The following is a 461,373-nucleotide window of genomic DNA, read 5'->3' as shown; positions in this document are numbered from 1 at the left end:
GAGCCTGAGAAGCTAAAAGGAATATTAGGTACAACCAAATCTTGAGGTGCATAAGTTGAAGGCAGATTTCTCTTTTTATTGACTAGTACAACTGTACTGGACACATTGGTCACGGTTGCCACATTTTTGATGGTTTTGATCGTACGACCAGGTGCATTATCATGCAGAAATTGAGTAAAGCTAGAGCTTGCAGCAGACGCGACGGGATTCAGACTTGACGTGATAGGAAACGTAGTAAAGGCAGAACCTGCTACAACAGTGCCTACGAGAATTGTAGATATGATGGATTTACGAGTAAAAGGTTTCATGATGTGTGTTCCTCCTCGGAATATATGAATCTATATACCGAGTATACTAGAGGATTATATCCATAGGTTCTCCAATTGTTTCCGAGTTGTAAACAAAGTTTGCTATATAAGTTGAACCAAAAATATTTACACTGGACACTTCGATGACAGAACAACCTTCCGAGCGCTGTTATCCCCTGATTTTATGAATTCCCCTTAATAAGGGGAAAATCTTGGGATAGTTTGCTTACGAAGCAGCTTTCTTTCAGAAAGCTTTTTGGCGAACACTTCGTTTCTTCAGGTTCTTTCTGTCCTCTCCGTTTCGTGTAAATGTTTAGTTCATCTTTTATAGAGTCTTTTTTGCAACTCTGATAGAGGCATATAAGGAAAAGAACGTTAAAAAAGCCGTTGCATTAGATGCAACGGCTTTTGATGTGAAGAAAGATAATGCTAGATTACTTCAAGTAAGCTGGAGACTGTATTACAACATGCAGGCGTCAGATCCACCGGAGCTTCCCACAGTTACGGCACGCGTGTCACGAACACGAACATTGCCGCTGAGCACACCGGAATCACTGCTTAATTTGAAAGAAGGATAATTTTCTTCCGTATCCAGCTTCATGTGTTGTTCTAGGTTCAGCTGCTGCTTCGGATCAACATAGAACGGAACCAGATTGGTTTCAATCTGCGCGTCGAGAGCCGCAAGTTCATCAACAATGATAATAGCGATAACTCCGTTACATCCGCAACCTTCCAAGTCATAGATCACTTTGAAATATCCGGGTTGGTCATTCAGGCTTTCCGTCAATCGTTTTGCAGCCAAATCTGTAATTTGAATATACATATAGGTACACTCCTTTATATGTGGTCATGGTTGTAGGGGGTAAAAGGATTCATTCAGCTTCTATTCACATTATACCACTTTGTCAAAAATCAAAGTATTTATTTTCTTGACTGATCAGTCTGGAAAAGGTATTCTTTATTTAATGAATAGGGAGGTGAGGTCTGCAATTGGGAAGAGCCAAGGAGTTTGACACAGAGACCGTTCTAAGAAAAGCAACGTCTGTATTTGGAGCGTACGGTTATGAAGGTACATCTCTGAGCTTACTGTTGAGTGAACTTGGCATTGCACGGCAAAGCCTGTATGACACCTACGGAACTAAACATGATTTATTTGTCTCTGCTCTTAAATTCTATATTCAGCAGAAGACAGAGGCGGGGATCAAACTATTAAACGAATGCACAAGTGTGAGGCAAGGCGTGACAGAGTTGTTCAACGAAGCGGTTAACGTGTTGACCGACAACGAACGTCGTAATGAATGTTTCATCATTAATAGCGCGGTTGAACAGGCACCACAAAATCACGAAATCGCGGCCTTTATTCAAACCACTAACCAACAAATGGAAGATGTTTTTCATACTGCGCTGTTACGAGGCCAGAGGAGTGGCGAACTGAGGCACGCAGAGGAAGAATTACCCGGGCTTGCCCGTTTTCTGAATTATTCCCGACTCTCATTGACCTTTACGGCGAAAAGTGGTGCAAGCGCAGAAGCCCTGCGAGATTTTGTACAGATGACCCTAAGGGCTATGGATTAATGTTTTACATGATTTGAGCAATAATTTTTAATTTTGTTTTGAAAATGGACGCTTAGGGCGTTTGTTTTTTGACTATTATAGACCGATTGGTCTGGAAAACGCCAAACAAAACTGAAGGAGGAAGCAAGCATGATCAATGATAAAACGTTGACACTTATTACAGGGGCTAATGGGAAGACAGGAAGCCGTGTTGCGGCCATACTTCAAAAGCATCAATATCCGGTGCGTTTGGCTGGAAGAACGAAATCATCACTTTCTGGTTCTGCCGATAATTATGTCTATTTTGATTGGTATGATTCCGAGACATATGCACCGGCGCTGAAAAATGTGAATCAGGTGTACCTTGTTGTGCCAGCAATGGATATGAGCCCAGAAAACGCCATGATTCCATTCATCAAGGAAGCATTATGGAGCGGCATTAAGCGATTTGTCTTGCTTGGCAGTGCTTCGATCGATGAGAATGGTTCTATATTTGGCAAAGTACATCAGTATTTAAAAGCCCATGCTCCTGAGTGGTCTGTATTACAGCCTTCCTATTTTATGGAGAACTTTACGGAGGGACCGCATCGGGAGACAATAAAGCAACTCGGGAAAATATACAGTGCTACGGGTGAAGGGAAAATTGGATTTGTTAGTGCAGATGATATCGCGGCGGTGGCCTTCCATGCTCTGACAGATGTAGTTCCTCATAATACGGAGCATATTATTACAGGGCCGGAGTCGTTGTCCTATGGACAGGTTGCAGACGTCTTAAGCCGTGTACTGGGTCAGTCCATCCAGCATGAATCTTTGTCCGACGATGAATTGAGGAACAGCATGATTCGCGCAGGAATGTCAGAAGAATACGCTATTGCCCTCGCAGGACTGGATGTGCCTATCCGGGAGGAAGGGAGAGAAGATCAAACGACGGATACGGTGAAAAAATTAACGGGGAATAACCCGATTTCATTCGAGCAATTTATTCAGAATCATATGGAAGTATGGAAATAATGGAAGAAATATTTTCATAATATGAGAAGACGGTGCCTAGTGCCCGTCTTTTTGCATGTCTACCAGCATGTTGACATCGTTGATTTTAAATATGGATCTCTCCCTAATCAAGAACACCACGGAAAGCAGTGATTATACGAACACACTTTTGGGGAAATAGATGAAGATGAATGTTAGGGCGTGTCTGAGACACGCCCTAGATAAAGGGGCGAAGAGAGCGAATGATTCAGTTCGAAAATGTATCGAAACAATATCCTGATGGAACAACGGCTTTGCGTCAGGTTAATCTCAACATTAACAAGGGAGAACTGTTTGTCATGATTGGTCCGAGTGGATGTGGCAAAACCACCATGCTCAAAATGATCAATCGCCTGATTGAGCGAACAGATGGAAAAGTGCGCATTAATGAACGCCCAATCGATGAATACAACATTCACGAATTGCGCTGGAATATCGGATATGTACTGCAACAGATTGCACTATTCCCGCATATGACAATTGCCGAAAATATTGCGGTTGTTCCTGAACTGCGAAGATGGAAGTCAGATCAAATCAAGAAGCGTGTACATACGTTACTGGACATGGTGGGTTTGCACGGAGATACGTACAGTGAGCGTAAACCGTCCGAGTTATCTGGAGGACAACAGCAGAGAATTGGTGTGTTGCGTGCACTCGCTGCCGATCCCGAGATAGTGTTGATGGATGAACCGTTCAGTGCACTCGATCCAATGAGTCGGGAGAAATTGCAGGACGATATTCTGGATATCCAACGTCAGATGAAAAAAACAATTGTGTTTGTCACCCATGATATTCAGGAAGCGATGAAGCTGGGGGATCGCATCTGCATCATGAAGGATGGACAGGTTTTGCAGGTGGGTACCCCGGAAGAACTGATCCGACAGCCAGCTAATGATTTCGTACGTGAATTTGTTGGAAGTCCTAACGCCGATACGATTTCACAATCTGATTTTGATCTCGAATCCATCATGTCACCACTCTCACCGGGTCATGTGCCAAAATCAGCCAAAACCGCCGTCCCCGCATCCATTACGTTGACGGAGTTAGTTGATATCATGGCTTCCCATGACCATCTGCTGGTTGAACGTAACCGCCAGATTATTGGCGAGATCAGTCGAGTTGATCTGATGAAATACTGGTCTGGTCAGTTACAGGAACGAGGTGAAGGACATGAGTAGATTCACGGAGGTGTTCAGTGAGCGCAAAGGTCAGTTGTTGTCTGCTCTGCTGGAACATATTCAGATCTCATTTATCGCATTGTTCTTTGCTGTCCTCATCGCTATTCCGCTAGGTATATACCTGACACGCAAACCAAGAGTGGCTGAACCCATTATCGGGGTTACGGCTGTGTTGCAGACGATACCTTCCTTGGCGCTTCTCGGATTGCTCATCCCGTTATTCGGTATAGGCACACTTCCTGCAATTATTGCATTGGTGGTGTATGCGTTGCTTCCCGTACTTCGCAACACATATACAGGCATATCCGAAGTTGATCCTTCCATGGTGGAAGCAGCTAATGCGATGGGCATGAATAGTTGGCAACGTCTAATCAAAGTGGAACTGCCACTGGCGATGCCTGTCATTATGGCCGGAATTCGGACCGCGATGGTCCTGATTGTAGGAACGGCGACACTTGCTGCTTTGATTGGCGCAGGAGGTTTGGGTGCATTAATTTTGCTGGGCATTGATCGGAACGATACGGCACTGATCATCCTTGGAGCCATTCCGGCCGCATTGCTGGCTATTTTATTTGATGTACTATTGCGTCAGTTCCAGCGGTTATCCTTCAAGAAAACACTGGTCACCCTTGGTTCGCTCGCAATAATCGCGATACTTGTAATCACAATTCCCTTCTTGGCACGTGGAGGGCAGAAGGATCTCGTGATTGCTGGCAAACTGGGAGCTGAACCCGAAATTCTCATTAATATGTACAAATTGCTAATCGAAAAAGATACAGACCTGACCGTTGAACTAAAACCCGGATTAGGCAAAACGCCATTCCTTTTCAATGCACTCAACTCAGGTGATATCGACATCTATCCCGAATTCACCGGGACAGCGATCTCCGAATTCATGAAGGAAACGGCAGTGAGTACCGATCGGACAGAGGTGTACGAACAGGCAAGAGATGGAATGCTGAGCCAGTTCAACATGGTGCTGCTGAACCCTATGGATTACAACAATACGTATACGTTGGCCGTTCCAAAGAGCATCGCAGATCAATACAATCTCAAGACCATTTCGGATCTCAAACCGGTGGAACAGCAGATGAAGGCAGGATTTACCCTGGAATTCTCGGATCGGGAAGACGGTTACCTAGGCATTCAGAAGAAGTATGGAATTGAATTTCCGAACGTTGCGACAATGGAACCGAAGCTTCGCTATGGTGCTGTTCAACGTGGCGATATCAATCTCGTAGATGCCTACTCCACAGATAGTGAGTTGAGACAATATGAACTTGTTGTGCTGGAGGATGATCAGGAGTTATTCCCACCGTATCAAGGCGCGCCGATGCTTCGTCAAGAAACGGCAGATCAATATCCACAACTGGTTGAGGTGCTGAATCAGCTTGCTGGCAAAATTACGGATGACGAGATGCGTCAGATGAACTATGACGTGAACGTGGATGGAGCGAATCCCGAGCAGGTGGCTAGGGAGTACCTTAAACAGGCGGGGTTGCTTTAACGTTGTGTATCCCAACAATAGATGTAACAAAAGGAAGAGGAGGAACCATGATGACAGAAGAAACGTATGACTTGATTGCAATTGGAACAGGAAGCGCGGCAAGCTCTGTAATCACCCGTTGCGCTGAAGCTGGCTGGAAAATCGCTGTAATTGATGAACGTGAGTTCGGCGGAACGTGTGCACTGCGTGGCTGTGATCCGAAGAAAGTGCTGGCTGGAGCGGCGGAGCTGATTGACTGGAATGAACGGATGCAAGGGAAAGGAATTAAGGGACAGGCAACCATCAACTGGTCTGAACTTATGGCCTTTAAACGTACCTTTACCGAGAGCATACCTAGAGCAAGCGAGGATAAATTCAAACAGGCCGGAATGGATACGTTCCATGGTAAAGCTTTATTTGTCGATGAAGACCATATTCAAGTGGGAGAAGAAGTGCTCCATGGCAAACACATCCTGATTGCTACTGGTGCAAGACCTGCGCCACTTGAGATTGAGGGCTCAGAGCATCTTATATATAGTGATGACTTTCTGGATCTGGAACAGCTGCCGGATCGATTAGTTTTGGTAGGCGGTGGATACATTGCATTTGAGTTTGCGCATATTGCGGCCAGAGCCGGGACGGAAGTCCACATCCTGCATCGGAGTGAACAGCCTCTGAAATCGTTTGATGCGGAGCTGGTAGAATCTTTGTTGCAAAGATCAAAAGAGATCGGCATCCATGTTCACTTGAACGCGGAGGTGAAGTCCATACGGCAAGAGGGGAACTCATATGTCGTTCATGGCACACGCAATGGTGCAGATCACCAGTGGCAGTGTGGACTTGTCGTTCATGGAGCTGGGCGTATTCCTAATGTGGATGGGCTGGAATTGGAGAAAGCCAACGTCAGCTACAGCAAAAAGGGTATTACGGTGAACGAGTACTTGCAAAGCGAAAGCAATCCACGAGTATATGCTGCTGGTGATGTAACCGATACAAAAGGGTTGCCCTTGACCCCGTTAGCAGGTCAGGAATCCCGGGCTGTATCGTTCAATTTGTTGGAGGGAAATCAACACAAACCTAATTATAAAGTGATGCCTTCCATTGTGTTTACTGTCCCTGCCCTTGGAGCTGTAGGTATGAGCACGGAACAAGCCAAGAAAGAGGGCTACGAGGTGCAGGTAAATGATATGTCGAAATGGTATACTTACAAGCGAACTCATGAAAAATTTGCCATGGCCAAAGTGGTGATCGACAAATCAACCGGACGTATTCTGGGTGCGCATGTGCTCGGGAGCAAAACAGAAGAATTGATTAACCTTTTTGCAATGGCGATTCAGTTCAATCTGACTATCGATCAGTTAAACACCATGAATTTTGCATATCCTACTGCTGCATCGGACCTGGGTTCTTTAATTTAGAAGTGATGATGAACTCCCCTTTGGGACGGAAGGAAGGATGAAAACAACGATGTCATCGGATTTTATTGGGCTTCATGAAGGCAAGTGGACTAAGGAACCCGTTGCTGCACGGATGGACGGGGATCGTTTCGTTGTGGAAGCTCGGGAAGGCAGTGACTTCTGGGAGAACACATTCTACGGGTTCTGTCATCGGGATGGACATGCCATGCTTGCTCCATGGGACGGAACGGAAGCGATTGAGGTATCGTTTGATCTAAGCTCATTCACCGAATTATATGATCAGGCGGGACTAATGTTATGGTACGGAGAAGACCAATGGATCAAGGCCGGAGTTGAGGTCAATGATGGCGTGGCACATGTTGGAGCCGTCGTGACGGATACGTATTCGGATTGGTCACTATCTCCTGTGCCAGAGTGGGGGGGACGAATCGTAACAATCAGAGCCTCCTACAGTAATGAGGCTGTTGTCATTCGTGCTCGCACAGATGAGCATCCTTGGCGTACGATTCGGGTTGCACGGTTTGCCTATCCAACGAACAAACACGCAGGTCCATTTTTGTGTTCACCGAAGCGTGCAGGCTTCGAGGTAGCCTTTACCAAGTGGAGATCCACGACACCCGATCAAGACTTGCATACAGATCCGCCGATTACGGATTAAAAAAAGTTAAGATGCACGATAAACCATGAAACATGAACAGGTGTATCTGGCTTAGAAAGCAAGACAACACGAATAAGCAAGTCTTCCATTCATGGAGGACTTGCTTATTTTTGTGTTTAAACTTTGGACCATGAAGAGTACTCCAGGTACTCATTTCATCATTCACCGGGGTCAGTGAGTTCTTTTCGCACATACAACAGAGTGCTTGCGAACTTTACTTGAGTTTAACGTTTATTTACTCGTGTCCGTATCCACGGACTGGGGTTCGGTCTCTTTTTCACCCTCATCATCATTGGACTTACTGAACTCAAGCATACGCTCCTCGTAATCATCCAGGAACCATAACGGGTCCATGCTGTCTTCCTCACCGTTATAATTGATCACGATTTCTTCGCCAGCTTTGATGTCTGTATACGCGTAGAAGTCAAAGGTGTGGTTATCAAAATTGATATCATAAGTAGCGTTAGGTTCATAGGAGTGGTTAATCAGACTGCCGTAACCGAGCAGAATCGCGGTATGATTCGCCCCATATTCGAACACGTAATCTTCCAAAATCGTTTTTTCGACATGCTCATGGTCTTCATTTGGGTAAGGCACAACGGGTGCCTGATGGATAAGCGTTCCCTTGGCAATATCTACGGTAGCAAATACCCCGCGGTTAAACTCACCACCATCACCCAACTTGGATTGTTTCACTTCAATCATATTGTTCACCTGATGCTCTTCGAAGAGCTCCGTTCTATATAGTAGTAATTCGTTAAGGCAAAATTTTAACCCATACTTTCATATAAGGCAAATTTCAGACAAAAAGGTGCAATATTTTTGAATATGGCGTTGAGTTGTGCAGGATATAACGCTTATAATATACAAAGAATTAAGTCTATATAGAAAAGGTGTCATGAATGAGCATATTAAATGTAGAAAAATTAAGTCACGGTTTTGGTGACCGTGCTATCTTTAACGACGTTTCATTCCGCCTCTTGAAGGGCGAACATATTGGTCTGATCGGGGCTAATGGTGAAGGTAAATCCACCTTCATGAACATTATTACAGGAAAACTTCAGCCGGATGAAGGCAAGGTGGAGTGGTCCAAACGGATGCGTGTTGGTTATCTGGACCAGCATGCTGTATTAAACAAAGGCCAATCGATCCGTGACGTACTTCGCGGCGCGTTCCAGTATTTGTTTGACATGGAACAGGAAATGAATGATATGTATGGCAAAATGGGCGATGTTACCCCGGAGGAACTCGAACAACTTCTTGAAGATGTGGGTACGATTCAGGATACACTGACAAACCAGGATTTCTACATGATCGATGCCAAAGTGGATGAAACCGCACGTGGTCTGGGTCTGACGGATATCGGTCTGGATAAAGACGTCAATGACCTGAGTGGTGGACAGCGTACCAAAGTACTGCTTGCTAAGCTGCTGCTGGAAAAACCCGATATTTTGCTCCTCGATGAGCCTACGAACTATTTGGATGAATTGCATATCGAATGGCTGAAACGTTATTTGCAGGAATATGAGAATGCATTTATCCTCATTTCTCACGATATTCCGTTCCTGAACAGTGTAATCAACTTGATCTATCACATGGAGAACCAGAATCTAACTCGTTATGTGGGCGATTATGATCATTTCCAGGAAGTGCATGAGATGAGAAAACAGCAGCTGGAGTCGGCTTACAAGCGCCAACAACAAGAGATTGCTGACCTCAAGGATTTTGTAGCGCGGAATAAAGCAAGTGTTGCTACACGTAATATGGCGATGTCCAGACAGAAGAAACTCGACAAGATGGATGTCATCGAGATCGCCAAGGAGAAACCGAAACCGCAGTTCAATTTCCGTGATGCAAGGACATCCGGCAAGCTCATTTTTGAAACCAAAGGTCTTGTAATTGGATACAACGAACCGTTATCCAGACCACTGGATCTGCGTATGGAGCGCGGACAGAAAATCGCCCTTGTTGGTGCGAACGGAATCGGTAAAACAACCCTGATGCGCAGTATTCTGGGTGAAATTCAGGCTCTGGAAGGAACCGTTCAACGCGGTGAACATCTGGAGATTGGTTACTTCCAGCAAGAGATGAAGGATGCCAACTACAATACGTGTATTGAAGAGATCTGGCAGGAGTTCCCTTCCTATACCCAATTCGAGGTGCGTGCTGCACTTGCAAAATGTGGTTTGACTACAAAACACATTGAGAGCAAGGTAGCTGTACTAAGTGGTGGCGAGAAAGCCAAAGTGCGTCTCTGTAAGCTGATCAATAATGAAACCAACCTGCTTGTACTCGATGAGCCGACGAACCATCTGGACGTTGATGCCAAGGAAGAGTTGAAACGTGCGCTCAAGGCTTACAAAGGCAGTATTCTTCTGATCTCCCATGAACCGGAATTCTACCGTGATGTAGTTACGGAGACTTGGAACTGTGAGTCGTGGACCACGAAAGTATTCTAATTAGAGGTTGTTCAAAAAGTCCGCTTTTGATTACGAATCACGTGCGAGCTTGCGAACAAGCTCGAAGGGTGAGAAAAGGCGCGAATTTTGCTTGCAAAACAGGCAGAACTCGCGCTTTTTTTGCGTGGTTTTAACGAAAAATGTTTGAGCCCAATTCACAGTTGACAGCTTGAATAAGGCAATAATATAATTCAGGAAAGCGATTACATTTATATACTAAAAACCTGTTTCACTGCATAGGGGCAAAGAAAACACGGTATTCCGTATGGGTATCATTGCACTTAGAAGGGAAGACGGGTCTTTTTTTGCACTTCAATGAAACCGGTTTCATTAAAATAAGGAGGTGGACAAACGCTCGTTACTGACCACTGGTTGCTGAGGATAGGCTGAACAACAACACCGCGTATTCAAGAACCATGCTTTCATCTTTCACGTCAAAGGAGAGAATGAACATTGGATAAACTCAGGAAACCCATGATATTTATGTTATCTGCAACACTTGCGCTGTCTTCCGGACCGTTGTTGCTGCCGAGTAAGGCGTATGCCGATCTGAACAGTATACCCGCCACGTTGCTGCAGGAAGATTTTTCGGATGGGGATTACACGGAATCACCTGCGTGGAACGTAAGCTCAGGCAACTGGGAAGTGATTTCTGACCCGACAGATGCGTCCAACTCCACGCTTTTCCAGAGCGATACTAATGAAGGCATCATTTCTACTGGAGACTCCATGTCGGACATGACCGTGTCCATGCGCTTTTACACGGAAGCCGGTCAGGGGTATCCGGGAATATTGCCGCGGTTTCAGGATAAGAGCAACTTTTACTATTTTCAAATGCAGGTTCCCAATAATAAACTCGTTTTCTCCAAAAGGGTGAACGGAACAGATACTACTTTGAAAACGGTGGATTATGCGTTTGCCAAAAATACATGGTACACACTTAAAGTGGTGTTATCAGGTACCAACATTCGCGGATATATCGCAGAAAACGGCTCCGATCGGTTAGTATTTGATCTGGTCGATACTACATACGGGTCAGGTACCGTGGGTATTCGGAATAAGTGGCAGTCGGTACATGCAGATGACGTGATCATTGCCGAGCAACCGCCTGGGAACGATATTCAGCTCTCCATTGCGGATCAGACGGCGTCTTCGGTTTCACTGCAATGGTCTGAAATCGTAGGTGCATCAGCCTATCGCCTGTACCGTTCCTCTACGCCTGAAGGCGGTTATTCTCTGGTAACCAGTACCGGATCTTTGGAACATACGGATGTAGGGTTAAGCGGGGATACGGTGTATTATTACAAGCTCGCTTATGAATACGGAGGCCTAACCGAATCATTATGGACTGCTCCGCTGGAAGTTCGGACGACTGCGTCGGCACCACAGGCTCCTGGAGAATTAAAGGCCGAAGCACTTAATGCCACAAGGGTGAAGCTATCTTGGTCCGCCGTGGACAAGTCAACGGGTTATCGCGTGGTTCGGGCCGAAGCTGGCAGTGACCAGTATGAGCAGATTTATGAAGGGAAGGGGCTTACTTATACAGACCAGGAGCTTGAGCCCGGCGCTAGCTACAGCTATCGTGTGACGGCCTTTAATGCAGCTGGTGAGTCAGCATTCTCCGTTGCAGAAGCTACTACCTACTCCATTGACTCTCCTGCAGAGTTTGCTGCCACAGCTGTGACGGATACTTCAATCTCTCTGGGGTGGAATGCCTTTGCTGGATCTGATGTAACGTATACGCTCTCCAGGTCTACCAGTGCTACGGGTACGTATCAGCAGGTCTATAGCGGCAATGAAAGCACGTTTAACGATAGTGGTCTGACGATGGGCACAGGATATTTTTACATCATTCAGGCGACCGTGGACGGCGTAACTTCTCCAGCATCCACACCGCTGGGTGTTGGCACAGTTCGCACAAGCATTACACCAGGGCAATTGTGGCCAGATCTGGACGGGAAGCCGATTGATGCGCATGGGGCTGGCTTTTTCTATGATGAACAGACGGAGACCTATTACTGGTATGGCGAATATCATAAGGGCGGCTGGCCAGCTGTTGGTGTGCGTGTGTATTCTTCCAAGGATCTGATGAACTGGACTGACGAGGGCATGGCTCTGACGACGCTTCAATCGATGGATGATTTTAACAATGACCCACTGATTTCCGAATTGTATGCAGGACGCGAAGACAAGGTGGATATCTGGGCAGATATTCGCAAAGGGCGGATCATTGAACGACCAAAGGTCATATACAACGACAAAACGAAGAAATACGTGATGTGGGCCCACATGGATGGCGACAAGGACCCTTATAACGATAATGCGAACTACGGTAAGGCGAGAGCCGGTTATGCGATCAGTGACTCTCCAACTGGACCTTTTGTGTATCAGAAGAGTTACCGGATGGACAGAGCCCCGGAAGGGGAGAAAGATTACTTTCCAAGCGACCGGGGTATGGCACGTGACATGACGTTGTTTAAGGATGATGACGGCACCGGTTATCTGATCTACTCCAGTGAGGAAAACCTGACGCTCTATATCTCCAAACTGAATGAAGACTACAGTGACGTAACAGGGTGGCATAAGGAAGGACGAACGGATGACAAAGGCAATCCGGTACGAGATTCTACCTATCAGGCGGAATACGGCGTAGATTACGTGCGTGTGTTCCCGGGAGGGCAACGCGAAGCACCGGCGATGTTTAAGTATCAGGGGAAATATTATATTTTGACTTCCGGAGCTTCTGGCTGGGCCCCTAACGAAAACAAAGTGACGGTTGCAGACAACATCTTTGGCCCATGGTCAACGCAGACCAATCCGTTCGTGCGTACGTTGCCGAGTGATCCCGATCCAGGCAAGGCATTTGGCACACAGACCACTTCCGTCATTCCGGTCGATCCGGAAAAAGGCAAATTCATTTACGTGGGGGATACGTGGAATGGTGGCAACTTCTCGAATGATGCTGCAAAATACGTGTTCTTGCCAATTGAGTTTGGAATAGGCTCGGATATCGCGATCAAGTGGTATAACAGCTGGACACCTGATCTGCTGAATTCGATGGGAAAGGTAGATATTGCTGATCCGTTGCCAGAAGCCGTGGCGCTAGGCAAAGTACCATCCCTGCCAACAACATTGAATGTGCGCGAGGGTGGAGCACTGGTATCAACGCCAGCAGTATGGACGATTGATAACCGGGCCATGACGGCAGAAGATTTTGCTAAGCCAGGACCGCTTCCGTTGCAGGTAACGACACCGGAATATAACAACAAAAAGCAGGCGGTTCGTGTAAACGTCATTCCAGAGAATGCACTATATTTTGTGAATAGCGGAGGTTACGAAACGGCTGATTACAATCTCATGGGTGCCTATATGAAAGGAACACTTGCCAACCCGGGAACGGCGGACCAGATGTACGCTCCGGCAGAGGGTCGCAATTGGGGGTATACCAGCGCAGATGCACTGTCATCCGGTTCAAATGGCGGAGATATATTCTCGACCGTACGTTATTTGAACGGTGGCAATGTCAGCAATTCACCTAAAGGCACGGACTTAACCTATAGATTTGATGTGCCAAACGGGACATACGATGTGTACGCCGGATTCAACGATCCGTGGACCAATACATCGCGCAGAGCAAATTTCATCATCAATGGCACCAATACCGGTGCAGTTACTTTTACCCCTGCCAGTGTTAGAGCCCACAAAGGCATCAGCGTGTCGGACAACAAGCTGGAGTTGACCGTGCGTAATACGGCATCGCAGGACCCGATGATTAGCTGGATTATGATCGTTAAACCTGACGCCGTGCCACCTGCAAATGATAGTTCTGGCCTTCATGCTGAGACGTTCGATTCAGCGAGCGCAACGCTTCAGTGGGATGCTCAACTTGGTGCAGCAAGCTACAAGCTCTACCGCTCAGATCGTGAGCAAGGTGAGTACAAGGTGGTCTATAGCGGCAATGGACGGGAGTACACGGACAGTGAACTGAACCCCGGCACGGAATATTATTACAAAGTGGAAGCTTTTGATGCGACGGGGCAATCCGTGAGAGGTGTATCTTCCGCTTATCAGGTGCACACGGCTCAGCAGAGCGCTGCCGATGTAGCAACAGGGATTACGGCACTGGAACAGCCTTCCGCAGGTGCAAAAAAACTGAAGTTACCATCCGTGCCACAAGGGTTCACGGTGAAGATCGCTTCCAGTTCGGTACCGTCCGTCATTCAAACCGATGGAACGATTATCCCACCATCTAAGGAAACAACAGTAACATTGGAGTTGGAAATTACTCGAGCTTCTGACGACAGCAGAGCCTTGTCTGTACCGTTGACGGTGAAGGTGCTCGCATCTGTTCCTTCCCCTGGAGGTACGGACCCTGGTTCGGGCGGTAATCCAGGCGGCAATTCCGGTGGGAATTCAGGAAATGGTTCTGGTTCAGGCAACCATGGCGGACAATCAGGAAGTGGAAGTCCAAGTGCAGAGAATGCTGCACCACAGCCTAAACCTGAGAAAGACCGTTCAGTTCTGGAGTTGCGGGGACAGTCTGACCAGAAGGGTGTAGTGCAGTCCAACGTGGATGTTTCAACGATTAAAGAGGCTTTTCAAGGTGCACCCTCAACAGATGCGGGTCAGCGCTTGGTTGAACTTCGGCTGAAGCCGGTTTCGGGAGCAACGGCATATGAAGTATCTCTGCCTGCCTCTGCGTTAATAGATAAGGGTGAGTCACATGTGTTCAACATTGTTACAGAGCTGGGGATGTTGGAGCTTCCTGCGACACTGTTAACGAAGGATGTCGTTCGTGATGGGGTTGCATCAATCCGATTGGTCAGAACGGAGTTACCAAAAACAGTCGCAGATCAGCTTGGCACGCAATATGGAGTCCAGCTTGAACTTCAACTGGATGGTCAACCATGGCCATCGGAAAGCCAGTTAATACTTCGTCTGCCATTCCAATCATCACAAAATGCTCAGCAGGATCGGATTGTAGCATTTGCCATTGGTGCGAACGATGTGGCAACACCATTGCCGCAAAGTTACTACGATCAAAAAAGCGGGCAGCTTGTATTTTCCGTAACATCACTCACAGGAAATTATGCTGTTGTGCCTGTGGAGCAGACATTCGCAGATCTTGCAGAAGTGCAGTGGGCCAAGAAAGCAATGGAGGCTTTGGCTGTCCGAGGTGTAATTGATGCTGAGGCAAGTGGGGATTCCACGCAGTTACATCCAAAACAGGAGATGACCCGTGGCCAATACATGCAGTGGTTGATGACTGCGCTGGGCTTGAATGCTTCTTCCGGGAATGCGTTCTCTGATGTAAACGAAAAGGCTCCATATTACGAAGCCGTTACAGCTGCGCGTTCGCTAGGTATCACCAGTGGTACCGGTGACGGGCGCTTTTTGCCAGAGTCGACGATCACTCGTCAAGAGATGATGACATTGACAGTTCGTGCACTTGCAGCGGCTGGACTGGTTGACTCCGAGAAGGCTGGAACAGATAACCTTACTCGTTTCCGTGATGCTTCCGAGATTCGCTCTTATGCCCGGGATAGTGTAGCATTACTTGTGGATCTGGGCATCGCCCACGGGTACAACGGTGAGGTGAAACCACTTGCCGAAGCAACCCGAGCCGAATCGGCTACGTTGTTATATGCGATGATGAGCAAACTGGTATGGAATAAATGATGATACATCAGAATCGCAGCGTGTGAAAAAGAAGGCTTACTTTGACCTGGAACCCAGGTTGGAGTAAGCCTTCTTCATTGTACGCCAGCCATGGGCGAAAAGTCAGTTACTCAACGAACGAGTAACCTCCTATCGTTTTGCAGTTGTTATCTGTAATTTCTACGAATGTTTTCTGTAATTTCTGCGAATTGTTAATTGTAATGTTTGCCGATTTGATATGCTTGCTCCAGCAAGCTTTCGATATGCTCTTTGGATTCTGAAATGGTTTCATAGAGGAATTCAACTCGGGATTCCTGCATTCTCGCATAGCCTGCGATCCCATTATTCAGATAATTGGAAATCATGTTGTAATAGTCGTATTTATGGAACGAAGCCTCTGTCCCCCCAGCTAGTGCAATCCACAGTGCCTTTTTGGAGTTTGCCTTGTTCAGCAGCCCCATGTTCCATACCTTGTCCAGATAAGCTTTGAGCATGGAGGGTACGTTGTACCACCAGATCGGGAAAACAAATACAATAGCATCAGCCGCAAGCACACGATCCAGCTCTTTGCGAATCACAGGGGCATGCTGTTTATCGGGATTTTGCCAGTCTCGCTCATCTTCTACACGATATAGGGGATCGAATCCGTCATGATACAGATCGAGGATATCGATTTCATGGGAATTCTCCTGCATACCTTCTATAAAACGATTCATCACGGCAAATGTTAGGGAATCCTGTCTTGGGTGAGTAACGACCAGTTTAACTTTCATGTAGGAGTAACCATCCTTTTTTCTTTTTATTTTGGTTAAACATTCTGACCAATGTTATTATAAGTTTCATGACATCTTCTTGAGAAGTACGCACCTGAGAGTGCTGTAGATACTTTGGGGTTCTTCGGTTACTTTTAATAACGGGTATACATATATGTGAATTATGGGGGAGTACAAGTGGAACAAGAAATGAAAAAATATGAGAGTGGTGTGCAGGCGATGCTGGAACTGGTCGGTGGAAAATGGAGGATTCTTATTCTGCATCAGCTGATATCAGGTAAAAAACGAACAAGCGAACTTCGCAGAGCCATTCCTGGCATTACCCAGAAGGTCCTAACCCAACAGCTGCGTGAACTGGAAAAGAATGAAATCATCCATCGGATCATTCATCCTCAGATTCCGCCCAAGGTAGAGTATGAGCTGACAGAGTACGGCTTGACACTACAGGACATCATTGACCGCATATGTCTGTGGGGAGAGAATCACTTGGACAGAGTATACGGAGATAAAAGCAGAGTCCTAGGAGATCATTTTAGTGACTATATTCCACTTTCAACTTCAACTTGAGCTGGCCGCCAAATTAAAAATAAAACAAAACCGTCCTTAATTTGAAAAGGAGGGTTTTTGTTGTTTTTTGTCCTTTATCAGCGAAACTGATAAATGCTATAAAATCATTGAAATTGACCCTCAACACCCGGTGTGTTAGGTTTTAGAGAGAAGAAATTAAATTAATGTGATGATTTTAGTCGGAATTAAAATCGAAGCAATGCGCGAGGTGGCAAACAGTGGAACTTCAAGTGACAAACAGCCCATTTAATCAAGAACAAGTTGAACTGCTTAATCGTCTTATTCCTACATTGACCGATGGACAACGCACTTGGTTGAGCGGATATATTGCAGCAATTCAGGCAAGCGCAACAATAGCGGCTCCAGCTAACCTGGTACAGGCTGCACCAACTACAGGTGTTGCACCTGTCAGTGCTCCGCCCGTATCCCGTGAAGTTACCGTGCTCTTCGGTTCACAAACCGGGAATTCCAGCGGCCTATCGAAGAAGCTGGCCAAGAAACTTGAAGAGCAGGGTCTTCAGGTAACGTTGTCATCGATGGGAGATTTCAAACCGAACGGACTCAAGAAAATTGAAAATCTCCTCATCATCGTCAGTACGCATGGCGAGGGCGAACCACCGGATAATGCGATTCCATTGCATGAATTCCTGAACAGCAAACGGGCTCCGAAGCTTGAAGGGCTTCGTTACTCGGTGTTGGCTCTAGGAGATACCTCCTATGAGTTCTTTTGTCAGACAGGTAAGGACTTCGATAAACGATTGCAGGAATTGGGTGGTACAGCTCTTGTACCGCGTGTGGACTGTGATGTTGATTTTGATGAACCGGCTGCGGAGTGGATGAATGAAGTACTGGCTTCCTTAAGCAGTACATCTGCTGCTGCGAGCACGGTAACCACTGAGGCTGTTACAGCTGCGGTGAGCGGCGGGGAGTCCGAATATGATCGCACGAACCCATTCAAGGCTGAAGTGTTGGAGAATCTCAATCTGAATGGCAGAGGATCGGACCGTGAAACACGCCATATTGAGTTGTCTTTGGAAGGCTCCAGCCTGGATTACGAGCCTGGTGACAGCCTTGGGGTATTCCCTGAGAATCACCCGCGCCTTGTTGATGAATTGATTGCAGCCATGGGATGGAATGCCGATGAACGCGTGACCGTAAATAAAAACGGGAATCAGGCATCTGTGCACGAAGCGTTGCTGCGTTATTTTGAAATTACAGCGGTGACGAAACCGGTGGTAGAACAACTTGCGAAACTGAATCCTGGGAGTGGACTGACGGCGTTACTTGCAGATGATTCTCAATTCCGTACAGTCATGAATAGCTGTGATCTGCTTGATCTGGTTCAGGATTATAATCTGAAAGGTATTCCTGCTGCAGAGTTCGTAGCTGTTCTTCGCAAAATTCCGGCACGTCTGTATTCGATAGCGAGTAGTTCGAAGTCTTTCCCGGATGAAGTTCATCTTACCGTTCGTACGGTACGTTATGAAGCGCGTGGCAGAGAACGTTACGGTGTATGCTCGGTACATCTGGCTGAACGAATCGAAGCTGGGGACACCCTGCCTGTATATATACAGCATAACCCGAATTTCAAGCTTCCTGAGAATCCGGATACACCGATTATCATGGTTGGCCCAGGTACAGGTGTAGCGCCGTTCAGATCTTTCCTTGGTGAGCGTGAAGAAACAGGAGCAGAGGGCAAGACCTGGCTGTTCTACGGAGATCAGCATTTCTCCACCGATTTCTTGTACCAGACGGAATGGCAACGTTGGCTCAAAGATGGTGTACTCACGAAGATGGATGTAGCCTTCTCACGTGATACGGAACAGAAAGTGTATGTACAACATCGTATGCTGGAACACAGCAAAGAACTGTACCAATGGCTTCAGGAAGGTGCAAGCGTATATATCTGTGGCGACGAGAAAAAAATGGCACATGATGTGCATGCTGCGCTCACCACGATTCTTGAACAAGAAGGCGGTTTATCGCCTGAGCAGGCATCGGAATATCTGACACGGTTGCAGCAGGAGAAACGTTATCAGCGGGACGTCTATTAATAACCGGCTCAGCCGGATTGCACCATCCCGCAGAGACGAGAGGAGAAAGCAGCATGGTTTATAATAACTTACTTAACCCACAGCGCACGAATAGTGATGTGGAAGATATAAAGATCAAAAGTGATTACTTGCGCGGAAGTCTGACCGAAACGTTGGCCGATCGTATCACGGGGGCTATTCCAGAGGACGACAACCGTCTGATGAAACACCACGGCAGTTATATGCAGGATGACCGTGACCTGCGCAATGAGCGTCACAAATCCAAGCTGGAGCCTGCATACCAATTCATGTTGCGTGTGCGTGCTTCCGGTGGGATTGTAACTCCAGAGCAGTGGTTGATGATGGACAGAGTGGCACATAAATATGCAAATGAGACGATTCGTCTGACCACACGTCAGTCTTTCCAACTGCATGGTGTACTGAAGTGGGATCTTAAGAACACCATTCGCGAAGTGAACGATTCGTTGCTAAGCACACTGGCTGCATGTGGTGACGTAAACCGTAACGTGATGTGTAACCCGAATCCGAATCAATCTGATGTGCATGCTGAAGTGTATGAGTGGGCATGTCAGGTGAGCAATCATCTGGACCCTCGTACGCGGGCTTATCATGAGCTATGGCTGGACGGCGAGAAAGTCATTGATTCTCAGGACTCCGACGAAGAAGTTGAACCAATCTATGGCAAAGTGTATTTGCCACGGAAGTTCAAGATCGGAATTGCTGTACCGCCTTCCAATGATGTGGATGTCTATTCACAGGATCTTGGCTTTATTGCTATTGTGGAGAACGGTAAGCTGCAAGGCTTCAACGTTTCCGTTGGCGGTGGCATGGGGATGTCTCATGGTGACGCCAAAACTTATCCTCAGGTGTCCAAAGTCATTGGTTTCTGTACGCCGGAGCAAATGATTGATGTTGCAGAGAAAACAGTTATGATTCAACGTGACTATGGAGATCGTGCAGTTCGTAAACATGCTCGTTTCAAATATACGCTGGATGATCGTGGTGTGGAGTGGTTTGTCGAAGAGCTGACCACCCGTCTGGGATGGAAACTGGATGCGGCACGTCCGTATCATTTCGAGACAAACGGAGATCGATATGGTTGGGTAAAAGGTAATAATGGTAGATGGCACTACACGCTGTTCATTCAGAATGGCCGGGTAAAAGATGTAGACGGCTATCCGCTCATGACGGGTCTACGTGAAATTGCCAAAGTGCATACGGGTGATTTCCGTCTGACTGCCAATCAAAATCTGATCATCGGTAATATCAGCAGCCAGAAGAAGAAAAAGATTGAAGCACTTATTCAGCAGTATAACCTGACTGATGGAGCACATTACTCTGCCCTGCGCAGAAGTTCTATGGCTTGTGTTGCGCTTCCAACCTGCGGTCTTGCGATGGCTGAGTCCGAACGTTACTTGCCGTCCCTGATCGATAAACTGGAGCCTGTACTTGACGAAGCCGGGCTGAGAGACGAAGAGATTGTCATTCGGATGACGGGTTGCCCGAACGGATGTGCAAGACCAATGCTGGCGGAGATTTCATTTATCGGTAAAGCACCAGGGAAATACAATATGTATCTTGGTGGCAGCTTCACCGGACATCGTCTGAATAAGCTGTACAAAGAAAACATTGGGGAAGCCGAGATTCTGGACACGTTGACTCCAATGGTGAACCAATATGCCAAAGAGCGCTATGAAGGTGAACATTTCGGAGACTTTGTCATTCGTGCAGGCTATGTTCCTGAAGTGTTGGATGGTCGACAATTCCACGCTTAATTGACCGGGTCAGATGAACGAAGTTAGGACAGATTTAGGGACGGAAGCATTCCTTATGGGATGCTTCTTGTTTGTTATATATGGAGTGAATAGAGGTAACGTTAGTTGCTGCTGAGAGATTTATGAGAGGATAAACTGAGGCTAATCTTCAAATGGAGATGGATAATCACCGCAGTTACTCCCATATTTTCGTGGGTATTAACTTGTTGAAGTACGCTCAACAAGATATAATGGCATAGTAGAAAGCAGATTACATGTTGAAAGTGAGCGGAAACGATATGGGTCGTAAGTGGAATAATATCAAGGAAAAGAAAGCTTCAAAAGATGCAAACACGAGCCGGGTCTACGCTAAATTCGGGGTTGAGATCTATGTAGCTGCCAAGAAGGGCGAACCGGACCCGGAAGCGAACCGTGCACTGAAAGTCGTGCTGGAACGTGCCAAAACGTATAATGTACCCAAAGCCATTATTGATCGTGCGATGGAAAAAGCTAAAGGCAGCGGGGATGAGAACTATGAAGAGCTGCGTTATGAAGGCTTCGGACCGAATGGTGCGATGGTCATCGTTGATGCACTCACTAACAATGTAAATCGTACAGCGCCGGAAGTGCGCTCTGCGTTTAACAAAAACGCGGGTAACATGGGTGTCAGCGGTTCTGTTGCTTACATGTTTGATCCAACAGCGGTTATCGGGATAGAAGGCAAAAACGCCGAGGAAGTACTGGAACTTTTGCTTGAAGCAGACGTGGATGTACGTGATATCGTGGACGAAGACGATGCTGTAATTGTATATGCAGAACCGGATCAATTCCACGCTGTACAAGAAGCATTCAAAGCTGCGGGTATTACTGAGTTCACAGTAGCCGAGCTGACGATGCTTGCGCAAAACCATATTGAACTTCCAGAGGATGCACAAGCTCAGTTCGAGAAACTGATTGATGCGCTTGAAGACCTTGAAGATGTTCAGCAGGTCTACCATAACGTAGAGTTCGTGTAAGAGAACGAGGCGATACGTGGTTTGATTGCATCATTGTAGCCTTGTCAGGGTAGGACAAATATTAAGAATTCATCATTTATATAGCTCAGCGAGGGTATACCTGTTAGCGCTTGGTGATTTTTATGATGATATACGTTTTCCTAACTAAGATGTCTAAGGGCAGTATTAAAACTCACTTTTTTTATGGGAAAATCCATATAAGGAGTGAGTTTTTTATGTTATTTGAAGATGTTTACAAAGAGTTTCTTTTTGATTAGGAGATCAAGGACCGTAGTATCCCCACTATAAAAGGATATAGAAATAACAATATTTATGTAATGAATTTTCAGTTGTTGAAATAGAAGAAATCAACACCTCTCACATCAAAGCATATCTTATGAACTTGGAATTGAAAGGGCTATCTGAGACCTACATTAATGGAATACAAAAAAATATCCGTTCATTTTTAAAATTCATTGTGGAAGAAGGGGATATCGCTGAAAAGAGAAATCCAGTGCTAGGTTTGAAATGGATGAGAGAACCTAAAGTTCTTATAAAAACTTTCGACGATGATGAAGTGAAACGACTAATCAATGCATTCAGATAAATGAAAATATAAACAAACAAATGAAAAAAAAGAGGATACACTGAAGAATGAATTGAATCAACAGTAAACGAACCTCACGAAATTAGTGAGGCTAAAACAAGGCGAATGGTAAAGAAGCAGCATGTTTTAACGAAGATGGAAGTTATGTTACTGTTGAGGATGAATCAGGTTTAATTATTCAAGTAAGTAACAGAAACGATCCAGATTGGGAACCGGATAGTACAATAAAAATCCTTACTCACCAAGAAAGGAGAAAAAATGAGTCTTTCAAAGAATAACATTATAGACAAAGCAACAATACGTGGTGGTCTGTATTTATATAGCTTTTCGGATGCGATTGATCTAATTACTTACTGTAAGGATAATAACTTGAGCATCTTAGGAATCGATGCTTTTATAATCTCCAAGGATAAAACACAACCAGTAAGTGAGCATAGTGTTGACTATTCTGCTTCTCAGCAAAAAGGGAATTGGGACAGGGCTATTACATTTATCCAGAGTAAATCGAGTTTGAATCATATGTATGAAGTTATTTACTCATAGGAAAGAGATACATTTATTGAAGAACGAACATACTCCGTTCTGGACTTGATGGCATATAAAGCTATGGTCCAATGCGTTACTAAATATTCAGAGAAGAATCCTTCTGCTAGTTTTGAACAGTTTTAGAGTTTGTGAAACTTTCGGATTCATGTACTCCAATTAAATCTAACTCATGGAAAGAGTGGAAGAACAATCTTGTTAGATAGTCTTATAATTTACTTTGTGCAAAAAACACTATTAGCACTGAGCTATTAGTGTTTTTTGTGTCTCATTATTTTTCTCATTGGATGAATTAAGCATTTCATACTGTTCCTGAAAGTGCTTAGTGATGGCTTCTTTTCTAATTTGATCGAATGTTTTACCCTTTGTTTGTTCTTGTATACCACCATGTATAGGTCCTAATGATCCGACCACATCCAATAGACTTTTCTTCTTAGATGCATTCTTGTTTTTGGTCATTAACGATCATTCCTTTTATTCTGTTAAAACAGTACATCCTAAATGTGTTTTTTGGTGATCACTTGCCAAACTTTTAATCCTAGTGAATAAGCAATGAGAATCATAGTCTGATTCCATTGAATCTTGTATTCCTTTTTATCTATTGTAGCCTCTGTAAGTATATTCGTGATTTTATCAGCTGTTAATGGTGTATTCAATTTCTCAAATCGATTTAGGTGCATATAATGTTCTTCATTCTCTTCCCCATTGTAATCATCAATTTCAACAATACCTGTAGCTATCCCTCTTGCAATTATCCCTACACCACTACTATAGAGATAAACAATATCGTTTGCTTCGATTGTGTCGATATAATGCTTCCAAGGGCTATAGTAAGCGGCACATTTCATGTTACTAATCATGTCATTTTCAGCTTGGGGGTTGTTTGATTTATTTGTATTAATAATATACACCTTTGGCATGTTCTCATTCCTTTTCACAATAGTAACTATAATTATATACAGTTTTAACCATAAATGATACGATAGGTAAAGGATTTCATAAAAAAGTGGAGGTGTATTTATATGGCTGGAGCACCTGAATGGACAAATTCTGAAAATTTAGCTATTTACATGTTTTTGGAGAAATATCATCACAAATCAAGCGAAGAAATAGCTGAGGAGATTTTCAATAACAGTTTACAGTTTACTAAAAAATCACTTCTTCATACATAGAAATAACGTGAATACAATTAAGCGGCATGTAGACTTGCTACGAAAGCCTGAGCATCAGGGTAGGCTCTTTGTACCAGATTATAAAAATCTTGAAGAAGAATAGAAGATTATCAATTTACATAAAGTTGACCAAAGATTGATGCAGTGCTAATTGTACTGTATCTTTATATTACACAAATGATTAAATGTAGTACGACAAAGAATGTTGTATAATCTCAATTTCATCTTGTGTATTTAGTATAGTGCTGCCACTGTTTATGTTGTTGTGATTTAAGGGTGAATTTCAAGTGATTAGGAGCTAATTATTAAATGATTCCACAAAACATAGTTAAACAAAATATTTTAGATGCTATAGCTGCAATACATAAAGAGGGTGTACCAAAAGAGAGAGAATCAACTAAATATCATTTAAGGTATAATGGTGGGCTGTATCCACCGAAATATGTAATAAGTGTTGCAAATAGGTTTGCTAATGGACATGCTTTAAGTCGTGATAGGTTTAATGGGGGAGCAGAAACTAACAACTTTCTTAAGCGATTAGGGTTTGAAGTTATAGAAGAAACTTTAGCTACAAAAAATGAAATGCAAATGTCAGAAGAACAAACATTTATAGTGGGAGAGTATTATTCGCGGAATGATATATATCAGAAATTAAATGTTCCAAAAGCTAAACAAAAAGGCCATTGGAATACTGGATATACTCAATATGAGAAGGATTCTTTCATCTTTGCAAATGTGGGAACCGCAGGGCGAACTGGACATGACCATCCAAATCGGTTTGATGGAAATGATCTTATTTGGTATGGGAGAAATAAAAGTACATTAACACAGAGTTCTATACAATCTCTAATCAATCCAGAGAGGCGCACATATATATTCGCGAGAGAGGACAGTAATGATCCTAAATTTTTGTTTTTAGGAAATGGAAGAGCAAAAAAATATTTTGATACAAGTCCAGTTAAAATAATATGGTCTTTTGATAATGAAAGTGAAAATCATCCAGAAATTCTTGCAGAAGAAGTCAATGAACTCGAGATATATACTGAAGGTTCTGTGAAGAAAGTATCAGTAAATGTATACGAGAGAAATCCAATAGCTAGGAAGAAGTGTATAGAACATTATGGATTATGCTGTCAAGTATGTGGATTTAACTTTGTTAACATTTACGGAATTATCGGTGAGAACTTTATCCATGTTCATCATTTGAAGCCTTTGCATGAGATTAATGAAAAATATGAAATTGATCCAGTGGGGGACTTACGTCCTGTATGTCCGAACTGCCACGCTATGTTACATAAACGTAAACCGGCATATTCCATTGAAGAACTAAAACGGATTATTAAAGATAAAGATATGCCTCATTGATGTTGTCTCTTATGTTTATAACTACATTTAAGAGGATAAACATGTAATCTGTTATAGTGAAAAGTACTCATAATTTGGTATGATAAACGAATACAATTTCATACAAAAAGTGAGACAATTATAAGCACGCTGTACAAGAAGCATTCAAAGCTGCTGGTATTACTGAGTTCACAGTAGCCGAGCTGACGATGCTGGCGCAAAACCATATTGAACTTCCAGAGGATGCACAAGCTCAGTTCGAGAAACTGATCGATGCGCTTGAGGACCTTGAAGATGTTCAGCAGGTCTACCATAACGTAGAGTTCGTGTAAGAGAACGAGGCGATACGTGGTTTGATTGCATAAAAAGAGTGTCCGACCAATCTGCGGGATTGGACAGACACTCTTTTTTGTTCGTTTATGAGTCAGACTGCAACGTTCCAGGGGACTGCTCTGATTTTTCCGATTTACCCCCTCCGAACTTGAATAACACAATTCCGCCTACAATCACAAGTACTCCGAGCAGTTGATTCCACGAAAAAGGAATTTGCTCCAGACCGAGCCACCCCATGGAATCAAACAATAGAGCAAAGCTCAGTTGGGATGTCAGCACGATCGAGATGGCATACGTGGGACCAAGTAACTTCATGCCTTGCACGAGACAGAAGACTACACCAACGCCGATGGCTCCACTGAGCCAATACCAGGGTTGCATATGCTGAAAGCTGAATGTATTTTTGCCCTCCACTAGCAGAGAGATGAGGAACGAAGCAATGAATCCGGTGAAAAGCACCATCGTTGTTGTGGACCATGAACCGGTAAGTTCATTAACTTTGCTATTAAAAATCGTTTGCAGACTGACAAGTGCACCTGCCAGTAGCGCAAGCGAAATACCTGTGATTAACATGGTTGTCGAACTCCTTATTCATAAATGTTGTGACCTGCTATTTCACGTAGACCCGCCCGGTCCTTGATCATAATCAATCCCTGATGTCGTTCTATTAACCCGTCTGCACAGAGCTTCTGGATGACCCTGTTTAGGTGTCGGTAACTGGTGCCGATCAGATTCGCGATGTCGGTCAGATTGAACGCATCCAGCTCTTCATGAACGACGTTATCCGCTTCTTCTGTTGAGATGGAGAGCAGGTAGCTGACTAGACGAACCTCAACGGGATACATCAGGTTGAAATTGGAAAAGTTCGAGTCAATGTAGAATTTGTGTGAGATGATTTTAAGCAAAAATTTAAGTAAAGGTGCATAATCGCTGGCAAGCTCAGCGAGCCATTGATAATGAATGCGAAGCATCACCACAGGTGAGACGGCTTGAACCGTATTAACAATATCGCTTTCACGGACATACTCTATGTCACCGACAACTTCAAGCGGTGTTTTGAAACAAAGCACCAGCGTTTTGTCCTGTGCGGAGGTGGTGAAAATCTTGATTTTACCCTCGACTAGTACGTACAAATATTCGGAAGTTTCCCCTTCACGACAGATCAGTTCACACTTCTCGAAATGGCATAACGTCATATGTGTACGCAGGGGCTCGTGAAATACAGTTTCGAGTTGATATTGCTTCAGATATTGTATTAATTGTTGCTCGTTATGGATTTCTTGCACGCTGTTGTTCACCCCCGACGATATTCTCGAAAAGCTACAGTTTCATAATGATAACGCCCGTGATCATCAAGGCAATGCCTAGAAATTGCGGCAGTTTCATCTTTTGTTTTACCACGCCGAACCATCCGTTGCTATCCACCAGAAAAGTCAGGAACAGCTGCGCAATGAGCAAGGCCGAGATCGTGAATGTAACCCCAATTTGCTGAATTGCTGTCACTTCGCTGAAAATAATGACGGCACCAAAAGCACCTCCAGCCAGGTACATGGGTTTTACTTGTTTGAGTCCTTGAAGGTTGGTGTCTCTAACAAACATCAGGATCAGCGCCGCTAAGATGAATCCTGTCAGTTGTGTAATCGTAGCGGCCTGCCATGTGCCCATGTCGGTGCTAATCCGAGTATTGGCAACACCTTGGAGCGTGATACACGCGCCGCCCAGTAATGCAAAAATAATTCCTCTCATATGTACGCTCCTTATTTAATCACTTCGACTTCTATTATTAAATGACAAATTAACTCTGAACGCCAAGGACAAATGTCCTGAGCTTTGAAGTCACAGCATCTAGAGTACAATAAAGAACCCCGAAAATCCAGATGGGGTATAAAGAGAGATGCGTGGCATATGTGCTCAGTACTCAATTTTTATCATAATCTAACGAACCAGTGACACCTTATTGTACTGATTCGATTGAATTGAGAAATCTAAGGAATCTTAGCAACGTTAAATGGGCTATGTTGGGTAGAAAGTGGCTATAAAACAGGGGGAATGGAGGAATAGGGTGTCTACGATTCGTTATTTTAAATAATCTTCAAATATTTGCTAAATAGAGTGTGTCAGGTTCGTTAGCTATCCAAGAAATGAAACGAGAGTCTGCCCAGCGTCCCCGGAGCATAGTAAGTATCCAAAACTCCGGGGTACGCTGGGCAATGAGATTAGATGCAATCAGCTAGAAGATCCTCTCCGTACAAATCCAATGATCCTACTAGATCACAGTATACAAAGGCTTCTCGCCTACAAAACGAACAGACAATTCGGGAAAACGTTCTGCCAACCTGTCTGCTAATAGCTTCATTCCCGGAGCCTCGCTCTCTGCATGCCCCATCATGATCAGCGCCTTGGACTTGCCCTGTTGCACGGCATCACGGATATATTCCGGTGTCTCCCATTCGAATCCTTCTCCAGCAATGATGAGGTCCAATTGCTCGTTTTGAATCAAGGGAATCGTCACATGTCCATTACCACGAAAACCTACCAGAACCGCTGCGCGTTTACAGACTATTTCCGCATTGCCTGCTACGCGTACATAGTCGATGCCCAGAGAACTTTTCACATGGTGAGCAATAGCTTCAACGGTGCTTCCTTCTGGAAAAGAAAGGATGTCTGCTTCTGGTATTCGTTGTTCCACATAAGAGGACCACCCCAAGGCCTGAATCAGTCCTTCGGTAATGCCATCCGGTTGGAAGCGGTGGATGATATCATGACATCGATAGATGGAAATGCCTGCTTCGTCGATCAGCTTTCTTTTGTCCATATAAACCGAATCATTTGCAAGCCAATCCGTATGACTGTGATGGTTATAGAACGGAGATTCATGCGCAATAATTAAGTTAGCACCTTGCTGTATGGCTTGTTCAATCACATATTGTGTGGGCATAAAAGCTATGATAATACCTGTGACCTTACGATCAAGTGAGCCGGTAATGAGCTGATCCACCGTGTTTTCCGGCAGTGCAATGTTATCTAAGAGATGAAGTACAACGTCTTGAACTGTAAGATCCATAGAATACATTCCTCCAATAATAGGATATAAAAATAGTGTACCATGTTGACATCTGAAATCTACTGCCTTCCAGATTATAGGGGTCAGTTTTATGGTTTTCGGTTAATACTAAAACATACAGATTACAGTCAGTTAAGATAACAACCAAGAAAAGTGTTAACTATGTACAGATGTTGGATTCATATAGTTTTCTCAAACAAGAATAAGTATACTTACATAGAGTCTTTTTTGCATTAAATGGAGCTGTTTGCAACAAACACGGTTTCTATTTCAATATATACTGAGATTCGATTGAGGATAAGCACTCATATGCAACAACAGAACAGATTGTGAAAGGGGATAACTACGATGACAGCAACAACTATTATGGAACGTCTGAAGAGCGAGACAGCTCATTACCACAGACAAGTAGAACAGAACCCTTATGCAAAAGCCATTATGAATCAAACTGTGACTATAGAAGAATATAGAACATATTTAGAGAAATTTTATGGATTCCTGAAACCGCTAGAGGATCAGGCTGTACAGCAGCCTTTCTGGGAAAGTACGGGACTGGATATTGAGATTAGAGGCAAGGCTGGACTCTTGGAAAAAGATTTACGAAATCTGGGTGCCAGTGAAGAAGAGATTACTCAACTTCCGCTCTGTAAAGAACTGCCGGATATTTCAACACCTGCCCGTTTGTTCGGATATCTGTATGTAATTGAGGGGTCCACGAACGGTGGACAGATCATGACCAAACGTTTGTCGCAGTTCCTGCCCATTGAAGCGGATCGTGGATTGGAATATTTCAATGCCTACGGCTCAGAGACAAGAACAAGATGGAGCGAGTTTACGGGGTTGCTACAGCAGTCCATCAGCACGCCAGAAGATCATGACAACATGGTACACAGTGCATCAGAGACATTCCGCCTGCTGGATCAGTGGATTAATACGGACAAGTAACATCCCTTTTCACCACCCCGAACGCCTGTAGGGCAGACTTTTTTTACATTTAAAAGGTATCTATATAAGTTGAACTTATACATTTACACCTAACGGAGAGGACAGAAAAAAGCTGGAAAAGCGAAGCGTGCGCCTTTATAACCGGATTTTTCCCTTTAGAAAAGGGAATCGATAAAATCTGGGGATAACAGCGATTGGAAGGTTATTCTGTCATCGTAGTGCAATGTAAATAATCATTAGTTCAACTTATAAACATCATGAGAGGGGATTTTCCTGGCCATGGCCGAACCGAAATCCAAGAAAGAACAAAATTTGTTGAACCGCACATTGCTTCATCAGGGAACATACACAAATGATCCGATAGATCTGAATAACTGTGATAAAGAACCCATTCATATCCCCGGCTTTATTCAACCACATGGTGTTCTTTTGGCCATCAATACCAGTCATACGCCAACCATTGTTCAGTGTAGCCAAAATACGGAGGATCATCTGGGTATTGCCTATGACGACGTTCTGGGCATGCCTTTGGAAAATCTGATTGGCGAGGAAGAAGTAATCAAACTTTTGGGTAGCAGCTTCAATGCAGATGTAACCTCTGATTTGCATTACATGGATCTGACCATTAAGGTGTCCGGGGAAGACCGGGTTTTCTCCTCTGTTCTTCATGAAAGTGAAGGGCTGCTTATTCTGGAGATTGAGCCTTTTTATGAAAAAGAGGACATGGAGACTACCGACTTTGAGTGGATATCCCGTTTTTTTGGTCGGATCAAAAGTACAGATAGTCGCGTGGAAGCAAGTCAGATTGCGGCTGAACAGGTGAAGGAAATGCTCGGTTATGACCGAGTCATGATTTATGAGTTTGACGAGCAATGGAATGGTAAAGTAATTGCTGAAGCGCGTGAACAAGAACTCGAACCATTCCTTGGACACCACTATCCGGCTTCGGATATTCCAAAACAGGCTCGGGAATTGTATCTTCGCAATTGGCTGCGAACTATTGTGAATGTGAATTATAAACCCGTCGAGATTGTCCCTATGCTACAACCGCTCACAGGCAAACCGCTAAATTTGAGTCTTTCGGTCCTTCGTAGCGTATCTCCTCTTCATATCGAATATTTGCATAATATGGGTGTAGGTGCGACTGTAACGATCTCTCTCATTCATAACAATCAACTGTGGGGACTCATCACATGCCATCATTATTCGGCCAGATATGTACCCCATCGCGTACGGAATCTGTGCAATTTTCTGGGGGCATTCTTCTCGAATGAATTGTTCCAGCGTCAGCAACTCGATGATTATCAAGCAGAGATTCAATCACGTGAAGCCGCTTCACGAATTGCCAACATTTTTATTGGAAATACAAGTCCTGCCCGAGTTCTAGAGGAATTACAGGGAGAAGAAGAGACGGTGTTAAACCTGATGGATGCTGCCGGAGCAGCGATCTGTTACCAGGACAAGCTGTTGTTGTATGGTGAAACGCCAAACAGCGGACAGATTCGTGAACTGGCAGGTTGGCTTGCAGGAAAGTCCGAGGATTATAGTTATTACACGTCGAAACTGAGTTCAGAGTATGAAACATCCAAAGCTTATCAGGATAAGGCTTCCGGTGTTATTTATGTTGCCATTTCGCCTGGACAGCATAACTATATGCTCTGGTTCCGACCTGAGGTCGTCCAGGTTGTCGATTGGGCGGGTGACCCAGCCAAAGCGGTGCTCAAGACGGATGACGGCATGCGTCTGTCCCCTCGTAAATCATTCGAGAAGTGGCGTGAGGTTGTAAAATCAACTTCGTATCCATGGACATCCAAAGAGCTGAGCGTGTTACCTTTACTCAAAACCATTGTACGTCGACAGACAGAAAACCAGTTGGTTCAGGCAGAAGAACAGGCGCTGCAAAATGCTCGTATTTTGCGACAAAATGAACAGCGTTATTTGCAGTTAATGGATTACTCGCCCGTAGCATTTTTTACTTTGACTGACGGTCAGATTATCTACTGTAATACGAAGGCTGCCGAGCTGCTCGGGTTCGAGAGTTCCAAAAACCTGATGGGCAAGGACTTCAGGGCGTTTGTACCAGAGCAAACGAGAGTGACGTTACAACAGAATTTTGAGGAATTAAAGCACAATAACACAAGTTTGATTACCAGCCAGTCCTATTTCACCACAGCAGCAGGTACCTCATTGTTGCTTGAAATTACACTTGCTTCTGTTACGCACGCGGGTAAACCTTCTGTGATGGTTCTGTTGCACAGCGGCGCGTCCCACCATGAACAGGACAATTACACTGAAACGACGAGTCAGCTTCAGAACTATCTGACGACAGATCCGTTAACGGATATGCCGATTCAGACGGTGTTTAAATCACAGCTTCAGGCTGACTGGGATGACTGTTTACAAGAAAAATGCAGTCTGGGACTGCTCATTATTGATATTGATGATTTCCGTTCGTATAATGCTGCATATGGCCTTCAAGGAGGCGACCTGTGTCTGCAATGGATCGGTGAGGTGCTTACGGTGGTTAGCGAACAGCATCATGCCTTGATCTCTCGTCTTCGTGGAGGCACATTCATGTTAAAATTGAAGAGCACAACGTCTGATTATGCAGGAGAACTTGCTGAAGAGATTAGACAGCACGTGCTGGCTCTCCAGATTCAAAGGGAATCATCCGGTCCGAGTGGAATCGTCACAGTTAGTGTCGGTGGTGCAGTAATGGTGCCAGATGAGCATTCCAATGCATCCGATCTGATCGAAAAAGCCAGTCGGGCGTTGGTACAAGCGAAAAGTGAAGGCAAAAATCGCGCAATTGTCGTGTGATTACGCCTGTGCAACGTTCGATTTGAAACGATACAAACATTATTTGAAAAAAGTTAAATTGACATGATGAAAAGAGGGCAGAAATGCCTTCTTTTTTGTGTCCAAGAATGTCTAAATTTCGTCACCGCAGACACAGGACAAGTGATATAATGATCCCTATGGATACACTTGTTCGTATTCTGTCTTGGAGGAGGGTGAGATAACGTTCTATGAAAGACAACTCAAGACAATTGGAATTTATGGAGATAGATCTGAGTGAAGAACCTGAAACAGCTGCGGTCCCGGTTCCTGATCGCTCAACCATTGTGCAGTCCGCACATGATACGATGCAGCATCGTGGAGGCATATTGTCCTCAGAGAAACGTTTTGTAGAGGAAGCAAAGCAGTGGGTAGAGATGGAGGGGGATGTATCCCCGTGGGTTCCCTTTATGAGTTACTGGCCAACGTATGGCGTGATGAATGAAGCCCAGCGCAAGTGGTATATGTTTTGGAGGAAGGAAGTACGTCAGGGGAGATACCCGGATACCGATCTGTCCTATCTATTTGTTCATATCTACGAGTTAATTAACGGCATTGGCTGGCAGAATCCTCAGGATGGTTATGATCAATTGAAGCAGCTGTGGGTGAACTACCGTGAACGGCTGCCTCAATTAAATATATATATGCAAGAATGGATGGTCGATTATGTGCTGGTCCATCAGATGGAGATGTCCTTATCCGAAGTCATGGACCTTTCAGGAGGATATCTGCCAGCAGAGATGCTGGATAGGAAACTGCAACGTATTTTACAGGATAATGTATCGGATATCTCGCTGAATATGCTGCAAAGATACTATGATTACGATATTACACTCAGTAAATTTTATAGAGATGGCGGCAAAGAAGTGATGGAGCAGTACATCCCGCGGGTCATGGCCTTGGTTGATTCGTACCTGGAACGTACGCGACTAGTTGGACTGTTGCCTGAGTGTGATCCTAACGATGAACGCACGGTGGAGCGTATACTGTTTCGCAAAGCAGTCTATGATGATTCGATCTATGGAAGATCGGTATCGTTCAGATATATGCCCATAGGTGAACAGGCTGAAATTGTGCAGATGGTCACGCGAATCTATCGATGTACTGAAAATAAACTTCGTGAACTGCTCGGATTCAGAGGCCGATTGCGAGGACAGACTCTTGAACCCGAACTTGCAAATCTGATTGAACGTTACCTGGACAAAACATATGCGATCGAACAGGCGGAGTCTGTGGAACAACCGATGATTCGGATTGATTCAGAGAAACTGGCATCGTTACAGCAGGAAAGTGAGTACGTGCGATTGGCGCTTACAATTGAGGCTGAGCACCCTTCTGAAGTGAAGGATGAAGAGGATAACAACGCAAATGTTACAAGTAATCCATTCGATGTACTGGAAGCAAGGAATGAGATCACTCCAACTGAAGGTTCCATGGAGTCGGAGCCATCCGCAGTAGAGAATGCAACAGGAGTGTCAGCAGAATCAATTGGGCTGCAATGGGACGTGGGGGCAGAGGCTGATTTGGATGAAGAATGGCTGCTCTTTGCCCAGGAACTCTCCCCTCAGCAGGTGCAAACGATTCATGTTCTACTTGGTGCAAGTCCAGATATGGAGCTGATGCGTCTGGCTGAGCAGTATGGAACGATGCCTACGCTTCTACTGGATGAAATTAATGATGTAGCTATGGAAACGATCGGTGATCTTCTGATTGATGGTGATCGGATTGTTCCTGATTATATAGATGTGTTCGAACATGTGAAGAGGTGATAGGCAGTGACAGAACTTAAAATACCAAAGCGGCTGACCACCGCACTTGTAAATTCATTAACGGCGGGTGTTGTCCCGCGCATAGGACTGGAGCAGATTGCTGTTGGTCGGAAACCGGAAGTGGAAGCCATCTTGCGGGATATGGACAATATTGCGGAGGGTGGCGCTGCGTTTAAACTCATTACCGGCCGTTACGGTAGCGGTAAAAGCTTTCTTTTGCAGATGATTCGTAACTATGCAATGGACCGTGATTTCGTTGTGGCAGATGCGGATCTGTCACCTGAGCGACGATTGGTGGGAACCAAAGGGCAGGGACTTGCGACATATCGCGAACTGATGACTCGTCTGTCTACACGCACACGCCCGGATGGGGGAGCGTTGGAGCCAATTTTGCAAAAATGGATCGCAGGACTGCAACAATCCACGATGCAGAGTCAGAACCTGCGCCCGGATGATCCCGCTCTGCCGCTTGAGGTAGAGAAGCAGATCTACGCGGTGACAGGAGAGATGCAGAATCTGGTCCACGGCTTTGATTTTGCCAAAGTACTGGCTTCTTACTGGAATGGGTACAAGCTCGCTGATGATGATCGCAAACAGGCGGCGCTTCGCTGGCTTCGAGGAGAATTTGCAACCAAAACGGAAGCAAAAAAAGAACTGGCTGTTGGGGTTATCATTGATGATGACAACTGGTATGACTACTTCAAATTGTGGTCTGAATTCACAGCGCGCATTGGTTACAAAGGATTGCTGTTGTTCATTGATGAAGCGGTAAATCTGTACAAAATTACAAACAGCGTCTCCCGTCAAAGCAACTATGAGAAATTGTTGACGATGTTTAATGATACGATGCAGGGCAAGGCGGAGCACCTGGGCATATTTGTGGGCGGTACGCCGCAATTTGTGGAGGATGAACGGCGCGGACTATACAGCTATGAAGCGCTTCGCTCCAGGCTTATTGATGGTCGTTATGCAACCAAAGCGTACGCGAATTATACAGGCCCGATCCTGAAGCTGGCGATGTTATCGCATGAAGAGATTCTGATACTGCTCCAGAAGCTGCGGCAGATTCATGCCCTGCATTTTGGATACAGCGCGAGTCTGACGGATGAACAATTGGTTGATTTTATGCAAACGGCGGTGAACCGACTGGGTGCGGATGAATTGCTCACCACGCGTGAAGTGGTACGGGACTTTATGGATGTACTGCATACACTCCATCAGAATCCTGAAGTGACATATACTCAATTACTTGGCGAGCGGGTTGCCAAACCTCAGGAAACGGATAAAGGGTCAGATGCTTCCGCAAATACGGATGAGTTGGACGACTTTCTGGCGGAGTTTGAATTATGAGTGATAATCCGTTCTATCGATTGGCACCATTCGTTCAGGAATTTATATATAAAAAAAAATGGGAATCGCTTCGGCCTGCTCAGATTGAGGCCTGCAATATCTGTTTTCATACCCCGCATCATATGCTGATTGCGGCTGGCACGGCCTCCGGCAAAACGGAGGCGGCTTTTTTTCCTGCATTGACTGAGCTGTATGAACGGCCTTCCAAATCGGTTGGCATTTTGTACATTGGACCTTTGAAAGCACTGATTAACGACCAATTTGAACGTCTCAAGGATCTGTTATCCGAAGGAAATATTCCGGTTTGGCATTGGCACGGGGATGTGCCTCAGGCGGAGAAAACAAAACTGATGAAAAATCCTTCCGGTGTGCTTCAGATAACGCCAGAATCGCTGGAAGGTCTGCTCATGAATCGACCTAATGCAATCCCGGCGCTGTTTCATGACTTGCGATATGTCATCATCGATGAGGTGCATGCTTTCATGGGAGCGGATCGGGGAATTCAAGTACTCAGCGAACTTGCCAGAATCGAGCGTATGGCTGGCTGTACACCGCGAAGAGTGGGCTTGTCCGCTACACTTAGTGACTATGATGCGGCTACATCTTGGCTTGCTGCCGGAACGCAGCAGGGGGTGGATGTGGTCTCTTCTCCAGGTGGTCGAAAGCTGCGGCTGCGGGTGGAACATTTCTCCTTTCCAGATGCACAGGACGAGGAGCAAGCGGAGCAGCTTCATAACGCACGTAAAGCGTACTACGACTTCATCTATGAGAGCACACATCGTAAAAAAGCGTTGATCTTCACCAACAGCCGTACCGATGCAGAAGTCACCATTCTTGAGATGCGGCGGGTCGCGGCTCGCAGGGAGGAACGTGATGTGTTCCATGTTCATCATGGAAGTATCTCCGCCATGCTGAGGGAAGAGACGGAAGCTGCCCTACGCACTGGATCAGGGCCCGCGGTTGCTGCGGCAACGGTCACGCTTGAACTGGGCATCGATCTGGGCGAACTGGAACGTGTGGTTCAGCTTGGTGCACCGTATAGTGCGTCCAGCTTTGTACAGCGTCTGGGACGTTCAGGAAGACGAGAGGACATGGCATCAGAGATGCTTTTTGTATGTCCGGAGGAAGAGGATGAGGAAGCGCAATTGCCAGCACGTATGCCGTGGACGTTGATGCGTGCGATTGCTGTTATCGAACTATATGTAAAAACCAAGTGGGTCGAGCCGCTTGAAGCCCGCAAAATGCCCATAGGTGTACTTTATCATCAGACGATGAGCATGTTGAAAAGTATGGGGGAGGCGGAGCCGAGAGATCTTGCAGAAGCCATCCTTTCGCTGGCTCCCTTTGCGTTGATAAGACCTGATCAATATCAGGTTTTCCTGAATTACCTCATTGAGACGGATCACCTGCAATGGACAGAGGATCGAACATTGATTATCGGTCTGACAGGTGAAAAAATCGTGAATAATTATCGCTTCTACGCGGTGTTTAAGGACGATGAGGAACATAAAGTGCTGAACGGCTCGGAAGAGATTGGTTCGATTACAACCGTACCCCCACCTGGCTATTGCTTCTCGCTCGCAGGTAAACTGTGGAAAGTGGAAGAGGTCGATCATAAGCACAAGGCTGTGTATGTGAAGTCTGCAAAAGGTAAAGTAGATACGCTATGGCTTGGAGCGGGAGGAGATATTCATACGTCGGTGGTACAGAAAATGCGTGAAGTGTTGTCCGACTCAGTGATCTATCCCTACCTGTCACCACAAGCCGTCAATCGACTTGAACGGGCACGCCGCTTAGCTCGTGAAAGTGGACTGTTGAAGCAGGTTGTCATTCCGGCAGGGGGAGATTCGATGTACGTTCTTCCTTGGGTGGGAAGTAAATCATTCCGTACATTGGAGCGCCTGATGAAGCATAATCTGTCCAAGAAACTTGCCTTGCGTTCGGTTGTGCCCATGGAGCCCTATTATTTTGTGGTGTCCGGCAAGATCGATGAACGAACATTGTTAGCCGAGATTATGAGTGAGTGTCGGACGGCCGAAGACGCATCTGCGTTACTGGCTGAAGATGAAGCGCCTTATCTGGGCAAGTATGATGAATTCGTCGCGCCGCCTTTGATCCGTGAGGCTTTTGCCGTGGATGGGCTGGATCTGGATGGATTGAAGGAAGGTTTACAGCAAACATTGGAGTGGGACTTCTCAAGCTCCAATCGGACATGACGTTTTTACGTAATCAGTGTGTGTGAAGAATGGTACAGCAATCGAAGCGACTCGGTGTAATAATGTAGTTTAACTTTTTATGCGGAATAGGGTTGACACCATCTCACCTCCCATGTAATATATGAAAAGTCGTCACACACGAATTACATCAAATTGCATATATCATTTCGTATAACCTCGCAGGCCGAAAGTGTACACAGGGCGAGGGTCTCTACGGGAAGCCTATACTTCCTAACTACGATGCCAAGGAATCAATGTATTCCTTGCTCGTAGTTAGGATTTTTTGCATTTAGATGGTGTCTATGACCTTGGCATGAACCAACATGCGGGCGTATTTTTCTTATCATCAGGAGGTTTATTCACAAATGAAATATTATCTGTCCGTTCTCGCGGGAGCGATGAGTTATGGCATATTATCCACGATTGTGGTTCTGGCGTATGGCGAAGGATATAAACTTGGAGAGGTTGTCGGAACACAGCTGATAACGGGTTTTCTTCTTTCCTGGATGCTGGCGCTATACACAAGATTTAGAACCAAACGCAAGTCACAGGCAAATGGCAAAACATCAGGAGCCGTGGCACAGGTATTCAAACGGTTGACGTGGAAACAACGTCTGTTATTGATGGCTGCCGGAACACCAACGGTAATTACAGGTCTCGTGTATTATCAGTCTTTGCGTTATATCCCTGCTTCACTTGCTATTATCCTGTTGTTCCAGTTCACATGGATTAGCGTATTGATTCAGGCGATTAGCAAACGTCAACGTCCAGACAAAGTCACGTTCCTGACGTTGATCATTCTGTTTGGTGGAACCTTACTGGCAGCGGGTTTCCTGGAACAAGGATTGGGTGAGTTCAACGGTCTGGGTATTGCTCTTGGACTAATGGCAGCCGTAAGTTATTCCCTGTTTGTCTTGTTCAGTGGTAAAGCGGTTCCTTCAGCGCATCCAGCCTTCCGCAGTGCGTGGATGGTTACAGGCGGTTTGATCCTCCTGTGCATTTTGTTCCCGCCGACATTCCTCTTTAACGGATTGATCTGGAGCCAGTTGCTTGTATTTGGATTGCTGCTTGGATTCTTCGGGGCCTTCATTCCACCAGTATTGTTCGCTATCGGCGTTCCGCATATTGGTGGTGACATGGCCGGAATATTGGGTGCAGTGGAGCTTCCAATTGCAGTATTGTTATCCTCAATCGTGCTCCATGAGCATGTCAGCGGATTGCAATGGTTCGGAGTTATTATTGTGCTCATTGGTGTAGCCCTGCCAGAGTTGTATAAATTACGTATGAGACGAAGTCGGAATACACCGATCTATTCCTGAGTTATACGAAAAGGGATACTGGGAAGCCTGAACGGGAATAACCGTAGTAAAGCCTGAGAAATCAGGCTTTTTTTATTGAAGGAATACGGCTCAACCACAATAGCCCAGAGGGGTCATTTTCATTGTCATGCGAATCAGGTATGCTTAAAGAATACATCCGTCTGTTGATTGATTATTGATGGGACATCGAATGAGGAGTGTTTATATGAAAAGCTGGTTTGGAAAAACATGGCCTTGGTTAACGCTGGGCCTGACCGTTGTTGTACTGCTTGGATCATTTTTGGTTTATTTTATGGGTAAAGACTTATCCCCCGGATCAGGAAGTGCTGTAACTGCACAAGCTGAGACAGCGGAGGATTTGAAGGGATATGAAGTCATTGATGTGGACGTAAGTAACGATGGTTTTGGACCAGACGTTATCGAGGTGAAAGCTGGCGTGCCGACCAAAATCAACTTTATTCTGACCCGGTCGGTGACACATGTCAAATCAGTCGGATCACAAAAGCTTGGCATGGATCTATACATGCAAAAGGGACCTAATTATTATACGGTCGACAAAGATCTGCCCAAGGGAGAATACGAGATTCACTGCGGTATGTATATGATATACGCAACGATTAAGGTCGTATAAGCAGAAGGAGCATGGTTTCGGGTCACCGAGCTTTGCTCCTTTTTTTGGTGCGTGATATCATGGGAAAGTGGGTAAAATCGATCAGGAGGTGGCGAAAATGAAAGCGCTATTTATTGGAGGGACAGGCACCATTAGTACGGCTATTACGGAGATGCTTGCACGGCAAGGCTGTGAACTGTATCTGATTAATCGAGGCAATCATAACCATGACTTACCTAAGGAAGTCAACGTACTTCAAGCGGATATTAATGACGAGCCACGTGTAGCGGAACTGATAGCTGATCTGGAATTTGATGTTGTGGCAGATTTTATCGCTTTTGTACCGTCTCAACTGGAGAGAGATTACCGTTTGTTCAAGGATAAAACAAAGCAGTTTATATTTATAAGTTCAGCATCAGCGTATCAGACTCCCTTGGCTGATTACCGGATCACGGAAGGTACGCCTTTATCAAATCCATACTGGGAGTATTCTCGCAACAAGATTGCCTGTGAAGACTATCTGATGAAACAATATCGTGAGCACGGATTCCCGGTGACCATTGTGCGTCCGAGCCATACGTATGGCGACAAATCGGTACCTCTCGGTGTTCATGGTGCTCAAGGCAGCTGGCAGGTTCTCAAGCGTATACGTGAAGGCAAACCCGTTATCATCCATGGAGATGGTACCTCACTGTGGACCATTACGCACAATACTGATTTTGCCAAAGGGTTTATCGGGCTTATGGGTAATATCCATGCCATTGGTGAATCAGTACATATCACCTCGGACGAATCCGTCACCTGGAATCAGATTCATGAGATTATAGCCGGCGTGTTGGGCGCTAAGCTTCATGCGGTACATGTACCCTCCGAGTTCTTGGCAGCATGCAGTGATCAGGATCTTCGCGGCGGTTTGCTTGGGGACAAAGCCAATACCGTTGTGTTTGACAACAGTAAGCTGAAGCGGCTTGTTCCGGAATTTGTAGCAACGACAAGAGCCGATCAGGGCATTCGAAGCACGATTGAGCATATTCTGGCCCATCCTGAATTACAGACCGAAGATCCGGAATTTGATGTATGGTGTGACAAGGTCGTTGGTGCACTGGACGAAGCGTTATTAAAGATCAGAGATGAGAAATGAGAAGTAAGGCGTTCATGATCAAGTGTTTACATTCATGCGCTTAATCGTTATAATCAAGAAAAAATAACACTTGTTAGGGGAGGCACCCCAACTTAGGACATCGTTCCTTTGTTGGGGTGCCTCCTTTTTTTGTGTGCCAAAAAGGAGAGTAGACGTTGAAGAAATCAGGAAAACGTGTGAAGAAACAAGCGGAACAGTTAACCAAAGTGGTGCTGGCATTTGCGTTATTATCACCTCAAGCCCTGTTGCTTGAATGGGGTGCAGCCACGGTAATGGCTGAAACGGTTGAAACAATCGGGATTGTATCCGATACGTCCAGCATGAAGGCTGTACAGTCTTCCAAGGTGAAAGTGGAGATGAACAGTGACGGTAAATACAGAATTGTATTACTACCAAACACAAATGTATTTTACGGTGGCGATACAGGGAATGTATCCACCATTATCGACCATAACGGATCTCCCGTGAACTTCAAAACATTGCCGCTGAATTATTACCGAATTAACAATAATGTGATTGAAATGTCCCGGCAAAAGGACAATGTGGAATATATTTTGCGTGTATCTATCGTTAATGCTACCTCACAAGGTGGGTACATGAAGGTTGAACTGGAAGCTATCAACCGTAGTGGAACGGCACTGAATTTGGGTGGAACATTTTATTGGGATACGATGGTGAATGGCAATGATGCATCTCCGTTTGAAGTCATCGAGAATGGATGGCGCAATTATAGCGGTGGTGTTCAGGTCACGGCTTTTTATGCGAATACGTACAATGTTGTGAATGCAGATCGCATATATATGGGCCAGTACAGCAGTCCAGACAGTGCCCAACTCACAGGAGGGTCTTCACCTTCAGCATTCACTCCAGGCCAGACCGTTACGGCGAGTGATACAGCTGCACAATTTTGGTGGGACGCCAAGTCAACAGTAAATCAGGCTTCACGCAAATTTTCAACCATTGTGGGGATCGGCCCCAAAAATGCTCCACCTTCATTTACCTTAACAGCACCCTCTTCAGGTCAAACCTATTACAAAGGCGAGCAACTTCAGATCTCTGGTACAACGCGAGATACGGATGTAGGCGACCTATTGACCGTAAAATGGTCCATTGATGGTGGGTCCGAGAACATTCTGACCCAGATGACCGCAACGGGTTCTAATCAGTCTTTCAACACCAATTACACTTTGCCTGACACCCTGCCAGATGGCACACACACATTACAAGTATGGGTCATGGATGACAAAGGTGGGGTGTCCTCAGCAGACACCGTTAACTTTACGGTAAGAAGTTTTGTTGTGCCCGGAACGCCGACGTATACATTGGTTAACCCTAATAACTTGACGGTGAACTGGGATAAGAAGGCGAATGATGCCTCCGTTACGTATGAGCTGAAGAATATGACGACGAATCAGATCGTGGATACAGGTACATCAAACAGTCGGCAGGTGACTGGGCTCACTCCGAATACCAGTTATTCTTTTGCCGTACGGGCCAAAAATTCAAGTGGTTCCTTCACGGGGTACTCTAGTCCATCCACCAAATATACATTGGCCAATCCACCCGCTGCTGCAGCTGTGACACAATCAGGCAACTCCGTTACAGCGAGTTGGAATAATAATGGAAATCCTGCAGGCACCCATTACAAAACGGAAATACGCAGTCCAGGTGGGCAAGTACTCGGAACGGGAACAACAACTTCCACACGTACAGCGTTTGCCCTGACCGGACTCGCGGACGGAAAATATGAAGTATTTGTGGCGGCATTGAATGGAGAAGGGATACAGACCCCATTTATATGCGCTGGAGAGATGATGAAAGATACGACGGGTCCAACTGCTCCGTCTGTTACAGTCACTCCATCCTCATGGACTAAGGAAGATGTTCTCGTCACGGTCGAAGAAGGAAAGGATGCCTTGAGCGGAACTCAGAAGACTGAAGTGAAAGTTGGTCAGGCAGGAGAATGGCGTGAATACAGCGCTCCGTTTACCGTAAGCAGTGAAGGCAACACAACTGTTATGGCACGCAGTATTGATACGTTTGGTAATACAGGACAGGAAACGGCTGTGACAGCCAGGGTAGATCGGACGGCACCAACACCACCTGTTATCTCTTTGAATCCGCCCGAATGGACAAAAGCGGCAGTAATTGTGACATTAACGGAGGGTATGGACGAAGCAAGTGGCATTGGTCTGACACAGTATAAGCTGGGAAGTGAGGGAGAATGGATCGACTACAGGACCCCTTTTACACTCAGTGAAGAAGGAATAACGGAGATTTATGCACGAAGTGTCGATCGGGCCTCCAATGTCAGTGCTTCCACTTCGGCAACAGCCAGAATCGATAAGACTGGGCCTGAGCAACCAACGATTACGTTAAGTGAAGAGGATTGGACGAATCAGGATGTAACTTTTGCGATAAACAGTGGTGAAGATACGGGCAGTGGGCTTGCCAAGAGCCAATATCGACTTAACAAAGAAGGTCCCTGGATCGATTACACGGGCGAAGTGACGGTTACCGATGAGGGAGAAACGATCGTATATGCACGCTCACTTGACCGTGTGGGCAATATAAGCACGTCCGCTCAGGCTAAGGTTCGAATCGACACGACAGCTCCAACCGAGCCGGTGATTAGTTTAAGTTCTTCTGGATGGAGTAAAGAACATGTGCAATTTAATATCGCTGGTAGTGTGGATGAACGAGCGATATCCTATGAATACAGCTTGAATGATGCTCCGTATATGACAGGAAATACAGGTACAGTTAGTACAAACGGAGCTACCACCATTCGGGCGCGAGCAAGGGATACCGTTGGCAATGTGAGCAAGGAAGTCAGTCGAATCGCCTATGTGGATCAGATGGCTCCAACGATTACATTTGCACCGAACGGACATGGCTGGACGGACATGGACATATCCACCACCATTCAATATGCAGATGCCCACTCAGGCATTCAGGAACTGGAACGATTCTATCAAGTTACGAACAGTGCAGAATCACCGGAGCATTGGCTTGAAGCTCGCTCTGACGAGCATAAAATATCCATCGAATCGGAAGGCATATGGTACATCCATGCGAAAACCATGGACAGAGCAGGGAATACATATGAGACAACATCATCACCTTACCATATTCAACGCAAGCCCCAGCAACCGAATCATGTGAGAATGACACAGATCGCTGAGACATCAGCTGAACTTACAGTGGACTTGCCAACTGGGGAAAGGTATACCGATGGATATCAGTATGAGATAACGAATAAAACAACAGGACAGTCATGGACACTGGATTATCCTAACCACAGTATAATCGATCACTCTCTAAGTGGTGGTCAGGTCTATGAATATGAAGTTAGAGTGAGAAACCATACCGGAGTAAGTGATGCAGTAAGCGCTCAAGTATTAACTATCCCGGCAGCTCCCGGAACGTTGCGCGTTCGAAAAGTAGATTCGCAACCCAATTTGGCCGAAATTCAATTTGATTCAGTACGAGGAGCGGATGCTTACCGCATCATCGCGACTACTTCGGACGGTGCCACCGTATTTGATCAGAAGGTATCTGATCCTGGTAGCCTTCCCTATGTCAGCAACCTCGTTCCAGGAACCATTCATAACATTTCGGTAACGGCAATGAATGAAAGTGGCGCAGGTGGTAGCAGTAGGACCGGATTTCTCACACTGCCGGCAATGCCCGGTGAGTTTATGGCCGTTCAGATTCGGGAGCATGATATTTCATTAACGTGGGATACGGTGACTTCTGCAACGTATTATGGTCTTTCGCGTGATGGAACAGCTATATATGAAGGAGAGCAGACAGAGTATCTGGATTCAGGTCTGGATAGTGGCACGGAGTACAGCTATGCGTTGATTGCCGGAAACGAGACAGGCCCAGGGCCCTTGGCAGGATTACCTTTGCTCAAGACTTTACCTGGGCAAGTGTCCGGCTTACAGGTATCCGATGCTTCCACAGCGAGCCTTCGTCTGAATTGGGAAGCAGTACGAGGAGCCGATCGTTATGAGTTATGGTTGAATGGAGAGAAGTCGGGAACGGTTTCTGCTGGAACCCAAGAATGGGTCTTTGCGGGACTGAGTTCAGGAACATCTTATCAACTGGATGTACAAGCAGTGAACGGAAGTGGACAGGGGATACGCAGTTCGGTATCAGGAACAACACTACCGGAGAGCCCGTCGGGACTTCACGTTGTTCAAGTAACTGAACAGGGAGCAATCTTGAGCTGGGAGCCTGTAGCTGGGGCAACGAAATATCGGGTGGTCATCGATGGACAGAGCCATGAGATATCAGATACACAACTCGCGGTTCGCCATCTGTCAAACAGTCGTGAGTATACCTATGAAGTACAGGCGGGCAATGCTGCCGGGTACGGTGCATCCACCAGTAGTACAATTCTTACGCTACCTAGCAGGCCGGAAGGGCTAATTGTCACATCGACTGATGAGACAAGTATGGGACTTGCATGGCAAGCTGTAGATACGGCGAATCTCTATATTGTGAAAATCAATGGAACAGAAGTGGGCAGAACATCAGAACAGGCCTACAAGGTTGAGGGATTATTGCCAGGTACAGAGTACGCTTTGCAAGTTCAGGCTACGAATGCTTCTGGTCCAGGTGAGACAGCGCAGCTCATCCGATTGTCCAAACCTGTGTCTCCTGCCGAAGTACTTGTTGATCCAGGAGTACATCATGCAAAAGTTTCCTGGTCTCTCGTGGAAGGTGCCACTGAATACGTGATTGAGCAGAATGGCAAGGAGATCTATAGAGGAATGGAGAATGAAGCAACGATTACAGGGCTCCAGGATGGAACGAGGCATCGCTATCAACTATGGGCGGTCAACAGACAGGGAACTCGTTCTGAAGCGACGGATGTATCTCTGCTGACTTTGCCTCAGAAACCCGATAAGGTTCCAGTATATGATGTGGCAAAAAACAGCCTAGGTCTGGATTTCAGTAACACTGGTGTCCAAGGGGCAGATCATTATGTCATTGAACGGGATGGAAGAGAGATCGCTCAGATGGATTCAAGTGAAACCCAATTCGTAGACAAGCATCTGTCGCCAGGAACGAAATACACTTATGTGATTCGGGCAGTCAATGCGAGTGGAACGAGTGCGCCGCTTACTTTCGGTATAATGACTCAAACTTTGCCATTGGTTGCAGAAGATATCACAGTGAAAGCAGGAACACATCAGGTGGATCTGGCTTGGGATGTTGTTCAGGGAGCTGTTGCATATGAGATTCGCAATCGGGTAACGGGAGATGTACAGAGCGTGTCTGAACCGTCTGTACATCTCAATAGCATGCTGGATGGTACAGCGTATGAATTCGAACTTGTTGCTATTAATGAAGATGGTCATCGGTCAGAGTCTATTCAGATTGAAGTTTTAACGAAACCCATATCACCTCAGACGGCAGGTATAACCCACATCACAGATCAGACTGCGGTACTGGACCTGACTGGAAGCTTCACACGGGGAGCAGAGCAATTCATTATTATGCGGGATGGTGTTGAAGTCGCTAAGGTTCCAGCAGATCAAACTTCATTTGAAGATCATGGACTGACACCAGGAGAGCATTACACGTATACCATCAAAACATCCAATGCAACGGGAGAGAGTGATTCCGGTTTCGAAGTTTACTTACGAACGTTGCCAGCGACCATTCATGAACCTTTACATGCAAGCAAGATTGGAGAAAAGGGGGGATTGATCTCTTGGCCTAAGGTACAAGGGGCGGAGGGGTATATCATACGTATCGGAGATCAGATGTTCACCACTATTGAAGAAGGTGATATCACAGAGGTGAAATTAACTCATCTGGAGAGTGCAACCCGATATGATCAGGTACAGATTATTCCTTATAATACGGCTGGTTCAGGAAACCCAATGACCGTGACTCCTTTTTACACCTTGCCTCATGTTGATTCACTGGAAATGAAGATATACCCCGAGACAGATCACGCCAAACTGGAATGGGACTTCCCATATGGGAACGAAACATTTGTTGTATTGCTAAACGGTACTGAAGTATATAAAGGCAAAACAAAAGAGTTTATTGTTGAGCAACTAGATGCAGGCAAACAGTATACGATTGAAATCTACACAGAGAATGATCAGGGAGATGCATCGGAGAAGCTGGCGTATTTTGTCCTGACCAAGCCAGCAGCTCCGGTCAAAGTGGAGTATCATTCGGCGAAGGACCACATTCGTCTTATATTGGAACAGAGCCGGGTCGAAGGTGCCGAGCAGTTTATCATTGAGCGTGATGGTGTAGAGGTTGCTCGTGTTCCTGCAGACGAACTGTTCTATGACGATAAGGAACTTGAACCGGGCGTGAACTATATCTATACAGTGAAGACCATGAATGCCTCGGGCAGTAGTGATGGTGGTTATTACCTTCATGCAATGACTTTGCCCGGTAGTGCTGCTTCACCTCCTGTAGTAGAGGGACGTTCCACGTATGGTGCAGACATCGTATGGGAACTGATTCCTGGTGCTGCGGGTTATCGAGTTTATCGAAATGAAGAGCTTATCGGAACGACAACGGAGACATCTATACATGTGTCTGATTTGAACAGTGCAGAGCGTTATACTGACTTTGCAATCATCCCATTTAATGAGGCAGGGGAGGGTGAGGCGCTCCAGGTTCCGGAATTCGAGACGTTGCCTTCCGAGGAACTGACAGTAGCAGCCATAGCGCAAGGTACGAATAAGATTAAGCTAACTTGGGAACTGGATTCAATGAATGAGGTGATTGTGATCACCCATAAAGATCGTGAGATCTACCGTGGCACCGAGCGTAGTTATGTATGGTTAGGGCTGAATGCCGAGCAGCATTATGAGGTGGAAGTATGGACGGAGAATTCAGCAGGTGAGAAAAGTGAAAGCAAACGGGCCGCAGCCATGACTTTTCCGTATCCACCATCCGCTTGGAGCGGTAGTGGTACAGCTTCAAATCCAGCAGGTACTTCGATAAAAGCCGATGAGGTGAGTCCACAACCTGAACCTTCTGATGAGCAACCTGAGTTACCTGCGAAAAAAAATATCAAATTTATTGATATCAGCCAAACATTTAATAAAGACCAGATCACCTGGCTGGCGGAACAAAATATCATTCAAGGTGTAAGTGAAACACGTTTCGAACCACGCCGTCCGATCACACGTGCAGAGTTTACCGCACTAATCGTGCGTCTGATGGGTGTGGACACAACGGTCAATCAACAGCATGGATTCCAGGATGTGAACGATGAGGATTGGTTCGCTCCCGAGATTAGGGCAGCAGTTCACCATGAGATGGTTCAAGGGATGGGGAATGGCAAGTTCGCTCCGTATGCACTGGTAACACGTGAACAGGCATCCAAGATTATAGCAAATGTTGTTCGTAAAATCAGACCGGAACCGCTGACTTCCCCAAGAGCGTTTACCGACCAGACTGATGTATCATATTGGGCCAAAGAAGAAGTGCAGGAACTTGCAGGTTTGTACATGATTACCGGATATGAAGACGGCAGCTTCCGTCCCATGCAGCACTTAAGCAGATCCGAAGCTGCAGCGCTGATCTTCCGCTTAAATAAGCTGATTCAAGTCATGGATGAGAACCGTACAGATCAAGTGGAGAAAGCGTCAGCGTTCGATCGTCATATCTAGATTGAATTGATTCTTACATGTGATACTGCAATCATCGGCAGTAACGACATTACCGCTTGATTGGTTTTTAATGCTATAATGGTTGCCAATATGATAAAAAAAGGGTAATGAACAATGGTGATGAATAATGAATAATAAATTTATCCGGATATATGAAGATATTGCAGATCGTATTCGGACCGGAGAGATTGAGGCAGGGACGCTGCTTCAATCGGAACTGGATCTATCGGAAAGTTATCAAACGTCTCGAGAGACTATTCGCAAAGCATTGAAAATGTTGTATGAAGAAGGTTATATTCAGAAGATTCAAGGCAAGGGTTCGATTGTACTGGACATACGCAAGATCGATTTTCCCATCTCAGGTCTGGTTAGCTTCAAGGAATTGGCCAAAAAAATGGGACATCGTGCTCAAACGTATGTGAAGGTTTTCGAGGAGAAACAGGTTGATCAGGCGTTGCACAAAAAAATTAACTTTGGTCTGAATGAACAGGTCTGGGAAATCAGACGTGTGCGCAAAGTGGATGGAGAGCATGTCATACTGGACAAAGATTACATCAGCCAGCGGCTTGTTCCTGGGCTCAGCAAAGAGATCTGTAATGATTCCATCTATGAGTACATTGAACAAGAGTTGGGGCTTTCCATTTCGTTTGCCAAAAAAGAGATTTTGGTGGAAGAACCAACCGCTGAGGACAGGGAACTACTTGACCTTGAAGGGTTCCATAATGTGGTTGTGGTGAGGAGCCAGGTGTACCTGGAGGATGCCAGTCAATTTCAGTATACGGAGTCGAGGCATCGACCGGACAAGTTCAGATTTGTGGATTTTGCACGTCGCAGATAAGTTAATCAAGATCGATCAGAGAGAACCTATCACTGCATTATTCAGTGGATCGGTACTCTCTTTGGTTATGGGGGAATCCGAAGATCGTCCATCAAGAACCGCTTAATGTCAATGTTCTTCCTGCATGTCGGAGCGTATGATCACAATATATACGAGGCCGAGGAGTGAGGGAATTGAATCACGTGACAGCAAAATTAAACGTTCGCATATGGGAAGAAACCAGAGATATCCCAACCTATGGTACAGGTAAACCGGACAAAAATCCGATGTTTCTTGAAAAGAGAATCTACCAGGGAAGTTCGGGTAAGGTGTACCCGTATCCTGTGATCGACAGCATTGAAGATAAGGCCCAAATGAAATCGTATCGAATAATTATTCTCGAAAATGAATATGTACGTATCGAGATGATGCCCGAACTGGGTGGACGGATCTATCGTGCGTTGGATCGGACCAACAACTACGATTTTGTATATTATAACCGGGTGATTAAACCTGCACTTGTGGGTCTGGCAGGGCCATGGATTTCCGGAGGAATTGAATTCAACTGGCCACAGCATCATCGGCCCAATACGTTTGGTCCAGTCGATTATACATTTGGCAGTAATGAAGATGGAAGCGCTACCGTGTGGGTGGGTGAGATTGATCGCATGTATGGTACCAAAATGACCGCTGGCTTCACATTACATTCCGGCAAAGCCTATCTTGAAATCCATGCCGAGGTATACAATCGCACCAGCGCACCTCAAACTTTTCTATGGTGGGCCAACCCGGCTGTAGCCGTCAACGATCATACGCAATCCGTGTTTCCGCCTGATGTAACAGCTGTGCTGGACCACGGAAAACGGGACGTATCCCGCTTCCCCATCGCAACCGGAACCTATTACAAGATGGACTATTCCGAAGGTGTGAATATCTCGCGATACAAAAACATACCCGTTCCAACATCCTATATGGCGTATAAGTCGGATTATAATTTTGTGGGGGGTTATGACCACGGGGTTCAGGCAGGTTTGTTGCATGTAGCCAATCATCATATTTCTCCGGGCAAGAAGCAATGGACCTGGGGGAACGGGGAATTCGGGCAAGCCTGGGATCGCCAGTTAACGGACGAGGATGGACCATATATTGAATTAATGACAGGGATCTATACCGATAATCAGCCTGATTTTACATGGTTACAGCCTTATGAAGCGAAATCATTTTCACAGTATTTTATGCCGTATAAAGGAATTGGTATGGTCAAAAATGCATCGATTGATGCAGCGGTTAATCTGGAAAAGGATGAAACGACCGGAATGGTAACCGTGATGGTATATGCGACGTCGGTTTTTGAACAAGTGACCGTTGAAGTGATAGGTCCAACCACGATATATCTCCATGAGAGATGTAATATCTCACCTACGGAACTATATAAATCTTCATTCTCGTGGAGCGGACAAGATGAATGGCATCAGTTGAAGTTAAGTGTTCGAAGTGGGGAAGGAAGAGTACTCGTGGCCTATCAGCCTGAACGTTCTGAGATTCAGGAAGTTCCAGATCCGGCCACAGCACTCCCGCTACCATCCGAGATTCGTACGAATGAACAACTATATCTGGCTGGTCTTCATTTGGAGCAATATCGGCATGCCACGTATGAACCAGAACCTTATTATCTGGAAGGGTTGAAGCGTGATGCAACGGATATTCGTCTAAACATTGCGTATGGCACATTGCTGCTGCGCAGAGGGTTGTTTCAAGATGCAGAGAAGTATTTCAGACAGGCCGTTCAATCGCTGACGTGGAAAAATACGAATCCATATGATAGTGAAGCTTTTTACCAACTCGGTCTGAGTTTGAAATTACAGGGGAAACAGGAAGAAGCTTACGCAGCACTGTATAAAGCCGTATGGTCTGCACAGTATCAGGATACGGGGTATTGTATGCTTGCTCAGATCGATACGGCGTTACATCGAGACCTCGAAGCATTGGATCACATCGAACGTTCGCTGATTCGTAACACCAGAAATTATAAGGCTCGACATCTGAAGGTGGCTTTGCTGCGTAGATTGGGTCAAGATAAGCAGGCAATCCAATATGCGCGTGAGACATTGGAACTGGACCCGGTTGAATTTGGAGCCGCACATGAATTAGTCCTGATCTACAGCGGAGCAACTGCACCTTCAGAGAGAGAACAAGCGGGGCAAACACGTGAGCATTTCCATCGTCTGATGAGAGGAGACGTTTATAATTATCTGAATCTAGCCGCAGATTACGCGGATTGTGGATTGTGGGAAGAAGCACTGACGGTACTCTCGTATGTTGAATCCGAAAATTCACAGCCTTATCCTATGGTTGGTTATGCTCAGGCCTACTTGTATCGTCAGCTGGGGGATGTGGAGCGGGCTCGGGAATGTCAAAAGCAGGGGGAAGCTGCTCCAACGGATTATTGTTTTCCTAATACGTTATTTGAATTCATGGTGCTTCAGGATGCATTGGCAGTGGATTCGAATGATGCGCGTGCTCACTATTACCTGGGAAATTGGTTATATGATCATAAACGCTACGAGGAAGCAATCACCCATTGGGAAACTTCACGCGAGGTGAATGCTGCATATTCGACTGTACATCGGAATCTGGGACTGGCTTATTATAACAAGCTGAATCGCCCTGATCTTGCACTGGCATCATTAGAGGAAGCTTTCCGGTTGGATTCACAGGATGCCCGAATCTTCTACGAGTTGGATCAATTGCACAAGAAGATAGGGTATTCCTGCGAGCATCGAATCAAATTGCTGGAACAACATATGGAGTTGATTCACCACCGTGATGATCTGTATATCGAGTGGGTGACTTTATTGAATATGCAAGGTAGTCATCAAGAAGCATGGAATGCCCTTCAGACCCGGCGGTTTCATCCATGGGAGGGTGGAGAAGGTAAGGTAACAGGACAATATGTTACGGCACTGACGGAACTGGCAAAGCGAAATCTGGAGAAACAACAACCTGAACTAGCATTGGAGCTGTTGAAGAAGGCTTTGGTTTACCCGGAGAACTTAGGTGAAGGTAAATTGGAGGGAGCCGGAGATAACCCCGTTTACTTTTATCTTGGCTGTGCCTACCAGCAACTGAAGAATAATCACGCTGCAGAGGAGAATTTCCACAGAGCCTCAATCGGTCTGAACGAACCGACAAGCGCGATGTTTTATAATGATCAGCCGCCGGAATCGATCTATTATCAGGGACTGGCCTGGCAGAAGTTTGGCAATGTGAAGGAAGCAAACAGGCGCTTTAACAAACTGATTGATTATGCCGAAAGACATATGCATGATCACATCCGAATGGATTATTTTGCGGTATCTCTGCCCGATTTTCTAGTATTCGACGACGATCTCAATCAGCGAAATGAAGAACATTGCCGGTATATGCGGGCATTGGGTCTTCTGGGACTGGGTCGGACGAGTGAAGCCAAACTTGAGTTGGAGCGGGTACTGGAGAAAAACCCGAATCATCAAGGGGCAATCATCCATCGATAATTGATAATCGATTCTACCATATCCCATCTATATCAAAGGAGTTATATAATCCATGAACGATAGTATAGCAGGAAGCCATATTCGCTTTATATTGGACGCGGAAGATAAGGACATTCGTGCGGGTCGCATGACTGGCAGTGGCGGCAAAAGCCCACGAGGGGAATCGTATGATTTTACCAACTATTATATGACTCGTAATGCTAAACCCCATATTCCTGTGGTAGGTGAATTTCATTTCTCCAGATTCGCTTACTTACAGTGGGAAGAAGAATTACTGAAGATGAAGGCAGGCGGGGTGAGCATTGTCGCTTCCTATGTTTTCTGGAATTTTCACGAGGAGCAGGAAGAGGAATTTAATTGGTCAGGAAACCTGAATTTGCGGCACTTTGTGGATCTGTGTGGCAAACATGAGCTGCCGCTGATCGTGCGAATTGGTCCATTCTGTCATGGAGAAGTGCGTAATGGTGGAATGCCGGATTGGCTATTCAGTTATCCATTCGAAGTCAGGTCGAACGATGAAGGATATCTGTATTACGCCAAGCGATTATACCGGGAGATTGCCCGTCAGCTCAACGGCTGTTTTTATCAGGAGGGTGGCCCTGTTATCGGGGTACAGTTGGAAAATGAGTACATGCACGCTGGCGCACCCATGGATGCATGGGGGTATACACGTGATAAGTACATTTCCTCCGGCCGGGATGGACGAGAACATCTGCAGATGCTTCGCCATATTGCCGAAGAAGTCGGTATGAAGCCGATGTTCTATACTGCCACGGCCTGGGGCAATGCTGCGGTGCCTGAAGAAGGAACATTACCGATGCTAGCGGGGTATGCGTACACACCATGGATTCCCAATCAGCCTCCAAGCCGGGAGTATCTGTTCCGGGATCTGCATATGAATCCTGTGGAAGAAGTGGATTATGACAGTCTGGAGTATCCTGCTGCGTATTGCGAGCTTGCTGGTGGCATGCAGGTCAGTTATCACGCTCGTCCGGTTGTTGATGCAGACAGTGTTGAGGCGATGACCATTGTGAAACTTGCGAACGGCAGCAATCTGGTTGGGTATTATATGTATCACGGGGGGACCAATCCAATAGGCAAAAATTCATATATGAACGAGCAGGCATTGCCTAAAATGACGTATGATTATCAATCGCCACTCGGGGAATTTGGACGTGTTGGTGAATCGTATGACCGCATTCGTACCTTGTCCATGTTCCTGGAAGCATACGGTGAGTTCCTTGCACCAATGGGCTGTGTTGTACCGGATGGTCAACATGCGATAACACCGGAGAACACGATGGATCTGCGTTGGTCTGTTCGCCAACAAGATGGCTCAGGATTCCTGTTCATGAATAATTATCAGGATCATGTGGCGATGCCTGATCGAGATATTCAATTGGAACTGCATACCAGCAAAGGGACTGCTTCCTATCCAAGAGAAGGAAAGATGCAGCTGAAATCCGGCATGGCGGCCATTCTGCCTTTCCATATGAATCTGAATGGAATGAAGATCATTAGTGCTACCGTTCAGCCACTGACCCGATTTATGGTAAATCAGGAGCTTGCGGCTGTCTTTTATGCCCATGAAGGTATGGCGCCTGAGTATGTTATGGATGCATCATCTGTTACAAATGTGGATATGCCCGAAGGCACTGTTTCAGAGCAGGGGAATGAAGTTGTGATACATCCGATTGCCGGCAAGGACCATCATCTGCGAATCACAACATCGGACGGTATAGTCATACGAATCATTACATTGACCCGTGAAGAGGCATTACATGCCTACCGTTTCCGTGTGGGCGGAGAAGAAAGGCTTGTAATTAGCAGCAGTCATCTGTATGTACAGAATGAGATGCTCCTATGTACATCTGTGGAGCAACCAGAGATGGAGGTATCCTTTTATCCGGCTCCAGAGCATGTTTCAGCTTCGAAATATGCTGTGTCATCCCAGTCGAAGCAGGGAATATTCGTTACGTACACATTCCAAGTTTCGCCTTACGAGCCTGCTGTAGAGGTTGATTACCCCAAAGAGTATGCAGCAACACTGAGATTGGACACAGCGTGGCCGGAACAAGTAAATGACGTGTGGGTTGAGATTGATTATGAAGGAGATGTTGCAGCAGCACATATTCATCATCAGATGTTAACAGATCATATTCACTATGGGCATAGCTGGATGCTTGGTTTGAAGCAATCCCGTCATTTGTTGGCTGATCACGCGCTTCGTCTGTCTGTAACCCCAATTCGAAAAGGGACGACTGAGAGTTATGTGAATCAGGCTTATGTGGAGCGATTTGAGGGTGTGGAGATCGGGAAGTTTAATGAGATTCGGGTGAGACCACAGTACCGGGTTGGTGTGGTATTGGCGGGAGTTAGGGAAGACACTTAGACTAAATCAGGGATTAAACAACAGATAAATAACAGATAAACAAGAGTTAACTTTCGTTAATAATACAGAGGGTTCTTTCTCCGAACGATTGTGAGGGGAGAGAGCCTTTTTTTGCTGTGTTATGTAAAAACAAATGATTCCTAATCATGGTAAAAAGATCTTGACTGGTAAGCGTTTTCAATTTATTATAACTTCATAACCTTAACGATAAAGTTTATTTAAACTAAATAACGCAACTTAGATAAAGTTAATTGTTATTTATTTAATAACCAAAAAACTTCTATTACCAACGATTTTAGTTAACTTCTTGCCTAGAGCAAGGTTAATTGAAATAAAAAAAACAAATACAGGAGGTTCCAAACGAATGGTTAATCTGAAAAAGTGTACAATCTTCACGGTTATTGCTGCTCTCATGTTTATGGTATTAGGGAGTGCAGCACCCAAAGCATCTGCTGCTACAGGTTTTTATGTAAGCGGTAACAAGTTATACGATTCCACAGGCAAGGCTTTTGTCATGAGAGGTGTTAATCACGGACATTCCTGGTTCAAAAATGATTTGAATACCGCTATCCCTGCAATCGCCAAAACAGGTGCCAATACGGTACGCATTGTTCTTTCGAATGGTAGCCTGTACACCAAAGATGATCTGAACGCTGTTAAAAATATAATTAATGTGGTTAACCAAAATAAAATGATAGCTGTACTCGAGGTGCATGACGCCACAGGGAAAGATGATTATAATTCGTTGGATGCGGCAGTGAACTACTGGATTAGCATTAAGGAAGCTTTGATTGGCAAAGAAGATCGGGTAATCGTCAACATCGCCAATGAATGGTATGGAACGTGGAATGGAAGTGCGTGGGCTGATGGTTACAAAAAAGCCATTCCGAAACTCCGAAATGCGGGAATTAAAAATACGCTAATTGTGGATGCAGCCGGATGGGGACAGTTCCCTCAATCCATCGTGGATTATGGACAAAGTGTATTTGCAGCCGATTCTCAGAAAAATACTGTGTTCTCCATTCACATGTATGAGTATGCTGGCAAAGATGCTGCAACCGTCAAAGCCAATATGGAGAATGTGCTGAACAAAGGATTGCCTCTGATCATTGGTGAATTCGGGGGATATCACACAAACGGTGATGTGGACGAGTATGCCATCATGAGATATGGTCAGGAAAAAGGGGTAGGCTGGCTTGCCTGGTCTTGGTACGGAAACAGTTCAGGTCTGAACTATCTGGACATGGCCACAGGTCCGAACGGAAGCTTAACGAGCTTTGGCAACACCGTAGTTAATGATACCTATGGTATTAAAAACACTTCCCAAAAAGCGGGGATTTTCTAATCCGCCGATGATACAGGAACACTCTGACGTTCACGTCAGGGTGTTTTTTTAATAATATACCTCAATCTATAATGACTTTTGAATATTTCCGTTTGGTTTTAAAAATATTTTGTTTTCAAAATAAAACAAAGATGTTAAACTCGGATTAGGAATAAAACAAACATTATCGGAGGGAAACAAATGGTACAGAGTTTATGGAATGCATCGCAGGCATCTGAGAAAACAACAGGACTTGAGCAGTTGGTTTACCGATCTAATCTCATTGGTTCTGATCGCAGTGTATGTAACATCTACGGTGGTAATACGTCTACCAAAACGACAGTGAAGGATTTTCGTGGTCGTGATGTAGAAGTAATGTATGTGAAGGGAAGCGGCTCTGATCTGGGTTCCATGGAAGCTAAACATTTTACCGGACTTGGGCTCGAAGACATTCGACCATTAATTGAACGTGAATCCATGTCGGATGAAGAGATGGTTGAATATCTGGGACATTGCATGATTGATGCCAAGCACCCGCGCGCCTCTATCGAGACTCTTCTGCACGCGTTCCTTCCATACAAACATGTCGATCATACGCACCCGGATGCGATTATCAGCTTGTGCTGTGCACATAACGGCAAGGAGTTGGCCAGAGAGATCTACGGTGATCGTTTTGTATGGGTGCCTTACGTACGCCCTGGGTTTACGTTATCTAAAATGATTGCTGAAAGCGTATTCTCGAATCCCAATGCCGAACTCGTACTGATGGAAAAACACGGACTTGTCACTTGGGGAGAAACATCCGAGGAATGTTACGCTCAAACGATCAAGATTATCAATGAAGCGGAAGCATTCATTGAAGCACGGGTGGACGAAGGAAGTTTGTTCGGTGGTGTGAAACACCCGGCACTCGCCGCTGATGTTCGTCTTCAGATCGTATCACGCGTGATGCCAACGATTCGTGGAGCGGTATCGGATAGCAAAAAAATGATTTTGTCCTTTGACGATCAAGAGGACGTACTTGCTTTTGTGGGCGGAGCAGATTCCCCGGAATTGTCTCAGGTGGGTGCAGCTTGCCCGGATCATCTGGTACATACCAAAGTGGTACCTCTGTTCATCGATTGGACACCGGATGCGGAAGATATTGAAGGTTTAAAAGCCAAGCTGGTAGAAGGTGTGGCTGCCTACAAAGAGCAATATCAACAGTATTTTGAGAGCAACAAAAACGAAGGTGATGTCATGTTCGAAGCGGCACCTCGCGTTATCCTGATTCCTGGTGTGGGCATGATCAACACAGGCAAGAGCTGGGCGCTTTCCCAAGTAAGCGGAGCGTTGTATCACAGAGCCATTGCTGTTATGCGTGGAGCTACTAGCTTGGGTCAATTCGTATCGCTCAGTGCAAACGAGTCTTACAATGTGGAGTACTGGCCACTGGAATTGTACAAATTGTCTCTGGCTCCGGCAGAAACCGAATTCTCCCGTAAAGTGGCGTTTATCACAGGTGGAGCAGGCGGGATCGGAAGTGAAACAGCACGCAGATTGGTATCTGAAGGCGCACATGTGGTGCTTGCTGATCTCAACCTGGAGGGCGCACAGAAAGTAGCACAGGAAATCAATGATCAATACGGTGCTAATCGTGCTTATGCGCTGAAAATGGACGTAACCGATGAGGAAGCCGTTCAATCTGCTTATGCTGATGTTGCGGTGCAATATGGCGGAGTGGATATTATTGTGAACAATGCAGGATTGGCCACATCCAGCCCATTTGACGAAACATCCCTGAAAGAATGGAACCTGAACATGAATGTACTGGGCACAGGGTATTTCCTCGTGGCTCGTGAAGCGTTCAAACTGATGAAACAACAGGGCATTGGGGGAAGCATGGTATTTATCGGGTCCAAGAACTCGGTGTATGCAGGTAAAAGTGCTTCTGCTTACAGTTCAGCGAAAGCGCTGGAAGCGCATCTGGCACGCTGCATTGCAGCAGAAGGTGGAGAGTATGGCATTCGTGTCAACACGATTCTTCCGGATGCCATTCTACAGGGTTCAGCAATCTGGAACGGTTCCTGGAGAAACGAACGTGCAGCGGCATACGGAATTGAACCGGATCAATTGGAAGAGTATTATCGCAAACGGACGACATTGCTCGTAAATATCTATCCAAGAGATATTGCAGAAGGAATTGCATTCTTTGCTTCTTCGAAATCCGAAAAAACAACCGGTTGCATGATGACCATTGATGGCGGTGTACCGGCAGCATTTACACGTTAAAATAGGAGGGTTCTTGCGGATGGATAACCAAGTCAAGCAAGCGTATGAAGCAGCCAAGGCATTGTATGCCCAGCACGGAATTGATACGGACGAGGTACTGAACAAACTCGCGGAGATCAAAGTATCCGTACACTGTTGGCAAGGCGACGATGTCAAAGGTTTTCTGAATAAAGATGGAGAGTTAACAGGTGGTATTTCGGTTACAGGTCAATATCCGGGCGCTGCGACCACACCAGCAGAGCTTCGTAATGATCTGGAGCAAGCTTTTGCTCTGATTCCCGGCAAACATAAGGTCAATCTGCACGCGATTTACACGGATACCGACGAGCAGGTTGAACTGGATCAGATAGAGCCAAAGCATTATGAGAACTGGGTGAAATGGGCCAAAGAACAAGGACTCGGTCTGGACTTCAACCCAACATGTTTTTCCCATGAAAAATCAAGTGACGGGTTCACGCTCAGTCATCCAGACCCTGAGATTCGCAAGTTCTGGATTGATCACTGTAAGGCGTCCCGCCGGATTGGTGCTTACTTTGGGGAACAGCTTGGTCAGACTTGTGTAACCAATGTATGGGTACCGGACGGATTCAAGGATAATCCGGTTGATCGGTTGACACCACGCAAACGTCTCAAAGAATCGCTGGATGAAGTATTCGGCGAACCACTTAACCCGGAGCACAACCTGGACGCGGTAGAGAGTAAGTTGTTTGGTCTGGGTTCGGAAGCATATGTGGTGGGTTCTCATGAATTTTATATGGGTTACGGTTTGCAAAATGATACGTTAATCTGCCTGGATGCGGGTCACTTCCATCCAACAGAGGTTATTTCCAATAAACTGTCGTCCTTGTCTTTGTTTACAAGTGGCATTCTGCTTCACGTAAGCCGCCCGATGCGTTGGGATAGTGACCATGTGGTAATTATGGACGATGAGTTGCTGGAGATTGCCCGTGAACTGGTTCGACATGATTTGCTTGCGACCACACATATTGGACTGGATTTCTTTGATGCAAGTATTAACCGTGTAGCCGCATGGGTTGTGGGGACTCGCAACACGATCAAAGCCCTTCTCCGAGCGATGCTCGAACCAGTGGATGCCTTGAAACAAGCTGAATTGGAAGGGGATTACACGTTGCGCCTTGCCTTAACGGAAGAGTTCAAATCCTATCCGTTTGGCGCGATCTGGGACTACTATTGTGCTCAGCAAGGCGTTCCAGTTCGTGAAAAGTGGATTACCGATATTAAAACCTACGAACAAGACGTATTACTACAGCGTGATAAATCATTGGTGTAATCGTATTTATTTTTCGTATAAACCACTGTGGAATGACTATTCCATGGTGGTTTTTTTGGCATAATCACGCTGAAATGCATAACTGAGGCGATTGCTTCCATACTAGGAATATAGATCCGTATCGTATACGATTGCCACGCAGAGGAGGAATAACAGAGTTGAATCTAGCCCACAACAAACTGTATATCGCTGCACTTGGCGGCGTGAATGAAATAGGGAAGAATATGTATTTCATCCAGTACAATCAGGACATCATCGTGATTGACTGTGGTTCGAAGTTTCCCGATGAGACATTGCCTGGTATTGATCTGATCATTCCAGATGTAACGTATCTGCTGGAGAACCTGGATAAAGTCAGGGGTCTTGTAGTTACCCATGGACATGAAGATCACATTGGTGGGATTCCCTATTTGTTAAAACAAATGAACATCCCGGTGTATGCATCCAGGCTCACTCGTGGGCTGATCGAACTTAAACTGAAAGAGCACGGGTTGCTGCGCAAGGCCGACTTGCATACGATCGATGCTCATTCCAGCATTACGCTGGGCGGGATCGAGGTTTCCTTTTTCGCAACCAGTCATAGTATACCGGATTGTCTTGGTATCTTTTTTCAGACCCCAGCAGGCAATGTTGTGCATACCGGAGATTTCAAGTTTGATATGTCGCCTGTACATGGACCTTTCCCAGATCTGCACCGCATGGCCGAGATTGGCAAACAGGGTGTCCATATTTTGCTCTCCGAGAGTACGAATGCAGAAAGACCCGGATTTACACCTTCCGAGCGTGTTGTGGGAGACCACATTCTGGATGCCTTTATTCGTGCCAAACAAAAAGTATTTATCTCCACCTTTGCGTCAAATGTCAGCAGGGTACAGCAGATTGTGAATGCAGCATTTGAGACGGGGCGCAAACTGGCACTGTTGGGCAGAAGTATGGTGAATGTGGTATCGGTGGCCAGTGAATTGGGGTATTTGCAAGTTCCTGACGGATTGTTGATTGAAGCTATCGATTCGGATCAGTTTCCACCAGAACAAGTTGTTGTATTATGTACCGGTAGCCAGGGAGAAGCAATGGCAGCATTGTCACGTTTGGCTTCCGGTAAGCATCCTCACGTAAGAATTAACGCCGGGGACACGGTTATTATTGCTGCCGGAGCTATTCCGGGCAATGAGAGGAATCTTGCACATGTTATTGATAACCTGTATGTTCTCGGAGCACGTGTGATATATGGTTCAAGTGGTGCAGCCGGTATGCATGTATCCGGACACGGCAGTCAGGAAGAACTTAAATTGATGCTTACTCTGATGAAACCGGATTATCTGATTCCGATCCACGGTGAGTTCCGCATGTTGTATCAGCACAGACTGCTTGCCGAGTCCGTAGGTATAGAGCGTGATCATGTGTTTATCGTGAATAATGGGGATATGGTCCAGTACAAAGACGGCATTGCTTCGCTGGGGCCCAAAATTGCATCGGGCAACAGCCTCGTAGACGGTCTGATCATGGGCGATGTTGGCAATATTGTACTGCGTGATCGCAGGCAACTGTCTTCCGATGGTATGTTGGTGATTGTGACTACACTAAGCAAAACGGAAAAACAGATGGTCACGTCACCCGAAATTATCTCCAGAGGGTTCGTGTTCGTCAAGGATTCGGAAGAATTCATGCATGAGATTCATGAGCTGGTTCTGAACCGGATGGGTGAGTTAACCGGTGCTGGCGTGAATCAGTGGAATGTGATCAAAAGAAAGCTGAAAGACGAGATCGGTCACTATATTTACGCTCAAACCAAAAGAAGACCTATGATCTTGCCTATTATTATTGAGGTTTGAGTCAGCAGGAATAGGCATTATCCTTGCCGTGATGGTCTTTGCAAACGTGTATATGAAAGTTGAACAGCCTGATGAATGTCGGATCATACATCTGTATGAACGCCACATTGATATCGGGCTTTTGTTATTACATCGGGAATGAGAAAGTACAATAGATGTGCGATAAATGGAATTGAATCAAATTCGCCATGGGTTTGCGATTCGAAGTATAATAAAAGGTAAACTAGCTAATAGAAACAAGAGGAGTCTTTATGAATAAAACGATTTCTGATATCGCTCAGATGGCAGGTGTGGCAAAAAGCACGGTCTCTCGCTACCTGAATGGCGGATCTGTTAGTGAGGATACACGCCAGAAGATTGAGCGTATTATCAAACAATACAATTATGTTCCTAATACATTTGCACAGAGTCTGAAGGCTAAGAAGACCAGTATTATCGGTACGGTTGTGCCACGTCTTGATTCTTTTGCAACATCCCAGACATTGATCGGAATTGATGAAGAACTGCGGAGTAATCAGTATCAGATGCTGATCGCAAATACGAGTCAGGACATGCAACGCGAGATTGATGCCATCTATGATTTTGCACGACAGAAGGTATCGGGTATTATTCTGCTGGCTGCTGAAGTGACTGAAGCACATCTGAAGGCCGTTGAGGATATACGGATTCCGGTGTTATTGGTGGGGCAGCAGCATGAGCAGCTGCACAGTCTGGTTCACAATGATGACCAGGCAGGTTATGAGATGGGCAGATATGTCGTAGAACAGGGTCACCGCAAGATCGTGTATATGGGAGTTAGCGAGAAGGATCGGGCGGTAGGGATCTACCGTAAACAAGGGTTCCAGCGAGCAATCACCGAGTGTGGTGGATGTGAAGTGAAGTATTATGAGACAAGCTTTAAGATGTCGGAAGCCATTGTTACCGCTGAAGCCATACTGAAAGAAATCACACCAACAATCATTGTAGGGGCCACGGATAATATCGCACTGGGTGTGATGAAGATTGCGTTCTCCAATAAAATCCGCATTCCGCAAGATTTGTCCGTTACCGGATTTGGCGGATATGATATTACGGAGATGATTCACCCCACGCTGACGACAGTGAAATATCATTATTTGCAGGCGGGCAAAGTAGCGGCGAATCACATTATTCGTCTGGTCAAAGGCGAGTCGGTGGAGGAACGAACAACATTGGACGTAGAACTAATTCCTCGAGAAAGCGTTGACAAATTATAAAAACATCCTTTATGATAATTCCATCGAACCGGTTCCAATGTAAATATCCAATACGGATATGCGAACACGGGCAGGCATGAATGCCATATGGAATTATTTTTTTGCGTTGAATGGAACCGGTTCCTATATTTTGATTTTCGTATAAGTTAATAAGAAATAAACATTTACGGGGTGGGCAGAAAAAATCTGAAGAAACGTAGTGTTCGCTTAAAGCTTTCTGTAAGAAAGCTGCTTCGGAAGCATACGCTAGCACCGGATTTCACCCTTTAGAAAAGGGATCAGGAAATCTGGGGATAACAGCGATCGGAAGATTGTTCTGCCATCGTAGTCCCAGTGTGAAATTTCTTGGTCTAACTTATATTAGCAAGAATGGAGAACAGCTATGAAAATGACTAGAGAGCAGCGCTACAGACGAATTGAGCAAGCTGAGCCTGGAGAGATTGCAAAGCTTGAAGCACGGATATCTGTGTGTCCTTGGAGACAGAGTTACCATATTCAGCCTGTAATAGGTCTGCTTAATGATCCTAACGGCTTTGCATATTATCAAGGCTATTATCATCTGTTTTATCAGTGGTTCCCACTTGGAACAGAACATGGCATGAAATACTGGTATCATACTCGCTCGAAGAATCTGGTGAACTGGGAAAATGTCGGGATTGGAATCGAACCGGATAGCTGGTATGACTCACACGGAGCTTATTCCGGTAGTGCGATTGAAAAAGACGGCAAGCTGCACTTGCTGTACACGGGCAATACGAGGGATGAGGCTTGGGTCAGACATCCGTATCAGTGCTTGGCAGTTATGGATGAAAGCGGTTCAGTAAGCAAACTGAATGATCCCGTGATCTCGTCTGTGCCAGCCGGATACACGGAACACTTTAGAGATCCCAAGGTGTGGCAACAAGGAGATACGTATTATTGTGTCATTGGTGCGCAGAGAAAAGACGAGACGGGATGTACGGTGCTGTATCGCTCAATTGATCTGAAAAAATGGGAGTTTTTTGGTGAAATTCATACGCAATTAACCTCCTTTGGCTACATGTGGGAGTGCCCGGATTATATGGAGCTGGACGGGAAAGGTGTACTTGTCTTTTCCCCGCAAGGCTTAGATGCAGCGGGAGATCATTATCAGAATATTTTTCAGTCCGGTTATCTGATTGGTGAGCCGCTTAATCTCCAGACGAGAGAGTTCACACATGGTGAATTTCAGGAGTTGGATCGTGGATTCGATTTCTATGCTCCGCAAACCATGCAGGGTCCGGACGGAAGACGTATTCTGGTTGGTTGGATGGGACTTCCCGATCTGGCGTATCCGACAGACGATAACGGTTGGGCTCATTGCCTGACCATTCCTCGGCAGTTGTCACTCCGAGACGGGAAGTTAATCCAACAACCTGTTGCAGAGATGGAGAAATTGCGTCAACAGGAGAAAGGCACTCATATTCGCGCAACGATTGATAATGAGTGTAGATCCTTCTCTGGTTTTGAGGGGATTGCTTATGAGCTAATATGTGAGATAAGTCATGTAGAAGCAGAGATTGTCGGCATCGAATTCCGAGCAAGTGAAACTGAGAAAACGGTTCTTCTGTATGATCGGATTCAGCACAAAGTTGTCTTGGATCGGACGATGTCTGGTGCCGAGCTAGCAGAGCAGAATGGCGTTGTACGACGGTGCACACTTACTGCGGACGTGATTAAGTTTCATCTGTTCGTTGATGCGTCTTCGGTAGAGATCTTTGTGAACGATGGGGAAGAGGTCTTTACCAGCCGGATTTTCCCAATTCCGGACAGCGTGGATATTCGTTTCTTTGCACGCGGAGGCAAAGCTGATTTTGAAGCAACAAAATGGGATTATTAAGTATTACTTGAGAGGAATGAGATAACATGTCGGAGAATCAACGAATTGCCCAGGAAGTGATTCATGCCATCGGGGGCAAAGAGAATATTGCATCATTTGCACATTGTGCAACACGTCTTCGCATCATGGTGAAAGATAAAGAAAAGATTGATCAGAAAACGGTCGAGAACATCGAGAAGGTGAAAGGCGCCTTTTTCAACTCAGGTCAATATCAGATTATCTTTGGTACGGGAACAGTGAATCGAATCTTTGAAGAGGTTGAGAAGCTGGGAATCGAAGGAACATCCAAAGATGATGTGAAGAGTCAGGGGAAAAAAGAAGGAAACGCTTTTCAACGGGCTATCCGCACGTTTGGTGACGTATTTGTACCCATCATTCCCGTTCTGGTAGCTACAGGACTGTTCATGGGATTGCGCGGATTACTTACCCAGAGTGAAATTCTGGCGTTATTCGGTGCAACACCGGATGATATCTCGGCCAATTTCTTGTTGTTCACACAAATCCTGACGGATACGGCATTTGCATTTCTGCCTGCACTTGTAGCGTGGTCCGCATTCCGCGTATTTGGCGGAAGTCCGGTACTTGGTATCGTACTGGGGCTAATGCTGGTTAATCCCGCATTACCCAATGCTTACGCGGTGGCAGATGGATCAGCACAGCCGCTGCATATGTTCGGTTTTATACCTGTCGTGGGTTATCAGGGATCGGTTCTGCCCGCGTTCTTTGTAGGTTTGATTGGAGCCAAGTTTGAAAAGGTATTAAGAAGACGGGTACCAGAGGCACTGGACTTAATTCTGACTCCTTTTATTACGTTAACAGTCATGATTACGCTTGGACTATTCGCGATTGGTCCCGTGTTCCATTCCCTAGAAGAGTGGGTGCTGCATGGAACAACTGCCGTATTGGATCTTCCGTTTGGCATCGCAGGTATTATCATTGGATTCTTCCATCAGATTATTGTCGTTACCGGTGTGCATCACATCTTTAATTTCCTGGAGATTCAACTACTGGAGAAAACGGGATTCAATCCGTTCAACGCCATCATTACCTGTGCCATGGCAGCACAAGGAGCGGCTTGTCTCGCAGTCGGTCTGAAGACCAAAAATATGAAACTCAAAGCACTCGCATTACCTTCTTCCTTGTCCGCATTTCTGGGCATTACCGAGCCAGCCATCTTTGGAGTTAACTTGCGTTATATGAAACCATTTATTATGGGACTGGTTGGTGGTGGTGTGGGTGGTTTCATCGCTTCCCTGTTCCATCTGCAAGGTACGGGCATGGCTGTAACGGTTATTCCCGGTACACTGCTCTATCTGAACAGCCAACTGCCGTTGTATATCTTGTCCAACGTAGTTGCCATGGCGATTGCATTTGCACTTACCTGGTTCTTTGGATATAAGGATCAACCGATTGCAGAAGAATCGGTGAGCCATGACAACAGTGGAGTAACATCAGGTGAAGTTAATGCAGTGGATTCTAATCCGCGTATTAATTCAGTTACCGATGCCGTTACAAGCAATCGTCCTAAGGTAGATTTTCTCGAAATCGCTTCGCCAATGAACGGTATCATCGTTGCTCTGGAGCAGGTTCCTGACCCGGCGTTCTCGGAAAAACACATGGGTGAGGGCATTGCCATTGAGCCATCAGAAGGTAAGGTGTATGCACCGTTTGATGGTGTCATCGCACATGTCATGAACAAGAGTAAACATGCGGTGATTCTGGAGCATGAGACAGGTGTACAGATGCTGGTTCATATCGGAATTAATACGGTTGGACTAAAAGGAAATGGTTTTACCGCACATGTGAATAGCGGAGAGCGTGTAACTGCAGGACAATTGTTGATTGAATTTGACATGGATGTCATTCAGGCCGCGGGTCTGCCTTTGATTACACCTGTGTTGATCCCAAGCGGAAATGAAACCATAGCAACTGTTACAGCGACGTCAACAGGTCATGTTCAAGCTAATGGGGAAGCAGTACTTGTAGTGAAATTCACTGAGCCACAATAGTGGCACGATATAAGGGAAATGGTAGAGATGTAACTCTCCCGTTTCCCTTTTTTGTGTACAATCGTATGAAATCAAAGAAATAGATCATCAATAATCTAATTAAACAAAGTGTTCTAGCACAAAAGGTAACACCAGTGTACGATTATCCAATCGACGCCCTATGAAAAACAAACGTCAATCGTTATCCTACAGACCAGCGTGACGTTTCAGTCGCTCGGCAATCTGCATTAGATCTTCCGCGGATATTCCTGGCGCAAATTCTTCCGGCAGATCAGGTAGCTCAGGCACTGGGCCTCCATAACCTGGCAAGCCGGCAAAAGCCTCCAGTTTACCGCCATCGGTTGGGTGTGTCCCTTTCCAGATCTGGGCAATGCCCTGATAATCCTTGTCGCTGAACGTGTACAGCCTGCGATGTTCTCCCATCGCTTCCCACTTCCGTGTCGTTTCAAAAGCTTTATTATCCAGTCTTGGAATGGGAAACATCTTCGTTACATCCACACCCGTTGCAATTTCCAATGCCTTGGCATACGCAAGGACGTGCACACCCCCACGTACAAGCAGATAACCAGTCATTTCTCGGGCTGTCTTGTTATCCGTCATTTCGTAGACTCTCATTTTGTGAGTTCTGGCTCCGCATTCAAGAAAGAAATTATGCAACAGATCAAAGATCAGATTGCCACTGCTCACGACATACGAACCATTCCAGGGTCTTCCCATGGAGTCGTAAGGGAGCGCTGTCTGAGCCGATTCAATAAAATGTGAAGTCATCCGTGCGTCTTTGCCTACACGTAGCGGGGTAGAGTCCGGAGCGCCTGGTGATGTCGAACCTTCAAGCATGAGGTTAATCGTATTGGCGACAAGTTCGACATGGCCGAATTCCTCCGCGGTAATACTTGCAACAATGTCATAAAAAGGACGCAGCTTGGATCTGCCTCTGAAATTGAATGACTGAAACATATAGTTATTTAATGTTGACATTTCCCCGAACTTACCACCAAGCAACTCCTGAACTGCACTAGCTCCATTAGGGTCAGGATTACTGGATATGGGTAGTTCGATAGCAAGACGGTCTACACGTTTAAACATGACATTTCCCCCTCAATCCTAGTTAGTGTAAAGGTATGAAGGGGCACTTGTACGTTATTCGATCAATTGTGAAACAAAAACAAAACGTTCTGCCAGAGCTTTAAGCTCTGAACAGAACGTTAGATGAGTTCTTATTTGGAAGCTACGCCCACAACGCTGGTTCCATTTTTCGTGATTTTGTACGCCAGCACATCTCCGTTCCAGAAATGGAATTTAAGCGTGACTTCACCATCATTGGTTTCATTGAAGAAGTTAGGTTTCAGTTCAATCACATTACGTTCGTAATCTGGGCTAAATGTGTAGGAGAATTCTTTGAACGAAGTCCAGTTCTGTGGACCGGCGTTCTCTCCGTTTGCATACGTTGCTTCCATCGTGGCCAGTTGATTGCCGTTAAACGTAGTCGGAATGGCAAATGCACTGGTTGTACCAGTTGCATCGTTCAACTTAGGTGTGTCATATTTAATGATATTGAAGTTCCAGTCAGCACCTTCATTGAATCCAGCCGTGAGTGTGGCATTTACGCCCAAATCACCAGAGGCTGTCAATTTGGTTAACAGATTGGATTTTAACGTAAGTACATCTTTTTTAATTGTATAGTCTTTACCTCTTACAAGAGGGGTAGTGCCATTTTTCAACGAATTGAATTTGTTCCCATTCAGATTGAGTTTTACCTTCTTATCTTGAATGGCTTCATTTTGTTTAAGATACACGAGGTCCGTTTCGGCTGTGGATGAGCGACCTGTCCAGCTGGCTTTCATGGTATCAAATAATTCCTGATCAGACCAGGTAAAACTTGTGCGACCGAAGTGTTGACCGTTATCCCACAACATCGTTGTCATCTGTTTTTGGCGCAGATATTGTCCAACAAATTCGAAGAATTTCAGTTTTTCGCCTTGCTCAATGACACCTGTGTGCTGGTCAAAACCAAGCAAGCCATACTCACCAACGATAACCGGAATGCCTTTCGCTGTAAAAGCATTGTATACCCGATCGAATGTGTCGGTAACGTCTTTCTGTACTTCCTCGTTATACTTGGTGTAACCTGCGATGTTCACACTGAATGGCCAGAACCCGTAGTAGTGAACGGTTGCAATAATATTGCTGTCATTCAATTTTTGAATGGTCTTATTCAGTTCATCCAGATCAGGTTGAGCGGAAGAAGTATGCATCGTTGGAAGCACAAGTGGACGTGTCTCGTTGTTTCCACCCGAAGTTCTTACGATCTTGTGAAAAGAAGTATTCAACTCGTCCAGCATGCGATATCCAATCGCTGCATCTGTTGTGCCGCCTTCAGAGAAACGTGGTTCGTTAACACTTTCGAACATGAGTTTATCGGATGCATCTTTGAATTTGTCCGCAATCTGAGTCCAAGCAGAGTTATAACGTGTAAGCACGTTGTCATGGTCTTTCTCCATGTAACTGATCCAACGCCAGGAATCATGGTGAAGATTGATCATGACGTAGAGATCCGCATCGAGGGCCCAGTTTACCACTTCTTGAACCCGATTCATGTAAGCGGAATCAATTATGTAGTCGGGTGCGTCACCGATGTGGGCTTCCCAGGTCACAGGAATACGGATACTGTTGTAGCCCTCAGCTGCGATCGATTGAATTAGTTCCTTTGTAATGCGCGGGTTGCCCCAGGCTGTCTCATCCTCACCAACGGCGTCCAGAGAGTTACCCAGATTCCAGCCAGGCTCCATGGCGTTTACATAGGTCTGCATTTTGCTTGGAGCGGCTGAGGTATTGGCCTGTTCGCTGTTGTCAGTTGCAGCTGAAGCCATAGCGGAGGAGAATAGAGATAGAATCATGGCAGTCACAAGCGTAAGAGAAAGGACTGATTTGCGGTTTTTTTTCATTAATATAGTCTCCTTCGAATAGAGAATGGTTGAACGTGAATAGCGGTTAAGCAGGGTGAAAATAGAGCTCAACGCAAACAAAAATTCACTTGTTTAATACTAAAATCACCACCGATTTATTTACTGAAAGCGTTTTCGTAATTTACTATATCATGATTTAATATTGGACAATACCTGCACAATTGGAATAAAAATCATGTGAAAATCAGTGATTTTGCCACATTTATAGATTGTGTAGTTAGCGTTTATTTCATTGGAAATAAAAATCATATGGTTGCTTTTTAATGATAATTAGATTTAAATACCCTGGGAGGGATTTAATATGAAGCTGGATGCACATCAACATTTCTGGGAATACAATGTCGCCGAGTACGGATGGATTGGCGAAGAGATGAAAACCATTCGTCAATCTTTTCTTCCGGAAGATATTAAACCTTTATTGGTCCAATCAGGACTGGATGGATGTATTGCGGTACAAGCCAGACAATCACTGACAGAAACCGAGTGGCTTCTGCAGCTGGCAGATCGGCATGAATGTATCAAAGGTGTTGTCGGATGGGTGGATCTTTGTTCGGATGAAGTTCGGAATCAGCTTGAACTGTTCGCGTCCAATCCATATCTGAAGGGCGTACGTCATGTCATACAAGATGAACCTGATCTGGATTATGTATTAAGAGAAGACTTTCAGCGCGGTATTTCATTGCTAAAAGAGTATGATTTGGCCTATGATCTGTTGGTATCCAAGGAGCAACTGCCTTATGCCGTTGAATTGGTTAAGACGTTTCCTGAGCAGCGATTTGTCCTTGATCATCTAGCCAAACCCGACATAAAATCAGGTATAATCTCACCCTGGAAAGAAGCACTTGAGTCAATGGCCGCACAACCTAATGCGTACTGTAAACTTTCAGGGATGGTGACGGAAGCAGATTGGGCAAATTGGACTCCAAAGGACTTTACAGCCTATCTGAATATCGCCATAGAAGCCTTTGGTGCGGAACGGTTAATGTTCGGGTCCGACTGGCCCGTGAGCAACGTTTCAGCTACGTATTCTGAAGTATACGATCTCATTATGAGTCATATTAATGCCCTACCTATATCAGATCAGCAGATGATTTTTGGCGGCACATGTGCTGCGTTCTATCAAATATCGTAGCGGGCAATCCGAAGCTAAACCGGTTTCAAGAAGTTGACAACTGTTCTGATTCTTGCTAAAGTTTTATCCAATCCGCATAATCATGATCTGGGAATGTTACCGATATGGGCATAACCTGAGCTGGCTTGTTTACACGTAATCGTGTACCCAGGCTGGTTCGGGTTTTTTCTATTTAAGTTGAACAAACGATTTTACACGGGGCGACTGCGCGGCCAGAACAATCTTCCAATCGCTGTTATCCCCAGATTTTTCGAATCCCTTTTTAAAGGGGAAATCCGGTGATAAAGGCGAGTTTATGCTTACGAAGTAGCTTTCCATTGAAAGCTTTTAGCTTCGCTTCTCCAGATTTTTTCTGTCCTCTTAGTTTATGTGTAATTGTGTGGTTCAACTTAAATATTTTGTCTCTATAATTTTCTCGTGATTTGAGCGGATAACTGAACTACATACTTGGAAGGAGAATGATGATGACGAATTTTAAATTTCCTGAAGATTTTCTATGGGGTGGAGCCATTGCTGCGAATCAGGCGGAGGGCGCGTATCTGGAAGACGGCAAAGGACTGAGTATCGTTGACTTGCTGCCAACAGGAGAGAACCGTAGAAGTATTATGAAAGGTCATGTTCCGGCTTTTACGCCGCTTGCTACCGAGTTCTATCCTTCACACGAAGCGATTGACTTCTATCACCGTTACCCTGAAGACATTGCTTTATTTGCCGAAATGGGGTTCAAAGCACTGCGTGTCTCCATTGCCTGGGCACGGATTTTCCCAACAGGAGAAGATGCACAGCCAAATGAAGCCGGATTGCAATTTTATGATAACCTGTTTGATGAATTGTTGAAAAACGGCATTGAACCTGTGGTTACATTGGCTCACTTCGATGTGCCTGTATACCTGATCGAGAAGTATGGCAGCTGGAGAAGTCGTGAACTGGTGACGCTATTCGAAACTTACGCTACAACGGTATTCACTCGATACAAAGACAAGGTGAAATACTGGATGACATTTAATGAGATCAACATGCTGTTACATCTTCCGTTCCTTGGGGCGGGGCTGGCGTTCAATGAAGGGGATAACATCAAGGAAATTCAATATCAGGCTGCTCACCATCAACTGGTTGCAAGTGCATTGGCAGTCAAGGCATGTCATGAGATTATTCCTGGTGCCATGATTGGGTGCATGCTCGCCGCAGGAAGCTTCTATCCGTATACTTGTAATCCGGAAGATGTGTTCCAGGGCATGGAAAAAGATAGAGAGTCCTATTTCTTCATCGATGTGCAGTCACGTGGGGAATATCCGGGTTACGCCAAACGTTTCTTCAAAGATCACGGGTTGAACATTGTTATGCAGCCGGGTGATGCGGAAATCTTGAAGAATCATACCGTAGATTATATTGGGTTCAGCTACTATTCAAGTCGTACAACAAGTACGGATCCTGAAGTTGTCAAAAATATGACCAGCGGTAATGTATTTGGCTCGGTAGCCAATCCATATCTGGCGAAGTCCGAATGGGGATGGACCATTGATCCCAAAGGATTCCGTATTACCGCCAATCAACTACATGACCGTTATCAGAAACCGCTGTTTGTTGTTGAAAATGGATTTGGTGCCAATGACGTGGTTACACCGGAAGGTGAAGTGGATGATGCATACCGGATTGACTACTTGAAACGGCATGTAGCTGAAATGGGTGAGGCCATTCAGGATGGGGTGAACATCATTGGTTACACCAGCTGGGGACCTATTGATATTGTAAGTGCATCCTCAGGTGAGATGAGAAAACGTTATGGTTACATTTACGTGGATCGTAATAATGAAGGTCAAGGAGAGCTGACACGACTGAAGAAGAAGAGTTTTGAGTGGTACAAAAATGTGATCGAATCCAACGGAACAAACCTGGGTGACGAGTAGTTTATATTTTTCTGAATTAAGATGGTCTTGTACGGCAATAAAACATCGGAAGTTTCATCTATATAAATTGAACTAAACATTTACACAAAACAGAGAGGACAGAAAAAAGCTGGGGATAACAGTGATCGGAAGGTTGTTCTGTCATCGGAGTAGCAAGTGTAAATATTCTCTAGTTCAATTTATATAACCATGGGACTTCCGATTGTCCTCACATTGAAAGCGTTGACATATAGTCAGGTTCGCGCTATACTTGACGCAATTATATCGTTTCTGGGATTGTTACTACTCGAAGTAGGCAAAACCTAAGCACCAAAAAAAGCAGACCACCATGTCTTGTTTATTTTGTGATGCTTCAGGTTTTTTTTGTATGCCCAAAAGACGATGTATAACTGCCAAGAGAGTGGAACGTGACGGGGGGATTGAAGTGAAAATAGCAAAGGTTATCAACAATAACGTCATTAGCATCTATCAGGCGGATGGAGCAGAGCTTGTGGTGATGGGACGTGGGATTGCCTTTAAGAAAAAGCCGGGGGATAAAGTAGACGAGACCCGCATCCAGAAAGTATTTGCATTGAAAAACAAACAAACATCCGATAATTTCAAAATGCTGCTGCGTGAAGTTCCGATGGAACTGATTGAAATTGTGGAAGAGATCATCACGTATGCGTGTGAGAATCTGGGCCGAAAGCTGAATGAGAACATCTATGTATCTCTTACAGATCATATTAACTTCGCCATCGAACGTTATCGGGAAGGCGTGGAGATCAAGAACGCATTAATGTGGGAGATCAAACAGTTGTACAAGCCCGAATTCGAACTGGGCCTGAAGACGCTGGAACAGATCAATACCCGCATGAATATTGAGCTTCCGCCCGATGAAGCCGCTTTTATTGCCCTTCATATTGTCAACGCAGAGATGAACGAAGAAGTTATCACAACGATGAATATTACGAAGTTTATCCAGCAGATTATTAATATAGCGAAATATCATTTCAAAATGGAATTTGATGAGGACTCCCTCAGTTATTTTCGCTTTATCACACATCTGAAGTTCTTCTCCCAGCGTGTGCTCAGCGGTACGCATTACGACAACAACTATGATCATTTCTATGACATGATTAAGGAGAAGCATCCTGATGCGGCAGCATGTACGGAGAAAATTGAGATGTTTGTCAAAAAAGAGTACAACCATGAGCTGACCAATGAAGAAAAATTGTATCTGACGGTTCATATCGAACGAGTGGTTAATCGATAATGTTTAAATGTTGACAAAAATGGTTTTATTATAATAATATGTGATTAACAGGAATTGAATACGATTTAACTGGGATTGTTACTGGTTATGCAGGCAAAACCTAAGTCATGAGAAGGTCAGGACCATTGTGTTCCCTTGCTCAAGGCTTAGGTTTTTTGCGTGCAAAAAAATCGGTAAAGGGCCTGTTTGAGAAAAAGTGGGGGTGCAGATCATGAGTCAAGAGAAACTGGCCAAAGAGATTGTAGAACTGGTCGGCGGTGAGAAAAATGTGGAATCGCTGGTTCATTGTGCAACACGGTTACGGTTTGTATTGAAGGACGATGCCAAGGCAGACAAAGCCAAACTGGAGAAAACAGAAGGCATCATCGCAGTCAAAGAAAATGGAGGACAGTTCCAGGTAGTTGTTGGTAACAAGGTGCCTGAAGTCTATAGTGCCATTGGACAGATCAGTAACATTCTGGACGATTCGTCAGATAAAGAAAAACCTCGCAAAGCAGCCAAAGGGCTCGGAGGTATTATCGATATCATATCCAGCATTTTTGCACCACTTCTGGGTGTTATGGCGGGAGCCGGTATTCTAAAAGGGTTATTGTTGATTGCAAGTAATATTGGATGGCTGGAAACGACAGAAACAACATATACAATCCTGTATGCAGCAGCAGATAGTCTCTTCTATTTCCTGCCTCTGTTGTTAGCGGTTACAACAGCACGTAAATTCCAGGGAAATATGTTTGTCGCGATGACGATTGCAGGAGCACTGATCTATCCGTCCATCGTCACGTTGAAATCAGAGGGAACACCAACGGATTTCTTCGGTATCCCTGTCATTTTGATGAACTATTCATCGACGGTTATTCCTATCATTTTAGCTGTCATTGTCATGAGCAAGTTGGAGAAGTTCTTTAATAAGTCACTTCACGATAGTGTGAAAAACTTTGTTACGCCATTGTTTTTGCTAGTGATTATGGTACCACTGACACTGTTGGTATTCGGACCATTTGGTGTCTACGTTGGTAATGCAATTGCAGCTGGACTCGTTGCCGCATTTGGATTCAGTCCATTGCTCGCAGGAGCCGTTATGGGTGCAAGCTGGCAGCTGCTCGTTATCTTCGGAATACACTGGGGTCTTATTCCGGTATTTATCAACAACGTTGCAGTGTATGGACAGGATGGGGTTAAACCAGCTGCGACAGCTTCAATCTTTGCTCAAACGGGTGCTGCTTTTGGGGTTATGCTGAAAACCAAGAACAAAAAACTGAAAACATTAGCGGGATCATCCACATTGACGGCTTTGTTCGGTATTACTGAACCGGCCATCTATGGGGTAACATTACCACTGAAACGTCCATTCATTGCAGGAGTTATCGGTGGTGCAGTTGGTGGAGCTATCATTGGTCAAGCGGGCACATTGGCATTTGCATCCGGTGCACCGGGACTGCTGACCTTGCCAATCTTCTACGGGCCAGGTGGACAAGGCTTCCCTGGATTGATTCTGGGTATCGTAGTATCCTTTGTTGTTTCGGCTGTACTGACGTACATCATGGGCTTCAAAGATCCGGTTGAAGAAGAAACAATAACTGAATCTACGTCATCCGCCCAGCAACCTGCCCGTACAATGAATGCTTCAGACGAAGTTGTATTCAGCCCAATCGAAGGAACGATTGTGGAATTGTCGGAAGTTCCAGATCCGGCCTTTGCATCAGGAGCAATGGGTAAAGGGATTGCGATTGAGCCAGCTGTGGGCAGAGTCGTAGCGCCTTTTGATGGTACAGTTACCGTTGCATTCAAGAAAAAACATGCCTTGGCTGTAGTATCAGACACCGGTGCTGAAATATTGGTTCACGTGGGAGTTGATACTGTTAAATTGGATGGGCAGCATTTTGTTTCCCATATCAAAGAAGGCGATCGGGTCCAAGCGGGAGATCTGTTGCTTGAGTTCGATATTGCACAGATTAAGGCCGCTGGTTATCACACGGTAACGCCAATTATAGTAACCAACTCAGCCAACTACGAAGAAGTGATTCCACAGGCTACAGGTCAGGTTAGTTGCCAAGAGCTTCTATTAAAATTAAGTAGCGGTAATGGCCAGGAACAAAAGTAGATTGATGTACTAATCTGATGGTGCCGTGTTTTCATCGTTCCGTTGACATGGTGGAATTGGAAAATTATAATTAGAATTGTACATCTATACAAGATAATGAAAGGTGGATTATTGAACATGACACATGCGATGAGACTGCGTTTCCTTCCTTTGAATCGGTAATTGAATACGTTCAAAGGCTCTGACCATTGGTTCAGAGTAAACGGGACCAGTCTGTCATTTTCAATCATCCTGACCTTAAAATAAGTGTTATACTCGCTTTCCCGTTTACGTTGAATCACAGGCCGTGGCCTGTGATTCTTTGTTTTTTCTTCTGATTATCTTAATCAGGTAAATAATTAAGTTAAAGGCGCTCAATACAGACTACTGGAGGTAACCGCCATGATGACGTTACTGTTCTATTGATACGAGCTGGCACGATCAGCTCGTATCGATAGAAGCTTGCTTCGCTATCGATACGAAATAAATCTTATTTCGGAGGTAGCGAATATGGAAAAGATATGTTTTGAATTAGAACAGGTTGAGATGACCTATATGGATAAAGTAATCCTGAACATTGAGCGACTGGCTGTGCATCAACTGGATCGCATTGGTGTAGTGGGTGGTAATGGTCAGGGTAAAAGTACATTGTTGAAAATCATTGCGGGGCAGATCCAGCCAACAGCCGGAAAGGTAAAACGTTTTGCAGAGTTTGGTTATTTGGAACAAGTGGAACCACCCCAGTCTAACGAAAGTATCGAAGTTGACGGGGCTTTGCTCAGTAAATTAGCCATACCCCAACACGATCAACCATGGAGTGGCGGAGAACAGACCCGTTTGAAACTGGCTCAAATGTTCACTCATTACCATGAAGTATTATTACTGGATGAACCAACAACACACCTGGATCAAGAGTGCATTACATTTTTGCTGGATGAATTACGTTATTACTATGGGGCAATCGTGCTGATCAGTCATGATCGTGCGGTTCTGGATGAACTGGTGACCACGATCTGGGAAATCCATCAAGGTGAGGTTCGCGTATATTCCGGCAACTATAGTGATTATCAGGCACAGAAGAGGCTGGAGCGTGAACAACAAAACCAGGCCCATGAGCAGTTTTCCAAGGAGAAAAGACGATTGGAGCTGGCCGCTCGGGAAAAGATGAAGAAAGCCGAGAAAATAACGCAGGCCGGAAGCATGTCCAAAAAAGAATCCAAGGCAAAAACAAACCGTATGGTTGAAACAAAATCCAAAGGCACCAGCCAAAAAGCGGTGCACCGCGCAGCCAAAGCGATTGAACAGCGGATGCAACAACTTCACGAGGTAAAAGCGGTGCAAGAGGATCGGCCTATGATCTTCCGTCAGCCAAAGACACTGGAGCTGCACAACCGATTTCCGATTATGGCAGATCGCCTTACACTTGAGGTGGATGGAAACATATTGTTGGAGGATGTAAGTTTTCAAATTCCATTAAAACAAAAAATAGCGATAACCGGAGCCAATGGCAGTGGGAAAAGCACATTGCTTAACCATGTTTTCCATATGGGAGATCAGATCACAATGTCTCCAAAAGCAAAGCTCGGTTATTTTCAGCAAATGAGCTATCGTTTCACGACAAAAGAGACCGTATTACAATTCCTGAAAAATCGTTCGGAATATGAGGAATCGGAGCTGAGAAGTGCATTGCACGCAATGCAGTTTACAGGGAATGACTTGCTCAAGAATGTTGGAACATTAAGTGGAGGAGAAGTGATTCGTCTTCAATTATGTCACTTGTTTCTTGGACAATATAACATTCTATTGTTGGATGAACCGACAAATTTTCTTGATATGCATGCATTGGAAGCGTTGGAGCGTTTTATTAAGGCATATGAAGGAACGATTCTGTATGTATCTCATGATCAGAGGTTTATTGAAAATACAGCGGATCAACAATTTCAGATTACAGAGCGTCAATTAATTCAGGTGTATGTATAAATTGAAATAAAGAACACTTACACGGATCACTCCGATGACAGAACAACCTTAGAGGAAGAGAAGTAACAAAACAGCCAAAGTGATTTTGGCTGTTTTTGTTTTAGAATATGGAGGCTCCTGATCTAATAGGATATGTAGCCTCTATTAAGAATCCGCTTTTATAACCGTGGAATGCATGTTACCTGTGAGGCGTTGAGGTGGAAAAACCATGCGCACGGGCGCAATGATGATGGCAGCAAATACAGCTTTGACCAAATCCCCAATAATGTAAGGATAGAATCCTTGAATCATGGCCTCGGGTAAGGACATTTTGTATGCATAGGCAAGCCAAGGGACACCCGAGACATACAGAAGCAGTGAGCCAAATAGTTCAAATACAACAAAAGCGAGAATGAATCCTGTTACACCTTTGATGTTGATTCGTGCAAGCAGCAGTCCAATCAATAATGCGGAGATCGGCCACATCATCACATATCCTCCGGTAGGTCCAAGCAGTACTGCAAGTCCTCCGGTCCCGTGTAGCAAGGGGAATCCAAGAGCGGTGAGCAGAACAACGATCGTGACACTTAGAAAACCATAGAGTGGACCAAGTAATCCTCCGGCCAGCATGACAGCCAAAGTTTGTAATGTTATCGGTACAGGGGAGAAGCCAATGGGAATGCTTATGTAACCAAAAAGTACTAAAATTGCGGCCATAAGTGCGCTGAATACAATGCCTCGCAAAGATAATTTCATGTTTGAACAATCCTCTCCATTTTGGTAATATGATTGTTAACCAATTATATAAATGTGGTTAACGATTTGGATCGTACCACATAACAATAGAAAGGGAAAGGACTAATTTACGATGCAAGGCAACCTGCCTATAATTACATTAGAAGATGTTCGAGTGCATTATGCTTCCGAAGGTAGTCAGGTGAGGAAAGCGCTGGATGGGGTTTCGCTTACGCTGCACCAAGGCGAATGGATTAGTATAGTAGGAGCGAATGGTAGTGGAAAAAGCACACTTGCTGGACTACTGATCGGTTTCATTCCACTATCGGGAGGCGTACGGGATATCTCGGATGAACTTACCGTTCGGGGGGTATTACAGCAACCTGATGCACAGGTACTGGGTGATACCATTGAAGAGGAATTTCATTATGCATTGTCACCATTAATGAATACTGTAGAAGAACAATTGGAGCAGAGGCAGGACGCATTACATACCGTAGGACTTCAATATCCCCCGGATATGGCCATCTCACAGTTATCGGGTGGACAGAAACAACTGCTTAACATTGCGGTAGCACTCGCGGCCAAACCGGATATATTGATTCTGGATGAGCCAACAGCCATGCTTGATCCAGGAGCAAGAGACCGCATCGAGGCCATCGTTCAGAAGATTACCCAGCGGGGGACAACGGTGATCTGGATTACGCACCATCTGGAGGAAGCAACCCTGTGTGATCGAATCATTGCTATGGAGAGGGGACGTTGTGTGTACAACGGGACGCCGGAGTCATTTTTCTATGAAACAGAGATGAATGAGAAGGCTACTCGGGAAAATGTACAGCTATCTCCCTGTGAACGGTTAGGATTGGACCCCCCTTTTACTGTAAAAACTGCGTTATTGCTCAAGCAAAAAGGTATGATGCCAGAAGCCATGCCACTGCGACCTGAGCAACTGGCCAAGGAGGTCGCACGTTGGAGATTGAGCTAAGCAATATACGTATAGGAGCATCGGAATCGAGTAAACGTGCTCTGCTTGAAGATGTGACAGTGCAATTGAACAGTGGGGAAATCACGTTGTTGCTGGGCTGTACGGGTTCAGGAAAAACGACTCTACTACAGACATTGGCTGGTCTGAGACCTCCCGATGCAGGAAGTATCACATTGGATGGCACACCTTTCTGGAAAGAAGGAAAAGTGCCGCAGTCGATTTTATTGCAAATGGGATTATTGTTTCAATTTCCGGAACAACAACTGTTTGCGCGAAGTATTCAGCGTGAATTCACATATTCTCTGCGTCCCTATCGACTTTCAGAGAAACAGCAACAAGAGCAGATCACAAAAGCACTGAACCAATGGGACCCGCCAGTTTCCTCGGAGTTGGACCGACGTTTTCATCTGGACAGGTCGCCATTTGCTCTAAGTGGGGGAGAGAAGCGCAGGCTTGGACTTGCTCTCGGAAGTGTGACCAATCCACACTGGCTTCTGCTGGATGAGCCAAGCGCCGGGTTGGAAGCGCAAAGTGTCGGGCTTTTGCTGGATGTATTGGCGCAACATCGTCTGGCAGGTGGTGGGGGCGTGGTAGCAACCCATGATCTGGATACATTCTTGCCTTGTGCGGATCGAGTATTGTTGTTGCAGGAAGGCCGTCTAATCGCCGATCTTACGCCGATAGAACTTCACAAAAGACCTGAACTGCTGGAGCAGACAGGGATCGGACTGCCACCATCGATGAGACTGGCACAGCAGTTAAGAGCAGCGGGTCTTCAGCTGCCTTTAACCGCGATGACGCCAGAAGAGATGGCTGACTGCATTGTTCAGTCTACGTTAATTGAGGTGGGGATTCAGAACGAGTCGATAGAAACATCAGGGACGGTAATGATGGAAGTCAAGAGCGATGCAATGAAGGATGAAAAAGAAGCACTGATGCTGTCGTCCATTAAAACGGAAGATGATCCGAAGCTTCTTCCGAACACATTGACTCATTCAGGCGGATTATATGGCGTTATGGACCCGCGTTTGAAATGGATTTTGTATATTTTGCTGGTCACCGCAGCTATGCTTCAACAGCGATGGCTGGGATTGACGTTAACACTGGTGCCGGTAGTAGCAGCACTTGCCGTGCTCCCGCGTCAGACTTTGGCTGGATGTATGAAGTTAATGAAGCCATTATTATTCTTTTTCATCATATCATCGGCGTTATCTGGGACAACTCTTTCAACAGAGGGAGGAGGTCTGCATTTTGGCTTTTCCCTGATGCAGGCGGAGGGCACTTTGCTGAATGTGTATCGTTTGTTTATCGTCACATTGGCAAGCCTTTGGTTTTCGTTGACGACACCTTATGGGCGAATGGTAGAAGGGCTGAACTGGGTACTCGGTATCGGTAAAAAAATCAGGCTGCCCGTAGCTTCGTTTGCACTTGCTGTATCGTTAATCTTTAGGTTTATCCCGATGATCTGGAGTGAGTGGCAGCGATTCTCACTGATCGTGCGGGCACGTGGAAAGGCAGCTTTAAGACCAAATACCGTTCGAATTCGTGACCTGGGTCCGATGGTGATTCCCTTGTTGATGGCACTGTTCCAACGTGCAGAGGATATGACCATTGCGATGGAAATGCGTAAAGTTAGAGAGCACTCTACGCTCGGAGGACGTTCATCGTTATTGGTATGGTCCAAACGCGATACCTGGATTAGCATGGCTGGCCTCATTGCTTTTGTACTTTTAATATGGATTCGCTAACTGTGATGGCGATAATGATCGTGATGGATCCGGTAATGGATCAAAACCTAAACGCAGTGTTTTCCAAAGGTCATGCATAAATGCGTTTGTCCTCGCTCACAATAAGTGGACGTTGGTCATCTGAAGTGGATCAGGAGGGATAAACGATGAAAGATAAGTTTTTGCGTGAAGATCGGCAAGAATATACCGATGTGTCTACGGTGGAGTCGCAGCGAAACGATATCACACTCGAAGAATTCCCGGAGGGTCCTTACGGTTCATCTCTGTTATCCGAGTCTCTTGGGAAAAGTTCTCCGTGGCGCGTGGACCAGCGGTCTGCACATCGTTTTGATTATGAAAATCATGAGCTTCACGAGGGAGACGTACGGGATTATCCAGGTCAGGATGTTTTTGACGAAACGGTTCCGGATAACGTGTCCAAGCCTCAATATACGGAAGAATCGTAATGAGATTTTGATATAAAATAGAGCGTAGCCTCCAACAGGTTTTTCCTGTTCGGGGGTTATTTTCGTTGTGTTGTGTTTAATGAAAACAAATCTCCTCCAATTCCACATTATGGGTTATTATGTTTGTAGCTCGAAGTAAAAATTTGGTTGAATATGCGGGGGGACTTGGAATGAGAGAGATCGATTATAGTCAGTATTTCTGGCAGGATGATAAGATCAGATTACGTGCTTTGCGTGAAGAAGATTGGGAGGATCATTATTATAACCGCTTTGATACACCTGCCCGTCGGTTATTGGAGTGTGCAGTAGAGTTGCCGCCAACCCATGTTGAAGCGAAGAGTTTCACGGAAAACTTCTCTGATTTTTCTTTAACCAAAGGAAGGATCATGTTTACAATTGTAAATATGGATGGTGAAAATGTCGGAGGTGTGAATCTGAACAGCATTGATGAAAGGAACGGTACCTTTAGCATTGGCATTCAAATTGACAGGGATCATCGAGGAAAAGGATACGGAACCAGAGCCGTTCGAATCTTGCTGAACTATGCCTTCTTCGAGCGCAGGCTCAACAAATTTAATGATTATGTACTCCAAGGAAATGAACCTTCCGCAGCAATGATGAGAAAACTTGGATGTGTTCAGGAAGGTGTGCGTCGCCAGGTGATCTATATGGATGGAAAATACCAAGATCTGATCCTCTTTGGATTGACCAAAGATGAGTTTATGGAAAAAGAGGGGCTTGTTTGAAGTAAAGCTAATAAGCTGAAATTAAGTGTGTAGTAGGAGGAACTATGAACCAACCCATACTAACCGATGAATTAATCATCAATTACAAGGATATTTATTTACGTGAGTATCGACTCGAGGATTTGAAGAAACTGCAAGAAATTACGTGGCAACCTGAGGTGTATGAATTCCTACCTGGATGGAACGCTACGATTGAAGATAGGACCCTGTGGCTCACCGAATATGAAATCCCTGAGAATCAGCGTTTTAAACAAGCTGTAGTGGCGGGAGGGGATATCGGAGAGTTATATTTACGTATGGCTATCGTACTCAAAGAAAATGATGAGTTTATCGGATGGTGCTGCTCAGGGATCAAGGACGAACTGCCAGCACCCAATCGGGAGATTATGTACGGTATTTCGAAGCATTTCAGAAATCGTGGTTACACAACGCAGGCGCTCAAAGGAATGACAGATTATTTATTTGAATATACAAATGTGGAAGTGTTAAATGCCATCGCTTTGACTAACAATCAAGCATCCAATAAGGTGATACAGAAATGTAATTTTGAACGGTTAAATTTGATCGAAATCGAGAATGAACCCTATATCCATTATCAACTGTGTAAGGGCAAAGGTCATATTTGATTGAACGTTTATCCTCATTGAAAATAGCTATAATATGAAAATTTCGGATCAGGTTAGACAGTTATTGCTGGCTGCCTGATTTTTTTGTATTTATTTTAAGAAGCTACTGAGGAAACCTTGTTAGGGTACGTGTTCTCTTACATAAAACGCAAAAAATTGGCCTATTGGACAAGGATTGTGTTAATAATTTTCTCCGCGATAATAGCGCTCCAGTTTGTTATCCAAATGAACAAGCTGCGCTTTTTTCTCCTCGATATCATTCAGCAACTTTTGCTTTTGATCCTCAATCAGTTTGGTTCTTTCCTTCAGCGTGGAGGTTCCTTCATTGACCTGATCATAATACTTTTTAATGTCTTCCACACTCATCCCGGTTTCACGAAGACATTTGATAAAAACCAGCCAGTTCAGATCCTCCTCCAAATAAAGACGGTTATTCTGCTCATTTCGTGCAGCAGGTTTCAGCAGTCCTTTTCTTTCATAAAAGCGGATCGCTCCAATGGAGATCTCAACTTTTTTCGCTACTTCTCCAATCGTTAACATGATAATTCCCCCTTTTATAAAAATAATTTGACCTACACTAAGTGTAGCATAGTAACTTAAACATTGTTAAATATAAATCAAATTATGGAAAGAAGGATTCGCATGAAAAAGACTGTTTTTGTAACCGGAGCAAATAAAGGAATTGGATATGAAATCGTCAAGCAGTTGGGTGAAGCGGGTTGGAAAGTTATTCTTGGCGCACGTAGTGTCGAACGGGGGGAAGCAGCTGTTTCCGAGTTAACTTCCAGGGGATTAGACGTAGAATTTGTACAGATCGACATGTGCGACTCGAAGAGCATTGAGCAGGCAGCCGATACGATTCAGAAGACTTATCCTGCAATAAACCTTTTGATCAATAACGCCGGTATGCCTGGTGCATTCTCTCATTCCTTCACGGATACAAAAGAGGAAGATCTGCGGAACGCATTTGAAGTGAACTTTTTCGGCACCTTCCGTTTGAATCAGCGATTGTTCCCGTTAATCAAAGATAATGAAGGCACAATCATTAATGTATCAACCGACATGGCTTCTCTGGACCATATGCAAAATGCGGAATTTACTTTAAACGCCTTCGACTATAATTCATCCAAAACGGCCAACAGTGCAATGACACTTTCGATGGCTTATGAAGTTAAAAACAGCAGGGCTCAAGTCTTTGCAGTAACACCCGGATTTACATCAACAGATCTTAATGGCAATGCCGAAGGCGGTAAATCAAAAGAAGCCGGCGCTGCGATTATCGTGGGCTATGCGACGGATGGCAAACGCCATAACGGAGAATTCCTAGATGAGAATGGCGTATACCCTTGGTAATCTACCGTTCATACTGGATGATCTTGTCCCCCGGATGATAGCGGAATGTTAGATGAAGTATTTGCTTGGTTCCGTTACTTAGATATCAAGGAATATGAGAATACAACGTCGAATAAAAAAATAATTTAGTTTTATCTTGTTTATATGCTCTAAATGAAACAAACACCAAACGTAGACGAACATCTTTCTTGTACTAAGTTAACGGAGCATGTACTATAAATCGTATTTCTAACAAGCGTATCAATCGGAGGTATATATTTAATGGAGGTTTCATTATACAAAGCAGATTTAAAAGATGCAGTGACTGTTCATGAAATGAAAATCAAAGCATTTATGCCTTTGTTGGAAAAATATCAGGATTTTGAAACAAGCCCCGCTCATGAAACCGTAGAAAGAATTATTACTCAAATCAATCAATCTTTTACAGATTATTTCATAATTCATCATCTTGAGGTTGCTGTTGGTGGAATTAGAGTCGTGAAAAAAGATAATCAGATCTATAGTATTAGCCCAATTTTTATACTGCCAGAACATCAAGGAAAAGGAATTGCTCAAAGGGTCTTTACAATGGTTGAGCAGATATATGAGGATGCAAAGTTATGGAAATTGGGTACCATCTTACAAGAAAAAGGAAACTGTTATTTGTATGAAAAGATAGGCTACAAAAAAACGGGTGTAACAAAAGCAATTAACGACGAAATGACAATGGTATTTTATGAAAAGCATTTATAAGCATCAAATCCTTGAATAAGACGCCTCAGATTCGTTAGCCTGAAAGCGCGAAAGGCTGAAACCAACTGGGTTACTACTCTATACTCTACACTCTATCAATCAGATACAAAAAGAATCCCCCTTTCATTCCTCAACCGAAATGAGTGGGGGATTCGTCATGCAATGAGAAAGCCGAAATTAAAATAGAAGAAAAGCATCGTTTGGAGAGTTTGACTAGAGCATGAGTAATGATCAAGTAGATCTTACGTAGAGCTGCTTATAGCCAAATTATACCTACTTGCAGCCGACGCTCTATTTAGACATCTGCCTTATACAGCGGGATCAAAATCATAAATTCAGTTCCCGAGCCTACCTGACTTCGTACAGTAATTTTCCCACCATACGACTCCACAATCGAGCGGGTAATGGCTAGACCCAGACCTGCACCCCCTTGTTTGCGCGAACGAGAACTGCTTGTGCGGTAAAATCGCTCAAAGATATGGGGCAGATGTGCAGGTTCAATGCCTGTACCATTATCCTTTACTGACAATTCAGCCTTATGGTGTGTGGCATACAACGTTATGGAGATGGCTCCATGCTCTGGATCGGTGTGCTGCACCGCGTTATGGAACAGATTCAGTACAACCTGCTTCAGCTTGTAAGGGTCAGCAAGTACATGTACCTCAGCCGTCAGGTCGAGATGAACGGATCTTTGCTGAGCCATCATGGCAAGTTGTGGTTGCATTTCGAGCAGCAGACTGTCGAGCTGAATGACTTCCCGCTCCTGTTTCGGAGCCTGATCCAGCTTGGTCAGGAGCAGTAAATCTTCAACCAGCTTGTTAATGCGTACGGATTCGCCGTGCATACTGTCCAGTGCTTTATACAATTGATCTTGATTGGTCGCTGCACCCCGCTGTAGAACTTCAATGAAGCCGTGTATGGAGGTAAGCGGGGTACGAAGCTCATGTGAAGCATCGGACAAGAAACGCTGCATCCGCTCTTTCGATTCCCGTTCAGCTTCAAACGAGTTCTCCAGTCTTTCAAGCATACCATTGAATGAAACGGCGAGCTGATCCACTTCCTCTTGTCCCTGAACGACGGGAAGGCGTTCTGCGAGGCTGCCTGCATCGATCTGATGTACTTTATTCACCATGTTAGATAGAGGAACCAGCGTCCGGCGTAATACCTTAGTGTATAGAATAAGACCGGCGACCATGGCCAACAGCGATAACATGAGGAAGATCAGAAGCTGTTTAATAATCAAGTCTCTAAGTGGCTTCGTGGCCGTTCCCATCTGGACCATCGGTAAACCGCGATTGCGTGGACCGGGTGAAGCGAATACAATCAATTGCTCATTCCCTTGGCTATCCGTGACGATCCGGTAGGGAATGTGTTTTTGTTCTTTTAACTCATCTGTAATGTCCTGATATTCAACGGTTGATAGATGAGGGGCCTTCAGACCGTCTTCCCCAAAAACATCCTCGAACGTACCTTGGTTATCAAACAGGGCCAGTGAACGGTCAGGAATAAACAGCACCCGATTACCAGACCCGTTTCCTGCCTGTCCACCAAAAGGATTGTTGGATGAGCCACTACGTGACTGGATTCCGAGCCAAACCGGGGGCATGGACATAAGCTGTTCTTCCATGGTTTTTGCCTGATTCCGGTAGAGAAAGCTTTCCATGATCCAGAATTGCAGAATACCGATTAACAATAACAGCCCAGCAAGCACGAACAGAGAACGTGAGAGCAATTGAGATCGTAATGAACGAGGCCAGATCCATTGGTGCAGACGTCTTAAACGAAGTTTATTTTTCTTACGCAGCGAGTACATCAGAGATCCACCCTGTATCCCACACCCCGAAGCGTGCGAATGAGTTTATGCTCCTTATCCCCGAGTTTGTCGCGCAAGGAACGAACGTAAACCTCCACAATATTTTCTTCCCCGCCAAAATCATACCCCCACACCCGGCTTAGAATAGTCGCTTTGCTAAGTACAATCCCATGATTTAGCACAATAAATTTTAACAGTTCGTATTCGGTAGGAGATAGCTCCAGGACCTGATTCTGATAGGTGATTTCTTTGCGCTGATCATCAATTCGGAAGGGACCGTGGGTGACGGCTCCTATTAATAAAGGAAATTGATTACGCAGTCTGGCCTGAATCCGGGCGAGCAGCTCGTCAAAGGCAAAGGGTTTGATCATGTAATCGTCAGCACCTAACCAAAGGCCCTTAACCCGATTCTCGACTTCATCCTTCGCTGTCAGCATAATTACGCCAACCTCGGCACCGGTCTTACGCAGCCGCTCGACCACTTCGAATCCATCCATCTCTGGCATCATGACATCCAAAATAGCCATATGTGGCTTGAATTCAAGCGCCAACTCAAGCGCAGCCGCTCCATCCGGTGCTGTACGCACATCGAAGCCTTCATTGCTTAATCCAAGTTCCAGAAATTGCAAAATATGTGGTTCATCATCTGCCAATAGTATTTTAATTCCGCTGCTAAGCTTCATAATGTACGTTCTCTCCCTGCTTGATCCATCTAGACTTCTCCCTCGCTTCGGAGGGACTGTATGTTGTATTATCGCTTGCTAAACTGAAATTTAGCTGAAAGGATTGTGAATTATCCTCAGACAACATTCAGCGGGCACTCATCCCAGTTTTATTTTGGCATGTCACAATACTAGACATGAAGAACTTTGAAGGAGTGATTAACATTGAATAACACCAAAAGAAGGATGGATCTTGTCCTTCTGCCGATTGTATTACTGGCGGCATTTCTGAATGGGTACGGTATCTGGAACGATCAATATGCCAATTCCTATTATACGACTGCCGTTGGGAGTATGCTCAGCAACTTCCATAACTTTTTCTATGCTTCACTAGACTCAGCAGGCTCGGTCACTGTAGATAAACCACCTGTTGTCTTCTGGATCCAGACGGCCTTTGCCTATGTCTTTGGATTGCACGGATGGAGCGTTATTTTGCCGCAGGTATTAGCGGGAATCGGTTCGGTGCTCCTGATCTATTTCATGGTGAAACCTACATATGGACTTGCAGCAGCACGAATCTCGGCACTTGCGATGGCGACTGTGCCTGTTGTGGCGGCAGTCAGCCGGACCAACAATATTGACAGCATGCTGGTGTTTACACTACTGCTGGGTTCATGGTTTTTGTTCAAAGGCAGCAAACAAGGCAGTGCTTGGCGCATTCTGGTTGCTTTTGGGTTAATAGGCGTAGCCTTTAATATGAAAATGCTTCAAGCCTACATGATTCTCCCGGCTTTTTACTTGTTCTATCTGCTCGCATTTCAGGCGAAATGGAGAAGGAAGATCATCCTGCTGATCGGCAGCACAGCGGTTCTGGCGGTCGTTTCCTTATCCTGGGCGGTCACTGTGGATTCTATACCCGAAGACGAGCGGCCTTATATCGGCAGCAGTGAAACTAACTCGGTCATGGAACTCGCTTTTGGATACAATGGTCTGGCTCGCCTAACGGGTCAGCAGAATACCGCAGGTAACGCAGGTATGCCAAATGGTATGGGACAGGGAAATAATCGTGGCAATCGAGGAGACTTGTCTTCAGGCCCTAATCAGACGGGCAGTGGTGTTCCTGGCGCTGGGCAAGATGTCAATGCACCGGATAACGATAATATGAATGGTTCGAACGGCTTGAACGCCATGGGCGGCATGAGTGGGCCGAATGGCAATTTCCCGAACGGGCAGATGCCGAATGATATGGAAATGCCGAACGGAAGAAATTTCGGCGGAGGCTTGGGCGGAATGTTTGGAACAGGGGAAAAAGGTCCTCTGCGTCTGTTCCAGACTGAACTGTCAGGTCAAGCTAGCTGGCTTCTGCCAGTTGTGCTGCTTGGATGCATTGCTATATTTGCAGGATTAAGACGGAGAAATATAACCAACAAGCACAAGGAGGCCTTGTTCTGGCTGGCATGGCTGCTTCCTGTTGCTGCTTTTTTCAGTGTGGCAGGTTTCTTCCATCAATATTATCTGATTATGCTTGCACCTCCAATAGCGGCGCTGACTGGTGCAGGATTTGTAGCGATGTGGAAGTCATATCGTGATCGCGTTGGATGGCAGGCATGGTTGCTTCCGGTGTCCGTGCTGCTGACGACTCTGTTTGGCTGGTATATCATGCAGGTGTATAACGAGACGATTGGTGCAGGCTGGTCCATTAGTGAATTGATCGCAGGCATTCTGGTTACGGTCATCCTAATCGTTATGCTTCATCGCACACATCAATGGAAACAGGGCTTCATTATCGCGGGATTCATGGTGATGCTGATCGGTCCAATCTACTGGGCATTCACCCCAATTACTTACGGTGGCAACAGCATGATTCCGGCAGCAGGACCTACCGGTTCCAATGGCATGTTTGGTGGGGCAGGAATGGGCATGCCGATGGGTAACGGTGCAGGAGACACAGAAATGCCTACAATGGGTGGCCGTGGCGGAATGGGTAACCGTAACGAAGAAGTGGATACAGCCACACTGAATTATCTGAAAGAGCACAATACAGGCGAAACGTATCTCTTTGCCACTACGGACTATAATCAGGCAGCACCTTATATCATCGATGAAAGAGCAGCGGTCATTACCCTTGGAGGTTTCTCCGGCTCAGACCCGGTGTACACAACAGAGGAACTTGAGCAACTCGTCAAGAGCGGGCAAGTGAAATACTTCATGGTGGGTGGCATGGGTGGCCGCGGAGGGAACTCGGATATTAGCGATTGGATCAAAGAGCACGGAACCGAGATTCCAACGTCAGAGTGGAAGACAGGTACGGACAGCGGATCCATGGATAACGGTGACACGGAGAATGAAGCTGGACTTGGACTTGGACTTGGATTTGGATTCGGATTTGGCGGACAGACCACCTTGTACGAAGTGAAATTATAGCTATATAAATTGAACTTATCATTTAAACGATAACGGAGAGGACAGAAAAAACCTGAAAAAGCGAAGCGTTCGCCTTTATCCCCGGATTTTCCCTTTATAAAAGGAATCAAAAAAATCTGGGGATAACAGCGATTGGAAGGTTGTTCTGTCATCGAAGTATGCAGTGTAAATAATCTTTAGTCCAATTTGTATAGAATGAAAATCTCGAACGAAGTCCATTGGAAAAGGGAGGGGACAAACATGGCTCACGCGTACCGATACAGCATTATTATTCCCATGTACAACGAGGAAGCGGTGATCGAGGAGACATATCGGCGTCTGAAGAAGGTCATGGGCAGCACGGGAGAGAGCTATGAACTGTTGTTTGTCAATGATGGAAGCGTGGATCGAAGTGCACAGATGATCCGTGATTACGCCCGTTGGGACGAGAGTGTGAAGCTGATCGATTTTGCCCGTAACTTCGGACATCAGATTGCGATAACAGCGGGTATGGATTATGCAGTGGGGGATGCGGTGGTTATTATTGATGCGGATCTGCAGGACCCTCCCGAACTGATACTGGATATGATCGCCAAATGGAAAGAGGGTTACGAAGTCGTATATGCCCGTCGCACCAGAAGAAGCGGGGAAACTCGCTTCAAAAAATGGTCGGCAAGTCTGTTCTATCGTGTGCTTCGTGCCTCAACGGATACGGATATCCCGGTAGACACCGGAGATTTTCGCCTGATTGACCGCAAAGTATGTGATGAGATGAAACGTCTTCCGGAGAAAAATCGGTTTGTGCGCGGTTTGGTCAGTTGGGTCGGATTTCGTCAGACTGCGATTGAATATGAACGTGATGAACGTCTCGCAGGCGAAACAAAATATCCGCTGAAACGCATGCTGAAGCTAAGCCTGGATGGCATTACTTCATTTTCGCATAAACCACTCAAGCTTGCAGGTTATGTAGGTGCGATCCTGTCGGTAGGCGGATTCATCTACATGTTAACCGTTATTGGTTCGGCCATCTTTACGGATTCAACGATTAAGGGATGGCCCTCCATTGTGAGCATCATGCTGATGTTTAACGGATTCATACTGATCATGCTGGGCATTCTGGGCGAGTACGTTGGCCGAATCTATGATGAGACCAAGGCACGTCCGTTATACATTGTGAGAGATGTGGTTCAGGCCGAGGGCCAGCAAGCGCAATCCCGATTGACAGCCCGAGTTGCTCATCATGACTAAGCGTCTAGTTACACTCTTCAAGTTCGGTATTGTGGGTGTTGCAAATACGGCAGTGGATGCGGTGATATTTGCTTTGCTTGCAGTGATCGGTGTACCGATTCTGATGGCTCAAGTAATCTCGTACAGCTGCGGCGTTGCGAACAGTTATTGGTTGAACGGCAGGTGGACTTTTCGGGATGCGGCACGAGAGAGCGGCGATAGAACGAAACTTATTCGTTTTCTAATCACCAATCTCATCGTTCTCGCGTTATCTGCCCTCATTCTGATGACTTTGCACGATATGCTGGGTTGGAGTCTCGTGATGAGCAAGATCGTGGCGACCTTAATGGGGATGGTTCTGAACTATATGGCCAGCAGATATTGGGTGTTTCGTATCGCTACTTAACTGCCCACAGCGTGCATTATTGGTTATAAGAAGCAAATGAAAGGAGTGTATGATGAAATGCGAATTAAAAAAGCAGTTATTCCGGCAGCAGGTCTCGGAACCCGTTTCCTGCCAGCAACCAAAGCACAGCCCAAAGAGATGTTACCGATTGTAGACAAACCGGCCATCCAATACATTGTTGAAGAAGCAGTACAATCAGGCATTGAGAATATCCTCATTGTGACCGGACGCAACAAAAAATCCATAGAAGACCATTTTGATAAATCGGTTGAACTTGAACATTCTTTGTATGCCAAGGGCAAACAGTCTTTACTGGAAGAGGTGCAGGCGATCAGCGAGATGGCAAATATTCATTTTATTCGTCAAAAAGAACCGCTGGGACTGGGGCATGCCATTGGGTGTGCACGGCAATTTGTAGGCGATGATGCCTTCGCTGTACTGCTCGGAGATGATATTATGGTGTCTGAACCGCCTGCACTTGCACAGATGGTCCATCTTTATGAAAAGACAGGCAATCAGATCATAGGTGTCCGTCAAGTAGACGCGGCAAATGTGAGCAAATATGGCATCATTGATTCGAATGGTGCAGAGGACCGGGTTCACCGAGTCACCAATCTGGTCGAAAAACCATCCCTTGCAGAAGCACCATCCCGGACAGCCGTAATGGGACGATACATTCTGAAACCTTCCATCTTTCCTATTCTGGATCAGATCGAGAGAGGGGCTGGAGGGGAATATCAGTTAACGGATGCCTTGAAAGAAGTGAGTCAGGTGGAGGAACTGTTGGCCCTTGAACTGCAGGGGCGCCGCTACGATATTGGTGATCAATTCGGATATATTCAGGCGATCTTGGAGATCGGACTAATGCGCAAGGAATTACAGCCCATGCTGACCCCCTATCTTCAGAAGCTTGCAACCCAGTGGGCCTAGAAATTGATATGTAGCAGAGGTTTATATCTGCTGTAGGACGGTGCCTCCTCCGTGCCATGGTTCTGTCTAGACTCCAGCATTGTACATTGCTTCCTGTAACGCTACAATGAGCAAGAAGTTTAAGTTGCTCTTTGAGGGGTGAGGAATCATGAATGAATCTATCATCAGAGACCTTATTAAGTATATGGACGTAGAGGACAACGCCGCCATTCAGTATATTCAGACTGAGCATCGGATGAAACTGGGCCTCTTTTGGGGGATACAGGAAGGCAGCCGCGTTCTGGAAATCGGGTGTGGTCAGGGAGATACAACGGCCGTACTTGCACATCTGGTGGGGGAGCACGGGTACGTTCATGGTGTAGATATTGCACCAGAGGATTATGGTGCACCGCTGACCGTAGGCGAAGCGGCAGCCAAGCTGCGGAGATCTCCGCTGGGTGATCGAATTCGAATGGATTATGATTACGACATTTTAAGTGATCAAGCCCAATTCTCCGAGAATGAGTTTGATGTGATTGTGCTATCCCATTGTTCTTGGTACCTGAAATCGTTTGACGAACTCGCCCAGATTCTTACCAAGGTTAGGACGTGGGGACATCAGTTATGTTTCGCAGAATGGGATGCACGAGTTACAGATGTGAGCCAGCTCTCACATTGGTTATCCGTTCTGATTCAGTCTCAGGTTGAATGTTACAAGGAGAACAGCTTCTCCAATGTGCGCACGCTTTTTACACCGGAGGATATCCAAGAGCTTGTGTCTGCGGCAGGCTGGACGATTAAGAACGAGACTTCAATCCACTCTCCTGAGTTGCAGGACGGTCGCTGGGAAACCGAAATGACACTGGCAGAAGCGCCTGTGGAACTGCAAATGCTTCCGATCCCGGACAAAGTGAAAACACTTCTTCTTTCCGAACTGAAATTACTTAAGACACATCATGTCTCGGGGCCTGGGAGTCCACTAGGAACGTATGCGATGGTTGCCAAAAAACAGTAAGGAAATAGCTATTTGCAGTATATTATAATAAAAACGTCTATCACGTACTTTTCACAGAAGACAGACCGCATTTAGCTGAAATTTTTCTTGTGATAATTGAATGGTTCAGCTCAGCTGGAAACATATAAATTCCATGGTCTAAAAAAATGTGTTTACTTCATCACAGTAATTTTGATATTATAATCGCAATATCAAATGCGACGAAGAGACGAGTAGATAAAAATCATTCTTTCAAAGAGAGCTCCGGCAGCTGAAAAGGAGTAAAGAACTTTTTATTGAATAAAGACTCAGAGCAGCACATCGGAACTTAGCGTTAAGGGATGGTGTGACAGGAGCTCCTGTTACAGAGCTAGAGTATGAACGGTCTACAGCTAGCAACATGGTTGTAAACCTTTACTTGAAGAGGCGGATATGGTGACATATTGGCGAATCTGGGTGGTACCACGAGAGTTCAATCTCGTCCCTGAGACTATTGTCTTGGGGATGGGATTTTTTGGTTTTTTCAGGGCTGTGACTACACGCTTTGGAATTGCCTGAATAGTGTTAATTAGGAAGTCAAATTTCATAATACGTTTTTAGTGAGTTATGAAATTGATCAAAGAGAAGAATCACTTAAACCGAAAGGAAATGATGATTGAATGTCAGCAAAATTGAAAGTTGGTATCGTCGGAGGAACGGGAATGGTGGGTCAGCGTTTTGTGGACCTGCTCGATCAACATCCATGGTTTGAAGTAACAGCTATTTCTGCAAGCGCCAATTCGGCAGGTAAAACATATGAAGAATCCGTACAAGGCAGATGGAAACTCGCAGTTCCTATTCCGGAAGCTGTGAAGAAAATCGTTGTTCAGGATGCTTCCCAGGTTGAGGCTTTTGCCAGCCAGGTTGATTTTATTTTCTGCGCGGTTGATATGAAAAAGAATGAGATTCAAGCGCTCGAAGAGGCTTATGCCAGAACAGGCACACCTGTCGTGTCCAACAACTCCGCTCACCGCTGGACAGCAGATGTACCCATGGTAATCCCTGAGATTAACCCGGGACATCTGGATGTTATTGAAGCTCAACGCAAACGTCTGGGTACAAAAACCGGATTCATTGCTGTAAAACCAAACTGCTCGATTCAGAGCTATGTGCCTGCACTGCACGCCTTGCGTGAATTCAACCCGACTCAGGTGGTGGCTTCCACGTATCAAGCAATCTCGGGAGCAGGTAAAAACTTTACGGACTGGCCAGATATGCTCGATAATGTCATTCCATACATTGGTGGCGAAGAAGAGAAGAGTGAGCAGGAACCACTCCGGATCTGGGGTAGTATCGAGAACAATCAGATCGTCAAAGCTTCTGCTCCATTAATTACAACACAATGTATTCGTGTACCGGTAACGGATGGACATCTGGCTACCGTGTTTGTAAACTTCGAGAAAAAACCAAGCAAAGACGAAATTCTGGAGCGTTGGTTGCAGTTCAAAGGTCGTCCGCAGGAACTGGCTCTGCCAAGTGCACCAAAACAGTTCATTACGTATTTTGAAGAAGAGAACAGACCGCAGACAAAACTGGATCGTGACATCGAACGCGGAATGGGTGTCTCCACAGGCCGACTGCGCGAAGACTCACTCTATGATTACAAATTCGTGGGATTGTCCCACAACACGCTCCGCGGAGCGGCAGGTGGTGCGGTTCTGATCGCAGAACTACTCAAAGCTGAAGGATATATTCAGCCGAAATAAGCATAAAGGCATCATGAGCAGTAGATTTCTGAACAGGATATTTCATGAAAAACCATCACTTGTTGATGGTTTTTTTTGTATTGTGAACAGGGACCAGAAAATGGGCAGGAATAGATTAAAGAGATTCCAGCAGAGGGTTGTAGTGGCGAAAAACGCCGACAATGTTGTCGGCGTTTTTTACTCAGGCTCATTTAGATATACATAATGTAAGAAATAGCCTATATGTTTAGAACATACGTGAGCTATATCATGTGAAGTTTAAGATACTATGCTAGTTTGCTGCTTCATAGCAGCTGCTGGGCACTGAGCCGAAACCTCGATTTCAGGAAGGCTGCGACTTTTTAAACGGGATGCAGGACAACTCCCTTCTTCGTCACGCTTGGTTTCCCAATTGACCGGGTTGGTCATATCCGGGATGCGCTGCTCCAAAATGGCCTGATATTGACGTGCTTTCTCTTCCAAATGGGCTACGCGGCTCTTGGCCTCTTCAAGCTGAATCAGCGCCGCTTCCTTATACTCCATCATAAGTGCGAATCGCTGCGAAACGGTTGAATCACCTTCGAGGCAGAGATCGACGTATGTTTTAATATTTTCAATCGGTAAACCTGTCTGCTTGAGGCATTTGACGCCATGTAGCCAATTGATGGATTCTTCATCAAACACCCGAATATTATTTTTATTACGTTGAATGCTCGGAACCAAGCCTTTATCCGTGTAAAAGCGAACAGCGTGCTCTGTGAGTCCCGTAAGCTGGGCAGCATCCTGGACAGTATACATATGTACTCCTCCTTCTAAAAAAATATTGGAGACCGCTTGACTTCGTGTAAGACGAAGGAGCTAGGGTTATTGTAACGCAAGTCGGCCGGAAGTGGAATCCTCGCTTCGTTGCTGAATTTCAGGAATACGTGACCACTTGCGATTCACAATTGAACCATAGGAGGAATTGAATATGCAAACTGTAACCTTGAACAATGGAGTGAAAATGCCGATTATTGGCTTTGGTGTCTACCAGGTTCCCGATGCTGATGAATGTGAGAACATGGTATATGAGGCGCTGAAGGCCGGTTACCGCCTAATTGATACCGCTGCCGGTTACCTAAACGAAGAAGCGGTTGGACGTGCAATTAAACGCAGTGGCATAGCGCGGGAAGAACTTTTCATCACGACCAAGCTTTGGATTCAGGATGCAGGATACGAAAGTGCCAAGCGGGCGTTTGCCAAATCGTTAAGTAAGCTGCAGCTCGATTATCTGGATATGTACCTCATTCACATGCCGTTTGGTGATTACTACGGCGCATGGCGTGCGATGGAAGAACTATACCGTGAGGGCAAGATCAGGGCTATCGGTGTCAGTAACTTCCTACCTGACCGCCTGATGGACCTCATCGTCCACAACGAAGTTGTGCCTGTCATCAATCAGATCGAAACTCATCCGTTTCAACAGCAGGTCGACAGCGGTGTTTTCATGAAAGAACAGGGGATACAGCACCAGTCATGGTCCCCGTTCGCCGAAGGTCGCAACAATTTGTTCAGCAACGAAGTCTTGGTTTCCATTGCCGAGAAACATAACAAATCCGTCGCCCAGGTTGTACTGCGCTGGCTTGTGCAGCGGGATGTTATTGTTATTCCAAAATCAGTACGCAAAGAGCGGCTTATCGAGAACTTCGATATTTTCGACTTTGTACTAAGCCCGGAAGAGATTGCAACCATTTCCACACTGGATACCAAGGAAAGTCTATTCATGAAGATTGATAATCCTGAAGTTGCCAAGATGCTGGGCAATATGAAAGTGGATTTGTAGCCAGGAACTGATTGCTAGGTTTACGAAACGTAGCAGTATCTTGGCAATAATAGTAACAATAGCAACTCAATACAAAACGCCGACTAATATGTCGGCGTTTTTAAACATTCCAATATTTTTGTTATGCTGCAGATGTCTTATCTGACTTATGCAGAAGCTGAGAGCGACGACCGAGCAGATAACCTGTCAGGGAAGCGAGCATCTGTTGAAATACCATGCCAAGCACAACCGGGACAGCAACAGGTGGCGGAAAATACGAAACAGCGAGTACTGCGCCTGCGCTGATATTGCGCATGCCTCCATTGAATACGAGAGCGACCTGATCGGCCTCGTTCCAGCCCAGCAATCGGGCGATGAAGTAACTTAGCGCATAACCGAATGATGCCAGAAAAATAATGATGACCGCAAGTCCAGCGAGCTTCCAGTTGAAATCGGCCAAGTAGGGCGCAACGACAGATCCGTTAATAGCAACAACTGATGCCATAAACAATTTGGATAACGGATTCAACCTTGGTCCCCATACCGGGACAATGGCCCCTTTGGTCCACTCATTCAGAAGCATACCCACCAGCGATGGCACAACAATCATCCAGAACAGACTGCTCATCATGGCTGCCGTATCCAATGTGACACTGGTGCCGATTAACAGGGATAACACCCCGGGCACTACAAAAGGAGCAAGCATGGTATCAATCAGGATGATGGATAGCGTAAGTGCGATATTGCCCCGATAGATACTGACCCAGATGAAGCTGCTTATTCCTGTAGGGATAACTGCTGCCAGAACCAGGCCTGTTATGGTATACGCATCTGTAGGGAAAACCAGATGACCCATACCGAGAGCAATTAGAGGCATCGCCAAATGCAAAATAAACAGACATACAAACAGGGGGAACGGCTTCTTCAGCACGTTCACAAAATCCCGTATCCCAAGACTGATACTTCCAGCGAACGTCATGAACGCAAAAAGCCAAGGGGATAAAAAGGTATAAGAAGAAAGAAAACTCCCGCATAACACGCCAACAATAATGCTGATTGGGGTAATCAGTGGCATGATGCGGTTCAAGCGTTGGTTCAAGGCTTGAAGCATAATCATGACATCCCTTTACCGTGTGATTTTACTATTATACATGTTAATAACGTTGGCTGCAGACCCATTTGCAAAGAAGCAGTCTTAACAGGTATCATGGACTTGGAACAAGGATTCCGATTAGGAGAAGGGGAGATGATCATGTTCATAAGAAAAAGAAAGCACACGTTAATGATGACAGGCCTTATTGCATCAAGTATTCTGCTGATTTCAGCCTGTTCTGTCGTGGAACAAGCCAATCAAAGTCTAAATTATGTGAGTGGGGCTACTGATTATATAGAACAGGTATCAAACGCCGGGGCTGATCTGCAAGAGCTCGCATCGAGTGCGGTGAATAATCCGGAGATTACAACGCAGATTCAGGAGAAAATCGATCTGATCCAAGCAGAAGCAAGTGAATTTTCTCAGTTGACTGCTCCTGCAATAGGAGAGAGCATTCATGAGAATCTGGTTAGTTACAATACTCAATTAACGGAAGTCGTGGGCAATTTCGAGAATACAATTGCAGAGCAAGGTTTTACGGCAGAAAATTGGGAGAAGACAGGTATTCCTGAACTGATCACGAACATCAATAATTTGAAAGATCCGCTAAGCGGACTTCAGGGTGAATAAGTTGAATTGATCTTAGCACCTTAAGACAACACAGTTTGAAATTCTCATATTTTATAAGGGCGAGATATCGGAATGATTGAATTACCGCTATGCTCGCTTTTTTATTTTCCGAAAACTCATGCATATTTAATATCACAGGAGCTAGACTATATCATGTAAATAGGAGATGTATATGACATTTATCTCATATTTATGTGAAGATGATCTATGGTTTGACAAGGTTGGGACAGAGGCGTATGATAAGTATATAAGTTAATAAAATATAGTTACTTACTATAAGTTATGAAATGTACCTAAATATATTTTGCCAAAGGAGAGCTGAGTCATGACGGAGCACAATGGAAAAGTGATCATTATTACAGGTGGAGCAAGTGGTATTGGTAAAGAGACAGCACTTCAACTTTCGGATCAAGGTGCGACTATTGTTGTCGCTGACTATAATGAAGACGGAGCCAAGAAGCTTGCGGCAGAGATTGAAGCAGCAGGCGGAACAGCGGGCGCGTACAAAGTGGATGTATCCAAAGGGGACGAGATCAAAGCCCTGATCGACTGGACCGTAGAGCAATATGGTACGTTAAGCGGTATTTTCAATAACGCAGGTATTGGACTTGTGAAGCCATTTCTGGAGATGGACCCGGAATCCTATCACAGAGTCATTGATGTAGACCAGCACAGTGTATATTATGGCATGTATTATGGCGCGAAAAAAATGGTTGAATTGAATGTACAAGGTACCATTGTAAATACAGCTTCGATCTATGGAAGTGTTGCCGCAGTAGGCAGCTTCAACTACAATGCAGCCAAGGCTGCTGTTGTTATGATGTCCAAATCCGGTGCATTGGAACTTGCAGAACATGGAATTCGTGTAATTGGTGTGGCACCTGGCTTTATCGAAACACCGATTCTGGGTGATGACCAAGCCATGAAAGATGCACTTGCTACTCAACATATGCGTGGAGAGCTCATTCAACCCGAAAAAGTAGCCAGTGTGGTTACATTTCTGTTCAGTGATGCAGCAAGTGCAGTGAACGGGACAACCGTAGCTGTAGATGATGGATTCCTTAGCTTCAAAACCAAATAAAATAAAGTAAGTAACCCTTTTAATCTAAGGGAACTCATCTCAAAAAAAAGAAAAACAGAAAAAAACGGTGCAGAACGATTTATTCGTTTTGCACCGTTTTTGTATTTTCATTATAAAGTAATTGTGGCATATAAGACGGAAATAAGTTTGTCGAATCATCCCGAAATTTCAGAGATCGTGATACAATTAACAAGGTTATAGCTTTTTATCATTTTGTGGTGTCATAGACAATTCGAACGCCGAGAGAGCCATAACTCTCTTCTTTGTAATGACATTGAGAACAAGTTTTGGTCGAGCACAACGCATCGTTATGAACTTGTAATTTTTCGTTGCACTGTGGACATTTATTTTCAAAAAGAGTCTTCAACACGTTAAACATGCTTAATCACTCATTTCGGATTAATTTACTTGGTTTTCATTATAACGGATTATATTCACCTTGTATAGCACTTTTGAGTGGTATCGAGATGAGATTTATATTGCACGAAAGGAAGCGCATAACCGATGGATCTTCTGCTTTTTATCATCATGTTTATACTGGGTCTGGTCGGTTCATTCTTCTCCGGTTTGTTGGGTATTGGTGGGGCCATTATCAATTATCCGCTACTGTTATATGTTCCATCCTGGATGGGACTGGAGCCATTCTCAGCACATCAGGTATCTTCGATTAGTATGTTTCAAGTGTTTTTCGCTTCACTTGCCGGTGTGATTGCATTCCGCAGAAAAGTAAAAACGGGTAGAAGTGGTGGGGCGATCGTTCACCGCGGATTGGTGCTGTACATGGGCTCCAGCATTCTTGCTGGCAGTCTGATCGGTGGGTTCATATCAGGTCATCTGGACGGAAGAGTTATTAATCTGATCTATGGCATTCTGGCGATCATAGCAATTGTTCTCATGCTGATTCCCGGAAAGGGAAAGCTTGATACCTCAGCTCCTTTGGTGTTTAACCGATGGATTGCAGCAGGCACTGCTTTTGCAGTAGGCATTGTATCAGGAATTGTTGGTGCGGGTGGTGCCTTTATCCTTATTCCCATCATGCTGACAATTCTCAACATCCCCGTACGAACAACGATTGCTTCTTCACTGGCGATTGTATTTATCTCCGCCATTGGCGGCGTTATAGGGAAAATTACGGGTGGAGACATTCCGCTAGAACCCATTATATACACGGTGATCGGAAGTCTGCTAGGCGCATCCCTTGGTTCACGGGTTAGTTCGATGATCAATGTGAGGGTACTTCGATATGCATTAATCGTACTTATCGCCATCACAGCGGTTAAAGTCTGGTCATCCATTCTGTAAAATCACGTATATGGGAATGAACAATGACGATTTCGTAACCAAACGGTTGAATCGCCGTATATAGGTTATGAACATGAGCTGAAGCGTTGGATACACGATCAAATGAGTTCAGTTTTCGTCCATGGAGCACCTCATCTCCTTTCATGGATACATGTTTAACATTAATAGAAGTTGAGGTATCCACCCTATGAATAACGTACTTACAGAACAGGCTGATGCAGGATATCGGCTAGCTGAGCAGAAAGCATCTCAGTATTTTACTTCTCTTAGGCAGCAACTTATGGAAAATACGTATACAACAGCACTTACCCAAGATATTCATGTATGGCAAAAGAAACATATTCATCGTTTTGCCTGGCTTTCTCTTTTATCACCTAGCAAAAGAAAACCGGATCCCCGGGATGTTCATAGATATATCCACTGGATGAATACTACTGGTAAGCTGGATGATTACCTGGATCGGAGTATCTCCTATATTTATATGCGAGATCTGGGGCAAGCCCTCAATTCTCCAGATACGCAGGCCCGGATTCAGCACGTTGTTCAGAATACCAAAAAATACTTTATGGGCTCTGCCGCTGGGCGCAAAGGACAGCCTGATTATATCAGTCTGGCTGCGTTGTACCGGTGGGGACAGAAAGAGCACATTGAAACGGCTGTCATCTGGGTAATGAACAAATTAAAAAACGTATCATCCAACATCCCGAAGGAGCTGGATGCAGAGCAGGCGCAGCGGAAGCTCATCAAGATCATTCTCGGCGTGGTCCTTCATGTGGACGATGAGATGAACGAGCAGACACCACCTGAAGAGCGTGCGCGGAGGTTTGATGCGGCGATCAGACTTGGTTATTCGTATGGTTTGACGTATCCATTTGTGGATGACCTGCTGGATTCTCAAGCTTTGACTGTTCAGGAAAAAGAACAATATTCCCTGATGATACGCGATGCACTTCTTACAGGGGTTGTACCTGATCTGGGGGAGTGGAAAGGCTGCAATCTTGAAGTGATTGAATATGTACATTCCGAACTTCGGGAAGCATTTGAGTACATCAAGAACTACCAGCATCCAGAGAAACAGCGGACGTTCTTAGAGCAATCCTATGTCTTTTTTCAGTCGCAGGAGATTGATCGCAGCAAGAAATTAGCCAATGCGAATTATACCAATGAAGAACTGTACATTCCGATTATTATTAAATCTTCCTCTTCCCGATTAATCGTCCGGTCTGTACTCAGTGCGCCAGTGGATGAAGGATTCGATCTGCGGACGTTTTATTACGGGATCTATAATCAGCTGGCCGATGATTTTGCCGATATGTTTGACGATATGGAAGAAGGGGCAGTAACTCCGTATACGTACTATTTGAAGTACCGAGATCTGCGCCCTGATCTGATTAATCCATATGAATTGTACTGGGCAGTCATCTCTTACCTAATCCATGATGTATACAACTCCGACGCCAAAACCCGTGAGGTCATACTGGATCGTGCTATAAACGGTCTAAAGCGTTGTAAAGAACGGTTGGGGCAGCAGAAATATGATGAAGTGATGACAATCTTTGCCTCTGGGCAGCCCGAATTCAACCAACTGGTTCAACAGATGGTGCGAAAAGCAGATGACGTTGATTTCCTCGATAAATTGTTACGGGATCAGGTTGTGCTTCAATTGAAAAATGACAAGCAGGAGAAAGAGGAGTTCAAGCAGACCATTCGAACGGTTCGCGAACAGATTAATGTGGAGTTGCAGATTGCGAAACCAAATGGACTACATGAGATGAAAGAAACATTGATCGATGCAGCCAATTACAGTTTGCAGGGAGATGGAAAGAGGTTACGCCCCATATTAACTTGGGTTATGGGTGTGCGCGAGTATGGTCTACCTGAAACTTCTATCGTTCCGCTGCTAAGATCACTGGAGTACATGCATACCGCTTCCCTGATCTTTGATGATCTGCCTACGCAGGATAATGCTTCGACAAGGCGTGGACGTTCCACGCTGCATCAGGTACACAATAGCGCCACAGCAGAGCTTACTGGTCTGTTTCTCATTCAGAAGGCGATAGGAGAGCAATCCTCGTTGAATCGCTTTGATGCGGCAACTGTGCTCACGCTCATTCAATATTCGGCTGAAAAAGCAGAGGATATGTGTATGGGGCAGGCAATGGATCTGAACTCCAAAGGCAAGGAATTAACACTTGAACAGTTGAATATGATCTGTTTTTACAAAACAGGCATTGCCTTCGAAGCTGCACTGGTCATGCCAGCCATACTTGCCCAAGTGAAGGAATCGGAGATGGCTATGCTGAAAAAGTTCGCTTATCATGCGGGGATCGCCTTCCAGATCAAGGACGACTTGCTGGATTTCGAGGGAAATCATCTCATTCTTGGGAAACCTGCAGGTCAGGATGAGCGGAACAATAATTCAACCTTTGTGTCCATTCTTGGTGATGAAGGCGCGAAGAAAGCGATGTGGGAGCATTATTGTCTTGCTACAGATGCATTGAACGAGATGCCGAAACCTATTCCATTTTTGAGACATCTATTGGATTATCTTGTTGGTCGTGAGCGCTAAACTATTTTTCTCACCATTCCTTACTGCATGTGACTTATAATGATATATAACGACAAAGGTCGGGACTCCAGAGTAGTGGATCCCAGGCCTTTTTTGACTTTATAGACACAATTCTCTTAAAAAGATTTGTTTCAAAAGTTGGATTTCTGGGTATTAAGCAGGTACTGTTGTTTTAAAACTGACTAATTCTTATAGAACATCTTATATCAGGAAAAACGTTAGATTTCGACAATCTTTACATGAAGTTTATATGCCAAAAGGAGAGCTTATAATGCAGGTTCAAAAGGTCGATCATCATGAATTGTTCGAGCAGATCTATAACCAAGCCCCTATTGGAATTGCACTCGTTGCTCCAACAGGACAATGGATGAAAGTGAACCCTGCTTTTTGCTGTATGCTAGGTTATACAAGTGTTGAATTAATGGATCTCACATATCAGGATATTACACATCCGGATGATTCACCACAAGATATGATCTGTAGTTACGAGCTATGTGAAGGTACATCAAAAGAAAATCAATACGAGAAACGTTACATCAATAAAAATGGTGACATCTTATGGTGTTCAATACATGTTTCCTTGGTTCGAAGCGAATTTAACGATGAACCTCTTTATTTCATTTGCCATATTGTTGATATTTCCTATCGTAAACTGTCTGAACAAAAACTTCTACATAGTGAAGAAGTGTTCAAACTTATTACGGACCATGCTCAGGAGATCATTTATATTGCTGATTTAGAGGGCGTTTGTCGGTTCTGCTCACCGTCAGTCCAACAAATATTGGGTTATTCCCCGGAAGAAGTCATCGGCCGAAACAATAATGCTTCCTTTCACCCACAAGATCTGGAACGGATCTCACAGATGGATTTGACTAAAGGTAATCTGTTGAATATTAGAGTCCGCCACAAAGATGGGCATTATCTTTGGTTTGAAACCACATACAAGGTCTTTGGTGATGCGGAGCATGAACAACAGATTCTTACGATTGGACGAGATATATCAGAGCGAAAAAAACAAGAGGATATCAGTGCTGAGGCTGAACGGATTGCCTTCATTGGTAGTTGGGAATGGGATATGGTCAAAGACCATATTACATTTTCAGATCAGATCTTTGAGATTTTTGAACTTGAACGCACCTGCAAACCATATCGTATAAGTGATGTTTTTGATGTTATGAATTCCGAAGATATAGCCTCTATACAAAAACATATTACAGGGGTAAAACAGGGTGAACCGCTTGATTTTGAATACAAACACATCAGTTCTGATGGAAATGAGAAGTATCTTCACTTGCGCGGATTGATTACACTCGATGAGAATCGTCAGCCAATCCAGCTAAACGGAACACTACAGGATATCACTGAACGAAAACGCATCGAATTTAAATTGCAGGAATCTGTGGAGCGATACACTTCGCTTAAGAAATACAATCATGACGCCATTATCTCGTTTAACATGGATGGTAATATTATGAATGCAAATCCAGTAGCGGTGAAAATGACGGGCTGTCCCGTGGCTGAAATGATCGACACAAGTATAAGCAGATTTATCGGAGCCAGTAATCTGGGTCTGATTCTGGGCAGTAATTATGAGATGGCTGAAAAGGAGATCAACGCTGTTCGGCACACGGATGGATCTGAGACAGAAGTCTTGGCTACGCTTGCTCCAATTATTGTTAACCAATCCAATGTCGGGTTTTACCTGATTGCGAAGGATATTACGGAGCAGAAAAAACTACTTGTAGCCAAAGAAACGGCGGAGAGAATGAATAAGGCCAAAAGTGAATTTTTGGCGATGATGAGTCATGAAATCCGCACACCCATGAACGGTGTAATTGGGATGACCGATTTGCTCCTGGATACCCCTGGACTTAGCGGGGAACAAAAGGAATATATCGAAATCATCCAGAAGAGTGGAGATTCCTTGCTTGCCATCATTAATGATATTCTTGATTTTTCCAAAATCGAATCAGGCAAAACTGATCTGGTTGAAGATCCTTTTGATCTCGTAGAGATCGTGACCGAGACAGTGCAAATTGTAAAACCACTGGCTCGTGAAAAAAAGCTGGATGTTCGTATGTGCATAGAAGATGCTATTCCAACTCCGGTGTATGGTGATGCTTATCGACTTAAACAGGTACTTACCAATATCATCGGCAACGCGGTCAAATTCACTTTAGAAGGCGGCGTGGAAGTTAAAGTGGGAGTTAAGGAGCAGTGCAGCAATAACGTGCAGCTTTATTTTCAGGTAAAGGATTCGGGCATTGGCATTCCGGCTCAGAGGAAACAACAATTATTTGAACCTTTCTACCAACTGGACAATTTTATGACCCGCAAACCCCAAGGGACCGGTCTTGGCCTTGCCATTAGCAAGAAACTGGTGGAGCTTATGCAGGGCGAGATCTGGATTGAGGAATCGGATGAACCGGGTACAATATTTATATTTACCGCCCGATTTAAATTAAATAACGGTGAAGAAAACAACAGGTTGGATCAACAGCAGAAGAAGAGCAGAACATCAGCCTTGCGAATTTTAATCGCAGAAGACAATGAGGTGAATCAGCTCGTCCTTAGCAGAATCGTTGAGAAAAAAGGGCACTTTGTGGATCATGTGGCAGACGGTGTTGAGGCAGTCGAAGCGGTCAAACACAATTCGTATGATATTGTCTTCATGGATGTGCATATGCCAAGACTGAATGGCTTCGAAGCGACAAAAGTGATTAAAAATTCTTTGCACCCCGAGAGTTGTCCATACATTATTGCGGTAACTGCAAATGCGTTAAGAGGAGACATGGATAAATGTTTGAAGGCAGGCATGGATGCGTATGTCAGCAAACCGATTAAAATTGAGTCCATTATGCAAGTGTTGGAGACCTATTACATCAAAAATAATCTCTAAATATTAATCTCTGATTGCACTAAAAATGGATCGGCAATAGAGCCGCTAGCTTATCGTCAATAGGCTACCGGCTTTTTTGCTGTTCCATTACGTGGTCCACTCCTGTATGCCGCAGATGCGACTGTGCACAAATCCCTAAGGATTTTTGATCCATAATTTCGAGATGTCCATATATCCGAATTCCGCTGTCTGCATACCGAAGATGCTCTGATCCAGTTCAGCCTGCTTGTTCATGTGACAGCCATGCAAGATCCAGCAGTGATCACGTAGCAAGGCTTCAGCTTCATCCAGGAGCGCAGTACGTTCTGCCCGATGAAGCTTAGCGAAATGATCCAGTTTGTCATCCAGTAGAGACTGGAATGCAGGAGACATACACATATGAAAATGGTTGGACAGGTTTTTGAAAAAATGAATCATGCCGTACTGCCAATCTTCCTCCAGTATCTCTTCAGCGAGGATCAATTGTGCGTTCGTGGTTTCCTCTGAGTTGAAATAATCCACAACGGCTTGCATGCTGATGTTCAGACCGATGGACGCTGCACGGCACTGAAACCACTCTGCAACATCTGTATCCTTATTATGCTTATACGATAATGTTACCGTCTCACCCTGGTACCCACAGTTATGCAGCAGTTCAAGAGCATGCTCAAGAGAGGCAGCGGACCAGTCTTGGGCTGCACTTCTCCAGGGCAGAAAGCTGCTGGCTGGTGTGATCCGATTCCCACCGAGATCTCGGACAAGCGCGACCGAATCATAGACGATACGCAGAGCATGTCGAAATAGGGGATGATGATGGATGCCTTCCTTGTGAAAATTGAACAGCATATACTGACAACCAAGCGCCGGGTAATTGATACTGTTCGTCTGATCACAGCCTGTTGTGACACTCAATCGATCTGTACCCGGTAGCTCATAATAGCGATCATTCGGACTCAGGTCAGGCACAAACCAGAAATGGACTTGATCCAGATGTGGCCTGATTCCGTAGTACGCATCAAAAGCGGTAAGCTCCAGCACATCTTCATTCAGCTCAGAGATCTGAAAAGGACCGGTACCAATTAAGGTATTGGCTACATTGTAATCGTAGGGCAGGATCGTCATCCGAATACAACTGAACAGATGCAAGAAGAACCGATTAGGACGATGTAGAACAAACTTGATGCAGTAATCACCAGCTACTTCCGCACGTTCAATATCCCGATACAACCAGATGGACGGACTATGCACATCAATCAATCGTTGTAACGTCGCTTGAACATCCCGGGACGTCATGACACGTCCGTTGTGGAAACGTACACCTTTTCGGAGATAGAAGGTCCATAGGCGATGATCCTCGCTGCACTCCCACATGTGAGCCAGTGCTGGCAGGAAAGATTCTGTCTTGGCATCATAAGTGATTAATGTATTACAGACCTGGCTCAGCAGATAGGTTTCAAATGCAGTATAAACAAAGGCCGGGTCCAGATCACCTAACTGGCGTGACCTCATGATGCGCAAGATATCCTGACCTGAGGAAGTTTCATCGTGGCTGTGAAATCCCATCTGTTGATGGAGGGAGAGCATGAGCTGTTCTCGCAGTGAATCATGCATCTGAACGTTTCCGATGAGTTCAATGGCGTCTTTCATTTTGCCTTTACCCAAAAGTTCGGTAAAACTCGCTTCCAGCGCCTCATTCATGCTGCGCAGCATCGTTAGCTTCGAATGATGTCCACGACCACGTCCCGGTTGCCAATGGATGAAGCCCAGTTCTTCCAATTTTCTGAGAATGAATTTCACATTACGAGGGGTGCAGCACAGGGCAGCGGACAAGCTATCAATGGTTACAGCTACAGGTTCATGGAGCTTGAATGAAAGCTGTTCGGCCCCGGCGAGCCTTATAAAGTGTGTATGTAGGGTATCCATGGTCATGACTCCTCTATTAAAGGTGAAAAGTGTGATCATATGTTTACACTTTTCTTTCCCCCTTTTATCCTTACAATTATACATTAAAAGAGGTAGTTCAAAAAGTCCGCTTTTGAAGCATTAGAAAGAATAGGAGAAGTTCGCATGAAGCAATATTTAAGGCAAATTCACCCCTTGGCATGGACGATCATTATCGGAACCATGTTTGGACGTCTTGTGACGTCAATGAGTATCCCGTTTCTATCCATCTATCTGACACGTGTACTAGAAGCTACACCGACCCAGACCGGTATTACTGTGGCCGTTAGCTCGCTGGCAGGTGTAATGGTCAGCTTTTATGGAGGTTATATTTCGGACCGGATCGGGCGCAAAATCGTGATGTTAATCTCGGTATTTAGTTGGGCAGGTGTGTTTTTCATCTTTTCAGCAGCAGAGCATCTATGGGTGTTCTTTGTTGCCAATACGTTAAACGGATTATGCCGCGCAGTATTTGAGCCCACCTCCAGAGCACTGTTATCGGATATTACTTCTCCAGAGAACAAATTGCTGGTGTTCAACCTCAGATATGCTGCAATTAATCTCGGTGTGGTCTTTGGGCCAATTATCGGATTTCAGCTGGGATCATCTGAATCAACGTTCCCATTTGTGATTTCCGGCTTGGTATACATAGTCTATGGACTTGTGCTATTTCTACAATTCAAGCTACAGCATGCCAATCTGCCAGAGCCTCATCAGGCAACCGCACCACGTTTGCGTGAAGCACTTATGACCACCGGCCGCGACCGGGTGTTTTTGCCAGTATTAATCGGTACCACATTTTGTGTTCTGGGTTACGGGCACTTTAGTTCTACGTTGGCACAGTACTTGGCGAGGAGCCCGATCTTTGAAAATGGAAGCCAGATGTTCTCGTACATGCTGTCCCTGAATGCCGTGACGGTACTGATTATTCAGTATCCTCTTGTGCGAACCTTCCGAAACTTTCCACCGCTTGTTCCTCTCATTGTGGGTAACCTGCTGGTTGCAACCAGTCTGATGATGGTCGGAATCGCTGAAGGTGTACTCATGATGATGATGAGTGTCATACTATTTACAATTGGGGAAGTATTGTTGTTCACGATGATGGATATGCTCATCGACCGGATTGCAAAGCCGGAATGGAAAGGGACGTATTTCGGTACCATCGGCTTTAATAATATTGGTAGTGTCATTGCTCCTGTCATGGGAGGGTTGTTGCTAAGTCAATTTGGAGCGGAGAATGGGCTGGCCGTTTTTGTACCTATTGCGCTGACGACTGCACTGGGAGTACCTTTTCTTCTGATCGCACATAGACGTCTTGTTGTTAGAGAGAAGCAAGCCGAATCCACATCATTAAGTATGTAGCGGAAGTTGAAAAGATTAATGACATGAATTAAATAACAATTCAGTTAAAATTATCTTGACGAATGTTAGTCCAGCGAATACAATAAACAACAAATATGTGAAACGGGTGGGATGATGATTATGTTTATGCCTATACAGATTTCGAATCGATAACTGAATACGCATGAGCATAGTGACATTAATCCAATTATTTTGCAATGATCGCGTTGGGACAGTCATGTTTGTGCACCCCTGTCGTGGACGCTCATCATTATTGCGATGCAGAGGAGATACGGGAAATGCTTTGCATTTCATCCGGTCTCTTTTGGTTACAAGCTGTAGATGAACATTAGTTCATCTATGGCTTTTTTGCATGCATTCCACCAATCCGTTCACATGGAAAGGAGCGTTTGGAGCGTTATTTTATAAAAAACTAACTTGTTAAAAAGGAGAATGTACAATGGTCAAATTACGTTCTACATATCAATTATGGGCGGGAAATCCCGATTTTAATGTCATTATGTATGACTCATCCTAGTGGGGATAACAGCGACCAAAAGGTTATTCTGTCATCGTAGTTTCAGTGTAAAGTTCTTTAGTTCACTTTATATAAATAAACCAATAAAGAGGTGGGACCTGTGCCCAAAACAGAGAAAAGCTCCATGTCATGGCTGCTGCGCTATCTAAAACCAGTCAAAGGACGGCTGGCCTTACTTTTAATCATGTTGCTCACATCAACGGGGCTTCAGCTCTTGAATCCACAGATCATCAAACGATTTATCGATACAGCAGCAAGTGGGGGAGTCCTCACCAATCTTGTTCAACTCGCAGGAATATTTCTGGTTGTTGCCGTGTTTAATCAACTCATCACGGTAGCGGTAAGTTATTTGGGGAATGATGTGGCCTGGCGGGCCACGAATCAACTGCGCGGAGATCTGCTGAAGCACTGTCTGCGTCTCGATATGCGTTTTCATAATGAGAAAACACCTGGTGAGATGATTGAACGTGTGGATGGTGACGTAACGAGCATCTCCAATTTTTTCGCGATGTTCATTGTGCAGGTGATCGGGAGTTTTGTACTGCTGGCCGGAATTCTCGGGTTTATGTTCAGCGTTAATGTGCCTATTGCTGTGGTTATGACCGTGTTCACATTATTATCGATCCTGTTCATGGTCTTCATCCGAAATCTGGGCGTGGACTCTTCCAAAAATGAGCGGGCGGCAAGTGCTGCTCTGTTCGGATTAATTGAAGAACGTATTGCCGGGATTGAAGATGTGCAAGCGAATGGTCATGTGCCGTATGTGATGAACCGCTTTTACCGCACGATGCGCACGGTATTCCGTAAGGGAAGAAAAGCCTGGCTGCTTCGGGTTATTCCGTGGAATACCACAGTAGTTCTGTTCGCTCTGGCGGTCACTGCGGTGCTTTTGCTGGGTGTGCATTATTATATGGAAGGTCTAATCAGTATCGGAACATTATTTCTGATCTACCAATATACGCAGATGCTGAATGATCCGATTGAGATGCTTGGAGATCAGGTGCAGGAGTTCCAAAAAGCAAAATCAGGCATGCTGCGCTCCAGAGAGCTGTTGTCCATGCGCAGTGTGATTGAAGAGGGCAAAGAGGAGCAATTGCCGGAAGGACCGCTTGGGTTGGAATTCAGTCAGGTGCACTTCAGTTATAACCAGGATAAACCGGTATTGCAGGACATTACTTTTGCTATTAAGCCTGGTGAACGTCTGGGAATCATCGGTCGCACAGGTAGCGGCAAATCGAGTCTTAGTCGTGTTCTTCTCCGGCTTTACAATCTGGATCGGGGTACGATCCGTGTAGGTGGAACGGATATCACAAAGCTTTCATTACAAGCACTCTATCGCCGGGTGGGTATGGTGACACAGGATGTGCAGTTGTTTGATGGCACGCTGCGTGACAATCTGACCCTGTTCAATGGAGATGTATCGGATCAGATGATCAAGGAGACGACGGATCGCCTTGGACTTAGCCAATGGATTAATTCACAACCAGAAGGACTTGATACGTATCTGGCTGCAGGTGGAGCTTCATTGTCAGCAGGGGAAGCACAGTTATTTGCCTTAACCCGCGTATTCCTGACCGAACCAAGTCTGGTTATTCTGGATGAGCCTTCGTCACGTCTCGATGCTGCGACCGAAGGTATGCTGCAATCTGCAATTGATCAGTTAATGAAAAAATCCACCGGAGTCATTATTGCTCACCGACTGGCTACGCTGGAGAAAGTTGACCGGATTATGGTGCTCGGGGATGGAAAGGTACTGGAGTTTGGAGCGAGAGAAGAACTTGCCAGTAACCCGGCATCTCATTATGCCAGACTGCTCATTACAGGTCGAGAGGAGGAATTGGCATGACTGTAGCAGGATTTATAGGCCGTTTGTTTCGATTCAGGGCTTTGTTATTTGTAATCAACGGATTGTTATGGTGTATATTTCATTCCTTGCCGTTAGCTATCGGGATCGGGATGCAGTGGTTTTTTGATCGAACGACAGCGGGTTCTAATGACTACATGTGGCTTGCTGTGCCGCTCATCTTCATTGCTTTGGTCCGAATGGCACGGGTGGGCACATTTTTTGTAGCCTTCTATGCATGGGTTACGTATCTGTATCATGTTCAGGCGATTTTGCGAACCAACATGCTCGCAGCGATCATGCGCTGGCCGGGACGTAATCTTCCGGCTTCACCAGGGGAAGCGATGAGTCGCTTTCGGGATGATGTGGATGAAGTCGTCGAGTATGTAGAATCATGGGTAGATTTCTGGGGACGGCTCGTATTTGCCGTTGTATCCATCGTCATTATGGCGAACATTAATTGGCAGATCACATTGGTTGCCGTGCTGCCATTGGTGGTCGTTACCTTACTTAACAACCTGTCCGGAAATCGGGCTCGGAAGTATGCACAGGTTAATCGTGAAGCGACTGGGCGAATTACCAGTTTTATTGCGGAAACGTTTGGAGCAGTGCAAGCCCTGAAACTGGGTCAGGCCGAAGAGAATGTCTCTTCACGTTTCAACCAGTTGAATGAAGATCGTCGTCAGGCTGCACTTCGAGACAATCTGTTCAAGCAGTGGATGAGATCAATGAATCAGCATGTGCTAAGTATCTGTACCGGACTGATTCTACTGATGTGTGCAGCTGAGATGAAAGCAGGGAACTTTACCGTAGGTGATTTTGCCTTATTCACAAGTTATCTTGCCAATATCGGATTTAGCATTTCACTGTTTGGTTATATGGTGTTTCAGCACAAAAGGCTCAAGGTATCCTATGATCGTATGCGTAAGCTATTCCGCCCAGGGGAAGAAGACCAGATCATGGATTCAAGGGAAATCTATCTGTATGAAGATCCGCCGGAGCTTGTAAGTGAACAGAGGGACCCTAAAGAGAAGTTGCAATCTCTTGAGGTGAATAAGCTGACTTATCAATATCCGAATTCTGCAAATGGCATAGAAGAGATCAGTTTCCGTCTGAAACGTGGACAATTTCTTGTGATTACAGGACGGATCGGATCAGGTAAATCAACGCTTGTACGCACACTTCTTGGACTGTTACCCAAACAAAAAGGGGACATTCACTGGAATGGAGCAGCTGTTGATCCAGCCACGTTCCTGATGCCGCCTAGAGCCGCGTATACCCCGCAAGTACCAAGACTTTTTAGTGATACGTTGAAAGAAAATATCGTCCAGGGCAAACAGGGTAACACCGAGCAAGCGCTGGAAAAAGCCATTCGTCTGGCTGTGATGGAGAAGGATATCAAACATCTGGATCAGGGGCTTGAGACCCCGGTTGGTCCAAGAGGGGTGATGCTGTCAGGCGGGCAGATTCAGCGCGCGGCCACAGGACGCATGTTAATGACGGAGGCGGACCTGTTTATCTTTGATGACCTGTCCAGTGCACTGGATGTGGAGACAGAACAACAAGTATGGGAAGGGCTTTTCCAAGAGCCGGATGTCACCTGCATTGCAGTTTCTCACCGCAGGGCAGCACTTTCCAAAGCAGATCACATTATTGTGATGAAAGATGGACGCATTGAAGCCGAGGGAAGTTTGGCCGAACTGCTTGCCACCAATGAAGAGATGCAGCTGCTGTGGCAAGGGGAGCAAACCCCCGCCAAAGTTGGATAGCTTTACAATTTTGAAAAGATAATAAAAAGCAAAAAAAGCCTTACAGGCGACTCCTTGCAAGAGTACAGTCTGTAAGGCTTTTATCGTTATAACGAGTGGAAAGATGGAATATTTTTATCTCATCATTTGAGCAATCAAGGAATACGCAATGATGACCAGGAAGATAATAGTGATATGGTTAATGGAGAAGATAAACATCCGTTTGGACCATTTCTCTGTTTCTTTCTTATCAAAGGTAGCCACACTAAGAATGAGCCAGGCCAAGCTAACCAGAAATGCCACAATAGCGACAAATGGACTCATTGGCCAGAATAAAAAGCTGGAGATCAGTAACAGTACCAGATACACATTGGTCTGAATGTATGTTCGTCTGATGCCTTTAACAACGGGTAGCATGGGAACACCAGCAGCTTTGTATTCGTCAAAACGACGAATCGCAATCCCGTAAAAGTGAGGCATTTGCCATAAGAGCATCGTAACAACCAATGCCCAGATCTCGAAATGACCCAGTTCCGGTGAAATGGCTGCCCAACCGATGAGTGGAGGCACAGCACCCGAAAGACTTCCCACTTCCGTATTGTAGATCGTTGTACGTTTGGTCCACATCGTGTAAGGGAACACATACAGCAACAGACCCAAAATACCGAATACAGCAGCGGATGGGGAAGCGATGTACAACATGATGCCCCCGATAATGGTGATTGCAATACCGAGAATCAGACCCGACTTGGTATCTACGCGTCCCGTAACAGTAGGACGTTTCTTCGTACGTTCCATGATCGCATCGATATCACGATCATACAAGTTGTTAAACACCCCTGCAGCTCCAATAATGAGAGAAGATCCAATAAAGGAAAGGATGATTGGTACAATATTAGCTAAGATTGAAGCATCAAATACATATAAAGCCAAACTTAAACCCGCAAACATGGCGATCAGGTTGGACTTGATGATTCCAATTTTGATTGTATCAAAGAATACTTTCGGAATCGAGCTATACTCCAGGCTGATATTGGTCTGTGAACCATTATTCAATGTTTTCAAGAACTCACTTCCTATATCTATACTTATATATTATGTCGCTATTATACCATTCAATACACTATGTGATTTAATTAACGTTTTAGTATTTAAAATAATGTCATTTGATTGTGAACAATTTAAAAACAAGGTTGTTTTTAATTGTTAAATAATTATTTCTGTGTTACAGGAGAGAATCGAAAAATCCGGAGATAACAGCGATGTGAAGTTTGTTCTGTCATTATAGTGTAAGTGTAAATGTTCTTTTGTTCAACTCACACAGGCTGGATTGAAGAAGATAGATAAAGATATATGTTGCAAAAAGTTTAAGATTTGTTTATTGTAGATATAAGATATCTTTAATGGTCTTTTTTTGAAATAGTTCTTGTAATCTCCGAATTATCTTCTTTAAGAGAAAGCGGAGGTTATTTTTAAAACATAATTAGAGATATTAAATGTCTGGAAAGGGTGAATAATATGAGTAATATGAATCAACTCTTGGATGTACTTATTATTGGTGGAGGACCAGCGGGGCTTAATGCGGCGCTTGTACTCGGCAGGGCACGTAAGAACGTCGTGGTCATTGATGATGAGACACCGCGTAACTGGGTTACAAGGGAGACTCATGGGTTTGTGACAAGAGATGGGGCAAGTCCACGTGAATTCCGGAAAGCTGCCAAAGAACAGATTGAAGCGTATCCCTCAGTTCAATTTGCATCTGATACGGCAACAGCTGTAACAGGTAGCGATGGTGATTTTGAAGTCAAGACTACACATGGGGCAAGATATCGCACAAAAAAGATTTTGTTTGCAGTAGGGAAGAAAGATCTGCCTCTGGATATTAACGGATTAACAGAGGTTTACGGCAAAAGTGCGTTTGTGTGTCCATATTGTGATGGATGGGAGTTAAGAGACCAGTCGCTGGTCATCATCGTTAGTGGAGATAAGGCATTACATATGGCAAAAGTCATATCCGGCTGGACAGAACGTTATACGATCTGTACGAATGGATCAGATTCCTTAACCGATGAGCAGCGTGAAGAGCTGAAGCGGCATAATGTTACTGTATTCAATGCACCGATTCAATCCATTGACTCTGAAGAAGGGATGGTAAAACAAGTTATACTGAATGACGGTACAGCGATTGCATGCACAGGAGTTTTCTTCCAACCCAAACTGTTCACCGGATCAGAACTGCCGAGAGCCATCGGTTGTGAAATTACAGAGTCGGGAACGGTTATCGTTGATGCTTCCGGCAAAACATCCGTATCGGGTGTATACAGTGCTGGTGATGCAGCTTCCGAGATGTATCAGGCAATCACGGCTGCGTCTCTGGGGGCATTGTCTGCGGTAAGCATTAATAATGAATTGAATTTCGAGAAGTGGGATGAGCCAAGTCATCATTAGAATAAATGAATAAGTGAATAGAACCATGGCGTCATAGGTTCATAAATTAGGGGATTGCATATGCAATCCTCTATTTATTGTTATCAACTTAAACGTTGAACGATTCAATAGAAAGTAATTCAGCCGGAAGAAAATTTGATATTAAATCAATTATGGTTTATTGTATTATCAAATGATACATATTACTATCAATTATATAATCATCAAAGGAGAGATCACTTATGAATGAAAGCAGAACAGCCATCATATGGCTAACGAATACTTTGCTCCACGGCGTACAGTTAAGAGGTGATCATCATGAGTGATGCAACTTATATTCCACAACCCAAAATGTATGGACCACTTGGCAATTTGCCCTTGATTGATAAAAATAAACCAACGTTGTCGCTAGGTGTTCTGGCTGAACAGCATGGACCGATATATCGACTTACCGTTCCCGGTTATTCCGGTTTAATCGTATCTGGACCAGATCTTGTCGCTGAGTTATGTGATGTGTCCCGTTTTGACAAATATGTATACAATGAACTCGAAAATGTACGTGCCTTTGGAGGCGATGGTTTATTTACAAGCAGAACATCAGAGCCCAACTGGAAAAAGGCCCATAACATTCTGCTTCCCACTTTTAGCAAACAGGCCATGAAAGGTTATCATCCCATGATGGTTGATATTGCCGAACAGTTGATCAACAAGTGGGCACGCCTCAATTCCAACGATACGATTGATGTTGCGGATGATATGACACGGCTTACGTTGGATACCATTGGACTATGTGGATTCAATTATCGGTTTAACAGCTTTTACAGACAGGACCACAGTCCTTTTATTGAAAGCATGGTTAGGGCGCTGAATGAAGCGATGCAGAAGAGTTCCCGTTTGAAAATTCAGAATCTGCTTATGGTGAAAACCAAGCGACAGTTCCAAGAGGATATTCAGACGATGTTCTCTCTGGTAGATCAGATTATAGAGGAACGTAAAGCGAGTTCAGCACCCGAAGAGGTCGACTTGCTCGCACGTATGCTGAATGGCAAAGATCCGGAGACTGGAGAAATGCTGGATGATGAGAACATCCGATATCAGATTATTACGTTTCTCATTGCCGGACATGAAACAACGAGTGGTTTGTTATCTTTTGCTCTTTACTTTCTACTGAAAAATCCGGAATCTCTTCAAAAGGCGTATGACGAGGTGGATCAGATATTGGTCAGTGACTCACCACAGTACGAGGAAATTCTTCAGCTTTCCTACATTCGCATGATTATCAGTGAATCGCTACGTTTATGGCCAACCGCTCCGGGATTTGACGTATATGCAAAAGAAGACACGGTTATAGGTGGCAGATATCCCTTGAAGAAAGGGGAAAGTTGCAGTATTCTTCTGCCTCAGCTTCACCGTGACAAAGAGGCATGGGGAGAGGATGCGGAACTTTTCCGTCCAGAGCGATTTGAAGATACAACGAAAGTACCTCACCATGCATATAAACCTTTTGGTAATGGGGAGAGAGCGTGTATCGGCATGCAGTTTGCTTTATATGAAGCAACACTTGTGCTTGGCATGGTCCTCAAACATTTTGAGCTGATCGATTACAGCAATTATGAATTGGATGTTAAACAGACGCTGACGTTGAAGCCGGGAGACTTCAGAATCCAGGTGAAAGCGCGTGAAGTGTCACAAAAGATGAATAAGTCTACCAGATCTATGGAAGAGAAACCTGCTCCTGATGTTCATAAAGACGTAGCAAGTTCCAGTCAAATGGGAGATACCCTGGCCGGTGAAGCAGATGGTAACCCTTCGCTCCTGGTGTTATATGGTTCCAATCTCGGAACGGCAGAAGGCATTGCCAGAGAGCTTGTGGTGAAAGGTCGTTCGTATGGAATCCCAAGCGAAGCAGCCACTCTGAATGAGTGGATGGGCCGCTTACCTCGTCAGGGTGTCGTTCTCATCGTCACTGCTTCGTATAATGGTAAACCTCCGCAAAATGCTACGGCATTTGTAGACTGGTTGAATGGTGCGGGGGCAGAGGAAGCAAGGGATGTGAACTATGCCGTTCTGGGCTGTGGAGATCGGAGTTGGTCCGGGACGTATCAGAGTATTCCTCGATTGATAGATGAGAAGCTTGAAGGATTGGGAGGTAAAAGACTGTTATCCCGCGGTGAAGCCGATGCCGGAGGTGATATGGAGAAACAAGTTGAGACGTGGCAGCATATGTTGTGGCCGCAGGTGTTGAATGCTCTGGGGATCAACGCGGAAGTAGTGAAGCCAACCCTACCAAGCACAAGCAGACTTCAAATGGAGATTGTCCATGAGAAAGCAGAGATGCCACTTGCACAAACTTATGATGCCAGCTATGCCACGGTTGTAGTCAATAAAGAGCTTCAGGCGCTGGGAAGTGGAAGAAGCACGCGTCACATCGAAGTGTTACTGCCTGAAGGCATGAGTTATAGAGAAGGCGACCATCTCGGCGTGTTGCCTAGCAACCAGAAGCAGAATGTGGATCGGATACTCAGTCGGTTCTCACTAAGTAGGGATATTCAGATCCAATTAACTTCGGACGTCAGCCACCTTACACATCTTCCATTGAACCGTCCCGTCGAGCTACATGAGTTGCTCACTCACTGTGTGGAATTGCAGACACCAGCTACCAGAACACAGTTGCAGGAGTTAGCCAATCATACGGTATGTCCACCTCATAAGCGTGAACTGGAAGGCATGTTGGATGAAAACAGCTACAAGGATTATATTCTTGCCAATCGAATCACCATGTTGGACCTGCTAGAAAAGTATGAGGCGTGTGAACTGCCATTCGAAAGGTTCCTTGAACTATTGCCTCCACTCAAGCCCAGATATTATTCAATATCCAGTTCGCCAAGCCTGAATTCAGAGCAAGCGAGCATAACCGTATCGGTAGTAAGAGAGCCTGCATGGAGTGGCAAAGGCGAATACCAGGGAGTTGCTTCATCGTACCTTGCCGGTTGTCCATCCGGAGAACGTATTCTGATGTTTGTGCGTACGCCGGAATCCGAATTTTATTTGCCGAAAGAGGCTGACGTACCGATGATCATGGTGGGACCGGGGACGGGGGTTGCACCGTTCAGAGGTTTCCTCCAGGCGAGAGCTGTCATGAAACAGAGAGGTTTGCCACTGAGTGAGGCGCATTTGTTCTTTGGGTGCAGGAATGATTCAGATTTCATATATCGTCAGGAGATTGAGCAATACGAAAGGGAAGGGATCGTTAAGCTACACACTGCTTTTTCTCGTGCAGAAGGCAAGCCCAAAACGTATGTACAGCATCTGATGAAGGAAGATTCCGAAAAGTTAATTCACATGCTGATGAACAAAGGAAAACTCTACGTATGCGGGGATGGAAGCCTGATGGCTCCTGCGGTAGAAGAGACTTTACAACAAGCATATCAGGAGGTGCATGGAGCAACGATGCAGCAAGCGAAAAACTGGCTCATTCAGCTTCAGGCCGAAGGACGCTACGTGCAAGACGTGTGGGCAGGTAATAAACGAACAGTTGAAACTCCTAAAGCTGTGCATGAGGAAGTACATTAAGACGGAGATGACTCCAATATCTACTAATATACAGTCCTTAATATATTCAAGCTAACAAACAGCCGCTTAATCTGGAGTTTTGTCTCCAAATTAGCGGCTGTTATGATGATCTCACCATGAGCCGTCGCTCGGTTCATTTTCTCACTCCTGAACTGTTAGCGTTTACATTAAAATTTGAAATAAAAATGATTGACAGTCCTTATCTGAACGAGTTTAATTATATAGACCGATTGTTATAATTATTTGAAGGAAGTGGCTTTCGTTGAGTGAAAAGTCTAATGCTAGAGAGTCTATTGTCAGCACAGCAGCGAGACTGTTTTTTTCACAAGGATATCATGCGACCGGTCTGAATCAGATCATCAAAGAGAGTAGTACGCCGAAAGGGTCGTTGTATCATTATTTCCCGCATGGCAAGGAAGAGCTCGCGCACGAGTGTATTCAAAAAGCCAATGAACATATCCTGCAGACATTTGAGAAAACATTTGCAGCCCACGACAATACGGGGGATGCCATTCAGAGATTTATTCATGATTTGGCTCATGAAACAGAAGCAGCCGGGTTTACCGGATTTCTGCCATTCAGCTTCTGGGCAGCTGTGGAGACATCGTGTATTAGTCAGCAGTTGCGTATTGCATGTCAGGGTGTATTTGCAGATTGGCAGGATGTCATTAAGAAACATCTGATTCTGGATGGTGTTGGTGAAGAGAAGGCGCGGGAGACGGCACTTCTGATCATTTCTTTGATGGAGGGAGCACTGATTATCAGCCTGACGAATCAGGATAAACAGCCTCTGCTGACGGCTGCTGAGTATTTGTCGGTTGTGACGAAGAACGCCAAACAGATTCAATAATTTATACCAAGAGATAGAGAAAAAGAAAGTTCGATACGTTTGAGGAGGATGGGATCGTGGAGGTTTCCATGAAGGCTGATTCTGCACAGAATCAACAAGAAACAAAGCAATACAAGGTATTTCCGATTTTGTTCGCAATGCTGCTGAGCGGCTTTATTGGTCTGTTTGGAGAAACGGCATTAAACGTGGCATTGACGCCACTTATGGCTCTACTGGAAGTAGGTCCTACAACGATTCAATGGTTAACTACAGGTTACTTGCTTGTGTTGGGAATCCTGGTACCGGTATCCGGCATGCTGTTGCAGTGGTTTACCACAAGACAGCTGTTTACAACATCTTTGATTTTCTCGATTGCAGGAACATTTGTTGCTGCACTTGCACCTAGCTTCGAAATTCTGTTGGTGGCACGGGTACTACAGGCGATAGGTACAGCTCTGTTGTTGCCACTGATGTTTAACACCATATTGGTTATTTTCCCGATTGAAAAACGTGGCGCGGCCATGGGATTGATCGGTTTGGTTATCATGTTTGCACCAGCAAGCGGTCCGAGTATCTCCGGTCTGATTCTGGCTAATCTGAGCTGGCATTGGATCTTCTGGATCTCCTTGCCGTTCTTCCTGATCTCACTGGTATGCGGTTTGTTGTTCTTGCCTAATATTTCGAAATTGACCAAGCCCAAAATTGACGTACTGTCCATTATCCTTTCTACCCTTGGTTTTGGTGGTATCGTATACGGCTTCAGTAGCGCAGGGGGACACGGGGAAACTGGCGGAGGCTGGACAAGTCCGGTCGTTGTTGCCACTCTCGTTATTGGTGTGTTGTCCTTGCTGTTATTCAGTATCCGTCAGCTAAGAATGAAGCAGCCAATGATGGATCTGCGTGCATTCCGATATCCGATGTTCACGATTGGTCTGATCCTGATATTCATCTGTATGATGATGATGCTGTCATCCATGCTGATCCTGCCAATGTATCTGCAACAAGGTATGGCCGTTACCGCGTTAACTGCCGGACTGGTTCTATTGCCGGGCAGTTTGCTGAATGGTTTACTGTCTCCGGTTATGGGTCGACTGTTTGACAAGTTCGGTCCAAAGTGGCTTGTGATTATTGGTCTGACTATCGTAACGATTGTACTCTTCATGTACACTGGAATTACACCTACAACAACACTGGCGAAAATCATTACGCTGCATGTGTTCATGATGGTCGGAATCTCGATGATTATGATGCCTGCACAGACGAATGGTCTGAACCAATTGCCCCGTGAGTATTATCCTCACGGTACTGCCATCATGAATACGTTGCAACAGGTATCCGGAGCGATCGGTACGGCTGTTGCGGTAAGTATACTGAGCGCAGGACAATCCCGCTTTTTGAGCGGAGTGGCGAATCCGGAAAGTCCAGAAAATCAACTGGCAGGTTTCACGTCAGGTGTACAGAATGCTTTTGTATTCGCATTAGTTCTGTCGATTATCGGCCTGATTGCTTCACTCTTCGTGAAACGGGTCAAAGTAGGATCAACGCCAGGACAACAAGGTCCAATGCATTAATTCATTAAGTAACAATAATAATTAGATATTGTATAAGAGCGATGTCCCTTAACTCTAAGGGCGCATCGCTTTTTTTTGCGTATCTATCTTTTTTCGGTGTTGACGTGAAACGGGTTACAGCCATTAGAGTAAAAATGTAGCTGGAATACGGCGGTTTAAAGAATGAATTTCAGAGCAAATACTTCATGTTCCGGCAAAATTGTATATGTTCATACTAATATAAAAGGGTAATATAGAATGTATTAGTACAATTTTTAACCAATTCGAAAACGGTTTATATTTTATTTTCACTCAAGGAGACATCGTTATGATTATCATCAATCCCATTAGCAATAACATTGAAAAGATGCTGTTGCACTACGAAAAAAACGGCCATCTCACTCTACAGGCTTCGCTTATTAGTAATAGCTCCGTCGTATATAGATTGCAAAACTATTGTCTCAAGGTATATGCTTCACGTGCAAGATTGGATGGGGAGTTAGAAAGTGAGGCACTTAGGGCACTGCAGAGTAATTCTTATGCACCTAAATTGTATGCGTATTCACCAGGTGAGTACACCCTGACAGAGTGGATTGAAGCATTCAAACTGAAAGAGTACCGTGTGACATATGGACATATTCCTCCCAACTTGATATACGATATGTTTACGACGGAACTTCAGCAGATTCATGCTGGATATTGGGACTGGGATGTCATCCGATATGAGAATTTGCTATGGACGGAGACAGGTGATGTGAAAAGAACAGACTTTTGGTTGTGTGAACCTGTGAACTCCAGACGTGAGAGCTTATATAACCAGGTCATTCGAAGAATTGATAACATCTACAATGGCGATCGTACCGAAATGGAGGCGATGGAACAGTACTTTTATCGTCACCAGTTGACTGCATTAGAGATCGAACAAGCTTTCAGCGATTTCAGGTCCCAACGGCCAAGACTGGCGATAGCACAATAAATCTCATACTTAAAACCCCAAAGATATTAGAGATACCTTTGGGGTTTCTTTCATGATATAACATAGCCTTACTTTAGCAGAGTGTACGTTACTTCTTCACCAGGGCCAATATTTCATTCGCAACGAGGTCAGGGCGATATTGATGGATGTAATGATCGGTATCTTTAATGGTTACCTGTTTTGAATCATCTGACCAAGATTTGAATTCTGATTGTGATTTATCCCATTCGGGTTCACTTGCACCAAGGTAGTCAGCTGTCAGTATGGTGAGTGGAAACGGTAAGGTTTGCTTGTGATCTACGACCACTTTGGCATTGGCAGCTATTTCACGTAATTCATCCAACGTATTAACATTACCATAGTTGTGCAACAGCGCAGTTGTATCCAGTTTTTTCAGATCTTCGGGTACAAGTTTCAGTTCATTACGATTGGCATTGGAAGTTTCGACAACCAAGTCAGATTGCATGGAGAGACGGAATAGTCCGGTTTGGATACGGAATTTATTCGCAAAACCACCAATTGTGTCTGCCAAAGAGTCATCGTCATTTGAATAATATTCGGGGCTTCCGCCATCAATCATGACGATACCCTTGACGAGATCCGGGTATTTTTGTGCGAAACGGATGGTCTCCAGCGAGCCGAGTGAATGTCCAACCAATACATAAGGTGGCTTCTGTCCAGATACCTGCAACAATTCGTGTAATTCTTCAGCTACGGTATCGACATCACGTTTCTTATCGGTCTGATCACTGTATCCATAGCCAAATCGATCATATACAGCGAATTTTGTGTTTGGAGCAAGCTTTTCATATAATGGATAATAATCTACATAGGGATTAGCGGTCCCCCAGCCAGAGGCGAGTACAACCGTTACATCGCCTTCTCCGCCAGTATATAGATGCATATTGTCTCCATGTACGTTGTAGAGCTTTCCAGGAGGTACGAGCATTTTTACATCCTGCCTTACCCCTATTTGTTGGTAGATCACGCCTGTACCCAGAAGCAACAGAATTACCGCGAGGTCAAATATCAAAAACTTAACTAATCTTTTACGCCATTTCTTCATGTTCTCTCACATACTCTCCATGTATTTTCTCTATCATATATGCCCAATCTTATAGGAGAGAAAACAGAGTCTTAATTCTATCTTAATTGAGTTTATTTCTGATCAAGGGAGAAGGGCGTGTTCTAGTGAAAATTGTATATCAACGGCCAATGAATTAATATATAGCTACGATATAAGTTGAACTAAAGAATATTTACACTGCTCACTCCGATGACAGAATAACCTTCCGATCGCTGTTATCCCCAGATTTTTTTGATTCACTTTTATAACGGTGATAATCTGGTGATAAAGGCGAGTTTATGCTTACGAAGCAGCTTTCCCCAGAAAGCTTTTAGCTCCGCTTCTTTAGGCTATTTCTGTCCTCTACGTTCTAGTGTCAATGTATAGTTCAACTGATATAGTTGATATATCTTAATCAAAAGTTGAATCACAGATTGATTATATAGAACAGAAGGTATGTATAATGACAAAATACGAAAATCAGCTCCCGACATCAGCCGGTATGAACTTCAAGTCCCTAATCAGTATATTGAGAGATTCCATGCGTGGCAATGTAGAGCGGAGGCCATCAGGCACGATGCCCATGGAGGTATGTGAACCTGCAGACTCATTCAGTGCTTCCGATAATTCGCAGGTTACATGGTTTGGCCATTCAGCCTTTTTCCTTGAAATTGAAGGGCACAGGTTGCTCTTTGATCCGATGCTGGGCAATCGTCCATCCCCTGTATCCTGGGTGGGTACCAAACGTTACAGCACGAATCTACCGATTCAGCCGGAGGATTTCCCGGTTCTGGATGCAATCATTATATCGCATGACCATTATGATCATCTGGATTATAACTCCATCCGCAGATTGAAGGATAAAACAAAGCGATTTATCGTACCGCTTGGGGTACGTCGAAGGCTAATTCAACTGGGTGTGCCTTCGGAACAGATTACAGAGCATAACTGGTGGGATGAGTTTACGTTCAAAGGTCTAACATTTGCTTGTACACCAGCAAGACATTTTTCGGGCAGAGGATTATTCGACCGTAATTCTACCTTATGGTGTTCGTGGGTTATCGCTGGACAACATACAAAGGTGTTCTTTAGTGGTGACAGCGGATACGGTCCTCATTTCAAGGAAATTGGCAGTAAATACGGTCCATTTGACCTCACCTTGATGGAATGTGGGCAATATGACGAGCGGTGGTCCAACATTCACATGATGCCGGAAGAAACGGTGCAAGCACACTTGGATGTAAAGGGGAAGTTGCTTATCCCGATTCATTGGGCCGCATTTACGCTGGCCTATCATGCCTGGAATGAACCAGTCGAACGAATTACGAAGGCTGGACATGCCTTGCAAGTTAAGATTGCAACACCCAAAATCGGCGAAAAGGTTGTGCTTCATACGGAGGATTACCCTACACATCCATGGTGGAGACCGGAATTGGGATGAAAAAATAAAAGCGTTCAGCTCATCGAATGAGTGGACGCTTTTTCTATTACATTTTACATCAGGATTGATAGTGCACTGTAAATTAACAACATACCCATTACGATATTAACAGGACGCTCGTATTTTAATAGAAAGCTCTGGAATAACATGCCACCGAACGCCCAGGTCATATTGGCACTAATGCCGATGAAGGTGAGCAGTAAGGAAAATACGATTAATTGAACATGGGACTGCCCAAGAGGCAGAACAAAAACGGATATGGCAGTAAGCCCATACAGAATGACTTTGGGATTGATAAATTGCAGGGTGAACCCAAATAGAAATGAATAATGATTGACCTTGTTTTCTTGCGCATCTGCAGGTTTACTTCGCATGATTTTGAACGCCAGATATAGCATGTACACACATCCTAACACGTTCAAGACGGGTGTGATCTTGGGAATATATTGATGAAGAATAAGGTTGAAATAACTGGACAGAAACATAATTAGCAGGCAGCCGGCTGCAACTCCACTAATAAACGGAAGGGTCTTGCGAAACCCTTGATTTTTTGCATGCGTCATGGAAATGATGTTGTTGGGTCCGGGTGTAAATGAAGCGATGATTGCATAGGTCACTAAAGGTATAATGTTCATGGTTCCTCCACGTCATCTTAGTTGTGTGATATAATGACCTGAAATGTACGTTATAGCGTACGGTCTTTATTATTGTACAACATGTGCGTTATATAGCACAACATAATTATAAAATGAGGAGGATGGATTTTGAAAAACATTAATAGTATTCTTGCTCAGAACCTGAAACAGCTTAGGGAACAAAGAAAGCTTAGTCTGGACAAGGTCGCCGAAATGTCTGGTATTAGCAAGACCATGCTTGGTCAGATTGAACGTGGCGAATCCAATCCCTCCATTGCAACCGTATGGAAGATTGCTAATGGCCTGAAAACTTCCTTCACTGCTTTGATTCACGAGCCGAAGTCAGATACGACCGTTGTAACGGGCGATGATATTCAAGTATTGATGGAGGATGAGGGAAGGGTTCGGATTTATCCGCATTTTCCTTTTGAAGAGGGTCGTCGGTTTGAAATATATATGATGGAGATGGACCCCAAGTCTGAGTTGAAAGCTGAACCGCATATCGAAGGTACGGAAGAATTTATTACTGTTTTTGAAGGGGAAGTTACGATTCGGGTAGGGACGGAAGAATATACGGTGAACCAAGGGGAGTCAATTCGTTTTGGAGCGGACAAGCCTCATGCCTATGTTAACTCCGGTGCTAAGGAGAGCAAATTCAACATGGTCATCCATTATTCGAAGTGACAATAAAGCAGCCTGATGTAATGAACTGCAACGCCGCTGTTAGTTGTCTCTAACAAATGGGGTGCAGTTCGATACATTAGCTGCTTTATGATGTGTGCACTATGGAGCCCAACCGCTTGCGATTGGGGACTCTAAGTTAAGGCTTTTCTTTGGCCTGACGCTGGATTTCCTTGGTTGTTAATGCTTTATCATACACTCTTACGTTATCCAGACTCCCTTTGTAGAACGGATCAGCCGCATAACGACTCTTGCCCACATAAGCTTCCGTTACCTTTAGATCTTTCGGGTTAAAAGTAATCTCAGAGCTGCTTGCAACCGATGTACCATTCACATATAGAGTACCCACATCACCCTGAAGGGTTACAGCCACATGAACCCACGCTTTGGAAGGCAGTGGATTTGCTGCAATCAGGTTCTGATCTCGACCCTCATTATGAATGGTGAATTGTAGCGCTCCATTATGCTGGGAGGGAGTAAGGAACATATGCCTGGTCAAACCATTTCCAAAGTCGAAAATACGCTGCCAGGACCCGCCGCCGTCCCAATTGACCCAAGCGCTAAACGTAAAATCCGTTGTATCTGTAATGAGTCCAGGTAACTGTATGAAACTGTCTGTCCCATTAAATGTGGCAGCCTGATTTTTGCCACCGGCAGCAGAACTGACCACGTTAAAGGCTTGTCCGTGATATTCGTTTTTACTGGAATCCTGTGCGACTTTGGCAAGTTTTTTGTGTTCAAAAGTATACTCCCCGAGCAACGGGCTTACCGCTTGCTGTGGAATGATAACGTTAAACGTTTTGGAGCTTACCGCAGTTCCTTTACGAATCGTTGCAGTTAATTTTACTTTGGCATCGCCCTTACCGGCGCGTGGTCGCTGTACTACACCTGTAGTGGATAGAGCCGAAGCATTGGAGCTTTTCCACGTAATCTCTGCATCACTTGTTCCCTTGGTAGGCAGAGACAGATTAAAGAACACTTGATCTGTATTACCAATGCTCAGATCCTTTTTCACCGCATCTACAATGTCTTGATCACTCCGTTCAACACCTTGACTTCCCCAGATGGCTATCCCGGAGGAGGAGAGGGCGCTAAAGGTCAGAACCGTACTTTGAGATTCCGAATTCCATTCATGTGTGAAAACGCCTTTGTACAAAACGTTATTCGAAGTGATCTGAACCTTGTTGTCTGCACCAAGACTCCACGTTCCTGTCACGGCACCATGAATCTGCCCATCTGCCGTGAACTGAACGGTCTGGGATGGCTTGATGTCCGCCGTGATGTCCTTACCATGATTCACCCATTGGTACTGACCGGCGATATCCTGAGTTGTCAGTTGCGTGGTATCTTCTCCCAAAGCCGCATAGCGATATGGAGAAACAACGGGCCAACCATCTGCATTCATATGCATCTCATGTACGCGAACTTCATGCTCTTCGCCACGCCCTGGAAAGCGGGTATGGAAGATGAGAAATTGTTTGCCAGTCTCCGGATCAATATAAGCAGAGTTATGCCCTGGCGATACATAGCCGCTACCTAGGCCTGTGCCTGGATCACCGATCTGTCTCTCGAACAGGAAGTTCCCCATCAATTTGACTCCAAATGGCTCAATAGAACGATCATCAAACAACGGTTTATCCTTGTCCGCTTTAACGTTGATCATATCGTTTCCTTCCGCATCGAGGAAAGGTCCATCCGGTGTTTGGGAGCGAGCAACACGAATGTTGTATCCTCCATCAGCACCTAGTCCACCGTAAGACAGGTACAGATAATAATAATCGGTTTCCGGACTGTAGAGCATGTAAGGGGCTTCAATACGACTATGATTGCCTCCGGTCAGCTTTTTGCCATAACCTTGATTTGGCAGTGGTTTACCTGTCGTCGCGTCCATCTCCAGAATGAAAATCCCTCCGGAATACGAGCCATACACCATCCACAACTTGCCGTTTTTATCATAAAAGACATCAGGATCAACCACATTGGGATGAATCGTTGCATCGTAAATGGTACCATCCTCACTGATCTGATCCCACATGCCGGATTTCAACAGAATGCCTTGATCCTTATAAGGGCCTTCGATATTGTCTGCGACAGCAATGCCGAGCGCTGATCGCGGGGAGTCCCCTTTACAAGCATTGTAGTACATATAAAATTTGCCGTCCGCGAGTTGAATGACATCTGCTGCCCATAACGTATCCGTCTGCGCCCACTCCAACGCTTCAGCGAATTCCTTGGTTACATTGGGGACAACAGGATTGTTATCTGTAACGCCGGAGGCGACGAGATCCCAGTTCAAAAAGTCTTTGGACTTGGCTACTTGCAGGTGTGAACCAAAAATATAAAACGTATCATCCACCTTAATGACGGAAGGGTCATGCACAGAAACATTTTTGAATGATGGAGCAGGAGTTGCGATAGTTGTGGTGGAAGTCTGCGAGTTACCCACGGGTGCCTCTGAACCATTTGCGAACACCGAGACCGGTGCCAAAGTTGTTGCAGTAAGTAATGTGGTGCTTAGTACAGAAATGTTAAGTACGCGTACCCAATAACGTTTCATACGTTTCCCCTTTCCTATTTCCCGGAATGAAAAATAACCCGATACTTGGCAACACACGATATAAGGTTCGACAGACCTCCTTTGGGTATTTCATTATATCAAGCGCTTTCATTTGTTATATTATCAATTGATTTATATGTTTGTAAACCATAAATGTGATGTTTATAAGACTAAAATGAATAAATAAAGAGAGACGGGAAGAGCTCATAAAGCTTCTTGAATTCAAATAAACCAGTCATATTTCTCAAATTTAGGATTGAAATTAGGTTATGTGATGGGATATTATTACGTTTAGATTAGGCATTTAACTATTTATCAATCATTTTAAACTTATACGAATTAAAGGTGAGTATTCTTTAACGACAATTCCCAACTACATAGGAGGTAAGAACATGACCACATATCAAAATCAATTAATTGCACAATACAAGTTTGAAGATACCGTTCAGATCGGGAAGGACAGCTCGGGTAAGGGACATGATGGTATAGCCAAAGGTGAGATTCGACCTGTGATATCCGAGTTGAAAGGCAGAACGGCGGTGACTTTCAACGGGGGAGCGAATGGAACCTCTTATCTGCAATTACCCTCGAATCTGCTTCAGGATGTAAGCGATAACACTGGAGTTACTATTGCCACTTGGGTATTTCTCGGCAAAGGGTCCAATGTGTGGGAACGCATTTTTGACTTTGGCAAAGGCGAGAAGGGGCCGTATATGTTTCTGACGCGTCAGCTTCTGGGTACGTTAAATGCCGGCGATAATCTGGTTGTACACCCAAGTCGAGGAGTTGCAAGTGGAGAATGGCTGCATATTGCACTCTCTGTGGCAGGCAGCCAAGGGGGGACGTTGAGCAGTGCGGGTCCGATTGTGTATGTGAACGGGGAGAAGGCCGCAGACGGTTCGATCAGTCAGACGTCCAGTGGCAATTATGCCAAACTGCGCGAATGGTTTGATTCTTTCACCGATCCTGAGAACTATAGCCAGAATTATATTGCACGTTCCCAGTATGCAGCGGATGTAGATTTTGCAGGTTCGTTATCCGACTTTCGGATCTATGGGGCAGCGCTCACCATGGATGAAGTCATTGAAGTGATGTGTGAGTCACTGACAGATGAAGCGATTGTGAAGCTTGCCGCAGACAAGTACTTGTCCTTCCCCAACCGAATCATCACCAAAGATGTGTCACTGCCTGCAGATTTGTTGGGTGGTAAAGTCACGGTGAATTGGAGTTCAAGTGAGCCGGAAGTCTTGTCCGAGAACGGAAAAGTTCAGGTAATCACATCGGCACAAGAAGTTACGCTGCGTGCGCTTCTGACAAAAGGTGAAAGCAAGCTGAGCCAAAGCTTTGACGTGTCTGTTGTACCAGCGCATGTCCCGCCTTATACGGTCACTATCCATGGAGATCAGATGGTGGCTGATATCAGTGAAGTGATGTATGGTTTGTTCTACGAGGATATTAATAACGCGGCAGATGGCGGTATCTATGCGGAGCTTGTTCAGAATCGATCATTTGAATCCTTTGCATTTGACACATATTCACATGACTCAGGGGAATGTGGTTGTTCGACAGGTCGAAATCGTGAACCTTTGTTTGCCTGGTCAGGTGATACGGAGAAAATGTTCGTACAGCATACGAATGGACTGAACGTTCACTTTAACGTGCAAGACCCTGAAGTAAATGCTTATTATGTAACGGTTCAGGATGGGGCAACGATTCAAAATCGTGGATTCTCAGACTCCAACCAGCATTGTGCCATGTCCATCAAGCAGGGTGAGGCGTATGATTTTACCGTATGGGCAAAAGCAGCATCGGCAGGAAAGATTACTGTTCAATTGCAGGATGGAAGTGACATTTCCATCAGTGATTCGGTAACGCTGCATGTTGAGGGCGGGAACACATGGAAAAAATACGGCTTGTCCCTGACCGGAACGGAGACTGTACTTGGTCAACTGGCACTTACGTTTGCAGGTGACATCTCCGTCGATATGGTCTCCTTGGTGCCTCGGAATGTATGGGGAGCTGATCCGACAGAAGAAGGAATATCCGCTACAGCACATGCCAACTACACAGGTAATCCAAACTATCGATTGAGAAAAGATCTAATTCAGGCACTCGCAGATCTGCATCCGAAGTTCCTGCGTTTTCCGGGAGGATGTATCTCGGAAGGGTCCTTTATATGGGACAACGTATACGATTGGAAGGATTCTGTGGGACCTGTTGAGCTGCGTAAAGAGAATTATAATGTCTGGGGTTACATGATGACGATGGGCCTCGGTTATATGGAGTACTTCCAACTGGCGGAAGATCTGAATGCCGCTCCGGTTCCAGTCATGGCTTGCGGTGTGTTGTGTCAGGCACGCTCGGATTATGCTCACCCTGCGGGTGGCGCTTTAAGGGATTATTATATCCGCAACTTTACAGATCTGATTGACTTTGCGCTCAGTACAGACTTTGAACACAACGAATGGGCGGCTGTACGAAGCCAGATGGGCCATCCTGAACCGTTTGATCTTCGTTATCTGGGTGTAGGTAATGAGAACTGGGGCAATGAATTTTTTGCCAACTTCGAAGTATTCAAACGTTCAATAGATGAGTACATGAAACAGAACTATCCTGATCATGAGCTGCACATTATCTCGACGGTTGGTGCTCAGGCGGATGATGATGCGTACCAGGAAGGATGGAAGTTCCTTAGTGGGAACCTCACCGGGTCAGCTCAGGTTGCTTTTGCAGATGGTGCTGAGGTGATTGAGGAGACCGTAACCTGGTATGAGAATCAGGACAATTACATGGACACCATCGCAGATGAGCACTACTACCGCTCCAATGAATATTTGCTGAACAACGTAGATCGATACAACTATTATGACCGGGCTTATCTTGAAGACGGAAGTATCGATTGGAAAGAAACATCCAAAGTATTTGTTGGAGAATATGCTTCCACGGACAAAAACACGCTGGCAGGAGCGGTCGCAGAAGCTGCGATCATGACTGGGTTTGAAAATAATGCAGATGTTGTTCGTTTGGCTGCCTATGCGCCATTGTTCAACAAAGTACTAACGGACGGTACTTACCGCTGGACGCCAGACTGCATCTGGTTTGATGATGAAACAGTATGGTATACACCGAATTATTATGTACAGCAGCTTTTTGCAAAACATGTAGGAAATCAGGTACTTGAAACTTCGTTCTCCACCTATAGCAAAGGCAAACCGTTGAATCTCATTCCGCGTGGCGGCATCGAGATTGCAACAGGTCATGCAGACATCGTGGTGAAACGAGTTACAGTGACGTCCAATGTGGATGGCACCATACTGCTAGATGAAGATTTCAGGGAACGTACACAGCCTAGTGAGGCATGGAGACAGATTCCCGGATCGGAAGGATACACGTTAACCGCAGGAAGAGGGCTCATCTTGAACGCACAAGTAAGTGGATTAAATGGAGTGTACCTGCTGAATGACGAATGGACCAATTACCAAGTTCACGTTGAGGCTGAAAGAATTTCAGGTGAGGATGGTTTTTACATCGGTGTGGGACTGACGGATATCTCACCGGAGAACAAGGATGTCATCGAGTACGCAATCAGTTACGGGGGAAATGCCACGGGAGTGAAGGTGTACAAACAAGGGATCGAAGGTTACACATTAGGAGATTATTCATCGAGTTCAGCAGCAGGTAACCTAAGAGCGGCCAACTATGAACCACTCGAGAATGGGACCGATTATACGATTACGGTTAACTATGGTGGGGACACAGGAAAGAATCTGATCTGCTCCTATACAGATGGTCACAATACCAGCAAAGTTCTGGATTACAAGCTGGAAGCTTACAACCGGGAAGTATTCCACTCTGTTACGAAAGATGAACGTTATGTGTATGTGAAACTGGTCAATGCAGATGGTGTGGATAAATCAACCCGGATTTGCCTTCAGGATCTGAAGGTGGATGCTTCAGCCAGATTGATCACACTTACTGGAGAAGATCATTTGGTGCATATTCCAAATGTGAATCAGAAGAATGATGAGAAAGTGATTCCCCAAGAACAGGAGATCACACTGTCCGGGACATCGGTGGTCGTTAACTTAACAGCTCATTCAGTGAATGTATTAGTTATGGAGATTCTGAATTAAATTCATATCATGAACAAGAGACCGCGATTATCGCGGTTTTTTGGCGTTCCAGTGCAGAGGGTCAACAAAAGATACCCAAAGTAAATAGCCCACACTATTGCGGTGATCTGGCTGCTCCTATAATTAACGTTGAAGGAGGAGTCAGCTATGCGTTCCAACTACAAACAATTTATCCGAAACGTTCCACTTCATCTCATGATTCTGCCTGGACTGCTCATTATTATTGTATTCGGTTACATTCCGATGGCGGGGCTCTCTATTGCCTTTCAGAATTTCTCTCCCATTGCCGGATTCAAAAATATGAATTGGGTGGGTTTGGACAATTTCAGGTATCTGTTCGATCTGCCGGGGTTCTCGCAGGTTGTATGGAATACGGTATTTATATCAACGATGAAAATTGTGTCCGGCTTGGTGATCCCGGTGCTTGTAGCCTTATTGCTCAACGAGGTTCGCAAGACAGGATTTAAGCGAACGATTCAGACGGTAATCTATATGCCTCACTTTTTCTCATGGGTTATTCTGGCGGGAATCATCGTGGATGTGTTATCTCCAAGCACCGGGATCGTTAATATGTTGCTGAAAGCCGTGGGCATTGACCCAATTCAATTCCTGGCCAGTAATGAGTGGTTCCCTTACATACTAGTCATCACAGACCAATGGAAAGAATTCGGATTTGGTACGATTATCTATCTGGCTGCCCTCACGAATATTGATAAGTCTCTATATGAGGCCTCTGTTATGGATGGTGCGGGAAGATGGAAACAGACATGGCATATCACACTGCCAGGCATTCGCCCGATCGTCATTTTGATGGTAACGCTTAGTCTGGGGAATGTACTCAACGGTGGCTTTGACCAAGTATTTAACCTCTATAACCCACTGGTATATGAGTCAGGAGATATTTTGGATACGATGATCTACCGGATCGGATTGCAAGATGCACAGTATTCCGTCTCGACAGCGTTGGGTCTGATCAAATCTGTCGTGTCCTTCATATTTATCGGACTTGGTTATTTCTTGGCCTATCGGTTCGCGAATTATCGGATATTCTAGAAAGGAGGCAGAATCATGCACCATGCTTCAAGAGCCTATCGGTGGTTCCTAGGGTTTAACTACGTCATCCTGACGATTCTTGCCTTGTTATGTCTGTTCCCGATTGTGAATATATTAGCGATTTCATTTAGTTCGAGTGATGCGGTCAAAGCAGGAAGCGTCACATTCTGGCCTGTGGATTTCACGTTGTCCTCCTATCAATACATTCTGGAAAATCAGCAATTCCTGAACTCGTTCGGCACTAGCCTTCTTCGTGTCGTACTAGGAGTTACGACCAATCTGATCTTCACGATTCTGGTAGCTTATCCGCTCTCCAAAGAGGCTGCCAAATTCCGTTCAAGAACGTTCTATGCCTGGATATTCGTATTCACCATGTTATTCAGTGGAGGATTGATCCCTGGTTATCTGGTGGTTAAGGAAGCGGGGCTGCTGGATTCCATCTGGGCGTTGATTTTGCCAGGCGCTGTTCCGATCTTTAATGTACTTTTAATGCTTAATTTCTTCCGGGGATTACCGAAGGAGCTTGAAGAAGCTTCCTGGATGGATGGGGCAGGACATTTCCGCACCCTATGGAGCATTTATCTTCCAATCTCTCTGCCAAGTATCGCGACCATTACGTTGTTCGCCATGGTGGGACACTGGAACGCCTGGTTTGATGGCATGATCTATATGAAAAGTCCGGAAGGGTATCCGCTTGCTACCTATCTTCAGTCCATGTTGCAGCAGGTGACGATGATTCAGAGTGAGATGATGACGCTGGAGGATGCAACGCTCTTAAGTCAGGTATCGGATAGAACCACCCAAGCTTCCCAGATCTTTTTGTCCGTTATTCCGATCCTGCTTGTGTATCCGTTCCTGCAGCGGTATTTCGTTCATGGGCTTGTCGTTGGAAGTGTAAAGGGATAAGATCGATAGGAGGAAAACCGATCGATGGAAGGAGCCGATTTCTGGCTCCTTTTTTGCTATTGAGGAGAGAGCGTGAGGAGAGGAGGAGGGAAACATTGCGATTCATCCGGGGGAGATGGAGAGAGTCATCCATTGTTGTTAAACTGATGATTGCTTTTGTACTGGTCATTCTGCCCTTGTATGGGATAAGCATTATGATTACGCAAGTCAGCTCCAATCAAATGCAGACGGAGGTGGAGAAGGCACATGAGTCCAAATTGTACTTCTACCATAATCATCTGCAATTCGAATTGGAGCGAATGAGTTCGCTTGTTACAGAATTTTCATTTGATGAAACCATGTCCACACTAAGTACACGAGCCGCAATTATGAGCAGGTATGAAGTCACGTCCAGTCTGAACAATATCCACAATAAGCTGGGTCAGATCATGGTGACAAGTCCCTACATTAGTGATGTGGTGTACTATGTTCCTGCTCTACACAAACGGGTCAGTGCTGCGGACGGGATTCGCGACGTGGAGGATAACGAATGGCAGAATCTGCTCGCCTCGATGGGGAATCTGAATGGCGAATTATCACATTCCAATAACGATCTCTATTTCCTGAAAAGTAATCCATATAACATGAACCATGAGGAACCGCCCAATTTCATATTAGGAATACGCTTGTCAGCTGAAGAATTGAAACACCGATTGCAACAGCTGTCGGAGACGGGTGAGAGTGAGATTACACTGAGTTTTGGTGAACAGCAACATGTAGTGATCTCTTCTTCAGAACAGCCAGCACCTGTTAAACCGATTCGAACAGTTTCGCCTGAACCGTCCGAGTCCATGCAAGTTACGAAGTTTCAATCTGATCCATATCTCTATTATTCGTTACATGATAAGGATCACTCGTTCACCCTGACAGCCACTATACCGCAAGATGTGCTGAGGGCACCGCTGGAACAATACAACGTATGGTTATGGATGGTCACCTTCATGTCGGTTGTGATTATTATTGTCTTCTCGTTTTCGATCTACAGATCGATTCACCAACCATTAGCGGTACTCATTCGAGGATTCAGGATGGCAGAACAGGGCCAGACAAGCGTACATATTCCTTCATCCAGAAGGGATGAATTCGGCTATTTGTACTCTCGATTCAACCATATGATAGAGCGCTTACATATTTTGATCGATGAGAATTATGTTGCACGGATTCGAACAAGTGAAGCGGAACTTAAACATCTGCAATCCCAGATTCAACCTCACTTTTTATACAACAGTCTGTTCAGCATCAAGCAGATGGCTGAGGTGGAGAATGTGGAGCTCATTCAGGAATTCACCGACTATCTGGGTCAATATTTCAAGTACATGTCTCGGGATTCTCATACAGAGGTGTCGTTGGGGGCTGAAATTGACCATGCGCTGGTCTATGCATCCATTCAGAAAATCCGGTTTGGTTCGAGGATTCAATTGGAATTGGAGGATCTGGATGCGAGGTACAAAATGATTTCGATTCCCAGAGTTATTATCCAGCCGATCGTGGAAAATGTGTTTGAGTATGCACTAGCCAAACGTAGCCAGGGAGGAATTCTACAACTATCGTACCAACAGGATCAGGACAAACTGTCCATTCGCATTGAGGATGATGGGGATCAGTTAACCGACGAAACGTTGAATTACCTGCAATCTGCCTTTGAGGAAATAGAGCGGAAACATGGAAACGAAGAGATAACCGGGCTCTTGAATGTGAATCAGCGATTAAGAATCAAATTCGGGGCTGCCTATGGTCTTACAGCGCAGCGAAGTGAGCTCGGTGGGTTGTGCATTATAGTGAAGATTCCATGGAAAGGGGAGTAGCGACATGCAGCGGATGCTTATTGTAGATGATGAACCCGTTATTTTGGATGGATTGTATGCTTTCTTTCAAAAGGCGAACTTTCAGGATATGGAGATTATTAAAGCATACTCTGCCTTTGAAGCCATCGATTGGCTGAACTCGGTCAAGATTGATATTGTACTCAGTGATATCTGTATGCCTGGCATGGATGGCATGCAGTTGATTGAGCAGATTATGGACCGGTGGCCACGATGCAAAGTTCTCTTGCTGACAGGTCATAACGAATTCGATTATGCACACCAAGCCATTCGCAATCCTTGCGTTGTTGATTACCTGTTAAAGACAGAGGGCATGAATCACATTCGGGCTGCGGTAGAACGGGCATTAACACAGATCTCGGAAGAGAATGATTTTCGCTACCAAGCTGCCTGGTTTCGCAGTAAATTACCAAGAGCGCTGCCCCAGTTACAGCGTCAATTGCTGCTGGATGTGCTTAAGCGAACGGATAGGCATGATATCATTTCACTTCAAGAAGAACTGGATGCTGTGCAGCTGCCTTTCGAATCCGATCAACTCGTTATTCCAGTGATCATCCGGGTAGAGGAGTGGAACAACTATCAGTCTCAGGCGGATCGCAGTCTCATCCGCTATGCCGTTGCCAATGTTGCAGAAGAGCTACTGCAGGACAAAGCCAAGGTGAAAGCAATTGATCTGGACACTCAGGTCATCGCGTGTTTTATTCAATCGCAAGAGACGTATCCGTCACACGTATCTGATACGCAAGGAGATCAAGGGAGTCAGCTGGATAGCTGGGTACAGACCCTTCGTTTTGTCTATGGCACATTGGAGTCTGTGCAGCAATCCTGTGCGGACTGCTTGAACCTGTCTGTATCCATTATGGTCAGCGAGCAGGCGGTAGAGTGGAGCAGGGTTAATCAGGCAATCGGGCAGTTACGCCTGTCGATTCATGAGAGTCCCGGGCTTGGGATGGAGAAGCTACTGCGTGTAAATATCCAGGATGAATTACCTTACACCCCTAGCATTATGAATCAACAGGGTGTTGTAACACTACATCTGGATCAGATCAAACAGCGAATAACCGCCGGGGATCGGGAATGGATAGAGTCCTTCCATAAATGGACCGAGGCAGCGAAGGAGGGACTTCCGGATCCGTTCTTTCGCATGAAAACGTATACGGGTGCAGCCAACGTAATCATTGAAGTTCTGCACGAACTGGGGTTATATGAATCGGCAATGGAAGAAATATCGCTGTCCCGAATGTTACATTTTGATATTCATACCGCATGGACCGATCTGGTCATCTTTTATCAATCGGCATACGAATGGATGATCTCCAAACGAAGCGATGCCCGCCTGAACGACCAATCACAGATTCTGATCACGATCCATCATTATATCAAGCACCATCTGGAGGATGACCTCTCACTCACACGGATCGCACAGGAAGTTTCTCTTAACCCTTCTTATCTGTCGCGTTGGTACAAACGAATTACAGGCAAAGGCATATCCGATTACATCCATGACCGCAGAGTGGAGCGAAGCAAAGAGTTGCTTCTGGGTTCTTCCTGCAAGATGCATGAAATATCCGCGAAAGTTGGATTTAGTGATCAGCATTATTTTTATCGTTTCTTCAAAAAAGCAACAGGCTGCACCCCTCAAGAGTATCGGGATCAGAAAAGTTAGATGATGTCTCAAATGGTAAATCAAAGATACCAGATGTCAACGGGATACACTCGAAGTGATAGCGCTTTCTTTGTAAGATGAAAATATATATAAGATGAATACAATTAAACCATGAACGGAGAGAGCAGAAAGAATCTGAAGAAGCGGAGCGTTCGCCTTTATCAACAGATTTCTCCCTTGGAAAAAGGGATAAAGGAAATCTGGGCATAACAGTGATCGGAAGGTTATTCTGCTATCGGAGTGGATGTTTAATATTTATAGTTCATCTTATATACCTCACGGGAGGAGAAAAAAGGGGGATTCGCATGAATATATCATTCAAGAAGTTCTCATTATTAACATTAACCATGGTACTGGCCACCACACTTGCTGCCTGTTCGTCTGGTGCGGGAAGTGCCGAGAAGGAAGCTGAGTCGAACACACAGCAGGATGCGGGAGGACCACTTACGACATATGACCCACCCATTAAATTGACTTCCACCATGAATGAAACGGGGAAAGAATCGCTCGCCCAAGGAGATACACACGCCAATAACATCTGGACCAGAGGGTACAAGGATGAACTCGGTATTGATGTAACGTACGAATGGATTGTTCCAGATGCCAATTATAACGATAAGATGAATGTCACGCTGGCGAGTGGTGATCTGCCGGATGTACTGAAAGTGAGTGCTGTTCAATTCGAACAACTGCATGAAGCGGGAATGCTGGAGGATCTGACCGAAGTATATGACAAGTATGCATCCGAACTGTTGAAGGAGTTCATGTCTGCTGAGGATGGAGCAGGTTTGAAGCCGGTAACGAAGGATGGCAAAATATACGCCATGGTGAGTTTTCCAGGCTCGCTGGATTCCTCGGATATGATCTGGATTCGTCAGGATTGGCTGAAAAAGGTCGGTCTTGGAGCGCCCAAATCCATGCAGGATGTTATCCAGGTTGCAGAAGCCTTTACCTTCGAAGATCCAGACGGAAATGGCAAAGATGATACGTACGGCATTGCCTTGAACAAAGATTTACCTATAAACGCGTTCTTGCTTGGTTATCATGGTTATCTCGAAACCTGGATTAAGGATGCTTCAGGTCAAGTCGTGAATGGGACGATCCAACCCGAAGTGAAAGAAGGATTACGTGAGCTTCAGACTCTGTATCAGAAGGGTGTGCTTGATCCCGAATTTGGCGTGAAGGATTTTGCTAAAATGATGGAGGATGTGAATGCAGGCAAGTCAGGCATGTTCTTCCTGCCACAATGGGCACCTTTTCAGGTTAGCAGCATGATCAAAAAAGACAAAAACATCGACTGGATGCCTTACCCGGTTCAATCGATTGATGATCAACCAGCAAAAACACAGAATCATCTTAGTCTGGGCGGTATATTTGCCGTTCGCAAAGGCTACGATCATCCGGAAGCGTTAATCAAGTTGCTCAATTTCCAGGCTGAAAAAATGTTCGGTGAGTCTGCCAAGGAAGAACGGGCTGCTTATTTGAATGGACTGACAGGTCTTGGTTTTCATAATGCAACGGTCTCCAACCTGCCAGCCAACAAAAATGTGAAGGCACAGGATGAAGTGGAGCAGGCGCTCAAAACAGGAGATACGTCCGGATTGGAACTCGAAGCGAAGCTGTTCTATGACGATATTATGGATTATCGGAATGGGAATCTCGACAAGTGGCATATGGAGCGTATCTTTGGCCCAGAGAGTTCACAAGGTGTGATTAAATATTATCGGGATAATAACCTCATTGTCATGAATGAATTCATCTATGCACCGACGAGAACAATGAATACGAAGCAAGCAACACTGGATAAACTGAGAGCCGAGACGTTTCTGAAAATCATCTATGGTAACTTGTCAATTGACGAGTTTGATAACTTTGTAGCCAATTGGAAGAAACTTGGCGGGGATCAGATCACACAAGAAGTAAATGATACCATCGCAGCTAACCAATAGAAGGACTAATTGATATAATCCAAGAATGAAAAATGAAAAAATGGTGCGCTCCTAAAGGGAGGCACCATTTTTTGATGCTGATCATTTGCGTTTCAATAACAGAACTCCACTGATCGCTGACGTTTTCTGGCGGTACACCACTTTGAATCCAATATCATTGTCCAACAAACAGTTTAATGCATTAATCAGTAATGCACCGGGAACCAGTGTGAATGTACATGGAGACGTATTACCAATCACGCGTACACTTTGGATTCTGCGCGCAGAACCGGGAATGAGCGGATTTCTAGACCAATAAATTAATACCAGATCCGGTTGTGGAACAGCATTGACACGAGCCATACTAATCATCTCTTTTCTATTAAAGGTTCTTAATAGTAGATGAAAAGTAGAGAAAAGGGTGTTAGACGGAAGACATGATGTTTAATAAATAGACTCTACTTATTCGTTGAGTGCTGTTTGGATGGCAACTTGTCCCCTGGCGTTCCCTTGCCGTTGTTTTTATTGTGACGCGCTTTTTCGGCATTTTCGTTAACTTTCTTCACAAAATCTTGAGTACTTTCCATTTTAAATTACAGCTCCTTCCACAAGCAAAATGTGTATTCCCGATTGTTAATATAACCACTGGAAAGTGATTTTATTTTGGTGACATCGCTAAATTTAATTTTGATTCCACATGCTTAGGTCAGTTGGGACATACTGGACATGGGAAGTTCATGCGTCTAAACTAGATAGACCAGACACACTAAGAAGGGATGCGCCGATCCAAACCATGTTGCAGAAATTCGGGTTTACACAATATGAAAGTCAGGTATACGAGGCTATATTTGCCCAGGATGAACCGCTTGATGCCACATCGATTGTTAATTACTCCAACGTTCCCAAAGCCAAAATCTATGAAGTGCTCAATCGCCTGATCGACAAGGGAACAGTGCTGACAACGATGGATGGGAAGAAGAAACTATATATGGCTGTGGATCTTCAGTCCATTATTCATAAGATCAAGGCTGATTTTGAGAAAGATATTGAGGAATTGAAGAGTTACAAAATCAAACGTACATTCACCGATGAACATATCTGGACTTTAAAAGATGAGTCATCCATCGCGTCGAATATCGAACAGCTTATCGAAGAAGCAGATTCATCGATTCTTTTTCTGGCCTGGAATGAGCGAATGGAGAAATATCGTGAACTGCTGGAGCAGAAGGAAAAGCAGGGAGTGTACGTTGAAGTGCTTGCCATTGGGGGAATGGAGACATCCTTAAACCGGATATACTCGTTGATTCCATTGCTTGATGCGCCAGAACCTTCACAGCTGCTTATTGTGGATCATGCATATCTGCTGTTTGCTGGTGTAGAGCACGATTCATGGCGAGCGATCAAGACGATGTCCAAACCGATTGTTAAAGCGATGACTGATTATTTCTATCATGATGTTGCCCTTACTCAAATTACCAAAAAATATGGTGACCAACTGTTACAGGACGCTGAAATCGAGAAACTGCTCACCAGATTGATCTATTAAAACTATTCTCTTGAAGAATAGTTTTTTTGTTATATCTTTGTTTGAAAATAATCATGAAAATAACTATTGAAACTTTCACCCTTATGGGTTACTATCGTAGTTGTAACTTTTGAGGAGGATTCAAAAATGAATAAGAAAGTATATGTGTTTGCTATCGCAGCATTTGTGGTCGGAACCGTTGAACTGATTTTGGGCGGAATTCTGGACCTGATTGCTACGGATCTTCATCTTTCTCTGGCGAAAGCCGGGTATTTAATCTCTATTTTCTCACTTGTCTATGCGTTGTCTGCACCGATTTTATTAAATATGACGGCCAGATTCGAGCGTAAAAAAGTATATATGTGTACGCTGTTTGTATTTCTGATCAGTAATCTGATCTCTGCGTTCAGTACCAGCTTTTATATGCTGATGGCGGGCAGAGCACTCGGAGCCGCAACGGGTTCACTTATTTTTGTGCTCTCCCTGACCCTTGCAGCACGCATCGTGGAACCACAATATAAAGGACGCGCCGTGGGGATCATTACCATGGGAGGCAGTGCATCACTTATCCTGGGTGTACCGCTTGGTATCTTTGTAGGCAACTTGGCGGGCTGGCGTGAGGTGTTTATGTTGATTGCTATTCTGACCGCAGTGGTTATGGTAGCGATCTGGATTGCGATGGATCGTGTGCAGCCTATAACTGCTGTATCCCTGAAAAAACAGCTTACGGCTCTATGGAATCCAAAAATGTTGGCAATCCATGCTACGACTTTGCTTGTTCTCGCGGGTCATTTGACGTTATATGCATATTTCACACCATTTCTGCAAGAAACGCTGGGTGCCAGCGCGACGATGGTTACCTTTATCTATATGATGTTTGGGATCGCCGCTGTTGCAGGTGGAGGCATTGGGGGCATGTTATCTGATCGCCTGCATCCTGCTAAAGCCATTGTCATTGTGCTGATTCCCTTTATCGTGAGTATGGCTGTCATTCCGTTCAGTGTAGGCTTGCCTCTGATCGCCTTCTTGCTGCTGTTAAGCATCTGGAGTGCACTGAGCTGGACCGTTACGCCTGTACAGAATAGTCTCATTATCAAAACTTCGCCGGAAACAGCCGAAACGCTTATCAGCACCAACTCAGGTATTGCACATGCAGGTATTGCACTGGGTACCTATATCGGCGGCATGGTGATTGATCACTCATCGATTCTGAACACCGGATGGGTTGGTTCTGTTCTGATTCTGCTTGGTTTGGTGTCTGCCATCTATGCCATTAGCGTTAAGGAAAAAACCGTTCAGGCGGTTGCTTAGAATAAAGAAATTAGACAAAAACTTGAACCTCTGCATTCCCATAGACAATGGGTGTAGAGGTTTTTTGCTATTTTACGATAGTATGCGAGAGCAGATTAAACTATTTTCATATAGACTGAAACTTGCTTTATTCATCGTAATCTATATAATTAAAAGAGTTTTAAAAAGTGTCATCTAATGTCGAACTGGATGATATACACAGAGGGGGCGATGATCATGATCACAAAGACGGAAAAACAAAAAATGCTGGATGGCGAGCTGTACATGGCTTCGGATCTTCAATTGTCTGAGGACAGAGAGTATGCAAGGAAAATGACGCGGACGTTCAATCAAACGACGGAAATGGACGGTGAGCTTCGCACCAAGTTATTGAAGGAACTGTTGGGATCTTCAGGTGAACACCTGGGCATGGAACCTAATATTCATGTGGATTATGGATATAACATTCATGTAGGCAATCATTTTTATACCAATTTTAACTGTACGATATTAGATGTGTGTGAAGTTCGTATTGGAGACCATTGTTTAATGGGGCCTGATGTACATATCTATACGGCTACTCATCCACTCCATCCGCATGAACGCAATACGGGTGCAGAATATGGCAAGCCAGTCACGATTGGCAATAACGTATGGATTGGTGGTAGAGCCGTTATTAATCCGGGGGTTACCATTGGAGATAATGTGATCATTGCTTCCGGGTCTGTCGTTACAAAGGATGTTCCGGATAATATGATCGTGGGCGGTAATCCTGCTAGAATTATTAGAGAGATAGAGCTTTAATTTATTTTAGATAGAAGATGGGAAGTGCTTACGAAATGATGACTGAAAAAGAGAAATCTCAATTAGGGCTCTTGTATAACGCCAATTATGATCAAGAGTTAATTGAAGAGCGTTTACATGCCAAAGGGCTTTGTTACGATTATAACCAGCTTCATCCAGCCAAGATCAACGAAAGAGAAGCGTTAATCAAGAAACTGCTGGGGAAAACGACGGATCGTTTCCTGATTGAACAGCCATTTGTATGTGATTACGGCTATAATATTGAAATTGGTGAGAACTTCTATAGCAATCATAATATTGTCATGCTGGATGGAGGCAAAATCAGTTTTGGAGATAACGTTTTTGTTGCTCCCAATTGCGGATTTTATACAGCAGGCCACCCTTATGATGTTGAGCAGCGCAATGAAGGTCTGGAGATCGTTGGACCCATCACGGTGGGCAATAATGTGTGGATCGGTGGCGGTGTGACCGTTCTTGCTGGTGTGACGATTGGAGATAATACGATCATCGGCGCAGGGAGCGTAGTGACCAAGAGTATACCGTCTGGTGTGATTGCTGCGGGTAATCCTTGCAGGGTCATTCGCAAGATAACAGAAGAAGACAAATCAAAGTACAGCAGGGATGTAGTGAAGAACATCTAGTGAAGAATAAATAGTGAAGAACGTGATAGTCGCTAATGATAATGCCCATGTGTATCATCGGGTGTTTCTTTTTGAAAATAAAAATAAAATCCCCCAGACAGAAAACATGCTAGGTATCGTATGACCGACACTTTTTCATGTGATATGTCCGGGGGATAGAAGAATGTATCTGTTACATTTGCTTAAAAAACCTTAACGCTGCAAACTTTTCCCGTTACTGCTGATCACTTCTTTGTACCAATGGAAGGATTTCTTGCGATAACGTTCGAGTGTTCCTGATCCATCGTCATGACGATCCACATAGATATAACCATAACGTTTTTTCAACTGGGCAGAAGACGCACTGACAACATCAATACAACCCCACGATGTATAACCCATAACTTCAACGCCATCTTCAATAGCTTCACCAACTTGAACCAGATGATCATTCAGATACTGGATTCGGTAGTCGTCTTCAACTGTTTTCTCGCCGTCAGCACCCGTGATCAATTCATCAACAGCACCAAGACCATTTTCTACAATAAACAGTGGTTTTTGATAACGGTCATAGAACATGTTAAGCACATAACGCAATCCTTGCGGGTCAATCTGCCATCCCCATTCACTTGCTGGCAGATAAGGGTTAGGTACACCCCCAAGCAGGTTACCTTCACCTGCGATTTGTTTCTCCGGGTCTGCCGTCTGACAGATACTCATGTAATAACTGAAAGAGATAAAGTCTACCGTATTCAGCAACATTTCCTCGTCGCCAGCTTCCATCTGAATCTCGATTCCATTCTCCCGGAAATAACGTTTCATATAACCAGGGTAGCGACCTCTTACATGCACATCACCGAAGAAATAGTTGCTATGTTCGAATTCCATGACTTTAATCATATCGTCTGGATTCGGTGTCAGTGGGTAGGTAGGCATACTGAGCATCATACAACCAATCTGTGCCGTAGGAATGATCTCATGACAGAGCTTCACAGCGGAAGCACTGGCTACAAACTCATGATGGATCGCCTGATAGAGATCTTGCTTGCTAAGCTTTTCCTTCGGCGTATAGATGCCACCGCTCATGAATGGTGCTTCGAGAATGGAATTGATTTCGTTAAAAGTAAGCCAGTATTTTACTTTGTTTTTGTAACGGTTGAAGACAGTGGTTACATAACGCTCGTAGAATCCAACCATTTTCCGGTTAACCCAGCCGTCGTATTCTTTGGACAAGTGAAGAGGTGTCTCATAGTGGGATAACGTTACGAGTGGTTCGATCCCGTATTTGTGACACTCGTCAAACAGATCGTCGTAGAATTGCAGTCCTTCTTCATTTGGTTCCAGCTCGTCCCCTTTTGGGAAAATACGGGACCAGGCGATGGAAGTACGGAATACCTTGAAGTCCATCTCGGCAAACAGTTTCACATCTTCCTTGTAGCGATGATACAGATCGATACCGATCAGTTTCATGTTATCTTCGGTTGGTTCTTCCGTGATTGGCCCCATGATGCCTTTGGGAGCTACATCCTGAGTAGATAATCCTTTGCCGCCTTGATTGTATGCACCTTCAGCCTGGTTGGCTGCAATTGCGCCACCCCACAAGAAATTTTCCGGGAATTGATAGGTTTGATTTTGAGAGTTGATCATGTTTATCGCTCCATTCATCAAATTGATTTTAAGAGGTTGTTCAACAAGCCCGCTTTTGATTACAAATGATGCCCAATGGCATCATCAGCATCGAATATGGAATTCAGCCGAAATGTCCGTTGCTCACGTAGTTTTCCCTACGCTCTGCTACTCCATTTCTAGCTTCATCCCATCTTCTCGGTACTGAAAACCGGTCTTTTTGAACACTGACTTTAAGATGATTCATGTATGACATAAAAAAAGCTTAAACGTTGTAACGGGTTACACGTCAAGTTTTACTTTTGACCCCAATCTAAGGCATACTATTATTCTAAATAAGTTCAACTAAAATTTACACGAAAACGGAGAGGACAGAAATAACCAGAAGAAGCGAAGCGGTCGCCTGAAAGCTTTCTGAAAGAAAGCTACATCGGAAGCATACGCTGTCCCCGGATTTTCCCGTTTAGATATGGGAGTCAAAAAATCTGGGGATAACAGCGATCGGAAGGTTGTTCTGTCATCGAAGTGCCAGTGTAAATAATCTTAGTTGAACTAATACAGTTCGTTAGCAAGAAGGGAGTCTCCGATGTCCAAGTTTGATGAAATTATGAAGCGGTCCGGTTACTCAAAAGCAACTGTGTCACGCGTTATTAATCATTCTCCGCATGTTAGTGATGAAGCAAGACAGATCATAACGGATATTATGAAACAGTTGAATTATATTCCCAACCGGAATGCGATATCGTTATCTACGGGACAAACAAAGCAGATTGGAATTGTGACCTCTACCACAGGTGAGATCATTCTTACATTCATGAATCAATTCATTGATACAGCCATGGATTTTGGGTTTCAGACGATTATCTATACATCCCGTGGAGATCCAGAGATTGAATTGCAGGCGTTCGAAGATCTGCGCAGTAAACGAGTTGATGGTCTAGTTATTATTGCTTGTGTCAATGATCCTCGGAAATTAAAAGCTTATATGGAGTATGGGCCCATTGTCTCCTGGCAGCGAATGGGGAACGACGAGATTCCGTCTGTTGCGATGGATCAGGCAGAGGGGTATAAGTTAGCTCTGGAGCATCTGGTATCAAGAGGATACACCCGAATTGCAAATGCATTTGGCAGGGCTGAAAGTTTGAATACCCAGAGTCGCCGTGAAGCCTATGAATCTTTCATGAAGAGCAGAGGGTTGCATGTGTGGACTGAAGCATATCAATATTCCGTATTCAGCTCCTCCGACGGCGAAGAAGCGATGCGAAGAATGGCTGAGGGACCAGAACTTCCACAGGCCGTATTATGTTCGAATGATTATGCAGCCATCGGTATTCTGAGTGAAGCACGCAGACGAAATATTCAGGTACCGGAACAACTCGCCATTGTGGGGTTTGATGATATCGAGCTTTCCCGTGTTCTTGGAATCACGACCATACACAATCCGATTGCGGAGCAAGCCACCCAGGCTTTCCATCACTTGTGGGCTGTATTGGGTAAAACAGAGTTGAAGACAGAGCAGCTGACATACCAGCTGATTGAGCGTGAGACAACTTGAATCCATAAGACCTGATGTGGAAATCTGGTTTTATGGATTCAATAATTATTCAAATTTGAAGCATCTTCGAATCGGACACATACGTTATACTGAATATGAGCTTCAGAACGACATATTTGTACGGAGATGTGGCGTGAGGTTTTTGTATCATGTTACAAGTTACATATTTCACAAACGATCTGCGGGAAAGGTGAGAATGAACTTTATGAAGACAGTGACAGGCCGATTCAGAATTGCGGGCATATGGGAGGGCGTATCCTTACTTCTGCTGATTTTTATTGCTATGCCTCTGAAATATTTTGCAGATATCTCTTCCGCTGTAGCCGTAATGGGCATGATTCATGGTATTTTGTTTCCTTTGTACCTAATTGCGCTAGTTCACTTGGCTTTGGTCAAGAAGTGGAAGATAACGCGCTGGCTGATGGGTGGACTGGCCGGTCTACTGCCGTTTGGAACTTTTGTATTTGAATCTTATCTTCGGAAGAGAGATTGGAAATAAAAATCAATAAGAATAAATGAAAGCAGGCGACTAATTCAGATGTTATCCGAATTGTCGCCTGTTACTTTCTGTACAAGTACTACTTTACTGTACCTTGTTGACGATCGGACAATAAGCTGACTCCAATATCGCCAGAGGCATTCGATACAGGTGCATATGCCGAGAAGGAAGTAACAACTACCAGCGCAGTGAACAGAAACAAGAATGATTTTTTCATACCATAACCTCTTTCATATGGGGATATATTCCATTTGATTCTAACGCATATAGGCTATACTTGAAAAGAAAAAGTTTAAATGAGCAAGCTATTGAATGACTGAAAGGGTTGAGCTTCTATGAAAGATATTCATGAGTTAACATCCATAGAAATGGTTGAAGAAACTATTCAACAACATGAATTGGTTTTTTTGTATGTATCTCGGCCAGAGTGCAGTGTATGTCACGCTTTACTTCCCAAGATCAGGGTGTTGCTTGAACCTTACCCATCAATATACCTGGGTCACATTAATGCTAATGAAGTGGAAGAGGTTGCGTCCAAGTTTCTTATTTTTACCGTTCCAACAATGATCATGCTTGTGGAGCAGAAGGAATATATTCGAGCGGATCGTTTTGTTCGCTTGGAACGTCTGGAAGAGCAGCTGCAACAGATTCACTCCATGTATATCCAGGATGAGGAATAGAAAGCAAGTTACAGGAACAGCGGCTCATACATGAGCCGTTTTTTTTCACCCGCAGTGGCATATAGCTATATATAAAGTACATGATGTCTGAACTCGCAAATTAAAGTGTTGCCATGAAAACGGTTTTATGATAATTTAAACATTATAAAAACGTTTTTATAGTAAAGGGACAAAACTTATGGCAAAGATAACGATTAAAGATGTAGCAAGGGAAGCGGGCGTATCCATATCTACAGTCTCCAACGCCTTGAATGGTGTGGATGTCTTGAACCCGGAGACGAAATCACATGTTCTTAAGGTGGCAGAGCGTTTAAACTATGTGCCTAACCTGAATGGTAAGTTATTGAAGTCCGGTCAAACCAAAATGCTTGGTTTTTTCACTACAAGTGTATCGGGTCCGTATTTCTATAAGCTGGTTGAGTCAATGTCTCGCGAATGTGATCGTCTTGGGTATGGGCTGAATGTATTTGTGACCAAGGATAAACACGTTATTATGAGTAATATTTTGGGTCGGCGGGTGGATGGTGTCATTATCTACGAAGAGCTTCGGATCGATGAGCAAGATATTATCGCCATGGAGAAAGACAAGATCAAGGCGGTTTTTCTGGATCGGGTCTATCAGAGTGATACGATGGGAAGTGTCATTTTTGACTCGTATGTAGCGGCTTATGAAGCAACCAAGTATTTAATTGGGCTGGGGCACAAGAAAATTGCTTATATTTCGGGTGTGGACACGATGTTTGACAGTGTGCAGCGTAGAGACGGCTATTTGGCCGCCTTGCGTGAATACCAGCTACCAATCGATGAAGATTACATTATACAAGGGTATTTTGAGGAGGAGAGCACGTATAGTGCGATAAAATCTTTTCTTCATTTGCACCCCGGCAAGCGGCCAGATGCATTTCTTGCGGGGAATGACTTGAGTGCAATTGGCTGTATGCATGCGTTGAAATCTGAGGGTTTTGAAGTACCTCAAGATGTTAGTGTCGTGGGTTTTGACGATATTGATATTGCACAGTATTTTTCTCCACCGCTCACAACGGTAAGAAATCAAATTGCAAGACAGGGTATCCTGGCAATCAACCAATTGGTGGGGATGATCAAGGAGAAAGAACAAGGGGCTGCGCAAAAATTGGCGGGTGAGCTGGTGGTGAGAGGTTCAAGCCATGTGAAGATCGACCGGAAAGACTACCGTACATAAGTTGATTCAGCGTCTTCTCCGGTCTTTTTTTACATAAATAAAAACAAAGGGGTTTTTTATGTCGAAAAATAAAAACGTTTTTATAAACATTCATACATGATGGAGGGGAGTAAAAAAACGTGGATAAATTAGCCGTAGAGACATCAACTGGTAAAAATACGATCAATCCCAATGGGAAGAAACCCATCGGACAACGAATCAAAGAATTCGTCGTGGATTATCGAAGACAATGGGAGATTCAATCGATGATTATCCCGGGCATTATCTTTATGATTATTTTCTGTTATATCCCGATTTACGGTTTGACGATTGCTTTCAAAAATTACACGGTCATTGATACGCTGGCTACCGCTCCTTGGGTAGGGCTGGATAATTTCAGAATCATTTTATCAGACAAATACTTCTGGGATGCAGTTGTGAATACGCTGGGGATCAGTTTCTTGAAATTAGGTATCGGGTTTGTCATTCCGATCATTCTCGCGATCATGATCTACGAGTTAAACAGCGGACGATTCAAGAAGTTTGTGCAAACGGTTTCATATTTACCTCACTTTTTGTCCTGGATTGTACTTGGGGGAATGCTGATCACGTGGTTTTCAACCACGGGGTTATTTAATCAATTATTGCTTAGTCTGGGAGTGATCTCGCAACCGCAGAACATCTTACTGGATGCAGGCAAGTACTGGTGGATTGCTACGTTATCGGATATTTGGAAAGAAGCAGGTTGGGGAACGATTCTGTATCTGGCGATCATGGCAAAGATTGATCCTACGTATTATGAAGCGGCCAAAATCGATGGTGCAAGCCGTCTCAGACAGATCTGGAATATCACATTACCTAATATGAGATCAATCATCAGCCTAAATCTGATTCTAACTGTAAGCGGTTTATTAGGGTCGAATCTGGATCAGACCCTGGTGCTCATGAACTCCCAAAACCGCGACAAAGCGGAAGTCATCAATTCGTACGTCTATCGTATGGGGATGTCTCAGGGTGACTTTTCATATGCAACGGCCGTTGGCTTGGGTGTCTCAATCATTTCTGTCATTCTACTCGTCACGGCAAACAAAATCACAAGCAAATTAAACGATAATCAATCTGTGTTGTAGAAGGAGGCATCCCGCGTGAATGGAAAGGTGGCAAAAGAAGATCTCGATAGTCGGATCTTTGATACGTTAAACATGATTTTGTTAATCATCTGTACGATTGTTATTCTGGTTCCGCTCTGGAATGTCATCATCTCTTCCTTTAGTTCAGGCAAGGCACTGGCGGAAGGTGGATTCATCTTCTGGTCACCGGAATTCTCGCTGGAGAATTACAGAGCGGTATTCAATGATCAGGGCATCTGGCAGGCATTCTTCATATCAGTTTCCAAAACAACGATTGGCGTTGTTACACATGTGTTCTTCTGTGCCATGGTTGGTTACGGTCTCAGCAAAAAGTACATAAGAGGCCGTAAATTATACGTTGCCATGGGGGTCATTACGATGTTCTTCTCGGGCGGCATGATCCCAACATACCTGTTAATCAAATCACTTGGATTGTTAAACAGCTTCTGGGTGTACATTATTCCGGCGTTGTTCAGCTTCTATGATGTCGTGATTCTGATGAATTTCTTCCGGAATGTCCCGGATTCGCTGGAAGAATCGGCCAAGATTGACGGCGCAGGGGATTGGCATATTTTCCTGAAAATCTTCATTCCACTCTCCATGCCTGCCATGGCTACAATTGCGCTATTTAATGGGGTGGGGCAATGGAACGACTTCATGACGACCAAGTTATACATTACCGATCAGTCACTTTATCCACTTCAGATGATGCTCTATGAGATTATCGTTCAGTCCCAGACACAATCCATGCAAAATGTCGGGGGTTCCACTGTGATTGAAACAACAACCAAAGGCGTACAGTTAGCCACGATTGTCATTACAACACTCCCTATCGTGCTGATCTATCCCATCGTTCAGAGATACTTTATCTCGGGAATGATGCTGGGTGCGGTCAAGGAATAAGAGCAACAAACACCCCATTTTGAGGAGGAACAAAAATATGTTGAAGTTGAACAAGGCATCAGGCAAAAAAGGGATTAAATTGCTCGCAACACTACTCACAGCCGTACTTATGATTACAGGTTGCAGCGGTGGATCTGGGGGCTCCAGTGAAGGAAACTGGGTGTCCATTGAAGATCGTTATACGGTTGACCCGGAAAAGCCGGCTTGGCAGTTGGATAAAAAGGAAGAGGCTACCGACCTGACATGGTACGTCAATGCTGACTGGTGGAACACTGATTTTGGCAAGGACATTGTCACCAAGAAAATCAAAGAGGATCTGAACATCAATATTAAATTCATCACGGGTGATGATACCAAGTTAAACACCTTTTTCGCGGGTGGAGATATGCCTGACTTGCTGACCGTATTTGACTCCAATTCTCCTGTGGTACAAAAAGCTGCAACCTGGGCGATGCCGCTGAACGATCTGGCGGAAAAATATGATCCTTACTTCAATAAAGTTGCGGCAGCCGATACATTGAACTGGTTCCAATTGGCGGATGGCAAAACCTATGGTTACCCGAACTATTCCAATACACAAGAGGATTATGATAGCGGTAACATTCCTGCCAAAACGGCATTTATCATTCGTAAGGATGTGTATGAAGCATTGGGCAGCCCTGTTATTGGAACGCCAGAAGAATTCCAGCGTGTGATGAAACGAATTAAGCAAGAGTTCCCTGCGTTGATCCCTTTTGGATTCAACTCCATTGGTGAAGGAACAGGTTCACTCGGAGATACGTTGCAAGATTTCATCGGTGTTCCGTTGGAGACCGAATCAGGAGAATTCTATGATCGTAATCTAGATGAAGATTACCTCACGTGGCTGAAGACATTAAACACTGTGTACCGAGACGGGAATATCAGTGATGACAGTTTTGCCGATGATGGAACGGCTTTTGAGGAAAAAGTAAAGTCCGGTAAATACGCGACCATGTTGCTTGACGGTACACCTCAACAAGGAGGAAACCTGCAAATTTACATGAGTGCCAACCCGGGCAAGGAATATATTGCAATTGATGGTCCGCAGAGCACCAAAGGCAATGCACCAACATTGAATCAATCCGGGATAACGGGGTGGATGATCAATTTCATTTCCAAGGACTGTAAAGATCCGGCCAAGGCCATTCAGATATTCACATACTTGCTGAGTGAAGAAGGCCAGACGCTTATGAATTACGGGATCGAGGGGGAAACCTACCAAACCAAAGCCGACGGTAGTGTAGAATTGCTGCCAGCGGTGAAAGACCTGCAACTCAATAACGCAGATCAATTCAAAAAGGATTATCGGATGGGTGAATTCATGTTCTTCGGTCATGACCGCCACAAAGCACTCAGTGCAGATGCTTTTCCGGAAGCGATTAAACAGATGCAGGAGTGGGGCAAAGGCAAGCTGAAACCACATTTCATTCTGGAGAATATTAGCCCGGATCAAGGTACACCTGAAGCTCGTGCATTGTCGGCGATTAACACCAAATGGAATACAACACTGGTCAGTATGGTACGTTCCAAGGATGATGCCTCGTATGACAATGCACTGGCTTCTTACAAGTCATTTTTAGGTGAGAACCGTTGGGAAGAGATTGTGAAGGTACGCAGTGAAAAGATGAAATTGAACAAAGAGAAACTAGGTATTCAATAATAGAAATATGAAGGAGAATCCTATGACTACATTCAAAATGTACAAATCTACGGGTGAAGGAGATTTATTCGTGTCTCTATCCCAAGAGCAATTGAAACCACTGGATGCTGATAAGGAGACAACGACCATCCATCTGGATGATCAGCTAACGTATCAGGAGATGGACGGATTTGGTGCTTCTTTTACCGATTCATCTGCCTATTTGATCAACCAAATCTTGAGTGAGGAGCAACTGGATGAGGTCATGACCCGACTGTTCCATCCTGAGAAAGGGATCGGGCTGTCGGTCATCCGTAATCCGATGGGCGCTTCGGACTATGCGAGAACGGTATACAGTTATAACGATATGCCAGAACAGCAGACAGACCCGGAATTGACCCAATTCAGCATTACACATGATGAAGGGGACGTTATTCCTTTAACGCAAAAGGCGTTGGCATTGAATCCTGAACTGAAGCTGTTTGCTTCACCATGGAGTGCACCCGGCTGGATGAAAACGAGCGGATCGATGATTACCGGACAATTAAAAACTGAATGGTATCCCGTTTATGCTGAATATTTCGTGAAATACATTCAAGCGTATGCAGAGCATGGATTACCGATCCATGCCATCACACCACAGAATGAGGCGCTCTATGAACCCGGGCACTATCCGGGTATGTTGATGCCAGCCGAGGCCCAAGCAGATTTTATCAAAAAACATCTTAAACCAGCCTTTGTGCAAAACGATATTCAAACCAAGATTCTCTGTTACGATCACAACTGGGATCAACCGGACTATCCCCTGACCGTACTTGAACAAGCTGGAGAGGAAGTGGATGGCGTAGCCTGGCATTGGTACGGGGGAGATGCTTCTGCTCAAACGAAGGTTTATGAAGCTTTTGCAGGGAAAGAAGTGCATTTCACTGAAGGTTCGGGTGGAGAGTGGATTCCGCCATTTGAGCAAGCCTTCTCTAATGTGATGCGAACGGGAATTGAGATTCTTCGCAATTACAGCAAGTCTTTTGTACTTTGGAATATGGCATTAGATGAGAATAATGGGCCTACGGTTCCTGGATTTGGCCGCAGTACATGTCGTGGGATCGTACAGGTGAATCAGCAAACAAAGGAGCTTACGTATACACTTGATTATTATGCTCTGGCTCATTTCAGTGCTGTGATCCGTCCGAAGGCTGTTCGGATCGAATCAACATCCAGTGATGATGGAATTTGTTCTGTGGCTTTTAAAAATGCCGATGGTTCCGTAGCTTTAGTCCTCTTCAATGATGGGGAGGAGACGGGCAACATACAGGTTAAGCTGCGCGACGATGTATTGATGAAGTTCCAGCTGGAGAGCAAGAGTGTCTTGTCCGCATTAATCACAGATTTATAAATGAACGGAGTTATACCAGGCTTCATCAGAAAAGAAACCAAAAGAAGCGATATCCGGAGTGTACACGGATATCGCTTCTTTTGGTGAGATTCATCTGATTCAGGGCTATATTATACGGGTTGAATGGCGAGATGGGGTGTCCCACTACTTTCATCGATGAACAGTATATATTGGTTGCCAGCAGTCCCTGTTAAGACCAGACCGGGTTGACCTGCAACACCAGGATTGTAATATCTGAGTTGTTGCAAAACGGGTAGGGAGACTGGAAGAGTTGGTTGATTAAGTGCCATTAATTGTGTAGCGGCCTTGACGCTATCTCCAGCTTCAATCACTCCGCCTACACCCAAATGGTTGACAATCGAGGAGCTGGCGTTGATTTGAAGGCTGCCTGCTACGGTCTGACTACCATTGACCTGTAGATCGACACCAACGGTTTGATTACCGTTAACTTGCAGATTTTGATTTATCGTCTGATTGCCGGTGACAAGGATACTATCAAATGTTGGCAAAGATATCATCTCCTATACAGTTATTCATATATTCTATGAGGACAAGATCTGGAATGACCCGGGTGGCCACACATTATATGTCTGGGATAAAGCCCCTTTTGCAAAAGGGAGTCAGCGAAAAGCTCAATACAAGAAACCACCCCACTATTTCGTGCATATTGTAGGCAGAGAATGTTTTCGCATGGAACAGGAGGGTTTGTTATCCGAAAGAAGTCAAGAACGCAGGTTAAGTCCACGAAAAAGAAACGTTCAGTTCATGATGCGAACCGGTTATTCCTGAGACAGATGAATGTGGTTCTAAACAGGAAACTCAAATCCATGCGTAAACATATGGAAGTACAGCAATTGGAACTGAATCAGCAATGGCTGAACATGATGCAGGTGGGAAGCATACCTACCCGAGAAGTGCCAAAAGTGATCTATAAGGAGTTAAATGTGCTTCTTATTACTCCTTGTAATGACCGAGCAATGTCATCCCATTGCGTCCTGATTGAACAGAGTCTGAAACATCTCGTGAGAAATGTGAATGAGATTAAATATATCGAATCCGTGTCAGCCTGTTTGTCTTCCTATGAAGTTGACCTGATTATGGTTATCGGAAGCGAAGAAAACTTGCCGGATGAGAATATCACAGCATTAAGGACATCAACCGTGAAGAAGGCAATCTGGTTGTCTGTCGATCAACATGGGAATCAAAGCGAAACTATTCTACCGATTTTTGATCACGTGTTTACACAACATTCAACGCAAATAAGCGATGATCAGCATCATATGGGAAGCACTGGTAGCCATGAACTGTTCATGCCGCCTGATCCACATATATTCTGTCCGCAAGCTGTTCCGCCGGAGTACGAATCGGATGTTTATATCATCGGGGATGCAGAACCGGATGGCATCGTCACCGCTGTTGCCAAATCGGGTCTTTTGGATAACAAAAAGGTTCGGGTAGATGGAAAGGGTTGGGCACAGATCGGGGATTTCAATCCTGTTCATACGAATGAAGCTCGTCAGATGTTATATAACGGAAGCAAACTGGTTATTCATCGTTGCCAATCAATCAAAAATGTGATGGAAATTGCCGCATGTGGGACGTTTCAACTCATAGGACCATCTGCGAATCAGAGCAACGGGATTGACTTTAGTAACTTTCAACAATACAACTCTTGTGAAGAACTCACTCAGAAGTTTGAACATTACTGGCAGAGTGTTGATGCAAGGAGACTGGCCGCTAGCCATGCTCTGGCATACATGAAATATAATCAATCCCATCTACAAAAAACATTGCGACTGCTGGATATCATTTTCATATAAATCATCCCAAAAATCACAGGAGCGTAGGCTGCATCATGTTGCTGCATTGGAGGAGTTCTGATTGAAGGTAATTGCTCTGCATCTGCCCCAATTTCACCGGATTGAGGAGAACGACCGATGGTGGGGGGACGGTTTTACTGAATGGACGAATGTAAAAAAAGCCACGTCTTTATATTCGGGTCATTATCAGCCTAAGCAGCCGTTTCAGGGGAACTATTATGATCTTTCCGATCCAGATGTACGAAAGTGGCAAGCGGAAACGGCTAAACAGCATGGCATTTATGGATTTTGTTATTATCATTATTGGTTCAAAGGCAAGCGTTTGCTGGAAAAACCAGTGAATGAAATTCTGGAAAGTGGGGAGCCTGATTTTCCCTTTTGTTTGTCTTGGGCCAATGAGACATGGACAAGAAAATGGGATGGGCAAGAATCCGATATTCTCATGGCCCAGAACTATGGGGATCGAGATGATTGGGAAGAACATTTTAATTATCTGGTAAAAGTATTTAAGGACAAACGATATATTCAAGTGGGAGGTAAGCCGTTATTTCTGATCTATCGGCCAGCCAGTATTCCGCAATGTGAGGAAATGATTCAGTTTTGGCGTGAATTGGCTTTGAAGCATGGCCTGAAAGGGATCCATTTTGTGCAGACCATCGGTGGATTCCCTACATTTAATCGTCAGGTCTTTGATGCAAGCATGGAATTTGAACCGCATTATACGTTTGCACATGGACATATGAATGGAATCTGGATCCAAATGAACATCAAGGGACAGCAACATATTGCTGTGAATTACGACAAGGTTTGGTCCTCCATTCTCGAACGAACACCACACCGTAACGGAGAAATTGTCTATCCAGGTGCTTTTGTCAATTGGGATAATACACCGCGGAGAGGCGTTGACGGACAGAGTACGCTCGGTGCTACTCCAGAGAAGTTTGGGCTGTATCTATCAAGGCAGATGGAGAGAGCAAGGACACTGTACAAAAGTGAATATCTTTTTGTTAATGCCTGGAACGAGTGGGCGGAAGGGGCATATCTTGAGCCGGATCAAAACTATGGTTATGCTTATTTGAGAGAACTCAAGAAAGTAACTCAGCATGAGCAATTGAATAGAAACAAGTCTATAAGAGGGAGTTCCGAATGAGGGAACTCTCTCTGAAGTGAGCTTATTTATAGACCATGTTTCGTTGTCAGTACTGTTTTTTGTTTGCGGTACTCCGTTGGAGTTAGCCCTGTATGCTTTTTGAACTGTCTGGAGAAATAATACAAATCACTGAAACCGAGATGCTCGGCGATGGCAGTTATTGTGTTCGGGGTGCAGGCCAGCAACTCCTTGGCCTTATCGATTTTTTTACCAGTAATATAGAGGATCGGAGGAACTCCAATCTGCTGCTTGAAGAATCGAATGAAATAATTTGGATGCATGTAGGCGATCTGGGCCAGATCCTGAACCGAAATATTCTCTTCAATGTTGGAATCAATATATGCCAGAATGGTGGACAGTTTCTCCATGACAGGAACGTTAATAAAAGAGATCTGATCCAGATCCAGATTCATTAGATAGTGGGATAGTAACTCGGTCAGTTTGCTCTTGGCCATCATATGGGCATAGACTTCATCGGATTTTGCATATGTAAGGATACTGCTGAAGATTGCTTGAACCAACTCAGGTTGATCTATCGTACAGATGCGTGGGAATTTCAGAATTTGGAACAAATTGATTCCCCCAACCTTTGCGCTAAAGTGACACCAATATTTGAGAAAAGGACTTTCATTAATGGCAGAGTATGACTGTTTGATCCCCTCTGGCATTAGAATAAGCTGATTAGGCGCAGGATAATACTCCTCATCCCCAATTTTGAGCCAACCTTCACCTTCGCATATGAAATAAAACTTGCTGTAATCGGGCGTGTAATCCAGATCCCGCCAATCCGTATCGCACCGATTGTAGTTGACCATGAATAATTCGACTTGGAGATTGGACAGGTAGTTCGTAAGCAAAGTTTGGTGATTCATACTTTTCATCTCCATACAAGGTTATTATTGTCCATCTAAAAGTTAGTGTTCTGCATGTCTATCCTTCGGCCTTAGCACTACAATACAACTACAGACAATAACAGAAGGGATGAGAACATCTCATGGACAAAAACGAATATTTGCAACATATCGAAGCAACGATTGAGAGCGGTAAATTCAAGGACAACTGGAGTTCGCTTAGCGCCTTTCAAGTACCCGAATGGTACCCAAAAGCGAAATTCGGCATATTCATTCACTGGGGGCTATATTCTGTACCGGCCTATGATAGCGAATGGTATTCGCGAAATATGTACATACAAGGCACCAAAGCTTATGAACATCACCTTGAGGTGTATGGACCTCATAAGGACTTTGGATATAAAGACTTCATTCCGATGTTTCAAGCAGAGAAGTTCAATGCAGATGAATGGGCAACGTTATTCAAACAGGCTGGAGCCAGATATGTTATGCCTGTGGCTGAGCACCATGATGGTTTTCAGATGTACAAAAGCTCTATCTCTCACTATAACACATATGAAATGGGCCCCAAACGGGATCTTCTGGGCGAGATGAAGGTTGCATACGAGAAGCAGGGGCTGACCTTGTGTGTGTCGTCTCACCGCGCCGAGCACTGGTTCTTCATGTCTCACGGGAAGGAGTTTGATTCAGATATTAAGGAACCTCTGGCGCGTGGGGATTTCTATTGGCCTGCCATGCCTGAACCCAAGGATCACTTCGACTTGTATGACTCACCTCCAACTGAGGAGTATCTGGAGGACTGGTTGATTCGCTGCTGTGAACTGGTTGATCAATATCAGCCAAAGGTCTTCTATTTTGATTGGTGGATTCAAACGGTTGCGTTCAAACCCTATCTTAAAAAATTTGCTGCCTATTATTATAACAAAGGCGAAGAGTGGGGTGTGCCTGTAGCTATCAATTATAAACATGAGGCCTACATGTTTGGTAGTGCCGTTCCGGATGTGGAGCGGGGACAGTTCGCTGAGCTCAAGCCCTATTTTTGGCAAACGGATACAGCTGTCGCTAAAAACTCATGGTGTTATACGGAAAATAATAACTATAAAACGGCTGAGGAGATCATTCGGGATCTCGTCGATATTGTAAGCAAAAACGGAAATTTACTGCTGAACATTGGACCTAAGGCAGACGGCAGCATACCGGATGAAGATCGCGACATTTTGCTGAGCATTGGCAAGTGGCTGGAAGTGAATGGGGAAGCGATCTATGACACGTCATTCTGGCGTACGTTTGGCGAGGGTCCGACAGAGGTGAAGGAAGGGCAATTCACGGATGGGGATACGAAGATATTTACGAGTGAAGATATACGTTTTACGTTAAAAGAAAGCAGTCTGTATGCCACGGTTCTTGCCTATCCAGATAATGGGGTGGTGCAGATTAAATCCCTGAAGGAAAATTCTCACCATTTTCAAGGGGTCATTCAAGATATTCAGGTACTTGGCTATGAAGAACAGCCGCAATGGGAGAGAACAGCGGACACACTGACGATCACAACAACAACTGTGAAAAGTAATGCGCCAATTGTTTTCAAAATTAAATTGGACTAATCAACAAAGATAAATTAACTACTGTAAATATAAAAAAGGCGCATCCAGGAGTATTGTACTCATCGGATAGCGCTCTTTTGGTTGGGCTATACACAGGGCTGACTTCCATGCAAAATCCTCTCCATGATAATGGATGCTGCTCCAAGCTGAAAACTGTAATTCGGAAACTTACTTATATAATAATCACGAAATTCTTTCTTGCTAATATACTGATATCATCAAACCAGTGATGTTCGCCTGTAATGGAATGATTGAGACTCACTAAGGAGGATCTGCAAAAAAGATGAAACCAAAGAAACGCATCAGATATGGTTGGAGCGGATTTAAGAAAAAAAAAGCTGAGGACTGTGACCATCCCCAAGAGCAGCACAAAGAACACCATCACGAGCACAATCATCACCACCACAATAACCACCATCATAAGTGTTTTGACAAAGAAGCCGAATTGCTTCTCAAATTAATTGGTGAGTTGAAGGGAGCAATTGTACAGGTTTTTGCCAATCCCACGCCTCAAAATGTTTCACTTCTGATTGAGGTACTGCGTAAATTACTGGCTCTGGTTCATCATTCGGATTTGAAAAAGGGAACCAAGGCAGATCTCGAAGCGGTCTTGGAGCTTACCATTGTATCTGCAGAGGCCGTTCCATTTTCTCCAATCAGTGTGGGAACCAATTTGCAGCAATTGCTGGATGTGCTCCTATCTGTCATTTTACAGGGGAATATCGATTCGGCTGAGAAAGATCAACTGGTCATTTTGATCCGGGCGACCGAATTGGCTATCACATCAGGGCTTAGAAACATAGGGAGTCAAGGTCCGGCAGGACCTGCAGGACCAGCGGGTCCTCAGGGCGTACCTGGTCCACAAGGCCCGGCAGGCGTTGCTGGTTCTCAGGGTGGTGTAGGTCCAGCTGGTACACCGGGAGCTGCTGGTGCCCAGGGACCAGCAGGTGCGACAGGTGTTACTGGAGCAACGGGTGCGGCAGGCCCAGCAGGTGGCGCAACAGGATCGACAGGGGCAACGGGGAGTACAGGAGCTGTTGGGGCAGCTGGCGTTACAGGAGCAACTGGTGATCCTGGCGTAGCAGGAGCCACCGGAGCAGCTGGACTTGCGGGAGTCACCGGGGCAACGGGTGCAGCCGGAATTGCTGGGGTAACCGGGGCTACCGGCGCAACTGGGATTGCGGGAGTAACTGGCAGCACTGGTGTTACAGGAGCTACGGGTTCGGGCGCCATCATACCGTTTGCTTCTGGCGGACCTGCCATATTAACAACGGTTCTTGGTGGACTGGTCGGAACGACAAGCCTTATCGGTTTCGGCAGCTCGGCAACAGGAGTCAGCATTCTGGGTGGCACAATTGATTTAACGGGAACGATTGTCGGACCACTCATTAACTTTGCGTTCTCTGTTCCACGAGATGGCGTTATAACTTCCATTGCTGCCTATTTTAGTACAACAGCAGCCTTGGCCTTGGTCGGTTCAACGGTGACCATCACTGCGCAATTATTCAGTTCACCTACTCCTGATAATGCATTTACTGCGGTTCCGGGGGCGGTCGTTACACTAGCACCTCCACTAACTGGTATCATTGCTTTGGGTAGCATCTCCAATGGCATAACAACCGGATTGACTATACCTGTGACTGCACAGACACGTCTTCTGCTTGTATTCTCCGCAACGGCAACTGGACTTTCTCTTGTGAATACCGTTGTTGGCTATGCAAGTGGCGGCGTGAACATTACATGATGAGATATAAATTTTGATATGAACGACATGAGAGTTCTCATGTCGTTCTTTTTCTTGATTTGAAATTTTGAGTATCAGGTCTTGGTTATATAGAACTACTACAAACTATTATTCATCAAAAACATGCAGGAATACGAAAAATAAGCTGAAATGTGTAAGCGACATGAGACACATAAAAGCATTAAATAGACTTATTTTCTATATATTTCAATAAAGTGCTTGTATATATCGAATAATGATTTTATACTATACCAATAAAATCCAATTAAATTCCTAATCGACTATTATATGTAATTAAAATGTTTAACTACTCACTCGAATCACGATCGAAAGTCATATCCACCACTCCTTAGCAAGCGTTCTGCTAACGCTCCAGATTACCCTTCCACATGAATGCTTATCGACATTCACTCTCATTGCATTATTCAAACACCCAAACTATTCACTCACATGGTTTAATCCGATTCATTCAATCTCTTAAACTTCCAAGTAAAAAAAACATAGACTGATCTGTTATCTCTTTTGACTCATATTGATCCCTAACCAGACCTGTAAAGGAGGTGAGGCTTTATGTGAAATCCAGGGCATCTATTTCGTCCGCAATAAAGGTTATTTTAACGTTTTATTCTGCAGAGAAGGGCATATGTACCAGACTAAATTAAAAAACCGGGTAAAAGGAGTGGAAAAGTTTGATAAAGATTAATCGGTTACGCAAGCCCATTTCCATGGGGCTCTCGCTTCTCCTTGCATTTTCGATCATTCATCCGGTTTCAGCTGAAAACTCCACATCATCCAAATTGGATATGAAATCTGGACTTGCCAAAGTTACGGAGTCCAAAGTAAACGCCAAATTGACCAAAGAATTCGAAGGTAGTGAATATGTTACCTATCTGGTGAAAATGAAGGAACAGGTGGATACAGCAGCAGTCTCCAAACAGGCCCTGGAAAAGGCGACCATCGCCAAACAAACGGCTTCAGCCACAAAGCTGTCCGTTCGTAATTCGGTCGTCAGCTCTCTGCGAGAAACAGCCTCGCGTACACAATATCCATTGGAAACTTATCTGGAAAAGGAAGTTGACCTGGGTAAGGTCAAAGAATATAAAAGCTATTTTATTGTCAATTCATTGGCAGTAACGAGTACCAAAGAAGTCATGGAACAGATTGCGCTGCTGCCTGAGGTGGAGAAGATTCTACCGAATGAGACACGATACTTACAGAAAGCCGAAGTGAGTAAAGAACCGGCGAATGCGGCATCAGGCAAAGATGCTGTCCAAACGCCAACTAAAGACTCTTCAGTCGGAGTCAAAGACAAAGAGCCTGCTGCAAAAGACAAGCTTGCGACAGAGAACGTGGAATGGAACCTGGATTACATCAATGCGCCAGCCGTGTGGGATCGGGGCATCGATGGAACAGGGATTGTTGTTGCCAATCTGGACAGTGGTGTGGACTATACCCACCCTGCGCTTCGCAGCAAATGGCGTGGACTGGATGCTTCGGGTAATATCGTTGATCCCGAACTGAGCTGGTATGATCCGCACAGTAATGCTTCCCTCCCTGCGGACGGAGACGGGCATGGTACTCACACGATGGGTACGATGGTTGGCTCCGAAGCAGATGGCACCAACCAGATCGGGGTTGCTCCCGGTGCGAAGTGGATTGGTGTACGGATATTTAATCCGGAAACAACAGATGCCATTATTTTGGATGGCGGACAGTGGTTGATTGCTCCGGTGGATGCGGAAGGCAATCTGCATCCTGAACTTGCACCGGATGTCGTGAACAATTCATGGGGCGGAGGAGCAGGACTGGATGAGTGGTTCCGACCGATGGTGCAAGCCTGGCGTGATGCTCAGATTTTCCCGGAATTCTCCGCAGGAAATGTGAGACTGGGTAACCCGGGCGGACCTGGTTCTGTTGCTAACCCGGCGAACTATCCTGAAAGTTTTGCTACAGGAGCAACCGATATCAACGGAAACCTGGCTTCGTTCTCCCTGCTGGGCCCATCCCCGTATGGTGAGATCAAACCAGAAGTATCTGCCCCTGGTGTGAATATCCGCTCAGCAGTTCCGGGCGGTGTATATGAGGGAGGGTGGAACGGAACATCCATGGCAGGCCCACATACAACTGCGCTTGCTGCACTTCTTCTTCAAGCCAATCATTCCCTTACAGTGGATCAGCTGGAGCAGATCATTACAGATACAGCCACACCGAGAACAGATAGTCAATATCCGACATCTCCTAATAACGGCTATGGTCACGGCATTATTAATGCCCTTGATGCTGTGGGTTCTGTACTCGAAGGAATCGGCACAGTATCCGGTAGAGTGGTTACAGCCGGAGATGATCTGGAAGAGCCGGTACTGGCACACACCCCTGTTAATTCTGCCTTTACAGGCATCGATATACCATTAACCGCTCATGTGACAGATAACGTCGCGGTAGTCTCCGTCGAGGCTTTTGCCAAAACGACAGGTACCAACCAGTACGTCTATCTGCCGATGAATCGGATTGCTGGAGATAACAAAGATGGTACGTATACAGCGACCATTCCGGCATTTCTCATTGAGCCACAAGGTGTGGAGTATTATATCCGCGTTAACGACTACGGCAACAACGGCTTCGAAAGTCAGGTATATAAAGTGGCTGTGTCCAATGGTGTTCAGCCAGGATATCTTCAGGATTTTGAAGAAGATCAGCTGGGCTTCACGACAGGCGGAACCGGAAGTACTTGGGTATGGGGAGCACCAACCAGTGGTCCTGGAAGTGCATACTCCGGTGACAAGGTGATTGCAACCAATCTGCAAGGGACTTATGTGGCGAATAGCAATGCATATCTGCTTGCGCCACCAATTGATCTCACCGAGAGTCCAGAAGGCGCGTTATTATCTTTCAAACACTGGTATGATCTGGAGAATAACATCGACTTTGGCAAGGTATATATCGCTTCCGAGGACAGCGACTATGTGTTCGAAGAGTTGTTAAGCTTCACGGGTGCAGGTGGGAACTGGAAGAAACAATATGTCGACCTTCGCGAATACGCGGGACAGCAGGTGTTTATCAAATTCAATCTGACCAGTGATAACTCGGTGCAAAAGGCTGGTTGGTACATTGATGATTTCGCAGTTGAAGAATTGGATGATCTTGCACCAGGAGCTCCAGCGGGATTAACTGCAACCGCTGATATTCTGGGCAACGTAGCCTTGAGCTGGACTGGTCCGAGCGATGAGGATCTCGAATCCTATATCGTATATCGTTCCACAACCGCAGGTGCAGGTTATGAATCCATTGGAACTGCAACAGGAACAACGTTTACGGATACGGCTACAGTTACGGATTCGACCTATTACTATACCGTTGCCGCACTTGATTATAGTGGTAATGAAAGTGACAAATCGAACGAGGTCTCCATTACAGTGGAGGTGCCTCAGGATATCTACATTGATCATTTCGATGGTAGTGATGATAATGGCTGGACTCATTCAGGAACCAAAGATGAGTGGGAACGCGGCATTCCGGTAACGGGACCTGCAAGCGCCGTTTCTCCGCCAAATGTCTGGGCGACTGATCTCGACAATACGTACGAGAATGGCTCCAACTATTCACTCGTATCTCCAGTTGTTGATTTGACGGATGTATCCGAAGGAACACTTACGTTTAATCATTGGTACGAGATTGAGAGTGGATACGACTACGGTTATGTGGAAGTTACCAAGGATGGGGGAACGACATGGTCAGAACTGGGCAAATTCTCACATAGTACAAACGGTAAACAATGGACACCGGTATTTTATGACCTGGATGCACTTACCGGCAATGAAGTGCAATTCCGGTTCCGTCTGACCTCAGACAACAGTGTTGTGAAGACAGGTTGGTTCATTGATGATTTCCGTGTACTGGGAGTTGCTGCGGAGACGGTAACGGAGGACAGTGCGGTTGTGCTTAACAGCGACAAACCGAAACCGTCCTATGATAACCCATGGTACAAAATTTCGCGGACTGACAAAGCGGAATTTAACAAAACGAAACAGCAATTACCGGAAGTTGAAAAACCAGGAACAGGTTCGGTTAATCCACAAAGCCTGCCTGCAAGTGCAACGGTTACCGTACTGGAAACCGGACGTTCGGTGAAGACAGATTCAGCTACAGGCAAGTATAGCTTCACACACGTAGCAGGTGATTACACGTTAAAAGCTGAGGCATATGGATATTATCCTCGAACTCAGCAGGTAACGATCACCGATGGCAGTGGTGCCAAAGCCAACTTTAATCTGGAGGCAATCCCGCATGGGCAGATTGAAGGTGTAGTAACAGATGAGCGGACAGGACAACCACTGGCTGATGCTTCCGTTCTCGTGGTGGAAGATGCCAATGTAGGTGAAATTCGCACAGGTTCAGATGGCAGCTTCAATATTCAGGTATTGGAAGGAAGTTATACCCTGTCCATCCGGGCTGCTGATTATTACAGTAAAACCGTTACTATTACTGTCCCTGGTAATGGTACGGCTGAGGCAAATGTTGCCTTGAAACCATTCATCGGTTTCCCTGGGGAAATTGCTTATGATGATGGAACAGCAGAGAACGCACGAGCTTTTAACGCTGCGGATAACGCTTGGGCGGTTCGAATGACACCAGAGCTGGAGACCGCTCAACTGACAGGTGCATCGTTCCGATTCTGGAACACCGAATGGCCTGTACCTGGAGGTACAGCGTTCCAATATGCCGTCTATGATGCTTCGGGTACTGGCGGCGCTCCGGGACGACAACTGGCTGGACCATTTGACGGTACTGCACTTCGTAACGATCAATGGACAACCGTTGAATTCCCGGAACCGGTCATTGTAACGGGCGACTTCTATATCGTGTATGTTCAGAGTGTAGCTGGAACTGGTGCTCCGGGACTGGCTACTGATGAGAATGGTACGAATGCAGGTCGAAGCTGGCAGCGAGTAGGTGGCGTATGGAGCACTTCACCTGCAGAAGAAGGTAACTACATGATTCGTGCAGTTGTGAGATATCCGGTAAATGCACCGGTGCTCACAGCCCCTGCGAACACGTATACGAATCAGTCAACCTTCACCGTGTCCGGAACGTCTCCAGCATCCGGCGCCCAGATCAAGTTTTACAACGGCAAGGATCTGGCAGGTACAACAACGGTAGCGAATGGGAAGTTTTCATATGGTGTGAAACTCCGTTCTGGCATTAATGCGATTACTGCTGAGGCAGTGGTAGACGGTAAAACAACCGACCGTTCACTCCCCGTTGTCATTATTCTGGATCAGACCAAACCGCAATTGACGATTGTTACCCCAGCTCAAGGGGATCGCATCAATGCAGAAGTTGTTCACGTAACGGGTAATGTCGTGGAACAATTCCTCGATAAGGTAACCGTTAACGGACAAACCGTACAAGTGGGCAAAGACAGAAGCTTCAGTCACCGCGTATTGGTCAATGAAGGCGAGAACACAATTACCATCACGGCAACCGATATCGCTGGCAACAAAACAACCGTAACACGCACCGTTTATGTGGAGACGGTGTTGCCAGAACTTACGAATATTACTCCGGCTGAGGATGTGCGAATCACATCAGGGGAGAGTGTTACCGTTTCATTTGACAGTAAACCTGGCCTGCAAGCATCTTTCCGTATTCAGTTACCTTTGAATCTGAATGCCCAAGGGGCAGGAGAGATTCCATTGGTGGAGACTGAACCTGGTCGTTACACGGGTACGTACACAACACCTGCATCCCTTGTTCTTGAGGGGGGAGTCATTGTGATTCGCGCTCAGGATGCTGCAGGCAACAAAGTAGAGGCTGAAGCAGCTGGACGATTGTTCGTCAGCGCAGCACAAGAACAATCAGTTCCAGAACCAGATACGACCTCTGAAGAGACTGAAACAGAACTAGATCCACCGTCCGCTGAGGGTCTGCAACCTTAATTATGAAAAGTGTGACATGGATGATAACTGCATTTTGACCATCTAAGCAAGAAGTCGATAAGCCGAGGGTATCAGGGCTTGTCGGCTTTTTGTTGTATCAATTCATATCTGACGCCTAAGATTACTCGGCTATCAAACCATTTATCCCTGATACACAGCGAAGTTTGATATGCGACCTAAATGCATCAAAGACGTATAATATCCCTTAAGTCATTATTAGATGGTTAGGGAGATGAACGATGAGAACACAAGTGAGAATATTTGAAAATACAAGTACTGTAGAGTTGGAGAAAGAAATGAATGAATTTTTAAATGGGATCAATACTGTGAATGTAGTGGATATCAAGTATTCTGAAGTATCCGTTACTAACGGAGGTTACGTTATAAATCATTATTCGGCTATGGTTATCTACGCCAAATAAATTTAATAATGAACTTTTGGAAATGAAGCATCCATCGGGATGCTTTTTCTTTTGCTCTCATAGGACACAAGGTGAGCCGTCTCTTTCTTCACATTAATGATATAACATGATATATTAGGATGTAGAACATGAGAAGTATGGGTATTTATGGAGGTGCTTGTATTGGGGAAAGATTCGGCATCCAAGCCGATGTATGAACAGATCTTTGAATCCTTGCGCGAACGGATACAGCTTCATCAATATCAAGTGGGTGAGCGTGTTCCTTCGGAGAAGGAGTTATGTGATGAATTCGGAGTTAGCCGGATTACAACTAAAAAGGCGCTTGAGATGCTGGCGAGTGAACAATTAATTGTTCGTCAGCCAGGACGGGGTTCTTTTGTAGCCGATACAGCAGATGTGTTACAGGAAAGACCTAACAGACTTGCTCCGCGTGCTGCGGTTAAAGATCCAGAGAAGAAGCTGCTCATTGGTCTTGTCATTACTAACTTCAGTGATATGTATGGTACAGAACTACTATATGGGATGGAAGAAGCTTCGCGAGAGCATGATTGTTTTCTTGTAGTTAGACGATCCTTCGGAATTCCTGAGCAGGAGGAACAGAGCATTCAGGAACTGCTGGAACTGGGTGTGGATGGATTGATTATTTTCCCGGCACAGGGTGAATATTTCAGCGATGAAATTCTTAAACTGGTTGTTAACAAATTCCCGTTTGTCCTGATTGACCGGTACTTGAAAGGCATTCCGGCTTCTTCTGTCAGTACGGATAATGTAGGCGCGGCGCGAGAAGGGATGAATTATTTGTTCGATCTCGGTCACCGACATATCGCTTTTCTGACGCAGCCTCCGGCGAACACTACACCGATTGAAGAACGAATTGAAGGAATCATTGAGGCTCATCATGATCAAGGGGTTCTGGTGAACAAGGAACTGTGGTTAGAATCTTTTCTTTCGACACTGCCAAGTGTGTTTGATCCTCAAGTCGAGGTCCGTGATGTGGAGACATTGGTGGAACATTTACAGATATACCCCCAGATTACTGCACTCTTTGCTGCGGAGTATCATATTGCTTTACTTGCAGAACAGGCAGCGGATCGGCTTGGTCTGAGAATTCCAGAAGATATGTCCATCATTTGCTTTGACAGTCCAAACGCTGCCGAAGGAAGCCGTATAACACATATGAGACAAAGCCAGTTTGATATGGGAAAACAGGCATTCGAGATGGTGCTTCAAAGTATGCAGAACAACGAAATGGCAGTGAACAGAGTTATTTTGCCTGCCCGCTTGGTGAAGGGCAAATCAACGAGTATGGTGAAACAAAAGGGTTAATTTTAGCGGCTTTATAATTATTGTGTTTAAAGAGGGACTTCGTGGAAACGAGGTCTCTTTTTGTTGTGGATAAAAAGGGACACATTACCTTAATTGGTATACTATTTAGTGTGGTGAAATTAAAATAACATGCTAATATACAAATAAATATATTGACATAACATTATATTCGTTTTAGGATGATGAAAGCGGTTAACAAACTGGATTACATAAGGAGGACAACATGCTGACACCCAGAGATGATCAAGAAATTTCTCCCTCGATATACGACATGATTGATCGGGTTAACAAACGTATGCCGGATTATCCGGAACTTAACCAAATGTTCAAAAACTGTTTTACCAATACGATGGCGACCACAATTCAGCGCAAAGAAGATGGGACAACTTTTGTGATTACGGGAGATATCCCTGCCATGTGGTTACGTGATTCTGCCGCTCAGGTCAGACCTTATCTGGTTCTGGCTTCAGAGGATGAAGATATCGCCGACATGATCGCTGGACTGGTTGAACGTCAACTGAATTATATTCTGCTGGACCCTTATGCAAACGCTTTTAATGAGACGGAGAGTGGGAAAGGACATCAGGAAGATCTGACGCAGATGAATGATTGGATCTGGGAACGGAAGTATGAGATCGACTCACTGGCTTATCCGATTCAGCTCAGTTATCTCCTGTGGAAGAACACGGGGAGAACAACTCAATTCAATGATACGTTCCGTAAAGCAGCCCAGATCATCATGCAGTTATGGCAAGTGGAGCAACATCATGAGACGAAATCACCCTACACGTTCCAACGTCTGGATGCTCCTGAAACCGATACGCTCAGCCGAGAGGGACGAGGTACTGAAACAGCCTACACCGGCATGACTTGGTCGGGATTCCGTCCCAGCGACGATCGCTGTGAATATGGTTATCTGATTCCATCCAATATGTTCGCCGTTGTGGCGCTTCGATATCTGCAGGAAATTGCTGAAGCGGTGTTCGAGGATGAAACGCTGGCAGCGACTGCTAAGCAGTTGGAGGAACAGATCAACAAAGGTATTCAGGACTATGGCACCGTTGAACATCCGGAATATGGAACCATATATGCGTATGAAACAGATGGGAAAGGCAATCACAATTTGATGGATGATGCCAATGTTCCGAGCCTGCTGTCTTTACCTTATCTCGGATATGTAGATGAGAATGACAAGGTTTATCAGAATACACGCCGTTTCATTCTATCCTCGCACAACCCGTATTTTTATGAGGGAACAGCAGCAGCGGGAATCGGTAGTCCGCATACACCAGAAGGGTACATCTGGCATATCGCTTTATCGATGCAAGGGCTAACTACAGGGGATCGCAACGAAAAACTACGATTGCTTCAGCTTATCCATAAGACGGATGCGGATACCGGACTGACCCATGAAGGCTTTTCGGCCAACGATCCACATGAATATACACGTCCATGGTTTTCATGGTCCAACATGCTCTTTAGTGAACTGATTATGGATTATTGCGGATTCCGCGTACAGAAATAGATAGGGAAGCAAGAGAGAACCTGCGAGTACATCATAACGTTCGGAGTTCGTTGAATTCCGACAAAGAGGAGAGCGAATCATGAGAAAAATATCATTGAAAATGCCGGTAGCAGCAGTTATGACATCCTTGCTCATTCTAACTACAGCCTGTTCAGGCGGAAGCTCAAGCACAGGCACAACCAGTGACGGCAAGAAGGAAGTAACTGTATCGTTCCGTTCTTCAGGATCGGAAGATACACTTACGAAGTTCTTCCAATCAGGCTTGGTGGATCAATTCGAGAAAGAAAACCCGGATATCAAAATCAACATTGCTCCTGTACTGGCAAGTGAAGGCGATTATACGTCCAAAATGGTTCTGCAAATGAAATCCCCGGATACAGCGCCTGATGTCATTGCCGAAGATACATCCATCATCAAATCCGATGCTGCGGCGGGATATCTGGAGCCGCTGGATACACAAGTTCAGGGATGGCCCGATTGGGAAGAACACATCATCGACAACCTGAAGGCAGGGGTTACTGGCGAAGACGGCAAAGTGTATGGCGTTCCGGCTACCTCGGATACACGCGGAATCTGGTACAACAAGGAACTGTTTCAACAGGCGGGACTTGAAGTTCCATTCAAACCTGCAAGTTGGGCAGAAGTACTCGAAGCAGCACGTACCATCAAGCAAAAACTGCCAGGTGTGACACCGCTTAATATGATCGTGGGCAAAGCAAACGGTGAAGGTGTCACCATGCAAACGCTGGAAATGCTGCTCTATGGTACGGCGGATACGCTGTACGACGACACCACCAAGAAATGGGTCGTTAACAGCCCGGGCCTTCTGGATTCCTTTAAATTCATAGATCAAGTGTTTAACACGGATAAAACAGGTCCGACCATGCAGGTTGCCTTAAATGGACAAGCTGGCAGTATTGCTTTCCAGCAACAGTTCCCGCAAGACAAACTGGCGATGGCTGTAGATGGTAGCTGGGCAGGTTCAACATGGGCCGAGAACGGCGCTGCTCCAATCGCCAACGTTGAAGAGAAAATAGGCTTTGCACCATTCCCAACACAAAATGGGGAAGAGCCTGGAGCAACTACGATGTCCGGAGGATGGGCTTGGTCTGTTCCTGCACAAGCGAAGAACAAGGAAGAGGCTTGGAAATTTATCGAGTTCCTGATGAATAAGGAAAATGCGACTGCTCGTGTAGTAGCGGAAGGCAGCCTCAGTCCACGTAATGATTCCACGGAAGTTGAAGGTTATACGGATCGTCCATATACCAAAGAAGCACAGGAACTCTTGAATGTGGCCCACTTCCGTCCAGCGAACGATCAATATGCAGCAGTATCCGCACAATTGCAAAGCATTGTTGAGAGTATTGCCTCTGGCAAGCTGACGCCGGAACAGGGAATTACGCAATTGAAGGACAACGTATCCCGTTCCCTTGGCGCGGACAGCATCGAAGAGAAATAAGGATATCGATATATTCGGAGGGGGAGGCACAATCTCCCCTTTTTCCGGTTCGAATGGAGAGTGACTTATGAAAAGGAAAGCACCAGGTTCATTTCTGTTTCTAATGCCTTCCGTACTGTTATTACTTGTGTTTTTCATTGTTCCCATCATTCTGACGATCTGCTTTGCCTTTACGAACATGGCTCTGACCGGGGCGGCAGCCAAGAGTTTGGAGTTTGTTGGATTCCAGAATTTCATTAATATGTTCCATGATCCTGACTTTCGCATTAGTGTCTGGCGTACGCTGGTCTTTCTCATCTTCTCCGCAGTGATTGGTCAGGTATTGCTTGGGTTCATTCTGGCACTTCTAATGAAGGAGAAAAATGTGACGTTCCGCCGGGTCATCGGGATCATCGTCATTGCCGGTTGGGTGACACCCGAGATTGTTGTGGCATTCTGTATGGTGGCCTTTTTCAGTGACAATGGTTCATTGAATCAGATCCTCGGCTGGTTTGGAGCGAATCCAGTCTCTTGGTTGTTCAGTTTCCCTATGGTGAGTGTCATTATCGCGAATATCTGGCACGGCACAGCCTTTTCGATGATGGTCTATCAGTCGGCACTGGATGATATCCCGAAGGAAGTTGAAGAAGCTGCGATTATTGACAGTGCCACCGGGTTCCAGATTGTCAGACACATTACGATTCCAATGGTAAAAGGGTCCATCGTGACCAACATGATGTTGGTAACCCTACAGACGTTGGGTGTGTTCACGCTGATCTATACGATGACCGGTGGTGGCCCGGGTACTTCGACACAAACCTTGCCGATCTTCATGTATAACCAGGCCTTTGTGAACTATCAGTTTGGATACGGCACAGCCATCTCGTTGGTTCTGTTGTTCATTGGTATTATCGCCAGCCTGTTCTACATGCGATCCATGAAAGTGAAAGTGTAACCATGAAGGAGGTTCGATCCCTATGGTCAAACATGGGCTTCAACGCAAAATCCAGTACGGGATTTTAGTTTTTCTAGGGCTCTGTTTTTTATTGCCGCTGCTCTGGATCATTCTGGCTTCATTTGACCCGAACGCGCAGCAGGGCATCAAAATGCCCAGTACCTGGACCATTCAAAATTTCAAGGATGTACTCGGGGATTCGAGCAATCTTCGTTCATTCGGTGTAGGCCTGATTCTGTCGGGAGGGCAAGCGATATTGGTTGTTCTGGTGTCGGTGCTTGCTGCGTATCCTTTATCCCGTTACGAAATGAGATTCAAAAAAAGCTTCTTGTTATCCATTCTGTTCATGACAGCTCTTCCGATTACTGCCGTGATGGTTCCGGTATTTCAGATGTTTCTGTTCTTCAAAATGCAAAATAGCATCATTGCCACGATGCTGTTCCTGACGGCATCCTCACTTCCGTACGGCATCTGGATGATGAAAAACTTCATGGATTCGGTGCCGATTGATCTGGAAGAATCGGCATGGATTGACGGTGCGTCCGTATGGAACGGCTTGAGACGAATCGTGGCTCCGCTGATGTTGCCCGGTATTGCAACGATAGCGATATTTACCTTTTCGGGGAGTTGGGGTAACTTCTTCGTGCCATACATCCTGCTCCAGACACCGGAGAAACTGCCGGCATCGGTCACGATCTATCAATTCTTCGGCAGCCACGGCATGGTTGAATACGGCAGATTGGCTGCATTTTCACTACTTTATACGATGCCTTCGGTTGTGCTGTACATCTTCTCCCAGCGCTACATGTCCAAGGGCTTCAGCATGGGCGGGGCAACCAAAGGTTAATGACAGGAGGTACGCAACATGACAACCAAAAAGACGGCACATCTCATCTCGCATACCCATTGGGATCGCGAATGGTATATGCCTTATGAACACCATCATGTACTGCTCATTGAGCTGATGGATAAACTGCTGGACACGCTTGATCAGGACCCGGAATATCGTTATTTCCATCTGGATGGGCAGACGATTATTCGAGAAGATTATTTGCAGGTTCGGCCCGAACAGCAGGAGAGACTTGACCGTTATATCCGCGAAGGACGTATTCATTTTGGCCCATGGTATGTGTTACAGGATGAGTTTCTGACCAGCAGTGAGGCCAACTTGCGTAATCTGCTCATCGGTCATCGTGATGCTCGACCTTTAGGTGTGATATCCAAGACAGGATACTTCCCAGACTCATTCGGAAATATGGGACAGGCACCGCAGATCCTGCAACAGGCGGATATTCATAACGCGATCTTTGGGCGTGGGGTAAAGCCCACCGGATTCAATAATGCGGTGGTTGATGCAGACAGTTACGAATCTCCCTATTCCGAGATGATCTGGCGTTCGCCGGATGGTTCGGAAGTGCTCGGCATTTTGTTCGCGAATTGGTACTGCAATGGGATGGAAGTTCCGGTTGATCCGGAGAAAGCCCGAGCGTATTGGGATAAAACTCTGGAAGATGCCGAGAAATTCGCCTCGACTCCACATCTGTTGTTCATGAATGGTTGTGATCATCAGCCGATCCAGACGGATCTGCCCGAGGCTTTGCGCACGGCAGCGACCTTGTATCCTGATGTGGAATTTATCCACTCCAATTTTGATGATTACATTGAGGCTGTTACGACGGAAGTCCCTGAGCATCTGGCGACCATTGAGGGGGAACTTCGCAGTCAGCATACGGATGGTTGGGGAACACTGGTGAATACGGCATCCGCAAGGGTTTATCTGAAACAGTTGAATCAGCAAGGGCAGACGTTGCTTGAAAAAGTAGCCGAACCACTGGCCGCCATGGCGCATATGGCCGGGGTGAAAGATTATCCGCATCATCTATTGACGCATGCATGGAAGATGCTGATGCAGAACCACCCACATGATAGCATCTGTGGGTGCAGTGTGGATGAGGTTCACCGTGAGATGGTGACCCGCTTTGCCAAGAGCAGACAGCTTGCAGAGAAATTGGTTTCCCAGAGCGCGCAGGCGATTGCTGAGTCCATCCGTGTGCAACCTGCTGAGACTTGGGGAGAGGAGGCAGTGCTGTTCACTGTGTTCAACACGAGTGGATGGAATCGAAATGGAATCATTGAGATGGACCTAATTGTGGACAAAGCATTTTTCCCAGAAGGTCCTAATCCTCAGGCACTTGCGCAGAAGGTGGAAAAAGATGCACTGGCAGCGTATCAGCTGATCGATTCGGATGGACACGTGTATTCGGCAGAAATCAAGGATCTGGGTGCACATTTCGGCTATGAACTTCCGAAAGATCGCTTCCGACAGCCTTATATGGCTCGTAAAGTAAGAGTTACTTTCCAGGCGGTGGATGTACCTTCGCTGGGTTATAAGACATATGCTCTCATTCCAGTAGAGAAGCCAGCAGAGATTGCTGAGATTGCTGAAGTGCCCGATACGAGCGAACTCATCCTGGTTCAGGGAATGATGATGGAGAACGGTCATTTGCGGGTGACGGTTGAAGAGAATGGTACGGCAACGATTGAAGATAAAGTCTCTGGTGCTGTTTACAGGGGGTTGAATTCGTATGAGAATACCGGTGATATCGGCAATGAATATGTCTACCGTCAACCTGAGGGAGAGACAACGCTGACCACGGAGCATCTGAATGCAGACCTGCGGATTGTGGAGCAGTCTCCGTATCGTGCAGTTATGGAAAGTGTATTACGCTGGGATATTCCTGCTGAAGCAGATGAACTTTTCGAACTTGAAAAACGCCAAATGGTTCCTTTTACAGAACGAAAGGCGCAGCGAGTTAAGAACACCGTTCCGCTTGTGATTACGACAACGTATACATTGGAAGCAGGCAGTAATATGGTCAAGGTAAAGTCTGAATTCAACAATCAGGCCAAGGATCATCGACTGCGCGCACTCTTTCCATCAAGACTGCTGACAGAGGATCATTATGCGGATTCCATCTTTGAAATTGCCAAACGTTCCAATACACCGGCCAAAGAATGGGTGAATCCGAGTAATGCGCAGCATCAGCAAGCGTTTGTACATGTGTCCGATGGTGATCATGGCTTGATGATTGCAAACAAAGGGCTGAATGAGTACGAGATTTTACAGCATGAAGAGGGCAGTACGATTGCGGTTACGCTGCTGCGTGCCTCTTCGGAACTGGGAGATTGGGGTGTGTTTGAAACACCAGAAGCCCAATGTCTAGGACCTCAGAGCGTGGAATATGCGATTATTCCATTTGCGGGCGATGCGGCACAGTCAGGTGCATGTGCATCCGCCTATGCGTATCCGATTCCGTGGACGACTGTGCAGCTAGGAGCACTTGCGTATACATTTGAGCAAGAAGGTCATGCCACAGCTAATGGGCACAAGGTGGAACTACCTCTCTCGAAGCAATGGTTAGCGTGGAATGCACAAGGCTCGACACTAGCCTTCTCCACACTGAAGATCGCGGAGGAAACCGGAGATGTGATTGCTCGCTGGTATAATCTGAACTCCGAACCGGTTGAGTTGAACGTGCAAACTGGATTCGAATGTGCCTCCGTTTACGAGAGCGACGTGCTGGAACGGGTTAAGGACACGTTAGAGGGGCATAGCCAGACGGTACCTGGGTTTAAAATTATTACACAAGGGTATGCGTTACGCTGAATTGATTTTTGAACATCATAATTATAGAAACCTCCTGTTCACGGTAGTGTGGACAGGGGGTTTTTGTTAGTCAAGAAATTCAGCAAGTAAAAGTCGCTAATTATAGCGGCTTTTTTACTTGATATAGGTTATTTTGTACAATCAACTAATTAATATTTTATTTATTGACTTAATTTGTAAAAGGATGTATTCTATTCTATATAAATACTTATTTCCCATAATAGAGAGTTTTGAATAGCTGGCCAGCTTTCAAATATATTTAATAATTGAGAGGGAGATATAAAAATGAAAAAAGTGGTATCAGCTTTATTAGTTACAGCATCCTTATTTGTTGGTAGTGTCGCTTCTTTCGCATATGCAGAAGAATCAGTTAGTATAATTCCTACCAGAATGCAGGCGGGAACAATATTAGAGTATGACGGATCCAATCAGATGGTTATTTTGGAAAAGGGTGAACCAGTAAATATCCCTTCCGTTTATCAAGGTCAAACAACAAAGAGTGTCACACAAAAAGTAGATCTTGATAAATTAAAAATTGAAGAAGAATTCATTGAAAAAATAAAAGCAGAAGCAAAAAACTTGCCTGTATATAAAGTTGAGAACCCTCTTCCACAGCCAGGTTTGAAAGTTATATACGATGGCGAGGGTTACATAAAGGAGTTTGTTTTCCCTCAAGGGAACGACTTCGCATTAGCTGCTTATAAAGCCCTACCAAGGGGCACTAGAAAAGCAGCGGGAACCTATACTTATGGAGATAACAATAATAAAATTACAATTACAACGAGCACTGTTCTTGGTGAGGGACGATTCACTAATTTTACTGATACAACTGGCGAAAACAGTAACACTCTGAAAAAAGGTGATGCAGCAACAAGAGGGGATATAGATAATCCTAAATATGAGCAAGTTTTGGATGCGCGGAATTTGGATAATAATGTATTTGCGAATGTAACTAAGAGAGATAATGGAGCACTTCCAGACGCGACATTAGATATTTGGAAAACTGGAGTAGAACTTTTTGACCTAAAATGGTCTTCCTCCCTATCGTTTAAAGGAAGATACTTCTATACATTTTAATTTATAAGATTATTATAAAGGGGGCGATATATTCGCCTCCTTATCCTATCTTCTTAATGAAAAGGATGATGAATCATGAAAAAAAATTTTTCAATCACAAAATATATTCCAGTCATAATTACCCTAATTCTCTTCATTGGGGGATGTAGTTCCGAAAAACCAACAATTGAAAAAGTGAACCCCACTGATATGCAAACCATAGGTCCACAAACTCATGAATATCTTTCAATTACAAACACCGAGTATGTTAATGGAAAAGATACCAATGATGGAATGGTAATGAGAGTATACACATATGATATCCTCTCTAAGAATCTAACTAAATTAGCTGATTTACCCTATAACTCTCAATATCCCTTAACAGTGGCTTCCTTAGCAGAAGACACCATATACTACTCGGGATCTGGAAAAGATAAGGGTGACGAATTGTTTTCCTATGATATAAAAACACAGATCACCCAGCAATTAAGCTCCGACTTATTTGCAATCAATTCGATAATTCCGGATACCGTTGATCATACATTGGTTATGGCTGCTGTTAAGAACGGAGAACGGCCTGTCAAAGTTATGTTCTTTGATAAAGAAACTCAAGAAATGACCATATTGAATGACAATGATTCGGATACAACAACATGGGATATTTCTTATGATCCAGAAACAAGAAAATCCTATGCCATCCAATATTCAGAAGAGGATCAATATAATCATATGGAGGAGTCCAATAAAACGCAAACACCGATGGTTCCTCCAAACCATACGATTATTGAGATAGATCCAATCTCTAAACAGACACGCAAGGTTATTGAACTAACGGAGGAACAAATTTTAACCTTATCAACAAGGGGAGACCAAATTCTAATTGCCACTGCAAAGCATATCAACAAGTATCCAATTAAATATAGTATGGTTAATATTAAAACAGGAGAAAGAAACGAAATTGATCTTCCCATTAAGGCCAGCAGTGAATTGTTTTTGTCCAAAGACGGGCAGGGTTTCTATTTCCTCGGAGAAAATACACAAGCAAAAGAAAATCAGGAACGAGGGATTTATTTCTATGATTTGAAAACGCAACAAGTTGAAGCCATATTTCTTCAAAAAGAGGGCTTCATTAATAATTTTATGCTGTTAACGAATCCAATAAAAAAATAAATTAAATTCTCCTTAAACACTATATTATAAGCCATTAATCCTTAGAGCTAAACGTCACTTCACCAATTGTGGCGTTTTTTAGTTTTCGTTAAAACACGTTCTTTAAAAAGTGGATATCTATTTCGTTTTATCTCCAATATAGAAAAATGTGGTATTATTGTGCTCTAGTTTGTTGTAATGGAGGTAGACTAATGATCTATATTTTATTTGTATTCATCGTTGTAGTGATTGTTGCACTTAGCCTTTGGATTCTGAGTTTGACACGTAAACAAAAGAAATCAGCGGTACTCTTTAAGGAGAATTACGACTTAAAAGCGATTACTATTGCTGATATAGACAGGATGGAGGATGGCTCTGGCTTCGAGATGTACTTGTACAGATTGTTAATGGAGTTGGGTTATTCAGGAGTCTACAAAACGTTAGGAAGTCGCGATTTTGGTGCAGACGTAGTTTTCACTGATCGGGAAGGTGTTAGAAATGTCATTCAAGCAAAGCGATACTCAATAGAGTATCCGGTCGGCATCAGCGCTGTACAAGAGGTGTTTTCTTGCATGAGATATTACAAGGCTAAGAAAGCAATCGTAATTACTTCATCCCACTTCACAGAGTCGTGTGAGACATTAGCTGGTATTAACTTTGTAAAGTTGATTGATCGAACTGACTTAATTCATGTGATTGAGGCTTTTAGAGACGGTGATATTATTGAGGCGCGTGACATCATTGAAGGGGAACCGAGGATGATACTTGAATCCTGGTCGGAATCGAATAGCAATACGCTACATGAGGTTCGAAAAGATTACAAGGCAGAAAAGTATGTAAAAAAAGTGATGAGTAAGTGAACATATGAATTATTCAGTAGATTTTGTGATGATTGATCAATAAACGAGTATTCTATCTAAAATGAATGATTTTGGTGGCTTTTCATACATAATATTTAATTCTGTATTTATTCAGGGATGGAGATGGGTGACACATTCAGGTTCACTAAGTGTAATCTATTTGTGGGAAGAGGGGGTTCAATTTTAGTGAAAAAAATGAGCTGGATTGCTTTGTTTTTAGTCCTGATTTTGTACTTTGTTTCGATGTACTCACTATATTCTCATATGAATAATAAATGGCTAGTTAGTCCTCCAACCTATGTAATACTAATTCTTTCTATTTTAGGACTGGCTCTAGCCATACTTGGTTTTAAAGATACATCGAACAAGTCTACGAAGGTAAGAAGTTGGATCTCAACGGTTCTATCCTTAGCATTGATCTTCATCCTTTTGGGTGCTTTGTCATTTACATCGATATTTTCTGGGTACAAACAATTACTTACGACTACACATTCACCAGATAAGCACTATACAATAAGTTTCTATAAAACTGACGCTGGAGCCATGGGATCGTTTGGCGTTATGGGGGAATTGAAAGGCCCGCTTTGGTTTAAAAGAGTATTTTATTATGAGGGAAAGACGGATCAGGTAGACTTGGAATGGGTTGATAACCATACCATTTCAATTAATGATCAAAAAGTTAATTTATTAAACGGTGAAACTGTACGCCGTAGCCCTTAATTTTCTAAGATTTTTTTCTTAACTGATATCTAAAGTGAAATTCTTTTGGTGCGGAGTTTCGCTTTTTTGCGTTTCGACAAAAAGATGGATAGAAGAGGAGTGATCGTCATCAAGAATCCTTTGAGGTTTTATATGAATGAATAGAAGAAGTTAAACATGTCGTGATTTTATACATTTATTGTCGTGAGTTTCTATTAAAAATAGATTAAGTCTGTGATAACTTATAGATAAATGTCAGAATATTATATAGTATGGAGGTAAGACAACAGTGACCATTCGAATTGGGAAAATTAGCTTGTGGCATGTTCACGCATGGGATTACATCAAGCAGGCACAAGAACATGAGGATACAGTCATCGCCGCTGTGTGGGATGAAGATGCCAAGCGGGGGCAGGAAGCGGCTGAACGCTTAAACGTACCATTCTATGCTTCGCTTGAAGATATGCTGGCCAAGGATGACATCGATGCCGTTATTGTAGATGCGCCAACCCGCATCCATGAAGAAGTGATCACCGCTGCTGCAAAAGCAGGTAAACACATCTTCACGGAGAAAGTTATTGCGTCGACACAGGCGGAATCCAACAGAATCCTTAATGAGGTAAAGGCAAACAAAGTCAAAATGACGGTCTCCTTACCTCGTCTGAATGCAGGGTATACGCTAACGATTCAGGATGTACTTAACCAAGGATTACTTGGCAAAGTGACTTATGTTAGAGCGCGTTTATCGCATGATGGAGCGATCTCGAACTGGTTGCCTGAACACTTCTATGATCTGAAGGATTGTCAGGGCGGTGCACTGATTGATCTGGGGTGCCATCCAATGTATCTGGCCAAACTGTTTTTGGGTCAGGAAGTAACAGCGGTTAATGCGAACTTCGGATACATTACAGGCAAAGAAGTGGAAGATAATGCAGTTGCAACCTTGTTTACGGATTCCGGAGCAGTCGGCGTTGTTGAAGCTGGTTTTGTGAACAGCCATTCTCCGTTTACGATTGAGGTTCATGGTACGGAAGGTACACTTCTGTATGGAACACCTGATGACAAGTTATTGATTCGTACAAAAGCAGCACAGGGGAAATATAATGACTGGACTGAACTTCCTTTAGCAGACAAAAGAGAAAGCGCATTCAATCAGTGGGTTGCACATATACAGAATGATACGGATGCAACTGAAAACGTGCAGATCGCTATGGAGCTGACCCGTTTGATGGAAGCTGCGAATCTCTCTGCCAAGGAAGAACGTAGAATAGCTCTCAATGAGTTGAAGGGTTAGGTTTTATTAAGGAGGTGTGCAATCTTGAGCCTGTATCCTTATGAGAAAATGCTTGAACGGCAGGATCTCCTGGAGAGACTGGATATTCTAATGGTTTGGGGACATTATGAGATTCGCGTGATGCGATTTCATCTGACTTCTTTTCCAGCGGGCCGAGTTGTGGATTTCCATAATCATGCGGAGTTTGAGTTTCATTTTATCCCGAGAGGTAAAGGCAAAGTTATTCTCGATGATCAGACACATGCACTCTCGGAAGGTATGCTTTATTTGACTGGACCGGGTGTCGTTCATTACCAGGAGGCTGATGCCAAAGAGGACATGGATGAATTATGTCTTCATGTGGATATCGTTCACAAGCCAAGAGAACATGTCGATCCCTGGGAAGCAGCTGAATCCGAGGAAACGATTGAAAAGCTGAGAACGCTTCCGCTTACTCCGGTGAATGATTATCATCGGGCGATGCATTGTTTTTTGGAAGCCTACGAGGCATGTGATCAGAAATTGTTAGGTTATTATACATCGATCAAGCAACTGGTCATCAGCATATTACTCAAAACCGTGCGAGCATACGACACCGGGGGGAATCGACCGGAAGCCCCTGTGCGGGATATGTCGGTATATCGCTATGAGTATGCAGTGCAGTATATGGAGGCGAATCACCCTACCGTGGTCACGCTGGAGCATGTAGCTGAGAAACTTCATATCAGCAGCAGACAATTGCAGCGAATCTTCTATCAAGTACAGCCGGAGATGCCGTTCAGCCGCGTACTGGAGGATATTCGTCTGCGCGCTGTGTGCCGTAATCTGGAGGAAAGTAACGTATCTATCGAACAGATTGCTCTCGCTTCAGGCTTCAATAATGCCAACTATTTGCATGCTGTATTTCGCAAACGGCTGGGGATGACCCCGTCGGCTTTTCGTAAAATGAAACAACCAATACTTAAGTGAGGGTGAATATATATGAGTAAAGTATATCGTATCGGAATTATTGGCTGTGGGGGAATCGCGAATGGCAAACATCTGCCGAGTCTGAGTAAACTGGATAATGTTGAACTGGTGGCTTTCTGCGATATCGTTCAGGAACGTGCGGATGAAGCCAAACAGAAATATGGCACTACTGAAGCCGAAGTCTACACGGATTATCAGGAATTGCTCAAGGATGAGTCTTTGGATATTGTGCATGTGCTAACGCCGAATATTTCTCATGCCGAGATTTCCATTGCTGCTCTGGAGGCAGGCAAACACGTGATGTGTGAAAAGCCAATGGCGAAGACATCTGCTGAAGCACAGCTCATGCTGGAAGCGGCAGAACGTACCGGCAAGAAATTGACCATCGGATACAACAACCGTTTCAGAGAAGACAGTCAGTATTTGAAGAAGGTGTGCGAAGCGGGTGACCTGGGTAATATTTATTTTGCCAAAGCACATGCGATTAGACGTAGAGCAGTACCAACATGGGGTGTTTTCCTGGATGAGGAGAAACAAGGTGGCGGCCCGTTGATTGACATTGGTACGCACGCACTCGATCTGACGCTCTGGATGATGGATAACTATCAACCAAAAGTTGTGCTAGGTACGACCTATCATGAGCTTTCGCAACGTGAAAATGCGGCCAATGCCTGGGGCCCGTGGGACCCAAAACAATTCTCTGTAGAGGACTCGGCCTTCGGCATGATTGTGATGGAGAATGGCGCAACGATTATGCTGGAATCCAGTTGGGCACTGAACTCACTGGATGTGGATGAGGCGAAATGTAGCTTGAGTGGCAGCGAAGCGGGTGCGGATATGAAGAACGGACTGCGCATCAATGGCGAGAAATTCAGCCGTCTATACACGAATGAGATTGAACTGAGTGCAGGCGGGGTAGCTTTCTACGATGGTAAGAGCGAGAGCGCACCGGATGTTGAGATGAGAAAGTGGATTGAAGCGATTGAGAACGATCAGGAACCAGTCGTTACACCAAAACAAGCGCTGGTTGTATCTCAGATCCTGGAAGCCCTCTATGAATCTGCTCGCACTGGCAAGGCTGTATACTTGAATAACGCTAGCGAAGCATAGAACATACTGAAAAGAATAGATTACAGAACCCTTTGTCCTGTTATTTGGGGATAGAGGGTTTTTTGGTGTTTTGGTAAATTCAGCGAGTTTTGAGACACGCCATAGCTATTGGTCCATACCAGACTCTATTTCGGCACATATGATGAGAGAAAAATAAGCTGAAAAGAGGGTATGTCGTGACTAAACACAAAACGAGTCATGGTGTTTCCATTGTGGTATGTACCAATCGGCCGCAATTTTTTGAAAACATTCTGCAAAATTACAGTCGACAGCATTACAAAAGCAAAGAACTGATCATTGTCCTGAATCATGACCGTATGAATCTGGCATTATACCAAAACCGGGTTCGGAATCTTGCCAATGTTCATGTATATCAAGTTCCTGAGAGCATTTCGCTAGGACAAAGCTTGAACGCTGGCATGACAAGGGCTCGCTTTTCGTTGATTGCGAAATTTGATGATGATGACTACTATTCGCCGTATTATTTGACAGAGCAGGTGAGAGAACTTAGACGGACCAAAAGTGATATTGTGGGCAAACATTCGTGCCTGGTCTACTTGGGTGCGTCCAAGACACTGTTGGTCAGATCTCCCGCTGAAAAAAATAAACCGGTTGAATTTGTACAAGGGGGCACTATTTTATTCAAAAGAGAGATCTTGAAAAAAGTCCGCTTTACGGACCGTTCCATAGGGGAAGATGTAACCTTCCTGAGACAATGCAGGAAAAGAGGATTCAAAGCGTACGCGACCTCTCCTTATAATTATGTCTATCACCGCAGACAGAACAAAAAGAGTCATACCTGGAGAGCGGATGACAGCTTTTACCTGGAGGGAAGCAAAAAACTTGCGGTTACAGAGGATTTCAGACCCTTTGCCAATAAGAAGTTATAGAGGAGAATAACGAAGGGAAGATGCATCTGCTGCATGTAGATGCGTCTTTTTTGTGCCAAAATGCTTTAATTTGGAGGTGGTGAGAAAAAAATATGAATTTACTTGAAAAAAAGTATTGCATATAAGTTTAGTCGGAATTATATTAATGGTATAAGGTCTAGACCATATACAGATCGGAGTGTTTAGATGTCGAGTACGTTTTCATTTCGTTTTGAGAAAGTATCCACCAAAAAGGTCAGTGAATTCATTAGAGAACAACTGGAAGAAGCCATTATTCTGAAAGAATTGATGAGTGAAGAACAACTTCCAGCCGAGCGAGATCTGGCAGAGATTTTTAATGTAAGCCGCATTACGGTTCGTGAGGCACTCTCTTCACTGGAAGAGAAAGGTTTGATTGAGAAAAGGGTGGGTGCCAAAGGTGGAACGTTTGTACTGCCTCTGACAGCCAATTCGCATAAACGGACCAGAGAAGAAATTAAACGGGATTGGTCACAGATGCTGAAGGTGTTTGAATATCGAACCATCATCGAACCGGAGGGAGCTTTTCTCGCTGCTGAGCGGATCACCGCAGGCGAACTGGAGCTGCTTGAGGGTTACATGGAACAAAGTATAGAGCCAGACTGTACAAGGGAATGGTTCAGGGCGCTGGATGTAAAATTTCATCTGACCATCGCCAAGGCTTCGGGGAATCCATACTGCGAGAGAGCCGTCAGACAGATCCGGACCAAAATTAATCCGGCGCTCGACTTGATGCCTTATGATGACAGAATACGTACCGTCAATCACGGTGTACATATGGAGATTCTTGAAGCATTGAAAGCCCATGATAGCATCAAGTCTAAGGAGACGATGAAACGACATATCGAATTCTCGGCGGATGCAATCTATGCCCGTTTGGTTTCTGAATCGGACAAAAATGAAGGGAATGACAGCGAATGAATCGTTCAGAACTAATACAGCTGGCTCAGCCACTACAAGCCCAGTTAAGCGCCTGGCGCAGAGATTTGCATCGCCATCCGGAAATCGGCTACGAGGAGCATCGTACATCCGCTATCGTAGCTGAGCATCTCGAAAGCCTGGGGCTGGAAGTTACACGCAATGTGGGACAGACCGGGGTTACAGGTCTGCTTCGCGGAGAGACCGATGGACCAACCTTTGCCTTGCGCGCAGACATGGATGCTCTGCCAATTCAGGATCAAAAAGCGGTGGAATATCGCTCACAAGTAGAAGGCAAAGCGCATCTGTGTGGACATGACGCTCACACCTCCATCCTGATGGGGGCTGCCCAACTGCTTACAGGCCTTGGAAGACCGAAATCAGGCAACATCAAATTCATTTTCCAGCCAGCGGAAGAAGGACTTGCAGGGGCAAGAGCCATGATCCAGGATGGTGTTCTGGAGAATCCGAAGGTTGATGCCATCGCAGGATTACACATGACACCTGGACAGGACACGGGAACCTTGGGTGTAAGTCAGGGCGTTGCTTTTGCATCAGCTGATCCCTTGATTATCAAGGTGTTTGGCAAGGGTGGCCACGCAGCTCGTCCGCATGAGGGCATTGACGCAATCGCGGTATCCGCTCAGGTCATCACCGCTTTGCAAAATATCGTCAGTCGGATGGTCGATCCACTTGAACCCGCTGTAGTCACCATTGGCAAAATCACCGGAGGTTATATGGGAACAGCCATCGCCCCGGAAGTGGAGATGATCGGTACAGTTCGTACACTCTCACCTGCCATTCGTGAGCGGATGCCAGCTTTGATCGAGCAGGTTGTCAAAGGGGTCTGTGATTCTTTCGGAGCAGGATGCGAAGTCGTCTACGGCGATGGATACCCTGTTGTCGTGAATGATCTCGGCATGGTTGACCTGCTAACAGAGACCTGCAATCAGGTTAATGCGGAGAAAGGATGGAACTATATCAAACCTTCCACAGGGGGCGAGGATTTCGCTTTTTATTGTGAACAGATTCCGGGTGTGTTTTTCAGACTAGGATCTGGTAATGATGAGGAATTTACTCGTTATCCGCTCCACCATCCCATGTTTGATCTCGATGAGACAGCAATGCCATATGGTGTGGGCATGTTGTCTGCAGTAGCACTTGAATTTTTGGCAAGGAATACCACTTCTGAGGGGGAGCAATCACAATGAAAAAAAGACAATGGACAGGCTTGTGGATCACGTTACTGGCAGTCGTAATGGTACTCAGCGCTTGCGGAGGAAAATCGACAAGCACGAATGATGGTTCCGCAACAGAAGGAACAGGCAGTGGAAGCGCAAGTACAACACTGACTGTTGCTGCGGCAACCGATATCGAGAGTTTCGATCCGCACAACAACAACAATACCTCTAGTGAGGCCGTTCTGGTCAACGTTTTTGATTATCTGATCAAAAATGACAGTGAACAGAAAAAAGTTGCGGGACTTGCGACATCATGGGATCAGGTTGATGATACAACGTGGAGATTTAAGCTGCGTGAAGGTGTTACCTTCCACAATGGCGATCCATTCACTTCAGCAGATGTAAAATACACGCTGGAGCGCGTAGCCAAGGACGAGACACTGAAACAAAACAGTTATTTCAAAAATATCGTAGAGGTTAAAGCTGTGGATGACTATACCGTAGATATTATCACGGATGGTCCAGATCCGTTGCTCCTGAATCGTCTGTCCAAAATGGGAGCAGGCATTCTGCCAGCAAAATATATTGCGGATAAAGGATTCGATGCTTTCCTGAAACAACCGGTAGGCACAGGCCCTTATAAATTCAGTAAATGGACCAAAGATGATCGTGTGGAACTGGTGAAAAACGAGAACTACTTCGACGGTGAACCAAAATGGAATGAAGTGGTGTTCCGCGTTATTCCTGAAGCCTCCACACGTGTATCCGAATTGCTTGCTGGTGGTGTAGATGTGGCGTCTTCCATTCCGTCCACGGACATTGCTCGGATCGAAGGCGAAGCAGACAAGAAGATTGTCAAAGCACCAATCCAACGTGTGCTTCAGTTGATCTTCCGTCAGACAGAAGGCAGCATCACGGCTGATCCGAAAGTACGTGAAGCGATTGACCTGGCTATCGACAAACAAGGAATCGTGGACAGCATTGCCGGCGGAGCAGGTATCGTAACCCGCACATCCGTAACACCAGGCAACTTCGGTGCTGATCCTTCATTGTACAAAACGTCACTTTATGATCAAGAAAAAGCCAAGCAGTTGCTGCAAGAAGCTGGCTATGCGGAAGGTGAAGCCGAGATGACCATCTCCGTTTCCGCACAGTACAAAGAACAGGCTGAAGTTGTTGCAGCGATGCTGGAACAAGCCGGATTCAAAATCAACCTGGATGTCCTGGAAGCAAGTGCATTCAGTGAACGTTACAGCTCCAAATCATTCAAAGAAATCTTCATGATTGGTATTGGTAACTCCTTGTTCGATGCTTCGAACAACTACAATCGTTATATGTTGGAAGAAGCAAAAGGCGAGTCGGATTACAACAATCCTGAAGTAGAGAAACTGCTTCAATCGGCATTGGTGAACATGGACCCTGCGTCTCGTGAGAAAGAGTATCAGCAAGTACAACAGATCTTCTCTGAAGAACGCCCAGCGGTATATCTGTACCAAATGGAAGGTGTCTACGGAACAAATGCTAAAGTGAACTTCGCGCCACGCAGTGACGAGATGTTCTATGCTGACGAGATTACACCTGTTGCACAGTAACATCGGGTATAACAACCGGTCATTGAAAAGATAAGGCCGTGAACGGCAGGGACTGGATAACCATGTTCCTGCCGTTCTTTTTTAAAAGGGAGGTGAACAAGGAGTGGGCAAATACGTACTTAAGTCACTACTACAGATCATTCCGGTGCTGTTCATTGTTTCATTAATTGTGTTCATTTTGGTTCGAGTTACCGGTGATCCGGTTGCGCTAATGTTGCCTGAAACGGCTACCGCTGAAGATCGTGCTGTCTTGACGCAGGCACTTGGTTTGGACCAGCCTTTATATACGCAATACGTGAAGTTTCTGGGCAGTGCAATACAGGGAGACTTTGGTCAATCTTTTCGCTACAATCAGCCTGCATTAGAGCTTGTGCTGGAGAGATTGCCTGCCAGTTTTGAACTGGCAGTAGCCGCGATGTTTTTTGCTGTACTTATGGCTGTACCACTTGGCGTCATTTCAGCTGTCAAACGCAATACGTTTACCGATCTCATTATTTCAGGAATATCCGTCATTGGTAAGGCGATGCCAAACTTCTGGATGGGGATTATGCTTATCCTCTTGTTCTCCGTCATGCTGGGCGTATTGCCGGTATCCGGACGCGGAGGATTGTCACATCTGATCTTGCCTGCATTCACGCTTGGCGTTGGACTGGCTGCGCAGATGACCCGGCTGATTCGCTCCAGCATGCTGGAGATTCTCAACCAGGACTATATTCGAACAGCCCGCAGCAAAGGGCTAGGCCGAATGGTTGTCATTGTAAAACATGCGTTTCGGAATGGACTAATTCCGGTCGTGACGATTATGAGTTTGCAGTTTACAAGTCTGATCGGGGGAACCTTGATTACGGAAACGGTATTCTCCTGGCCTGGACTGGGTCAATTGCTGGTCGTTGCAGTCAACACACATGATATGGCGATTGTACAGGCCGCGGTGTTTGTCATTGCCTTTATCGTTGTAGTAATTAACATCTTGACGGATGTAGCTTACAGGCTACTCGATCCGCGCATCAAATACGACTAGAAGGAGGTGCAATCATATGACAGGCAGCAATAAAATGCCAATTCCGGGTACAGAACAGGAACAAGACAATGGGCGTGCACCAACGGGATTTCGTTATATCTGGCAACAACTGATCATCAGCAAGACCGGAATGTTTGGTGCTGTGCTTGTATTGTTGGTTGTGTTAATTGCCATAGGTGCACCTCTATTGACGAGTCATGATCCGGCAGCGGTGAATCCGCTAAACCGACTAAAACCACCAGCATGGCTTGAGGGTGGAACGGCCGAATACTGGCTGGGTACCGATAATCTCGGCAGAGACATGTGGAGCCGTATTGTATACGGTGCCCGGGTTTCCTTAATCGTGGGTATGGGTGCCGTGATTGTGTCAGGAATCATTGGCGCGATTCTGGGGCTGGTATCCGGATTCTACGGGAAATGGCTGGATGCCGTCATCATGCGTGTAGGTGATGCATTCATGGCGATTCCAACCATCCTGTTCATGCTTGTTGTGATGGCGATTGTTGGCCCGGGTATTACAACGCTGATTTTTGTCATCGGGGTGACGAACTGGGTTCCATTCACCCGTGTGGTAAGAAGTGAAGTACTAAGTATCAAAGAGCGGGATTTTGTTCATGCGGCCAGATCGATTGGCGCGAAGAATGGAAGATTGATTCTCAAACACATTCTGCCGAATATTCTTTCATCCTTTATCGTCATCTGCGGTATGAATGTGGGCACGACCATTATTATGGAAGCTTCACTCAGTTTCCTGGGTCTGGGTATCAAACCACCCGATGTATCCTGGGGAGGTATGCTCAGTGATGGCAGACAATACGTTGCAACAAGCTGGTGGGTCGCTACATTCCCGGGACTAGCCATTACATTTACCGTACTCGGTGTTATTTTCCTTGGAGATTGGCTGCGTGATGTGCTTGATCCACGTACGGAGACAACCCATAAATAAACGGAGAAGGGAGCCATCATTATGAATCAAAGACCAATTCTGCCGGAGGATCTGAGTCACTATCGTTGGATCAGTCAGCCAGTAATCAGTCTGAACGGACAAGTGGCTTATGTGGAACAGACCATAGATCAGGATAAAAACGAATATAACACACAAATTCGAGGGATTTCCCTCGATGGTGATGAAGATATTGCACTTTCGGATGGAACAAAGGATTCCTCACCTGCTTGGTCGCCGGATGGCACACAGCTTACATTCATTCGCTCAGTGGATGGGGGGAAAGGACTATGGGCGCTTCATTCAGATCAAAAAGAGCCGGTCATGCTGATATCTCCCGCACGTAAAATATTGAGTTATATCTGGTCACCGAACGGGCAGTACATTGCGTTTACCAGCAAGGTGCAACCGGAGGACCAACAGAAGAAAGCAGATGTCCAACAGGAGCCAGCACCTGTGTTGCGAGGTAAAGTCTTCGAGCGCACAACGCCGAAGGTGGAAGGATCTGGCTGGTGGGATGGTCAATACAGCCATTTGTTTGTATATGAGCTCAAAAGCGGGGAAATCACGCAGGTGACTTCCGGGCTATGGAATATCAGTGCTCCCGTATGGTCGCCAGATAGCCTGCAGCTTTCTTTCATTTCGAAGCAAGTAGAGGATGAGGAACTTGATGCGGATCTGCTGTACTTTACGGATATATACAGCATTCGATTGGGAGAGAGTGATCTCTTCAAAGTGACGGATTCCAGTCTGGCGATAAGCCAGTTCTCCTATTCATCTGATGGGCAGCAGCTGATCCTGATCGCCAGTGATCGTGAATATGGAAGCGGGAGCCACAACAGCTTATACGCTGTCCCCGTTCAGCGGGGTGTACCCAGGATAATTGCACCTCAATTAGATATGCAGATTGGTAACGCAGCACTGGGGGATATGAAGTCAGCAGGTGCATCACCTTCTCCTATCTCGGATGACCATCATCCGAAGCGTGGTGTGTATGTACTTGGGACGCAGAACGGGAATGTGGACGTGTACCGCATTCAAGATGATGGGAATTGTCAATCTGTGACAGGCGCTGGTGAAAAGGATGTGTATCAGTATACCTTAACACCAGACGGTTCGTCGCTGGTAATCGCTGCGTTGACTGCTGAACACCCTGGAGAGTTATATCGTGTGGATATCGACAGTGGTGAAATGTTCAGACTCACCCGGCGAAATGATGAATTCATGGCTAAATTGGCTGTAAATGTGCCAGTCCGCGTAGAGTTTACGTCCTCCGATGGATGGCCGCTTCAAGGTTGGTTAGCCACACCGGCAATACGTGATTCCAATGTGAAACTGCCACTGATTATGCAGATTCATGGCGGACCTCACGCGATGTATACAGGAACATACAGTCATGAGATGCAGACACTCGTTGCGCAAGGGTATGCAGTGTTGTGGATCAATCCTCGCGGAAGTATGGGATACGGTCAGGAGTTTGCCAGAGCTTGCCGTGGCGACTTTGGCGGAGGGGATTACCGGGATCTGATGGAAGCTGTTGATTATGCCCTGTCTACATACGATTTCCTTGATGCATCACGTCTGGGTGTGGCAGGTGGCAGTTATGGCGGAGTGATGACCAACTGGATCGTGGCGCATACGCACCGTTTCAAGGCGGCTGTAACCCAGCGTTGCATCTCCAACTGGTTATCCATGTATGGAACGAGTGATATCGGTATTTCCTATGTCGAGGGAGTCATCGGTGGTAATCCGGCGGAAAACGCTGAATTCCTGTGGTCCCGCTCACCTCTTGCTCATGCACACCACATTGAGACGCCACTTCTGATCATGCACGGAGAGCAGGACTATCGGACACCGATTGCACAAGCGGAGGAATTATATACTACGCTAAAACGATACGGCAAAAAGACCAAACTGATTCGTTATCCAGGTTCCAACCACAGTTTGCTCAAAAGCGGTAAACCTTCACTTCGGATCGATAGCTTCGAACAGGTGAATGCCTGGTTCAATCAGTACCTCGGGAATGATGAGGAGGGCGAGCAATGAGTCGAACTCAGCTGTCCATTCCTGTAGGGCTTCTTGTAGAGAATGTTCTGACAAGTGGGGAATCAAAAGAAGTGATTATTGAATGTTTACAACGTCGAGACTATTCCCGGTTGTTGCCTCTGGTTAAGGAATCCGCGATGGATTTTGATGAAAGACTACAGACAGCAGCTGATATCGGAGATGATTGGGAAAAGGCGATACTTCAGGGTTATGAGTTCAAGTTTTTGCATATTAACGGGTTGAAACGATTGCTCGATTTCCGGTTTGACCGTAAGGTGGATCGGGATTACGTTCAAGATGAACTGTCACTGAAGCATATTCGTCTGACCACACAAGAGATTGAACTGCTGCAATCGTTAATTGGCAGGCAATGGCTCGTGCAGGCAGAAGAAACAGAGGCAGCAGAAGAAGGCAGAATAGATAGTGAGTTATCTTCCTGCATTCCTGTCCATATTCAATTGAAGTTCCCATAGGATGACCAGAAGAAGCCGCGATGATCGCGGTTTTTTTGCTATGTACAGGTAGAAATGAGGATGACTGAATTCAAAAGTTGAAATTGGACTTCGTATGATTTATATTTATATTAAATGATATTATTTTCTATCAAAAATGCAGATATAAAAAGGAGGACATGGGATGTCCATTCAAAATGTTTTGGGAAAAATTCAAATATCGGATGATGTGATCTCCAAAATTGTCGGCAAGATCGCGAATACTACCAGTGAGATTTCCTCCATGTCGACAGGACTTATAGAAGGGGTCACCAAAAAGTGGAGCGGCAAAAGTCTGCAAAATGGCATAGATATCCGCAAGGTAGAATCAAGACTGGAGATAAACTTAAAGGTTGTCGTTTGTTATGGAACAAAAGTGCATGAAGTCTGCAGGGAATTGCAAAACAATGTGAGACTGCATGTTGAACAGTTGACCGGATTAACAATTGATACGGTGAATGTGATCGTTGAGGGGTTATCATTCAACCAACCTGTTGCCAAGCTTTAATCCAATTTTAGCTACCTAGAGGAGTGACAGCGATGAATAAGATTTCCATAACAAAAGCCAGTCCACAATCATTAGTCGGCGGGCAACTAAATCAGATGGCACTTGAATATATGGCCTATTCGCTTGCAGGTACCAAGGATAAAGGCATAATAGAGAAAACATTTAACAAGTTATGGCGTTCGAATCAGAACCGATTCAGTCACCAATATGCTTATGAAGCCAAAATAGGTAACCAAACGCTGGGCATGATCATGTGTTATCCGACCACTGTAATGAAAAAACTTGCTTTGCCAACGTTCTCCAAACTGTTTGAACTTCGTAAATGGAGCCTGATTAAGTATAATCTCCAACACTGGAAAGAGTTCTACTCCATGGTGACATTAAAAGAAGCGAAGAACGACGAGTACCACATCGGAACATTGGCTACGTTGCCTGAAAGCAGAGGTCTTGGTGTAGGGACACAGCTCATTCAATTTGCAGAGGAGCAAGCTGTAACACAAGGTCTGTCCAAATCCTCACTTACGGTTAAAAAGGAAAATCTACTAGCTATTAAACTCTACGAGCGTTTGGGGTATCAGAGAGTAGGGGAAATCAATAAACCTTCGCTATCCCTGTACCGAATGTCCAAAATACTGGTGTAGTGCATTCTAATACGAATAGAAAAAAGCAGCTAACTGGAGAGTTTCACATAAATAAGCCCACATTGGAACAGTTAAAAGTGTGTGCTGGAGGGGCGCTTTATGCGTCCCTTTTTTAGTTTTCAGATTTTTCTCACAAAAAAAGTAACTTGACTTTTGTATGGGTTTAAGCAGGTACTTGACAGGGGTGTGGTATAGTATAAAAAGTTCTTTTAATGAAGAAAGACGGAGAAATATACAATGTGGGGTGTAACCAGTGTATCAATATAAGGATCAGGAATATGAAGCAGTACATTTTGAGGGACGTGATCTGCGCTATGGAGAACTCATAAGTTGTGTTTTCAAGCAGTGTACATTTATGAACGCTTCTATGGAAGAGATTGAGACAAGTAACTGCCGTTTTATCGAGTGTGACTTCAAAGGGGCTTCCATGAATGGTTCGATTCATACGGAATCAGCTTTTGAAAACTGCACCTTTGGTGGTGCGAATCTATTTGCTTCCAAATTCAGCTCCTGCAAGATGACAGGCTCAGACTTTTCAGGTGCGCAAATGGATGGCATCACACTAAGTCACGGCGATTGGTCTTATACGAATCTGAGACATACACGTTTGGGGAAACAGGATCTGCGAGGAATTCGTTTCTTTGAGGCTGACTTTACGGACACGGATTTCACCAAAGCGGATTTGAGAGACTGTGATCTTACTCGAGTTGTATTAAGCAGAGCTAAGCTGCAAGGGGCGGATCTAAGAGGGGCTAATCTGGAAGGCATCGATCTGAAATCACTGGATGTCAAAGGCGTACGTTTGGATCGCGAACAAGCCGTTCTGTTTGTACGCTCGTATGGTGCGAAAGTAGACTAAGTTGAGTTGAACATACACAGCATGAAGCCGCCCTTAAGGCGGCTTTTTTGAGTTTGAAGCTTTCCGATTCAGAGAGAATAGGCAGGAAAAAGAGATCTAAACAAGAAGTAGTTAACATAAGTTTCAACTAAAAGGAGGTTATCATGTCCGTCACATTAATTATTTTTGTTGCTGTTATTGTCTTTGGGCTTACAACAGGCACGATCACTACGATTATGGCATTTAAACTGTTACGTAACAATAAAGAGAAACATCACCTTCGCAAGAGCATTCTGATGGACGGAATTCCAACAGAAGCAATAATTCATGATATTGTACAGACATCATCCAGTAGGGATGGAAGGCCTGGCGTGCGATTGGATTTGACTGTAACCCAAGTTGACGGCCGCACCTTCCCAACAATTGTAGAGACTTATATTCCAATCACACGTATTCCCCATTTTCAGAAAGGAAATGTCATTAATGTAAGATACATTGCGATGGGGAATGAACGAAAAGTTGAGGTAGAGGATGCCTACCTTCCGTGAGGTGCCGCAGGGTGGTAAGCTTCGGTTATCAGGCATATCAAAAACCATTATCTGAAACAACTCAGGTAGTGGTTTTTGATGTTAATTTAATTGAGTTAATCCTCTTCTTTTGACATATTTCTAACGATCAGAAAAATCGCAAATATACCTAATAAAATAATAAATCCATTGGTTATCGGAAACCACATGATTCTATATACCTCGCTTTGTTTCATGAAGTGAATTTCATTACGTTTTAACGCTGCGTTTTTGTGCTCGTTTCAAGCGCAAGGCAACCCAGCTCATAATCAGAGCAGCAATAAACAGAAATACGGTCACACCTGCAATGACGACAAAGAATGATTGATCAAATGCAGCAAAGGCGGCATTTTTGAGCGATTCAGCAGACGCAGCAGGCAAGCTTTCGGCAGCGATAAGGGCTTCATCCAGACTGTCTTTCGCATTGGCTGGCACACTAATTCCCGCAGGAATCTTCATAGCGAGTGTGTAGAAAAGGGTCGACATGCTGCCGATGATCGCAATACCGGATGCTCCGCCCAGCTCATAACCTACTTCCTCAATGGATGCTGCCATACCCGCTTTGTGAGGTGGGGCATAACTCATAATGGAATGTGATGCAGCGGTCATGCCTGATCCAAGACCTGCACCAAGCAGTGCCAAACCGATAATTTGCCCAGTGAACCCAGCATTGAAATACATCAGATACGTCCCCATGCCAAGGGCAGCGATGAAGAGAGTGGAGCTTTTGATATATACAACATCCACACGGTGCATAATGGCCCCCGTAACAGGTCCGGCAATAAGTGCTGCAACAGGTATGGATACGGTGAATAGTCCAGCCTGAAGAGGTGACATGCCTTCCACCAGCTGAAGCCGCTGAGTGACCATATATTGCACACCCATTTGTGCAAATAAGCCAACCAGTGCGGTAATAAAACCGGTGCTGAATCTTGGGATTTTGAATAAGGACAGATCCAGCAGCGGATTGGGACTGTTATTCTGACGGCGAATAAAAATGATCAGGGACAGAAGACCGATCACAGCAGCAATGATAGCGAGTGTGAGGGATCCTTCGCGTCTTGTGAATTCCTTAATGGAATAGATAATTCCAACCATGGCAATCATGATCTGAATGGAACTGGTGAAGTCCCACTTTTTCGACGCATCCCCATGGTGTTTAGGAATCATTTTCAAGGCGAATACAAACGCAAGAATAGCGATAGGCAGGTTAATTAGAAACACAGAGCCCCACCAGAAATGTTGAAGAAGCAGTCCACCAACAATCGGTCCCAGTCCAGCACCACCTGATGCAATGGAACCCCATATGCCGATCGCCAGTGCGAGTTCTCGCTCATTCCTAAACGTAACTCTGATAATCGACAATGTCGCTGGCATCATCATGGATGCACCTACGGCTAGAAGAATTCTGCTCATGACTAGTACAGCCGGTACTGGAGAAAAGGCAGCAGCAAGAGAAGCAGCAGAAAAGACGAGCAAGCCCAGGGTAAATATTTTTTTATGACCAACACGGTCCCCGAGTGTTCCCATTGCAGGAAGAAGACCCGCCATGACAAGGGAGTAACCGTTCAGAATCCATAATTTCTCCGAAGCAGATGCACCGAGATCATGGGTCAAGCTGGGTAAAGCGGTGTACAGGATGGTCATATCCATGACAATGAGTAATAGTGCACTTGAGACAATAACAAGAATCATCCAACGTTTGAATTTTGACATGTTTCCCTCCGGCGATATGAATAACTTACAATTTTAGACTAAACTATCGGGTAACCCTATAGTCAAATCTTTATTTACACACTATAATGCATTTATACTTTTATAACTTAGACCACATATGTACACGGAGGGCCCTAAGATGGCTGGACATCACGCACAACACTTTACCACCAGTGAATTTGCCAAGATCTGCGGAGTGACCAAACATACCTTGTTTCATTATGACGAGATTGGGCTGTTAAAGCCTGAATATATCAATGCCAAGGGCTACCGCTACTACGGTATGCAACAAACGTATGTGCTGGATGTCATACATGTGCTGAAGAAGGCAGGAAGCTCACTCCAAGAGATTAAGTCATTTATTCAAAATCAGAATACACCATTGTTAATTGAGCTATTTGAACAGAAATTAAAGGCACTTGAGTTGGAGCAACAACGAATCAAACGTATGCAAAAGCTGCTAAGTGGTGCCATTGAAATGACGAAACAAGCCACGGATGCTTCTCCTGAAGGGCTGCATATTGAACAATGTGAGCTGGAGTATTTTATTGCTGTTCAACTGGAGCAAGGGGATGGGGATAAGGAATTCTTCCGTAAGTTCATTGAATACAGGACCCATTGTGATGAACAGATGATCGACTATGAATTTCCGGTATGGACGATCTTACGTCAGGAGCACTATGAGGCAGGAGAATACTATCCGGATTACTTTGGCAACAAAATAAAAACTCCCATTCCAGGGGAAACGATATGGATTAAGCCCAAAGGGATGTATGCCGTCATGAATCATCGAGGTTCATACGAAAGCATGCCGGAGACGTATTCCCTCATGAAAGAGGAGATAGAAAAAGAGGGACTCCAAGTCTGTGGACATGTATATGCACTGGACCTGCTCACTTATTTTGCAGAAAGTAATCCCGATGAGTACATCATCAAAATTTACGTAGAGGTGTGTACGGCTGATAACCCAAGCAAAGGGCAGAATGGCTTGACTTAAGGAGGATATTTATTTGAAATTAATTCAGACATATGATGTGGATCTAAGTGAAGAGTGGTCAACTCTTCTTCGAGAATTACTTGTTGCCAGTTTTCCAGTGATTTATCCAAAAGACAGATTGTTCTTTAAGCAAATACCACATGGCAGAGTGTTGGCGTTTACCCCTGATAACCAATTAGTTGGGCATGTCGGACTAGATTACAGGATGATGAATTTGAATGGAACACCCATAAGAGTGTTGGGGATAATCGATTTGTGTGTTTCTCCGGCTATTCGCTCTCAAGGAATCGCTTCTTTGTTAATATCCGAAGTGGAAAGGTTGGCCAAAGCGCGTGTTGATTTTGTCCTTTTATTTGCGGATCATGAGGAATTGTATAGTAAAAATGGATTCAAAACGGTAAGCAACACATGTAAGTGGTTGAAAATTGATCATGAAACCTTAACCACAGTTGGAGTTGGGACTGAAAAGGTAGAGGGGTTAATGATTAAAGAAGTGGGAAGCATGCCATGGGGTGAAGGGGAACTCGACTTTTTAGGATATTTATATTAATCCCTACACGCCAATATGGGAGAAGGGTGCCTTGACCCATGTTGTATTCCATGTTAAGTTTTCTGTATTCAAATTGTGAGCTTGTAAAGGGGTGATGGAGTGATGACGGAATTAGAGGTTGTGGATGTTTATGTGGACCTGTCAACGAACATGAACAGTGGCATGGTTCACAATATAACTAATCAGAATCCGACACTTTGTCCTCCTATGCATAGATCTACTCGGCGCTAAATGATTTATCGCCAGGTTTCTTTATTGTATAAGCGAATCTAAATTCTGATTATGTTCAAATATTAAAGTGAGGGAATCCATGCCATGTTCGATGGTGAAATCCCGTCAGTTTACTTTTATATTTCACATAAGAAGGATGATCTGTATGTCTTTAATTAACGTTACCAACCTGACCTTTGCCTATGATGGCAGTTACGATAACATATTTGAAAATGTTAGTTTTCAGTTGGACTCTGATTGGAAATTGGGTTTTACCGGAAGGAACGGCAGAGGTAAAACAACCTTCCTCAATCTGTTGCTCGGCAAATATGAGTACAGCGGACATATCTCTGCGAATGTTAGCTTTGAATATTTTCCTTTCCAGGTAGAGAATAAGGGAGCTATGACCGTCGATGTCATCGGCGAGATTCATCCTGAATATCTGCACTGGCAAGTTGTGCGCGAGCTTAACCTGTTGAAAGTGTCAGAAGATGTGTTGTATCGGCCTTTCGATACGTTATCCAACGGAGAACAAACAAAGGTGATGCTGGCTGCTTTGTTCCTGAAGGATAATCGGTTTCTGCTCATTGATGAACCTACCAATCATCTTGATCTTCATGCGAGACAAATTGTAGGTGATTATCTCCGCAGCAAGAGTGGATTTATTTTGGTATCTCACGATCGATCCTTTCTGGATCAAAGCGTGGACCATATCCTTTCCATCAATAAGAGTAACATCGAGATTCAGAAAGGCAATTTTTCCGCTTGGTGGGAAAATAAAAGAAGGCAAGATCAGTTTGAACTTGCAAGTAATGAGAAATTAATAAAGGATATCAAACGTTTATCCGATTCAGCCAAACGGACCGGTGGATGGTCACATGAAGTTGAAAAAACCAAAAATGGTACGAGAAATTCCGGTTCCAAGGTGGATAAAGGATATATTGGGCACAAGGCTGCCAAAATGATGAAACGTTCCAAAAATATCGAACAAAGGCAGCAATCTGCAATTCAGGAGAAGTCCAAACTTCTCAAAAATATTGAGAGTGCAGAACGTCTACAGATTCATCAGCTGGATTTTCACAAGCATGAACTTGTTGAATTGGAACATGTGTCGATCTCATACGGCTCCAATACGGTGTGTAAGGATGTCAGTATCACGGTTGAACAAGGGGATCGTATTGCCCTATACGGTAAAAATGGATCTGGCAAATCAAGCATTCTTAAGCTGATCTGCGGTGAAGATATTGCTTATACAGGTCTTTTCCGTAAGGATCACCAACTTAAAATCTCGTATGTGTCGCAGGACACGTCCGATCTCGGAGGGCATTTATCTGAGTATGCGGCCATACAGGGGATTGATGAGAGCCTGTTTAAATCGATACTTCGAAAGTTGGATTTTTCCAGACTGCAATTGGAGAAAGATATCTCAACGTTTAGTGCAGGTCAAAAAAAGAAAGTGCTCATTGCCAAAAGTCTTAGTGAGAAAGCTCATCTGCACATTTGGGATGAACCACTCAACTTTGTAGATGTCATTTCACGTATGCAGATCGAAGACTTATTGCTGGAATACTCGCCAACCCTGCTTTTTGTAGAGCATGATCGTGAATTTTGTACAAATATTGCAACGAGAATCATCGAACTGTAAGTAACGGGAAAGATATCGATGCTAAGAGCCGCCAAATGGCGGCTTTTAGTTTTACTCGTGAGGAAGTATGCTATAATTTTATAGTCTAATCCAATCATATGATGGATAATCAGATCAATTGTTGAACTATACTCGCCAAGAGGTGTAATAGAATGAAAAAAGAAATGACTACAATCAAACAAACCAGGCTTCATTCCATTTTGGACGAGGCCACCAAGTTGCTGATTGAAAAACCGAATGCTTCCATGAATGAAATTGCAGAATCTGCAAACATCGGGATTGCGACGTTACATCGATACGTGGAAAGCCGCGAACAGCTCATGGTTCATCTGGGATTACGCGCAATCGAGGTGGTCAGTGAGACCATGAAAGAAATTCAACTGGATGAAGAGCAATGTGAAAAATACATACCTGAGCTGATCGAGGCGCTTATTCCATTAGGCGACAAAATATATTTTCTGGCTCATGACACCACCATTAACTATAATCCCGAGATTGAGGGAGCAGATATGAAACTGAGACAACCTGTACTGCATGCGGTCGGTCTGTTACAACAGAAAGGTTACTTCCGCTCCGATCTTGATAAAACCTGGATTGTCGATGTGCTGTATTCCATCATGTTCCTGACGTGGCAACAAGTTGTGAGTGGTCATATCGCGAGAAAAGCAGCCCCTGCGCTTGTGGTGGATACGTTTTATCATGGATTTAAGCAGCGTTAGGTCAGGGCATATCCAACGAAAAATATAGATTTTAATACGAAAGCACCTCCAAAGAATCAACCGTATCGTATGATACGCAGACTCTTTGGGGGTGTTTTTTGCATTCACAACAGCGTTTCTCAGTGTGAAAGCTGCAAAGACTTGATTTTCTCACATATTCAAATATTAATAGAGTTCAGAATTTAAGATTTTCAGTTTACAAAAAATGATATAAATTTCTAGTAGATTCAAATCATTACCAAATAAAGACAAAATATTCAAACAAGGAGGCCGGACAGAACTACCTGCAATTATGCATTTCAAAATCAGCTCAAGTACTCATTCCATCAACCCAAATCAGGAGGGATTCCATGCTTTACACCATTATTGTGCCAGTCAACCAGGACTATAACATTTTGAACCTGTTCACAGATTCGTTGCTCCGGACGGTAAGCCCATCCACTCAGATTATTTTCATCAACGATGGTTCCGGCTCAGCAGTCTTTCAACATCTGGATAAACTGAAGCAAGAAGTAAGAGAAGGTGTGACCATCGAGATTCTTCAGCATGATTTTCCACTCGGTTGCGCCGTGTCGATTAATAGCGCACTGAGTCTAGCCAAGGGAGAGTACATTTTCTTCCTGGATTCGGACACCATTCTTCAACCGAACTGGCAACCGATGATGAAAGAGACACTGGATAGCGATATTACAATCGGCATGATTGGAGGGGTTCTGTTGTATCCGCAAACCGGAGGCGTGCAGCATTGCGGCATTGCTTTTGCGGACACCATCGGCCGACACCTGTTCCTGAACGCATCTCCTGATGATATACCAAAAGAAACCTTTTCTGTTCAACTGGTGGTGTTCGCCATGTTTGGCATGAAGCGGGAGGTGTATGAGACCATCGGCAACCTCGATGAGAAGTTCTTTAACGGATACGAGGACTTTGATTATCAGATGCGGGCACGAGCTGCGGGATACGATACGGTCATTAACCCGAATATTCAGGCGTATCACTGGGAACGCAGCAGCGGCATTCACCGCAACTTCAACCGCAAGAACAATCTGGCACGCTTCTGGAAAAAGTGGGGCGGTCAGATCGAGGCTGATGTGTGGCCATTCGTTTTCAGTCATCTGAAAGCACAGCTGGAAAGCCAAGGGGAATACCAGCATCTGCCGATTGTTGGGATTGACCTTGCCGAGGTTCGAAGTGATGCCGATACATTCTGGACTAAGCTGGAGGAAGCTGAATTTGCAAATGTAGCCGAAGTACGTGACTATTCAAACCGCTTCAATTCCAATGGAGCCATCTGGCTGCCACAGGTACTGGGCAAGGAACTGATTCATAGTGAGAACCGGTTACTGTTTTTGGTGGACAATTTCGCCCGTTTGCTGGAGAACCGCTACTGGATTGAGATGAGACATGCTCATCGAGCCAAGGATCTGATCATTGACCTGTATGGCAATGTGATCACAATGGATCGCATCTACGATGGATGCTGGCCTGGAACCAAAGTTCGGTAATTCACTCACAACGAAAATAAACAGGGAGGTACTTAAGGTGAAAGAAAAAGAGAGCACGCTCGATCGTGCCGTAAGATTTACCCGGAATCTGGAGTGGTTGGAACAAGTCGAAAAGGTAATTCCGAGCGGATGCAGCACTTTAGCCAAAGCACCTGAACGTTTATTTCCCGGGCATACACCCGTATGTTGTGCAGAGGCTTACAAATCCCGATTTACAGATATCGACGGGAATGAATGGCTGGATTGCGAGATGGCCATGGGTACGGCGTCTTGGGGCCATGCGAGGCATGAAGTCCAACTAACCGTCATTCACCAGCTGAAAAAAGGGACAAGCTTTTCTCTGCCTGCCGACATTGAGCTTGAATGCGCCGAGTTGATTTTAGAGCGGTTCGAGGGTCGTTATCCATCGCTTCGCTTTACCAAGAGTGGGGCCGATGCAGTGAGTGGAGCTGTACGTCTGGCTCGTGCTGCAAGTGGTAAGAGCAAGGTTATTGCGACGGCTTATCATGGGTGGCACGATTGGTCTGCCTACGGCTATTATGGTGGCCAGACGAAAGAACGTGGCATCCCGGTGGATATCGAGCGTTCAACGATCTGGGTCAACAAACCTACTGTGGAGCGAATTGAGGCCCAGATTACCTCATCTCCCGAGGATATCGCATGTATTGTTTTGTGCCCCAACGAGTGGAAAAGGGACGCGCTGGAGGAAGCCGTAAACCTGTGTCGCTCTCTGGACATCATTATTATATTTGATGAGGTCACTTCCGGTATTCGAATGGGCAAGCAGGCTACAGCAGGAGAATATGACATCTGGCCTGATCTGCTCTGTATCTCTAAAGGTATGGCCAACGGTTTACCGCTCGCAGCGGTTATGGGGCCTGAGCACCTGATGTCTTTGTCAGGACAGGTCAGATTCAGTAATGCCCATTCCAGCGAAACGACAGCGCTCGCGGCAGCCATTGCCTGTGAACGATTAATGAAAAATGCGAAAGTATGGCCGACCTGGCGTGATCCGGCAACCCGGATCATGGATCGTCTGGAATCTGAACTTGTGTTACTCGGATTGACGGATCAATTGGAAGTGAAGGGGACGTATGCAAGCTTCTGCATTCAATCCTTGGCTGAAGATAACTTCCAGACAGATCCTTTCCGCGAGTTCATGGTGAAGAGAATGGCTCACTTCGGTATTTTCACCAAAGGGTACTTTATTTTCTCCGATGCCCATACACGGGAAGAATTGCTGTGGGTCGAGGAAGCGCTGTTGCAGATCCTGTCAGACTGGAAAGAGATTCAGAAGCAGGAACATCTTCATGCGATGCAACTTTCGAAAACGTTTGAAGCTTAATCCATAGATCATAATTGAAAATCGACTAGGAGGAATTATTCAATGAAAGCACTCGTATATCAGGATCTTAAACAGGTGACTTACCAGGAGATTGAGGAGCCAACCATTCAAAAGCCAAACCAGGTAAAAATTAAAATCTATGGTTCCGGCATCTGCGGGACAGATCTGAATATTGTCAAAGGCAAAGTGCCGGCGAATAAAGGAACGATCATTGGTCATGAAGGCGTAGGCACAGTGGTTGAGGTGGGCGACGACGTTCGTGGTTTCAAGATCGGTGATCGGGTATTGGTTGATCCCACGCAATCTTGCGGTACCTGCTCATACTGCCGTGAGGGTCTGTTCATCTACTGCGAGAATTTTGATGACTATCAAGTAGGGATGACGACACACGGAACCTTTGCTGAATATTTTGTTGGGGACGAAAAGTATATCTATGCCATCCCGGATTCCATGAGTTGGGAAACGGCCATGATGATCGAACCACTGGGATGTGTACTTCAGACGTTTATGAAAGCAGGGACTAAGCCAAGTGACTCCGTACTGGTCCTCGGTTCGGGTGCAATCGGTTCCCTGTGTCAGCTTGTTAGCAAACGATTGGCAAGGCTTACTGTAGGCACGGAAGTTGATCCATACCGCAAAGAGTTCGCTTCAGGGATCGCGGATCATGTGTTCTATCCTCAGGATCTGACACTGGATAAAGTTTACGAGATCAATAATAACAAAAAGTTTGATATTGTAGTGGACGCGGTTGGTAACCAGCTTCATGTAGGGTTTGAGCTGATTGCCAAAGGCGGCAAAATTATTCCTATGGGATATGACGACAGCTATGAGGTAACGTTCAAATCAACAGCCGTCATTAATGATGGAATTAGTATCATCGGTGCAGTTGCTAATCACTCGATGATCAGTACGGCACTGAAATTTGCCCAAAGTATCCCGGAACTGGAACAGATGGTGACAGCCAAGGAACTGCTGAGTGATTATGAACAGGCCTTTAATGGAACGATTGGTTATGACATGCACACTGGAGAGAAGTTGCCGATGAATTCAGTCAAAACAGCTCTTATTCTATAAGAGGTACTATAAGCATGTAGACATTAGCGGGTTTGCCGCTGCGAGAAGTTGGAATTCGCAGCGGTGAAAACCGCAGAAGGAAGGGATATCGATTGAAATTGCTTCAAGATTTGCCGAAGAATCCACGCTACTCCATTTTACTCGAACCGGTATGGGCCATTCCGGGCACGATCGTTCTCTTCTACGCTCCTTTATATATGAAGGAAGCCGGACTTTCGGACATTGAAATCGGTTTAATCAATTCGGTGAATCTTTATTTTGCCTTTATCTTTCAATTGTTTGCGGGTTCCATTACGAATAAGCTGGGCCGGAAACGAACAACGCTGATCTTTGATCTGCTTGCCTGGAGTGTTCCCATGTTCATCTGGGCCTTCTCCCAGAACTTCTGGCTGTTCCTGATCGCTTATTTACTGAACGCAACATCCAAGTTTGTAACGGTCGCCTTTAACTGTCTGATCATAGAGGATGTGGAGGAACACAAACGATCCAAGGTGTTTGCCATCCTCAACATGATTATTACAGGGGCTGGGGTTCTTACGCCGATTGCCGGAGTTGTCATTGCTGATTTTGGTATTGTACCAACACTGGCCAGCATTTATTTTGTCGGGGGCATCCTCATGACCGCCATGTTTTTCATTCGTAACCGATACACGGATGAGACCGAGGTCGGCAAGGAACTTATGGGATTGCATAGTAAAACCCGCGTGCTTCAAAGTTTGGGTTCCAGTCTGCGCCTGTTCGGCAAATCGTTCTACAAACGGAGACTTTTTCCGATTATTCTGATCACGGTGTTGTCCAATCTGATTTTGCAGCTGAACTTCTTTCAGGTCATTTTCTTCAAGGAACAGTTGAAATTTGATGATCGTGTCATTTCGTTTATCCCAGTAGTGACTGCGGTAACCGTCATGCTGCTCTATCTGGTCATCATTCCGCGACTGAAACGGCGTTCGGAAGAAAAGTATGTTGGTTTTTCCATCGTGCTTAGCACGGCTGGAGCCATTCTGTTTCTATTGATCCCTGTGGGGAATATAGGCATGCTGTTTCTCACGCTAATCGTGCTCGCTGCGGGTAACTTCATTTTGCAGACGTACCGGGATTCCCTGCTGATGAACCGATTGGGGACGCATGAGAAAGCCGACATGTTCTCGGCTGTGCAGACGGTCATGACGCTGACAGCCATTCCATCGGGATACCTGACGGGTTTGCTCTACCATCACAATCCAACACTGTTGTTCAGTGTCATTCTTGGTCTATATATCGTACTCATGGTCATCATGTTTTTCCTGCCAGATCCGCAAAAGCACTCCCAAGTGCTAGGACCTTACAAAAATATGTAGAAAAAGGGGTTTACTGTATTTGGAGCGAATATGTAGTACAGAAAAAAACTAGAACTACCTCAGAACATATTTTAACTTGGGAGGCTGCTAACAAATGACTAACGTAATGACAACAGAAGCACGAAAGCAATGGAGCTGGATGAACGAGCCCGAAAGCTGGTCCTTTACAGATCAGGGAGGTGTGCTGGTGGAAGCGAAGGCGGACACCGACTTTTTCCAGGACCCTGCGGGCAAGCACATTCGTGCAACTGCTCCTTTCTTGTTCATGCCTGTGCCTGGCGATTTTGAAATTACAACCCAATTAACCGTTGATATGAAAAATCAATATGATTCCGGATGTCTGATGGTGATGGCGGATGATCTTAACTGGTGCAAAATTTGTTTTGAGTATGATGGAAAAGTGCCTACCATCGTGTCGGTGGTGACACGTGATGGTTCATCCGATGATTGCAATTCGGTTGAAGTCTCCGTACCTAATCCTTATCTGCGTATACGCAAAGTAGAGGACTGCATATCATTCTTTTATTCACCCGATGGGGATGAGTGGAAACTAATTCGTTATTTCGGCATGCCGATTCAGAGGGAACTTCGAGCTGGATTAGTTGTTCAGTCGCCGACTGGAACGGGCTGTACGTGTCACTTTTTATCCGTGAACGTTACTCATCCGGACTTGACCGCACGCTTCTAATCCGCTCCCCCGGCCGATCATTGGAGGGAGAACAGGTTCATGGTAAAAGCATTTATATTTGATTTTGATGGACTCATTGTCGATACAGAGACACCTTGGTACTATGCATTTCGCGATATTTATGAAGAGCACGGAGTGGAACTTGGTCTGGAGCTATGGTCGAAAAATGTGGGGACATCCTTTGAGGAGTTTCATCCATTTCTATATCTGGAGCAGGCGCTCCAAAAAAAGATAGATCATGATCATATCAAACTTCTCTCTGAACAGAAATACGAAGTCTATTTGGGACAGGCCGCCATTCTTCCGGGGGTGTATGAATTGCTTCAGTCTGCGAGGGAGAAGGGGATTCAGCTTGCGGTTGCTTCCAGCTCCACACGAGACTGGGTGCATGGTTACTTGCAGAAGTTAGGCATTTTCGATTATTTTACAGTTGTTCATACATCCGAGGATGTGAAGCGAGTGAAACCGGACCCTGAACTGTACCTTCTTGCTCTCCAGAGTCTGGGGATCGAGGCTTCCGAAGCGATTGTGTTCGAAGATTCACCTAATGGCTTGAAGGCAGCCAATGCAGCAGGTATTCGTTGTATCATCGTGCCTAACGAGGTAACGCGTGGTCTGGAATTCGCCATGCATGAACTTCGGTTATCCTCGCTGGCCGAGATCGATATGGAGGCGCTTTAATCCAGATACTGCTTGCGTAGCTCGATAGGAGAGATCCCTTCGTATTTTTTGAACACTGATCCAAAGTAACTGGCACTGTTGAAACCAACGGCTTTGGCTATTTCATGAGCGGTTGTAGCGTCATTTTCGATGAGCATTTCCTTGGCTTTCAACAACCGATACCTCATGAGATACTCCAGTGGAGTCATTTGAAATTCTTTTTTGAATATCCGATTCAGGTGCTGCTCGGTAACATCCATCTGCTCAGCCAACATGGGGAGAGAAATATCCTGATGATAATTTAGTTTGATAAAAGTAATGAGTTCATCCAATCTTAATCGGGCATCAGAACGTTCGTAAGCACTATAGCGTTCACCTTCAATGGTTAATCTGACCAAAAGCATGTACAGTAATGCGGATACGTGCCAGATCTGATCCTTGTGCCGGGACTGCAGCGCCAACGTAATTTCACGCAACAGGATATGAAGCATTCCATCCGGCTTGAAGGCGCGCAGCTCCCCGATCTGCAAGGTATGCAAGAACCGTGGCAACAAATAGCCATTGAAAGACAGACAATCAAATCGTAATGAATCACTCAGATTGTGGTAACGGTAGGTTACCTCGGGAAACAAAATAAGAGCGGTCCCTTTTTTGATCGAAAATTCATGATTCTTTGCTGCGATTCGCCCTGTTCCTCCGATGCACTGTACAATGCTGTAATCCCGTGAATGGTCGCTCCAATTCATCAATTCATCAACGGTCAACTGGTTTTGCCCTGTAATCATGAGCGGCATATCGGTATCCAGCGGATTCCCCATGCTAGGTTTCGGCATCGTCGTGTTATTCCTCTTTTCGTTAAAGGATCATGTGCGTAAGTGGCGTGGTTACAGAGTTAAAAGAAACCTAGAAAGAATTATATTACATAAATGGAATAATTTTAATTGAATGACGGGTAATATATAAAACGTTTTCATATAAATGTTTCAACAATTATTTCTTTGATGAATGAGTATGAACAGTGGTCTGATCAGCCTCTATTTATGGACCTTAAAGTACGCCTGCCTTGCCAACAGAATGCGAAACGTTATACGCTATAACGAATGAGTGATTAAAGAAAGGAATGCAAACATGAAGAAAGTCATCGTAGTCGGATCGGGTATTCTGGGGGCATCAACAGCCTATCAATTAGCCAAACATGGCGCAGAGGTCATCATCATAGACCGAAAAGATATAGGACAGGCAACGGATGCAGCTGCTGGTATCATCTGTCCATGGCTGTCACAGCGACGTAATCAGGACTGGTATCAGCTCGCCAAGGCTGGTGCGCGGTTCTATCCTGGCATCATAGCGGAGCTTGAGGGTGAAGGAGAAACGGAAACCGGATATGCTCAAGTGGGTGCGCTCAGTATTCATACGGACGTGGACAAAATCAACAAGATGGAAGAGCGGGCCCATCTTCGCAAAGTAGATGCACCGGAGATTGGCGACATCACACCTCTGGATGTAAAAGAAACCCATGAATGCTTTCCATTGCTGGATGAACGTTATCAGTCGGTACATATCAGCGGTGCTGCACGTATAGATGGAAGGGCGCTGCGTGATGCCTTAATCCGGTCTGCACAGCGAAATGGAGCGGAAGTGATCTATGGAGACGCCACGCTTCAATTCGAAGCAAATCGGGTCGTTGGTGTGAGTGTTAATGATCGGAGTTTCCTGGCAGATGAAGTCGTTGTCTGTGCAGGTGCATGGGCCAACGAACTGCTGAAGCCGCTCGGGATACACTTTAAAGTGCATTATCAAAAGGCACAAATTATGCATCTACATGTCACGGATGGGGAGGATACAGGAAGATGGCCTGTGATCATGCCACCTTCTGACCAATATCTCTTGGCCTTTGATCAACAGAAGATTGTGATTGGAGCCACTCATGAAAATGATGTGGAGGGTTATGATACAAGAGTAACTGCAGGAGGCATGCAGGAAGTTTTGAATAAAGGTCTGGAACTGGCGCCGGGGCTAGCCAATAGCACATTCCAGGAAGTAAGAGTTGGGTTCCGTCCGTTCACGCCAGGCTTTCTGCCAGTAATGGGGGCTGTCCCAGGCTGGGAAGGTCTGATTACCGCGAATGGACTTGGAGCCTCTGGATTGACCATGGGTCCTTTTATCGGGAGTCAACTGGCGAAACTAGCTCTTGGCTTGGGGCTGGATATCGATATTGAGCCCTATGCTGTTGGCAAAGCAATGGATGAAATTAAAAGAGGTGAGTCATGACATATTCACAACGTTTATCCGATGGAGCGAATTCGTCCGACATCATATATCTGGAACATCAGATCGGTACGACGAAAGAAGAACTGCGCATAGCTTTAGAGAAACAAGAAACATACAAACGCGAATTGTCGGAATTGTCGTCATCACCAATCGGTAAAGCATCGAAAGAGGGTTCGGACGAGCAAGTCTTAATGGAGAAGGCACGCCAAACGCAGAACTTGGTTGAAACCTTGTCTGCACAGCTGGATCAGCTACAGGAAGCATTGGCGAAACTAGGCGATTGATCGGTTCGTATCGCTGATCTCTCTGAAACAGCGACAGAATAATATACGATACGTATAAAACAAAAACCCCTTATACTAAGGGGTTTTTCTGATTTAGTTCAAATGGTTTATATCAATAAATGAACTCATGGTATAAAATGGAATCAGGTGCTGAACTGTCAATTCAGGTACCCATGTAACCAATCACGAAACTATGCTGAGAGGTGGATTCCAAATGTATAAAGAAGTGATACGTGTTGAGGATATCACGGGGTTTCAGTCCAGATCAGAAGAGTTTTTCCCACTTCACTGGTTTCGAAAAATGCTGTCCGAGCATCCTGTGTACTATCACGAAGATACAGACACCTGGAATGTGTTCAGATACGATGATGTGAAGCAGGTCCTCAGTAATCATGAGTATTTTTCAGCCGAAGGAACCCGGACGACGATTGCCGTTGGAGCAAAAAACAATGAGGGTACACCTCCAGACAAATTAAACATATCAAGTATCGATCCTCCCCGTCATCAAAAAAGTCGTTCGTTGTTATCTGCTGCTTTTACACCGCGTAGTCTGAAGAACTGGGAGCCACGTATTCGCAACATTGCAGAGCAGCTGGTAGCAGATATTGAGCCGAATACGACCATTGATATTGTTCAAGCGTTGGCTGCTCCGCTGCCTTCGATGGTTATGGCTGATCTGCTCGGCATCCCTCTCACAGACAGTCATCGCTTCAAGAACTGGGTAGATATTCTGTTTCAACCTACCAATCCGAAGACTGCTGAAGAGAGTGAACTGAAAAAACAAACTGCAGCGCAAGAGTACTATCAATTTCTGTATCCTGTTGTGGTTCATAAACGGTCCCATCCTGGTCAGGATATCATTACGGATCTGTTGAACGTTGATGTTGAGGGGGAGAAGTTCACGGAGGATGAGGTTGTTCGCACGACCATGCTTCTGCTCGGAGCTGGTATTGAGACAACAAGCCATATGGTTTCAAATACATTCTATTCCTTCCTGTACGATGACCCGAGTCTGTATGGCCAACTAAGACAGAATTCCGAGTTGGTTCCGCTCGTAGTGGAAGAAATGCTTCGTTATCGGTTCCACAATGCCAAGCGACATCGGACAGTGAAGCAGGATAACCAACTCCTCGGAGTAGACTTGAAAAAAGGGGATGTCGTCATCTCCTGGATGAGTGCAGCCAATATGGACGAGCAGATGTTTGAAGACCCGTTTGATCTAAACATTCATCGTCGGAATAACAAAAAACACCTTACCTTTGGTAATGGCCCACACTTTTGTCTAGGTGCCCCACTGGCAAGAATGGAACTAAGTATCGCCTTGACAGCATTTGTGGAGAAGATTGCTCGGATTGAACCAGCGGAGTCCTTTGATCTGGAGAGTAATCTGGCCACTTCAGCTCCGGGACAGTCTTTGACCCATCTGCCAGTGAAGATCGTTGCGGAGTGAGAAGGAATCATACGGGATACAACCTAAAAAGCGGCAGATCAGACGTAAACGTCTTGATCTGCCGCTTTGTTATGCAAGCAATTATGAGGCTGGACACCTTAATTTGAGTTCATAGAAACTTTTTGTCTTACCACCTGTTTGATTTCTTCCTCTTTGGCTTGTTTGGTACGTTTGATAAAGAAGGAAAGAACCAATCCCACAACAGCGATACCGATGATAACAACATAAGCATCATTGATACCCTGGATCATGGATTCTGTAGCAAGCTGTTTTTGACTGAGACCATTGGCTGCACCAGTCGCCATCATATCCTGTACGTGTGCCGTTGTACGGGAGGTCATGACACTCACGAGCAATGAAGTACCTACAGCGCCAGCTACTTGTCTGACGGTGTTGGAGATAGCTGTACCGTGTGCACCAAGTCTTGGTGGCAGTTGGTTAAGCCCCGCAGTCTGAATCGGCATCATGAGCAGAGCCATACCAATTCGGCGGCCAGTTGACATTAATACCAGGTAACCATAGCTGGTTGAATCCGTTAAGTCGATGAAACCAATTGTCGTCACGATGGTGATCACCATCCCGATAACAGCCAGCCATTTTGCTCCAAATCGGTCAAACAATTTTCCGGCTACAGGCATCAGGAAGCCCATGACAAGAGCACCCGGGAGCAGTAATAATCCGGACTCCAGTGCAGTGTAACCACGTGCGTTCTGGAGGTACAAGGGAAGCAACATCATGTCAGCATACATGATCATCGTAATTGCGATACTAATGACCGTGGTCAGGGAGAACATGTTGTATTTGAAAGCCCGCAGATCAAGCAGCGGAGTATCTGAAACGAGCTGCCGCCATGTGAATAGTGCAAGAGCAACTATACCAGCAGCGATACAGATAAGTACTTCTGCACTTGACCATCCCAGACTTCCTGTTCTGCTGAAGCCATACAGCAATGCGCCGAATCCGATGGTGGACAGTACAACACTGATGGTGTCGAACTTCGTACTAACTCGTTCGGATACATTCTTCAGGTATACAAACGCAAAGGCAATGACAATAAGAGTTAAGGGTATCATGCCGTAGAACATCGTTTGCCAAGAGTAGTTCTCCAGAATATAACCGGCAAGTGTAGGCCCAATTGCAGGGGCGAAAATGATCGCAAAACCAACCATACCCATGGCTGATCCTCGTTTTTCAGGAGCAAACAAGGTCAAAATAACGTTCATCAAGAGCGGCATGATAATGCCCGCGCCCGCTGCCTGAATCATGCGTCCTGTCAGCAATGTGCCGAAGTTGGTTGCAAGGGCGGATACGATGGTACCAATCAGGAAAATAAACATTGAAGCTTGGAATAATTGCTTGGTTGAAAAGCGTTGCATGAAGTAAGCCGTAATGGGGATAAGTACCCCGTTCACCAGCATATAACCTGTCGTTAACCATTGTGCTGTTGCGGCGGAGATGTTAAAATCACCCATCAGTTCCGGTGTAGCGACACTCATGATCGTTTGATTCAACGTTGCAAGGAAGGCTCCCAAAATCATGATAAACAGGATGGGGCCTTTCTTTACGGATAATTCTTCTTGTACTCTAGCCTGACTCAATCCTTTTCATCCTTTCAATCCACGCGTGACTAAATTTACAACGTGTTGTATAGTTTACATTGTATTTATTGAATTATATACATATTCGGACAGATTACAATTTACGTTATGATGTGTTTTCGTTGTTTATTTTACAGAAATTATGAGTTTGTTGTCTAAATCAAAAATAAACGACTGATCGTTTAAAATTGTAATGTTCAAAATTTGAAGGAGGGATACACGTGAAAGACGAGAAGAAATCAGCCGTGGACCCAAGAATATTGCGAACACGTCAGTTAATTCGAGGTGCATTTGTTGAATTGCTGCAGGAAATGGATATTGAGAAGTTGTCAGTCAACAAAATTGCCGAACGAGCGACGATTAATCGGGTAACCTTCTACCTGCACTATCGAGATATTACGGATATGATGGAGAAGATGGCCGACGAGATGATTGAGCATATTGAACGGATCGTGGATGAATATGCCCCTCATTTTGAGAAGCATAGGACGGAAGAGGCTTGGCCTGTTTTGGTCAAGTTACTGGAGCATTTTGCAGAGAACGCCTCGTTTTATAAGGTCGTACTTGCTACAAAGCGCACACCGATTTTTACCGAACGACTGCTCAAATTGTTGAGTACGCTGGTCAAAGCCAAAATTGATCGGGTGGAGATGGAGGATGAACTCGAAGAATCTGGTATTCATAAGGAGATTGCAATCTGGTACGGTTCTTCCGCCCTGATCGGCACCATTGTCGCCTGGCTGCGCAACGACATGCCGTATTCCCCGCATTTTCTGGCGAAACAATTCTCTTTGATTCGCTCGTACTCGTATAATGACCTGATATAATCAAAGTAGAATCCACTGATGGCAAACAGGGAGATATGACAGGAAAATTGCAGCCCATTTGACCTAACGTAATAGAGGAGGAATAATGTAATGAAATATAGTGCAGAACGTATCTATGTGAGATTTTGGAATCTGGAAGATGCCGCTTTGCTTCTGGATCTACAGATTCGTAACCGTGCGGAAATTGAGAAAATCTCAGCGAGTAATCGGGATGAGTCTTTCTACATCTTGGAAGGGCAAAGGTCACTTATTGAGAGCTGGAACAAGAAGAGAGAAGACGGAAATCGCTATTCTTTTGGTATTTTTCTACATACAACGGATGAACTCGTCGGTGAAATTTCTTTGTTCGAGATCATATTGGATTCTACCCCAAAATGGATCGTTGGTTATGTGACGGATATTCTACATCAAGGAAAAGGGTATATGAGCGAAGCCCTGCAATGTGTGCTGGAGTTTGCCAAACACGAAACTAAAATTACTCGAATCGAAGCTGGCGCTGTACCAGAAAACACAGGCTCTATCCGTGTCCTTCAAAAGGCAGGATTCAAGGAGAATGGGTCACAGCCTGTGCCAATCCAGGGAACGTTGAAAGAGCATACGATGTTTGCTGTAGATATACTATAAGCACGAGGTTTTACTATTTACTATATAAGTTGAACTATATATTTCAACGTAACGGAGAGGACAGAAAAAACCTATGGCTACTATACTCGTTGCTGACGACGATGCGAATATTCGCGAACTCGTTTGTTTATTTCTAAAAAACGATGGATTCACAACGGTGGAAGCTGCGGACGGTAAGGAAGCTCTCACCGTGTATGGCGAAACTCCAGTGGATCTGGTTGTGCTTGATATTATGATGCCTGTTATGGACGGTTGGGCACTGTGCAAGGAACTCCGGAGAGCCAATCCCGACCTCCCGCTACTCATGTTGACGGCGAGAGGAGAGACTTGGGAGAAGGTGAAAGGATTCGAACTGGGAACGGATGATTATTTGACCAAACCATTTGATCCATTGGAGCTTACCGCTCGTGTCCGAGCATTGCTCAAACGATACAAAATCGGCTCCACACACACAATCCAGTTTGGCAACGTCATTCTGGATCGTCAGACGTATAAGGTGATGAGAGGCACGGAGTCGCTTACGTTACCACTTAAGGAGTTCGAATTACTGTATAAGCTTGCTGGAACACCAGGACAAGTCTATACACGTGAGCAATTAATCGATCAGATATGGGGTATTGATTACGCCGGAGATGATCGAACGATAGACGTACATATTAAGCGCCTACGCGAACGATTCGCAACTACACCTGATTTTCGAATTGAAACGGTACGTGGGCTAGGATACAGACTTGAGGTCTACGAATGATCCGATCCATATATATTCGTGTGGTCCTGACCTTTCTGGGGTCTGTCATCGCTGGTACGGTCATTTCATTTTTTGTATCTACCTGGATATTTGAGGACAAATTGAACCAAAACGCTCAAATTAACTTGCGTAATTTTGGCCAAGACGTTGTGCAGATCTATAAGACCCTCCCAGTACGTGAAGCGGACTTGTACGTAAGTGGAATGAAGCAGCTCAATTCCTATCATATCCGAATTTACGAAGCTTCCGGTCAGTTCGAGTCTTACGGAAAACTTAACGGACATAAGTCTGCTGCTGTGACGAGTGAGCAACTAAAGAAAGTATTAGCTGGGGGCGTTGTTCAAGATACGAGGGATGGGATCGCTACGGTGATTTTAGGGTTGCCTTTGAAAACGGAGATGGGAACCAAAGCGATGTTTTTGGAAACACTCTCACCTCCCTCAGCCACGTTTGTGGTCAAGTGGGGCTTGATCTTTGCAATCAGTTCGTTGATGACAGGAAGTTTGTTAATCCTGGTTGCTTCTGTATATCTGGTGAGACCGATCAAGAAGTTGACCCAAGCAACCAAACGAATTGCAGCTGGAGATTTCAACGTCAAGTTGAACATTAAGCAAACGACTGAGATTGGTACGTTGGCCCGCAGCTTTGAAGAAATGATGCATGATCTGAAGCAGTTGGAGCAGATGCGCAGGGAATTTGTTACAAATGTTTCACACGAGGTTCAGTCTCCTCTCACCTCGATATCAGGTTACGCTTCGGCACTGAAGCAAGTAAACCTCTCAGAACAAGAACGGAACCGTTATCTGGATATTATCATCTCTGAAGCGAAACGAATGTCCAAAATGAGCGATAGCCTGCTCAAGCTGAGTTTGCTTGAATCGCAGTCACAGCAACTACGGCTCACCACGTTAAGCCTTGATGAACAGATCCGGCGGGTCATCGTGGCACTTCAGCCGCAATGGTCTGCGCGCAACATTCATTTCGAGCTTGATTTGGAGAACGTGAAGGTAACGGCTGATCACGACCAGTTAAATCAGGTATGGACAAACATCATAGGAAATAGCATCAAGTTTTCCAAGGATGGCGGTATGATTAAAGTCCGTATCGAAGAGGATTTCAAAAATGTGACTGTTCTAATATCCGACACGGGCATTGGAATTCCCCTGGAAGACCAGAAGCGTATATTCGACCGCTTTTTCAAGGCAGATCGTTCCCACAGTCGTAAATACGACGGGAGTGGTATGGGACTAGCAATCGTTAAACAGATCGTATCGCTTCATCAGGGTGACATCCGAGTGGAAAGTGAACCTGGTCAAGGCACAACCTTTATGATCACGTTGCCCATCCATCCACCAACCGATAGTTAGATTCACAGGATAGGTGAATGAATTAGAATATCCATCGGAGTATCTAGACCGAATTATCATGTCATGTGTAACATGCAAGCTTCCTTGTATGTTACACATGGCATTTTTTTTGCTTGTTCATACTCCGTTCATATTATGGTCATGGGGAGTACATCTTCGTTGGTTAGGCTTTTATTAGCAGCCTGTTAGGCCAATATACAGATGAGGATAGGAGCAGATGAATGTGAATCAACAAGCAGAGAAAGAAGTACAAAGTAAAAGCAAAATAAAGAAAGTGTTAAACATCTTGTTTAAAGTGTTTGCCGCAATCGTTATCGTAATCCTACTTTTTGTAGCTACCGTATATACCGTTAATAAAATCAGTAGTTATTCGGAGCAAAAAAGAATGGAGCCGTATGGTCAACATGTATCCGTAGACGGGAAAAATATGAATGTATTCATTCAAGGCGAAGGCGAGGAAACGATTGTACTTCTGCCGGGTTTTGGAACAGCGTCACCTGCACTTGATTTTAAGCCACTTATTTCAGAACTATCCCCCTATTATAAAGTCGTTGTGGTTGAACCTTTTGGTTATGGATTGAGTGATCAGACTGACAAGGAACGCAGCACAGCAAATATCGTAAGTGAAATCCACGAAGCGCTGCAAAGTCTACATATTGATCGGTATATCTTAATGGGTCATTCCATTTCGGGGATCTATAGTCTGGATTATGTGAACAAATATGCAGATGAAGTAAGTACATATGTCGGGCTGGACACCAGTGTTCCAGCGATTAGTGAACAGAAGGTTGAAGCATCAGAAATCGTACCGATTACATGGTACCGTAACTTGGGTTTCCCACGTTTGCAATTGAAAATGAGTGATGATCCATATGCTGGGCTACCGTATGATGAACAAACCAAAGAACAATTGAACATTTTGATACAAAAGAACATGTTTAATTCAACTCAATTAAACGAGATTGTAAGCATGTATTCCAATTTTAAAGCAGCTGAACAGTTAACGTTCCCAGTCGATCTCCCGGTTCTTTTCTTTGTTCAAAAGAATCATCCGGCAGTGGACAATTGGGTTCCCGAACACGAGAAGTTAATAGAGAACTCTATACATGGTGAAATGGTGCTGCTGGAAGCAAATCATTATTTATACCGTTCCCATGCCAAAGAAATCGCTGAAAAATTCAGGAGTTTTATGACGCAGCAATAAATATTGATTGGCTTATTCATATTCAGTTCATATTGGCGTCACGGAGAGTACATTTTCATTGGATAAGATTTCATCAGCAGCAAAGAAGACAACCGAACAAACAGTTCAAGACAGGAGAAGATCAGAGTGACACTACCAGAAGGAAAAAAAGCCAAGAACAGAACTAGGGTCAAGAAGGTACGAAATATTATACTTAAAGTACTGGGCGCAATCTTAATTGCCATTATTCTATTTTTAGGTATTGTTTATATCACAAATGTGATTAGTAGTAATTCAGAGGCGAAAAAGATAGAGCCCTACGGTCAGCATGTATCTGTAGACGGGAAAAATATGAATGTGCTCATTCAAGGTGAAGGCAAGGAAACGATTGTGCTTCTGCCCGGTTATGGAACAGCAACACCAGCGCTTGATTTCAAGCTGCTTATTGATGAATTATCTCCATATTACAAAGTGGTTGCTGTTGAGCCATTCGGTTATGGATTAAGTGATGAAACTGAAAAAGAAAGAACCACTGAGAATATCGTAAGTGAAATTCATGAAGCTCTGCAACAACTTGATATTCATCAGTACATGCTTATGGGTCACTCTATTGCAGGCATTTACGGCATTGATTATGTGAACAAATATCCGGGTGAGGTGACTGCTTTTGTCGGTATTGACAGTAGTGTTTCCACCCAACCAAGTATTACAGATGCGAAGTTCCCATTAAAAACTTTTGCTTTTCTCCGAAATACAGGTCTCTTAAGATTAATGATGAAAGTGGGTGCGGACCCCTATGAGGGACTTGCATTCGATGAACAGACGGTTGAGCAGATGAAAATGATCTCGAATAAAAACATGTATAATCCCACCTCATTAAACGAGATGGATCATATTTATACCAATTTTAAAGGTGCTCAAGGTTTAAGCTTCCCTAAAGATCTTCCACTTCTTCTCTTTGTACAAGCGAATAATGAAGGGGTAGAAGGATGGATCCCATTACATGAAGGGCAGATCAAAGATTCAGTACATGGGAAAGTCATCACTATGGATGGTTCACATTATTTACATCATACTCAATTCAAAAAAATTGCTGAAGATGTAAGAGCATTTATGAACGAAGCAAAATAAATATGGTTTCGGCCTTTGCCGTGATGAAAGAGAGAGGAATTCAACATGAGGTTATTTGAGATACTGTTAGTTCTATCCTGTTTTGCTTTACTAATAGACCTACTATTTATTAAAAGAAGTGCAAAGAAAACAGGATTGGGTTTGGGGATAGGAAGTAGCGTTATACTCGTAGTTCAATTGTTAGTTGAGGGATACAGATGGCAGTTGCTTTTGGTATATATCATGACGGCTCTATTCATAATTATTGTTTTACTCAGACATTCCGAAAAGATGATGAATCTAAAAATAGGGAAGTTCTTGAAATATAGTTTATCTTCCCTGATTGTCATTCTGCTGGTTGCTTCTACTGCCTTGTCTGTATACTTACCTGTCTTTAATTTGCCGAAGCCGGATGGTCCAGAGAAAGTGGGAACTCAAACATTTCATTTAACGGACCAGAACAGAGACGAAAGCTTCACTGAAGATCAAAGCGATAAGAGGGAACTAATGGTTCAAGTTTGGTACCCAACTGAAAACAGCAATAATAACAAGCGTGACACGCTGTTTCCAAAAGATAAAGAGAGGTTCAAAAAGTATATTCAGAGCTTCTCTAATTCTTTAAAACTGCCTGAATTTGTGCTCGACTATTGGAAGTATAGTCAAACCAACTCTTATGAAAATAGTGAAATATTGTCTTCTACAAGTCCTTATCCAGTGATACTGCTATCTCATGGTATGGGAACCAGTAGAGTTCTACATGCATCGCAGGCCGAGAATCTGGCCAGTCATGGGTTTATCGTGGTCACCATCGATCATACGTATAGCACCTTTGCTACCCTTTTTCCAGATGGCCGTGTAACGGATTATAAAAAAAGTACGACTACACTAGAGGAACGTACAAAAACAGGGAATATATGGACGAAAGACGTGGAGTTTGTAATCGATCAAATCGAAAAGCTGAATTCAGGTGCAATCGAAAGTCAATTTAAAGGTAAGATCGATTTAAATAACATAGGCGCAATGGGGCATTCTTTTGGGGGGGCAACCGCGTTTAATGCAACTTATCTAGATCAGAGAATCAAGGCCGGGGTTAATATGGATGGGTCATTATATGAAGTGGAAAATAGAGATGATATAAACAAGCCATTTATGTTCATCCGATCGGGAAGTTTTGAAGACTGGTTAGCCAATTTTGAAGTGGATAGAAATTCGGATGATGAAGTAACTAAATTTCTTTCAGATGAGCTACACATTATGAAAAATGTTATCAATCATGGGGGAAATGTGATTTATGTAGAAGGAACCCAGCACTTCAATTTCACAGATCTTCAATTCTATTCGGAGCTGGTTAAGCTGTCCGGAATAACAGGAGACATCAATGGTAAAAGAGGATCAAACATCGTGAATCAATATGTACTCGATTTCTTTAACAAGCAGCTGAAAGGAACGGGTGGAGATCTGATTCAGGGACCGAGCGTCAAGTATCCGGAGGTAAAATTTGTAAACCCAGAAGAACTCTAATACCAAAACATATAAAATTCAGGAGATGATGTGAATGGGACGACAAAAGGGAAAACGAACTTCAATCACCGCCTTAACTCTGGTGTTAACGATGTTGGCTCCAATGTCAGTCATGGCCGCATCAGCTACAAGTAACAGCAACGATCTAACGTATGAACCAACCAAGAAAATAGTGGCGGAGAAAGCCAAGTTGCTCACGGAGACGTACGGTACGACAAGTGTGCAATATGCATTAATGGATAGCGGAGAGATCGTAGTGTCTGGTCAGACAGGCAAGAACGATTTAGAGGGTAAAGTACCGCTTACTTCAAATACGATTTATGGCATAGGATCAACTAGCAAAATGATGCTTACAGCGGCTGTGATGAAGCTGGTTGACGAAGGAAAGGTAGATTTGGATCTTCCTGTTTTGGACTATATCCCTGATTTTAAGATGAAAGATCAGCGCTTCGCCCAAATCACACCACGCATGCTGTTGAATCATTCTTCCGGTCTGCTGGGCAGTACTGGCAGTAATGCCACATTGTACGGGGATAACGACACGTATTCACATGATACGTTTCTGGAGCAATTGGCGAATCAAAACCTGAAGGCAGATCCTGGAGCATACTCGGTGTATAGTAACGACGGTTTTACGTTGGCCGAGATTATGGTTGAACGTGTTAGCGGCATGACTTTTACGGCTTTCATACACCACTATTTTACGGAACCTTTGGACATGCAACATACCAAAACACCACAGGATGTCGTTGACCCGGCAGCAATGGCGGGAATCTATTCTCCTGTGTATGAGGGACAGCTTCCACAAGAGAATTATAATATCATCGCTACTGGAGGCATTTATTCGACCGCTGAAGATCTAGTGAAATTTTCACAAATCTTCACGGGAGAAGTCGATGGCATTCTATCCAGTAAGTCGGTAGAAGCCATGGCGCAAGAAGAATACAAAAGAGGTATGTGGCCGGAGGATAGCGACACGTCTATCTCTTACGGTTTAGGGTGGGATAGTGTGAACTTGTTCCCATTCAGTGAATATGGCATCAAGGCCTTGACGAAAGGTGGAGATACGATATCGTATCACTCCTCATTAATCGTACTGCCGGAATACAATCTGGCTGCAGCCGTTACCTCATCAGGGGGAACGAGTGCCAGAGATCAGTTCATTGCAAGTGAATTATTACTAAGCGCACTTGAGGAAAAGGGTATTATTACGGAACGAAAGCCGGAAAAATCATTTGGCGTGCCAGTGAAGGCTGTTATACCTGAAGAAATATCCACGTATGCGGGTATATACGGTTCTAATAATTCGGTTAAGAAGATCGAAATTAATGCTGGAAAAATGAATGTATCGGCGCTAACAGCTCCAAATAACCCGGCTCAAGTATACACATATACAGCGGATGGTACGTTTGTTAACGATAAAGGCACAGAAAAGCTGAAATTCGTTACGGAACAGAATGGAAGGACGTATCTGTGGTCTCGATCTTATGTATCCTTGCCAGGACTTGGTCAGCTGGCGTTCTCCGAATATACGGCGGAGAAGCTGAAAGCCAATGAATTATCTCAGGATATTACCGCCTCATGGGAACAGCGTGAAGGTAAGAGATACTACGTGGTGAATCAGAAGTATACATCAACAGTATATCTGCATTCATCACCAATCCTCTCTTTCCATATGAATGAAGAGACCCCAGGGTATGTGACCAATAGTAAGATTATTGGAGCCAATGAAGCAGTCACGGATCTGCAAATTCCTGGTATGGCAGGACGGGATGCAAAGGAAATTTATTTCGCTGAGAAGAATGGAGTGGAGTACATTACAGCTCTAGGTAGTGTGTACGCCAGTGAGGAAATAGTACAACCACTCTATTCGGGTAAACAATCTCTAGCAACAATTCAAGCAGACGGATATGCCAGATGGTTTTCGATACCAGCAACGGTGAAAGGAAAAGTCATGACGGTTAAAATGCCTGCAACTGGCGCCTTTGCCGTATATGATCAAAAGGGTATTTGTATTAATCACACCGTAGTCAGCGGTCAGAATGAGGTTGTTTTACCAGAAAACGGCCGCATTGTATTTGCAGGTGACGTGGATTCCACTTTCGAAATTTCATTGAAAAAGTAACAATAGATTTGGTGCAGTGAAAGATGATGATTTTCGTAGGAGTAAAAATAGTGAAAAACAAAAGAAGTCGCGAAATCGCGGCTTTTTTCTGTTCAAGAGATGATGAACATACGAGCGCAGTTACTTTATTGGAAAATTTAGGTTGACACTTCTTTTTATCGCGTATACAATCGTATACATGAATGCGTTGTATACATATGTATACACGTAATGGGGGTGGCAAAAATGAGAGATCGTGATCTGAATGAAATCGATGGAAGTGTACGTCAAGGTGAGCGTCCGGGACGCGATATGAGTGACAATGAGCAACGTGGAGAACGTTCCAGACGTGGAAGAGGTCATGGTGAACATGAGGGAAAACGGGGCCGTGGTGCGCAGACATTCCGTCGCGGACGAATTCTTGTATTTCTGGAACAAATGCAGAATCGAAGAACAACGCTTGTCCGACAACTTGGACAGGAGGAGTATGAACATATTCGCCCGGTGATCAGTGGGGAGTTAAAAGCTATTGATCAGGTCATCGACGAGTATATCCATCTGTTCGAGCTGCAAAATGAAGATGTAAACCCCAATAAGGATCTGGAGAGTGAGAGTGAATAAGTATGATTCGTCGTTTTTTTTCGTATTATCGTCCTTATAAAAAACTGTTTTTGATTGATTTTGGATGCGCTGTACTCGCAGGTCTTCTGGAGTTGGCTTTCCCCCTTGCCGTCAGCAAATTCATTAATGAATTGTTGCCAGGTCAGGATTGGCCTCTCATTTTGCTTGCCTGTGTTGTGCTGTTATCCATCTATGCACTTAATACTGTATTGAACTATGTCGTTACATATTGGGGACATATGCTGGGCATTAACATTGAGACCAACATGCGTGAGAAAATGTTCGCTCACTTGCAGAAGTTGTCCTTCCGGTTCTTTGATAATCGTAAAACAGGCCACTTAATTGGTCATCTTACGAATGATCTGAATGATATAGGCGAGGTTGCTCACCATGGACCTGAAGATGTATTCATCGCAGTAATGACATTGATCGGATCGTTCTGGCTGATGGCTAACATTAATCTTGAGCTTGCGCTGCTTACCTTTATCATTATCCCAATTATGGCTTGGGTCATTATCGTATTTGGTGGTCGCATGACAAAGACGTATCGGCGACTTTTCGGAGACGTCGGCAATTTCAATGCGCGTATTGAAGACAACGTTGGTGGCATGCGTGTTGTGCAATCGTTCGCCAACGAAGAACATGAGAAAGAACTTTTTGCGGTGGATAATCAGAATTTCCGTAAAACCAAACTGCTTGCCTACAAAACGATGGCGAAAAGTATCTCGGTCAGTTATATGATGATGCGACTGGTTACTGTCTTTGTCATGATCAGCGGGGCTTGGTTTTATATCGATGGCAGAATCAATATGGGTGACTTTATGGCCTTCCTGCTTCTGTCCAATATCTTTTTCCGTCCGATTGAGAAAATCAATGCCGTCATAGAAAGTTATCCAAAGGGCATCGCTGGTTTCAAGCGGTATCTGGAGATCATTGATACAGAACCTGAAATTGCGGATAGCAAAAACGCCGTTGAGTTCGAAAGTGTGAAGGGTGATATTCGCTTCGAGAACGTCTCGTTCGGATATGAATCCAGTCGGCGTATTCTGAGTGATATCAGTCTGTCTGTTCGACCAGGGGAAACCGTTGCTTTTGTTGGTCCTTCGGGTGCAGGCAAGACGACGATCTGCAGCCTGTTGCCCCGATTCTATGAGGTAGAAGAGGGACGTATCACCGTAGATGGCGTCGACATTCGTAACGTTAAGCTTCAATCCTTGCGCAAGCATATCGGAATCGTTCAACAGGATGTATTTTTGTTCTCGGGTACCATTAAGGAGAATATTGCTTATGGTGATCTCAGTGCAACGGATGAACAAATCTGGGATGCCGCCCGTCGTGCCTCATTGGAGGAATTGATTCTTATGTTGCCAGACGGTATGGATACAGTCATTGGGGAGCGTGGAGTCAAGCTATCCGGAGGACAGAAGCAACGGTTATCCATTGCTCGTATGTTCTTGAAAAACCCGCCCATTCTTATTCTGGATGAGGCAACCTCTGCGCTGGATACGGAAACGGAAGCACTGATCCAGCAATCACTCGCTGAATTGTCGGTGGGCAGAACAACACTTGTGATTGCGCACAGACTGACAACTATCAAGAATGCAGATCGAATTATCGTAGTAAACACAGATGGTATCGCTGAGCAGGGCAACCATGAGGAATTGGTCGCCGCTGGAGGGATATACAGCCGTCTTCATCAGGTGCAATATAGTCACTCTTAATCCATATAAATTGAATTTACATTGGCCACTCCGATGACAGAACAACCTTCCGATCGCTGTTATCCCCAGATTTTTTATTCCTTCTTTAAAAGGGGAAATCCGGGGATAAAGGCGAGCGCTCCGCTTCTTCAGGTTCTTTCTGTCCTCTCCGTTTCGTGTAAATGTTTAGTTCAATTTATATAGAAACTTAAGTAGCTGACTAAGTATCTGGATAAAGCATCTAAATGAAATAAACCTTGCCGCGCATATGCGCGGCTTTTTGCATGGTGTCAAAAAAAGAGGTTATACAATGTTAAGGAAAAGATAATGTTGACAACGTCCACTAACGTGATTATTATAATGTTGACAATGTCCACTAAAAAGGAGGGTTTGACATCAACTCTCAGTACATAAATCCAGATATACTGGCTGACATGCGACGTTTTAACCGTTTTTATACCAACATACTTGGTGTACTCGACAAGCATATTCTCGGAACAGGGTATTCCTTTGCTGAAGTACGGGTCATTATTGAGATTGGGATTCGGGGAGAGAGCATTGCGAACAATCTGGTAGATACTCTGACCATTGATCGCAGTTACATGAGCCGAATTGTGAACAAGCTGTCCAAGGAAGGACTGCTGGTGAAAGTGGATTCTGCTGCCGACAGCCGGGTCAGTCTGATTCGTCTGACAGCCAAGGGTGAGGAACTGTATGCCCAATTGAATGATCGATCCGATCAACAGATCCTGAAGCTGATGCAAGAATTGAATGAAGAAGAGATTCAAGAGGTATACATCTCCATGATGAACATACAAGAGAAGTTGAACAAGAAGGCAGGAGAGACAACACGATGATACGATTTGAATGTGATTATAACGAAGGTGCGCATGAACGAATTTTACAAAGACTGATGGAAACCAATATGGAACAGACGAGCGGGTATGGCACGGATGAGCATTGCGAACGGGCAAGAATGCTTATTCGTCAGGCCTGTGACAATGAGCAAGCTGATGTTCATTTCCTGGTTGGTGGTACACAGACGAATACAACGGTGATTGCGTCTATTTTGCGTCCATATCAAGGTGTGATTGCTGCGACCTCGGGACACATTGCGGTTCATGAAACTGGAGCTATTGAAGCTACGGGACATAAGGTACTCACGGTTCCAAGCGAGGACGGAAAGATCACACCTGAGCAGGTTAGAGCAGTCTATGATGCGCACATGAATGAGTCGTCACCGGAACATTGTGTGCAGCCAGGCATGGTCTACATATCTCAGCCAACCGAGAACGGAACGATGTACAGCAAGGCAGAATTGCAAGCATTGTATACAGTGAGCAGAGCATGTGGTCTTCCGTTTTTCGTGGATGGAGCACGTCTTGGATATGCACTCGCTTCACGTGATTGCGATATGACACTTGCTGACCTTGCGCGCTTGTGTGATGTGTTTTACATCGGGGGAACCAAGATTGGCGCATTGATGGGAGAGGCGGTTGTTATCCTGAATGATGCGCTGAAACCGGATTTTCGTTATATGATCAAACAAAAAGGTGGCCTGCTTGCCAAAGGCAGATTGCTGGGTATCCAATTCGAAACGTTGTTCGAAGATGGTCTGTACCTCGATATTTCCCGTCATGCGGTAGATATGGCCTTGAGAATTCACGACTCACTTGAACAGCACGGGGTACGTTTCCTGTACGACTCACCAACCAACCAGCAGTTTCCGATTCTGCCTGATCTTTTGCTTGAGAAATTACGCAGCGGTTATACCTTCTCCTTCTGGGAAAAGGTTGACGCTACACACAGTGCGGTGCGATTCTGTACCAGCTGGGCAACTCGTCAGGAGAATGTGGATGCATTGACTCGTGACATTGCTCAATTATTGCACGAAGAGATCCACGTGCCAGAACGGGTCGAAGCATTGGTCTGATCTTGTTCAAAAATGAAAGAGAACAGCCCGATTCCCCTCTCATAAATACGAGTATTTTGAATAAATCCAAAAGCAATTACGCAGAATTCTGATACTGAAAAAAGGACAACTCATTGTGGTTGTCCTTTTTTGGTTTGCCTTTTGTGTGATAGTTGTGAGATAGAGAGGTGCATACTCGGTTACTCACTCAAGGCCATGTCATATTTCTCTTTCAACCGTCGGATATCGGCTCTGGGCGGCGCACCGAACATGCGTGCATATTCGCGGCTAAATTGAGAAGCGCTCTCGTAACCAACCCTGAACGCTACATCTGCCGCGTCGGCAGATTCGGCCATCAGAAGTCGCCGTGCTTCCTGTAATCTTAATTGTTTCTGGAATTGTAATGGACTCATGGCTGTGATCTCTTTGAAGTGACGATGGAATGAAGAGACGCTCATGCTGGCGGTCTCAGCCAGATCTTCAATGCGAAATGGCTGTTCCCAATGATGAACGATGTACTCAATCGCTTCTCTGATCCGATAAGTGCTGCTACCTTCAACCGCAATCTGCGCCAGTTCTCCTCCGTAAGGCCCTTGAAGGAGGCGGAACAGGATTTCTTTAACGTACAACGGAGCCAGAAACGGAATCTCTCCCGGCGTATCCAACAATCGAACAAGTCGGATTACAGCGTCCTGAATGGACGATTCCATCTGACCTACAAACATGGCTCGTCTGGCGTTTTCGTTGAATGTTACCTTGATATTACATTCGTTAAGTACTTCGAGAATTTGGTTCGGTGTGAATTCGAGCTTGAGACTTAAGTAGGGTGCATCAGCGGATGCCTTGATAATCTGCCCGATGACCGGGAGATTCATGGAAGCAATCAGGTAATTGGAAGGTCCGTATTCATAACGCTCCTGTGCGAGCAATACTTCTTTCAACCCTTGAACAATTACACAAAATGAAGGTTTATATACTCTGTATGCCGGTTCACTAATCTTGGAATGGTGATAGACAAACAGGGAAGGGATCGCCGTTTCCATTGCACCGTTATGATTGGAATGGCGTTCGATCAGGTCACTCAATTCCTGTTTTGGTTGAAATAATTCTTCGGTCATACGTATCCTCCTCACGGATTTAACCTACTTAGATTATAAAGCTTACCGTATAGAAGCAAAAGGGGGCCTGAGAGGATCAGGCAATCAATTAAGACGATTGATATACCGCTTGCAGTCCATGACTCGGCATACTAAGAGTATGTTAACAGAGCCAAGCGATTAAAGTTTATTCGAAAAGTTGGGTGAACAAGGTGATGAAGTGGTTATCAAACCATGTGAGGCAAATATTGATTGACAGGCTCGAATCACAGATCAAGTTCGAAGAAAATTCCGTACATCGAGAGATATACTTCACATGCTGGTTAGAGCTAGTTACCGAAGAGGTCGAGACAACATCCATTCACAGAACAAATTGAAGGAGAGTGTGAAATATGGAATATGTGAAATTAGGACGTACCGGTCTGGATGTCTCCAGATTATGTCTAGGTTGCATGAGTTACGGTGTACCGGAACGCGGAATGGCTCCATGGTCCCTGAATGAAGAGCAGAGTCGACCGTTCATCCAGAAGGCGTTGGATGCTGGTATTAATTTCTTCGATACGGCCAATATCTATTCGGATGGAACCAGTGAGGAAATTGTTGGACGTGCATTGAAGGACTTTGCGCGTCGGGATGAGATTGTTCTGGCGACCAAAATTCACCATCTGGAGGATGCAATAGCAGCCCTTACGGTGAAGCTGACTGTGGAAGAGATCGGTTTTCTAGAAGAAGCGTATGTACCGCATCCGGTAACAGGCAATCTCAGTTGATCCGAATTCTTAATGTTAAAGTCGCCATTCGGCGGCTTTTTTTATAGTTATCTGATGAGTGAATTGACAGTTCTCATATATTAAAGTTATTATAGATACATTAGATCCTTAATTGAAAAGGAGATTATATTCTATGAATAACGGACATTCATCCGGTCAAGCGAACGAATCATGGAGTGGTCATTCCGCTCCTTTTGCAACGTTACAGGAAACACCTATCTTATCCCTGCTCCAGCCATCCCAAGGTGAACGTATTCTTGATGTGGGTTGTGGCAATGGGGATCTGACAGCCAAAATTGCAGCCGGAGGAGCGCTGCCAATAGGTATAGATTTTTCAGAAGAGACGATTAGGCAAGCTAAACAGAAATACCCTGATATGAATATTCAAGTCGAAAATGCTTGTCATTATCGGACAGAAAAACCGTTTGATGCGGTCTTCTCTCATGCCGTTCTGCATTGGATAAAGGATGCTCCAGCTGTAGTACAATCAGTACAGTTAGCGCTCAAGACGGGAGGACGATTCGTGGCTGAGTTTGCTGGAAGTGGCAACACGGCTATATTAATATCAGCGGTACGAGAAGAATTGGATGCCCGTGGATATGAATGGGAAGGACGGAATCCATGGTATCACCCGACGATTGGCGAATATGCTAATCTACTGGAACAGAACGGATTTCGAGTTCGTCTGGCCCAGCACGTGGACCAATTTACCCCGTTCAAGCCAGGTGCCAGAAAGTGGTTGACCAGCTTCGCGGAGTATTTATTCAGTGGTATCACAGCTGCGGAACAGGATGTTATTATGGAAGCAGTTGAGAAAAAAGTACAGCCACAACTGATGCGGGATGGACAATGGTATTTGGACAGAAGCCGACTGCGAGTCGTAGCTGTTAAGGAATAGGGGAATGCGGTATGAAAGTGGACAAACCCAAGCTTCAGGAGCAGTTGCTCGAACCGGAAACGATTGTATTTCTCGAATCCAAAGTGGAGTACAAACACAAACTGATCGAGAACATTACATTGGATCAACAGGAAGCGAGTAAGGTTTCCTTTGAAAATGTTGTATTTAGACATGTGACGATCTCGGAGTCTGCCTTGGAACAATTTGAATTCACCGATGTCCGGTTCGAACACTGCGACTTCTCCAATGTCAATCTCTCTGGTGCCTTCATGCATCGGATCGAATGGCATAACTGCAAGTTTGTCGGAACTGATTTTTCCAATAGTCGATTGCAAAATGTCAGTTTCCTTCATGGTCTAGGAGACTATAGCAATTTTCGTTTTGCCCATCTGAAACAGGTCTCCTTCTCGGAATGTACCTTGATTGGTGCAGACTTTGCCTATCTGGCACTGCAAAAAATGGAGTTCAATATATGTAACATCGACCAAGCTTCCTTAACGGGAACCAAATTGAAGGATTTGGATCTTAGCGATTGCGAATTTGACTCCTTGGTTCTGACCATGGAAGATCTCAACGGTTGTGTGATTTCACCACATCAAGCCGCCACATTTGTAGGATTAATGGGTTTGGTTATCAAATAAATAACATGATCATAATATCAGGGTTGCCAAGATAGTAGAAGTGTGTATAATTGGAGACACATTAGAATAAAAACAGGTTTTCTAGGGTTCCGCGGCGGATGTGTCGGTCTGGTCCGAGAGAAAACCCGCAACCTGTTGGTTGTGCCACGGAGGGATAAAAGCCTGGGAGATGAACTGCTACATGCAGTTTGTTTCCCGGGCTTTTTTTGTTTTTTCGCTAATGAATCTTTACAGGCTGTACAAAAAATGTACTAGAGAAGGAGTGTTACAGGAATGAATAAAACGTGGATGTCGGTTGTGATTGCTGCTTTCTTTGAAGTGGGTTGGGTCATTGGATTGAAACATGCGAGTGGTCTGCTGGAATGGGGCCTCACCCTGGTTGCGATTATGATCAGTTTCAGCTTAATGATTGTAGCTTCGCGGACACTGCCTGTGGGAACCGTGTATGCAGTATTTGTTGGCCTGGGTACCGCTGGCACGGTACTTGCAGAGATTGTTCTGTTTAATGCACATGTCCAAACCGGAAAAATGGTACTCATTGGTCTACTTTTACTCGGCGTAATTGGTCTTAAAATGCTGAGCAAAGAGAAGAATAAGGAGGTGCAACTATAATGAACTGGGTATTTCTTATCTTGGCAGGTGTATTTGAGATGATCGGAGTGCTTATGATAAACAAGTTGCACAAAGACCGTAATCTCATTTCACTGGTTCTATTGGTAGCCGGGTTTGGATTGAGCTTCCTGTTCCTGTCCCTTGCGATGGAAACTCTTCCGATGGGGACAGCATATGCGGTATGGACGGGAATCGGAGCTTCCGGCGGTGCTATTCTTGGCATGGTTTTTTACGGAGAACCTCGAAATGCCCTAAGAATTCTGTTTATCGCTATGGTGCTTGGATCGGCAGTCGGTCTTAAATTGGTCAGTTAAACAAAGTGATATTAAAAAGATAATGTACAGATTACGTTTTTAATGGTATCCTTATACGTTACGTGTGAAATAAAAGATGCGTCTTATTGATAGATGTGCGTAAATGAAGGAGACAACATGACATTTAAGGACTTAAATATTATCCCCTCTATTATGGAAGGGTTAAGCAAAGCAAACTATACTAATCCTACCCCTATACAGGAACAGGCCATACCAGCTGTATTAGCTGGCAGAGATCTGCTGGGATGTGCACAGACAGGAACAGGCAAGACGGCAGCATTTTCGGTGCCGATCATTCAATTATTAAGCGAAAGATCCAAAGGACCCAAGTCCACACGACATATTCGCTCATTAATTTTGACACCAACACGAGAACTGGCTATTCAGATCGCGGATAACATCAAGGTATATAGCCGATATACGGACATTCGTTGTACGGCAATTGTTGGCGGCGTTTCGCAAAAAGTACAAGAGCGTGCGTTGAATCAAGGTGCAGATATTATTATCGCAACACCTGGTAGATTGAACGATCTGATTAATCAGAAACGTATTGATCTGAAGATGGTTGAGATTCTCGTTCTGGATGAAGCAGATCGGATGTTGGACATGGGCTTCATTCATGATGTGAAAAGAATCATTGCCAAAATGCCGAACAAAAAGCAGACGCTGTTCTTCTCAGCTACAATGCCTCCTGAAATCACCAAAATGGTTAAAACCCTGCTGGTTGATCCAGTCAAAGTAGAAATCACACCGGTATCTTCAACGGTAGACCGTATTGAGCAATCTATATATTTGCTGGAGAACGGTAAAAAGCAACATATGTTGAACCAAATTTTGGAGGATAAATCCATCGTCACGGCATTGGTGTTCACACGCACGAAGCGCGGCGCTGACCGGGTTACACGTGATTTGGCCAAAGTGAATGTTACGGCACAGGCTATTCACGGCAACAAGTCTCAGAACGAGAGACAACGGGCACTGAACAACTTCAAGAGTGGTGCAACACGTGTATTAGTTGCGACGGATATCGCGGCAAGAGGAATTGACGTGGAGGAACTGTCACATGTCATTAACTTTAACCTGCCTAACATTCCGGAAACGTATGTTCACCGTATTGGCCGTACAGGTCGAGCTGGGAAAAGCGGAATGGCAATTTCGTTCTGTGAGAAGGATGAACTTCCATTCCTGAAGGATATCGAAAAAGTAATCAAAAAGACGATTCCTGAAGTGAAAGGTCATCCGTATCCAATGACAGGTGTACCTGTGTTTGATAAAACCAGCAAAGCATCAGGAAGTAAACCTTCGTTCAACAAATCGGCTTCAGGCAAACCGGCGAAGTCCAAAGCTAACCCGGCACGCAAGCCCAAATCCGAATGGTTTGCCAAGAGTGGTAAATCAAACAGTAGTCGTTCAAACGACGGTAGATCCAATAGCAGTAGATCAAACAGCAGTAGCAGTAAATCAAACCCTGGCTCATTCAGCCGCAGCAGCAAAACTAGGAATGATAGAGCCAATTAAGCTCTAAATAAATCCAGATAAAACCTTCTCCACTCATATGGAGAAGGTTTTATTATGTGCTTTTATGTGCAACGAGCTTATTTACATACGAACTTACATTCGGTATCATTATATCGTCCAATGGTGAAAGGGAGGTACTGACTTGAAGGATACGATGATTGAATACAGTTTGAAGAAGAAAGGCGCGACCAAGGATTATCCATTTGGTCCTGATCCAGTCGCGATTAAGGTTGCGGGTAAGATGTTCGCGCTTATTTTTGAAAACAAAGAAAAGCACTGTCGCTTAAACTTAAAATGTGATCCCGTTATTGCAGAGAACCTGAGAGAGCAGCATGAAGCAGTTCAACCGGGATATCATATGAACAAAAAACACTGGAATACCATTACACTGGATGGTTCCTTGTCAGATGAGGATGTCTACGTCATGATCGATCACTCGTATGATATGGTTGTCAAATCCCTTCCGAAAAGCGCTCGGGAATCTCTGGCCGAATAGTGAAGCATTTCTATTTGAGTTAACACCAATTTAACTCATGTTACTCGTCATTCATCAGGTCAGTGACCTGGAGTTTCTCATATGTCTCGGCTAATGTCTGTCTATTCGTCGCGTATTCGATTTTATAGATACAGGAGTAGATGACGTTTAACACATATTCGAAAGCAATCTGGGAAGAAAAAGATCCAATCTTGGCAAGCTTCACTTCATCATCGGGAACTCGTATACAGATGGAGCTGAGCTTTGCCAGTTCACTCTGACTGGTTGCCGTAATGGTGATAAAAGGGATACTCTCACGCTTAAAATGATGGGCCGCTGTAATATAACTCTGAGATTTTCCATGATAGGTGAGGAAAATGGCACAATCTCTTGTTGTCAGATTGACAGTATGGTGCGCCCATTCAGACAGCTCGGTGGCAATGACTACATATTTGTTGATTTTGAACAATTTATTTTGAAAACTTTTCGCCCGGATCTGTGAATCGCCCAAGGCGTAGATGAATATCCGATCAGCCCGATCCAGCAATTGCGCTGTATGTGACAGCAAGTCATCGTCCATATATGCCACATTCTTCTCGATGGTCTCCTTCATTAATTCGGCAATTTCTTTTGCCACCTGAAGCGAAGACTCACCCAGACTGAACGGATAATTAGGGTCCACATTGGATATGTTCTGGGCGGAGTCCTGCTCAAATTCCCGGGCAAGTCGAATCATGAATTCTTTGAAGCCAGTGAGTTCAAGTTTGTGAATGAGTCGGTTAATTGCCGAATGTGAGGTATAGGTGACTTTCGCGAGTTCTTGCACATTGAAGTGTAGAATACGGTCCTTATGTGTCAATATATAAGAAGCGATGCTTTTTTCATTCGGTGTAAAGTTATACATGTCGGATAATTGAGTTAATATTTTCAATAAATTCACCCCAAATAAGTTGAATAACGTCGATTAACGGGCGTTCATTAAACATTTTGTTTACAGACAGACCGTTAAGGATACATAAATATGGTCGATTGTACCGTTATGGCGGCAAAGCCTTTATTCAGGGCTGTCTTCTTTTATAATAAATGAAAAAGAGCTTTGGGGGGAATGATTATGTTAACCATCGGATACATTGGTAATGGCAAAAGCACGAATCGATACCATCTTCCGTTTTCATTGAATCGGGATCATCTGAACGTAAAGATCATATACGCACGCAATCTGGATAAAACCGAGTGGGATCGTATACCTGACGTAAACTACACGGATGATGTCACTACATTGATGAATGATGAGGACATTCAATTGGTGGTGGTCTGCACACACACGGAGTCCCATTATTCATACGCGAAAATGGCACTTGATCACGGAAAACATGTGCTTGTGGAGAAACCGTTCATGTTAACACAGGCCGAGGCCATATCTATCTTCCAATACGCCAAAGAGAAAAATCTGGTGATCCAATGTTATCAGAACAGACGTTATGATTCGGACTTCCTTACAACGAAGAAAGTAATTGAATCAGGCAAGTTGGGGGATCTGTTGGAAGTAGAGATGCACTACGATTACTATCGCCCGGAAATTCCGAACAACACCTCCCATTTTTCCAAATATAACAGCTATCTATACGGGCATGGGGTGCATACCATCGACCAGGTGTTGTCCTACTTTGGCAAGCCGGATACCATCCATTCCGATGTGCGTCAACTGCTTGGTGAGGGAAGAATGAACGATTACTTTGACCTGGACTTTTATTATTCCACCCTCAAGGTATCCGTAAAATCAAGCTTTTTCCGCTTGAAGCCCCGTCCAAGCTTTGTGGTATATGGCAAGAAGGGGATGTTTGTGAAACAAACGGAGGATCGTCAGGAGGAACATCTGAAATTGTTTTATCTGCCAAAGGGACAAGCTGATTTTGGCGTGGATCTCCCACAGCACTATGGCGTCTTGACCTATCTGGATGATGAAGGAATCTATCATGAGGAAAAAGTGGTTTCGGAGATTGGCGACTACGCCCGAGTGTATGACGATATCTATCAAGCCATTGTACATGGCAAGGATAAGGTCATCAAAGATGAAGAAACGATTACCGCGATGGGGATTCTGGAACAAGGTATAGCAGCGTGCAAGTAAACAAATAAGCATTTGAGCTTACGATTATAGATCAGTTTCAAAGAAAAGGTAAGTAAAGATGAGCGACAAAAAGCCACCTTCAGGTGGCTTTTGTCATTCAATTTATTTCATTTTGAGTTTTGGAATGCATCTGGACTTGTGAGGTATTAAGTTAAATCCACAACCACTTTAACCGTTCCTTTGGCCTGAATGGCTGTATTAAAGGCTTCCTGGATATCATCCAGTTTGTATACCTGTGTTACAAGGGTGGATAATTCATGATGGAAGTGGGTCAGATGTTCCACAACCTTACTGAAATCCTCGTGCGTGTATCCACTGGAACCTTTCACTTGCACTTCTTTGGACATCACCTGTTGCAGGCTGATGGGCACCTCGGTTTTATATACGGCAATAATGGAGATTCTGGCCTGCGGTTTGACAATCTTCATGATCTTCTCGAACAACACGGGAGCACCAGCCGCATCGATAAATACATCGACATTAGGCACCTCAACGCCGTATACATTAACGCTGCCGAAGTGTGCAGAGAGTCCCTCTTCGAGGGTAGTAGCCGAGGTATTCACGGTCAGAGCACCGAGTCCTGCAGCTTTGGCGAGACGCCATTCGTCGATATCGACAACACATACCTGTTTCATACCCTCAGCAATCAGACTTGCAGCAGCCAGCAGGCCAATCGGACCCGCACCCATGACGACAATCCGATCTTCAGGCTTCGGATCTGCACTGAAAGCCCCATGTCGTCCTACACTCATGGGTTCAATCAATGAGGCTACTTCTGCCGGAACACTTGGATCTATTACATATAAGTTATAATCAAGCTGGGCTTCTTCTACCAGAACGTACTGGGAGAATCCGGAGCATTCCAGCGATTTGCGTCGTCCGACTTTTTTGGCGGTAATGGGATTAATGCCTACACGCATTCCGATGTGGATCTCCGAAGCAACGTCAGAGCCGATCTCAACAACTTCACCAACCATCTCATGTCCAAATTCAGAGCCCAGGCTGATGCCCATATCCCCTTGACCCACTTTAACAATATTAATATCGGTTCCGCAGATTCCACCGCGCAGATTTCGAACCAGGACATCGGTTGGACCGACAACCGGCATTGGTTTTTCTTCCACACGAATATCATTTCTACCATAATAAATAGCTGCTTTCATCTTGATTCACTCCTTATGACTGATTATCATTCACTGCTTGAGCGACTGAGTACGTTTATCATGATGCAGCGATGTTTCCGTGTTGTTTGAATATTGTTTATGAGATATTAATTTAACAGATGATAGATAGACGGTTTAAACAATTTTTTAACATCTGGACATTATAATGAGGACATGCAGCACGAGAGGATGATTAGATGATCAAAATACTTGTGGTAGAGGACGATATTAAACTGAATCGTATTATCTGTACATATCTAACCAATAACGGTTATCACGCTATCGGATGTTTTAATCCGCGAGAGGCGTATGATTTGATGTATAACGACATGTACGATCTTCTGATTTCCGATGTCATGATGCCAGAGATCGACGGATTTGAGTTTGCAGAGACGGTGAGACAGATTAATAAAACCATTCCCATTCTTTTTGTTACAGCACGTGACGATATTTCCTCGAAACAAAAAGGGTATCAGGCTGGGATCGATGATTATATGGTCAAACCAGTGGATCTGGACGAGCTCGTCCTGCGTGTAGGTGCGCTGTTGCGGCGGGCCAATATTGCCCATGAGAAGAAGCTGAGTGTAGGAAGTCTGTTGATGGATGCAAATGATATGACAACAACGGTGAATGGAGAAGAAATTTCCGTAACGGTGCGAGAATTCAATATCCTTTACAAACTGCTTTCCTATCCCAAACATACCTTTTCCCGTGCACAGCTGATGGACGAGTTCTGGGGCATAGACAGTCAGACCAGCCTGCGTGCAGTGGACGTCTACATTGTGAAACTTCGGGACAAGTTCTCCGTGTGTGAGGATTTTAAAATCGTAACGGTTCATGGACTTGGCTACAAGGCCGTATTGCAATGAGCAAGACACAGATCACGGACGTGCGAATTAAAAAGCCACTACTATCATGGAAAGAGTTTCTCGGTACGTATCTCTTGTTATCTACATTGACCGCAGGACAAGCTCTCATCTATAACGCCTATCTGCCCGTGGGTTATGTCCCATGGCCCTACATTTTCGGTATCTCGGGATACTGGGTCATCGTCAGTCTTATTTTTTGCCTGGTGACAGCAAGGCAGAAGTATAATGCCTTCGATAAGCCGATGCGCAAGCTCAGTGAGGCTGCGAAGCAGGTAGCGGAAGGTGATTTTTCCGTGTATCTGGAACCGATTCACCGAGCAGATAAGCAGAACTACGTGGATGTGATGTTTGAGGATTTTAATAAAATGGTAGAAGAACTGAACAGTATTGAAACGTTGAAAAATGATTTCATCTCCAATGTATCTCACGAGATTAAGACCCCGTTATCGGTCATCCACGGGTATGCCATGGCGTTGCAACAGGATGATATACGGCCAGAGCTCCGAAAAGAGTACACAGAAACCATCATTTCTTCCACGAACAAACTCGCGACCCTCGTCGTTAATATCCTGAAGCTGAACAAATTGGAGAATCAGGAGATTATCCCTGTTGCCGAGCCTTATGATCTGTGCAGGCAGCTTGCCGAATGTGCTCTATATTTTGAACAGACCTGGGAAGAAAAAGATATTGAATTCATGGTGGATATCGAAGATCGTGCGATCATTCATGCGGAAGAGAGCATGCTGGAGATCGTATGGCATAACCTCTTCTCCAATGCGCTCAAATTCACATCTCCCGGAGGAAAGATCACCCTCAAGCAGACGTCGGATGAAGACACCATTACAGTCATGGTATCGGACACAGGCTGTGGCATGAATGAAGAAACGATGAAACATATCTTCGATAAATTCTTTCAAGGGGACCCCTCCCATCACGGAGAGGGAAATGGCCTTGGTCTCGCTCTTTCCTTGCGTGTCATTGAGTTGGTAGGGGGTGTTATTTCAGTGGAGAGCAAACCGCAGAAGGGCACAACCTTCACCGTTAAGTTAAAGTGGGAGAGTAACATATAGCCTAGTTACGTGAGCTTAAATAGCTAAGCCTGAATTCGAAACCATCGAATTCAGGCTTTTATTCATATTTCGTAAACATTTCATAAGCAACTTATAAACATTTGGTCGGTACGATAGGAACATCCAATGAGGGATACCAGGAAAACAATTGAGGAGTGATGCCAAGCATGAATGAGATGATCAGAACTGAACATAGCTTCGTTGGCTATGAATATAAAGACGTCATTGTGAAGCAAGATGTTGAATCATTGTATACGGACGGATATGCGCACTTCGGATGGATTCTGGAAGCTACTTCAACACCATTTCAAAACGTGGGTTCTGTCACGATGAAGTTTAAGCGGGATCGCAAGATTCGCAACAAAGCGGAGTTGACCCGCCTGCAAAGACAGTTCGAATCCTGTGTTACCGAGATAGCAACATTGGAACGATCCAAGATCATGGGAGCTTCTGCCGTTGCTTATATTATCGGAATTGTCGGCACAGCATGTATGGCTGGTTCGGTGTTTGCATATCAGGCTAACATGCTGCCTCTTACCATTACTCTGGCGATCCCTGGTTTCGCAGGCTGGATTATTCCGTATTTCAGCTATAGCGGGCTTTGCAAGAAAAAGTCCGACAAGGTCACGCCGTACATTGACAAGAAATATGACGAAATATACGAGGTATGTGAAAAGGCGAATGGTCTGCTCGCCAAGTAGTATGAATATCTTATGAAAATGAAGACATACTTGAAGTCCATGTGGGTCCGTTATCTTGGAAATAAGCAAGACCGGACGGCCATGATTAACGCTGCATCCCTTGTTATCAATGCTTTGATCGGAATAGGTAAGTTAATCCTGGGGATATATCTCCTTTCCGGATGGTTCGTCACGAATGCTGTATATTATCTGATTCTGTGTGTAGCCAAAGGGCAGGTGCTTCAACAATATAAAGTTGCCAAAAGGATGGAGTCTCCCCAAGAAAGATATGCATTGGAGCTTACGGTCTATAAGCGCGGAGGTCTTTTCCTTTGCTTTCTGGGTGTATCCTATTTGATAGTCTGCCTGCGAATGTATCTGATCGGCGATGCCTTTATCTATAGCGGCATCATTGTGTATATCGTAGCTACAGTCGCTTTTACCAAGCTGGCTTTTGCTGTGTACGGTACTTGGGCTAACCGTCATCTCCATAATCCGATCATATCTACATTGAAAATGATTAACTTCACCGATGCTATGGTGTCCATCGTTGTGACACAAGCGACACTGCTTACCATGCAATCCTCACCGCTTGCATTAAAGACCAGCAGCTTGTTTGGCATGGGGTGCAGCGCTTTATTTTGTCTGATGGGAGTCTGGATGATGTTCCACAAGAAAAAGGAGTCCAATATGGAGCAGGGGAGTGCAACACACGAACAGTGAAGATGAAAGAGGGGGGAATTAGCATGGAATGGTGTTATGTACTCCTGCTTAATATCATTTTGATTATGACCAAAATCATCGCAGAGCAGTTCACAAGTCGTTGAGGGGGAATTACCATGCAAGTCATGGACAACAGCTTTTTCAGAAACAACACTTCCAAAATTAATAAAATTATCGCCACGATTCTATGGCTAACGCTGCTCGCTTTCTGTTTTTTCATCCGTAGTAAGCAGGTTGAACTTGCAGTTGTATTCTCGCTGTTTGTTGAGCTTTCCATTGCATCATTTTTGATGTATCGTAAGAAAAAAACGGTCATGATCATGGTTGTGCTGATGATCGCGATTCTGACTGCAACCACTCAATATATCCAATCTCCGGGAGCAGGCATGCTCATCGTGGTTGTTCTATGCGTTATCTCACTTTATCTGAACCGTGTTCTCTTGTATGGATTCGGTGCAATGTATAATATTGCTTATATCGTGATCTATTACGCGGACCATCAGCAATACGATACGACCTTTTACATGACCATTGGGTTCATTGAACTGACCATTGTTGCTCTGTATTTTGTATGTAAACGAGGAAGGGACTTGATTCAGGTCGCCCTCGACAAAGAAGCAGAAGCCAGAGATCTTGTGAAGGCACTCGATAATATGGTGAAGGTGATTCAAGAGAACACATCTACTCTAAATACCCATATTGCCAGTTGTAATGATGATATCCGTAATCTGAAGCAGATGAGCGACAGCGTAACATCGAACATTCAGGAAGTGACTGGAGGCATTCGCGATCAATCAGGCAGCATTACACGTATCAGTGAGATGGTGAACACGGCAGATGCACAGATGGTGGAGATCAATCAGATATCACATCACCTTGCCCAAATCTCGTCCGATAACGGACAAGTTGTTCGTCAAAGTTCGGATCGAATTGTGCAAATGGGCAAGCAGATGAACATGATTAACGGAGCAGTAACCGATTCGATGACGACAGTCCAGGAATTGAACCAAAGTATGGATGATGTGAATACCTTCCTATCGGCCATTAACCAGATCTCGGATCAGACCCATCTCCTGGCATTGAATGCCAACATCGAAGCATCAAGAGCAGGGGAAGCTGGAGTTGGCTTTGCCGTCGTAGCTCATGAAGTCAAGAAGCTTGCACAGGAAAGCTCCGATACGGTCAAACAAATTAATGAGATCATTCATAATATCAAAAGAAAGACACAGCTCGTGGTGGAGAAGGCCGCCATAGGCAATGCTGCCGTAAAAGAAGGAGAAGCGATCACTGAACAGGTACTTGAGAGTTTCGACCACATCAGGTCCACATTCGAACATGTTGATCAATACATAGCTAAGGAATTGGGCATGACGGATCAGATGAGCCTGATCTTTACTCAAGTACGAACGCAAGTGGATCATATTTCCGATATTTCGCAAGAACATGCAGTCGCAATCGAAGGTGTACTGGCAACGACGCAAGAGCAGGAAAATAACATTGATGTTATCTACGAATTTATTAGCAGAATTAATCATTCAAGTCTGCGGTTGCAGGAACTCATTGGTAATCATAATAAGGAGTGATATCTATGGATCAACAACAACAACTGGAAATGGTACAACGTATGCGTCAAAATGTCGTCGGTACAGGTGCAGCTCTTCAACCCAGTTCCACGTATGCTGTCACAGTAAAAGAAGTCATGATTCCTACGACGAAAGGTGATACACGTGTACTTGTGTATACACCGGATAGGGACCATTCCGCTCCTCTGCCAGTCTTCTTTAATATGCATGGGGGTGGTTTCATCTTGGGACAAGCAGAGATGGATGATCCATGGTGTCGTCTGATCGCTGATCGATCTGATTGTGTGGTCGTTAATATCGATTACAGTCTTGCACCAGAGCACAAGTTCCCAACGGCGGTCCATGAATGTTACGACGTTGTACAGTGGGTCCACGCCAATCCGCAATCCTTATCGGTTAACCCGTCTCTATTCGCTATTGGGGGGCATAGTGCTGGTGGTAATCTTGCTGCAGCAGTGTGTTTACTGAATCAGCAAAGTGGTGGCGAGCTGCCGCTTGTTCTGCAAGTTATGGATTATGCCGTATTGGATGTGGCTACAGATCCGGCCGAGAAACCGAGTTTTGAAGAAGCCATTCCAGCCGAGATCGCCAGAACGTTTAATGCCATGTACCTTGAAACGCCAGAAGATGCGCAAGACCCGTTGGCTTCACCTGTGCTTGCAACATCAGTAGAGGGTCTTCCAGAAGCATTGATTATTACCGCGGAGAAAGATTCACTGGCCCAAGAAGCAAGAACATATGCAGCAAGGCTGGAAGCAAGCGGTGTTAAGGTGACTCTTAAGGAGTACGAGGGAGCCGCTCACGGATTTACGCATTTTGGCGATCTCCAGATGGCTGAGGATGCCTGGTACCGGATGAGTGACAAGATCAGAGAAGCATTTTCCAAATAACGTACATCAGAACGACGTTGAGAAGTGGTTAGAAATTATTTGAGAAAGTTATTTAAAAAGATACCTTGAAGTCGCCTAATGGCGGCTTTTTTCATTCATTGGTGTGACTGCTTCAATGGCTTGATGAAACCAAGCTTCTGAGCTTGAGGATGTGTTAATAAACTGGATTAGGAGCCTTATTGAGATTATAACGATATCGTTAAGGGTAAGAGTTGTTAAATTAGAGGAAATAATGACCAATACCAGGAGGTTTATTATGAACCAATATAACAGTCCATCCGATATCGCGATTCTTGGCATGGGAACGGCTCTACCTGCTCACCCCGTAGCGCAGTCAGATATTGCAGAACTAATCGCTTCTTCTCTTCAGGATCGGCCAGATTTGGCCCGTTTTGCCAGACGAATATTCAAGTCCTGTGGTGTTGAAACACGATATACCGTGGAACCGAGCTATCTGGGTTCACTGGAAGAATGCCGTTATCTGCCCTCTGGTGAGCGATCAGACATCCCGACAACCGAAGAACGAATGAATACATACAAGCGAGAGGCGCTTCCACTCGGGATTGAGGCGGCAGAGAAAGCCCTGGAGGATTCAGGCGTATCTCCAAAGAGTATCACGCATATCATCACGGTCAGCTGCACCGGTCAATATCTGCCGGGTCTTGATGTTATGCTCATCCGTCATTTGGGTTTGTCTGCCCGAGTTAATCGACTGCCGCTGATCTTTCAGGGGTGTGCGGCAGGGTTGAAAGCCATTCAGATGGCACGAGATGTTGTGCAGGGAGCTCCCGGATCACAGGTCCTTGTGGTCTGTGTAGAGTTGTGCACCATTCATTTTCAGCCCGTACAAGATCGGGAAGCGCTGTTTGCAGCTTCATTCTTCGGAGACGCTGCTTCTTCCTGTGTAGTGGGTACACCAGAACCTCAGCACAAGAATGTTCTGAGTCTGGGCACGGGTTATTCTGTGCTTCTTCCGGATTCGACTGAAGATATGACCTGGGAGGTAGGGAATCTGGGGTATGACCTGTATCTATCCCCTCGTATTCCAAAGCTGTTAGGTGTTCACCTGGAAGAGGAACTGCGTCTCTTATTGCAAAGTGAACAGCTTCCTGAACTGTGGGCCATTCATCCGGGAGGACGTGGGATTGTGGACTCTGTACAGAATGTAATGAAACTGCGAGACGAGCAAACAAAGTATAGCAGGGATGTCCTCAGAACGTATGGTAACTTATCTTCCAATACCATTCTGTTTGTACTGAACGCGATGCGTGAGGACATGAAGGCACAGGTTCAATCCTCTACAGATGGTGTAGCCATGGCATTTGGACCGGGACTCACCGCAGAGTTGATGAAATTCACTTATGTACCCTCATTATCTTCAGTGATGGAGGAGCACGATCATGTCCTTTTTTAGAACATTGTCCATTCGAGCCAAGGAAGATGAACTGATGGATGATTTCTCTCTGGGAGGGGAGGAGCTGCGTGAAGCGCTTAGACATCTGAGACGTCTTAACAAAATATTTGCAGCACCTGGCCCAACTCTGGCTGGTGTAGAGAAGTTGTGGAACTCTGTCGGCAGGCCGGATAAGCTGACTCTACTGGATGTGGGGGCAGGTTCAGGAGATGTGAACCAGAAACTACTGCAATGGGCAGATCGTCAGGGTGTTCAGTTGGAAATTACGCTGGTTGATCTGACGGAAGAGGCGTGTGAGGAAGCGAGACAACTATTCCGTGACGAACCCCGAGTCCGGGTACAACGTGCCGATCTTACACAACTGCCGGATGCTTCAGCAGATATTGTGACAGGTTCCCAGTTCGTGCATCATTTTGACGGAGATCAGCTGGTTGATATGGTTTCTCATATGCTGCGAGCATCCAGATACGGTGTCGTCATTAATGATATTCACCGCCACCCCGTATCCTATAAAGCGGTCTGGATTACAACACGAATGATCTCGCGCAATAGATATATCCGTCATGATGGGCCTCTTTCTGTAGCCAAAGGCTTTACAGGCAGGGATTGGAAGGAACTTAAACAACGGCTAAATCATGATACGATGACTTATGAATGGAAGCCTTTGTTCCGTTACTCTGTTGTTATTCCCACGAAAGGCAGGTGAACTTACGTGTCGAAATCGATAGATGTGATTGTCATCGGAGCCGGGATTGCCGGCAGTACGTGTGCAATGCAACTGGCAGGAAAAGGTCATCGGACCCTTTTGCTGGATCGCCAGGAGTTCCCTCGGCACAAAACCTGCGGTGAGTTCATGTCACCTGAAACCAAGGAGATGCTGGAAGTTCTGGACATTCACCTTCTGGAGCAGACGAAGAAACCCAGCTCCATGGATCATGCCAAAATTGTTTTGCCACAAGGCGGAGTGATTGAAGCACCGTTGCCAGGATTCGCTTATGGCATAAGCCGATATGAGCTGGACCAGATTTTGCATCAGAAAGCTCTGGCGGCCGGAGCCCAGATTGTTACCAAAGCGACCATAACGAGCATTGAGCAGCTTGAGGATGCCAGTTATGAGGTTCAGGTGAAACAGGGAAATGAGCGGATCAGCTACAGAGCCAAAGCCGTCATCGGAGCACATGGGACCAAGAAGCCGCGTGGGATGGCTTCCGCACCTGATCTGCGGGACCAAACCGTATATGTTGGTGTTAAATCCCACTTCAGGGGTATCCAGATTCCCGCAAGGGTAGAGTTATATTTTTGCGAGGGAGGGTATGTAGGGATTTCCCCGATTGAGGACGGCAATGTGAATGTCGCCGCATTGTTGACACTGGATACCGTCCAGGGAAGTGGCAAGTCTGTAAACGATATTTTACAGGCGGCTTCCCTGACAAACGTGAGTTTGGCAGCCCGTTTAGCTGAAGGAGAGCCTGTAGATGGAACGCAAGTGTCGATTGCACCGCTGCATCTGTCCAATGTTCCTGAACCATGGTCCCAATATCCGCATATTGGGGATGCCATGCTGATGATACCGCCTTTATGCGGAGACGGAATGTCCATCGCCCTTCGCTCCTCACTCCTGTGCGCAAGGTGGACTGACAAGTACCTGCAAGGTGATATTGAACATGCCGATTGGCAGAGTAACTACACGCTGGAAGCAAGCCGGGAATTCACCCAATTGCTTAGACGCGCAAGAAGAATTCAGAAGCTGGCTTTTGCCAAAACCAATAAATTCTATCCTGGTCTGGCGCGGATGATCCCCGGTTTAGCCGCTTATGTTGTGAAGGCCACACGGTTATCCGAGATGAACGCAGTGCGCTAATCCATTGAAACTTTGCTCAATACTTATGCAAAAGAGGTTGCTGTCGGCGGCCTCTTTTTTGGTGTATAAACATTAATTTTGTCGAGACAGTTTGGAAATTTGGGAAATGCTCGTATAATAGAATCTAATGTAACGATAGAGAACTAAGTCAGATGAAATGTCGGGAGGCACTATTTAAGATGAACTATTCATTTTCCAATCGTATCGCAGCACTGCAACCATCCATTATTCGAGAGATTCTGAAGGCTTCTTCGGGGCAAAATGTGATTCCATTCGCTGCGGGTAATCCCGCTCCGGAAACCTTTCCGATTGAGGCGATTCGCACGTTCACCCAAACCATTCTGGAGCATGACCCGGTCACGGCTCTGCAATATGGAATTACGGAAGGATATGTTCCCCTCAGGGAAGCATTGACTCAACATTTGAAGACAGGGTTTGATACGGGGAAAGCATCCGATCAATTGTTCATCGTATCTGGAGCGCAGCAGGGGATTGAACTTGCCTGTAAAGTGTTCTGTAATGAAGGGGATACAATCATCTGTGAGAGTCCGAGCTTTATCGGTTCCCTGAACTCCTTCCGGGCATCAGGTGCAAAGCTTGCTGGTGTTCCGATGGAGATGGACGGTATGGATATCGAGAAGCTGGAAGAGGCGCTGCAAACGGAGAAAAATGTAAAACTGATCTACGTGATCCCAAGTTTTCAGAATCCGACCGGTGTAACGACAAGTCTTGCGAAACGTAAGGCCATATACGAGCTGGCCAAGAAGTATGGTGTTATGATTCTGGAAGATAACCCGTACGGAGAACTTCGATTCAATGGAGAAGATGTGTCAACCATCAAGTCTATGGATGATGAGGGTCTGGTCATCTATGTTGGATCATTCTCCAAAATTCTGTCAGCGGGACTGCGTGTCGGTTTTGTACAAGCACCACATGAAGTTGTGGAGAAGATGGTTGTTGCCAAACAGGGAGAAGACGTACATACAGCCATGCTTCCACAGATTCTGGCGTACAAGTTCATGACAGAGTATGACTACGCGGGTCACATTAACAGCATTCGTGAGGTATATCGGAGAAAAGCAACATTGATGATGGACAACCTGCAAAAGCATATGGGGGAGTCCATTACGTATACTCAACCGGATGGTGGGCTGTTCCTCTGGTGTGACCTGCCAGCACATGTGCCAATGCTTGATTATGCCAAGACAGCGGCAGCTCAAGGGGTTGCGGTTGTACCGGGAAATGCATTCCTGGTGAACGAGCAAGACCCTTGTAATGCCATCAGACTTAATTTCTCAACCCCGTCAGACGAACAGATTGTCAAGGGTGTAGAGATTTTGGGGCAGGTATTGAAAGGCTATAACGCTTAATATTATAAAAAATATATCCAGAAGAAGTCGCCAGTTGGCGGCTTCTTTTTGGCCTTTGACAGCCCTTAATTATCGATTAATGCACTTAATTCTGCCTGGAATACCTTTTGATTCTTTTGATTGAATGTACTCAGCAACACGGTAACAATCCCATTTCCTTTTCGTCTGGGAGTCAGTCCTATGACTTCTGCAATGACATGAAGTTCATCATCCGGAAAGACAGGCTTCAGGAATTGAATGTTATTCATTCCGGTGCCCGCAACGACATGCTCTCCATAGACCCCGACCTCAATCCATAATTTAAAGGAGATATTCATTGTTTGCATGCCAGAAGCAATTAAACTGCCAAAGCGGCCTTGCTTGGCCTTTTCCTCATCCAAATGCATGTACTGTGGATCATAGATTGTGGCAAACTCAATAATATCGCTCTTGGATAATGCCAAGGATGTGGTTTCGTAGCGCTGACCTATTACATATTCACTAAATCTCATGAAGGCACCTCGGTTTCTTTAATATGTTTTTTCGTAGTTGATGGTTTGCTAAGAGACATGACTGGACTGACGTGTTAAAATGCTAGTGAACTATCCCGTGTGTATTGCTGTGTTACTGCTATAACGGACGAAACAGATGAAACTGTCTTTGAGGAGTATATATGATGACAACGATTAAAGATGTAGCCAAGATGGCTGGTGTAGCCAGTTCAACTGTATCTTGCGTACTCAACGATAAAGGGAATGTAAGTGAGCCAACAAGGCAGAGAGTACTCGCAGCAGCAAGCCAACTTAATTACGTGAAGAACGGCCCTGCATCTGAAATGAAACGAAATAGTACACACACCATTGGTGTGATTGTGCATGACATGTCCAGTCCGTATTTCTCGGATTTGGTGAACGGAATAGAAACCGTCGTCATGAGTCATGGATACGATATGATTGTATGTAGTTCGTTGGGTGGAGAGAAATCAACAGCCCACCGTTACATTCGAGAACGAAGAATTGATGGAGCTATTGTTATCGCTCAGAATATTCAAGATCAGTTGCTTGTTGAAGCATCTGAAGCAGGGTTTCCGATTGTGGTTATGGATCGGGATCTGGATGCTCAACATATTGTAAAGGTTTTGATGAGTGATACGCAAGGCGGTTACTTGGCTACCCGTTATCTGATCGATAAAGGGCATCGGACAATAGCTTATATTAGTGGTCCATCACAATCGGAATGTAATCTCCAGCGTTATCAAGGTTATTTGAAAGCCTTGAAGGAGGCAGGCATTGAAGAGAACCCCGAATGGAAAATTGGCGGGCAATACATGAAGCAAGATGGCTACATTGCAGCCAAGAAACTGCTTGAAGGAGAGTTGCCATCCGCTGTATTCTTCGCGAATGATGAAATGGCGATCGGTGGCTTGGAAGCCTTCAGGGAACATGATATATCAATTCCTGAACAGTTATCCGTCATTGGCTTTGACAATATACCTGCATCTCAGTACATGAATCCACCACTAACCACTTTTCGTCAGCCAAAGAGGGATGCAGGCCAGCTTGCAGGTCATGTTCTCTTCCAAATGCTGAATGGAGAGATCGTAGAGACGTTATATTCACTGGACATCCAATGTGTGGAACGTGATTCTGTTCGGCTCCTCAACCTGAGTTGAGGAGTTTTTTCATTCTATAGAATTTTAAATACTTAAAAAGAAAGGAGAGTAGCCATTTATGCATAATATAAAGACGAGGAGTTTTTTTGCGTTGGAAATAAATGGAGGTTGATACGATGGGCGTACCCACTTTTTTGGAGACAGGCCATATGCAAGAAGGTTTTCCCATTCGGGTAATTCACACAGGAAATCAGTTTAATTATGCTGCACACTGGCATGATGAGGTTGAACTGATTTTTGTCAATGGCAGGAGCGCCAGAATTGGCGTGAACGACCATGTGTGTGAGTTGGAAAAAGGGGATGTGCTGCTGATCAAACCGGGGGATGTGCACTGCTTTTTGCCGGGGACCGAGCAGCTGACCATTATCTTGTTCCGACTTGAATTGTTAACGGGAAGTTTCACGACCGAAGCCGAAATTCAGGATCTCGGACAACTTTTCAACAAAACAACAGTCATTCCCTCAAATACAGGAAGTCAGAGCAATCTGGCTCAATATATAGATGTTATCATTACCGAGAAGAAAAATCAGAAGCCGGGATATCGATGGTTAATGGTATCCAGATTGTACGATCTCATCATACTTTTATTGCGTACAAAAGTACCCGTTACCACCGATGAATCAACATCTTCAGCATGGCCCTGTACTTCCTCCAAAAAATTTGAATTCCTTGAATCGGTCTGTGAATATCTGGAGGAGCATTATGCTGAACCGATCAAGCTGGAACAGGTGGCGGAACATATTAAGTTCAGCAAGTTTCATGTCTGCAAGCTGTTCAAAGAGATCAAGGGAGTAACACTGATGGAATACTTGAATCATTTTCGAATTATCAAATCAGAGTGGGCCTTATTGTTCCGTCAGGATACCATTCTGGAGATTGCGATCGGACATGGGTTCAACAATGTGAACTCCTATAATCGTCTTTTCAAAAAATATAATGACTGCACACCTTCCGAATTTCGTAAGAAACACCGTACGAATATCACAAAATATGAAGGGTAATGCACAATATTTGTGGAGAAAGCCCTCTCCAAAATCAATATACTCTAATAAATTGTAAGCGTTTCCTTTTTGAAGGAGGGGGCCTATGAAGAAGTGGTTTAAGCCAACTATTGTATTTGTATGTGCAGCGCTGTTGTTAGCTGGTTGTCAGTTCAGTCCGTCAAATCAAACCAAGCAACAGGAGATTACCGTGTGGAGTTTTACCGATGAAGCAAAGTATGCCATCGAGAAATTTGAACAGAAATATCCAGACATTAAAGTGAACTTTGTCAACATCCCCGGTAATTTCTATATCACCAAGCTGAAATCTGCGCTACAGACAACCTCGAAGGCTCCAGATGTATTTATGATTGAAAATGCGAATATTCGAGAGCTGATTGACGTTCCATACCTGGAGAATCTATCCGCTTCTCCGTATAACGCCAATGAACTTATCCAGGAACAATATGCTTTTGTGCAGGCTAATGAAAAGGACAGTGAAGGAAATGTCAGAGCGATAGGTTATCAGGGAACACCAGGGGGCATCTATTATCGTCGGGATTTGGCGAAGAAATATCTGGGCACCGATGATCCTGAGCAGGTGGGTTCACAGATCGATACATGGGAGAAGATCTTCGAGATTGGAGAGAAGGTGCAGCAACTTAGCGGGAATAAAGTACATGCTTTGGCAAATTGGAATGCTATATCGAATTCATATGATGGTATTCCTTGGGTGAAGGACGGTAAACTCGTCATCGATCCAACCTACTTGGAAGTGCTCGATCTTGTACGTGAAGCACGTGAGCGGAATGTACTTGCCGAGTATGAAGATGGAAGTGCCGGTTACGCTGCATCCATGCAAAAAGGAGAGGTCATGTTTTATCCCGGGGCAACCTGGGCCCTGCAATATACGTTCAAGGCAAACGCCCCGGATACCGAAGGCATGTGGGGCTTGGCCCAGGGACCGTCAGCCTTTAGTTCAGGTGGAACGTATATAGCGATGTATAGTAAAAGTGACAAAAAAGATCTCGCCTGGAAGTTTATCGAGTTCTACAACTTTGACCACAACTTTCTGTCGGAGTTAGCCAAAGAACAGGATTATTTCACCAGCAACATGGTTGTGAATGATAAACTTGCCCCGTCGCTCTCATCGTCCTATTTGGGAGGACAGAAGCATTTTGAGTTCTTCTCGGAGGCGGCAAAACGGGTGCCTGTATACGAACGCACCAAATATGATGCCACGATTAACAATGATATCTACAAGATTGTACTCCAGTTATATCTCAATAAGGACATTCAGACCAAAGAAGAAGTCGTAAAGCGAATCAAACGTGATGTTACCTTGAGATTTCCGGAGCTGGAAGTGGATTAGCTTATAAGCGAGCGAATGATTATACACATCCGATGATAACTGGGGGGATAGAACATGTTTGCCAAAACAATTCGCAAGGACCATTACGGCTACTACTTCATTGCTCCGTTTTTTATTATTTTCACCACTTTTGGGCTGTATCCCATTTTATATTCGCTTTACATCAGTTTCACCAACTTTGATGGCATCACGACGCCTGACTTTGTAGGGATCGGTAACTACGTTGCCGTATTACAAGACCCGTTGTTTTACAAAACCTTGTTTAATACATTATTCATCTGGGGAGTATCTGTAGTTCCTCAACTCACAATCTCACTTGTATTGGCTTTTATCCTGAACGACAAGCTACTTAAAGGACGGGACTTTTTTAGAGCGGTATACTTTTTTCCCAATATCGTTACGGCTGCATCACTTGGATTACTTGTCAGCTTGATTTTTGACTGGCAGTCTGGCGGGCTGAATCATTTTTTGGTGCAGACCGGCATAATACAAGATCCAATTAACTGGAAAAATGATCCCTGGTTTATGCGTCTGATTGTATCATCCATTTTGTTTTTCCAATACTTCGGTTATTCCATGGTCATATACCTAGCTGGTCTTCAGGGCATTGATCCTTCTCTGCTGGAGGCTGCCCAGATGGATGGCGCAAAAAAGAAACATATTTTCATTCATATTATCGTGCCGATGCTCCGTCCAATTATTCTGTTTCAGATGATTACATCCATTATTGGGGGCATTCAGATTTTCGATCAGCCATTTACACTGACCAATGGAACTGGCGGTCCTGACCGGGCAGCCATGACCAGTATTATGTATCTCTATAATGTCGCATTTCAGAGCACGCGTTTTGGTTACGGCGCTGCCATAGCATTTTGCCTGTTCATCATTATCATATTGTTGTCTGTTGCATCCTTCATCATGACCAAGCGAAAGAGCCGTTCATAGGGAGGGGAGTTCTTCATGCAAACTGCAAAATCAATGGAACAACCAAATGCAACGATTCAGCATTATGCCAGCACAAGGCGACTGACGGTTGGCAAGATCATCATCTATCTGCTGTTGGTGGGTCTAGCCGTGCTCTGTATTATTCCATTTTATCTGATGCTCATCTATTCAACACATAATAATGCAACGATTGCTTCGACGTTTACATTTCTCCCGGGCTCATTCTTGGTTGATAACTATATGAACATGGTATCCAAAATCAACATATGGCGCGGGTTTGCCAACAGTATATTCATCGCCGGAACATCAACCGTGTTATCTCTGTATATTGGGGCTTTAACTGCATATGGCTTTGCCAAATTTAAATTCAAAGGGCGGAACTGGTTGTTCCTGTTTCTGTTAGCGACCATGATGGTGCCGGGTCAACTGGCTCTGATTGGTGTATATCGACTATTCAGCATGATGGGCCTTCTGGATAGCTATGCCGCCATTATTTTGCCTGCTGCGGCTAACGCGTTTAATGTATTCTTTATCAAACAGTTCATGGAGAGCAGCATACCGGATGAGATTATCGAATCTGCACGGGTGGATAGTGCCGGTGAGTTCCGGACGTTTAATCAGATTGTACTGCCTATTCTGGGGCCAGCGATTGCTGCCCTTGGCATATTCACATTTATCGGTTCATGGAATAATTTCCTAACACCGCTTGTGCTGTTTTTCTCCCTGGATAAATATCCTCTTCCGGTATTGGTTGCGTTAGTGCAGGGTTACTATGGGATGGATTATGGACTCTTGTATTTGGGTGTAGCGATCTCAATCCTGCCTATTATTGTTGTATTCTCTGTATTTTCCAAACAGATTATTGGAAGTGTTGCTTTGGGTGCTGTGAAAGGATAGTGATCAATAGAAAATAGGGAATTGCAAAGGGCAAGATCTCCCGATTTATAGGAGTGGATAGTGTTCTATATGATTAGGGTCGCTCAAGAGAGCGGCTCTTTTTGCTATTCTATATTTTGCGTATATATCCCAACTTATAAGTAAAGGATACCTTTAACTGAGAATATCTGGACGGAGCGTTTATGGAAAGGGGAAGCGTCATGGACACAACAGCGATAACACAGCAGGACCTGCCATTAACCGGACATCTTACAGTTGATCAAGAAATGTTACGCTCCGTTTTTACAGGTTGCTCGGACGTTGTATTTCATACGTTCCAAACGGCGTGTCATACCTCAGCGGTATGCGTATATTGTGTTGGTTTATGCGATACAGAGCGGCTGGAAAGACAGGTGCTAACGCCCCTTCAGGAAATTGGGATTGAAGCTGCACAGGTTCCCCTGTCTTCTGTGAAGAGTGTTGAAACAACCACTCAGGCGGTGCAGGCTATATTAGAGGGGGAAGCTTTGCTACTGCTGGAAGGTTTAATAATCGGAACTACCTACCCTCTATACAAGGCCGCAAATCGTTCAACCGAAGAACCTTTAGCTGAATCAACCGTGCGCGGTGCACGGGACGGATTCACAGAATCATTGACCATGAATATGTCTCTTCTGCGCAAACGTCTCAAGACACCTGCGTTGAAGCTCCATACACGTAACATGGGAGATCGCACTAACACCAGTATTTCACTTGTATACATGGAAGGGGTTATTGACCCCAAACTGGTCAAGGAAGTGCAGACACGACTTGCTGATTTAAAGCTCCGAGACGTACTGGAGAGTCAGTACATTGAAGAAGGCATTGTCGACCAGCGATACTCCCCATTTCCACAGATGATTGCGACAGAGCGTCCGGATGTGGTAGCTTCCAACTTGCTGGAAGGGCGCTTTGCTATTCTCGTTGATGGAACGCCTTTCACCCTTATCGCACCAGTGACCATTTTTTCCATGTTACAATCCCCCGAAGATTATTATCAAAATGTGTTCATGAGTGTTTTTGTACGCTGGCTGCGATACATTTTTTTTGTTTTATCCATGCTTCTTCCATCGGCTTATGTAGCGATTACTACGTTTCATCAGGAGATGATTCCTACTGTACTGCTTCTCAGTATTGCTCGGGCGAGAGAAGAGATCCCTTTTCCTGCACTGGTGGAAGCGCTCATTATGGAAATCGCCTTTGAAGCACTGCGTGAGGCTGGCGTCCGATTGCCGAAGCAGGTCGGATCGGCGGTCAGTATCGTGGGAGCCTTAATTATTGGGCAAGCGGCGACGAGTGCTGGAATTGTGTCAGCACCCATGATTATCATTGTTGCGATTACCGGTATCGCTTCTTTCATGATTCCCCGTTATGCTGCCAGTATCGCAACCCGACTGTTGCGTTTTCCTATGATGTTTCTGGCGGGAACGCTGGGACTCACAGGTGTGATGCTGGGAGTCATCCTGGTTGTTATTCATCTGAGTAGTCTTCGTTCATTTGGAACACCTTATCTGTCACCTGTAGCCCCTACGATGAGCAAGGAACTCAAGGATGTATGGTGGCGACCAGCACCAAGAAACAAACCGGACTAGAACAATCCATACTCAAGCAATCAAGGGAGCGGGATTACACATGTTAACTGACAAAGGGAAAATATCGGAGACGCAATTGGCATTCTTGATCTTTCCTGCCATTCTAGCGACCGCAATATTGTCTGTCCCGGGTATTACAATGCATTATGCGGGCCATGACATGTGGCTCTCTCCGATTATAGGCTCCATCGTTGGTTTGGCAGCGGTGGGGGTCTCTATTGGACTGGATCGCCTGTACCCCGGAAAAACGCTCATTCAATCGAGTGTATCAATTGCGGGTCGTATCCCTGGGAAATTAATTGGATTGGTATATATCATTTTCTTGCCCCATTTGACAGGCTTAATTATACGGACGTACGGAGAATTTATTGTTAACAATGCACTTCCGCGAACTCCCTTATTCGTTGTAATGGGGACTATGGTTGCGGTGTGTGCGCTTAATGTCAGACTGGGAATCGAAGTAGTTGGACGCACCTCACAAATCTTTGTGACCCTCCTTATCGTGTTGCTTAGCCTGATTTTCATTCTATTGATCGGGGAACTGAATCCAGCAGAATTATTCCCTTTCATGGAGAACGGACCACTACCCAGTATTAAAGGGGCCCTTGCACCAGCTGCGTGGTTTAGTGAATACATCGTAATCGCCTTTTTGCTCCCCTATGTCAATCGTAGAAAACACACAACACGAGTTATGTTGGGTTCCCTTTTAATCACGACAACCGCAATGACGGTAATCAATCTGTTTTGTCTGTTTTTAATTGGAGATCTGACGGATAGCTTTGTATATCCGGTTATGATTGCCGCAAGATACATAACCATTGCAGATTTTCTGCAACATATCGAATCCCTGATTATTGCCGTTTGGATTTTTGGAATCTTCGTCAAAATTTCAGTTTTTCTTTATATTTTTGCAACATCTACAGCCGAATGGTTCGGTTTGAAGGATTACAAACCCATTGTTGTCCCCCTTTCGTTTCTGTGTATGGTTTATGCCTACTGGGTTGTGTCCGGTGGATCGGGTGCTTCCAGTCTGGTTGGCCCTTCAGCTAACTTGTATACAATCAGCATTTTATTAATCCTTCCAGCTATGATCTACGGTGTCGCATGGCTGAAAAAAGGGTGGACACATTTCAGAAAGAATTGAGCGAACACCTGATTGATGGGGGGAGGAGCACTTGCGAATATATAGAGTAGTACTGCTAATGCCAATATTGTGTTGTGTGCTTTTGAGTGGATGCTGGGATCGTATCGAAATTAACGATTTGGCTATTGTGCTGGCCACAGGTATAGATTACGAAGATGGCAAAGTACAACTGACTTCACAGATTTTCATCCCGCGAAAGGCGAGTGCAGGAGATAGCAGTGGGAGTGGGGGAAGTCCAAGCGGGGTTACGATGATTCGAACGGCTGAAGGACGAACCATTGCCGAGGCATTGAATCGGTTGCAACGTAAAGTTCCCAGGAATATGTTCTGGGGCCACTGCGAAGTCATCATCATCAGTGAGCAAGCCGGCAAACGCGGTATTCGCGAGTATATTGATTTCTTCTTGCGTTACCCTCAGTTCAGGGAGCATGCCTATGTCTTTTCCAGCGAAAAGGCGGCGAAAGATATCCTTGCCTTACTTGATCCTCTGGAACGAAGTTCTGCAGAGTCGTTGCGAGAAATGGCCAATATGAAGCTAGGTACACGGATTACCGCTCTAGAACTAGCTAAATCAATTGAAGGTCCAGGTAGCTCTGTCATCTTGTCTCGCATGTTAATTTTACCCCCGGAGCCCGATCAGGATAAACTGACAACCACGCCATATGTAAGAGGTTTGAGCTTGTATAAGGAGGATCGCTACGTCAAGACGGTCAAAGAACCGTTAAGTGTAGGTGTATTATTACTTGCAAAAGAACTGAACAACATTATCATGCCTGTTGAATTTAAGCCGTTAAAAGGTTCTTTTTCGATCCAGCCCATTGAAATTCAAACTGTCTTGAAACCTCGAATTGTAAACCAACAGTGGAGTATGAAGGTCGACATCCAAACCAGGGGAGAAGTGGTGTTAAATACGACGGAGGCCGATCTGACTGATCCTGCTATGTTAACTAAATTGGAACAGGAATGGTCGGCTAAGCTTACAACTCTAGCTCATGATGCTTTAGATATGTCTCAGAAGGAGTTGCGCACCGATCTATTCAAATTTGCCGTTGAATTCCGCAGATATTATCCGCATCAATGGAAGGCGCAGGAGAAAAACTGGGAAACCATCTATCCTGAATTGGACGTGGAAGTCAAAGTGGATGCGCATGTAGTACGTACTGGAAAATCAACAGGTCCACAGGGGATACCGGATGAGGACGAAAATTGAACAGAGACCGCTCCTGTTATACAAGCCTGAGAAATGAGGTGATTGCATGAAATTAATCTCAATCCTTGGAATTTTGATGCTGGCGGCTGCGACAATGTATGGGGAATGGAAGAGTAGCAAAGAGAAGCGAGCCAGAATAGTGAGTGCGGGAATTACTGCTGTCGCGGCAGTAATTGGGATCATTCTTCTCTTTCAGCCCCGTTTGCCGGGTCCTACCCAGGTTATGAAGGTTGTATTTGGAAGTTTGGATAAAATTATGAAGTAAGATGATGGGAAAAAGAAGGACCACGTCTCTGCGTACCAGAGGTGTGGTCCTTCATTTACTTTAAGTGAGTTGAATCCACTCAAAGATGTCTATTCTTTGATCACAGAAGCGTTCACGGCATCTTCCATCTTGGTATTGTAGGAACGGAACAGACCCAGACGCCAGAATGCGGCTCCTTTGAGGTCATAACGTTTGGCAAGACCAAGCTTGTCATCTACAGAGGAGGGCGTTTCACTGCTTAGACTGATACCGAGCAGAAGCTTGTTCTTCGGGACACCGGCCTGTAGGGCTAATTGAATCGCCTGATCTACAAGACTATTGGGCTCAGGTACCTGAGATTTGGTGCCAACCGGATTATACTGATAGGCCATAATAATAAGATCATCTGCAATAGAGGCAAGTGTCTTGTAATCATAACCTTTATAAGCACTATTTAGCGGCGGTACGGCCAGAGATAAAGCTGTGTCCCGGGGCAAGGAACTCTTTAGTTGCTTTACATACGCATTGAGTAACTTCTGTTGTTCTACCGCATCCAGTTTAAAACCAAGTCCTTCAAAATCCAGAACTACTCCGCCAAAACCATGCTCTGCTACAGCAGCAGTTATACCTTCAATCGATTTCTGCCGCAGGCTGCTGTCGCTCAACACTTTGGTCAGTTCACCGTTTCCATCCAAGGCATATACCATGAGTTGCGGTTGGATTCGCTGATCTGCTGCGTCTGCAACGATGGACTGCGGCGTAATATCACCCGCAGCAGCAGGAAGACGGTACTCATCCCCCTGAAGTGTAAATTGACCTTCGCGATCAATGCGGCTCCAGCCAAATGCGACAGAATTCATGGAAGTAATAAGATCCTTCTCTTGAAAGGATTGCAATGCATAGAAGGCTCTCAGGTGCATCTCGCGTTGCGGGGAGACGAGGGAGACCGTCTTGGTTGCCTGATTCCAGCTTACTTGTACACCGAATTGGTTACTGAATGAACTTAGTGGAATGAGTACGCGTCCCTCTCGCTGAACAGGTGGAGCTGGGAGTGTAACTTTCTTCCCATTTACGGTGGCTGTGGTGCTACCCACTGTTAAAACCACCTCGGTGGTTTGACCTTTTGCGGCGTTCGTCGCTTTGACAGTCTGCGTTTTGCTGTTCCACGTTATATCGATACCAAGAGCCTCTCCAACTGTACGAAATGGAACATAAGTGACACCATGTTCGATTCGTGGAGCTGCATCAAATGTTAATGGAACATCATCCAATTGAACTGAGATAGCTGGGGCAGCATAGGATTCACCGATATTCGGGGTACTTCCAAGGACAGAGAGAGCGATTACAGTACCCGCGGCGATTCTTCCTGCACGTTTAATAAGCATCGATTGTTTCCTCCTACTTCGTAGATAATAATAGAATCATTGTTATATAACAAAATCTAGTAATCTAGCATATGTAGCATAACAAAATTTTCATATCGTTCCAATATAAGAGTTGGGTATTTTAGTCATACTGGTGGCAGGAATCGTAATATACTCCATTAAACATAGCGAAAGGAGTGTACCTTTTGCCAAATTCAACGGGATTTATTTACAATCCAACAACGGGTGTAACTCAGTCTACTCAGCTCATTGTGACATGCATTAATGACTCACTTAATGCTCCTGCTAATATTGAGCTTGAGGTTTTCAGATGGGACACCACCCAGTCTGCACGTGTGCCTATTGGTCATGATCTGTTTGAATTATTGCCTCAAGCGACTAGAACCCTAATCTATCCATTGATCAACGCCGCTTTTTACGAGGTACAAAGTGATTATTTCAGTGCTACGAGCACCATCATCCATGTATATGGTACTGACTCTACAGGTCAGATCCTTCAGCGTGTGCTCCAATCCGAGATGACATTAATTGACCGATTCACAAATATCCCATAAAGGAAGAGAGGTGAGCAGATGGTAGTTGTGAATATTACTGGAGCATTAGCAGGCAGCCAATTTGAACCTTCCATTGCGGTTAACACGCTAAACCCCAATATTATGTGCGTGGTCGCCGTAGATACCAGTACCGGACCGACATTGACTGGATTCTATCGTTCCATTGATGGTGGAAATACATGGTCCACTACTGTACTTCCACAACCGGCAGGGTATGCTGGAGCAGAGGCACCAACGATAGACTATACGTTTCCCAATACCTTTATCGTTACCGTCCACTTGTTTAACGGAATTAATGATGGGACCATTGCAAGTTACACCTCATTTGACGATGGACTAACGTGGCAGACACCGGTTATCGTACAGGCAGGTTTCGGTACCATTGTTCATAATGATGAGCCTTACATTGCCGTAGATCGTTCTCCAGGTAGCCCATATCGAGGCCATGCATATGTCGGGTATACACCACTTGCAACCACTTCTTCCGCTATATTTACTCAAAGGTCAACCACCCAAGGAATCACATGGGAACCTCCCGATCGCCAGTCAAATCCCCGAGGCATACATGATCGGGCCGCGTTGGCGGTTGGTTTCTCCGGTCAAGTCTATGCAGGATACATCATTACGGGACCTGCAAGTCCCTCTGCGCTATTACGAATATCCTATGATGGGGGAATTACATATCAACCTCCTCTTGAGAGACAGGCAACGTTTATTTCATCCGTTGTACCGGCACCTTCACCTTTACCAGTACCGAATTATGCTTTTCGAGTGCAGACCAACTTAAATTTGGGAGCGGATATATCAAGTGGTCCTAACAGTGGGACTCTATATGCCGTTTGGAATGATGCACGTGCCGGATATACCGATGTTTTACTCTGCGAATCTCCGGATGGCCTTTTATGGTCAGACCCGATCAGTATTACAGGCGCACCCCCGGGTACGCAGAATTTTTTCCCGTCGATAAGCGTATCACCCTTTGCAGGGACGATAAGAGTTATTTATTACACCAATCGAATTGATGGGTTCCTGCTGGACGTTTTTGTTGCGGAATCATTCGATGGCGGGGCAAGCTTCACCAACCGCCGGATTACAACGACATCCTTTAATCCAAATGGTAACTCTCCGATGCCCACTGTACTGATTGGAGACTATATTACTGCGGCCACGGTTGCTCCAGATAATCTGGCAGCCGTCTGGATGGCAACAACGCCGCCTACGGGTAAACTGGATGTTTATTTTGGGAACTAATTGACTTCAATAAAACACCCCCATACTTTAATCCTATGAACAAACAACAGGACCAATGGTATGGGGGTGAAGGCAATATGCTTAATCCGAAACGATAAATCCATCGAAACTCTCAGGGCCGACACGAACTGTTCCTAACAAGTTAGTACTGATAAATGCACTGTACGTGATCTGTGGAGTTATCGGGGGATTATAGTCATTGGCAGAGAAAACGATAACTTCGGGGACAAGGAGACCGCTCAGACCGTAAGTGAAGTTTGCGGAGTACACGATCGGATCGGTAGCCACTGTACCTCTAACAATAGTAATTCTTACTTGAAAAAGGGCGAGAGGTAATTGCACAGTAATAGTCCCTTTTAGGGAAACTCTGGGGGTGGCACCCGCTCCGGCAGTCTGCAGACCAATCTGGGCGAATAACTGAGGCGTGTTAATCACTGGAATCGGTATGGAAATGGAATTAAACAACGCAGCATTTTGCGATGATCTTGCATCCAGAAATTGTGTCAATATATATACCTCCTATCTGTTTCAGATAGAATAATATATTCCTCATTCAGAGATTTGCATGGACGGTGGGTGCAGTGCTGGAAATATTAAAGACAAACTGACTGCCCAAATCACTGGAATCTTTAAGCCATACAACGCCACCCATTAATTCAGCGAGTTGTTTACAGATGGACAGGCCCAGCCCTGCTCCGCCATATTTTCCTGAATTACCATGAATCTGGGAGTAGGATTTGAACAACAGATCCTGACGATCCTGTGGGATGCCAATGCCCGTATCCTTTATTTCGTAGGATGCATGGAGAGTACCTTCGGTATCAGCAGTTACCTGAGTAGAGATACATACTTCACCTTTCTCCGTAAATTTAAGCGCATTCCCAACAAGATTAATGAGAATCTGACGAACTTTGTGCTGATCGCCCATAAGCATCAGATGATCATTAATATTATATTCTGCGTACAACCTAATTCCTTTTTTCTGTGCTTCAGAAGAGAATAATTGTAATACATGTTCAACTGTTTCAGTGACACTATAGGGCTTGATTTCCAGAGAGATCGCACCAGCTTCTGCTTTGGAGTAGTCCAGAATTTGATCCATCATCGACAGAAGGCTGGCGCCACTTGACTCAATGACATTAACATATAACGATTGATCCTCACTCAGCCTGGTCGATTGCAACAGATTGGCCATGGCAAGAACACCATTCATTGGGGTCCGGATTTCGTGGCTGAGGACGGCCAGCAAATTTTTCTTTTCTTCAAGCACTTTTGTAGCGGTCTCTTCCGCACGTTTTAACTGTTGCAGCGTCGTTTCCATCTCAAGCAGACTTGTGAAAAATGAAGATAAGGAGAGAAGCAGATCCACGTCCTTTTGTTGATAGGAATAGAAATCCTGATCAAACGAGCAGAGGGAGCCGTAAATTTCTCCGTTCTCATTATGTATGGGTACACCGACAAATGAACACCCGCCTACAAATTCAGTAGCGTCCATATTTTTGGTTAACGGATGAGTCAGATTATTATTAATCACCAACGGGCCTTGGGTATGTTCTGTCACAAGTGCACAGTATGACTCGGCGTTCTCAACGACCAGCCCCTCACCAAGGATTAGTTTGTCGCGATTATATACGTTCAGAACTTTGGTGGACAGATGATCCAACTGAGCGATACAAAACGTATTTGCAGGAATTAACCTGCTTGCCGTGTCCATGACATTAGCAGCCGAATCATATAATTTATGTGAGACTATGGATAGTACATCAATGAATTCTGTTTTCAACATATTGATTTGACTCCTCCTGATTGTAGAAATTCGTTGTGCACTGTATTCAGTATATATGAATTCGAAGAATAGGGCATGTATGGTTTTGACAGTGGAAGACGGAAATGAGAAAATATAATGCTGTGGAACATGTATATATTAATCAAGTTTTGGAGGCAAATCAATGAATCAGCGTTTTCGAATTACCCGATCCATGCAAGAAAGCAATGCGGAACAATCCATTTCGCTGGAAGAGTGCAAACTCTACTTCGAATCCCAACCCGATTTTACTTACTCACCGGTGCTTAACATAGTCGGAGCGGAGAGCACCATGACCATCGATGGGGACTTTTTTATGTGGGCCCTTGAGGGAACACAGATTGCTTTTCGTTTGTACATGGGGGATCTGTATGTAGCTATTTCTAATGAAGCTATTGTCCCCAAAATGATTGAAATTGCAACCGATCTACATGCAGATATTGTTGAAGGATAAACGAAGTAGAGAACTAGAGTTTGATAACATGTAATCATGTTAGTTGTGCTACACTTTGGATAATCCTGTAAAAATGAGACTAAAGGTTCATTTATATTCCATATGTTAGATTGTAATATATGGAATATAAAACATTTTACAGGAGAGTGAATGAAGTGAAAAAGACCAAATTAATACTTGTATTCATGAGTATGATCCTTGCCTTATCATTAACTGGAATAGGATCGAGTTCAAAGGCTTCTGCAGCAACGGCACGTACACCCATTGTATTGGTACATGGATTGACCGGTTCAGATAGCAATTTTACAGCGATTGAGAGTTATTTGCGTAGCCAAGGGTGGACAAGAGATGAACTATTTGCGATTGACCTCCCTAGTAAACAAGGAAACCAGCTGTTGAACTCCGCAGCAATTAGTCGATTCGTAGATGATGTTCTAAACCAAACGGGTCACACGAAAGTGAATATTATAGCTCATAGCATGGGTGGAGCTAATAGTCTCTATTACATACTTAACCGTGGAGGCGCTTCCAAAGTGGATAAATTGATTACCCTTGGTGGGGCTAATCGATTGACCACAACAACAGCTCCGAGTGGAATAAAGGTGACTTCGATCTATTCCACCAGTGACACGATTGTGTCCCCGGCACTTTCCCGCTTAAACGGGGCAAACAACATTTCCGTTTCCCTTGTATCCCATATCGGCCTGCTGTTTAACTCACGGGTGAACGCCCTGATCAAAACTGCGTTGAACGAGTAGCTGAACATACAAAATGTGCATTCTTTCATACTATATTAATGATTGACTTGAACACGACTGACCACTTAGGGCAGTCGTGTTTTCGTATTACCCGGAACAACTTTAATGAAGTCTTGTTCCCAGCGTTCCACTCGAACCCCATGATCATCCGATATATGTAAATAAAAACAATATAATACCAGAGGAAGTATAGGAAGAATTACTGTAAACTGTCAAAGGCAACAGCCTATCATCTGACATCATGAGGAGACAGCAAGAATATGATGAAACGCACACTTGTTTTAATGTTAACTATTATTTTGGGTTTATCATGTACACCTGTTACAGGGTACGCTGAAGAAGATTCATTTGATTTTAACGCCACATTCCAAGGGGCTATCATTCTCTCGCTTGGCAGCCCAAACGCAGTCGTTGATAATACGGACACGTTGATTGACCAAACCAATTTTAATATCGTTCCTCTGGTTAAAAATAACCGGACACTGCTGCCTCTGCGTTTCATAAGCGAGAGTCTGGGAGCACAAGTGGCATGGGACTCGAAAACGTCCACAGCTACCATTAAAGCCACAGGTAAATCCATCAAAGTGACATTAGGCAGCAGCAAGATGTTCATTAACGGCAAATCTTTTGCATTGGACGCTCCGGCACAATACAAAGAAGGCAGAGTGTTCATCCCGTTAAGGGCCGTAAGCGAAGCGTTTGGTAAAAAGGTGTTTTTTGACCGCGGCATTATCGTCGTAAGTAATACCACTATTCTTAATGCAAAACGGGATAGGGAAATCGTTGATTACTTAAAGTTTGTACTTGCTCCTTATTCGAAAGATCCATACACAGGTAAAACATTGTCCACAGAACAAGTTGCCCGTCTGGAACAGAGTGTAGTCATGCTGGAGTCGTATGACAAGGATGATAATTATCTCGGATTCGGTAGTGCCATATCGATCGGATACGGATTATTTTTAACCAATTATCACGTCATTGCTGATTCCAGCAGTTATATGATCCAGACAAGTCAGGACCAATATTATGAAGTACAAGGAGTCGTTGCAGCGGATGAGAATCTCGATTTGGCCATAGTGAAAACATCCATGCGTACAAATATTCCTCCACTTCATGTAGGACTAACGACTAAAATTACTACAGGGCAGCCTGTAGTAGCGATAGGTAATCCTGAAGGACTTCAAAACACGATTTCGACAGGGATCATTAGTGGTATCCGAAACTACGGAGGTGAGAGGCTAATACAGACTACGGCTCCCATCACCAATGGCAGTTCCGGGGGACCATTGCTTAATATGAAAGGTGAAGTCATTGGGGTAAATACAATGGGTATAGAAAAAGGGGATTTGAACTTTGCTATTCCAATTGATTATGCATCCCGTTGGATCAAGAAATACACGGCATTGTCCTTTTCGTCTATTCCTGTGCTTAACCAAGATCAATTCAGGGAAACAGCAGTGACGGAACAAGATCCAACTGTAGAACAGCCATCAACTGTTAGCCAGAATGTTCATCTTATGGGGCGAACGGTTCGTGAAGCCACTTTAGATCCGGCTCAATCCGTCATCTTTGCAATTGATGAAAATCAATCGACTATTTTTGCTTATCGTTACGCCGACAACAAGGTTCTGGGAGAGTCCACTGCGTTCAGTACTCCTCCAAGAAAGCTTCTGTATGCAAATGGTGAGATCTATGTCATCTTCAGCAATGCTGATTACAGTTCATACCGCTTTGAAGAGCAGCAGGGAGGACAGATCGTTGTACTTGAAGCTGACACGCTTAAAATCAAAGATCAGTGGGATACCCGTATCGATCCATATGAAATTGAGGTAGATCATTCCGGTCATGTCTACGTTAATTCGGGCTCCGGGCAATGGACCTCTATCATTAGTTATGACCGGGCGACAAAGAAGGAAATCTCCAGTGCAACCATACGACAAGGAAGTCATATGGTCCTGCATCCATCGGAAGATCGGATCTATGCTGTTGACTCCGACACTTCGCCAAGAGATATTGAGATGTTTCGGTTAATGGATGGCAAGTTTAGTAGCAACCAAGATTCTCCTTATCACGGTGAATACAAGTTCTCAACGGTTATTGGCATGACACCTGATGGTAAGTATGTATTAAACGGAGCCGGAACAGTTTTGTCCGCTACCAATAACTCTGCAAGTAATATGCAATATGCGACTGCAATCGATCTGTTTGACTATGTAGCTGTACATTCAGCGCATAAGGAAATCTTTTTCACAGGAAAAGATCGCATGATTAAACAGTATGATACGGAAACACTTAAAGTGACGGGTACACTAACGACCAAAGGAACCATCCTAAAGCTGTTCATGTCAGATAAACAACTGATTGCAATCACCAAAATAACCTTACCTGGCAATCCTCTGCCGCAATATGCGATTGAGACGGTTAAAGATTTCTAGAAGAGCAAGAGTAGAAGAGGTCCATGCTGAACAGCAAGGGCCTCTTCAATTTATTTTTATTGTAATGGAAAATGGCTCGCTGAGGTAAGATTCAAAAATAGATACATCCGTTCTATAATTAGAAATCAGAATGAAAAATGGAACAAAGTTAAAGGAGTCTGTATGTATGCAATCTCAACCGAATGATCGAGTTAAAGTTCATCCAGGCTTTTGGGCTGGATTACATCAATTAGGGATTAGTGCTGACGACGTTGCTCACACTGCACAACTATCTCTTGAGGTGATCAATCAACCTGTAGTGACCCAATCTCAGTATTTTGCAATCTGGCAGGCCTACTCTGATCTCAATGGGGACACTGCCGAGGGCATCATCAAACTTGCAACCGGATATGAGATATCGAAGTATCCTCCGCCTGTACTGGCAATGTACCATGCTCGTGATTATCGTGATGCGTTGAATCGAATGGTCCGTTACAAGCAAATGTGTCCTCCAGAGAGTTTGCAGATTACCGAAGCAGGGGAGGAATGTATCATTGAACTCGAATGGTTAAATAAGGAGCTACCAGGGCCGCTATTACTGGTCGGTATTACGCTGGCATTTCTGATCGAACTTGGACGGAGGGGCACAGGACAGCCTTTGACTGCAAAAAGGGTTGAATTTTCGCAGCCAATGGGTAACTCAGACACCCTTGGAGCTTACTTCGGTTGCCCAGTCGATACGAATTCCAACTATAATCGGCTGACGCTGGAACGGAAAGATCTGAGTCTTCCATTTCTATCGTATAACGAGGAGTTACTTGAGATTCTGACCCCGGCTCTGGATCGGTCGCTGGACGAACAAGAGAGCAATCGTTCCGTTACTGAAGTAGTCAAATGGATTATGAAACGCAGCCTCACAGGAAAGCGCCCTGACATCCAGACGGTCGCCAAAGAGCTTCGCATGAGCGATCGTACCTTGCAGCGGCGACTGACGGGGGAGAACACAAACTTCAAGCAATTATTAACCGAGGCCAGACGTGAGCAGGCCCGAGAGTACCTTGCAGATCCTTCGCTCGATATCAAAGAAGTGGCTTTCCTGGTTGGATATGAAGACCAGAATTCGTTCTATCGTGCGTTCCGAAATTGGGAAGGGGATACACCTTCAAATTGGCGTGTCAGGCATTAATACTGGCGCAAAGTGCTAGTTACTAGTCCCTTCAGACTGCGTAATATTATACCTATCCGGTGCATGAAGCTGTTGGCAATGTTCAAGAAGCACCTGCCGGATAGTTGTAATCAAGAAGGAGAAATGCAGGATGGATATGGGACTAAAAGAGAAAATAGCATTAGTTACAGGATCAACAAAAGGAATCGGTAAAGCAATTGCTTTAGAGCTCGCCCGAGAAGGTGTTCATGTTCTAATTAATGGACGCAATGATGAAGAGGTGGAACGAACCGTTCGTGAAATCAAGTCCACTTTTCCGGAGACCTCTCCGCAAAAGGCTACCGCTGATCTTGTGGATCTGGAGCAAAGACAAGCTTTATTCGAAAAGTTTCCTGAGGTTGATATTTTAGTGAATAGCATGGGCATATATGAGATCATGAGTTATGAAGACGTGAACGATGAAGTGTGGGAGAAATATTTCCGTACGAATGTATTGGCTGCCAATGGCTTGTCTCAATTTTATTTACCTAAAATGGTGAAGAACAATGACGGACGTATTATTTTTATCGCGAGTGAGGAAGCTCTTATGCCCTCAGGCCAGATGCCCCAATATTGCATGACCAAGTCAATGTTGCTGTCATTATCCAAAAGTCTGTCCAAACTGACAGCAGGAACTGAAGTTACGATCAATACGATCATGCCAGGGCCAACACTGTCTGAGAATGTGCGTGATATTATTGAAAGCATATACCCTGATGAGGCGCTGACTTTCGAGGAAAAAGAGAAAGATTTCATGAAGAGCAATCTGCCTCAGTCTGAATTGCAGCGATTCATCAAGCCAAGTGAAATCGGCAGACTCGCAGCTTTTGTATGCAGTCCGTATGCTTCAGCTTTTAGAGGCTCTCCCATTCGTATGGACGGGGGCATGGTTCCCACCATATTTTAAATTTGTTCAGGATATAGCATATGTAACGATAAGAAGTCGCCAGTATTGGCGACTTTTTTATTTGTAAATGATCTATGCGAGGAGCATCAATCGAGTTTATAATACAGGTATGATTTTCGAAAACGGTTTCTCTATCTTGGAAGCGATTACTTATATCGATTATTTGAATCTAAAAGGGGACATTATCATGATAGCTGCAATAAATCTGGAAGGGTTCTGGAAACTCCAACTCGATGAAAATAAGGTGGAAAGTGGTCTGAATTTCTCAGACGTCATTACATTGCCCAATACCACATCGCATGCGGCCAAGGGCAAGAAAAACGAGAATGTGTTAATCGGTGCGCTGACGGATGAGTACTTATTTGAGGGTTATGCCTGGTTTTCACGAAAGATTGAAATTCCCGAACACTTGGCTGGCAAACGTTGTTTCTTGCATCTGGAACGAACAAGAGTTACCACAGTCTGGATTGATGGGGTGGAATGGGGAAAGCAAAACAGTCTGAACACACCTCACCGTTACGAGATTAAGGCAGGGCTAACCGCTGGGACTCATACAATTACCATTCGAGTGGACAATACCAATTATCCAACCAAAGGTGGTCACCTTACATCCGAAGACACACAGACCAATTGGAACGGCATCACCGGGAAGTTGGAACTTCAATTTTTCGAGCGTGTTTTCCTGGATAATGTTCAGGTCTATCCCGATCTTGCGACTCGATCTTTCGAGATCAAGGCAGCACTTGTTGGTGACCTGCAAGAAGTACGAATCGTGGTTTCGGCTGTTGCTGTCAGTGCAGATCCAGTTCATACGACGGAGGAACAGATATTCACCCCGGATTCGCAAGAGATACAGCTGACGTATAAGATTGGCGAAGATGCGATGTTATGGAGTGATGATGAACCTAACCTGTACCAACTTCACATTCAACTGCAAGATCAGGACGGCGAAGTGCTGGATTCCACCGAAGTATGGACGGGATTACGGGAATTCCGGGCTGCTGGAGACAAATTCACTATTAATGGTCGCAAAACGTTTCTTCGAGGCAAACATGACGGGCTGATCTTTCCGCTCACGGGATACGCGCCAACAGACGTGGATGAATGGGTTCGTATTCTCGCTATCTCCAAGTCCTACGGTATCAATCACTACCGTTTCCATACCTGTTGTCCTCCGGAGGCTGCTTTTATTGCAGCGGATCTGCTCGGCATCTACATGGAGCCTGAACTTCCGTTCTGGGGAACCATTACGGATGAATCATCGGATGGGCATAATCAAGCAGAGCAGGATTACTTGATTAGCGAAGGATTTGCGATGCTGCGTGCTTTTGGTAATCATCCTTCGTTTGTCATGATGTCCATGGGGAATGAACTATGGGGAAGCAAGGACAGATTGAATTCGATCCTGAAGGCATACAAAGCATATGATCATCGTCATTTATACACCGAAGGTTCGAATAACTTTCAGTTTGTGCCGGACATTCTGGAGGAAAGTGAATTCTTCTGCGGGGTTCGTTTCTCCAAAGAGCGCCTGTTCAGAGGTTCATATGCGATGTGTGATGCTCCGCTCGGTCACGTGCAGACCGACCTGCCAAATACATTGAAAGATTACGATTCAAACATTGTACCTGAGCAAGGCAGCGATGCTGACCCTTCCGGTCAGACTGGGGACAAAGAGATTCAGATTCAGTATGGGACAGGTTCCAAAACAGTGCAGGCCGAAGCTGGAAGTGACCAACTTGTCTCACACGTACCAATCATCTCGCATGAAATTGGACAGTACGCCACGTTTCCTAATTTCGAGGAGATCAACAAGTATACGGGTTCTCTCAAAGCCAAGAATTTCGAAGTGTTTCGAGAGCGTCTGAATGCTAAAGGACTGGGACATCTGGCGGAAGCATACTTCAGAGCTTCTGGTAAACTCGCGGTCGCATGTTACAAGGAAGAACTGGAAGCTGCTTTTCGTTCGCAGCAACTAGCCGGGTTCCAGCTGCTGGATCTTCAGGATTTCAGCGGTCAGGGAACAGCGCTGGTGGGTGTACTGGACGCATTCATGGATTCCAAAGGCATGATTACACCTGAGGAGTGGAGAACGTTTTGTTCCGACGCTGTGTTGTTGGCGAGATTCCCCAAATATAATTATCAAGCGGGTGAATTGTTCGAAGCACGCATTGAACTAAGTTACTTCCGGAGACAAGCATTGGATGGACTTCAATTGAAGTGGGAAATTCAAAGCGAGCAGATCGAAGGAAGCGTCCTATTGGAAGGGAAAGCAGACCTGCCAGCGACCCATGGAGAACATTATGTGAATATCGCGGATCTCAGCATTCGCATTCCTGAAGTCTCTAATATGACCAAAGTGGAGCTTAGACTGTCCATTCCAGGCACGGATATCCGTAAGTCTTACGACCTGTGGATCTACCCGAGTCAACTGGACGTGGAATTGACCGGATTAAATCTCTTTACCGAACTCTCCGAAGCGGCGCTGGTGTTGCTAGAGCAGGGAGAGGATATCATGCTTTTCCCAAATCCCGACCAGATTCAACATGCGATTCAAGGTTTCTATAGCACCGATTTCTGGTCTTACCCTATGTTCCGATCCATCTCGGAGAATATGAAAAGAGAAGTTCCTGTGGGCACAATGGGCTTGTTAATTCAACAGGATCATCCGGCCTTCGAACATTTTGTCACAGAGGAGCACTCAACTTATCCGTGGTGGAGCATCGTGTCCGAGTCGTCATCGATCATCTTGGATGAGTTGGATAAAGACTTGAATCCGATCGTGCAGACCATTGACAATTTTGAGCGAAACCACAAGCTCGGCCTGTTGATGGAGTGTCGGGTCCGGAAGGGGAGAGTGCTGATGGGAGCGCTGAATCTGGAGCGTCTGATGACTACATTGGAGGGCAGACAGTTGTTATACAGCTTCCGGCGTTATGTACAGAGTTCCGCTTACCAGCCAGTTGCACGTCTGGAAGTAGAGGAACTTCGCAAGTTGTTTAACTAAGATATAGGGGAAGAAGTGTCAGGTTTCCCTTAATTATGCCAATGAGCCCCTTCCGCGAATGGAAGGGGCTATAAGACATGCAGATTGAATCGGTTCATTCGCCCATTAAGCGTTAGATAAACCTGCACTTTTTAGGATAACATTCCAATCTTCTTCTTCAAAAAGTATGTTGTCTTTATCCTCTGTTACTCCGATCCGGACCTCAAGGATCACCATCCTGGTTTCAGCCAGAATAGAAAAGAGACTCTCCTTGGTAATTGCGAACTGATTGCCCATACTCACTTGCATGACCTTTCCGTTGACAAGCACTTGCCCACTGCCTGCAAGCACGGTCCATGCTCTACACCCAGTTCTATGCCAGTTCAACCCGATATGTTTGCCCGGTAGAACCGTTATGTTTAATGTGGTTACAGTTGTATTCTCATCTTCTAACGAACCTTCAATGACACGATAACTGCCCCAGGTTGATTCACCATACATCGGTTTTAGTGGCAAGCTACCCAATTGCGCTTTAATTTCATTTGAATTATTTTTGTTGGCAATGAGAATGCCATCCGGACTTGCGGCAGCGATAATACCTGGCACGCCAATGACTTGGATGGGGTAGGGAAGCTCGTTAATAATATAGGAATCGGAGGAAGAACCCGAGATTCCACCGTGTCCGATTACATGGGTATCTAACTGTGCGCACAGCGTATCCCAGCTTCCGATATCCTGCCATACTCCCTTATAAGGCAGGACTACGGCCCGCTGTGCCTTTTCTGCAACATGCTTGTCAAAACTGCGTTCAGGCAACGCTTCATACAGGGACGACAATTGATCATAATGAACCGGCAGCCCCATTTTTTTAATATGGGATATCATAAACGCGACGGTGAATGCGTACACACCGCAGTTCCATAGTGCCCCACGTTGTAGCAGCGTTTCAGCAATGGAGGCTTCGGGTTTTTCTATAAATTGTGTTATGGGCGCATAAGCATTACGTTCTTCCCCACCCGGCAGGATGTATCCATACTGTTCTGAAGCATGTGTAGGCCTTGTCCCAATTAAAGCGATATCGGCTTGAGAATGTTTCAATATGTCCGGCAGTAATTGGAATTTGCTGAAAAAATCTTCACCTGCGAACACATCAGCTGGCGCGATACAGATCACATCGTCATCTTTGGCCATTCGGAAGGATTGCAGATATAACGTCGCTAAGGCCGCCGCAGTAAAAGTGCCTCGTTTATAAGGTTCCCCAATGACTGGTATTTTGCCTTGAGTATGTCGTGCCGTAATATTGGCCTGATCCTGATGTGAAATAATGAGCGTTGAATCCGTTAGGGATGAACTGTCAAGCTGGCGGCATACTCTGCTGATCATGGATTCCCTACCTCCAGCGGGTGATGGAAGTATATCTATGAACAGCTTGGAGCGAAGCTCATTGGATAACGGCCAGAGCCTTTTGCCAGAGCCGCCGCACAGCATTACGATATGCATGGGCTTCCTCCTTAAGCTCAGGGAGCTTTACTATAGATTTTCCGTTTATGAAAGGAAAGAGAACGATATTTAAGAGCCAGATTGCGGATTTGTTGCTCTTTTAACGAAGAAGCGTTCACATTCAGACCTTTATTCTTGGAACTTCTAAGGACCACGCTGTCTGGGTTCTTCGTATACATAAAATTGGCATACGTTTCATACTCGGAGAAACCAAACTGCTTTTTCTTATTGATATTGGAGATGATCGCTTTGTACCATGGCAGTTTATGAACGGCTTCAATTTTATGTTTTAAGGCAGCGAGTTTCGATTTGTCGAACAGCATATAATGAGTGACAAAAGAGCGGGGACGTGGAGCTTTCATGTCTAACAACTTGCGATAGGTATTAAAATATTCCGGCTGGCTCCAGTCACGGCAGTAAAATACTGTTTTGCCTTCTACAAGAAATGAATGAGGTTTAATCAGTACGGTATCTGCATCCATGACTAGAAAGTACTTTGCCTTCACAATGGAATCTCCGTTCATTTTGAGCAGCTGTTGATATAACCAGCCTGACCGATTCCATCGGGAGGACTGGTAGTGTATGTCGTTTTTGGTTATAGGCAGGACGGATCGCTCATTAACAAAAATGCAGTTTTTAAGGGAACAAAGTTTTCTGATTTTGGTGCTGACCGGAGAAACAATATATATGCTTCCAATGGGATGTTTTACATAACGGCGAATGTTATCGATGACGAGGGGAAGGGTAGCCAAATCTTTCTCGATCGCTGGTATAAGAACATCAATCTTAGGTGCATTATTCAACCGGATTCCAGGCTGGACGGACATCTTCTCAACTCCTTGCACAAATCGTGATGACTCATTATATGGTATGTGTACAAAAGTGTTTTGGTCAGGGCATGTGCAAATATACATTTTTACGAATAGGGGCTTTTGTTGAGGGTTCATTTATCGGTATTACATATAATGCTTGCAGGATCTTGATCAAACAGCGGGCTATGATGCGGTTGCTGAAGGGAGAGTTTACGACATGGGAGTTGATAAATTGCAGCCGTTAAGAAGCAAGTGGTTAAAAACAAAATTGATCATTAATAATGAATTAATTAAACCGTTTATCCCCGACACACAGAAATATAACAAAACGAATCTGAAATCCATGATCAGCAAATATGGAATGGTCTATGTCAAACCCGAGAGAGGTACTTTCGGGATGGGTGTTATTAAGGCCGAGATGGACAGTCATCAACATTTTGTCTATCAGATAGAGCAAAAACGCCTGACGTTTGACAGCTTTGAATCGTTTTATAGCAGTCTGACTCGTCTTGTGAATAAAAGAAGTTATCTGATTCAGAGAGGAATCCATCTGCTTAAGCACAATAACAGACGTTTTGACATCCGAGTCATGATACAGCTAAGCCCGACCAAACATTGGGAAGCTACCGGAATCATCGGCAGACTGGGTCATCCTAAAAAAATCGTAACCAATTATCATAGTGGTGGTACACCGATGGATATTCACAAGCTGCTACAATCGCATGCATCCACAAAACGCAGGAATGAACTAGTTCAGGAGATGAATGAGCTTAGCCTGCGCATAGCTCGTCATATGAAAAAAAAGTACCCGTATCTAAAGCAAATCGGTGTAGATATCGGCCTTGACCACAGTCTGAAACCCTGGATTATTGAAGTGAATGTCAAACCTGACCCATATATATTCAATCAATTAAAGGACAAGACGATGTATCGCAAGGTAATACGATATTACCGCCATGCTATGCCCAAAAAAACAGAATAACAGACCGGACTTTTCATAGGAATGGCTGGAAAGGTTTCAAGCTCAAGAGTCGCCAATGTGGCGACTTTTTTTGTTGATCTGCGTTTTAGGGTCGGAATATTGCATTTCATCCCAATTCGACTCCGAAACCTATGCTAAAATAGTATATTCGAGAGTGAAATTCAGAGTCGATGTCGATGAAAGGCGGATGTTCCCCATGTTCAATATTGCAATCTGTGATGATGAGGAGCAGCAACGAGAACGTGTGAAATCCATGCTGGTCTCCTTATCTCTAAAAACCAATTTTGATTTTCAAATTAGCCTATTCACATCTGGTGAACAACTGCTCTCACACTACAGAGAGGTTGGGGATACATTCAATATCCTCATCTTGGATGTGGAGATGGGCGGAATGAACGGGATTCAGACCGCTAAAGAGATCAGAAACATGAAGCTTCTGGATGTACAGATTATGTTTCTGACCAGTTACCCGGAATATATGGTGGAGAGCTTTGATGTCATCACCTTTCAATATCTGATCAAGCCAATCCAGCCGCAAGTTTTCGAGGAAAAGATGATTAAGCTGTGTCAATATTTTCAGGCATTGGACAAAAAGTATGTACTAATCAAATCAGACTATGATGAACTGCTGCTGAAATATGATGATATTCTCTGGATTGAGGTCGTCAAAAGTTTAACGATCAAGAACAAGTTAAATTTTGTGACACAGGAAAATGTACATGAAACCAAAGGCATTTTATCCAGCTACGCTAGTGGTTTGAAAGATCACGGTTTCTTGCAGATTCATCGCTCGATTATCATCAACCTGATGCATGTTCAGAAGTTTTCCGGTACCCAAGTTGTTATGTTAAATGGAACCGAATTGCCTATAGGCCGATCCAAGGTTAAAGAAGTCAAGGATGCCTACACCAAATACATGATTATGAGGATTCAATGATATGGATGTATATATGATCCTTTCCATCATCTTTGTCACCTTACTTATGGCATTTCAGGCGAATTTTTATTTTGATTCTGTGCTGGGTAAGTCCAAGCGGAAGCCACAGAGAGTTTTCTATTTCATCGTATTTTTGATGCTGGGTTATTTTTATTTGGCATCTTCCTTCTCCGATCTCGTTTCCACTGGAGTTGCTCTGCTATTAATCTTCAGTCTGGCACAGTCCTATGAAGTGGAGTTCAAAATCAAGCTTGTTTTCACCATCCTGTATGGGGTCTTGATTACTATGGCGAATACGATAGCGGTATATATTCTCGGAGTTGTGGAATCGACAGATTTCATTTCATGGGAACAGTTCAACGGAGATAACCACTGGATTCTCTCCAAGGTGATGTTACTGGGTTGTAGCATCATGTTCATTGTTATTCAAGTTGTCCGTCTAGTCGCCAAACGTAGAAGTTTTGCCGTGCATTATCGTTATTATTTGCTGTTTCTCATCGTGCCGATCATTACGATCTATCAGATCAATGTGGCCTCCATCTATAGTGAAAAAAACATATTTTACGTCTTTTCTGTACTGGGCTCTCTTTTTCTCAACGTGTTCATTGTTTATGTATTCGATAATATGGTGGAAAAGGTACAGCTCACGCATGAAAATAACCAGTTACAGCGTCAGATGGACTACCAGGATGCCAACTATGAGAAGACCGTTCACAGTTTCAAGAACATTAAATCCATCATCCATGATATCAATCAGCAATTTCTGTATATTGATGAATGTATCCAACGTAACGAACTGACGGCGGCAGGGGATCATATCAAGTCTACATTAAATACCATTGAAGGTGCGTATCAGCGGGTGAATTCCGGCAATCTGGTCATTGATGCTCTTGTTACGAATACCCTAGCTATGGGACAGGCAAACGGAATCAAAATCGACACCAAAATCCAGCTCCACTCGCAACATATCCAGATCGATCGCTATGATTTGTGTGTGGTGCTTGGTAACATGCTCGATAACGCGATTGAAGCCTCCAAGAAGGTTAGACAAGCGGAGGATCGATATGTCCTCATTGCCATTCACTCGACGTCATCTGCACTCGTCATCCAAATTATGAATCATGTTGAGCAACCGATAGTTGACTTGAAAAGTGAAAAGCCTAATCCGGAGTACCATGGCATCGGTCTAACCAATATATCGCGAATGTGCGAGAAATATGGTGGACATATGAGCATTGAGCATCAGCATCGGAAGTTTAACAACATGGTCGTGCTTCCGTTCCACACCGACAATCCCTGAACCTACCGTTCAGGGATTGTTTTTTTCCATTCAGGGTCCGTTTGCGTTCGAACAGTCTCTTCCCGGATATGATGAATTCATTCATAAGAACATTTGAGGGAGGACATGGGATGAAAAAATTAATTAGTCTTTTATGTACAGCGGTGCTTGTCATTACACCGCTGGCAGATGTCAGCGCAGAGGCGAATAACAGCAGTACGATTGAGGCACGGGCGGAGCAGATCGCCACGCAGATGGTGCAAAACTACGGTGTCACCAGTGTGCAATATGCGATCATGGATGAAGGAGAATTCATTTTATCAGATAGTGTAGGACTGCACGACAAGGCATCACAGAAGCCAATAGACAAGGATAGCATGTATGGCATAGGCTCGGTTAGTAAAATGGTTGTTACGGCAGCCGCCATGAAGCTGGTTGATTCCGGAAAAATAGATCTGGATGAGCCGCTTACTTCGTATATTAAGGACTTTAAGATGGCAGATGCGCGATATACGCAAATCACACCGCGCATGTTGATGAATCATTCATCTGGTCTTTACGGAACACATTATGGAAACAGCATGTTGTTTGACGATAATGACAGCCGCAATCATGATGAACTATTGCTCAAACTTCAGTCCGAAAAACTGAAATCCAAACCTGGCGAATACTCCGTCTACGCCAATGACGGTTTTCAATTGCTTGAAATCCTGGTTGAACGGGTGAGTGGGTTAAGCTACAGCGAATATATCGCCAAGTACATCAGCGAGCCGTTGAAGTTGGAATCAACGAAGACACCACTAGATTCCTTTGACAGAGCGCAATTATCCGAAACCTATTGGCCTACTCTTGAGATGACGATGCCTACCGAAAATGCAAACATTATCGGCACAGGCGGGGTGTACTCTACCGCAGAAGAATTGAGTCAATTCGGAGAGGTTTTAATGGGGAACCGACCCGATATTCTGTCCGAATCTGCTGTGAAGGCCATGCAATCTCATGAATATCGGAAGGGCATATGGGTATCTGATGAGCAAAATACGATCAATTATGGCTTGGGGTGGGATTCGGTTGAGCTTGCACCTTTCAGCGATTATGGGGTTACCGCGCTTGCCAAAGGCGGGGATACCATGTTGTACCATGCCGTGTTAATCACTATACCTGAACATGATATTTCAATGGCGGTCCTATCCTCTGGCGGATCTTCCGTCTACAATCAGATGTTTGCCAGCAAAGTGCTGCTGGACGTTCTGGAGGATCAGGGCATCATCAACGATGTTCAGCCTGATCAGACATTCTCACCACCTGTCAAAGTGAAGATGCCAACAGAATTAAGCGCGTACTCCGGTCTCTATGGTACGGTAGGAGAGACATTGGATATAAAGATCAATGATGGTGAGATGCAACTGCCTGCCTTGCTGGGAGGAATTATTCCTGAGCAGAACTATGTCTACACAGGCGACGAACATTTTACAAGTACGGATGGCAGTGTAAAAGCTAGCTTTGTGAAGGAACGTAATGACAAGGTGTATGTTAAAGTTCAGGCGATTATAACGTTACCCGGCATAGGTCAAACGGTGATGAACACGTATGATTATCAAAAACTGGATCATAATGCGCTTGACGCAACAACCAAAGAGAAATGGACAGCTCGTGACGGCTCGAAATATTACGCGTTGGATGAAAAAATAACGTCGATCTTCTATCTGCTTCCATCGATGCTGATCAAGAACCTGTCTGTTGATGCCCAAAATGGCTATGCTAATGGCACGCAAATCATGGATGCAAACAACGCAGAGAATATCGCCGAGATTCCTGTAATGAACGGAAGAGACGCGTTTGATCTGCAATTTTACACAAAGAATGGCGCCGAGATTTTGATCCAGGATGGGCAAGAATACATTGCCGAGGATGCGATTACTCCAATCTTTGGTGGGAAAAAAGGAATTACAACTATTCCGGCAAACGGTCAAGCCCGGTGGTATGCGATCGACGCCAGATCGAGTAACAAATCCATCACGGTGGATTCTCCGAAGACCGGAGGTTACGCAGTGTATAATGATAAAGGGGAAATGGTTGACTTCTCTGTAGCAACCAATCAGGAATCGACGAAGCTTCCGAAAAGTGGTTTTATCGTTTTTGGTGGGGATGCCGGTGATGTATTCCAGATTGAATTAAAGTAAAGCAGGGACTGCGTTACAAAGTCACATTCTCAACTTGTCACATAAATAATGTCGTATTCAGAAAGTCGCCTTATGGCGGCTTTTTTTGATTTACTTATTAGAATAATTTAACAATCTGGTAACAATTCGACCTCACTGCTCGTTATATTTATGTAGTTATATATCAGGCTCATTTTTAACAGGAGGAATTACTATCTATGATCAATAGACATAAACGTCAAACGACTAAGCAATGGAAAATAAGAGCAGGCAGGCCCATCGTTGCAGGCCTTACTGCCGGAATATTAATGGTTCACGGAGTCATCGGCGTGTTGCCATCTCAGGCACATGCTGAAGCATCGGATGTATCTATTCGTAACTGGTATTCGTATCAGCGAATCACTGTACCTGAACTGAAACCTTCTTGGACAGCAAAAGTAGATAACTATTTGAGTATGAACGAGACGTACATCGGAGCTAATGCCATTGCAGAAGAAGGCAAAGTATTTACGTTTGCTGGATCAAAGTTGATTGCACTTGATGCGACAACAGGTAAACGGCTGTGGACTTACGGCAAAGAACTGACACCTTATATTACCTATCAAGGTGGCGTCCTCTACGGACTGACCAGTGATCACAAGCCATATGCCTTGAATGCAAAAACAGGCAAAGCAAAATGGCAGTCAGGAACATCCACATGGATTGATACGGTTCAACGTGCGGAAGCTCTGATTCCAACAGCGGATACCCTCTATGTTATTAAAGGAAGTACAACGTTTGCACTGGATATCCAGTCAGGCAAACTGCGCTGGAAGGCAGATGAGCCATTAGGCGAAGGTCATGGTACTGAATATCTTGAAGAGTCTAATGGTATTGTACTGAGAACCTTTTTTGTCCAAGGGGCACTTACATCCGTTCAACTTAATGCATATGACAAGAAAACGGGCAAGAAGCTTTGGGGGCATTTTGGTCAGGGGGAAGCTATTCAGATCAAAGACGGTCTTGTGTATTCGGTGGATTTTTATTCTCCAATGTTGGAAGATGACGAGTCTTCACCTGAACGCAAATGGAAAGTCAATGCGTACAACCTGAAGACCGGTGTGTTGAAAGAAAGTCAGGAGTATAGGTGGACCATGCCTGGTGACCCACCGTATACGAATGGTAGAGGAGGTATACTTGTCTATAAAGACAAACTGTACATTTCGCAGGGGGACAACATAGCGGAGTATTCGTTGAATACGACCAAGTTGGAAACTACGCCAATTCGAACGCTTCACCAACCTTACGGGGACAAAATGGAGTTACTTGGCATTGTACAGGAACGGCTGGTGTACAAGAACCTCGAGACAGGTGAACTTAAAGGCATTAAGCTGGCTAACGGTCAGGAGGTGCAGTGGCATGGTGATGCCCCGGTTTCTCAGATTGATGTTTACGGTAAAGGAATGTATCGAGCGCAACGTAACGGCACCCTGCTTGCCCTCAACATGATGACGGGTCAGCCAGCTTTTCGAGTCTCTACCGGGGGAGACCTGTATAATAAGACATTGAAGACAAATGGAATGATCATCATCCAAGCCGAAGGCAAACTTCTCGGCGTCAAGCTGCCAGCATCGCTGAAATAATCGATTCAGAATAAAATCATGGGAGAAGACCGGATCAGGGCATAACTCGCTTCTAATCCGGTCTTTTTTATTTTTGTGCGTAAAACACTGCAAAGTCCAAGTATTTGTACATGCAATCTGCCACGCCAAACCCAGCTTCCTCCAACCACATCAATTGATCCTCCAGCGTGGCATTGATATCCACCTTGCGTCTTTCGATCGAAGCCGAGATGGCTTCCTCAGACAAACCACTTTGATGTATCGTTTCTAACCAGCGCTGGCGGTAATAGGTGTCCGTATCGGGGGTTCTTCCCTGAACTTGATCTGCGTTGATGAAACATCCACCTGGTTCTAACAACTTGTGTACAGAGTCAAACACCTTTTTCTTGTCAGCGTGGGGCAGATGGTGAATAGACAGGGAGGAGATAATCATATCGTAGGAACTGGTGAAATCGTACTTGGAGTAATCCCCGATCACATACTGTACTTGGTTTGCATCAGCAAATCTTCGACGTGCTGCTTCGAGCATTTGATCACTAATATCGATCAGGGTTAATCGTGCGTTGGGATACTTTTGCAGGACCAATCCGGAGAGCAGTCCCGTTCCTGCACCCAGATCAAGAATACGTGGAGAATCGAGCGGGCTTTCCATTAGATCCAGAGCTATTCCATAAAAATCATCAAAACAAGGGATAAGCTGCTTTCGCTGCACATCATAATCTTGGGCTACCTTATCAAACAGCTGTTTTACTGAGAATTCCATGTGCTTATCACTCCTTGATGTTTTCTCCATATTTTACAAACTGGAAGGGATCAAGGGAAATACTGATTATGGATAAACTCATAGGTTGGGCCTATAGGTTTCGAGTTTCTGCCATGGGTAATAACATGTAAGCGCAGAATATAGACAGGGAGGAATGAACCTGATGTTTCAACCACGTTCTATTATGATGAGTATCTCGTTAATCGTTATAGTTCTAACACTTGCAGCTTGCTCTGGTAGTAATCAACCTTTGCCTAGCCCTCAACCATCAATGCCAGTAGGTGAAACAGAAGTCGCGATTGAAACAGAGCGTCCAGAGACCGAAAGTTTTGAAATGTTGACCGCAGATGGCAATCAATCACTAGAAGCGACCTTGCAACAAGGAGAAGGATTTTCCTTGTACGTATTTGAGAAATTCACATTTGATGCTGTTAAAGGCCGTCTGTCACTGACTAGTAACGCTGACTATTATGTGGATATTGAACCACTGCCTTCGGAGTATAATCTGGCAGAACTGGAGACAGCGGGTAAAGAAGAATTAGAAAAAGCCGGTAAGGTATCCGATTATAGTGGAGAACTGGTAGAACACCCGCTTGGTTATGCCGAGCTCTATCTTCAGGCCTCTGGTGAAAAAGGCATTAGCGATTATATGGTCTGGAAATCAGAAGAAGGGGATGCATTTCTATTCCGTCTTCATAATCCAAAAGGAGAAGAGGCTTCTGATTTCGCCAGCCCGGTCCTTGTTTCGTTATCCACCGTTCAGGGTGATTCGTAACTTAGATGACTATAAATTTTTCAACGAAAGTCGCCAATTGGCGGCTTTTTTACTTATGCAGATTGCACGGAAAAGTTGCGAGACGATGTATTCACTTCCATTTGACTTAGAGTACGCTCTAGGGTGTAGACTTTGAAGAAGAAAAAGAAATATTGCCAAGGAGATGAACAGAATGACACAGGAAAATAATATTAGAACTTTACAACATAAAATGGACTCTGGATTCAATCATAACAGTACAGCGGAGGATGTATTGAGAGATCTGGACTTATCAGGACAGCTTGCTATTGTAACGGGTGGATATTCGGGTCTCGGGTTGGAGACGACACGTGCGCTTGTTAATGCGGGAGCCCGTGTAGTGGTGACTGCACGTCGTCCAGCGGTTGCGAAGGAAGCACTTTCTGGTCTGGAAGGTGTTGAAATAGATGCATTGGACCTTGCTGATTTATCCAGCGTTCGTGCTTTTGCCGAGCGGTTTCTGGCGAGTGATCGGAACATTGACATGCTGATTCTTAATGCGGGCATCATGGCTTGCCCGGAGACGCGGGTTGGTCCTGGCTGGGAAGCTCAATTTGCAACAAATCATCTGGGCCACTTTGCCCTGACTAATCTGTTATGGCCAGCACTCGCTAGTCAGGGGGGAGCACGTGTTGTTTCCTTGGCATCAGCGGGACATCATTTCTCACCTATTCGTTGGGATGACATCCAATTTGAACATGGCTATGAGAAATTCCCTGCCTATGGACAGTCCAAAACAGCAACGATTTTATTCAGCGTTGAGCTGGATCGTCGAGGTGCAGAGCACGGAGTACGGGCTTTCTCAGTTCATCCAGGCGGAATTATGACACCACTACAGCGTCATATGCCAAAAGAGGAAATGATTGCGCTGGGCTGGATTGATGAATCTGGACAAGTGGCCAACCCTGCGTTCAAAACACCTGAGCAGGGGGCAGCGACGCAAGTCTGGGCAGCAACTTCACCTCAGCTTGAGGGAAAAGGTGGTGTCTACTGCGAGGATTGTGACATCAGTGAATTGGCTCCAGAGGATGGAGGTTTCTATGGGGTCAAGAAGTATGCTATCGACCCCGAGCAAGCTATTCGTTTATGGGAGCTATCGGCCAAGCTGACTCAAACAGACATAGTACTCTCATAATCATGTAGTTTTCTTGTCCACGAGATAACGGTAGTTGCATGAGAAACGCCTTGCGGTATTCATCCGGCCTAGATGCTGGTTCCGCAAGGTGTATTTTTTATTTATTTTTTTGAAAGAGAATATTTAGTTTCATGAAAAACTTTCATATATCTTTAAGTTGAAATTAATCGTACCCTCATCTATTTCATGCTTAATAGAGAATAAGCTACGATACATTACATCATACATAAGGAGAAACGCCTATGAAATTCAAGAAAAAAATCGGTACGGTCAGGAACCGTCTGGTAGCATCATTTTTAATCGTATTGTTGCTTCCCAGTCTGGTTATCGGAGGATTCGCCTATTTTACCGCTAAACAGCAAGTAGATACACAACTAGCCAACATGGCCAACACCGACATATCGCTCGTTAGCAGCATGGTCAACCAATACATACAAGCTAAACAATCAGATGTGGGTCTCTTAGCCGAATCCATTACATCTACAACTCCTGAAGCCGCATTAAAAGCCTATACTAATAACCATTCGGAGGTCGAATCAGCTATTTTTGTAAACAGCGACGGACAGCATGTGTACGCTTCTTCCAGTCAAAGCAAGCCGGGCAACGATAAACCTCTGGAGAGCGAATTCTATACAAAGGCGATGGCTGATCCAGGACAGGTTGTTCTGACGGAGCCGTTCACTTCGGAAGAGTCGGGTAACACGGTATTGACCTTAGCGAAAGTGTCTAGTGACAGCAAGTCAGTCGTCGCTGTAACCCTTGATTTAAGCACTCTGCAAGAGATTGTAGGCCAGATCAAAATTGGAGATAACGGCTTTGTCGTCATTTTTGGCGCGAATGGCTCTATGATCGTAACTCCGCCATGGGGAACTGAAAGTTCTCAGGGTGAGGATGCGGCAAATGGTAGTGCAACACCGCTCAACTCTTCTTCTGATGCAGAACAAGACACCGCTCAAGGTGATGGAGGACCCGGGACAACGATGTTTGAGGGCGACTCCGGCCAAATTGAGCAAAGCTCTCCTGAAGGAGAGACACGTCAGCTCGTCTATATTACCAATCAGCTTACGGGCTGGAAAATCGCAGGAGATCGCTCACCGATCGAGATCGTGCAAGCAGCCAAACCCATTTGGAACAATACATTAATGGTCATCTCCGTGTTTGCCCTGCTAGGGATAGGGATGACAATCCTGATCGTGCGTTCGATCACCAAACCGCTCAAAACATTAAATGATGTATCTGAGGAAGTCAGTCGGGGAGATTTGACCCAAAGCGCAGCCATTCATTCAAATGATGAACTCGGTCAGTTGGGGGATGCCTTCAACCTTATGGTCGGTTCCCTGAATTCCATTGTATCCGAGGTGAAGAATTCATCTAATCAACTGGTCACTGCTTCGGAACAGTTATCCGCTAATGCGGGTCAAAGTGCTACAGCAACAGGACATATCGCTGAAACGATTGAACAGATGGCGGAAGGCACTGACAGACAGGTGGCGCTGGTTGAAGCGAGTCTGCGTACTATTCATCATGTGGCGGAACAAATCGGTCATATCGCCAATAATGCCTCAGCGACAGCTTTAGCTACAGAACATGTAGCGGAGAAATCAAAAGAGGGTGGGCAGGCCATCAATGGCGCAGTGATACAAATGGGAACCATACACTATTCCGTCAATCGTGTGTCGAATGGCATTAACCATTTGGTTCAGACTTCGTTGGAGATCGGGCAAATCATCAAGGTGATCTCAGATATCTCCCGTCAGACCAATTTACTGGCTTTGAATGCTTCCATTGAAGCTGCACGGGCAGGTGAACACGGCAAAGGTTTTGCTGTTGTAGCCAGAGAAGTAGGTGCACTCGCGGAGCAAGCTGCTGATTCAGCGAAGCAAGTCACCACACTAATTGGGAGCATTAACGAAGGAATCCAGCATGCGGATCAATCCATGATTGAGGCGATTGGTGAAGTTTCCAAAGGGATGACCGTGATGAATACGGCGGGCCAGCTCTTTGAAGAAATTACCTTGTCCGTGGATATGGTGAACAGCAAAGCCAGCGAAGTATCCACCATGGCTGATGATATCGTTCAAGAAACCTCCCATGTGGTGGCGAAAATCGAGGACATTTCTCATGTCTCGCGGGAAACGGCGGAAGGAGCGCAAACGGTATCTGCGGCAACAGAGCAACAACTTGCTTCAATGCAAGAGATTAGTTCATCTTCATCTTATCTGGCTCGCATGGCATCACGTCTTCAGGAACTCACGGAAAGGTTCAAAATCTAAAGAGAATGCGATTAATTATTGTGAAAACAACATAATTTCAAACAAAATCTCCTATTTAGCATATAATAAAGAAGGAGCATCTTATTTTCGCGATGATGCAATCATTTCTTTATGAATTCAGGGAGAGAAAATCATGAATATTTTTGAGCATCAGATACCTTTGGAAAAAGTGAAATTCAATGAACCTTTAAAAAATCACACGTTTATAAAAATTGGTGGTAACGCAGATATTCTCATCCATCCAACAACGATAGACGAAATCACAAAAATCGTAGAAATTGCCAACTTACATCAGTTACCTCTGACGGTCATTGGAAAAGGCTCAAACGTCATCATTAAAGACGGGGGCATCCGGGGAGTAACGATTTCTCTTAGCCACTTCGATCAAATTAAAGTGAGTGAGGACAGCATGATTGCGCAAAGCGGCGTTGATATCATTGATGTATCCAGACTTGCTTTGGAGCATAGCTTGACCGGTTTGGAGTTTGCTTGCGGTATTCCCGGCAGCACGGGGGGCGCACTTTACATGAATGCGGGTGCTTATGGCGGTCAGATCGCAGATGTTGTTGAACGTGCGACTGTGATCACCAAAGACGGCGCAGTGTTGGAGATCCCGCGAGAAGAGATGAAGTTTGGTTATCGAAATAGTCTCTTCAAAATGGATCACTATATCATACTGGAGGCCGAATTCTGGCTCAAAAAAGGAAACAAGGATGAAATTGCAAGCAAAATGAAGGAATTAACGTTCCTGAGAGAATCCAAGCAGCCGCTGGAGTACCCTTCTTGTGGAAGTGTATTTAAACGACCCGAAGGACATTTTGCCGGTAAACTGATTCAGGATTGTAACTTGCAGGGTACTCGCATCGGAGGTGCTGAAATCTCCATGAAGCATGCAGGTTTTATCGTAAATGTGGATCACGCTACTGCCCAGGATTATATGGATCTGATCCAATTTATTCAGAAGAAAGTCTATGATACGTTCCAAGTTGAATTGGAAACCGAAGTAATCTTTCTGGGAGAATAGCTTCGATGAATGACTTGAAAGGTCGCCCTTGGCGGCCTTTTTTGATTGTACTAATTATACTCAAACAAGAACTAATATGCTAATTATGGTAATATCAGAGTGATTGTATTTAATATTTCATCGTCATCATAAGGAGTGTACAATGGAGATAATCAAGCGTAACAGGAGAATTTTGCTAATCACTGCAATAGTAATTTTACTATCGTCCCTGTCAATCTTGGCATATATGTATATGAATGAACGAGCTGGTGGGCTAGCCGATCAACGGATATCCAAAGTTTGGGGATTGAATGAACCTATACGTATTCCTATAGCGAACAGTCCTCAAGGGGCCGTTCAAGAATTTAGAGGTGAGTTTTATACCTCCCAATTCATTCATCAGGAGGCTTTAGACGGTGGCATGATTTTGTTCACACAAAAAAAGGATCGGGAAAACAACAGTAATCTTCAGATGGAGTATACCCGCAAGAACATTTTCGGATGGAAATGGGTATGGGGTGGAGGATATTCCATTAATGAATCAGTTGAATCCAAGTCTGCGTTGCATTATATGAGCATACCGAAACTGGAAAAAGTCTCGGCCCCGTTGCCCATGCTGTTTGGTGACATCATAGACTCCACTATCAAACGTGTAACTGTTGAAATCAAAGAAACGGGTAAACCCGACACATTCGATGTGAAGCTGGTTGAGGCAGGTGAGAACCAACGAATCTGGTACGTATTCCTGCCTTCATCAGCTACTCTTCCTTATACCATCAAAGCATACGATGAAAAGGAGAACCTCTTAATCAACAAAGACATTGAAGAGGCAGATGGCTTTGGCTCATTATTTGTTAAATAATCTCAAACAGAACAACTATGCATTCTATAGTCACAACTTATTCATGACTTGGAATACTTTCAAGCCCCATGCTTCGTGTCTGCTTAAACACTTTTCGCTTAAATAAGGAGACGACCAACTGATATTGAAGCAAAATCAGTATGAGGATCAGGATTAGAATCCACCAATGGATCTGGAACGGGATATAATCCCCGGTTTGTAATGAGATCATGCGTAAGATTGCACGTGCTGCCAGGATCGCAAAAGGTACAGCAATCAGATACAGCAGGACAAATAGCGGTTTGTATACATCGACGAGCGTACGGTTAATGTCTCGATGGCTATATCCAAGCAATCGAAGGATATGCATATCCTTATGGCTATCCTGAACGTTAAGCAGAATGACTAGATATATCAGCAGGAAACCAACAAGAATCCCTGCCACTTGATTAATGACAGCACTGGATTGGCTCGATACTGCATCGCTACGCAGAGCAGCTAACTTGTTCTCGGCAGTAACCACTCGTGCATTTAAATCCTGAGAACTATCGTTACTGTATTCCCCGTTATGCATGAAGGGGCTAACGTTCAACCACCTCGCTAATTGTGTTTTGGATGTATAGATCGTATCTGCTTCACCATTTCGGCTAATCTCCCGAACAGAGACGTTATGCGGTTGATGATTAATGATCAGTTGAACGGTATCTCCGGATTGGATGTCATACAACGAACTGGTCGCCTCGCTCACCACAATACCATCTAGCTCAGCAGGCAGAATGGGGGTGTTGTCATGATCCATGAGTTGCACCTGTGTTCCCTGGTCGTCCATGCCGACCAACTCTACTAAGAATTTTTGCCCCTCAACTCCCATAAGCTGGACGGGCTGCCTGAGGTAGTACATGCTGGAGCTATGCGAGGTTACTTCATCTTCCCTCAGATCCGGATAACGGATATCGTACATGTAGTGCATGCCTGTCGTCTGCGATTCCAGGGCGGCACCACTTGATTGATACAACGAAGAACTTATGATAAATAACAAGGTCATCAGAAAAATTGCTGCTGCACTTAAGAAAATGGCGTTCCATTTGCGAAGCACGACGCGCAGAGGAAGCCTTAATCGTTCCGGCAAAAGGCTAATTACGGATTGGAGAGCTGTGGTTAATCTTCCATTCGGAAGAGGCTTAATCGTGTTATGCATGACATGAAATGTCTCTTGGCGCAAAAAAGGAACGATAGACATCCAGGTAACCAGCACCGTTCCGATGATAGGAATCAAAAGCCCAAACAAGATAGAACGGAGTTGAAGGCCTCGTTCCCAGAAGGGGAAGGAGTACATTTGAGCATACATATGGATTAGGACAGAGGAACCGAAGAAACCCAAAACCATCCCTACGAGTCCTCCTGCTGTCGATAGGATCAGTGAATAAACGAGTGGTGCGTGGCTGATCTGTCTTGCCGTATATCCCATTGCCTTGAAGCAACCGAAATCTTGACGGTGAAGACGGACGAAACGGGTGTAGAACATGTAGAAGATAAACAAAGTAATGAGTGTGAACAAGAAGAGGAAGCTCTGGGCCAGACTTTGATTGGAATCGATTGCGGTCAGTGGTTCGGTGCTGCTCTCAAGTCCAGAATTGAAAGCCAAATATGAGAAGGCGGGATCACTACTTATGCGCACTTCAGCTGAGCCGGAGTCCACATCTGGTTTGAACTTTGCTGCATAATAGCGCTCTTCCTGTCCGTTTATCTTATGGTACACATCAGGGGTAACGACACCGAAAGTCGCTTGATTGTAATCTTGCTTCAGGTCATTGAAAGGAATAAATGATTGGTAGTCTGGCAAAAACATGGAGCCAACGATGGTGAGATTCTGATTTCCTATGGTAATTGAGTCTCCTACAGTCAGGGCATGCTTATCCATATAGTGCGGCATTAGGGCAACTTCCGTAGAAGCTGCCGGCAGTCGACCTTCCAATAGGTAAGGTACATTTAGCATCTGGGGTGGAGCGAGCAGATAATAATTTGTACTGTCTTGTGTAACTTTTTTGAATCTTTTTTCCTCGATAATAGCTTCTGTATGTATCTCCTCTAACGCATGTAAACGATCTGCATCTTCTTGCAATTGGAAGCGGAAATCCTCCAAATGTTGTGTCTCAACGTATTCTTGAATATGAACCTGATTACGATCCACCGAGAATTCCACAAAAAAATACATAAACGAAGTCAGCACAACCATGAGAAACAAGAGGATGGTGTATCCACGGTTTTGCTTCAATAAACGGTACACATGCTTGTTAAGATAGCGCATTAGTCTTCCGCCTTCCCATTGTGAGTAAATCTATGCCCAATGCATCTGTGCAGCAGTAATTGGGTGCTCGTTCAATCGATCCTGATAGATGGAGCCGTTCTTGATTGTAATTACGCGCTGAGCAGTTTTGGCAATTTCAGGATTATGGGTGATGAACACAATGGTCACTCCGTATTGCTGCCGGGCAAGATGAAGAAGCGCGATCACATTTTTGCTGTTCATCTCATCCAACGCACCCGTGGCTTCGTCGCAGAACAAGATACGAGGGCTCTTAATTAATGCACGTGCAATGGCTACCCGCTGCTGTTGCCCACCAGACAGTTGACCGGGAAACTGATTCAGTATGTCCTCAATCCCCAGAAGGGCAGCTAGCTCCTCAACCGTGTGGCGTTCACTTGTTCCAGAGAGCCCAATGTATATATTTTCACGAACCGTAAGATGAGAGAGCAGATGGTACTGTTGGAAAATGTACCCCAGATGCAGTCTGCGAAAGTCGGCAAGTGCATCCTCGTTCAGTTCAGCAATGTCCTGGTTATTGATGAAGACGTGACCATTCGAGGGTCTGAGCAGTCCTGACATCAGGTTGAGCAGTGTGGATTTTCCGGAGCCACTTGGGCCAATGATGGCTGTAAACTCACCTTCAGCGAGATCCAGACTGATATTGCCTAGTATCATTTCATTTTTCTTAAAATGTTTCGTTACGTTCTGAACGGAGATGGCGATGTTCATCTTACACACTTCTTTCATAAAGATGAATTTGGATGAAATCAAGCTGTTCGCGAATAAAATCTTCAGTTAGATCGGTAGACAGGGCAAGCACTCGTAGTCCCTCCAGGAAAATAACAATATGAGCAGCAGCCGTGCGGCTTGCCTCAACCTGTATTTCACCACGTTGGACCCCATAGTCGATCAGTCGACTGAGCTCCGTGATGCTATGTTCCTGTTGGCGGTGAAGCAACTCACGATCCTCTGCATTGCGGTGTGACAAATAATACTCATACGCCGCAGTCATAATACTGTCATTGATCTCAGTTAGATCGATCCGTTGACTTGTCCAGAATGCATCCATGATCTGCTGAAATGGTATAGCTGCTTCCATCTGGGCTGTAAATGTTTCTTGCGTCTGTTTGCTACTTTCCATCAATAAGGACCTGAAAATCTCCTCTGTTGAGTTGAAATATCGGTAAAGACCGCCGCGGCTAATTCCGCATTGCTCCACAATATCTGTCATCGTGACAGCATGGAATCCTTTTCGAACAAATACCTGATGTGCACCTGCAAGGATCATCATTTTTTTGGACAACGATTTCTGAGTCATAGCTTCCTCCCAATGTTGTAAAACCGAAAAGTGACACTAATGTCGCTTTTGGATCATTTTATGACACCAATGTCGCTTTTGTCAAATGAAAGTGTTACCGATCAGGTGGGGGACATAAGTATATCTCCAGTTGCATCGGCACAGTAAAAAAACAGCGGCATTCGAAGACTTTATGTACGAGTCTAAGATTGCTGCTGTTTTACGGTTAGAGAATAAATAGTTAACTGGATTTTGGATCATCTGCGGTTCGATTGGCCTTCACATATTTGAGCTGCGCAACGATGATGACACTGATGATGACCAGCAGGAACCACGAACTGATCTTACTAAAGCTAACCAGTTGCCATGCATCATGCTGATCTGGATATTTCCAGGCATTGAAGAATGTAGCGATATTCTCGGCAGTCCAGATGAAGAAACCAACAATGATAAAAGCCAGCGATAACGGCATTCGATAGGTCGTTGCTCGTACCCGGTAGATAATCCAGGTTTTCCAGAAGACAATAAATACAAGCGCCGTCAGCCACCAGCGAAAATCGGGAATAAAATGATGAGTGAAAAAGTTGATATAGATGGCTGCTCCGAGCAGCATGGAAGGTGCAAAGCCAGGCCATCCGGTCATGTCCATTCGCAATCTTCGCCATACTTGACACATAAAACTGGCTACACTTGCATACATGAATCCACTATAAAGAGGCACACCCAGGATTTTGGTGTAAGCTGGCTCAGGGTAAGACCAGGATCCCATCCATACTTTATAAATCTCCAGCACCAGGCCAATAATGTGAAATACACAGATGACCTTGATTTCATCTCGGGTTTCCAAGCCGCTTCGATACATCAGGTACTGCACAGCAAGTAATACGAGCAGTATGGCATCATACCGATGAAGGAAAGGAATAGGAATTACGCTGGACAGGGCCAGTGTTCCAAAGATCGCTACGGGAAATATGCAACTCATTGCTTGATGATAGCCAAAATGAAGTAGTTGTATTAGAGATTTCAAGTTGAGTTTAACTCCTTCCCAAACATGTTGGAGCAAGATTCACTTAAGATTTAGGTTCTTCATCACGGGCGTTTTTGCCTACACTTCATAATATAGATATGGTCCATGAATAAAAAGAGAAAAAAACGGGCAAATCTGTTCTTGTTTTCAAACCTGAATCATCATGAAAATGCTCTATAAGAGGCGACAGGGTCACTCCATGTATATTCTCTTCAGGTTATGTTAAAATGAAATTCGTACAATTACATTAGACAAGGAGGCCGCTATGCAACCAATTAAACCTCAAGATATTCAGCTCCGGATCAATAATCTTGCTGATCAGGACTTATACGTACATCTAGAGCTTACGTCAGGTGCTTACGCACAACACATGGACAGTACTAAACATCCAGCATCGGCATTCATTACTAATGCGGCCATACGATATACGCAGGGATCCATTTCAGGTACAGGTCCATACCGTGTTGGTCTGAAAACGACGCAGGGATGGCTTTACGCCGAAGGTCTTACACATATTGATGAGCAGGAAAAAGAAAGACTGATTCTTGCCGGTCACGACAGCCAAGGTAAACTAGTTGTGGCGTTACAATTAAGCCGAGAGATGTTCTGATGAAAGCGGAGGGTTGAATAACCATGAATACTACACACAACGAGCAAGAGCATGAGCGCATCTTGGTGGTGTATCCACATCCAGATGATGAAGCTTTCTCTGTATCGGGAACGTTAGCCAAATACATAGATGGCGGTGCCCATGTAACCTATGCTTGTCTAACACTTGGCGAGATGGGGCGCAACATGGGGATTCCTCCATTTGCCAACCGAGTGACGTTGCCTGCCATCCGTAAACAGGAACTCATCGAAGCTTCTGAAGCGATTGGTATTCAGGACCTGAGAATGCTGGGTTTCCACGATAAAATGCTGGAGTTCGAAGACCCACAGTTACTGGAAGACACCGTCATGTCGCTACTTAAAGAATTAAACCCCACGCTGGTCATTACGTTCTATCCGGGGTACAGTGTTCATCCCGATCATGATGCAACGGGAGCCGCTGTTATACGTACAATCGCTAAACTTCCTGTGGATGAACGTCCGATTGTTCACTGCGTTGCGTTCGCAAATAATCAGGAACAGTATATTGGCAAACCGGATGTATTCGTTGACGTATCCGAATTTTTGGATCGGAAAATGGCTTCCATTCGTGCCCATCGTTCACAATTCCAGGCAGCAGAGCTTGTAGGAAATCGTGAGCTGAATAATGAAGAAATCAAGAAACGTTTTGGCAGAGAAACATTTTGGACCTATCCATTTGAATAATATGTTACTTAGAAGTCGCCTAAATGGCGGCTTTTTTTGTTTTACATCACAATATCGACACAAAAATGTAGCGTCTATAGCCTAATTGAGCTATATGGAATAAATATCATTTTAAGTACACTGTGATCAGGATTGTGATAACGCTTCAATTATTACGTTGCTTCAATGGATGAGGGACATGGAGAGTTGATTTTAAGTGGAATGGAGGGATGGTGTGTACAACCAACGTATATTTTGGATTAACGTAAGACCCGTTGAATACATTGCCACAGCAATAAGCAACTGTAACCAGAAGCCGGAATTGCGCGGTTTGAATCATGAGTAATCCTCAGGCAGGATTGGGTGCATTCAACAGTTGTAAGAAGAGTCGGGTTACGGGTTTACTTTTTCTAATCGGAATGATGATGCTCCTACTATCTCTTCCGCACGGTGCAGTCATGGGCTCTTCCGGACATCGTGATCTCATTCCCCTTCAGCCTATGATTGACCGATCTGCACCTGGAGAAGTCATTGAACTTGCGTCAGGTCGTTATTCTGGACCGGTGACGATTGACAAGAACATCACCATTCAGGGTGATCCTACGGTCATAGTTGTTAATGCGGAAGCCACCTCTACGATAATGATTCGCTCGGATGGGGTGAAATTGAGCGGTTTTACAATTGAACATGATACCAATGAACAGACTGCAGCCATTCAGATTGAAGGGAAAAACAGTGAGATCACGGATCTGCATATTCAGACCCAGGGGTACGGGATGATCATCCGAAATTCGAGTCATGCAACGATTCAGCGGAACAACATTACTTGGATGGGGGCTGATTCTGCTTCCAGTAGCCAGAAGGGCAATGGCATTGATCTGTACAACTCCCATGATAGCTACATTGAAGCCAATGAGATCACCGGCATGAGGGATGGAATCTATCTGGAGAACAGTCGCAAGTCTATCGTGCAAAATAACAGGCTGTTACATACAAGGTATGGCATCCACTGTATGTACATTGACGGCTCTTCTGTCATGGATAATACCGGAGAAGAGAACATGACAGGTGCCATGATTATGGGCGTCAAGAATACGGTAATCTCGGGCAATTCTTTTCGCAAACAGAGTACTAATGTTCATTCCCAAGGCATTCTGTTGTATGACGTGCATCAATCCTCAATTCATAACAATGTGGTGGAGGGTAATCGTGTCGGCATGAATATTGCAGAGTCATCGGGCAATGAAATCCGTGGCAATGCGGTGCTTCGGAATTTTGTTGGCATCCAGCTTGTTCTGGCAGAAGCTAATGAGCTTACAGGTAACCAATTGGTATCCAATGTTATTGAAGCTTCAGCGCTGGATAGCCCGAATAATACCATGATGGAGAATTACTGGGACTCCTTTCAGGGACTCGATCTGAATCAGGATGGGATCAGTGAAATATCCTATGCCATCAATCCTTTTTATGAGCAACTGGTCAGTCGAAATTCAGCATATCAGCTCTTTTTTCAATCACCGGGTATGGTCTTTCTGAGTGAGTTGTTTACAGAGGGCAGAGAACAATGGACTACCGACGATTCGCCACGAATGAGCATGGATACGGGATCTGATCTGAACATGTCAGTGGAAAGGGTGGCAGGTTCCAATGTGGTGTGGATGCTCGGGTTAGTTCTGTTGGGTATGGCAACTTTTATAATCATCTATATGGGGGTATTACGAAAATGAACAAAAGCTTGAACAGAAGATGGTCCATGGTTATGGTACTTATGTTTGGCATGGTATTGTTAACCGCTTGCGGAACAAAATACGCGGCATTGCCGATCAATGAAGACGTGGATATCTGTGCGATCTGTAAAATGCAGGTGAAGGACGATGCATATGCAACACAGCTCACTACGAAAGACGGCCAAAATTACAAGTTCGATGACATCGGCTGCATGAACCAGTGGAAAACAGAAAATGGCACAGATAACATCGGTATGGACTATGTACGTGATTATAATGACAAGGAATGGATTGAATACAGTAAAGCCACGTATGTGTACGACGCTTCATTGCGTACGCCTATGGCTTATGGAATTCTTAACTTTAAGGACAAGCCTTCGGCTGAAGCTTTCATTGCAGAGCAAGGTGTCGGAACCATTATGACCGCTGAGGATCTTGCCTCCCATGACTGGAAACAGAACACAGAGAATATGGACATGATGGGTGAACATGGGCATGATGAGCACGGACATGGTGAAGAAGGAGACGGTAATGAGATGCATCAGGAAGGTGAGATGAAAGAAGAGTCAGGCCACTAGGAATGACAATAGAAAATGGTGATCAATGATGTCAGATATGATACAGATTGCAAGAAAAGAAGTGAAAATGGGATTTCGCAATCCTTGGGCATATTCGTTTCTGATTCTTTTTTGCACATTTAGCTTAAGTTTGTTACTTCTAAATTCACAGAATCTGGTTGAAGGATATTCGGGCACCACAGGTTCGATGTTAAATCTCATTCTCTACCTTTTGCCATTAATGACGCTATTCCTCGGTTCCTTTTCATTAACATCGGAAAAGGAAGACGGTAGCTGGCAGCTGCTATCCACGTATCCCATTGGCACGATGTCTTTTATTGTGGGCAAGTATCTTGGGCTGTCGATTGTTTTGATCACCATTGTTGCATTTGGATACGGCCTGATGGGGGTCATTAGCGGAGTAATCGGAAATCCACTGGATGCCATGACATATCTTCTCTTTCTGGCATTCTCGTGTGGACTGGTGTTGTTATTTCTGACGCTGGCTCTATTCATCGGTTCATTGTCGCGCAATCGGTGGCAGGCGTTAACCATATCCGTGACCGTATGGTTCTTCGCTGTCATTGGGTGGCCAACATTATTGCTTTCTGTGCTGGGACTGATGCCTTATCTGTGGGTCAAACCGCTACTGATTATACTAACACTTATCAATCCGGCCGAGCTGGTACGTTTGTATGTCGTGATCAAACTGGGAGGCGGCTCCATTCTGGGACCAGAATATTATCGATGGGTGGAGTGGGTGCAGCAACCAAGTGGCAGTTGGATCTTCATCGGGATATGCCTGTTCTGGATCACCTGCTCTGTCCTGGCGGTATACGCGATCTGGGAGAGGGGGCGTTCTCATGGATAAAGCGGGGCTCGAAGTGATAGGATTGTGCAAATCCATTAAAAAGCAACCGATTGTTGAGGATATCTCCTTTCACATGAATTCTGGCCAAGTGCTTGCCCTCTGTGGAGGGAATGGCGCAGGGAAAAGCACGGTTCTGCGAATGATCGCAGGAATTCTTCGGCCTACCTCCGGTGAGGTTGCGGTGAACAATGTGCGATGGTTGAAGGAGCGCAAGCGTTATTCAGAGCAGATTGGATATATGCCGGACGATTATCAATTTAATCAAGGACTGAGTGCGGAGGAAATGCTTCTGTTCTGGGCTTCTCTGAGGAAAGTTCCCAAGGAGAGAGTACAGGAAGTACTGACCATGGTAGGTTTGGAGGATCAAAAGAAAAACCGGGTTACGACCTTCTCCAAAGGCATGCGCCAACGTGTGTTATTCGCCCAGGCTGTGCTGTCGAAACCTCCACTGCTCATCATGGATGAGCCAACAAATGGATTGGACCCATTCTGGATGCAGGAATTAACTCAGCTGCTCAAGGGAATCAAACAGGATGGTCACATGGTCGTGTTCTCTACCCATCAGCTTGAGATCGCAGAAGATATTGCGGATCAGGTGATATTCATGAACCATGGACGTAATGTTGGAGAGGGCTCCACTCACGACTTTTGTGATCAATTCGGTTCGCTCCATGCAGCATTTCATCAAAGTCTTGGTTTAAAGTGAAGGTGAGTTTAATGCAGAAAAAGAGTTTTAAAAGTAGACGTACACTTACAATTTTGATTGGTGTGATCGCATTGTTAGCAGGTACATGGGCCATTTTTGAAAATGTATCGACACCCGAATCTCGGCGAGGTAACGCCATTGAAGCTGGTGCCGTGGCTCCTGAGTTTACAGCGGTTAATTCAGCAGGCGAACAAGTCAGGCTGTCGAATTATCGTGGCAAAGCCGTCATGATTAACTTTTGGGCTTCATGGTGCACACCCTGTGTAAGGGAGATGCCACTCGTTCACCAGATCGCTCAGGACTATCAGAACGACGTGGAAACCCTGTTTGTTAACGTGGGGGAATCGAAGGGCACGATCCGTGAGTTTATGGATAAGCAGGCGTTTGATTTTCCGGTGATCATTGATGTGACGGGCAATATATCAGGTATGTACCGTATTACAGGTTTGCCCGCAACAATGGTCATTGATAGGGATGGGGAGTTCCGTCACATACTGCTCGGTGAACTGACCGAAGATACACCATTGCAGCAATGGCTGGAAGAGAGTATCTAGTCGTAAGCGTTGGATGGTGATAAAAGGGGCAGGAACGCTCGAGATCGCCCAAATTTGGAGTAGATGAATGTATGTTAAAAGTAACTACAAAAATATAACATAAAAAGGCGGACACCCATCTAACGAAGGGGTGTCCGCCTTTGCTACTTTTGCTTTTGAAGATATGCTGCTTCGCAGCCGATTACAATACAGCAGCTGAAGCGTGATTGGTACGAGCGATTCTGGTTGCATCAACCATGTTGCGCAGAGAAGCAACCGTTTCTTCTTGTCCACGGGTTTTCAATCCGCAGTCCGGGTTAATCCAGAACAGCTTCGGATCAAGAACACGCAGGGCACGTTCAATCATGCTGCTCATTTCATCTACACTCGGAACACGTGGACTATGGATGTCATATACGCCAAGACCGATACCGAGCTCATACGTATTTTCTTCAAAACTATGAATCAGTTCACCGTGACTACGGGATGTCTCAATGGAGATAACATCCGCATCCATAGCTTCAATGGAATCAATCATGTCATGGAATTCGCAATAGCACATATGCGTATGAATTTGAGTCGTTTCATGCACCGTGCACGTGGAGATACGGAACGCTTTGACTGCCCAAGCCAGGTAATCAGCTTGTTCATTTTCTTTCAACGGAAGCCCTTCACGAACAGCCGGCTCGTCAACCTGTATCATGCCAATGCCTGCCTGTTCAAGTGCTTCGACTTCCTGTCTCAACGCATACGCCAATTGATAGGCAATCTGCTCACGAGCAATGTCTTCGCGTACGAATGACCAGTTCATGATGGTAATCGGGCCAGTCAACATGCCTTTGACAGGACGCTCAGTCTGCGATTGGGCATATTTCGTTTCTTCAACCGTCATTTCACCAGTAAACGCAACATCTCCGAAGATGATAGGTGGCTTCACGCAACGGGAACCATATGATTGTACCCAGCCGAACTGTGTAAAGGCAAAACCAGCAAGTTTCTCGCCAAAGAATTCAACCATGTCGGTACGCTCAAACTCACCATGCACCAGTACGTCAATTCCGATCTCTTCTTGAATCTTGATCCAGATATCAATCTGATCCCGGATGAAGGCAGCATACTGTTCGTTGTTCAACTCACCCTTGCGCCACAACTGACGTGCTTTTCTGACTTCAGCAGATTGTGGGAAACTACCAATCGTTGTTGTCGGGAAGAGTGGCAATTGCCATTTGGCCTGTTGGGCTTCATGACGCTCTGCAAAAGGACGGGATCGCTCTGGCTGTTGAACACTGATGGACGCAACGGCTTTCTGTACAGCGGTACGGTTCCGATCTTCGGATTGCTGAAGCGCCTGAAGGGTAAGCTCAGCTTCGTCTATTTTGGCGGTAATCTCTGCACTCGGTGAAGATAAGGCTGTAGTCAAAAGAACGATCTCATCCAGCTTTTCATCTGCAAATGCAAGAGCATTTTTCAGTTCAGATGTAAGTTTTGTCTCACGTTCTGTTGTAACTGGCACATGCAGCAGGCTGCAAGATGATTGCACGATGATACGTTCAGGTGTCACGAACTCAGTCAATTCATTCAGCAAGTTCAGTTTTGCTTGAAGGGAAGCTTTCCAGATCCCACGTCCATCAATAATACCTGCACCAAGCACTTTGTCTGCCGGGAAACCGGATGTCCGAATGGATTGTGTGTTACCAGAGAGTCCGTGTACAAAATCAAGTCCTACACCTTGAACTGGCAATGCCACAATGTCGCTGTAGTTTTCGACAGATTCAAAGTACGTTTGCAGCATGATATTCAAGCCTGGAACAGCTGCTGCAAATGTTTCATATATTTTATTCAGACGCTGTACGTCTTCATCGCTTAATTTGGTTACCAGAATAGGTTCGTCGATCTGCACCCACTGAACGCCTTCGCTTGCAAGTTCTTGAAGCAATTGAGTGTACAGTGGCAGCAAACGGTCCAACCAAGCGTCCGTCTCGGATTTATCATAGCCCTTGGAGAGCTTCAGGAAGGTCAAAGGTCCAACAATAACCGGTTTTCCTTCAATGCCGAGTTTTTCTTTTGCTTCACGATAAGCGAGAAGTGGTTTGTTCTCCGTCAGATTCGGGGAAGCCCCGTCCAGTTCAGGTACAATGTAGTGATAGTTCGTGTTGAACCATTTTGTCATTTCACTTGCTGCGGCATCTTTCGTTCCTCGTGCAATGCCATAATATACGGACAACGGAACGGAACCACCATCATAAGCAAATCGTTTAGGGATAATGCCAAACATCACAGCCGTATCCAGGATATGATCATAATAGCTAAAGTCATTCACCGGAATGATGTCGATGCCTTTTGCTTGTTGCTTGCGCAAATGATCGATACGGATCTCCTGCAAACGTGCGTGAAATTCTGTTTCCTCCAGCTTACCTGCCCAGAACGCTTCCAACGCTTTCTTCCATTCCCGATCAGCACCAATACGCGGATATCCCAATACACTGCTTTTTGTCATCGTTTAAAACCCCTCTGCTTTTATGTTACACAAAATTTATCACAGATCCGGAGTTATAATGTAATTCCATTAAATTATACCTAGTTATAGCCTGAGGCTATATCCAAAGGTGTATGCTTCATAAGTTGAATTAACGAGTATTTACACTTGCCACTCCGATGACAGAATAACCTTCCAACTCAGCTAAGGATAAATAATAGATCGTAATCATATTTTGTATGCTTTTGCATTCGCTCGGGATAATAGAAAGTAAAAAAAGGTGGATGAGTATGGTAATTCAAAAACGATTTGTTCTCTTAATACTTTCAGCTATAACATTAATGATAAATAGTGTTTCCCTATACACAGATGTTACATATGCAGATCCTGAGAGCGTACAACAAGAAAACTATAAGCCATTAGCACTTACGATGCTCAACTCTTACATTGCTCGTGAGATTACCAACTATTATCAGGCAAATCATAAACCTGTCCCTAGCTACGGTCTATATGATATTCATGTATTGGAACTTAAAAGGCGCACACAAGGTGGTTATAACTTTCGAACCGTTCTGGAAGTCAGAACTTTCTACGGTCCACATAACCCGCCATATGGGAAAGAGATCATTACGTTTGAAATAGACCCCACTAATGTTACAATGGTGAACTACGTTCATACGAATGATTGAAAGGAAGGCGGTACGCATGAACCTGTATCATATCCAGTCGACTGTGCATGGGATCAACAGAGTAAAGTCCTTTTTGGAAGAAAATTATATTGGTATCGCTTGGTCAGTTACAGGGGATCTGGAGAATACGCCCCCGGAGCTATGGAAGGAACAGTTGGTGCTACACTATAGCTTGGATGAAGCTGAAATGGCGAACACACTTGCGACACTACATATGTTTGCTAACCTCATGCAGGATGGAGATTATGTCTTAATTAGCGATGATGAATGGACGTATGTGGGGGATATCGGGGATTATTATTACGACGATTCCGCTGGTTCTGAAGAGGACTTGATCTGTCACCGACGCGGAGTTACCTGGTTGGGGCGCATTCCTCTCACTGAGCTGAATGACAAAGTGCAGGCACTGCAGAAAGACGCATCCATCCTTGCGAAATTTGAGTATCCCATATCACAAGCACAGCTGGATCGAGGTCTTGCAGTCAGCATAACAGCCGAAGCAACGAACTCTCTCTCAACAGGGGTAGATGAAGCCACGGTTCAGACAGCTCTCCAGGTGCTGAGAGAAGCGTTACACAGTGAAGAAGAAGAGCTGCGAATTCGTGCGGCTACAGCCATTTTGCAGTATGCCAAACAATAAATAAACCCATAACTATATAAATTGAACTAAACATTTACACAAAACGGAGAGGACAGAAAGAACCTGAAGAAGCGGAGCTACAAGCTTTCTGCAGGAAAGCTACATCGGAAGCATACTATTCGTTAGTTCATTTTATATAGCCCTGAGATCTGTTCATTTACATTCATATCACTTCGTCCACCGTGGTAACAAATCACAGATGAAATGTCGAGTTCCATATACTTTTTCAAGGAGCAACGAGCCATTTCGATATCCAGCGTAGTAGGTTCATGAATGCCTCCAAGCCTGCCGTCTACACTATACATTGAATCTCCGGCGATGAGCGTTTTGCTGCCCATCAAATATAGACTGATATGACCTGGCGTATGACCAGGTGTATGACCAGGTGTATGAATAACACGAATTCCGCCGCAAAACGGCAGTACCTGACCATCAGTTACCGTTTCATCTACTTTGCCCATTGGAGGATGCTCAAGGTGACCGTCTTTGAGAAGAGGGAGCTGTCCCTCAATATATGGCTTATCCAGCGCATGCGCATATATCTTGACTTGTGAGCCACACTCCTGCAAAATCTCGGGAAGACACCCGATATGGTCCACATCCTGATGCGTCAAAATCACTGCTTTAAGTCGGCTGATCGGCACACCAATCTTTTCGAGTGCGATACGCAAATCGTCATATTGTCCAGGGAATCCGGTATCAATTAACACAACCATTTCTTCATCCCATATCAGAACAGGGTGAGTTATATTCCCCTCGAAATTAAGCTGAAGCATCGTTATTCCCTTTGAAATTTCCATAATATCAGACCTCCGAGAGTTGAAATTCATATACATCGTTGCTTGTTATATTTCTTATGTAAACGAATAAAGACGGCAATAAGATACGTTCGGGTATTTATAGGGTGTACTTATAGAAATATTCAATGAATTGGGGAATTGACGCTTGCTGTTGGGAATGATAATTTAGATATATCATTAAAACCAATAAGTCCAATAAGATAAAGGGGGTATGTGGGATGACACATATCGTGCATGCAGCAGCTGAAGATATTCGGAGCGAAGATTCGCTGTTATTGATCAAGGAACTGAGTGAAGAACTCGGTTTGTTATATGGCGGTGATGGAACGGCGGGATTTCAACTGTCAGACGTTGAGGTGCCACGTGCGGCCTTTATCGTTGCCAGGATCGACGGGTATCCGGTTGGTTGCGGAGCACTTAGACCCCTTGATGAAACATCTGTAGAAGTTAAACGCATGTATACACGCAGTGGTTACCGCCGTAAAGGGATTGCCCAGGCTATATTGGCCGAGGCAGAGCGTCTTGCAAACGAACTTGGTTATACCAATCTGAAACTGCAAACAGGTCCCTTGCAACCAGAAGCTGCAGCCCTGTATGAGCGTGTAGGGTATTATCGAATTCCTGTTTTCAGTGGCAATTGGGACAGAGTGTTGGCCTACCAGAAAGATCTGGTACACGAAAAAGTATAATTCTACGAATTACAGCTTTTATTTGCTGAACGGACAGAGGAACACAAGATAAAAGTAAAAAAGTCGCCGATTGGCGACTTTTTTACTTTTAACATACTCCATATACTCCAATTATCTCATCTAAAATACAGACAAAAGCGTTCAATCCGTTGCGCTATTATTGATCGAAGGTTCCTGATGTTGGACACCCCATTCGCATAGTCCTTCCAAAACGGGCAATAACGTTTCAGCTTTGGCTGTCAGACGGTACTCGACTTTAGGAGGGACTTGGGGATATTCTTTCCGCTCCACCATACCATCTGCTTCCAATTCTTTGAGCTGTGAACTCAGCGTTTTATACGTGATGGCGCCGATCTGTCTTTTAAGTTCATTGAAGCGGACAGGCTGGTTATCAGCCAGAAGATACATAATCACCATTTTCCATTTGCCACCAATAACGGACAACGTGTATCCAAAAGGGGTATCTTGAATATTTTTAACTTTACCGTGGTATTCAGCCATACTCATCATTCACACTATCCTTCCGGGTAGTACCTATCCTAAAAGACCGTACTATTTATTTGTTTGGGCTCAGTTTATACTAACCTTACTTTGAAGTAAAGGGGATTTACGATGACTCAAAAAACAATACGTTTACTTATGCCACAATGGCAAGGTGGAGATAATCCTAACTACTCTTTTGGAGCGGAGCTGCTTGCATGGCTCGCACCTGACAATGATCAACCTCTCATTCATGTTCCTGTTGAGGCTTATGATGGAACATCTCTGGTAAGCGAGAACGGGATAAAAGGCAGAGCACAGCTACTTCAGCAATTGCAGGCTGCCCAGCATATTATTCAAGCTCACCAGCCCGATCGCATTGTCATGTTTGGCGGTGACTGTTTGGTTGAACAAGCCCCGTTTGCTTATTTAAATGAACGATATGGCGGAGAACTTGGTTTGATATGGATTGATGCACATGGTGATCTGGTTAGATACGAGGGTTATGACAACGGTCATACTTTACCGCTTGGGAACCTTCTTGGGGAAGGTGATCCGGAGTTTACCAAACATGTGAGTGTCCCCTTGAAGCCTGAACATGTCTTCATGGCCGGGTTGACAGCCCCCACGGAACAGGAAACCGAAGTGATTCAAAGATTGGGTATCCGAACGGCTGGAACTGAAGAATTAACCCATGGCATGGATTCGATTAAGAAGTGGATTAAAGAGACTGGGTTCAAACATCTGGCAATTCACCTTGATCTGGATGTGCTTGATCCCAACATGTTCCGTTCATTGTTATTCGCCAAACCAGGGGAACCTTATGTGTTTTCACCAGCGGGAACCATGCAATTACCTCACTTGCTTCATCTGATCAGAGAACTGTCTGAAGAAACAGATGTAGTTGGATTAGGGATAACTGAGCATATACCGTGGGATGCCATTAACTTGAAGAATTTGCTTGGAGAAATACCTATCCTGAACCAGTGATATAGGTTATAAGTCGCCAGAATATATCAGAATACTGATATAAGGAGTCAAAATATAGGAAGATTACAGATAGAGATATCAATATTATTATATGGGTGGTTCGACGAGAATCAGAAATTAATTAAATAAACTGAGGAGAGACACCCAGATGGTCACGTTATTGTTAATCATTATTTATCTCGCATTTATAGGGCTGGGATTACCTGATGCTTTACTTGGCAGTGCCTGGTCCGTTATGAAAAACGATATACATGCGACAACAGAAATGGCTGGTTACATATCGCTAATCATTTCATTTAGTACAGTAGTGTCCAGTCTGTCCGCGAGTCGATTGTTGCACCGGTTCGGAACGGGTAAAGTCACATTATTCAGTATTCTCTCAACAACGATCGCGCTGTTGGGATTCTCATTCTCTGAGAATTTTGTGTTTTTACTGGTTCTGGCGATCCCTCTCGGTCTGGGTGCAGGTTCGGTGGATGCGGCACTAAGTAATTATGTAGCATTACATTTCAAAGCCAAGCATATGAACTGGTTGCATTGTTTCTGGGGGATTGGTGCAGTGACAGGCCCACTCGTTATGGCATATTGGCTGAATCAAGCAAACAACTGGCGTGCAGGATACGTTACTGTGGGGTTGATTTTGTTTGGGATCGTGGTGATCTTATTATCAACGTTGTCTCTATGGAAGATTTTTGAGAAGGTAAGAGTAGAGGGGTCAGGCGATGAGAAGAAACGCGTAAGCAACCGTGAGGCCATACGTATCCCCGGCGTGAAAATGTCGATGCTTGCGATGCTCTGTTACAATGGTTCCGAAACTGCTGCCGGTCTGTGGATGGCTTCTTTTTTCATTGTTAGCAAAGGAGTTTCTCCAGGTACTGCCGCAGCACTTTCCTCTCTATTTTTCATTGGCATTATCTTGGGCCGTGTAATCTCAGGTTTTCTTTCGACTCATGTATCCAGCAAAAATCTCATCAGATATGGTGGAATCATTGGATGCTTCGGATTGGTTATCCTGGTTATGCCGGTACCGTACTGGGTTGCCGCAGGTGCTTTATTTATCGTGGGATTGGGTGGAGCACCGATCTATCCGAGTATTGTTCATGCGACACCGGAACGCTTCGGTGAGAAGGCATCCCCAAGTGTAATTGGACTTGAAATGGCCAGTGCCTACACAGGTTCAACACTCATCCCGTTAGGTATGGGGCTCATTGCAAGCGAATGGGGAATGTCAATGGTACCCCTGATTCTGCTGATTCTGTTCAGTGTCATGTTCGCGGCTACGGAGCTGGTTAACAGAAGTACCAAGGCTACGCGCCTGACGGTGTAGCTCTTGCTACAGGTCATTAAGGCTCTGCCACTATATACCAAAAGGAACAACCATCGCTGGTTGTTCCTTTTGGTGTGTGGACTTTTTTTATAAGAAAATCAGCAACAATGTTCCTGCGGCAAAACAGTAATACGAAAAGTATTTCAGGTTGCCTTTGGCCATAATGCCCATAAACCATCTCATGGAGAAATACGTGACAAAAAGTGTCGTGATGAATGCGATCAGATAAGGAATAGCCAGTTGTGATCGATTCGGATCATTGGCAATGTCGGATACACCCATAATGAGTCCACCGATACTTATGGGAATGTACAGCATAAAGGAGAACTTCAAAGCGGTTTCCTGTTTCATGCCAACAGCGATGGACGCAATTACAGTTGCCCCTGAGCGGCTAATGCCCGGAATAAGAGCGACCGCCTGAGCCAGACCTACCAACAGTGCATCTTTCGTAGACAGATCACCGTCTTGCTTGCGCCCACGAAGATTACGAATAAGCCACAAGGCAACACCGGTGATTAATAACGCGATGGAAACGGTATATACGGACGAGAAAATTTCTTCAATCCGGTCTTTGAACAGGACTGCGACGACAGCAGCAGGGATCGTACCAATAATTATGTATAAGCAAAACATGAAGTCAGCTCTATATTCTTCTTTACGAGTACGCAGGTAACCCAATGCACCAATAATCAACTTTTTGATATCTTCCCTGAAAATAAAAATAATAGCGATAAGTGATGCTGTGTTTGTTAAAATCTCAAATGACAATCCATTCTGCTTGATGCCCATTAGTTTCTGGGCGATGATCAGATGACCGCTCGAGGAGACGGGAATCGGCTCCGTTGCACCTTGAACAATACCTAAAAATAAATACTTTAACCACAATATAATCTCTTCCATGTTGTCCTCCTTGAATACGTTTCATTGGCTTTCCAATGATCTCTCTTTTTAATAAAAGTGACTTGTCTACTCTATTGATGATAGCTGTTTAACTTGGTGACTTGCAAGTTAGAGTTCATAGAGAGAGGGAAATAAACATAGCTTGTCAAATCCTGCAGAGCATGATATCGTTGATAACGATTATCAATATCAACGAAAAGGTGGGTTTATTTTGCGTAAACAGATAAAATCAATATGGATCATGATGGCACTTATCTTGCTGATTGTACTTAGTGCATGTGGTCAGTCTGCGACGACCGATAGTACAACCGGTGATAGCACGAATACAGCTGCGGAGACAGAAACCAAGACGAACTCGGATTCAGCTTCTTCAGCTGATAAAGCGGCAACTGCCGAAGAGGAACTTGTTACATATCAATCGGATGCAGGCGAAGTACAGGTACCGAAGAATCCTAAGCGTATTATTGATTTGACATCATTTTCGACAGGCTACTTTGTTGCCTTGGATGCACCGGTAGTCGGCGCTTTATCAGGAGCGATGAACAACAAATATATCAAGGATCAACTTGCAGCAGCGGGCACCAGTGATCTGGGTCAAGAGCCTACACCAGAGAAACTAATCAGTTTAAAACCGGACTTATTTATCGTGTACACTGGAACAGAGGGCATCGACAAGCTGGAGCAGATTGCGCCTGTTGTACAGATTGCATATGGTAAGCGCAATTTCAAGGATCTAATGCTTGAAATGGGTAAGCTCACTAATAGAGAAGACGCAGCGAAAGCTTGGAATGCTAAATGGGAAGCGAAGATCAACGAACTGAAGCCCAAGGTTCAGGAAGCTGTAGGCGATCGTACCGTTTCCATACTGAATCCATACGCCAAAGGATTATTTGTATTTGGTCATAACTATGGTCGAGGCGGTGAAATTATTTACGGGGAGTTTGATCTCAAGGCACCAGCCAAGGCCCAAGCTGAAGCGATTGACAGCGGAACTGGATGGGCTTCAATCTCCATGGAACTATTACCGGAGTATGCAGGTGATATCATCTTTACCAGCCCGTGGTCGGGAGATAAAACCGATCCCAAGATCGTATATGACAATACATTATGGAAGAACTTGCCTGCGGTGAAGGCAAATCATGTGTTCCAGCTTGATCCGACTTCAGACTCGTACAACGATCCGTTAACGTTGGAAGGTCAGCTGCAATTTATTTCCGATAGCCTGCTTACCGCGAAGTAAGATTAGACTGCATAAATGGTAATACTGGAGCATTTCTAAACGTCGGTACAAGACGGGGAAATGCTCTTCTTATGAGCTTAGGATGTTATATACGTCGAACTTGGATGGGTTTTGACCAATGTAATTAAGCTTGATACAATAGGATAACAGCTGATGAACATTAAATATCAAGTGGGGTGATCTAGATTGCAGCAAAAGAGTGAACGTTTGAATGTTTGGTTGGCTTTCTCTAACATTCATACCCATCTGAACGAGAAGCTGGAACAAGCTCTGCTTCAACAATATGACTTATCTTTGAAGGAATTTTATGTGTTAAACTTCATATATAATGCGGAGGGTAAGGAATTACGCCTACAGCAACTTCAAGAACTAGTGGGGTTGAGCCAAAGTGCTACTTCCAGGCTCGTCGTTAGGATGGAAGCCAAAGACTGTGGGGCTCTGGAAAGACATGCATGTGAAGATGACCGGCGTGGCATTTACACTCGTATTACCGAGCTTGGAGAGAATAAATACAAGAAAGCACTTCAAACGTTTAATCAGGTCTTGCAAACTGAATTGGAACAGGATGGATTTGAGACTCGATTAGAGAACCTCACTAAAGAATTGTTCTAAGGCTAGGGTGAATATAGGGTAATTAATCATTTACCCTATAAGAAGACTTGACACTCATTAGAATATCCTTTAAATTAAATGCATGCGCATGAATTTAATATGGATGCGGTGATTCATGTATAAAGGAGGTATTGAACATGAAGGTATTCGTCGTTGGATCAAATGGACAGATTGGTCAACAGCTCATTCATCTTTTGAAGAATAGTGAAGAGCACACCGTTCTTGCCATGGTACGAAAACAAGAACAGGTAGATTCATTTGCAGCACAGGGTGTGGAAACGGTGCTTGCCAACTTGGAAGGTACGGTTGACTCACTTGTAGCTGCTGCAACGGGTTGTGACGCAATTGTATTTGCAGCTGGCTCTGGTGGTACAACGGGATATGATAAAACACTCCTCATTGATCTGGATGGTGCCGGGAAAACTATTGAAGCGGCTCAAAAAGCGGGTATTGATCGATTTATCATGGTGAGTGCGATCCAAGCCAATAATCGTGATAACTGGCATGATAACACCCTTCCATATTATGCAGCGAAGCACTATGCTGATAAATTGTTAGAAATCAGTGGATTAACATATACCATTATACGTCCAGGGATTCTAATGAATGAACCAGGAACAGGTAAAGTTTCTGCTGCCGAGAATATCACAACCGGTAACATTGCTCGTGAAGATGTAGCTCATGTGATTTTGGCCAGTTTGAGTGAGAAGAATACCTACAAGCGTTCATTTGATCTAATCGCTGGTGAGGATACAATATTTGAGGCATTGAGTGGGCTCTGATCCAAAACAAAATTTTCGACGATATCTGATGAGTTAAGAGAGGGCTATACAATGATTATGTTGATGCTTTTGACCTTCATATTAGGTATCTTCATCGTTGTACGTCAATTTTGGCCAGTACGCAATCTTGAATATATAGATTATCAAGCATTTCTCAGACAAGAGCGTGATTTTCGGCAGTATAAAGTGATTGATATTCGAGATGCGACGGATTATATGGCTAATCCTACTCCGGATACGATTAACATCTCATTGGGACGGCTTGCTTTCACATGGGAAAAATACCTTCTTCGAGAAGATAACGTAATTATAATGTCACCTGGTATGCTTCAATCCAAAAAGGCTGTCCGTATTTTGCGAAAGCATGGATTTGAATGTCTTTATGTGATGAAGTAAAAGTTAAATGTGAGTTCTAAATCATACAGAGTTATTAATTGTAGGCATTTATTCGATGCTTGCGCATGCATTTTATTATACGTGATTCATGAAAAGGGGAGTTTTATTTTGATGACAGATTTGTTTAGTCCATATTCTTTTAAAAGCCTAGAGCTTAAAAACCGTGTCGTAATGGCTCCAATGTGCCAATATTCAGTTGATCAAAAAGATGGTATTGCAACAGATTGGCATTATATGCACTACGTCAGTCGTGCCGTGGGAGGAACAGGTCTCATTATTATTGAAATGACAGATGTGGAACCGGATGGCCGGATCTCAGATTATGATCTTGGACTGTGGTCGGATGAACAGATCCCAGCTCTGAAGCGGATCGTCGATGCGTGTCACAGTTATGGTGCCAAGGTCGGTATTCAGATTGCTCATGCGGGCCGCAAAGCAGAAGATGCCGAAGTTCCAGTTGCTCCATCCGCGATCGCCTTTGATGAGAATTCCAAGCAACCTAGAGCGCTCACAACGGATGAAGTTAAAGGAATGGTTGAAAAATTCCGGAGTGCTGTAGCTCGTGCTGTAAAAGCGGGCTTTGATACAATTGAGATTCATGGTGCACATGGTTACTTAATTCATCAATTCCATTCTCCACTAACAAACAAGCGTGAAGATGAATACGGTCAAGATTTAACGTTATTTGGCCGGGAGATTATTCAGGCTGCTAAGGCAGAGATGCCCGAGGATATGCCCTTGATGATGCGTATTTCAGCCAAAGAATATGTAGAAGGTGGCTATGGCATTAACGAAAGTTCCGAGTTTGCCAAAGCATATCAAGAGGCAGGTGTTGACGTATTTGACATCTCATCTGGTGGCGAGGGACCTATCGCTGCATGGGGCAGACCAGGAACTCACGCGGCTTATCAAGTACCTCTCGCTAAAGCAATCAAAGAGGCTCTTGATGTGCCCGTGATTGCTGTTGGAAGACTCGATGATCCTAAGTTGGCGAATGCAGTCATCGGCAATGAAGAAGCTGATCTCGTTGCAGTTGGCAGAGGTCTGTTAAGAAATCCTTACTGGGCCTTGGAAGCTGCGTCTGCTTTGCGCAAGACAACGGAAGTTCCAAAACAATATACAACTGGCTTTTAATGTACTAATGATTTAATGTTAATCATCTAATGATCTTCATTAATACATGAATAAGAAAGGACTCCTCTGACAAAACAGAAGGAGTCCTTTTTTGGGTTAAACTAGACAAGGTAAAGAAACATAATAGCCAGTCATCATCAATAGAGTGAAGTCGTTTCATCGCTTCTGCCTCTCAAGCGTTTAATATCTTCTCTGGGCGGAAATCCGAACATGCGAGAATATTCACGGCTGAATTGGGAAGGGCTCTCGTAACCTACCTGAAATGCTACATCTGCTGCATCGGTGGATTTGGATAATAACAAGCGGCGAGCTTCTTGCAGCCTTAGTTGTTTTTGAAACTGAATCGGACTCATGGCAGTCACTTCTTTAAAGTGTCTGTGCAGCGAGGCAGTACTCATATTCGCCAAATCCGCCAGATCCTCGACCCGAAAATTTTGCTCAGAGTGATTCATAATATATTCAATAACGTCTCTGATTCGATAGGTATGGCTGCCCTCCATGGTAGCTTGTTCCAGGGCAATCCCATGTGGGCCTTTCAGAACTTTATAGAGAATTTCCTTTTTGAACAAAGGAGCGAGTAGTGGGATATCTTCCGATTGATCTTCCAACAAACGGGCTAACCTGATGACTGCATCCAGCAGAGATGGCTCTGCTTGGCTGACAAACATCGCACGTCTCGTTGTTTTCCGCGGTCTTGCTGGGAAATCGGAATGGTTCAATACCTCCAGAATCTCACTGGATGTGAATTCAAGTTTGAGGGCCAGATAGGGAGCCTCAGACGAGGCTTGAATCACTTGTCCACTAACCGGCAAGTCAACGGTTGCCACGATATAACTTCCTGGACCATACCGGAAACGATCCTGTCCCAGCAGGACCTCTTTCTCACCCTGAACGATAATGCAGAAGGATGGTTCATTCACTCTAAATATAGGTTCAGTAACGACCGATTCACGGATTAGAGATAATGAAGGGATTGCCGTCGGGTGCACCCCATCCTTGTTGGAATAACGGTCAATGAGTGTGGCTAATTCGTTTTGTTGTTCGTGTATTTGATCAGACATGCAAAGTTCTCCTTTTTTCCTCACAACATAATAATCACATTCTATCGTATATTGACCGGAGGCGGTAGAAAACGGATAGGAATAGGCAAACATTTGATGTGAATGGATAAGACATTCTGATTGCTGGTTACATAATCACAAGTACACAGGTCATGATATACAACAAGTACAGAAGATATACACTTACGGTTCAGCTAATACATGATAAGATGAGAATGAAAAGGGTATCTGCATCTTTTATTTACTGATCGTTCCCGATGTGTTAGATTGATTTTGGGAGGGAAGTCGAATGGCTAGAAGTAAAGAGTTTGAAGTGAATGAAGTATTGGATAAAGCAATGAAGATCTTCTGGGAACAAGGTTACGAGAAAACGTCGATGAGTGACCTGGTTGAGCATATGGGAATTCATCGCAGAAGTATATATGATACATTTGACGACAAACATTCGCTGTTTTTGCAGGCAATGGATCGTTACAGAGGTAAGGTCAGCACCACATTACTTGCAGAAATCAAGGCATCCAAGACGGCAGTGGAAGCACTGCATAAAATTTTCGATGTTATGATCAGTGAAGCAGAAGAGACACCATCGGGTTGTTTGATCGTGAACTCGGCTGTGGAGCTAGGCACACGTGATCAGGAAGTGGACAACCGATCTCTTGAATCGTTTAACGAAGCTGAGCGAATGTTCGAGCAGATTATTCAATGGGGGCAGCGGGAGGGAGAATTCTCTTCTGATCATGATGCGAAGGAAATGGCAGAGTACCTGCACAATATTTCTGTCGGCATTAGAGCCATGGCAAGAACCTCGACGGAAAAAGAAAAACTAAACCGTATTATCAATGTAACGATGAAACTTTTGGAAAAAAGATGAGCAGAGACGTACCACAAAAAGTAGCTTGAAATCCGTTAGAGGACTTCAAGCTACTTTTTGTGTTCGCAAAATTTTCAGAATAGAAAGCATGAACCATCAATTGGTGATGGCATTTTCCATCGGTTTAATTTTGTGAATCTCTTCGGTCCCAGCCTTCAAAGCTGTTTCGTAGTAGGAGCGTTTGTGCTCGATGACTTCCATGGTTCTTCTTAGTTCCTCCATTTGTGCTTCCACAATAGCTTTTCGCTCCGTAAACATGTCATATCTTTGCTTCAGCGAGGAGTCCCCTTCAGAGCACCATTCAATGAAGTCCTTAATGTCTTTAATAGGCATCCCGGTCAGCTTCAGACATTGGATGATCTTTAGAAAGTCAATGTCGGAGTCTTTGAACAAGCGTGTTCCGCTCGTGGTACGTTCCACAAAAGGCATGAGTCCTTCCTTGTCGTAGTAACGCAATGTATATACCGTAAGGTCTAATTTTTTGGCAACTTCACCGATTGAATAGGTCATTTAGAATGAATTCCTTTCTACTAGGGGTAGACTTCGAGTTAACTCTAGGATTGATCCGAGTGAATTCTAACATGTTGGATTACTGGATGTCAAAGTACGTTGGAGATAAAAAAATAAGATAAACATTTGACCTAGAGTTAACTCGAGGGGGTAAGATTATTTTGAACTTTAAATTACGAGGAGGTTATACCATTGATTATAGCTAAAGCCAGAGCCGTTGACGGACCAGACCAACAATTCAGAAGTGCTGAAATTAAACGACGTGATCTGGATACCAATGATGTATTAATCGAGATTAAATATGCAGGTATTTGCCATTCTGACATCCATACTGCCCACGGTGAATGGGGACCTGTGAATTATCCACTCGTTCCTGGACACGAAATTGCCGGGATTGTAACGGATGTAGGAACCGGAGTATCCAAATACAAGGTCGGTGACCGAGTAGGGGTCGGATGTATGGTGGACTCTTGTGGTGAATGTGTTAACTGTCGCAAAGGTGAAGAGCAATACTGTCTCAAAGGAAATATTCAAACTTACGCTGGAGTAGACAAATACGGTGAGCCTACGCAAGGTGGATATTCAACTCATATTGTTGTTGTAGAGGATTTCGTCGTTCGCATCCCTGATAACATTGCACTTGATGCTGCTGCACCTTTGCTGTGTGCCGGTATTACGACGTATTCACCACTTCATCACTGGGGAGCTGGCCCAGGTAAGAAGGTTGCCGTTGTAGGTATGGGTGGTCTTGGTCATATGGCTGTCAAAATTGCACATGCGATGGGTGCCGAAGTAACGGTTCTCTCCCAATCCTTGAGCAAAAAAGAAGATGGACTGCAATTTGGTGCAGATCACTACTTTGCCACAAGCGAACCGAAAACATTCGAGAAACTTGCAGGCACCTTCGATCTGATGATTAACACAGTAAGTGCTAATATTGATATTAACGCTTATTTCTCACTGCTCACGCTGGATGGTACACTTGTGAACGTAGGTGCTCCTGCAGAGCCTTTAGCTGTTAATGTATTTTCTCTTATCGGTCATCGCCGTTCATTCGCAGGTTCCATGATTGGTGGCATTCGTGAGACGCAGGAAATGCTCGATTTTTGTGCAGAACATGATATTGTACCTAATATTGAGGTCATCTCCGCCGATCAGATTGACGAAGCATACAAACGTGTATTGGCTTCCGACGTGAAATATCGCTTTGTTATTGATAACAGCACAATCTAAGTGTGAAGTGTGTAATATTAATAGTTAAAGATAGAAGAAAGCAGCTACCGCCAAGGTCAGCTGCTTTTTGCTTATCAGTTTGTTAATTGCTGATTCGTTCTACTACCCGCGCTCTTGTCGCAACGAACAGAAGATACCTGCGTCTAATAACTAGTTAGAAAAATATGAAGGAGTGGAATGAGAGAGATGGCAGCATCATTTTCACATCAGCCCGAAGGGTATGAATGTCCATTTTGTCATATTTGGGGTATCGAGCGACCTGATCAGGGAACAAAGCAAAGGGATATCATCTATCAGAATGAAAAGGTAACGGCATTTATAGCAGGCAAATGGTGGCCAAACAATAAAGGACATGTTCTTATTATTCCGAATCAACATTTCGAGAACATCTTTGAACTCCCTGCGGATTACGCTGTTGAAATACACCGTGCGGCTCAGCTTACAGCATTTGCAATGAAAAGTACATATGGATGTGATGGGATTTCGACACGGCAACATAATGAACCTGCTGGCAATCAAGACGTGTGGCATTACCATCAGCATGTTTACCCTAGATACGTGAATGATCAACTGTATCTGTCAAATGGTTCTCAGTCCGATCCAGATGAACGCGCTTTCTATGCGAATAAGTTGCGTTCTTGGATAAAGGAAAACATTTAAAGTCTAGCAGGCTGCTCATTTTTTGTTGAGTTATCGGGCAGATAAGGGTTTTTGAATTTGATATTCATGATAGAATGAGTTTGAATGGGGCAAATTAAATAGTATATTTCATGATATAGGGGGAACCAATGGAGACCTTTGCAGAATTTATAGCACGCATCGATAATCCGGAACACCAGGCACGGACGGAAGAAGTCTTGAACTGGGTCACTGAAAAATTCCCGAAATTAAAACAAAAAATAGCCTGGAACCAACCGATGTTTACCGACCATGATACCTTTATCATTGGTTTTAGTGTATCCAAGCAACACTTGGCTGTTGCTCCCGAGAAGGCAGGAATTAATCGTTTTTCGGAAGAAATCACGCAGGCGGGTTACGATCATACCAAAGAATTGATACGGATGAAGTGGAAACAGGAGATTGATTATTCATTACTTGAGCGAATGATTGAGTTCAATATAGCGGATAAGGCAGAATGTTCAACTTTCTGGCGTAAATAAATCATGATAAAAAAGAAGACCCCCAACTTCCGAGTACGGAAAGGGGGGTCTTCTACATTGTAAGCAAAAGCGATTATTGAGCACCTACAACAGGGTGAGGCACATAGGGCTCTTCAAGGAATGAGACGTCTTCTGAGGTCAACTTAACGGAAAGAGCACCTACCGCATCTTCCAGATGCGATATTTTGGTGGCACCAATAATTGGAGCCGCTACAGTGTCTTTTTGTAGTAACCACGCAAGTGCAATGTGTGTGCGAGGGACACCGTATTTTTCTGCAATGGATGCAACTCGTTCAACAACAAGCTGATCTGCATCGCTAGTCGCATTGTACTTGGATTTCTGAATTTTGTCTGTCTCGGATCGGAGTGTCGATACGGACCAGTCACGGGTTAACCTGCCTGAAGCAAGAGGACTGTAGGGAGTCACACCAATCTTTTCTTCCTTGCATAAAGGCAACATTTCACGTTCTTCTTCACGGTAGATGAGGTTCAAGTGGTTTTGCATGGAGACAAACTTGGTCCAACCATTTTTTTCTGCTACATGTAATGCTTTTTGGAACTGCCATGCGAACATGGCTGAAGCGCCAATATATCTCACTTTACCGGACTTCACCACATCATGTAAGGCTTCCATGGTTTCTTCAATAGGCGTATTGTAGTCCCAACGATGAATGATATACAGATCTACATAATCCGTTTCCAATCGTTTCAGGCTTTTATCAATCTCACTCAGGATGGCTTTTCTGGAAAGGCCAGAACCGTTGGGTCCTTTATGCATTTGTCCGTGTACTTTGGTAGCAATGACAACCTCATCCCGATTGGCATAATCCTTTAATGCCCGACCAAGGTATTCCTCGCTCGTACCTAGAGAGTATACATTAGCTGTATCGAAGAAATTAATGCCTAGATCCAGTGCTTTTTTGATCACGGGGCGAGAATTTTCTTCATTCAGTACCCATTCATGAACCCATTTACTGGCGTCCCCAAATCCCATACATCCCAGGCAAAATCGAGATACGTCCAAGCCTGTATTACCAAGTTTCGTATATTCCATGTTATGTTCAAATCCTTTCTAATGTTTATTATTGCCACCTGTATGGTGATCTATTTACACATTATTATGTCATAACAAATGTGACAACCTGTACCACATTTCTATCAAACTTTTGCCTATTCCTATCATAATCTCTGAATCTGAATCAGTTGAGGCTATTAAAGTTCTCATATAAAAAGAACAAGCCACTCGTTTCTCCGTTGGAGATTCAAAGGGCTTGTTCATAAAATATTATTTAATCATTGTTTGATGAATCCAATCGCTTATTTTGGTTAATTTAAGATTGGCTTTAATGTTATCATCCAACTCTTGATACCGTGGAAGAAGATCTGTATGCCCATCAATCCATTGGTACAATCCTTTAAGACCTGCTGCTGTCTCACTTCCCAACAAAGGCTGAATCGCTGCTTCAAAATGATCAAAAGGTAGAGACATGAAGCTGATCTTTTCACCTAATACAGCACTGAATTGTTCCGCTAATTGTGCACCTGTCAGGGCTTCTAATCCGGGTGCTGGGATAATGCTTCCTGCCAATTCCGAATGAGTCAAGGCATAATAGTGGAATTGAGCTGCATCGTTTAAGCTAATCCAGGAGATCGGCTTGTCTGCTGGTACCGGGTAGGCCAAAACGCCATTGTTCAGTATTCCGGGAATCAGGAAGTTTTCCAAGTATACAATGGGTTCCACAATGATATATGGAAGACCGCTTTGCTGCAATTCATGGATAACTTCACGTTTCAATTCAATTCCTTTGGAATGGGTGATAGGGTCAGGAACATAGGTACCCGTGTTAACAACAATCAATTTAACGTTTGCCTGTATAGCAGCATCAATTGTATTTCTGGTATATTGTCTGATCTTATCCGGATTGAACTCAACCGGCAGGTTTAGGAATACTTTATTTACACCTTCATGCGCCGTATGAAGCTGTTCCACATCAGATAGATCCCCGATGAAAGCTTCAATGTTTTGTTCCTTTAGTGTTTTGGCTGTTGCCTCATTTCGAGTAATCGTGCGAACCTCACAACCGTGTTGAACGAGTAATTGAGCGACAGCGCCGCCTTGGGAGCCCGATGCCCCATATACTAAAAATCGATCATTCTGTGTCATAGTGGTCAATAACTTCCTTTCAATATGTGATTGGAATGAATGAGTTAACACTCAGCAATGACCTCAGCATAACGAATTTAGAATAGGAGCGTAAGTACGCACATTAATGATATAGAGTATCCCTTAGGATACTATGGGAAGGCGTTTTACATATGTTTCGATCCCCAATCACCTAGCTGAAACAAGATCGAAGTCAGGCTTTGTCCTTTTTCTGTAAGGGAATATTCGACTTTAGGCGGAACTACAGGGTGGGTAACACGGTTTATCAAACCAGCTTCTTCAAGTTCTCGTAATTGCCTGGTTAACGTGCGATGCGTAATGGGGTCAAGCATTTTCTGTAATTCATTGAATCGAATTGTTGAATGGCGGATGAGCCGATTTATAATTAATAGCTTCCATTTCCCACCAATCATATTGACTGCAAACTCAACAGGACAACGGTCCTCCACAGGTTCTATATTCATATTTATGTATCCCTCCCAAAAGCATCAACTCATGTTTCATGTTTCGTTCATTTTATCGAATTTATAAAGGGGTGTATAGCTTACAGCGCATTCAGGGTATGAACCATGCCCAGGACACAAAAAAAGATGCCCCCAGTGTAGCTCGAGGGACACCTTATATAAATTATTGTTCAACTCAGACAGAACGAAAAAAAGCATTGAACGTGAAAAAAAGCCATGATATAATCTATAGCGCAATTGACATTTCTATTGAATATAAAGGATGAATCATTATTTCTCCTAATTTAATTTTACATCCGACATTCCGATTTGTCAATGCTCTTTTTTTGGTCCTAATAAATGGAAAAGGGAGTGGACTCATTCATGGATAAAACAAACGAATGGAAGTTGGAAGAGGACAGATTAGTGCAGGTGAGGAATAAACTTCAGGCACGACTCGACGAGCTGGAACCGAAGGTTGCCGGACTGCATGAACAGGCTGCCGAAATTCGTAAACGGTTCTGGGAAGAAGTGACGATCAATACGAGTTCGTACAGTGATTTTGAAGATGCATTCTATACCATTAATCAGCAGTCCAGAGTGTTGGCCGAGAGGGAGCGCGGGCACAAGCTGTCAACACAACAATGGAAAAATACAAAGAGACTGCTTCCAACGCCGTATTTTGGCCGTTTCGACTATAAGGAAAAAGGCATGACATTGACTGAACAGATCTACATCGGCGTATCATCCTTCATGGATGAAGATGGATTGAACTTTCTAATCTATGACTGGCGTACGCCAATTGCGAGTTTGTACTATGATCACTCTCCCGGGCCAGCAAGTTATGACACACCTTCAGGACGAATTGAAGGAAAGATGGAGCTCAAGCGTCAATTTCAGATTCAACATGGGCAGATTCATAGCATGTTTGATTCAACTGAGACGATTGGTGACGAATTGTTGCAGCAAGTGCTCGCCAAGGGTGCAGACTCACAAATGAAGAGCATTGTAGCAACGATCCAGAAGGAACAAAACGCCATTATTCGTGATGATCGAAGCCGAATGCTTATCGTTCAAGGGGCAGCTGGCAGTGGCAAGACGTCCGCTGCGTTACAGCGAGTGGCCTACTTACTATACAAACACCGCCAGACCGTCAAAGCAGATCAGATTGTACTTTTCTCCCCGAATCCGATGTTTACCAGTTATACTTCCACCGTGCTCCCGGAACTTGGCGAAGAAAATATGCAGCAGACGACTTTCCAGGAATATCTGAATTATTGGCTGGATTCCTCCTTACGACCAGAGGATGCCTTTGATCAGATTGAATATGTGCTGACAGCCCAAGAAGATCCGGGATATGAAGCTCGTCTGGAGGCGATTAAGTACAAAGCTTCCGAGACATTCCTGCAAGTGCTCCAAAACTACGGTAAGTGGCTGGGGCGGGAGGGCATACGGTTCAACGGCATTCAATTTCGGGGACGTGAATTCATCACTTCAGATCGAATCAAGACCCAATTTTACAGTTTGGATCAAAATCTTACCTTGTCCAACCGCATACTTCTTTTACAGGAATGGCTGCTGAGAGAACTTGTTTCGCTGGAACGTCTGGAACGGGAAGCAGACTGGGTTCTGGAGGAGTTGAATTATCTGGACACAGAAGAGTACGTGGAAGCTTTCCGCATGTTGCACAAAGAAAAGCCTGTGTTTGATGTGGCGGAAAAATACGCAGCACGAGATAACGGGAATAACAGTGCAGTGCAAGATGAGGGTGCCTTTAACTTTGCAGTGCAGGAAGAGGAGTTGCTTCGTCAGAAACTGGTGAAAGACATGTTTAAACCTTTAAGGAAGAGTGTGCGGAAATTCCAGTTCGTGGATGTGAAAGGCATATACGAACAACTATTTGTAGATGAAGCCGCTTATCGAGAACAAACGAATGGGGCAATCCCCCCGCAGCACTGGCCTGAGATCTGTAAACAGACCAAAGAAATGATTTTTCAGAACAAGCTGTTCCATGAGGATGCTACTCCGTATTTATATGTAAAAGAGATGATCGAAGGCGTCCGAACAAACACGGAGATTCGTTATGTCTTCGTGGATGAAGGTCAGGATTATTCGGCGTTTCAATATGAATATCTTAAAAAGCTGTTTCCTCGTGCCCGCATGACGGTGCTGGGGGATTTCGGGCAAGCGATCTTTATGCAGGCTACGGATTTGGCAGCATCCAACTCGCCACTGGTTCACCTTTACGGAAAAGGCGAAACTACATTGATACGCCTTGTACGCAGTTATCGTTCAACCAAAGAGATTGTTGAATTCACGAGACAGATGTTACCAGGGGGAGAAGAGATAAGACCGTTTGAAAGGGGAGATCAGAAGCCTCTTTTAACAAAATTGAAGGACGAAAATCTGCGTGGTGCACAGATTCTCACAGACATCGCCGCGCTTAAGGCGGAGGGGTTTGATTCCATCGCTGTGATTACGAAAACCGCAGCTGAAAGTCGTGATGCCTATGAAAGGTTGCAAAGTCAAGGCGGCGAAGGGTTACAGCTCATAACAAAGGATACACAGATTTTCGAAAAAGGGATCATGGTTATTCCTGTGTATCTCGCCAAAGGCGTTGAGTTCGATGCTGTCCTGATCTATGATGCTTCACCCGTCGCTTACAGCCAGGAATATGATCGCAAGCTTCTGTATACGGCATGCACACGGGCCATGCACCGACTTCATCTATATACAGTGAGTGACTGGTCACCATTTGTGCAGGCGTTACCTGCGAATCTGTATGACATAAAATCATAATCCATATGTAAATCCGTTCTCAATGAAGGACCAAAGAAAGATGCTCGGAGCCTTATTTCAAAGGTTATCGGGCATCTTCTTTTTATAAAGACATGAATCATAAAAGTTATTCTTTACTGATCGTTCCTGATGTGATAGATTGTTATTGGGAGTTATGAGAATGATCATTCCCATAACAGCTCAAAAATAAATACATTCTCAATGAGAGGAAGTAATAATAAATGAATATTTCCAAACAAGTTGCTATTGTAAGTGGGGCTAATCGAGGGTTGGGCAAGGAACTTGCTCTTGAACTGTTGGCGAGGGGAACCAAAGTGTATGCTGGCGCACGAAACCCTGAATCAATTGATCTGCCGGGGGCAATTCCACTGGAACTCGATATTACGGATTCACAATCTGTCATGGCTGCAGCTGAGGTAGCCAGTGATGTAACCCTTCTAATCAATAATGCTGGTTCCGCTACGGGTGCTTCTCTGCTCACGGGTGAGCTGAACGATATTCACTTGGAATTCAATACACATGTATTCGGTACGCTCTCAATGATTCGTGCGTTTGCACCGGTGATAGAGAAGAATGGGGGCGGTTCGATATTGAATATCCTGTCCGCTCTATCTTGGCTCAGCCTTGGTAACTCAGGTGCATATTCAGCTGCAAAATCCGCTCAGTGGGGAATTACGAATGCATTACGTCTGGAATTAGCCCCTAAGAACGTTAGTGTTGCCGGATTGCACGTAGCGTTCATGGATACGGATATGACGGCAGGTATCGACGCACCAAAAACGAGCCCAACGGATATTGCCAAAATTGCAATAGATTCCATCGAAGCGGATCTCTACGAGATTATTGCTGATGATACCAGTCGGAATGTACAACAGGGTCTTGCTGGTGGTGTGGCTGCCCTTTACCCGCAATTGTTTCAAAAATAGAGAAGTGTAGATGCATTTTCTCGTTATAAATAAAACAACCCCCACCAGATATGGTGGGGGTTAAGTACGTCATGAAGTCTGTAATTCCATTCCTTCAAGAACGGTGAGGATATGAGGTTTAACCTTTAACTGCACCGGCAGTAAGGCCGCTGACAATATATTTTTGCCCGAATAGATACAGGATGAATACAGGCAGTGAAGTAAGCACGAGATTGGCGAAGATCAGATTCCAGTCCCGGCTATATTTGCCGTAGAAATTGTAGATCGACAGTGGCATCGTCCATGTGGAACTGTCTGTCAGGAAGTACACGGGAATCGTGATGTCATTCCATACGGACATGAACACCATGATCGCTACCGTTGCGTTAACGGGCAGGATGAGCGGTGTGACGATGCGGAAGAACACGCCGAACACACTTGCTCCTTCCAGAAATGCCACTTCGTCCAGCGCTCTTGGAATGGTTTTGATGAATCCACTATACAAGAATACACTGAAGGCTGTATTTAACGCGGCGTAGATCAAGATGACACTAGTGATGCTGCCGTAGAACCCCAATCCCTGTACAACCCGTATGGTTGTAATAATCGACATTGGCGCAATCAGTCCCATGAAGAAATACATGTAGATCGTGTCGGATAATTTGGTTTCCCGACGTGCCAGAATGAATGCTGCTGCCGAAGAAGCAACGATATTAATGATGGAAGATACGCCAGTAATCAAAATGCTGTTGAAAAACGCTCGCGACAGACCGCCTTCCTGGAAGACACGAACATAGTTCGAGAACTGCCATGTTTCCGGAAAACTCAGGGAGAAGCTAAGCACTTCGGCGCTGGTTTTGAAAGAACCAAAGATCAGAATGACAAGCGGCAACAGAACGATAAGAGAGGCCAGAATCAGGAAACCTTCCACGATATAGTTGCGGATGGCGAGTTTGCGTGTGTAGCCCATGTTATTCCGTAACCTCCTTACGCCGCATGAAGATCAATAGCGGTATAGCGATAATGGTAACGACCACGAACAGAAGGGTGTTGACTGCCGTACCAAGTCCCCAGTTACCTTCGCCGAAAGATCGCAGAATGATCGTACCTACGACCTGGGAAGCGTTACCCGGGCCACCACCGGTCATGACATATACTTCGGAGAATACTTTGAGTCCACCGATCAATGTCAACATCAGGTTAATGTTAATCGCGGGCAGCAAGAGTGGTAGTGTGATTTTGAAAAAACTTCTCCACGAACTTGCGCCATCAATCTTGGCTGCTTCGTAATATTCTTGAGAAATGGACTGCAGGCCCGCCAGATAGATGGCCATCTGGAACCCGGCACTCTGCCAGATTGAGACGATGGCAATCGTCCAGATCACAATCGAGGGATTGGTCAGCCAAGCTTGGCTTAACGAATGTAATCCTACAGATTCCAACAAATTGTTGATTGTACCTTCGGTACGCAACATGGGAGTGAACAGAATGCTGATCACAAGGATGCTGAGAATGGAAGGGGAGTAGAAGATCGCGCGCAGCAGGTTCTTTGTTCTTAATCGCATGTTAAGTCCTACGGCCAGCAATAGGCCGATGACATTTTTGCCAACAACGGTGACGATTGCAAATATCGCCGTGTTTTTCAGCGCCAGAATAAGCGTTTTGTCCGAGAAAATTTTCTGGAAATTATCCCATCCGATGAACTTCAGCTCCAGCCGATCCAGCCGCCAATCCGTGAATGAATAATAGAAAGCGGCGAGAGCAGGCACAACAAAAAAGATGGAGTAGATAATCATTGCGGGAAATATCATATAATACGAGTACAGATTTTTAGTCCTTTTCATGTCTCACACTCCGTTATAACCAGGCAGCATAACGGTCGATCTGTTATGCTGCCTTATATTTCACTCTTTAGAAACCTTCTACACCTTTATCCTGCATTAGCTGACTGAACTTCTCATCCCAGGATTTCAGTACTTCTTCAGGTGACAATCCACCCGCGAATTGATCCTGCAACAATCGGTACAGTTCGCTGCGATCAACCAGCATGAAAGCATCCGTTGTCAGCACGGTTTTCTTCGGCGTAATATAGTTGTCTACAATATCCTGCTTGTAAGCCGGCAATTCTGGTGTGGTGACGTCACTGAAATTGGATACGTATCCTTTGGAATCAACGATCTGTTGTGCGACATCCTTGGAAGCAATATAGTCCAGGAACTGTTTGGCTTCATCCAGATGTTTGGATTTCTTCGGAATGAACAGTTGTCCGCCCAGTGGACTTGCACCCAGACTGGCATTATCCGACGATGGAATCGGGAATACGCCCAGTTCCATATTTGGATCTTGCTCGGCAACGCCTTCAATTAACCAATCGCCCATAAACATCATGGCAACTTCCTTGTTCAGGAATTTACCCACGGCCATGTCATAGCTGTCACTAAGCACATCCGTGTTGGTGTACCCTTTGGTGTAAATCTCGTATTGTTGTTCCAGGAATGTTTTGAATTCCGGGATATCAGACCATTTTTTCTTATTGCTGTTCAACTCATCAAAAAAAGTCGGTTCATTTTTGGCTACAAAATCGGCAAAAGCTGCAGCAGGCCAGATGTTGGCAGCCCAGGCATCTTTATAAGGCATGAATACAGGTGTAATGCCACTTGCTTTGATTTTTTCACAGATTGCCAGGAATTCTTCGTAGTTGGTTGGAATCGATAACCCGAGTTCTTCAAAGATTTGTTTGTTATAAACGACCCCTTGCATCCCCGTATCTTGGCTGACATGGAAGCTGTAGAGATGACCACCAGAAGAGAGGACCTCTTTGTTCACAATTCTGCTCGCCCAAGGCTCGTTATCCAGAATCTCGAAGTTACGTTCAAGGTTTAGGTCTGTGACTGCGCTCGCCAGATTGTACTGAATAATGTCAGGCGTTTCATCTACAGCCAGTTTGGTTTGCAGTACCGTTGTTGTTTGTTCCGCTGGAATCAGCTGCAAATTGACACGAATGTTCGTTTGTTTTTCGAATGCATCGAGAATGTCCTGCTGGATGAAAGCAGAGTCCTGAGAACTTTTAGAGATTGCCAGCTCCAAAGTGACTTTGCCACTCTTGCTGTCCCCGCCAGCAGCTGTGCCGGAATCCGTACCTCCTGATCCACAAGCCGTTAACGAGACCGATAATAAACTGGCCAGAATAATGGAAATCGCCTTTTTTCTTTTTATTGTTTTCAATGCAAATCCCCCTCTAAAACGTTTGGTGAATCCGTTTACAAGTCCGATTATAGATTCTTTTTCCTCGCCGGTACATGTCTGTGCTTGAACGTTGATGTGTAAAATTCTGAACTTGAAATCGCTATCATTTCATGAAATACCGTGATAGAGTAGACATGAATGTAAGGGGATTTCACATCATGTCAGAACAGGAGGGCATCTCTGAGAATGGCAAAGTTCATACATAAAGCAACTCAATTCAGTTTGCAGACGAAGGTGTTTTTGACGTTTCTGGCTCTGCTTTTGTTCGTGCTGGGCTGTTTTATCGTGTATGTGAATGTGATCGTTGTTCGCCCGCTCAAACTGAAAACGGAGCAGGATACACTCGTGACCGCTATAAAGGTAAGAGAGCAAGTTGATCTCTACGTAGAACAACAGAACCAGATGTCGCAGCGAATATTATCCAGCAAAAATATATTTGCAGCCATGGACAAGAGCTCCTCAGCGCATAGTAATTATGAAAGGCTGAAACAGATTCGAATCATCAAAGACATTATGTTTCAGGCCATCGGGCCGAGTATGAATATCAAGGACATGTCCATCTACGACAATCACGGGGTTCTCCTGACATCATATCTGGGTTCGGGCAATCCTCCCGCAATCCTGAACACCATGATGGAGAGTAGTCAGGTTGGACGAGATTGGACGGAAAGTGGTTTTGTTCTGCTGCGTCAAGACGATACGATCTCCTTTGTGCGCACGATCAATGATCAGAACGGCAAGGTGTACGGTTATCTTAGCATCCAGATGGAACAGGCCTATATACAGAACTTAACGGAGGGCATTACCGCTGGCGATGTCTATATTCTGAATGAACAAGGGGAGCAGATGACGGGCTCGGAAGCGGGTGTGACATTTGCCAATTGGACAAAGCCTTCATCAGACGAGGGACTGGATGTGGACAAAAACGACAATTATATCACGCATTCCACTTCACCAAGTACAGGTTGGATCACGTATATCATAACGCCCAAAAAATCTGTCCTGGGTTCGATCCATTCGGTTCAGACGATGTCCATTCTGTTGATTACAGCACTGATGCTGGTTTCGTTTGTGTATATCTTCCTATCCACACGTAACCTGCTGTTACCCATCCGCAAGCTGCGTGGTCAGATCTGGCGCATGAACTACAGCAATATGAATCTGAAAGTGGATGAAACGCCGAAGAATAATGATCTGTTATTGCTGAATGAAGCTTTTCAGGACCTGATGGAAAGACTGCAGCAATCCATTGACCGGGAAAAATCGGCGCTTCATGAGGAAGTAAAGGCTCGTAATTCGGCGCTGCAAGCCCAGATTGCTCCTCATTTTATTCATAACGTTCTATATCTGATCAGTATTGCTGCCCAAGAGGGGAAGACCAAAGTTGTATCGGATATGTGCAAACATCTCTCGGACAGTCTGCGTTATATTGTCTCTTCACCATACGCGCATGTGACTTTGGCTGAGGAGCTTCAACATACAAGACATTATTTGTCCCTTGTACAACAAAAGTACGAAGAGGATCTGGAATGGGACATCCATGCTGACGAGCTGGCGAACGAAATCCGGTTGCCACGGTTGGTTATTCAGCCGTTTGTGGAAAATTGTATCGAACATGCCTTTGCCAACACCGCGCCGCCTTGGCGTATCCAGATTACCGTGAAGCAATATAACGGATTATGGGCTTTGGAGATCAAAGATAATGGAGAGGGCTTTCCACCGGATAAGATCCAGGAGATTTTAGCCAATATTCAGGCATCGGGTTCTGGAATGAACCAGACTTCCGTTGGTGGAACAGCCCTTGGTAACATGGGGATTATCAATAGCGTCAATCGACTCAAACTAATGTATAACAACCGGCTCTTCATTAATATATTTAACAATCATGCGGAAGAGCAACATGGAGCAACGATTCAAATCATCGGCTCACTGACAAAGGATTTTTACTAACTAGGAGGCATAGGCGATGTATAACGTTATGATCGTTGAGGATAGCAAACCGATATTACGTAATATTAAAATGCTCTTGGAAACGCTCAACTTCCCGATTCGTGTATCGGCTACGGCAACGAATGGAGAGGAAGCCTTGGCAGCGTTAAAGCAGGAACCGATTGATCTGCTGTTGACCGATATACGAATGCCGAAAATGGACGGACTGTCCCTGATTGAGCAAGCCAAAATTGCCAACCCGGATCTGAAGGTCATTCTAATTAGTGGGTACAGCGATTTTGAATACACAAGAAAAGCATTGAACCTGCAAGTGTTTGACTATTTGTTAAAACCTGTCGAGCGAGAGGCGCTTGAAGAAGTCATGGGTCGGGTAATTGACCAACTTGATCAACAGATGTCCAAGGAACTGCTGGATTTGCAGGAAATCATTCATCCTCAATGTGAGACTACGCCGAAACAGGGGGAGGAGTTTCCGCCTTTATTCAGCCAGATGTTGATCATTATGAGCAAACAGCCTTTTACCACAGGGCATGAACGATGGGTACAGGTGGATCTTGAGGGTATAGTGCAGGATTTTTTTACATTCCATGCTTGTCGTGTGTACACCAGTCAAACCCCATATCAATTTGTTGCTTTTGTTAACAAGAGTGCACTTGAGGTGTACTCTTCCGTACATGAATGTCTTGAATCGTTGCGACGGCATTTGGTTGGGCATGACATCGATGCGATCATTGGAGGACAACTTCTATTCGCTGAGTCTGGTAATCTGCCGGAGCTCTATCACCGCATGTCGTCCATTTTGTCTGAGCAGCAACGGTTGAAACAAGGATTAGCGCTGGATACCGGGAATCCGGTGTCGGTGGCCAGATCTGAGACAGGCTGTCTGGATCCCGTGCAGGAATCTGCTTTTGTACAGATGATACAGGCTCGGCAGAAAGAACGGTTTGCTCTTAAGTTATCTGAATTGCTGAATCGATGGGCAGAGGAAAATGTACATATGACCGAGGTGGAGCGGTTTATCGGATTGATTGTAGACACGTTTGCTCATCTGTACGAGGAACAGGGGTCGGGCATGAGATTGGGTCTGGAGCTTCGGTCAAGACAATTCGCCCATGCACAGTCCTATTCCGATTTTTGTCGGGAACTGACGGAATGGACGGGACAGTGCTTTGATATGCTGCAATCCCACGTTCGAAAAAGTAAAGCGATCCTGTTCGAACAGATTGACGATTACGTAAAACTAAATAAATACTCTCCATTGTCTATCAACGACATTGCCATGAAGTTTCACGTTAGCCCGTCGTATGTCAGCAGAGTGATCAAAAATGCAACGCAAATTACGTTTGTTCAGTATTATACCCAGCTTCGCATTCAGGAAGCCTGCAGACTGATGGAAAGTCAACCGGACATGAAGTTTAAGGAAGTTTCCGATTTGCTGTCGTTTAGCGATCAGCACTATTTCTCGAAGGTGTTCAAAGAGTATACGGGACTAAGTCCTACCGATTATAAACAACAGATGTCTGGTATAAAGACCCAATCATAGTTAACAAACCCTTTTTATTTATGTTATAATACTAAACAAATACGGCTTGTTACTGAATTCATTCAGGCAATACCTATGTATATTTACGCTCAAAGTCTCTTTGGGTGTGCATATATATGGGTTTTTTTGCGTTTACTTGCCGATTGATTCTACCAAAAATGGATAAAGAAAGGAAGATTCACTTTGGAAAAGAAAAAGAAAAAAAGGTCATTTTATAGGAAAGGAGGAGCCAGTTTACGATTAATGAGTACTAGACTCATTGCAGCTTTCCTTGCGGTGCTTATTATTCCCACTGCACTTATCGGTTATTTCTCGTATCATAGTGCCAAAGATCAGGTGCAACAAAAAATGACAGAGCCCATCAATACCATATTAACGATGACAGGACAGCATATTAACAATCTGATAGGGGAAAAGGCAGCATTATTGAGTTATATAGACAGTATGTATGGCTCCACTCCCAGTCAGGCGAACAACGAAACAGTACAAGTAGGAATCGACCAATTAGCTGATACATATCCTGATCTTCTTGCCATCACTGTGGGCAGCGACCAAGGTGGTGTTATATCATCTCCAGCAATAGAAGATGTAACATATGATCCACGCAGCACAACATGGTACACCAATGGTATGAGTAACAATGGATCACTCTTTTTTTCGAGTATTATGACAGATCCGGTATCCGGGAAGATTTATGTAGAAATTTCAAAGGCTCTTTCAAATCAACAAGGTGTAGCAAGTATTAAACTTGATCTGGAGCGATTAGCAAAAGAAATATCTTATGTGGATGTCGGAGGTAATGGGAGCCTGATTGTGGTTGACTCCAATCGAACCATCGCAGCTTGGTCTGGCGCCATTGTAAAAGGTGGGGGAGGAGAACTCGGCGGGGCGCTCATCGAGGGAATTCCAGTTCATCCAAATACGGCTTCAAGTTCCGATGAGCCGATGGCATTTTCTCAATTTGTCAGAACGGATCTGGCGTATGATCTAGAGGTATATAACGGTGTTAATGCTTTGACGGGGTGGAATGTCATTGCTTTGATGGGCCATGAAGACTTTATCGCCGCAGCGAAACCCATCATGGTATCGAGTCTAACCGTCATTGCTGTATCTGTATTAATTGCTGGAGTTATTATTTTCTTCATTCTGAGATCTTTTATTGTACCTATGCAAAAACTGAGAAAGGCAACCCGCAGCGTAAGCGAAGGGAATCTGTCCGAACGTGTTAATCTTAAAACCGAGAACGAATTCGGTATATTGGCAAATGATTTTGATCAAATGACCAGTTCCCTTCAATCGGTGGTTGCTGAACTTCATCAGACGTCATCGTTGTTAAGCCACTCTTCCCAAATGATTCAGGAAAGTACAGAACAAACCACCCAATCGGTTCAACATGTGGCTGAAACCATGCAGCAGACTGCGGAATCAGCTATCGTTGGGGCAGAAAATTCGGAACAAACCGCAAACGCCGTAGAAGAGATGGCGAGAGGCATCAGTACAATTGCAGAATCTGCGAGTGCCATCGTTGATTCGGCTGAAGAGACGGAGCGTGCTGTTGCTAATGGTGGGAAAACCATAAACCAGGTGGGAGAACAAATGGAACATATTCTGGGAGCTGTTGAAGAAACCTCGGCATTGATTAATGAGCTGTCCAGTCTGTCTGCCGAAGCCAATCGAATGAATGAAGCGATTGCGGATATCTCTCGGCAAACCAACCTACTATCACTGAATGCCTCTATTGAAGCATCAAGAGCAGGAGAACACGGAAAAGGTTTTGCTGTCGTTGCTGGTGAGGTGCGCACGTTATCGATGCAATCCAAACAGAGTGCGGACGACATTGGCGCTACCATTGGCAAAATGCTCGACTTGATTGCCAAATCCACATCTCTTATGAATGATAAAGTTCGCAATCAAGTCGGTGAAGGAATGCGGATCAGCCAAGAAGCTTCTGCAACCATATCGAACATTGAACAATATACAACGCATATCGTGGATCAAATTCAGGATATTTCTGCTGTCTCCGAACAGTTGTCAGCCAGTACGGAAGAAGTTTCGGCTACAGTTGCCGCGATGAGTCATATCTCTAAAGTATCGGCTGACAGTGCTCAGACAACTTCAGCAGCAGCCCAACAGCAAATGGCGGCAATGGAGGAGATATCTGCATCCTCTGCACAGCTATCCAAAACAGCTGAGAACATGCAAGAGTTGGTTCGCCGATTTAAGCTCTAGAGTAGAAGTAAGGAAAAGTGTAAAGAGATATGTAAGAGATGTGCAAGGCCTAGAGGCGCTCCCCAAATGGAGCGCCTTTCTGCGCTTAGAGAGATTAGTGAGATTAGTAAGAATGTGATGCCTCATCCCCGAACATATCCTTTTGATTCTTTTTTCGGAAACTTCGTGGTGATTCACCAACCGTTTTGGTAAATAAAATTGTAAAGTAATTGGGGTTATCGTAACCGACCAGTTTGGCGATTTCCCATATTTTTTTGTTGGTTGAGACTAATAATCGGGTAGCTTCCCCCATTCTTCGTTGAATCAGATAATGATAGGGAGAAGTGCCATAGTGATTTTTATACATATGAATTAAGTAATAAAAATCGATATGAAATTGATCTGCCAATTCTTTGAGTTTAATGTTTTGCCGATAGTGGGTATCCAAATAGTCTTTAATGCTCTCAGCAAGGTTGTTACTCCCAATAGTCTCCCCACTAGGAAGCTGTTGACGGGACTGACGATCAATGATCAGAAGTATGGCTTTCAGGACATGCCCAGAGATAGATTCATAACCATGTTCCCGGATTGAAAATTCATTGAAGAGAGTCTGCATTAACGAATGGAGCTCATCGGAATATCGGTTGGCTCGAATGATCGGATTGTTAGAGGGAGGAATGACCCAATCCTTGCGGGTCTGGGTGCCTTCTGCAAAACGAAAGCCGCAATAAAAGGTGGATAACGGGAATTCAGGATTGGACTTCTCCTCATGAAGAGTCCCCTTATTATAAATGAGCAAGTCACCTTTTTGAGCCCAGTGTTTGGTACCGTCAATGGTGAACAATCCTTTGCCTTCAGTTACGTAGATAATCTCATGCAGATCGTCATGTTTATGCGTCGGAAAACTCCAATGGGGGTTGTCGGCCAGTTTTCCTACATAAATAATGGTGCAATCTCGGTTTGCATGCAGTTGGCCGGATTCGTGGTGTGTATTCATCTATGTCTTCCCTTCAGAATCTGTATTGAAAGTCTGTGTTGAAATGACAACATATATAATGTTTTGCAATAAAACCACAACAACCTTGATTGTCGCCATGGTATATCTGACAGTACAATTTCACTATCCAAAATGTACTATATATCGAAAGTGAAAGGATGGGAAAGTAGAAAATACATGAACTAATGATCGTAGACAGAATTAAAGCGCTTGCAACAATAGAAAGGATTAGTGAGTATTGATTTATGACTAGAAATAGAGAGAACCTACTTATTTTAACGCTTACGCTCGTTAGTTTTGTACTGGGAACAACCGAGTATGTCATCGTGGGTGTGTTGAAGGAAATTGAAAGTTACATGAAAGTATCACTTGCTGCCGCGGGTATGCTTGTCTCCGGTTTTGCGATTGCATACGCAGTGGGTACACCATTTGCCGTGGCCTTCTTGGCCAAAATATCCAGAAGAAGTTCCATATTGATTGGATTTGCAATCGTGTTAGCATTAAATCTATTGACCGTGTTCTCAACAACGTTCTCTTCTCTGATGGCCATTCGCATCGTTTCGGCCGTTGCTTGTGGACTTACGATATCACTTTCGATCTCAATCGTAAGTGACGCAGTGAACCGGGAGCGGAGAGGGGAAGCTATCGCCTGGATTTTGGGCGGATTTTCAATCGCTAATGTGTTAGGTGTTCCGCTCGGTACATTTATCGGACAACATCTGAGCTGGTCCATGACGTTTGTTGTTACGGCGTGTATAGGTGTTGTACCGTTGCTGTTCATGTTCCGTATTCTGCCACGGCAAACAACTACGATTGTCGGTTCGTTCAGTGATCAGATGTCTCTCTTTGTGAAGCCACGGATATTGCTGGCATGTCTGATCCCTGTACTGGGAAACAGCTGTATTTTCGTCGTTTTTACATACATTACACCACTCCTAAGTGAGACAATGGGTGTGCCTGTACAATGGATAAGTGCCATACTTCTGATCTATGGTGCCTGCAGCATCCTGAGTAACTGGATTGGTGCCAATATAGCGAAGGGTGACTTCCTGCCCAAGCTCAAGCGGCTTTTTGTAATTCAAGCCATCCTCTTCCTAGGAATGAGTTTTACCGTTTCTAATGTGTGGATGGGCTTGGCATTCCTGTTCCTGATTGGATGTCTGTCATCCTCCATGAGCGCGGCATCCCAGCTATATTTGTTTGATGTGTCAGGATCGATCGCGCCGGGGTCCAAAGCATTTGCATCTACACTCCTGCCTGTGGCAGCCAATGTGGGTATAGCGTTAGGCTCCGGCGTCGGGGGAATTGCCGTCAATTTGGGTGGTGTCCAGTGGGTGCCTCCAGTTGCTGTGATGCTTGCCTTGCTGGCTTTTGTCGTTACCCTGATATGCCAGCGTTCCATCCAAGTAAATTCAGACGAAACAACCACTGTAAAAGCAGCCTAGATGAGATGATGTTTAAACCAAACGGATGAATGCATATATATGGGATTGGAACTACAAACAAAGTTGCTGTTATGCGGCTTTGTTTGTTTTTTTAGTTTTCCAGCATTCCGGATGAAACGGGTTCGTAGATGATAGAGGTAGGATAATGCAATAATTCAGTGAATTTGTATAGGAAGAGATCTGATAAAATGAATGAAAAGCTGGGAGGTAAAGCCATGAAAAAGCCGATGATTGGTGTACTGCCTTTATATGATACAGACAAAAAAAGTTACTGGATGCTTCCAGATTATATGAACGCCATAGAAGGAGCAGGTGGGATTCCAATTATGCTACCTTTGACAACGGATACCGAGATCATAGCAACGCTGGCTGATCAGTTCGATGGGTTCCTGTTCACCGGGGGACATGATCTCAATCCTGAGCTGTATCATGAGCATGCAGAGGTTACCTGTGGAGAGTTATGTATTGAACGCGATATGATGGAGTCGATATTATTACAAAAGGTAATTGAACTTGATAAGCCTGCGTTTGGCATATGCCGTGGACTACAGTTATTTAACGTTATTTTGGGTGGAACGTTGTATCAAGACATTCCAACTAGTCTTCAACTTCATGGGAACAAGTTCGTTAATCATAAGCAAAGTCCGCCGTATACGAATCTTGTACATAATGTACATATTGAGAAAAATAATATCCTATACGATATTTTGCTAACAGATACGATAAAAGTGAACAGTTATCACCATCAGGGAATCAAGGTGTTGTCGGATAAGTTAACTGCCGTGGCTGTCGCTGAAGATGGACTCATCGAATCCGTGGTCATGCCGAACCGTTCATTTGTTTTGGCTGTGCAATGGCATCCAGAGTACAGCTATAAAGTAGATGACTATAGTTAAAAGTTATTTGCAGCGTTTGTTAATGCTTCTCAATCCGCACGATATAATATCCATATTGAAGACATCACCGCATAAATTTGGAGTAGAAAAAAAGACCTCCTGTTTATAAAAACAGAGGAGGTCTTTGTATTGGTGAATGTAGTCGTAATAGTAATCGTGATATTACCATTGTTGTGGAATGATTATTTTAACCCAGACTTCGTGTTGGCGTGCTCTTCAGCATTCAGGGAAGCAATCAGCTTCTCGCCTTCAACATCCAAGTTTGGCAGAATGCGATCCAGCCATTTTGGAAGTGCCCAAGCTTTGTCTCCAAAAATAGCCATGATGGCTGGGACCAAGCCCATTCGGATAATGAAAGCATCAATCAGAATGCCTACCGCCAAAGTGAAACCAATCTGTTTGATCATAACATCATCAGTGAATATAAATCCTGCAAATACAGAGACCATAATTACTGCTGCGGCAACAACTACGCGACTTACCTGATTGTACCCATGCACGACGGATTCAGTTCCGCGATGACCATGCACATAGGATTCCCGCATGGAACTAACCAGGAAGACTTGATAGTCCATCGCCAGGCCATACAGGATACCTGTCACGATGATCGGCATGAAGCTCAGCAGCGGGCCGCCGGTATCGAAACCAAAGAGCGAATGCAGCCAGCCCCATTGGAATACAGCAGTTGTGATCCCGAATGTAGCCAGGATACTAAGCAGGAAACCAATCGTTGCTTTGATGGGAACGATGATCGAACGGAATACAAGTAACAGGATGATCAGCGACAGCAGGATTATGATGCCTACATAAATAGGGAACACCTGCGCCAGTTTGGCTGACATATCGATGTTAACAGCTGTGAGTCCAGTAACTCCGAGTTTCACATCATAGGTCTGTGCGATGCTGGAATCAGCCGCGCGTAGATCAGTGACCAGTGTTTTAGTGAGATTATCGTTAGGACCCGTTTTTGGAATGAGACTGAAAATAGCTAAATCTTCTGTCATACCAAGCGGTGTGACTTGTGCAACGTTATTCTGACCTTGGAGTTCCATCACCAGACCACCCATGAGTTCCGGTGTAACTTTTGAGGAAGACTGATTAGGCTCTGCGACCAGAATAAGTGGTCCGTTAAACCCTTCCCCGAAGCCTTCGGAGATGGCATCATAGCTTTGTCTTGGTGTTGTATCCAGATTCGCTGAGGAAGCGCCAGGGATACCCATTTCCATTTTGGTAATCGGCGTCGCGGCAAAACCAAGAATGACGATGATGGCGATAATGGTAGCCCAACGATTTTTGATAACGAATTTCACCCATCTGTCCGCGACTCCGCGGCTAGTGGCTTTAGGATGTTTCGCGCTTTTCTCACGAGCTTTGGCGGAACAGATGCGTTCTCCTACCAATCCGAGTAAAGCAGGCAACAGGGTTAAAGCAACAAATACGTTGATGAGTACGGTGGCTGCTGCGACCAAAGCCATCGTAGACAAGAATGTGAGACCGATGACAAGCATACCGCACAGTGCAATAATGACGGTTAATCCGGCAAAAAATACCGCGCTGCCCGATGTACCAATAGCTCTGGCAGTGGCTTCTTTTGCGCTCAAGCCTTGATCAATGATCATTCGACGCTGGCGATTAACAATGAAGAGAGCATAATCGATTCCAACAGCCAATCCAACCATGAGAGCCAGGACGGAAGTAACACTAGGCATTTCGATGAATTTGGAGATGGAGAACGCACCACCAACTCCAATGGCAACTCCGAGGAGTGCAGTGATCAGAGGCAGACCTGCTGCAACAACGGAGCCAAGGGTGATCAGCAATACAATGACAGCAATCACCAATCCGACAATCTCAGCCGAGCCAACCCCAATCGATACCGTTTTGAGCGTTTCGCCCGGCAAGACCGTAATGTTGGTTCCTTGCTCTACTGTCATAACAGATTGAATAACGGAATCAAATACATCCTGTGTTATGGCAGACTGCTCGATTGTAAATTGGAACTGGAACAGTGCAATACTACCGTCCGAAGAGATCAGCATACCAGGTACAGGAACACCATCGACCATCAAAGGTCCATAGGGAGGAGGCGTGGTTGTTCCGGATTGTGCCGTATCGGTAGCCTGAGCGTTCTGAGCCATTTCCGCCGAAGCACCCGAATTACCCGCTTCAGCTGCATAGTCCGCAGGATTAATGACTTTGTCTAATCCGTAAACTTCATTAACACCTTTCATCATGGCAGCCAAACGTTCAGGCGTATCCAAACGCTCGTTGTCGGGTGCCTTGAAGACAACACTTCCTTGACCGCCGGAGGCGGCTGGCAGTTCTTTTGCCAATTGATCCAGTACCTTCTGTGACTCTGTGCCTTCAATCTTCATTTCAGAACTGATGTGAATACCATTGATGCTGATCATGGAGATGACAATTCCCAGAATTAAAACCCAGCCAATGATGAAGTAGGCAGGTTTGCTAAAAGCGGTTTTCCCCACTCTGTATAATAATGTAGACATTTCTCTATTTTACACTCCCTCTATGATGAATGTGGATGGTTGGCATGTTCGAATCCTGCCCGTAAATGATTAAACGTGGTTTCCAAAAATTGATCGAAGGTTAAAGCGCCGGGCTTGGTATCTTCAGTCATGACTTGTCCGGGCAGCAACACATTGAGTCTTCCATCAATTAATGGCAGTATCGATCCATATAGTGCGTTAATCAGAAGATAAGTATAGATCTCGTCATACTTCCCGTTGGATAAGTCTAATAAGGTATCTTGTGCCTGTGTCTGCATCCGGTGCATGGCTCCAAGATAATGCGGTTCTAACACAGGATAAGTCTGGGATAGTGAGAGCAGCTGATGAAGCCTTCCAATTAGTTCTGTTGTAAGTTGCATCTTGATCAGGTTATACAGTACGTCAAGCAAGGAGACGTTGTCGGGCATTTCGGTAAGTAACTCTTCGAGTTCCGTTGTATTCTGAACGGATATCGCACCTCTTGCTACGGCTTCCTCTTTACATGTGAAGTAGTTTGCAAATGTTCTACGTGAACAACCCACCTGATGCACGATATCTTCAACCGTAAAGCCATCAAGCCCATGTTCAAGGGTAAGTTCAAATGCAGCACTAGCAAGTGCTTTTTCAGTTGCTTCTTTCTTCAAATGTCGCAAGTTTCTTTTAATCATTATTCTCCGCTTATGCGTTCACCTCCAACACCAATGACTATGGTTTAATTCTTTTTAAGAAGAGCACACTTACTGTACATGTACTTTGTGAGGTTTATCATAACAAACAAGTTGCTCATTGTGCAAATTTACTCATTGTGCAATTATTTTATATGACGGCTATAGTGCGAATCAATGCTTCAACTCCTGAGGAATGAATGTTAAAATCAATAGAAAAACTTGGGGCGATAACGAGACATGAGTAGTCGTAAACAAAGTTTATTGGAAACAGCACTTGCGCTATTTTTAGAGCATAGCTATGCAAATACAACAATCCAGATGATCCTGGATCAATCAGGTGTATCCAAAGGCACATTCTACAAATTCTTCAGCTCAAAAGAAGACTGTTTATATTCGATTATTGATCAGCGTATGCAAGAGGATGTTTTCATTCGCAAAGAGCTTGAACAAAATCACTATACATCGGATTATGACCTGCTCGTAGATCAGATTGCGATTCCTATGTCTGTACCTAATAAAGAGCGAGTATGGGAATTATATTGGACGGGATTTTATTCCGGGGAGATCAACTCAGCCAAGCTGGCTACAGTTCACCTGAAATGGCTGTCCACACGCTTGATTCAGGTGTACGGGAACGACATTAGCTTATATGCCAACGAAGGGGCAATTTTGTGTTACGGCATATTACATCAGATTGCCAACACATCAAGAAGTCTAAATACGCAAAAACCGGTATGGAGCGAAGTAGTTCCAAAAGTACTAACGTACATTGAAGTGATTCTAAGAACCATGCACCAGAGAAATGAACATATTTTCGACTTTCAGTCTCTATATTTCCTGAATGCGGATGAGCGTAACGATGATATAGGTCTGGACATCGATAATTTATTGATCGAATTTGATGAGTTCAACAACCGTGTTCAAAAATCCAAGGAATCTGCATCATTAAAGCAACTTTCGAAGGGGCTTTTAGCGCTATTACAGGATCAAGAGGATTTAAATATACCTGTAATCGAAGTGGTGCTTCAGGCGTTTCACAAAGAGTACAAATCCAGTGCGTTCCAATCTGAAGCCAATAGAATGACTGAAGCCTGTTGGTGGTACTTGGAACTGGTGAAGCAACGGAATTAATATGGGGGTTGGCTCAAAGCCAACCTCTTTTTTTGCTTTTTTATGCCCCTAGTTTTCATCAATATACTATTAGTATATTGATGAAATGTTGTTATAACAGTTGTTTTATGTTGTTTAAACTATGACATTTGAAATTAAATATACGGGTAGTATATAATCGGAATGAACATATATTTCCATAGATTCGAATAACTTCACTTCGAAAGGAAGATTTATATGAATAACTCGAATAACCAGACATCAGAAAAAGTAGAATTTAATTTGTTTAGCGAAGAAAATAGTAAAGATCCATTTGCCACGTTTGCACAGATGCGTGCCAAAGGTTCCGTTGTCCCTATTCCTAATCCGATGGGTGGAGCAGGGCAAACCTGGATTGTAACTCGGATGGATGTTGCCATGGAAGTGTTGAAAGATCACTCTCGATTTACGGTAGATATGAACTCTATTGATAGTGGCAATGATATTCGAAAGAATCTATCAGGCGAGCTTGGTTCATCGGAACCCCAGACTTTTTTTACCGGAAAATCGATGCTCTTTGTTGATGAACCGGATCACCGGAGACTGCGTAGCCTGGTTTCCAAAGCGTTCACTCCAAGATATATGGAAAGCCTGCGTCCACGCGTTCAGGAAATTGCGGATGAGTTGATTGACCAATTTGAAGGCAAAGGAGAGATGGATCTTGTAAAAGACTATGCCTATCCTTTCCCAATCAACGTTATTTCCGAGATGTTGGGTATACCTCAGGAAGACCGACCTCAGATCCATGTATGGTCTGAAGCTATTGCCAAAGGTCTTGGTTTTGGTAAACAGGACCCTGCCGTAGCGCAGCACTTGCGATCATTCGCAGAGTACACCTCACAGCTTGTGGCGAACAAACGATTAGAACCTTCAGATGACCTCATCAGTCAATTGATTGCGATTGAGGAGGAGGGTGATCGACTGAATGAAGATGAATTAATATCCATGATCACGTTATTGATATTTGCTGGACATGAGACTACTTCCAATCTGATTGCAACCGGCTCTTATATTCTTCTGACCCATCCCGAACAACTGGAACAACTGAAACAAGATCTGAATCTGGTTCCTTCTGCGGTGGAGGAGTTGCTACGATATAACGGACCCGCCACTTCTTCAGGTCCTCGTTATGCAACACAGGACACGGAGTTGGATGGACAATTGATTCAAAAGGGAGATGTTGTGATTCCCCTTCTGAAATCAGCGAATCGGGACGAGCAGCAGTTCACTGACCCCGAAGATTTGGATATCGAACGCAAAATAAAACGGCATTTGGCCTTTGGACACGGCATCCATATGTGTCTTGGCGCTCCCCTTGCTCGTGTAGAAGGGGACGTGGCGTTTACTACGCTTTTACGTCGGCTACCGGATATTCAACTCAGTATTCCTCAGGAAAAGATTCAGTGGCATTCTGCTTTGTCATCACAGGGATTGGCAGCATTGCCTGTGAAATTTTAATAGATAAACTTAGTACGACCCATTGGAGTATGACGAATTTTCGTCATACTCTTTATTTGTATAGATGATAGAATGGAATGAACAAGAAACATGTTAATGGATTGAACACTGCTTAATGTAAAAGATAAAGTGGGATACATAATTTTTGTGGTGGAGGTAAACCTTATGAATAAAGATGAACAATTCATGCATAAAGCCATTGAAATTGCTCTGCAAGCTCGCAAAGAAGGAAACGAACCATTCGGAGCCATTCTGGTGAAAAACGGAGAGGTCGTCATGATTGGGGAAAATAAAATAAACACTTTTTGTGACCCTACGCATCATGCAGAAATTGGGCTTATCCGAAAGTATTGTACCGAACACCACGTGTTTGACCTGAGCGAATACACTCTGTATACGAGTTGTGAACCGTGTGTGATGTGTTCCGGTGCGATGGTTTGGTCGAATCTGGGGAGGCTGGTGTATAGTGTATCCCATGATCAATTAGCTGAAATTGCTGGTGGCAACATCATGATCGCGTGTGAAGAAGTATTCGACAAAAGTCCTCAAAAGCCTGAAGTAACAAGGGAATTACTTAACACAGAAGGGTTAAAAGTATTCGAAGGATATCAATTTCAATCCTAGTCGTTATCCGGACAAAAAATTATTTTTGGATAATTGCTTGATTTTTTTTTCAACGTCTGATAGTGTAAGACCTGTGATTTTGGGAAGTTAATTTATCAATATGAATTAGAGCTTTCCAGCAGATAATTTTGACCACTTCACCAGGAAGTTAAGGCCATACGGACAGCCGGGTCAAACGCCGATTGGCAACTTACGTTGCTTTATTGATTGAGTTCAAAGCTCAAATTTTATAAGTTGGTTACTTTACAACCAGTGCAATTGCACATCAACTTGTGAAACGGTCAATAAGAGTGGTAAAGGCGAATTATTTGCTATATAGACTCTGATCCAATATTGATATACATGAAGGAGCTTTCCGCCAAAGGAGTTCTTGTGAACTTTTTTGGTCATGGAGACTTCACGTCTTTTTTATGATGTATATCGATAAGCAAGTGTGATGATGCGCGATTGCGAGCATTTTTCACCTTGCTTTTTTTGTTGTCTTGTTGTCATCGTATTAAACCAATTAAAAAAAATACATATTGGGATAGGAGAATGTAAAATGGGAAAAGCACTAATCATCGGCGCCGGCGGCGTTGCTTCCGTGGCAGTACACAAATGCGTTCAAAACAGCGAAGTTTTTGAGGAAATCTGCATCGCGAGTCGTACAAAATCCAAATGTGATGAACTCAAAGCCAAGTTGGACGGCGGAAAAACAAAAATTACAACAGCACAAGTTGATGCTGACAATGTTGACGAACTGATCGCTCTGATCAACGAAGTTAAACCGGATATCGTTATGAACCTTGCTTTGCCGTATCAAGATCTGACAATCATGGATGCTTGTCTTGCAACTAAAACAAATTACATGGACACAGCGAACTATGAGCCACATGATACAGCGAAGTTTGAATACAGCTGGCAATGGGATTACAAAGAGCGTTTTGAACAAGCAGGCATCACTGCATTGCTCGGTAGTGGATTTGACCCAGGTGTGACTGGCGTATTCTCCGCTTATGCCCTGAAGCACTACTTTGACGAAATTGAGTACATCGACATTCTGGACTGCAATGGCGGCGACCATGGCTATCCGTTCGCAACCAACTTCAACCCTGAGATCAACATTCGCGAAGTATCTGCGAACGGAAGATACTGGGAGAATGGTGAATGGATTGAAACAAAACCGATGGAAATCAAACGTGTCTACGACTTCAAAGAAGTTGGAGAGAAAGACATGTACCTGTTGTACCATGAGGAATTGGAATCTTTGGCAAAAAACATGCCAGGTCTGAAACGTATCCGTTTCTTCATGACATTTGGTCAAAGCTACCTGACTCACTTGAAAGCTCTTGAAAATGTAGGCATGACTTCAATCGAGCCTATTGAATATGAAGGTAAACAAATTATTCCACTGCAATTCCTGAAAGCAGTTCTGCCGGATCCAGCATCCCTTGGACCACGTACTGTGGGTAAAACAAACATCGGTTGTATTTTCAAAGGCAAAAAAGATGGTCAAGACAAAACATATTATGTATACAATATCTGTGATCACCAAGAGTGTTACAAAGAAGTGGGTTCCCAAGCAATCTCGTACACAACAGGCGTTCCAGCTATGATCGGTGCAGCAATGGTCATGACAGGCAAGTGGAACAAACCAGGCGTATATAATGTAGAAGAGTTCAACCCAGATCCATTCATGGAAGAGTTGAACAAATGGGGCCTCCCATGGGTAGAAGACTTCAATCCGGTACTCGTTGATGAGCTGCCAGAAGAAGTTAAAGAATCGGAGCTTGTTCGTTAAAATGCGGTTCGAGCAATTACCGACACCATGTTTTGTTGTTGACGAGGCGCTTATTGAGAAAAACCTGCAAATCCTGAACGGTGTTATGCAGCGTACAGGTGCCAAAATCGTGCTCGCTCAAAAAGCATTTTCCATGACTGCGATGTATCCGCTGATTGGAGAATACCTGAGCGGTGCAACGGCGAGCGGTTTGTATGAAGCGCGTCTGGGCCATGAGGAAATGGGCAAAGAGAATCATGTCTTTGCTCCGGCATACCGCGCAGAAGAGATCGACGAGATTATCTCCATCTGCGACCACATTATTTTCAATTCTTTTTCACAGCTAGCAAAGTTCAAGGATAAAGCGCTTCAGGCTGGCCGTAAGGTCGGCTTGCGCGTTAATCCTGAATGCTCTACCCAAGAAGGACACGAGATCTACGATCCGTGTTCTCCGGGTTCGCGTTTTGGCGCGAAACTGGAGGATTTCGATGCAGACCTGTTGGAAGGCGTCTCCGGACTGCACTTCCACACACTGTGTCAGCAAAACTCCGACGATCTGGAGACTACGCTAAATGCAGTTGTCGAGAAGTTCGGACAATGGTTGCCGCAGATGGAATGGATCAACTTCGGTGGTGGGCACCATATCACACGTGAAGATTATGATATTCCAAGACTGGAAGCATGCATCAAGCGTATGCAGAACGACTATGGTCTGGAAGTATATCTGGAGCCGGGAGAAGCTGTTGCGCTGAATGCGGGTTATCTGGTGACTTCTGTGCTGGACTTCCATAAGAACGGTATGGACATTGCCATTCTGGATACTTCAGCTACATGCCATATGCCGGATGTGCTGGAAATGCCATATCGCCCCCCGCTGATCGGTTCTGGAGAAGTCGGTGAGAAGGCTCATCTGTATCGCTTAGGTGGACAAACCTGTCTGTCTGGTGACGTGATTGGGGATTATTCATTCGATCAGCCTTTGCAAGAAGGCGACCGTCTGGTATTCGAAGACATGGCGATTTACTCCATGGTGAAAACCAACACGTTCAACGGCATGCCGCTTCCAGCGATTGCAGTCAAAAGAAAAGACGGCGATTGCGAAGTTGTCCGTGAATTCGGATATCAGGATTTCAAAATGAGGCTGGCATAATTACTTCATTATATAGTAAACATTCAATTAAGAATTGAATATAAAGCATTGAATATAAATACAAAGAAGGGAACCTGGAGACAGGTTCCCTTTTTAACGTTAACTGATGTTTAACGATTACATTTAATGATGTTTATCATCGAGGTTAGATGAATGTTTACTGGTATTGAGCCGACTTAGCTTCGACTTCAGTTTTCGGGTTAATTTTGTGGTTTCGAGGCTGCTCTCGCAGCGTACGGAAAGATCGGTTCTCTTAGTTCAAAGTCATATGTTAACCCATCCACAATGCCCACTACACTCTCACTGTCATACAACTCCAGCAAAAATCCAGCCATTTGTTCCGCCGTATGGAACTTGGGAACCCTGCCTTCATATTCAAACTCATCTACATTAAAGGAATGTTTCGCAAATTCCGTCTCGGTTGCAGCCGGAGCGAGGACTTTAGCCTGCATCGCTGCGTTCTTACCTTTTAACTCTTGCGCAAGTCCTTCCGTAAAGGCACTAACATAGAACTTGGTTGCGCAGTAGGTTACTGCATCGGCTACAATCGTATATCCACCACCAGAGGAGATATTAATGATCTGTGTGCCATCAACATTTGCATAATCACGTACATACAGGGAAGAAAGAATCGTAAGAGCTTCTATATTAAGATGAAGCATCTGCTCAATCTTTGGCAGGTGTTGTTCGCCAACGGAAGCGAAATTCCCGAATCCGGCGTTGTTGATCCAAGTCTCAATGGAATAAGCCTGAAGACTTTCATAGAATTCATGCACATTAGCGGCAATAGACAGATCCACTGTACGAATGACAACATCCAGATCTGGATTGATTTCAGCTACTTTTGCTTTTAATTTGTCCAATTCATCGGTTCTGCGTGCAGCCAGGATCATATTTTTGCCACGAGCTGCAAAAGCTAAAGCCGCTTCATATCCAATGCCTGAACTGGCACCGGTAATCACTGTATATTTCATGGGAATTCCTCCTGGATCTGATTTCATTTTTTATTGTGATGTGACCACGAGTTGATTATACTGATTAGAGCTTACTCTAAGTCAAGCGGGAAAATGGAGGGGAGGTTAACCATGCATACCATAGGTGAAGTGGCAGAATTACTCCATATCAGTGCACATACGTTGCGTTATTATGAGAAGGAACAGATTATAACTCCTTTCCGAGATGCCAGTGGAGACAGGCGATACAACGAGTCACACCTGAAGTGGCTACAATTTGTGATCAAATTAAAAGAGACTCAAATGCCCATTGCTATTATTAAAAAATATGCCTCCTTGTTTCAGGAAGGTGAGCATACGGCGGCGGATCGTTTAAAGCTGCTGGAGGAGCATAAAGAGTCGATTCAAAAACAGATGCACATACTTAACACAGCTGATGAGATGCTTGAGCATAAAATTTCGTCGTATCGAACGCTCATCGGACAATGAACTAACACACACAAAGGACGATCTATTGCCAAAACAGTGATTTTTATTATAGACTGTTTTTTATCGGTTGTTCATCAAGGGGGAAATGCAATGCATCAAAACAGAAAACAAAAGTCAAACAAGTTAAAGATTCTCTCCAAAGTATTATTGATTATCATTGGGGGATTTATAACGGCATATGGCCTCGAAGCCATATTGATCCCGAATAATGTCTCAGATGGTGGTGTCACAGGTCTGAGTATCGTAGGATCACAGCTGTTCGGATTACCACTGGGGATGCTCATCGGGATTATTAACATTCCATTTGTGTGGCTCGGGTACAAGCAAATCGGAAAAAGCTTTGCGTTATATTCGATCATCGGTATTGCTTCACTGGCAATCAGCACGAGTCTGATGCACCATGTACCAACTATCATTGAAGGTGATACCTTGCTTGTTACGGTTGTCGGCGGGATTATTATCGGTTTTGGTATGGGACTTGCATTACGTAATGGTGGCGCATTGGATGGCATAGATATGCTGGCTGTACTCCTTTCGCGAAAAGTACCTTTTGGAACCAGTGATCTCATTCTGTTCCTCAACATGTTTGTATTTATTGTCGTTTCTACCGTGTTTGGTCTGCAAGGTGCGATCTTGTCAGGACTTGCGTATTTTATTGCTTCTAAAGTAATACATATTGTTGAAGAGGGCTTGAGCGGCTCCAAAACGTTTAAAATTATTACGAATCAACCTGAGATTATGGTTGAAACCATTCGGGACCGCTTAGGCCGTGGAGCAACGTATACTGAGGCTTACGGTGGCTACTCTAATGAACAATTCAAGGAAATCACTTGTGTCATTAACCGGATGGAAGAGAGTAAAATTAAAGATATCATTCACGAAATTGACCCAACTGCTTTTGTAGTCGTATACGATGTAGCTGAAGTAAGAGGCGGAAATTTCAAAAAGAAAGATATTCACTAACATACAAAAACGCGCTGACAGGAGGAATACTCTTGCCAGCGCGTTTTTGTTTTACCATATGTATATAAAAAAAATCAAGCTTCCGTAAAAACTGTACTGAAGCTACTGTCAACACCTTCAATATACAATGGAACAGCATATACCTTTTCAATTCCAGATAAATCATGGTTTAAATTCATATCCTCTATAAGTAGAATGAACTTGCCATCAACCCGACCTTTCCCAAGTATAATCTGATGAAAAGTGATAGCTTCATCCACATGAATCACAGAGCCAGAAGAGATCATATCCATTCCAACTGCTCTCAATGAATCAAAAACCATCAGGTAACTTGCAGCATCTGCTGCAAACCCTGGGTTATGATCACTATAACGAACAGGGTCAGATGATCGAAAATTTCCAAAACCTGTACGTATAAGCAGTAGATCAGAGCCGGCGATCTGGTGTTCATACGGCTCCAGGTCAGCTTTTGTAATAAGTTCATCATCACCTTTGGGAATATCGAGGATTGTTGGATGAGTAAAGATAAAGTAGTCTATTGGAATCTCGCTTATTTTTAGACCTTGCGGATTGAAATGCCAAGGCCCGTCAATATGAGTTCCATTATGGTCGAGAGATGTGATGATAAATTGGTTATACAGATCTCCTTGATCTATGCTGGACTGCTGCTGAATCTCAACAGGAGGGTTATCTTTATAAACGGGAGTATTTACACTAAGAGGATAGGACAAGAGGATCCGCTTCATCTGTTGTTCTCTCCTTTATGTCACACAGTTTCTATATAATGTTTGGTGAATGTATGGACTCAAATTATGAAAGGAATCGGTATTTCATGCATAAGTACAGCTCTCTTATGGAAAACTTCTATAGTGCGAATACAATGCATGATTTCATGTATGGGAGGTTAGCATAGTGACAAAACAAGACCCGCAAGAGCTTTTGAAGCAAAAACACGAGCTGGATGAACAAAAAAGACAGTTCACTAATTTTTCGCGGAATATTTCTGGTCATGGTGAGGTTGAAGCTGGTCAAGAGTTCAGTGTTGACCGGGTACCAGATGATCAAAACCGTATGAAATCGGTTGAGAACAGACGCGGCGAAGTCTAAAACGTTACAACATAAGCCGATCCTTTCATGGATCGGTTTATTCGTGTGGAGCAGTGTGATGAACAAAGAATATGTATTGTAATTGCACATAGTAGAGTATATAGGTGGTGGTCAATCGTTGTAAAAGGTCGTATATTATTAATATGTCGATTGTGGGATTGAATATGGACCACATCGCAATATGATAAACGATTTTACATAGAAGGACGGGAAAAAATGGATTTTAAACCGCTTGCTTCATTTATTGACCGCATGACATCCTGGCGCATTCCGTGGGCAGAGGTGCTGGTCATGCATCGAAATGATACCGTTTTCCATTATCGTAACGGTTACGCCAATCTGGAAGAGAAAACGCCCATCGGTGATGGAGCGATCTTTAATCTATACTCCATGACCAAAATCATGACCTGCGTGGCAGGGCTGCAACTGGTGGAGAAAGGTGAAATGCTGTTAAGCGACCCACTGTCCGATTATCTGCCAGAGTACGCTGAGATGACAGTTAAGAAAACGATGGCGAATGGCGAGATCCGACTGGAAAAGGCGACAAGAACCATTACAGTGCGAGATTTGTTCACCATGACAGCCGGGTTCTCGTATGACGTTGGTTGTCCAAGCATTCAAGAAGCTGTAAAAAGCACCAACGGAACATTGCCTACACGCGACTTCGCGAGAGCGCTTGCGAAAGAACCGTTGTTGTTTGAACCAGGGACACATTGGAATTACAGCATGTGCCATGATGTGCTGGGAGCCTTGGTGGAAGTGGTAAGTGGCAAAAGCTTTGGTACGTATCTCCGGGACGAAATCACCGGACCACTTGGTATGAACGATACAGCGTTTAATCTGAACGATGAGCAGCAGACACGCCTGATTCCGCAATATGCTTATAATGATGAGCTTGAGAAGGCTGTCCGTCTGGACGGCAACGGATTCCGGGTAGGCACAGAATTGGAAAGCGGCGGTGCAGGATTGTTGTCAACCGTTAGTGACTATACACTTTTCTTGAATGCACTTACTGGGCGTGGTACGAGTCCCGAAGGCGTCCGCATTTTGTCACAAGCTTCAGTGGAACTGATGCGAACGGATCACCTGAACGAGATGACTCGGGGTGATTATTCCTGGGATCATATGTATGGATACGGCTATGGATTGGGTGTTCGCACACATATCTCCAAAGCAGGAAGCGGCTCACTGAGTCCAATTGGCGAATTTGGATGGAGCGGCGCTGCTGGTTGTATGGCTATTATTGATCCGGATTCAGAGCTTACAGTTATGTATGCCCAGCATTTGCTGAATAGTCAGGAGCCATACGTTCAACGACGCTTACGAAATGTCGTGTACTCCTGCCTGTAAATCATATCGTATTCGAAGTTACTTGAAGAGCCGCTGATCAGCGGCTTTTTTATGTTATATGGAAGGAAAACTATTGATTTAGATTGTTATATATTTCTTTATTAGATAGGGTATGTTATCATTCTTAGGAAAATAGTACTAGTAGGAGGATATGCCTATTGAACATGAACCTATATTAATTACATAGTTTGATTAAGATTACACGCTAGCAATTACTTGTTTGAATGTTGAGATTGTGCACGGTTTAAAATTAGAAAAACGCTACTAGATTTTTATTTTTTTACTCAAAGGAGAGTCAACAATGATACACCCTAAGCACCAATCAAAATGGGCTTCTCTGGCCCTACTAACTTTAATCGGCTATGTTCTGAGCGCATTGCTTCTGCTTCCACCTAATGCTGCTGCCAAAGGAGAGCAAATCTCCGCCAAACAGCTCGAAAGTATGAGCCGGCTTTCATTTACGCTTCGTGATGCCAAACAAACGGCTTACACCGTTTATATTTTCGCTTATGATGAACAGAAGAGCACGCTGACCGAAGAAAATGGTTGGACAAACAATAAAAAAGGCGACAAGAGTTATTCAGGCACGTATCGCGCAGCCTTGCTGAAAAAAGGTGCAGCATACGGAACAGTCCAAGCAGCAAAACTGGATCTGAATACGATTATTTTGCCGCAAACCTGGAACTTCGTTGTGAAAAGCAAAGAGGCTAGTACACCAGACATGCTGATGATTACCGATTGGGGAACTTCTAATTTTAATGAGGTGAAAACCTATATTGTTCGTTCCGGGGAATTGCGGCGTGTAACATATGTCGATAATAAGGGTAAAAAAATCGACGATTCCTACTCTGCAAGCAGAGATGATGGAATCCGTACTCTTTCAGGTGCCCGAGTACAGTTCAAAAATTACAACAACCTTCAATTCGTCTATGGAGTTAATACGTTTAAGTTGAATGTAAACAAATCGGAGTTGCGGTTGGAAGATACGCGCAACCTCCGTTCAAAAGCTTGGCCGAACTCGGGTGTTGGCGATCGCGCTTACCTGAAAAGCTTGAAGGAAGCTGCTTTAAAGGGTGCATTACCGGGCCGGACGGACATCAAGATTGGCATGACGCTTCAAAATGCGCAAAAAAAGCTGGGGAAACCAACCTCTCGTTCAAATGAGGAATGGGGAGCGGTCTATTATTATTCTAAATTCGGCGTCGGATTTGATTCATACATGCACGAGCTTACCAATAAATCACGTATTGCCGTTTTTGATTTGTACAATGAAAAGCAGAATCTGTCACCATGGAATGTGAAAATATGGATGGGGAAACCTTCCTCAGAGTATTACAATGAAGTCGTTGGTGGTTATGAGATGGTATACCAATTGGGTAATCACGCCATTGTATTCAATTATGAGGAAGAAGAGGACTTGATTGACTTTACGAGTATATATTAAGCTATACCATCGTAAGAAACAAAAGTGTATCGTATTCTTATTACAAAAAAAAGCCGCTAAATAGCGGCTTTTTTGATTTCCATGAGATGGACGGTAGTCTATTTTATTGGGGTATCATTAGAGCTTTGCACAGAACGTACACGATTGACTAAGTAAATGCCAACCGACACGAACAGTAATGCAGCCAGATTTTTCAGTTCCAAGATCGTTTCCCCCAGGAATAACGCCGATAACAATGCGCCAAACACAGGGATTAGGAAGTTGTAGACAGACACTCTTCCGACCTTGTTATACTTGAGAAGCATATTCCACAAACAAAATGCGACGGATGACAGCAAGGCCAGGTAGATCAAGTTACTGGTGGATTCCAAGGTGAAATGAGTAACCCGACCGCCGAGTGATAGACCTAACAGCGTAAGTACCAGTCCCCCAACAAACAGGCTGACCCCTGTTATGATCAGAACATCAATCGTAGCGGTGAGACGTTTTGCGTAAAGGGCCGTAACGGAAAAAACAAGTGCTGCTATAATAACAAACCCTTCGCCTGTGAATGAAAAGGAAAAAGCAAGCAGATCCGTATGGAAGTTTACGATGATTACACCAATGAATCCGAGCAAGCAGCCAACGATTTTATTTCTGCTTAATTTGTCGTTTTTATAGATGAAATGGGCCAGAACAACACTGAAAAAGGTTGTCGTTGCGTTCATAATGGAGCCTTTGACACCCGTCGTATTGGCTACGCCAACGTAGAAAAACATATATTGCAAACCGGTTTGCAATATACCTAACATGATAAGGCTTGTCCACTGCTTCCTGGACAATTGGAGCTTCTCTTTTCTAACGATACGAGACAGGAGCAAGAGCAGCAAGCCAGCCAGTGTAAATCGGTATCCGGCAAATACATACTTGGAAGCAATATCTTCCGGCAGAATGTTAAATGCGATATAACCAAGTTTGATGGACGGGTACGCACTTCCCCATAACAAGCAACACAGGCTTGCCACGAGCATGACAAAAATGGGATCACTAAACTTACTTGGTTTCTCAAGGGTATTTCTCTCTATCACTTTCGATCTTCTCCTCGCATTTCATGCACATATGTATGTACGAATCTAATATCTTCACTGACCATATCACATAACGCCAATGTTTGTAATGATAATTAATAAACCGCTCCCCAGGTGGTAAGATTATAAAGAAGGAACGGTTCATGTGGGGTCTATGTTATAGATTCCTTTCTAATAAAATCCCAACTTGTTCTGCGACAATGTGAGGTTGCCGAGGTAATCCATTCGTGAAATAGGATTCCACGATACCAACGATTGCTGTACCAAAGAACGTAAGAATAACTTCTTTCGTTAGTCCTTTATTTTTGCCCTGAGTTACATTCACCTCATCTTCCAGTTCTTCAATGACGAGAGCCAGGAAGCGATTGCGGAAAAAAGGGGCCCCTTTACTCAGTAACATAGCCGAGAAGAATGAATAGTGAACTTCAAAATAATCGAACCAAAGTACATTGCTTTTTATAAAATCCAGATCGGATGCTTCTTTGCACAATCTTCTTAGTTCATCAATATGTTCTTCAATTAATTTATCCAGCAAGTCAAATTTGTCCGAATAGTGATGGTATATCGTTCTGCGGCCGACATTTGCATGATCAGAGATATCTTGCATCGTAATGGTATCAAAAGGTTTGTCGTTCATGAGTTTGATAAAAGCGGATTTGATCGCTTCCTGAGACTTTAGTATTCTTCGATCTGTAATAGAAACGATAGAAATCACCATTCTTTCCAGAGAGTAATTGCACAAATGTTGTCTCCTTGCGCCATAAGGCACAGATCGGGTTCATTTGATCCTTGCAGAGGCAGTGCAATTATTTTACATTATACACGAATGTGCGATATCGCACATTCGTGTGTAATCATTTTTAGGTCAACATAGGAGCAGGACGCATTAATTAATAAGATCACATTGGAGGAAATGAAATGGCTAAACATGAAGAAGTTAAAGATGGAGTGATATTCCCGGTAGGAGAAAAAAACGAAGCATTTGCACAATATTTTGTAGGGCAAAGTTATCTCCAATCCTTGGTTGCTGATCCCAAAGTGAATGTGGGTGTTGGGAATGTAACGTTTGAACCGGGATGCAGAAATAACTGGCATATCCATCGCGGTGGATTTCAGCTGTTGTTAGTAACTGGTGGGGAAGGTTGGTATCAGGAAGAAGGGAAAACTGCTCAATTCCTAAAAGCCGGCGATGTTATTGTGACTCATGATGGTGTGAAACATTGGCATGGGGCCGCTAAAGATAGTTGGTTTGAACACATTGCGATCACTGCAGGCACACCGGAATGGTTGGAACCTGTTACGGATGAAGTATACGGGGAGTTATAATATAAACGCTATGAATTGATTTATTAGGAAAATTTATTCCTAATTTGTTAAATTAAAGGCTATTTAAGTTCAGCGAGATTACTGATTCTTATGTTGATCTGGGTGCCATCACTCTGAGTTTTAATCGAGTGATGGCCTCTTTACGTCTATGAAGTATCGATCTCCCTGACAGGTGAAAAGCATGATATAGAAGGATTCCAGTGCACATTTATGTATACTTGGAGAAATTTCCAGAATGAAAACGCTTGTCAAATTGAAAATAATATGATAATTTAATGTCTGTAACCGGTTACACATAGAGGAGAGCAACTTATGAAAACAATTAAAGACGTAGCTCAACTGGCTGGCGTATCTGTTGCCACCGTATCCAGAGTCATTAATGATAGAGGTTATGTTCATGCGGACACACGCAAGAAAGTGGAAGATGCTGTGAAGGCGCTTAACTTTTCGCCAAATGAAGTGGCCCGCTCATTATATAAGCGCAAGTCCAAACTGATAGGCCTGTTGTTGCCGGATATTGCCAACCCTTACTTCCCGCAGTTGGCCCGCGGTGTAGAGGACAGGATGCAGGAACAGGATTACAGACTGATATTTGGAAATAGTGATGAGGATGAACGGAAGGAGCAGGATTACATCCAGACGTTTATCCAGAACAACGTGGTTGGTGTGATCTCTTCAACGAACTATCCTCATTCTTCAATATATGAAAAACTGAAGATTCCCGTTGTGTTTCTGGACAGAACATCACTGGATCGTCCATCCGTGTATGCGGATGGCAGGGAAGGTGGAAGACTAGCTGCAAGGGAGATTATCAAACGTGGCAGTCGCCGGATCACGGTTATGCAGGGACCGTCACAGATCAGACCGGCTCAGGATCGTTTTGAAGGAGCGATTGAAATCATCCGTGATGCTGGGTTAGACTACCGGGTAATCAAGACAACCTCATTTTCAATTAACGAGGCGGGTGTATGGGCTGAAGAATTATTTAGGAAGTACGCGGACACAGACGGGGTCATTGCCAGCAATGACATCGCAGCCATGGCAGTACTGCATGAGGCATCACGAATCGGAAAAAAAGTTCCTGATGACGTACAAGTTATTGGTTTCGATGATATTCCAATGAGCAGCCTGTTATCGCCGGCATTGTCCACCATCCATCAGCCAGCATACGAGATGGGAAGAGAAGCGGCGGGATTACTTATCCAGCTTGTCGAACAAGCTGCAATAGAGAACAAAAACATACAGTTGCCCGTAAGTTTCATCGAACGGGGCACTACGAGAAAGGTGAAATCAGATGGCTAAAATATGTGTAATAGGAAGCAGTTCAATGGATCTGGTTGTTACTTCGTCAAGACGGCCGGGGGCGGGTGAAACCGTTCTTGGCGACAGCTTCAAAACGGTCCCTGGCGGTAAGGGAGCCAATCAGGCTGTTGCCGCTGCAAGACTGGGTGCCGAGGTTGCGATGATCGGCCGGGTAGGCGACGATGCTTTTGGCAAAGATATTTTAGAGAACTTTAGAGCAAATGCTGTAAATACGCAAAATGTGAAACCGGTTACACATTTAGAAAGTGGAACGGCTCATATCATTCTGGCAGAAGGTGATAATAGTATCGTAGTGGTTGAAGCGGCGAATCGGGCAGTCACTCCTGCATATGTCGATGAAGCAGCTGAAGTGATCCGTGATGCAGATATCGTGCTGATTCAGCAGGAAATTCCGGAGGAAACGGTTGTTCATGTAAGTACATTATGTGCAGAATTCGGAACACCGCTACTGCTTAATCCCGCACCGGCGAGAACATTACCGCAAGAAGTGATCGACAATGCCGCATATATCACGCCGAACGAGCATGAAGCTGAGATTTTGTTTCAGGGTATGAGTCCGGCACAGGCATTACGTCAGTATCCTAACAAGTTGTTCATCACGGAGGGCAGTAAAGGTGTACGTTACTTTGATGGCACTGAGGAAATTCTAGTCCCAACTTATAAAGTTGAGGCTATCGATACTACTGGGGCAGGGGATACGTTCAACGCCGCATTTGCAGTTGCTTTAGCTGAAGGAAAAGCGTTGCAAGAGAGTATACGCTTCGCCAATCGGGCTGCATCGTTGTCCGTCACCAAGTTCGGAGCGCAGGGCGGCATGCCAACGCGTGATGAAGTAGAGGAGAGTTTGTAATGAAAAGAAATGGCATGTTGAATAGTCACATTTCCAAGATTTTGTCTGATCTGGGCCATACGGACATGATTGCAATTGCGGATGCAGGTCTGCCGGTACCGGATGGGGTACTCAAAATCGATCTGGCCCTCAAACTGGGAACACCAAGTTTTCACGAAGTGGTGGAAGCGATCGCTGAAGATATGGTCATTGAGAAAGTCATTGTGGCTGAAGAGATTCGCGAAGGTAATCCCGTAGCCATGCAATTCATCACAGAGAAATTCGGGGGAGAAGCAATCGATGCTTCCGTCAGCCACGAACAATTCAAAGTATTAACCCGGCAGGTGAAGGCGATCATCCGCACAGGTGAGGCCACACCCTATGCCAATTGCATTTTACAATCGGGAGTCCATTTCGGTTAAAAGGAGGTTGCGTAATGCACATTCAGATGCAAGATATTCATAAAGCCTTTGGAACGAATCAGGTGCTGAGCGGAGTGGATTTTGAACTAAAAGACGGTGAGGTCCATGCCCTGATGGGGGAGAATGGAGCCGGCAAATCCACACTGATGAATATTCTGATTGGTCTCCATCAGAGAGACCAAGGGACCATCATGATCGACGGAGAAGAAAACTATTTTGGAAGTCCAAAGGAAGCCGAGAAACTGGGTATCACATTCATACATCAGGAGCTGAACGTATGGCCTGAAATGACGGTGCTGGATAATCTCTTCATCGGTAAGGAACTGACATCATCGTTCGGATTGCTCAATACAAGACAGATGAAAGCGCTTGCCAAAGAACAGTTCGCCAAGCTTTCCGTAGACATACCACTGGAACGTCCTGCGGGAGAGTGCTCTGTCGGGCAGCAACAGATGATCGAGATTGCCAAAGCGTTAATGACAGATGCCAAGGTCATCATTATGGACGAGCCAACAGCAGCACTTACGGAGCGCGAGATTCAGAAATTGTTTGGTGTAATCAGCTCGCTGAAGAAGGAAGGCGTGTCCATCGTGTATATTTCTCACCGAATGGAGGAGATATTCACGATCTGTGACCGGATTACCATCATGCGTGACGGAAGAACGGTAGACACGCAAGCTATTCCGCAGACAAGCTTTGATGAAGTGGTGCGGAAAATGGTAGGTCGTGAACTTACCGAGCGTTATCCTGTCCGGAATCCTTCATATGGTGAAGTTGTCCTCGAAGTAAGGAATGCAAGCAGCAAAGGTCTATTCGAGAATATTAACTTCACCGTGAGAGCGGGGGAAATACTCGGTTTCTCAGGACTCATGGGTTCTGGACGAACAGAGATCATGAGAACCATCTTTGGTTTGGATACGTTGGATAGCGGTGAAATCTTCATCCGCGGCAAAAAAGCGAACATTCGTAAACCGGCAGATGCAGTGAAACATGGAATCGGATTTATTACAGAAGACCGCAAAGATGAAGGGCTGGTATTAGACTTTTCTATTCGCGAAAATATGGCGTTGACGAATCTGTTCAGTTTCTCAAACAAAGGTTTCATCTCAGCTTCGAAAGAACAAGACTTCGTAGATACATTGATCAAACGTCTACAGATCAAAACACAATCCTCCGAGACGGCAGCAAGGAATCTATCCGGGGGTAACCAGCAGAAGGTGGTTATCGCGAAATGGGTTGGTATCGGTCCAAGCGTACTTATCCTGGATGAACCCACACGCGGAGTGGATGTCGGAGCGAAGCGCGAAATCTATGAATTGATGAATGAACTGACAGACCGCGGTGTTGCAATCATCATGGTATCGTCGGAGCTACCTGAAGTGCTTGGCATGAGCGACCGAATCGCGGTTGTGCATGAAGGACACATCAGTGGCGAGGTTGCAAGGGAAGTAGCAACACAAGAACACATTATGACATTGGCCACAGGGGGACAGTGATATGACAACAATGCAGGAAAACAAAACGGCTAAAAGCGGCTTCCGTTTCTCAAGTGTGATACAAAAATTAGGACCGCTGCTCGGCTTAATCATTCTTATTCTCATCGTATCGGTGTTGAATCCAAGTTTCTTGGAACCGCTTAATATCTTGAATTTATTGCGTCAAGTCTCGATTAATGCACTGATTGCTTTCGGTATGACATTTGTTATCCTGACGGGTGGAATTGATCTGTCGGTCGGCTCAATCTTGGCTTTATCCAGTACTTTTGTAGCAAACATGATGTTGTCCGGCCTGGACCCGATCTTGTCCATCATTATCGGTGTAGCACTCGGTGGTGTCATGGGTATGGTGAACGGACTGATGATTACCAAAGGCAGAATGGCTCCGTTTATCGCTACATTGGCAACGATGACGATATTTAGAGGACTGACGTTGGTGTACACGAATGGTAATCCAATTACAGGACTCGGGGATAATCTGTTGTTCCAACTGTTCGGCCGTGGTTACCTGCTGGGCATTCCGGTGCCTGCAATCACGATGCTGATTACCTTCATGATTCTGTGGATTGTTTTGCATAAAACAGCTTTTGGCCGCAAAACGTACGCCATCGGCGGTAATGAGAAAGCTTCTATTATCTCAGGTATCAAAGTTAATCGCGTGAAAATTATGATCTACTCCCTGACAGGTATGCTCGCTGCTTTGGCAGGTGCAATTTTGACATCACGCTTGAATTCAGCGCAACCAACAGCAGGTACATCCTATGAGCTGGATGCAATCGCAGCGGTTGTACTGGGTGGTACAAGTCTTGCTGGAGGACGTGGACGCATCGTCGGTACACTGATCGGTGTTTTGATTATCGGCGTGTTGAATAATGGATTGAACTTGCTTGAAGTAAACTCATTTTACCAAATGGTTGTGAAAGGTATCGTCATTGCCATTGCCGTCCTGCTGGACCGCAAGAAAACAGCATAAGGAGAGAATATATATGAAAAATTGGACGTTAACACTCGTAAGTATGCTGATGATCATCGTTCTGGCCGGGTGCTCTCTGGAGCCACCGGAATGGGCCAAACCTGACCCTAACAAAAGTAACGGACAGAAGAAAATAGGTTTGTCGATATCTACACTGAACAATCCATTCTTTGTATCACTGAAGGATGGAGTCATGGCTGAAGCCAAAAAACAGGGAGTACAGGTCATCGTGGTTGATGCGCAGAACGATTCGGCCAAACAAACCAATGATGTGGATGATCTTATTCAGCAAGGCGTTAGTGCACTGTTGATTAACCCTGCTGACTCTGCAGCGATCTCCACAGCAGTCCAATCCGCTAATAGTGTCGGCATTCCCGTGATCACGCTGGATCGCTCCGCAGATAAAGGTGAAGTGGCAGCACTGGTGGCATCGGATAACGTTAAAGGCGGACGCATGGCAGCTGAATACTTCGTAGAACATCTCGGTGAGGGCGCAAAAGTCATTGAACTTGAGGGTGTACCTGGCGCTTCCGCAACAAGAGAACGGGGTAAAGGTTTCCATGAAGTGGCTGACAAGCAACTTGATGTGGTTTCTAAACAATCTGCTGATTTCGATCGGTCCAAAGGATTAAATGTCATGGAGAATCTGCTTCAGGGTAATCCTGACGTGCAGGCGGTATTTGCCCATAATGATGAGATGGCACTTGGTGCGATTGAAGCGATTCAAAGCTCAGGTAAAGACATTCCGGTCATCGGATTCGACGGCAATGATGATGCAATCAAATCCATTAAGGATGGGAAATTGACGGCAACAGTTGCTCAGCAGCCTGTGCTGATTGGCCAACTGGCGCTGCAAGCAGCTCTGGATGTGCTCAGTGGCAAGCAGGTGGAGTCATCCATTCCCGCTGAATTGAAGCTGGTAACCAAGGAAAATGTGAATGAGTAAATCATCATAAAACATGTATCTTCGTATTGGACATGAACATAGGACTAAACCAAGCCGCTAAATTAGCGGCTTTTTTTTCATTTCAGAAGAAGCGTGCGGGCATCACATCAATCAGATTATTGACTTTTAAAAGCATATTAAAGGTGCCCCAATTGAATTAATGTCCACTTTGTCGTTTTGGACTGCTCAAAAGGAGCATTTTTGGATATGTATATCCAATCCATGCGTTGCTATACTAGCATGACGTTCCACACAGTCTTCACAATACATAAGGAGGAGCTAATCTCATTGATTCATTCCTGTTTGGAATAGAAAGAAGGTGGCTGACATGAAACATCTAGTAGGAGAAAATCTTCAAACTGTAAGACAGCAAATGGCATTGGCCTGCCAGGCTTCAGGTCGCAACATAGAGGACATCCAATTGTTGCTCGCGACCAAAACGGTACCGCTTGAGAAATTACAAATAGCTATTCAAGCAGGTGAGCTCCTGTTTGGAGAAAACAAAGCTCAGGAACTCCGAGACAAATTCCCACTCATGGAACAAAGCAAGCAGGTGGAATGGCATTTTATCGGGCATCTGCAAACAAATAAAGTAAAGGACGTTGTTAAATATGTTACGCTCATCCATTCCGTAGATCGTCTGAAACTGGGTCAGGCGTTACATAACCAGCTTCTCAAAGAGAATAAGACCTTAGATATTCTTGCGCAAATTAATACGTCTTACGAAGAAAGTAAATTTGGTGCCTCTCCAGAAACAGCCGTTGAGCTTGTAGAACAGTTGTCTCAATTCGAGACATTAAATGTGAAAGGTTTAATGACCATTGGAAAACTGAATGCGACAAACGAAGAAACACGACATTGTTTTCGATTGTTAAACCAGATCCGTACACAGATTAAAGAGAAAAATATTCCACGCGTAGAAATGGATATTTTATCGATGGGTATGTCTGGTGACTTCCAGGTCGCTATTGAAGAAGGAGCTACAATGATACGTGTAGGAACAAGTGTATTTGGACCACGGTATTTACCAGACGAATATTACTGGAATGAAAACACACGCATCGATGATTAAGTGAGAGGTAGTGTTAAATATGAAGACAGCATCCCCTTCGTTACGTGGCCGTGATTTGATATCGCCGGTAATCGCCGCTTTGATATCCGTAATTGTTAATTACGGGGGTACGTTTATCCTTGTTTTTCAAGCTGCAAAAGTGGCTGGTTTAAGCCCGGAAATGACCGCTTCCTGGATTTGGTCCATCTCGATTGGGGTAGGCGTAACAGGGATTTGGCTCAGTTATCGATATAAGGAGCCGATTATTACAGCCTGGTCTACACCGGGTGTGGCGTTTCTCGTTTCAGCATTAGCGGTAACCCCTTATCCAGAAGCTATTGGCGCTTACATGATTTCAGCAGTTGGATTTATTATTTTGGGTTGGTCAGGCATGTTTGAACGTTTCGTTCGACTTATTCCCCCAGGCATCGCTTCAGGATTGTTAGCAGGTATTTTACTACAGTTTGGTATTTCGGCCTTTGGAGGGGCGAAGGCTGATCCTTTGCTTGTGATTGTACTGTTTACAGGCTATATCTTGCTAAGAAGGTTTACTTCCCGTTACGCCATTGTTGGCATATTGGCGATCGGTTTGATTTATTTGATATGCATGGGAAAAACAGACTTCAGTACGATCCAATTGGCTGTAGCATCGCCTGTATTTGTTGTTCCAGCATTTTCGTTAAATGCTTTACTTGGCGTTGCGCTACCGCTGTTCATTATTACCTTGACAGGGCAGTATATGCCCGGAATGCTTGTTCTGCGTAATGATGGATTCAAGACAAGTGCCAATCCCATTTTAGCTGTAACAGGTTTGGGTTCGCTTCTTGCAGCCCCATTCGGATCACATGCTTTTAATGTGGCAGCTATTACAGCAGCGATTTGTACGGGAAAGGATGCACATGAGGATTCAACCAAACGTTATATTGCAGGTATTGCTTGTGGTGTTTTTTATATTTTTGTCGGCATTTTTGGCGTAACATTGGCTGCTCTGTTTTTGATTCTTCCTGCTACCTTTATTGCAACATTAGCGGGATTAGCCTTACTTGGAACGATCGGTGGCAGTCTTGCCAATGCATTAACGGACCCTAAGGGACGTGAAACTGCATTGATTACGTTTTTGGCGACAGCAGCGAATGTGACTTTGCTTGGTGTGGGTGGTGCATTTTGGGGACTGTTTGCAGGAATGATGGCACATCTACTGATGAATAGTAAATTTCCCAAAAAACAGTTTGGAACGAATAAATAACCGTAATATTGAGAGGAAGATGTTCATGAAACATTTGGAGAAGCAAGATAAAGTAATAGGAATGGCTGTCCAGCAAGAGCTTGGAAGGCAGCAGGATAAGATAGAACTGATTGCATCAGAGAATTTTGTAAGTCAAGCTGTGATGGAAGCAACAGGTTCGGTATTGACCAATAAATATGCGGAGGGGTATCCGGGCAGAAGATATTATGGCGGGTGTGAGCATGTCGATACAGTCGAAGAGATAGCAAATAGCCGCCTTAAAGCACTTTTTGGCGCTGAACATGCAAATGTGCAGCCTCACTCCGGTTCTCAGGCCAACATGGCTGTGTATTTTGCCTCGGTTGAGATTGGGGACACAATACTTGGCATGAATCTATCCCAGGGTGGTCATCTAACACACGGAAGTACTGTTAATTTTTCAGGTAGGTTTTACAATTTTGTTTCATATGGTGTCGATGCACAGACGGGCCGCATTGACTTTGACGAAGTACGTAAACTTGCTTATAAGTATCGTCCACGCATGATTGTTGCAGGTGGAAGTGCATACCCGCGGACCATTGAGTTTGAATTATTTGCCCAGATTGCCGCCGAAGTGGGAGCTCTTTTCTTTGTAGATATGGCGCATATAGCAGGAATTGTTGCGGCAGGTTTGCATCCTAACCCGGTACCACATGCCCATTTTGTTTCAACCACCACACACAAGACCTTACGAGGACCACGAGGGGGAGCCATTTTGTGCCGGGACTCCTGGGAAAAGGTGATCGACAAAGCTGTATTCCCGGGAACCCAGGGTGGGCCATTCATGCACGTTATCGCGGGGAAAGCGGTGGCATTAGGTGAGGCATTGCAATCCGATTTCACAACATATATTGAAGGTGTTCTGAGTAACGCCAACGTATTGGCAGATACTTTAATGAATGAAGGACTCACCCTTGTATCGGGAGGAACAGATAATCATATCGTGTTGGTTGACTTACGAACTATGGGGCTTACAGGCAAAGAAGCCGAAGCTTTACTGGATGAAGTAGGGATTACGGCGAATAAAAATGCAATCCCTCACGATACGGCAAGTCCTTTAGTTACGAGCGGTATTCGTTTTGGAACTCCGGCTATGACTTCAAGAGGACTTGGGGCAAGGGAAATGAAAGAAATTGCTCAGCTGATAGGGCTCGCTTTTAAAAATCCAAAGAACTCGGATGTAAAAAATCAAATATTAGGTAGTGTGCGTGAAATCACTTCGCAATTCCCTCTATATAAAAACCTAAAATAGAGTTTAACAACAGACACAGATAGAGCCTGCAATTGTTACCACTGGATAACAATTGCAGGCTCTTATTTTGCTTGCTTATATTGAAACTTGCTTATATTGAAACTTACTTTTTTGAACAGAAGAGATATACCGTAAATGAGATTTAAGACACGCCCTAGTAGGCTATACCTACACGAGACTGTACATACTCATCAGACATTAATTGCTGATAAGCAAACTCCGCAGTATCGATTACTGATATAGAAGTTCCGCCGTCAGGCAAATAGTCGCGCTCAACCCGGTACTTACCAAGAGATTCTCCATCATATAAGTAGGTAGGACACACGATGGTCCATTCTAACTTAGAAGCTTTGAGAATGTTGTACATCTCCAGATGTTCTTCAGCTGCCCGCGTGGACTTGCGTCTGGACTCGGGCGATTGAAAACGAAGCAAGCCAGGATCCGTTCGACTTTGCAATATTCCTGCTGTACCAATGGTAATGATTCTTTTGATACGCTCCTGAGCCATAGCCTTAACAATCAATTCCATGGATTGTGATAATGTAGTTGTTCCATCGGTACTTAAGGAACTAACAACGAGATCCACACCCTGTATGGCTTGATAAATATCTTCTTTGACTAAAGCATTCCCTTGATGCAGAACGAGATTGTCATCGTTGATTTGTACCTTTTCCGGGCTTCTAACCAGTGCAGTTACATGATGATTGGAACGTAGGGCATTAGAGACGAAATGACTTCCAACCCGTCCGGTGGCTCCTAATACTAAAATTTTCATCACAAAAAACATCCTTTCGAATCCGATTGGAGAGCATGTTCTCCATCATAGTACAATCTTTGCAAGTCGATGTATGCCTTCCTCAATCTGCTCCTCATCCACTTTCGCAAAACCTAATATCCATCCTTTTCGATGACTCTCCAAGCAATATCTACTAAGCGGATACACGCGCACACCTTGATCAAGGGCAGCATTCGTCAGCGCTTCTTCGTCAAATGACGTTTCAGATTCTAGAAGCATATGTAATCCTGTTTCCACACCACTTAATGTAAATCGTGAGCCTAGCCCAGAAGCAACAATGGCTTTGGTCATGACTTCGTGTCTGCGTCGATATATGTTCCGAACTCTTCTCATATGGCGCATGAAATGACCACGTTCAATAAAATGAGTTAGCGTTAATTGTTCCATAATCGGCAGATGACGATAGGTTAATTCATGAACTTGAGTAAGGCGATCGATAGCTATTTTGGGGCCAATGATAGCGGATAGTCGAATGCCTGGTGCAACCATTTTGGAAAAACTCATCATATAAAGCGTATTCTGAGGTTGCTGACTGAATATAGTCGGAAGCGGATCTCCACGGTACCTAAATTCGCTATCGTAGTCATCCTCAACAATCCAATATCGATGATGAGCTGCCAAGTGCATCAATTGTTGCCTGCGTGGCTCCGACATAATAACACCAACGGCGCATTGATGAGAAGGTGTGACAAATACGAGTTTTGTCTGTGGGTGAATATGATCTACACATAATCCATATTCATCGACTGGAACGGGATCGACTTGCATCCGGCGGTATTTCATCGCCATCCAAGCGGCTGGGAAGCCGGGATCTTCTACGGAAACTCTCTCTCCCTCACTTAAGAGTGCCTGGGCAATTAAATCAATACTATGTTGTGCACCTGAGGTTAACAAGATTTGATCAACATCGATATGAATGCCTCGTTCAAGTGACAAATAACGCTGAATCTGTTCTCTTAACGCCAGTAACCCTCTGGCATCACCATAAGCCCAAAGATCCAGATTAGGTTCAGTGGAAGCTTGTAAAAAGGATTGCCTCCAGGCTTTTGTGAAACTTTCATCCAGATAAGGCTCGTGGGGATTAAAATCAATTTCTATTTTGCGATTGTCTCTATTGCCGAACCAACTATGGAGATGACCAATCGATTCGTTTAGTGTAGGCAGTTCGGGCGGAATAGGCCCTTGCATCGTGATGCCTTCTGTTGACCGAGGTGCATATGTCCAATCACTAACTCTTGTCCCGGCTCGTCGGGAGGTTACCGTATACCCTCGGCTGAATAATTCCTCGTACACAATCTGTATGGTTGACCGTGAAACACCAATTAATTGAGCAAGTTCACGTGATGGAAGCAGCAATTCGCCTGGTTGCCATTTCCCGGTTGTGATATTATGAATCGCTTGATCCAAAAGTTGCTGCCAGATCGGGCGTTGGTCATTCCGATTAACTTTTAGCATTGTTTCAACTCCATTACTCATACTGAATTATGGATTGCATTTATTTATGTACTTAGCCATGTTATTGGCACTCCATTGATTGATATACCATTATAACAAAAGTTTAATTTGCAAACAAAACAAAGCTGGACTAAAGCGATTTTTACCGTGTGTCCAACCTATTTGGGTTGGTCCTGCTTGGTTCATACTCGATTCATATTCAAGCCACAGACAGTTCATCTTCTTCGGTTACACTACTGGAGTACTAACACAGAGATTCCTAATCCATAGACTAGACAGGAGAAGATGAGATTGACACGAAAGAAACGAACGTCTATCGCCGCCATAACTTTGGTGTTTGCAATGATGTCCCCAATGTCGGCCATGGCCACACCCGCTACCAGTAACGATAGTAACCCTACGTATGATCTAACTAAAAAGGCAGTAAGCGCGAAGGCAAAGGTACTCACTGAATCATACGCTACGACAAGTGTGCAGTACGCACTGATGGATGAGGGCGAGATTGTGATCTCCGGTCAGGCAGGCAAAAATGATCTGAAAAACAACATCCCGCTTTCTTCAGATACCATGTATGGCATTGGTTCAACCAGCAAAATGATGCTCACAACCGCCGTAATGAAGCTCGTTGACGAGGACAAGATCGATCTTGATGAGCCTGTCGTGAAGTATATTCCAGACTTTAAAATGAAAGACAAGCGTTACCAACAGATTACACCACGCATGTTACTGAATCATTCATCCGGACTTCTCGGAACATCAAGTAACAGTGCAATACTGTTTGGAGATAATGATACCTATGCACATGATACGTTACTGGAACAATTGGCGACGCAACATTTGAAGGCCGATCCTGGCGCATATTCGGTGTATAGTAATGACGGTTTTACATTAGCTGAAATTCTGGTTGAGCGGGTTAGCGGCATGAGCTTCACAACTTTCATGCACCGGTACATAACCGAACCTCTTGGTATGGAGAATACCAAAACACCACAGGATATTGTGGACTTTAGCCAGATGGCAGCAACATATTCCCCTTCGCATGAGGAGCAACTCCCATTAGAGACTACAAATATGATTGCCTCGGGAGGCATCTATTCCACCGCTGAAGATCTGGTTCAGTTCTCGAAAATCTTTACAAGTGAGGTTGAAGGTGTTCTTTCGGAGGAATCCGTAGAGGCCATGGAGCAAGAAGAATACAAGAGAGGCATGTGGCCAGAAGAAGGCGATTCTTCTATTGGTTACGGCCTGGGCTGGGACAGCGTGAACCTGTTTCCTTTTAATGATTACGGCATCCAGGCAGTAAGCAAAGGCGGCAATACAATAACCTATCATTCCTCATTGATTGTACTTCCGGAGTATAATATGGCTGCTGCGGTAACCTCTTCGGGTGGTCATAGCTCAACGGATCAATTGCTGGCAACTGAGCTGTTGCTTGGCGCGCTTGAGGAGAAGAATATCATTCCAGAGCGTAAGCCGGAGAAGTCTTATGATGCACCGGTGAAAACAACCATGCCGAAGGAACTTACACAGCACACTGGGATATACGCGGGTGGGGCAAACATGTTAATGAAGATGGACGTAAAAGATGATGGGCAATTAACGCTATCTAATCTGTCCTCTCCTAACAGTCTTGATCAGACCTATACGTACACCAATGATGGCTCATTTGTTAATGATGCGGCTACGGAAAAGCTGAAGTTCGTTCAGGAAGTCAACGGGAACACATACTTGTGGTCTCGCTCGTATCAGTCCGTTCCTGGGCTTGGGCAAGTTGCTTCCTCGGAATATAAAGCAGAAAAGCTTGAAACCAATGAATTGTCTGCAGAAGTAAAGGCCGCATGGCAGAAACGGGAAGGCAAAGCCTACGTGTTGGTCAATGAAAAATACACATCAACACTGTACAACGCAGCGATGCCGATGATTCCCATTCATACTTTTAATGAGCTGTCTGGTTATATCTACACCAACAAAATTGTTGGAGCTAACCAAGCCGTGAACCAATTGCAAATTCCTGGATTAGCGGGCCGTGACACGATGGAGTTTAATTTCTATGAGGAAAATGGCGTGGAATATGTTACAGCTGGAGGCAACGTTTATGCTGCTCAAGACATCATCAAACCGATCTATGCGGGAAAACAATCGAAGACTACGATTCAGGCGAATGGTCATGCCACATGGTACTCGATTCCAACATCAGCTGCAGGTAAAGAAATGACCGTCAAGATGTCTGCAAACAGCGCATTTGCTGTATACAACCAAGCGGGTGTAGGCATGAATCATACAGTGGTCAGTGGTCAAAACGAAATTGTATTGCCTGAGAACGGAACCATTGTCTTCGCGGGTGAAGCTGGTTCGAAGTTCGAGATTGTATTGACAATCAGAGCAAATTAATAGATGACAAAAAACTGTATAACAAAAAGTCGCGGAAATCGCGGCTTTTTTTGAGTTTTAAATTTTAAATAATACGTTTTAAAGTAAATGTACCTTTTTTCAGATTCACGATGTAGTATTGGGTTTCGCAAAGCTTACCTGGAGGGTAAGTATTAAAAGGGCTTTTACTGGTTGGAAAAAAATGACGGAGGAAAATGTTGCAAGTGGAAAGGCAAAGCATTGATTGTTAATATACAGTAAATAATAACAATCAAATGGGCAGAAGATCGACAAAAAGGTTAACAGTAATACCTATTCCAAGAAAATAATGAATTATTCGGACAACACCGAGACGGGGAGGACACATGAAAACAACGAAGATCTCATTTTTTATACTTTCACTGATGCTGCTCCTGGTGAGCGGTCTAACAGGGTGGGTAGGGAACGCTGCTGCAGCGTCCGATTCCGGTAAAACCTATGTTATCGGAACTGATGTCACATTTGCTCCATTCGAATATGAAGATGAGAATGGTGATTTTGTTGGTATCGATATGGATTTGCTGGATGCCATCGCCAAAGATCAAAATTTTAAGTATCAAATTAAAGCTCTGGGATTTAATGCAGCTGTACAGGCACTTGAGGCGAATCAAGTCGATGGTGTGATCGCAGGGATGAGTATTACAGATGAAAGAAAAGCAAAATTTGATTTTTCTGAGCCATATTATGATTCAGGCGTTGTTATGGGAATTAGCGCCAATAATGACACCATTAAAAGCTACGAAGATCTTCGTGGTAAAAAGGTCGCTGTAAAAACGGGAACAGAAGGGTACAGCTTTGCTGAATCCATCGCCTCAAAGTATGGGTTTACGATTGTTCCATTCGACGAATCATATCAAATGTATGATGATGTAAAGACTGGTAATTCGGTAGCCTGTTTTGAAGATGAACCCGTTTTAAGATATGGGGTAAAACAGAATAATGGTTTAAAAATTGTTACCGCTAAAGAAGACGGGGCTTCCTACGGATTTGCGGTAAGTAAGGGTAAAAATCAGGAACTTCTGGAGATGTTTAATGCTGGTCTTGTGAATATCAAAGCTAGTGGTGAATATGAGCGCATTATCGAAGAATATGTTGGCGAGAATGCCCAAGTCGCAAATCAGGGGCGTTGGGAGCTAATTCAGAAATCCCTTCCAGCACTTTTCAAAGGTCTGGGAAAAACACTCTTATACACGATTGTGTCCCTATTCTTTGCGTTTATCATCGGTCTGATTTTCGGATTTATGAAGGTGGGACAGAACAAATTCCTTCGTGGTGTTGCCACTGTATTTGTAGATATCTTCCGCGGCATTCCGCTGATTGTCCTGGCATTCTTTATTTATTTCGGGATTCCACAGGCGATGGGCTTCACGATGCCATTGTTCTTGGCAGCGATTCTGACACTTAGTCTGAATGCAGGAGCGTACGTAACCGAGATTATCCGAGGCGGGATTCAATCGATTGATCGTGGTCAGATGGAAGCTGCCCGTTCATTGGGTCTTCCTTATCGCAAAGCGATGATAAAGATTGTCATTCCGCAGGCAGTGCGGGTTATGATTCCGTCCTTCATTAACCAGATGGTTATCACGTTGAAGGATACGTCAATCTTATCCGTTATTGGTCTCGTAGAGTTGACGCAATCGGGTAAAATTGTTATTGCAAGAACGTTCTCCTCTTTTGACATTTGGTTAACGGTTGCGGTTATGTACCTGATTGTCATCATCACATTGACCAAAATTGCTGATTATCTGGAGGTGAAGGTTCGTCGTGGCTAAAATAAAAGTTGAAGGTTTGAAGAAAAGTTTCGGCTCGAATCAGGTCCTCAAGGGAATTGATGTGGCGGTCAACGAAGGAGAAGTTGTCTGTGTCATCGGGCCTTCCGGTTCGGGAAAAAGTACCTTCTTGCGCTGCATTAACCAATTAGATGCGATTACGGCAGGCCGGGTTATCGTGGATGATCAGGATCTGAATGACCCTAAAACCAACCTGAACAAAGCTCGCGAAAATATTGGTATGGTATTTCAACATTTTAACTTGTTCCCTCATTTTAGTGTACTTAAAAACATCATGTTTGCGCCCAGAGAACTCGGGATATTAAATGCCCAGCAGGCGCGCGATACAGCACTCAAATTACTTGAACGTGTGGGTCTGTCTGATAAAGCAGATAGCTTCCCAACACAACTGTCAGGTGGACAAAAACAACGTGTAGCTATCGCTCGTGCGCTTGCTATGAATCCGGATGTTATGTTATTTGATGAACCGACTTCAGCTCTTGACCCTGAAATGGTAGGAGAAGTTCTTGGTGTTATGAAGGACCTCGCGAGCGAAGGTATGACGATGATGATCGTTACCCATGAGATGGGTTTTGCACGTGAAGTAGCTGATCGTGTGATCTTCATGGACGGTGGTTATATTGTCGAGCAGGGCACTCCTGAAGAGATATTTGGAAATCCGAAGAATGAACGGACGATCAGCTTTTTGGAAAAGGTACTCTAGCACTGAATCAAGCATTAACACATTAAAAGTCGCTATTTTAAGCGGCTTTTTTTGTTATATTTATGAGGTGATTTAATAGGTATCGCTCTTTTCTTGAAAGACCAACCAAATAAGCGAAGAAAGCGAGGTCTGTACTCCATGGAAAATGTGTCACAAGAAGATCAACTGGAATCTATCAAAGCCTTTCAATCAACCATCCGCAAATCGGAAAATGCTCTAGAAAACATGATTCAGAAAAGTTCAAATACTACCTTATTACAAAAACGCCTCAAAGCTCTGCATATCGGCGCAGCGTTATTGGAAAATGTCTGGAATCAAAAAGCTCATTCATACACCAAGGAAGATATAACAGAAGCCCGTCTTGTCTTGATTGGATTGTTTCCATCCCTTGAAAGCATGTATGCCAAGTCCAAGGAAGGTAGCTCGCAAAAGACTCTTCTGGAAAGAAGGATTAAAGCATTTCATCTGGCCGTTCAAGTCATGGATACATACTGATGAAATGAGAGAGAGGTCTGTCTAATGAACGACAGACCTCTCTTTTTCTTTTGCAAACTTACGAAAACCGATAGAGACGCACACCGTGCGCAGCTACAGTAGTAACTAAGGAGTTCTCTGTAAATTCAGCTGCTTCTCGGCTCCACAATTCAGTACCTTTGGTAATGCCGTACAGTCCGACCTCATCAATGGATAGATCCACAGGTAGAGCATTCTCACCTATGTTGAATACAGCTACGTAAGAGGAACCATCCGCATGCTGGGCAGTCCATACAATAAGCTCTTCTTTGCGTAAGGCTTCTTTGGCTCCGTAACTCTCGCGATGCATTCGCAGAACCTCACGATTAGTTAGCAGAGATAGTGTCCAGTCGTCGTTATCTCGCAGTTCACCACCAAAAATGAGTGGGGAACGGAAGATACTCCACAGCGACATCATCGTCAACTGCTCATCAGGCGTGAACCGAGTCCAACGATCTGCTCCACCACCGTCTACAGAACGGATACCGATATGACCCAAAGGCAACATATCACAGTCTGGCCAGCAGCCTGCTTGGGGAACGCCCTGCCACGTCCGGCAGCGGTCGAACATATCCAATAACAGCGGCCAAAGGTCCCAGAAATCGTCGGTGACACGCCACATGTTGGCATGATCAGCTAAGAATTCTGAGTATTCCACCGGGGCAGGGCCAGGAGAGAGACTCAGTACCATGGGCCGACCAGAGCGCTCAATTGCTTTGGAAATCATTTCGATCTCAGGCTGATGGGTGTCATAGAGCCTGGAAGCAGCAATATCGTCCACCTTCACCAAGTCAACGCCCCATTGTGCATACAGTTCAAAAAGCGAATCGTAGTAGGCTTGTGCGCCTTCTTTTGAGCTATCAACACCATACATATCTGTATTCCACGGACAGATGGAATTCGGATGAGCAATATCGCGCGCAGTGGCGGTTGTACCCAGAATCGGAGTAGCCGCATGTGCAGCTTGACGTGGAATACCGCGCATGATGTGAATGCCAAATTGTAGCCCAAGACTATGGACGTAGTCTGCTAATGGCTTGAATCCCTGTCCACCTGCAGCGGAGGGAAACCGATTCTCGGCAGGCATAAGCCGCGAATATTCATCCATGATGAGTGGGACGAACGGACGATATTGCGAAGAATTGGCCAAAGGCTCGTACCATTGAATATCGACCGTAATATAGCTCCAGCCGAAGTCTTTAAGATGTTCTGCCATGTACTCGGCGTTGCCACGAATTTCGTCTTCCGTAACGGCCGCGCCGTAACAATCCCAGCTGTTCCAGCCAAGCGGTGGAGTTGATGCTGCAAGCGTATGATTCATGGGAATGCTCCTTTATGGATTAATTATTGCTCTCGCTCAATTCATCATAATAAAGGATTTTATTAATATCTACAGTAATGTTGAGTGTGGGATAGCAAAATATTGCGGTTAGTCGAAGAACAATTTACGGTACACAAGGCTTTCTCCGCCACTACGAAATTCACCTGGCGTAACGCCGGTTATGCTGCGAAAGGCTTTGATAAAATAACTTCCGCTGGAATACCCGACTTGCTTGGCGATGACTTCAATGCTAAGCGTAGTTCCGCGCAGCAGTTCCATTGCTTTCTCGGTACGTACACGGGTCAGATAAGTACCTGGCGTCAAGCCAGTACTTGCGGAAAAGCGACGTATAAAGTGATATTTGGAAAGGGAAACATGCTCCGCAAGGTGATCGATACTGATCATCTTGGAGTAATTGTTTTCTATGTATTCAACGGCTATTTGAATGTTCTCAGACCAATTCTCCCTGTTGCGCAATGTTGTTTTCTGTAATCGAGTCAATTCTGTCATGAACTGATATACGCTGGATGATGCGATCAGAGGATCAGTGATTCTGCCTGCCGCCGCATCAGTCACGATCATCCGCAACAGTCGGATCGGTGTACAATCAGCGGGAAGGTAGGGAACTTCTCCCGCTTCACGAAGAAATTTTCGCCAGTGGGGCATAATAAGAGTGGGCCTGAACAACAGGAACAGAAACTCCCAAGGTTCTTTTGATGCTGAATGGTAGTAATAGCGATGTGGTCCTGGAATTTCGGCCAAAAAAGCTTGTCCTGCGGTAACATGATGAATGCGATTATTCGACTCAAATACACCTTCACCCGAGAGTGTATATTGGAATAACAGGAGAGGCCCGTCCGAACGTTCGAGTCCATCCCAATGATAAGAAGGATCAGTTATTGAATCACTTCCAGCCGCATAGAGTACACACAGTTGGAGCTCCTTGTCTTCGGCGAATCGAAACCCATAGGTTCCTCTAGGGATATTCATGTCAGCTCTCCTTGTTGCCCTGAATTTTTACTGCGCTCCGCGAATGAAAATATCTACTAGCTTCTGGCCTAGTGAAAAGTTGGAACCATATTTATGCAGGTTATCTTCCCGATTACCCATTAACATCATAGTCGAGAAGGTCTCTGCCAAGAAAAACGGATCGTCCGTCCGCAGTTTGTTTTCATCCATTGCCCGTTGGAAATGGGAGGCTAACACTTCGTGAATCTGATGCTCCGCGTTGCGTATATCCTGAATTTGAGCTGGTTCAAGAAAAGGCTCAGCTTCTCTGAGCATGGTTTCAATCTCCGCATGTGGATTGCCCAGTCTGGCCTCTGCCAATCGCACAAGCCCCGACTCCAGATTCTCGGCTTGATCAAGCATATGCGAGGTTAACCGACTCACATTCTGTAGCATCGTTGTAAAGGCAACCTTAAAAAGCTCTGGTTTACTGGTGAAATGATAATAAATGGTTGGTTTTGACACGCTACATGCTTTGCCAATTTGCTGAAGTGTGACTGTTTCGTAGCCATACTCCATGAATAGCTTTGAAGCTGTATGAATAATCGTTTGTTGAATTGAGATATCGTCGTCTCCGTGTTTGGGTCTTCCAGGCAAACGTTTGTGTGATTTTTCTGTCATTAGACTTCCCTCCATGAATATTTTATGACAAATAACGATAGTTAGCAAAACTAGCTTGTAATTATACTTACCGGTAAGTATAATTACTGAAGAGTTAAAAAAGAAAACACATTATCCTCATAACAAGGTGGTTTTAAGGTTGAAAACAGCACAACGTACAAACAAATGGAAAAAGATAATCATGTGGACGATCCTGTCCATCGTTATCATCGTGGCCGGCGTTTTCGTATATCTCAATTCGGTTACGTATAGTCCTTCTGAACGAGCGGAAACGGCGATGACAAGTGATGCTCAGGTTAATGTCACCAATATTAAGGACGGTTACCGATTTGAACCCGTGGGTATAGAGATAACCAAACCGAATATTATTTTTTATCCAGGCGGTCTGGTTGAACCTGAAAGTTATTCTCCACTTGCCAGAGAAATGGCAGAACAGGGTCACCGCGTATATATCGCAAACATGCCAATAAACTTGGCGATTTTCGGTCAAAACAAGGCTGATTCCTTTATCGAAGAACATCCCAATGAAGCATTTGTAATTGGTGGCCATTCATTGGGAGGATCATTTGCATCACGATATGCTGCAGAGCACAATGAAAAGTTGGAAGGCGTCTTTTTCTTGGCTTCTTATGCAGATGAAGGAGGTAGCTTGAAGAATACGGACTTGTCTATCTTACAGATTACAGGCTCGGATGACGGAGTGCTTAACAGGGAAGATTGGGAGAACTCCAAAGCAAATCTTCCGGAAGACACGACATATGTGAATATTGAGGGTGGAAATCACGGTCAATTTGGCTCATATGGCATGCAAAAAGGAGATAATCAGCCTGCTATTACGGAAGAAGAGCAGTTGGAAGAGGTTGTAGCAGCATTAGGGAACTGGATGGATAAATTAAAATAATATAATAAATTAATGTGTTGAATGGTAATGATCCGTGGTACGATTAAAGTCGCTATTTTAGCGGCTTTTTTTGTTGAAGGATACGAGTATGCCTCAATATAGTAGGGTTGACTGCTTATATTGATTGAATTTCAATTCAATGATGGGCCTACGGAATTGATTTAATTACCACAAGTCGTTAACATTAAAGGCATTGTCATCGAAGTAGCAGTAAAACTGAAGACAACAAGAGCAAGAACATCAAAAGGAGAAAAGATTATGTTTTTCAGAAAATTTGCTTACACGTTAGTGATCATCCTCGCTGCATTATTGTTCTCGGGTTGTACATCAGAGTCTGTACTTGATATTGGATCGCCTCAAGTTTCGGAGGATATGGGATTTGATGAGGTTGCCAATTATATCTCGGAGCATAATGAACTCCCACCAAATTACATTACCAAGAAAGAGGCCAGAGAATTGGGCTGGGAACCAAGTGAAGGGAATTTACATGAAGTCGCTCCAGGCAAAAGCATTGGCGGCGACGTGTTCGGAAACCGGGAAGGACTACTTCCAAAGAAAAAAGGCCGCATATGGTATGAAGCCGATATAAATTACTCAGGAGGACGGCGCGGAAGCGATCGAATTCTATACTCAAATGACGGTTTAATCTACCAGACGACAGATCATTACAAGTCATTTGAACAGTTAAAATAAACGGAGGAAATGATATGAGCATCATTCAGATTAACGGAAACGACTTTCACAGTAAGGAAGAGCTTCATCAAATTTTTCAGAACCAGCTTGAGTTAGACGAGAGCTATGGAGGCAATTTGGACGCACTATGGGATGTCTTGACTGGGGCTGTAAGCATGCCGCTTACTGTTCAATGGATTGGTTTTGAGAAAAGCAAAGAGATTCTTGGAGATTACGCTGACCAGGTCATGGAATTGTTGCGTGATGTGGAAGGGGAGATCCTAGGATTTACGTTGGAATTATATTATTGAAAAGCAGGTTTGATTTTATGAGGCGATGGGCAACCATCGCTTTTTTGGTCTTCACATTTTTACTGAGACACATGTCTAGATCATGCTATTTTCATGGCTTAATAATCAAGGTTGGGGTGATTAGACTTCCTTATACTTTAAACATGGAATAGGGTAGGCAGGATTGTAATCGTTTACTAACGGTTGAATATGTAAGCGTATACTATTTCAAAGCGAACCATCGTAAGGTCTAGATTGGTTATTACGACTAACACCATTTAGGGGGCAGAAAAATAATGAGAGCCATTTCAAAAATGCTAGGAGCATGTCTCGTAACAAGTGTTGTGCTAGTTTCCGCCGGTTGCGGAAACGCTGGAGAGAATTCCGAATCAAATACGAGTGACCCCAACAGCCCGATCACATTTACATTCTTCGGGGCAGATGCAAGTCCGAACTGGAACAAAATGCAGGATGCTGTAGGGAAGAAAATTACGGAAGAAACCGGTGTAAGCATTGATGCAGAATTCGATATTTCGAGCGGAGGTGGAAACGACCGCATTTCCCTGATGGCTGCCAGCGGCGATTATCCGGATTTGATCTTCCCAAAAGGTAACTTGACCAGACTCGTTGATGCCGGGGCAATGATTGATTTGACGGATCTGATCGAAGAACACGCCCCCAATTTGAAAAAGATCTACGGTGAGCACTTCAATCGGTTGAAATACAGCAATGACGATCCTTCAATCTATTGGATTCCAACGAATGGTGCAATCGATCAGGTCAGCTTCGATGCGACGAATGGTACTGCCATTCAACATCGTGTAGTCAAGGAACTCGGGTATCCTGAGATCAAAACCTTAAACGATTTCGAAAATGTGCTACGTGAATATTACGAGAAACATCCGACCACAGATGATGGCCAACCCACAATTCCGCTGACGCTTAGTGCAGATGGATGGCGGCGAATGATCACTGTTACTGATCCCGCTGTCATGTCTACTGGAGGACCTGGAGATGGTGAGTATTTCATCAATCCTGACACCTACGAAGCCGTTCTACATTACAAACGTTCTGAGGAGAAGGAATATTTCCGGTGGTTGAACAAGATGTACAATGAAGGTTTGCTGGACAAGGACAGTTTTGTTCAGAAGGATGACCAGTATAAGTCCAAAATCGCCAGTGGTCGCGTGTTATCCTTGCTTGATCCAAGCTGGGGATTCAGTGATGCGGAAAATGCGTTGAAAAGCGCAGGGAAAGACGATATGACCTACGGATTCTATCCGGTAACGTTAGATGACAGTTTTCAACGTAAAGATTTCCAGAATATCGGCTTTGATGGTTATGGTATTGGCATAACAGTCGATTGTGAAGATCCTGTCCGTGCCATCAAATTTTTGGATTGGATGTCTTCTGAAGAAGGGCAAGTATTGAGAAACTGGGGCGTTGAAGGCGAGCAATATAACGTGGAAGAGGGTGTTCGCACCATCCCGGCCGATGTACAGGAACGTAAAAACAAAGACAATAACACATTCACCAAAGAAACCGGAGTAGGCTTGTATTACATTTTCGGTGCTCACTACGGGGATGGTGTCAAAGATTCAACGGATAACTACTATACAACGAATTATCCTGAACAGATTCAGCAAAGTTATTCTGATGAGGAGAAAGAAGCGTTGAAAGGTTATGGCATAACTACATGGAAGGACTTGTTCCCTTCCGAAGAAGAGTTTCCGGTGAAAGAATGGGGCGCGGCTTACAATATGCCGATACCTTCGGATAGCGGGGATTATAACGTTGTGTATCAGAAAACGCAGGATATTATTCAGAAACGGATCGCCGAAGCGATTACATCCTCTCCAAGTGCCTTTGAAGGCATATACGACAATATGATTACCGAACTTGATAATGCAGGTGCAGTAGGCATGGAACAGCAGTATACGGAGTGGATTAAAGATCGCGTTCGATTGTGGACGGGAAAAGAGATCAATTAACTTACGGATATAATTACAATAATGAATTGTTTGCAGATCCGAAGTATATCAAGAACTAAAAAAACATCGAGCCATGCAGGATGGCTTGATGTTTTTTAGTTTACATTGAATGAGCTTGTCATTATTGTGGCAAAGCTTCCATCGCATCACGTCTTTGTTTGATATATCTACCGGGGGAGATGCCGACCATTTTGGTGAAACTGCGAATAAAATTGGCATAGTCACTAAAGCCCGATTGAAAGCATGCATCCGTAATACTCATTCCTTCTGACAGGTGGAATTTGGCCCGTTCAATACGTCGACCCAAAATGTAGGAACGGATTGTCAATCCAGTATGCTTTTTGAACTGGCGGCTGATATAAGTACTATTCATGTAGAACACTTCGGCAAGTTTGCGAAGCGTAATGTCTTGATTTAGATGTGTTTCAATATAATCCATGGTTTCACGAACCAGTTCAGGCATAATGTCATTGGGAACAAAGGAATTGTTATGGAACCAGACGTTAATCATGACCAACAATTGGGCTACGGCTGCATTTATTTTGATATCGGTGCCATAAGCATCGGAAGCAAGCAATCCTTCCAGTTCGTTCGTACATTGCAGCATCTGCTTCATGTTATAGTCGTCTAAATGTACGATGTTGCCTGTTCCTTTGGGGCGATGATCAAAACATGACGATAGATTGGTTGATGGTGTGGAAAGCTGAAACAGATATGTTTTTTTGAGATTGATTGTAATTCGCTCATACTCAGATTCATCCAGAATAAAGGCTCGGTGCATCTCCTCGGGTGACATCACAAGCAAATCGCCAGGCTGTACATGGTAACATCGATTTTCTACATAAAAGTGAACGTTGCCACGAAGAAACAGGTAGATCTCGTACGCATTATGGCGATGATAGATCGTTTCCAGCTTATACGTCGTTACGCTGTGTAGATATAAGAGCTCAGGCTGGATGGGATCATAAAAACACTCAGAGGATCCACTCATGAAGTACCTCCCGTCATTTCATGCAATAAATAGAGCGGTTAACGCAATGAAATTGTACTCAGCTTACCTTAAAATGTAATCATCCTATCATGATACCTTTTGTATTGCAAACGCTTTCTTGTAAAAGGCACAACTAAAACGATTTTAGGGGGATTCTTTCGATGAATCATCAATCAACACCACATGCTGGTGAGCAAAAGCAAGACCAAGCTGCCAATCTGGAGCGTATTGCAGGGGAGATTGGAAAGCTTCGTCCCAACGGTAATCCTCTGGTGGCCCACAAATTTGGAGCCGACCCCTATGCTTTGGTATTTAACAATCGAGTTTACTTATATATGACTAGTGATAAGCTGGAATATGATCAGGACGGTCTTCCTCAGAAAAACAGTTACAGTTCAATCAACCGAATTACGGTCATTTCTTCGGATGACTTAATCAACTGGACCGATCACGGGGAGATCAGAGTTGCTGGACCTCAAGGCGCAGCAACATGGGCTTCACAATCCTGGGCGCCCGCAGCTGCTCATCGAATCGTGGATGGCAAGGACTGTTTCTTTCTTTATTTCGCCAACAATGCCAGTGGAATTGGTGTATTGTCTGCACCAACACCTGTAGGTCCATGGATAGATCCTATAGGAAAGGCACTTATTACAAGAGAAACTCCGGGAGTGGAGGAAGTAACCTGGTTATTCGATCCGGCTGTCATTGTTGATGATGATCATCAGGCCTACATATACTTCGGTGGTGGTATTCCGCAGGGGAAAGCAGAAAGACCTGATACGGCAAGAGTGATGCGACTGGGAGACGATATGATCAGCGTGGTTGGCATCGCGAAGGTTATTCAGGCGCCTTATATGTTTGAAAGTTCAGGGATACATAAATATAATAATAGTTACTACTATACGTATTGTTCCAATTTTGTCGAAGGTGACCGGCCAGAGGGCAGCCCACCACCCGGTGAAATTGCATATATGACCAGTGTTCAGCCAATGGGACCATGGACATATCAGGGAACGCTACTCCAGAATCCTGGACACTTTTTTGATATTGGCGGCAACAACCACCATGCTATATTTCAACTAGCGGATCAATGGTACATTGCCTATCATGCCCAGACATTATGCCAAGCTATGAATATTCCCGAAGGTTACCGTTCAACACATCTGAATCGAGTCGAGCATGATGAGGCTACTGGTAAGATCAAGAAGGTGCATGCAGATTATCAGGGCGTAGATCAGCTCAAGTGCTTCGATCCCTATGGGCGGGTAAGCGGTTCCACGATTGGATGGAGTAGCGGAGTATCAACAGAGCAATATCTTGACTCTGGTGAGTTGTCTGCGTCAGACTCGAATACGATGTCCGCTAAGCTGCAAGATGACAGCTGGATAGCTATATCCAAGGTCGACTTTGAAAGTGAAGGACCGGCAACCTTCTCAGCTACTATTGGAAATCAAGGAACAGAAGGTACGTTGGAACTTCGTCTTGATCGTGCAGACGGACTGTTAATTGGAGAAATCATTGTTCCGCCTGCGACCGATTCCCTTCAATGGATGGAACTAACAACTAATGTTACGGGTGCAAAAGGTGTGCAAGACTTGTATATTAAGCTTAAAAGTTCAACAGACAGCTCAGCCATCCTTTTAAGAGAATGGAAGTTTAACAGAAAAAATGAGGTGTAATTGAAGCATGTATCCGAATCCGATTATTTGGGCCGATTACCCGGATCTTGACGTTATTCGTGTAGAGGACACATATTATATGGTTAGTACAACCATGCATATGATGCCGGGATGTGTCATCCTGCGTTCATATGACCTGATCCATTGGGAAGTAGCCACATATGTATACGACACATTGGACGATACGCCTGCACAACGGCTGGTGGATGGTCAGCATATTTATAGCAAAGGCATGTGGGCTGCATCACTCCGCTATCATCAAGGGATGTTCTATGTGATCTTTGTTGCAAATGATACTCGTAAGACATACTTGTATACGTCCCCCACCATCTCGGGAGTTTGGAAGAAACAAGTAGTCGAAGGGTTTTACCATGACTGCTCCTTATTTTTCGACGATGATGAACGAGCCTATCTCGTGTACGGTAATACCGAGATTTATCTGACCGAATTAAGCTCTGATTTATCCGGGCCCAAACATGGTGGAGTGCATCGTATGATCGTAAAAGACGAGCAGCCTCATCACCTTGGTTATGAAGGAGCACATTTCTACAAGATCAACGGGAAATATATTGTATTCCTGATTCATATAACGAAAGCTTCCGGACGGAGAACACAGGCGTTTTATATGGCCGACTCTCTGGAAGATGTCTTCACTGGTGGAGAAGTATTCAATGACGATATGGATTATTTCAATTCAGGTGTTGCTCAGGGCGGTATCGTGGATACACCGGATGGAGACTGGTATGCAATGCTGTTTCAGGATCATGGGGCTGTTGGCCGGGTTCCTGTTTTGGTTCCGCTACATTTTGATCAAGGTATACCGGTTTTTGCAAGCAAAGCGCCTAAGCAGATTGAAATCCCTAGCACGAGACCAGAGCACCGTTATAACCCGTTAGTAGGTAGCGACAGTTTCAATTATGAACCCGAAGAAGATGGAAGCGTCCGCCTCCGTGATTTTTGGCAATGGAATCATACACCTAACAATGAACTCTGGTCCGTCACAGAGAAATCGGGGGTGTATCGTGTTCGAACGGGACAAATCAGCCCAAATCTGACGTTTGCGGTAAACACACTAACCCAGCGTTCAATGGGGCCCGCTTGCGAAGCCATAGTTACGCTTGATGGCAGTTGTCTAAATGATGGGGATTATGCCGGATTGTGCTTTCTGATCGGTTCATACGGTATGATCGCTCTTACGAAGCAGGATAGCAAGTTTTACCTGGTCATGCATGCCAGAGATAGTGAGGATTCCACCATATTTGGCAATCTGATCGACCAGAAGCCAGCCACTGAACATGAACGTATCCCGGTATCAGATCCAGTAGTTAAACTAAAAGCATTCGGAAATTTTGAGAACAATCTGGATGAGTGCTCTTTTGCTTATTTCGATGGGATTGAATGGAGAAATCTAGGGATTGTCCATAAAATGATATATAAGCTGGATCATTTTATGGGTTGCCGAACGGGGGTGTTTGTATATTCAACCCAGATGGTTGGAGGAACAGCTGACTTTTCGAATTTTGAATATCGTGTGATTAACCCTGATGAGAAACAATGAAATATGTAAAAGCCGCCCAACGGCGGCTTTTCGTATTCAATAATTACAAGTTGTTGTACAATGATATGGATTCAAAGTTGACAGAGAGAAGAGAGTTGTTCAAACCGAACTGGGGGCATGTCGTCATGTATAAGAGATGTCTGGACATAACAAGATGGACCTTCATTCTGTTCCTTGCTGTGTCCATACCAGCAGGTCATACCGAAGGTAATACCAAACAACATCATCCGCAGCAAGATGGGCAACAGATTCAACTTCCTGCTACGTTTGAGAGGTATTCTCCTCCCATAGCAGTCTCTTTTGTCAGGGAAACCGGAGATGACCTTGAGCGCATGATTAGTCAGTTACCTGGTGAGACGATGCTGGATAATCGCTGGACTCGTTTGTACGAGAAAGAGCTAGGTATTCAAATTCACTATGACTGGATTGCTAATGGAGATGTATACAATCAGAAGCTGGGTGTATCCCTTGCCGCAGGACGTTTCCCAGATGTGGTAAAAGTAAACCCATATCAACTTAGACAACTGAGCAACGCTGGAATGATCGAAGATTTAACCCATGTGTACCAAGAACATGCTTCACCACTTACGAAGAGTATATTAGAGGCAGAGGGAAGAGGAGCATTTGATGCGGCAACCATTGACGGCAAACTCATGGCTATTCCCGAATCATCTTCCTCGATTGAGACTGCGCAGTACCTGTGGATTAGAACCGATTGGTTGGAGCATTTGGGGCTAAGGCCGCCTGAAACGATGGAAGAACTTCTCCAGGTTTCGAAAGCGTTTACAGAAGAAGATCCCGACGGGAACGGAGAGCAGGATACGTACGGACTTGCGCTAACGAACCATCTTTGGGATCCAGTTATGGGAGCTGCAGGCTTGATGTCAGGCTACGGTGCCTACCCTAATATATGGGTTAAAGATGCAGAAGGAAACCTCAGTTATGGAGGCATACAGCCTGAAGTTCGGGAGGCACTGAAAGCACTGCAAACGTTGTATCGTGAAGGCCAACTTGATCCGGATTTTGGCTATAAAAGCGGAAGCAAGGCGTTTCGTCTGGTTCAGGATGGGAAAATAGGGATGCTCTACGGTGAACAGTGGACATCCTTTATGCTCCAGACCACCCGTGATACAGATGTAGATGCAGAGTGGCAGGCATATCCTATTGTTGCAAACTCGGACCGAAATCTGTTTGTACCGCTACGTTCCAACACAGGGCAATACTTTGCCGTAAAAAAGGGCTTTTCTAATCCGGAGGTCGTTGTAAAGCTTATGAATCTGCATCTCGACATCAACTGGGGGGATCAGGCGCAGTATGAAACATACTACAACGACGACTCCCGAGCTGTGTGGATGCTTTCACCGGTAACTCCTTTTCCCGGTAATAAAAATATAGATGCATACAAACAAATTCGTGATGCCAGAAGTACAGGAGATTTCTCGGCTCTGCAGAATGAAGCTCTCGCCATTCACAAACGCATTGTGGCCTATGAAACGGAAGATGTAGAGAGCGGCTGGGGCTGGAAACAAACCTATGGGCCTTCGGGTGCTTTTAGCATTGCAGATTCATACGAGAAGAACGGCCAACTTCTCTATGATCAATTCACGGGCGGAATTACGGACACGATGGTTGATCGACAAATTATTCTTCGAGATCTTCAGCTTGAAGCCTATATGAACATTATTCTAGGCAGGTCGATAGATGAGTTTGATCAATTCGTTGAAAACTGGCGCAAGCTGGGGGGAGATCAGATCACATCGGAGGTTAACGCGTGGTTTCGCACCAGCAAGCCAAAGGAGCGCTAATGTTCACTTTATTCTTACAAGGAACCCACTCAGCCCTTGGCATTGGAGGTGAATGCATTGATCAAGATCCCTGCTAAATCATGGTTTAACAGTATATTTGCGCGATTAATAATCACCTATCTGGTATTTGTGCTCCCTCTTATTCTTCTTGGCGTGTATCTGTATCATTGGAGTTATGACAATGCAAGCCAGGAAATATCGTTGTCAACGGAAAGACGGTTGAACCAATATGTGGTGGAATTGAACAGAGAGATAGAATGGATGGAATTACAGCAGTTTGATATCGTTGAGGATCGAAAACTCAATCGTCTGGCCATTCTCTGGGACATGATGGATCAGGTTGAGCGGCGTGATACATTAAATTACCTGACTGAACGACTCGCTTCATTCAAGAATAGCACTGCTTATATCAAAAACGTTCATGTACATATCCCTTCTGTTGGCAAGAGTATATCCGCGATCCAAGGCATCGATGATTTCGATAAAAGTTCATATCTATATTTCAGTTCGGGCATGCAAGGAAAAGGTACACGTTTCACTGTGAAAGAGGACGCTTTGAACTTAAGTGCCGTCAGGCTGACAGGCACGAGAGGAGAACCTCCGCTGTTTGTCATTCAAGTGGAGCTGGATACATACCATTTTCAGAATGAACTCACACGGCTTAATTTGTACCCGGAGAGTTCAACCTTTCTGATTGAGGACAAAACGGGGCATGCCATCACAGATAAACATCAAGCTAGTGTTATTCTCGCGAATTACCGTGAGCACAGTGTAGAGGGTACACTTGATGGCTTTCGGATGAAGGTGGGGGACACCATGTACCATGTTAGTCAGTTACATATGGACTCCCTGGGCTTATCCGTAGCTACATATCTACCCGAGGCAATTGTTACCAAGCCACTTAGCAAGTTCTATCATTGGGCTTGGCTGTTTGCAATTACATCATTTGTTGCCATCACGGCGTATCTCTATTCAAGTTACAAGTTGATTCATATCCCGTTACTGTTGTTGGTGAAAAGATTCAAAAAAATGGAGGGAGGCATGCTTGATGTCCCCATTGCGCACAACCGAAAGGATGAATTTGGCTTCCTCTACACCCGTTTCAATCTAATGATTGAAAATCTTCAATCCCTGATCGATCGAGATTTCAAGAAAACACTGATGATGCAGCGGGCCGAGTTGAAACAGCTTCAATCGCAGATTAATCCTCATTTTCTGTACAATAGTTTCTTTATTCTGAATTCACTGGCAAGGACAGGAGAAACCGAACGTATTGAGCAATTCACGAATATGCTTGGTGAGTATTTCAGGTTCATTACCCGGAATGAAACCGATCATGTGAAGTTGAAAGTGGAAGTTGAGCATTCACGAATCTATACAGAAATTCAACAATTACGATTCTCCAGACGAATCAAAGTTGATTTTGGGTCACTACCTGTTGAGATGGAACATATTAAAGTTCCCAGACTCATTATTCAACCTATTATTGAGAATGCCTACGAACACAGCCTTGAAAAGAATACGGACTCCGGTCTTCTCATTATTGGGTTTAATATGGAAGGTTCATATGCCGAGATCACCGTAGAGGATAATGGAAATGAGTTGGAAGAGCAACACATTCAAACTCTTCAACAACGCTTGCATAAGGACGGAGGTACAGACGAAATGACCGCGTTAATAAATATTCATCGACGTCTGATCCTGACGTATGGAGAAGGAAGTGGCCTTTTCCTATCCAGAAGTGAACTGCAAGGGTTAAAAGTCACAATTCGAATCCAGTGGAAAGAGGGAGAAAACGAATGTATCGACTTTTGATTGTAGATGACGAGGAGATTATTACGGATAGTCTCTATGAAACGTTCGCCAGACATATACCCGACCAGCTTGATGTATGTAAGGCCTACTCTGCAACAGAAGCATTGTCCTGGATGCAACGTTCGAGAATTGACATTGTTCTAACGGACATCCGCATGCCGGGCATGAGTGGCTTGGAACTGACAGAGCGGATTCAAGCCAGTTGGCCGAATTGTCGCGTCATTTTTCTGACAGGACATAGCGATTTTGATTATGCCTATCAAGCTTTTCAGATGTCTAATGTGCGTTACTTGCTCAAGACGGAAGGCTATGACAAGGTGATGTCGGTTGTAGAAGATGTGATGGAAGAGATCCGGCGAAGTCACAGCATGGTTGAGTTGTTGGAACACTCTCATAAAGTCAACTCGCAGCTTGCACTGATTCAGCAAAAAGAGTATTTGCGGAAACTACTTCAAGATTGTACAGCGGTTCTAGATTTTACTACGGACGTGCAGGACGAATTATCCAAACGAGATATAAGATTACAGATCAACTCGCCTGTTTATCTCATACTGGGGCGGTTCAATAATCCGCCAGAAAAGGGTTCGGACCTCACACAAGTTCAGGAATCTGTTCGCATTATCGGCTCTTCTCTGATGAATGAGCGTACAGTGTGCGCAAGTGTAACGGACCATTATGGGGATACGATCTGGCTGCTTCAGCCGAAGCAGGAGGAAGAGATGACCAATGATAAACTTGTGCGATTTCTAGAAGGTACACTAGAACTGGTACAGGAAGCGTGCATGGTATCACTCGGCGTATCCATTGCTTTTTCATTAAGTAGTCGAAGCTGCAATTGGTCCGAGTTAACCAAACAATATGAACGTCTGCGATTACTCCAGTGGATGAAAATTGGGGATGGTGTATCCATGGTACTCACGGATCATCGCAATGATCTCTCATCTGATGTACCCAAAGAATCCATGCGGATCTCAAACCGGATCGAGATTATGTCAGGGTATTTGGAAACGGGACGAATTCAGCCATTTTACGATATATTTGAGGAGCTTGCAGGCGAACTGCTGCAACAGGATATTACGATGGAACGTGCCATGGAGACATACTACAATCTGGCCTTATTATTGCATTCAACGATCAATCGCTGGGGTCTTCAACAGAAGATCCCGGATCAACGAAGCTTGCTGCACTTAGGGGAATATACATGCATGAAGGATGCAGTACAATTTTTATATCTTGCTGCCGATGAATTAGTACGCTACAAAAGGTCAAATGAACAGGAACGCGCTAACGTTGTCATTGATTCCTTATGCAGTTACGTCAAGGAGAACCTGGAGAAAGATCTCTCTCTGGTAAGATTGGCAGAACTTCATCATTTTAATCCATCCTATCTGTCGCGATTCTTTAAGCAGGAAATGGGAATAAACGTGTCAGAATTCATTGACGACTGCCGAATACGGAAAGCCAAAGAATTGCTTCAGAACACAAATCTTATGGTACGTGAGGTCGCACTTCAAGTGGGGTACGAGGCTGCACATTCGTTTACCCGACTTTTTAAGAAAATAACGGGAATGACTCCCCAAGAATACCGGGAATCCCTTTTGGTACGTTAATGGTGAATCCTTTGGAATCGACCAAACCCAAACAACCACAAAAAAAAGCAGGATGTATTTTTCAGCCTGCTTTTTTGTGGTTATTATCTACTTGATAAACAAAGCGATTCGGCGTTTCACCTTAGGCCGTGTTGATTTTTTGTCTTCTATAAGCATTGGGACTCGATCCGGCATACGCTTTGAACTTTTTATAGAACCAATCAATATCCTTATATCCTACCTCAATAGCAATCTCATATATTCGCAGATTTGTGGAAGACAACAACTGCTGGGCCTTTTCCATACGTTGCTGGAGCATATAATCATTGAAAGACATCTTCTCTTCCAGCTTGAACTTCTGTCCAAGGTACGCACAGTTAAAATGAAGCATGTCAGAGATCTTCTTCAGCGTGATTTCATCACTCAGATGATCCCGTACATAGGCCTTGACGATACGAATGACATGACTGGAGTGCATGGGTTTACCATTCATTTGAACGGGTGTTTTGAAGAACGACGACGTTTTGTGTGCCGGGTCGGTTTCAAGGTGGGATCTAAGTCCATGCAGACTGTTAAGTAAAGTAGAGGGACTAACAGGATACGGGAGATAATCATTTACCTGATACGTCAGGGCTTTGCGTACAAACCTGAAGTGATCTCTTCCACCCATCAGGAGGATGGGTATCTGACTTTTCTTTCGAATGTTGTTGCATAACCAGAGCCCCGCGGTATCAAACCTCTCTGTATGTACCATAACAAGGGAAAAGTCTCGTTCTGACAATGCGGTCAAAGCCTCGGCCGATGAGAACACACAATTTGCGATAGTATATTGAGCTTTGCTCCGTAGCAACATCTGTTGCAACTCTCCGCACAAACGACGGCTGAAATCCACAAGTAAAATATCATACATGAAGCAATACCTCACCTTCTGCTGAATTGTAATGCGCTAGATTAACTGAAATTTGACTTAATTTCATTATGGTAATAAAAGAAAGCGCATACAATGTGCATATTTTTGTAGACAGTGCATTTCTTTACCAATTAAAACCTCTAATGCACTTTGCTCGCGCAAAATTACGCAAATCTATATTCAGCCCGGGTAAACATCTGTATTCCGGCAGGTTGTTTGCGCTTTCATTGTGACGATACACTGTGATAGCAAACGACAATCAGGGGGGAAGACGATGAGAAAAAACAAGTTCATGCTACTGAGCCTGGTATTTGCGGTCTTGTTGGTGATTGCTGCATGCAGTTCTGCACCTACCGCTCAACCCGAGCCGGAAAAGACAACACCACAGGAGGAACAAAAACCCGCGGAAACCGAGCCCAAGAATGAAAACTCCACGCCAGAAATGGACTTTGACATGGGCGGCAGAACCATCAAGGTTGTTGCTTGGTGGGACATGGAAATACAGGGGAACAACCCGGACAACATTCAACGCCTTGAGAATCTCGAAGCGCTGAAGAAAAAACACAACTTTAATATTGAATACGTTTCCATCGATTTCGGTGAATATCAGGAAAAAGTAGTTGCTTCCCTGATGGCCGGTGAACCGCTTGGCGATCTGGTGAGACTGGGCAAAAACTATGCCATTCCGGCATTGACCAAACAGGATCTGTTATGGCCGGTGGATGATTATATTAAAAACGACAAGGTATTCAACCAGAAAACAACCAAGGAATACATGCAGTATGAAGGCAAAGGTTACGGCTTTACTGAGGACCAGTCCTCGTTTATCAACGGGATTTTCTATAATCGCACACTCATGCAAGAGCTCGGCTTGAAGCCACTTCAGGAGTATGTGGATGCCGATGAATGGAACTGGGATACGTTCATCAGTGTTGCCAAGCAAGCGAACAAGGATCGAAACAATGATGGCAAGCTGGACACTTGGGGACTCGCTCAAACGGGCTTGCTGGAACCGATTCTGTATTCCAACGAGGCTTCTCTGACCAAAGAGGATAAGCAGAACCTGGAAGATCCAAAAACAAAAGAAGCGTTGAACTTCCTGTCCAAACTGGCTACCGAGAAGGTCGGCAGAGCTTCTGAGGGCGGCGATTGGACAGAGCCATCCACGTTCTTCCGTCAAGGCAACACCTTGATGTATTCAGGTGCCATGTACGAAGTCGAAGGTATTATGACGGATATGCAGGACTACGATATTGGTTTTGTACCGTTTCCAAAAGGTCCAAGTGCAACAGCGTATCACTCCGGTGAGTCACGTTACCAAGCTATAACAATTCCAAAAGCGGTAGAGAATCCGGAACAACTGATGTACATCTGGGAGAAAATTAACGAGATCGATTCGATCTATGAGTATCCGGGACAATCCACACTGGAGACACATCTGACCGATGAAGCAGATATCAACAACGCCAGAGAGGTAGCGGAAGGTATGTTGGTTCTCGACCATAACACATTCCCGTCCTTGCCGTTCTGGGACTTTGATGGGGAACTCAAAGAAGGGGTGTCCGTATCTACGCTGATCGAGAAATACAAGGCTCCTTTCCAGGCTGCGATTGATGAGGTTTACAAATAAGTATCACGTTACACGGGCAGAACGCACCAGTGAAGGTGCGGTCTGTCCGGGTTAGTCAATCGTTCAGTTCTCTCAACGCTTACAGGAAAGGGGATACATTCAAACATGCGGTCACGTAAGAAAAAGGGACTAATCCTGGTGCTTGTCCTGGCCTTGGTGCTCTCCATATGGACACTATATCCATCGCGGGATCGTAATCCGGGAACCGTACATGCGCTTGAGGACTTTGAGGCGGTATCGGGAACCGAGGATTCATTCAGTTATGAGCATTATCTGACTGCTCATGACAATACGGCCAAACCGGATGAAATTGTACGCATCGAAGGCGAATCTTATGTTCAGGCAGAGGATGGGGAATTTGAAATTGTGCAAGGGTACGCCGGATTAGACGGAAGTGCCGTAATTACGCCGGAAACTGGAACCATTCGCTGGGATGTTCCCGTTCAAGTGAGCGGTTTGTACAACATTCGCATTCACTATTATCCCGTAGAAGGCAAAAGCTCCGGGATCGAACGCAGGCTTGAGCTTAACGGTAAGGTTCCGTTCAGAGGGGCCGATATTCTTCTGTTTGACAGGGTATGGGGGAATCGCGAGGATAACGTCCGGCAGGACGATCGTGGCAACGAGCTTAGACCAAGACAAGTGGAACAGCCCGAATGGCAACTGACTTCCTTCAAGGACAGTGCAGGGTACTTCGAGGAACCGTTTCAGTTTTATTTTGAAAAAGGAAATCAACAGTTCTCGCTCACTTCATTAAGAGAAAGTATGGCGATCGATTATATCGAGCTTTACCAGGAAAATGAAGTCCCGTCCTATACAGAGCTGGAGAAGACCTATGCCTCACTCGGCTTGAAACAAGCGGCTCCTGTCATGCTGAAAGTACAGGGGGAGGAAGCTGTCAGTAAATCATCCCCTACACTGGCACCCATCTCGGACCGATCAAGCCCTTCACTCGAGCCTTATAATGTATCGAAAATTCGGATGAACGCCATCGGGGGCATTAACTGGAAGCTGCCTGGCGAATGGATTGAGTGGGAAATTGACGTGCCTGAAGACGGATTGTATCAAATCGCGCTTAAGGTGAAGCAGGATCAATTGCGTGGCATCTATGCCACCCGCAGCCTGACGATTAACGGCGAAGTTCCGTTTAAGGAAATGAAACGAATTCGATTTAACTACAGCCCGGCCTGGCAAACTCAGGTGTTGGGATCGGGAGAAGATCAACCATATCAGTTTCATCTGGAAAAAGGGAAACACCGCATCCGAATGACGGTTACACTTGGCGACATCGCTCCGCTGCTGCGGACCGTGGAATCCAGTGTGCTGGAACTGAATGAGATGTATCGCAAAATATTAATGATCACCTCCAACAGTCCAGACCCACTGCGGGATTACCAGCTGGAACGGCGTATTCCGGAGATGACGGAGGTGTTTGAACGACAAGCTGACACCTTGCGCTCCGTTGCAGATTACCTGGAAAAGGCCACGGGTGAGCAAAGTGACAAAGTAGCCGTCCTGCACGCCATGGTATTGCAGCTTGAAGATATGGCGGCCAGACCAGAGACGGTTCCCAAACGGCTGGATACGTTCAAAATTAACGTAGGTGGTCTCGGCACATGGATTCTATCGGTACGTGAACAGCCGATTACATTGGATTACCTTGTCGTATCTCCGCCGGGTGAATCGCTGCCAAAAGCGGAAGCGAGCACCGTCCAGCAAGTGAAGCACGAACTGGGCGCATATGTTGCCTCGTATACCGAAGATTACGACAGCATTGGGAACGTGGAACAAAAGAAGGATGCCATCACCGTATGGATCACAACCGGACGAGATCAGGCCCAAGTACTGAAAGGTATGATCGACGATTCGTTTACCCCGGATACGGATGTGTCCGTGCAGTTACGTCTCGTTCCGCCTAATATTTTGCTGCCCGCAACACTCTCTGGGGAAGGACCGGATGTAGCCATGCAGATGGGCGAAGACATTCCGGTGAACTATGCGATGAGGAATGCAACAGCGGATCTGAGTCAGTTTCCCGATTTCGAGGAAATTTCGGGCAGGTTCCGTGAAAGCGGATTGACACCTTACCGCTACAACGACGGGGTATATGCCCTTCCGGAGCAGCAGCATTTTCCAATGCTTTTTTACCGCAAAGATATTCTGAATGAACTGGGCCTCGAACCGCCGAAAACGTGGCAGGACGTATATAACGCCATCGCCGTGCTGCAGAAGCATAACATGGAGTTTTATCTGCCGATAGAGGATACGCTGAACAATGCCAACCTGGTTCCGAATTCAACCTTTGCGATGTTGTTATATCAGAATGACGGAACGTTCTACACCGAAGACCAGAAGAAAAGTGCACTGGATTCGGAGATTTCAATGGACGCGTTCAAACGCTGGACGCAATTTTATACCAATTACAAGTTTCCGCTCAAAGCCGACTTTCCGAACCGCTTCCGTACCGGGGAAATGCCGATCGGGATTGCTGATTACACCACGTATAACATGCTGACGGTTATGGCTCCGGAAATCCGCAATCTCTGGGACTTTACGATTGTTCCGGGTACACAGCTTCCGGATGGGTCCATACGGCATGAAGTGGCCAGCGCTACGAGTGCGGTGATGATGCTCGAAAATGCCGACAACAAGGAAGCGGCGTGGAAGTTCATGAAGTGGTGGACTGATGATCAGACCCAGATTGAATACGGGAGAGAAATGGAAGGTCTTATGGGAGCGGCTGCCCGTTACCCTACGGCCAATATCGAAGCCTTGAAGCAATTGCCTTGGCCTGTGAAGGATTATCAAAATCTCGAGAAACAATGGGAATGGGTACAGGGAATCCCGCAGCTTCCTGGAGGTTACTTCACGGGACGACATCTGGATAACGCCTTCCGAAAGGTGGTCAATGCTAATGAAAATCCACGTGAAGCCTTATCGGACTATGTGTTGTACATTGATGATGAAATTGAATTGAAACGCAAGGAATTTAATCTGAAATAGAGGAAAGGGAGGGTAACGGTTGCAAGCTAAAACTACCAAGACAGCCGCCGCTCCTGCCGTCCATACCCGCCAGGTCGGCTGGTGGTCCCTATTGAAGCGGGATCTGTATCTCAGCAGGCATTATTATGTATTGATGGCACCGTTTATGCTGATTTTTTTCATGTTTACGGTCATTCCGGTCGGCATTTCACTCGGGCTCAGCTTTTTTCACTTCAATATGCTGGAGCTGCCGCGATTTGTCGGCTGGCAGAACTATTCCCGGCTTTTTCTGAACGATGACGTATTTCTGATCGCGCTCAAAAACACGCTGCTTTTTGCCGTGATTACAGGCCCTGTCAGTTATATTGCCTGCTTTTTGTTTGCGTGGATCATTAATGAGCTGTCTCCTAAAATTCGGGCGGTCATGACGCTGGTTTTCTATGCCCCATCCATATCGGGCAACGTCTTTTTCATCTGGCTGATCATCTTCTCGGGTGACAGCTACGGTTATATGAACGGCTTCCTGATGCGCCTTGGCGTCGTACTGGAACCGATCCAATGGCTCGCAGACGAGAAATATGTACTGGCAATCGTTATTATTGTACAGCTGTGGCTGAGCCTTGGAACCAGCTTCCTGGCCTTTATTGCAGGACTGCAAACCATTGATCGTTCTCTGGTTGAAGCAGGAACCGTAGACGGGATCAAAAACCGCTGGCAGGAGCTCTGGTACATCACCTTGCCTTCGATGAGACCGCAGCTGATGTTTGGTGCGGTAATGCAGATTACCGCTTCCTTCGCCGTAGCTGAGATCTCCATCGCACTGGCAGGTTTCCCGAGCGTAAACTATGCGGCACACACAGTTGTCACACATCTGATGGACTTCGGAACGATTCGTTTCGAGATGGGGTATGCCTCGGCCATCGCAACGGTCCTGTTTGCCCTGATGCTGGGTACAAACGTTTTCACGCAAAAAATGCTTAGAAAGATAGGTGAATGACGATGACCAGCAAAGTACGTGCCGTGTTTGGCATGCCAAAAAGGCTTAATCGGTCATTTACCGTCAGCCTGATGTTATTTGCATTGCTGGGCGTGTTCGGCTCCTTTATGGTGCTTCCGCTCATCTATGCTGTCAACAATGCATTCAAGCCGCTGGATGAGCTGTTTATTTTCCCGCCGCGCTTCTGGGTGAACAATCCGACAACGGAGAATTTTGCCGATCTGATCAACCTCATGGGCAATTCGTGGGTGCCGTTATCCCGCTATATTGCCAACACATTGCTCATTACGATACTTGGCACAGCAGGGCATATCCTTCTTGCATCTGCAGCAGCTTATCCGCTGGCGAAGTATCGTTTTCCGGGTTCCAAAGTGTTGTTCACCATTGTCATTTTGTCCCTGATGTTCTCGCCGCATGTTACGGCGATTCCGAACTACATGGTCATGTCCTGGCTTGGCTGGATTAACACTCATGCGTCCATTATTGTGCCATCACTTGCGTTCTCGCTGGGACTTTTCCTGATGAAACAGTTCATGGAGCAGATTCCTGATGCTTTGCTGGAGGCAGCCAAAATCGACGGGGCCAATGAATACCGGATATTCTGGAGCATCGTGATGCCTAATGTAAAACCGGCATGGCTCACACTCATGATCCTGCAGTTTCCAGCTTTATGGGGAACGGATGGCGGGAGTTTCATTTACAGTGAAAATCTCAAAACGCTGCATTATGCGCTCAGTCAGATTGTGCAGGGAGGGATTGCAAGAGCCGGTGTAGGTGCGGCTGTTGCCTTGCTGCTGATGATCGTACCGATCACTCTGTTTATCATCTCTCAGAGCAGTGTTATGCAGACGATGGCCACTTCGGGCATGAAAGAGTAGAAAGGAGGCAGCGAGGTGCGGAGAAGCACATGGAAAAAACGTAAATCGATCATCATGGGCATGATCTGCCTCCTGTTGTTCGTTCAAGAGGCGCCCTATGTGAGTGCAGACGGTAAAACGGATGCGTATCATTATTCATTCTGGGGTGACGCAGTTCCGGCACCGGCGGCATATGAGGCAACAACCATTATCACCGGCAAGAAGCTGAACACAACTCCGATGAAAGAGCCAAGTGACATGCATGTTACCGCCAATCAGCACGTCTTTGTGCTCGACTCGGGCAATGGCCGCATCATTGAGATGGATCGCAACTTCAAGCTGGTACGGACGATTGATTCATTCGAGCAGAAAGGCAAGGAAGATCATTTTAAAAATCCACAGGGATTGTACGTCACGGAAAAGGGCCATCTGCTGGTCGCTGATTCGGATAATCACCGGGTCGTGCATCTGGATGAACAGGGTAAGCTGGTCAAGATCGTGTCTGAACCAAAATCGGATCTGTTAAAAGCAGACTTCCAGTTTAAACCGATGCGGATTGTTATGGACAAAGGGGAGCGTATCTACGTCATGGCCGAAGGCGTATTTGATGGATTCATGGAGTTCAGCGCCGATGGTACGTTCTCTTCCTTCATTGGAGCGAACAGAGTTCAGGTGGACCCGGTGGAGTATCTATGGAAACGGTTTGCAACACGGGAGCAGCGCAGTCAGATGGTGATGTTCACTCCAACGGAATTTACCAATCTGGATATGGATGAAGAGGGCTTTATCTACGCCACTAGCGGGGATCGCGGCAAAGATCCGGTCAAGAAGCTGAATGCCCAGGGTACAGACATTTTGCGCAGAGAAGGCTATCAGACTCCGCAGGGGGATTTACTGTATACCCAGGAAGCAGGGCCATCCCGCCTGATTGATGTCGATGTGGGTGACAGTGACATGTATTCCGTACTGGATTCCAGCAAGGGCCGAATCTTCACCTACAATGGAGACGGATATCTGCTCCATATATATGGCGGCATCGGGAACCGACTGGGCCAGTTTAATACACCTGTTGCCCTGGAACGTGCGGGAGACCGGATGTTAGTTCTGGATAAAGCGCTGGGTGAAATCACCGTCTTTCAAACAACGGAATACGGACGTACGCTCCACGAAGCGGTGCGCAGCTACTATAACGGTGATGAAGATCAATCTTCGGTGCTGTTTGCCCAAGCTGCTGAAATGAACGCTAACTTGGAATACGCGTATGCGGGAATTGGCAAAGCATTGCTTCGTCAGAAGGAATATGCCGAGTCTGCGAAATATTTCAAGCGCAGCATGGAGCCCAAAGGGTATTCCAAAGCTTTTCTTTTGTACCGCAAAGAGCTGATGCGTGAGCATTTTTCATGGATGATGTCCGGTATATTCCTGGCTGTCGCTGCGATTGTCACCGTCATCATCGTTCGCAGGCAGAAAAGGAGGACTACGAATGCAGGCATCAAGTAAGGAACTATACCAGTACCCGCTGCACCTGATATTTCATCCGTTTGACGGATACTGGGAATTGAAATATGAACGGAACCAGAGAAACTCACTGCTGATTGCTTTCATGATCCTGGTGCTTCTGGTCATCACCAAAATTTTGCATGCCCAGTACAGCGGTTTTCTCATTAACCTCAGTAATCCAAAGTACCTGAACAGTCTGCTCGAAATGGTATATGTCATTATACCGGTGCTGTTTTGGTGTGTGGCCAACTGGTCGTTAACCACATTGATGGACGGGGAAGGCAAGTTCTCCGAAATTTTCATGTCAACGTGTTTTGCACTGGTACCGTTGTTCCTCATTCATTTTCCATGGATCTGGCTAAGTCTTGTGATCTCTGCGCAGGAAACTGCCTTTTATTATTTCTCCAATGCACTTGCCGTTGCGTGGACGGTATATCTGTTATTTGTGGGGAATATGACGGTTCATCAGTACACACCAGCCAAAACGGTGCTCACGATGCTGCTGACACTTGTGGCGATGGCGTTTATGGCATTTCTGTGCCTGTTATTCTTCAGTCTTGTACAGCAGATTGTATCGTTTGTTGTAACCATCTATCAGGAATTAGTGCTTCGGGGCTAAGGGAGGAGGAAATTGTTATGAAATATGCCGTAGCCAAAAAAATAACAGGAATGCTGCTCGCGGGCAGTCTGCTTCTTGGCGGTTGTCAATTCTCGCCAACACCGCTTGCTCACGAGACAGTGACTGCCGCAGATTCGACGGACTTTCCCTCCCTGCCTCCCGGAGAGAAACTGAAATCATCGTTCAGCGATGTCCGCCTTCCCGACATGGTAGGCATTGCGCAGAATGCTGCGCTGCAGTTGTTCATTAACGAAGAGACTGCCGAGATTGCAGTGATTCACACGCAGAGCGGCCAGATCTGGCGCAGCAATCCTGCAGATCGTGAGCAGGATGGGGTTGCAGCCGGGATAAACAAAGACCTTTTGTCATCACAAACAAAGCTCAGCTTCTTCAACAGCCTCGGACAGAGCAGCACCGTGAATTCCTTCACGGATAGTGTTGCACACAAGCAGATAAGCTACGAGGTGCTGCCAGGCGGCGTGCGGGTCCACTACCAGTTTGGAAGCACTGAGCGATCCATAGAAGACTTGCCGATGAAGATCAGTAAGGAGCGATTTGAACAAAAGCTGCTTGCACAGCTAGACAAGGCCGGGCAACGGGCCTTGAAGGTCGGCTATGCGGAAGACAAGGATGAAGGGGCTTACGTCCGGATTGATAAGGCGATGCAAGGATTGCAATTGTCCCGGGCCTTGAAGGCTTTTGACACAGCCGGTTACACATCGGAGGATCTGGCTCAGGATCATGCTGAGTTCGGCATCGAAGAGGAACGAAGTGGACCACGGCTGTTTATGCTTACGATGGAATATGAGCTGGATGGAGAGGATCTGCTTGTACGTGTTCCGTCCTCAGGCATTCATTTTCCGGAGGAATATCCGATCAACAGCATATCTGTAATGGATTATTTCGGGGCCGGGGGTTCAGACGAAGAGGGCTCCATACTGGTGCCGGACGGTTCGGGAGCGCTGATCCATTTTAACAATGGCAAGCTGCAGTATCCTGCCTATCAACAAGATATATACGGACCGGATATGACCATGAAACTACGGGAAGCAAGTTCGAATGAAGCCAGAGCCAGGTTGCCGGTATTTGGACTGATTCGAAAAGAGGGAGCTTTCCTAGGCATTATTGAACAAGGGGATGCCGTTGCAGTTGTGAATGCCGATATCAGCGGCAAACTGAGCAGTTACAACAACGTATATCCAAGCTTCTATGTGGTTAACAAGAGCGATGTGACGCTTCAGGCAAGTGATATGGTTCGTACACTTCCGAAATTCCAGAAGAAACCGACCGCGTCCGACTTCGTCGTTCGATATGCTTTTGTCGGGGCGGATAAGGCCTCGTACTCAGGGCTTGCATCTCTCTATCGGGATTATCTGGTGCAAAACGGCGGACTTCCCGAGCTAAACGCCAGCAAGGAGCAGAGTAACGTTCCCTTTTATCTGCAACTGTTCGGTGGCATGACAACAAGGCAGCATATGCTGGGCATACCGTATGATTCAACGGAGGCTTTGACCACATTTGATGAAGCCAAAAATATTCTTTCCGCCTTGACGGAGAAGAAGGTATCCAATATTCAGGTGCGCTATGCGGGATGGCTTAACGGCGGACTTCATCATCGACTGCCGGATTCCATCCAGGTAGATGGCGCGGTAGGCGGGAAAAAGGGATTGCGGGATTTCAGTGCATTTACACAAGAAGCGGGCATCGGTTTCTATCCCGATATCGCTCTGCTGAATGTGCAATCCAAAAAAGGGTTTAAACCGTCCAAAGAAGCTTCACGCACATTAACTCAGGAACCGGCGGTCTTGTATCCGATGAACCAGGCCATCCAGCGGCGGGACCGGGATCGTTCACCATCCTATGTGCTTTCGCCCAACATGCTGGAGGACGTGACGGCAGACATGTTAGATGAGCTGAGGTCCCTTCAAAAGGATGGACTGTCACTAAGCCTGAATGATCTGGCAGCTCAGTTAAACAGCGATATGAATCCGAAAAAGCTGGTGGACCGAACACAAGCGCTCGGCTCCGTGAAGAAGGCACTTGAACAGATCCGGCAGCAGGCTGGCTCGCTTGTTGCTGAAGGCGGGAACGCTTATGCCCTGCCGTATGTAACTGGTCTGACGGATGCGCCAATGACTAGCAGTCGTTTCAAGCTGGAGGATGAAGAGATTCCGTTCTATCAGCTCGTTGTACACGGCAGTATCGGTTATACGGGGACGCCATACAATCTCTCCACATATACCAATGCAAGGCAATATGTGCTGAAGCTGATTGAATATGGAGCCAGCCCTTACTTTGCATGGTTCAATGCGCCAAACCATGTTGTGAAAGAAACGGATTATGATGATCTCTACGCGGCGAATTATGAACAATGGATCGATCTGGCTGCCGAGATCTACAACGAGGTGAACCAGGTGAACCAACCGTTTGCCGGACGTTCCATGATTTCTCATGAATCCCTGGAGGAGGGCGTCTTCCGGACAACATATGAAGGTGGCGGGTTCGTAATCGTCAATTATAACGACTTCCCTGTAGAAGTTAACAACGATACAGTGGAAGCCCAAAGCTATGTGACTGGTGGTGAGCAGCTCTGAAGACGCTCCTGAAATGGAAATGGGGAAGTCGTACGTATGCTCAGCAGAAAGCCATGTGGGGCGTAATCTACGTGCTTCCCTGGCTCATTGGTTTTGTGTTGTTTTTCTTCATTCCGCTGTTAGCCTCTCTGCGATACAGCATGAGTACAATTCAGGCTAACGCGGAAGGCATAGCGATTCAGTTCAACGGTGTTGCCAATTACATTCAGGCGCTGACCGTCAATACAAGCTTTAACCGTGCGTTAATTGAGGCGATCACAGACGTACTCATCAACGTACCGCTTATCGTTATATTCAGTCTGTTCCTTGCCGTCATCCTGAATCAGAAGTTCAGGGGCCGGGCTGTAGCGCGGTCGATCTTTTTCCTGCCCGTTATTCTGGCATCGGGAGTGATTATGACACTGGAGAGCACCAGCCTGATTGAAGCGGTTAATCAGAGCAGCACAGGTGGAAGCTCACTCGGGACATTTGAACTCGAAAATCTGATGGTTAACGCTGGAGTGAGCGATTGGATCGTCACGTATCTGAGCAGCGCCGTAGATCGGATCTATCAGATCGTCAGTCAATCCGGTGTACAGATTTTGATCTTTTTGGCAGGGATCCAGACGATTTCCCCTCAACTGTATGAGGCTTCGAAGATGGAAGGGGCAACGGGTTATGAAGCCTTCTGGAAAATTACGTTCCCGATGGTCAGCCCGCTTATTTTTGTCAATGCGATCTATACAATCATTGATTCGTTTGCCAATAACGCCATGACGGAACTGATCCGGGATACCGGCTTCGTCAAATTTGACTTTGGATTAAGTTCTGCCATGGCATGGGTCTACTTTCTGGCCATTGCCATCATTCTGGTTATCGTAAACATCATTTTCTCGAAGCGAGTCTTCTATCAAGATTAGAAAGGAGGGTGTCCCACGTGACAACATCACGATTATTATCGCTGGAGCATTGGAAAGGCTGGCTGTGGGCCATGATCCGATTCGTTCTGATTACCGGGCTTTCCTTCGTGATCCTGTTTCCCATATTTCAGAAGGTTTCCACATCCATCAAAGCTAAAGGTGATCTATATTCGGCAGTGGTGGTGTGGATTCCACAGAACTTCTCCATCGACAATTTCAAAGAGGCGATACGCGTCATGGATTACTGGGCAACGCTGTTTAATACGTTTGCCCTGTCTGCAACAACTACACTGCTGACTACAGCATCCTGTGCACTTGCAGGATACGGATTCGCCAGACTGAAATTCAGGGGAAGCAACTGGCTGTTTGCTGGTGTAATTCTGACGATTCTTGTACCGCCAACGACTATTCTCATTCCGGTATACCTGAATCTGAAAAGTTTTGATCTGATGGGGCTTATGACGCTTATAGCCGGCAAACCTGTTAATTTGCTTAATACCTATTGGCCGTTTATTCTGACGGCGATTACGGCCAATTCACTTAAGGCCGGTTTGTACATCTTTATCTTCCGGCAATTCTTCAGGGGTATTCCGAAGGAAGTGGAGGAGGCGGCCTATGTGGACGGCGCGGGCATCGGGCGAACATTTTCAAGAATCATGCTGCCCAATGCCATTCCGTCCATGGTAACAGTCATGCTGTTTTCCTTCGTATGGCAGTGGAACGATAGCTTTTATACGACAACTTATCTGACTTCAAGTAAAGTCATGTCGACCCAGTTATCGTCCCTTCCGTATAATCTGGCCCAGCAGGTTACTGACGGTGCAGCTTCCCAGGCCGATCCGTTCTATCTGAGCATGATCCAGGATACAGGAATTCTTCTTGCCATTCTGCCTTTGATCGTCATTTATTTGTTTGTGCAACGATATTTCGTAGAGAGTGTAGAGCGTACGGGAATCGTCGGTTAAGTTAAGTTCTCCTGTACGTTTGGAGTGGGATCAGACTGGAAGAGGAAGGAGGAACTTCATGCAACATTCCATCTGTGAAAAGGGGGCATGTAACGATCTCATGAACGTCTGCTCACAGCAGAACCACGATCCTTCCCTGCGCAGGATCCCCCTGCTGGTGTGGAACGGGCTGCGGGAGCGAGCGCCGACCTGAGCGATCTGTTTGATCAGAGATACTCTGACGGAGCTTACTCGCGTTATTGCAAGGCAATATATCAGATCAGGAGGAATTAAAGTGAAGAAGTTCATGACATCTTGTAAACTTGTACTCATTCTGGCTTTATTGATTACAATTGCTCCATGGGGAGGCAGCCGTGCCGAAGCATGGGTGGGCATGCCGATGGGCAAGCTGCACGTAAACGGCAAAAACCTGGTGAACAGCAACAACCAGCCTGTGCTACTGAACGGTTGGCATCAACCCTCAGGTGCCTACTGGACGTATCAGGACAGCAATTATTATCTCAATCTGCACGGCAATAACCGTCATGCAGCTACACTGGCTTATCTGAAAGACATTACCGATACATTTGCGGACACCAGCGCGAAGTACGGAAGCAATCATGGCTGGAATATGAATCAGGTACGTCTGTTCATCGATCGTCAGGACATGGGAGATGTTGCTGCTGGTACATATAACTTTGCCGGTGTGCAGACCGTTACGCAAAATGTAATTATTCCGTACATTCAATATGCCAAAACAAAAGGTGTCTATGTTGTCTTGGGACTGGACTTCACATTGAAGGATGATCAGGCAACAACACCTGCCAACCTGCAAAAATTCAACGAAATCTGGGGTTATCTCGCTTCACGTCCGGAGATCAAAAGTGCAGACAACGTTCACTTCGAACTGATCAACGAACCAGTGAAATCCTATGCGAATGGACATTGGGGTGGATACAACGGGGAAAATGATTTTGTGGATCACTGGAATGACCTGCGTAATTTCCAAAATTCCATGATTTCAACAATTCGCAGCAAAGGTGCGGACAACGTTATCTGGGCGGCAGGTCTGGGATACAACCAATTTTACAGCTTGACGGCAAGCCATCCATTGACTGATCCGCTCAACAACTATGGGTATGCGGTTCACTGGTACCCTGGTTATGGCGCATATGACAACTTCTCCATCCTGCAAGACCAGTGGAATACCAACGTGAAGGCAGCCGCTGACAAATATCCGATTAACATTACCGAGGTAACCTGGTTCAAAAACAAACCTGGCGATTCGGCCTATTGGAACTTGTTTAATGGCAGCAATGAAGGTTTTGGTACCAATACCAAAACAATCTTCAACGCCGCAGGCAATGTAAGCATTGCAGCTCATATGAACGGATTCATTCTAAGTGAAGGACCACGAAGCTCCTTTGCCGACCCAACGGCTGGACTGAAATGGGATGGAGATGCTTCACGGAGTGCCATGGGACGATTCCTGTTTAACTGGTACCATGAACGTGCTCAGACTTACCCGGGCAGTGGAACAGGTGGACCAACAACAGGTCTTGTATCCGGTGCAACCTATAAAATTGTAGCCCGGCATTCCAACAAGGTTATTGATGTCCCTGGTGGTCTAAACGAAAACAATCTTCAGCTCCAGCAATGGAGTGATCTGGGCGGCAACCCTCAGAAGTGGGTTCTGACCTCGATCGGCAACGGTAACTATACACTGACAAGTGTGAACTCACCGGACAAAGTCATCGACATTCGTAACGGTACCAACACCAATGGGGAAGTGGTCCAGCTCATGAGCAATCTGAACACAACCGCTCAGCATTTTAAAGTGAATGACCTTGGAAACGGATACTGGAGTATCATCAACGTGAACAGCAATAAAGCGATTGAAGTGGCGAACGCTTCGACTTCGGATGGTGCCAAGTTGCAGCAGAACACCTACACAGGTGCAACAAACCAACAATGGAAATTTGTTGCCGTTAGCAATTAATAACACAACGTTAAACAAAAACCTCCCCAAGTCATTCCATGTCTTGGGGAGGTTTTTTGCGTTTATTTTTGATACTTTGGCATGGAAGCCGTGCCAAGGTAAGATACAACTATATTTGTGCGCTAACCCGCAGACTGACAATTATTTTCAAGCAAGCATTGTACGCTACAGTATGTAAATGTACCATAAGGAAGAAGTTGTACCTTCACCAGGAAGAAATGCCCGGTGTATCATGGAACAGCTACCTTATCACAGAGAAATGTAAGCGCTTGATAAAAAAGGGAGGGTACATATGCAGCTCCTATGGTCCAAATTTTCACCCGTGTTCCGCCGATTCCTCATTTCGTATCTCATCATCCTGATGATTCCTCAAATTGCGGGATATGCCTCTTACCAAGCTTCCATTGAAGCAGCACGTTCCAGCTCCATTGAAAACAGTTTGAAGTCGCTGAGTCTTGGCAAAGAGATCATTGAGCGAAATCTTCTTCAAGTTGAAGCCTTTACCAGACAGCTTGCCGTCAATCCCGATTTGCAAAATTTAATTGCTGGGCCAAAGCCGCATGATCTTTACAATGTCTACGGTATGAACCGTATGCAGCGGAGCCTCTCCATGTACAGCAGTACCAATGATTACTTGTCCCATTTCTTCATTCACATTCCCAACTACAATGCCATCATCACACCAAGAACCGTGTATTATCGTCCAGAGCATTATTATGCTGCTAATCAGCTGGACGGTATGTCGTTTGAACAATGGCATGACCAAATTCTCAAACAACCACACTTTAATGAAATCATACCGCTTCGAAACTATAAACGTGAAATACTCGGCACTGTGCTTGCAGACGTTCCCGCCATTACGTTTCTGCAGTCTCTGCCTTTGAACAGCTTCAACAAACCGCAAGCAACGATTGGTGTCATGATTGATCAGGATCAGATGGCCAGCCTTACTCAACATATTGTGGATCAATATGGCGGCTGGACTCTCGTCACCGATGCGGAAGGGCAGATCATTTTCTCCCTTGGCATTGAACAAGTCGAAGCCGAGCAAATGGCACAGAGTCGCCAGAGAGAAGCTAACACTTCGGAAACGGAGCTGAACGTGCAGAATGTACAGCCTGGAAGTGATGGTCGGCTGCTGATATCGATACAGTCCAGTCAAAATGGATGGAATTACATGGCAGGGATTCCGGAGAAAGCACTCATGACAAAAGCGGACCAAATCAAACAAGTCACGCTGGTCTTTACTTTGGCAACCATTGCCTTGGGACTTTTATTCGGGCTGGTTCTGGCCTATCGGAATAGTGCACCCGTGTACAAACTGTTGGCCTCTTTTCGGGAACAAATCACCGATTCCCCAGGCAGACGGGGTAATGAATATGATTTTTTGGCAAGCCATATTAACAATCTGATTGCTAATAATGACTCACTAAAAAACGCCATGAATGAGCAGATTCCGTTATTGAGAGACGGTTTTATCAAACGTTTGTTAACCGGAGAGGTCTATACCTCACTTGAGTTGGAGGTTATATCATCCCAGGCGCACATTTCTCTTCATAGCAGCAAGGGCTTGGCAGGCTTAGTGAAGGTAAACGGATATGCCAATCCGGACAGTGAAGAAACTATCCATGAACTGGGTGTCGCGAGGCTGCTCATCAAACAGGTACTTACAGAGTGGAATGCGCAGCTGCTAATCACGGATTGGGGAACAGACCAGATCGCTTTTGCCTGTCCAGTGGATGAGAACCAACTGAATGAAGCTATAGGGAGATGTGAAAAAGAGCTGAACAGCTTGATGGAAGTAATCTACCGGGAGCATCGGATATCTACAACAATTGGCACAGGTGCAGCTTACGAGGTTTGGAATGATGCAGGACGTTCCTTTGACGAAGCCAAACAAGCTCTGGATTATGCCATTCATATGGGAACAGATCATCTGGTGAGATTTGAAGATACGATGAAGGAAAATGAAATGTTCTATTATCCGATTGAGTCTGAACAGCGCTTGCTGAACACGATCAAAGTCGGTGAGCCTGAAGAGGCGATACGTATTCTGGACCAATTATTTCTTCGTAATTTAGAGGAGCGGGAACTGTCCTACGAGATGACACAGCAGTTCATCATGGAGCTGAAGGGGACTTTTCTGAAGCTGGACGAACCCAAATTCAAGCTGGATGCCTCCCTGCTGGAGGATTATAAATCTCGGTTGACATCCATTCAGATGACAGAAACGATTAGTTCGCTGCGGGCAAAATTCAAACGGTTAACAGAAGACATCTGCGGTGATTTCCAGAGAAGAAGAGCAGGAGCACATGCGGATACAGTAAACGAAATGATTTGTTTTATCCAACATAATTATGGGGATGCAAACTTGACGATTTACCGGATTGCCGAGCACATGAGCAAGTCCGAGAAGTTTATATCCCAACTGTTCAAAGAACACACGGGAGAGAATCTTTCCGATTATGTAGAACGGGTACGCATTGATGCTGCCTCAAACTTGTTGCATTCCACTGGTCAGACCATTGACGAGATCGCGGAGGCCACCGGGTATAACAGTGCACATTCATTCCGCCGAGCTTTCAAGCGGGTACGCGGCATTTCTCCGAGTGTATTTCGGAAAATGGACGTTCATAGCGGTTAATGTAGGCTGTTTCTTGGGAACTATATTCGCTTTTTGTACTTTCTCAGCGTAACTGTACCTTTACGCATCCCCAGCGCAATCTTATGATTACTCAAAAAGTAAGCGCTACCAAATTGAGCTGGAGTTCAGCACGATTGGGAGCCAAGAATGGGGGGATGATTCTGAGAACCACAATAACCAGTGAATCAAAGTCCGTGGAGAAACCAAGTAGAGCGTTTGCCTTGAAGCAAGCATTATCCAGAAGCTGGAGGCGACATTGGCAGCTATATCTGCTGATCTTGCCACCGATTGCTTACTTTATTATTTTCAAGTATGTACCCATGGTGAATGCGGTCCTGGCATTTAAAGATTACAACGTCATCAAGGGGATCTGGGGCAGTCCATGGGCCGGAACCAAGTATTTCGAATTGCTTTTTAAAAATCCGGCGTTTGTTATGCTGATCAAGAACACGCTCTACATTTCGTTTTACAGCCTGATTGTTGGTTTCCCGATTCCTATATTACTGGCGCTGGCGCTGAACGAGATTAAAAACATACGATTCAAAAAAACAGTACAAATGGTGACGTATGCTCCATATTTCATCTCTACCGTTGTTATGGTCTCCATCATTATGCTCTTTCTGTCTCCTAGGCTGGGTATTGTCAACACGATTGCAGGTGCCCTTGGTTTCGAAGCGGTGAATTTTCTCGGTGAGCCTGGACTGTTTCGATCCATCTACGTATTCTCCGATGTGTGGCAGGGAATGGGGTACTCCGCTGTGATATATCTGGCTGCTCTGGCAGGTGTTGATCCATCCCTGTATGAAGCCGCCAAAGTGGACGGAGCCAACCGAATACAGAAAATCATTAATGTTGATCTGCCTGGACTACTTCCGGCAGCCGTCATCATTCTGATCCTGAGTGTAGGGAATATCATGGCTGTTGGGTTCGAAAAAATATATTTGCTGCAAAATCCGCTCAACCTGTCTGCTTCGGAGATCATCTCCACGTATGTCTATAAAATAGGATTGCTGAATGCCAATTACAGCTTCGCTACTGCAGTTGGCCTGTTCAACTCGGTGATTAACCTGACTCTGCTATTAATCGTAAACGCGGTCGCCAAGCGACTGTCCAATACAAGCTTATGGTAACGGGAGCGAAAGGAGGAGAACCAACCCATGCCTAACACACAGACAAATGCAGGTCGTTCGCGGATCAAGAGCAGTAGTACGATTCGTGAATCCTGGGGAGACCGCGTATTTATAACGGTTGTTTACTTCATGCTGACTGTAGTGCTGATTGCCGTGCTGTATCCCTTGATCTATATTGTGAGTTCTTCGCTCAGTAGCCCAGCTGCCGTCTCCTCGGGAAAAGTCTGGTTGTGGCCCATTGACCTGACGTTTGACGGTTACAAGTCTGTATTACGCAATGATCAAGTCCTTACCGGTTATGCCAATTCCCTTTTCTATACAGCCTGCGGCACCTTCATCAGCGTGGCACTGACCATTATGATTGCTTATCCATTATCCAAAAAAACGTTTGTTGGCCGCAGCTCGTTAATGATGTTTATTACCTTCACCATGTTGTTTTCAGGCGGTTTGATCCCTACTTATCTGGTGGTCAAAACCATGGGACTGATTGATACCCGCTGGGCGTTGCTGATTCCCAATGCCGTCTGGGTATGGCAAGTCATTATTGCCCGTACCTTTTTTCAGAATTCGATACCGGAAGAGTTGTCCGAAGCAGCAGACATCGATGGCTGCAGTGACATCCGATTCATCTACAGTATTATCCTGCCACTCGCCAAACCGATTATCGCCGTATTGTCACTTATGTACGCTGTTGGTCAGTGGAATGCATACTTTGACGCCCTCATCTACTTGAAATCACAGTCGCTCTATCCGCTACAGCTGATATTGCGCAGTATTCTTATTCTGAACAGCAGTACGGGGAACATGGATGCATCGGAAATGATCAAACAGCAGCAAATGGCTGAACTCATGAAGTACTCGTTAATTGTGATGGCCAGCTTGCCAGTGCTAATCATTTATCCTTTTGTTCAACGGTATTTCGTGCAAGGTATGCTAATTGGCTCAGTCAAAGGATAAGTTCATTTTTTTCTACTATTCATGAGGGAGAGGATTGTATTGAGAAAAGCGGGATTCATCATTCTTGCCTGTATGCTGTTTACCTCGTTGGTACTTGCCGGATGCTCGAGTTCTAATAAAGGGAACGGGGAAGGCAGTGATCCGTCAGGCAAGACAGCCATTAATGTATTTGCTCACCAGGGTTCGGATACCAACCTGTCCACAAACAAATTCACGAAGAAAATGGAAGAGAAGTTTGATATTCAGTTCAACTGGACCACGGTTCCATTCGACGGTGCAGCGGAGAAAAGACAGATTTCACTGGCTTCCGGTGATTATCCGGACCTGTATCTGCTTATCCCTTGGGTAGATCGTTTCTCCCAGACAGACTTGTTGAAGTTTGGTCAACAGGGGGTTATTTTGCCGCTGAATGATCTGATTGAGGAGCATGCTCCCAATATAAAAAAAGTGCTTGAAAGCAATGACTATTATCGGGCCATGAACACCGCTCCAGACGGAAATATCTACGGTCTGACGGGGCTGAATGAATGTTTTCACTGTTCATACCCGAACAAGATGTGGGTCAACACCAAATGGATGGAACAACTGGGCCTGACCGAACCCACGACGACAGAAGAATTTAAGGAAATGCTTCGGGCATTTAAAACGAAAGACCCGAACGGGAACGGCAAAGCCGACGAAGTACCTCTAAGCGGTTCGACTGAAAATTTCGGTGTGCACATTATTCCGTACTTGATGAACGGTTTTATCTATGACGACGATCGGAATTATCTGATTGTCAATCAGGGGAAAGTGGAGACCGTAGTGAACAAACCGGAGTGGAAAGAAGGACTTGCCTATATTAAATCCCTGTACGATGAAGGGTTGATTGATCCAGGGGCTTTTACTCAAAATGTCGGGGCCTTCAAAAAAATTGGCGATAACGCCGACGCACAGCTTCTGGGTGCCGGGGCAGCCATGCATCCATCGTTATTCGTAACGACTGCCGAAGGTTCACCTTACGGGAATGATTACAATCCCATCCCTCCATTGAAGGGACCCCATGCTGCTTATGCTACGTACAACTATCCGATTGATCCCGGAGCGTCCTTTGTACTGACAAACAAAGCCAGTGAGGAAACGCAGATCGCGGCTATAAAGCTGCTGGATTATTTCTACACCCAGGAAGGAACCATGGCTTCTTATCTGGGAGAGGAGGGCACAAGCTGGCGTAAACCACAGGAAGGCGAAGTGGCGCTCAATGATCAGGTAGAACCGCTCTATAAAGCCATTCCTCTTCCTTCCGGAGAAGAACCTCGTAACGATAGCTGGGCTGCATTGAGTCAGTACAATCATCATCGTGCATATCGGGACGCAGAAGTGCAGGGAACAGACATCTATGCCAATGATGGTTATGAGCGACGGCTCTATGAGGCGACATTGTTAATGGAGGGCAAGGAACCGAAAGAGGTTTTCCCTCATTGGGCATTGTGGGTAGATCCGTCCCTTGCTGATGAAGCCAGCATGATGCAGACCAATCTCAAGGATTACATCGATCAGAACGCCCTGCAATTTATTACAGGCGCCAAAAGTCTGGATAAGGATTGGGATGAATATGTGAAAGGCCTAGAGGGACTGAACATTAATCGATATCTGGAGATTATGCAATCTTCCTATGATACTTCTTCTGTTTCCAAATAATTAAAGTATCTGAATCATACAGAGCGAAAAGTTACTGCCTGTATTTGCACACCCAAACGTTCCCGGTTCGCAATCAACATATGCGAGCCGGGAACGTTTTTTATTGATATAGATTAAATCGTAAATTTCAATGCGTCCTTCTTAAAATTCTATGATTGAAGCTGTCCTGCAAGCCAAATATTCACAGGACAGCTTCAACGGTTCGCGCATTCCCTTGGTTTAGTACATGCGATATCTTCCGCTTAGAGCCAGCATACTGAAAAAATACAGACAATTGTCGTAATAACGTCGTTCTCCCAGACGCAGAGGTGTGTTCCAGAACTTGCGAACGAACGAGTCAGCATGTGGACCGTCCGCAGCCAGTGAAGCCATGGCATTGGTAGCCAGTAAACCTACAGGATGCAGTGAAGGTTCGTCAAAAGGTTCACCCTCAATAGTATAACGACGATAATCGGAAACTTCGATATCACTGAAGAAGGACTGAATCCGATTGGATTGATCGATCTGCCATTGATCCTTGCGGAACCATTCCCAGTCCAGCGCTATATTCGCAGCAACACGGTAGGCATCACTGTAAAAATGTCTGAAATCACCATGCGGCTGTATTGGAGCCGGAGAGCCGTCATAGTTCGCATATTCAGGTGAAAGTCCGGTTACGGGATGGCAGGTTGTATGCAGATAAGCCCGACTAGCAGACGCCGCTTCTTTCCAAAAAGACTGATCTTCTTCATCCGCATATTTCGCGAATAGTTCATAAAAATGAGGCAGATGGTAGGACGGATCGCTAAACGGTGTTTCTGGAATGAATTTGATCAGTTTTGTTTCCGGGTCCCACATGGGGTCACCTTCGCCGTCTTCGCCCTGATGAATACAGGCACGAAGGATCTTGCGGGCTTGTGCCTTGTAATCATAAGGTTCAGCGCCATCGCCCCAGCGGTTGGAAGCAAAAAAAAGTGCTAGGGCAAAAAACTCCTCACCATCAGGAGCAGGACCTTGTGAGAGTCGGGTTCCGTCAGGCTTGCAATGCCAGGCAAAATAATCTTTATAACGTCCCGCTTTATGTTGCATAAACGTGTGTGAGAAATTCCAGAGTCGATCAAATTCTTCTTTTTTGTCCATCTGAACAGCCATCATCATGCCATAGGACATGCCCTCGGATCGAACATCGAGATTACCGGTGTCCAGCAAATATCCCTTATCCTCATCCATGGGGTAATATATTCGAGTATTTTCATCGCCATAAAATAGCTCGTTCCATGTTTCTTCCAATCTATTCATGATCTCATTCTCATCGTAGCCTAGCTTCAGAAACAGATTTGTATATGTACCCGTATCCCGCGCGCCTTGACCCGTGATATTCATTAGTATCCTCCTTCATCCATGCGGTTTTTAAAATTATAACATGGAAATAGTATACAAATTAAAGCGTTTACATGAAAAATTATAGGTGTTCTGATCTGCATGTCATTGTACTCAACTTAAAATGATATATTGGTTAAAATCCTATACTTTGTCAGGTTGTTGTAAAATTATGTAAGGGATACACTTTGGGAGAAGGATCACATCCGATCTAATAATAATACAAGCTGTGATCCTTTAAATGTTGTTTGAGGATGGTCAGAATCTAACCGGAAGGATGTGATGATGATTTATGCTCCAGGATTCAGGAGATGCAGGTGAAAACACGGAATTCACTGCACCGCGCGATCCAGTTGGAGTGACAGCGTCGGCAGTCAAGCCCGCAATTGACTTTGAATCACATGGATATCGCGACATGATTGGCCGATCTCTTCTGAACAAAGGAAATAATGTCAGATTAAAACGAGCCATTGAGAAGGCAAAAAACGGCGAACCTGTCGTTATCGCTTATATTGGAGGCTCCATTACCCATGGTGCTGGTGCAGTACCTATTCATCTCCAAAGTTACGCTTATCGGTCGTATGAGTCGTTCAAGTTTATGTTTGCGCTTTCAAAAGATAGTCCGATTCATCTGATTAAAGCAGGTGTGGGTGGAACTCCTTCAGAACTGGGGATTGTACGTTATGATCGTGATGTGCTGAGGGGAGGTGCCGTTCAGCCGGATGTTGTCATAATCGAATTCGCAGTCAATGACGCAGATGATGAAACCCAAGGTAAATGTTATGAGAGTCTGGTACTCAAAGCACTTACTGCCGATAACAAGCCAGCGGTCATCTTGTTATTCAGTGTATTCGAAAATGACTGGAATCTACAGGATCGTCTCGCTCCGGTAGGCTGGCATTATGATCTGCCAATGGTAAGTGTGAAAGATGCTGTCGTAGATCAGTTCAACAAGACAAAAGGTGAAGGCAACGTTATTTCCAAAAAGCAATTTTTCCATGATATATATCATCCAACTAACATAGGGCATCGAATTATGGCCGATTGTTTGGAATATTTGTTCGACGTGACGAATCGTTCTGAGTGGGATGAGAAAGATCATGATATTGAAAAAGCTCCGCTAATTGGAAATGAATTTGTTAATGTGAAGCTGTTGGATCGGAAAAACGGCAATAATATTGCTCGAATCCATGCAGGCTCTTTTTGTAAAACGGACACGGATCTGCAGATGGCTGAGATGGATGCTCATGACTATGGTACTCCTCAGTTCCCCAACAACTGGATGCGTACAGGAGAGGGAGAAGAGGATCAGAGCAGCTTTCGAATAAGTTTGCAGTGCAAACGCCTCATTCTGATCTTCAAGGATTCTGGTAACGACGAATTCGGAACCGCACATATCAAGGTAGATGGGGTATTCGTCCAAAAGGTCGATCCGCGTCAAGTGAACTGGACCCATTGCCATGCCACACTTCTGGTTAACGAAGAGCATGTGGGGGAGCACTCCATCGAGATCGAAATGGCGGAAGGTCACGAACATAAATGCTTCACCATTCTGGGTTTTGGCTATGTGGATTAACTGAAGACTGATAGTCACTCATATGTTCGGAGGAAAAGAGAATGGAATTGATATCACCAGCAGTAACGGGATATGACCAGTATCGGGAGAATATACCACGTGGAGTTATGGAGACGGTAGAATATCCTTCCACCACGGTTGGCAATTCCCGTAAAGCGATGGTGTACACCCCACCAGAATTTTCTTCGACAACGATGTATCCTGTACTTTTTCTTTTACATGGTATTGGTGGAGACGAAACCGAATGGCATACTCACGGTTCTCCGCAAATTATTCTCGATAATCTGTACAACGATAACTTGCTTGAGCCGATGGTTATTGTTTTCCCCAACGGTCGCGCAATGTCGAATGACCGAGCCGAAGGAGACCTGTTTGAACCTGAGAAAATCAAAGCATTTAAACGGTTTGAATCCGATCTGCTCAACGATTTGATACCTTACATGGAGTCGAATTACCCTTTGCATAAAAGCCGGGATAAAAGGGCGATTGCTGGTTTATCCATGGGTGGAGGTCAATCCTTAAATATCGGATTAAGTAATTTAGACCATTTTGCATGGATCGGTGCTTTCTCCGCAGCTCCAAACACCAGAAGTCCGGAGTTACTTGTGCCCGATCTTTCGAAAGCGCCTTCATTACTCTCGCTGTTGTGGATCTCTTGCGGTGTACAGGACAATCTTATAGAGATTAGTCTTGGGGTTCACCGATATTTGGCTCAACACGGAGTACCCCATATCTGGCATGAGGAAAGTGGAGGACATGATTGGCCCGTATGGAAGAACGATCTGTATCTGTTTTCGCAACGTCTTTTCAAGTGAATTTGCTGAAGAACATTCATATCGGATTCTAGCATCAACCAAATCTATTAAAATATCAGGAGGTATTATTCTATGTTCAAATTCGGCAAAAAATTAATGACTGTTGTTCTTGCAGCTTCCATGAGTTTTGGTGTCTTTGCAGCAACATCCAGCGCTGCAACAGATTATTGGCAGAATTGGACAGATGGTGGAGGAACAGTCAACGCCGTTAACGGATCAGGAGGGAATTACAGCGTGAGTTGGCAAAATACCGGGAACTTTGTTGTCGGGAAAGGGTGGACATATGGCACACCTAATCGGGTAGTCAATTACAACGCCGGTGTGTTCGCTCCTTCAGGTAACGGCTATCTCACCTTCTATGGTTGGACTCGAAACGCTTTAATTGAATATTACGTGGTGGATAGCTGGGGAACGTATCGTCCGACCGGAACGTATAAGGGCACGATGACTAGTGATGGTGGCACATATGATATCTATACAACGATGAGATACAATGCACCTTCCATTGATGGTACGCAGACTTTCCCTCAGTATTGGAGTGTTAGACAGTCCAAGAGACCGACTGGTGTCAATTCTACCATTACGTTCAGCAATCATGTGAATGCATGGGCGAGCAAAGGGATGTACCTTGGAAATAGTTGGTCCTATCAGGTGATGGCAACAGAGGGTTATCAAAGCAGCGGTAACGCAAATGTGACGGTTTGGTAAAAATGATGTAATGCCGTTCAACGTCTGCACCTGCATTTGAATTCAATTTTCCGGACGCGTTGAGGAACGTTATTCACCAGATCTAACGGACCTCGACGTTGCCGGATTTAAGCTTAGCAAAGGAGAATAATTGAATGAGGAAGCTGGTATGGTTAACTTTAATCGCTATAGTTGTTAGTCTAAGTGCTTGTTCAGCAAGTAATACCAAATTAAACGATGACCTGGTATTTGTCGAAGGGGGAGCCTTCAAGAGCAGTAAGCCGAGTCAGATTGATAGGAATGAAACGCTGGATTCCTTCTATATTGGCAAATACGAAGTAACTCAAAAAGAATGGATGGAGGTTATGGGGGAAAACCCTTCTGGCTTCAAGGGAGATGACCTGCCTGTTGAAATGGTCAGCTGGTATGACGCAGTGGAATACTGTAATCAAAAAAGTATAAAAGAAAACCTGAAACCTTATTACAATATAGACAAGGACAACCAGGACACGAATAATCAGAATGAAAACGACAATATAAAATGGAATGTAACGATCAACGAGGATGCCAACGGTTACCGTTTACCCACAGAGGCAGAATGGGAATACGCTGCAAGCGGAGGGCAAAAGAGCTTAAATTACACATACAGTGGAAGTAATAATCCTGATGAAGTTGCTTGGTACTGGATAAATGCCGGCGACAACATTCTGACGGGTGACTGGAGCTGGCCCGCTATTGAGAGCAACCGTAATCAAACCAAAAAAGTCGGAACTCAGAAGGCGAATGAGTTAGGAATCTATGATATGTCTGGGAATGTGAGAGAATGGTGCTGGGACTGGTACAGTGATTCGGAGAGTCCAAATCAAACTTGGCGAGTTGTGAAAGGCGGAGGCTGGATCGGCGGTGTTAATAACAATGAAATATCATTTCGAGGCAAATTTGATGCAAATGGTTTTGGTCCCGATCAAGGATTCCGTATTGTACGTGGAGAATGAAAAATCTTTTTCCTGACAGTAGATTACTTCTGAGCTAAACCTATACTTTGTCGGGTGAAAACCTATAGTTTATCAGGTTGTTGTACCAAAATGTAAGCGTTACACTTGAATTGTTATCCGGCGCTTCGCTACAATCGGAGCGTTCTAATCGTACGGTCTGATGAAACCATTTCCTATGTTCTTGATTATTGACGATGAGACTGGTGGAAAATTTGTTCTCCAAGTTGTGCGAGCAGACAACAATCCTGCTGTTGTTCTGCTGTTTAGCGTTTTCACAGCAACTGGAATCTACCCATAGATATAGATAAAATACATGCAGCTGATCAAGGATAAAAGAGAGGTGAGCTAATGTACAAGGTCATTGTCGCGGATGATGAGCCATTTATGCTAGAAGGATGGAGAACGATGATTGACTGGCGAGCTTGTGGATATGAACTCTGTGGAACGGCAACGGATGGGGAGGAAGCACTTGCTTTATTTAACTCGGTTGAACCGGATCTTGTCGTCACGGATATTCAAATGCCTGTTATGGATGGTCTTGGTTTGATTCACACCTTGCGAGAAGATCTCGCCTACACCTCTAAAATTGTTATCGTTACAGGATACTCGGATTTTAATTACGCGAAGCAAGCCATACGGTATCAGGTCGATCAGTATGTGCTTAAACCTCTTGTTCCCGAGGAGATTCATCAAATCCTTATGGAAATGATCGAACCTCTGGACAAACGCAGAAATGAGCAAAAACAGCAAAATGGAGTCATGGTTACAGATGAAGCCTATGAAAATCATCTTCATGAATATCGAATAAGCGAAGAATATGATTTAGAGCAAATGATGAACATCTCCAAAGAGATCTTGGCGTTTATTGAGGCAGAAAATACGTATTCTATCGATATTGCAGTGAGTGCACTGCTAGAGAAAAGTGAAAAAGCAGAGGTTTCGTTGGAATGGATACATCATGTCATTCGATATATCCATGGGGAGTTGCTACGAAAATATGGAAAAAGAGAGGATTGCAGAGAAATACTATGTGCAAAAGAATGGCATGAGGCTGTGAGTTGGTCTTCCGGCACATTGCAAGATCTGTGTGTTCGACTGTCCGAGCAACTTTCCCAGTCTGAATTGAAGCAAAAGACGGGTACAGGAGGGCTTGTTGCAGAAGCAGTGAATGAATTGAAGCAACACTATCGAAGTAAAATTAAATTACAAGATGTGGCTAATCGTATTCACGTTAATTCTGCCTACCTGGGTCAACAGTTCAAGCGGGAGATGGGGGTCAGTTTCAGCGACTATGTGCACCAGCTTCGTGTTGAGGAGGCACGTAAACTCCTGCGACGTACCAATATGAAGATCACTGACATTGCATTCAGGCTAGGATATCATGATGCTGAATATTTCACCCAAAAGTTCAGAGCGCATACAGGGGAGCTTCCGTCAGTCTATAAAAACAAAAACCAAGGGTGATTATATGCGTCATAAATTCTGGATGTTCAGTAAGGTTAATGATATTCCTCTCCGATCCAAATTTCTGCTTATTTATGTACTTAGTATTCTCCTTCCTGTAATAACGATTAATATCTTCTTTTATGAACGAACCTCTGCGGATATCAAGATTAGAGAACAGGAAAATCTGCGTAAATCCATCGACAGGGCTGCGGGGGAACTGCTAGGCATGATTGATGAGAGCGTTGCCCTGAGCCGAATTATTGCAGCAGATGATTCGCTCTATGAGGCACTGGATCGGACCTATCACTCCCCCGTGGATTATTACAACGTCTACCATGCATTCCTGCGAGATAAATTAACACGGTATATGTCAGCGAATATTCTGGAGGTGCGTATCTATACGGATAACGATACCATTCAGACGGGCAGTCATTATATCGTGATGAAAGACAAGAATGTACTCCCTGGATTGAAACAGCTGAAATCCACCAGTGGAGGCATTCTTGTCGTTGATTATATTGAGCCTTCCGGATTTAACGCGGGAAGACGGATCAGTGTGATTGGCAAAATGGATACCTATACTTCCTATGCCAATTACAACAAGTATTCCAAGATTGATCTGGAACTTAGCCGGGTGTACAGCATTTTAAATCGTGAATCAGACAGTCTTCAGCTGCGTCTGGTGGACAGCAACAATCGAACTGTCGTTTCAAGTGGGGAGTTCAGCGAAACCGACTTATCCCCCCTTGATAATGAATCAATGCTCAAGGAATCTGGAGATTCTGCTTACACGCTCGAAAAATCGTTGGGGAATCTAGCCTACCTAAAGGGTTGGAAATTGATTGGAGTTGCCGATACGCGTCACCTTGACCATCTTTTGCAAGAAGCCTTTAAATCAATTCTGGGGTTGCTTGCATTAAGTATCGTGGTCCCCTCTGTATTGATCTACATTATTTTGCGTTCCTACCACTATCGGATTCGCAAGTTATCCAGGCATATGGAGAAGGTTCGTAACGAACGATTCGATCTCATTGAAATTCACGAAGGCCGCGACGAAATTGGCGGGCTTATTCGTACATTTAACATCATGATTGGTAAAATTCATACGCTGATTAATGATGTATATAAACTGGAAATCCGTCAAAAAGATCTGGAGCTGGATCAAGTGAGGACTGAATTGTCGATGCTCCAGAGTCAGATGAATCCCCATTTTTTATTTAACACATTGAATGCTTTGCTGGTCGTTAGTACGAAGAATGGATATACGGAAGTCATTGAGATTATTAAAAGTCTGTCCAAACTGATGCGACAGTTGCTCAGTCATTCTGACAATCTGATTCCTTTGCAAGAAGAGCTGGAATTTACGAATCTTTATCTCCAGATTGAGAAGTTTCGCTTTGGAGAGCTGTTTGATTACACCTTTGAGGTTGATCCTGATGCAGCTTCGTTGCTTATTCCCCGTATGAGTATTCAACCGCTCGTCGAAAATGCATGCAAACACGGCTTGCAGGCGCGAAAAAATGGAAGAGAGATCAAGATAACTGCGAGACGAAATGCTTCTGAACTGGTTATTCAGGTGATCGATAATGGAATCGGTATGGATGCAGGGAGACTAACCGAACTCCTGCGAGATATTCGTTCTGAAAGACCCAGGAACGGCGAGCACGTAGGACTCCGTAATGTCTACCGCAGGTTGGAACTCTTTTATGAGGGAAATGCGATATTTGATCTAAGCAGTGTACCCGGAAAGGAAACCATTGCAGGGTACCGTATACCGATCTCCAAGCTGGAACAGAGGAAATAGGAGGTAAACTCTCATGTATAAAGTACTGTTAGTCGATGATGAACCGTATGCCATTGAAGGGTTACAGCTTCTGATCAATTGGGAAAAGTATGGTTTCGAAATCAGAGGCGTGTGCGCCAACGGTGAGGAAGCCATTCGGATGATGGAACAAGATCGACCTGATCTCGTGGTGACAGACATTCGTATGCCTGTCATGAATGGGCTGGAACTCGTAGAAGAAGCACGACGATTGGAGCATGAATCTGTGCTGTTTGTCATCACGAGTGGATACAGTGACTTTAATTATGCCAGACAAGCTATTCGATTAGGTGTCTCCAACTATCTAACCAAACCCGTTGACAGTACAGAAGCAGAGGATATGTTGGTCCGTCTCCGTGTGCAATTGCAGGAGCGTGAGAACCAGGAGCGCATTCGGGAACATGCAAACGAGCAAAGGATCAAAGCATTTTTGTCCGTACTGATTAAGGATAAGCAGAATATATCGGAGCAGGAGATGTCAGAAATCCTTCCTCATTTAAACAAGTCCCATTGGGCATACCTGCGGATAGCTTTTCAGGGAGATATTCAGGAAGCCTGTTCAGTAGCCGAGCAAACGGCTGATGTAAAAACTTGTTGTTATGTGATAGACAAAACAAGAGACTCATTGGGGCTTATATGGGGGGAACAATTGAATGATAGAAATGAGAAGACTGAAGTAATTAAAGCCTTTGCCCAACGTTTGATGAGCAACATGCAAAATAACGGCTGCGAAGATATTCATATCGCGGTTGGTTTAACGGTCAACAAACTGGAGCATTTATCTGAATCCTTCCGCTCCGCTCAGGAAGTTGGGCGTTATTTGTTTTTTAATCAAGAGCGTCTTTTGATTGCCGAAGAAATTCAGCTGGAGAATTGGCAGTTTGATCCGGAAACACTGTCAGAGGTGGAGCATATTAGCGAATTGCTTGAAAACGGTTCTGTAGAGGAACTCTCGAGTTCCATTCGTGGTGCCTTTGAACTGTTTATACAGATGAAGGCTGCCCCAGAGATTGTACATATTTTCTCTACTCACATTATATTCCGCGGACTGTCCCTGTGTAGAGAACTAGGAGGAGAACCTAATGCTCTAATGAATGAATTGGCAAGCGGAATTCTGGAGAAGGGCCATCGAAACATAGAAGAGGTTGCTAACAATCTGGAACATTTCTGTTTGCAATGCAAGGCAGAACTGGCTATTTTCCGGGAGAGGCAACTTGGTGGCATCCAGGCGACGGTTGCTGAATATGTGCAGATGCATTACAGAGAGACATTTACGATTCAGGAGCTTGCAGAACGATTCTACGTGAACCCTGTCCATTTAGGGCAATCCTTTTTGCGAAAGTATGGCAAGGGTGTCATCGAGGTAGTACATGATCTAAGAATGGAAGAAGCGAAGCGTCTCCTCCAGCAGACGAATCAAACATCAAGTGCGATTGCAGAGCAGGTAGGGTACCGCAGTTACCAGCATTTTCTCAGACACTTCGAAAAACGAACAGCCATGAAACCTTTAGAATACAGGCAAAAGTATGCGAATTGATCCATGAAAAAGAAGAACCCCTCCTGAATAAGACCTACAATTACAGGGGGGTAGACCTTAAATGTATATATTTTGTAACCGCATACATTTCTTCATACTAAAAACAGTAAGACATACCACTTCCAAGGAGGGCAAGTACATGGGGGGACTTAAGAAAAAGAAGCTTTGGGGTTCCGTATCACTCGTTCTGGCTTTGAGTTTGGCACTTGCAGGATGCAGCGGTGACAATGAGAAAACGACTACAAAGGATGGGAAAGAGGTACTGAACATCACGGCCTTTATCGGAACGCCAAATCAGGCACCAGCTAAAGATAACCGAATCTACAAGAAGATCCAGGATGAACTCGGCGTCAATCTTGAGATGGAGTTTCTTGTGGGTGATCTTCAACAGAAGCTCGGCGTTATGATTGCCGGTGGCGATTTCCCTGACTTGATCACAGCAGATACCAAATTGGTATCAGCCGGTGCGGTTATTCCGCTCGAAGATCTCATTGAAGAGCATGCACCTAATCTAAAGAAACATTTCGGTAAAGACTGGAACCGGATGAAAGACTCCAGTGATGGACATATTTACTGGTTGCCTAACTATGGTGTGTATACAGGGGAGTTCATTAGTAACTATTATTCTGGTCCTGCATTCTGGATTCAAAAGTCCATACTGAAGGATGCCGGGTACCCGACTCCTAAAACGTTGGATGATTTCACAAAGTTGATCCGTGATTATGCAGCCAAGAATCCAACGATTGATGGTCAACCGACGATTGGTTTCACTACATTGGCTTCAGACTGGCGGACGTTCCCTTTGCTTAACCCACCTGAACATCTTACGGGTCACCCCAATGACGGGGGCGTAGTCGTAGATGATAGTGGAGTCGCAACCGTTTTTGCCGACAAAGATATCTCCAAACGGTATTATAAAGAATTAAACAATCTGTATAATGAGGGATTGCTGGATAAAGAAGCCTTTGTTCAGAACTATGATCAATATTTGGCCAAAATTTCTTCGGGACGTGTGCTTAGTATGTTCGACCAGCACTGGAATTTCCAAGCCGGCGAAGACCCACTCGTAGCACAGGGGAAAATTGGCCAGACATACGTAGGCTTCCCGCTTGTCTATGATACAAGTATCACAGATCATTATCTGGATCGTCCGGTCATTAACTTGAACAATGGTTTTGGTATCAGTAAAGATGCCGAAGACCCTGTCGCACTCATCAAATTCCTCGATAAGCTTATGGACGAGAAGTACCAGAAGCTCTTGTCATGGGGTGAAGAGGGTGTAGACTATCAAGTGAATGAAGAGGGAAGATTCTATCGTACACCAGAGCAACGGACAGAGCAGGATGACCCGGCATGGAGATTGGTTAACAAAGCTGAAGGTTTCTACGCTGCTGCACCGAAGCTCGAAGGAACATTTGAAGATGGCAATGCAATTGGAGCGATCAACCAACCTGAGGAATTCTATGACAACCTCAAACCGGAAGATAAAGAACTTCTGGATGCATACGGCTTCAAAACGTGGAGTGACTTCTTCTCTCCTGCACCAGAAAATCCAGTGTACTATCCAGCATGGCAGGTCGATCTGAAAGAAGGCTCTGATGCTGCGGTAGCGAACAAACAAATGACAGACACTTCATTGAAATTCTTGCCTAAAGCAATCATGTCAAAACCGAATGAGTTCGATAACATTTGGACTGAATATGTAGACGCTTACAAGAAGATCGATGTCAAATCGTATGAAGATCGGATTAATGAACAACTGAAATGGAGAATCGAGAACTGGTCTGTTAAATAAAAAATGCGGCAATGATTCTCTCGGAAGGTACCAACCAAAGGATTACTCAGGCGAGTGCCTTCCGAGGACATCATGCTTAAAGTCGCTGCAAGCCAATAGGAGGAGTGAAAGATGGCGAACACGCCTGGAGCCATACCAGAGCAAACTACCCGTACAGTCGTTACCAAAGCACCACTGTTAAAACGATTGCGCGGACAAAGACAACTCATGTTCATGTCATTGCCCATCGTTGCGTACATTCTCGTATTCTCGTATTATCCCATTTGGGGCTGGGTTATGGCCTTTCAGAATTACAGTCCTGCGAAAAGTTTCACGCAGCAGGAATGGGTCGGGCTCAAACACTTTAAGTTTTTGCTAACAGACGATGCATTTCTTAACGTGCTTCGTAATACCATTGCGATGAGCGTCATCAATATGGTGCTCGGATTTGCGACAGCCATTATATTTGCCATTTTACTTAATGAGATCAAACATAAGTTATATAAACGAACCATTCAAACAATATCGTATTTACCTCACTTTCTCTCATGGATTATTGTGACAGGTATCGTAGCAAGTTCACTATCTGTAGATGGTGGGATTGTGAATGTGGTACTCATGAAGCTGCATATCATTCAAGAACCTATCATGTGGCTTAGCGTTCCGGAATACTTCTGGGGCATTGTAGGCGCATCCCATGTATGGAAAGAAGTTGGCTGGAATGCCATTATTTATTTGGCGGCCATCACGTCTATCGATCCTTCCCTCTATGAAGCGGCAGAGATTGATGGTGCGAACCGATATAAGAAAATGCTGTATGTGACCTTACCCGGAATCAAATCCATTGTTATCATTTTGCTGATCATGAATATGGGCTGGATTTTGGAAGCTGGATTCGAGGTTCAGTATCTGTTAGGTAATGGTGTGGTTGTCGACTGGTCACAGACGATAGATATATTTGTCCTGAAGTACGGACTACAGATCGGGAATTATTCTTTGGCTACTGCGGCAGGTATCTTCAAAACAGTAGTTAGTATCACGCTGATCTTTGCGGCGAATTCAATTTCCAAACGGCTCGGGGAAGACCGATTAATATAAGGGGGACTAGAGATGGGAATCAATAAATCTCGGCTTGAACCGATTGTCTTCCATACGTTAAATGGTATACTGATGATCGCAATCGCGATTGTTACCCTGTATCCGTTTGTGAATACACTCGCCGTATCATTCAATGCCGGTAATGACACCATCCGGGGTGGGATTTATCTGTGGCCTCGGGTATGGACAGATCAAAACTACAGAGCAGTATTTGCAGGAGGGACCATCTTCAGCGCCTTTGGTATATCTGTGGCGAGAACGGTTTTGGGGACAGTTTTAAGTCTATTCTTAACCTCCATGCTGGCTTACACACTAAGCCGAAAAGATTATATATTACGAAAGCCCATTACCATTACAGTTGTTCTTACGATGTATTTTAGTGCAGGTCTTATTCCAACTTACTTCCTAATGAAAGATTTGCATTTGTTAAACAACTTCCTGGTGTACATTATTCCTGGGCTGATCAGTGCCTTTAATATGATTGTTATTAGAACTTATATCCAGACACTACCCGAGGGATTGATCGAATCCGCCAAAATCGATGGTGCTGGAGATTTCAGAACATTCATTTCCATTATTCTACCGCTGTGCCAACCGGTTCTTGCTACTGTTGCACTGTTCATTGCAGTCGGTCAATGGAATTCTTGGTTTGATACGTTTCTGTATGCATCTTCCAAACAAAACCTAAGCACGCTGCAATATGAGTTGATGAAACTATTATCATCTTCTATGAATTCCAACAGCAGTGCAGCCGTTGCCAATGGTGCAGATCTTGGTGCTGCGCGTAACATGGTCACACCTGTATCTATTCGGGCAGCGATTACGATTGTTGCGGCATTACCCATCTTAGTCGTATATCCATTTTTGCAGAAGTATTTCGTTCATGGCTTGCAGCTTGGAGGGGTAAAAGAGTAAACTTAATGCAGTTCCAGATAACCGATCAAAAACGGTCACTAGGTGACCGTTTTTTTATGTTTTTTTAAACGGCGGACCGTAGTATGTCAATTGCACACGAATCTAACTTATTCAATAATGTTGTTGACAATTAAATTAAAGTTACTATAATTTATATTTACTTGATTCACCAGTCAGTCTTTTTTCAGGGTGCCACTGCGCGCGAAAGCCCTATATCAAGAACTGTCCACAGCGCCTGACCATCCCGAGCTCTTACCATTTTATCAAGGAGACTGAAGAGAAAATGAAAGTATTAATTGTGGAAGACTCCATTTTCGTACAGAAATTACTTACAAAGCTGATTGTTGATCATATTCCAGAATGCGAGATTCAGATTGCTAACAATGGAGAGCAAGGATACAACCTATTCAAGGAATTTCAACCTGATTTTATAACCACCGACCTGCTGATGCCTGGTTTGAACGGACAAGAAATGCTTCGAATGATTCGAGAAACGGATAGCAAAGTCAAAATTATTATCTTATCTGCAGATATTCAGAAGACAACTAGGGACGAAGTTGAAATGCTGGGCATTTCTGGCTTCCTGAACAAACCGTTAACCGCAGAGAAGGCAACTACCATGATTCAACTGATTCAGGCGGCCTATCATGCTGAATGATTTACAGAAGGATTTGCTGACTGAACTTGTGAACGTTTACGTGGGACAAGCGGCTAACATGTTGTCAGAGATTGTAGACAAGCGTATCGTTTTGAATATTCCGGAAGTGGAACTAATCTCCATATCCGATGTTGATCCTGGAGATCGAAGATACAACATTTTCTTCAGTGAAGGTCACCTGTTTAGGTCATCCTTACAGTTTGGATACGAATTTCAGGGAAAAGCATTTCTGATGTTTCCTGTTGAGCAGGCTAAAGTATTGGCAAACATCTGTCTTGGAGAACTGGGTGAGAGTGTTATACCAAACGATCCGAACCTGATGGACACGGATTTGGACGTTTTGAAGGAAGTTAGCAATGTTCTGCTTAACGCCATTATTGGAGAATTCGGTAATTTCCTGGAGATGAAACTGGAATACGTCCTGCCTGATATTGAACTGATCTATGTCACCAATTCCGATCAGCAAATATTGCTTCAGAATGAAGTTTATGTCCTGGTTTTACATACCTCGTTTTTACTTGCCGATACGGATGTGACAGGTATCATTGTCATAGCATTAAGTATGAACTCCATATCGAGCCTGCTGGCCAAAATGGACGCTTTGTTGGAGGCGGACAATGGATAATCTCATTTCGCAAGCTTTGAACAAAGCCCATATGGGAATAATGATCGTGGACAGACATTTGAAAATTGTTGTGTGGAATGCCTGGTTGGAACGCTTTACTGGCAAAAATGCAGAAGAGGTAATAGGCTTGAATCTGCTTGAGGTCTGCCCGCGGTTTAAGTCGAACATGTATCTCAATATTTTGCAAAATGCGCTGTATCATGGACAGAGCAGATTTTGCTCAAGCGCTTTACATAAGGCATTCATTCTTCCTAATGACGGAGAGGATGGGCAACTATTCAGACAAAATATGCATGTTGAACCGCTCTATCATGAAGATCGCAGTTATGCCCTTATTCAGATTACTGACATGACAAACACAAACACCCGGGTATATAAACTTAAAAATCTGATTAAAGAACTGGAGACGGAGTACGCCAAAATCAAAATCTCCGAGAAAATCAGCAAACATTTGTCTTTGCATGATCCACTTACAGGTCTGCCTAATCGTCTTGCTTATAATGACCGTCTTGCCTGGGCTATCAGTCATGCTCAAAGAAACCATAATAAACTTGCCATTATGTTTGTAGATGCTGATGGGTTTAAACAAGTGAATGATACATATGGACACCATGTTGGCGATCAAGTGTTGCTGGAGATGGCAAAGCGATTAAGCGAAACGATTCCAAGTACGGACACAGTAGCACGGCTTGGCGGGGACGAATTCATCATTTTAAGCCACCTGAAAGATGATCACGATGCTGAAATTATCGCTAAAAGATTGGAAGCTGCATTCAGTACCCATTTCAAAATTGCCGGAAACTATATCAACCTTTCGATGAGTATTGGTATCAGCCTATTTCCCAAGCATGGACAGGAGCCTTCCGAACTTCTGAGACATGCGGATGGAGCCATGTACAAGATTAAAAAGAATGGCAAGAATGGTTACGGAATTTATGAACCTGAAAATGTTTAAGAAATCTAAAAATGCCTTTTAATAAAGTTGCTACAATAGCAACTTTATTTGTCCATACGATTAACATAAGAAAAAATACGTTTTTCCTCTATTACTGTACGGGATGTCGATTATCTTAATCGTGGGGAATTTCATATTCGATTGAGAGCCGCTGTATTAGCGGCTTTTTTGGATTTTAAACAAGTAGAAGTCTGAAAGAGGCGATAGTCAGAACAATACCAAAAGCAAGGAGAAAAACGCCTCTAAACTTGATACCCATCATATCGTATTCATGAAGTTCATCCTTCGTACGATTAAAAGGCCACGAGTTAGGTCGTCTCAGTGCTCTAACGCCAAAGAATAAACCAATCATTCCAAGCAACAGAAAGAAAAAGAAGAAAAACATATCATCCCCCCTTTAACAAAGATAAGTAATATGGAAGCCTAGTTTAAGTTGCTTAGCCGTATTCTTTGCCAAAGTCCTCCATCTTTTCAAGGATCGGTAGTAACTTCATTCCCTTGTCTGTTAACGAATACTCAACTCGCGGAGGAACTTCCGGATATACATCGCGTTGTATAACACCATCATTCTCTAACTCTTTAAGCTGCTTTGTAAGGGAGCCTTGAGACAGATCTCCAAGGAATTTTTTGATATCCGTATATCGACGTGTTTCATCTTTTAGGTACCATAAGATAAAATATTTCCAACGCCCAGAAAGGACATTCTGAGTAAAAGCTATGGCGTACATGTCACTTTTTCCATCTATAAATTCTTGTTCAAATCCTTCATTGCAAACTCTCATTCATATCACTCCGATCCAAAGGTACAAAAAGATGTACTATGTTCATTTAAATTGCCCTCTTTGCTAACAAAACAAATACATCTATGATGGTGTCAACACCAAAACAATTTTAGTTTACCTAAAGTGTGAAAGAATAATTATTGTTATCTCGATTGAATAGTTAGCAAGCTAAATAAATATATCATAGAAATGAGTGACTGATAAGGGCTGGAAACAAACCGATATTCGATCATACTGTAAATTTTAACAAGGGAGATGTTTAACAATGAATAAAAAAATTCGGACAGGTATCATAGGAGCTTCAATTAATAACGGATGGGCGAGTGGCACACATATTCCAGCTATTGAGCACCTGGATGAGTTCGAGCTTACCGCAGTGGGAACAAGTAATATGCCAAGTGCAAAGAAAAGCGCAGAAGCTTTCTATGCAGATCACGGCTTTGATAATATGGAGGAGTTGGCTCAGCATCCTGATGTGGATATGGTCGTTGTCAGTATTAATGTCAAGGAACATTATAACGCCGTTAAAGCCGTCGTGCCTGCTGGCAAACCAATCTATTGTGAATGGCCACTGGGGTCGAATACAGAGGAAGCGCTTGAAATGCAGGAATGGATAGCATCCGCACAACTGCCAAATGCGATTGGATTACAGGCTAGACAAGCCCCGGCCGTTCAATATGTAAAAGATTTATTGGCAGAAGGTTATGTGGGTAAAGTGTTATCTGCCAACCTGAAGATCTCCATTGATGGCATGGGTGGCGTTAGTGACAAGTCGAGTGCGTACTTGTATGACCGGAAAGTTGGAGGGAACCTGCTGACCATTGTAGGGGGCCATAATCTGGATGCATTTACCTACATGCTTGGGGACTTTACAGAATTGTCTGCCACCACAGCTCAACAGTTTCCAGAAGTAGAATTGGTAGATATTCAGAAAGTCATCAAGAAAACAACGGATGATCAGATCATGATTACAGGAAAATTGACCAATGGGGCAGCAGCCAGTGTTCATATTCAAGGTGGAGTCAAACATCAGACAGGACTCACACTTGAAATTTTCGGAGACAACGGCACGATTGTGCTGAGCGCCCCTGCATCCATTCAATTCGGATCACATCAATTACGCGGTGCAGGATCTACGGACAACGAGCTTCGTGAACTAACCATTCCCGCTGCCTATTACTCGGCTCCACATTCTCTATATAACGACTCCGGATTTGTTCTGAACATGGCGCAGGCTTATCGTAAGTTTGCCAGCGATATTCAAGAAGGCACTACCTTAGCACCTACTTTCGCGGATGCGGTGAAACTTCATCAGTTACTGGATGCCGTCGAGAAATCAGCTCAGACAGGTGAACGTCAATATCTATAACCCTCACTAAACGGAATAAAATTGATCCATAAATATATTTAGCAAGCTAAATTTTTTCACACTATAGAAAGGTCACACATATCTGTGCCTGTCCAGAACGAAGGAGAAAATCGTTATGAAAAAAAGAAGTGAAATGCAACTGGCTTTACAGATGGTGTCGGGTTATGGAGCCGAATTTAGCGCATGGAGAATGCCTGGCACGGATCCTGCAGCTTACACCAATATGGATAGTTATGTAGAACGGGCTAAATTAGCTGAACAAGGAAAATTTCAAATGATTTTCATCGCTGACACTCCAGGATTATCCAACAATTTAGGTCCACAGACGCCTATGTCCCCTATGGACCCCATGTTGGCACTGATGGCAGTAGCAAGAGAGACACAACACATCGGGCTTGTTGCTACCCTCTCTACAACATTTAATTATCCTTACAACATTGCACGCCAGTTCAAAGCACTGGATGTTATCAGTCATGGACGTGTGGGATGGAATGCGGTTACCACATCCGACCCCCTAGCGGCGGCTAATTTCGGTGCCCGGGTTGAAAATCGCCAAGAACGCTATGACAAGGCACATGAAAGCATACAAATTGTTCAGGCCTTGTGGGGGAGTTGGGAAGCAGACGCTTGGACGTTAGATGTAGAAGGAGGGGAATTTGCTAATATGGACAAAATCCAGCCTATAAACCTTCAGGGTCAATATTATGCATCTCGTGGTCCTTTGCCCATTCCGCCCTCTGAGCAAGGGCAGCCAGTTATTTTCCAGGCAGGAGGAGGAGGTGAAGGATTAGAATTAGCTGGGAAATATGCTTCGGGAGTGTATGCCAATCCTTATGATATTACGTCTGCCCGCGAACAAAGACAAGCCATAAGGCAAAGTGCTGCACGTTTCGGTCGAAACCCCGATGATATCAAAATGTTTGCAGGTTTTATGTTTTCTCTGGCTTCAACGGAGGAAGAAGCTCTGGATCGTCGGAAACAGCTTATGAGCTTCAATCCTCAGGAAATCCCCAGCAGGGTAAGTTACCTCGGCTCCATGGTTGGTTTACCCTTATCGGTAAACTCCGTAGATATAGATCAACCTTTAGCGGCAGACTTATTGAAAAATGCATATGCCAACCCCATGGACCCACGTTCTCCGAGAGCCTTAAAGTTATTAAAAGAAGGACTCTCTGTAAGGGATGTTCTCGCTCACGGGGTCATTAACTATCATCCGGTCGTTGCAGGCACCCCGACACAGGTTGCTGACTTCTTGGAAGAATGGTTGTTGGCTGAAGCATGTGACGGATTCTCAGTCGTGCCCGATGTATCTTTTGATGGCGTTGCAGATTTTGTGAATCAGGTAGTACCTATCTTGCAGGAACGCGGTTTGTTCCATAAGGAATATGAAGGAAAAACACTACGCGAGAATATGGGCGTTCCTTACGAATACGGATTGCAGGAACATGGAATCAACGAATAAAGGAGAGCTTTTTAATGAATAACACACTCGAATTGCTTCATAACCATACATCGTTTCGTTCTTACACATCTCAACCCCTAACTGAGGAACAAACAGATGCAATATTTCAGGCAGCAAATCAAACTTCATCGTTCAGTCTTCTGCAGGCGGTATCCATTATTCGCATCACAGATCCAGTTCTTCGAAAAAAAGTCAGACATCTCTGTGTCGATCAACCCTATATTGAAGAAGCGGCAGAATTCTGGGTCTTCTGTGCAGATTTCAACCGAAATCATGAAATCGCTCCGGATGTGGATATTGAATATATTGAATTTCTGTTGATTGGTTCATTCGATGCGGGCCTGATGGCACAAAATGCGTTAACCGCGGCTGAATCGATGGGACTTGGCGGAGTGTTCATTGGTGGGGTCAGAGCCAATATTAGCGAACTATCCGACGTATTGAATTTACCTAAATATGTTATCCCTCTGGTGGGATTATGTATCGGGAATCCAGCTGGAGATAAGCCGGAATTGAAACCTCGGCTCCCTCAATCCATGGTATTGCTTGATAATCAATACCAACCAATGGATCAAGAGAAATTAGCAATCTATGATGAGACCATGCTGAAGTATTATGAAAATCGTCCGACGAGAGCTCCTTTCACCGTAAAAAAAGTAAAAGGATGGAGTGACCATATCCAGGATCACCTTGAGAGAAGTATTCAGCCGCAAATGATGGCCTACTTGAACAAGCAAGGTTTTGCCAAAAAATAAGCTTTACAATAAATCCAATCTTTGTTGTGGAACTTGGTTAGGAAAGGCCCTTATAACGATACTAAGGCGAATTGACACCTATATAACCACATGATACATTTAGTCTGCTAAATATAATTCGGATGTTAGGGAGGGATCGTTCATGACAGATACAGTAGATTGTGATATTCGACAGTCTTTAGACCGAATTTCCTCCCAAATGCGACGAAATTATAGTGAATCTCTTCGGGAACTTAATCTCTATGTAGGACAAGATAATTTGTTGTATCGGCTGTGGTTGGGTGATGGGGTAACACAGATGCAACTAAGTGAACATATGAAATGCGAACCACCAACGGTTACAAACATGGTAAAATCACTGGAACAGAACGGATTTATATATCGCAAACGTGATGTACAGGATGCAAGGATCATGCGTATCTTTCTAACCGATAAGGGCAAAGAATTAGAAAAACCGGTTGAGTATAAATGGAGAGAGCAGCAAGAGAAACTACTTCAATCCATTTCTTCGGAAGATCGGCTGATATTGAGACAATTCATGCAACAAATGGAGCGAAATATTTTATAACTTATGCCAAGCTTCACGTAAGCTAAATGAAATGAACGAAGCAGAGCCGCTATTATAGCGGCTTTTTTTATTGCCAATAGATATGCTTGCTTACCCAGAACAAGAATTTGTTCTGTCAGTTTCGGAATTTACGATTACACCTCTAATGCTGGGATAAGATTGTGATAATTCAAGTTAATTTTGTTCATTTAGATGCTTAAGAGATTACAGTACACTGAAATAACATACAAACGGAACACACTAGACATGAAAAATGTGAGGAATTATAATTCGTTGGAGGTTTTAACGTGAAGACCAAAAATATCTGGTTTAATCAACCTGCTGGAACATGGGAAGAGGCATTGCCTATCGGAAATGGAGCTCTTGGAGGCATGATTTTTGGGAAAACACAGATCGAGAGAATCCAGCTTAATGAAGATAGTCTGTGGTATGGAGGTCCGATGCAGCGGAATAATCCTCAAGCACTTGAATCTTTATCTCAGATCAGAAGCCTGATTTTTGACGGTAAGATTAGGGAAGCAGAAGAACTCGCAGCAGATACTCTGGTGGGTGTTCCTGATGGGCAAAGACATTATGAGCCATTAGGGGACTTCTATATCGCTATGGATCACAGTGAACATGAACCAAATGAATATCAAAGACATCTCGATCTGGAACATGGCAAGGTAAACGTGAATTATACCGCAGATCAATCCATTTACAGCCGTGATTATTTTGCTAGCTACCCGGATCAAGTGCTCGTTGTTCATCTCAAATCTAGCGTGCCTGGAAAGTTATCTTTCTCCACTGTTTTTGGCAGGGGAACCGTTCTGAAATCAACATCCTATTCAGATATTCTTAAGCATCCTGTTGGTTTCCAATCCTATCTGGACCGGATTGAGAGGCGTGGAACGAATAACTTGATCATCCGGGGAAGAAGTGGGGGAGAAGAAGGAATCCGATTTTGTTGTGCGATTCGCCTAATATCTGAAGGAGGGCAGGTTCATTATTCAAGCGGTCAGCTTTCTCTGAAGGATGGTAATTCAGCGACTATTCTAATCACGGCTTGCACGGATTTCCGAGTACCCAAGGAACAACTCGAAGTGGAGTGCCTCCGCAGAATTGAGGCCGCTTCAACAAAACCATATAGCGAACTGCTCGCCAATCATGTCTCGGACTATCAATCCTTATTCGAAAAGATGGATTTACATCTCGAAGATGAAAATAAAGATGTGATATGTTCCGAACTTCCAATCGATCAGCGCCTTGAACGGCTTAGAGCTGGTAAGCATGATCCGGAACTGATGAGTCTATACTTTCAATTTGGTCGCTATCTGCTTATCTCAAGCAGCCGTCCAGGTTCTTTACCGGCAAACCTTCAAGGGATTTGGAATAAAGACATGCTTCCTGTATGGGATAGCAAATATACGATTAATATTAATACACAGATGAACTACTGGCCTGCAGAAAGCTGCAATCTGTCTGAATGTCACGTTCCATTGTTTGATTTTATAGATCGACTGCAAGTCCGGGGAAAGGAAACCGCTAGAACCATGTACGGATGCAATGGGTTCGTTGCTCATCACAACTCGGATATCTGGGCAGACGCTGCTCCGCAGGATGTATGCATGACATCGACGTTTTGGACTATGGGAGCAGCATGGCTTTCATTACATCTGTGGGACCACTACGAATACAATAAGGACGTTCAGTTTCTCAAAAAAGTTTACGCCACGATGAAAGATGCGGCTATATTTATTCTGGATTATCTAATAGAGGATCCTATCGGCAACTGGGTGATATGTCCTTCGTCTTCACCGGAAAATCGTTATATATTAGATAATGGAGAGTCAGGGGCTTTATGTTTTGGTGCTTCAATGGATAATCAGATCATTAGAGAACTCTTCACGCGTTGCATTGAAAGTACCCGGATCTTGCAAGAAGATCAGGAATTCGGAGAAGTACTCCGTAGTGCTTTAATCAAAATACCGGAGACCTCCATTGGCAAACATGGCCAGATCCAAGAGTGGAGTAACGATTATGATGAATTGGAACCGGGCCACAGACATATTTCCCATTTATTTGCTTTGCATCCTGGAACACAAATTACGTTGCAATCCACACCTGATCTGGCCAAGGCAGCTCGTGTAACACTAGACAGAAGACTGGAACACGGTGGTGGACACACAGGATGGAGCAGGGCGTGGATTCTCAACATGTGGGCACGATTAGAGGAGTCGGAACTTGCACACGATAACATCGTGGAACTTCTACGTTCCTCCACGTTACCCAATCTGTTCTGCGACCATCCTCCATTTCAAATTGATGGGAACTTTGGAGGAACTGCCGGGATAGCAGAGATGCTTCTCCAGAGTCATAACGAAGTAATCAGATTGTTACCTGCTTTGCCTGCAGCCTGGCCAAAAGGGTATATTTATGGTATTCGGGCTCGTGGCGGATTCGAATTAGATCTGGAATGGGAAAATGGACGTCTGTTGAATACCAGAATTCGCTCTATTGCAGAATCAAGAGTAACCGTATCCTATCAGGACCAAAAGATAGAATTAACCTTTCCTTGCCCAAATGCTATGGTTGAATTGAAAGGATACGACTGGAATAATTAATAAGAAGTTACCGATTACCTGAGCGAATACCGGCTGATAAAATTGCCGGGCGAATTCGCTCTTTTTTTTGCTCAATGAAATGTTTAAAGAAGACTTCCATATTTAACAAATTTGCCAGGTGAAGTGCCGACCTGCTTGGTGAAGCTGCGAATAAAATTGGCATAATCTCCAAAACCGGATTGATAACAGGCCTCTGTAATACTTAAACCTTCGATCAAATAAGATTTCGACAGCTCTATACGGCGACTAAGAATGTATGCTCGAATCGTGAGTCCTGTATGCTTTTTGAATTGTCGACTAATATAGCTGCTATTCGTGAACATAGCCTCTGACAATTGTTCGAGCGTCAGTTGCCTCGTCAGGTTACATTCAATGTAATCCATCGTGTTTCGAACTAGTTCAGGCATAATATCCGTTGCAACAAAATCCGTATTTTGAAAAGTTAGATTCGTTAGAAGGAGTAACTGTGTAATCAAAATATTCCCTAGAATATCCGCTCCATAGTCACTTGATGAAAGACACTGTTCAAGCTCGCCAGCTAATTGCAGCACTCGTTGAAGTTCGTCCTCTTCAAGATGTACGATATTACCCTTACCCTTGGGACGGTAGTCGAAACATGCGGATAAGTTGGTGCTTGAAGTAGACAAGCGGTTCAGATATGACTTTTTCAGATTTATGGTGATTCTCTCATATTCGTTTTTGTCCAAGGCAAAGGAACGGTGCATCTCCTCCGGGTTAAGAACGAGCAGATCTCCACGTTGCAAATGGTAACAACGGTTCTCAATATAGAAGTTTACATTGCCACGAAGAAATAAGTAGAGTTCGTATGCATTATGTCGATGATAAAACGTTCCCATATTATACGTGGTGGTGCGATGAAGGTACAACAGCTCATTCTGGATTGGATCAAACAGGTATTCTGAAGTCTCATTCATATCAGATATATGACCTCCTTGTCGTTTCGCGCAATAAATATAGCCGTTTGTGCAATGAAATTGCAGACGTGAACCTATAAAATGTAACCATCCTAGCATGATGGATACATAATTGCAAGCGTTTCCACTCAGGTGTGTACAACGCGATTGGAGGAAAAGATGGATCTGATTTTCACGGCACGAAGTAGAGGGCAGGATAACGTAGAGTACACGGCACTGGACAAGCATGCTCTCAAAGCTGACGTAAAAGTAATAAGCGGAAACGGCAGTGCAGAAGCTCCATGGCAAGCCGACATTCAGATTTACAACGAGGGACAGAATGCCTGGGCAGGGGTTATTCATGTGGAAATGCCGTTGGACAAACAGAATCCGAGGTTTTTTTTACCTGCATTTATGTATGGCCGCAACCGGGGCGAAGCACCTCAGAATGTTCCAAATGAGTTCCCCAGGCTAAGGGAGGGCAGTCCTTCTCGTCCTTCATCACCCTGGTGGATGGTAAGAAGTGATCGTCTGTCTCATCCAGCTGCACTTATCTATGATGAAGGTCGGATTGTTGGTCTAAGCGCAAGTCCCTACTGGATCAATACAGGAAACCAGAAGCAGCAATGGTATCCAGGGATGGAAGGAACGTTCCTGCAATATGGTGGATTCACATGTTCTATTGAAAAGGGTACGGTCGGATATACGCTGGGATATGAGAATGCTCCGTTGTTATTTATCAAATCCAGACTTGTCCATGAGCGAGCTGCCCTTGGAGAAAACTGTTTTGAACTTGCGGCAGGTGAATCGGTTGGGCTCACACTTGAACTATATAACTACGAGTCTGAATCAGAACTGGGTATCAATCCTGCACTGGAAACAATCTATAGGAGGTATCACGAAAAACCAAGAGAAGGAAGTGACATTCAGACAACGGTAACGGATTTGTCCAATGCCATCTATGAATATGCCTGGCTTCCGGAGGATCGTCATTACTCCACATTTGTATATGAAGATGCTGCTGAAACTGGTGGCTACCGATACAACAAAATTATCTCAATCAGTTGGACAAATGGTATGACCATAGCTGCACCAATGCTTATGGCCGCACTGCGCCTGAATAATGAGCCCATGCGACAGCAGGCGTTATCCTGTATTACCAATATTATCGAGAATGCCATGAATCCCGAATCCGGACTTCCATACGATGCCTATCAGGATGGGATATGGAGTGTTAAAGGCTGGTGGTTCGACGGCATGCGTACCCCAGGACATTCCTCTTATCTTGTAGCTCAAGCGATGTTCTACATTCTGAAAAGCTACGATTATGAGAAGCGTATTCGAAATGTGAGACACAATGATTGGCTGGGTTACGTCAAGCAAGTGCTTGATCGTCTGGAGTGCACAAAGAATACGGATGGAGAATATCCCACCATTTTGTCAGAGCGGACAGGAGCAGGTCTTGAATATGATGCCTTTAGTGGGGTCTGGTGTCTTGCTGCCAAGGCATATTACTGTTGGTTAACCCATGATGAATCTTCTCTGGAAGAGCTCAGACGAAGTGAAGCCCACTATTACAACACCTATGTTCAACACATGGAATGTTACGGCGCTCCACTGGATGCGGACAAGGCTGTTGATTCGGAAGGTATTCTGGCTTACATCAAAGCTGTTCGGTTTCTACACGCGTTGACTGGTGACGAGCTGTATCTAGATCACATGAGAGATGCGATCAGTTATGAATTCAGCTTCAAATTTTGTTACAACTCACCTGTTAAGATTCCGCCGCTCAGTACATTAGGCTGGTCCAGTTCCGGGGGAAGTGTCACTTCAGTAGCTAATCCCCATATTCATCCCATGTCCAGCAATCTAGTGGATGAGTTGTTGTATTACGTTGGACACCGGGAAGAGAATTATGTGCGTCAACGTATGATGGATACCATCGGGTGGGGGTGTCAGACCTATAATCGCTATGATCAAGAATTCGGCTATGGCAAAAAAGGGTGGATGTCTGAACGCTTCTGTCATTCGGAAGGACTGGTCACTGAAAAATATGCGGATGGTACGCCAGCCAGCACCTGGTTTTGCCTGATGCCATGGGCCAGTGGCTCGATCATCGAAGGCCTCGTTGGCGACTATTGGGATTATGCACGCCATGAATGAATTTATGTTGCAATAACTACAACAGTCACCATGTTAGATTCCGCCGATAGAGAGAACATGCTACCGGCGGTTTATTTTTGTTGGAGGAAAGGGGACAAACGGATGTTAACAGTACTACTGGTAGATGACGAGATGTATGTACGAAAAGGGCTGTATGAACTCATAAGCTGGATTGAACTGGATATGGAGATCATCGGAGAGGCCGAGAATGGTGTAGAAGCACTGAATCTGATTGAACGCCTGCAACCAGACGTGATTATAACAGATATCCGTATGCCAATCCTGGATGGACTGGAACTTATACGTGCCGTAGAGAAAATGCCACATCTGGAACCTGTGTTCATTATCATTAGTGGTTATCATGACTTCAAATATGCACAGCAGGCAATCCGGTACGGTGTTCATGACTATATCCTGAAGCCTATTGATGATGAAGAACTGACAGCGACGTTGCAGAAGTCAGCTAAACTCATTTGCAATAAAAGAAAACATATCCTCTTGGGTGAGGGACAAGCCAGTAACATCATGCTGGAGGATATGATCAAAGGCCATGTACAGAAGGAGGATGAACATCGATATGCCGAGATGCTCGGGATCAATCGTAGCTCCAGTCTGCTTATGACGTTGATTGAACTTCAGACAGGATTAGACGAAATTAAAATCACCATCGAACAGCTACGTGAAGCAGTACATGCTCTGGAAAGTAATATATGCAAAATGTTCATCAGTGAGCAACAACGCGGCATGTTTGCTTTATTACTGTTGTGGCCTCAACACGATCAAGGAGGCTCGGCGTTACAGGATAAGCTGCATAGTATTCATATAACACTGAGCAAAAAGCTCAATCTGGACATCGGCCTTTACGTAGGAACGCTCGTCAAAGAAATTGGCGATGTCCCGAAATCCCTTATGGCGGCTGAAGAAGCAGCCAAGCATAAGTATGCTGAAACTGGAGGTATCGTACGTTATACGGAGATCAAGGACAAACCGCTGTTTGTTTTCAATGTATATCAAGACGAGGTGGATCAATTAATTTTGAGCCTGGAAGAGGGGAATAGGTCAGCTTATCACGAGATTGTAGAAGAGAAATTCAAATTGTTTCATATGAATCGATTTTCTCCTCAGGCTGTATCGGGTTCTCTTTTGCGTTATATAACGGGTATTCTTGCTGTAGTCCACGAAATGGGTGGTAATGATGAAGGGTTGCAGCAGCTGAAGGAGTTGGCACAACAAAGTCATGAAGGTTGGAATTTACGACTATTGAAGAATGCTTTTCTCATCGCGCTGGAGGAAGCCGAGGAATATGTCTCTCATTTGCGGATGGAGCAATCCAAAGGGGATATCAGCAAGATCAAACGATATATTGATGCCAATTATACCGAGAACATCAATCTCAAAAGCATTGCTGCGCTCTTCTACATGAATCCCGTTTATCTTGGGCGGTTATTCCGCAAAAGCTACAATCAATACTTCAATGACTATCTGCTGAACCTGCGGATTCATGAGGCGAAGAAGTTATTGCGCCAGACGGATCTGAGAATGTACGAGGTCGCTGCACGCGTAGGATTTCAGAATGCGGATTATTTTGTAACCCAGTTTGAGAAATTGGTTAAGTTATCGCCTACAGAGTATCGCAATCTCCTTATGGCAAATGAGGAGCGAGGTGCACAATGCCAAGATGGAACCTGAATTACATGAAGCTTCGAGATAAGTTACTGCTCATGTATGTCTTATCTGTGTTTATTCCCATCGTTGTTACCAATGTGGTGTTCTACAATGTCACATCCGCCAATATTCGCAGTCAGAAAACTCGTGATGCCGGCATGGCCTTGAACAATCTGAAGAACGACCTGCGGGTAACCATTGATCAGGGCGTCGGCCTCTCTTATTCGTTATATACTGACCCTGTATTCAATGACACCATCTCCCGTTCATTTCAAAGTCATTTTGAGTACATTGACGCTTATAATTCCTATCTAAAAGGGCAATTCTCCGGTCAATTGAATCAGGGAATTCGCTGGTATCAAGTGTATACCGATAATTCTACCATTTTATCTTCCGGTTATATTGATCGTTTAACTGACGTGGTCCGAAGCTCTAACTGGTACGTTCAATTTCAGGCATACACCGCCCCTTATCCAGCACTGATCTCATCGGATCAGATGTTAAGTCTGGTTCAACGGCTCGACAATCTGGACACAGGGGGGAGAGAGCAGTTACTTAAAATTGACCTGAATATGGATATGATCAAGCAGTATTTTCACAACAGCGGATTTGATGGAAAAGTGTATCTTCTTGATCCGGGGGGACACATCCAATTTTCAAATGATCCTACAGCAGAAGCTCAGATAGGGAAACGTTACAGCGAGATCCAGTTTCCGAACAAAATGATTCCCTTTGAACTTACGTATACAGGCATTAACTATCTGGAAGGGTGGTCCCTACATGGAGTAATGGATGAAGAAATTGTGTTGAAGGAGGTGCGAAAGTCCCGTTCCTTCGTCGTATGGCTGGCTTGTATTAATTTTGTCCTGCCTTCTATTATCATCGCGGCTATGTCCAGATCCATCCATGTCAGGCTGGTGCGTATTCTGAAACATATGAAAAAAGTAAAAACACAAAATTTCCAGACGATTCCGCCTGAAGATGCAAGAGATGAAATAGGTCAACTCACGATGGAATTTAATCGAATGACCGAGACGATCCATAACCTGATTCATGAGGTATATCTCGCTGACATCCAAAAGAAAGACCTGGAGTTAAAGCAGCAGCAAGCACAACTTCATGCACTTCATAGTCAGATCAACCCTCATTTTTTGTTTAATACCCTTGAGTCGGTGCGTATGAGGAGCCTCATCAAAGGCGAGAAAGAGACTGCCAAAATCGTGCATAACATGGCCAAGATGTTTCGCAAGTCGATTAGTTGGAATCAGAATGATGTGACAGTGAAGGAAGAATTGGAACTCATCGAGAGTTTTTTGCAAATTCAGAAATACCGCTTTGGCGAAAAACTCCAATATACCATTGAGGCAGATCCTGCGGTACTGATGTACCGAATCCCCAAGATGGTTATCCTCCCCTTTGTTGAGAATGCAAGTATTCATGGAATTGAGTCATCTCCGGGTGTAGGCATCATTCAACTCTTCGTTTCAATGGAAAATGACCAGCTCCATATCAGACTAACGGATAACGGTATAGGGATGTCACAAGCAAAATTGGAAGAGTTGTTAAGTTACCTGGATCAGAACACCGATATGGGAGAGCACGTTGGCATGAAAAATGCATATAGTCGTTTAAAACTTTGTTATAAGAATCACTTTTCATTCGACATCCAGACATGGGAAGGAGAAGGTACGCGTATCCAAATTAAGCTTCCACTTGATCCATCAGCCATGCCAGATGACTAATTACGAGGGATATACTTTTCAAAGTAGGAGGTACACTTTCATGGGTAACTTTGAAAGCGCTATCTTGATATATTGAGAAGGCTTAAAGACACAAACAATACTTTAAGGGGGCATTTGCTACATGTTTAGAAAAAAAAACATGATAACAGGTCTGGCCATTTTATTGGCTGTAACGCTGGCAGGTTGCAATAAAGCCAGCCCGGAAGCCTCTTATCCTGACAGTAATGACAACACCCCGGTCACCTTTAAATATTTTACGTTTGGCGGTGGCAAGAAGGACATTCTGGCAAGCAGCACGACCATTGGCAAGAAGCTACAGGAACAAACGGGCGTTGACTGGAAGATGGAATATCTGGTCGGCGACGGTGCAACCAAGGCAGGTGTAATGATTGCGAGTGGGGATTACCCCGACATCATCGACTCCAGTGGTGAAATGGCCAAGTTGATGGATGCAGGATCTTTTATCCCGCTGGATGAACTAATCGATCAATACGGGCCTAACATCAAACGAGTATACGGGCCTTATATGGACAAATTCAGACAGGAAGATGGAAAGATATATTTCTTGCCATACACTGCCAACATTGGTTACGTGTCTGAGCCAAACTTCCAGACCGGCTTTTATATTCAGCGGGCTGTGCTAAAAGAGTTTAACTACCCCAAGATCAAAACGCTGGACGAATATTTTGACTTGATTGAGCAATACAAGCAAAAGCATCCGCAGATCGATGGAAAAGAAACCATCGGCTTCGCCACACTTGCAGGTGAATCGGGCAGCTTCTTCACCCTGCTAAATCCGGCCATGCATCTGGCAGGTTATCCAAACGATGGCAGTGTAATGGTGGATATGCAGAGCCATGAAGCCAAACTGGTAGCCGGATCTGATTATCAGAAACAATGGATTCAGAAGCTGAGCGAGGTTAACGCACAGGGGATGTTTGATCCCGAATCCTTCACAATGAATCAGGATCAGTATCTCGCCAAGTTGACGTCCGGTCGGGTGCTGGGATATTTCAGTTACTCCTGGCAGGTTGGAGACGCAACGAACAATCTCAAGAAGGCTGGTATTGACGATAAACGATACGTATCTCTACCGATCGTATTTGATGACAGTGTCAAAGACCAGTATGTGGACCCGCCAGGTTTTGTAAATAACTACGGTGTGGGAATTACCGTAAATGCCAAAGATCCCGTGCGAATTATTAAATATTTTGATAATTTGCTCAAGGAAGAAAACCAGATTCTGGTTCAATGGGGTGTTGAGAACGAGACGTATAGTGTGAATGATGAGGGCCGCTTTTATTTCAAAAATGATGACCAACGCAAAGCACATGAAGATCCGGAATTAAGTCGCAAGTTTGGCTTTGACTATTTTAATTACAGCTGGCCGCGTTACGGGAATAACTCCGTACTGGAGGATGGCAACGCCTATGGACCAGGCAATCAACCAGAGGTGGCTACCTTTAGTTATACGGATGGTGACAAGCTGTTGTTAGAGAAATACGGTGTGGAGACATTTACACAACTATTCAGCACACCGGATGAGCGTCCTTGGTCTCCTGCTTGGTCCATTGCATTGGAGCAGGGCTCTCCGGAACAGATTTTCATCACCAAAGCAGAAGATCTCCAGAAGAAGTATTTACCCAAAATGATTATGGATTCGCCTTCCACTTTCGAGAACACATGGAATGAATATATGAGTCAATTGAATCAACTCGACAAGAAAACATACGAAGCTACGATAACGCAGGCAGTTAAGGATCGTGTAGCTGGCAAATGGTGAGTGTAATCCATAAGAGAAAACACGGAACGGGGGAATATTCACATGTTAAAACCAAAATTTAGAACAGCGGGTTTAGCTGTATTACTAACAGCTTTGCTGGCTGGGTGCAGTCAGAACAGTTCGTCATCAGCGCCTTCAACCACAGGTGATGATGAGAACAGTCCAGTCACGTTCTCGTATTACATGTTCTCTCCAGGCAAGAAGGATGTTCTGGCAAGCGAAACGACCATCGGTAAAGCGTTGCAAGAGCAGACGGGTGTGGACTGGAAGATGGAATATCTGGTAGGTGATAGTGCTACAAAAGCCGGTGTCATGATTGCCAGTGGAGACTATCCTGATGTCATTAGCTCCAGTGGTGAGATGTCCAAGTTACTGGATGCCGGTGCGTACATTCCGCTGGATGATCTGATTGAGGAATACGGCCCTAATATCAAAAGGGTATATGGACCATACTTCGATAAAATGAAAAATGCCGAAGACGGAAAAATCTATGCGCTGCCTTATACGGCTAATCAGGGTGAGTATTCAGGTAGTCCCAATGTGGGCGGGGGAGCCTTCTGGATTCAGCGCTCTGTGCTCAAAGAGTTCAACTATCCCAAGATCACTACGCTGGATGAATATTTTGACCTGATTCAGGATTACAAGGAAAAATATCCAACAGTTGATGGTGCAGAGACGATCGGATTTGTATCACTTGCGGGCGTGGCCAATAACTTCTTCACTTTGCAAAATCCAGCGATGCATCTCGCCGGTTATCCGAACGATGGCAGTGTCATGGTGGACATGACTACCCATGAAGCGAAAGTCGTCGCCGGAACAGATGCTCAGAAAAAATGGATTCAGAAGTTAAATGAGATCAATGCTCAAGGCATGCTTGATCCGGAATCCTTCACGATGAACAAAGATCAGTATTTGGCCAAGCTGACTTCGGGACGTGTGCTGGGATACTTCAATTATGGCTGGCAAATTGGAGACGCGTCGAAAAACCTGCTCTCGGCAGGCATTGATGAGAAGCGCTACGCTCCACTTCCGATTGTGTTTGATGAAGGGATCAAGGATCAGTATGTGGATCCTCCCGGCTTTGTCAACAACTATGCAACAGGTATCTCGGTGAATGCCAAAGACCCTGTTCGTATCATCAAATATTTTGATAATTTGCTGAAGGAAGAGAATCAGGTTTTGGTGCAATGGGGAATCAAGGACGAAACGTACAGTGTGGATGAAAAGGGCCGATTCTATTATGCAAATGAAGATCAACGCAAGGCTCATGATGATCTGGAGCTCAGCCGTAAATTCGGGTTCACCTACTTTGGGACAGACTGGCCGAAATATGGCGGTGAATCTACACTAACCGATGGTAACGCTTATAGCCCTGGCAACCAGCCGGAAGTGGCCGCTGCATCTTACACCGAGGGAGACAAGAAATTCCTTGAAGCCTACGGTATCCAAACCTTTAGTGAATTATTTAACAAACCGGATGAGCGGCCTTGGTTCCCGGCTTGGTCCATCGCATTGGAGCAAGGATCACCTGAACAGATCTTCACTACCAAATCGGATGATCTGCAACGTAAATACTTACCGGAAATGATCTTGGGAGCACCATCGAATTTTGATAAGCTGTGGGATGCCTACATGGCTGAATTGAACAAATTGGACAAAGCTGGTTATGAAGCGACCATTACCAAAGTTGTGAAGGATCGTGTAGCAGGAAAATGGTAATACGAACACTTTAAAACAAACTGTTACATGCGCAGGAGAAGACGAAAGACAAGAAATCGGTCTTCCCTGCACATGATTAACAGCACAGGAAAGGAGCAGGTTCACCGTGGAGAAACCTAATGTGTCCCTTAACTCGATGCCTCCAGCCTCGAGTCCGAAGGGAACCAGAGCACACTCGTTCTTCAAGCGACTTGTGCAGCAACGAACACTTGCCTGGATGTGTATACCTTTTGTCATCTGGGCTTTTATCTTCAAGTACCTGCCGTTGTGGGGATGGACCATGGCTTTTCAGAATTTCAAACCGGCGAGGTCCTTCTCGGATCAGCAGTGGGTAGGCTGGCAGCATTTTAGTACGTTATTTGAAGACAATACCTTCTACCGGGTGCTGCGCAATACGCTTGTCATGAGTTCCATCAAACTGGTCTTGGGATTTGTGACAGCGATTACACTGGCCCTTTTATTAAATGAGCTGAAAAATGTCATATTTAAACGCTTTGTGCAAACCGTCAGTTATCTGCCTCACTTTATCTCGTGGGTTGTTGCTTCCAGCATTGTATTAACCGTCCTGTCACCAGACGGAATTATCAATCTGCTGCTGATGAAGCTTCACCTGATTGACAGTCCGGTACTATGGATGGGGAAAGGTGAATACTTCTGGGGTATTCTGGGGGCAACCGAGGTGTGGAAGGATGTCGGTTGGAACACTATTATCTATCTGGCAGCAATTACGGCGATTGATCCGGCGCAATATGAGGCTGCCGAGATTGATGGAGCCAGTCGCTTCAAACGGATGTTATATATCACGCTGCCTGGCTTAAAACCGGTTATTGTGATCTTGTTGATCATGAACATGGGAAGTATTCTGGAATCCGGATTTGAACCACAATATCTGCTGGGTAACGGGATGAATATGGACTATTCGGAGAATCTGGACATCTTTGTGCTGAAATATGGATTAGGGATGGGGAACTTTTCCTTGGGTACAGCAGCAGGCATTTTCAAAACTGTGGTCAGCTTCATCTTCCTTTTCTCCGCGAACTATATAGCAAAAAAAATGGGAGAGAGCAGACTATTCTAAAAGGAGGCCTATGCCATGCGAAAAGGAAACACATCCCGCTTGCGGAATAGCAGTACCGGGGATCGAGCATTTGACACCATTAACATGATCTTCATGGTATGTCTGATGATTGTGACGATCTATCCCTTTGTTAATATGATTGCCGTATCCTTCAACAATGCAAATGATGCCATTCGGGGTGGAATATATCTATGGCCCCGTGTATGGACACTGGACAATTACAAATACATTTTTGGCGAATCCGATATCTATCACGCAACGCTGATCTCGGCCCTGCGTACGGTCATTGGAACCGTGGTGTCCGTCTTCTGTACAGCCATGCTGGCGTATACGGTTAGTCGTCAGGAATTTGTGCTTCGCAAGTTTGTTACGATGTTTTTTGTGTTCACCATGTACTTCAGCGGGGGCTTGATCCCCGGTTATCTGCTGATTCGAGACCTTGGATTGATCGGTTCCTTCTGGGTGTATATCATTCCGGGTGTAATCGGTGTGTTCAATATGATTGTCATCCGTTCATTTATTGAAGGTCTTCCTGAAGGCATTCTGGAGTCAGCCCGTATTGACGGGGCAGGGGAGTTCACGACATTTATCCGCGTTGTCCTGCCGCTAACGATTCCCGCGATGGCAACCGTATCACTCTTTGTAGCCGTGGGACAATGGAATTCCTGGTTCGATGTATTCCTGTACAACTCATCCAATAAAGAATTAAGCACGTTGCAATACGAATTAATGAAGATTCTGCAAACTTCAACGACCTCAGCGACTTCATCAGCAAGTGATGCTTATCAATCTGCCGAGAGCAATGCAACAGCGGTCACACCAACCTCGATTCGAGCGACCATGACCATTATTGCGAGTGTTCCTATTCTGATGGTGTATCCGTTCTTGCAGAAATACTTTGTACAGGGCATGACAATTGGTGGCGTGAAGGGATAGTCAAGTATATGACGGATACTGTTCAGCATTAACATGGGGGACAAAAAATCCTTCAACGTAAAGTCTCATCATTTTATAGAATTATGTAAACGCAACAAACTATACCGTATTAGCGTCTATTCATCCATAGAATAACAACAGGAGTGAAACAAATGCATGTAAAATGGATGACGATGATTGGTGCTGTTCTCGGCTCTATGCTTATAGGCGTGGGGACGGCAGCTGCGGAAGAAACGTTTGTTGATTTAAAGCATTCAAAGTGGGCAGAGGATGGCATCATGTATATGGCGAAACGGGGAACAGTGGCTGGATACGGCAATGGGATTTTCAAGCCTGAGGCACTTGTGACACGGGCACAAGCCGTCACTTTTATGGTGCGGGAGCTTTATCCAGATCAGCTTCAAAGAGCAGTGGAAGGCACAACCTATTCGGATGTTCCAACGACACACCCTTTCCATCGAGAAATTATGATAGCTGCTAAAAATGGACTTGCGAGTGGCTTTCCTAACGGAACCTTCCGTCCGGACGCACCGCTTAGCCGCGCAGAGACTGCGGCCTTCCTTACAAGGGCATATTCACTCGAAGAAGGTAAGAATCTCGCAAAATGGACCGATACGGACAAACATTGGGCTGTAGCGCCTATTCTTATTATGAGTTCAAACGGCTTGGTCGGTGGTTATTCGGATGCCACTTTCCGTCCAAATCAAGCTGTCACGCGCGCTGAATATGCCGTATTTATGGCGAGAGTAATTCGCTTCGAACGCGAAGCAGCCATTCGGGCGCAAGATTGGGATAAGCTGATATCCTATATGACGGTAAGCGAGCAAGTGGGTCAGATGCTTATGCCCGATATTAGGCAATGGAATGGTAAAGCGACGACGACCGTTAATGAAGGGCTGAAACGCAGTATCCATGATCAAGATTTGGGCGGGCTTATTCTTTTTGACAAAAATATTGTTGACGCGAGGCAGCTTACAACGTTCACACATGATATAGAAAGAGAAGCAGGTGACATCCCTCTATTTTTTAGTATCGACCAAGAAGGAGGCGTCATTAAGCGAATACCAGGTGGTACGAATCTGCCAGGTCAGATGGCGCTTGGCGCAACTGGAGATGCAATGCTAGCCGAAGCAGCTGGTCAGCTGACAGGAGAGGAACTGAAGGCACTGGGAATTCAGATTAACTTTGCGCCAGTGCTGGACATCAACAGTAATCCAGATAACCCCATCATTGGTATACGTTCGTTTGGCTCAGATGCGGATTTGGTGACACGGCTTGGTCTGGCAACGATAAAAGGGCTACAGCAATCAGGGGTGATGGCGGCAGTGAAGCATTTTCCGGGTCACGGAGATACGCAGGTAGACTCCCATCTCGGAATGCCGGTACTAACGCATAATCGCGAGCGCCTGGATGCTATAGAATTAAAGCCATTTCAGGCTGCAATCAAAAATGGTGTAGAGATGATTATGACCGCGCATATTGCTTTTCCTGCCATAGATAACGAACATGTGACTTCGCTCAAAGACGGTGAACGTGTGCCGATTCCTGCCACCTTATCGAAAAAAGTACTGACAGGACTTCTTCGCGGAGAGCTGGGATATAAAGGTCTCATCATTTCCGATGCCTTCACCATGAATGCCATTGCGGAGCATTTTGGGGAGAATCAATCGGTAGAACGCGCCGTCTCGGCAGGTGTCGATATCATCCTAATGCCAAAAGATTCAGCAGCTGCCCATCAAACGCTGGTGAATGCGGTGAACAATGGAACGATCAAGGATGAAACTATACACGCATCTGTGAAACGAATTCTGGAGATGAAAGCGAAATATGGTTTGTTTGAACGCAGCCAGACTCTTGCGCAAAAGCTAACTCAGCTTAACGGTATTATTGGATCGAAGGAGCATCGAGCGGTGGAACAGAAAATCGCAGAGCGAGCGGTCACCGTACTCAGCAGCCGCGAAGGTGTGCTTCCAGATCAAATCCAGCAAGGCGATCGGGTTGTTATTGTTGCAGCCGAGCAGGATCAGGCGAAACAGCTTGAAAAACAACTGTTACAAGCCGCTAATAATCTGTCGTTAAAGACTGAAATTGCACTTGTTGGACAAGGCAAAATGAATGAAACGCTCCAGGTAATTGGAAAAGCCGACTATGTCATTCTTGCTTCTTACCAATTCCGGAATGTAGCCAGCCAGTTCGGATGGAGCGAGTATCAATCCTTGATCAATGCGATGAACCAGAGTAATCAGCGATATACGCTGTTGTCATTGGGTAACCCTTACGAGATGATCTATCTCCAGAACGTGCGCTCAGGGCTTGCAGTGTATGGAAAGCAGGAGCCAAATACGTCTGCCGGGATCAAAGCTTTGCTTGGTCAATTGAAAGCTGGAGGACAGTTGCCCGTACAAACGGATTAAGGCTCAATCAGTGTAGAGAAAATGAAGAAAAAAAGACGGATCCCAGCATACGGAATCCGTCTTTTTATTTTAAACTAAACGTTGATTTCATCGATCCATCTACCATGCCATCACTCGGATATTTCTTCATTACAAACAAATTGGAGTAGCATCTTCACAAATTGCTCCGTCATCCGCATATCCAGTGCATTATCATGAGCAGCACGAATCGTTACCATGCGCTGGAGCATGGCCATCATCGTTGTGAAGATAAACTGAGCAAGATCGAGCGGAGGGGACGGATTCTTGATACTGCCGTCAACAACGCCTTGGGATAAAGCGCCCATCAGGAAATGATTTTCTTTCCCATTCTGGTTGAATCGATCGTATGTTTCTCTTAATTCAGGACTAAAATCATACATCTCATAGTTGATATCAAATAATTGAATAAACCGGATGTAGTCTGGATGATCCTGGGCATAAACAACCCATGCATTCAACATCACCGTGAGTTGTTCTCGTCCGTTCATGTCCTTCACTGATGCACGGCTAACCTCATCCGTTAAATGTTCAATCAGTTGCATCTGAATAGCTAAAAGAAGCTCATCCATAGACTGAAAATGTTTATAAAATGTCACTCTACTAAGTTTAGCTTTGGTGCATACATCTTTAATCTTTACTTGGAGCAATCCATATTTCAAAAAAAGCTCCTTACCTGCTGCTATCAAATCATCACGATGTTTATTTCCCAATTGTTGATGCCAGTTTTCATTCACTTATATACCGTTGTCCTTTCTTCGAACGAAATGCGTTCAAGGTAAGTCCGAGAGAAGCGAGAAGCATAATTGCACCAAAAATATACGGGAAGTTTATGTTTTTGTCAAACAATAGTCCTGCAATCAGCGGGCCAATCACCGTTCCGAGACTGGAAAATGTCGTATTCAGACCCGATGCATAGCCTTGTCGATCTCCAGCATGGTTGGATATTAACGTGCTGAGCGAAGGTCGCAAAAATGAATTAAAGGCAAAGAATAACGCAGAAGCGAATAACAGAAAGACAAGGTTGACCTTAATTAACATTAACAACAAAGCTATGGGTGTGATGATTAAGGAGAGACGGATCAGCTTAACTTCACCAATTCTCTGTACAAACCAATCCAAAAGCCAGATTTGCACAACGATACCGATAATTGCGCCCAAGGTAATAATGATGGAGATCGTTGCAGCGTTGAATCCGTATTTTTGTTCTGCAAAAAGAGCGAATACGGTCTCATAACTCATGAGGCCAAAGGTCATAACAAGCAGCACAATCAAGTATTTAAAATACGGTACTTTAAATGAACTCCAGATTTTCTTACCCAAGTGATCTCCCTTTTGAAGTCGGATGGAGCCAGTTCTTTTTTCCGGGGGAAGTGTCTCAGGCAATAGTAGCGTCATCAATGCCGCAATCAGTCCCAGACCAGCCGCAAAGAAATAGGGCATCCGAATACCCATCTCGGCGATGAGACCACCCAGACCAGGTCCGAGAACCATTCCCAAATTCATAGCTGCGCCGAAATAGCCCATGCCTTTCGCACGAGTCTCCGGTGTTGTAATATCAGCGACATAAGCAAGGTTCGCAGGAACCATCAAACCGAGACTGATTCCACCGATAAATCGTGCGACATAGAGGAACGGCAATGCTGTCGACAACGCAAATATGATATCTGAAACAACGGACAGAAACATACCCGCCATGATCAACTTTTTGCGTCCAAATCGATCGGACAATTGTCCTCCCAGAGGTGAAAAGAAGAATTGAGCGGCACCAAATGCCGCTACGAGAAATCCTGCGACAGTGCCTCCCGCATGAAAAAGCTTCAAATACTCCGGCAATATGGGGATGAGCATCCCTTGCCCCAATAAAGCGATAAACAGATTTAACATCAGAATGAACAGTGGAAAGCGAATTGCTTTTGGTAATGTACTCATGCTTGTCATAAGCTCCTTCATTAACATTGTGTTAACCTTTACAGTATGTAAACCATTTTAAATGATTCGAAGGAGATATGTAAATGTAAATCTTTTTTAGGTGAGTAGAGCTATAATTGAATTCATATGGAGGTGGGAACGCGTGAAATTAGAGGAATTATTTACGGTACATGTGAACATTGAGAGATCATTTGATTTACAGAATAGTGAAGGTAATTCAGTTGTCATGATTACTTTTACAGGCAGTGTAACCGGAAAGTACTTTGAGGGAATGGTGCTGGATGGAGGAGTGGATACTCAGATTATCGGGAAGAATGGTGACCCGCATACGCTTTCGGCAAGATACATGCTTCAAGGAACAGATCACACAGGGCACAGTTGCAAAATTTATATCGAAAACAACGGAAACATCGATAAAACGATGAACACTGCTTTATTTCGGACTTCTCCCAAAATGATAACGGATAGCAAAGCTTTATCTTTTTTGAACAGTGAAACGTTGGTTGGAGAAGGTTATCCGACGGAGTCAGGAGTAGATATAAAAATATATAGGACACATTGATAACTAACACGGAACAGAGGAAAACTGTTTTAATCGTGTGCCGCGGAAAAAATCACATTGTTATGAAGAGATAGAGTCGCGAAATGAGCGGCTCTTTTCGTCGTTATGCACGTTTACGTCCATATTTACATGTATTCTTTTACAATCAATTAACAAAGCATGGATACGGCGCAGACACTTCTCACCTATAGTATGATGAGCGAAAATAAACCAATATCAGGCGGATTAAGGAGAAGACTAATCAATATGATGATCAAAAAAATCGGGATTTCAGTCGTATCACTCACCATGCTAACGTTTGTGAGTATGTTTGACGTATATGGTGCAGGTTCCAAACGCATGATCGAAGTTGCTGAACAATCGGCTAATGTGGTCGTGAACGTACAAAAGGTGGAAGGTGAATCATTTCTCTACAATGGGGTCACTTATGTACCGGCAAGAGCGATTGGGGAAGCTCTGGGACAAGAGGTAGACTGGGATAACAATACCCAATCGGTATTTGTTGGAGCAAAAAGTAACGATCAACTTGGATACCGCGGTACCAAAACGCCATACCCTTTTAAGGAAACAAGTTATACAAAAGCTCCTAATGGATATGAACCCGTATTTATTAACTACATAGGTAGACACGGTTCCAGACATCTATCCGGTGCCAAGTACGACAAGACGCTCTTTGAACTACTCGACATCGCTGAGAAGGATGGGCAGGCTACCAATCTGGGCAAAGAGCTGAAGAAGGAAATTGGCAAACTGATGAAGGTTGAAAAAGACCATTATGGCTTGTTATCCACTACGGGTGGAGAAGAACTGAAAGGAATAGGGGCCAGAGTTGGACAGAACTTCAAAGAACTATTTACATCGGATAAAAAAGTGATTGCTCAGGCGACCTTCAAAGATCGAACGCCACAGAGCAGAGATCAGTTTATTGACGGGTTAAAGGAAAGCTTGGGAGATAACAAGATAGACATTCTGGCTTCAGCCTTTGAAGAAGGGAAAGACCCCTATCTGCGGCCCTACGACTTGGCTACGAAGTATAACGAGTACGTTGAAGATGGAGACTGGGTTAAGTTATACGAGAATTATGTCACACAGAGTACTGGAACACGTTATGCAAAAGAGGTCCTTTTGCAATTTTTCTCTGAAGACTTTTATCAGAGATTGAATTCTGGAGAGTTCGAGCTGAAGGATGAGAAAGGAAAAGTGAAGCTCAGCAACCCAACCGAAGCATCTTCTAATTTGTACGAACTGTACATTATATCTTCGAATATTAAAGGAGAAGGTGACTTCGAATTCGGGCGGTATTTTACGACCAATCAGTTAAAGTGGTACGAGAGCGTTGACAATATTAATGACTTTTATGAAAAAGGTCCATCTTTAACGTCAACGGATCTGCCGCAGAATATCATTGCACCTCTAGTCAAAGAATTGATCGTGTCTACCGAACAGTCCATTCAGCAGAAAGACACGGCTGGTATATTTCGTTTTGCTCACGCAGAAACCATCATTCCACTATCTTCATTCCTGGATATCGCCGGAGCTAATGTGAGTATCGACAAACCACAAGATGTGACCCAAAACTGGAATGGCTCGGTTATCTCACCGATGGGAGCAAATATCCAATGGATTCTGTATTCCAATGGTAAGGATGTTCTCGTGAAAATGCTTAGAAATGAAGAAGAGATCGCCTTCCCGATCGAAACAAAGAATTATCCGTACTATAAGTGGGAAGATGTGAAGACATATTACCAAAACAAACTGCAGAATGTAGGCGTAGAGCTGGATAGCAGCTTGGAAGATAACATCGAGCTTTTACAGAAAAAATTCTAGTTCGTAAATATACAAATGTTGATGAACATGAAGAAAGCAACTCCCAAACGGGGCTGCTTTCTTTTTTTAATTGGAACGAAAGGCATAACGAAAAAAAATCCAAAACAAAATGTGACCAAATGCCGTCCGTAAGAGTGTTAGAGGTATAAAGGAGGGCATAACAACCATGCAGCGATCAGTACCCCAGCTGGGCGATCATGTGATGAAAGTCTACGAGACATATGCGGATACGCTGTTCCGAATTGCCATGGTGCACCTCGGCAGACGGGAAGACGCGGAGGAAGCCACTCAGGATACCTTCATCAAACTAATAGAAAAAGCCCCTACATTCAACGATGCAGAGCATCAGAAAGCATGGTTGATTCGGGTCATCACCAATCATTGCAAATCCTTATTAGGCAGAGGCTGGCGCAAACGGGAGGTCAAGCTGGAGGGTGTCGATGCTCTTAGGACGGACAACCCGGAAGATCACGCGCTGATCGAACTCGTGCTGTCACTGCCCCTCAAGTATAGATCGGTGGTTCATCTGTATTATTACGAAGATTATGCAATCCGAGAAATCAGCGAGATCCTGGAGATTAGCGAATCAGCAGTGAAAATGAGATTAAAACGAGGAAGACAGCTGTTAAAACTGGAGCTGGAAGGAGAGGAACTGTAATGAACGAAGAACAATTCAAACAAAACTACAAGAAAGCGGTGGATCATATGAAAACAAACGAACAAATGAAAAAGCGGGTAGAGCAAGCTTTGAACACGCAACATCAGGGGCCAAAACGTCAACACAAACCATTATACATTGCAGCAAGTGTTGTTATCGCTGCCAGCATTGGATTGGCTGCGCCGAGTGTATGGCAGCAATTCAATGGACCAGACGCACCAACTCCTCAGGTGGCAGAGGTGACTCCAGGCGCGTCGTTTGATCCGATTGTGATTCCGAAGATGGAGCTGCCGGATTCACAGGGGAAAGGCGCGATGGCAGATATGATGCAACTGGTTGTATATGGAGGGAACATCTATACACAGTCTCCAACATTGCTTGAAGGTGCAAATGCACTCGACCTGCGTGGCGAGAAGCTTGGCACAACAACTGGCGGCATCGATGAGCTGAGTGGTCAGGATAAATACACAGAGCTTGCTTCCAACATTGGCGAAGCAGACATCTATGCGGTGAATGGCTACGATAAGGACTTCCGCATCATGTCTTACACCGAGATCGATGGTCAAGTGTATGCACAACTATTCGACAAGAACAACGGGATCACCATTGGTACGGGTGCCGACCTGATCGGTAAGCTGCATCTCGAAGGTAACGTTGCCTCGGCACAATGGGAGACGTTTGATAGCTGGAACAACGGAAAGCAGCAGTTTCAGCCGTTAGCAGCGGATGAATCACTGGAAAGTTTCATCTCTGCGTTATCTGCTGCCAAACCAATTGCAACGAGTCCGGAATTGGAAGAGAACCTCTACGGCAAAGAAGATCGCAAGATGATCTATCTCACCTTGGAAGATAAAACACAGGTTCCACTGGTTCTGTTTGGTGAAGGTCTGGTGCGTTACGGTAATGTTCCGGCATTTCTCGAAGTTGAGAAAGGTGCGTTCCAATCTTTCTGGAACAGCTTGGGCGAGTAAGGCGAAGGAATCGATACGGATGCATGAAGAAGAGCGAACAGGGCACGAAAGTGCTTTGTTCGCTCTTTGGATTATCGGTGGAGTCGTTTAATTAAAATTTTTGTAATAAACCAAATGATCGGTCCACTCATCATTTTCGTGTATGAAACCTTTACGTACACATTCAAACTCCATACCAACGCTTTCAGCTAACTTCACAGAAGGGGTATTATCCAAATTGATATGGGCTTCTATACGGTGGAATTTCAAATGTTCGAATGCAATATGAAGAGCCTCATTCACAGCTTCTTTGCCATAACCTTTTCGCCAATACTGATTATGGATCGTATATCCAAAGCTTCCCCATTGAAAATCATCTCTCGCCAAGGTTGCAATATCAACCATACCCAGATGTGTGCCATCTTCCTTTCTAAAGACACCAAATACATAAACGGTATCTGTACGCGCTAACTCCTGGTGCCGATCCACCAGATCATGAAACCAATCCAGTGTACATTCACTCATATCCATTTTCCCTTTATCATGGCGGTGCTGGGAGGGCAAGCGGTTTTCAAATTCATTCAACCAATTCTCATAATCGTCTTTCTGTAATGGTCTGATTATTAATCGTTCTGTCTCTGAAATATGATCAAATTTTTCAGCTTTTAATTTCAAAACGACATCTCCTCTGGATTGAATTTATGCTCATGGCATAGCACTGAAATAGTCCATAACCACGCTGCGAAACTCTAAAGCGGCTTTGGAAATATATCTGTTTTTGTGCGAAAGTAGAGCAATTTCCCGAACAAGTCTGTGTTCATCTACCTGAAGATATCTAATGCGCTCATGCGGGTTTCTGGCTGTGCTAGGTATAAAAGCAAGACCGATCTCCGCTTCAACAAGGGCTGTTAATCTTGCAGGTTCGTCACCTTCATATACATATTTCGGTAGGAAACCAACGGATTGACATATGGAATCCACCATATCACGAACACCATAGCCTTGTTTTACCCCAACAAACGATTCGTCCTTAAGCTCGGCTAGTTGAATGCTGCTTCGTTCTGCATATCGATGATCCATAGGAACAGCAACTACGATCGGGTCGTCATATAGTATCTGACATTCAATATCTTCACCTTCAATCGGAGGGGAGGAGAGACAAAAGTCCACCTCGCCTCGATGTAGAAGTCTGGACATGTTCTCTAACGAAACCATTTGCACATGGAACTGAATGTCCGGTTGATTTTTGCGAAATTCTCGTAGTATACCTGGCAAAGTACTGGCCGTAGTCACCGCCAATTGCAATGTACCCTGATCTTTGTTGGAGAGGTCGCCTATTTCCCGTTGTCCCTGTTCCAATTCAAATAAGGCTTTTTCAGTTCGGCGAAGAAATGTTCTTCCAAAATCGTTTAGTCGCAGCTTTCTCCCGATTCGATCAAATAAAGGAACTCCCAGGTCTTCCTCTAATCGTTGTATCGTTTTGCTCAGAGAGGATTGCGTAACATGCAGCTTTCCCGCAGCTTCCGTAACATGTTCGCATCGGGCCACCGTCAGGAAATATTTTAGTTGAAGAAGCTCCATATGCAACATCCCTTCATTCCTTCAAGTTCATCAAATCATAACATACAATGCGTTGGAATAAATGAATACTTTCTAGTAAGATGACAGCAGAAGAAGGAGTGATGCACCGATGAATGTTCGAAATAAAGGATTGATGTTAGCTGTTGGACTCGGAATTATGTTGAATCCGTTGAATTCCTCCATGATTTCGGTGGCAATCTCCAGGCTACAACAAGTGTACCAACTTGGTTTTACAGCCGTTTCGTGGATCATTTTATCATTTTACATTGCCAGTGCTGTTGCTCAACCCGTCATGGGCAAGTGTAGTGATTTGTTTGGCCGCAGGAAGATCTTCCTCATGGGTCTTGTTATTGTTTTTGTATCGTCCATGCTAGCTCCGTGGTCTCCCAGTTTTACGTGGCTCATCGTATTCCGGATCGTTCAATCGATTGGCACAAGCATGATGGTAGCCGTCGGAATGGCGATTGTCAGAATTAACGTGACTGAAAAACAAGCCTCCGCCTTGTCCACCTTGGCGATATTCCTTTCTGGAGCGGCTGCAATTGGACCTTTTATTGGTGGAGTTTTGATTCATTGGTGGGACTGGCACAGCATATTCTTCGTTAATATTCCGTTTGTCTTGGCAAGCTTTTGGTTCGCCCGGAAAACAATCCCGAAGGACGAGCAATCTTCCTCTATCCCTGGGCACATGGCCATTCGGCAATGGCTTGCGTTAGTTGATGCACCAGGTATTCTGATGTTTACGGTAGCCTTGGTAGCTCTGCTCATCGGTTTACTTTCAGTAAATTCCACAGGAGATATTTCAACATGGCATCTGCTGACAGGAGGGATCGGGTTAATCACACTTGTCATGTTCATCCGACATGAATTAAAAGCAGCCACGCCTTTCATCCCACTGCGAACGTTTGCCACATATCCCGAGATGACTTGGGTGAATGTGCAATACATGCTGGTAAACATCCTGTTTTACGCACTTTTTTTTGGAGTTCCTACGTATTTGAAACAGGTACGTCATCTCAACGAAGTTCATACAGGAATGAGCATGCTAGCTTTGGGGTTATGTTCAGTCATTATTGCTCCGATCGCAGGGCGCTGGATTGACAGATCGGGATCACGGCCAGCTTTAATCGTATCCGCTTGGTTAATGACCATTGGCTCTGTATTCATCGTTTTCATGAATGAAACTTCTCCAATCTTTGCTGTCATTGTTGCCTTAGCTTTATTTGGCATAAGTAACGGTCTAAACGCGGTTGGCATGCAAGCTGCTCTGTTCAAAAGCACACCCAAAGAAATGATAGGTGTTTCATCGGGGATTTTTAATACATCCCGCTACCTGGGGACCATCATATCATCGTTATTGATTGGTATTGTTATGGGAGATACATTCAATGTGACAGGATTTCAGATGCTTGGAATCATCCTTACGGTATTAGCTGCATCACTGATCATCATGAGCGTACGTCGCGAGGCAGATGCGGTGATTCCAGAGCAAGTAAGCAAGTAAATAAAATAGTGAATCCACCTTGCAATACCACGTTTACACCCAATGAATCAATAGCTCCATTGGGTGTATTTTTTGTTTTTCACCAAGTTGTCAGAAAGAGTTGATCCTTTCTTGAACGTTTAGGGTAGAAGACGTGACTTTGATTGAATTAGGTAAAAATAAAGATATAATAATTTTGATTATTAGGTCTCGCATAGCATTTTCTATGCATTTAATATCAGGAATCAACAGGAGTAATCGCAAAGTACATGTGGCAAGATATCGTTGTAGTGTACTTTGTGAAATTTTTCTCTTATCCTAAACACACGAATTACAGGAACGTCCTAAACTGATATTAAATGCAACCAGTGAGTAGCAGACCTGATCATAAGCAAGAGTTTATCACTACTAAAAATCAACAGAGTTTGAAAGGAGGCAACATAAAGAATGGCTATTGATACGGTGTTATGGAGCAGGCTGGTGACTGGTTTGACACTCGGATTCCATGTTATTTTTGCAACGCTTGGTGTCGGTGTACCTTTGATGATTGCTATTGCAGAGTTCATCGGCATTCGGAAGAAAGATCACCATTACATACTTATGGCAAAGAGGTGGTCCAGAGGATTTGTCATATCTGTGGCAGTTGGTGTGGTGACAGGTACAGCGATATCGCTGCAATTGGCCTTGGTGTGGCCGAATTTTATGAAATTGGCCGGAAATGTTATTGCACTGCCACTATTTATGGAAGTATTCGCATTCTTTTTTGAAGCGATATTCCTGGGCATCTACTTGTACACATGGGATCGGTTCAAAAATCCGTATATTCACTGGATGCTGACTATACCGGTTGTTGCCGGGGCAGGCATGTCTGCTGTTTTTATTACAACAGTGAACGGATTCATGAACCAGCCTGAAGGCTTTGTCATGGAAGCAGGTCAATTCTTGGCAGTGAATCCTGTACAAGCGATGCTGAATACGGCAACGTTCTCCAAAGTATTTCATGTATTAAGCTCGGCTTATCTGACAGGAGCTGCTTTGTTAGCAGGAATAGCAGCCTTTGCGATGCTGAGAAAAGGGGTGTCGGCCTATCACAAAAAAGGCTTGAACCTCATGATGGCGGTTGTGCTGGTCTTCAGTTTATTAAATTCCTTAGCTGGAGATGTATCTGCCAAGTTTTTGGCTGAGCATCAGCCGGAGAAGCTCGCAGCTGCCGAGTGGCATTTCGAGACAGAAAGCGGAGCGGATTTGATTTTATTAGGATGGCTGAATGCTGAACATGAAATTATAGGCGCACTTCATTTGCCCAAAGTGCTCAGCTTCCTTGCTTTTGGAGACTTTAACGCCGAGGTAACCGGGCTGAACGAATTTCCACCAGATGAACATCCACCATTACTTGTGCATTATTTGTTTGATCTAATGGCTGGAATAGGTTTTGCTCTACTCGCTATATCAAGTTTGTACTTCGTGTTTGTGTTTTGGAAGAAACGTAATCAGTTTAACAAGTGGATGCTTCGTATGGTTGCACTCAGTGCACCGCTCGCTTTTCTGGCTGTTGAGATGGGCTGGTTTTATGCAGAGATCGGGCGGCAGCCATGGATCATCCGAGGTTATATGCGAGTGGAAGAGGCCGCTACTTCTTCACCAAGTGTAAGAATTTTATTTTTCGTGTTCTTGCTTCTATACATCGTGCTCGGCGTTATGTGTGTCGTCGTACTGAGACGGTTGTTCAATAACAATCCTGCTGAACTCGAGATGGAGAAATGGTTGAAGGAGAAGCATGATCAATCAGCCAAGAAAGGGGATCAGGCCTGATGAGTTATGAATTGATTGGTATATCCGTACTCTGGCTGTTCTTGTACGGCTATCTTATTGTAGCTTCTATTGATTTTGGAGCAGGTTTCTTCGCCTTTTATGCACGCCTGACAAAGCAGGATCACCTGATTAATCGTCTGATCTCCCGTTATCTATCACCGGTCTGGGAGATCACCAATGTATTTTTTGTCTTTTTCTATATTGGCATCGTTGGATTTTTCCCGGATACCGCTTACTATTATGGCTCCGCGCTGCTTGTTCCGGGAAGTATAGCCGTCATTTTACTTGCTATTCGTGGGTCGTTCTATGCTTTCGAAAATTATGGTTCCAAAAAAAGTATCGTGTATTTGTTCTTATATGGAGCCACAGGGTTGCTAATTCCAGCGTCATTGTCAGTGGCACTGACCCTGTCTGAAGGTGGCTTTATTTTGAAGCAGGGGGATACCGTTTCCCTGGATTACTGGGCACTATTTACGAATCCATTATCGTGGAGCATCGTTGGTCTAGCCATCGTGTCCGTATTGTTCATTAGCGGATCATTTCTCACATTTTACGCTTCTCGGGCAGAGGACCATTCGGCATTGAAGCTGATGCGGAACTATGCTTTGTTCTGGAGCACACCGACCATTATTCTCGCGCTGACTGCATTTATATATTTGGGTCAACACAATGAGCGTCATTTTCAAAATATGATGGATTTATGGTGGCTGCTGGCGCTTTCCGTTGCGTTTTTCATGATTGCCATGTGGCTGTTATATAACGGACGGCGTTACGGATTGGCTTTTATATGCATCATGCTGCAATTTCTTACAGCCTTTTTTGCTTACGGGATTGGGCAATATCCTTATATTCTTGATCCATTCATCACCATTCAGAGCAGCGCCACACCGCCAGCGATGGGTTTTGCACTAGTCGTTGTGTTTATCGGGGGGCTGTGCCTGTTAATTCCTTCTCTTATTCTGGTCTTCAAACTGTTCCTGTTTGATGCGGATTATGTGAAAGGGAAAAAATAAAGGAGGAGCGTTCAATGAAGAGGAGAGCCAAATCCAATCTGATCTCGCAGCAAATGTCTTTACAACGAAAAAACAGGCTTCTCCTTGCGATCATATCGCTGGCGCTTGGTGTAGCTATAATAAGTCAGGCCACCTTGGTGGCTGAAGCAGTCCAGCGAATCTTTGTAGAGAAAGCTTCCTTTTCATCCGTGGTTCTGTTACTGGGCCTATTGCTGGCTGTCATGGCTGTACGTGCACTATTGTCGTATGGAAACGGGAAAGTGGGCTTGCATATGGCAGCACGCGCCAAGACGAATATGCGAGCATCTGTATTGCAGAAGCTGACCCGCGCTTCCATGCCTTCAACCCTGAGTGGACAGACGGGAGGAAAGGTCAGTGTTGCTTTGGATGCTGTGGATGAAGCCGACAGTTATTTCAGTCAGTACATGCCGCGTATGATGGAAGCCGCGATGATCCCGATTCTGATTCTGGTTGTTACATTTACGCAGCACGCCAACACAGGCTGGATTATGCTGTTTACGGCACCGTTTATCCCGCTGTTCATGATCTTGGTTGGGCTCCAAACGAAAAACAAATCAGAAGAAAAATACGCGCAACTTGCCGAGT

Annotated in this window: 375 protein-coding genes, 2 pseudogenes, 2 riboswitches and 1 other annotated feature (2 of these 380 running past the window's edge); of the genes and pseudogenes, 298 read left to right on the top strand and 79 right to left on the bottom strand. The window is 44.7% G+C overall.

What is annotated here, in order from left to right; translation table 11 throughout:
- A protein-coding gene (locus tag NSQ38_RS22645; RefSeq protein WP_339784133.1) for a M15 family metallopeptidase crosses the window boundary here: on the bottom strand, positions 1-308 show its 5' end (the start). It extends 466 nt beyond the left edge of the window; only the first 308 of its 774 coding nucleotides appear in the window; the start codon lies at positions 306-308; its stop codon lies beyond the left edge, outside the window.
- Positions 309-768: 460 nt separating this feature from the next.
- Complete coding sequence (locus NSQ38_RS22640) at positions 769-1,131, bottom strand: iron-sulfur cluster biosynthesis family protein (protein WP_338594318.1); 363 nt, start codon at positions 1,129-1,131, stop codon at positions 769-771.
- Positions 1,132-1,298: 167 nt separating this feature from the next.
- On the opposite strand from NSQ38_RS22640, the gene NSQ38_RS22635 reads away from it, so the two are divergent.
- From NSQ38_RS22635 to NSQ38_RS22610, 6 genes are all read left to right on the top strand, one after another.
- Entirely contained in the window at positions 1,299-1,883 is a 585-nt protein-coding gene (locus NSQ38_RS22635) for a TetR/AcrR family transcriptional regulator (protein ID WP_076327883.1), read from the top strand.
- Between the two features lie 129 nt (positions 1,884-2,012).
- Complete coding sequence (locus NSQ38_RS22630; RefSeq protein WP_339784132.1) at positions 2,013-2,873, top strand: ergot alkaloid biosynthesis protein; 861 nt, start codon at positions 2,013-2,015, stop codon at positions 2,871-2,873.
- 221 nt (positions 2,874-3,094) lie between these two features.
- Positions 3,095-4,069 carry an ABC transporter ATP-binding protein gene (locus NSQ38_RS22625; RefSeq protein WP_339784131.1) on the top strand — a complete coding sequence of 325 codons (975 nt, stop codon included), beginning with the start codon at positions 3,095-3,097 and terminating at the stop codon, positions 4,067-4,069.
- Entirely contained in the window at positions 4,062-5,576 is a 1,515-nt protein-coding gene (opuFB, locus tag NSQ38_RS22620; RefSeq protein WP_339784130.1) for an osmoprotectant update ABC transporter permease/substrate-binding subunit OpuFB, read from the top strand. Before NSQ38_RS22625 ends, opuFB begins: the two co-directional genes overlap by 8 nt.
- 50 nt (positions 5,577-5,626) lie before the next feature.
- Positions 5,627-6,973, top strand: coding sequence for an NAD(P)/FAD-dependent oxidoreductase (locus NSQ38_RS22615; protein ID WP_339790656.1), 1,347 nt, complete (start codon positions 5,627-5,629; stop codon positions 6,971-6,973).
- 37 nt (positions 6,974-7,010) lie between these two features.
- The gene (locus NSQ38_RS22610) at positions 7,011-7,631 is read left to right on the top strand and encodes a DUF1349 domain-containing protein (protein WP_235200736.1); all 621 of its coding nucleotides are present in this window, start codon (positions 7,011-7,013) and stop codon (positions 7,629-7,631) included.
- A 231-nt stretch (positions 7,632-7,862) separates the two neighbouring features.
- Here NSQ38_RS22610 and NSQ38_RS22605 read toward each other — a convergent pair whose 3' ends face one another.
- Positions 7,863-8,336, bottom strand: coding sequence for an SET domain-containing protein (locus NSQ38_RS22605; protein WP_339784129.1), 474 nt, complete (start codon positions 8,334-8,336; stop codon positions 7,863-7,865).
- 197 nt (positions 8,337-8,533) lie between these two features.
- On the opposite strand from NSQ38_RS22605, the gene NSQ38_RS22600 reads away from it, so the two are divergent.
- Both NSQ38_RS22600 and NSQ38_RS22595 read left to right on the top strand, forming a co-directional pair.
- A complete protein-coding gene (locus NSQ38_RS22600) occupies positions 8,534-10,090 on the top strand; it encodes an ABC-F family ATP-binding cassette domain-containing protein (protein ID WP_017688769.1) in 1,557 nt (518 codons plus the stop codon).
- Between the two features lie 474 nt (positions 10,091-10,564).
- Complete coding sequence (locus NSQ38_RS22595; RefSeq protein ID WP_339784128.1) at positions 10,565-15,769, top strand: S-layer homology domain-containing protein; 5,205 nt, start codon at positions 10,565-10,567, stop codon at positions 15,767-15,769.
- 191 nt (positions 15,770-15,960) lie between these two features.
- Here NSQ38_RS22595 and NSQ38_RS22590 read toward each other — a convergent pair whose 3' ends face one another.
- Positions 15,961-16,521: an NAD(P)H oxidoreductase gene (locus NSQ38_RS22590; RefSeq protein ID WP_036670680.1), complete on the bottom strand. Its 561-nt coding sequence runs from the start codon at positions 16,519-16,521 to the stop codon at positions 15,961-15,963.
- Between the two features lie 177 nt (positions 16,522-16,698).
- On the opposite strand from NSQ38_RS22590, the gene NSQ38_RS22585 reads away from it, so the two are divergent.
- The 6 genes from NSQ38_RS22585 (at position 16,699) to NSQ38_RS22560 (ending at position 23,041) form a co-directional block, all read left to right on the top strand.
- Entirely contained in the window at positions 16,699-17,088 is a 390-nt protein-coding gene (locus NSQ38_RS22585) for a winged helix-turn-helix transcriptional regulator (RefSeq protein WP_280523071.1), read from the top strand.
- A 218-nt stretch (positions 17,089-17,306) separates the two neighbouring features.
- On the top strand, positions 17,307-19,142 hold the full coding sequence (locus tag NSQ38_RS22580) for an assimilatory sulfite reductase (NADPH) flavoprotein subunit (RefSeq protein WP_339784127.1): 1,836 nt from the start codon (positions 17,307-17,309) through the stop codon (positions 19,140-19,142).
- Positions 19,143-19,195: 53 nt separating this feature from the next.
- Positions 19,196-20,917 (top strand): assimilatory sulfite reductase (NADPH) hemoprotein subunit, encoded by a 1,722-nt coding sequence (cysI, locus tag NSQ38_RS22575; protein WP_338594332.1) that lies wholly within the window; start codon positions 19,196-19,198, stop codon positions 20,915-20,917.
- Positions 20,918-21,195: 278 nt separating this feature from the next.
- Positions 21,196-21,912, top strand: coding sequence for a YebC/PmpR family DNA-binding transcriptional regulator (locus NSQ38_RS22570; protein ID WP_339790654.1), 717 nt, complete (start codon positions 21,196-21,198; stop codon positions 21,910-21,912).
- 376 nt (positions 21,913-22,288) lie between these two features.
- A complete protein-coding gene (locus NSQ38_RS22565; protein ID WP_339784126.1) occupies positions 22,289-22,498 on the top strand; it encodes a hypothetical protein in 210 nt (69 codons plus the stop codon).
- A gap of 258 nt (positions 22,499-22,756) precedes the next feature.
- Positions 22,757-23,041 (top strand): hypothetical protein, encoded by a 285-nt coding sequence (locus tag NSQ38_RS22560; protein ID WP_339784125.1) that lies wholly within the window; start codon positions 22,757-22,759, stop codon positions 23,039-23,041.
- A gap of 237 nt (positions 23,042-23,278) precedes the next feature.
- On the opposite strand, the gene NSQ38_RS22555 is transcribed toward NSQ38_RS22560, so the two are convergent.
- Both NSQ38_RS22555 and NSQ38_RS22550 read right to left on the bottom strand, forming a co-directional pair.
- Positions 23,279-23,500 carry a hypothetical protein gene (locus NSQ38_RS22555; RefSeq protein ID WP_339784124.1) on the bottom strand — a complete coding sequence of 74 codons (222 nt, stop codon included), beginning with the start codon at positions 23,498-23,500 and terminating at the stop codon, positions 23,279-23,281.
- Between the two features lie 38 nt (positions 23,501-23,538).
- On the bottom strand, positions 23,539-23,961 hold the full coding sequence (locus tag NSQ38_RS22550; RefSeq protein WP_047842746.1) for a hypothetical protein: 423 nt from the start codon (positions 23,959-23,961) through the stop codon (positions 23,539-23,541).
- A gap of 102 nt (positions 23,962-24,063) precedes the next feature.
- Between NSQ38_RS22550 and NSQ38_RS22545 the strand changes: the two genes are divergently transcribed.
- From NSQ38_RS22545 to NSQ38_RS22535, 3 genes and pseudogenes are all read left to right on the top strand, one after another.
- A complete protein-coding gene (locus NSQ38_RS22545) occupies positions 24,064-24,213 on the top strand; it encodes a hypothetical protein (RefSeq protein WP_339784123.1) in 150 nt (49 codons plus the stop codon).
- A 309-nt stretch (positions 24,214-24,522) separates the two neighbouring features.
- Positions 24,523-25,578 (top strand): DUF3427 domain-containing protein, encoded by a 1,056-nt coding sequence (locus tag NSQ38_RS22540; protein ID WP_338594341.1) that lies wholly within the window; start codon positions 24,523-24,525, stop codon positions 25,576-25,578.
- A 125-nt stretch (positions 25,579-25,703) separates the two neighbouring features.
- A pseudogene (locus NSQ38_RS22535) lies at positions 25,704-25,889 on the top strand (YebC/PmpR family DNA-binding transcriptional regulator); the annotation flags it as partial.
- A gap of 85 nt (positions 25,890-25,974) precedes the next feature.
- Here NSQ38_RS22535 and NSQ38_RS22530 read toward each other — a convergent pair.
- The 4 genes from NSQ38_RS22530 to NSQ38_RS22515 all read right to left on the bottom strand — a co-directional run bounded on the left by NSQ38_RS22530 (position 25,975) and on the right by NSQ38_RS22515 (position 28,954).
- Entirely contained in the window at positions 25,975-26,463 is a 489-nt protein-coding gene (locus NSQ38_RS22530; protein WP_339784122.1) for a DMT family transporter, read from the bottom strand.
- Positions 26,464-26,477: 14 nt separating this feature from the next.
- Positions 26,478-27,176 (bottom strand): cyclic nucleotide-binding domain-containing protein, encoded by a 699-nt coding sequence (locus NSQ38_RS22525; protein WP_339784121.1) that lies wholly within the window; start codon positions 27,174-27,176, stop codon positions 26,478-26,480.
- Positions 27,177-27,210: 34 nt separating this feature from the next.
- A complete protein-coding gene (locus NSQ38_RS22520; protein ID WP_017688761.1) occupies positions 27,211-27,636 on the bottom strand; it encodes a DMT family transporter in 426 nt (141 codons plus the stop codon).
- A gap of 520 nt (positions 27,637-28,156) precedes the next feature.
- Positions 28,157-28,954, bottom strand: a complete 798-nt coding sequence (locus NSQ38_RS22515) for a Nif3-like dinuclear metal center hexameric protein (RefSeq protein WP_339784120.1) — start codon at positions 28,952-28,954, stop codon at positions 28,157-28,159.
- Between the two features lie 348 nt (positions 28,955-29,302).
- On the opposite strand from NSQ38_RS22515, the gene NSQ38_RS22510 reads away from it, so the two are divergent.
- The 19 genes from NSQ38_RS22510 (at position 29,303) to NSQ38_RS22420 (ending at position 67,365) form a co-directional block, all read left to right on the top strand.
- Positions 29,303-29,899 (top strand): biliverdin-producing heme oxygenase, encoded by a 597-nt coding sequence (locus NSQ38_RS22510; RefSeq protein WP_339784119.1) that lies wholly within the window; start codon positions 29,303-29,305, stop codon positions 29,897-29,899.
- Positions 29,900-30,178: 279 nt separating this feature from the next.
- Positions 30,179-32,719 (top strand): diguanylate cyclase, encoded by a 2,541-nt coding sequence (locus NSQ38_RS22505; RefSeq protein WP_339784118.1) that lies wholly within the window; start codon positions 30,179-30,181, stop codon positions 32,717-32,719.
- Positions 32,720-32,928: 209 nt separating this feature from the next.
- Positions 32,929-34,506 carry a TerB N-terminal domain-containing protein gene (locus NSQ38_RS22500; RefSeq protein ID WP_339784117.1) on the top strand — a complete coding sequence of 526 codons (1,578 nt, stop codon included), beginning with the start codon at positions 32,929-32,931 and terminating at the stop codon, positions 34,504-34,506.
- Between the two features lie 6 nt (positions 34,507-34,512).
- On the top strand, positions 34,513-35,856 hold the full coding sequence (locus NSQ38_RS22495) for an ATP-binding protein (RefSeq protein ID WP_339784116.1): 1,344 nt from the start codon (positions 34,513-34,515) through the stop codon (positions 35,854-35,856).
- Positions 35,853-38,072 carry a DEAD/DEAH box helicase gene (locus NSQ38_RS22490; RefSeq protein ID WP_339784115.1) on the top strand — a complete coding sequence of 740 codons (2,220 nt, stop codon included), beginning with the start codon at positions 35,853-35,855 and terminating at the stop codon, positions 38,070-38,072. The genes NSQ38_RS22495 and NSQ38_RS22490 overlap by 4 nt, the downstream gene beginning before the upstream one ends.
- 147 nt (positions 38,073-38,219) lie before the next feature.
- Positions 38,220-38,330, top strand: a riboswitch (purine riboswitch).
- Between the two features lie 107 nt (positions 38,331-38,437).
- Positions 38,438-39,391, top strand: coding sequence for a DMT family transporter (locus NSQ38_RS22485; protein ID WP_091031123.1), 954 nt, complete (start codon positions 38,438-38,440; stop codon positions 39,389-39,391).
- Positions 39,392-39,596: 205 nt separating this feature from the next.
- Complete coding sequence (locus NSQ38_RS22480) at positions 39,597-40,022, top strand: cupredoxin domain-containing protein (RefSeq protein WP_165980157.1); 426 nt, start codon at positions 39,597-39,599, stop codon at positions 40,020-40,022.
- Between the two features lie 97 nt (positions 40,023-40,119).
- The gene (locus tag NSQ38_RS22475; protein ID WP_339784114.1) at positions 40,120-41,142 is read left to right on the top strand and encodes an SDR family oxidoreductase; all 1,023 of its coding nucleotides are present in this window, start codon (positions 40,120-40,122) and stop codon (positions 41,140-41,142) included.
- A 155-nt stretch (positions 41,143-41,297) separates the two neighbouring features.
- Positions 41,298-48,803 (top strand): fibronectin type III domain-containing protein, encoded by a 7,506-nt coding sequence (locus tag NSQ38_RS22470; protein ID WP_339784113.1) that lies wholly within the window; start codon positions 41,298-41,300, stop codon positions 48,801-48,803.
- 127 nt (positions 48,804-48,930) lie between these two features.
- Positions 48,931-49,641, top strand: a complete 711-nt coding sequence (treR, locus tag NSQ38_RS22465) for a trehalose operon repressor (RefSeq protein WP_339784112.1) — start codon at positions 48,931-48,933, stop codon at positions 49,639-49,641.
- Between the two features lie 173 nt (positions 49,642-49,814).
- Positions 49,815-53,153 (top strand): DUF5107 domain-containing protein, encoded by a 3,339-nt coding sequence (locus NSQ38_RS22460; protein WP_339784111.1) that lies wholly within the window; start codon positions 49,815-49,817, stop codon positions 53,151-53,153.
- Between the two features lie 52 nt (positions 53,154-53,205).
- Positions 53,206-55,545, top strand: coding sequence for a beta-galactosidase (locus tag NSQ38_RS22455; RefSeq protein WP_339784110.1), 2,340 nt, complete (start codon positions 53,206-53,208; stop codon positions 55,543-55,545).
- Between the two features lie 364 nt (positions 55,546-55,909).
- Entirely contained in the window at positions 55,910-56,890 is a 981-nt protein-coding gene (locus NSQ38_RS22450; protein WP_339784109.1) for a glycoside hydrolase family 5 protein, read from the top strand.
- 180 nt (positions 56,891-57,070) lie between these two features.
- On the top strand, positions 57,071-59,140 hold the full coding sequence (locus NSQ38_RS22445; protein WP_339784108.1) for a bifunctional aldolase/short-chain dehydrogenase: 2,070 nt from the start codon (positions 57,071-57,073) through the stop codon (positions 59,138-59,140).
- Between the two features lie 19 nt (positions 59,141-59,159).
- Positions 59,160-60,431, top strand: a complete 1,272-nt coding sequence (gene rhaA, locus NSQ38_RS22440) for an L-rhamnose isomerase (protein ID WP_101313986.1) — start codon at positions 59,160-59,162, stop codon at positions 60,429-60,431.
- 158 nt (positions 60,432-60,589) lie between these two features.
- Positions 60,590-62,263, top strand: a complete 1,674-nt coding sequence (locus tag NSQ38_RS22435) for a ribonuclease J (RefSeq protein WP_339784107.1) — start codon at positions 60,590-60,592, stop codon at positions 62,261-62,263.
- Between the two features lie 251 nt (positions 62,264-62,514).
- Positions 62,515-63,498: a LacI family DNA-binding transcriptional regulator gene (locus NSQ38_RS22430; RefSeq protein WP_338594369.1), complete on the top strand. Its 984-nt coding sequence runs from the start codon at positions 62,515-62,517 to the stop codon at positions 63,496-63,498.
- Between the two features lie 382 nt (positions 63,499-63,880).
- Complete coding sequence (locus tag NSQ38_RS22425) at positions 63,881-65,356, top strand: sucrose-6-phosphate hydrolase (protein ID WP_339784106.1); 1,476 nt, start codon at positions 63,881-63,883, stop codon at positions 65,354-65,356.
- A gap of 26 nt (positions 65,357-65,382) precedes the next feature.
- Entirely contained in the window at positions 65,383-67,365 is a 1,983-nt protein-coding gene (locus tag NSQ38_RS22420) for a sucrose-specific PTS transporter subunit IIBC (protein ID WP_339784105.1), read from the top strand.
- A 186-nt stretch (positions 67,366-67,551) separates the two neighbouring features.
- Here the strand turns inward: NSQ38_RS22420 and NSQ38_RS22415 are convergent, their stop codons facing one another.
- Both NSQ38_RS22415 and NSQ38_RS22410 read right to left on the bottom strand, forming a co-directional pair.
- Positions 67,552-68,451, bottom strand: a complete 900-nt coding sequence (locus NSQ38_RS22415) for a manganese catalase family protein (protein WP_339784104.1) — start codon at positions 68,449-68,451, stop codon at positions 67,552-67,554.
- A gap of 131 nt (positions 68,452-68,582) precedes the next feature.
- On the bottom strand, positions 68,583-70,310 hold the full coding sequence (locus NSQ38_RS22410) for a cellulase family glycosylhydrolase (protein WP_339784103.1): 1,728 nt from the start codon (positions 70,308-70,310) through the stop codon (positions 68,583-68,585).
- Between the two features lie 322 nt (positions 70,311-70,632).
- Here NSQ38_RS22410 and NSQ38_RS22405 point away from each other — a divergent pair, with 322 nt between their 5' ends.
- From NSQ38_RS22405 to abc-f (NSQ38_RS22385), 5 genes are all read left to right on the top strand, one after another.
- A complete protein-coding gene (locus NSQ38_RS22405) occupies positions 70,633-71,463 on the top strand; it encodes an amidohydrolase family protein (RefSeq protein ID WP_339784102.1) in 831 nt (276 codons plus the stop codon).
- Positions 71,464-71,927: 464 nt separating this feature from the next.
- Complete coding sequence (locus NSQ38_RS22400) at positions 71,928-73,370, top strand: 6-phospho-beta-glucosidase (RefSeq protein WP_339790651.1); 1,443 nt, start codon at positions 71,928-71,930, stop codon at positions 73,368-73,370.
- 424 nt (positions 73,371-73,794) lie between these two features.
- Positions 73,795-74,625, top strand: coding sequence for a PRD domain-containing protein (locus NSQ38_RS22395; protein WP_339784101.1), 831 nt, complete (start codon positions 73,795-73,797; stop codon positions 74,623-74,625).
- 211 nt (positions 74,626-74,836) lie between these two features.
- On the top strand, positions 74,837-76,726 hold the full coding sequence (locus tag NSQ38_RS22390; protein WP_339784100.1) for a beta-glucoside-specific PTS transporter subunit IIABC: 1,890 nt from the start codon (positions 74,837-74,839) through the stop codon (positions 76,724-76,726).
- Positions 76,727-77,215: 489 nt separating this feature from the next.
- Complete coding sequence (gene abc-f, locus NSQ38_RS22385) at positions 77,216-78,685, top strand: ABC-F type ribosomal protection protein (RefSeq protein ID WP_339784099.1); 1,470 nt, start codon at positions 77,216-77,218, stop codon at positions 78,683-78,685.
- 144 nt (positions 78,686-78,829) lie between these two features.
- Here abc-f (NSQ38_RS22385) and NSQ38_RS22380 read toward each other — a convergent pair whose 3' ends face one another.
- On the bottom strand, positions 78,830-79,420 hold the full coding sequence (locus tag NSQ38_RS22380; protein ID WP_036608438.1) for a biotin transporter BioY: 591 nt from the start codon (positions 79,418-79,420) through the stop codon (positions 78,830-78,832).
- A 112-nt stretch (positions 79,421-79,532) separates the two neighbouring features.
- On the opposite strand from NSQ38_RS22380, the gene NSQ38_RS22375 reads away from it, so the two are divergent.
- The 5 genes from NSQ38_RS22375 to NSQ38_RS22355 all read left to right on the top strand — a co-directional run bounded on the left by NSQ38_RS22375 (position 79,533) and on the right by NSQ38_RS22355 (position 83,953).
- Positions 79,533-80,387, top strand: coding sequence for an ATP-binding cassette domain-containing protein (locus NSQ38_RS22375; protein WP_339784098.1), 855 nt, complete (start codon positions 79,533-79,535; stop codon positions 80,385-80,387).
- Positions 80,372-82,135, top strand: coding sequence for an ATP-binding cassette domain-containing protein (locus NSQ38_RS22370; protein WP_338594389.1), 1,764 nt, complete (start codon positions 80,372-80,374; stop codon positions 82,133-82,135). Before NSQ38_RS22375 ends, NSQ38_RS22370 begins: the two co-directional genes overlap by 16 nt.
- A gap of 146 nt (positions 82,136-82,281) precedes the next feature.
- Entirely contained in the window at positions 82,282-82,581 is a 300-nt protein-coding gene (locus NSQ38_RS22365; RefSeq protein ID WP_338594391.1) for a hypothetical protein, read from the top strand.
- Positions 82,582-82,751: 170 nt separating this feature from the next.
- Positions 82,752-83,327 (top strand): GNAT family protein, encoded by a 576-nt coding sequence (locus NSQ38_RS22360; RefSeq protein ID WP_100528943.1) that lies wholly within the window; start codon positions 82,752-82,754, stop codon positions 83,325-83,327.
- 44 nt (positions 83,328-83,371) lie between these two features.
- Positions 83,372-83,953: a GNAT family N-acetyltransferase gene (locus NSQ38_RS22355; protein ID WP_339784097.1), complete on the top strand. Its 582-nt coding sequence runs from the start codon at positions 83,372-83,374 to the stop codon at positions 83,951-83,953.
- A gap of 180 nt (positions 83,954-84,133) precedes the next feature.
- On the opposite strand, the gene NSQ38_RS22350 is transcribed toward NSQ38_RS22355, so the two are convergent.
- On the bottom strand, positions 84,134-84,493 hold the full coding sequence (locus NSQ38_RS22350; protein WP_091031062.1) for a MerR family transcriptional regulator: 360 nt from the start codon (positions 84,491-84,493) through the stop codon (positions 84,134-84,136).
- Between the two features lie 102 nt (positions 84,494-84,595).
- Here NSQ38_RS22350 and NSQ38_RS22345 point away from each other — a divergent pair, with 102 nt between their 5' ends.
- Both NSQ38_RS22345 and NSQ38_RS22340 read left to right on the top strand, forming a co-directional pair.
- A complete protein-coding gene (locus tag NSQ38_RS22345; protein WP_339784096.1) occupies positions 84,596-85,306 on the top strand; it encodes an SDR family NAD(P)-dependent oxidoreductase in 711 nt (236 codons plus the stop codon).
- A gap of 261 nt (positions 85,307-85,567) precedes the next feature.
- Positions 85,568-86,038, top strand: a complete 471-nt coding sequence (locus NSQ38_RS22340) for a GNAT family N-acetyltransferase (RefSeq protein ID WP_339784095.1) — start codon at positions 85,568-85,570, stop codon at positions 86,036-86,038.
- 295 nt (positions 86,039-86,333) lie between these two features.
- On the opposite strand, the gene NSQ38_RS22335 is transcribed toward NSQ38_RS22340, so the two are convergent.
- Both NSQ38_RS22335 and NSQ38_RS22330 read right to left on the bottom strand, forming a co-directional pair.
- The gene (locus NSQ38_RS22335; protein ID WP_339784094.1) at positions 86,334-87,851 is read right to left on the bottom strand and encodes an ATP-binding protein; all 1,518 of its coding nucleotides are present in this window, start codon (positions 87,849-87,851) and stop codon (positions 86,334-86,336) included.
- Positions 87,851-88,534 carry a response regulator transcription factor gene (locus NSQ38_RS22330; RefSeq protein WP_036670730.1) on the bottom strand — a complete coding sequence of 228 codons (684 nt, stop codon included), beginning with the start codon at positions 88,532-88,534 and terminating at the stop codon, positions 87,851-87,853. The genes NSQ38_RS22335 and NSQ38_RS22330 overlap by 1 nt, the downstream gene beginning before the upstream one ends.
- A 225-nt stretch (positions 88,535-88,759) precedes the next feature.
- On the opposite strand from NSQ38_RS22330, the gene NSQ38_RS22325 reads away from it, so the two are divergent.
- The 6 genes from NSQ38_RS22325 to asd all read left to right on the top strand — a co-directional run bounded on the left by NSQ38_RS22325 (position 88,760) and on the right by asd (position 96,197).
- Positions 88,760-90,937, top strand: a complete 2,178-nt coding sequence (locus NSQ38_RS22325; protein ID WP_339790648.1) for a glycosyltransferase family 39 protein — start codon at positions 88,760-88,762, stop codon at positions 90,935-90,937.
- A gap of 240 nt (positions 90,938-91,177) precedes the next feature.
- Complete coding sequence (locus NSQ38_RS22320; protein WP_036608414.1) at positions 91,178-92,164, top strand: glycosyltransferase family 2 protein; 987 nt, start codon at positions 91,178-91,180, stop codon at positions 92,162-92,164.
- Positions 92,157-92,549, top strand: a complete 393-nt coding sequence (locus NSQ38_RS22315; RefSeq protein WP_339784093.1) for a GtrA family protein — start codon at positions 92,157-92,159, stop codon at positions 92,547-92,549. The genes NSQ38_RS22320 and NSQ38_RS22315 overlap by 8 nt, the downstream gene beginning before the upstream one ends.
- A 57-nt stretch (positions 92,550-92,606) precedes the next feature.
- A complete protein-coding gene (gene galU / locus NSQ38_RS22310; RefSeq protein ID WP_036608409.1) occupies positions 92,607-93,479 on the top strand; it encodes a UTP--glucose-1-phosphate uridylyltransferase GalU in 873 nt (290 codons plus the stop codon).
- Positions 93,480-93,627: 148 nt separating this feature from the next.
- Positions 93,628-94,473, top strand: a complete 846-nt coding sequence (locus NSQ38_RS22305) for a class I SAM-dependent methyltransferase (protein ID WP_339784092.1) — start codon at positions 93,628-93,630, stop codon at positions 94,471-94,473.
- Positions 94,474-94,664: 191 nt separating this feature from the next.
- Positions 94,665-94,941: a binding site (T-box leader), on the top strand.
- Positions 94,942-95,111: 170 nt separating this feature from the next.
- On the top strand, positions 95,112-96,197 hold the full coding sequence (gene asd / locus NSQ38_RS22300) for an aspartate-semialdehyde dehydrogenase (RefSeq protein WP_100528950.1): 1,086 nt from the start codon (positions 95,112-95,114) through the stop codon (positions 96,195-96,197).
- 258 nt (positions 96,198-96,455) lie between these two features.
- On the opposite strand, the gene NSQ38_RS22295 is transcribed toward asd, so the two are convergent.
- On the bottom strand, positions 96,456-96,974 hold the full coding sequence (locus tag NSQ38_RS22295; protein WP_339784091.1) for a MerR family transcriptional regulator: 519 nt from the start codon (positions 96,972-96,974) through the stop codon (positions 96,456-96,458).
- Between the two features lie 172 nt (positions 96,975-97,146).
- On the opposite strand from NSQ38_RS22295, the gene NSQ38_RS22290 reads away from it, so the two are divergent.
- Positions 97,147-97,998, top strand: a complete 852-nt coding sequence (locus NSQ38_RS22290; protein ID WP_339784090.1) for an aldo/keto reductase — start codon at positions 97,147-97,149, stop codon at positions 97,996-97,998.
- 121 nt (positions 97,999-98,119) lie between these two features.
- Here the strand turns inward: NSQ38_RS22290 and NSQ38_RS22285 are convergent, their stop codons facing one another.
- On the bottom strand, positions 98,120-99,088 hold the full coding sequence (locus tag NSQ38_RS22285) for a bile acid:sodium symporter family protein (RefSeq protein ID WP_339790645.1): 969 nt from the start codon (positions 99,086-99,088) through the stop codon (positions 98,120-98,122).
- 141 nt (positions 99,089-99,229) lie between these two features.
- Between NSQ38_RS22285 and NSQ38_RS22280 the strand changes: the two genes are divergently transcribed.
- From NSQ38_RS22280 to NSQ38_RS22260, 5 genes are all read left to right on the top strand, one after another.
- A complete protein-coding gene (locus tag NSQ38_RS22280) occupies positions 99,230-99,700 on the top strand; it encodes a DUF6376 family protein (protein ID WP_162158960.1) in 471 nt (156 codons plus the stop codon).
- 325 nt (positions 99,701-100,025) lie between these two features.
- Entirely contained in the window at positions 100,026-100,781 is a 756-nt protein-coding gene (locus tag NSQ38_RS22275) for an SDR family NAD(P)-dependent oxidoreductase (protein ID WP_036608394.1), read from the top strand.
- A 504-nt stretch (positions 100,782-101,285) separates the two neighbouring features.
- Positions 101,286-102,083 (top strand): sulfite exporter TauE/SafE family protein, encoded by a 798-nt coding sequence (locus tag NSQ38_RS22270; RefSeq protein ID WP_339784089.1) that lies wholly within the window; start codon positions 101,286-101,288, stop codon positions 102,081-102,083.
- Between the two features lie 187 nt (positions 102,084-102,270).
- The gene (locus tag NSQ38_RS22265) at positions 102,271-104,652 is read left to right on the top strand and encodes a polyprenyl synthetase family protein (protein WP_339784088.1); all 2,382 of its coding nucleotides are present in this window, start codon (positions 102,271-102,273) and stop codon (positions 104,650-104,652) included.
- A gap of 271 nt (positions 104,653-104,923) precedes the next feature.
- Positions 104,924-107,551 carry a PAS domain S-box protein gene (locus NSQ38_RS22260; protein WP_339784087.1) on the top strand — a complete coding sequence of 876 codons (2,628 nt, stop codon included), beginning with the start codon at positions 104,924-104,926 and terminating at the stop codon, positions 107,549-107,551.
- Between the two features lie 135 nt (positions 107,552-107,686).
- On the opposite strand, the gene NSQ38_RS22255 is transcribed toward NSQ38_RS22260, so the two are convergent.
- Entirely contained in the window at positions 107,687-109,453 is a 1,767-nt protein-coding gene (locus tag NSQ38_RS22255) for an ABC transporter substrate-binding protein (protein ID WP_339784086.1), read from the bottom strand.
- 144 nt (positions 109,454-109,597) lie between these two features.
- Here NSQ38_RS22255 and NSQ38_RS22250 point away from each other — a divergent pair, with 144 nt between their 5' ends.
- The 3 genes from NSQ38_RS22250 to NSQ38_RS22240 all read left to right on the top strand — a co-directional run bounded on the left by NSQ38_RS22250 (position 109,598) and on the right by NSQ38_RS22240 (position 114,962).
- The gene (locus tag NSQ38_RS22250; protein WP_339784085.1) at positions 109,598-110,833 is read left to right on the top strand and encodes an MFS transporter; all 1,236 of its coding nucleotides are present in this window, start codon (positions 109,598-109,600) and stop codon (positions 110,831-110,833) included.
- A 617-nt stretch (positions 110,834-111,450) separates the two neighbouring features.
- Entirely contained in the window at positions 111,451-113,196 is a 1,746-nt protein-coding gene (locus tag NSQ38_RS22245; protein ID WP_339784084.1) for an ABC transporter ATP-binding protein, read from the top strand.
- Positions 113,193-114,962 carry an ABC transporter ATP-binding protein gene (locus tag NSQ38_RS22240; RefSeq protein ID WP_339784083.1) on the top strand — a complete coding sequence of 590 codons (1,770 nt, stop codon included), beginning with the start codon at positions 113,193-113,195 and terminating at the stop codon, positions 114,960-114,962. Before NSQ38_RS22245 ends, NSQ38_RS22240 begins: the two co-directional genes overlap by 4 nt.
- Before the next feature lie 114 nt (positions 114,963-115,076).
- Here the strand turns inward: NSQ38_RS22240 and cyoE are convergent, their stop codons facing one another.
- A complete protein-coding gene (gene cyoE, locus NSQ38_RS22235) occupies positions 115,077-116,006 on the bottom strand; it encodes a heme o synthase (protein WP_036608378.1) in 930 nt (309 codons plus the stop codon).
- Positions 116,007-116,468: 462 nt separating this feature from the next.
- On the opposite strand from cyoE, the gene NSQ38_RS22230 reads away from it, so the two are divergent.
- The 5 genes from NSQ38_RS22230 to NSQ38_RS22210 all read left to right on the top strand — a co-directional run bounded on the left by NSQ38_RS22230 (position 116,469) and on the right by NSQ38_RS22210 (position 124,296).
- Positions 116,469-117,389: an NAD(P)/FAD-dependent oxidoreductase gene (locus NSQ38_RS22230; protein ID WP_339790643.1), complete on the top strand. Its 921-nt coding sequence runs from the start codon at positions 116,469-116,471 to the stop codon at positions 117,387-117,389.
- 297 nt (positions 117,390-117,686) lie between these two features.
- Positions 117,687-120,941 carry a cytochrome P450 gene (locus NSQ38_RS22225; RefSeq protein ID WP_339784082.1) on the top strand — a complete coding sequence of 1,085 codons (3,255 nt, stop codon included), beginning with the start codon at positions 117,687-117,689 and terminating at the stop codon, positions 120,939-120,941.
- 262 nt (positions 120,942-121,203) lie between these two features.
- On the top strand, positions 121,204-121,791 hold the full coding sequence (locus NSQ38_RS22220; RefSeq protein WP_036608373.1) for a TetR/AcrR family transcriptional regulator: 588 nt from the start codon (positions 121,204-121,206) through the stop codon (positions 121,789-121,791).
- A 68-nt stretch (positions 121,792-121,859) separates the two neighbouring features.
- Entirely contained in the window at positions 121,860-123,341 is a 1,482-nt protein-coding gene (locus NSQ38_RS22215; protein WP_051447104.1) for a DHA2 family efflux MFS transporter permease subunit, read from the top strand.
- Positions 123,342-123,648: 307 nt separating this feature from the next.
- Positions 123,649-124,296 (top strand): hypothetical protein, encoded by a 648-nt coding sequence (locus NSQ38_RS22210; RefSeq protein ID WP_036608371.1) that lies wholly within the window; start codon positions 123,649-123,651, stop codon positions 124,294-124,296.
- Between the two features lie 88 nt (positions 124,297-124,384).
- Here the strand turns inward: NSQ38_RS22210 and NSQ38_RS22205 are convergent, their stop codons facing one another.
- Complete coding sequence (locus NSQ38_RS22205; RefSeq protein WP_339784081.1) at positions 124,385-125,362, bottom strand: alpha/beta hydrolase; 978 nt, start codon at positions 125,360-125,362, stop codon at positions 124,385-124,387.
- 463 nt (positions 125,363-125,825) lie between these two features.
- Between NSQ38_RS22205 and NSQ38_RS22200 the strand changes: the two genes are divergently transcribed.
- Entirely contained in the window at positions 125,826-126,803 is a 978-nt protein-coding gene (locus tag NSQ38_RS22200; RefSeq protein ID WP_339784080.1) for an MBL fold metallo-hydrolase, read from the top strand.
- Between the two features lie 53 nt (positions 126,804-126,856).
- Here NSQ38_RS22200 and NSQ38_RS22195 read toward each other — a convergent pair whose 3' ends face one another.
- A complete protein-coding gene (locus NSQ38_RS22195) occupies positions 126,857-127,438 on the bottom strand; it encodes a LysE family transporter (protein ID WP_339784079.1) in 582 nt (193 codons plus the stop codon).
- 129 nt (positions 127,439-127,567) lie between these two features.
- Here NSQ38_RS22195 and NSQ38_RS22190 point away from each other — a divergent pair, with 129 nt between their 5' ends.
- A complete protein-coding gene (locus NSQ38_RS22190; RefSeq protein WP_338594434.1) occupies positions 127,568-128,122 on the top strand; it encodes an XRE family transcriptional regulator in 555 nt (184 codons plus the stop codon).
- 136 nt (positions 128,123-128,258) lie between these two features.
- Here the strand turns inward: NSQ38_RS22190 and NSQ38_RS22185 are convergent, their stop codons facing one another.
- Positions 128,259-130,676 (bottom strand): family 43 glycosylhydrolase, encoded by a 2,418-nt coding sequence (locus NSQ38_RS22185; RefSeq protein ID WP_339784078.1) that lies wholly within the window; start codon positions 130,674-130,676, stop codon positions 128,259-128,261.
- Between the two features lie 392 nt (positions 130,677-131,068).
- Between NSQ38_RS22185 and NSQ38_RS22180 the strand changes: the two genes are divergently transcribed.
- The 6 genes from NSQ38_RS22180 (at position 131,069) to NSQ38_RS22155 (ending at position 142,245) form a co-directional block, all read left to right on the top strand.
- Positions 131,069-134,809, top strand: a complete 3,741-nt coding sequence (locus tag NSQ38_RS22180) for an alpha-L-arabinofuranosidase C-terminal domain-containing protein (RefSeq protein ID WP_339784077.1) — start codon at positions 131,069-131,071, stop codon at positions 134,807-134,809.
- Positions 134,810-134,956: 147 nt separating this feature from the next.
- Complete coding sequence (locus tag NSQ38_RS22175) at positions 134,957-135,862, top strand: ABC transporter permease subunit (RefSeq protein ID WP_047842804.1); 906 nt, start codon at positions 134,957-134,959, stop codon at positions 135,860-135,862.
- A gap of 15 nt (positions 135,863-135,877) precedes the next feature.
- On the top strand, positions 135,878-136,768 hold the full coding sequence (locus tag NSQ38_RS22170; protein ID WP_062834211.1) for a carbohydrate ABC transporter permease: 891 nt from the start codon (positions 135,878-135,880) through the stop codon (positions 136,766-136,768).
- 95 nt (positions 136,769-136,863) lie between these two features.
- Positions 136,864-138,612 carry a histidine kinase gene (locus NSQ38_RS22165; protein WP_339784076.1) on the top strand — a complete coding sequence of 583 codons (1,749 nt, stop codon included), beginning with the start codon at positions 136,864-136,866 and terminating at the stop codon, positions 138,610-138,612.
- Between the two features lie 4 nt (positions 138,613-138,616).
- Positions 138,617-140,296, top strand: coding sequence for a response regulator (locus NSQ38_RS22160; protein ID WP_339784075.1), 1,680 nt, complete (start codon positions 138,617-138,619; stop codon positions 140,294-140,296).
- A gap of 305 nt (positions 140,297-140,601) precedes the next feature.
- The gene (locus NSQ38_RS22155; protein WP_339784074.1) at positions 140,602-142,245 is read left to right on the top strand and encodes an extracellular solute-binding protein; all 1,644 of its coding nucleotides are present in this window, start codon (positions 140,602-140,604) and stop codon (positions 142,243-142,245) included.
- Between the two features lie 81 nt (positions 142,246-142,326).
- On the opposite strand, the gene NSQ38_RS22150 is transcribed toward NSQ38_RS22155, so the two are convergent.
- Both NSQ38_RS22150 and NSQ38_RS22145 read right to left on the bottom strand, forming a co-directional pair.
- Positions 142,327-142,587, bottom strand: coding sequence for a hypothetical protein (locus NSQ38_RS22150; RefSeq protein WP_091030953.1), 261 nt, complete (start codon positions 142,585-142,587; stop codon positions 142,327-142,329).
- A gap of 95 nt (positions 142,588-142,682) precedes the next feature.
- Positions 142,683-142,811, bottom strand: a complete 129-nt coding sequence (locus NSQ38_RS22145; RefSeq protein ID WP_047842809.1) for a DUF4023 family protein — start codon at positions 142,809-142,811, stop codon at positions 142,683-142,685.
- Between the two features lie 206 nt (positions 142,812-143,017).
- Here NSQ38_RS22145 and NSQ38_RS22140 point away from each other — a divergent pair, with 206 nt between their 5' ends.
- The 4 genes from NSQ38_RS22140 to NSQ38_RS22125 all read left to right on the top strand — a co-directional run bounded on the left by NSQ38_RS22140 (position 143,018) and on the right by NSQ38_RS22125 (position 146,484).
- Complete coding sequence (locus tag NSQ38_RS22140; protein ID WP_339790641.1) at positions 143,018-143,770, top strand: helix-turn-helix domain-containing protein; 753 nt, start codon at positions 143,018-143,020, stop codon at positions 143,768-143,770.
- A 126-nt stretch (positions 143,771-143,896) separates the two neighbouring features.
- Positions 143,897-145,060, top strand: a complete 1,164-nt coding sequence (locus NSQ38_RS22135; protein ID WP_339784073.1) for an MFS transporter — start codon at positions 143,897-143,899, stop codon at positions 145,058-145,060.
- A 216-nt stretch (positions 145,061-145,276) separates the two neighbouring features.
- The gene (locus NSQ38_RS22130; protein WP_339784072.1) at positions 145,277-145,843 is read left to right on the top strand and encodes a sugar O-acetyltransferase; all 567 of its coding nucleotides are present in this window, start codon (positions 145,277-145,279) and stop codon (positions 145,841-145,843) included.
- 38 nt (positions 145,844-145,881) lie between these two features.
- Positions 145,882-146,484, top strand: coding sequence for a sugar O-acetyltransferase (locus NSQ38_RS22125; protein ID WP_338594944.1), 603 nt, complete (start codon positions 145,882-145,884; stop codon positions 146,482-146,484).
- Positions 146,485-146,676: 192 nt separating this feature from the next.
- On the opposite strand, the gene NSQ38_RS22120 is transcribed toward NSQ38_RS22125, so the two are convergent.
- Entirely contained in the window at positions 146,677-148,110 is a 1,434-nt protein-coding gene (locus tag NSQ38_RS22120) for a glycoside hydrolase family 1 protein (RefSeq protein ID WP_339784071.1), read from the bottom strand.
- A gap of 565 nt (positions 148,111-148,675) precedes the next feature.
- Here NSQ38_RS22120 and NSQ38_RS22115 point away from each other — a divergent pair.
- Together NSQ38_RS22115 and NSQ38_RS22110 are read left to right on the top strand one after the other, a co-directional pair.
- Positions 148,676-149,644 (top strand): LacI family DNA-binding transcriptional regulator, encoded by a 969-nt coding sequence (locus NSQ38_RS22115; protein ID WP_339784070.1) that lies wholly within the window; start codon positions 148,676-148,678, stop codon positions 149,642-149,644.
- Between the two features lie 205 nt (positions 149,645-149,849).
- The gene (locus tag NSQ38_RS22110) at positions 149,850-150,143 is read left to right on the top strand and encodes a DUF3817 domain-containing protein (RefSeq protein WP_036608336.1); all 294 of its coding nucleotides are present in this window, start codon (positions 149,850-149,852) and stop codon (positions 150,141-150,143) included.
- A gap of 79 nt (positions 150,144-150,222) precedes the next feature.
- On the opposite strand, the gene NSQ38_RS22105 is transcribed toward NSQ38_RS22110, so the two are convergent.
- Positions 150,223-150,360: a hypothetical protein gene (locus NSQ38_RS22105; protein WP_167350856.1), complete on the bottom strand. Its 138-nt coding sequence runs from the start codon at positions 150,358-150,360 to the stop codon at positions 150,223-150,225.
- Positions 150,361-150,478: 118 nt separating this feature from the next.
- On the opposite strand from NSQ38_RS22105, the gene NSQ38_RS22100 reads away from it, so the two are divergent.
- The 6 genes from NSQ38_RS22100 (at position 150,479) to NSQ38_RS22075 (ending at position 157,089) form a co-directional block, all read left to right on the top strand.
- Complete coding sequence (locus tag NSQ38_RS22100; protein ID WP_338594455.1) at positions 150,479-150,823, top strand: thioredoxin family protein; 345 nt, start codon at positions 150,479-150,481, stop codon at positions 150,821-150,823.
- Between the two features lie 178 nt (positions 150,824-151,001).
- Entirely contained in the window at positions 151,002-152,024 is a 1,023-nt protein-coding gene (locus NSQ38_RS22095; protein WP_076330992.1) for a LacI family DNA-binding transcriptional regulator, read from the top strand.
- A gap of 119 nt (positions 152,025-152,143) precedes the next feature.
- Positions 152,144-153,133, top strand: a complete 990-nt coding sequence (locus NSQ38_RS22090; protein WP_339784069.1) for an ABC transporter permease subunit — start codon at positions 152,144-152,146, stop codon at positions 153,131-153,133.
- Between the two features lie 15 nt (positions 153,134-153,148).
- Positions 153,149-154,036 (top strand): carbohydrate ABC transporter permease, encoded by an 888-nt coding sequence (locus tag NSQ38_RS22085; RefSeq protein ID WP_339784068.1) that lies wholly within the window; start codon positions 153,149-153,151, stop codon positions 154,034-154,036.
- 37 nt (positions 154,037-154,073) lie between these two features.
- Entirely contained in the window at positions 154,074-155,717 is a 1,644-nt protein-coding gene (locus tag NSQ38_RS22080; protein ID WP_339784067.1) for a sugar ABC transporter substrate-binding protein, read from the top strand.
- A 22-nt stretch (positions 155,718-155,739) separates the two neighbouring features.
- Positions 155,740-157,089: a glycoside hydrolase family 30 beta sandwich domain-containing protein gene (locus NSQ38_RS22075; RefSeq protein ID WP_339784066.1), complete on the top strand. Its 1,350-nt coding sequence runs from the start codon at positions 155,740-155,742 to the stop codon at positions 157,087-157,089.
- A gap of 110 nt (positions 157,090-157,199) precedes the next feature.
- On the opposite strand, the gene NSQ38_RS22070 is transcribed toward NSQ38_RS22075, so the two are convergent.
- Entirely contained in the window at positions 157,200-157,607 is a 408-nt protein-coding gene (locus tag NSQ38_RS22070) for a hypothetical protein (RefSeq protein ID WP_339784065.1), read from the bottom strand.
- Positions 157,608-157,916: 309 nt separating this feature from the next.
- Here NSQ38_RS22070 and NSQ38_RS22065 point away from each other — a divergent pair, with 309 nt between their 5' ends.
- Positions 157,917-158,909: a hypothetical protein gene (locus tag NSQ38_RS22065; protein WP_339784064.1), complete on the top strand. Its 993-nt coding sequence runs from the start codon at positions 157,917-157,919 to the stop codon at positions 158,907-158,909.
- Positions 158,910-158,970: 61 nt separating this feature from the next.
- Positions 158,971-160,059 (top strand): glycoside hydrolase family 99-like domain-containing protein, encoded by a 1,089-nt coding sequence (locus NSQ38_RS22060; RefSeq protein ID WP_339784063.1) that lies wholly within the window; start codon positions 158,971-158,973, stop codon positions 160,057-160,059.
- A gap of 26 nt (positions 160,060-160,085) precedes the next feature.
- On the opposite strand, the gene NSQ38_RS22055 is transcribed toward NSQ38_RS22060, so the two are convergent.
- Positions 160,086-160,931: an AraC family transcriptional regulator gene (locus NSQ38_RS22055; protein ID WP_339784062.1), complete on the bottom strand. Its 846-nt coding sequence runs from the start codon at positions 160,929-160,931 to the stop codon at positions 160,086-160,088.
- 122 nt (positions 160,932-161,053) lie between these two features.
- Between NSQ38_RS22055 and NSQ38_RS22050 the strand changes: the two genes are divergently transcribed.
- The 29 genes from NSQ38_RS22050 (at position 161,054) to NSQ38_RS21910 (ending at position 198,278) form a co-directional block, all read left to right on the top strand.
- Positions 161,054-162,514: an alpha-L-fucosidase gene (locus NSQ38_RS22050; protein ID WP_339784061.1), complete on the top strand. Its 1,461-nt coding sequence runs from the start codon at positions 161,054-161,056 to the stop codon at positions 162,512-162,514.
- Positions 162,515-162,797: 283 nt separating this feature from the next.
- Positions 162,798-164,258, top strand: a complete 1,461-nt coding sequence (locus NSQ38_RS22045; protein ID WP_339784060.1) for an exosporium glycoprotein BclB-related protein — start codon at positions 162,798-162,800, stop codon at positions 164,256-164,258.
- 689 nt (positions 164,259-164,947) lie between these two features.
- Positions 164,948-170,194, top strand: a complete 5,247-nt coding sequence (locus tag NSQ38_RS22040; RefSeq protein WP_339784059.1) for a S8 family serine peptidase — start codon at positions 164,948-164,950, stop codon at positions 170,192-170,194.
- A gap of 239 nt (positions 170,195-170,433) precedes the next feature.
- Positions 170,434-170,616 carry a sporulation protein Cse60 gene (locus tag NSQ38_RS22035; protein WP_133384634.1) on the top strand — a complete coding sequence of 61 codons (183 nt, stop codon included), beginning with the start codon at positions 170,434-170,436 and terminating at the stop codon, positions 170,614-170,616.
- 153 nt (positions 170,617-170,769) lie between these two features.
- Positions 170,770-171,942: a GntR family transcriptional regulator gene (locus NSQ38_RS22030; protein WP_339790638.1), complete on the top strand. Its 1,173-nt coding sequence runs from the start codon at positions 170,770-170,772 to the stop codon at positions 171,940-171,942.
- Between the two features lie 223 nt (positions 171,943-172,165).
- Positions 172,166-173,467: a glycoside hydrolase family 125 protein gene (locus NSQ38_RS22025; protein ID WP_339784058.1), complete on the top strand. Its 1,302-nt coding sequence runs from the start codon at positions 172,166-172,168 to the stop codon at positions 173,465-173,467.
- Positions 173,468-173,546: 79 nt separating this feature from the next.
- The gene (locus tag NSQ38_RS22020) at positions 173,547-174,926 is read left to right on the top strand and encodes an extracellular solute-binding protein (RefSeq protein ID WP_339784057.1); all 1,380 of its coding nucleotides are present in this window, start codon (positions 173,547-173,549) and stop codon (positions 174,924-174,926) included.
- A 67-nt stretch (positions 174,927-174,993) separates the two neighbouring features.
- Positions 174,994-175,860, top strand: a complete 867-nt coding sequence (locus NSQ38_RS22015; protein WP_036608294.1) for a sugar ABC transporter permease — start codon at positions 174,994-174,996, stop codon at positions 175,858-175,860.
- 22 nt (positions 175,861-175,882) lie between these two features.
- Positions 175,883-176,707 carry a carbohydrate ABC transporter permease gene (locus tag NSQ38_RS22010; protein ID WP_076211825.1) on the top strand — a complete coding sequence of 275 codons (825 nt, stop codon included), beginning with the start codon at positions 175,883-175,885 and terminating at the stop codon, positions 176,705-176,707.
- 18 nt (positions 176,708-176,725) lie between these two features.
- A complete protein-coding gene (locus NSQ38_RS22005; protein ID WP_339784056.1) occupies positions 176,726-179,527 on the top strand; it encodes an alpha-mannosidase in 2,802 nt (933 codons plus the stop codon).
- Between the two features lie 285 nt (positions 179,528-179,812).
- Entirely contained in the window at positions 179,813-180,604 is a 792-nt protein-coding gene (locus tag NSQ38_RS22000) for a hypothetical protein (protein WP_339784055.1), read from the top strand.
- 75 nt (positions 180,605-180,679) lie between these two features.
- On the top strand, positions 180,680-181,753 hold the full coding sequence (locus NSQ38_RS21995; RefSeq protein WP_339784054.1) for a hypothetical protein: 1,074 nt from the start codon (positions 180,680-180,682) through the stop codon (positions 181,751-181,753).
- 191 nt (positions 181,754-181,944) lie between these two features.
- Complete coding sequence (locus NSQ38_RS21990; protein WP_339784053.1) at positions 181,945-182,592, top strand: restriction endonuclease; 648 nt, start codon at positions 181,945-181,947, stop codon at positions 182,590-182,592.
- A 195-nt stretch (positions 182,593-182,787) separates the two neighbouring features.
- Positions 182,788-183,312, top strand: coding sequence for a DUF5412 family protein (locus NSQ38_RS21985; RefSeq protein ID WP_339790636.1), 525 nt, complete (start codon positions 182,788-182,790; stop codon positions 183,310-183,312).
- Between the two features lie 268 nt (positions 183,313-183,580).
- A complete protein-coding gene (locus NSQ38_RS21980) occupies positions 183,581-184,585 on the top strand; it encodes a Gfo/Idh/MocA family oxidoreductase (protein WP_339784052.1) in 1,005 nt (334 codons plus the stop codon).
- Positions 184,586-184,609: 24 nt separating this feature from the next.
- Complete coding sequence (locus NSQ38_RS21975; RefSeq protein WP_240767998.1) at positions 184,610-185,533, top strand: helix-turn-helix domain-containing protein; 924 nt, start codon at positions 184,610-184,612, stop codon at positions 185,531-185,533.
- 12 nt (positions 185,534-185,545) lie between these two features.
- Entirely contained in the window at positions 185,546-186,643 is a 1,098-nt protein-coding gene (locus NSQ38_RS21970; protein WP_062834239.1) for a Gfo/Idh/MocA family oxidoreductase, read from the top strand.
- A 176-nt stretch (positions 186,644-186,819) separates the two neighbouring features.
- A complete protein-coding gene (locus tag NSQ38_RS21965; RefSeq protein WP_339784051.1) occupies positions 186,820-187,533 on the top strand; it encodes a glycosyltransferase family A protein in 714 nt (237 codons plus the stop codon).
- 186 nt (positions 187,534-187,719) lie between these two features.
- A complete protein-coding gene (locus tag NSQ38_RS21960; protein ID WP_036670784.1) occupies positions 187,720-188,472 on the top strand; it encodes an FCD domain-containing protein in 753 nt (250 codons plus the stop codon).
- Positions 188,469-189,680 carry a M20 family metallopeptidase gene (locus NSQ38_RS21955; protein ID WP_339784050.1) on the top strand — a complete coding sequence of 404 codons (1,212 nt, stop codon included), beginning with the start codon at positions 188,469-188,471 and terminating at the stop codon, positions 189,678-189,680. Before NSQ38_RS21960 ends, NSQ38_RS21955 begins: the two co-directional genes overlap by 4 nt.
- The gene (locus NSQ38_RS21950; RefSeq protein WP_339784049.1) at positions 189,677-191,242 is read left to right on the top strand and encodes an ABC transporter substrate-binding protein; all 1,566 of its coding nucleotides are present in this window, start codon (positions 189,677-189,679) and stop codon (positions 191,240-191,242) included. The genes NSQ38_RS21955 and NSQ38_RS21950 overlap by 4 nt, the downstream gene beginning before the upstream one ends.
- Positions 191,243-191,345: 103 nt before the next feature.
- Positions 191,346-192,263 (top strand): ABC transporter permease, encoded by a 918-nt coding sequence (locus tag NSQ38_RS21945; RefSeq protein WP_017688654.1) that lies wholly within the window; start codon positions 191,346-191,348, stop codon positions 192,261-192,263.
- 16 nt (positions 192,264-192,279) lie between these two features.
- Entirely contained in the window at positions 192,280-193,209 is a 930-nt protein-coding gene (locus NSQ38_RS21940; protein WP_339784048.1) for an ABC transporter permease, read from the top strand.
- Between the two features lie 21 nt (positions 193,210-193,230).
- Positions 193,231-195,252: a S9 family peptidase gene (locus tag NSQ38_RS21935; protein ID WP_339784047.1), complete on the top strand. Its 2,022-nt coding sequence runs from the start codon at positions 193,231-193,233 to the stop codon at positions 195,250-195,252.
- A complete protein-coding gene (locus NSQ38_RS21930; protein ID WP_339784046.1) occupies positions 195,249-195,725 on the top strand; it encodes a hypothetical protein in 477 nt (158 codons plus the stop codon). The genes NSQ38_RS21935 and NSQ38_RS21930 overlap by 4 nt, the downstream gene beginning before the upstream one ends.
- A gap of 163 nt (positions 195,726-195,888) precedes the next feature.
- Positions 195,889-196,251 (top strand): Asp23/Gls24 family envelope stress response protein, encoded by a 363-nt coding sequence (locus NSQ38_RS21925; protein ID WP_339784045.1) that lies wholly within the window; start codon positions 195,889-195,891, stop codon positions 196,249-196,251.
- A gap of 32 nt (positions 196,252-196,283) precedes the next feature.
- A complete protein-coding gene (locus NSQ38_RS21920) occupies positions 196,284-196,892 on the top strand; it encodes an N-acetyltransferase (protein ID WP_339784044.1) in 609 nt (202 codons plus the stop codon).
- Positions 196,893-197,145: 253 nt separating this feature from the next.
- A complete protein-coding gene (locus NSQ38_RS21915) occupies positions 197,146-197,751 on the top strand; it encodes a pentapeptide repeat-containing protein (protein ID WP_339784043.1) in 606 nt (201 codons plus the stop codon).
- Between the two features lie 143 nt (positions 197,752-197,894).
- Entirely contained in the window at positions 197,895-198,278 is a 384-nt protein-coding gene (locus NSQ38_RS21910) for a hypothetical protein (protein ID WP_339784042.1), read from the top strand.
- A gap of 228 nt (positions 198,279-198,506) precedes the next feature.
- Here NSQ38_RS21910 and NSQ38_RS21905 read toward each other — a convergent pair whose 3' ends face one another.
- Positions 198,507-200,012: an MFS transporter gene (locus tag NSQ38_RS21905; RefSeq protein WP_339784041.1), complete on the bottom strand. Its 1,506-nt coding sequence runs from the start codon at positions 200,010-200,012 to the stop codon at positions 198,507-198,509.
- A 139-nt stretch (positions 200,013-200,151) separates the two neighbouring features.
- Between NSQ38_RS21905 and NSQ38_RS21900 the strand changes: the two genes are divergently transcribed.
- The 10 genes from NSQ38_RS21900 (at position 200,152) to NSQ38_RS21855 (ending at position 210,763) form a co-directional block, all read left to right on the top strand.
- Positions 200,152-201,009, top strand: a complete 858-nt coding sequence (locus NSQ38_RS21900; RefSeq protein WP_339784040.1) for a MerR family transcriptional regulator — start codon at positions 200,152-200,154, stop codon at positions 201,007-201,009.
- A gap of 13 nt (positions 201,010-201,022) precedes the next feature.
- A complete protein-coding gene (locus tag NSQ38_RS21895; protein WP_339784039.1) occupies positions 201,023-201,559 on the top strand; it encodes a GNAT family N-acetyltransferase in 537 nt (178 codons plus the stop codon).
- A gap of 376 nt (positions 201,560-201,935) precedes the next feature.
- Positions 201,936-203,414 (top strand): ABC-F type ribosomal protection protein, encoded by a 1,479-nt coding sequence (gene abc-f, locus NSQ38_RS21890; RefSeq protein ID WP_339784038.1) that lies wholly within the window; start codon positions 201,936-201,938, stop codon positions 203,412-203,414.
- Between the two features lie 152 nt (positions 203,415-203,566).
- Entirely contained in the window at positions 203,567-204,133 is a 567-nt protein-coding gene (locus NSQ38_RS21885; RefSeq protein ID WP_339784037.1) for a helix-turn-helix domain-containing protein, read from the top strand.
- A 350-nt stretch (positions 204,134-204,483) separates the two neighbouring features.
- Positions 204,484-205,638, top strand: a complete 1,155-nt coding sequence (locus NSQ38_RS21880) for a glycosyltransferase (protein WP_150367354.1) — start codon at positions 204,484-204,486, stop codon at positions 205,636-205,638.
- A 37-nt stretch (positions 205,639-205,675) separates the two neighbouring features.
- Positions 205,676-206,983 (top strand): aminotransferase class III-fold pyridoxal phosphate-dependent enzyme, encoded by a 1,308-nt coding sequence (locus NSQ38_RS21875; protein ID WP_339784036.1) that lies wholly within the window; start codon positions 205,676-205,678, stop codon positions 206,981-206,983.
- A gap of 42 nt (positions 206,984-207,025) precedes the next feature.
- Positions 207,026-208,057 carry an alcohol dehydrogenase catalytic domain-containing protein gene (locus NSQ38_RS21870; protein ID WP_036608226.1) on the top strand — a complete coding sequence of 344 codons (1,032 nt, stop codon included), beginning with the start codon at positions 207,026-207,028 and terminating at the stop codon, positions 208,055-208,057.
- A gap of 92 nt (positions 208,058-208,149) precedes the next feature.
- Complete coding sequence (locus tag NSQ38_RS21865; protein WP_339784035.1) at positions 208,150-209,394, top strand: MFS transporter; 1,245 nt, start codon at positions 208,150-208,152, stop codon at positions 209,392-209,394.
- A 94-nt stretch (positions 209,395-209,488) separates the two neighbouring features.
- Positions 209,489-210,082 carry a DUF1349 domain-containing protein gene (locus NSQ38_RS21860; protein ID WP_339784034.1) on the top strand — a complete coding sequence of 198 codons (594 nt, stop codon included), beginning with the start codon at positions 209,489-209,491 and terminating at the stop codon, positions 210,080-210,082.
- A gap of 39 nt (positions 210,083-210,121) precedes the next feature.
- Positions 210,122-210,763, top strand: coding sequence for an HAD family hydrolase (locus NSQ38_RS21855; RefSeq protein WP_127548321.1), 642 nt, complete (start codon positions 210,122-210,124; stop codon positions 210,761-210,763).
- Here NSQ38_RS21855 and NSQ38_RS21850 read toward each other — a convergent pair.
- A complete protein-coding gene (locus NSQ38_RS21850) occupies positions 210,760-211,575 on the bottom strand; it encodes an AraC family transcriptional regulator (RefSeq protein WP_339784033.1) in 816 nt (271 codons plus the stop codon). The genes NSQ38_RS21855 and NSQ38_RS21850 overlap by 4 nt on opposite strands.
- Positions 211,576-211,870: 295 nt before the next feature.
- Between NSQ38_RS21850 and NSQ38_RS21845 the strand changes: the two genes are divergently transcribed.
- The 3 genes from NSQ38_RS21845 (at position 211,871) to NSQ38_RS21835 (ending at position 214,747) form a co-directional block, all read left to right on the top strand.
- Positions 211,871-213,013, top strand: a complete 1,143-nt coding sequence (locus NSQ38_RS21845; RefSeq protein WP_339784032.1) for an FAD-binding oxidoreductase — start codon at positions 211,871-211,873, stop codon at positions 213,011-213,013.
- Entirely contained in the window at positions 213,010-213,297 is a 288-nt protein-coding gene (locus NSQ38_RS21840) for a hypothetical protein (protein WP_339784031.1), read from the top strand. Before NSQ38_RS21845 ends, NSQ38_RS21840 begins: the two co-directional genes overlap by 4 nt.
- 214 nt (positions 213,298-213,511) lie before the next feature.
- Entirely contained in the window at positions 213,512-214,747 is a 1,236-nt protein-coding gene (locus tag NSQ38_RS21835; protein WP_339784030.1) for a cytochrome P450, read from the top strand.
- 98 nt (positions 214,748-214,845) lie between these two features.
- Here NSQ38_RS21835 and NSQ38_RS21830 read toward each other — a convergent pair whose 3' ends face one another.
- Positions 214,846-216,285: a DHA2 family efflux MFS transporter permease subunit gene (locus tag NSQ38_RS21830; protein ID WP_339790633.1), complete on the bottom strand. Its 1,440-nt coding sequence runs from the start codon at positions 216,283-216,285 to the stop codon at positions 214,846-214,848.
- Positions 216,286-216,566: 281 nt separating this feature from the next.
- Between NSQ38_RS21830 and NSQ38_RS21825 the strand changes: the two genes are divergently transcribed.
- The 12 genes from NSQ38_RS21825 (at position 216,567) to NSQ38_RS21770 (ending at position 230,083) form a co-directional block, all read left to right on the top strand.
- Positions 216,567-217,172, top strand: coding sequence for a TetR/AcrR family transcriptional regulator C-terminal domain-containing protein (locus tag NSQ38_RS21825; protein ID WP_339784029.1), 606 nt, complete (start codon positions 216,567-216,569; stop codon positions 217,170-217,172).
- Positions 217,173-217,262: 90 nt separating this feature from the next.
- A complete protein-coding gene (locus NSQ38_RS21820) occupies positions 217,263-217,796 on the top strand; it encodes a GNAT family N-acetyltransferase (RefSeq protein ID WP_339784028.1) in 534 nt (177 codons plus the stop codon).
- A 73-nt stretch (positions 217,797-217,869) separates the two neighbouring features.
- Positions 217,870-218,544: a response regulator transcription factor gene (locus NSQ38_RS21815; RefSeq protein WP_076211879.1), complete on the top strand. Its 675-nt coding sequence runs from the start codon at positions 217,870-217,872 to the stop codon at positions 218,542-218,544.
- Positions 218,541-219,911 carry a HAMP domain-containing sensor histidine kinase gene (locus NSQ38_RS21810; protein ID WP_339784027.1) on the top strand — a complete coding sequence of 457 codons (1,371 nt, stop codon included), beginning with the start codon at positions 218,541-218,543 and terminating at the stop codon, positions 219,909-219,911. The genes NSQ38_RS21815 and NSQ38_RS21810 overlap by 4 nt, the downstream gene beginning before the upstream one ends.
- 217 nt (positions 219,912-220,128) lie before the next feature.
- Positions 220,129-221,115 (top strand): alpha/beta hydrolase, encoded by a 987-nt coding sequence (locus NSQ38_RS21805; RefSeq protein ID WP_339784026.1) that lies wholly within the window; start codon positions 220,129-220,131, stop codon positions 221,113-221,115.
- A 126-nt stretch (positions 221,116-221,241) separates the two neighbouring features.
- Positions 221,242-222,225, top strand: a complete 984-nt coding sequence (locus NSQ38_RS21800) for an alpha/beta hydrolase (RefSeq protein WP_339784025.1) — start codon at positions 221,242-221,244, stop codon at positions 222,223-222,225.
- 45 nt (positions 222,226-222,270) lie between these two features.
- A complete protein-coding gene (locus NSQ38_RS21795; protein WP_339784024.1) occupies positions 222,271-223,725 on the top strand; it encodes an alpha/beta fold hydrolase in 1,455 nt (484 codons plus the stop codon).
- A 34-nt stretch (positions 223,726-223,759) separates the two neighbouring features.
- Positions 223,760-225,850: a serine hydrolase domain-containing protein gene (locus NSQ38_RS21790; protein ID WP_339784023.1), complete on the top strand. Its 2,091-nt coding sequence runs from the start codon at positions 223,760-223,762 to the stop codon at positions 225,848-225,850.
- Positions 225,851-226,075: 225 nt separating this feature from the next.
- Positions 226,076-226,450: a hypothetical protein gene (locus NSQ38_RS21785; RefSeq protein ID WP_339784022.1), complete on the top strand. Its 375-nt coding sequence runs from the start codon at positions 226,076-226,078 to the stop codon at positions 226,448-226,450.
- Positions 226,451-226,452: 2 nt separating this feature from the next.
- Positions 226,453-228,171 carry an ABC transporter ATP-binding protein gene (locus tag NSQ38_RS21780; RefSeq protein WP_339784021.1) on the top strand — a complete coding sequence of 573 codons (1,719 nt, stop codon included), beginning with the start codon at positions 226,453-226,455 and terminating at the stop codon, positions 228,169-228,171.
- A 413-nt stretch (positions 228,172-228,584) separates the two neighbouring features.
- Positions 228,585-229,007: a MarR family winged helix-turn-helix transcriptional regulator gene (locus NSQ38_RS21775; RefSeq protein ID WP_339784020.1), complete on the top strand. Its 423-nt coding sequence runs from the start codon at positions 228,585-228,587 to the stop codon at positions 229,005-229,007.
- Entirely contained in the window at positions 229,004-230,083 is a 1,080-nt protein-coding gene (locus tag NSQ38_RS21770; protein ID WP_339784019.1) for a low specificity L-threonine aldolase, read from the top strand. Before NSQ38_RS21775 ends, NSQ38_RS21770 begins: the two co-directional genes overlap by 4 nt.
- 179 nt (positions 230,084-230,262) lie before the next feature.
- Here NSQ38_RS21770 and NSQ38_RS21765 read toward each other — a convergent pair whose 3' ends face one another.
- Complete coding sequence (locus NSQ38_RS21765; protein ID WP_339784018.1) at positions 230,263-231,180, bottom strand: AraC family transcriptional regulator; 918 nt, start codon at positions 231,178-231,180, stop codon at positions 230,263-230,265.
- A 371-nt stretch (positions 231,181-231,551) separates the two neighbouring features.
- On the opposite strand from NSQ38_RS21765, the pseudogene NSQ38_RS21760 reads away from it, so the two are divergent.
- The 7 genes and pseudogenes from NSQ38_RS21760 to NSQ38_RS21730 all read left to right on the top strand — a co-directional run.
- Positions 231,552-231,821, top strand: a pseudogene (locus NSQ38_RS21760) (aldo/keto reductase); the annotation flags it as partial.
- Between the two features lie 241 nt (positions 231,822-232,062).
- Complete coding sequence (locus tag NSQ38_RS21755) at positions 232,063-232,827, top strand: methyltransferase domain-containing protein (protein WP_339784017.1); 765 nt, start codon at positions 232,063-232,065, stop codon at positions 232,825-232,827.
- An 11-nt stretch (positions 232,828-232,838) separates the two neighbouring features.
- On the top strand, positions 232,839-233,468 hold the full coding sequence (locus NSQ38_RS21750) for a pentapeptide repeat-containing protein (RefSeq protein ID WP_339784016.1): 630 nt from the start codon (positions 232,839-232,841) through the stop codon (positions 233,466-233,468).
- Positions 233,469-233,538: 70 nt separating this feature from the next.
- A riboswitch (guanidine-I (ykkC/yxkD leader) is annotated at positions 233,539-233,639 on the top strand.
- Positions 233,640-233,741: 102 nt separating this feature from the next.
- The gene (locus NSQ38_RS21745; RefSeq protein WP_339784015.1) at positions 233,742-234,080 is read left to right on the top strand and encodes an SMR family transporter; all 339 of its coding nucleotides are present in this window, start codon (positions 233,742-233,744) and stop codon (positions 234,078-234,080) included.
- The gene (locus NSQ38_RS21740) at positions 234,080-234,394 is read left to right on the top strand and encodes a multidrug efflux SMR transporter (protein WP_091030808.1); all 315 of its coding nucleotides are present in this window, start codon (positions 234,080-234,082) and stop codon (positions 234,392-234,394) included. The genes NSQ38_RS21745 and NSQ38_RS21740 overlap by 1 nt, the downstream gene beginning before the upstream one ends.
- A gap of 117 nt (positions 234,395-234,511) precedes the next feature.
- The gene (locus tag NSQ38_RS21735) at positions 234,512-235,912 is read left to right on the top strand and encodes a DEAD/DEAH box helicase (protein WP_339784014.1); all 1,401 of its coding nucleotides are present in this window, start codon (positions 234,512-234,514) and stop codon (positions 235,910-235,912) included.
- Positions 235,913-236,054: 142 nt separating this feature from the next.
- On the top strand, positions 236,055-236,408 hold the full coding sequence (locus NSQ38_RS21730) for an MmcQ/YjbR family DNA-binding protein (protein WP_339784013.1): 354 nt from the start codon (positions 236,055-236,057) through the stop codon (positions 236,406-236,408).
- Positions 236,409-236,448: 40 nt separating this feature from the next.
- Here the strand turns inward: NSQ38_RS21730 and NSQ38_RS21725 are convergent, their stop codons facing one another.
- Positions 236,449-237,318, bottom strand: a complete 870-nt coding sequence (locus NSQ38_RS21725) for a MurR/RpiR family transcriptional regulator (RefSeq protein ID WP_339784012.1) — start codon at positions 237,316-237,318, stop codon at positions 236,449-236,451.
- Between the two features lie 180 nt (positions 237,319-237,498).
- Here NSQ38_RS21725 and NSQ38_RS21720 point away from each other — a divergent pair, with 180 nt between their 5' ends.
- Positions 237,499-238,518: a Gfo/Idh/MocA family oxidoreductase gene (locus NSQ38_RS21720; protein WP_339784011.1), complete on the top strand. Its 1,020-nt coding sequence runs from the start codon at positions 237,499-237,501 to the stop codon at positions 238,516-238,518.
- A gap of 146 nt (positions 238,519-238,664) precedes the next feature.
- On the opposite strand, the gene NSQ38_RS21715 is transcribed toward NSQ38_RS21720, so the two are convergent.
- A complete protein-coding gene (locus NSQ38_RS21715) occupies positions 238,665-239,681 on the bottom strand; it encodes a zinc-binding dehydrogenase (RefSeq protein WP_339784010.1) in 1,017 nt (338 codons plus the stop codon).
- A 197-nt stretch (positions 239,682-239,878) separates the two neighbouring features.
- Here NSQ38_RS21715 and NSQ38_RS21710 point away from each other — a divergent pair, with 197 nt between their 5' ends.
- From NSQ38_RS21710 to NSQ38_RS21665, 10 genes are all read left to right on the top strand, one after another.
- The gene (locus NSQ38_RS21710; protein ID WP_338594556.1) at positions 239,879-240,550 is read left to right on the top strand and encodes a response regulator transcription factor; all 672 of its coding nucleotides are present in this window, start codon (positions 239,879-239,881) and stop codon (positions 240,548-240,550) included.
- Positions 240,547-241,620, top strand: a complete 1,074-nt coding sequence (locus NSQ38_RS21705; RefSeq protein ID WP_339784009.1) for a HAMP domain-containing sensor histidine kinase — start codon at positions 240,547-240,549, stop codon at positions 241,618-241,620. The genes NSQ38_RS21710 and NSQ38_RS21705 overlap by 4 nt, the downstream gene beginning before the upstream one ends.
- 167 nt (positions 241,621-241,787) lie before the next feature.
- Positions 241,788-242,321, top strand: coding sequence for a hypothetical protein (locus NSQ38_RS21700; protein ID WP_339784008.1), 534 nt, complete (start codon positions 241,788-241,790; stop codon positions 242,319-242,321).
- Between the two features lie 12 nt (positions 242,322-242,333).
- Positions 242,334-243,023 carry a hypothetical protein gene (locus NSQ38_RS21695; protein WP_339784007.1) on the top strand — a complete coding sequence of 230 codons (690 nt, stop codon included), beginning with the start codon at positions 242,334-242,336 and terminating at the stop codon, positions 243,021-243,023.
- Between the two features lie 116 nt (positions 243,024-243,139).
- Positions 243,140-244,606, top strand: coding sequence for a methyl-accepting chemotaxis protein (locus tag NSQ38_RS21690; RefSeq protein ID WP_339784006.1), 1,467 nt, complete (start codon positions 243,140-243,142; stop codon positions 244,604-244,606).
- 5 nt (positions 244,607-244,611) lie between these two features.
- Complete coding sequence (locus NSQ38_RS21685) at positions 244,612-245,496, top strand: alpha/beta hydrolase (protein WP_339784005.1); 885 nt, start codon at positions 244,612-244,614, stop codon at positions 245,494-245,496.
- A 256-nt stretch (positions 245,497-245,752) separates the two neighbouring features.
- The gene (locus NSQ38_RS21680) at positions 245,753-246,910 is read left to right on the top strand and encodes a type III polyketide synthase (protein ID WP_091030798.1); all 1,158 of its coding nucleotides are present in this window, start codon (positions 245,753-245,755) and stop codon (positions 246,908-246,910) included.
- On the top strand, positions 246,897-247,616 hold the full coding sequence (locus NSQ38_RS21675; RefSeq protein WP_047842870.1) for a methyltransferase domain-containing protein: 720 nt from the start codon (positions 246,897-246,899) through the stop codon (positions 247,614-247,616). The genes NSQ38_RS21680 and NSQ38_RS21675 overlap by 14 nt, the downstream gene beginning before the upstream one ends.
- Before the next feature lie 6 nt (positions 247,617-247,622).
- Positions 247,623-248,771, top strand: a complete 1,149-nt coding sequence (locus NSQ38_RS21670; RefSeq protein ID WP_339784004.1) for an NAD(P)/FAD-dependent oxidoreductase — start codon at positions 247,623-247,625, stop codon at positions 248,769-248,771.
- Between the two features lie 179 nt (positions 248,772-248,950).
- Positions 248,951-250,141, top strand: coding sequence for a PLP-dependent aminotransferase family protein (locus tag NSQ38_RS21665; protein WP_339784003.1), 1,191 nt, complete (start codon positions 248,951-248,953; stop codon positions 250,139-250,141).
- Between the two features lie 65 nt (positions 250,142-250,206).
- Here the strand turns inward: NSQ38_RS21665 and NSQ38_RS21660 are convergent, their stop codons facing one another.
- A complete protein-coding gene (locus tag NSQ38_RS21660; RefSeq protein ID WP_074094976.1) occupies positions 250,207-250,632 on the bottom strand; it encodes a MaoC family dehydratase in 426 nt (141 codons plus the stop codon).
- Between the two features lie 161 nt (positions 250,633-250,793).
- Between NSQ38_RS21660 and NSQ38_RS21655 the strand changes: the two genes are divergently transcribed.
- From NSQ38_RS21655 to NSQ38_RS21615, 9 genes are all read left to right on the top strand, one after another.
- Positions 250,794-251,792 carry a LacI family DNA-binding transcriptional regulator gene (locus NSQ38_RS21655; RefSeq protein ID WP_339784002.1) on the top strand — a complete coding sequence of 333 codons (999 nt, stop codon included), beginning with the start codon at positions 250,794-250,796 and terminating at the stop codon, positions 251,790-251,792.
- A gap of 116 nt (positions 251,793-251,908) precedes the next feature.
- Complete coding sequence (locus tag NSQ38_RS21650) at positions 251,909-252,793, top strand: AraC family transcriptional regulator (protein ID WP_339784001.1); 885 nt, start codon at positions 251,909-251,911, stop codon at positions 252,791-252,793.
- An 85-nt stretch (positions 252,794-252,878) separates the two neighbouring features.
- Positions 252,879-254,144 (top strand): extracellular solute-binding protein, encoded by a 1,266-nt coding sequence (locus tag NSQ38_RS21645; protein ID WP_339784000.1) that lies wholly within the window; start codon positions 252,879-252,881, stop codon positions 254,142-254,144.
- Between the two features lie 54 nt (positions 254,145-254,198).
- Positions 254,199-255,089 (top strand): sugar ABC transporter permease, encoded by an 891-nt coding sequence (locus tag NSQ38_RS21640; RefSeq protein ID WP_074094979.1) that lies wholly within the window; start codon positions 254,199-254,201, stop codon positions 255,087-255,089.
- A gap of 15 nt (positions 255,090-255,104) precedes the next feature.
- Positions 255,105-255,986, top strand: coding sequence for a carbohydrate ABC transporter permease (locus NSQ38_RS21635; protein ID WP_339783999.1), 882 nt, complete (start codon positions 255,105-255,107; stop codon positions 255,984-255,986).
- Between the two features lie 200 nt (positions 255,987-256,186).
- Positions 256,187-257,596: a spore germination protein gene (locus NSQ38_RS21630; RefSeq protein WP_339783998.1), complete on the top strand. Its 1,410-nt coding sequence runs from the start codon at positions 256,187-256,189 to the stop codon at positions 257,594-257,596.
- Positions 257,597-257,636: 40 nt separating this feature from the next.
- Positions 257,637-258,740 (top strand): endospore germination permease, encoded by a 1,104-nt coding sequence (locus NSQ38_RS21625; RefSeq protein WP_339783997.1) that lies wholly within the window; start codon positions 257,637-257,639, stop codon positions 258,738-258,740.
- Between the two features lie 58 nt (positions 258,741-258,798).
- Positions 258,799-259,950 (top strand): Ger(x)C family spore germination protein, encoded by a 1,152-nt coding sequence (locus tag NSQ38_RS21620; protein ID WP_339783996.1) that lies wholly within the window; start codon positions 258,799-258,801, stop codon positions 259,948-259,950.
- 46 nt (positions 259,951-259,996) lie between these two features.
- Positions 259,997-260,215, top strand: a complete 219-nt coding sequence (locus tag NSQ38_RS21615; protein ID WP_339783995.1) for a hypothetical protein — start codon at positions 259,997-259,999, stop codon at positions 260,213-260,215.
- 89 nt (positions 260,216-260,304) lie between these two features.
- On the opposite strand, the gene NSQ38_RS21610 is transcribed toward NSQ38_RS21615, so the two are convergent.
- On the bottom strand, positions 260,305-261,579 hold the full coding sequence (locus NSQ38_RS21610) for a stalk domain-containing protein (RefSeq protein WP_339783994.1): 1,275 nt from the start codon (positions 261,577-261,579) through the stop codon (positions 260,305-260,307).
- Positions 261,580-261,764: 185 nt separating this feature from the next.
- Between NSQ38_RS21610 and NSQ38_RS21605 the strand changes: the two genes are divergently transcribed.
- Both NSQ38_RS21605 and NSQ38_RS21600 read left to right on the top strand, forming a co-directional pair.
- Positions 261,765-262,133, top strand: a complete 369-nt coding sequence (locus NSQ38_RS21605) for a hypothetical protein (protein ID WP_339783993.1) — start codon at positions 261,765-261,767, stop codon at positions 262,131-262,133.
- 18 nt (positions 262,134-262,151) lie between these two features.
- Positions 262,152-263,384, top strand: coding sequence for an exo-alpha-sialidase (locus tag NSQ38_RS21600; RefSeq protein ID WP_339783992.1), 1,233 nt, complete (start codon positions 262,152-262,154; stop codon positions 263,382-263,384).
- A gap of 81 nt (positions 263,385-263,465) precedes the next feature.
- On the opposite strand, the gene NSQ38_RS21595 is transcribed toward NSQ38_RS21600, so the two are convergent.
- Positions 263,466-263,891, bottom strand: a complete 426-nt coding sequence (locus tag NSQ38_RS21595; RefSeq protein ID WP_339783991.1) for a hypothetical protein — start codon at positions 263,889-263,891, stop codon at positions 263,466-263,468.
- 46 nt (positions 263,892-263,937) lie between these two features.
- Complete coding sequence (locus NSQ38_RS21590; RefSeq protein ID WP_339783990.1) at positions 263,938-265,170, bottom strand: ATP-binding protein; 1,233 nt, start codon at positions 265,168-265,170, stop codon at positions 263,938-263,940.
- 163 nt (positions 265,171-265,333) lie between these two features.
- On the opposite strand from NSQ38_RS21590, the gene NSQ38_RS21585 reads away from it, so the two are divergent.
- The 6 genes from NSQ38_RS21585 (at position 265,334) to NSQ38_RS21560 (ending at position 273,932) form a co-directional block, all read left to right on the top strand.
- A complete protein-coding gene (locus NSQ38_RS21585) occupies positions 265,334-265,642 on the top strand; it encodes a hypothetical protein (RefSeq protein WP_339783989.1) in 309 nt (102 codons plus the stop codon).
- Between the two features lie 185 nt (positions 265,643-265,827).
- On the top strand, positions 265,828-266,400 hold the full coding sequence (locus NSQ38_RS21580) for an alpha/beta fold hydrolase (protein WP_339790630.1): 573 nt from the start codon (positions 265,828-265,830) through the stop codon (positions 266,398-266,400).
- A gap of 260 nt (positions 266,401-266,660) precedes the next feature.
- Positions 266,661-268,835, top strand: a complete 2,175-nt coding sequence (locus tag NSQ38_RS21575; protein ID WP_339783988.1) for a stalk domain-containing protein — start codon at positions 266,661-266,663, stop codon at positions 268,833-268,835.
- Positions 268,836-269,001: 166 nt separating this feature from the next.
- Positions 269,002-270,000, top strand: a complete 999-nt coding sequence (locus tag NSQ38_RS21570; protein WP_339783987.1) for a helix-turn-helix domain-containing protein — start codon at positions 269,002-269,004, stop codon at positions 269,998-270,000.
- A 130-nt stretch (positions 270,001-270,130) separates the two neighbouring features.
- The gene (locus NSQ38_RS21565; RefSeq protein WP_339783986.1) at positions 270,131-270,925 is read left to right on the top strand and encodes an SDR family NAD(P)-dependent oxidoreductase; all 795 of its coding nucleotides are present in this window, start codon (positions 270,131-270,133) and stop codon (positions 270,923-270,925) included.
- Positions 270,926-271,112: 187 nt separating this feature from the next.
- A complete protein-coding gene (locus NSQ38_RS21560; protein ID WP_339783985.1) occupies positions 271,113-273,932 on the top strand; it encodes a glycoside hydrolase family 2 TIM barrel-domain containing protein in 2,820 nt (939 codons plus the stop codon).
- 105 nt (positions 273,933-274,037) lie between these two features.
- On the opposite strand, the gene NSQ38_RS21555 is transcribed toward NSQ38_RS21560, so the two are convergent.
- Positions 274,038-275,411 carry a sugar phosphate nucleotidyltransferase gene (locus NSQ38_RS21555; protein ID WP_339783984.1) on the bottom strand — a complete coding sequence of 458 codons (1,374 nt, stop codon included), beginning with the start codon at positions 275,409-275,411 and terminating at the stop codon, positions 274,038-274,040.
- 17 nt (positions 275,412-275,428) lie between these two features.
- Positions 275,429-276,238, bottom strand: coding sequence for a DUF6492 family protein (locus NSQ38_RS21550; protein ID WP_339783983.1), 810 nt, complete (start codon positions 276,236-276,238; stop codon positions 275,429-275,431).
- Positions 276,239-276,440: 202 nt separating this feature from the next.
- On the opposite strand from NSQ38_RS21550, the gene NSQ38_RS21545 reads away from it, so the two are divergent.
- From NSQ38_RS21545 to NSQ38_RS21525, 5 genes are all read left to right on the top strand, one after another.
- Positions 276,441-277,205: a YheC/YheD family protein gene (locus NSQ38_RS21545; RefSeq protein ID WP_339783982.1), complete on the top strand. Its 765-nt coding sequence runs from the start codon at positions 276,441-276,443 to the stop codon at positions 277,203-277,205.
- 196 nt (positions 277,206-277,401) lie between these two features.
- Positions 277,402-278,142 carry a LytTR family DNA-binding domain-containing protein gene (locus NSQ38_RS21540; RefSeq protein ID WP_339783981.1) on the top strand — a complete coding sequence of 247 codons (741 nt, stop codon included), beginning with the start codon at positions 277,402-277,404 and terminating at the stop codon, positions 278,140-278,142.
- A 1-nt stretch (position 278,143) separates the two neighbouring features.
- A complete protein-coding gene (locus tag NSQ38_RS21535) occupies positions 278,144-279,442 on the top strand; it encodes a GHKL domain-containing protein (RefSeq protein WP_339783980.1) in 1,299 nt (432 codons plus the stop codon).
- A gap of 110 nt (positions 279,443-279,552) precedes the next feature.
- Entirely contained in the window at positions 279,553-281,604 is a 2,052-nt protein-coding gene (locus NSQ38_RS21530; protein ID WP_339783979.1) for a serine hydrolase domain-containing protein, read from the top strand.
- Between the two features lie 197 nt (positions 281,605-281,801).
- The gene (locus NSQ38_RS21525; RefSeq protein ID WP_339783978.1) at positions 281,802-283,205 is read left to right on the top strand and encodes a PQQ-binding-like beta-propeller repeat protein; all 1,404 of its coding nucleotides are present in this window, start codon (positions 281,802-281,804) and stop codon (positions 283,203-283,205) included.
- A 67-nt stretch (positions 283,206-283,272) separates the two neighbouring features.
- Here NSQ38_RS21525 and NSQ38_RS21520 read toward each other — a convergent pair whose 3' ends face one another.
- A complete protein-coding gene (locus NSQ38_RS21520) occupies positions 283,273-283,947 on the bottom strand; it encodes a methyltransferase domain-containing protein (RefSeq protein ID WP_338594603.1) in 675 nt (224 codons plus the stop codon).
- Positions 283,948-284,110: 163 nt separating this feature from the next.
- On the opposite strand from NSQ38_RS21520, the gene NSQ38_RS21515 reads away from it, so the two are divergent.
- The 5 genes from NSQ38_RS21515 (at position 284,111) to NSQ38_RS21495 (ending at position 290,013) form a co-directional block, all read left to right on the top strand.
- Positions 284,111-284,722: a hypothetical protein gene (locus NSQ38_RS21515; protein WP_339783977.1), complete on the top strand. Its 612-nt coding sequence runs from the start codon at positions 284,111-284,113 to the stop codon at positions 284,720-284,722.
- A 172-nt stretch (positions 284,723-284,894) separates the two neighbouring features.
- Positions 284,895-285,875, top strand: a complete 981-nt coding sequence (locus tag NSQ38_RS21510; RefSeq protein ID WP_338594607.1) for an SDR family NAD(P)-dependent oxidoreductase — start codon at positions 284,895-284,897, stop codon at positions 285,873-285,875.
- Between the two features lie 242 nt (positions 285,876-286,117).
- Positions 286,118-288,148: a methyl-accepting chemotaxis protein gene (locus tag NSQ38_RS21505; protein ID WP_339783976.1), complete on the top strand. Its 2,031-nt coding sequence runs from the start codon at positions 286,118-286,120 to the stop codon at positions 288,146-288,148.
- Between the two features lie 133 nt (positions 288,149-288,281).
- Complete coding sequence (gene murB, locus NSQ38_RS21500) at positions 288,282-289,172, top strand: UDP-N-acetylmuramate dehydrogenase (protein WP_339783975.1); 891 nt, start codon at positions 288,282-288,284, stop codon at positions 289,170-289,172.
- Positions 289,173-289,404: 232 nt separating this feature from the next.
- On the top strand, positions 289,405-290,013 hold the full coding sequence (locus NSQ38_RS21495) for a hypothetical protein (protein WP_339783974.1): 609 nt from the start codon (positions 289,405-289,407) through the stop codon (positions 290,011-290,013).
- A gap of 37 nt (positions 290,014-290,050) precedes the next feature.
- Here the strand turns inward: NSQ38_RS21495 and NSQ38_RS21490 are convergent, their stop codons facing one another.
- The 4 genes from NSQ38_RS21490 to NSQ38_RS21475 all read right to left on the bottom strand — a co-directional run bounded on the left by NSQ38_RS21490 (position 290,051) and on the right by NSQ38_RS21475 (position 294,624).
- On the bottom strand, positions 290,051-292,300 hold the full coding sequence (locus NSQ38_RS21490; RefSeq protein WP_339783973.1) for an FtsX-like permease family protein: 2,250 nt from the start codon (positions 292,298-292,300) through the stop codon (positions 290,051-290,053).
- A 30-nt stretch (positions 292,301-292,330) separates the two neighbouring features.
- A complete protein-coding gene (locus tag NSQ38_RS21485; RefSeq protein WP_339783972.1) occupies positions 292,331-293,047 on the bottom strand; it encodes an ABC transporter ATP-binding protein in 717 nt (238 codons plus the stop codon).
- Positions 293,031-293,618 carry a TetR family transcriptional regulator gene (locus NSQ38_RS21480; protein WP_339783971.1) on the bottom strand — a complete coding sequence of 196 codons (588 nt, stop codon included), beginning with the start codon at positions 293,616-293,618 and terminating at the stop codon, positions 293,031-293,033. Before NSQ38_RS21480 ends, NSQ38_RS21485 begins: the two co-directional genes overlap by 17 nt.
- Positions 293,619-293,838: 220 nt before the next feature.
- On the bottom strand, positions 293,839-294,624 hold the full coding sequence (locus NSQ38_RS21475; protein WP_339783970.1) for a DUF817 domain-containing protein: 786 nt from the start codon (positions 294,622-294,624) through the stop codon (positions 293,839-293,841).
- A 265-nt stretch (positions 294,625-294,889) separates the two neighbouring features.
- Between NSQ38_RS21475 and NSQ38_RS21470 the strand changes: the two genes are divergently transcribed.
- The 7 genes from NSQ38_RS21470 (at position 294,890) to NSQ38_RS21440 (ending at position 300,332) form a co-directional block, all read left to right on the top strand.
- Entirely contained in the window at positions 294,890-295,234 is a 345-nt protein-coding gene (locus NSQ38_RS21470; RefSeq protein ID WP_339783969.1) for a YojF family protein, read from the top strand.
- A gap of 23 nt (positions 295,235-295,257) precedes the next feature.
- A complete protein-coding gene (bshB2, locus tag NSQ38_RS21465; RefSeq protein WP_339783968.1) occupies positions 295,258-295,938 on the top strand; it encodes a bacillithiol biosynthesis deacetylase BshB2 in 681 nt (226 codons plus the stop codon).
- A gap of 317 nt (positions 295,939-296,255) precedes the next feature.
- The gene (locus NSQ38_RS21460) at positions 296,256-297,644 is read left to right on the top strand and encodes a NosD domain-containing protein (protein ID WP_339783967.1); all 1,389 of its coding nucleotides are present in this window, start codon (positions 296,256-296,258) and stop codon (positions 297,642-297,644) included.
- Positions 297,641-298,222 (top strand): nitrous oxide reductase accessory protein NosL, encoded by a 582-nt coding sequence (locus NSQ38_RS21455; protein ID WP_051449728.1) that lies wholly within the window; start codon positions 297,641-297,643, stop codon positions 298,220-298,222. The genes NSQ38_RS21460 and NSQ38_RS21455 overlap by 4 nt, the downstream gene beginning before the upstream one ends.
- Positions 298,223-298,250: 28 nt before the next feature.
- Positions 298,251-299,072 (top strand): ABC transporter permease, encoded by an 822-nt coding sequence (locus NSQ38_RS21450; protein WP_339790627.1) that lies wholly within the window; start codon positions 298,251-298,253, stop codon positions 299,070-299,072.
- Positions 299,065-299,778 (top strand): heme ABC exporter ATP-binding protein CcmA, encoded by a 714-nt coding sequence (gene ccmA / locus NSQ38_RS21445; protein ID WP_339783966.1) that lies wholly within the window; start codon positions 299,065-299,067, stop codon positions 299,776-299,778. The genes NSQ38_RS21450 and ccmA overlap by 8 nt, the downstream gene beginning before the upstream one ends.
- A gap of 11 nt (positions 299,779-299,789) precedes the next feature.
- A complete protein-coding gene (locus tag NSQ38_RS21440; protein WP_339783965.1) occupies positions 299,790-300,332 on the top strand; it encodes a redoxin domain-containing protein in 543 nt (180 codons plus the stop codon).
- Positions 300,333-300,513: 181 nt separating this feature from the next.
- Here NSQ38_RS21440 and metE read toward each other — a convergent pair whose 3' ends face one another.
- Positions 300,514-302,808 (bottom strand): 5-methyltetrahydropteroyltriglutamate--homocysteine S-methyltransferase, encoded by a 2,295-nt coding sequence (gene metE / locus NSQ38_RS21435; RefSeq protein ID WP_339783964.1) that lies wholly within the window; start codon positions 302,806-302,808, stop codon positions 300,514-300,516.
- A gap of 263 nt (positions 302,809-303,071) precedes the next feature.
- Here metE and NSQ38_RS21430 point away from each other — a divergent pair, with 263 nt between their 5' ends.
- Both NSQ38_RS21430 and NSQ38_RS21425 read left to right on the top strand, forming a co-directional pair.
- The gene (locus NSQ38_RS21430; protein ID WP_339783963.1) at positions 303,072-303,476 is read left to right on the top strand and encodes a DUF3888 domain-containing protein; all 405 of its coding nucleotides are present in this window, start codon (positions 303,072-303,074) and stop codon (positions 303,474-303,476) included.
- A complete protein-coding gene (locus NSQ38_RS21425) occupies positions 303,469-304,116 on the top strand; it encodes a hypothetical protein (protein ID WP_339783962.1) in 648 nt (215 codons plus the stop codon). The genes NSQ38_RS21430 and NSQ38_RS21425 overlap by 8 nt, the downstream gene beginning before the upstream one ends.
- Positions 304,117-304,238: 122 nt before the next feature.
- Here NSQ38_RS21425 and NSQ38_RS21420 read toward each other — a convergent pair whose 3' ends face one another.
- Positions 304,239-304,916 (bottom strand): MBL fold metallo-hydrolase, encoded by a 678-nt coding sequence (locus NSQ38_RS21420; RefSeq protein WP_339783961.1) that lies wholly within the window; start codon positions 304,914-304,916, stop codon positions 304,239-304,241.
- Between the two features lie 218 nt (positions 304,917-305,134).
- Between NSQ38_RS21420 and NSQ38_RS21415 the strand changes: the two genes are divergently transcribed.
- Positions 305,135-305,605, top strand: coding sequence for a GNAT family N-acetyltransferase (locus NSQ38_RS21415; protein WP_091016394.1), 471 nt, complete (start codon positions 305,135-305,137; stop codon positions 305,603-305,605).
- 141 nt (positions 305,606-305,746) lie between these two features.
- Here the strand turns inward: NSQ38_RS21415 and NSQ38_RS21410 are convergent, their stop codons facing one another.
- Complete coding sequence (locus tag NSQ38_RS21410) at positions 305,747-306,112, bottom strand: helix-turn-helix domain-containing protein (RefSeq protein WP_026081085.1); 366 nt, start codon at positions 306,110-306,112, stop codon at positions 305,747-305,749.
- Between the two features lie 105 nt (positions 306,113-306,217).
- Here NSQ38_RS21410 and NSQ38_RS21405 point away from each other — a divergent pair, with 105 nt between their 5' ends.
- Together NSQ38_RS21405 and NSQ38_RS21400 are read left to right on the top strand one after the other, a co-directional pair.
- Positions 306,218-307,075 carry an arginase family protein gene (locus tag NSQ38_RS21405; protein WP_339783960.1) on the top strand — a complete coding sequence of 286 codons (858 nt, stop codon included), beginning with the start codon at positions 306,218-306,220 and terminating at the stop codon, positions 307,073-307,075.
- Between the two features lie 148 nt (positions 307,076-307,223).
- Positions 307,224-308,402, top strand: a complete 1,179-nt coding sequence (locus tag NSQ38_RS21400) for an MFS transporter (RefSeq protein ID WP_339783959.1) — start codon at positions 307,224-307,226, stop codon at positions 308,400-308,402.
- A gap of 87 nt (positions 308,403-308,489) precedes the next feature.
- Here the strand turns inward: NSQ38_RS21400 and NSQ38_RS21395 are convergent, their stop codons facing one another.
- Positions 308,490-309,302 (bottom strand): undecaprenyl-diphosphate phosphatase, encoded by an 813-nt coding sequence (locus NSQ38_RS21395; RefSeq protein WP_036608062.1) that lies wholly within the window; start codon positions 309,300-309,302, stop codon positions 308,490-308,492.
- A 211-nt stretch (positions 309,303-309,513) separates the two neighbouring features.
- Here NSQ38_RS21395 and NSQ38_RS21390 point away from each other — a divergent pair, with 211 nt between their 5' ends.
- The 5 genes from NSQ38_RS21390 (at position 309,514) to NSQ38_RS21370 (ending at position 313,466) form a co-directional block, all read left to right on the top strand.
- Positions 309,514-310,542 (top strand): ABC transporter substrate-binding protein, encoded by a 1,029-nt coding sequence (locus tag NSQ38_RS21390; RefSeq protein ID WP_339783958.1) that lies wholly within the window; start codon positions 309,514-309,516, stop codon positions 310,540-310,542.
- A 207-nt stretch (positions 310,543-310,749) separates the two neighbouring features.
- A complete protein-coding gene (locus NSQ38_RS21385) occupies positions 310,750-311,154 on the top strand; it encodes a MarR family transcriptional regulator (protein ID WP_282321482.1) in 405 nt (134 codons plus the stop codon).
- Between the two features lie 137 nt (positions 311,155-311,291).
- On the top strand, positions 311,292-311,936 hold the full coding sequence (locus NSQ38_RS21380) for an SDR family oxidoreductase (protein ID WP_339783957.1): 645 nt from the start codon (positions 311,292-311,294) through the stop codon (positions 311,934-311,936).
- A gap of 51 nt (positions 311,937-311,987) precedes the next feature.
- Positions 311,988-312,332, top strand: a complete 345-nt coding sequence (locus tag NSQ38_RS21375; RefSeq protein WP_339783956.1) for a rhodanese-like domain-containing protein — start codon at positions 311,988-311,990, stop codon at positions 312,330-312,332.
- A 111-nt stretch (positions 312,333-312,443) separates the two neighbouring features.
- The gene (locus NSQ38_RS21370) at positions 312,444-313,466 is read left to right on the top strand and encodes an NADH:flavin oxidoreductase/NADH oxidase (RefSeq protein WP_339783955.1); all 1,023 of its coding nucleotides are present in this window, start codon (positions 312,444-312,446) and stop codon (positions 313,464-313,466) included.
- 137 nt (positions 313,467-313,603) lie between these two features.
- On the opposite strand, the gene NSQ38_RS21365 is transcribed toward NSQ38_RS21370, so the two are convergent.
- The gene (locus NSQ38_RS21365) at positions 313,604-314,527 is read right to left on the bottom strand and encodes an AraC family transcriptional regulator (RefSeq protein ID WP_339783954.1); all 924 of its coding nucleotides are present in this window, start codon (positions 314,525-314,527) and stop codon (positions 313,604-313,606) included.
- A 289-nt stretch (positions 314,528-314,816) separates the two neighbouring features.
- Between NSQ38_RS21365 and NSQ38_RS21360 the strand changes: the two genes are divergently transcribed.
- Positions 314,817-315,398, top strand: coding sequence for a TetR/AcrR family transcriptional regulator (locus NSQ38_RS21360; RefSeq protein ID WP_339783953.1), 582 nt, complete (start codon positions 314,817-314,819; stop codon positions 315,396-315,398).
- A 96-nt stretch (positions 315,399-315,494) separates the two neighbouring features.
- Here NSQ38_RS21360 and NSQ38_RS21355 read toward each other — a convergent pair whose 3' ends face one another.
- The gene (locus tag NSQ38_RS21355; protein WP_339783952.1) at positions 315,495-315,908 is read right to left on the bottom strand and encodes a MerR family transcriptional regulator; all 414 of its coding nucleotides are present in this window, start codon (positions 315,906-315,908) and stop codon (positions 315,495-315,497) included.
- Positions 315,909-316,100: 192 nt separating this feature from the next.
- Here NSQ38_RS21355 and NSQ38_RS21350 point away from each other — a divergent pair, with 192 nt between their 5' ends.
- The 3 genes from NSQ38_RS21350 (at position 316,101) to NSQ38_RS21340 (ending at position 318,301) form a co-directional block, all read left to right on the top strand.
- Positions 316,101-317,141 carry an NAD(P)-dependent alcohol dehydrogenase gene (locus tag NSQ38_RS21350; RefSeq protein ID WP_339783951.1) on the top strand — a complete coding sequence of 347 codons (1,041 nt, stop codon included), beginning with the start codon at positions 316,101-316,103 and terminating at the stop codon, positions 317,139-317,141.
- A gap of 186 nt (positions 317,142-317,327) precedes the next feature.
- Positions 317,328-317,801 (top strand): HIT family protein, encoded by a 474-nt coding sequence (locus NSQ38_RS21345; RefSeq protein ID WP_339783950.1) that lies wholly within the window; start codon positions 317,328-317,330, stop codon positions 317,799-317,801.
- Between the two features lie 128 nt (positions 317,802-317,929).
- A complete protein-coding gene (locus NSQ38_RS21340) occupies positions 317,930-318,301 on the top strand; it encodes an iron chaperone (RefSeq protein ID WP_339783949.1) in 372 nt (123 codons plus the stop codon).
- A 73-nt stretch (positions 318,302-318,374) separates the two neighbouring features.
- On the opposite strand, the gene NSQ38_RS21335 is transcribed toward NSQ38_RS21340, so the two are convergent.
- The 3 genes from NSQ38_RS21335 to NSQ38_RS21325 all read right to left on the bottom strand — a co-directional run bounded on the left by NSQ38_RS21335 (position 318,375) and on the right by NSQ38_RS21325 (position 320,929).
- Entirely contained in the window at positions 318,375-319,355 is a 981-nt protein-coding gene (locus tag NSQ38_RS21335; RefSeq protein WP_338594648.1) for an aldo/keto reductase, read from the bottom strand.
- A gap of 231 nt (positions 319,356-319,586) precedes the next feature.
- Complete coding sequence (locus NSQ38_RS21330; RefSeq protein WP_339783948.1) at positions 319,587-320,465, bottom strand: NmrA family NAD(P)-binding protein; 879 nt, start codon at positions 320,463-320,465, stop codon at positions 319,587-319,589.
- Positions 320,466-320,611: 146 nt separating this feature from the next.
- The gene (locus NSQ38_RS21325; protein ID WP_017688544.1) at positions 320,612-320,929 is read right to left on the bottom strand and encodes a helix-turn-helix domain-containing protein; all 318 of its coding nucleotides are present in this window, start codon (positions 320,927-320,929) and stop codon (positions 320,612-320,614) included.
- Between the two features lie 363 nt (positions 320,930-321,292).
- Here NSQ38_RS21325 and helD point away from each other — a divergent pair, with 363 nt between their 5' ends.
- Positions 321,293-323,707, top strand: coding sequence for an RNA polymerase recycling motor HelD (gene helD / locus NSQ38_RS21320; protein WP_339783947.1), 2,415 nt, complete (start codon positions 321,293-321,295; stop codon positions 323,705-323,707).
- 221 nt (positions 323,708-323,928) lie between these two features.
- Entirely contained in the window at positions 323,929-324,633 is a 705-nt protein-coding gene (locus NSQ38_RS21315) for an SDR family oxidoreductase (RefSeq protein WP_339783946.1), read from the top strand.
- Positions 324,634-324,751: 118 nt separating this feature from the next.
- Here NSQ38_RS21315 and NSQ38_RS21310 read toward each other — a convergent pair whose 3' ends face one another.
- From NSQ38_RS21310 to NSQ38_RS21300, 3 genes are all read right to left on the bottom strand, one after another.
- A complete protein-coding gene (locus NSQ38_RS21310) occupies positions 324,752-325,582 on the bottom strand; it encodes a carbohydrate ABC transporter permease (RefSeq protein WP_339783945.1) in 831 nt (276 codons plus the stop codon).
- A gap of 1 nt (position 325,583) precedes the next feature.
- Complete coding sequence (locus NSQ38_RS21305; protein ID WP_339783944.1) at positions 325,584-326,456, bottom strand: sugar ABC transporter permease; 873 nt, start codon at positions 326,454-326,456, stop codon at positions 325,584-325,586.
- A 67-nt stretch (positions 326,457-326,523) separates the two neighbouring features.
- Positions 326,524-327,837 carry an ABC transporter substrate-binding protein gene (locus tag NSQ38_RS21300; protein ID WP_339783943.1) on the bottom strand — a complete coding sequence of 438 codons (1,314 nt, stop codon included), beginning with the start codon at positions 327,835-327,837 and terminating at the stop codon, positions 326,524-326,526.
- 207 nt (positions 327,838-328,044) lie between these two features.
- On the opposite strand from NSQ38_RS21300, the gene NSQ38_RS21295 reads away from it, so the two are divergent.
- The 3 genes from NSQ38_RS21295 (at position 328,045) to NSQ38_RS21285 (ending at position 333,580) form a co-directional block, all read left to right on the top strand.
- Positions 328,045-329,808, top strand: coding sequence for a histidine kinase (locus NSQ38_RS21295; RefSeq protein WP_339783942.1), 1,764 nt, complete (start codon positions 328,045-328,047; stop codon positions 329,806-329,808).
- Between the two features lie 16 nt (positions 329,809-329,824).
- Positions 329,825-331,351: a response regulator gene (locus tag NSQ38_RS21290; RefSeq protein WP_339783941.1), complete on the top strand. Its 1,527-nt coding sequence runs from the start codon at positions 329,825-329,827 to the stop codon at positions 331,349-331,351.
- 243 nt (positions 331,352-331,594) lie between these two features.
- Entirely contained in the window at positions 331,595-333,580 is a 1,986-nt protein-coding gene (locus NSQ38_RS21285) for a methyl-accepting chemotaxis protein (RefSeq protein WP_339783940.1), read from the top strand.
- 103 nt (positions 333,581-333,683) lie between these two features.
- Here NSQ38_RS21285 and NSQ38_RS21280 read toward each other — a convergent pair whose 3' ends face one another.
- Positions 333,684-334,556, bottom strand: coding sequence for an AraC family transcriptional regulator (locus NSQ38_RS21280; protein ID WP_339783939.1), 873 nt, complete (start codon positions 334,554-334,556; stop codon positions 333,684-333,686).
- 245 nt (positions 334,557-334,801) lie between these two features.
- Between NSQ38_RS21280 and NSQ38_RS21275 the strand changes: the two genes are divergently transcribed.
- Both NSQ38_RS21275 and NSQ38_RS21270 read left to right on the top strand, forming a co-directional pair.
- Positions 334,802-336,001, top strand: a complete 1,200-nt coding sequence (locus NSQ38_RS21275; protein ID WP_339783938.1) for an MFS transporter — start codon at positions 334,802-334,804, stop codon at positions 335,999-336,001.
- Between the two features lie 215 nt (positions 336,002-336,216).
- Positions 336,217-336,897 (top strand): gamma-glutamyl-gamma-aminobutyrate hydrolase family protein, encoded by a 681-nt coding sequence (locus tag NSQ38_RS21270; protein WP_339783937.1) that lies wholly within the window; start codon positions 336,217-336,219, stop codon positions 336,895-336,897.
- Between the two features lie 182 nt (positions 336,898-337,079).
- Here NSQ38_RS21270 and NSQ38_RS21265 read toward each other — a convergent pair whose 3' ends face one another.
- Positions 337,080-339,404, bottom strand: coding sequence for an MMPL family transporter (locus tag NSQ38_RS21265; RefSeq protein ID WP_339783936.1), 2,325 nt, complete (start codon positions 339,402-339,404; stop codon positions 337,080-337,082).
- A gap of 20 nt (positions 339,405-339,424) precedes the next feature.
- Positions 339,425-340,072 carry a TetR/AcrR family transcriptional regulator gene (locus tag NSQ38_RS21260; protein ID WP_339783935.1) on the bottom strand — a complete coding sequence of 216 codons (648 nt, stop codon included), beginning with the start codon at positions 340,070-340,072 and terminating at the stop codon, positions 339,425-339,427.
- 237 nt (positions 340,073-340,309) lie between these two features.
- On the opposite strand from NSQ38_RS21260, the gene NSQ38_RS21255 reads away from it, so the two are divergent.
- From NSQ38_RS21255 to nspC, 5 genes are all read left to right on the top strand, one after another.
- Complete coding sequence (locus NSQ38_RS21255; RefSeq protein ID WP_339783934.1) at positions 340,310-341,203, top strand: TetR/AcrR family transcriptional regulator; 894 nt, start codon at positions 340,310-340,312, stop codon at positions 341,201-341,203.
- Between the two features lie 216 nt (positions 341,204-341,419).
- On the top strand, positions 341,420-342,679 hold the full coding sequence (locus tag NSQ38_RS21250) for a cytochrome P450 (RefSeq protein ID WP_339783933.1): 1,260 nt from the start codon (positions 341,420-341,422) through the stop codon (positions 342,677-342,679).
- Positions 342,680-342,844: 165 nt separating this feature from the next.
- A complete protein-coding gene (locus NSQ38_RS21245) occupies positions 342,845-343,303 on the top strand; it encodes a nucleoside deaminase (protein ID WP_339783932.1) in 459 nt (152 codons plus the stop codon).
- A 541-nt stretch (positions 343,304-343,844) separates the two neighbouring features.
- A complete protein-coding gene (locus tag NSQ38_RS21240; protein WP_017688530.1) occupies positions 343,845-345,083 on the top strand; it encodes a saccharopine dehydrogenase family protein in 1,239 nt (412 codons plus the stop codon).
- A 1-nt stretch (position 345,084) separates the two neighbouring features.
- Positions 345,085-346,212 (top strand): carboxynorspermidine decarboxylase, encoded by a 1,128-nt coding sequence (nspC, locus tag NSQ38_RS21235; protein WP_036670896.1) that lies wholly within the window; start codon positions 345,085-345,087, stop codon positions 346,210-346,212.
- 200 nt (positions 346,213-346,412) lie between these two features.
- Here the strand turns inward: nspC and NSQ38_RS21230 are convergent, their stop codons facing one another.
- On the bottom strand, positions 346,413-347,186 hold the full coding sequence (locus NSQ38_RS21230; RefSeq protein ID WP_307412863.1) for an SDR family NAD(P)-dependent oxidoreductase: 774 nt from the start codon (positions 347,184-347,186) through the stop codon (positions 346,413-346,415).
- A 111-nt stretch (positions 347,187-347,297) separates the two neighbouring features.
- Here NSQ38_RS21230 and NSQ38_RS21225 point away from each other — a divergent pair, with 111 nt between their 5' ends.
- Both NSQ38_RS21225 and NSQ38_RS21220 read left to right on the top strand, forming a co-directional pair.
- The gene (locus tag NSQ38_RS21225) at positions 347,298-347,654 is read left to right on the top strand and encodes a MerR family transcriptional regulator (protein WP_338594670.1); all 357 of its coding nucleotides are present in this window, start codon (positions 347,298-347,300) and stop codon (positions 347,652-347,654) included.
- 90 nt (positions 347,655-347,744) lie between these two features.
- A complete protein-coding gene (locus tag NSQ38_RS21220) occupies positions 347,745-348,617 on the top strand; it encodes a YitT family protein (protein WP_036670902.1) in 873 nt (290 codons plus the stop codon).
- A 74-nt stretch (positions 348,618-348,691) separates the two neighbouring features.
- Here NSQ38_RS21220 and NSQ38_RS21215 read toward each other — a convergent pair whose 3' ends face one another.
- The gene (locus NSQ38_RS21215; protein ID WP_339783931.1) at positions 348,692-349,363 is read right to left on the bottom strand and encodes a cyclase family protein; all 672 of its coding nucleotides are present in this window, start codon (positions 349,361-349,363) and stop codon (positions 348,692-348,694) included.
- A 166-nt stretch (positions 349,364-349,529) separates the two neighbouring features.
- Between NSQ38_RS21215 and NSQ38_RS21210 the strand changes: the two genes are divergently transcribed.
- From NSQ38_RS21210 to NSQ38_RS21200, 3 genes are all read left to right on the top strand, one after another.
- A complete protein-coding gene (locus NSQ38_RS21210; protein ID WP_017688524.1) occupies positions 349,530-349,724 on the top strand; it encodes a hypothetical protein in 195 nt (64 codons plus the stop codon).
- A gap of 216 nt (positions 349,725-349,940) precedes the next feature.
- Positions 349,941-351,074, top strand: a complete 1,134-nt coding sequence (locus NSQ38_RS21205; RefSeq protein WP_036670903.1) for a serine hydrolase domain-containing protein — start codon at positions 349,941-349,943, stop codon at positions 351,072-351,074.
- Positions 351,075-351,375: 301 nt separating this feature from the next.
- Positions 351,376-352,518: a DUF4309 domain-containing protein gene (locus NSQ38_RS21200; protein ID WP_036670905.1), complete on the top strand. Its 1,143-nt coding sequence runs from the start codon at positions 351,376-351,378 to the stop codon at positions 352,516-352,518.
- A 98-nt stretch (positions 352,519-352,616) separates the two neighbouring features.
- Here NSQ38_RS21200 and NSQ38_RS21195 read toward each other — a convergent pair whose 3' ends face one another.
- Both NSQ38_RS21195 and NSQ38_RS21190 read right to left on the bottom strand, forming a co-directional pair.
- Positions 352,617-353,585 (bottom strand): DMT family transporter, encoded by a 969-nt coding sequence (locus NSQ38_RS21195; protein WP_156946115.1) that lies wholly within the window; start codon positions 353,583-353,585, stop codon positions 352,617-352,619.
- Between the two features lie 157 nt (positions 353,586-353,742).
- The gene (locus tag NSQ38_RS21190; protein ID WP_036671096.1) at positions 353,743-354,303 is read right to left on the bottom strand and encodes a TetR/AcrR family transcriptional regulator; all 561 of its coding nucleotides are present in this window, start codon (positions 354,301-354,303) and stop codon (positions 353,743-353,745) included.
- Between the two features lie 200 nt (positions 354,304-354,503).
- Here NSQ38_RS21190 and NSQ38_RS21185 point away from each other — a divergent pair, with 200 nt between their 5' ends.
- From NSQ38_RS21185 to glyA, 10 genes are all read left to right on the top strand, one after another.
- Complete coding sequence (locus tag NSQ38_RS21185; RefSeq protein WP_036670907.1) at positions 354,504-354,911, top strand: cupin domain-containing protein; 408 nt, start codon at positions 354,504-354,506, stop codon at positions 354,909-354,911.
- 312 nt (positions 354,912-355,223) lie between these two features.
- The gene (locus NSQ38_RS21180) at positions 355,224-356,213 is read left to right on the top strand and encodes a LacI family DNA-binding transcriptional regulator (RefSeq protein WP_036670908.1); all 990 of its coding nucleotides are present in this window, start codon (positions 355,224-355,226) and stop codon (positions 356,211-356,213) included.
- Positions 356,206-357,084: a ribokinase gene (rbsK, locus tag NSQ38_RS21175; RefSeq protein WP_036670909.1), complete on the top strand. Its 879-nt coding sequence runs from the start codon at positions 356,206-356,208 to the stop codon at positions 357,082-357,084. Before NSQ38_RS21180 ends, rbsK begins: the two co-directional genes overlap by 8 nt.
- A complete protein-coding gene (rbsD, locus tag NSQ38_RS21170; protein WP_036670911.1) occupies positions 357,084-357,485 on the top strand; it encodes a D-ribose pyranase in 402 nt (133 codons plus the stop codon). Before rbsK ends, rbsD begins: the two co-directional genes overlap by 1 nt.
- A gap of 14 nt (positions 357,486-357,499) precedes the next feature.
- Positions 357,500-358,981, top strand: coding sequence for a sugar ABC transporter ATP-binding protein (locus NSQ38_RS21165; protein WP_036670912.1), 1,482 nt, complete (start codon positions 357,500-357,502; stop codon positions 358,979-358,981).
- A 1-nt stretch (position 358,982) separates the two neighbouring features.
- On the top strand, positions 358,983-359,954 hold the full coding sequence (gene rbsC / locus NSQ38_RS21160) for a ribose ABC transporter permease (RefSeq protein WP_339783930.1): 972 nt from the start codon (positions 358,983-358,985) through the stop codon (positions 359,952-359,954).
- 13 nt (positions 359,955-359,967) lie between these two features.
- The gene (rbsB, locus tag NSQ38_RS21155; RefSeq protein ID WP_339783929.1) at positions 359,968-360,900 is read left to right on the top strand and encodes a ribose ABC transporter substrate-binding protein RbsB; all 933 of its coding nucleotides are present in this window, start codon (positions 359,968-359,970) and stop codon (positions 360,898-360,900) included.
- 328 nt (positions 360,901-361,228) lie between these two features.
- Positions 361,229-361,972, top strand: coding sequence for a YggS family pyridoxal phosphate-dependent enzyme (locus NSQ38_RS21150; RefSeq protein ID WP_339783928.1), 744 nt, complete (start codon positions 361,229-361,231; stop codon positions 361,970-361,972).
- 19 nt (positions 361,973-361,991) lie between these two features.
- Complete coding sequence (locus tag NSQ38_RS21145; protein ID WP_036670915.1) at positions 361,992-363,197, top strand: benzoate/H(+) symporter BenE family transporter; 1,206 nt, start codon at positions 361,992-361,994, stop codon at positions 363,195-363,197.
- Between the two features lie 25 nt (positions 363,198-363,222).
- Positions 363,223-364,467, top strand: a complete 1,245-nt coding sequence (gene glyA / locus NSQ38_RS21140) for a serine hydroxymethyltransferase (RefSeq protein ID WP_036670916.1) — start codon at positions 363,223-363,225, stop codon at positions 364,465-364,467.
- Between the two features lie 154 nt (positions 364,468-364,621).
- Here the strand turns inward: glyA and NSQ38_RS21135 are convergent, their stop codons facing one another.
- Together NSQ38_RS21135 and NSQ38_RS21130 are read right to left on the bottom strand one after the other, a co-directional pair.
- Entirely contained in the window at positions 364,622-365,242 is a 621-nt protein-coding gene (locus tag NSQ38_RS21135; RefSeq protein ID WP_036670917.1) for an SDR family oxidoreductase, read from the bottom strand.
- Between the two features lie 45 nt (positions 365,243-365,287).
- Positions 365,288-366,718 carry a PLP-dependent aminotransferase family protein gene (locus NSQ38_RS21130; protein ID WP_036670918.1) on the bottom strand — a complete coding sequence of 477 codons (1,431 nt, stop codon included), beginning with the start codon at positions 366,716-366,718 and terminating at the stop codon, positions 365,288-365,290.
- Between the two features lie 285 nt (positions 366,719-367,003).
- On the opposite strand from NSQ38_RS21130, the gene NSQ38_RS21125 reads away from it, so the two are divergent.
- The 4 genes from NSQ38_RS21125 to NSQ38_RS21110 all read left to right on the top strand — a co-directional run bounded on the left by NSQ38_RS21125 (position 367,004) and on the right by NSQ38_RS21110 (position 372,115).
- Positions 367,004-369,109: a serine hydrolase domain-containing protein gene (locus NSQ38_RS21125; protein WP_036670919.1), complete on the top strand. Its 2,106-nt coding sequence runs from the start codon at positions 367,004-367,006 to the stop codon at positions 369,107-369,109.
- Between the two features lie 344 nt (positions 369,110-369,453).
- Positions 369,454-370,899, top strand: coding sequence for an amino acid ABC transporter substrate-binding protein/permease (locus NSQ38_RS21120; RefSeq protein ID WP_036670920.1), 1,446 nt, complete (start codon positions 369,454-369,456; stop codon positions 370,897-370,899).
- A complete protein-coding gene (locus NSQ38_RS21115; protein ID WP_036670921.1) occupies positions 370,892-371,620 on the top strand; it encodes an amino acid ABC transporter ATP-binding protein in 729 nt (242 codons plus the stop codon). Before NSQ38_RS21120 ends, NSQ38_RS21115 begins: the two co-directional genes overlap by 8 nt.
- A 138-nt stretch (positions 371,621-371,758) precedes the next feature.
- Positions 371,759-372,115 (top strand): hypothetical protein, encoded by a 357-nt coding sequence (locus tag NSQ38_RS21110; RefSeq protein ID WP_036670923.1) that lies wholly within the window; start codon positions 371,759-371,761, stop codon positions 372,113-372,115.
- 58 nt (positions 372,116-372,173) lie between these two features.
- Here the strand turns inward: NSQ38_RS21110 and NSQ38_RS21105 are convergent, their stop codons facing one another.
- The 3 genes from NSQ38_RS21105 to NSQ38_RS21095 all read right to left on the bottom strand — a co-directional run bounded on the left by NSQ38_RS21105 (position 372,174) and on the right by NSQ38_RS21095 (position 375,083).
- Positions 372,174-373,454: a glycoside hydrolase family 27 protein gene (locus NSQ38_RS21105; RefSeq protein ID WP_036670924.1), complete on the bottom strand. Its 1,281-nt coding sequence runs from the start codon at positions 373,452-373,454 to the stop codon at positions 372,174-372,176.
- Positions 373,455-373,562: 108 nt separating this feature from the next.
- A complete protein-coding gene (locus tag NSQ38_RS21100; RefSeq protein ID WP_036670926.1) occupies positions 373,563-374,444 on the bottom strand; it encodes an AraC family transcriptional regulator in 882 nt (293 codons plus the stop codon).
- A gap of 27 nt (positions 374,445-374,471) precedes the next feature.
- Positions 374,472-375,083 carry a TetR/AcrR family transcriptional regulator gene (locus tag NSQ38_RS21095; RefSeq protein WP_036670928.1) on the bottom strand — a complete coding sequence of 204 codons (612 nt, stop codon included), beginning with the start codon at positions 375,081-375,083 and terminating at the stop codon, positions 374,472-374,474.
- 139 nt (positions 375,084-375,222) lie between these two features.
- Here NSQ38_RS21095 and NSQ38_RS21090 point away from each other — a divergent pair, with 139 nt between their 5' ends.
- From NSQ38_RS21090 to NSQ38_RS21075, 4 genes are all read left to right on the top strand, one after another.
- Entirely contained in the window at positions 375,223-375,984 is a 762-nt protein-coding gene (locus NSQ38_RS21090; protein ID WP_339783927.1) for an alpha/beta hydrolase, read from the top strand.
- A 258-nt stretch (positions 375,985-376,242) separates the two neighbouring features.
- Positions 376,243-376,677, top strand: coding sequence for a ribonuclease domain-containing protein (locus NSQ38_RS21085; protein WP_338594711.1), 435 nt, complete (start codon positions 376,243-376,245; stop codon positions 376,675-376,677).
- A gap of 14 nt (positions 376,678-376,691) precedes the next feature.
- Complete coding sequence (locus tag NSQ38_RS21080) at positions 376,692-376,967, top strand: barstar family protein (RefSeq protein ID WP_036670932.1); 276 nt, start codon at positions 376,692-376,694, stop codon at positions 376,965-376,967.
- A 275-nt stretch (positions 376,968-377,242) separates the two neighbouring features.
- Positions 377,243-378,937 (top strand): ABC transporter substrate-binding protein, encoded by a 1,695-nt coding sequence (locus tag NSQ38_RS21075; protein ID WP_339783926.1) that lies wholly within the window; start codon positions 377,243-377,245, stop codon positions 378,935-378,937.
- A 121-nt stretch (positions 378,938-379,058) separates the two neighbouring features.
- Here NSQ38_RS21075 and NSQ38_RS21070 read toward each other — a convergent pair whose 3' ends face one another.
- Positions 379,059-379,928, bottom strand: a complete 870-nt coding sequence (locus tag NSQ38_RS21070) for an AraC family transcriptional regulator (RefSeq protein WP_036670934.1) — start codon at positions 379,926-379,928, stop codon at positions 379,059-379,061.
- Positions 379,929-380,089: 161 nt separating this feature from the next.
- Here NSQ38_RS21070 and NSQ38_RS21065 point away from each other — a divergent pair, with 161 nt between their 5' ends.
- From NSQ38_RS21065 to NSQ38_RS21045, 5 genes are read left to right on the top strand one after another with little or no spacing between them, the layout of a single operon-like run.
- Positions 380,090-381,607 carry a glycoside hydrolase family 43 protein gene (locus NSQ38_RS21065; protein WP_339783925.1) on the top strand — a complete coding sequence of 506 codons (1,518 nt, stop codon included), beginning with the start codon at positions 380,090-380,092 and terminating at the stop codon, positions 381,605-381,607.
- A gap of 7 nt (positions 381,608-381,614) precedes the next feature.
- Positions 381,615-383,165, top strand: a complete 1,551-nt coding sequence (locus tag NSQ38_RS21060; RefSeq protein ID WP_339783924.1) for a family 43 glycosylhydrolase — start codon at positions 381,615-381,617, stop codon at positions 383,163-383,165.
- On the top strand, positions 383,162-384,970 hold the full coding sequence (locus tag NSQ38_RS21055) for an extracellular solute-binding protein (protein ID WP_339783923.1): 1,809 nt from the start codon (positions 383,162-383,164) through the stop codon (positions 384,968-384,970). The genes NSQ38_RS21060 and NSQ38_RS21055 overlap by 4 nt, the downstream gene beginning before the upstream one ends.
- Positions 384,971-385,027: 57 nt before the next feature.
- A complete protein-coding gene (locus NSQ38_RS21050; RefSeq protein ID WP_339783922.1) occupies positions 385,028-386,785 on the top strand; it encodes a histidine kinase in 1,758 nt (585 codons plus the stop codon).
- Complete coding sequence (locus NSQ38_RS21045; RefSeq protein WP_339783921.1) at positions 386,770-388,395, top strand: response regulator; 1,626 nt, start codon at positions 386,770-386,772, stop codon at positions 388,393-388,395. Before NSQ38_RS21050 ends, NSQ38_RS21045 begins: the two co-directional genes overlap by 16 nt.
- Positions 388,396-388,516: 121 nt before the next feature.
- On the opposite strand, the gene NSQ38_RS21040 is transcribed toward NSQ38_RS21045, so the two are convergent.
- A complete protein-coding gene (locus NSQ38_RS21040) occupies positions 388,517-389,284 on the bottom strand; it encodes a helix-turn-helix domain-containing protein (protein ID WP_062834412.1) in 768 nt (255 codons plus the stop codon).
- Positions 389,285-389,558: 274 nt separating this feature from the next.
- On the opposite strand from NSQ38_RS21040, the gene NSQ38_RS21035 reads away from it, so the two are divergent.
- The 14 genes from NSQ38_RS21035 to NSQ38_RS20970 all read left to right on the top strand — a co-directional run bounded on the left by NSQ38_RS21035 (position 389,559) and on the right by NSQ38_RS20970 (position 410,716).
- Entirely contained in the window at positions 389,559-390,914 is a 1,356-nt protein-coding gene (locus NSQ38_RS21035) for an extracellular solute-binding protein (protein ID WP_036670945.1), read from the top strand.
- 105 nt (positions 390,915-391,019) lie between these two features.
- Positions 391,020-393,917: an extracellular solute-binding protein gene (locus tag NSQ38_RS21030; protein WP_339783920.1), complete on the top strand. Its 2,898-nt coding sequence runs from the start codon at positions 391,020-391,022 to the stop codon at positions 393,915-393,917.
- Positions 393,918-393,936: 19 nt separating this feature from the next.
- Complete coding sequence (locus tag NSQ38_RS21025) at positions 393,937-394,893, top strand: sugar ABC transporter permease (protein ID WP_339309423.1); 957 nt, start codon at positions 393,937-393,939, stop codon at positions 394,891-394,893.
- Positions 394,894-394,895: 2 nt separating this feature from the next.
- A complete protein-coding gene (locus NSQ38_RS21020; RefSeq protein WP_026081082.1) occupies positions 394,896-395,771 on the top strand; it encodes a carbohydrate ABC transporter permease in 876 nt (291 codons plus the stop codon).
- 15 nt (positions 395,772-395,786) lie between these two features.
- On the top strand, positions 395,787-397,250 hold the full coding sequence (locus NSQ38_RS21015; protein WP_339783919.1) for an NHL repeat-containing protein: 1,464 nt from the start codon (positions 395,787-395,789) through the stop codon (positions 397,248-397,250).
- Positions 397,234-397,869: a YIP1 family protein gene (locus NSQ38_RS21010; protein WP_076331158.1), complete on the top strand. Its 636-nt coding sequence runs from the start codon at positions 397,234-397,236 to the stop codon at positions 397,867-397,869. The genes NSQ38_RS21015 and NSQ38_RS21010 overlap by 17 nt, the downstream gene beginning before the upstream one ends.
- Positions 397,870-397,886: 17 nt before the next feature.
- Positions 397,887-400,463 carry a DUF5696 domain-containing protein gene (locus NSQ38_RS21005; protein WP_339783918.1) on the top strand — a complete coding sequence of 859 codons (2,577 nt, stop codon included), beginning with the start codon at positions 397,887-397,889 and terminating at the stop codon, positions 400,461-400,463.
- Positions 400,464-400,516: 53 nt separating this feature from the next.
- The gene (locus tag NSQ38_RS21000; protein WP_082219083.1) at positions 400,517-401,362 is read left to right on the top strand and encodes a sugar ABC transporter permease; all 846 of its coding nucleotides are present in this window, start codon (positions 400,517-400,519) and stop codon (positions 401,360-401,362) included.
- 17 nt (positions 401,363-401,379) lie between these two features.
- Positions 401,380-402,327 carry a carbohydrate ABC transporter permease gene (locus tag NSQ38_RS20995; protein ID WP_105598719.1) on the top strand — a complete coding sequence of 316 codons (948 nt, stop codon included), beginning with the start codon at positions 401,380-401,382 and terminating at the stop codon, positions 402,325-402,327.
- Between the two features lie 274 nt (positions 402,328-402,601).
- On the top strand, positions 402,602-404,305 hold the full coding sequence (locus NSQ38_RS20990; protein WP_133384773.1) for an RICIN domain-containing protein: 1,704 nt from the start codon (positions 402,602-402,604) through the stop codon (positions 404,303-404,305).
- A gap of 292 nt (positions 404,306-404,597) precedes the next feature.
- Positions 404,598-406,949, top strand: coding sequence for a helix-turn-helix domain-containing protein (locus tag NSQ38_RS20985; protein ID WP_339783917.1), 2,352 nt, complete (start codon positions 404,598-404,600; stop codon positions 406,947-406,949).
- Between the two features lie 275 nt (positions 406,950-407,224).
- The gene (locus tag NSQ38_RS20980) at positions 407,225-408,079 is read left to right on the top strand and encodes an ABC transporter permease subunit (protein WP_339790625.1); all 855 of its coding nucleotides are present in this window, start codon (positions 407,225-407,227) and stop codon (positions 408,077-408,079) included.
- Positions 408,080-408,106: 27 nt separating this feature from the next.
- Positions 408,107-409,036, top strand: coding sequence for a carbohydrate ABC transporter permease (locus NSQ38_RS20975; protein ID WP_339783916.1), 930 nt, complete (start codon positions 408,107-408,109; stop codon positions 409,034-409,036).
- A gap of 39 nt (positions 409,037-409,075) precedes the next feature.
- Positions 409,076-410,716: an ABC transporter substrate-binding protein gene (locus tag NSQ38_RS20970; protein ID WP_339783915.1), complete on the top strand. Its 1,641-nt coding sequence runs from the start codon at positions 409,076-409,078 to the stop codon at positions 410,714-410,716.
- Between the two features lie 219 nt (positions 410,717-410,935).
- Here the strand turns inward: NSQ38_RS20970 and NSQ38_RS20965 are convergent, their stop codons facing one another.
- Positions 410,936-412,078, bottom strand: coding sequence for a glycosyl hydrolase family 8 (locus NSQ38_RS20965; protein ID WP_339783914.1), 1,143 nt, complete (start codon positions 412,076-412,078; stop codon positions 410,936-410,938).
- Positions 412,079-412,367: 289 nt separating this feature from the next.
- On the opposite strand from NSQ38_RS20965, the gene NSQ38_RS20960 reads away from it, so the two are divergent.
- The 13 genes from NSQ38_RS20960 (at position 412,368) to NSQ38_RS20900 (ending at position 426,978) form a co-directional block, all read left to right on the top strand.
- Positions 412,368-413,651: an SGNH/GDSL hydrolase family protein gene (locus NSQ38_RS20960; RefSeq protein ID WP_339783913.1), complete on the top strand. Its 1,284-nt coding sequence runs from the start codon at positions 412,368-412,370 to the stop codon at positions 413,649-413,651.
- 41 nt (positions 413,652-413,692) lie between these two features.
- Entirely contained in the window at positions 413,693-414,466 is a 774-nt protein-coding gene (locus NSQ38_RS20955) for an alpha/beta hydrolase-fold protein (protein ID WP_339783912.1), read from the top strand.
- A 72-nt stretch (positions 414,467-414,538) separates the two neighbouring features.
- The gene (locus tag NSQ38_RS20950; protein ID WP_339783911.1) at positions 414,539-415,174 is read left to right on the top strand and encodes a glycoside hydrolase family 11 protein; all 636 of its coding nucleotides are present in this window, start codon (positions 414,539-414,541) and stop codon (positions 415,172-415,174) included.
- 134 nt (positions 415,175-415,308) lie between these two features.
- Entirely contained in the window at positions 415,309-416,148 is an 840-nt protein-coding gene (locus NSQ38_RS20945; RefSeq protein WP_339783910.1) for an SUMF1/EgtB/PvdO family nonheme iron enzyme, read from the top strand.
- A 348-nt stretch (positions 416,149-416,496) separates the two neighbouring features.
- Positions 416,497-417,612, top strand: a complete 1,116-nt coding sequence (locus tag NSQ38_RS20940; protein WP_339783909.1) for a helix-turn-helix domain-containing protein — start codon at positions 416,497-416,499, stop codon at positions 417,610-417,612.
- A gap of 22 nt (positions 417,613-417,634) precedes the next feature.
- Positions 417,635-419,398 (top strand): sensor histidine kinase, encoded by a 1,764-nt coding sequence (locus NSQ38_RS20935; RefSeq protein WP_339783908.1) that lies wholly within the window; start codon positions 417,635-417,637, stop codon positions 419,396-419,398.
- Positions 419,399-419,411: 13 nt separating this feature from the next.
- Complete coding sequence (locus NSQ38_RS20930) at positions 419,412-420,953, top strand: response regulator (RefSeq protein WP_339783907.1); 1,542 nt, start codon at positions 419,412-419,414, stop codon at positions 420,951-420,953.
- A gap of 139 nt (positions 420,954-421,092) precedes the next feature.
- Entirely contained in the window at positions 421,093-422,748 is a 1,656-nt protein-coding gene (locus NSQ38_RS20925; RefSeq protein ID WP_339783906.1) for a sugar ABC transporter substrate-binding protein, read from the top strand.
- A 111-nt stretch (positions 422,749-422,859) separates the two neighbouring features.
- Positions 422,860-423,825 carry an ABC transporter permease subunit gene (locus NSQ38_RS20920; protein ID WP_215078824.1) on the top strand — a complete coding sequence of 322 codons (966 nt, stop codon included), beginning with the start codon at positions 422,860-422,862 and terminating at the stop codon, positions 423,823-423,825.
- A gap of 12 nt (positions 423,826-423,837) precedes the next feature.
- Positions 423,838-424,740 (top strand): carbohydrate ABC transporter permease, encoded by a 903-nt coding sequence (locus tag NSQ38_RS20915; protein WP_017688457.1) that lies wholly within the window; start codon positions 423,838-423,840, stop codon positions 424,738-424,740.
- A gap of 283 nt (positions 424,741-425,023) precedes the next feature.
- Positions 425,024-425,398 (top strand): response regulator, encoded by a 375-nt coding sequence (locus NSQ38_RS20910; RefSeq protein ID WP_338594755.1) that lies wholly within the window; start codon positions 425,024-425,026, stop codon positions 425,396-425,398.
- Positions 425,388-426,023 (top strand): chemotaxis protein CheC, encoded by a 636-nt coding sequence (locus NSQ38_RS20905; protein WP_074095083.1) that lies wholly within the window; start codon positions 425,388-425,390, stop codon positions 426,021-426,023. The genes NSQ38_RS20910 and NSQ38_RS20905 overlap by 11 nt, the downstream gene beginning before the upstream one ends.
- The gene (locus NSQ38_RS20900) at positions 426,016-426,978 is read left to right on the top strand and encodes a GGDEF domain-containing protein (protein ID WP_339783905.1); all 963 of its coding nucleotides are present in this window, start codon (positions 426,016-426,018) and stop codon (positions 426,976-426,978) included. Before NSQ38_RS20905 ends, NSQ38_RS20900 begins: the two co-directional genes overlap by 8 nt.
- 437 nt (positions 426,979-427,415) lie before the next feature.
- Here the strand turns inward: NSQ38_RS20900 and NSQ38_RS20895 are convergent, their stop codons facing one another.
- Complete coding sequence (locus NSQ38_RS20895) at positions 427,416-427,760, bottom strand: helix-turn-helix domain-containing protein (RefSeq protein ID WP_074095086.1); 345 nt, start codon at positions 427,758-427,760, stop codon at positions 427,416-427,418.
- Positions 427,761-428,025: 265 nt separating this feature from the next.
- On the opposite strand from NSQ38_RS20895, the gene NSQ38_RS20890 reads away from it, so the two are divergent.
- The 5 genes from NSQ38_RS20890 to NSQ38_RS20870 all read left to right on the top strand — a co-directional run bounded on the left by NSQ38_RS20890 (position 428,026) and on the right by NSQ38_RS20870 (position 434,517).
- Positions 428,026-429,129, top strand: a complete 1,104-nt coding sequence (locus tag NSQ38_RS20890) for a Gfo/Idh/MocA family oxidoreductase (RefSeq protein WP_339783904.1) — start codon at positions 428,026-428,028, stop codon at positions 429,127-429,129.
- A gap of 115 nt (positions 429,130-429,244) precedes the next feature.
- On the top strand, positions 429,245-430,591 hold the full coding sequence (locus tag NSQ38_RS20885; protein WP_339783903.1) for an NtaA/DmoA family FMN-dependent monooxygenase: 1,347 nt from the start codon (positions 429,245-429,247) through the stop codon (positions 430,589-430,591).
- 14 nt (positions 430,592-430,605) lie between these two features.
- The gene (nfsA, locus tag NSQ38_RS20880; RefSeq protein ID WP_339783902.1) at positions 430,606-431,346 is read left to right on the top strand and encodes an oxygen-insensitive NADPH nitroreductase; all 741 of its coding nucleotides are present in this window, start codon (positions 430,606-430,608) and stop codon (positions 431,344-431,346) included.
- 142 nt (positions 431,347-431,488) lie between these two features.
- Positions 431,489-431,914: a MarR family transcriptional regulator gene (locus NSQ38_RS20875; protein ID WP_338594762.1), complete on the top strand. Its 426-nt coding sequence runs from the start codon at positions 431,489-431,491 to the stop codon at positions 431,912-431,914.
- 287 nt (positions 431,915-432,201) lie between these two features.
- Positions 432,202-434,517: a glycoside hydrolase family 95 protein gene (locus tag NSQ38_RS20870; protein ID WP_339783901.1), complete on the top strand. Its 2,316-nt coding sequence runs from the start codon at positions 432,202-432,204 to the stop codon at positions 434,515-434,517.
- 83 nt (positions 434,518-434,600) lie between these two features.
- Here NSQ38_RS20870 and NSQ38_RS20865 read toward each other — a convergent pair whose 3' ends face one another.
- Positions 434,601-435,452, bottom strand: coding sequence for an AraC family transcriptional regulator (locus NSQ38_RS20865; protein ID WP_339783900.1), 852 nt, complete (start codon positions 435,450-435,452; stop codon positions 434,601-434,603).
- Between the two features lie 159 nt (positions 435,453-435,611).
- Between NSQ38_RS20865 and NSQ38_RS20860 the strand changes: the two genes are divergently transcribed.
- The 8 genes from NSQ38_RS20860 to NSQ38_RS20825 all read left to right on the top strand — a co-directional run bounded on the left by NSQ38_RS20860 (position 435,612) and on the right by NSQ38_RS20825 (position 448,931).
- Entirely contained in the window at positions 435,612-437,594 is a 1,983-nt protein-coding gene (locus NSQ38_RS20860; RefSeq protein WP_339783899.1) for a hypothetical protein, read from the top strand.
- Between the two features lie 102 nt (positions 437,595-437,696).
- Positions 437,697-439,283: a response regulator gene (locus tag NSQ38_RS20855; protein WP_339783898.1), complete on the top strand. Its 1,587-nt coding sequence runs from the start codon at positions 437,697-437,699 to the stop codon at positions 439,281-439,283.
- On the top strand, positions 439,265-441,001 hold the full coding sequence (locus NSQ38_RS20850; RefSeq protein ID WP_339783897.1) for a sensor histidine kinase: 1,737 nt from the start codon (positions 439,265-439,267) through the stop codon (positions 440,999-441,001). Before NSQ38_RS20855 ends, NSQ38_RS20850 begins: the two co-directional genes overlap by 19 nt.
- Positions 441,002-441,122: 121 nt before the next feature.
- Entirely contained in the window at positions 441,123-442,784 is a 1,662-nt protein-coding gene (locus tag NSQ38_RS20845) for an ABC transporter substrate-binding protein (protein WP_339783896.1), read from the top strand.
- Between the two features lie 42 nt (positions 442,785-442,826).
- On the top strand, positions 442,827-444,503 hold the full coding sequence (locus NSQ38_RS20840) for an ABC transporter substrate-binding protein (protein ID WP_339783895.1): 1,677 nt from the start codon (positions 442,827-442,829) through the stop codon (positions 444,501-444,503).
- 136 nt (positions 444,504-444,639) lie between these two features.
- Positions 444,640-445,581, top strand: a complete 942-nt coding sequence (locus NSQ38_RS20835) for an ABC transporter permease subunit (RefSeq protein ID WP_047844314.1) — start codon at positions 444,640-444,642, stop codon at positions 445,579-445,581.
- Positions 445,582-445,596: 15 nt separating this feature from the next.
- Positions 445,597-446,517 carry a carbohydrate ABC transporter permease gene (locus NSQ38_RS20830; protein WP_215077816.1) on the top strand — a complete coding sequence of 307 codons (921 nt, stop codon included), beginning with the start codon at positions 445,597-445,599 and terminating at the stop codon, positions 446,515-446,517.
- A gap of 152 nt (positions 446,518-446,669) precedes the next feature.
- The gene (locus NSQ38_RS20825; protein ID WP_339783894.1) at positions 446,670-448,931 is read left to right on the top strand and encodes a glycoside hydrolase family 3 N-terminal domain-containing protein; all 2,262 of its coding nucleotides are present in this window, start codon (positions 446,670-446,672) and stop codon (positions 448,929-448,931) included.
- 110 nt (positions 448,932-449,041) lie between these two features.
- Here the strand turns inward: NSQ38_RS20825 and NSQ38_RS20820 are convergent, their stop codons facing one another.
- Together NSQ38_RS20820 and NSQ38_RS20815 are read right to left on the bottom strand one after the other, a co-directional pair.
- Positions 449,042-449,686, bottom strand: coding sequence for a TetR/AcrR family transcriptional regulator (locus NSQ38_RS20820; protein WP_253435710.1), 645 nt, complete (start codon positions 449,684-449,686; stop codon positions 449,042-449,044).
- Complete coding sequence (locus NSQ38_RS20815; protein WP_253435712.1) at positions 449,679-450,881, bottom strand: MFS transporter; 1,203 nt, start codon at positions 450,879-450,881, stop codon at positions 449,679-449,681. Before NSQ38_RS20815 ends, NSQ38_RS20820 begins: the two co-directional genes overlap by 8 nt.
- A gap of 142 nt (positions 450,882-451,023) precedes the next feature.
- Here NSQ38_RS20815 and NSQ38_RS20810 point away from each other — a divergent pair, with 142 nt between their 5' ends.
- From NSQ38_RS20810 to NSQ38_RS20795, 4 genes are all read left to right on the top strand, one after another.
- Positions 451,024-451,443: a DUF3237 family protein gene (locus NSQ38_RS20810; RefSeq protein WP_339783893.1), complete on the top strand. Its 420-nt coding sequence runs from the start codon at positions 451,024-451,026 to the stop codon at positions 451,441-451,443.
- A 246-nt stretch (positions 451,444-451,689) separates the two neighbouring features.
- Entirely contained in the window at positions 451,690-453,270 is a 1,581-nt protein-coding gene (locus tag NSQ38_RS20805) for a histidine-type phosphatase (RefSeq protein WP_339783892.1), read from the top strand.
- Between the two features lie 166 nt (positions 453,271-453,436).
- The gene (locus NSQ38_RS20800; protein WP_339783891.1) at positions 453,437-453,928 is read left to right on the top strand and encodes a sigma-70 family RNA polymerase sigma factor; all 492 of its coding nucleotides are present in this window, start codon (positions 453,437-453,439) and stop codon (positions 453,926-453,928) included.
- Positions 453,928-454,899, top strand: a complete 972-nt coding sequence (locus NSQ38_RS20795) for a hypothetical protein (RefSeq protein WP_339783890.1) — start codon at positions 453,928-453,930, stop codon at positions 454,897-454,899. The genes NSQ38_RS20800 and NSQ38_RS20795 overlap by 1 nt, the downstream gene beginning before the upstream one ends.
- An 87-nt stretch (positions 454,900-454,986) precedes the next feature.
- On the opposite strand, the gene NSQ38_RS20790 is transcribed toward NSQ38_RS20795, so the two are convergent.
- Together NSQ38_RS20790 and NSQ38_RS20785 are read right to left on the bottom strand one after the other, a co-directional pair.
- Positions 454,987-455,553 (bottom strand): GNAT family N-acetyltransferase, encoded by a 567-nt coding sequence (locus tag NSQ38_RS20790; protein WP_339783889.1) that lies wholly within the window; start codon positions 455,551-455,553, stop codon positions 454,987-454,989.
- A 30-nt stretch (positions 455,554-455,583) separates the two neighbouring features.
- Positions 455,584-456,459, bottom strand: coding sequence for a LysR family transcriptional regulator (locus NSQ38_RS20785; protein ID WP_339783888.1), 876 nt, complete (start codon positions 456,457-456,459; stop codon positions 455,584-455,586).
- Between the two features lie 109 nt (positions 456,460-456,568).
- Here NSQ38_RS20785 and NSQ38_RS20780 point away from each other — a divergent pair, with 109 nt between their 5' ends.
- The 4 genes from NSQ38_RS20780 to cydD all read left to right on the top strand — a co-directional run.
- Positions 456,569-457,963 (top strand): MFS transporter, encoded by a 1,395-nt coding sequence (locus NSQ38_RS20780; protein WP_339783887.1) that lies wholly within the window; start codon positions 456,569-456,571, stop codon positions 457,961-457,963.
- Between the two features lie 426 nt (positions 457,964-458,389).
- Entirely contained in the window at positions 458,390-459,754 is a 1,365-nt protein-coding gene (locus NSQ38_RS20775) for a cytochrome ubiquinol oxidase subunit I (protein WP_339783886.1), read from the top strand.
- Positions 459,754-460,767 carry a cytochrome d ubiquinol oxidase subunit II gene (locus NSQ38_RS20770; protein ID WP_174806461.1) on the top strand — a complete coding sequence of 338 codons (1,014 nt, stop codon included), beginning with the start codon at positions 459,754-459,756 and terminating at the stop codon, positions 460,765-460,767. The genes NSQ38_RS20775 and NSQ38_RS20770 overlap by 1 nt, the downstream gene beginning before the upstream one ends.
- A 14-nt stretch (positions 460,768-460,781) precedes the next feature.
- Positions 460,782-461,373: the start of a thiol reductant ABC exporter subunit CydD gene (cydD, locus tag NSQ38_RS20765; RefSeq protein ID WP_339783885.1), read on the top strand. 1,232 nt of this gene lie beyond the right edge of the window; the window shows 592 of its 1,824 coding nt (coding positions 1-592); it begins with the start codon at positions 460,782-460,784; the stop codon falls past the right edge of the window.

This window comes from Paenibacillus sp. FSL R7-0313 (assembly GCF_037969885.1).
Taxonomy (GTDB): domain Bacteria; phylum Bacillota; class Bacilli; order Paenibacillales; family Paenibacillaceae; genus Paenibacillus.
The sequence above is the reverse complement of the archived record's forward strand: the minus strand, read 5'-3'. Positions and strand labels throughout refer to the sequence as shown.

Coding starts and splice junctions, on each gene's coding strand:
- NSQ38_RS21335 (WP_338594648.1), bottom strand. CDS start 319,355: ATGGAATATACGAAACTTGGTAATACAGGCTTGGACGTATCTCGATTT.
- NSQ38_RS22270 (WP_339784089.1), top strand. CDS start 101,286: ATGGATCTTCTGCTTTTTATCATCATGTTTATACTGGGTCTGGTCGGT.
- NSQ38_RS20965 (WP_339783914.1), bottom strand. CDS start 412,078: ATGAATATCACGGGTCAAGGCGCGCGGGATACGGGTACATATACAAAT.
- NSQ38_RS21585 (WP_339783989.1), top strand. CDS start 265,334: ATGAATCAGCGTTTTCGAATTACCCGATCCATGCAAGAAAGCAATGCG.
- NSQ38_RS22605 (WP_339784129.1), bottom strand. CDS start 8,336: ATGATTGAAGTGAAACAATCCAAGTTGGGTGATGGTGGTGAGTTTAAC.
- NSQ38_RS21495 (WP_339783974.1), top strand. CDS start 289,405: ATGAATGAACGAGCTGGTGGGCTAGCCGATCAACGGATATCCAAAGTT.
- NSQ38_RS22625 (WP_339784131.1), top strand. CDS start 3,095: ATGATTCAGTTCGAAAATGTATCGAAACAATATCCTGATGGAACAACG.
- NSQ38_RS22565 (WP_339784126.1), top strand. CDS start 22,289: ATGAACTTGGAATTGAAAGGGCTATCTGAGACCTACATTAATGGAATA.
- NSQ38_RS21460 (WP_339783967.1), top strand. CDS start 296,256: ATGAGTAATCCTCAGGCAGGATTGGGTGCATTCAACAGTTGTAAGAAG.
- NSQ38_RS20865 (WP_339783900.1), bottom strand. CDS start 435,452: ATGAATGAGACTTCAGAATACCTGTTTGATCCAATCCAGAATGAGCTG.
- NSQ38_RS21950 (WP_339784049.1), top strand. CDS start 189,677: ATGAAAAAAAGACAATGGACAGGCTTGTGGATCACGTTACTGGCAGTC.
- NSQ38_RS22430 (WP_338594369.1), top strand. CDS start 62,515: ATGAATAAAACGATTTCTGATATCGCTCAGATGGCAGGTGTGGCAAAA.
- NSQ38_RS21780 (WP_339784021.1), top strand. CDS start 226,453: ATGATTCGTCGTTTTTTTTCGTATTATCGTCCTTATAAAAAACTGTTT.
- NSQ38_RS21405 (WP_339783960.1), top strand. CDS start 306,218: ATGACTCAAAAAACAATACGTTTACTTATGCCACAATGGCAAGGTGGA.
- NSQ38_RS21525 (WP_339783978.1), top strand. CDS start 281,802: ATGATCAATAGACATAAACGTCAAACGACTAAGCAATGGAAAATAAGA.
- NSQ38_RS21935 (WP_339784047.1), top strand. CDS start 193,231: ATGAATCAAAGACCAATTCTGCCGGAGGATCTGAGTCACTATCGTTGG.
- rbsB (WP_339783929.1), top strand. CDS start 359,968: ATGAAAAATTGGACGTTAACACTCGTAAGTATGCTGATGATCATCGTT.
- NSQ38_RS22230 (WP_339790643.1), top strand. CDS start 116,469: ATGAATCAACTCTTGGATGTACTTATTATTGGTGGAGGACCAGCGGGG.
- NSQ38_RS21040 (WP_062834412.1), bottom strand. CDS start 389,284: ATGTATGATATTTTACTTGTGGATTTCAGCCGTCGTTTGTGCGGAGAG.
- NSQ38_RS22335 (WP_339784094.1), bottom strand. CDS start 87,851: ATGTACTCGCTGCGTAAGAAAAATAAACTTCGTTTAAGACGTCTGCAC.
- NSQ38_RS21365 (WP_339783954.1), bottom strand. CDS start 314,527: ATGTCTGATCAAATACACGAACAACAAAACGAATTAGCCACACTCATT.
- NSQ38_RS20890 (WP_339783904.1), top strand. CDS start 428,026: ATGAATAAAAAAATTCGGACAGGTATCATAGGAGCTTCAATTAATAAC.
- NSQ38_RS22290 (WP_339784090.1), top strand. CDS start 97,147: ATGCAAACTGTAACCTTGAACAATGGAGTGAAAATGCCGATTATTGGC.
- NSQ38_RS22070 (WP_339784065.1), bottom strand. CDS start 157,607: ATGATATCTTTGCCAACATTTGATAGTATCCTTGTCACCGGCAATCAG.
- NSQ38_RS21530 (WP_339783979.1), top strand. CDS start 279,553: ATGAAAAAATTAATTAGTCTTTTATGTACAGCGGTGCTTGTCATTACA.
- NSQ38_RS20860 (WP_339783899.1), top strand. CDS start 435,612: ATGGATCTGATTTTCACGGCACGAAGTAGAGGGCAGGATAACGTAGAG.
- NSQ38_RS22365 (WP_338594391.1), top strand. CDS start 82,282: ATGAAAGATAAGTTTTTGCGTGAAGATCGGCAAGAATATACCGATGTG.
- NSQ38_RS22570 (WP_339790654.1), top strand. CDS start 21,196: ATGGGTCGTAAGTGGAATAATATCAAGGAAAAGAAAGCTTCAAAAGAT.
- murB (WP_339783975.1), top strand. CDS start 288,282: ATGAATATTTTTGAGCATCAGATACCTTTGGAAAAAGTGAAATTCAAT.
- NSQ38_RS22215 (WP_051447104.1), top strand. CDS start 121,860: ATGAAGGCTGATTCTGCACAGAATCAACAAGAAACAAAGCAATACAAG.
- NSQ38_RS21135 (WP_036670917.1), bottom strand. CDS start 365,242: ATGAAAATTTTAGTATTAGGAGCCACCGGACGGGTTGGAAGTCATTTC.
- NSQ38_RS21790 (WP_339784023.1), top strand. CDS start 223,760: ATGGGACGACAAAAGGGAAAACGAACTTCAATCACCGCCTTAACTCTG.
- NSQ38_RS21080 (WP_036670932.1), top strand. CDS start 376,692: ATGAGCATCATTCAGATTAACGGAAACGACTTTCACAGTAAGGAAGAG.
- NSQ38_RS20800 (WP_339783891.1), top strand. CDS start 453,437: ATGCAGCGATCAGTACCCCAGCTGGGCGATCATGTGATGAAAGTCTAC.
- NSQ38_RS21070 (WP_036670934.1), bottom strand. CDS start 379,928: ATGAGTGGATCCTCTGAGTGTTTTTATGATCCCATCCAGCCTGAGCTC.
- NSQ38_RS22560 (WP_339784125.1), top strand. CDS start 22,757: ATGAGTCTTTCAAAGAATAACATTATAGACAAAGCAACAATACGTGGT.
- NSQ38_RS21775 (WP_339784020.1), top strand. CDS start 228,585: ATGCGACGTTTTAACCGTTTTTATACCAACATACTTGGTGTACTCGAC.
- NSQ38_RS22500 (WP_339784117.1), top strand. CDS start 32,929: ATGAAAGACAACTCAAGACAATTGGAATTTATGGAGATAGATCTGAGT.
- rbsK (WP_036670909.1), top strand. CDS start 356,206: ATGGCTAAAATATGTGTAATAGGAAGCAGTTCAATGGATCTGGTTGTT.
- NSQ38_RS22015 (WP_036608294.1), top strand. CDS start 174,994: ATGAAAAGGAAAGCACCAGGTTCATTTCTGTTTCTAATGCCTTCCGTA.
- rhaA (WP_101313986.1), top strand. CDS start 59,160: ATGGATAACCAAGTCAAGCAAGCGTATGAAGCAGCCAAGGCATTGTAT.
- NSQ38_RS21265 (WP_339783936.1), bottom strand. CDS start 339,404: ATGTCTACATTATTATACAGAGTGGGGAAAACCGCTTTTAGCAAACCT.
- NSQ38_RS21240 (WP_017688530.1), top strand. CDS start 343,845: ATGGGAAAAGCACTAATCATCGGCGCCGGCGGCGTTGCTTCCGTGGCA.
- NSQ38_RS22020 (WP_339784057.1), top strand. CDS start 173,547: ATGAGAAAAATATCATTGAAAATGCCGGTAGCAGCAGTTATGACATCC.
- NSQ38_RS22345 (WP_339784096.1), top strand. CDS start 84,596: ATGAAAAAGACTGTTTTTGTAACCGGAGCAAATAAAGGAATTGGATAT.
- NSQ38_RS21765 (WP_339784018.1), bottom strand. CDS start 231,180: ATGACCGAAGAATTATTTCAACCAAAACAGGAATTGAGTGACCTGATC.
- NSQ38_RS22545 (WP_339784123.1), top strand. CDS start 24,064: ATGGCTGGAGCACCTGAATGGACAAATTCTGAAAATTTAGCTATTTAC.
- NSQ38_RS22095 (WP_076330992.1), top strand. CDS start 151,002: ATGGCAAAGATAACGATTAAAGATGTAGCAAGGGAAGCGGGCGTATCC.
- NSQ38_RS21490 (WP_339783973.1), bottom strand. CDS start 292,300: ATGCGCTATCTTAACAAGCATGTGTACCGTTTATTGAAGCAAAACCGT.
- helD (WP_339783947.1), top strand. CDS start 321,293: ATGGATAAAACAAACGAATGGAAGTTGGAAGAGGACAGATTAGTGCAG.
- NSQ38_RS22315 (WP_339784093.1), top strand. CDS start 92,157: ATGACTAAGCGTCTAGTTACACTCTTCAAGTTCGGTATTGTGGGTGTT.
- NSQ38_RS21330 (WP_339783948.1), bottom strand. CDS start 320,465: ATGACACAGAATGATCGATTTTTAGTATATGGGGCATCGGGCTCCCAA.
- NSQ38_RS22045 (WP_339784060.1), top strand. CDS start 162,798: ATGAAACCAAAGAAACGCATCAGATATGGTTGGAGCGGATTTAAGAAA.
- NSQ38_RS21710 (WP_338594556.1), top strand. CDS start 239,879: ATGATCAAAATACTTGTGGTAGAGGACGATATTAAACTGAATCGTATT.
- NSQ38_RS22080 (WP_339784067.1), top strand. CDS start 154,074: ATGTTGAAGTTGAACAAGGCATCAGGCAAAAAAGGGATTAAATTGCTC.
- NSQ38_RS22075 (WP_339784066.1), top strand. CDS start 155,740: ATGACTACATTCAAAATGTACAAATCTACGGGTGAAGGAGATTTATTC.
- NSQ38_RS21610 (WP_339783994.1), bottom strand. CDS start 261,579: ATGCTTATTAAACGTGCAGGAAGAATCGCCGCGGGTACTGTAATCGCT.
- NSQ38_RS20910 (WP_338594755.1), top strand. CDS start 425,024: ATGAAAGTATTAATTGTGGAAGACTCCATTTTCGTACAGAAATTACTT.
- NSQ38_RS20960 (WP_339783913.1), top strand. CDS start 412,368: ATGCTCCAGGATTCAGGAGATGCAGGTGAAAACACGGAATTCACTGCA.
- NSQ38_RS21095 (WP_036670928.1), bottom strand. CDS start 375,083: ATGACAGAAAAATCACACAAACGTTTGCCTGGAAGACCCAAACACGGA.
- NSQ38_RS22330 (WP_036670730.1), bottom strand. CDS start 88,534: ATGAAGCTTAGCAGCGGAATTAAAATACTATTGGCAGATGATGAACCA.
- NSQ38_RS21165 (WP_036670912.1), top strand. CDS start 357,500: ATGCACATTCAGATGCAAGATATTCATAAAGCCTTTGGAACGAATCAG.
- NSQ38_RS22025 (WP_339784058.1), top strand. CDS start 172,166: ATGCTGACACCCAGAGATGATCAAGAAATTTCTCCCTCGATATACGAC.
- NSQ38_RS21480 (WP_339783971.1), bottom strand. CDS start 293,618: ATGACTCAGAAATCGTTGTCCAAAAAAATGATGATCCTTGCAGGTGCA.
- NSQ38_RS22455 (WP_339784110.1), top strand. CDS start 53,206: ATGAACGATAGTATAGCAGGAAGCCATATTCGCTTTATATTGGACGCG.
- NSQ38_RS21805 (WP_339784026.1), top strand. CDS start 220,129: ATGAATGTGAATCAACAAGCAGAGAAAGAAGTACAAAGTAAAAGCAAA.
- NSQ38_RS21830 (WP_339790633.1), bottom strand. CDS start 216,285: ATGATTTTGGGAGCCTTCCTTGCAACGTTGAATCAAACGATCATGAGT.
- NSQ38_RS22180 (WP_339784077.1), top strand. CDS start 131,069: ATGACCACATATCAAAATCAATTAATTGCACAATACAAGTTTGAAGAT.
- NSQ38_RS21960 (WP_036670784.1), top strand. CDS start 187,720: ATGTCGAGTACGTTTTCATTTCGTTTTGAGAAAGTATCCACCAAAAAG.
- NSQ38_RS22340 (WP_339784095.1), top strand. CDS start 85,568: ATGGAGGTTTCATTATACAAAGCAGATTTAAAAGATGCAGTGACTGTT.
- NSQ38_RS20895 (WP_074095086.1), bottom strand. CDS start 427,760: ATGAGAGTTTGCAATGAAGGATTTGAACAAGAATTTATAGATGGAAAA.
- NSQ38_RS21280 (WP_339783939.1), bottom strand. CDS start 334,556: ATGAATACACACCACGAATCCGGCCAACTGCATGCAAACCGAGATTGC.
- NSQ38_RS21545 (WP_339783982.1), top strand. CDS start 276,441: ATGGGAGTTGATAAATTGCAGCCGTTAAGAAGCAAGTGGTTAAAAACA.
- NSQ38_RS22325 (WP_339790648.1), top strand. CDS start 88,760: ATGGATCTTGTCCTTCTGCCGATTGTATTACTGGCGGCATTTCTGAAT.
- NSQ38_RS21075 (WP_339783926.1), top strand. CDS start 377,243: ATGAGAGCCATTTCAAAAATGCTAGGAGCATGTCTCGTAACAAGTGTT.
- NSQ38_RS20950 (WP_339783911.1), top strand. CDS start 414,539: ATGTTCAAATTCGGCAAAAAATTAATGACTGTTGTTCTTGCAGCTTCC.
- NSQ38_RS20840 (WP_339783895.1), top strand. CDS start 442,827: ATGTTAAAACCAAAATTTAGAACAGCGGGTTTAGCTGTATTACTAACA.
- NSQ38_RS21645 (WP_339784000.1), top strand. CDS start 252,879: ATGAAGAAGTGGTTTAAGCCAACTATTGTATTTGTATGTGCAGCGCTG.
- NSQ38_RS22285 (WP_339790645.1), bottom strand. CDS start 99,088: ATGCTTCAAGCCTTGAACCAACGCTTGAACCGCATCATGCCACTGATT.
- NSQ38_RS20850 (WP_339783897.1), top strand. CDS start 439,265: ATGCCAAGATGGAACCTGAATTACATGAAGCTTCGAGATAAGTTACTG.
- NSQ38_RS21715 (WP_339784010.1), bottom strand. CDS start 239,681: ATGAAAGCAGCTATTTATTATGGTAGAAATGATATTCGTGTGGAAGAA.
- NSQ38_RS21630 (WP_339783998.1), top strand. CDS start 256,187: ATGGACACAACAGCGATAACACAGCAGGACCTGCCATTAACCGGACAT.
- NSQ38_RS22615 (WP_339790656.1), top strand. CDS start 5,627: ATGACAGAAGAAACGTATGACTTGATTGCAATTGGAACAGGAAGCGCG.
- NSQ38_RS22380 (WP_036608438.1), bottom strand. CDS start 79,420: ATGAAATTATCTTTGCGAGGCATTGTATTCAGCGCACTTATGGCCGCA.
- cysI (WP_338594332.1), top strand. CDS start 19,196: ATGGTTTATAATAACTTACTTAACCCACAGCGCACGAATAGTGATGTG.
- NSQ38_RS21995 (WP_339784054.1), top strand. CDS start 180,680: ATGAAAAAAAATTTTTCAATCACAAAATATATTCCAGTCATAATTACC.
- NSQ38_RS21560 (WP_339783985.1), top strand. CDS start 271,113: ATGATAGCTGCAATAAATCTGGAAGGGTTCTGGAAACTCCAACTCGAT.
- NSQ38_RS22010 (WP_076211825.1), top strand. CDS start 175,883: ATGGTCAAACATGGGCTTCAACGCAAAATCCAGTACGGGATTTTAGTT.
- NSQ38_RS22550 (WP_047842746.1), bottom strand. CDS start 23,961: ATGCCAAAGGTGTATATTATTAATACAAATAAATCAAACAACCCCCAA.
- glyA (WP_036670916.1), top strand. CDS start 363,223: ATGAAACATTTGGAGAAGCAAGATAAAGTAATAGGAATGGCTGTCCAG.
- NSQ38_RS22110 (WP_036608336.1), top strand. CDS start 149,850: ATGAAGACAGTGACAGGCCGATTCAGAATTGCGGGCATATGGGAGGGC.
- NSQ38_RS21555 (WP_339783984.1), bottom strand. CDS start 275,411: ATGCATATCGTAATGCTGTGCGGCGGCTCTGGCAAAAGGCTCTGGCCG.
- NSQ38_RS21355 (WP_339783952.1), bottom strand. CDS start 315,908: ATGACCTATTCAATCGGTGAAGTTGCCAAAAAATTAGACCTTACGGTA.
- NSQ38_RS21705 (WP_339784009.1), top strand. CDS start 240,547: ATGAGCAAGACACAGATCACGGACGTGCGAATTAAAAAGCCACTACTA.
- NSQ38_RS22530 (WP_339784122.1), bottom strand. CDS start 26,463: ATGTTAATCACAGGTATTTCGCTTGCGCTACTGGCAGGTGCACTTGTC.
- NSQ38_RS21930 (WP_339784046.1), top strand. CDS start 195,249: ATGAGTCGAACTCAGCTGTCCATTCCTGTAGGGCTTCTTGTAGAGAAT.
- NSQ38_RS21570 (WP_339783987.1), top strand. CDS start 269,002: ATGCAATCTCAACCGAATGATCGAGTTAAAGTTCATCCAGGCTTTTGG.
- NSQ38_RS22240 (WP_339784083.1), top strand. CDS start 113,193: ATGACTGTAGCAGGATTTATAGGCCGTTTGTTTCGATTCAGGGCTTTG.
- NSQ38_RS21010 (WP_076331158.1), top strand. CDS start 397,234: ATGCAGGCATCAAGTAAGGAACTATACCAGTACCCGCTGCACCTGATA.
- NSQ38_RS21640 (WP_074094979.1), top strand. CDS start 254,199: ATGTTTGCCAAAACAATTCGCAAGGACCATTACGGCTACTACTTCATT.
- NSQ38_RS22210 (WP_036608371.1), top strand. CDS start 123,649: ATGATTATCATCAATCCCATTAGCAATAACATTGAAAAGATGCTGTTG.
- NSQ38_RS22115 (WP_339784070.1), top strand. CDS start 148,676: ATGTCCAAGTTTGATGAAATTATGAAGCGGTCCGGTTACTCAAAAGCA.
- NSQ38_RS21740 (WP_091030808.1), top strand. CDS start 234,080: ATGAACTGGGTATTTCTTATCTTGGCAGGTGTATTTGAGATGATCGGA.
- NSQ38_RS22590 (WP_036670680.1), bottom strand. CDS start 16,521: ATGAAAGTTAAACTGGTCGTTACTCACCCAAGACAGGATTCCCTAACA.
- NSQ38_RS21245 (WP_339783932.1), top strand. CDS start 342,845: ATGAATAAAGATGAACAATTCATGCATAAAGCCATTGAAATTGCTCTG.
- NSQ38_RS21955 (WP_339784050.1), top strand. CDS start 188,469: ATGAATCGTTCAGAACTAATACAGCTGGCTCAGCCACTACAAGCCCAG.
- NSQ38_RS20775 (WP_339783886.1), top strand. CDS start 458,390: ATGGCTATTGATACGGTGTTATGGAGCAGGCTGGTGACTGGTTTGACA.
- NSQ38_RS20785 (WP_339783888.1), bottom strand. CDS start 456,459: ATGGAGCTTCTTCAACTAAAATATTTCCTGACGGTGGCCCGATGCGAA.
- NSQ38_RS21215 (WP_339783931.1), bottom strand. CDS start 349,363: ATGAAGCGGATCCTCTTGTCCTATCCTCTTAGTGTAAATACTCCCGTT.
- NSQ38_RS22145 (WP_047842809.1), bottom strand. CDS start 142,811: ATGGAAAGTACTCAAGATTTTGTGAAGAAAGTTAACGAAAATGCCGAA.
- NSQ38_RS21110 (WP_036670923.1), top strand. CDS start 371,759: ATGGAAAATGTGTCACAAGAAGATCAACTGGAATCTATCAAAGCCTTT.
- NSQ38_RS20875 (WP_338594762.1), top strand. CDS start 431,489: ATGACAGATACAGTAGATTGTGATATTCGACAGTCTTTAGACCGAATT.
- NSQ38_RS22050 (WP_339784061.1), top strand. CDS start 161,054: ATGGACAAAAACGAATATTTGCAACATATCGAAGCAACGATTGAGAGC.
- NSQ38_RS21060 (WP_339783924.1), top strand. CDS start 381,615: ATGTATCCGAATCCGATTATTTGGGCCGATTACCCGGATCTTGACGTT.
- NSQ38_RS22445 (WP_339784108.1), top strand. CDS start 57,071: ATGGTACAGAGTTTATGGAATGCATCGCAGGCATCTGAGAAAACAACA.
- NSQ38_RS21380 (WP_339783957.1), top strand. CDS start 311,292: ATGAAGGTATTCGTCGTTGGATCAAATGGACAGATTGGTCAACAGCTC.
- NSQ38_RS21120 (WP_036670920.1), top strand. CDS start 369,454: ATGAAAACAACGAAGATCTCATTTTTTATACTTTCACTGATGCTGCTC.
- NSQ38_RS21185 (WP_036670907.1), top strand. CDS start 354,504: ATGGCTAAACATGAAGAAGTTAAAGATGGAGTGATATTCCCGGTAGGA.
- NSQ38_RS21550 (WP_339783983.1), bottom strand. CDS start 276,238: ATGTCCGTCCAGCCTGGAATCCGGTTGAATAATGCACCTAAGATTGAT.
- NSQ38_RS22155 (WP_339784074.1), top strand. CDS start 140,602: ATGAATATATCATTCAAGAAGTTCTCATTATTAACATTAACCATGGTA.
- NSQ38_RS21020 (WP_026081082.1), top strand. CDS start 394,896: ATGACCAGCAAAGTACGTGCCGTGTTTGGCATGCCAAAAAGGCTTAAT.
- NSQ38_RS22355 (WP_339784097.1), top strand. CDS start 83,372: ATGAACCAACCCATACTAACCGATGAATTAATCATCAATTACAAGGAT.
- NSQ38_RS22630 (WP_339784132.1), top strand. CDS start 2,013: ATGATCAATGATAAAACGTTGACACTTATTACAGGGGCTAATGGGAAG.
- NSQ38_RS20975 (WP_339783916.1), top strand. CDS start 408,107: ATGCCTAACACACAGACAAATGCAGGTCGTTCGCGGATCAAGAGCAGT.
- NSQ38_RS21310 (WP_339783945.1), bottom strand. CDS start 325,582: ATGGGCTACACACGCAAACTCGCCATCCGCAACTATATCGTGGAAGGT.
- NSQ38_RS21840 (WP_339784031.1), top strand. CDS start 213,010: ATGACATATTCACAACGTTTATCCGATGGAGCGAATTCGTCCGACATC.
- NSQ38_RS21745 (WP_339784015.1), top strand. CDS start 233,742: ATGAATAAAACGTGGATGTCGGTTGTGATTGCTGCTTTCTTTGAAGTG.
- NSQ38_RS21395 (WP_036608062.1), bottom strand. CDS start 309,302: ATGGAAGAGATTATATTGTGGTTAAAGTATTTATTTTTAGGTATTGTT.
- NSQ38_RS20945 (WP_339783910.1), top strand. CDS start 415,309: ATGAGGAAGCTGGTATGGTTAACTTTAATCGCTATAGTTGTTAGTCTA.
- NSQ38_RS21220 (WP_036670902.1), top strand. CDS start 347,745: ATGCATCAAAACAGAAAACAAAAGTCAAACAAGTTAAAGATTCTCTCC.
- NSQ38_RS20900 (WP_339783905.1), top strand. CDS start 426,016: ATGGATAATCTCATTTCGCAAGCTTTGAACAAAGCCCATATGGGAATA.
- NSQ38_RS21100 (WP_036670926.1), bottom strand. CDS start 374,444: ATGAATATCCCTAGAGGAACCTATGGGTTTCGATTCGCCGAAGACAAG.
- galU (WP_036608409.1), top strand. CDS start 92,607: ATGCGAATTAAAAAAGCAGTTATTCCGGCAGCAGGTCTCGGAACCCGT.
- NSQ38_RS21750 (WP_339784016.1), top strand. CDS start 232,839: ATGAAAGTGGACAAACCCAAGCTTCAGGAGCAGTTGCTCGAACCGGAA.
- NSQ38_RS21540 (WP_339783981.1), top strand. CDS start 277,402: ATGTTCAATATTGCAATCTGTGATGATGAGGAGCAGCAACGAGAACGT.
- NSQ38_RS21485 (WP_339783972.1), bottom strand. CDS start 293,047: ATGAAAGAAGTGTGTAAGATGAACATCGCCATCTCCGTTCAGAACGTA.
- NSQ38_RS22125 (WP_338594944.1), top strand. CDS start 145,882: ATGACTGAAAAAGAGAAATCTCAATTAGGGCTCTTGTATAACGCCAAT.
- NSQ38_RS21250 (WP_339783933.1), top strand. CDS start 341,420: ATGAATAACTCGAATAACCAGACATCAGAAAAAGTAGAATTTAATTTG.
- NSQ38_RS22265 (WP_339784088.1), top strand. CDS start 102,271: ATGAATAACGTACTTACAGAACAGGCTGATGCAGGATATCGGCTAGCT.
- NSQ38_RS21850 (WP_339784033.1), bottom strand. CDS start 211,575: ATGCCGAAACCTAGCATGGGGAATCCGCTGGATACCGATATGCCGCTC.
- NSQ38_RS22150 (WP_091030953.1), bottom strand. CDS start 142,587: ATGGCTCGTGTCAATGCTGTTCCACAACCGGATCTGGTATTAATTTAT.
- NSQ38_RS20955 (WP_339783912.1), top strand. CDS start 413,693: ATGGAATTGATATCACCAGCAGTAACGGGATATGACCAGTATCGGGAG.
- NSQ38_RS21625 (WP_339783997.1), top strand. CDS start 257,637: ATGTTAACTGACAAAGGGAAAATATCGGAGACGCAATTGGCATTCTTG.
- NSQ38_RS22200 (WP_339784080.1), top strand. CDS start 125,826: ATGACAAAATACGAAAATCAGCTCCCGACATCAGCCGGTATGAACTTC.
- NSQ38_RS21700 (WP_339784008.1), top strand. CDS start 241,788: ATGAATGAGATGATCAGAACTGAACATAGCTTCGTTGGCTATGAATAT.
- NSQ38_RS22350 (WP_091031062.1), bottom strand. CDS start 84,493: ATGTTAACGATTGGAGAAGTAGCGAAAAAAGTTGAGATCTCCATTGGA.
- NSQ38_RS21985 (WP_339790636.1), top strand. CDS start 182,788: ATGAGCTGGATTGCTTTGTTTTTAGTCCTGATTTTGTACTTTGTTTCG.
- NSQ38_RS21535 (WP_339783980.1), top strand. CDS start 278,144: ATGGATGTATATATGATCCTTTCCATCATCTTTGTCACCTTACTTATG.
- NSQ38_RS21940 (WP_339784048.1), top strand. CDS start 192,280: ATGACAGGCAGCAATAAAATGCCAATTCCGGGTACAGAACAGGAACAA.
- NSQ38_RS20825 (WP_339783894.1), top strand. CDS start 446,670: ATGCATGTAAAATGGATGACGATGATTGGTGCTGTTCTCGGCTCTATG.
- NSQ38_RS21000 (WP_082219083.1), top strand. CDS start 400,517: ATGTGGGGCGTAATCTACGTGCTTCCCTGGCTCATTGGTTTTGTGTTG.
- NSQ38_RS22360 (WP_100528943.1), top strand. CDS start 82,752: ATGAGAGAGATCGATTATAGTCAGTATTTCTGGCAGGATGATAAGATC.
- NSQ38_RS21580 (WP_339790630.1), top strand. CDS start 265,828: ATGAGTATGATCCTTGCCTTATCATTAACTGGAATAGGATCGAGTTCA.
- NSQ38_RS22250 (WP_339784085.1), top strand. CDS start 109,598: ATGAAGCAATATTTAAGGCAAATTCACCCCTTGGCATGGACGATCATT.
- NSQ38_RS21225 (WP_338594670.1), top strand. CDS start 347,298: ATGCATACCATAGGTGAAGTGGCAGAATTACTCCATATCAGTGCACAT.
- NSQ38_RS21855 (WP_127548321.1), top strand. CDS start 210,122: ATGGTAAAAGCATTTATATTTGATTTTGATGGACTCATTGTCGATACA.
- abc-f (WP_339784038.1), top strand. CDS start 201,936: ATGTCTTTAATTAACGTTACCAACCTGACCTTTGCCTATGATGGCAGT.
- NSQ38_RS21180 (WP_036670908.1), top strand. CDS start 355,224: ATGAAAACAATTAAAGACGTAGCTCAACTGGCTGGCGTATCTGTTGCC.
- NSQ38_RS22600 (WP_017688769.1), top strand. CDS start 8,534: ATGAGCATATTAAATGTAGAAAAATTAAGTCACGGTTTTGGTGACCGT.
- NSQ38_RS22375 (WP_339784098.1), top strand. CDS start 79,533: ATGCAAGGCAACCTGCCTATAATTACATTAGAAGATGTTCGAGTGCAT.
- NSQ38_RS21125 (WP_036670919.1), top strand. CDS start 367,004: ATGAGATTGACACGAAAGAAACGAACGTCTATCGCCGCCATAACTTTG.
- NSQ38_RS21030 (WP_339783920.1), top strand. CDS start 391,020: ATGCGGTCACGTAAGAAAAAGGGACTAATCCTGGTGCTTGTCCTGGCC.
- NSQ38_RS22065 (WP_339784064.1), top strand. CDS start 157,917: ATGCGTAAACATATGGAAGTACAGCAATTGGAACTGAATCAGCAATGG.
- NSQ38_RS21660 (WP_074094976.1), bottom strand. CDS start 250,632: ATGAGATTTAGTGAATATGTAATAGGTCAGCGCTACGAAACCACATCC.
- NSQ38_RS22055 (WP_339784062.1), bottom strand. CDS start 160,931: ATGAATCACCAAACTTTGCTTACGAACTACCTGTCCAATCTCCAAGTC.
- NSQ38_RS21360 (WP_339783953.1), top strand. CDS start 314,817: ATGGCTAGAAGTAAAGAGTTTGAAGTGAATGAAGTATTGGATAAAGCA.
- NSQ38_RS22450 (WP_339784109.1), top strand. CDS start 55,910: ATGGTTAATCTGAAAAAGTGTACAATCTTCACGGTTATTGCTGCTCTC.
- NSQ38_RS22320 (WP_036608414.1), top strand. CDS start 91,178: ATGGCTCACGCGTACCGATACAGCATTATTATTCCCATGTACAACGAG.
- NSQ38_RS21150 (WP_339783928.1), top strand. CDS start 361,229: ATGAAACATCTAGTAGGAGAAAATCTTCAAACTGTAAGACAGCAAATG.
- NSQ38_RS20905 (WP_074095083.1), top strand. CDS start 425,388: ATGCTGAATGATTTACAGAAGGATTTGCTGACTGAACTTGTGAACGTT.
- NSQ38_RS22225 (WP_339784082.1), top strand. CDS start 117,687: ATGAGTGATGCAACTTATATTCCACAACCCAAAATGTATGGACCACTT.
- NSQ38_RS22515 (WP_339784120.1), bottom strand. CDS start 28,954: ATGGATCTTACAGTTCAAGACGTTGTACTTCATCTCTTAGATAACATT.
- NSQ38_RS21455 (WP_051449728.1), top strand. CDS start 297,641: ATGAACAAAAGCTTGAACAGAAGATGGTCCATGGTTATGGTACTTATG.
- NSQ38_RS21515 (WP_339783977.1), top strand. CDS start 284,111: ATGTTTCAACCACGTTCTATTATGATGAGTATCTCGTTAATCGTTATA.
- NSQ38_RS22260 (WP_339784087.1), top strand. CDS start 104,924: ATGCAGGTTCAAAAGGTCGATCATCATGAATTGTTCGAGCAGATCTAT.
- NSQ38_RS21130 (WP_036670918.1), bottom strand. CDS start 366,718: ATGCTAAAAGTTAATCGGAATGACCAACGCCCGATCTGGCAGCAACTT.
- NSQ38_RS22140 (WP_339790641.1), top strand. CDS start 143,018: ATGTTGCAGAAATTCGGGTTTACACAATATGAAAGTCAGGTATACGAG.
- NSQ38_RS21505 (WP_339783976.1), top strand. CDS start 286,118: ATGAAATTCAAGAAAAAAATCGGTACGGTCAGGAACCGTCTGGTAGCA.
- NSQ38_RS21085 (WP_338594711.1), top strand. CDS start 376,243: ATGTTTTTCAGAAAATTTGCTTACACGTTAGTGATCATCCTCGCTGCA.
- NSQ38_RS20940 (WP_339783909.1), top strand. CDS start 416,497: ATGTACAAGGTCATTGTCGCGGATGATGAGCCATTTATGCTAGAAGGA.
- NSQ38_RS20805 (WP_339783892.1), top strand. CDS start 451,690: ATGATGATCAAAAAAATCGGGATTTCAGTCGTATCACTCACCATGCTA.
- NSQ38_RS20935 (WP_339783908.1), top strand. CDS start 417,635: ATGTTCAGTAAGGTTAATGATATTCCTCTCCGATCCAAATTTCTGCTT.
- NSQ38_RS20920 (WP_215078824.1), top strand. CDS start 422,860: ATGGCGAACACGCCTGGAGCCATACCAGAGCAAACTACCCGTACAGTC.
- NSQ38_RS21860 (WP_339784034.1), top strand. CDS start 209,489: ATGACTAACGTAATGACAACAGAAGCACGAAAGCAATGGAGCTGGATG.
- NSQ38_RS20845 (WP_339783896.1), top strand. CDS start 441,123: ATGTTTAGAAAAAAAAACATGATAACAGGTCTGGCCATTTTATTGGCT.
- NSQ38_RS21920 (WP_339784044.1), top strand. CDS start 196,284: ATGAATAAGATTTCCATAACAAAAGCCAGTCCACAATCATTAGTCGGC.
- NSQ38_RS21810 (WP_339784027.1), top strand. CDS start 218,541: ATGATCCGATCCATATATATTCGTGTGGTCCTGACCTTTCTGGGGTCT.
- treR (WP_339784112.1), top strand. CDS start 48,931: ATGAATAATAAATTTATCCGGATATATGAAGATATTGCAGATCGTATT.
- NSQ38_RS22410 (WP_339784103.1), bottom strand. CDS start 70,310: ATGAAAAAAAACCGCAAATCAGTCCTTTCTCTTACGCTTGTGACTGCC.
- NSQ38_RS22100 (WP_338594455.1), top strand. CDS start 150,479: ATGAAAGATATTCATGAGTTAACATCCATAGAAATGGTTGAAGAAACT.
- NSQ38_RS22105 (WP_167350856.1), bottom strand. CDS start 150,360: ATGAAAAAATCATTCTTGTTTCTGTTCACTGCGCTGGTAGTTGTTACT.
- NSQ38_RS22480 (WP_165980157.1), top strand. CDS start 39,597: ATGAAAAGCTGGTTTGGAAAAACATGGCCTTGGTTAACGCTGGGCCTG.
- NSQ38_RS22485 (WP_091031123.1), top strand. CDS start 38,438: ATGAAATATTATCTGTCCGTTCTCGCGGGAGCGATGAGTTATGGCATA.
- NSQ38_RS21520 (WP_338594603.1), bottom strand. CDS start 283,947: ATGGAATTCTCAGTAAAACAGCTGTTTGATAAGGTAGCCCAAGATTAT.
- NSQ38_RS22000 (WP_339784055.1), top strand. CDS start 179,813: ATGAAAAAAGTGGTATCAGCTTTATTAGTTACAGCATCCTTATTTGTT.
- NSQ38_RS21720 (WP_339784011.1), top strand. CDS start 237,499: ATGTTAACCATCGGATACATTGGTAATGGCAAAAGCACGAATCGATAC.
- NSQ38_RS22120 (WP_339784071.1), bottom strand. CDS start 148,110: ATGATCAACTCTCAAAATCAAACCTATCAATTCCCGGAAAATTTCTTG.
- NSQ38_RS21685 (WP_339784005.1), top strand. CDS start 244,612: ATGGATCAACAACAACAACTGGAAATGGTACAACGTATGCGTCAAAAT.
- NSQ38_RS21885 (WP_339784037.1), top strand. CDS start 203,567: ATGAAAAAAGAAATGACTACAATCAAACAAACCAGGCTTCATTCCATT.
- NSQ38_RS22420 (WP_339784105.1), top strand. CDS start 65,383: ATGTCGGAGAATCAACGAATTGCCCAGGAAGTGATTCATGCCATCGGG.
- NSQ38_RS22400 (WP_339790651.1), top strand. CDS start 71,928: ATGACGAATTTTAAATTTCCTGAAGATTTTCTATGGGGTGGAGCCATT.
- NSQ38_RS20835 (WP_047844314.1), top strand. CDS start 444,640: ATGCCTCCAGCCTCGAGTCCGAAGGGAACCAGAGCACACTCGTTCTTC.
- rbsC (WP_339783930.1), top strand. CDS start 358,983: ATGACAACAATGCAGGAAAACAAAACGGCTAAAAGCGGCTTCCGTTTC.
- NSQ38_RS21900 (WP_339784040.1), top strand. CDS start 200,152: ATGGCTGGACATCACGCACAACACTTTACCACCAGTGAATTTGCCAAG.
- NSQ38_RS21565 (WP_339783986.1), top strand. CDS start 270,131: ATGGATATGGGACTAAAAGAGAAAATAGCATTAGTTACAGGATCAACA.
- NSQ38_RS21695 (WP_339784007.1), top strand. CDS start 242,334: ATGAAAATGAAGACATACTTGAAGTCCATGTGGGTCCGTTATCTTGGA.
- NSQ38_RS21055 (WP_339783923.1), top strand. CDS start 383,162: ATGAAATATGTAAAAGCCGCCCAACGGCGGCTTTTCGTATTCAATAAT.
- NSQ38_RS21270 (WP_339783937.1), top strand. CDS start 336,217: ATGAAAAAGCCGATGATTGGTGTACTGCCTTTATATGATACAGACAAA.
- NSQ38_RS21105 (WP_036670924.1), bottom strand. CDS start 373,454: ATGAATCATACGCTTGCAGCATCAACTCCACCGCTTGGCTGGAACAGC.
- NSQ38_RS21410 (WP_026081085.1), bottom strand. CDS start 306,112: ATGAGTATGGCTGAATACCACGGTAAAGTTAAAAATATTCAAGATACC.
- NSQ38_RS21510 (WP_338594607.1), top strand. CDS start 284,895: ATGACACAGGAAAATAATATTAGAACTTTACAACATAAAATGGACTCT.
- nspC (WP_036670896.1), top strand. CDS start 345,085: ATGCGGTTCGAGCAATTACCGACACCATGTTTTGTTGTTGACGAGGCG.
- NSQ38_RS21795 (WP_339784024.1), top strand. CDS start 222,271: ATGAGGTTATTTGAGATACTGTTAGTTCTATCCTGTTTTGCTTTACTA.
- NSQ38_RS21815 (WP_076211879.1), top strand. CDS start 217,870: ATGGCTACTATACTCGTTGCTGACGACGATGCGAATATTCGCGAACTC.
- NSQ38_RS20780 (WP_339783887.1), top strand. CDS start 456,569: ATGAATGTTCGAAATAAAGGATTGATGTTAGCTGTTGGACTCGGAATT.
- NSQ38_RS22305 (WP_339784092.1), top strand. CDS start 93,628: ATGAATGAATCTATCATCAGAGACCTTATTAAGTATATGGACGTAGAG.
- NSQ38_RS21205 (WP_036670903.1), top strand. CDS start 349,941: ATGGATTTTAAACCGCTTGCTTCATTTATTGACCGCATGACATCCTGG.
- NSQ38_RS21375 (WP_339783956.1), top strand. CDS start 311,988: ATGATTATGTTGATGCTTTTGACCTTCATATTAGGTATCTTCATCGTT.
- NSQ38_RS22475 (WP_339784114.1), top strand. CDS start 40,120: ATGAAAGCGCTATTTATTGGAGGGACAGGCACCATTAGTACGGCTATT.
- NSQ38_RS22555 (WP_339784124.1), bottom strand. CDS start 23,500: ATGACCAAAAACAAGAATGCATCTAAGAAGAAAAGTCTATTGGATGTG.
- NSQ38_RS21635 (WP_339783999.1), top strand. CDS start 255,105: ATGCAAACTGCAAAATCAATGGAACAACCAAATGCAACGATTCAGCAT.
- NSQ38_RS22610 (WP_235200736.1), top strand. CDS start 7,011: ATGAAAACAACGATGTCATCGGATTTTATTGGGCTTCATGAAGGCAAG.
- NSQ38_RS21755 (WP_339784017.1), top strand. CDS start 232,063: ATGAATAACGGACATTCATCCGGTCAAGCGAACGAATCATGGAGTGGT.
- metE (WP_339783964.1), bottom strand. CDS start 302,808: ATGACAAAAAGCAGTGTATTGGGATATCCGCGTATTGGTGCTGATCGG.
- nfsA (WP_339783902.1), top strand. CDS start 430,606: ATGAATAACACACTCGAATTGCTTCATAACCATACATCGTTTCGTTCT.
- asd (WP_100528950.1), top strand. CDS start 95,112: ATGTCAGCAAAATTGAAAGTTGGTATCGTCGGAGGAACGGGAATGGTG.
- NSQ38_RS21675 (WP_047842870.1), top strand. CDS start 246,897: ATGTCCTTTTTTAGAACATTGTCCATTCGAGCCAAGGAAGATGAACTG.
- NSQ38_RS21430 (WP_339783963.1), top strand. CDS start 303,072: ATGAGTATGGTAATTCAAAAACGATTTGTTCTCTTAATACTTTCAGCT.
- NSQ38_RS21420 (WP_339783961.1), bottom strand. CDS start 304,916: ATGGAAATTTCAAAGGGAATAACGATGCTTCAGCTTAATTTCGAGGGG.
- NSQ38_RS21370 (WP_339783955.1), top strand. CDS start 312,444: ATGACAGATTTGTTTAGTCCATATTCTTTTAAAAGCCTAGAGCTTAAA.
- NSQ38_RS21910 (WP_339784042.1), top strand. CDS start 197,895: ATGTCCGTCACATTAATTATTTTTGTTGCTGTTATTGTCTTTGGGCTT.
- NSQ38_RS20915 (WP_017688457.1), top strand. CDS start 423,838: ATGGGAATCAATAAATCTCGGCTTGAACCGATTGTCTTCCATACGTTA.
- NSQ38_RS21770 (WP_339784019.1), top strand. CDS start 229,004: ATGATACGATTTGAATGTGATTATAACGAAGGTGCGCATGAACGAATT.
- NSQ38_RS21325 (WP_017688544.1), bottom strand. CDS start 320,929: ATGAATATAGAACCTGTGGAGGACCGTTGTCCTGTTGAGTTTGCAGTC.
- NSQ38_RS21615 (WP_339783995.1), top strand. CDS start 259,997: ATGAAATTAATCTCAATCCTTGGAATTTTGATGCTGGCGGCTGCGACA.
- abc-f (WP_339784099.1), top strand. CDS start 77,216: ATGGAAAAGATATGTTTTGAATTAGAACAGGTTGAGATGACCTATATG.
- NSQ38_RS20855 (WP_339783898.1), top strand. CDS start 437,697: ATGTTAACAGTACTACTGGTAGATGACGAGATGTATGTACGAAAAGGG.
- NSQ38_RS21880 (WP_150367354.1), top strand. CDS start 204,484: ATGCTTTACACCATTATTGTGCCAGTCAACCAGGACTATAACATTTTG.
- NSQ38_RS21230 (WP_307412863.1), bottom strand. CDS start 347,186: ATGAAATATACAGTGATTACCGGTGCCAGTTCAGGCATTGGATATGAA.
- NSQ38_RS21575 (WP_339783988.1), top strand. CDS start 266,661: ATGATGAAACGCACACTTGTTTTAATGTTAACTATTATTTTGGGTTTA.
- NSQ38_RS22275 (WP_036608394.1), top strand. CDS start 100,026: ATGACGGAGCACAATGGAAAAGTGATCATTATTACAGGTGGAGCAAGT.
- NSQ38_RS21470 (WP_339783969.1), top strand. CDS start 294,890: ATGCAACCAATTAAACCTCAAGATATTCAGCTCCGGATCAATAATCTT.
- NSQ38_RS21680 (WP_091030798.1), top strand. CDS start 245,753: ATGAACCAATATAACAGTCCATCCGATATCGCGATTCTTGGCATGGGA.
- NSQ38_RS22175 (WP_047842804.1), top strand. CDS start 134,957: ATGCGTTCCAACTACAAACAATTTATCCGAAACGTTCCACTTCATCTC.
- NSQ38_RS22510 (WP_339784119.1), top strand. CDS start 29,303: ATGACAGCAACAACTATTATGGAACGTCTGAAGAGCGAGACAGCTCAT.
- NSQ38_RS22205 (WP_339784081.1), bottom strand. CDS start 125,362: ATGAAGAAATGGCGTAAAAGATTAGTTAAGTTTTTGATATTTGACCTC.
- NSQ38_RS22425 (WP_339784106.1), top strand. CDS start 63,881: ATGAAAATGACTAGAGAGCAGCGCTACAGACGAATTGAGCAAGCTGAG.
- NSQ38_RS21400 (WP_339783959.1), top strand. CDS start 307,224: ATGGTCACGTTATTGTTAATCATTATTTATCTCGCATTTATAGGGCTG.
- NSQ38_RS21315 (WP_339783946.1), top strand. CDS start 323,929: ATGAATATTTCCAAACAAGTTGCTATTGTAAGTGGGGCTAATCGAGGG.
- NSQ38_RS22255 (WP_339784086.1), bottom strand. CDS start 109,453: ATGGATACCCTACATACACACTTTATAAGGCTCGCCGGGGCCGAACAG.
- NSQ38_RS21820 (WP_339784028.1), top strand. CDS start 217,263: ATGAAATATAGTGCAGAACGTATCTATGTGAGATTTTGGAATCTGGAA.
- NSQ38_RS22640 (WP_338594318.1), bottom strand. CDS start 1,131: ATGTATATTCAAATTACAGATTTGGCTGCAAAACGATTGACGGAAAGC.
- NSQ38_RS22390 (WP_339784100.1), top strand. CDS start 74,837: ATGAGTCAAGAGAAACTGGCCAAAGAGATTGTAGAACTGGTCGGCGGT.
- NSQ38_RS21065 (WP_339783925.1), top strand. CDS start 380,090: ATGAATCATCAATCAACACCACATGCTGGTGAGCAAAAGCAAGACCAA.
- NSQ38_RS20830 (WP_215077816.1), top strand. CDS start 445,597: ATGCGAAAAGGAAACACATCCCGCTTGCGGAATAGCAGTACCGGGGAT.
- NSQ38_RS21425 (WP_339783962.1), top strand. CDS start 303,469: ATGATTGAAAGGAAGGCGGTACGCATGAACCTGTATCATATCCAGTCG.
- NSQ38_RS20815 (WP_253435712.1), bottom strand. CDS start 450,881: ATGAGTACATTACCAAAAGCAATTCGCTTTCCACTGTTCATTCTGATG.
- NSQ38_RS22415 (WP_339784104.1), bottom strand. CDS start 68,451: ATGTTTAAACGTGTAGACCGTCTTGCTATCGAACTACCCATATCCAGT.
- NSQ38_RS21200 (WP_036670905.1), top strand. CDS start 351,376: ATGATACACCCTAAGCACCAATCAAAATGGGCTTCTCTGGCCCTACTA.
- NSQ38_RS21190 (WP_036671096.1), bottom strand. CDS start 354,303: ATGGTGATTTCTATCGTTTCTATTACAGATCGAAGAATACTAAAGTCT.
- NSQ38_RS21450 (WP_339790627.1), top strand. CDS start 298,251: ATGTCAGATATGATACAGATTGCAAGAAAAGAAGTGAAAATGGGATTT.
- NSQ38_RS21590 (WP_339783990.1), bottom strand. CDS start 265,170: ATGTTGAAAACAGAATTCATTGATGTACTATCCATAGTCTCACATAAA.
- NSQ38_RS20985 (WP_339783917.1), top strand. CDS start 404,598: ATGCAGCTCCTATGGTCCAAATTTTCACCCGTGTTCCGCCGATTCCTC.
- ccmA (WP_339783966.1), top strand. CDS start 299,065: ATGGATAAAGCGGGGCTCGAAGTGATAGGATTGTGCAAATCCATTAAA.
- NSQ38_RS22280 (WP_162158960.1), top strand. CDS start 99,230: ATGTTCATAAGAAAAAGAAAGCACACGTTAATGATGACAGGCCTTATT.
- NSQ38_RS21305 (WP_339783944.1), bottom strand. CDS start 326,456: ATGAAAAGGACTAAAAATCTGTACTCGTATTATATGATATTTCCCGCA.
- NSQ38_RS21905 (WP_339784041.1), bottom strand. CDS start 200,012: ATGTCAAAATTCAAACGTTGGATGATTCTTGTTATTGTCTCAAGTGCA.
- NSQ38_RS21655 (WP_339784002.1), top strand. CDS start 250,794: ATGATGACAACGATTAAAGATGTAGCCAAGATGGCTGGTGTAGCCAGT.
- NSQ38_RS21440 (WP_339783965.1), top strand. CDS start 299,790: ATGCAGAAAAAGAGTTTTAAAAGTAGACGTACACTTACAATTTTGATT.
- NSQ38_RS20885 (WP_339783903.1), top strand. CDS start 429,245: ATGAAAAAAAGAAGTGAAATGCAACTGGCTTTACAGATGGTGTCGGGT.
- bshB2 (WP_339783968.1), top strand. CDS start 295,258: ATGAATACTACACACAACGAGCAAGAGCATGAGCGCATCTTGGTGGTG.
- NSQ38_RS20930 (WP_339783907.1), top strand. CDS start 419,412: ATGTATAAAGTACTGTTAGTCGATGATGAACCGTATGCCATTGAAGGG.
- NSQ38_RS22520 (WP_017688761.1), bottom strand. CDS start 27,636: ATGAGAGGAATTATTTTTGCATTACTGGGCGGCGCGTGTATCACGCTC.
- rbsD (WP_036670911.1), top strand. CDS start 357,084: ATGAAAAGAAATGGCATGTTGAATAGTCACATTTCCAAGATTTTGTCT.
- NSQ38_RS21970 (WP_062834239.1), top strand. CDS start 185,546: ATGAGTAAAGTATATCGTATCGGAATTATTGGCTGTGGGGGAATCGCG.
- opuFB (WP_339784130.1), top strand. CDS start 4,062: ATGAGTAGATTCACGGAGGTGTTCAGTGAGCGCAAAGGTCAGTTGTTG.
- NSQ38_RS22295 (WP_339784091.1), bottom strand. CDS start 96,974: ATGTATACTGTCCAGGATGCTGCCCAGCTTACGGGACTCACAGAGCAC.
- NSQ38_RS22035 (WP_133384634.1), top strand. CDS start 170,434: ATGAGAACACAAGTGAGAATATTTGAAAATACAAGTACTGTAGAGTTG.
- NSQ38_RS21295 (WP_339783942.1), top strand. CDS start 328,045: ATGGCAAAGTTCATACATAAAGCAACTCAATTCAGTTTGCAGACGAAG.
- NSQ38_RS22490 (WP_339784115.1), top strand. CDS start 35,853: ATGAGTGATAATCCGTTCTATCGATTGGCACCATTCGTTCAGGAATTT.
- NSQ38_RS21650 (WP_339784001.1), top strand. CDS start 251,909: ATGGGCGTACCCACTTTTTTGGAGACAGGCCATATGCAAGAAGGTTTT.
- NSQ38_RS22505 (WP_339784118.1), top strand. CDS start 30,179: ATGGCCGAACCGAAATCCAAGAAAGAACAAAATTTGTTGAACCGCACA.
- NSQ38_RS21735 (WP_339784014.1), top strand. CDS start 234,512: ATGACATTTAAGGACTTAAATATTATCCCCTCTATTATGGAAGGGTTA.
- NSQ38_RS21255 (WP_339783934.1), top strand. CDS start 340,310: ATGAGTAGTCGTAAACAAAGTTTATTGGAAACAGCACTTGCGCTATTT.
- NSQ38_RS22170 (WP_062834211.1), top strand. CDS start 135,878: ATGCACCATGCTTCAAGAGCCTATCGGTGGTTCCTAGGGTTTAACTAC.
- NSQ38_RS21340 (WP_339783949.1), top strand. CDS start 317,930: ATGGAGACCTTTGCAGAATTTATAGCACGCATCGATAATCCGGAACAC.
- NSQ38_RS21835 (WP_339784030.1), top strand. CDS start 213,512: ATGTATAAAGAAGTGATACGTGTTGAGGATATCACGGGGTTTCAGTCC.
- NSQ38_RS20770 (WP_174806461.1), top strand. CDS start 459,754: ATGAGTTATGAATTGATTGGTATATCCGTACTCTGGCTGTTCTTGTAC.
- NSQ38_RS20925 (WP_339783906.1), top strand. CDS start 421,093: ATGGGGGGACTTAAGAAAAAGAAGCTTTGGGGTTCCGTATCACTCGTT.
- NSQ38_RS21290 (WP_339783941.1), top strand. CDS start 329,825: ATGTATAACGTTATGATCGTTGAGGATAGCAAACCGATATTACGTAAT.
- NSQ38_RS22005 (WP_339784056.1), top strand. CDS start 176,726: ATGACAACCAAAAAGACGGCACATCTCATCTCGCATACCCATTGGGAT.
- NSQ38_RS21690 (WP_339784006.1), top strand. CDS start 243,140: ATGCAAGTCATGGACAACAGCTTTTTCAGAAACAACACTTCCAAAATT.
- NSQ38_RS21845 (WP_339784032.1), top strand. CDS start 211,871: ATGAAGAAAGTCATCGTAGTCGGATCGGGTATTCTGGGGGCATCAACA.
- NSQ38_RS22195 (WP_339784079.1), bottom strand. CDS start 127,438: ATGAACATTATACCTTTAGTGACCTATGCAATCATCGCTTCATTTACA.
- NSQ38_RS21925 (WP_339784045.1), top strand. CDS start 195,889: ATGTCCATTCAAAATGTTTTGGGAAAAATTCAAATATCGGATGATGTG.
- NSQ38_RS21415 (WP_091016394.1), top strand. CDS start 305,135: ATGACACATATCGTGCATGCAGCAGCTGAAGATATTCGGAGCGAAGAT.
- NSQ38_RS21145 (WP_036670915.1), top strand. CDS start 361,992: ATGAAGACAGCATCCCCTTCGTTACGTGGCCGTGATTTGATATCGCCG.
- NSQ38_RS22405 (WP_339784102.1), top strand. CDS start 70,633: ATGAAGCTGGATGCACATCAACATTTCTGGGAATACAATGTCGCCGAG.
- NSQ38_RS22135 (WP_339784073.1), top strand. CDS start 143,897: ATGAATAAGAAAGTATATGTGTTTGCTATCGCAGCATTTGTGGTCGGA.
- NSQ38_RS21045 (WP_339783921.1), top strand. CDS start 386,770: ATGTATCGACTTTTGATTGTAGATGACGAGGAGATTATTACGGATAGT.
- NSQ38_RS21990 (WP_339784053.1), top strand. CDS start 181,945: ATGATCTATATTTTATTTGTATTCATCGTTGTAGTGATTGTTGCACTT.
- NSQ38_RS21285 (WP_339783940.1), top strand. CDS start 331,595: ATGAGTACTAGACTCATTGCAGCTTTCCTTGCGGTGCTTATTATTCCC.
- NSQ38_RS21035 (WP_036670945.1), top strand. CDS start 389,559: ATGAGAAAAAACAAGTTCATGCTACTGAGCCTGGTATTTGCGGTCTTG.
- NSQ38_RS22185 (WP_339784078.1), bottom strand. CDS start 130,676: ATGAAACGTTATTGGGTACGCGTACTTAACATTTCTGTACTAAGCACC.
- NSQ38_RS21620 (WP_339783996.1), top strand. CDS start 258,799: ATGCCAATATTGTGTTGTGTGCTTTTGAGTGGATGCTGGGATCGTATC.
- NSQ38_RS21600 (WP_339783992.1), top strand. CDS start 262,152: ATGGTAGTTGTGAATATTACTGGAGCATTAGCAGGCAGCCAATTTGAA.
- NSQ38_RS21345 (WP_339783950.1), top strand. CDS start 317,328: ATGGCAGCATCATTTTCACATCAGCCCGAAGGGTATGAATGTCCATTT.
- NSQ38_RS22595 (WP_339784128.1), top strand. CDS start 10,565: ATGATATTTATGTTATCTGCAACACTTGCGCTGTCTTCCGGACCGTTG.
- NSQ38_RS21005 (WP_339783918.1), top strand. CDS start 397,887: ATGAAATATGCCGTAGCCAAAAAAATAACAGGAATGCTGCTCGCGGGC.
- NSQ38_RS21275 (WP_339783938.1), top strand. CDS start 334,802: ATGACTAGAAATAGAGAGAACCTACTTATTTTAACGCTTACGCTCGTT.
- NSQ38_RS22160 (WP_339784075.1), top strand. CDS start 138,617: ATGCAGCGGATGCTTATTGTAGATGATGAACCCGTTATTTTGGATGGA.
- NSQ38_RS21260 (WP_339783935.1), bottom strand. CDS start 340,072: ATGATTAAAAGAAACTTGCGACATTTGAAGAAAGAAGCAACTGAAAAA.
- NSQ38_RS22540 (WP_338594341.1), top strand. CDS start 24,523: ATGATTCCACAAAACATAGTTAAACAAAATATTTTAGATGCTATAGCT.
- NSQ38_RS22130 (WP_339784072.1), top strand. CDS start 145,277: ATGATCACAAAGACGGAAAAACAAAAAATGCTGGATGGCGAGCTGTAC.
- NSQ38_RS21665 (WP_339784003.1), top strand. CDS start 248,951: ATGAACTATTCATTTTCCAATCGTATCGCAGCACTGCAACCATCCATT.
- NSQ38_RS20795 (WP_339783890.1), top strand. CDS start 453,928: ATGAACGAAGAACAATTCAAACAAAACTACAAGAAAGCGGTGGATCAT.
- NSQ38_RS21870 (WP_036608226.1), top strand. CDS start 207,026: ATGAAAGCACTCGTATATCAGGATCTTAAACAGGTGACTTACCAGGAG.
- NSQ38_RS21785 (WP_339784022.1), top strand. CDS start 226,076: ATGAGAGATCGTGATCTGAATGAAATCGATGGAAGTGTACGTCAAGGT.